This window comes from [Micrococcus luteus] ATCC 49442, from assembly GCF_010367585.1.
Taxonomy (GTDB): domain Bacteria; phylum Actinomycetota; class Actinomycetes; order Actinomycetales; family Micrococcaceae; genus Arthrobacter; species Arthrobacter luteus_A.
The window spans coordinates 1,199,318-1,660,690 of record NZ_JAAAXP010000001.1; the positions used below are offsets into that span (position 1 = coordinate 1,199,318).

Consider the following 461,373-nt stretch of genomic DNA (forward strand, 5'->3'; position numbering starts at 1 on the left):
GTTGGCCTCGATCCAGAAATCCGCAGCAATTTCGCGGGGACTAGCCGCGTTTAGACCCGCTGCATATGAGCGCCTCCTCGCCAGCGTCCTGACCAACCTGGCTAATGCGTTGGGGAACGCAAGGCGAGGGGCCGAAGCCCTGCAGACCCTTGCGGAAGCTGCCGACGTCTACCTGCGATTGGTCAATTGGCCAATCGACGAAGTATCCACCGTCGCCTCGGCGTTAACTCAGATGGCGGATATATCCGCCCAGGGCGGACAACCGGATGTAGCTGTGATCCTCGAAGAAAAGGCTGTCCAGATCTACCAGAAGCTCGCAGCGGACGATCCGGCAAATTACGAACTAAGCTTGGCGGCTGCGCTACATAGTTTGGCCTATTGTCTGGCTCAGACGGAGCAACCCGACAGAGCCGTTGCCCCAGGAGAAGAGGCCGTCCGCTTATTTCGGAAAGCGGCGGCGGCGAACAATCTGAGGTTAGATGTCCTTGCTTTGGCCCTAGGCACATGGACAGATGTACTTGCCCTGACAGGGCAGCCTGACAAAGCTGTGATCCCGGGAGAAGAGGCCGTCCAGATATACCGGAAACTGGCCGCGGCGGACCCCGCTACTCACGAGCCAGTCCTTGCCATGGCCTTGACGGCGCTGGCACTCGTGATTGCCCAAACAGAACAATCGAACAAGGCTGTGATCCCCGGAGAAGAGGCCGTCCAGATATACCGGAAACTGGCCGCGGCGGACCCCGCTACTCACGAGAGAGATCTTGCTTTCGCCTTGGGCGTACTAGCAGGTTTGCCGGGTGCGACTGAAAGCCCTTCTCAATGACCTGCAGATGACCCGGACGAGCTGGTTTACGCTGCTGCGTCAGTGATCCTATTCTTTCCGGAGAGCTGGCCTTTGGCGCCATCAAGATCAATTGGGCACAGCCCAATGCGGCAACGCACCGGCTGATCCGGCTGGTGGCACTGTTCGCAGCCCAGGTTTCGATCGTCCTGGTCAAAGTCCAGGCCCGCGAACGGGGGCCGGATGGCGAGTGAGCAGCTCAAGTCGACGATGACCCAACGCGACACCAGGAGCACAGCCAAGGTCTCCGCCAGATCAGGTGGCGAGGTGCCGCCACCGCCCTTTCGATTCTCTTGCGAGTGCTACTACCCGAGGACATAAATGTGGTTGCATCCGCAAATATTGGGCTCGCCTTTGTTGCTTATCTGGTTGACTGTGACAGGTTCGGATGGCCCCTGTAGGACAGTGAACCGTACCGGGTTTTAGGCCGTCTTCTTGCTGGTGGCCTCGTCGTCTGATGAGGCCTCTATTTGAGCATAGTAGTTCTGCTCGAACTCGTCGGGCGGGATCATGGCCAGGGTGCTGTGCAGCCGCGCTGTGTTGTACCAGTGGACCCAGTTCATGGTCGCCTTCTCCACATCCGCCAATTGCTTGAGCGGGCCTGTCATGAAGGGGCTGCCTTTGCGCACGCATTCGTTCTTGTAGAGACCGATCGTGGATTCCGCGAGGGCGTTGTCGTACGCGTCGCCGACGCTGCCGACGGAAGCCGCCAGGCCTTCGAGCAGCAGTGCCTCTCCGAATCGGATCGAGGTGTATTGGGATCCGGCGTCACTGTGATGGACCATGCCCTCAGGGACCGGCGTTCCGGCCTGGTCCCGGCGCCAGAGGGCCATCTTCAAGGTGGTGAGCACCATGTCCGTGTCTTTGATGCTGGAGGCGTGCCAGCCCACGATCGCGCGGGAGAAGACATCAATGGCGAAGGCCACATACGCGAAGCCTGCCCACGTTCTGACATAGGTGAAGTCGGTGACCCACACGGCGTTCGGCCGGGCCGCGGTGAAGTCCCTGTTCAGCAGATCCGGGGCCCGCTGGGATTCCTGCGCTGGCGCGCCGGCCCTAGGTTTCCGGCCCCGGACGATGCCGTTCATGGCTTCATCCCGCATGAGCCGGTCCACGGTGCATCGGGCGACGTCGTGGCCCTCTCTGCGCAGCCAGGCTGTCATTTTCCGCCGCCCGTACAGGGATTCGGGTTTATCCGTGGTGTCTTTCAGCGCATTGACGATAGCGGCATCCGTGACAGTCCGGACGGCGGGTGCTTTGGATTTCCAGGACCGGTAAGTCCGCGGGGCAACCTGCACGCCCTGCTCACGCAGGACCTTGCAGGCTGACTCGACCCCGTGGCCATCGGCACGCAGTTCGTCGATGAATCCAACTATTTGCGGCGGCGAGGGTCGAGCTCCCTCGCGAAGAAAATCGAGGCTTTCTTCAGGATCTCGTTTGCCTCTCGCAGTTCCCGGTTCTCGCTCTCCAGCTCCCTGATCCGGGTCTGCTCGGCACTAGTGACGCCGGGGCGTTCGTCAGCGTCGATCTGCGCCTGGAGAACCCACCGGCGCAGGGACTCCCTGCCGATATTGAGCTTCGGTCCAATGGCAGAACAGGCGGCAAAACGGAGTCGTACTCACTGAGGTGGTCCAGGACCATCCGCACTGCACGCTCACGCTGATCCTGGGGGTATCGCTTGGGCATAATCGCTATCCTTCACAAAAAAGGAAGCGGCATCAAACCCGGTACGGTTCAGAGTTCAGCGATCTCGGTGGTGGTGTGCACCCCGCCTGGTGGAGGCTAACGAGGTGCGCCTCTTGGGCTTTCGAGAGCTTTGGTTGTTTCCCTCGCAGCCGGCCCTTGGCTTTTGCAACTGCCATTCCTTCCCGCATCCTGGCGCGGATGAGGTCGGCTTCGAACTCGGCAACCATGCCCAGGACGTTGAATAGCAGCTTCCCTACCGGATCGTGAGGGTCGTAGACGCTGCCGCCAAGGTTGAGGGCAACCCCTTTGCGGGTGAGCTCGTCCGCGATGTCCCTGGCGTCGGGCAGCGACCGAGCGAGGCGGTCAAGCTTGGTAACCACAAGGGTGTCTCCCTTGCGGCACGCGGCCAAGGCTTGCCAAGGCCGGGCCGTTCGCCTTGTGTGCCGGTGAATCCGTGATCGACGTAGATAGCGTCGGGATCCACGCCCGGCGGCCGCGAGAGCGTAAGGGGGATTCGGAGTCAACAATCAATTGTCTGTTAGCTTCAAAACCGCTAAGGCCACTTAGAGACGAGACGACCGCTAACTGGCTAACGCTGTGACGATCATAATGATTGATGAGATTGTGGCGATCGCTAGCAAGGCGAGGCCGATCTCCGTCGCCCGGTGTCGACGGTTTGCGGCGAGGAGAAATTGCTCGATGACCTCTTCGAAGTCATCCGGGCTGACCGCCAACCGCTGCCCCCGGACGGCGTACGAGAAGACGAGACTGGAAAACAGATAGACGCCGCATGATGCGGCTAGCCAAACCAGGCGACCGGCGGAGGCTGGCCCCTCCAGCCCTGTCAGCTTGGCCAGGGTCAATACGACACCGACTGCAGTCAGCGCGACCGTGGTCATGAGACGTGCGAATGATACAACGACTTCGTTGGAGCCCTTCATGACCTCCCAGGCGAACGCGATCTTCTCTTTGTCGCCACTGCCCAGCTCAGTTGCTCGGATCATCGTCTCCGTCGTCCTCGTGATGGGTCACGCTATGGACGCTAAACGGCCGTCGCCAGTCAGCCGATGGAGCCTTGAATAGAAAGACCGCCTCATCCCCGCAACTGGCGCAAGTGAAGCGCAAACGAACGCTGGGGGCCGGGCTCTGCCGTTTCGCGCTGCCGGGGACGTCGAACGCTAAGGGCCGGATGAACGATCCCGTGATCACCACGCTGTGCCGCTTGCCGCGCCATTCTACGTCCGTCGAAAATGTCTGCTCTGCAGTCATAGCGTCTTGGTCCTCCGTGCCCGTATAGATCGATCGAATTTCCGAATGTATTCCATATGTATGCCATATGGGTGTTTGGCCAGAATCACCTGGAGCAGCGCTATTGCGCGAAACACCACCGGCACGTGGCCACTCGCCTTCGCCTCATCGCTGAGGCGCAGGTCCGTTCCCTTGGGCAGCCGACCATGCTGTAGTAGGCACTCGTTCCTGTACAGGATGTTGAGTTGCCCGAACAAGGATTGGAGGATCTCGTCAACGTAATCGTCCCCCAGATGCTGCAGGAAAAACGTGTCGGCCTCGTTTTCAAGGGCTGTCGCGATCTCGATGTTGGTCGGGTACGTGTGTCGATGGTGGGCATGGCCAACCTCATGAGCGATTATCCATTCGAGGAGGATGGCCTCGCGAGCACGTATCATATTTGCGAGCTCGTCGGAGACGCCATCGAGGTCTCCCGTATCCCAGTCGTCCTGGAGCCCGCGCTTAATCTGCTCGCGGTGGGCAGACCAGTCGGTCGCTATTGCGCCATAGAGGTTTTCCAGGAACGGCAGTGAGCAGAGTATGAATTCGCCGTCGGGGAAGTACGCGCACGCATCAATGTAATCGACCAAGTGATCTTCTGGGTCGGAGCGGAAGAAAAAGAAGTCCAGAGATTCGGGTGAAAGCGCTGGTGGATTAATTCGCATTGACCAGCCGAATCTCGACTTGCCAACATAGTGATCGAGGATCGGTCCGTAGACCGCCAGATCCGGCATCTCCCAAACCCGGAGGTTGCCATAGTGCATTACGACCTCGTCCCAGGAGCTGCTCGGTTCAAGGGCCGGCAGGCTCGGCGCCGGTGGTTGGGTTGCGCGCACCCTCGCTCGCATAGCAGCCATGGCCTCTGCCTCCAGCTTGCCGAAGACCCGCTTCGCCAGGAGCCTGTCCCACGAGTCCGACGCCTCCGTCACCCCAAGTGTCGCCAGGAGCACGATGCTCAGTTCGGCGGCCGAGCCAGTGCCAACTGTGCGGTGTAACTCGCCTTGGTCTCCGCCGAGTTGGGTTACAGCGTTGGCGACGTCGGCGAGCTTGAGGGGGACCGTGCTGAGCGCCGGCTCGGCGGGATCCATTGGCGCAACGGCGACGCCTGCGGGTCCGATAATGCCTTGAGCCGGACCAGTGAATTCGAACGAGACTCCGGCCCGTGCCAACGCGACGAGCGCTTCGGCCACGACGGACGCGGGATTTTCGCCGGACCGGAGCCAGGCCAACCGACGTCCCTCGGCCTCGTTCAGATGGCCAGCACGGAGCTCGGCAAAAAATGCCAGACGTTGTGCCGACTGCATGAGTGTGTCGTCTTCGACTGGATGGATGGACAGGACCGTCGTAAGCCGCTCCAGTGCCGCGTCGGTCTGGCCCAGACTAATCTGCGCCTTGGCGAGTGTCAGTTGAATCTCGAAGAAGATGGTCGGGCGGTCGCCGAAGATGCATGGCAGTGATGAGGCGCTGCGGGAGTACTGCTCATTCGCCATCGTCGCGTACATAGCTGCCAGATGCGGTCGGTCGAGGTCGGCGTAGATGGTGGCGAGTTCGTTCAGAACATATGCCGACTCCAGCCGCGAGGCATCGGCCCGGAAGTCCTCGACCGACCGCCGGTAATAGGCGATCTGGTCGCTCGACTGTTGTTTGAACTCGCCGAAAAAGTATCCGATCTTAAACCATAGGGCGGCTCGCTTGAACGGTTCGCGGAGCGCTTCGATGGCCGACGTCGCCGCTAGGAATTCCTGCTCCGCCTCGCGAAGGCGGCCGACTCGGGAGTACGCGATGCCTAGGTTCACGCGGTCGTCGGCAGCTCTTTCGGCGCGGGTCGCCGCCGACCGTGTCGCTAGGAGCGTCTTCGCGACTTCGAGTTGATCGTCGTATTGACGGAGTTCTTCGTAGCGGACTAGCAGCAGTTCCAGCGCTCGTTCTCGCGCCAATGTTTTGGTTGACGCTGCTATTTCCTGCAGGCGTTCGGTGGCCCGAATCAGTTCGTTATCCGACGCGTTGACCGCGTGAGCGATCTCGTGCAGTTCGGCCCATAGCTCGTACGCGTCCTTCGTGCCCCGCTCTCGAGCCACGTCGAAGAGGCCGCGAAGTTCGGTGAAACGCGCAGGGTCTTTCAGGGCAAGTGAGTGGGTGGCCAACTCTGCGATCGGTACCTGTAGCAGCTCGGTTTCGAACCGAAAGAGAACCTCGGCCGCCGACGTGAAGTCTTCCGCGCCGAGGTATGCGGCAACCAGCGATTCTCGGAGCGGCGTGCCAAGCTTCTCAGGCGCCGTCACGACAGCGCGCTCGACGGCCACCGCGATGCCGTCCTGCTGTGTGTCTTCGAGGAACTGTCGATGGGCGTGGAGGATGGCGATCTGCTCCTGCGAGTAATTGGGGTCGTCCGCCATCTTTGCTAGCGCTTGGCGGGCCAGCTCGCTCGACAGCTCGTCTGGGTTGACGGCTATGACGTCCGCCGCCGCCTCCCACGTCGGCGCACTCAGGAGAGCCAGTAGCGCTTCGAGCACCATCTTTTCGGATGACGCGAACGCCGTCTCCAGACCGTGATCGCGGGCAGTCTGCAAGAGGTCTCGCAATTGAATGAAACGGTCCGTCGGCACTCCCTGGGCCTTCACGGCCTCCGTCCACTTGTCCAGTGTCTCGAGGCTCGCTGCCGTGGTGAGGAGTGCGAAATACTCACGGATCGTGTCGCGAATGCCGGCCCAGCTCTCCGCGTCGAGCAGAAGCCACTTAAGGATCTCGTCCAATTCCGGTGGAGCGTGTTTGCCCTGACGCTGGCTCGTGCCATCGTCGCGCTGTTGCAGAAATCCTGTGGCATCGAGGTGCCAGAGATTCTCCTCGGCAATCAACGCGTGCTCCCGTAGCATGTGTTCGGCCTCCTGTGCTCCGTTAAATCCGATCCACAAGTGGTACTTAAGCTCGACGGTTTGATCGGGGACGTCCGGCCGGTAGAGGGTGCACTGCTCGTCGAGTTCTTTCGTCATTGGCAGCGCGATGAGGAACACACGGCTGTTGGTCTTACGCAGCTCCCGTTCTATGTCCGAGAGTGTAGCGCCAGCATCGAGAAGATCCGCGAGGAATTGGGCGATAAACATTGCGTTATTGTTTATCGGCTCGTCGATTTTCCTGTGCAGCTCGTAGATACTTGCCGCCAACATTCCGAGAGCCGCCATGTCGCCTCCGTTGTCACTCTCAGTGCTTTTGGGTCTAAAACTACGGTTTTATGTTTGGTTGATATAGGGCGAAAAGTAGGGCTGGCGCCCAGACTTTTAATCGTCGGCTGCAAGCACGACCAAGCCGACGATCAAAACGATAGAGGTAACCTGGATCTGCCTCTGCCCGCAGTTGAAATTAGCTCGTACGTTTGGGTCTTTTCGGGCTTTAACGCCACCTTCCTCAGCCTCCCGGTTCTCGCGCGGATTAAGCCGCGCTCTAGTGGCGTGGTTTTGTTTCTTGAACATAGCTCTGCGGGCGTTACTGGGGTGTTACTGTCCTTGGTGGCCTACCTGAACTGTGGTGGGGAATCTTGGGCTCGGGGTTACGCCGCCGGTATTCAGGTCCACGGTGTTCTTCTCCCATGCGATGGCGAAATCCCTCGGCTGCAACAGTCCGCGGCGGTGGAACGACTCCTGCCCGAGTTGCACAGGCTTAGTGCCCCGGTGCGTTGATTGGGGGTAGCTGGTCGAGGATGGTCCGGGCTTCTGGTCCGATGGCTGGGGCGGCGGTGATGGTCTGGGTTCCGATGCAGACGGTTACGGTGCGCAGCGGTTTGAGTGTCCGCACAAGCTTCTTGATCGTGACGCCGGTAGCATCCTGGAGATGGCGGGCGATGGCCAGCGCTGCGAACACGACGGTGAGGTGGGCCTCGATGGCATCGCGCTGACGGTGGAACACGGGCCGGGCGCGGAGGTCGGATTTGGTCATGCGGAACGAGGCCTCGACCTGCCAGAGGTCGTGGTACGCATTGATCACCGCGGCCCCGGGCATCGTGATCTCGGGGAGGTTAGTGACGTAGCCCTTGAGGCCGCTGAGTTGGCGGGCGCGGTCGATGGTGGCCTGATCCAGGGCCTTCTGGGCGCCGGTGACCTTCAGGAATCTGGCCTTTTCAGCGGAACCTTGCCGTCGGCGATGCGTTCGGCTTTGTCGATCATGAGGTTGATGGTGCGGTTGTCGCGCCTGGCACGCTTGAACGAGTACTGGTAGACGATCCGGCGCTCCCGCGCGGCCTTGCCCGTGCCCATGACGCGCCTGGATTCGAGGATCTGCCCGTTTTCGAAGTAGTCCCCGCGGCGTTCGAAGTGCTCGGCCAGATCGTACGGGGCCTTGGTCAGGCGGGAACCGACAATGAACGAGAACCCGGCATCCTCGAGCGCGTTCAGGTTCCCGGCCGAGAGCATCCCGGCGTCGGCAATGACGACCATGTCTGTGACGCCGTGACGGGTCTGGAAGGCTTCCAGGACGGGGATGAGGGTCGTCGTCTCGGCCTTGTTCCCCTCGAACAAGTGCACCTCCAGAGGAAATCCGCCCGGGTCCACGAGGAGCCCGACCTGAACCTGCGGATCGACGCGGTGTTCCTTGCTCATCCCGACTTTGCGGAGTTCGTCCTCGTCCTCGTTCTCGAAGTGCAGGGTGGTGACGTCATAGAGGACCATCGCCGAGGTCCCGGTGGTGCGGGCCGAGTGGGCCAGGCACGCCTTGGCCAGGGCGCCGCGGTAGTCGCGGGCCTGGCAGCGTTTCAGAGCGGCTCCCAGGGTGTTCCGGTGCGGGGCGGCCACGCCGAGATCCTCGAGGATCCCGACCGTGGCGGCTTTCGAGGCTGGTTCCACGAGCCGGGCGAGTACCATCGCGGCGAATGCCTCGTCCCCGAGGATGTCGAACCCCAGCCGGGAGTAGGCCTCCGCGAGGACTCCCCAGAGGACTTCGCACCGGGATCCGGCGACCACCGCGTTATGGGCCGGAGGCGCGGATTCTGTGCCGGCTGGGGCGAGGTCGAGCTCAACGGCCTGCTGGCCGGCGTTCAGGCGCTCCTGTCCGGCGCGCACCAAGGCTGCCACCCCAGCTTCGTCGTGGGCTGAACCGAGATGCTCAAGGATCCGCCGGACCCCGGAACGCTTCTCCACGATCTGAACCGCGGTCGCGCCCGAGCCGGTTTTCACCTTCCGGATATGCGGAGACACCCCAGCAGGCTACCCGTTAGTGCCCCATTTCCGGATCCGTCGCTTGCCTGAACTGCGCAAACGCTCCAGAACCCCAATCACCTGTGCAACTCGGGAGTCCGCGGCGGTGGAACGACTCCTGGTCCGGCGGCGGAGGTAGCGGTAGACGCGCTCGTGGCAGGCCGCGTGAGCGCCGTAAACCGCTTCTGTTTTTCCAAGGTCCGCGATACCCCAGGAGCGTTCGTAAGCTCATACCCGGTTAATGCCCAGCAGTCCGGCAAGCGTAACCAGACGTCGAAAATTGCTCATCTGTCTTAGAAAACAAAAGCTTTTCAAGACACTGTTATGGAGCTGAGGAGTGGTTAGCGGCCGTGTCGTTTTCAGTACCCGTTTGCACAACTGGCCGCGTGTTTCCGGGGTTGTGCAGCCGAGTATGGATACCGAAGTGTCAGAAGTCGCCTGCCCGAAACCGCATTCCGCTCAATACTCCTCTGCACAATCCGTAATTATTTAACCTGCACGATCTGCGCAGGGCTCTCGCCCCACGGACATGCCGGCGTCGTGTTCCACGACCGGGCGGCAGGTCATGGTTTCGCGAGGTGCCGATAGATCGTGGGCCGGGTGACGCCGAATTCCTGGGCAATGTGTTCCACCGTGTGAGCCCGCTTCCCGTCCGCGCCCTTTTCTTCATACATTTCCCGGGCCAGCTTCACCTGGCGCGGGCCGAGCTTGGGTTTCTGCCCGCCGGTGCGCCCACGAGCCCTCGCCGCGGCCAAACCGTCACGCGTCCGTTCGGACATCAGGGCATGTTCGAACTCGGCAATTGAGCCAAGGATCTGGAAGAACATCCGCCCCATTGCGGTGGACGTATCGATGCTTTGGTCCAGGACCACCAGATCGACCCCGCGCTCTTGGAGAGTCTTGGAGACTTCGATGAGGTCTTCCAACGACCGGCCGAGTCGGTCGAGTTTGGTCACCACGAGTTGGTCCCCTGCCCGGTTGGCCGAGAGTAGAGCCTTGTCCAGTTCAGGCCGGCGGGCAAGCTTTCCCGAAGCCACATCAACGAACACCTGGTCGCAGCCAGCCGCGGCCAGAGCATCATGCTGGGCCTCGGGGTGCTGATCACGGGTAGAGACCCGCCCATAGCCAATGCGCATCACCACAACGTATCACCAACCCGGCAACGCATTACATAGATGCGTACAGGGCATCTATTACCAAATCGCTACCGGAATTTCGGGGTCTGCTGAACATGCGCCGGGATGTCTCACGAACGATCGTTTGCAAGATACGTTCTATTCCCCTCCCTAAGCCCTCGGACACGAATCGGGCCGACTGCGCTACAAATGAATGCATGGAAAATCACAACAGGAACAGGCAGCCCGCGCCACTGACATTCCGCGCGGGAACCGAGGCGGACTTCCCTGGATGCGCAGAACTCTGGATGAACGCCCTTGCCGTTCGTGATGGCACACACAGCGATCAACAAGTAAAGCGCAGAGCAATGGCAAAACTCACCGTCCCGGGAAGTATCCTTACCCTGGCGGAAAGCGGCTCAAGGACTTATGGGTTTGCGCTGGCAATAGATAAGACTCCGCCAGCTGCTGCACGAGCGGCTCACCTCACGCTGCTGGCCGTTGACCCCGCGATTCAGTCCCGCGGACTGGGGCGGGCCTTGCTTGCAAACATCACTCAGTCACTCGTGATGGAGGGATTCGCAAAGGCGACCCTCGGAGTGCTAAAAGAAAACCTTTCCGCCCGCAAGATATATGAAAGTGCGGGTTGGCAGGTTACCGGGCATGGGGTCTTTGAAGATTCCGGACGTCCATGCATCCACTACTCACTAGGCCTGACTGCCGCTGCACCAAGCGCCAACAGCGCCGTGAAAAAGCCGCCATTTATCCCCGAAAGTCACAGAGCGGCCGTCACCTGGATTCTCGATTCAAGCTGTTCTTGAAATCCTTCGTTTCTGAGAATGATTGAGGCTCACGGTGCCTCGACGACGAAGGGTCGGTCTGGCGGACCTCTAGTGTTCCTTCAGCCTGTCGATGTTGGAAATGTCGGGAGGAAGGTCGGACTGACTGCGCCAACGCACCACACTGCGGGTCCCGGCGACCAAGTAAGGAGGACCCGGCCAGGCACGCGACTGTACCGGCGGAGCCGAATGGTGCCGCCTCTGCTCCAAATGCCCCGCCAACCTCGGCATCGAAGGTTCCACTTTCCCTCGATGAGGAAGTCGCGGGCTTCCTCTGCCCTACGGGATGAGCGGGCTTGCACTCCGCACGGCGGAGACGACGTCGAGGATCCCCCGAGCGGTCGTGGCCGCGTCCTCTTGGTCGAAGATCAATGACGTGTGGGTGGCCCCGTCGATGACGCGGCGCAGGCTGTTGGTCGAGAGTGAGGCAAGGGCTTCCTGCGAAGCGGTCCAGCCGGGCTGGTTCCCGCTGCCTGCGGTCAGGACGACCAGCGGCTTATCGCTGAAGTTCTTCAGCTCTGCGGCTTGCTGCGTCGATGAGCCCGCTCGAATGTACTCGGCTATCGTGCTCTGGAGGTGGCCGGGTGTCACGCCGAGCAACCGGCCCAGGCCGAGAAGCCCTGCGATGGAAGCCAGTGCGGAGGCACGGTTCATCGTGTCCTCGGAGTCCGCGCTCGTGCCGTGGCCTGATTCCGGGTCCGCTGCTGGTGCGGTTGAGTCGACCAGGACCAGCCCGGCCACGTCTTGGGGATAGCGGGCGGCGAATGTGAGTGCGTAGAGGCCGCCGAACGAATGTCCCGCCAGCACATATGGTCCCGGCACGTTTCCGCGCTGGAGCAGTGTGTGGAGGTCGGCCGCGATCTGGCCGCCGTCCTGCACATTGTTCGCCGGATCGCTCCACCCGCGGCCTGCCCGGTCGTAGACACACACCCGGGTGTCGCGGGCAACGGCTGGTGCTATCCATCCGAGCTCGGAGGACATCATGCCTGCGCCCGGTTCGAGCACGACGGTGGGGCTGCCTGAGCCGGTGCAGTTCAGGTAGAGGCGGTGTCCGCCGACGTCAATCAACTGACCCTGTGCTGGAGAGCCCGTGTCCGCCGTTGTGCGCACTGTTTCGAAGCCGCCGCCCAATGAAGCCAGCACCAGCATCGCGATCACTGGGTACAGCAGGAAGCGACCGCTCCGGCTACGTAGCTGCCGTCGGGCCTGGACAATCATCCACACCGCTAACACCAACAGGGCGGGGGGCCACACCCAGGCGAGCATTTCCTGGGTTGGGGGGCCGAACACCACCAGCAGGAAACCGCTGATTCCCATGAAGAGCGCTGGAGCCGCTGCCCATTTCTGTGGTTGATCGGTGAACAGGGCCGACAGCACAGCGAGCATGGCCCATCCCACGGCAAGTCCCACCAGGATGCCTCCGGCCACGCCGCTTTCGGTTGCCTGGGTGAACGGGGCGGCGGCCAGCAATAGTGCAGCGAGGGCTCCGGTGACCAAGGAGCCGGCCACCACCCAACCGATGTGTCCTTTCGGGGCAGGATCAGCTCGGGGCGGACGGTCCTGGCCCTTGGATAGGGGGCCCGTGGGAGTGGCAGCGGTCGTTTTCTGCCCTGCCGAAATGATTGTCATGCGCCCATGCTGTCATTGACCGTCAGCCGAAATGCACGGGAAAAATGCCCTGCATGGAAAGGATTCTGCCCCGCCTGGCGCCTTCGTGAGTACAGTGGCCCTATGCACCGAGTCGTCGCACTGGCAGTGCCGGATGTGGTCGCTTTCGACCTTGCCATTCCGGCGCAGGTTTTCGGCCACGAAGATGAGCGGCGACGGTACTCCTTCCGGGTCTGCGCAGCCCAGCCCGGCCTGGTTCCGACGACCTCCGGGTTTTCCATCCAGGCGCTTGATGGCTTGGAGGCCCTCCTGTCGGCGGATACGGTCGTGGTGCCCGGCTACGCACCGCTCAAGGACCCGCCAGCCGAAGTCTGCGAGGCCCTCCGTCAGGCAGCGGCCAGCGGAGCGCGCGTGGTTTCGGTGTGCACAGGGGCCTTCGCTCTCGCTGCTGCAGGTCTCTTGAACGGCAAGCGGGCAACCACCCACTGGAGAAACGCCGAACGCCTGCAAACCCTGTACCCGGGAGTCACTGTCGACGCAGACGTCCTGTACATAGACCAAGGCAGCGTCAGCACCAGCGCCGGGGTCGCGGCAGGCATAGACCTATGTCTGCACCTGGTCCGCAAGGACTATGGAACCGAGGCCGCCAACAGCATTGCCCGGCGAATGGTAGTGGCCCCGCACCGGGAAGGGGGCCAAGTCCAGTTCATGGAACGGGCGGTCGCCGCACCCTTGGCCCTCTTCGCCGACACCTGCGCCTGGGCCAGGCAAAACCTGGCTGAACCGCTCACAGTCGATGAGATGGCTACACATGCCGGCTGGTCCGCCAGGAGCTTCGCCCGGAAATTCACGGCCGAAGCAGGAATGACACCTTTGAGCTGGCTGAATGATCAACGCATAGCCGAAGCATGCAGGCTCCTGGAAACCACCGACCTGACGGTACAGACGGTTGCTTCCAGGACCGGACTGGGAACAACAGCAAATTTCCGGCTCCACTTCACCCGGAAATTCAACACCACACCTTCAAGCTACCGCCGGCTCTACCAAGGCAGGAACCGGCAAGCTGCGCCAGCCTAGACCTTCCCGGCGTGGGTCAACGCGTCAAACGGAATAAACGCACTGGCCCGCCCCCGCCCGCGAAACCGGCATCAGCCGGCTTGCGAATCTGGGATTCTGTTCCACATGCCAGTTTCCATTTTTCTCGTAGAAGAAGTGATGAGTGCTGGGTTTTGAACGGCTGTGACGGCCGCGAGTGCTGCATCGCATACAACCATTCCTCACGGACATCTCAGCAAAGGAGTCTTTATCGCGACAGGAGAACCGACCTGTCAGCCGTTTGGAAACCCCTTGCTTCGCAGCGGTTCCAGAGAACGATGGCGTCTTAACAACGTGTCTCAGTTGGGACTATCTCCACTAAAGGGAAAGTGACCTTTGATGCCCCGGCGCACCCTGATACATCGCCCTGCACGACCCGGTTAGGAACAACGACACGGCCGGCCTGCTCGATGCCGCAGAGGTAGACCCCGTTCGGCCCATCTACGGGATGTTCCAGAACCTTAAAACTGCAACACATCTGGTTTAGCCTGTTCTTCAGTTGTCCACATCAGGTCCTCGAGTATCAGAGCGGTCCAATCGGCGGAACAGCACGGCGAAGTCCCAGGTTAGAGCGCGCTAGAACCGGGAGTAACTGCCCTGTCCAAACACACAAGGTGCCAGTTATCGGGTCGACTCCTGTCCGTCCATCATGGAGCGCTCCTCCCCCCCGCTCTTGAACTCCAGGCGCCGGGCTTCGCAGTTGTCCTTCTGACGGCTGCAAAGCGGCCTGCCTGCGCTGTCAGGACACCAGGCACCGCCAGCAACCCTTATATTCGCTACGTCAGTCTTCCGCCCGGCGATCAAACAAAGCATACGTAAGTGTGGACAGTGTCCACACCCCTTTTGGCAGGACAAGCCGAGCCCATACGGCTCCCGGGGCGTCATATTGGAGCCCTCCAATAACATTCGCACCCGATTTTGCGGCGTCATGTCGTCCCGCTACCCCGGACCATTGTCAATGGCCATTACGTTCTGCCCACGGGCGGTCAGTTGATGTGCCCGCTGGTGGCCAGTAAAACTGCCCGGTGATGGCCAACAGATCTGCCCACTGATTGGTTCGGCGGGGTTGGCCATTCTTGGGTTGGTTAGGTCAGGCGGGTGACTCCTTTTCCGGCGAGGGCTTGGGTGAGGCGGACGGAATCGCCGCTGGTCTGGCAGACGTGGGCGTGGTGCAGGAGCCGGTCAACGGTGGCGGTGGCGAGGGTTTTCGGCATGAGTTCGTCGAAGCCGGCGGGGTGGAGGTTGGAGCTGATCGCGACGGACCGTTTTTCGTAGGCTGCGTCCACGACCCGGTAGAGGCCTTCGGCCGCGTCCGTGGCCACCGGCAACAGGCCGATGTCATCGATCACCACCAGCTCCGCGCGGAGGATCCGGGTGACGGCGCGGGTGACGCTGTCGTCGGTGCGGTGCGCCCGGATCAGGACGCCGAGGTCCTCGAGCCTGAACCAGGCCACGCGCATCCCGGCTTCGACGGCCTGCTGGCCGAGGGCTTCGAGGAAGAAGGTTTTCCCTGTTCCGGAGGGTCCGCAGACCACCAGGTTTTCCCGCCGGTTGATCCATTCCAGGGTCCGGAGGGCCTGTTGGGTCGGGGCGGGGATGGAGGACGCGTCCGGGTCCCAGGCGTCGAAGGTTTTGCCGGTCGGGAAGCCAGCAGCTTTGCGGCGGGAGGCGAGCATGGACCGGGCCCGGCCGGCGGCTTCCTCGGTGAAGAGGGCTTTGATGACCTCGACAGGTTCCCAGCGCTGGGCGCGGGCGGTCGCGATCAGTTCAGGGGCCAGCGCCCGGGCGTGGGGCATTTTCAGGGACCGCATCAGGGCCTCCAGGTCCGCTGGCAGCGGCGGAGCCGCGGTGTTGGTCGTGGTCACGGGACTCATCGGGCCTCCTCCGGCGTGATGTTGGCGGTGGTGTTCAGGGCGGGGTTTCCGATAGCGGCCCACGCGCTGGTTCCCTGGGTCAGGGAGGTCGCTTCGTTGGCGGCGTGCGTGGTGGTGCGGCGGATGTTGGCGTTCAGGATCGAGGCGAGGTCCGGGTGCGCGAACCGGCCGTGCAGGGCGGCATCGCCGAGTGCCCGATCGACGTGGTCAGTGCCGGCGATTTTAGCCAGGGTGACGGCTTCGGCCATTTTCACGTTCATCCGTGCCGTCCCGGCCGCGGCGGCTTCGATCAGCCAGGTCCTGGCGCCCTCGCCGATGGCCAGAAACGCTGCTTCGTCAGCGCTGCGGGCCCTGACCTCATAATCGCCAGGAACCTTTGCCCTGGTTCCGGGGAAGTGTTCATCGTTGATGGCGGGGCTGCCGGGCCGTGCCCGTCCGTGGCGGGCGACTTCGACCGGTCCCCCGGCGCCGTGGTGGACGATGATGACCTGCTCGTCCGGTCCGGTGCCGTGCGTGCGGACGAACACCCGTGCGCCGAGCAGGTGGGCCGGGACCGAGTACTGGGCGTTTTCGAAGGTGACCATCGGGGTGTTCTCCGGAACGCTGCGGGCCAGGCCGAACGCGACCGTGTGGGCGGTGTCCGGGATCCGGTGCAACCTGGGGGCTTCCTCGGCGAGCACCGCCGCGGGTTTACGCCGCGTCACCCGGTGCTCACGGTGATTGACCTCGTCCATGAAGACCTGGCAGGCGGCCTCGAGTTCGGCGAAGGAGCCATACTCGGCCCGGAGGTTGGTGTCCTTCGGCACGAGGTCGGCCTTGGCGAGTTTCACGGACGCTTCAACTCCGCCCTTAGTGGCAGGGTCCGCGGGCTGGCAGCTCAGCACGGTGATCCCGTAGTGCCGGGCGAAGTCCAGGGTCTGTTGGTTCCGGACCGGGACCCCGGCAACATGGGCCGTGGTCACGGTCTTCTCGTTGTCCGTCAGGACATAGGTCGGTGCCCCGCCGAGGATCCGGAAGGACCGGTCCAGGGCCGCGAACACGCTCGGCGCGGTCCGGTCCCGCAGCGGGATCACGATCCGGAAGCGGGAGAACGCCAGCCAGGCCACGAACAGGATGGTTTTCACCCCGCCGATCCGGGGGCCGTCGCCGAAGTCGTACTGCAGCCACATTCCCGGTTCGGTGATCCAGGGCCGGTGAACGCGGGTATGGCCCAGCCGCCACGCGGCTTTAACCTGTGCGATCGCGCGGCGGGTCGAGCGTTCCGAACCCGTGTAGCCCAGGGCGAGGAGCTTTTCGTGGGCCTTATCGGCACGGATCCGGCCCTTGGAGGCTTCGATCCATTCCTCGATCTTGGGCAGGAACCCGTCGGTGACCCGGCCGCGGGCCGCGGGTTCCCCGATCGGCCGGCCCGCGTCGCGGGCCTGGACGTGTTTGGCAACGGTGTGGTGCGAGCAGCCGGTGAGCTCCGCGGTAGCGCGCAACGACCCGGTCAGATCGTAGGCAGCAAGTATTTCCATGATTTCTCCGTCAGACTTCATACAGGGCCTCTTCCTGGTTCGCTTGGTGCGCTTAGACACCGTCATCAAACCCCAGGGAGAGGCCCCCACCGCTTAAGACGCGGTCGGTTCAGTAAGGAAGTGGGCAGATCTCATGGCCACCGGCAGGCAGTTCTACTGGCCGCCAGCGGGCAATTTCGTGGCCGCCTATGGGCAGTTTTTCATGGCCGCTAACAGACCATGAATCGGTGTTGGCCACCCCGACCAACCCGACAAGACCGGAACGAGGAACCGTATAACCCCACCACAGCAGGCGGAAGGCCAACTAGCCAGGACCCTGAACCCGCCACCCCACACACCTGAATAGGCCCCGCGGCAGCCAGGCCACAGCCCGCAAATCTAGCGTCAGAGGGACGCCACCACAAGCTATGTCAACACGTTAAAGCAAAAACCCCTTTGACGAGGGGATATGCTGTGCCCGAGGTGGGACTCGAACTGCATTCCCGCCCTTGCAAACACTGGGAACCCGCGAAAACATGCGGAATCCTGACCAGTCCGAAGGCTTTTTGGCCCAGTACGAGACGACAAGTGTGGACATTGTCCACACCCCCTTTCGGGGGCGCCGAAGGACTACCGGGGCACCAGATGCCTGGAAAGTTGAGCGGCAGAGTCCAGCAAGTTGATAGTGCCCGCGGCGACTCCGACGACGAGGTCGAAGCCTTCATCTGTGGCGAAGCTGTGCCGGTAACCGTTGATCCAGAGCAGCAGCACCATGAGCGTCCACGCGGTCCGTTTGTTTCCATCAATTAGTGGATGGAACCGGGCGACCGACTCCAACCTACCTTCGCGACCGCGGCATCATCGCTGTCATCCCGCAACCAGCCGAACAGATTGGTCACCGCAAACGACGGGGATTAACCGAAGCCAGCTCCAGGACGGATCACTCGTGCTGGTAACCCATGAATTGGACAACACGCCCAAGTAACTGTTCCGCCACGGGGTGCACGACTTGACGTACTTACAGGACGGTTTGAGTGTCCCTACGCGGCTCGCTGGTACTGCTGCCACGCAGTGGCCGCAGTACCAGCGATTGCCTGACGTACGGGGGTAACCGGTCAGTTGTCCGCGGCCCCACGCAGTAGTCGAGCGACCTCGGGGGTCATGGAGTAACGCACACCGTCCCAATCCCAGATGTAGTGCCAGGTTTTGCCCCTGGGGGTGATGTACATAGGAAGGCCCGCGCGGCGCACTGCCTTCCCCACGCCGCCGAGGGTGCCTGCGACGCCGGCCGCGCCTTTCGGGTCCGAGGTAGCCTCTGCGATTTCGCGTGGAAGGAAGTGCATGGTCTGGTCATCGGTCGCCCGGATCATATGAAGGAGGACTTCCTGCCCCCGCAGTGAAATCTTGTCCCAGAGTGTCGCTGCGATAGCGGGGGCTTCGTCGGTTTCAATCCATGCGGGGACGGTCCCGGAGGGCAGCCGGGTGGGCGCGTCCGGGTCTGGGACGTCGGCTAGGAACTCAACAAAGCGGCTCAGAAACTCCTGGTAGCGGTGTTCGGGGACGTGGACAGTGATGGGGATTAGCATGAGAACTCCAAGACAGGTTACAAGAGACGTTGAGGAAATCCAGTCTGTCTCGAACAAGCCCGGGTGTCAAGAGAGGTTGCAACCTCTCTTGTGAGAGGCGCCGTCTTCAGCCAGGTTCGCAACCAGCAGCAAGCGGAACCTGACCCAGAAACGGAGTTCTAATGTCCCTCCCTCCCTTAGAAGAGGGTGTGAGCTGGCCTTCGGTGACATCCCGCCAATGGGCCGGTCGGTCGCGAGCCACCCAAGCGCATTCGATTGAGCAGAACTTTCGGGCCTTCGACCCCTTCTGTCCTGGCAAGGTAAAGGTCTTTGCACAGAGCGGATTCAGGCAGATCTTGTCGACCGTTGAACCGGTGCGGGCTGCATGCGAACATTCACGCGAGCAGTGCTTGCGGTTCCTGGCGTCGCAGGCTCTGATCAGCTCTGTCCGTCGGCACTGCGGGCAAGTCCACTGGACGCGCGGCTGGCGCTCGGTAACCTCGTCACGGGCACTGCCTGCACGGGGTGAGGGGTGTCGGAAGTTGGTATGCAGCGACTCTGAGGGCAACGGCCAAGCACCCCGTTTCGTCGCGTTGCACCTCTTGCAGATGGGCCGAAGGTTGGATAGGCAGTGGGACCCGCCCTTCGAAATCGGCTTGACGTGATCCTCTTCAGTCGCGTCGGCGATCCCGCACATCCAGCAGTGCCCGCCCCAGAGCGCGAACCGCGCCTCTTTCTGGGCCGACGTGAAGTTGACCATGATCCCGCCTGGCGCTGCCTGGTACTGGTAGCGGCGCCGCTGGTAGGCGCCCTTGTTGTCCTCGTAGTAGGCCCGGCTGCAACCCTTGCAGTCATTGGAGAGGCCATTGCGGTTCTTGCGTTCCTTGGTGAATCGGTCCGCGGGAAGGATGTGCTTGCACTTGCGACAGACCGCTAGGAGTTCGCCCGTGTTTCTGGCGAGTTCCTCCAACTTCGTCGTCAGTGCACACCGGTCCGAGCAATGAGTGTCCCCCGCTGCCCTGCGCTCCTCCGGCCGAATCTTTGAGCAGACCGCACAGCCCCACTCTGCGAACATGCACTTGCGGCTGCAGAAGTGACGGTCCGCTGCTTCGCTGGCTTTCATGCTGAAGACAGCGCTGCAGTGTTTGCAGGTGACGTCACGGCGGCCGGAAGCGGACCGGCATGCGATGGAGCAAAACCGGGCCCGCTTCTGCCGTTCGACGGTCTGCAGCCCCTTCATGGTGAACTGCTCGTTGCAGTGCTCACATGCTTTGTAGATGTACTTGTGCGCCATGCGCTACCCACCCCCCTTGGATCAAAGGAAAAGCTACCACCCCAGGATGATGTCGACCAGCTGGGCAGCTTTGTCCTTCTCGAACCCACGGCGCTTCAGCTTGGCGTTCAGCTCCTTGGCGGCCACCTCCCGCACATCATCCGGCAGAGCCCGGCCGCCCACCTTTTCCACCATGCCCTGGAGCCACGTCTGCTTCTCCGCGGGCTCTGCGGCAGCTGCGGGAATGGAGTCATCGGGGCCAACCAGGGATCCGGCAGCACCGACGACAATCCCGGCCAACCGAGTTACAGTGTCCCCCTCGTAGCCACGGGCTTTGAACCGGGACTGGAGCTCACGGGTCATTGCCTCGACCTGGGCGTCCGCCAGAACCTTCCGGCCCATAACGCCGGTGGCGCCCTGGAGCCACGTGTTCATGCGATCCCGCGACGACCCGGCTTTCGGGATGTTGGTGACCGGGCCAAGGAGGCGATCGGCATCAACCTTGGCCTGGGCCCTGATGGCGCGGGCCACCGCCAACTCATCGGTGCGCTCAGCGGCCTGCGCCTTGTACAGCTCTTTGGCCTGGGCTGCAGCCTCGAATGAACCGCTCCCCCGCGCCCACTCATGGAGCCGGTCCATTACATCAGTGGTGTCCCCTATCGAGGACCGGGTCAGGGAGTCCAAACCGGCACGGGTCAAAGCCTTCTTGGACCGGCCCATGGACCGGGTCTGAACCCCCAGCTGGACCGGGTCAAGACCTGCTGAATAAGCCAAGGCCACAAGCCAGTTCCTGAAGAGGCGCCCGGATCGTGCTTGCTACGACCGTCAGGCGAACCTCTTCGGCTGGGTACCATACGCTTGTGGCCATGCACGCTGAATCCCTGCCACAAACTCTCGACGACGCCGTTCACGACAAATACCTCAGTGCCGTAGCCACTCGTCAGTACGATCTCCTTCCAGATATTCTCGTCGAAGGGTCAAGAACTGTTCACCGTCCAGATGACCCTTCCGACAACGGCGACTACAGCGCAGGTCACGCCTTGTGCCTGATGGTGGACACCATACGGGTATTCAACGGGGAACTTGGTACTGTTGGGCGTGGACAGCAGGTCTACCAGAGCGACTCTATGGGCCGGCATGAACAGGCCGTCCTCTGGCTTCCTTGGATCCATGCACTGGAAACCCTGTCCTTGGCTACTGGGGAGTCCTTGGGCGCGTACTCACAGGCCCTGCGCGAGGAGTACGTGAACATCAACGGACCGGGCGTATCGACCACCGAAACGAAGCGAATGCTTCGGTTGTGGAAGGAATCAACCCCTTTCATGCTGAAGTGGCTCCGTTGGTCCCGAACCCACGAGATTCGGGAGGTGTTCCGCGAAGAGGACTTGCACCTAAGAGGACTCAACGACATCATCAGCTACACGGAGAGTCTCTCCAAAAACTGGACTGCGCGCGGCAAAGCCCTTCAAGACGAACTTTCCGACTGGGCAATGGACCAATCGGACTGGGGCCGGCTGATAAAGAGCCAGATGCCATCTATGGACGACGATGACTGACTTCCAACCGATGCCTGGGCGCCCTAAGGCACCGGACATACCTGCCCGGGTGGCCTTGCCTTAGTCGTCCTTGAGGCGCCGGCGGCCGGGAAGGTTCTCGCTCCAAAACGGGTACCTTTCGCCACTGTTGTCTTCAGCTTCGCGCCTGGCTGTCTCGGCCTCAATCGCCTCCCGTGAATACCGAACTACATTCCAGCCTTTGCAAACAGTGGGAACCCGCGGAAACACGCGGAATCCTGACCAGTCCGAAGGCTGTTTGGCCCAGTACGGGACGGAAAGTGTGGACATTGTCCCACACCCCTTCAGGGGGCGCTGGAGCACTACCGGGGCACCAGATGCCTGGAAATCTCGATGGCAGCGTTCGGCAGGTCGATAGTGCCGGCGGCGACGCCGACGACGAGGTCGAAGCCTTCATCCGTGGCGAAGTCATGCCGGTAACCGTTTATCCACAGCAGCAGCACCGTAAGCGTCCACGCCGTTCGTTTGTTGCCATCAATCAGTGGATGGAACCGGGCGACCGACTCCAACAAAGCTGCGGCCTTCACCGCGAGTTCCGGATAGGCTTCCGCGCCCATGACAGTTGTAGCCGGCCTGGCCAATGCAGAGGCCAACAACCCGACATCACGGATATGGAAGCCGTACCCGTCAACTACCTGAAGTGCATCCTCAATGTTCAGGTACGCTGTCACGCGTCTTCAAGGCGCTTCAGCAGATCAGCGTCATGACTCATAACAAAATCAAGACCTGCGCTGATTTCACGCCGGCGCGCGTGGCGCTGCAGAACCAACTCCGCTCCCTGCAACAGAAGCGCGGACTTGGATGTATGTTCCTCGGCAGCCAACTTCTCCAGCCGCCGATCGAGGTCTTCAGGGACACGGAGATTCATAGCCATGCCTTATGGTACCAAACCGGTACCCGCCCTTGACTGATGGACCGGACATGGAAAAACGGGGCTGGGCAAGAAAGCCTGTGCCTCTCGCATGCTCTTCCATCCAGATTCCGGACTAAGCGCACGGAGGGTTAGGGACGATTGCCAATCGAATATCCACCGTCGACTCGAGGGACCACTTTGGCGATGCGCTCCGGGTACTCGGCGCTGAGTCGCTCAAACAGTGGACCACTCTTTGGGTTGAGAGATTCATTTTGCCAGTTGACATCGGGATGAGCTTTGAGGAGAGCCCGTACCATGTCTGATGCCCATCCGCGTCTCCAGCGGCCTGGAACCACCTCAATCTGCTTGAACTTTCCTCGTCGACCGTCGTCGATACGAAAGTGAAGCTGCGTGCTGCAGTCGAAGGGAACTTCCGATCGGAGGAATTCGTCGATGTGACGTTGGCGATGGCGCGGAAGGGGCTTTACATACGCATAGTAGTGAGACAAAGAGGTCTTACGTGGCCGTTGGACTGTGAACAGTCTGGTGCCCACCAAAACGATCGAGTATCGGCTGTGTCGTACTCGGAGGCCGACGTCCCGGACCGATTCAAAGGTACTTGTTGCCCAAGCGCGAACGCTTTCCTGCCATTTGAACATTCACTCAGCCTAGTCGGGCACCCGTTGCCCTTGCTGGTCACGTTTCCTAGTTTTAGCGCGTGCGTATTCGGGCAGTCGAAGTTCCCGCCAAATGTGCGGGCGCGGGGCGTACGTCCGGCCTCGGCGCACGCCCGACGGCAACCCACCGCTGCCTGGAGCAAGGCTACGCCGGTTTGCGAGGTGGCGTTATCCATAGCCTGAGCGTCAAGCAAGAATCATCTGACCCGCAATAGAGTCCCTCCGGGACCTCTCCTGCCGTTCTCAAGAGCCGATCATTGGACCCTATGTCAACTTGTTGCCTGGGGCAATCATTCCGCGGAACGTCGTTTACGTCTTGCTGATGCTAAACCGGAAGGCGTGCATCGCTGTGGACAATGTGATGACGGCAACATTCGCGTCATCATGACGACTTCGCTACGCCAATCGACTTGTGCGCGGTCGGTAACTACGATTCCAAGAGATCAATCGTCATCTAGCTGGATTACATGAGCCCCCGTTGGAAAATCTTCAGCGAACGTCGGCCCTCATAACGCCCGGTAGCGGATGACCAGACCATCGATCACGCCTGTCTGCTCCTAATCCATTTCTTAGCGCGGCCCGTGATTTCAAAGTGTTCCGCTCCTTAGGTGACCGCAGAGGATTTCCGATGCTGCACTTCCAGTGGCCTGCGCTGTGAGTGTCCCCGTCAATTTCATACCTGCTTGCCTGGTATCGTCCCGCCACAAGTGCGGCCTCGACGCCGGACCTCAGCCGCGGATGACCTCGCGCGAGTAGCCGTATTCGTTGAGTCCGCCTGGCGGCTCCCGGACGTTCTCATTGTTAGTGGGTCCGGACCTGTTGGTCCCATTACAGGGCTCCGTGGGCCCAATAATCCAAATTGTACGGCTCCGTGTGAGGGAGCAGAGCCTCTATGATCACGATTCCTGCTGACATTGAAGTCTGCTCCATCATTCCTGAGCAGTCCTAAGTGGGCTACAGAATTTCGCGCCTCCAACACCAGTTCCTGCTGTTGCTGAGTCCATGGAGAGGTCGAAGTTTTGGATTCAATCATCGATCGAGCGCTCGACAGTACATCCGCGCCCATGCGCGTCCTTAGCTTCGGGTGCTGTGGCAAATATTCGACCTCACCTGAGAGAAGAAGCGTGGAGATAGGGTCCGCGGCCACTAGCGCTGGATTGACATGAGCCAGGAAAGCTTTGGTCAGGAGTTCGACAGCCGTGCCACATGACATGGCAGAAACGAGTTTTGCCGCCATAGTTTGTTCCTGGGATCTTTTGATCGCCTCGCCCATCATGTAGCTCGAGGCACGCCACAGGTGCATTGTGAGCTCGGCGAAGTCATAGAGCTCACCGTCGTATTCCCAAGCCAAGGGCCAATCTAGGTAGAGGTGCCGGGGATCGGAGGACAGTCCCCTGTTCTCAGACTCCAGGCTAAAGGAAGAAAAATCGTTCGGATCCACTCGGCTCATCCTACTGGCCCTTGTAGAGAGGGCGATCCGGGCTGTCAGTGACAAAGACTTATTCCTCTCCCTATTCAAGCTGGTCGGTCCGCGCAGCCAAGAAACCCGTTATGAGGTTGTCGTCTTCACTGCGCATCTCATCTTCTCGGCCTGGGATGACGTTCTGCCGGCTGTACAGAAAACGTCGAATACCCCCCCGATCCCCGCGGAGCATGTCAGAGTGATTCCCGCAATGCCGTCTCCTCGGTTACGTTGCTTGAGCTCGATATTTTCGGCGAGGACACCGATGAGGGACAGGTCACGGTCGGCTTCGAAGTGACCATTGACGGACATGATCCCGTTCCCGCGCTCCTGCTGAACATCGGCAAGGTCGAGGCTCTGGGACAACCGCTGCCGCTAGCAGGCATCCTCAAAGGGCCCGGGTTCCGCGAGTCGCCGTTGTCGTGCCAGTAGGCGCCCTGCGGCCTCACAGCGAGGGCATTGCTTCCCAGGGTTGTTGACCCTTTGCCGAGGTGTGCGGCTCCAGCTAGGCCAATTGGAATAGGAATGACCCACGAGTTTTTTGCGCGGGGCAGTCCTACACTTCGAAGCGATCCTCTAAGCCAACGCCATCGCTCGTGCCGTCGACGCGATCCGCGCGACGTCTCGACAACGCGGGACGACGGACCTTAGCGGAGGTCCCCACGGACGCTCACGCCGAGTTTTCAAATGCGCGGATCAACGACCGGGCGAGCATAGACGCGATTTCGCCCGCCCCCCGATCCAGTGCCGCGCGGCTTACTGTTTCATCAGGTTCCAGACGAAGCGGTGAGCTGTTAAGGCGCATGCCAACGCTGTTACGGGGACCGCGTCCTAGTTCCCCGACCGCCACCATCGATGTCGAGGTGATTCCCATGCCAATGGCAAACCTGGCGGCCCCTGTTACGTCGATCCGACCGGATAGGCGCAACGCTGATGCTATGTCCTGAGCTAATTGCCGAGCGTCCAGGATCGACCCCATTGTGTCCCCTGGAAGCCTGAATGTCACAGTAGTCCCCCCGGACTTGCGGACCATCACTGCCGCGAAGGAGCCTTCGTGAGTCTCATGAAAACCGCCCCTGCGTAGAGGCGGCGGAGACTGAACAACGACACCACCTTCGATGTGGTCCAATTCCAATCCCTGAGCAGCAGAGACGAGCCCTGCGTTTCTGACATGCTTCGGCAGGCCCGTCCCTATTTGTTCAAGGAGTCGGGCGGAGACGGGACTTCCGTCGAGCGGAACCACATGAATCTCCAAAGGGGAACGTTCTGAGGAAGAAAACTGGTTCCGAGCAGCTTCTTCTCCTAGCCAGCGAATCGCAACGGATTCGTGCAGCGGTTCGAAATCCATGGATTCCGGTGAGGCTTCGAGTTCGCGAATGGACGCCACCACAGCTTGTTGAAGCTCCGCTATATCTGAGAAGGCCTTATAAAAGCGGCCCGAACCATAATCACCAAGGCTTCTTTCGAACTCCTGCTGCTCTAAGTCGAAGGTGCTACCAGACTTGCGGAATACGAAACGGGGGATGCCCACCCGTTGTGCTGCCACCCACTCATCATGTGTCGCTGATTGCCCGGTCTCCGGAAACACCGTGCCGTAGTGAGGCCCCAGCAACAGCAGGTAGGCATCACTAGATTCCACACCATTTATGCAGGCCTCCCTACTTGGGACCGATTGGGCGGAAAAGTCCTCAAAACGAACTGGCTCGTGCCCAAGTGCCTTGATCAGGCCCGGTAGCGCGTCCCGCTCTAGTTCCAACCCACGCCGAACGCTGCTTATGAAAATCCTCATTGGAACATTGTGCTTCACCCGACACGACTTCTTCTAAGACCTGCGCCCGTATGGTGATTTGAGACAGGGTTAGCAGAATCTGTTTCATGTCGATCGTCGTAAGTTCAGCCCTGAGTTCAAGGCTGAGGCCATTGAGCTGGTGATTTCCTCGGGTCGTCCTTTGATCCAGGTCACGGCCGAAATAGGGGTCAATGAAGGGACCTTGGGGAATTGGGTGCGGGTCTGGAAGGAAGAGCATCCCGACGTCGCCGCCGATGAGCCGGGCCCCGTGGAGGGGGCGAAGTACAAGGCGCTGCAGGCCGAGAACGCGGAGCTGAAACGGGAAATCGAGTTCCTGGGAAAAGTCAGCGCCTTCTTCGCCGCGAAGCAACGATAGACGACTACTACGCGTTCATCTGGCAGGAGAAGGCCGATTACAAGATCGACTGGATGTGCCAGCAGCTGAAGGTCCCCAGGTCCTCGTACTACCGCTGGACGATGCCGAAGGAACCGACCCCGACACAGGTCCGCCACCACAAGCTGACCGTGGAGGTGGAGCGCGTGTTTGGACGCGAGAAAGGCCTGGCCGGCAGGGACCAGATCACCACGATCCTCGGCCATGAGGGCATCCCGGTTGCCCCGGGAACGGTCGGTGCCATCATGAAAAAGCAGGGCCTGCGGGCAGTGCGGATGCGCGCGTGGAAGAAGACCACGGTCGTTGACCCGGCCGCCAGGACCGGGCACATACGCAACCATATGCAGGACGCGGACGGGAACCGCGACTTCAGCGCCACCGTGCCGGGAACAAGGATGGTCGGAGACATCTAATGCCGACGTCGGCATTAGGTGTGGGCCCGCGGGCACTTTCCAATTGAGACCGCTGCCCTGAAATGCCTGTACCTGGTCACCAGGTCTCTTGATCCCACCGGCGGCGGCCGCGCACGTTGGTAAAGAGCTGGAAGCCTGCGCTAAACGCGTTCGCGATTACCTTCGCGGGCCGGTTTGCAAGAACCACTCAATAATGAAAACCGGCCGGCCTCCACACACCGTTTATCGGACAGTCCCTAACCGATAACGCACCAGTAACGGTTGAAGTGATGAAGTCTGCACAAAGTTATTGAAGCTGAGGCAAATCGCACCCGTTAGGAGAACCGGAGGGGTCCAGATGTGGTTAGACGAGCGAGGGCGCCGTGCTGTCACTATTTCTGTGATCAGCTTGGTGGCTGCGGTAGTTTGCTTTGGTCTGCTCGGTGCAACGGGCACGTTCGACAATGGTGCAGTCACGCTGGGAGGTTCTTTCGTTGGCTTTGTAGTTTGCATGTTCGTGTTAAACCGCATATGGCGCACTGGGGGACTTGAAGAACGGGCTAGACGTACGGACTCCCCGATCGTGATACAGGAGGTTCTGAAATTTCTTGACCTGCGGGATTCTCCACCCGATAGACCAGGGGCATTTGGAAAACTTAGTGATTACTACTTCGTCAAGCGGACGACTAACTTTTCACAACTGAGGTTCCACTACGCCTCGACAGGAAACATAGAATTTATTGGGAGTCCAACTCACCCTCAGTCTGCAAAGGCGGCGCGGGTCCAAGTCGCGCACACGGGAGCGAATCAGGAGAATTTTAAAGAGGAGCTTCAACTCGACATCGACCTCTCAAACGTAGCCCAAGGCGAAAGTGTTCCGGTACTCAGCCAGATAACGTATTCAAACGCCTTCACCGGTGCAGACGGGGACTCCTTAGAGACCCACGTGGACTACGTTACTGGTCGGCTTACCATGGTGCTCCTCATGCCTGCCGATGCCTATTGCACATCGGCTATTGGTACGCTTCAAATCGGCCGGGGGGAATTTGCTCCGGTCAACGATGGAAGCCCCGTGATTATGGAGAATGGAGCGGTAATCTACTGGTCTGTGGGAGAGCCAAAGCATGGAGCGCGGTACGCAATACAGTGGAAGTGGAGCCGGCGTACGAGCAGTTCTCCGCTGCACGCATGATATGGGTCCGTGGCGTATAACGTAGGTCTTGGCTCGTCCGGACCGCGGGTCACGAGTCCCGAAACAACTTCCTGCCGTTCGTTCGCGTACAGATGAGCCGGAGCAGTTTCCAGTGAGTGCCTCGACGAAGCTGCTCAGCACGTCCGTCGTGAGCGGGCGCAGGTTCTCCCCCTCGGGAGAGAGCGGCACGGATCCATAGGAATGGATGGAAGGCCCAGGGAACCTGGTACTTCCCGGCCGCCAGCTTTGCCCACGGATATTGTTCTCTCGTTCAGCTTCTGCACCGCGATTCAGCACCTTCCATCTCAGGACGTAGGGGTAGTACAGGAAATCACTACAAACCAGAAACCCTTGTTAGGCATGAGTGGGGTTCCCCCGCAGCATCTCGGCAAAGCGAGGCATGCCGCCATCCGTCCTGAGTGACCACACAGTCGATCGTGACCGAGTGCGTTTTGTCGGCTCTTCGCGGTTCATGGGGAATTGGAATCCCTGATGAGTGTCATGCCGCCGTCCGGGCGGCACTTCTCATGAGAATAACTGATTTGTAATTGCCTGGGTTGCGGTGGCCGCGGGCGGTGCGTTTGATGTGTTTGATGGCGGTGTTGTTGGCCTCGACCTTGCCTGTTGTAGCGCCGGTGATGATGAGGACTTCGATCTCGTTCCACCATCTGCAAACGGTCCGGTAGAGCTTGTTCGTCTCGGGCCGCGCGGCGGCCTGAACAAGGACGTGGAGTTCTTCTTTCGCGACGGCTGCGTCGGCGAGGGAGCTCGTGCGGAGCAGTGCCCGCAGTTGTTCTTTGACCTTCCAGACCGCTTCGAGCTTGCCGGTCGGGTCATCAACGGCGAAGACCTCGGCCAGGCGGTGTGCTGCGCTGTCGCTGAGGGTGTCGCCGGCGCGCAGGAGCAGCATCCGGTGCGCCCAGGCCTTGTCCACGGTGCGGCCGCGTCGGCCCTTGACCTGCTGGGACAGGTTCTGCCTGGCCTCGGTCATGGCCTGGTTGCCCAGGGAGACGAGGTGGAAATGATCGACGGCGACGCCGGTGCGTGGAAGCCACATCCGTAGCGCCTTGCGGAACGCGGCCGAGGGGTCGATAGCCACGACCTGGACGCCCAGCCGCCAGTCCAGGGGACGGGCGAAGAGCCAGTCACTAACACCCTTGTGGTCCCGCCCATCGACCACGCCCAATACCTGCCCGGTGTCCAGGTCCACGATCGTGGTCATCCAGGGCTCTTGTCGGATCCAGGCGCTGGATTCCGGGTCGCGGAAGAATCGGACGGACCGAAACCGGTGTTCATCAATGCCCAGCATCCGCGGACTGAGTTCATCGACATCAGGCAGCGTGAGCAGGCAGGCTTCATTCAGCGCGGCCCGTACCATCCACCACGAGACACCGAACGCCGCAGCGGTCTCGGACACTGCCCGTCCCGAACGGATCACCGCGTCAACGACGTGGTCCCGGAGCCGGCCGGTGGACCGGGCACGGCGCGGGACCTGGGTCGTGGATTCAAAGAACGAGAGCCGTGGGCAGGTCCGTTCCTCGCAGTGCCACCGGTATTTGGACCAGAGAACTTCCACGGCGCCGGCGACCGGGATGTCCCGGATCCGCTGGACATGTCGTTCCTTCCGCCTGGTCGCTACGACACCGCAGGTCGGGCAGCCAGGTGGCTGGTCGGTTTCGATAATGATCCGGCGGCTCCCGTCGTCCAGGACGGTGGCGGAAATGACGCGGTAGTCGGGCAGGTTGAAGATGCTGGTGGCAGCGTCGGAGGCCACCCCGGTAGGCTCAGTCAAGGCTCGTGGTCCTGTTCCTGGTTGAATGCTAGACACACTCATCCCAGCAGGGCCACGGGCCCTTCTGTCATCTACGACACGAGATCAATTCCCCACGAACCACGAAGAGCCGTTTTGTCTGCCTTCGAAGATGAAGTTTTCGTTCTGTGCAAAAGGGGCTTCGACCCGGACGGAGGACGGACAAACCGGGCTAGTGCCTCGCTTCCTTCCCGTCGGACACAGGTTGAGTCGGGCTAGCCGCGAGACATGTCGGGCCCCTGCCAAACAGCTGTGAATGTTTCCGTGCCAAGTGGCTCGTTCATAAGAAGGGACCGAAGTGCCATCCTGGCGTTGCGATCACCCACTCCATGCAGAAGTGAGATGAAGTCAACATCTCGGGCTAGAGGAGGATATTCACTCGGAAGGACGGACTCAAGTGTGGATAGGGCTGCCATTAGCCCCTCGCGCTCCGTTGTCGATCTGGAAGGCGGGGCGATGTCATGTCGCCTAAAGAGCTTACTGTTCGTTGACCACCATCTGTCGTTCGTGGGTGGAGGGTCAGCAGCGCGCCCTTTGACTTCCGCATAATCGAGAAAGTCTCCAATGGGATCGAGACCTGACCTCTCGTCGATAAGCACCTCATAAAATGAAGGATACAAGTGCTGGATGATGACTGCCTTGATCAGCTGAGCATTTCCTACTTCTGGAGACGTCCACGCCGGATTCAGATGGCTTTCGAGAACAAAGCTGTTAATTACTCTCTTTATCCTTCGTGGATTGCGTCCGGTGCGCTTGGAGAGAATTTCCTCAACCGTTGCGTCGATAAGAGCCTCAGTTCCCGAACGATGAGCATAGCCACGAATCAAACTCCTTATCTGCTCTTCTTTTGCCGGTTGAAGTCTGTGAACTACCTGAATAATTTTTTCAAGGTACACGGTAGCTTCGTTTCCACGGTCAGAAGCAGACACACCTCGGCGTAAAACGCTGAGGTCACAACCGATCACAAAGATCAGCCCTGGAGCATCTAGATACAATTTGACTGCCTCGCATATCTGGACTATCACGCGATCGGAGCAGCGGTCTAGATCATCTATGAAAATAATAAGGTGACGTCCGATCGCACCAGTATCTTCTTTCTGCGTCCATTCCGAGAGCATGTCGAAAATTGCAGTACGAAGCTCATTACGTCCCTTCGCGTCTATCTCAAGTTCATTCCAGATTTGATCCACGATCCGGCTGACCCCTGCGAATCGAGCGACGACTCCCAAGAGAATTCGAACAAAGAGCATCATCCGGCCGTGTTTAGCTATACGTCGAAGACCACGTCTGAGAGAACTCGGATCTAGTTTGATGAGAACTGACTTAATAAGCCCCTCCAAGGCGTTCTCGCCCTGCGATGTCCATGCATTGAAGTGCACTATTTCAACACCGGCGACCTGACTAAGATTGGAGGCGATGTGACCTAAGAGCGTACTTTTGCCCATACCCCAACCTCCGTCGACTGCCAAGACGAAAGGGGAAGAAGATCGAGAATGACTGATAATCGACGCTATCGACGCTGCGCTCTTTGCGGTCCCGAGTAGGTCGTAGTTCGTATCCTTGACTGGCTGGTCCCCAAGCAAGGCATACGAGTCCGCCGCCTCTTCTTGAACCTTCGGTTGCTGGTCAATCCTTGGCCTGAGAGTGTCGGCAATCTGGGCGGCATCCACATTAGCGAGAGTGGCCACAACTTCGATGATCATGTCCTCGTCCACCTCATGGATGTCGTCCAGGTCGCCCGACTTCCAGCGGCGTTCTATCTCAGCGCGTTCGGTGTTCATCTGCTGCTCTTGGTCACGGAGGGCAGCGGCACCTTCGAAGTCCTGCGCATCAATCGCGGACTCCTTTTCGATCCTCACTTTGGCGATACGTTCATCTACGGCCCTGAGCTCAGGCGGACGGTTTAGCCGGCGTACTGACACGGCGCCAGCCGCTTCATCAAGCAGTGCAATAGCGCTATCAGGTAAAAACTTGTTTTGTAGGTACCGATGAGCAAGAAGTGCGGCAGCAGCGAGGGCATCACTAGTTATAGTTACGCGGTAGTGGGCCTCGAGCCTGTCCCATACGGTTTTCAGATGCTCAACGGTAGCCGATACCGAAAGCTCGTCGACGTTGATCTGATCGATAAATTGCTGGAGCGGCATATTCGGTTCAATAATGCTTCGGTAGTCGTCTGACGTCGTCGCGCCTATTATTTTTGCATTTCCATTTCGCAACAGCGTAGTTACACGTGACATAACATCGATCACTAGTCCAGGGGCCTTGACGTTTAGCAAAATTTGGATTTCGTCAATGAACAGAATAATGTCATATCTGGTTTCGATTTCCTTGAGAACTGCGCTTAAGTTGTCTTCGAAAGTGGCGCCTGGAGTAGTCAGCGCCGACAGATCCAATGCATACAACTCTCTGTCCTGAATAGATCTGGTTACATCCCCCCGTACTATCGCTTGAGCGAGGCCCTCCGCGACGGCCGTCTTGTTTACTCCGGGCTCCCCGATAAGGATGGGATTATTCTTGGTGCGTCGCGAGAGGACCTGAATTACGCGTCCAATTTCCGTTTCACGCCCTATTGCCGGATATAGTTTGTTGTCCCGGGCAGCTTGAGTGAGGTTGCTGCAAAATCGATCTAGGGTTGCGGAACCGGCGTGGGTACCCTCGAGCATGCCCGGACCAGTGTCTGCCCCAGCGGTCCCGTCACCCTGATAGCCCGACAGGAGTTGGATGACCTGCTGGCGGACCCGGTTCAGGTCGGCGCCGAGCTTGACCAGCACCTGGGCGGCGACCCCCTGGCCCTCACGGATCAGGCCGAGCAGGATGTGCTCGGTGCCGATGTAGTTGTGGCCGAGCTGCAGGGCCTCGCGCAGCGAGAGCTCCAGCACCTTCTTGGCGCGGGGTGTGAAGGGCATGTGGCCCGCCGGCGCATGCTGTCCCTGACTATTGACTTGCTGCGCTTTCTCACCGGAAGTGGCCTGCTGCCCCTGGGCCCAAATCTCCTGCACCTGCTCGCGAACGCCGTCCAGGGAAATGCTCAAGGACTCAAGAGCTTTGGCGGCAACGCCTTCACCCTCATGGATCAGGCCTAAGAGGATGTGTTCGGTACCGATGTAATTGTGGTTCAGCATGCGTGCCTCTTCTTGGGCAAGCACAACTACGCGCCGGGCACGGTCCGTAAATCGTTCAAACATAAAGAGTCTTTCCGGTAGACATATGTGCTACCAGTAATTGAATCGAACATAGCTAAAAATCGTAACCCCTACCTGATGGTGTTAGAGCCCTAGAAGATGCCGGCCATCCCTCACGGTGGACTATGCCTTTTCGTCGCGGTACCAAGAACGGGCCTGTATCTTCGGACCCACTGGGAAGCTCCCGTCGCTTGCAGTCCGTAGCGTTCCTGCTTCCCTTAGTGTGGAATGCCTTCGTTCGTGTCCACGTCGCGTTTCAGGAGCGCACGCTGGACCGCAAGGCCTACCGTCTTGCGCCAATGATGCATTCAATGAATCATTGATTCAGGATTCGAGCACATACTTCGACGGAACTGTGCGGCGAAAATGGCGGTGAGCGGGTCCGGTCGTGTGCTGCAGCTAGGCACTGTCCAGCTGCGGCAATCCCGAGGAACTGACGCATGAGGACATGCTGGCCCGGTCGCGCAACCAGCAGCTTAAGTAAATTGCAGTTCGACACAACCCGGAGCCTGCTAGCTCAGGGGAATCTAGCAAGTCCATTTACTTCTCGATCAGCGCCACCCGGCAATGCGGTCAAGGCCGTCTTGCCTGGTCGTGGCTCCTTGATGAAAAGCACTTTGGCGGGGCCCCCGTCTGCTGCAGCGTAACCCTCGAATGCCGGGAACGAGTCCACTTTGCCACTGAAAACGACAGTAGCGACGGTCCGTTCAGAGTTGATTCGAATGATAAATTCCCCATGCATGTCTACATCGCCTATTAGCCTTGAAGCTCGTACTAAAGGGTTGGACCCTTCGCCGCTATAGGTGAAGCGGTAGACCCGTCCGTCCGCATCATTCTTTTCTAGACGGAGTGGTCCTGGAACGCTTCGACGGCGACCGCTTCGAAGACGCCCGCGACATCTTCGAAGAAGTCACCCTCAGCCAGGACTTCCCCTCCTTCCTGATCCTCCCCGCCTACGCCCGCTACCTCACCGAGGCACGGGAAAAGGCAACCCAGGAGGAGCTCGCCGCAGCGTAGAGACGCACAGATTTCCGTCCGCCGGGCAGGCACGCCCTTCGCAACAGGCACCCCCGAGATCCGGGGCGCCCGCCCGGCGACGGAACACCCACGTACAAGGAACGGACAATTGAAACCTTTGTTTGGCAACAACTATCCCTCCGGGCATAGGGCCACTTTGTAGCTCGACTTGGAATACGACTATGTCGAGCTCTTACGTGCCATGGCTTAGAGCAAGCGCTGCCCCGGTCGTGTCCGATTCGAGTGCAACCCCTGCTCACCGCCCGCCTTTTGATTCCCGTCGGACTCAACTCCACCCCAACCTGAAGTCAGCTGGTCCCCCCAACGACTGTCAGATTAGAGTCGAAATCAGCATTTGAGCACACACCCGTAAGAGGGTCTCTCGTGAACTAGGGCTTCCTGCGGCTTTTGTCTACGAGACGTTGGAACAAGCTGGGGAGGCCCTTCGTGTTCCCGAAATCATTGGCGTTACAGGTATTGGCAGATCAACAGTTCATGAGGCTCTTGAGACTTTGGCGTCCTGGGGTCTGGCAAAGTGGACCGTCAACGGGTGGGTTCTTGGTGCCGCGAGTCTTAAGACATGCGCAGAACTTTTGGGGGTTACCGAAACTGTCATGCAACAGCAGGACCTCTATACCCGGCAGCGGAGGATCTGGCATGCCTGGCTGGAGAACAGACAGTCGCCAGGAAGAATTGTTCTCCCTGGCGAGACCTACCCCTATTGGCTGTTTGAACCGCCCGCAGATACCGGCCCACCGTCCGATCTCGACATTGCATAGGCACGGTCCGCGCTAGATAAGGCGGTAGGTCATGCCATAACTCGTGTGGGAAGTCAGGCCATATGAGAGACGTACCATTTCTCGCAACAGCGGACGCCGGTCAACTGGTTGCAGTGTACGAACCCCAAATTGACTCATAGCTGGCAGAATAGCGAAGTTTTCGGGGTCTCACGGATTGCCGGGGGGAGGTGTGTCCGCGAACAGTGGGCGGTCAGACATCGTCACGCAGGGCCCAGTGACGGTGGCCGAGAAGAAAGGGCCGTAGTCGATGCGAACCTGGTCGACCAGCACGAAGTCCTGGAGGCCGTCGCCGCGCGGATCTGAGACCGAGAGGTCGGGAAACTCTTCGAGCGAGCCGCGCGGGCGCAGTTCAACTCCGATGGCTGCCAGCGGTGACGCGTCCTCGGAGTTGACGAAGTCGGTTCCACTTCAGCGACCGAGGAAGCTCATGGGGAAGTAGCCGTTGCTGTAGGACGAAAGGTCTGCAGGCCGTGCCAGTCATTGTCGGCGGGCTGGGTGCCGGGTTTGCGCAAGCTGTATGGTTGCCGGAGCTCCGGTAAGCGCTGCGGCGCGTCGTAGCGGCTGCTGCCGCGGTCGCGCCGGAAGCGGTGCTCAATCCGGTTGCGCCGGAAGCCTCTGGTCTTGATCTTCTGCCCGTGCGTGGTCAGGGAGTTCCCGTGGGGGCCGCGTCAGGTCATGTTGCTCGGAAGGGATTCCCGGAGGTTGACGAAATCTCGTCCGGTCGGGGTGATGGACGCGAGTTGGCTGAGGTCCGGGCCGGAACGTGGCAATTGCCGAACGCCGCCGGGCACCTCGATGTAGCCGAGATCGCGTAGGTGCTGAAGCTCTCGGTCCAGTCCGTCGTTGGCTTCGAATGGCCCGAAGTGGCCGGACTCCAGCTTTCGGAGGTTCAAATACATCGTGGGTGACATGGTCAAGAGGAACAACTTGCTAACCCTTGAGGATAGATCGTCGATTTGGCCACGGATATCCCGGACTTCCTTCCGGACCTCCCCCAACTCCAGCCAAGCCCCGATTTTGACCGGACCTCCTTGCTCTAACCGGCGGAGCATCTCTTTGCGCAACGCAGTAACTTCGCGTCTGAAAATCACTCCGAGCGCCAGCAAGCCGGCAACCCATAGGCCGGTCTGAAATAAAGGCACCCAAGCATCCAAACGAATCCCCTGATCCATGTGAAAACCTCCGATCTAAACACTTTTAGGACTGTAAGAACAGCGGGCTGGGGAGCCCTGCCCAACCTTGTGCGGACTGCCGATCCCAGCTGCAAGAACCCGCCGAATCCCTATAGTCGCAGGGCATTGCTAACTAGCAACCACTTGGGACACAGCAATCGATAGGGAAACAACTGCACTAACCAACCAGGCGCTCAGCACTAGGGCGTAGACGACGAGCAACCCGAAATCATGCTCGATAGGCCACAGGCTCCTACTTCTGCGCATGTAGGGGCCCCGTTCGACCCCGAACAGCGCTTCGAGGGAGCGGGCTCGGCTGATGAGATCGTCATAGAGTTGGGAGTTGCGCACGTCGTAAATTCGAATGCCGAGAGTGATGCCGAAGCCGAAGACTGAGGCTAGGAAGACGAGGAGGGGGGATGCGTCCCGGACTGGTTGTGTTAGGAGAATGGTGAGAGCCAGACCACTAACTGTGGGGACGAATGTCAGGAGTCTGAAACGGACATCTGTTAGTAGCCGGATTTGGTTGCCGAGCTCGGAATAGACGGCCGCGGGCATGTCTCCAGAGGCCGAACCTAGAGCGTTCGCGGCTTCTGTCGTAAACACATTCTTCCCGCTGGGCTCGGCTAGGCGCTCATCACCGAGCCTGAGACGGAGGATGCTGACCGGCTGGCCCGGCGAATCCGCTGACGGGCTATTTCCTTGTTTTATGAATGGCTCGACCACACGTGAATGACCTTTGGCGAGCAGGAACCATTTGGTGCTGTTAGCAGGAGAACGCCCCGTATCGTCTGAATCTTGGTGAAACTGCTTCCATGAACCATGTGCAGGATTCTGATGTGGCAGGATTTTCACATCGACATGACTTTCAAGCTTCGGGAGGTCAAACGATGTGGGTTGGGTCTTGCCATCGGTGACTATTTGGACACACCACGACTGAAGCAGAGGATGGTCTTCGGCCCCCAATAATGCTATTTCCCCCTTGTCGGGAACGCCGATAATACGTCGCAAATGGTAAGTGAAGGGGAAAATGAGTCGGATCATGCGAAATGAAGCCATGGGATCAGCCTGCTCCTTGCGCGGGAAAAGCAATCTTAGCTTTGCGACTCGAATTATCGTGACCAGTGCCGATCAGCGTGGGTGGCGACACCCTTCTGTCAATGACAGTCGGAAACGGAACCCTTTGCGGGGTCGGAATGTCAACGGCAGAGGTCAGGATCTGCGAGGCATGCTCGTAGCGTGAGGAGACGCCTGGAAGGTTCGCTACGGCCTGTTCCAACGGGGTGCCTCCGATCTCGTCGACGATGAAAAGCTCATAAGGGCGCTGCCGGACCAGTCCCTCCGGCAGCCTCCTTGCTCAGGACTGGAGCGTCTCTAGATTGTGTCGCCCAAAAGGAGAGCCGGGCGCCCCATCCTTTGCGGTCGCGAAACCCGTTGGCACCATTCGGGGCTCCCAGCCCAGGCAGGCTGGATGGCCAAAGCGTCTCATGGATATCTATACTTCGACACTTCGGCTTCAAGCCGCAGGTACCGCTCCTCGAGCTCCTCGCGCTTCGAGTGCCTTGGTTTGCCCACCGGCGCCGCGGTCCGCACGGACTGCCCGACCAGCCGTGTGAATTCGGGTAGGTCGGAAAAGGTGGGAATCTGCTGTTTCTCGCCGAAGATGGCCAGGGCGCGCCTTTCCCAGCCACCGTTCGATGGCGGGAACCGGATGAGGTGGTGCAGCACCTCATCCCATGCCAGCCGGCGTCCCGCGACCCGTGCGCCCGCCTGCTGGAGCATGATCGTGAACACCGATGATGAGGCGACGCTGGCGAGCACCCGCGCGTCATTGAAGAACGGCACGGACGTCAGGGTGTCCTTCGACATCAGCGAGTGGGAACCGACGATTTCGTTGAAGGCGCCGTTGTCGGACTCCTGGCCGTGCACCGAGTCCCTGCGCTTGTTCAGCGCATCAGTCGCTGCGTCGCCCGCATCGAGGAGCTCCTGAAGCTGGACGGCGAATTGAATCAGAAAACCGCCGCACCCGGGTGCGTCCGTCGGGAGTTGTTCGGCCTTGCGGTCGATCTCAAATGCGGCAACCATCGCCTCCTTGCCGTGCGCGTTCAGGTGGCCGCGCGCGACAAGGTACCGGACGAACTCTTCGTAGTTGTTCTCGGTGCGGCCGTCCTTAGTCTTGTGGGGCTCCAGGGCTGCTGCGTGGCGCTTGGTCTGGAGCTCGACCTCCGTCTCCTTCACAGTCCGGGGAGGACGAGGCGTTCCCGGGGTGAGAGGCCAGTTCTCTAGCGCCACATTGGCGGCCAGCCGCTGTCGCTCATTTTCGCTCAGCAGTGTGAGAATCAACGGCACCCACTCCCGGAGTTTGTGCTCGAGTCCGGCCATCACCACCGGCTGGCCCAGCTGGCCGAGCCCTTGGGGAGCCTCAAGCCCGCTCTGCTCGAGCGCGCTCGTCACCCACGTCGGCAGCTCGCCGGGCTCACCGGCGGCCTTGTGCTCTAGGTTCTCCAAAGCGTGCAGCAGGGTATGGGCAGTGTCCTGCGACGACGGAAATGCCGGGTAGGCGTGTCGAAGACTCGGCGTGGACATCCGGGTGCTGCTCAACCGGCCGGCGCTCTGCGTCTTAGTGCCTGAGTCGTACGCAGGAAAGCGGAGCCGACGGTAAAGACGGCGCTTCAGCCTAAGCCGCTCGGTCGCGTCGGCGGCGACAAACTCCGGACGGTGCTTGGCGACACCTGAGACGAAACGCTCCAGGAATACCTCGTCGCTCTCGCCCGCAAACTGTTCCGGCCGGAAGCTGCGCAGCTCGAGCAACTCGACTACATTGGAATGGAAGAACCAGTCCTCGACACCGTGCAGCAGCTTGCCCATCCGCACCAGCAACTGCTGCCGCCCTGCCTGATCGTCACGCTTGAGCGCCTGCCAGTCCTGCTCCACCTTCGCCAGCGCCTCTGCCAAGTAGCCCACGTAGTGCACGTCGACCGCGTTCATTACACCGATATCGCCGTCACGCAGGTTCGCTTGGCGGCGCCCGGGGCCGTACATGTTGGGGTGGGACGGCCTCTTGCTCGCGTCCCAGGTGTACGGCGGCTGGTCGGTGTGCTCGTGGGGATAGTACTGCGTGAAGAACTCCTTGAACACTTCCTCCACCCTCGACTCGGGAATCGGCTTAACCTTTCCCCAGTTACCGTCGGTGCGCTTCGGCACATCCTGGGCGAAGAGAAAGTGGGTGGTGCCTTCGATAAAGAGGCGAAAGAACTCGCCGAGGTAACCGAAGTGCTTCACGTCCCGCAGTGCCCGCGCGCCCGGCGTCTTGTCCAGCTGCGTGCGCTCGATCGGGGTCCCGAGGAGGGTATCGATCCAAGTGTCAGCTCCGGCCAGGTCGGCGTACGTGTCCGAGGGAAGAGCCGCCAGAATCCCGCCCAAGGCGGCCAGCCCGAAAGCGGCTCCCTCGGCGACATCCTCCGCGGTGCCCGACAACAGCTCTTTGGCGACCTGCGAGCCCGCGAGCGCGGCGCCGGCTACGAGCGCCGAGATTCCCCGGAGCAGTTGCGTCTTGTCCCTGGTCGTCGGGATGACGATATCGCGCCAGATCCGTTGCTTGGCAAAGATGTATGTGACTGGGTCGCGGAACTGGGAGACATCAGTGAGGTAGTTGCCCAGCTCGAGGTAGGTCATGTCGCCCGCTGTGAGCCCGGCATCACTGAGCAGTTGTGGCGGGACAACGTCTTGGGTGAACAGGAAGATGTCGCGGTGCCGTGAGATGTCACCCATTGTTGGTCCGTGCCTCGATCCTGGTCCGACTGGTGCCCGTCATGCCTCGCCGGCCTCGACCCATTCGCCGTCGGCGTTCTGTTCCCACCGGGGCAGTGCGTCGTTGGCTCGGAGTTTGACTAGGTTGGTCGGTACGCGCACCGTCCAGGGGTTTCCCTGTGGCACCTCGTCACCCGGTCGGTTGAGGCGCTCGGCGATCTCGTCGGCGATCGGCAGGTAGAGCGGGTTGGAGATGGTGGGCAGCGGACCGCCGTTCCAGATCTCGCCGAATGTGAGGAAGTGGTCGATCGCGCCTTCGAATCCGAGCCGGGCGGGCACTGTCGCTCGACAGAACCCGGCTTGTAGGAAGTCGGTGAACGCGGGGTCGGGGTCGTCGTAGCCGAGCCGTTCGTCCCACTGGTCCTTGCTGCCCCAGAAGTAGGGGTAGGTGACCCAGGACATGTGCTCCCATTCGAAGGCCTGTTCGAAGAAGCGGACGTACGCGCCCTCGGCGGCTGCTTCGGTGACGTTGATCTGCGGCAGTCCGTTGACCGGCGAATTCACCACCGCGTCGAACAGGTCGAAGTGCTGGTCGGTGAGGATGCTGAGGCAGTTCTTCTGAAGCTCGCGGCGGATGATCACCTGGTTCATTGCGGGGTTGCGGCCTCGGATGGCGACGCCGGCCTGCAGCTTGAGCTGGGCGAGTTTCTCCTCGTAGTCCGATACCTGGGCTTTGTGGGCTGTGCGCAGCTTGGCATACGTCTCCAGCCGCCACTTTTCGAGGGCTCGGTCGGTGCGCTGACATTTAACCTCGATAGCGACGGCGACCTGGGAGACGTGGAAGCTGTCGATCGCGAGTGGGATCGAGTCGCGCTCGTCGTCGAGGGGTGTCGTCCAGAGCCACTGGCCGTCACCCATCCGTTGGGCGCGCCGCCCGAGTACGACGTCGACGCTCATGTCGGACTCCCATGTGTTAGAGACTCGGCCGACGCTGCCGAACACCGCGCGGTAGCCGTCGTCGATGGTGATCTGGCCGGAGTGGTTGTAGTTGGTCTTGCTGTCGCCGCCGCCGCCCTTGAAGTCGGCCGACTTTGTGCGGTAGAGCTCCGGCGGCGGGGCGACGTCGGTCGCTCCGCAGACTTTGACCCAGTACAGGTAGTTGCTCTCGGTGATCTGGCTGGGCGTGAGGTTGAAGTCCGGGGGTTTGGTGAGGGTCAGCGCACTGTTGTGGGTCTGGTCGAGCGCGGCGATGAGGAACGCACCGGGTTCCGGAACCATGAAATCGAACATTACCCGCAGGCCATAGTTGAACATCTGGGCCTGATAAACCTTGTTCACCCATTGATAGACGCCGGAGATATGACCGACGCCGTCTGTGTTGTTCAGCTCGTGGACATTTCTTTCGATCGTCTCGGTCAGAGTGCGCACTGTAGTGCGCTGAAGCATCCGCTCGGCAATCTTGCGGGAACTCCGCTCGGTGACGTCCTGCGAGAAGGCGCTGGCGGCCTTCGTCGCTTCCTCCTTGGATCGGGAGAACGACCCCTCCGCGCTCGCCGCGAACTCGACGGTCGGACCGTAGCTGCCCGAGATGCTCAAACCCGCTTTGAGGGCGACGTCCTCCTTGATGGTTTCGTTACTCTCACGGGTCATCTCGAAGCGGTCGGTGGTTTCGAGCTCATGCTCCTCACTCGTGCTGGTTTCGGTTTCCGTCAGCGTGATAGATTCGCTTTCCTCGCGGCGGGTGTGTTCCCGGGACTTGAGTTCGCCTTTCAGCACGTTCTCTATGTGTGCGATGTCGGTTGCCTCGTATCCAGTGAGTTGCTGCTTGACCAAGAGGAGGTCGGCGATGCCGGCCGGCGCGACGACGCCCTTGGTCTGTGGCACACTCCCGGTCATTGGTAGCGGCGGGAAGCCCAGTAGGCCGCCGGTGCCTAACGCGCCCCAACCGGCAGTGATCGGTGTGGAGACCGCGATGAAGGCGTCGCCAAGGCGCATGAATGAGCGTTTCTCGGGATGCCCGGCGACCGCCTCGAGCTCGCCGACTGTGCTCGCCAGGTCGCTCTGGAGGCGGTGGGTGATCTTGTCGAGCGGTGTGGTGGTGAGGTCGATGCCGCGGCTCTTCAGCACGGACTGGGTTGTCCTCGACAGCAGGGTGTCTGCCGTCGGCTTGAGTACGAACCCAATCTCGGAGGGGCTGACCGGCTTAAAGCTTGCCCGCGCGGGCAGGACGACGTCTGGTGCTTGGACGAGGGTCTGTGCCAGCTCGGCGAAGGGCGTGTCGAATCGCAGGAATTCGGCCCCCGCGGCTGTTTCTGGATCGGAGCCTTCCGGCCGAACTCGTTCAGGTCCGGGGTCGATGTTTACGTGTTGCTCGCGGAGTAGCCGGGTGTACGTGGCGGCACTGCTGACTGCGTTCGTCAGCCTCGTCACCTTTGGCGAGGTGGTGGCGTCGCTCGCGACGATCTCGGATGCGCGGAAGTGGGTGGAGTCCAGGGAGGCCAGCTCGCTCACGGCACCACGAAGCGCCTCATGCTCTGTGAGCAGCTCACCGATCCGCTGCTGACGCTCCTTAATAAGCTTCTCGCGCTTCTTCTGCAACTCCTTCTGAGCATCACGAGTGGATAGCCGGGAGTTCAGCTCTAGCTCGACCGGCAGACGGAGAGATCGGCGCCGGCGTTGCTCCGCCGGACCTCTTTTGTGCTCGGTCACCACGTCTGCAATTAGCTCGGCGGTCCGGAGCTGGCGGGCCAATCCCTCGATGGGGCTGTCGTGCAACTGTTGGAGCGCCTTGATTGCGATCAAGCTGTCGCGGAGCTGGCGCACGGTTTCTTGATAGGGAGCGGTGTTCACGACGTCGGCTGGGGGACTATCGAAGATATCCTCGATTACCGTCCCGATCTGTTGCCACGAAAGTATTCCCTCTCCCTCAAGGGCGTCGAGGCGGACTGCTAGCTGGTCGAGCTGGGGGCCGAGTGGGGCTTCGTCTACGTTGTGGACGAAGCCCTCGGAGGCAGCGAACTGGGCCGACGCGGCCTCGATGGCCTGCCTGCCCTCGCCGGACGCGACCGCGGCACGCAGCGCATTCTGGTAGTCGGACTCCTGGTCTAGTGGTATTGATGGCTGCTCCGGATCCTGGCTCACGGCCGGCCGCACGAGCATCAAACGAAACAGGTTCTCCATTTTCATACCTATCTTTGGGCACTTGTCGTGATTGGGTGTAACCGAGTCTCATTTGAGAGGAGGTCGTGAACCTTGAGGGATTGGAAAGGGCTGATTTTAGACACGATGCATCTTGACTAGGGTGGCTTGGCGCACGTTACTGTCGCGTTACTGAAGAGGAGGCTTGATTGCCCCTGCCGCTTGGCTCAACCATTGATAATGGACATTTTGAGAAGCGACAATCTCGGAATCAATCTCTTTAACGGCCTCACCTGCAACTCGTTTTTGGACGATCCGCCGGACCGAAAAATTCGGCGCTATGTGCGTGAGACAGCGGCACGCCTTTGCGACCGTGGACGATGTAACTCGCGCCAAAGCGACTCGTACAGGTGCGAGCGAGGGTACCGTCGCAAAGGTCAATGTGGCTTGGGCTGGTGACGAACGCGTTAGCGGTGTTGACCTTTTACCGTCGGATGAGATCACCGCATCTCATTCCTTAAGGAATGACGCCAAGCCTTCGGCTCCTCCGCTGTATAACGCTGGTGGCGGCGGAACAGTAAGCCGAGGATTCGGCAGTCATACTGCGGCGTCTGGCAGCACACGGTTACCGCAGGATCTTGGTGGGAACAGGCTTGAGTCCGTAGTGGAGGCTGGATTAGGCCCGGCCAGGTTGCCCCCTGGCGGCTTCCGTTGTCTTGGAACTGGAGTTCACATCGACCAACGGCGCTGGTCGGCCAGTCAATATCAGTGGGCGGCTAAACCATGCCGGGGGCGACCTGGACGTTGTCGTAACCGGCGCAAACGGATCCAGGACCACAGCGGGCTGGCCGTGGCCCTCCGACAGCGCACCGCGACAGGTGGAACTCGAACCGGGACAGTCGCTCGTGGGGGGGCGTCGTGCTGCTCAGCGCGGCGGGCGTGGCACCCCTATTCCCGATCGCCGGCCCCTACAGCCTGATCGCCGAGTATTCGCCATCGCACGGCCAGATACTCCGCAGCGCACCCGTAACCGTATTACGCACCGGGCCAGTAGATGAAACGGGCAGAAAGCACCGGCACGTGCTGGAGAACTTTCAGGTCCTGCAAAGCCTGGCATCGACGTCGTGCCCTGGCGACGCGGCGGAAATGCTCGCGGACCTCGAACGGCACGGCACGCCCGTTACCCGCTTGATGGCAGGACTGGCCGTCGGCGATACCGCTGCGATCAGTGAACTGATCGCGGAGGCATCCGCCCAGGCCGGCGCCGCCCAGGCCGGCGCCGCCACGGCCGCGGCCGCCATCGCATCCGTTCTGCCCGTCGCCCTCGCGCCCGGGGATGAAAGGCTCCGGACGGCGGGCCCGGTCTTGGCGGCGGCCGACGACGACGGGCGGTCAGCAGCCATTCTGTGGGCCGAACCTTGGCCCAAGGCCGGACATGAGGGGTGATGCCGACGTAAATTATCTTCTAATGGGCCTAGCAGAATTGGCCCCGTGGCTTCCGCAAATTCGACAACTAAAAACGCAGGGGGCGGCGGCCCATTCGGGATCATCCCAAGCCGTCGATACGACCAATGTCCACTAGGGTCGGTGATTTTAAAAGGTCGCCCGGGGTAACAAAGTTCGCCTCGATCGCTGGCGTCAGCAGGCCTTGGATTGCTCCGAGTGCTGCGGCCACACCCAATGTGGTGCCGATGCCAAACTCTGAGTCATTGGTTAGGGCCGTACTGAATGACACCATCGAGGCTAGTAGCTCTTCGTCGGTGGGATCATCCGACTCTCCGACCTCGAATGACGGGGGCGGTGCTGGGGGCATGTCTTCGGTGACCAGGTTGTGGTCTTCTGCCCACGCGACAATTAGTGGGGCCAGTTCCTCCTCTGCGGCTTCGCCAGCTTCGTCGGGCTGGGCGGCTGTGACGTCAAAGCTTACAGGGATGCGGAAAGCCGCTTCGTAGGTTTCAGCGCTCTGTTGTAAAGCCCACTCTGCGAGGCATGGTTCAACCTCGCCGAAGGCGATGTCACCGGAGTGGATCAGTAACCGGAACCGCTCGGCGGGGTCGGAGGGCGCCTCTGCGAAGGCACGGTATACGAATTCGGAGCAGATCATGCTGCGGGTGCCGTCACGGTCGACGAAGGCATTCAGTGCTGCAGCGGCGTGATCGAGTATGGAACGCACCATCCGTCGTCCGGTCCCTCCGAGCGGGATGGTTCGGGTCGCGGCCAGCAATGCCAGCATGACGATCTGTTGATAGGCATAGGGCGCGCGTCGCTTTACGTGGCTCGCCGCCGTCGCGACCACGGATGCCAGATCGTCTTCCGTGTGGCGCCTGACTCGGACATACCGGCTCCCGGACACTTCAGCCTCAATCGTCGCATGGCGAAGTCCCCGTGCCGCTGCCTCCATTAGAGTTGCTTCATCTAGCGCGATCGCAGCGTGGTTCACGTCTGTTCCGTCGAACGTCCGAATGGCCCAGGAGATAATGTCGGTGCCGTGGAAGAGCAACACGTCGCCGCGACGAATCTCGATCTTATCGTTCATTCGAACGCCCCTCGCTATCTGTTGTCCGGTGCTCAATAATGATTGCATCGTTAGGGACCCGACGTACAGGTAAGGGTCTGTTCGCGTCAGATGGGCAGGGAACAATGATCGTTTCGAACGGCATCGATGCGCACACAGGGAAGCCGTTGATCGAGATCTCCGAAGACGAGTTGGCCGAGCTAATCGTCGATGCCGAAGGACACGGTGGTGGTCTAAGACAGAGGCTCGGAACGAAGCCGAGGAAAGCACTGCCGTGGCAAGTTGTGCCAACCGATGTCAGCCACGCAGGATGGAGCGTCGTCTTTGCGCACGGTGAGTCTGACGAGGTCCGTCAGGCCCTTGAGCCATTGGTCCAGCACCGGCGAGACCAGGTCGAGGAGGATTGCCACCACAGGCATGAGTACTTTCCTGGCGAAGAAATGGTTGACTGGCTCGCCCGACAGGGCGTGAACCCTGGCGCCATTGATCCGAGTAGGGTCGGCTACTACGTCCTGATCGTCGGTTCACCGGCGCGGATACCGTTTGAGTTTCAGTACCTGTTGGACATCGAATATGCCGTGGGACGGGTTGCGTTCGATACTCCGGAGGAGTATCGACAATACGCGAACAGCGTTGTCGACTCCGAGACATCCGCACCAGCCAGAGAGAAAGTTGTGGCTTACTGGGGAACGCTCCACCCTTGGGACCGCGCAACAAAGCTAAGCGCCGATCATTTGCTGGGCCCTCTGGTGCCGGACGGTGCGGGCCAACGTGGTCTAGCCGAACGTCACGGCTTTCGTTCCACTGCTTTGATCGGGGAACAGGCCACCAAAGCAGGTCTGCTGGAACTAATCGCTGGCAACAGCGTCGCCGCCAGACGTCCCAGTCTGCTCGTAACTGCCAGCCACGGCCTGGGCGGTTTGGCAGCGGACGATCCTGAGCAGCGGCGCCGGCATGGTGCACTGGTAACACAGGACTGGAATCGCGGGCCGGTCGGGATCGACGTGACCGTGGCCGGGACGGATATTTCGGGGGCACAGGTCCACGGGATGGTCGCTTTTCTTTTCGCCTGCTACAGTGCCGGGACACCCATGATCGACGACTTCCCCGTGCGAGGACAACCAGCGCGACAAATCGCCGATGAACCATTTGTGGCATACCTTCCTCAGCGGTTGCTGGCACACCCAAACGGGGGTGCTCTAGCGGTCATCGGCCATGTCGAACGGGCTTGGGGCTACTCGATTGTGAGCGCGGGCGGCAGCCAGCAGCGTTTCGAGGACACTTTCGCTCAAATCATGTGCGGTGTACCGGTGGGCCATTCAATGCGGATGTTTAACGATGCTTACGCAGTCTTGTCGGCGAACCTCACGCGGCAGTTGAATCGGGTAGCCCAGGACATGCCTGCCGGCGCTGGTGGTCGGCGCAGGCTGCTTGAGCTGTGGATGGAGTGGACCGACGTGCAGAACTATGTGGTGCTCGGTGACCCCGCGGTGCGGTTGCGCGGCTGAGCCAGCAACCGGAAAAGGTCATCGCCCAGCCGCTGGTCATGCGACTCAAGCTCCTTTGTCCGCACGGCGTGGCCATCGTCGCTGCGTATTCCTGCGTCACGAGTCTTCTTGATCAGGGAAAACACGAAATCGGCTCTCTCTTTTTGGACGAACAGGTCCGGGTCGTAGGCGAATGCCTGCACGCCGGCAGCGATCAGCAGGCGCGGGTCTTTGCTCACCGGCGTCATACCGTGCCATAGTCGCTCGGCTTCAGCGTTGGCCTGCTCCTGCAGGGCAGTGGTGAATGGATTGATTAAGCACAGTTTCTTGTCACCGAGTACCCGGAGGGGCGTCCTGATGACGATCGTTACGATTGCAGGTACATCCAACGTCCGCATCGAATCCTGCCCGTCCACGGGTTCTGGTGCAGGGTGGCCGAGCTGCTGTAGTGTCTCGGCCACGATCTGCAGGCGGAGGGCGGCTGGGGGATATTGTGGGTCAGGGTGCAACCGTGAGGCCTCCACCAGGTCGGTTAGGGCTTGCCCGTAGGCGGGGCCCAGCCAAACTGCTGCGAGCACGTCGGCCAGCACCTCAGGGAACCACGCTGTCCAGTCCGCCAAACCGTCCTTCATGGCTGCCTGCTCGTCGAGTAGAGGAAGGAGGGCGTCAGCCAGGCCGAGGTCGTCGTCGGCGATGTGCGCTGCTTCGTGAGCGATGACCGCGGTTTCAGGCAGGTGGGCCTGCTGATGCCAAGGAATGCCGATCACCGGGACCGGTAGCTGTTTGACCAGTTCGCCGGGTACGTCGCTTAGCCATCTCGCTGGCAGCAGGTTCCGGTAGGCATGGCGCCGTCCCAATGCGAAGGGCGAGCCACTGGCGTCAAAGTAGACCAGCGGTGGTTCGCGGATGGCGTCGGCTTTCAACATGCCCGCGGACACCGCCTTTTCATGCAAGGGGCTGACGCAGGCCCACGCCAATTCGTCTGCCGCAATCAGTGGAGCCTGGAACCGGTCGACTAAACGCAGCGCGAGTTTGGAGCGGAAGAAGTCCCAAACGTGGTGGACGCCGAGCAGCTTTTCGGTCGTTGAAACCCATGTCTCGACGGTGTCGCATTGACCGTTGATCTTAGCGAGCGCCGGCTCCAGCATGTGGGCCAGCCGCAAGAGCTGATTGTGGTGCTTCTCGAGCACACTGCCGTCTGAAGTCAGCTTTTGCCAGAACTCGAGTTCACGGCGGAGCAGTCCGACCTTGGCGCTCAACTCGGCCTGTCTTCTTTCGGCTTGGGTGCTCATAGGAGCCGGACTGCGGCGGGTTCTTCGGCGAACAAGGCGGGAACCGTGCGGTACTCGCGGAGGATCGGGTCCCATTGACTCTGTCGGATTTGTCGGTACAGCTCGCCGATGTCGCCGATCCCGGGTTCGGTACCAAATAATGCTGGCGCGATCAGGTGCGTTGACAAGCCCCCTGCGTTGTAGGGGGTCGGTCCGGTCGCGAGTACCGCGGAGGCATATCCAAGGTCAAACAACTGAGATGCGAACAGATTGCGCAGCAGGACTTGACGCATTATTTCCAGTCGGCTTTCTGTGGCGACGGCTTCGAGCACTACGATCGGTCCGAGTCCGGTGGTGAGCCGCATCAGGATATCGTGTAGAGCCGTGACGGAGAGCACCTCCAGCCCATACTCGCTGGAATTGCGGAGTGTTCGACCGCTGTCGAACGATAGGCAGGCTGAGTCGCCCCGTGACTCCAGGGATGCCTGCACGTGGACGAGTGAGCACGGGTATTTCAGTTGCGAGAGCTCTTGGCTGGTGGGGTCCTGGACGACGACAGTCTCGAACCCGGCCAGCTCGTAGTCGCTAACCGCGTCAGTAGTTCGCGTCATACGCTTCTTGACCTGCACTTTATGGCTTAATTCGAGTACCAAGGCAGTCTGGCGGTCCCGCGTCGCTTCCCAAATGGACGACTCGATGTCGTCTGACGCTTCGTTGCGGTGTGTCTGTTGATAGGCGCGGATCGCCTGCTCGGACTGTGGACCCATAACGCCGTCAGCCAGGACGTGGTATCCGGCGTGGGAAAGCGCGCGCTGGACACGCATCACGCGGCGTACGCCGCCATCAGGTGAAGCGCGAAAAACTATCTTCTCCCGGTTGGGTGGCCACGCTAGCTCCCATGGCAGTTCGGCGAGCTGCGGGGACATGATCCGTAGTCTTATGTCCCCTGGCTCTGCCGCTGCCCGGTCCAATGATCGACGCAGTGCATTAAGCAGGTGCGTGTCATCAGAAAGCAACCAAGAGCTGCCCGCTTGCTTCCGCTCTGTCACTAGCTCGCTGGGTTCCTGCCAGATCACGGTTTCGGTTTCCACCGTCAGCATCCGATCTTCGTCGGAAACCCGGATGTTGACGATCGGCGGCCTCGTCCGCCATGGATTGGCTGGTATCTTAGGGACACTTGGCGCTGGGGCGGAGTGGGGCAAGCGATCTAGGTCAAGCAGTGCGGCACTATCGCCGAGTGTCTGGTAGATCCGGTAGACGAGTTCTTTGAGCTCGTCCTGGTTGCCCGGAATACGGCCAATCTTTGCTGCCTCAACTCGTAGCTTCATGACCTCGGCATTACGCCGGGATGGTCCGCCGGTGCGCTCCAGCATGTTGAACATTTCGTCGATGTGCCGCACCCACGTCATGTCGTGGCTTGCAGTGGCCCAGGCGATCAGCGCGTCAAGTGCCACGGCAGGGTGGCTGCTGTGACGCTGGGCAAAATTGAATGCCAAGGCCTCCATTTCTCCCACAGTCAGGCGGAGCCGAGCCGCCGTTTCTAGGATGCGGAGGATGATCAGCGAGCCGGAGTCAAACTTAGCCGAGGAGGTGACGGCGCTTTTGAGCCAGTGTGCCGCCGTGTCTGCGTGTCCTAGCACCCGGGCCAGCTCGGCAAGCCGGAGAGAACGCAAGGTCTCGTCCTCCGCGGCGTACGGCTGATGTGGCTCGCTCAGCAGTCGCACGAGCGGGCCTGTCACGTGCTGGGGAGTGGCCCGCTGGACCGGCGCGCAACGGTCAATACCGTCGAGGGCAGCGAGGGCAGCGTCCGGCGGGTGGAAGCTTGAGACGGCCTGCGCCAGCAGTCGTAGGTAAGGTTCCCGGTCATCAACATGACTTGCGAGCCCTTCCACAGCGACACGGGCCAACACAGTGGGCCCTCGGGGTTGTCGGTCGAGTTCGACCACGAGCTCGTCTAATATGCTGGTGGCTTCGGGTTGGCGGCCTATGCGGTCCAGCCACCGGGCCTTGACTAGGCGTGTGGTGACCCACAGGTCGTGTTCCTTCGGTACAGATGCCCGGTCTGCCATCTCCAGGTGTCGGCCCGTCTCCAGAACTCGGCCAGCATCGAGCAGGATCCGCGCTGTGGTCGTGCGAGCGTCCGCTTCTCGGAATAAATCACCGGCATCTCGCCAGCGTGAAGCCGCTTCGTCGAGCAACCGGACGGCGGCATCGGTGTCTCCCCATGCCGCTGAAACCCGTCCTTGGAGTTCGGCGACGACTGCGGCTGTGGCCGCTTCACTCTGGACGGTGCTTCCGTATTGCTTGTTGCCGAGGACCGTTAGCCGGCGTGATGCCTCCAGCGCCGACTCCGGCTGTTGGGCCAGCAAAGCGGCCCGGCCTTGCTGGACCACGACACGGATCGATGCTGGCTGCGCCGCAAGCAGCCGACCAGCCTCGGTCGGTGCCCCCCGCGTCAAAGCCAGCCACACCCTGAAGTCAGTCAGCTCGTGTTCCCCGAGGATCGTAGCAGCGTGAGATGCCTGAATTTCGGCAGCTGTGGCGTCGCCTTCTGCGAGAAACAGGCTGGCGAGCAGCATCCGGAGTTGAGCCTCAACGTCTGGAGTCGGGGTCGGGCGGTCAGCGAGTGCGGCCAGACGAGTCGTGCCGATCGAGCCCGCGTACGACAAGACGACACCTTCCAGGGCCTCTAGGACGACCGGGTCTTCGGCCTGTCCCAGGACTACGAGCGCAGAGTCGAGCGCATTCCGGTTCCCGTCTCGGGCTTGTAGCGCTATCTGCACAGCGGCTCGTCGCTGGGGATCGACCAACGAGCGGCTTGCGTGCTGCTCCATCGACTTAACCGTCGAGAGACGGCCTTCGATGAGGCTCCAAGCCAGGTCAGCGAAGTACCCGGGCGCTCTCAGGAGGGCCAGTGCGACCTCCAGATGTGCCTCAGCAAGCGTCTCCGCGGACATTACGCGTTGGCCTTCAAACCATCTGCCTGCCTGCTGGCCGAGGTCCATAGCGAGGCCGGCGTCCGTTGTCCGCGTCGCGGTAAGGTCGGTGTCGGCAGTCAGCGCTGTGGCGAGGTCGCCGCGTGCGGCCGGCCCCGCCACACGCTCGACCTCTGCCAACAGCTCTTGCCAGCCTTGCTCTCCACCCGGCCCTCGGGCTTGGAAGACATGGTAGGCCGCCTCTTCGGCCCATTGCACGAGGCGATGCGGTTGCTCGGACATCAGGGACCGGAAGTACAAGAAGGCGCGTTCATGCAGGCCCCGCAACACTTCCTGACGCTCCAGGACGAGCCTCATCGGTTCCCTGACATTTGGATGGAAGCTTAGAAACTCGCCTACGTCCTGAACAAAGGATACCCAAGACTGGTTGGATGCGTACGATGCCAATCGCAGCCACAGCTCGTTCGAATCGGCAGGGCCAGATGATGCCTCTTCGATTCGGAACCTGGCCCTAAGCCGGTCATGGGGGTCCAGTTCCGGGTTGTCATCGATGTGCTTACCGAGCAGCGCTTGCTCGATGTACGGCATTAGGACCTTCTCAAGGAAACGCTTGTCCAAGCGTCGTGCGACCACGCCGTACCGCAGCGCATAGAGCACAGCCTTGTCGTCGATACGTTCGAGGACACGCTCGATCAGATATTGCTGTTTGGGGTCATCGAATGACTCGACATCGGCCGCAGTCAGCTCAGGCCCCAGACAGGCGAGGTCGCCGTATAGTGCGAGCGTGAACGGCATCAAGTCACGCTTGGCCAGAATGGCGTCGATGATTTCGGGCCGGTCGATGCCGCGTACTTTGGCCAGATACGTCCGAGCCTCGGCTTCAGTGAAAGGCTCAAGTTGCACCGTGTGTAGTGTTCCCGGAGCGGCATGGCCGTCAATTCGCTTACTGATATCGTACCGGCCGGCGAGAAGCAAGCGAGCGTCACCCGGGCCACGATAGATCTCTAAGAGCGTGGTCACCAAAGAGCTAGCGTCCAAGTCTGAGCGCAGCACCGGAACCTCGAGTGTGTCGAACATGAACACCACAGGGGATCCTGCACGCCCGAGCCGTTTCATAGCATCTTCATAACGAGCGGAGACTTCCTGCGCCGGCCCGAGGGTCTCACCCAGCGTGGTCAGCTCGCGGAGAGCAGCCGAGGTCTCCCTTCCGACATCGGTGTATAGCGCAGGGAGCATGCGCCGCCAGTCCGTGAGCATGCTTTCGAAGTATCTGTCCGGTGACTGTTCGTTGAGCTGCTGAGCGAGGGCAATCCTGACTAGCCAAGGGTGCTTCGTTGCGATGACGGGGTTGATTTCGTCGAAGTCGATCCTAGCGACAAAGATCCGGGCAGGGATACACCGCCGGGCGAGGAAAGATCGAATCATCATCGTCTTGCCCATGCCGCCCATCGCGACAAGCTGCAGCGCCCTAAATTTCTTGCCCGCCAGAAGCTCTTCGAGCAAGTTGCGGTACACCGTCCGCTCTAGAAAGCCCGCTGACCGGAAGTAGTCGGTCGACCAAGCAGCCCGGGTATCGATCTGGGCGCGCCATCCCGCGAGCAGGGCGGCCATGCTCTCATCGACGACCTGGCGCCGGTCTGGCCGTTCAAACAGATCAAGTAGGTTCCGGGCTGCAACCAGGTCGAAGTGTGCTTCGGCCGCCTTGAGCAGTTCCTCGAACAAGGCGACCGCCGCGTCCATATCGGCTAACAGAAGGTGGTAGAGCCGCTCGCGTCCGTCGGCAGGGAAGGCCTTCGCCAGCCCAGCACTATAGCTCTGTAGCTCGCCCGGGTCCCATTGCGCGAGATATGTCGCCCGAGTCGCGTCGTCCAGCACGTACCGGCCCGGCTCCCTTGGCAGCTCCTGAACGAGGTCGCGCTCGCGGAGTTCGTCTAAACTCACGGTGGGCGCGTGCCTCCTCACGAACGTCTCCCACAACTCCACGGTCAGCCACCGCAGCGGCGCAGCGTAGTGCAGCGCCGCTCGGATGTTGGCCGGGACAAGAGTCGCGGTCAGTGCGGCGGGATCTTCGCCAGCCTGCAGCCGGGCGATGATCTCATCCGGCGAGTACGCGGCCATCTCAATCGACCTGGCCCACGGCGGCTGTGAACAGAGCCTGCAGCCGGGTGAGCGACCAAGGTTCTTTTGGTTTCACTGCCTCCACGTAAGAGACGTAATCGGCGATCTTATTCTTCTTATACTCGTCGGAAGAAAACGTATTCATGCCGAACCAGATGTCGCCGTAAACGGCTGCTAACCGCAAGTACTCGTTTGCAGTTGGCAGATGGACCGGAACCAGCAGGGCCGGCAGCCCGCGGAGAGGGTCTAGTGCCGCGGCGCCGGCAACCAGGATGACCGAGACGTCAGGGACTTCGCCCTGCGCGATTGGCCTAAGCAGCTGGGGAACAATGAACATGGTCAGCTCGTCAGGGTCGACTTTCTCGAGATGGTCAAGGATTAAGATCAGCGGTTTGGTGCCTGCGGAAGCTGTCAAAGCCTCCAAGAAAACTTGGAACAGGACGCCAACGTGGTCCAGCGTACGCTCGCTGACCGGACCGATGGCACCGAACTCGTCGACGAGGTGGCCCTTCAAATTCTCAGGTGGCGGCTTGCCCGCTGCTACCGCATTGACGCTTGCGTTGAACGTGGCGAACAACTCAGGCGGCAACTGGGCCGTCGGCGTCCCGCCGCTTGCGGGGTCGCGGATAGCCCGCAAAACGTCTAACCAACCGAGGTTGCTTGAGCCCTGCAGGTCGACATAGCGGAGAACGGCTCCCGCTGAACGGAGCAGGTCGCCAGCGCTGCGCGCCACCCACGTCTTTCCGACCCTTGGGTCGCCGTGGATGATGGCCGCCCGGCGCGGCGGGGTCTTGGCGCCAGGATCCAGTGCGAACAGCAACTGCCGGCGCTCGGAAGAGCGGTCGATGGCCCCAACCGGGTCGGGGGAGGTCAGCTGCGGTGGCGCGCTCAGCAGTGGGCCAGGGGCTGCGTGCAACACGAGTTGCGGCAACCATCGGTCGGCACCGCTATGAGTCTCCGCGATGGCCTGCCGTCCGGCTACGCACGCCGTATCGAGCGCGACGCCTGAGACAAGCTTGTCGTAGAAGGCGCGGCTGAAGTCTGCGGCCGCCGCATCGTGGATGGCACCTTGCATGCAGAGGGTGGCCGCCGAGCCGTTGGCCCGGAATGCTTCCCCCAGCCCAATAGTTCCCTCAAAAGCAGCCGACTCGCCTGTGTGGCACGCGTTCAGAATGACGAGCGGAAACTTATAGGCCAACTCGTTTTCGACAGTGTCTGGATCCAGCATGAACGAGTTAGGGGGCTGTCCGATACGCACGCCTGGCGAATGGCCGATCACCATTCCGTGTGCGATGACATGGAGCACATGTGGTTGCAGGGCCTCGCAGGCCGCGCGCAGCTGCGCCTTGTTTGGCGCTTCGAGCACTTCGACATGGAACCGATGAGGTTGTCTGGCTCCGAGCACTTCCAAGGCACGTAGCTCCTCATTCCACCGCAGCCTATTGTCTTCAGTGTGCTCTCTTTCTCCTACCACCGCGAGGACCCGCAGCGGTGGATTGACAAGCGGCACCGGCGCGAGACTCATCGGCGCCCGTACGAACAGCAGGTCCGATGCGGTGAACACGATCTTGCCATTCAGCTGCAGGGCCTCCCAGGGCAGTCGCTGCAGCTCGGACGGACGGATGTCGAGGATGGTCCGCGATGGATGCCGCTCGGCCCAGGCGGTGCCGATGGCTCCATCGAAAGCGAGGGACCATAGGTGCTTTCCGAGCCGTCTTATGATGTCCACGTTTGGGTTCATCCCGCTAAGAGCATTTATCAGCTGTGCGCATAGGTCGGATGCGTCGCTGCCGTCGCCAGGCAGCGGCTGAAGTGGACGGCCGATTACTGCCTGAGATACCTCGGCGAACCCCATGGCGGTCTGTTCGTGCAGCGAAACACGGTAATGCGTTTCGTCATCCACGTCGATCAATATTCCCACCGTCAGCATCTGGACCCCTCGCTACGGCATGCGCACCTAGAGTCCACTTTGACTGAGTCGGAGGAGATGTCAAGAGAAGGGCGCCAAGGCTCAACGCACATTGCCGTTGTCTGTTGGCGGCGCCGATCGAGTAGTCGCCTGTCGGGGCGTCTGCGGCTTCGTTCAGGGGCGGCGTGTCCGTTGTGCTCGATGGCACGGCCTGTGCGTAGGGTGTGGATCTGGGCAGGGCCGAGATACCGTATGCGTGCCCGGGTGGGGATGGCTTTGCCGGTGGCGACGGCGCCCTTGTGGTCGGGGAGCACTACGAGCTCGTGGGGGCGGGGGGTACTGGGTGATCGCGGCGTGGATGGCTTCATCTCTTTTTGCCCCTACTCTGCCCCTGCCAGATCGGTGTTGGTCAGCCAGCCAATAACCGGATCTGTTTTCTTCCCGCTACTGGTTACAAACACGTCGTTGCAGTCGGGTATTGAGCGCATCCTGTTCCGGGCGTCCTCGATGAGGGCGCTGGGGCCGACGAATCCCATGGCCTCTACCAATCGCTTGCGGTCTGGGTCAGCCAATAGGTGGTGCATTTGTTCTGTTAGCGCCGCTGGCTCCTTTGGCGGTGCGATAGATCCAGCGAACGCTACAAGCACGGACTTGTGCACTGTATACAGTACGGCGCCAGCGGCATCAAGAATGGGGATGCGAGCGACGCCTGCTGCCATCATCCTGTTATAGATTTCGACGAGTCCTACGGTTCGTACGTCTGCCCCGGATGCCAAAGTGTGTGTGATCATGCGCGCCTTGGGCACCATTACCGCCGTAACAGGCGTGCTGGACTGAAGTCCGAGAAGCCGTGCAGTGTTTTCCGTTGCCGCGCTCATGTTTTCCCGCGCAAAATAGAACGCCAGGACGGTGCCTACCCAGGTGCCCAGTAGCGGGAGAATCGATGCGAAGACTAGACGCGCCATCTCGGGGCGGTTCTGGGCACTGGCCAACCATAAGGCTGTGGCCGACACCATCGCCATCCCGACCAGGCCTAAGGACACGACAACTATGGCAAGAAGAGCTCTAGTCCTTGCATCATCACTTTCTTTACTGCTCTGCATATCAGCCACCCCCTTCTGAATTTGTCCACGTCCAATGCTCAGGTCATCCGTTTCAAGACCCCGAACAGGGGCGCAAGAATCAGGTGAATTCTAGGTTCAAGCAGTACGCCTTGGAGCGTTACGGGAGCGTTACGGCTTCGCAGTCGGCCCGGGCCTGGTTTTCGCGTCGCTGGGCTGCTGCCCTCGCTTCTGGTTCCTGGAACAAGCAGTGTGCAGTCTGCCGGGTGAGGGGGTTCATGGGGCAGCTATTCGCTCCGCGTCCAGCGAAGTTTCTCGAATGGTCAACACATTTCTTGTCTGCCGTCGGCGGGAGGATCACGCATGTGTCGGTCGCGGAAGTGACCATCGAGCTCGCGGAGGTGACCGAGGAGGGTCTGTCTTGGCGAGGCAAAGGTGGAATCGACGTGCGCGGGCTAGTAGCGGCTCAGGACGTCAACGATTCCTACTTCGATACTCTCCGACAGTCTTTGATGACACCGAGAACTGCCGACTACTTTGTGGTGGATCTCAGAAGTGATGGCCGGAAGGAATGGCTAACATCGCGGCTCTATATCTTCACCTACCTTCTAAGCCGTTTGAAAGACGTACGATCCGTCGTATTCATCGCGGCCCGAGGAGACATAAGGGGTCACTACCTCGGTGTCGCAAGCTGCCAGGAACTCCTGCAAGCGCTGACGGCAGCCCAGCCATGGTTGCGTCTGGCCCGATTCCATGTCGAAAAAGACCTCGTACATCAACTTGCCGAGACCGCCGTGGGCGCGGAGCAGACTTACCCGGATGACCTCTGGGTACCTCCCGATCTCGAGAACCGATGGGAGCAAATGCGAACAAGCCAGTATTATGAGGACTCACTCAGAATTGCCCAGCAGTTCCTGCAACACATCCAGTGGGTTCAACCAGCCGGAACTGCCGACCCGGGACCTACATGGCTGCGTCTTCCCGACAAGCCTGATCAACCACCGACTTGGGAGCATGCGACCTGGATCACGAGCTCCGACCTCACCGACGGGATACTCCGCAACGCCGTTCAAGGAGACAGATCCCTACCCGATGACCGCTCATGGTCGGCCGAAGAAAGAGTGCAAAAGGCCGCCCAAGCGCGAGGTGACTTCCTCGCGCTTCGGGGACCCGACAACCGGTTCGAGCGCCTGATTGATCGGCGAAAGCTCCTTGAGGAACTGGGCGAAGCCACAGTCAAGCCATAACGCCGGCTGACGAGCCGATTCGAGGAGTTCAGAATCGCAGTTGGTGACTGATATGGGCAGGTCTGCGGCGACACCGGTGGCCCGTGAAGTGAGCCCGGGCGAACTGTTGTAGCACCGCGGCTATATCGGTAACGGCACCTGGGGGTAAAATTTCTTGAGCGGCGCGGCAGGGGGCCCTGATGGAAGAGAATGTCGAACAACCAGCCTTCGTTGGGTACTACTCAGGGGCATGGCTCTGGCCCGACGATCAGATCGGGTGGGTAAAGACGGTCCTGCCATTCTTTGACAAGGTGTCCCTAATTCTGCCCGCAGAGCTCCTCCCTCGCGTTCTGGACCAAGATCCAGTCCTGGCCCAGCCACTGTACGAGATGGGCCTGCTTGTCAACCGTGAACCAAAGGACGTTTTGGATGTAGAGGCGAGCCAATCGATCGCCAAGGCGATGCAGGAAGCAGTCTTTCAGGGCCGCACTAACTCTCTTTCGCCTTTTGCTGACACGCTGGTCGGAAGGCGAAGGCGTCGCGGGATCACCTTTGAACATTTGGGTCCGAGTCCCGAAGCGTTGGAGGTTTTGAGCGCGCTTCAGGAGCGCGGCCTGGCAGGAACTGTCGGAGATGACGGCCTCTTCCGTATGGAGGAAGATCTGCAGATGCTTCTCCTGGCCATTTGCGCACAGACGATGTGTTCAGTTGACCGCGCGGGCGGACTCGATGCCGTGCCATTCCGGCCGCACGCCGACAGAGCGGCTAGAAACGATAACCCATGGGACCCTGCGTACGCACTGGCCAATGACGTCGGTGCCGTCGGTGCGGATCTTTCCAAGCTCGCGCTCGACGAGGTACTGGATATACGGAAGACGCATGGCTCTGCCTACCGAGCGTATCTCCGAAATCTGAGAGCCTTCGTTCGTACGCTGCCAGTCGAGGACGCCAATCCACGTGATCTGCATCGAGCTTACGCCGAAAGGCGTGAGGAAATTCTCGACGCAGCGAGCGATCTGCAGCGCGCGACACGCATAAGCGACCTAAAGCAAAATCTAAGCGTTGGGCTCGGATGGGCGGGGGCCATGTGGACAGCTAGCACCGGAAACTACATTGGAGCGGCGCTGGCCGCAGCCGGGGCAGCAGTCGGTCTGGTCCCTAGTCGTCACCCCACGTCTGCTTACAGCTATCTCTTCCGCGTGGCAGACCGCGGGCGCTGATTCCGAACACCTGCAGCAAGCGTTAGGACTTCTCCGGTATGCCTGAGGCCGCCTTCAGGGACATGCACGCCTTCGCCGCAGGACTGTCGTCCCTGCCCGGACCGCAAGGAGCAATCTTCAGTTGGTCCATCAGGTAAACATGGCTTGTCCGGGGGGCTACAAGCAGTACCAGCGGCCTGCCTTTACCGTCTCGGCCAAGGCGTGAATTTTGGTGCTTAGTCATCGCACGGCCCCCAACACGGTTAGCAGGGGCTCGGTGGTCTGCCCCCCAAAGTGCTTAGAACCGAAAGTCGAACTACTCCCGGATATCCGGGAGTAGGGCCCCGTTACATTTATTGGGTCCCCGAGGGTCGGGGATTTGGTCGCTGGGCCCGGTATAACTTTCTCGCCCTGTCATAAATGATCCGGGGGTGTTGTCGCCGAGTTCGGAGGCACGCGTTGACTGCTGATCGGGACACGGCCGGCTCCTTCCGGTGGGGCCAGATCTCTTTGTAACGTGGGTTGAGATATTTTTTCGCGAACTATTCGCACAGCTGAGCCTCAGCAACGAGAAGCGTTTCGACAAGATCGTTGAAGCTCTCGACAACTACAACTCGCTTCTCGTCCCGTTTTCTTGGGTTCCTTTTATCGGGCCAGCCTTCAAACACTGGAAAGAACTGACCGCAGCTACAAAGCAGCTACGAGCGAACCCCAAGGGAAGAGTCCCGCCGACTGGCTTCGTCATCATAATGCCATAAAAGGCCAAGGGATCAGCCGATTGCCTGTTTTCCAGCATGCATGTCTGACCCCGTCGGTCCACTTGCACAATCCCTTCAACTTCTGTCCCACATCGGTGGTGCACTTCAGCCATCTCGACCGGAGTGGGGCGTCGCGGACACCGATATTTTCAGCGAGCGCCCGCGCGTTACAGGCGGCTATCGGACCGCGGCTGGCAGACCAAGGCCTTCGATCGTCGTCAGGGCCGGGGGTTCACCGGACGACGGTCGCGAGCATGCGGGCGCCGGAGAGGACCTCGCCGTTGCTGTCCCGCTGGACCACGTCGAAGGTAAACACCTCGCCGGGCTGGGTCTTGAGGTCAAATCGGCCCATGACCCGCATCGGCATAACGTCGTCCGGGCGCAGCGCGAACTTCACCTCAGGCCCGGAGCCGAAATCGCCGTCTAACCCGAGGTCGAGCATCCGCCTTCGCGTACCGGAGACGATGACCTGCTGATCCGGTGGCAGTTCCGCGTCACCTCCAAGCACCAGGCGGGTGCACTTCGGGTCCTGGTCAGGGTGGGTCCACTCGACGTGGCCGCCCGACAGGAGGTGCTCCCGTTCGGTGCGGCCGAAGCCGCCCCGGCGGATCTGGGTAACTGTGAGGGTGCCCTCGAGGTCGTTCACCGTCGGGTTCCCGACCAGGAAGGGGAACACGAACTCCCCCTCGCCCTGTTCTATGAGCATCGCTGAGGCGAACTTCGCGTTGATGTTCCGCCACCCGTGGTGGGAGTCGCAGCAGATGAAGATGACGTCTTTCGTGAACGGGGGCGTCACCGAGATCTTCAGTCCGTTGTCCGGGGCTTTCCCGTAGGCGTTGGCGATGATGCAGTGGTGCCCGTCGGGGTTACGGATCGCGTCAGCGTGGGTCACCCGCCACACCAGCTTCGCCGACCTGGAGGCCCCGGAGCCGATTTCCCCCAGTAACCGCGGCCCCAGGCCCGCCGGGCCACCGGCCGACGGGACGCCGCCCTTGGGACCGATGCCGACTCCGTAGTCGCACACCCACACCTGGACTTCGACGTCCTCGATGGTCTCCGTGCCCGCGTTCCACACCGTCACTTGGATGTAGTTGTCGATCGTCTGGCCAGCCATGGACGGCGCCTTGGCGGTCCCGGCGTCGATCCCGCCCTGAATCTCGATGTCCGGGCACCTCCAGAAGTCTGTGCACGGCTCGATCGGCCGCTTCTCTTTCTCGCCGTCCTTACGGCGCAGGTAGAGCGGACCGGACTTCACTGTTCCTTCGTTGCAGGTCATTGGTGATTCCCTTCGGTTAGAGCTGATCAGGTCGGCTGGATCAGGGGAGGATGGATCAGGCAGGGATGTAGACGATCTGGAAGCCGGAGAAGAGCGCGGTCTGCTTAACGTCGTTCCGCCAGTTCCACTGCAAGACCAAGTGGTACTTGAACTGCTTGACGTCGACCGTGGCCAGCGCCCCCGGAGCGATATCGTCCCGCTTTGTGAAGGTGCCGCCGGTGCCGTCGACGGTGGCAATGGCCTCGCCATGCGGAGCCCCGACCAGCAGTTGACGCTGCAACTGCGCGACGGCCAAGCTGTCTCCGCTGGCCTCGCCGTAGGCCGTGAAACTCACCAGCCGGGCCCCGTTTGGCAGTGATAGCGGCATGAAACCCTCCGCCCGGTCAGCGTTAGCTGGACTCTGAACCACCCCGCTGCCCTGCGCCCACGGATACGCCGAGAAACTGAACACCACGGGCGTCAGGGTAAGCGTCACCGGCTGCACCGGCGTCTGGATGCTAAGGCGGTCGAGGGTGTCACGGATCTCCTTCACAATCCTGGAGAGGGTCAGGAACTCGGCCGAGATTGCTTGGAAGCGGACGTTGAAACCGTTCTCCCCGCCCGCGCTGACCCGGTCGAGCTGGTCGATCCAGTCCTTGGGCGCGAACTGCGGTGTGTAGTTGAGCGGCATCAGCGATCTCCTTCTTGACGGGTGCGGGCGGGGCCGCGGCGGCGGAAAACTGGGAACGTGTAGCCTGGCAACAGGTCGTCCAGGGTCACGAGTTCGACGACGCGTGCGCGCAGCAGATCGGTGCGCACTTCGACGCCGATTGGGCAGAACCGGGTCAGCGCGTTCATCACGAGGTCGTACTGATCCTTACGCAGCCTTACGTCCGGTCTGGCCTCCAGTGCGGGACTGAGCCGTACCGCGAACTGGTAGGGACGGGCGCCGTCGGCAGGCAGGTACAGTGCCCGGACCAGTATCGTCCCGGGCCGCACCCCACGGACCGAGGAGGAGGGCGCGGCGACCGTCTCCGGCTCTGCCGCGGCCGCCCCGAGCGGCACCACGGACCATGCGGCCTCCTCGCCGTTCCCGCGGCCAAGAGTGGCTACGCCGGCCTGCTCGGGGTCGTGCGGGGGCGTTGCAGCCAACGGCCCGAGGTCTGCTGTCAGCAGTGTACCTGTACCGGGTGAGAGCACGGCCAGCCCCGGTCGGTAGGGCCCGGCTGACGGCGTCGCCGCCAGTCCCCCGGCCGCTCCCCCCGCGCGCAGAGCAGGGTCCAGTAAGGAGGACGCCGCGACGTCCAGCACCCGGACCTCGCCCCGGCCCTCATCCGGGCCCCCCGGGACCCCAGCGGTAGCGGCGAACACCCGTGTGCCGTCATCCGCGGCCGCGAGGCGGTGCGGCGGCATCCCTGGCGCGAATCCGCTCACCACCGCGACCTGTTTATGGTCGCTGACGCGGTGCACCCGGATCGTGCCGGTGGCGGCCGCGGCGTCGTCCGCCTCGCAGGCGATGTAGAGTTTGCCGGCGGTCACGACGGCGTCGACCGCGCCGACGCCGGTTGCCACCGGAGGCCCAGCGAGGGTAAGGGTCGCCGTGTCGACCCGGAGGAACCTGTCATCGGCCAAGACGACGTACACGCCGTTGCCGTCGGGGGTGGCGGCGAGTGCCCTGGGCACGGCGGGCAGAACCAGCGGGCCTGCAACGGGGGCGCCTGTGGTCGCGTCGTAGGCGCGAATCGACGGGGTCCCGCTACCGGCGGAGGCGACGAACACCCTGGTGCCCGCATGTGCAAGTGCCACCGGCTGCGGCGTCGTCCCGGTATCAGCGACTGGGGTGAGGCCATCGGTGGTCAATACCGAGATGCGGTTCAGCAGCGGGTGGAGGGCGAATACGCGGTCGGTGGTGATGACCAGCCCGTCGGGGGCTGGCAGCACTGCGACCGAACGCTCGAAGACCGGCCGCGGCGGGCCTCCGGGGGTCACCGGGGCGAGGGCGTAGACGGCGATCCGGGAGTCCGCGCGATCGGTGACGTAGGCCCGTCGGCCGTCGGGTGAGATACTGACCGCGCGGGCGTCAGCCCGGGGTTCGACCTTTACCGGAGCCGGGTCGCCCGGCGCGCCGAGTTCGCCGGTGACAATCCGTGCGGGGGCCAGAACGGTGAGCGGTTCCCCGTCCCCGGTGGTCACCCGAAGCGGGCCCGAAAGGTCGAGATGAGCGAACCCTGCGGCGAAGGCCCGCGCGGCCAGCGCAGGGCCGTCGAAGGCGGTGTGTGTCAACTCGAGGACGCGTCCCTGCGCTACTAGGGGGTCCGCGCCGGCCACGAAAGCGCGTTTCACTTGGAGCTTCCCGCCGTCGGCGGAGAGGATCTTGAGCAGGCGATCCAGACGCCGCCCAGCTTCGGGGTGCACACGACGGGCGTCGAGGCTGGTGTACCCGACGGCGGCGCCGGTCAGGTCATCTGTCCGGGTCACCAGCGATGTCTCGGGGAGGGCGGTCACCGGCAGCCCCACAATGGACCGTCTGACGCCGCGACGCCCGTCCGCCGCGATCGTCTGCCCCGCGCCGAGGGAGGTGTCGTTCAGCCCGATTCGGATCCGTCGGGCCCCGCGGGCGGTGAGGTGCCGCCGCGCGATCTCGATCTGGACGACGACGTCCCCCGCGGCATCGGCATGCAGCACCGCGTCCGGGGAGAGGCCGGTCACCTCCAACCGCGCCGCCCCGGCCCCCGCCCGGAGCACAGACCAGCGGACCTCTCCTCCGGCGATCGCGGCGGGCGAAGGGTCCACCCGCAGGGCCAGTGTTCCTCCCTCGGCGACCTCCGGGGTGCCAGGCACCACCGGGGCCAACCCGGGCAGCAGGACGCGCAGCACGTTCCCCTGCGGCACGCTTGCGACTACCGTGCCGTCGGGCCGGTGCCACACCCATGCAAACCCGGCCGCGTGCGCCGCGACCGCGAGCTTCCCGGCGTCCATGCCGTCATGTCGCAGGAGCAGTCGCCGCCCGGCCGCAGCTACAGGATCGGCCCCTACCTCCGGACCATCCTCCCGTGAACCAGTACCGGCACCGCTGGCAGCCCCGTGACGTGCCGCCGTGAGGGTCCCCCCGGCACCGGCGAGCTCGGCCCGCAGCGCTTCCAGGCCCTCGCGGGCGGCCCAGTGCATCCACCGGTCCGTCTCCGCGGCGAAGACCAGCCCGGGGGCGTCGGGGCAGCGGGTCAGCCACGCAGGGTCGGAGCCGACGTCGTCCGCGCCCGCGACCTGCACCTCGTCGACTCCACCCTCGCCGGCCGCGGTGATCGAGCGCCCTGGCGGCAGGGGCGGCGGCAGAACGCGGATGCTCGCCGACCCTGCCGGGGTCCACGGCAGGCGCTCTTCGACGACGAACGGCTCCTTCTCCCCCGCCACCGGTCCGACCAGCTCGTTTAGGGCATGGGCGATGCCCTCCGGGGTTGGCAGCCGCCAGCGTTGGAAGACCTCGAGCCTCCGCCGATAGTCCGTGTCGCCCTCGCCCAGGACAGGGGTGAAGTCGGTACGTGCGACAGAGGATAGCCGGACCTCGTCCAACAGCCCGTCGTACGGAAGCGGAGTCGTCACGGCCCCGTCAACGCGACGCCCGTCGCCGAGGACCACCGGTTCGGTGGTCGCAATCGCGCCGAGTTGCGGGACCGGCCTGCGGTCGACCTCGACGCCGTCCAGCAGCAGCCGCAGCATCGGTGGGGTGAGCGATCCGTCGAGCGTCGCGGCCACGTGGTGGAATCTGCCGTCGCGTAGGTCCTTGTCACCGTGCACGGCACCAGTGCGCACGCCGTCCGAGACGGTGAACCGGCAGTTGCCGTCCACGCCTAGGAAACGGCCGATCGCCAACGACCATCCGGCACCAACGTTCACCGCCGTCCCCTTCCCGAGGGCAACGCCACCGGGACCGCCCACCGTCGGGGCGAGCAACGCCTCGGCAGTGAACGACGCCCCGGCAGGGAGGTCGAACGCACTGTGGTGCGCAATGGTGATTTGGCGCCCGCCGGAGAATCCGAAGGCCCCGCCGAACCGCCCTGACCTCCCGGAGGCCGCCATGGGCGGGCCGTTCTGCCCGGGATGGCCCACTGCCGCGTACCCTGCGCTCTCCTCGGCGACAGTCGTCACCTCGGGCTGCCCGGCGGGCGGCTGGTCGTCCAGGTGCCATAACGCGATGGTAACCGGGTCCCAGGAGTGGGGGCGGGGCGGGAACCGGAGCACACCGAGGTCCTGGCCGAGCAGGTCCAGACCGGCGTCCCTGGCGGTCTTGGCGTCGGTCTGCGCGGTGATGTCCAGGGCCTGTGCCCGCAGCTCCTCTCGTTCGGCGGCGACTACCCAGAGCAGCTTGGCCAGGTTCCCCAGAAGGGCGACGAGGGTCCATCCCGCGGCCGCCGTCGGAAGTCTCACCCCGGTCACCCGCAGGGCCGGGGTGATCGCTGCCGCAGCCCCCGGGAGTGGGACAGCCAGGGGCCGGCCGGCCGGCCACCCGGCCGGGACGTCGAGGCTCAGACTCTGTTCCGTTCCCCCCGTTTGGGACACGTACCGGACCTCGATGACGACGCCCCATGCCTGCTGCAGGTGCGGAATCAGCAAGTAGGCCGGGCGGTCCGGGAGTCGGCCGCCGTGCCGCGCGGCATACCCGGCGAAGTCGTAAGACTGCACGTCCGTGACGCCCCCCGCGGTGGTCCCCCACTCCAGCGCCCACCGCTCCATCCCCCGCGCGTACCGCGGGGTCAGGGCGTCATCCATCGTCTTCAACGACGCGACGTCGAAGTTCACTGGCCCACCACCTCGATGTCGTTCAGCGGCGAGTCGTATCCGAACAGCGCGATCTCGTCCGACGCCAGCTCGATATTCTCCCCGCCCGCCAGCTCTGCAGCCTCACCAAAACGGCCGCCACCGAAGTTGATCCCGCCGAGGGCCGCGGGGCCCCGCCGCAGATGCAACCGCTGAACGTCAACTACGCCCCGCACTTCTCGGGCCAGCACCAGCACGTCGGAGAACAGGACGCCGCGGCCCAGCCGCAGGTTCTCGACCCGGCCAGCCAGCAGATCCAGAAAGGCCCCGCGCACGGCGTCCCGGTCATGCCCGGCCTCGGCGACCAGCCGCGCCCGCACCCCAACGTCCACCGAATTGGCGTGCACGAGGTTGGGGAACACCGAGACCGGCCGCTGGTCGCGCACGACCTCCAGCACTGCCTCGCGCACACCGCGAACACCGCTGCCGGGGGCGGCCACCCAGTCGTAGCCTGCGCGGGTCGCGACCACCACGTCGAAGTAGTAGGGCGATCCCGCCTGCCGCTGGCGGGAGAACGCGCGCTGGCCGAAGGCGAAGACGCCGAAGTAACTCTGCGAGACATCGACGCCGCCGAGAGGATCGAAGACGTCAGCGTCGCGTACGCCCTCCACGTCCAGGACGGCGCTGAGCACGGCGTCACGGGTCCAGAGCGTCCGCGGGATGCCGAGCAGCCTGGACCGATAGACGTCGTCCGCTTCGACCAGGTCGCCGCCACTCACCGCGGCCGGGTTTGCGACGGCGAGCGTGGCGCCGTCCAGGCGCAGGTTGGCGGCCAGCCACGCGGGGACGACCCGCAGGGCGCTGTCGACCGGCACCTCGCCAGCGGGCCCGCGGACGACCGCCTCGACGTCCACGTCGGCCGTGACCGACCCTGAGTCGAGAACGGCGTGCCGCACCGTCCGCAGGGCGACCACGGCGGCGTCCAGGTCGATGGGCGTCCCCTCTGGGAGCACGTAACGGCGGCCGGATGCGATCGTGCCGCCGAGCGTCACCGTCACCGCGCCCCGGGCAAACAATTGCCGCCGCTTCAGGCCGAGGTTAGTGCCGAGCAGGTCCAGCGAGGCCCCCTGGGCGGTGGTAACGAAACCGGCGTAGTACTGACTCTCCAGCGCCCGCCAGAGGTCCTGGGCCTCCCACGCGGTTGCGTCCAGCACCTTGCGCAGTGCACTGCCGGAGCTCAGGTCGACGTCGTCGCCGAACATCGTGCGCGCGCGGGCTTGCGCCCCGGCCAGGATCTCGTCGATCCCTTTGATCACGAAGCCGTCCGGCGTCACACCGAACGCGGGCCCCTCAGACACCGGTACCTCCCAGCGGCAGGTCCAGCACGTCGCCCGCAACCGTCTCGAGCACCACGTGGACCATGTGCTCCCGGCTGCGGCGGGCGGCGTCGGCGATCCGCTGCGCGGTCTGCGCGTCCACCCCGGCCAACGCCGCGAAGCGGGCCTCATCCTCGAAGACGACGTCGCGCACGTCCCGCACCCGGCGATCGGCGCTCATCGTGCGCACCAACTGCATCTTCACGTAGACCCGGCGCGAGTCGACACCGTGGGCAAAGGCCCCGATAGCCAGCCGGTCGAATCCGAATCCCACGTTGAGCCGGTCGCTGCCGAGTTGGGTCTCGACGGCACCCTCCAGCGCCTGGGCCAGGGTGTCGGCCCCCCTGACGGTCGCCAGGTCGCGGGCCCCGGCATCCAGCATGAGGTCGCCGACCTCCAGACGGAGGCCGACCCCCAAGCTCGGGCGCTCCGGGTCCTCGGGGATCGGGACGCTCACGACGCCTCCAGCGTGGTCTGCCCGGCGTCCGCGACCTTCCACGTGCCCGACGGGCCTTTGCTCGTCGTCAGGCCGTTGGCCGTGGCCAGCAGCACCGGCCTACCGCCGACAGCGAGCTTCCTGGCCGCCCCGCCCGGCAAAGCTGCGCCGGTGGTGCAGGGCGCCGGGCTGGGCTCGGGGGTCGTGTTCTTGCAGGGGGGTGAGGCGCTCGCGAAGCTCAGCCCCGCTTCCGCCCCCGCCGGCACGGCGCCGTGGCCGTCGACGGTCAGCCGCGCGTCGCCCGCGCTCACAGTAATTCGCCCGCCGTGCGAGCACTCCAGAACCGCGCCCGCGACCACGACCATGCTCATGAGATCGACACCTTCCCGTCGGCGAGGGTGACTGTGACGCCGCCGCCCTTGAGGACCAATTGCTGCGACCCGGCGTCCACGCTGACGGCGCCTTGGTCATCGATCTGCACCTTCGTGCCGCTGCTGTGGGTGATGAGGAAGGTGTCAGACTTCCCCTCCGACGGCCGCTTCCCGACATTCGTGCACGCACTCTTACCAACCGTGACCGAGAGGCCAACGGCCTCGATCACCCGGCGACCGTCGGCGGCGGTGAGGTCGTTGACCCCTTTGCCGCTGGGGAGCGCCGGGTTCCCAGAGATCTCGGTTGGCAGGCACAGCCACCAGTCGCCCGCCTTCGACTCCGGCGGCGTCGCCGCCGGTTCCTGGGACCACAGGAACCCTGTCACGACGCTGTCGTCACGGGAGTCGCGCACCTGGTTAAGCAGCGCGCGCATGCCCTCATAGACCGGCACCGACAGCCCCACGTTGTGCCACGCGAATGGCGATGCCATCGGCTTGTCGGGGAGTTTCGGGCCGTCCTGCGGGATGTCCCGCTGGACGCTCGGGGAGACCACCCGGGTAGCGCGGTCCGGGCGGTAGACGAGCGACGCCGTTCGAGCCGTCGGCGTGGATGCCGTGATCTGTCCGGCCTCGACGGACGGCGTCGCGCTGCCGGCGTCCTTCACGATCCCCTTGATGCGGTCGGCCACCGCCGCGGCTGAGGCCTTGCGACTCTTCTCGCTGCCATCGCGGTTGACGTGGGCCTTCCCGTCGGGGTCGAAGAACGCGGCCCTGCCGGTGCACACGTATCCTTCCTTCGGGGAGAAGGAGTGGGTAAGGTCCAGGATCCGGAAAGCCCGGTCGGGGTCGCTGTAGCCCTCGACCCCGGCGACCACGAGCTGGCCGGCGCGTAGCCGGGGCTCGCCGAGGACGGTGAAGTCGAACGCCCGGACGCTTTCCGTGTCCGGGCGGTCGTCCACGACCCGGCGGCCCTTGCCGCCGAAGCTCATCGGCGTGAACTGCGCCAACCGGGCCGACAGTTTCCCCTCGGCGGTGACCAACGTATCCTCAGTTAGGATGTAGGCGAGTACCCGCGGCAGGGAAGTGAAATTGGGCTTGGGGCTGCCTGCGGGCAGCCGCACCGCGGTGCCGAACTGGACGCCCTCGGGCTGCAGCAGTAACTCGGCGCCGAAGTACTCGGCCATGCCTTGGAGCAGGGCGAAGGCGTGGCCGCCGTCCCGGGCGAAGGCCTTCCGCTTGTCCTCGGCCTCGGGCCCGACTGTGCCGACCACATGCGTCCCGGCGGACCCGGTGACAGCCCTCACCATGTCGGCCAGCGACGTCTCCTCGGCCTCGGCGATCGTCGCCCGCTTCGCGTCCTTCCCGCCTGTGCCGTCGGTCTGTTTCTTCGCGATCAGCAGGCGCGCACTGGTCGTGTCGTGGCCGCTGACTTTCACCCCCACCGGCGCGTAGCCGCGGGCGGCGGTGATTTCGTCCACGTAGCCGTCCAGCAGGAGGCCGCGGTTGCCGGGCTCGTCGAGGTAGCCGAGCGTGATCCGGATCCGGACGCCAAGCCCCTCACCGGCCTTCTGGTGGGCGGCCAGGACCGTGCTCAGCACGTCCGAGGGGAGGTCGGCGAAGGTGACGTCGAAGGTGGTGAGTTTGTCGACGCCCGAGACCACCTTGACTGTGGCGTCGGCGAGCCGCTTGCCGCTGTAGACGTCGCTGGAGAGGGTGACCTGCTGGTCGGGGAACTCGACCTGGTACCAGAGAACTACGCCCATCGCTCGGCCACCCCCAGACGGATCACGCTGCCAAATCGGCCGGCGCCGTTGAGGTTGCCGTGCGCGATCCGCGCCTCGTGGAGGGTCAGTGCGAGCGGGCCGGCCACGTGGACCAGCCCGGGCTCGGGCACCAGCTTGCGCAGCAGGAGGATCCGTGTCCCGGCGCTCACTCGGACCACCAAGTGTCCATGCGGCGTCCCGACTCGCCCGGCGGCTGGTCCGGGCCAGGCCAGGTCGTAGACAGTGTCCAGCGGGTCCTCGGCCGGGACGTCGAGGCTGGCGTAGACAGCGAAGTCGTAGGTTCCGGCGCCGACCGGACAGGAGACCGCCTGGGGTAGGCCATCGTCCGGGGTGAACGGCACCCGAAAGAACTGCATCGCGCTCACATCCGCTCCCCGAGCTGCTTTGCCAGCGGCTGGATGCCGCCGACTGAGGGCAGCGCGGCTGTCGTGACCGCGAGCGCCAAATCCAGTGCCTCCCCGATCAGCGCGACCATGCTGGAACGCGGTACGTGCTCGAGGGTGATGCTCACGTCGACCGCGTCGCGCTTGGCGTTGGACTGCGTGAACTTCAGGCTGGTGATCTGCATCTCCAGCGAGATCGTCATACCCGAGACCACTGGAAGCCCGGTCTTGCTCAGCCCCGGCGCGACCCCCGCCGCCGAAGCCCGCGAGACCAGCGCCATCGACTCCAGTGCTTTCTTCATCAGCAGCCGCGAGGAGCCCAGCAGCACGGCCTCGACCTGGATCGTCCGCTTGGTCGGGCTGACCAGCTGGGCCAGCCGGCTTCCGCTGATCCGGGCCACCTCGTACCCCTCGTTGAGGGTGAGGCTGGTTACCGTGAACAGCGGCACCGCCCCGACCAGCACTGGCACGTTCCGTCCTGCGACCATCCGCGGCCATCCCCTTTACCTCGTGCATCACGGCTTCATCCACCGACTCAGGTCGCCGACCGTCCGGAAGGCCTGCCGGAGGCGCTTAGCGTCGTAGTAAACGACTTTGGGCTTCCATTTTCGGCCGTTGCCTAGCGGCCGCTCGACGTTGAGCCAGTCCGCGTAAAGCTGGGCCTGCCGCTGCCCGGCTTCCCGCCACTCCGGCCGGTCCGGCTTGATCTCGTAGACCCAACCGCCCTCGGGGTCCAGGCGGTCGATTCGGCGGATGCTGCCGTCCTTGAGTCGGATCTCGTACTCCTTGATCAGCCCGCGAGGCAGCTCGGACTCCGGGATCAGCAGTTCGGCGTTGTCGTGCGCGAAGTTGCCGAGCTCGAAGTTCTCGACGGGTTTACCGACGATCCGGTCGCGCGGGCCCAACCCGAGTTCGGTGAGCACCTGCTCATCGGTGCTCACCCCGGTTGCCCGCTGCTGGAAGGCGGCCAGGTCGGCCTCGATCTGGGTGCGTAGGCTGCCGGAGGCTGCCTCCTGGGCGTCGTCGACGACCCGCCAGGCGCCCTCGTCGCCGCGCCGCAGCCGCTGGGCCAGGCGCTCGAAGTCGGCCGAACGGCGTTCGGCGGCGAACCGGGCCTGGAGTCTCCGGAGCGTTTCCAAGGTCCGATCGATCTGTCCCGCCTCTTGGCCGGCGTCGCGGACGACGGCGCGGAACAGGTCGGTGCCGAATTCACCGAGGGCGTTCATACGTGCGGGGCTGGCGGCCACGTACTCCAGCAGCTCGGTCCGGGCCAGCGCGTTGGTGCCGCGCATCGGCGTCCGCTCCAGCATTGCCAGGAAGCGCGCACCTTCGCCCTCCGGCAGGGCCTTGACGATGCGGGCCGCGGCCGGGACCTCGACGCCTTGGCGGCCGACAAGGCTTGCGAACCCGCGGGCGACGTCGTCCCCCAGTCCGCCGGCCTTCCCTGCCAGTTCCTTGAGCACCTCCGCGCGGGCCATGATGTCCTGGACGGCGCCGTGTAGTTCGGTGCTGCGGGCGCCGATTTCGGCGAGGGTTTCCCCTTCGCGGACGTCGACCCGGCCGACCAGCCGGACCAGGTCCTGGACGTCGCCCTTGGGCAGGTGGGCGATGAGCTGGGTGATCTCTTCGGCTGAGCCGAATGCCGCCCGCTCGGCACGCATGATCTGCGCGAGGCGGGTCATCTGCAGGATGGTCCGCTCGGCCGCGGCGCCCTCGGCCGCGCGCCCCAGCAGTCCGAGGATCCGCAGCACCCCGGCCAGCTTCCCGCCGACCGCGCCGGTCCCGACCGCCCCGGCAACCGCTTTGATTTCACCCGCGCCGACGACCATGCTCGCGATCTCGAGCCCGATCCTCCAGCGCAACTGGCGAACCACCTGCTCCCCTGTGCCCAGCCGCTCGGCGCCCCGCGCGCCGTCCAGCACGGAGCTTGCGAAGGCAACGAGGAGATCGCGGATCTGGCGGAGCGCCGGCGGGTACCCGTACTGCGCGAGGGTCACGGTCACCGCGAGCTGGGCCAGACTGGCCAGACCCTTGAGGGTATCGAGCGGTTCGGTGAGGATGGTATCCAGGGTTTCGAGCAGGCCCCGGACGAAGCCCTCGACCGCCTCGACCGCCGCTTCGGCCTCGGCCAGCAGCGCGTCCGGCGTGAACTGCAACTCGCCTGCCGGGCCGATCCGTACCAACGCGGCGAGCGATGGCCGAATCACACCGAGATCCGTGAGCAACACCACCAATTCAGAGAAAGTCAGGCCGCCCAGCCGGTGTCCGAAGCGGCGCCCGACCAAGGTCAGCAGCTCGTACCGGCGGTGCGTTAACTCGCCAAGCATCCGCTCCAGGAAGCCCCCCTCCCGCAGCAGTCCGGCCACGGCGTCCAGCTCCGTGGGGGTCGTCAGCGAGGCAAGAATCTCGACGACGGCGTGCTCTTGGGCGTCCCACGTGGTGGCCCGGAGCAGCACCCGCACGTAGCGGATCTTGGTCTCCCAGTCCACGAGGGCGAATGCCTCCCGCGCCAGCAACGCGAGCAGCACGGCGGCCCGCTCGGCGGCCTCGTCGTTCCCGGTCTCGGCGACCTCCACCAGAGCGTCGATCTCATCGAAGATGGCGACCCGCGCCTCCTCGGGGTCGATGTCGGTGATCCCGCGGTCCGCCTCGGCCGACAGCTGGGAGAACCACAGAGCGGCGATTGCGGCGTTGCGCCAGTGCGGCACACCGTCCTTGGTGACCAGCGCCCGGATCAGGTACTCGCCGCCGCCCTGGCCGGGGAGGGTGCCTAGGATCTGCTCGCCCTTGACCCCTTTGACCTTTCCTTGGAGGTCGGGGTCCAGAGGTTCGGCGGGTTCGGCCGGGTCGCCGAGGTCGGCGTCGGCGACAACGGGCTCCGTTGCGAGGGCCAGGTAACGCTGGTGCTTCGTGCCGACCGGGCCCTGGACCACGCCGAAGGATGCGTCTGGGAACAGGATGTGTCCGAGTACCAGCGCCTCGGTGAGGGTCCCGGCCGAGACATATCGCTGGGCGCGGAGGTTGACGTATCGTGTGGAGTGCCCGGCCTCGAGCAGGGCGATCAGCCCCCCCTCGACCGGGGAGCTCCCGGTATACACTGCGATCCCGCGCGGGGTCGTCGGCACGAGCCGGCGCAGCAGCTCGGCCCCAGTGAGTCGGCCCTCGTCGTCGTAACTGGGCAGCATGTAGACGCCGGCGTCCTCGTCCGCCCGCGCAGGGTCGAACCGCTCGACCGCGGTGGGTCGGGACGCGGACGGCACCTTGGCCGGCCCATCGAGCCGGACGCGCTCCAGCGCCCGGGCCACCCCCAAGGCGATCGCGGTCTGGAGGCGCTCGCGCAGGTCCCCGGGCAGTTCCCCGGTGATCCGCGCAGGTTCTACGTCGTGCACGACCGGGCTCACGGCGTCGCTCCTCTCTGCGGGAGCACTGGACGCAGCAGGTACTCCGGGACGCGCTCGGACACCGCGCCCGCGAACAGCTCGACTGCGGCCCTGTTTGCTGGGACCACCTCGATGCGCCGGTGGTGGCCGCGGCCGCCGGCAAGGGCGCCGCTGCGCTCCCCCGTGGTCAGCACGTAGACCTTGTCGGCCTCGGTGACATCACGTTCGGCGACGGAGGTGATTAGCAGGTCGACCTCGTGCCACGGGCCCACAACCTGGTAGAGCCGCCCGGCGAGTCCGGGTAGCTGCGAGGGCTCGATGTCCAATGCCCGCAACAATGCGGTCGTGGCGCTGCCCTCCACTTTGCCGAGGTACAGGTGCCCCGCGGCCGCCTGCGGCCACCGCCCAGTCGGCACTTGGCGGTACCAGATGTTGAAGCCGAGGTCGAGCAGCACCTGATCGGGCTCGTGCCACGTCGACTCGTCATCCACATCGACGTCGTAGATGACGTCGAACGGGATCGACGGGCCCTCGCCGCCTCCGCTCATCAGCACGTCTTTGACCGACCAGATCAACAGCGCCCGGTTGAGGTCCCGGGCGAGGAAGTTGACCGCACGGTTGGACTTCGCCGCACTCTGGAACCACCGCCCGAACGCGCCCGGCGCCCGGGCCATCAGGGCTTGGGCGGCCGGGTCCCGCGCGTACAGCAACCGGTTGAACAACCACGCCGTGAGCGTGGCCCCGCTCACCTTCGCCGCTGCGACGTCCCACTCGCCGTCCGCGATGTTGTCCTGCGCCCATACAAACCCCAGCACTAGTGCGGAGATTACGCTCGCCGTCCGGAACGTGGCCTTGACCACGTTACGCCGCGCGTAGGTCTCCAGGAACATTGCGCGGATCTGGGGCTCGGAGTACGTGCGGGTGAGGAACGCCGTCAGTTCGGCCTGCGACATCGCCCGCCAGCCCGGACCGATCACCCCTGCGACCTGCTTGATATAGCCGTCCCGGATCAACGCCGTCGAGAGCATCGCGAGTTCGCTGATCCCGGGCACCTCATCATCAGCCACGGACCACGGGGGCACCTCCGGTGCGAGGGCGGGCGGTGTCCCCGATGGGGCCGGTGCGACCGGCGAGACCGGTGCTGACGGGGAAGCGATGACCTGCACCGAGGCGGCCCGAGTTGCTAATTCCGCCTGCGCCTCGCGCAGGCGGATCACAAGCGCATCCTCGACCGCGCGCCCGACGGCTTCCGGGTCGATCGTCGCCGGATCGCCCGAGATCTCGACGGTCACGGGAAACTCGCAGGTCAACTCGGTCACCGGTCAGCCTAGCGCCCGGTAGAGCTGATCCAGCAGGTCCTCCTGGATCTCGGTCCGGACTCGCTCGTCGAGGCCGCCGACCACAACCACATGCACCGGGAAGTGGTAGTGGATGTTTGAACCGGAACCGACGTCGGACGCGGGCGGCGGGCCGAAGCGTGCGCTCGCGCCCTCGGCGGGCACGATATGCTCGCCCTCGTGGACGACCGCGATGCCGCTGCTGATGACGCGCACGCCAGGCCCGTCGCTCACTTCCCACCTCCGGCAGGCGTGGTCAGCACCTCGAGGCAGATGCAGGTGAACGTCGTCGTCGGCACGCCGTCGATCACCACGGTGTTGGCGATCGAGGTGATATAGCAGTCGTTGAAGGCGACCTTGGCGTAGGTCCAGTCGCTACCGCGCTCAGGTGAGAGCGAGAGGGTGAACGCCTCGCTGCGGCGTGCGATGTCGGTCAACTGCGCGACCGCCGGCCCTACCGCTTTCACGGCCATCGTGAAGGTGAAAGTGTGTGGCTGGACGACGTAACCGACGTTGTCCGCCTCCAGCGAGTGAAACGGCTGGGTCGGGGTCGAGAAAGTAGGGTTGAAGGAGTCGACTGGTGAGATCGGCTCGGTCCCGCGCATGATCGTCAGGCGGGTGTCCCATTTCAGAGGATCGGGCATCGGTGCTCCTGGGGGATGAGGGCCGGGTGGCCGAGGTACGGCCGGCCGAAGGACGGCTACGTGAAGACCAAGTCGATGTGGATGCGGTGGATCGCGCCCGCGTAGTCGACGGTCACAGTCATGTCGACGTTGCGGTCGGCCTGGGCGGTCTGGATCTGGGCGAGCTCGGCGGCCGAGAGGGAGGCCGGGTCCTTGTCGAGCAGCACCAGCAGCGGGATGGTGATGCCGTAGTCCTCGATCACTTGCTGGGAGACGAGCGGGGAGAGCACGGACTCGACGATCGTCTCGACGGCGCGCAGACCTGACCGGCTGATTCGCAGGTTGCCGATCGCACGGATCAGCGCCGCCTTGATGCGGAAGTTCGTACTGTCGAGCGTTCGCACAACGTCCACGTACTTTTTGTTCCCCTGAGACGGATTGGCCGTGTACGCCTCGCCGAGGTACGTGCCCCGCCCTGGCAGCAGTACCGGGCTGGTCACCCAGTTGACGAATCCCTGATCGAATGCGTCAATCTCGGTGTCGGTGAAGGCCGTGGTCTGGTTCAGCCGGATCGGCTTGAGCAGCAGCGAGATGTGCGGCTCGTAGCCGGCCACCACACCTGCCAGCGCTGCCGCAGCATCCTCATCGGACTTGTGCGCGATGAGGACCATGCGCTCGTCGCTGAGCGGCCCGGTGTTTAGAGCTGCGGCCGCGTCGGCTGCGAGCTTGGTGTCGAGCATGGCGACGCCGATCCGCTCCTTCCCGTCGCTCCCGGTATTCGAGACTGTGTTCACGTGCGCTGCGAGCTTGCGCAGCGTGGCCGCGTTGGCGGCGTTCAGCGGCGTGTTCGCCAGCAGCACGATCTGCGCGTCCAGCGTGGAGACCGCGGTGAGAGCGACGTCCCACTCCGGGTTGGCGGCGTCAACTTGGACACCCCAGATCGTGGTTGGTGGGGGTGACTGCCGGAACGCGATCGCGATCGCCGCCTCGAGGTCCGAAGGGGGTGTGCGGCCCAAGGTGATGCTCACCCCGGTCGCGGTGGCCGTGGCCGCCTTGCTGAGGACCGCGGTGGTTGCGTTGGTGATGCTCGCGATTGTCGTTGCATCCGCCACTCCCCGGCCGCTGACTGGCCGCCCAACGTCGGCCGCGACGAAGGCGGCGCTGGCGGAGGTGAGCGTAGCGGTGGAGTTCAGCACGCCGTCGTTCACGGCGCGGCCGGGCAGGGAGTAGTAGGTAACGGCCGCCGCTGGGTCGGTGAAAGCGCGCGGCCCGGAAGCCGGGCTGCCGGTGAGGCCCTTCCCGACGATCGCTATCGTCCCGAAGGCCCGCGTCGCGGGGACGAACATGTCGCTGCGCGCGTTGACGTCAATGTACTTGACAGGCACTGTCATCTCCTCCCATGGAACTTCGTGACCAGCCGTGCCCGGAGGCGTTCCAGCTCGGCCAACTCGGCCGACGTGCGGGTTGGTTCCCCGCCCTCTGCCGTCCCGGCCGCGTCGGTCTTCATACTCCGCCGCGTCGTACGGGTGGGCTGCGCTGCGGGTTGGGCCGCTTCGGTCTTCGGACTCCGCCGCGTCGCACGGGGGGATTGCGCTGCGGGTTGGGCCGCTTCGGTCCTGCCGTCTGGCTTATCTGTGTCGGACATGTTGCTCCTTCTGCGATCAGGGACGTCTCAGGTGGTCACGAAGGCAGCCACGATCCCCTCCGTGGCTAGCAGCCGCGTTACGTCATCGTGGGTGGGCGCAGGCGCCGGGCCCGAGAACGCGGCGTCATCGAAGACCGCGATCCAGGCGGCCGCCGAACGAACGGCACCGCCCTCGTAGCTGTCGCGGAAGTTCTGTGCGGCGTCCACCTCCCGGCGGGCGGCGGCCACCCGGCGCAGGGCCGCCAGGAGATCGGAACCGTCGAGGAACAGGGCGCACACCCGTAGCGGGTAGGTGCGCCGTACGGTCGGGTCGGTGGGCACGAAGATCGCGGGCTCGGCGTAGTGCAGGCGGTAGCCGAGGGCGTGATCGGCTCCCGCCAGCGTCGCCACCTCCTCAGATACCACCGATTCCAGCAGCGGCCCGCTGTCACTGACCCGCACCGCGACTCTGACTTCCAGGCTGAGGTCGATCCAGTCGCTGGGCGCGGCGGCGGGTGCGTCGAGGGTGAGCAGCGTGTGTGCGGGCGAGGGCGTAATCCGCTCCCAGGTCCCCCGGCTGGTTCGCCCGGCCGCGATCGGCACCTGGTGGGAGAGACCCTGCACGGTAACCTCGTCGACCGCCTCGAATCTCAGCGACTCCGCCTCGTACACGCTGGTCAGCAGCGCCCGGGCACGCGCTAGGGCCGTGTCCCCCGCCGGCACAAGCAGGTGCTGCACCGCGACGGGGTCGAGGAAGTGCACCATCAGGCGGTCGGCGAGTCCGGACATGGCCCGACCCTAAGCCCAGCCCGTCACCCAATCATCAAAGCTCCGTCACCGACCCGTCAAACGCCTTCCGTCACGCCGCCCGCACGACCTGCCGACGGTTCCGGTGGCCCGAACGAGCGCCTGATCTGCTACCAGTCGGGTCCGAGCGCGCGAACGCTGTGCAGCACGACTTTCAACATTTCTTCGCACAACTTACAAACCAATGAGCGGCTGAAATTTCACACACGGGAGCCGCTAGCACACTGCTCGAAAGCGACCTCGACGCAACCCGCAACCGGGAGACGTGACACTAGACCCATCTAGGCCGGTGTGATCGCGGCCGCCACTCCGATGGTGTTATCGCAGCGGCACCATGGCACGCGCGGCCGAAGCCGCCAGCGCATCCCCGGGCTGAAGGCCGAGATCTGCGGCGAGGAGGGCCCTGCACCGGTCAAACTGACGCAGCGCCGCGAACCGGTTGCCCATACTGACATGGGCATCGATCAGTACGCGGTGGGCCGACTCACGAAGCGGCTCGGCCGCCACAACCGCCAGCGCCGCCTCGATGGCCAGGTGGAACTGGCCATCTTCCAGCAGCGATTGGGCCATATGCTCCATTCCCTCCAAACATAGCTGCCGCAGGTGCTCACGTTGTACCAGAACCCAATCTTCATACCATCCTGGCAGTAGTTCACCTGTGAGCATTTCGGGGTCGACTGGAGGACCGCCTGCGAGTTGGGCGCGGGCGGCAATTGCTGCGTCCCGGGCGTCCACTGAGACATTGCCGTGTAAAGCGATTCGCGAACGGCTGGCATCAATCACTGGCTCGCGTTGGCCTAAGTTGGTCCGCCAGATCGCGGATCGCAGACTACCGGCAGCACGGCCTTCTTCTCGATCACCCCACAGCGAACTTGCGACGTGTGATCGTAAGGCTGGCCGCAGCTGCAGTGCAAGGAACGCAACGAGCCGCTCGGCCGACGGCGGCAGTTCCCGCGTCTGCCCGTCAATGGTCAGCTCGAAACCTTCAAGAAGTTGCAATCGCGTTTCAGAGTACGGCACACCAATAGAGTGCCCGCCTGGCGTTACACCAGCGTTATTGAGGCGTAGCGGCTAGCTCACGCAACCACTCTCCCACCCTCTCTTCGATCTGAGAGAGACCCACGGTGATGACAAGGATGACTGGAGCCGTGCGACCAGTTGCCCATTGTGTATCCATGCCCGCACCAGCATCACCCCCGAACGGTTGCTCTCAGTGCTCACATTCGGACACTAGGGCATCCTCGTCAACACCCGCGTGACGCCTTCGTCACGGCATATTCTGCGAGCCAGACCTCGCGTCTGCTCACCGTTGCTGCTGGTCGGCGCTGACCACTGAGCGGTGGCAGTTGTTTGGCAAGCGACGCCTGCTGTCGGCGCTCCAATCTGTTGCCCACCGCCTAATGCTACGTATCGGGCGAAAAGTTGGCACCCGACCTGCGTCGTAGCGGCTGAGGACCACGGGCAGGCCCGGCTGGACCGCTGCTACGCCCAGCCTGTCGGGGCCGGGCCCACCAGAGCGGTCGGCCTCGGCTTGTTGACTGCGTCTTAGGACGGGTGCACACTCTTGAGTTATCGGTGGAGATTGTTACCCGGATCTGGGTATCTCAAGACCTCTACGGCTTAGCATCCTGGACCGTGAGGGAGCCGGAAGGATTTCACCGACACACGAAAAAGGGGACTTCAGTGACCACTAGGAACCGTTCACCGGCGGATGCAACGGCAAGTGACGAGAAGTTGCTGGCATCGTTGCGGCAATTCATCAGGACGAAGGGCGCCGATTATCTAAATGACCCGAACATTTCCTCCGTCGGTGTCGGCTACAAAATAACCGAAGGCAAAGCGACGAGAGAGATTCCGCTGCAGTTCACCGTTGACGAGAAGGTGGGACTGGAGGATCTGCATTCCGTCGACACGGTGGCGATACCAGAAACGATCGTGGTTGATGGTGTCGCGGTGCCACCGATGTGATCGAACGCAGCTATGAGCCCGCATTCCGCGTCGTGGCCGAAGCCGACCCCCCCCGCAGTCCAAGCTCCGGGTCGACCCGATCGTGCCCGGCGTCAGTGTCGGGCACGTCAGTATCAGCGCCGGCACTATTGGCTGCATCGTGTACGACAAGAACGACGGCACACCGCTGATACTCAGTAACTGGCATGTCCTGCACGGCCCCGCCGGCGTACTCGGCGACGTGGTCGTCCAGCCTGGCCCCCATGACGACAACCGCATCGACGGCAACAGGCTCGGCCAGCTAAAACGCTCTCACCTGGGCGTGGCCGGCGACTGCGCGGTCTCCACAATCGAGGACCGTCGCTTCGAAGCGGAGATCCTTAGCCTTGGTGTCGCGCCCGATCAATTGGGCGAGCCCGAACTCGGCGACAAGGTGGTCAAGAGCGGCCGTACCACGGGCGTGACCCACGGGGTTGTGCGCCGTGTCGACACCATCGCCAAGATCAGATACGGGTCCGCCGGACAGCAGGCCATCGGTTGCTTCGAGATCGGCCCCGACCCGGACAACCTTCCAACGGACGGCGAGATCAGCAAGGGCGGCGATTCGGGTGCGACGTGGATGTTTAAGGCTGCCAACGGCAGACCCGGTACCGTGCTCGCGGGCCTTCACTTCGCCGGCGAAACAGGCAGCAGCACCGACGAGCACGCCCTCGCTTGCCTGCCCCAGTCTGTGTTCGAAAAACTGGAAATCACCCTGCAGCCGCCCGCACCCGGGGAGGCTACCGAGATAGGGACAGGCGGGTACGCGTCCGAGTTCCTCGGCGCCCGGATCGCACCGCCGACGCTCCGCGAGTCCCTGCAGAAGGACGCTGTCAAGGTCGAGGGATCGGAGATCATCCCATACACGCACTTCTCGCTCGCGCTGAGCAAATCGAGGCGGTTCGCCCGGTGGGTCGCCTGGAACATCGACGGCGGCACCCTAAAAAAAATCAACCGGAACGGCATCTCCTTTATCAAGGACCCCCGGATCCCTGCCAAGTTCCAGAGCGGGAACGAACTCTATAGCGGCAACCGAATCGACCGCGGGCACCTCGCGCGCCGGGCCGACCTGCTATGGGGGGCCATGACCGAAGCACAACGCGCCAACAAGGACTCGTTCTTCTACACCAATATCACGCCGCAGATGGACGATTTCAACCAAAGCAGCAAGAACGGGGTGTGGGGACGGATCGAGGACGCGGTGCTCGCCGACGTTGATGTCACCGATCTCAAGGTCAACGTGTTCGGCGGACCGGTCTTCCAGGACGATGACCGCATGTACCGGGGAACACCGCTACCACGCGAGTACTGGAAGATCCTCGCCTTCATCGAACAGCGGCAGCTGAAGAGCCGAGCGTTCCTGCTAACCCAGAATCTGAACCAGCTCGAAGCGCTTGAGCTCGACGAATTCCGAGTGTTCCAGGTATCCGTCGCCGAAATCGAGGAACGCACGCATGTGCGATTCGCCGACGAACTGCGAACCGCAGACACTTTCGCGGCCCCCGAAGCAATCGGAGACCGGCAACCTCTCGACGATCCCTCCGACATCCAATGGTGACCGGCGTCGGGAGCGCGGGCTCCCCTTCATCCGGACGGGAACCATTTCGCCCCAGGCATCCACGCACAATTGAACACGGGACCGCGGCTGGCACTCACCGGCTGCGCGGTCCCAGATCAGGGAGACACCTTGAACAGCCAGGAGCGACCTCGACGGATTGACGCCGTGGAGATCAAGGTCACTGTAATGGCCGATGGGATCCCGCCGGCCGCGAAGGCGTTTGAACTTGATCGAGCCGAAAAGCAGCGCCGGACGATCTACTTCTACGAAGATCTTGCGGGTCCGGACGGACCCGCGGGACTTCCCCTGCTCAATCACGGAATTATTCTCCGGCTGCGCAGGAACAAGGGCCGCCGGGACGATGTTACTGCCAAGCTGCGGCCTTGCAAAGAACCCCAGCTCACACAGCGGTGGATCAATGCCCGCAAGGATGAGGAGTGGAACTTCCGTGTTGAGGGAGACTGGGCCGGTCCCCGCCATGTCGTTGCCGCGTCACTGGAAGCCAAGATTGAGGACGGCGTTTTCGACGCCGTGGTGGCAGAGGGCCACGGGGTCCCTCTGGTGTCGGCCCAGCGCACCTTTCTGGAGGACTGCGCCCGGGTACCTGTAGCTCTGTCCCGGCTGAGCCCCCTCGGCCCCATTGACGGCACGAAATGGGAATTGTCCCGTAACGGACAGAAAATCTTCGCAGAGCAGTGGGTGGTTGGCGATGGGCTGCGTTTCCTTGAGTTATCCACCAGAGTCGAACCGGAGGAAGCCCCTGCGGCCCAGCAGGCCTTCGAAGACCTGTTCCGGGAATACGACATCAATCTCGACCCCCTCCAGGAAACCAAGACACGCATGGTCCTGGAGTACTTTGCAGCAAGGGCTGGGGCACAGAGGAGACTGACCCCAAGGCTCTGGCCAACCGTAGTCCTGATCCGGCATGCGGATGTGACGTCCGGTGCCGGCACCGATCCTCCGCTTAACGCCACCGGCACCGCACGGGCCCAAGAACTCAAGCACGTGCTCGGCCGCTCCGGGATCACAGCGATCTTCGTGACCTCGCTGCAGCGGACACAGGCGACAGCAAAGCCGCTTGCGGAAGGTCTCGGCCTACAACCAACGGTTCTGGACGACCCGGCACATGTCGTCGAAGCGATCCGCACCCTGCCGGGATTCACGACGGTGCTTGTCGTCGGACACAGCAATACCATCCCTGACCTGGTCGTACGGCTCGGCGGCCCAACGATCACGCCTATCGCAGCTAACGAATTCGAGCGGCTCCTTATCGTCACAAACGGCAGACTCTGCAACCTTCGGTACGGACAGGAGGCGCCATGAAAAGCCGGCAGCCGAAAAAGCCTCCCTAGACCAGGGAAGCCGACGCCAGAGAATCACGTCGCAGCCATGCGGCCTAACAATCACCCACATGAGAAGCTGCCTCGGGACTCTCCCAGGATTGCCGACGGGTTTTCATGGGGCCTTCCCGATGTTCGGCTCTTGGCAGTACGCGCTGAGGCACGCCATCTGAAGAGTCCCCTTCGGGCCATGAGGCCGTGGCAGACGTCCAGACCAAGATGGGGTCACCAATTTCTATTCGGTCCCCTTGATGAACTCCCATCATTCCGTTTCTCACACACCTAGGAACGGTACAAATGGTGTTTGTCGCCGTGAGGTTTTCAGTTCCTTAGACACACACTGGACGGACTCAATGGACGAAGGCGACCAGAGTATGGAAAACCAGTTGCTGGTCCGGCACCCCGGCGTCCGGGAACTTGTGTCCCTGTTGCCAGAGTTCATCCGGTGGCGCGGGAGCCTCGCGCATGTTGTCGTGGATGACGAAATGTTCTATGTAGTCGGCGGGGACATGCTGAAGGACGACGATCAGGTGATTGTGGAATGGACGCGGCGTTTTAGGCCAGACCTATTAAGTGATTAGGCAAGCTTCCCGGAAACAAATCCTTGAAATTCCGGGACTCACTATGAAATAAGGAGAAGCACCCATGTCCAAGATCCAGCGTAACGAGCCGGCCACGTCAGGCGGGAAAGGGACCTTTTCAGTCGACGAATCCTTCTCACGGACACGACGCAGTGAAGAGTCGGGGCCGGCACCTGAGGGCCGGCTGCCCAAGGTCGTCATTGATGGCGAGGAGTTTTGGCGTGTGGAGGGCGACTACCTGCTCGATGTCGACCAGCTGTTCATCTACACCCAACAACAAGCGGCCCTCCGCGAAGCAGCCCGGCTAGGGGAAGACGCTGCAGGCACTGCGGAGGTTGCATTATCGGATTCCTTTGTAGGCGTGAGCAGCGAACTGGTGGGGATACTGCAGGATTCCAAAATAGTCCGCTGGTCCCCGGGCACGACCTTGACATACTGCGTTCTCAGAAAGACATTCAATGACCAATCACAGTATGAAGAAATAGCAGCGAACATGCAGGCAGCTACAAGAGCATGGGAAGAAACATGCGGCATTAAATTCGAGTACCGGAGCGACCTGGACGGGACCGATTCGTTGCGGCCGCCGGTGGTGTTCCCCGTTCGCCACATAGATGCCTCTGGAGCATTCATCGCTGCCGCCTTCTCCGAACGACATTGTTAACCGGCGGCGGGTGCTGATCGACCCCTCATACTTCACCACCGGGTTCGATCACGTAGGAGTTCTCCGACACGAGTTGGGGCACACCCTCGGCTTCAGACATGAGCATATTCGTTCGTTGGCCCCGAGGGTTTGTCCGGATGAAGACTCCACGGACACTATCGATCTGAGCGCCTATGATCCGAAGTCGGTTATGCACTACTTCTGCGGCGGTGTAGGGTCCCGCGACCTGGCGATCACGGACGTTGACCGGGCCGGCTCACAGAAAGTCTATGGGCCTCCGTTGACTAGTTTCGAGCTAATCGACGCATAAGCGACTATACAGGCGTCAAGAGCAACCCGGCCGGCCGGGAACATGCCACCCATTTCCCCGTTGGGACCTGATTGACGCCATAGATTGAGCCACTGTACGGCCAACGAAATCGCCAACTCAAACGGCATCGTCGTTGGAACTGCTGTGCGATCCCCAACGGGAATATCACAAATAATGCGGGCCATGCTGAGGTCGTTAGCGTTGCCGCCCCAGCCAAGTCAGACTCCGCCTACCATGAAATGCCGTGGGAACACCCCAAGGAACAAATCGACGCACAGGCTACCGGCTGCCCAATACCATGGCAATCCAGATCATAGCGCACCAGACGCATGGTGGATCACCCAGCCCGGCGGGGACCGAGCGATCCACTAGGCCCAGGAGCTCGTAGACCCTCTGTCCTTCCGGACAATCAGGCGGGGGTGGTGGCCACAAGTGGTACCAGGACCGGCCAGCCAGACTGTATGCGGCTCGCCGCCTCTGGGGTATCCGAACAAGACTCGCGTACATGTCGCCCAACTCTGCGCGCCAGGCCGCACTGTTGAAGGCCTTCTGGTACAGCGCGATGCAGGTGCGCAGATGTGACGCGTAGGCCGTCTGCAGCCGGTTCTCATAGTGGGCGAGCACCGCGGCCTCCGGTGCACCATCTTCGACAGCCGCAGCGCAAGCACAGGCCAGCAGGGCCGCACGAACCGCGTTTCCGGTACCGTCGCCGCACATCGGGTCCACTGCCACGCCCCGGTCGCCGACCCGCAGTCGACCCGGCTCCGCCAAACGTGGTGCGATTTCTGGGGCCTCTGGTTGCTGACACCATTGGCTGGTTCGCTGACCACTACCTGCCAAAGGACGTAGACCGCGCAGCACCGGAGATCAGTCCTTCCCTAGCCCAGCTCCCCGCAGGGCTGCCACCGGCCTACGTGATCACTGTGGACAACGACCCGCTGGTGGACGAGGGGGCAAACTACGCCGCCGCCCTGGCCCGGGCAGGCACGGAGGTCCAGTACCAGCACCTGCCCGGGTACGCCCACGGATTGCTCACCTCCGCGGGACGTATTCCCCGTGGAGAACAAACAGTCGACCAGATCGCTGCCTTTATCAGGGACCGCACGACATGACTGGGATGGAGTACGTCCCGCCACCACAAGACCGAAGTGGCCAGTCGCGCCTCCGGCGCTAGAGCCCATTGAGCTAATCACCCACAGGACGGTGATAGCCCTCCACCCTCGTGGCGCGCTATCACCGCCACCTACCTTTTTTAGGAATCTTCATGACTACTGCCCTCGTTGAACCGGCTGCTGTCTCACGCCAGCGTGAGGCTGACCTCCTTGCCTCTATCCCTACAGGTTTGTTGATCGGGGGGCAGTGGGTGGACGCGTCCGACGGCGGCACGTTCGATGTGCATGATCCCGCCACCGGGGAGGTGCTCGCCACCCTGGCCTCGGCAACCAGCGCGGATGCGGTCGCCGCGCTGGACGCCGCGGACGCGGTCCAGGCGTCCTGGGCGCGGACGGCGCCCAGGGTGCGGGCCGAGATCCTGCGGCGGGCCTTTGACCTGGTCACCGAACGGGCCGAGGACTTCGCGCTGCTGATGACCCTGGAGATGGGCAAACCGCTGGCCGAGGCCCGCGGCGAGGTCACCTATGGGGCGGAGTTCCTGCGCTGGTTCTCCGAGGAAGCCGTCCGGGATTACGGCCGCTACCTCACCACCCCCGAGGGCAAAAACAAGATCCTCGTCCAGCACAAACCCGTGGGCCCCTGCCTGCTGATCACGCCGTGGAACTTCCCGCTGGCCATGGCCACCCGCAAGGTGGCCCCCGCCATCGCCGCCGGCTGCACCATGGTCCTCAAGCCGGCCAAACTCACCCCGCTCACCGCCCAGTACTTCGCGCAGACCATGCTCGATGCCGGCCTCCCGGCGGGGGTGCTGAACGTGGTGGTCTCCGCATCAGCCTCCGGGATTTCCGGCCCGCTGCTGAAGAATTCCCGGCTCCGGAAGGTCTCCTTCACCGGCTCCACTCCGGTGGGCAAACGCCTGATGGCCGACGCCGCCCGGAACGTTCTCCGCACATCCATGGAACTCGGCGGCAACGCCCCCTTCATCGTCTTCGAGGACGCCGACCTGGACGCCGCCGTCGACGGGGCCATGGCCGCGAAGATGCGGAACATGGGCGAGGCCTGCACCGCCGCCAACCGGTTCCTGGTCCAGGAATCCGTGGCCCAGGAATTCACGGCCAAGTTCGCCGCCGCCATGGGCGCCCTGACCACCGGCCGCGGCACCGAGCCGGTAACCCAGGTGGGACCGCTGATCGACTCCGGCGCCCGCGACGACGTGCACGCACTGGTGACTGCCGCCGTCGACGCCGGTGCCACCGCCGTCACCGGCGGCTCACCGGTTGACGGGCCCGGCTACTTCTACCAGCCCACCGTCCTGGCCAACGTGCCCAACGAGGCCGCGATCCTCCGCCAGGAAATCTTCGGACCAGTCGCCCCGATCACCACCTTCGCCACGGAAGCGGACGCTATCCGGCTGGCCAACGCCAGCGAATACGGACTGGCCTCCTACCTCTACAGCCGCGACTTCAACAAGCTCCTCCGCGTGGCCGAACAGATCGAATTCGGTATGGTGGGCTTCAACGCCGGCGTCATCTCCAACGCGGCCGCACCCTTCGGCGGGGTCAAACAGTCCGGCCTCGGCCGCGAAGGCGGCTCCGAAGGCATCGCCGAATACACCACCACCCAATACATCGGCATCGCAGACCCCTACACCGCAGCTAGCTGACAGGGCACCTATGGCCAGGCGGGTCGCAGACTCTGCGGCCGTGCACTACGCGGACCGACACCACGGAACCGCACACCTCATCCATGAGCGATCTCCCTGGTCGTCGAACTCAAAGGACTCTTGATGAAAAGCATTCTTTATCAGCAAGCTCAGGGTAAGGAACGAGAAACAACGACGCGGCCACGGATGGGTACACACTCCCTGGCAGGCGTAACCGGCATTGTCGAGCGTGGAGTTGCCTTCCCGCTCGAGGGCCCGGCAAAACACTATGCCCGGAATTGGTCCGGATCTTCCAGCCTAAGGATCGCTGCAGCCATGTTCACTGCCGTTTGCACGTGCGGCAACATTGCGCTCGGTGCTAACCATGCGTCCCTTCATTCGGTACATACGTCGTTCTCGGCATACTCCAGCCAACCGCGCCCCGAAATAGGACTCCAGGTCCCAAACAGCGTCGACCCGGTGGACGGCTGTGAAGAGGGCTGCCACTACTGCAACGGACCGGAAACGGACTGAAATCTGGGGATTCGCCGGTGCGGGACCAAGCGCGTTGCCACAAGTGGATCCAAAACGCCACACCGGGCAGTTCGGGTGCGCGGACCCTGCCAGCCAGGTAGGGAAGAAGATTGAATCCTCTGTTCTACACGACCGCAACGCCCTAGAAGGAACCTAGAGGCCATGATGCCAGCCGCAAATCAGCACGTGCACCATCACCGCGACTTCCGTGCCGCTACCACAAGCGGTGACCCTGCGCCAATAAGTGGTTGGTGGCGGCCAGCCGACGATCCCATGCCATTTCGTTACCTTGAGCAAGGGGAAACCGTGCCACAACTCGGCGAAACGCAGACCCTCTGGTCCCTTGTGCTTGACTTGGCGCCCTCCGCCAGAACCCCTTTTGTCAAACTGCGGCCCTGATGTGAACAACGCCGGTCTTTACGACCAATTGAAGGGATAGAACCATGCAAACGATCATCGCTGATCTACTAGTCCAGGACCGTGCCGACAAGGAAACCCAGCTCACGCTAGCGCTGGGGACCGCTATTCAGGCGGCAAAGGTCGAAAAAGCCTGTGGTGTGCTCGTTACCCGACATCACTACGCCAGATTTACAGTCGCCCTTTCTACGACGGTGCCGTATGGGCAAACGCATGAACTGGACTTGGTCACCACGCCAGCGGCCTGACCGGCAGCCCAGCGCAGTTGCTTGCCGTCTTCTGTGGTTATGTTGTCAACATGAAGCGCTCCGGCTATTGGCCTCCCCGACCATGACGACGGCGAGGACCACCTCCAGGTCGACGGTTTCGCCGTTGAACCTAAAGCCCGATTGGTACGGTGCCATGCCCCTAGGCGGTCTCCACTACGGGCGCTAATTTCATCCAGTTAAGGCACACCCCAGACGACTCAAGGCCAGGCTGAGCCATGTTTGAGCGTATAGACCCGCTCCGCGAGACGGGTGTACTTTGAGCTGTGGAAGGCTTCAGGCACTCTTCGGACGCCGACCGTGAGTTTTATGAGCTCCGCAGACGGGCATACGGTCCGGATCCAGACATAAGTGTCGACCCTCCGGGCCTAGCGAGGTTGCGCGAACTTGAGGCGGCGGACCGCGCTGACGTCAATTCTCTGCCGGTTGCCCCCGAGAGCGAGAATGCGGCAGATTCGGAGGCCCCCGCGGACGCTGCCTCGATGGAACATCCGGTGCCAAGGTGGAGTCGCTTGTACTGGGCCGGTGCCGCACTGGTCCTCGCGGGAGGGATCGTTACGACGACCCTGCTGTTATCCGCGCCGCGTCCTGATGCCACTCTTCATCCGAGCGGGGCCGCGGTCGATAACCGGCTCCCCGGACTGCTGCTTAGGGGAGCACCCCTGTTGAAGATCGAGGATTCAACCCTCCGCGGATACGGGTCGTATCTCGGTCTCGAGATCTATTCCGGGGTGAACGCGTTCGACTCGCCGTGTCTCGTGGCACTGCACCGGGCGAGCGGTAATCTCTCGGACGTTCGCTGTGCTCCGGCTCCAGCAGATCTCATGATGGACGTCGCCTCATCCCGGGATGGGTTTGAAGGATTCGAAGGACGCGCCGGCGACGGCATCATCCGATTCGTACTTCGTGACGACACGGTGGATGCTTACGTCTACCTCATCCCGGAGGCGGGCTGATGGACCCATCCTCACCCCGGTCCGACGCTCAGCGGGAGCTGGACGAGCTCCGCAGGAGGGCATACGGTCCGCATCCGGATATCCAGTCCGACCCTGCAGCACAGGTAAGACTGGCGGAACTGGAGGCGGCACGCAGCGCGGGTCCCCGCGCCCTCACCGACACCGACGTCAGAACACCCGCTGCAGCCCCGGATTCCGGTTCAGTTGCTCACCCCACCAGGACCAGGTTCATTGACGAAGTGCCGGACCCGGCAGCCAGTATTGCGCCCGTGGCGGAGTCCAGGATTGGATCGATGTGGTCGACTTGGCGTCGTTTCACGGCGACACGAGTACGCCGTTACTCATTTATAGCCGGCGTGCTGGCGGTCTTGCTTGCCGCTGTGTTCACCGTGGCATCGATCCTCAGGCCGCATCCCGATGCCACATTGCATCCGATCGCAGACGAGGCTGACAGCGACGTTCTCACAATGCTGGAATTCCTCTCAACGCTGGAATTCCCTTGGGGGGAAGCTGCCGGCCAATCCAGCTTCCGCGGCTATCAACAGTATCGGGGATTCGAACCCTGGTTCTTCGTGGACGGACGGGGCTACCGGTGCTTCATGCTCATCGATCGTTCCGGTCCTTTTGTAGACGGCGCTAATTGTGTGCCGCCCGGGGTCGATCTTTTTGCAGACGTCGGCGGGCAAACCCATTCGGGTGATGATGCCGTGATGGGCCTCCCGAAGGGGAGCGTCGTCCGGTTCCACTACCGCGGCGACTCCGTAGACGTCTTCCTCTACCCCGCATCGTCGGAGGCAGAATGAGGCCCTGGCCCGGAGAGACGGGCCGCCAGCTCAAATGCCCTGAAGAGAAGAGCGCCCAAAATCTCCGAAGATCAGACCGGTTATCGCACCGTTTCCCGCGACTGGTGTGACCGACCCCTCGGTTCCGAAGGTTCCGGATTCCCAACTAGATCGCCCGAAATATTGCCCGGTGATGGTGCCATATTGTCAGTCAGAAGTCGTCTCGCACGAATGTCAGATGTCGTCTGCACAACCCGTTCCTCGTCCTAAGGGCATCCCCAGCTGACATGATGAGAAGCATGGCTGCTTCCCGTCCCGATCCTCAGGCGCGCCTTGAGGGTACCGTCGTCGTTCTTCGCGAGCTGATCGAGAATGACCTCCCGGCTCTATTCACAGCTATCGGAAGACAACCGGGCAGCAGGCGAGAGCTGGCCTGGCCGCCTCTTTCACGCGAGGAGGGGCATCCGAAGGCGACATATAGGCTGCTGAAGCAAAGCCATTCATCGGAGCAAACAACCCCGAATCGCAGTCACGTTGCGATCCATGAATCACTTTCCAGGCACCATGATCGAAAGTTTTATGGCCCGACCTGACATCGGACTCAAGTCCTCAGGCCGTCCAATAAAGCAGACGTAAGTGTGGACACTGTCCACACCCTATTTGGCAGGACAAACTTCGGCAGGACTCTCGCGGGCAAGCCTAAGACCGCCTTACAGGGGGCGTCCTGTAGCGACATCGCCGAAGTCATGTAGTCCCCGCTCCCCCGGCCCATGAATAGGTGTACGCCACCACCGGCCTACTCAACATAACCGGAACGAGGAACCGCATCACCCCAGCCACAGCAGGCGGAAGGCCCACCAGCCAGGGTCTTGAACCCGCCACCCCACACACCTGAACAGGCCCCGCGAAAGCCAGGCCACAGCCCGCACACCTAGCGTCAGAGGGACGCCACCACAAGCTTTGTACACACGTTAAAGCAAAATCGCCTCTGACGAGGGAAAACACTGTGCCCGAGGTGGGACTCGAACTGCATTCCAGCCCTTGCAAACATTGGGAAGCCGCGGAAACGTGCGGAATCCGGCCTGATCCGACCCATGTACGGCGCAGTCCGAGGCTCAAAGTGTGGACATTGTCCACACGCCAATTCGCCGCTTCAACGGCTTTCAGACCAACGAACGCACCCCGCAACGAAGGGGCGGTCCTTCCTTTCGCTGAAGCAAGCTAAGGCTCCACCCGGGCCTGACCGCGCGGCGGGGGGACACGCCCGCAGGCCGTATCCCCTGCGTACAAACCCGGGTCGGCATCCAATCTCTCCATGGCGACTGGCACCGCCCTCGGCAATCTCATGATCCGCTCGGCCGAGACTCACCTGACGGATAAGAAGCGTCCACTGATGCTGGCATCCCCAACCGAACCAGCTGATCCTCGGACGGCACCATCAAATGCAAATGTCACCATTCGGTGACATAATGGATGGTGGAAGGGACGCCATGTCACTGGAAATCACCATCGAGACCCCAGCAGCAGCCGGCGCGATCATCCGCGCCCGCCGCACAGCCCGCGGGCTGTCCCAGCAAGCCCTTGCCGACATGGCCGGAGTGTCACGGAAGTTCCTCATCGATCTGGAAGCTGGCCACGACCGCGCCGAACTCGGCAAAACCCTGGCCGTCCTAGCCGCCCTCGGCCTAACCTTGGCGGCCACAGATCCTATCCCCCGCGGCAGCGACTACGACGCGGCACGGCGCGACTACGCCGCAACATTTACCCGGCTCATCGCCGAACGGGACTTCGAGTTTGCGATCAAAATGCTCGCCGACTACGCCACCGCATCTCTCGCCGCCGGCACCCCGCTGCTCCAGCGCAGCCCCCGCCTCAAAGACCCGCACTGGACGGCGGCCCTCGCAGGAATCACCAACTACACCGCACACCGCCTCGGCCAGCCCGCGCCACTCTGGACAGGACGGATCAAGCCCCTCGAAGAGGCATGGATGCCAGCCCAGTCGTACCGCACCATCCAAGAACCCATGAAGAAACTCACCATGTCAGAAACACCCAATGAACTCGCCGACTTGAACGTCTTCATCCGCGAACGCAGCCTGGCCACCGCATGACAGGCGGAGAACTCACCGCCACACAAATCCGGGCGCTCCTCCACGAACTCGGCAGGCGCCTACAGGCCGCCGGCGCCCACGGCGACGTCAAACTCGTCGGCGGCGCCGCCCTAATCCTCCAAGGCATCGGCAACCGCCCCACCGCAGATATCGACGCCAGTTACGCCGACCCAACCACTATCCACGCCGTCGTCGCCGACATGGCCGCGGACTACGACCTCGCCCCAGACTGGCTCAACACCAACGCCGCAGCCTTCGTCCCCGAGAACGCCACCTGGATCAACCTTGACCAGCTCGACGGACTCACCATCCAGGCCGCAGACACCGAAACGCTCCTGGCCATGAAAATCGCCGCCGAACGCGACAAAGACACCCTCGACATCGCCCGACTCCTGCGCCGACTCAACATCACCAACGCCGCCGACGCCGTGAACCTCGCCTACGACAAATACGGCGAACACTCCATCCCCCTCGCCGCCGGACGCGACAACTACCTCATCGTCGTCGACGACGCCCTCGACGCAGCCACAACCCTCGAACCCGAATCCGGCGAATAGATCAAACGGACAACGAACCTCCTAGGTGGTCGGCGCAGCTAGGGCTGAATCAGCAGCGGTTGGCGAGCAGGACATGTTAACGGCAGAATACTCAAGCGCATGAGGAAATTTCTTTGTACAGCACCAGGGAATGACGCAACGGGTGCCACCTCCTACGACCGAAACTAGCCTTCCGTCGGGGATGCGACGCCGCAAATCCGTCCCTCTGGAGACGCAAGCCCGACAGGAAGACACCCCACCCGGACGGCGACTTTCATCCGCTTCATGGCTGGCCACGAGGAGTACGCGGACAGCCGATAGAACTGCCCCTCGCCAACATCCAGCCCTGGTCCTCGAACTGGTGCGAGCATCTGATCACCCACGCAGTATACGTTCATCGAAGAGTCAAGCCCCGAGGTAAGGCTTCGTTGGAGTAAACGGGAGTCCGTACACTGAGCATCGGGGCGATCCGTTCAACCTCGCGTCCCGCCGAGATTTCAAGTTGAAGCCGCTCTCATCCACGTTTTTCGATGGTTCCGGTCGGGTAGGCGGCTGCCGCGGTGGCTGCAGTGTGCCGGTGCCTCACCCACGTCGGCCGGATGAGGAAGTTGGACGTGGCGGGGCGTGTTCGTCGGGCGCCGCACTGCGGATATTGTTCAGCTGCGAGAGAGCGACGCGGGCGTGGCGGATGAACCGGACACCCCGCCATGCCCCGTAGAGACCGGCAGCAAAGACGACTAAGCCGATGGCAAGCAGGGCCCATGGTGCGTAGAGGACACTCGTGCCGGCTTGGCTGGTGCCGCGGCCTCAGAGGTCAGTGTTGCCTCGGCGGTGCCTTGCTGGACGATGGGGGCCTGCGCGAGACGGGCGTGCAGGTCAATGCTCGCTCCTGGAAGCAGGCCATCGGGCGCGTGGAATTTCAGGCTAGTCGCCGTTGCAGGCCAGCCGGAGAGATTCATGTCAGCGGACGGATGCAGGATGGTGTTACCCGTGTTCCGCACGGGCAGAACGAAGTCCAGGCCGTCCCCGTTCTGTTTCCAGCTCAGGCTGCCGTGGTCGAGTGATTCAACGGCGGTGCCGGCGACGTGGAGGTAAATGCGCACGCCCTGGCGTTGGATCGTGTCCAGTCGGACGGCGGTACGGCCGTTGACTTCGGTGATCTTGCCCTGGACGGTGGGGCTTTGGATAATAAGCCCGCCTGCATAGTCCCCTGGAGGTGTCCCTTGGGAAACGGTGAAACGGAAGGGGACTTTCACGTCCGTGTTAGCGGGGACGGTGATGCGTTCGGCAGGAAGCTGAACCCACGCGCCGACGCCCTTGTGTGGATCGGATTGTGCGGCCATAGCGAAGGTTCCCTGCACAGTGTTCTCCCCGTCAACGGGGTACGTGAGCAGGGTCACGGGTGAGGAGGTGTGGTTGGAGACGACGGCGACGGCCTCCGTCGCTGCCCCGGGATAGAGGGAAAGGTGGAAGAAGTCCGATTCCGTCTCCGGCCGGATACCAAGGGTCCCATTGTCCACCGCGGATGCGGGATGGGCCGCGACGAAAATTCCTAGGATCAGCATGACAACGGCGAGGACCACTCGCGCGACCCGGCGTGGGTGCTGGTGTGGGGACGGGGTTTTCACTTTTCAGTCCTAAAAGGCATCCGGACGACCGGGGGGATTGTGGTGCTGTGGTGTGGAACTGAACGGCCGGCAAAGCGTCCAGCGGAGGTTGCCTGCTTACCGGCCCGGCCGTCTCCCCTGTCTAAGGGCGACGGGCGGGCCAGTGCCGTTAGCCGATGGTGTAGGTGATGGTGGAGGTGTAGGGGTTCAGGGCACCGCTGGTGCCAACAGCGTAGTTGGAGCGGTAGGCGTTGGCCGGAATGGCGAGGCTGAACGCAGGCGACAGTGTGTACATGCCCATGTTCTCGCCCAAAGTGGAGACCAAACCTTGAGAGGACGTTGATAGGGCCAATGCCGGAGCGGCGATGGTTGCTGCAGCGTCTGATCCGACGCCTGCGGTGATAGCGCCGGGCGTGATCGTCAAGCCGCTGACCGGGAGAGTCCGGGCGTTCAATTCCTCCTTACCGGCGGCGCTGGTCGGCGTGGTTGCGCTGACCGAGAGAGCCCATGCCGCGCCGGTGCCGTGCCCTAAAGGGACAATGGCGAAAAACCGACGGTGCTCTGGTTTGAGCCGCGTTGCCAGGGTGGCCGGATTTTAGAAGTAGACGGTCATTTCTTGGCCAAGGTGAAGGATTTGCGGGCTGTCATTTCAGCGCCCTGGTCCCAGGTCAGCGAGCCGCGCAGGTGGGCTGGCAAAGCGCTCATGATCTCCACGGACTTTGCCGACTGTTTTGGCGATGTGGCCGCCGGGCACGTGGACGAGCATGACACAGGGCATCGATGCCCGCCAGAAGTCCACAGACGCCCAGATCACGGAAAGTCTCGAAGTGGCGTTCCCGCGAGGAAGAGCTTTCCGGTTGAACAGGGGCGGTGTCCGGTCTCTGAACAGTCCCTTACACATGGTCGCGATCGTCAGAATGACCCATGATGGCGAAACCCGCGAGTACGTGGAGAAGCGACGCGCGGACGGCCGCACGTCGTTGCATCAAACGCTACCTGGCCCGCCGCACTACCGCCCGCTCAGCGCGGCGCGGTAGATGCGACGAACGCGGCTTGACAGATACAGAAGAGTCGACCGCTACAACCCAAGGGAGTCTCCGCCGTCATGCGCTGTTGCCTGGCTACTTTGTAAGTGACTCCTCCAACCAGGACCTAAGCACGGGCGCGGGAGCTGCGCCGGCCTGCCTCGCAACGATCTTGCCGTCGACGATAACCATCAACGTTGGCACTGCCTGAATGGCGAATCTGGCCGCGAGCTGCGGCGAGTGGTCCACATCGACCTTCACAAGTTTGATCTGCCCCGCCCGTTCGTGTGCCAACTGGTCCAGCACTGGGCTCACCATCCGGCAGGGTCCGCACCACACCGCCCAAAAGTCCACCAATACCGGAACGCCGGATCGTTCGGCGATCTCGCCGAAGTCGTCATCGCCCGCTTCAACCACCCAGGGAAGCTCCCGGTGGCAACTCCCGCAGCGTGGCCGGCCGTCGGCGACAGCCGGAACGCGGTTGGATTTGCTGCAGTGGGGACACTTGATGATTGCCTTGTTCATGCGGATCCGGCCTCTTCCATTTCCCTAGTGGTGTAATCCACCAAGAGTTCACCGTCGGCTGCTGTCACCGTCACGACTCCCCCCTCGGCGATGCTGCCGCGCAGGAGGGCCCGGCCCACCTCCGTTTCCACTACACGGGAGATAAAGCGGCGCAGCGGTCGGGCGCCGTAGATCGGATCGAAGCCACGTTCGGCAATCAGCAGGCGCGCCTCCTCGGTCAGGTGCAGTTCGACCTGCTGCTCGGCCAGACGCTGCCGCAGCTGTTCGAACTGCAGGTCCACAATGCGTTCGATCTGCGGCAGGCCCAGTGGCGTAAACAGCACGATGTCATCCACACGGTTCAGGAACTCGGGGCGGAAGTGGCCCCTGAGCTCGCCCATCACCAGGCTCCGTGCCTGCTCGGTGATCGTTCCGCCCTCGGTGGAACCCTCAAGGAGATATTGGGAACCGATATTAGAGGTCATGATGATCACGGTATTGCGAAAATCAACGGTGCGGCCCTGGGAGTCCGTAACCCTGCCGTCGTCGAGAACCTGCAATAGGGTGTTGAAGATATCCGGGTGGGCCTTTTCCACCTCATCGAAAAGCACCACCGAGTACGGCTTGCGGCGTACGGCCTCGGTGAGCTGGCCACCCTCGTCGTAGCCGATATAGCCCGGAGGGGCACCCAATAGCCGGCTCACGGTGTGGCGCTCTTGGTACTCGCTCATGTCCAGCCGGATCATCGCGTTTTCACTGTCGAAAAGGGCAGCGGCAAGAGCCTTGGCGAGTTCGGTCTTGCCCACGCCGGTCGGTCCCAGGAAAATGAACGATCCGATGGGCCGACGCGGGTCGCGGATGCCGGACCGGGCGCGGATGATGGCATCCGTGACCGCACTGATTGCTTCTTCCTGGCCGATCACGCGGGCGCGCAGGATCTCGTCCAAATGCAGGACTTTCTCACGTTCGCCCTGCTTCAGCCGTGCCACCGGTATGCCTGTCCAGGCCGCGACGATGTCGGCGATCTCGTCCTCCGTCACCACCTCGCGGAGCAGGCGCTTCTCCCCCTGTTTCGCGGTCAGCCGTTCCTCCTCGGCGGCCAGGCGCCGTTCGAGGTCGGCAAGTCGGCCGTAGCGTAGCTCCGCTGCCCGGTTGAGGTCGTAGTTCCGCTCTGCTTCCTCAGCCTCCTGCCGCACCCGCTCCAGTTCACTGCGGATGTCCTGCAGCTTGTGGATCGCCTGGCGCTCGGCTTCCCATTGGGCCCGCTTCGCGTCGGCCTCGCCGCGTAGGTCCGCCAATTCACGCCTCAGCTCCTCGAGCCGGGTCTTGCTGGCCGGATCGGACTCCTTGGAGAGTGCCGCCTCTTCTATTTCGAGCCGCGTGACCTTCCGGGTGAGCTCATCCAGTTCCGCCGGCATCGAATCAATCTCCGTCCGGAGCCGGGCGCACGCCTCATCCACCAGGTCAATCGCCTTGTCCGGGAGGAACCGGTCAGTGATGTACCGGTGGGATAGGGTGGCCGCAGCCACCAGAGCACTATCCTGGATCCGTACGCCGTGGAAGACCTCAAGCCGCTCCCGGAGCCCGCGAAGAATGGAAATGGCGTCCTCGACGTCGGGTTCCTCAACCAGTACTGGCTGGAAGCGGCGTTCCAGTGCCGCGTCCGATTCAATGTGTTTGCGGTATTCGTCGAGCGTGGTCGCCCCGATCATGTGGAGCTCCCCGCGGGCGAGCATCGGCTTGAGCATGTTCCCGGCGTCCATCGACCCCTCGCTCGCTCCTGCCCCGACGACGGTGTGCAGCTCGTCGACGAAGAGCAGGATCCTTCCCTCCGCCGCCAAGACTTCGGCGAGCACCGCCTTCAGCCGCTCCTCGAACTCGCCGCGGTACTTGGCACCTGCCACGAGGGCGCTCAGGTCCAGCGAGAAGATGGTCTTGTCCTTCAGCCCTTCCGGCACGTCCTGGCGGACGATCCGTTGGGCCAGTCCCTCCACAATGGCGGTCTTGCCGACGCCTGGCTCCCCGATCAGTACCGGGTTGTTCTTGGTCTTGCGGGAAAGGATCTGCACGACCCGCCGGATCTCGGCGTCGCGGCCGATGACCGGATCCAGTTTTCCGGTGCGGGCGTCCGCCACCAGATCTCGGCCATATTTCTCCAGCGCCTCGTACGTCTGTTCCGGCGTCGCAGACGTGACGCGCTGGTTTCCCCTGATCTGTGTCAGGACCGAAAGGAACGCCTCGCGGGTGATGCCGTGCTCGGCCAGCACCCTGCCGGCCGCCGTGGAGCGGCCTTCCTCCGCCAGCGCCACCAGCAGGTGTTCCACCGAGACGTACTCGTCCTTAAGCCGCTTGGCTTCCCGTTCAGCAGCATCGAGGAGTGTGCCCAGCCTGCGGCTTACGTATACCTGGCCCGGGGCTGCCCCCGGTCCCGTGACCTTCGGCTTGCGCCTCAGCTCTGCCTCGACCGCCGTCTTCAGCTCGTTCACGTCAACCTGCATGGCCACGATCAGTCGCGGAACCAGTCCCCCCTCCTGCTCGAGCAGGGCCGCCAGCAAGTGTTCGCCGTCGGTCTCAGTGTGCCCATTGCGTTGTGCTATCCGTTGAGCCTCCGCCAACGCCTCCTGCGATTTTTGCGTCAAACTCTCCATGTTCATCGTGAAGCAGTCCCTTCGACCTGCGTGATTTCAACCAATCGTCGTTCAAGCGCGTCGACCCGAGCCAACAGATCGAGTACCAACGGGATTGCCGCGTAGTTCAGCGACAGCTCCGAATGCAGCCTCATGACGCGCGCTATGAGTTCCGGGGACCGCGGACTGAACCATGGCCCACCAGGCGCATCGCCCAGCGGCCGGATCAGATCCAGATCTACGAACCGCATGACGACGTCGGGGTGAACGCGGGCGCTCCGGGCCACCGCCTCGAGATTCAGGCGCCACGGATAGGCGAGCGGATAGACGTCGCTCATTGCTCCTCCCTCGGATTGAACCTGGCTACCGTGGAGAGCTTCTCGTACAGCTTGCGCTCCTCCTTGCCAAGGCTGCGGGGAATCATGATCTTGATTTCCGCATACAGATTTCCCGGCAGCCCCCTCGGATTGGGCATCCCCTGCCCGCGGAGCCGCAGCCTGCGCCCGCTGGAGGACCCTTCAGGAACGGTGACCGTGACCGGTCCGGCCGGCGCGTTGGTCGTGACCTTGGCCCCGAGTGCGGCCTCCGAGGGCGACACCGGAAGGTCGAAGTAGATGTCCCGGCCTTTGAGCCGGTATCTGGAGTCGGGTTGGATTCGTACGGTCAGGAAGAGGTCGCCGGATGGGCCTCCCTCCCTGCCCGTGCCGCCCTCCCCGGTCAGCCGGATACGCTGCCCGTCCAGCACGCCGGGTGGCACGTCGACGTCGTAGCTCCGAGTCTCGCCGCCGGCCTGGGCCAGCCGGATGCTGCGCTTCCCGCCGGCGAGGGCTTCCTCGAGCGTCAGCCACAACTCGGCCTCTTGGTCGGCCCCCTGGGCCGGGCCTCCCGCCTGTTGCCGGAACCAGCCGCCGAGCAGGTCCTCCCAGTCAACGTCGCCACCCATACCGCCGTCGCCATTTCCGTATGCCCCCCGTCCCGGCCGGGGGCCAGGTCGGGGGCCAGGCCGCGGGCCACCGGAACCCCCTCGCCGTCCTCCGCCCGACGAACCGGCGCCGCTACCGGCGTACTGCCGGTAGTCGGCCCCGAAACGGTCATAGCGCGCCCTGGTCTCGGGATCGGATAAAGTGTCGTAGGCCTCGCCGATTTCTTTGAACTTGTCAGCGGCGTCCGGCTCGCGATTGACGTCCGGATGGAATTTTCGTGCCAGTTTCCGGTACGCGCGCTGGATCTCGTCGGCCTCCGCTGTCCGCGGGACGCCGAGAACCGAATAGTGGTCCTTAGCCACGGTCCGGGGTCACCGCCCGGCTGACCACGACGGCGGCTGGCCGGAGGGTGTTGTCCGGCCCGCCGTAGCCGGGGCGCAGGACGGTCAGCACGGTCCCTGGAGGAACCCCGTCAGATTCCACCACGCTGACAACCTCATGAAGCCGCGGATCGAAGGGGACGTTCTCGGCGTCGATGCGGGGATACCCCAGGCGGGCCAGGGTGTCGATGGCCTGTTTCCGGATGGAGGCTATGCCCTCAACCAGCGGGTCCTCGGCACCCGCCGGCGCGTGCGACAGGGCAAGCTCCAGATTGTCCAGGATGGGCAGCCACGCTAAGGCAACCGCGGCGCGCTCCTGTGCCCTCAGCTGTGCGCCGTCCCGGGCGGCACGCTTTCGCACGTTGTCGGCGTCGGCCAGCGCACGACGCCATTGGTCCTCCATTTTGGCCAGGGCGTCCGCATGCAATGCGGCCTGTGATTCAGTTTCCTTGGTTTCGGTGGCCGCCGCTTGCTCGGTTTCCTCGTGAGCCTGGCCCCCGAGTGCAGTCTCGTCGCTCATCGCTTTCCCTAGCCACGGTCAAATTCTGCGTCGACGATGTCCTCGTCATCGGCATCGCTGGATGCTCGGGCCTCCTGGCCCGCTCCGGCGGTGGCCGCGGAGGCAGCCGCGGCACGAAGCGCCGCCTGCAGTTGCTCAAGTTCCGAAATGAGCTCCCTCGCGGCGGCCACCTCCGCCTGGTTGCTGACCGCGTCGCGTGCCTGGCCAATCAGCAGTTCCGCCCGCGCCTTGTCGTGCGCCGGGACGGCGTCGCCCAGTTCATTCACGGCCCGCTCAACACGGTAAGCCACCGCATCGAGCTCGTTGAGGGTGTCGATCCGCTCCCGGTTCTGCACGTCCTCGTTTCGGTGGGACTCAGCCTCGGCAATCATTCGCTCGACTTCCTTGGCGTCGAGGTTGGAGCCCTCGCTGATAGTGATGCCCTGTTCCTTGCCCGTGTCCTTGTCCTTGGCGGTGACGTTCAGGATGCCGTTGGCGTCGACGTCGAACGTGACCTCGACCTGCGGTTCTCCGCGAGGCGCTGGCCGGATATCGCTCAGCTGGAACCGGCCCAGCACGCGATTGTCCGCCGCCAGTTCCCGCTCCCCCTGCAAGACCACCACGTCAACGGCGGGCTGGTTGTCGTCGGCGGTGGAGAAAACCTCGCTGCGCCTTGCGGGGATCGTCGTGTTGCGCTCGATGATCTTTGTCATCACGCCGCCGCGGGTCTCAACACCCAAGGAAAGCGGCACAACATCCAGGAGCAGGACATCCGAAACCTCTCCCTTGAGCACGCCGGCCTGGATCGCCGCACCGATGGCGACGACTTCGTCTGGATTGACGCTCATGTTGGGATCTTTGCCGCCGGTCAGACGTCGAACGAGGTTCTGTACCGCGGGAATGCGGGTGGAGCCGCCCACCAAGATCACTTCGTCGATGTCATTGGCGGTGACTTTGGCGTCCGTCATCGCCTGCTGCACCGGCCCCATCGTGCGCTCGACGAGGTCATGGGTGAGGTCTTCAAAGACGGACCGCCGGATGGTGCTCGTCAAGTGCTTGGGGCCGGTGGCATCGGCAGTGATAAAGGGAAGGTTGACCTGGGTCTGGGTCACAGAACTCAGCTCGACCTTCGCTTTCTCGGCCGCCTCAAACAACCGTTGCAACGCCTGCGCGTCCGACCGGACATCAATACCCGCCTGCTTCTGGAAGTCGTCGGCCAAGTAATCGACAAGGCGGCGGTCAAAATCGTCCCCGCCCAGGTGTGAGTCGCCCGCCGTCGAGCGGACCTCCACGACCCCGTCGCCGACGTCCAGCAGGCTCACGTCGAAGGTTCCGCCGCCCAGGTCGAACACCAGCACGGTCTCATGCTGACGTTTGTCGATGCCGTAGGCCAAGGCTGCCGCGGTCGGCTCGTTGATGATGCGCAGGACTTCAAGACCGGCAATTTTGCCGGCGTCCTTGGTCGCGGTGCGCTGTGCGTCATTGAAGTAAGCGGGGACCGTGATGACAGCCTCGGTCACCTTTTCGCCCAACTGCTTCGCGGCGTCGTCCACCAGCTTGCGCAGAACGAGCGCACTGACCTCTTCCGGGGCAACCTTCTTGCCGTGGACCTCGAAACGCGCCAGCCCGTTGTCGTCCGGCACGACGTCGAAACTGACGGCCTTGGCCTCATCCGTGATCTCGTCATAGTGTCGGCCGATAAACCGCTTGGCCGACGTGATGGTTCCCTTGGGATTGAGGATCGCCTGCCGTCGGGCCAGTTGCCCCACGAGCCGTTCGCCGGTGTCCGTGTACGCTACAACCGACGGAGTGGTCCGGGCGCCTTCCGCATTGGGTACGACGCGGGCCTCCCCGCCTTCCCATACGGCAATCACTGAGTTGGTTGTTCCGAGATCAATTCCTACTGCCTTGGCCATGACTCACTCCGGTCCTAGAGGGCGCGACCGGTCCTGTGGTGACGTCCGCCCGAGGTTGCACCGCATGACTTACGCCCGGTTCTGCTGGGCCAGCAGGCTCACCGGGCTTTTGTCATGGGTCTTACACGGTCGAGTCTGCCCTTGGATGGGAGAGACGGCATGACCCCCCAGAGTCCAAATATGCTGCAGGGAATGACCTATCAGGGCTAGGGTCCAGACCGAACGGAGCACGCTGCGATGGCGGCTAATGACGGTCCGCCGGAGGTTGATCTGGCGGATTCAAATGCACGCGGTTTTTAGGCGTGCCGGGGCCATGCGAACGCGACGGTGGCGGAGGAGACTCAGCCTGTGACCTGTTTCCATAAGCAGCCAGAGAAAGCAACGGAATCCAATGAGTATGAGCAGAACAGCGGCCGCAGAGGGAACGGCCTCAGTCCCGGCCCCAGGACGCAGCGGGCCTGGACCTGCGCCCTCGGGGCGGGGTTACTCATATTCGGGTCGGCGTGCACAGGGTTGCCTCCGGCTCCGGCTCCGCCATCACAATCCGCCAGTTCCGGGGGTTCGAGTTCCACGGGGGATCTTTCAGCCGTTCCTAGGATCGTAAGAGAAGTCGAGCCCTCTGTGGTGACGATCGAAACACCAGGTGGCGTCGGCAGCGGAGTGGTCTACCGCAGCGACGGCACCATTGTCACGGACGCCCACGTGGTGGAGGACGAACAAAAGAAGCCGTTCGAGAGCGTCCGGATCCGCTTCGCGGACGGATCCCAGGCGTCCGCCGTCGTCGTCGGCGTTGATGACGCAACCGATGTGGCCGTGGTGAAGGCCGACCGGGGCAACCTTCCGGCCGCTAAGTTCTCAACTGCGCTTCCCCAAGTTGGGCAGCTGGCCGTTGTTATTGGCAGTCCGCTCGGGCTGGAGCAAACCGTCACGGCGGGCATTGTTTCCGCACTTCACCGTAATATGCCACCGTCCGAGGGATCGCCCCAGGGCCTTATCGACCTCATCCAGACAGACGCGCCCATCTCCCCGGGCAATTCCGGTGGAGCCGTGGTCAACAGCAGCTCGGAGATCATCGGACTGTCGGAAGCCTACCTGCCACCCAGTTCGGGCGCCGTGTCGATCGGGTTCGTGACGCCCGCGGCCACCGTGACCGACGTAGCGGACCAGATACTCAAGAACGGAGTGGCCGCACACCCGGTCCTTGGAATCATTCCGACCGACATCTCTCCCGAGGTCGCAAACCGCTTTGGCCTCCCCTCCACCTCTGGCGCGCTGGTCATCGAGGTTGCCCAGGGGGGACCGGCAGCCAAAGCGGGACTGCAGCCCGGAGACATCATCACCCAGTTCGACGCGGAGAAGATCGCCAGTGTCACCGATCTCCTTGCCGCTGTCCGCAAAAAAGAACCGGGCCAGCAGTCCGACATCGGGTTCCAGCGCGGACCGGAAACAAAATCAGTGAAAGTCACATTGGGCAGCACCGCAACGGGATAAACCCGTTCGTGTGGTCCGGCCGGCAAGATTACGATCAAACCAATTCCAGAAACAGAGGTGCGGCCATGTCCGACCCAATGGCACAACAATTGCTTAAGGGACCAGGAACTGCGTTGATTATCCGGGGCGCTGCTGCCGTTCTGTTCGGCATTTTGGTTGTCGTCTGGCCCGGCGTTTCCGTATTCCTACTGGTGATCCTCTTCGGAATCTACGCTGTCTTTGACGGCGTCACCAGCATCGTGCAGTACGTCACGCGCAAGCGGCGGCGGTCCGTCTGGCAACTAGTGGGCGGCATCATCTCCGTGCTGGCGGGCCTCGTCGCGTTCGTCTGGCCGGGCATCACCGCCCTTTCGCTGGCGCTCGTCATCGGCCTGTGGGCGGTCATTCTCGGTGTCTCCCAAATGGCGCTGGCCTTTGAAGTCAAAAAGAATGTCGGCTCTTGGTGGCTCTGGCTGATCACAGGCATCATCACCACCCTCTTCGGACTATTCCTGGTCATTCTTCCCGGCCCAGGCATACTTAGTCTCTTGGGGCTGCTTTCGTCCTTCGCAATCCTCCTCGGGATACTCCTGATGGCCTCCGGCGTTGGACTGCGCAGGTTGGGGGAAAGCCCTGGTACAAGGCTCTCGACGAGCTGAAGGGCTGGCTGCGTGGCAAGGCTTCGCTCTTGCGTGAGGCCTTCATCGCCGGCCAGCCGGATCCTGCTGAACCAGCAGACCGCCCGGGGCGGGCCGTCGTCTCGTTTCTGCAGCAGCGCATAGACAGCTATCGCAGCGATGCCGGCTCCATGGCCGGTCTGACATAGGAGCCATCATGATTCTTGGAATTCGTGATCCACATCTTGCGCAGATCCGTCCGGTGCGGATACGCACACCGCAGGGCTGCGAGGAGTGTCTTGCTTTGGGTACCCCGTGGGTTCATTTGCGTTTGTGTCTCTCCTGCGGCCATGTGGGGTGTTGTGATTCTTCGCCCATGCGTCACGCCCGAGCTCATGCCACGGAGTCGCATCCAATCGTTCGTTCCTTGGAGCCCGGCGAGGACTGGCGCTGGTGCTATCCCCATGAAGCATTCGTTTAGGTACCGGCGGGGGCAATCAGCTGATGGAACCTGTCGCAGGCTCGACGATGATCGAGACGCCGGATGTCTCCGGCGCCTATCCACGGCTCAGCAAAGCCCAAATCGAATTGTTGGGCCGCGCCGGGAACAGCCGGGCTACCTCGGCCGGAGAAGTCCTCATCCAGGAGGGCACGGTCGGGGCTGATTTCTTCGTCATACTGCAGGGTAAGGTACTGGTCGTCGAGGGGCTGCACACCGCGGGTGGCAAACGGCCCGCTAAGCTTGGCCCCGGCACGCGTGTTCTTGAAGTTCACGGTCCGGGACGCTTCCTCGGGGAACTGGGCCTGGTCGAGGGGCAACCGGCCTTTGTCAGCGCTGTGTCCGCCGAGGCGGGTGAAGTGCTGCAGATCAGCGGGGACGACCTGCGCCGTGCCGTGCTGACGGACGCCGCGGTGGGCGAGACCATCCTGCGGGCATATCTTCAGCGGCGGATCCTGCTGATCAGCGCGGGCGCGGGCATGCGGATCGTTGGGTCCCGTTTCAGCCGGGACACTCTTCGCCTGCTGGAATTTGCAGCCGCCAACCGCCTGCCTCACCTGCTGGTCGATCTGGAGGATGACGAGCAGGCACAGGGCATCCTGGACCGGGCCGGGATACTCGCGGATGAGCTGCCGGCGGTGGTACTAAGCGACTCGCAGGTCCTCAAGAACCCGTCGAACGCAGATCTGGCACTGGCCATGGGGCTGCGGGCGGTGAAAGAGCATCCGGCTTCGTACGATCTCATGGTGATCGGAGCCGGTCCCGCCGGCCTGGCGGCTGCCGTCTACGCGGCGTCGGACGGGTTGTCCGTCGTCCTTAAGGAAGGCTTCGCGATAGGTGGGCAGGCCGGCACGTCGTCCCGGATCGAGAACGTTCTCGGCTTTCCCGCCGGGATCTCCGGCGGCGAACTCACTGAAAGAGCGATCATTCAGGCCCGTAAGTTCAGCGTTCAGATCAACGTCGCATGCTGGGCACGCACCATCGAATTGAAAGACGGCGAGTTCCGCGCCGAGTTCAAGGAGAGCGGCCCTGCCTCCTCCCGGGCAGCGCTGCTCGCAACCGGGGTTCGTTACCGCCGGCTGTCAGTCCCCGGACTGGAGAAATTCGAGGGGATCAGCGTCTTCTACGCCGCCACTGTCCACGAAGCCAGGCTCTGCGGATTGCAGCCCGTGACCGTCGTCGGCGGTGGAAACTCCGCGGGACAGGCGGCGCTTTTCCTGGCTGGCACGGGAGCACAAGTGCGGCTGGTGGTGCGCGGGGCGGACCTCCGCGCGGACATGTCGAGATACCTCGCGGACCGGATCGAAAGGCAACCGGGCATAGAGGTACTCCTGGGGGCCAACATCGTGGCCGTGGACGGTTCCGGCGCCCTTGAACGGATCGTCGTCGATCTGGGAGCCACTGGCGAACAGCGCATCTTCGATTCCCGGTACCTCTTTATTTTCATCGGGGCCGCGCCGCACACGGAATGGCTGCAGGGCACCGTCGCCCTGGATGACCACGGCTTTATTCTCACCGGGGCTGCCCTTGAGGACCTTCCTCCGGAATTCAGCCATCTGGGCCGCAGCCGGTTGCCCCTGGAAACCAGCGTCCCCGGCATTTTCGCGGCAGGCGATGTTCGGCATGGATCGGTAAAACGCGTAACGGCGGCCGCCGGTGAAGGCTCAACAGCGGTGGCGATGATCCACGAGCACCTGCGCCTCCTCCGGGACGGACCCGCCGGTGCGCGTCAGTGAGCATTCACCAGGGCCGTGCCGGCGACTGAGGAGGTGTTGAGGGTACTGATCGCCATCTGCAGGGATGTGACCAGAGCTTAACAATGGTGGGATACGGGAGTAGTTTTGATTGTAGTGCTGGAAAGCCGATCCTGGCCTGGCCGCATCGGCCACAGCGCGTTCCGGCGGATTACGCCTTTGGGTAGCAGAGTGCGCTGGACTACGGTCTACCCGGGCTGGCGCCCGTGTAAGACTCCCTTGCTGCGGACCGGGATAAGGACCAATATGTTCGACCGAGGGGCGGCAGAGGAGATCCTGAACACGGCCGCACAGGCGGTGTCGGAAATGCCGTTCTGTGCGGTCGAGGACCGTTACCTCGCGGTGAATGGCAAGTTGAACCCGGTCCCCGAACGCACGGCGTTACCTCAGGACCTGGACGTCCTGCGCCTCAGTGGCAGGGACTCCGTTCTCCCGTGCGCGAGGGCGGGCTGGCGATATGCGCTGTTTACCGTTGGCGGCGGCGGCGAGCTGAACGGGTGTCTGGTGTTGTCTGCCGCCGACCCTCCGGATCGCCTGCAACTGATGCAGCTCCGGACAGTTGCGAGGACAACGGGAGCGACTCACGCCAGGGGATTCCCCGGGGAACTACCGAACGACTCAATTGGTCAGCTGCTCCGCCGCGACGACATAAACCAGCGGCTCCTGTCCCTCTCGGCAACGGTACTTGAGCTTGAAGAACACGCCAAGATCAGGGATGCCCTGGATCAGGGCGCGACTCCCGACCTCGGGGACAGCGACTCCAGGGAGGGACTCCTGGCGGAGGTCCTTTCACGGTTGACGGGGAGGCCCATCTGTATTGAGGACGCGTTCGGGCACATCAGCGCGGCGGCTGGGACCGGGTCCAGACGCCCCTACCCCAGGCTTGGCGCGGCGGCCAGGTCGCGCACTGCGCAGCTCTGGCTTGCCTCCCGCTCACCGGTCCGCGAACCCCGAAGGCTCGTTGCCCTTGCCCTGTCACACGGCGAGGTGTTGGGGGCTATTTGCATGCTGGAAACCGACAGGCCGGTCACGGCCGGCGACGTCTTCGCTTTGAAATACGCAGCGCGGCTCTTGGAGGTCGAGTTGTCGCACCGCCGCAGCCTGGCCCGGCTGGAACTGAGACTGGGGCGCGACCTCGTGGACGAACTCGTGTCTGGAATGGATGGCGCGATCGCAGGCGTTCGTACCGAGGCATTGGGATATGACATCAGTGGCACGCAGCACGTCATCGTGGCGGAGTGGCAGCCGCCAAGATCCGACGATACCGTCGTGGTCGCACTGCGCAGGACGCTGCTGGAACTCCGTTCGTCCGCACTCGTTTCACGGCGTGCGGACATGGCTGTTGCCGTCGTTCGTGGAGATCCGTTGGGTGCCGAGGTCTTTTCCGTTGTCGCCCGGACCCTACGAAGTGCCACCGGCGCCGTGGGCATAGGCGGCCCAAGCCTGGATGTCTCCCAGCTTCCGCGCTCCTTCTCGGAAGCCCTGCACGCGCTGCACATTCGGGCCGGTTCAATCGATCGCTACGGTGTGACCCGCTTTGATCAACTGGGGATCTACCGCATCTTGGACACAGCTGGAGGCGAGCCGGACTTGGCGGGCTATATCGACGAGTGGCTCGGCAATCTTCAACGCGCCGACGACAGCCGTGGGTCTGACCTGGTGCAAACCCTGGCCCAGTACCTGGACCACGGCGGCAACTATGACAGCACGGCCGAGAGCCTGACCATCCATCGAAGCACTCTGCGCTACCGCTTGAAGTCCATCCGGCAGATCACCGGCTTCGACCTTGCCGATCCCGAGATCCGACTAAACCTGCACGTCGCCACGCGCGCATGGCGCATTCGTCCGCACGGCGCCCCCTTTCACGTCCCATAGCAGGCATCAAAAGACCGAACGGCCGCGGTGAACGCGGTGCCTGCCGGCTTGACCTGCCGTGGAGTATTGGCAGTTCTGGACAAGTCGCTGGTCATAGACACTGAACCATAGGAGGCCAGGCGTGCCGGAAAGTTCGGGCGACGTGAACCCCACCAGTGCCCGTACACTTGGCGTGCTTGCCGAACCGGAGGTCACCGCCGAGTTCGCCGAGCGCAACGGCCGCGAAGTGGGCGATTTGCTCAATCTTGCCGATGAGCGCCACGAGTGGTCGGTGCTGATTGAGTACCAGGATTTTACGGCCGGCGATGGGTTGGCGCCGATGCTGGGCTCCTTGGCGAAGCACCGGGCCCTCAGGGCATGGGATGTCATGGTGTGCCTCACCGATCTTCCGGTTCGTTTCGAGGGCCGGACCGTGGTCGCGGAAGTTGCGCTTGGAGAGCCGATTTCGCTTGTTTCCTTGCCCGCGCTCGGCGCCGTCAACATCGACCGCCGGGTCCGCACCGCGGTCGCCGATCTTGGCTGGGCGATGCACCGCCACTTCGATCCCGAGGATGACGCCGTGGACTTTGGGCCGCCGTCCCTGCACCAATCCAGGCACATTGAAACCGCCGTTCCTGACGAGGGGCCGATTGGGTTCCGCTATGTTTCGGCAACCCGCCTCGGCCGCGGACGGCTGCTGGCGGGCATGCTGCGGGCGAACCGTCCTTGGCGGTTGGTCTTCGGGCTGAGAAGCGCAATGGCCGCCGCGATCGCCACGGGGGCCTTCGCGCTTGTCACGAACACCATCTGGCAACTCGCAGACCTGCTGGGGGCGCCGAGGCTGACGTTGTTGATGGCCCTTTCCATCGGTTCCATGGTGTTCTGGATTATCACCCAACACGATCTTTGGGAGAGCCCCCGGCGCGACGGTGCCCTCGGACGGTACAAGGCTTCCTTGTACAACGCTTCTACAGTGTGGTCGTTGATGATCGGCGTCGTGATCAGCTACGTCCTGCTGTTCGTGGCCGTTCTGCTGGCCGCGGCGTTCACTATCGACGACGCCCTCTTGGCACAGACCCTGCAACATCCGGTGACTGTTTGGGACTTCATAGAAGTCGCCTGGATGACAACGTCGGCGGCGCTCGTCGGCGGCGCGTTGGGCTCGGGATTCGAATCAAAGGACGACATTCTGCGGGCGGCGTACGGCCAACGCGAACGTCATCGTCGCCAGTCGATGGACACAGTCGAGTAATCGGATAAAAGGTATCGCGCAGCTTCGCTCCCCGGGCCCTGGCTAACGCAGGATCACCGGGCTGGCCTGCCGAGGCAAGATCCGAACTGACCGGCTGTGGCCATCAATTGCTCCACCTGAGCAATATCTGGATCGAGGTCGGCGGAGGGCCAACGCCCAGGTGCTCCTCAGAAAATCCAGGGACGGTCCGGTGACTTCCGGGAGGACCGCTGCCCCGACGAAGACGTGGTCTCCGGTGGTTTCGAGGCACTCCGAGTTCGCACCGGCGTTGACCAGTGCCTGATGGAACCTGCGACTCTGTTCCACGCTGACCTGGTGATCATCAACTCCGTGGCGATAAAAACCGGAGGCCCACCGGCCTTTGCATAAGGCCGTCCCCTGTTTCCATGCCTTGATCCGCGCAGTTGGCGACCGTCCGCCTGTGCCCCGTCCACAATCAAGGCGGGCCGCCATCTCAAGGGCAGCGCCGTTCTTGGCTAGACAGTTGGTGTCGAGGCTGGCAGGAGGACAATCTCCTCTCGGGATGACGCGGTGCGCAACTTATGAGGGGGTCCCAAGGGTCCGTGCGGTCGCTGCCTACTTCGGGATTGTGATCCCCAGCCTGGCCATGCGGCGGTAGATAGTCGCCCTGCTGATGCCCAGTTCTGCTGCCGCCCCGCTTACTGTAACGCCGTGCTTGGAGAGACAGCGGACGATCTCGTCGCGTTCCACCGCCTCGATTCGACTCAGGTGCCGGCTGCTCCCGCCCAGAAGGTAGGCAGGCAGATGGCTGACGTCGATGGTCTCTGTCTGGACAGCGGCGGCGTGGACCACAGTGAAAAGCTCGTCAATGTTGTCAGGCCAGCTATGGGCCATCAGTGCTTTTTCTGCGGCGCCAGTGAAGTTGATTTCCCGCAGGCGAGTTTGGCGGGCGGCGTAGCTGGCCAGGTGCAGGACATCCTCGCCGCGTTCCCGCAGAGCGGGAACAGAAATCACCGTATCGACCATGCCTGCCAGGGGTTGCGGGATGGCGTCGTGCCTCGCAGCTGTGACGGCCCACGCGAGCGTTGGCGCGCGCCCGCTCTGCGAGAGGGGAAGTGACCGAACTGCGCGGTGGGCTTGGGCGTGGAGTTCTTGTGCTGCCCACGCGGGCAGCAGGTCTACATTTTCGACTATGACAGCGGTTGCTGGTTTGGCCAGTTCGGGGGCCCACAAGGACAGCCAGGCGTCAACGTCGCCGGGGGCGGGGACAGCCGCTGAGATGATACGGCTCCCGGGCTGAATTTGCCGCAAGGCCTGTGCCAAAAGAGTTGCGCGCCCCGTACCCTGCTCGCCTACGACGGCAACAACCTGTCCGGCCGCCAGTGCCCGAGTCGCCTGGTCGAGGGCGTTTGTCCAGGCCGACGACATTTTGCGCACTGTTCCGGCTGCCGGCTCAAGTTTGCCTCTCTGGATGCGGAAGACGCCGCCCTTTGGTCCGGGCTTGCCTTTGCGGCCCTGTGACCTTGCGAGCATCAGGGCTGAGGTGTTGCCCGCTGCTGATTCTGCCAACGCCAGGAGCAATTGCGGGGATGAGCGGGACCATGTGGTGATGTTGACGCTCCCTTCCAGCGATCCGCTGACCGGATCGAAGACAGGGACTGCCGCGCAGGTGTAGGTCCGGAGGCTGGCACTGTAGTGTTCTTCAGCGCGGACAAGGGTCGGGATGCGGTCCGCGAGTGCTAGTCCCATGCCGTTGGTCCCGGCCTCCCTTTCGGAGAATGCGAACCCTGGCGCCAGATGGACCTTGTCGAGCGCCCGCAACAGGGAGGTGTCACCGCTGAAGCGGTTGAGGAGCAAGCCGTTGGCATCGGTGAGCATCAGGCTCAAGGGTTCGTTCGCCAGAGTGCTGTAGAGGCCGGTGAGCACTTCCTGACCGCACTGGAAGAACAGGGAGTCAGTCCCTGTGGAGCCAGCCCACATCGGATCTACTACTTCGGCGGAAACGCCGTATTCCTCGCTCCGCTGCCAGGAAGCGAGGAGGCGTTTGGCAGGAGTGGCGAGCTGGCCCGCATAATCGTGCGCCAGGCTGACAATCCCCTCGTCCTTGTTCGGCATCATTGCCACCCTCCTCGTCTCCGTTCTCCAAGGTTACTTTGTCTCGCGATCCCCATCGGAAGAGAACCGTCTCAAAATGAGACACACGCCACATGTTGACAGCGGTTCCACAGCCTAGTCTCGATGATGTCGCGACTACGGCAGTCGCCAGAAGGAGACGGACATGTACAGCAAAGACGGCGAAAACTACTTCATTGTCGACGCCCACGTCGCATTGTGGGACGCCCGCCCGGAGAACCAGCGGAATATCCAGGCTAAGCAGTTCATCGATTGCTTCTACGACTATCACCGCAACCTCGGCCCGGAGGAGGAACACTGGTCCTACGAGGAATTCCTTTACCAGGGCGGCGAACGCCTCATGAAGGATCTGTTCGAGGACGGTTACGTGGACCACGCGATCTTTCAGCCGGCCTATCTGGGCGCGTTCTACAAGAACGGATTCGCGCAGGTGGAGGAGGCGTACAACCTGGCCGCGGCGAATCCGGGCAAGCTCACGTACAACCACTGTTATGACCCCCGCGAGGGTGAGGCAGGCCTCGACCGGCTCCGCGCCGACCACGAGAAGATGCAGTTCAAGGGGGTCAAGCTCTACACCGCTGAATGGCACGGCGAGTCCCGCGGCTTCAAGCTCTCGGACCCCTGGTCCTACCGGTATTTCGAGGAGTGCCGCAAGCTCGGCATCAAGAACATCCACATCCACAAGGGTCCTACTGTCCGCCCGCTGGACCGGGACGCTTTCGACGTCGCCGACGTCGACCACGCCGCCTCCGACTTCACCGACCTGAACTTTGTGGTCGAGCACGTCGGCCTGCCCCGGCTCGAAGACTTTTGCTGGATCGCCACCCAGGAACCCAACGTTCATGGCGGCCTGGCCGTCGCGATGCCCTTCATGCACACCCGGCCGCGGTACTTCGCCCAGATCATGGGAGAGCTCATTTATTGGATCGGGGAGGACCGGATCCAGTTCTCCAGCGACTACGCCATCTGGTCACCCCGCTGGCTGATCGAGCGGTTCGTTGACTTCCAGATCCCGGAGGACATGACCGAATACGCCCCGCTCACCACTGCCCAGAAGAAAAAGATCTTGGGACTGAACGCGGCGAAGATGTACGACATCCCGGTGCCGGCAGAGCTCCAACTCCCCGATGCGGACGAGACGAAGACAGGACCGCGACAGCCCGAACGCGCCGACCTGGCAGGCGTCCGGTGACAGCTCTCTACGCCGGTCCAGCAGCTGAACCCCGCTGGGACGTGACCGAGCAGGACGTCCGCCGTGCCCTGGACTCGGTGTTCGACCCGGAACTAGATGAACCGATCACTGATCTTGGATTCGTTCGTTCCCTTAAGGTCCAGGCCGGTGTCGGCGGTGCACGGGTGGAGGTTCACCTGCGCCTGCCCACCTCATTCTGTTCGCCCAATTTCGCCTACCTGATGGCGTCCGACAGCAAGGACGTGATCTCGGCGCTGCCGACCGTGAGGCAGGTGGTCGTCGAGCTGGACGATCACCACGACTCCGACCTCATCAACGCAGGCCTGGCCGCGGATGCAGGGTACCGCGGCACGTTCCTGCACGAAGCTGAGGACAGTCTGGACGAGCTGCGGTGGACGTTCCGTCGCAAGGCTCACACCGCTGCAATGGAGCGATGCCTCACTGATCTCCTGCGTGCCAACGCAAGCCTCGTGGAAACGGAGATGGGAACCATTCGTCTCTGGGACCTCCCGGCCGGAAGGAACAAGGAAGCGCTGCTGCGCCGACGGGCAGCGCTTGGCTTGCCCGAGGCGGCGGATGCGATTGTCCTGGTTAACCACGAAGGGCACCCTTATCCCCCTGGTGCCGTTCCGATGGCACTGCGCCGGGCCCGCTCGACCCGCATTTCCATTGACGGGAACGCGCATTTTTGCCGGGGTTTACTGCGCACACGCTATGCGGGATCGGGCGCGGACCAGAGCACGCGGCCCGATGGCGCTGAGGCCGCAGACCACCACGAACTACTTCCGCTAATAGTCAAGGAGATTCACCCATGAGCACCATGCGAGCTGTCCAGGTCGTCGGCTACCACCAGGGCCTGAAAATGGCAGAAGTGCCGGTCCCCGAAGTCACCGGCCCCTTTGATGTCGTCGTCAGAATCGGGGGAGCCGGCGTTTGCCGCACGGACCTGCACATTCTCGAGGGCCAGTGGGCGGAAAAATCGCAGGTCCACTTGCCGTACACCATCGGCCACGAGAACGCCGGATGGGTGCACGCAGTCGGTAGCGCCGTTACCAATGTGAAGGAAGGCGACAAAGTCATCCTGCACCCCCTCATCACGTGCGGTTTGTGCCGTGCCTGCCGTTCCGGGGACGACGTGCACTGCGAGCAGAGCAAGTTCCCTGGTATCGATACCAGCGGCGGGTACGCCGAATACCTCCTGACCTCCGCCCGTTCCGTCGTCAAAATCGACGACTCCCTGGAACCCGCCGACGTCGCAGCCCTCGCCGACGCCGGCCTTACCGCCTATCACGCGGCCGCTAAGGCGGCCAAGCGCCTGACCCCAAGGGACACCTGCGTTGTCATCGGCGCCGGAGGGCTCGGCCACATCGGAATCCAAGTCCTCACGGCGCTAACTCCGGCCCGCATCATCGTTGTAGACCGTAACCCTGCCGCTCTGGACCTGGCCAAGCAGATCGGAGCACATGAGGGCGTCCTGGCTGACGGGTCACAGGTCGAGCAGGTCCTCCAGCTCACTGGCGGCAAAGGCGCCGAGGCACTTATCGACTTCGTCGGTGAAGGAGGGGCGACCGCCCAAGGCGTCGCCATGCTGCGCCAGGCAGGGGATTACTACGTGGTGGGCTACGGCGAGAACATCGACGTCCCTACCATCGACATCGTCTCAGCCGAGATCAACATCATCGGCAACCTCGTCGGCTCCTACAACGACCTTCAGGACCTGATGGCCCTGGCGGCACGGGGTGCGGTCACCCTTCATACCCAGAAATACGCCCTCGACGACTTCCAACAGGCGATCAGCGACCTGGACGCGGGCAAAGTGCGCGGCCGGGCCATCCTCGTGCCCTGATCCATACCATCGCGGAGGACAAACCCCAATGGCGGAGCGATCGCCCTTGGCCACCCGTCGGTGCAACGGGGGCGATCGTGAGGCCGCGTATAGCAAAAGATTTGGTCCGCCGCTCTCCTGGCGGCCGGGTGGCTACATTGAGTACTGGTCGCCCTGCTTCAGGACAGCCAGCAGAGACATGCCCAAGCGATGGCTTATTTCATAGGGCTCCATCCGCCGGGCTGTGTGCAGGTCAACGAAGACCCGCTCATCGAAGATCGTCAGCCACAGCAAGGCGGCATAGTCGGTGTCCTGTGCCGGGATTACGCCGCCCGCAATGAGCTGGTCGAGTACCCCCGTCACGAGTCGGTGATACGAGGAGCTCAGGGCGTCGCCGCGCTGGACCCGCTCAAGAATTCCTTCGGCACTGCGGATATACGTCGCTGCCCTGGCCCAGGGCAGCTCCAGTTCCACCCAAATCTGGCACACCCGATGGAAGAGATCCAAACCGGCGTATTGCTCCGTCAGTCTTTCAATCGCGCTGATCACGCGATCGAAAATCCGGTTGTAGAACTCGGTCCGCAGTTCTTCAACATCCTCGAAATGCCGGTAGGCGGTAGCGCTGGAGACCCCGGCTTCCCGTGCTATCTCCGGCAGGGTGACATCTAGCCCCCGATGTTCCAGCAGGCGGCCCAGGGCATCGAGAAGCTTCTGCCTGGTGTTCAGCGAATCGGCTCGGGGGGATCTTGGGGACGTGGACACGCTTCCAAGGTACCCCACGAACTTTATGCAAAGATCTTCTCATTTAGAGTGAAAAGGATTAGTATTTGAGAAGTTCTCCTTACTTATCCCAGAGGGGGAACACCATCCGGGAGTTCCCCACAAGGGGATACTCCCGGATTTTCAAAGCAGAGAACGGCATTCGGCGCCGAACGTTTACTTGTACAGGAGACCATCATGAGGGTGGAAGATTTTCAGACCACAGCCGCGCACCCGAGCACCGCAGGCCCTGAGGATGCAGCGTCCGGGACAGCAGTTCTGGAGAGTATCGCCCAGCGGGTGCGCTGGACCGCCGCCGCAATAGTGGATGCCGCCAACCGCGGACGCCCCAACCCCAGCGGCATCAAGGTCGGCGGACATCAGGCCTCCAGCGCCTCCATGGTGGAAATCATGACCTCCCTCTGGTTCTCCGAGCTGACCGAAGCGGACCGCGTGTCAGTCAAGCCCCACGCCTCCCCCGTCCTGCACGCCATCAATTACCTCCTGGGCGACTTGGACGAAGGCAAACTCAGCACGCTTCGGCAGAAGGGCGGCCTGCAGAGTTACCCCAGCCGGTCAAAGGACCCTGACACGGTGGACTTTTCCACCGGGAGTGTGGGTATCGGGGCCACGGCCACCATCTGGGCGGCCATATCACACCGCTTCGTCAGCGACAGGTACGCTGAATCCCGCAAATCCGGTCGCTTTATCGGACTTCTGGGCGACGCCGAACTGGACGAAGGCGCCATCTGGGAAGCTGTCGCCGATCCCACGGTGGCGCAACTCGGCGAATTGCTCTGGATCGTTGATTTGAACCGGCAGTCATTGGACCGGGTGGTGCCCGACTCGCAGATCCTGCGCCTGCAGGGCATGTTTGAAGCCGCCGGCTGGCAGGTCCTAACCCGGAAGTGGGGAACCCGTGTGCAGGAACTCTTCACCCGTCCCGGCGGTGAGGATCTACGCCACAGGCTGGAGACCATGCCCAACGAGGAATACCAGCGGGTGCTCCGCTCCCCCGACTCGGAGATCTTCGACCGCCTGACCGCCAACAGTTCGACCCCGGCCATGGAAACCCTGCTCAGCTCTCTCACCGCCGCGGAACAGGCTGTGGTGGTTCGTGATCTCGGCGGACACGACATCGGACTGCTGCTCGACACATACAACCAAGTCGACCCCATCCGGCCCACCGTCATCTTTGCCTACACGATCAAGGGCCGCGGCCTTGCCACCGAAGGACACCCCAACAACCACTCAGCGCTCCTGACCAAAGATCAGATGGAAACACTCGCGGAGACCTCCGGAATGGACCTTGATAATCCCTGGCGCAAATTCCAACCGGGCACCGTGGAAGAACGGGCCTGCGCCCGGACATCCCTCCGGCTCAAGCGACGGCAACCCGCACTGGCCTCATCCCTCCAGATCCCGGCTTCCCTGCCCTGGGGCTACGGCGACAGAATTTCCACCCAAGCCGCCTTGGGACGGTTCCTGTCCGACCTGAAACGGGCAGCGCCGGAGGTGGCCCACCGCGTTGTCACGTGCAGTCCCGACGTCGCGTCCTCCACCAACCTCGGCGGCTGGATCAACAAAACCGGAGTGTGGTCCGTCGGTGAACGCCAGGACTGGTTCGCGGACGATCTCGAACGGGTCCTCCGCTGGATTGAAAACTCGGAGGGCCAGCACATCGAACTCGGCATCGCCGAAACCAACCTGGTGGGCCTGGTCTCGGAACTCGGAACAACCTGGAGCCGGTGGGGCCGGCCGCTGATTCCTATCGCCACCATGTACGACCCGTTCGTGGCCCGTGCCCTCGAACCGTGGTCCTTTGGCATGTACGCCGGCGGCCAGTCAATCCTGGTTGGGACACCGTCAGGGGTGACTCTGGCACCGGAGGGCGGCGCGCACCAGTCCATTACCACTCCGTCCATCGGCTTGGAACAGCCCGAGTGCACGGCCTGGGAGCCAGCCTTCGCGCAGGACCTGGAATGGTGCATGCTCGAAGCCATGAGCCGCATAGGGATTCCCGGGGGACGCTCGGCCTACTTCCGGCTCACGACCCGTCCACTGGACCAGGCTCTGGCGGCCATGCCGACGGACGCGGTGCTGCTGGAGCGGCGCCGCAGGCACGCGGTGGCCGGCGGTTACCGCCTGACCGACCACGACCCAGTCGAGGACAGGGTCACTCTGGTCGGTGTGGGCGCAATGATGCCCGAAGTCATAGCGTCCGCCGCCCGGCTGAAGGCACTTGGCATCATGGCCGGCGTCGTCTGCCTCACCAGCCCGGACCTGGTCTTCGAATCCCTCCAGCGGCGCAACTCACTGAACGCCGCCACGGACATCAGCGGGCCCGACATCATCGACGCACTACTTCCACGACACGCCCCCGCGCCCCTCGTCACCGTCCAGGACGGACACCCCCACACCTTGTCCTTCTTGGCCGGTGCCCGAGGCGACCGCACAGTCTCCCTGGGAGTAAAGGACTTCGGCCAGTCCTCTGATCTCCAGGACGCCTACCGGATCCACGGCATCGACGAAGCGTCCATCGTCAACGCGGCGCTGAACCTCGTTCGCTAACATCGACGCCTACCGGTACCGGGGCGGGAGACAGTCGTCTGGCGGGACAGGAAGCGGGGCAACGTCCACGTCGAGTCAGCGGATCGCCGCGAGTTGGCGCCCTTGACTTCTCCGCTGACCGTTGTCAGTCTTTTCGACAACAGGGGGCGTCCGTCCGCTCCCAGCAAGTGGAGGCTACTGATGCACCGTGCCAGGTCGCTGATGCGTTCTGCGACTTCCGGGGACCGTGTAACGCGCCTTGAGCTGTTCTTCGATCTGGTCTTTGTCTTCGCGCTATCTCAGCTGTCCCATCATTTGCTGGAGCACCCTTCGTGGGTGGGCGCCGGTGAGACATTTGTGCTTCTTCTTGCGGTCTATAAGGTGTGGGTGTACACGACCTGGTCGGCGACGTTGCTGGACACTTCGCGGCTTCAGGTGCAGTGGATGCTGCTGATCGTCATGCTTGTCACACTGTTCATGAACGCCTCAATCGGCTCAGCGTTTGGCGCCTTCGGCTGGCTCTTTGCTGCGAGCTATCTCCTGGTTCAGCTTGGCCGCGGTGCGTGGATGCTCACGGTCGGACTTGACCGCACCACCCACAACCATTTCGTGCGCACTCTGATCTGGGGGTGCATGAGCGCGCCTTTTTGGATTGCCGGCGTCTTCTTCGGTCCCGAACGCCGCTTGATGTTCTGGGGTGTCGCTGCCGCGATTGATCTGGCCGGCCACATGCTGGCGCATCGGTTGCCGGGCCGGAAGACCGAAGGAAGCCGTGTCCCGCTCCCGGGGGAGAGGATCTTTGAGCGGTTCGGGTTGTTTTACCTGATCGCCCTCGGCGAGACGATCCTCTCAACCGGCCTGGCGATAGCAGGCAATATGGAGGATCCCTTGATACTTCTAACCGGGACCGTAAGTTTTGTTGGAAGCGTCGCGATCTGGTGGTGCTACTTCCATGGCCTTGAGCAGGAGATTTTGGAAAAGCTTGCTTCTGTTGATGATCGGTTCCGGCCGGGTATATTGGCGGGCAACACGTTGGTGGTGTTACTCGCGGGCCTGATCCTGGTGGCGGTTGGTGATCAACTCGTGATCACCGATCCGGGCGCGCGCCCTGATCTGGCCATCGTTCTGTTTCTTTATGGCGGGCCGGCTCTTTTTCTTGCCGCCCGGGGCTTTTTTGTTCGTCGCGTACTGGGCCACCGCGGACCATCCGATCTCGCCGGCATCGCGGCCCTGGCGGTCCTGGCAACCTTGAGCTTTCGCCTCCCGGCCTTCGCTGCCGCTGTGGGGGCCGTTCTTCCCCTCCTAGGCGTAGCAGTTTTCGACACCGTGAACCGCCGCCGAACGCAACAGGCAGACCACTGACGGCCTATTGGATGCCAGGGAATATATCCTGGGCCGGCTTTGACAGCCTAAGGAATCTTCTGCCAGTCCTCTCCCCCGCTGTCCCGCGGTGCACCGTTACACCTTTCGCAGCCCGTGTCCTGTTGCAGGCTGAGGGATGTTGTCACCGGGACCGATCCGGCGGCAGTTGATCGCTGATACAGGCACGACGACGCGCCGTTCGTAACGTGGATTCCGACACCTGCCGCCCTATGACCCGGCAGCTCGGTGGACTGCGAACATAATGACGAGAACCGGCTCCGGGAAGTCCTTGGGCGGTGCCGACCGAATCGATGGCCCGATCCCCCGGGTCCGTACCCTGCCCACTGCTGCATCCGGGAATAAATCCGTTTTCCCAACGTTGAGTCAAGTACACTCAACTCTTACGGAGGTTTCATGGCTGCATTTCTTGGACCGGCCGAGTCCGGCCACGGCTCGTTCGACGAATTCCTTGCCCGATACCTGCAGGGCCAGCGCGCGGCCGGCCCCGGGCACCCGATGGACATCACCCGGCTGCTGAGCCGGCGCACCCATGACGTGCTCGCACGTGCCGCACAGTTCGCTGCGCAGCACGGTCACATCCATGTCGACGCGCTGCACATCCTGCGTGTCATGGTCGAGCGGGAACCGGCCGCCGACTACATCCGCCACGCAGGCGCGGAACCTGCTGCCGTCGCCACGGCGGCCGAGGAGCGTCTCCCGGAGCAGGCAACCGCCAGGGCGGAAACGACGCCGGCCCTGACGCCGTCGGCCCAGCGAGCCCTACTCGACGCCTATCAGGTTGCCCGGGCATTCGGCTCAACCTACATCGATCCCGAACACGTCTTCTTCGCGCTCGTCGTCAACCAGGAGGCCCCGGCCGGGCAGGTGCTCGCCGCGGCCGGGGTGACGCCGGAGTCCCTGCAGTCCGGTCCGCGCGGGCGGTCCGCTCGGCGTGGGACCACGCCAAGCGGCGCGGAGACCGGACAGTCGCAGGAAGCTGCCGCCGGGTCTGACACCCCGACCCTGGACACCTACGGCAGCGACCTTACGGCACGTGCCCGCGAAGGCGGCCTGGACCCGGTGATCGGCCGGAGCGCCGAGATCGAGCAGACCATCGAGGTCCTGGCCCGGCGCACCAAGAACAACCCTGTCCTGGTCGGGGAAGCCGGCGTGGGCAAGACCGCGATCATCGAAGGGCTGGCCCAGGCGATCATCGCAGGCGCCGTGCCCGAACAGCTCCGCGGTAAGCGCGTCATTGCCCTGGATCTGCCGGCCATGTTGGCCGGAACGCGGTACCGCGGTGACTTCGAGGAGCGCCTGACCAAGGCGATGGACGAGGTCGGTTCGCACGCCGGGGAAATCATCCTGTTCATCGACGAGCTTCACACGGTCGTCGGAGCCGGCGGCGGGGGCGAAGGCGGCATGGACGCAGGAAACATCCTGAAGCCGCGACTGGCCCGTGGTGAACTTCATCTCGTCGGCGCCACCACCCTGAACGAATACCGCAAGGTGGAGAAGGACGCGGCACTGGAACGCCGCTTCCAGCCCGTACAGGTCGGCGAGCCGAGCGTCGAGGACGCCGTACAGATCCTCGACGGCCTGCGCGGACGGTACGAGGAACACCACGGCGTCCGCTACACCCCCGAGGCGATCCGCGCCGCCGTCGAACTCTCCGCACGCTACGTGACGGACCGTTTCCTGCCCGACAAGGCCATCGACCTCATCGACCAGGCAGGTGCGCGGCTGAGCCTCAAGCTCGGCCCGCAGACCGATGCGGCTGTTCTACGCGAGCAGCTCGCAGCCCTGGAAAAGTCCAAGAACGATGCGGCGGCAGCGGAACGCTATGAAGAGGCCTCACGGCTGCGGGATGAGATCGAAGCAGTGAACGGGAGGCTCTCCGCCGCGATTGCCAGTGCATCTAGGGCGTCCCACGGCGCCGAGGCGGTCGTCGGTGAAGCAGAGATCGCCGGGATCATCTCCCGTTCCACCGGCATCCCGGCCAGCCGGCTCACGGAAGACGACCGGGATCGCCTGGCCAGGCTCGAGGAGGAACTGCATCAGCGGATCGTCGGGCAGGACGACGCCGTGACGCTGATCGCGAAAGCGGTCCGCCGCAGCCGCACCGGCATGGGGGACGCGGGCAGGCCTGTTGGCAGCTTCCTGTTCCTCGGCCCGACGGGTGTAGGCAAGACCGAACTCGCCAAGGCGCTGGCCGGATCGTTGTTCGGGGATGAGAATGCAATGGTGCGCTTCGACATGAGCGAGTTCGGCGAACGGCACACCGTAAGCCGGCTGGTCGGGGCCCCTCCGGGCTATGTCGGCTACGGCGAAGCCGGGCAGTTGACCGAACGCGTCCGGCGTAACCCTTACTCCGTGGTGTTGCTCGATGAAGTGGAGAAGGCCCACCCGGATGTGTTCAACCTGCTGCTCCAGGTGCTCGACGACGGGCGGCTGACAGACGGACAGGGCCGCATGGTGGACTTCCGTAACACGGTGATCATCATGACGTCCAACCTCGGCTCGGAGTTCCTGGCCAGCAAGGGCGGCGCGATGGGCTTTGTATCCAAGGCCGACGAGGGCAACGGCTTTGGCTCGGAGAAGGCACTGCGGGACCGGGTGCTGGGCCGGCTGCGGGAGACGATGCGGCCGGAGTTCCTCAACCGCATCGACGAGATCGTCCTGTTCCGCAAGCTTGACCAGGCGCAGCTGCGCAGGATCGTTCGGCTGATGCTGAACCAGACGGAAGCCCGCCTGCTGTCCCAGGGCGTCGCCCTTGAGGTCAGCGAAGCGGCTGTCGACTGGATCGCCGAACGCGGCTACGAGCCCGAATACGGAGCCCGGCCGATGCGCCGCGTGATCCAGCGCGAGCTGGATGACCGGATCGCGGATCTGTTCGTGGCGTCGGACCTCCGGTCCGGCGGTCAGGTGGCCGTCTCGGTCAACGGGCAGTTGCTCGTCGTCGAGGCCCGGCATGAGGCGATGCCGCTGGCGGCGTAAGCAGCCCGCCCGTCCAGCGGGCGGTTCCGGACCGCGGCCGGGTACACAGGGACGGCCCTGCGTACCCGGCCGAAGCTGTCTGCGCCATGGCTTACGTGTTGCGGTGGCTTACATGTTGCGGAGAGCCGGGGAGAATGGAGCTCCTTGATGAGGGCCAAGTGGGTGACGGCCTGCGGGAAGTCGCCGAGGTGACGGCCACTCACCGGATCCAGCTCCTCGGCGTAGAGCCCCAGCGGACTGGCGCGGGACAGCAGGCGTTCGCACAGTGTTTTGACGCGAGCCACTTCTCCGATCTCAACGAGGGCTGAGACGAGCCAAAACGAACACAAGGTGAAGGTCCCCTCAGCGCCGGTGAGTCCGTCGTCAGTCTGCTCGGGGCGGTAGCGCAGTACGAGTCCGTTCCGGGTGAGTACATCGCCGGTGGCCAAGACGGTGGCACGCACGCGGTGATCATTGGCGGGCAGGAATCGAGGTTCGCATTGCCGTAGGACTGGACGAACACTGCGCGATTGTGTCCCGTTTCCGGGCGTAATCGGCTGGCCGTGCAGCCACGCGCCGTAAACGGCCCATAGCGCGAAGGTGGAGTCCCGCACCCAGCTGTACCGGTAGTCCCAGTTACGCTCTCCGCCGGGAGTCTCGGGCAGCGACGTGGTGGGCGCCGCGACCAGGGCTCCGGTCGGCGCGTAGGTGAGGCCCTTCAACGTCAGCGCACTGCGCTGCAGCTCCTCCCGCCACGGGTGGTCCGGGAACTCGCCCGCGGTGATCCATTGCCGCCAGAACTCGGTGGTCTGCCAATGCTTGGCAGTGGCTTCCTCCCACGTCCGCGGCGGGGGCAGCGACCCCCAGGAGAGCGCGATGAAAGCCTGCTCGCCCTCGGTCATCCGACTGCGGATGACCGCGATGGAGTCCTCGATGCCCAGCCGGCGGTCGGTAGTCAGATTTAGCACCGGATCCCCCTCCCCGCCGACGGCCACCGCCTCCCCGTATCCGGGACCGGAGAACTCCCACCGTGCCCGGCGCCGACCGTACCCGAAGACCGGCTCGCACAGCACCGACAGCTTCCGGACGCCGGAATGGAGTTCCGAAGGGGGCCGCCTAGATCACCTCGAGCACGCGTTTGTGGGTGGGCGGCGGATGGGCGGCATCAAGGTCGGCCAGGTCGCGGGGCGTGAGCCGAACGTCGAGTGCTCGGTGGCATTCCTGGACATGGTGCGGGCTTGAGGCTTTTGGAATCGCCAGGACCTGAGGCTGCCTGAGCACCCAGGCGAGGGCGATCTGCGCGGTGCCGGCGCCGTGTTCGGTTGCGATGCGGACCAGCACGGGATCGTCCAGCATTCGCCCCTGCTCCAGCGGCGAGTACGCCATCACCGGGACGCCCCTCCCGACGCAGCGGGGCAATAGATCGAATTCGATACCCCGACGGGTCAGGTTGTACAGCACCTGGTCGGTAGCGACCTTCTCGCCGCCGGGCAGGCGCATAAGTTCTTCCAGGTCCGACACGTCGAGGTTGCTAACGCCCCAGTGCCGGATCTTTCCGGCGCGCTGCAGGAATTCGAAGGCTTCGAGCGTTTCGGCCAACGGGGCAAGGCCCCGCCAATGCAGCAGATAGAGGTCGATGCTGTCCGTTCCCAGGCGACGCAGGCTGCCCTCGCAAGCGGCGACGGTTCCGCGCAGCGTGGCGTGATGCGGCAGGACCTTGGTGACCAGGAAGGCTTCGTCGCGGCGTGCTCCCAGCGCCCTACCGACGAGTTCCTCGGCGGCGCCGTTGCCATACATCTCGGCGGTATCGACCACGGATATCCCCAGGTCCAGTGCCATCTGGATCGCCGCCGTCTCGCGCGCGGCGTTGCCGGGGTGCTCGCCCATTCCCCACGTTCCGATCCCGAGCACCGGGACAGCTTCACCGGACGGAAGAAATATCTCGCGCATCGTGACTCCCGTCAGAAAATGCCGTTCCCGTAGTGGGATACGCACGCTGCCCACCGGTCGACCCTGCCGGATGAACGGGTTGTGCTGCCGGCTACACGGACGCTGAAAGTGTCCGGCAGCAACGTGTTTGTTCAATGTACTCCTCCGGGGCAGGACACGATAGGTGCCCTAAAGTCCGGGACCGGGCCGCCGACGAGGCGACCCGAATGAGCTAGGCCACCGCTGCCAGGGCTGCAGCGATGGGCTCGCTTCCGTCCCGGAACGCGATAGTCCGGCCGATTGAGGCGGGCAGCTCCAGGACGGCCGCAGCGACGAGGGCGACGTTGGCGCGGGCGGTTTCGGCAGCCTGCCAGGGCTCGTTGACGTGGATGTCTATCAGGCCGCTGCCGGGCTTGTCCGTGAGCGCGCCGGGGCCGAGGATGGTCCAGTCCAGGCTGGTGCCGCGCAGGTGGGAATCGGCGGCCGCCTTGGCCTCCGCGTAGTGGAAGAAGGGGTCGTCCCGGGGCAGTCCGTGGTCCGGCCCGGCTCCAAGATAGGACACCATGACATAGCGGCCGACGCCGGACTGCGCAGCGGCGTCCATCGAGCGGATCGCGGCGTCACGGTCCACGGCGTAGGTCCTCGCGGGGTTTCCGCCGCCGGCACCGGCTGACCATACGATGGCGTCGTGACCCGAGCGCGGGGGAACCCCCTAAAACATAAGGAATTCGGCCCAAACCGGACCCATTTCGATCCGATCCAAGGCCCAGGGTGTGAAGGTCCCTTGTGATCCGCGCCGCAGTTGGAATAGTTGCAGCCGCCGTGTAGTTGGAGCGAGTGAAACCTCTATCCCTTGTGAAAGGAACTGCGCATGCTGTTTTCCCCTATGACTCTGGGCGACCTCGAACTGCCCAACCGCCTTGTGATGGCCCCGCTGACCCGAGTACGCTCCGGCAAAGACGGAATCCCGGGCCCGCTGGTCGTCGAGTACTACCGCCAGCGCGCTTCGCTCGGCCTCATCGTCAGTGAGGGGACCTACCCCAGCCACGCCGGCCAGGGCTTCCCGGGCCAGCCGGGCCTCGTGACCGAGGAACAGCTCAAGGGCTGGGCCAAGGTCACCTCCGCCGTCCACGCCGAGGGCGGCCGGATCTTCGCCCAAGTGATGCACGCAGGCCGGGTTACCCACGAGGACACCACCGGCGGTTATGAGGTCGTTGCGCCCAGTGCCATCGCCATCGACGGTGAAACCCGCACCTACGAGGGCAAAAAGCCCCTGCCAGTGCCGCATGCCCTGACCACCGAAGAACTCCCGGGCATCGTCCAGGAGTTCGTCCAAGCATCCCTGAACGCCATCGGTGCAGGGTTCGACGGCGTTGAGGTGCACTCCGCCAATGGCTATCTGCTCCACGAATTCCTATCGCCGGCTTCCAACCAGCGCGACGACATCTATGGCGGCACGCCCGCGAACCGCGCTCGTTTTGTCATCGAGCTTGTCAAAGCCGTAGTGGACGCCGTCGGCGCCGGCCGCGTGGGTATCCGTATCTCCCCGGAGCACAACATCCAAGATGCGCTCGAACTGGACGCGGCCGATGTCAGCGAGACCTACGGCCACCTGATGGACGCCTTGGCCCCGCTGAATCTGGCGTACCTGAGCGTCCTCCACAAGGAGCCCACGAGCGGACTCGTCCAGGACCTGCGCGCCCGATTCGACGGAACCTTCCTGCTGAATACCGGCTTCGGCGTGGTCACGACCCGCGAGGAGGCCGTGGCGATTGTTGCGGACGGCCACGCTAACGCCGTCGTCGTCGGACGCCCGGCGATCGCCAACCCGGACCTGGTCCGCCGCTGGAGCGAAGGGCTGCCGGTCAATGAGCCGGACGCCGCTACCTTCTACAGCGACGGCGCCAAAGGCTACACGGACTACCCGGCCTACCAGAACTAGGGCCAGGCAGCAGCACCCTTACGGCTGCACATGTCCAGCCGCAGCCACGAACAGTGGGCAGAACACCATTCTGCCCACTGTTCGCGTTTAAAAATGAGCATGTGCCGGGCTCGGTTGTTGCAGGCATGGCAATGTCCAGCTTAAGACGCGAGGACTGGGTGATCCGACTGAAAGCGCCCAGGATATGCGCTGCCGTTGACACACCCGGTCCGCCACCCTGCAGAGCAGTTGTCAGGCTGTGCGGAGCTTTCGCAGGTCCTGAGCGCGGCCGCTGTGGACCCCACCGGCCGCCGGCGCGTCCCTTGTCGCAGCGCTGCTCACCTACGCGGTCGGTTTTGTTGTACGCCCGCTCAGCGGAATCATAATTTCGCCGCTGGCCGACCGCTACGGCCGCCGGCTCATCCTGACGCTGTCCATCTCCGGGATGGCGCGCGGCTCTCTGATCATCGGCCTCACCCCTTCATTCGAGACGATCGGCTACGCAGCACCTGTTCTCTTTCTGTTTGCACGCATACTCCAGGGAATCTCGGCCGGCACCGAGCAGCAGAGCGCCATCGCGTTCATGGTCGAACACGCTCCCGCGAACCGGAGGGGCCTGTTCGGCTCGTTCTCCAACATGGCAAGCGGCCTGGCAACCCTCGCAGCGACCGGTTCGGCCGCGATCGTGACATCATCCTTTGCTCCGGCCGAACTCGCAGCCTGGGGTTGGCGTATCCCATTTGTTGTGGGCGGCGTCCTCGGCGTCATCGGTCTCATCCTGCGGGCCCGCTCGGATGAGACCCCTGAGTTTGAGGCAGCTGCCCTCGTCGATCAAAAATCCGCCTGGGCCCGCCTGATGGACCTGCTCCGCGAACACCCGAAGGCCCTGCTCCAGGCAGCGGCACTCTCTGCCCCGGCCGTGGCCTACTACACCTGGGCCACCTTCCTCCCCACCTACGCCAAGCTGACCACGGGCCGGGACCTGTCCTCCACCCTGGCCGGGAGCGTTATCGGCCTGGCCTTGCTCGTGGTCATCGTGCCAGTCTGCGGATACCTTTCCGACCGCCTCGGCCGACGCAAGATCTTCCCCATCATCGGTGCCATCGGCATGATCGTGTTCTTCTACCCCTTGCTTCTGCTGCTGAACCAGCCAGGCTTCTGGGTATACGTTCTGGTGTCGGCATCCGGATGGGTAGTTCTCGGTATCTGGCAGGCCGTTTACCCGACAATTCAGGCAGAGCTCTTTCCGGCCTCAGTCCGGGTAGCAGGCATCGGTTTCGCGCACCAGATCGTCATTGCCGTCTTCGGCGGCACCGCACCACTGATCGCCGCTGCATTCGTCGGCGCCGCACCACTGATCGCCGCTGCATTCGTCGGCGCCGGACAGCCCATGTTCGTCGCGTACTACATGATCGCCATTGTCTCCCTTAGTCTCATCGTCTACTTCACGCTCCCGGAGACTGGCAGCAAGGGCCGGCGTGCCACCGTCGCGCCGGCCGACCCCGAAGTGCTGGAGGGCGAGCGCCTGCTCTTCGAGACTCCACACGGCGGGATCCAGACGAAGGATTCCAAGCAGTAGGCGTCCTTCTCCTGCCCCCGTGACCATCTGACGCCCGAGCACTATGGGGATCGCCCTCGACCGAAACCTGGTCGAGGGCGATCCCCATGCCTGGCCAAGGCCAGCAACGGACTGGTTGACGACAAACACAAGTGACTCACGGACACCTTAAGTTCACGCTTTCCGGGAACAGGCGCAGTCCGGCGGAACCCCATTTCCCGATTGAGCTACACCCAAGCCCTGAGGCCAAACGCCACAGCCGGCCGCTAACCTCGCCCACGCGCACAACAGCGTCTTGAATAGCTGTTGTTTACTAAGACAGCATCTTGCTCCGTAGCTATATGGGGCCATGACCCTGGACCGTCGTTGCAAGGCGGACTGCTGGTTATTGCAGGAGCGGCGGAGCATACTCAAGAGACAGCCGCACGCGCTGCTTCGTCGTCCTCCGGTGCCCTCTCCCGTCAAGGGTTGTTGTCAGGGCCTAATGAGGAATGAGGCCACTCATGGCCCACGAACCACGTCTGCTGTTCCCGGAGCTTCTCGTCGACTACTTCCAGGATCTTGTCCTCAGAACCGAGGGTGTCAAGGAGATGCTGGATGAACTTGCTGAGTTCTCCGCCGTCATCTTGGCCGATCCCGCCTTCGCCTTCTGCAGCACCACGCTGATTCAGCGAAAGAAGCCCGTGACGGTGGCCAGCAGCGAAGAACGCGCCCTCCGGCTGGATGAAACCCAGTACAGTTCTGGCGATGGGCCCTGCCTGTCAGCGATCCGCCAGCAGGTCGTCGTGCATGTACCTGATCTGACTAAAGACCACCGCTGGCCCGCCTACACCGCGGCCGCGCTGGAGGCGGGAGTAGGATCCAGCCTCGCCGTGCCGCTGGTCCTTGAGGGCGAAGCGATAGCGGGCCTTAACCTGCACTCCACCCGGTCCCATGGCTTCAGCGGTGAAGACGTCAGCATGGTCGAAACATATTCGTACCATGCCTGACGTGCTGGGCATCCGTCCGAAGGGCTCGCGCCCGCGGACGGCCAAAAAGCCATCTCATGATCCCTGCCCTTCAGGTCCCCTTTCGCCTCCAGCGCAGATGACACAGGGTGAATCCGGAGTCCCCGTAGAGTTAAGTGCACTATGGATGACCCTCCTTCACATATGCTCAGGCCCTTCCACCTTCTGACCGGTTCGCCGGCCACCGCAGGAGAGGGGCGCCCTAATGAATGAATGGATCATGCTAGGTATCGGCCTTGTCCTCACGGTCGGCACCGGATTCTTTGTTGCCTCCGAGTTCGCGCTGGTCAATCTTGACCGCAACGATCTCGAAGCCCGGCAGGCCCGTGGTGAGAAGCGTCTCACGCCCACCATCAAAGCCCTGAAGATCACCTCGACGCACCTGTCCGGTGCACAGCTGGGCATCACACTGACCACGCTGCTCACCGGTTACACCTTTGAGCCGGCGATCAGCTCCATGCTGAGTGGTCCACTGCAGGCCGCCGGGCTTCCCGAAGCCGTTGTCCCGGGGCTCGGCGCCGTCATTGCCATCTTCATCGCGACAATTTTTTCGATGGTGATCGGTGAGCTGGTGCCCAAGAACTTCGCTTTGGCACTGCCGCTGGCCACAGCCAAAGTGGTGGTCCCGTTCCAGACCGTTTTCACCACGGTGTTCAAACCCGTGATCCTGCTGTTCAACAACATCGCCAACAACATCATCCGCTCCTTCGGGATCGAGCCGAAGGAAGAACTCTCCGGTGCCCGCAGTGCCGAGGAACTCAGCTCCCTTGTGCGCCGATCCGCCCTGGAGGGCGTCCTGGACCTGGATCACGCAAACTTGCTGCACCGGACATTGCGGTTCTCCGATCACTCCGCCGCCGACGTCATGACCCCCCGCGTCCGGATGACCGCCGTCAACACCGGGAACACGGCAGAGGAAATTGTCGCCCTCGCCACCACCACCGGGTACTCCCGGTTTCCCGTCATCGGTCGGGACCGCGACGACGTGCTCGGCGTCCTGCACGTGAAGCAGGCCTTCGCCGTGGCACTAGAGGAACGCGCCAGCGTGACCGCTTCCGAGTTGATGATCGACGCTCTGCAGGTACCTGAGTCCATGGGTGTTGACTCTCTTCTGGTCCTGTTGCGGAAGCAAGGGCTGCAGGTTGCCATCGTCTCCGATGAGCACGGCGGAACCGCCGGGATCGTCACCCTTGAGGATCTGGTCGAAGAAATCGTCGGCGAGCTCGAGGACGAGCATGACCGTGCCCGGACCGGTGTAGTCAGGACCGGACGGTCCATCACCTTTGATGCGTCGCTGCGGCCAGATGAACTGCTGGACCGGACCGGGATCACAGTACCTGACGGTGAGGAGTACGACACCCTGGCTGGTTTCGTCACGGACCAGCTGGACCGCATCCCCGAACTAGGGGACGAGGTTGGTATTGACGGCGGGACGCTCCGCGTCGAGCGCGTCCTGGGCACGCACGTGGAGCGGATCCAGTTCACCCCGGACGCGTCGGAGGACGTACCCAGGAGCCGGCATGACCGAATTATTGATGACCTGACGCAGGAGCTGACCCATGAGTGAATACCTTCCCGGCATTATCTGGCTGGTGGTGCTCCTGGTGGTCAACGCGTTCTTCGTCGGCGCCGAGTTCGCTGTAATCTCGGCTCGCCGTTCCCAGATCGAGCCTAAAGCCGAAGCCGGCAGCAAAGCTGCGACAACAACGCTCTGGGCCATGGAGCACGCGACGCTGATGTTGGCGACCAGCCAGCTGGGCATCACCGTCTGCTCCCTGGTGATCCTGAATGTCTCCGAACCGGCCATCCACCACCTGCTGGAGATCCCGCTCGGCCTGACCTCCCTCTCCGGAGAAGCGATCGGCATCATCGCGTTCGTTGTTGCGTTGCTGCTGGTTACCTTCCTGCACGTGGTCATCGGCGAGATGGTGCCCAAGAACATCTCGTTCTCTGTTCCCACACGCGCGGCGCTCATTCTTGCGCCGCCCCTGGTAGTAGTCGCCCGGATCTTCAAGCCGGTGATCTGGACGCTGAACGGCGTCGCCAACTCGGTCCTGCGCCTGTTCAAGGTGCAACCGAAGGATGAGGCCACCAGTGCCTACACGCTGGACGAGGTGGCGAACATCGTGGAGCAGTCCACGCGGGACGGGATGCTGACGGACACCAGCGGCACCCTCACCGCGGCGTTCGAATTCACCGGCAAGACCGTAGCCGATGTTGAGGTGCCGATCAGTGAAATGGTGCTCCTGCCTGCCACGGCGACGCCCGCGGACATCCAGCGGGCGGTGGCGGAACACGGTTACTCCCGGTACATCCTCACGGATGGGGACGGCGATCCGTCCGGCTACCTCCACCTGAAGGACGTTATGGACCTGACCACGGCCGAGAAGTTCACCCAACCCGTGCCGGCAAAACGAATCCGCCGCCTCGCGTCAGCGTTCAGCGGCAGTGAGCTTGAGGATGCGCTGGCCACGATGCGCCGCGCCGGCGCCCACGTGGCCCGGGTCTTCGACGCCCACGGAAACACCACCGGCGTGCTGTTCCTCGAGGACATCATCGAAGAACTCGTCGGCGAAGTGCAGGACGCCACGAGCACATAGAACGGCCAGCCGGTTTACGCCAGCGAAAAGAATAGACATGGAAGGGCGTCGCTCCCATGAGATGGCGCCCTTCGTGCTGATCGGGGGAATCAGTCCTTCTTGAAAGCGTCTTTGACTTTCTCGCCGGCCTGCTTCAGGTACGATGGCCTGATCGGTTTTGCCCTCAGCCGTCAGGCTCTCATCACCGGTCGCCTTCCCGGCGGCTTCCTTGCCCTTGCCGCCCAGCTTCTCGGCGGCGTTTTCGATCTTGTCATCCAAGCCCATGGTGTTTCTCCCTACGGTCTGTCTGCCGGCAGGTCACGTTTTCATCCTAACCACCAGCCCGGCCCGACTCCCGGACCTTCCGAAAGACAGAGGCACACCGCTAACCGCGGCGGATATGATCGGAGTCACGGCCAGCCCCTTAGAGTCCTGGGCCCGATCCTGGAACTGATGACCTGGGTCGGGTTTGTGCCTGGCGTGCCGCTACTTCTTGTCGGCAAGCTCGCTGCGACCGGCTGCGTCGTGGCCAGACACCGCAGGTGGCCGATCTGCCGGACGTGCCCCGACCCGGGGCGTAGTTGAGGCACCCCCGGTGGGTCCGTTCCGGACCTTCCAGGTCCCAGTCCGGAACATCGCCGCCCTCACCGGGCTGGACCTGGATCAACTCACCGCGGTGGACCGGATGCCGATCACGTCCGAACTGCCGACTGCCCAGGTGACCGCCACCTGGAGGGAGCTTATCTCCCCCGAATGCCTGGACCTGGACTTCGACCTGAACGGTGACTAGCTCGGAATGCGCGCCTAAAGGCGTAGCGATCCCTGAGCCACTCTTGGGGTACAACCATGAGCGAGCACTCTCGTCCACATCGGTTCTTGGGCCAGTCCATTTGCAGCTTGAGGCGCTGGTGGAAGTACTGGCCCCGGTCGCCAGTTACCTCCCCAATAAGGCCATTCTGACTCGAAATGCCCGCAGGGTGCCGCCGGGACATTTTCTGGTGAGACGCGTATCCGAGACGCAGGGCCCCTGCTCTTCCGCCCACCAGGCCGACACCCTTGGACTCTGAAACGCTGTCCTGAAAGCTGTTGTTTTTCAAGATGCGAGGCCGCCGAACTAAGAATTGTGCTTGCTGACGCGCCTCGCCCTAATCGGCTCCGGCCTACGCCCGCTCACCCGTCTCATAACTAAGGATGAGTACTCGATTTTGCCAAGAGGTTATGAGACATAGATACGAGAATCGCCCCGGCCATCGCGTGTCCAAGATTCCGCAGAAAATTTGTGACTGTGCAGGTCAGACAAGTATTCGCTCGTTGCGACGTCTCGTTTGCCAAGGGTTGCGAGACTGCCAAGTAGTTCGACCTTCACGGGGCGAGAAATAGGCGGGTCATACGGGCTTTCCCGACACTAGCCTCCTCACAGGCATAATTCACAGGTTTCGCCCTTCCCACAACCGCCCGGCACCCGTGTGTGAGCGTCTAGACCCGCGCTGCCAGACAGGTGTACTTTTCAGCTGTGGAAGGCTTCACGAACCCTTCGGACTCCGACCGCGAGTTTCAAGAGCTCCGCAGACGGGCATACGGCCCGGATCAAGACATAAGTGTCGACCCTCCGGCCCTAGCGAGATTGCGCGAACTTGAGGCCGCGAACCTCGATGTCAATTCTCTGCCGATTGCCCCGGCGAGCAAGAGTGCGGCAGATTCGGAGGCCCCGCCCTTCGCTGCCTCGATAGAACATCCGGTGCCAAAGTGGCTTCGGCTTGGCCCGGTCGTTGGCGCACTGGTCCTCGCGGGAGGGATCGTTACGACGACCCTGCTGTTATCCGAGCCGCGTCCTGATGCCACTCTTCATCCGAGCGGGGCCGCCGTCGATAACCGTCTCCCCGGACTGCTGCTTAGGGGAGCACCCCTGTTGAAGATCGAGGCTTCAACCCTCCGCGGATACGGGTCGTATCTCGGTCTCGAGATCTATTCCGGGGTAAACGCGTTCGACTCGCCGTGTCTCGTGGCACTGCACCGGGCGAGCGGTAATCTCTCGGACGTTCGCTGTGCTCCGGCTCCAGCAGATCTCATGATGGACGTCGCCTCATCTCGGGATGGGTTTGAAGGATTCGAAGGACGCGCCGGCGACGGCATCATCCGATTCGTACTTCGTGACGACACGGTGGATGCTTACGTCTACCTCATCCCGGAGGCGGGCTGATGGACCCATCCTCACCCCGGTCCGACGCTCAGCGGGAGCTGGACGAGCTCCGCAGGAGGGCATACGGTCCGCATCCGGATATCCAGTCCGACCCTGCAGCACAGGTAAGACTGGCGGAACTGGAGGCGGCACGCAGCGCGGGTCCCCGCGCCCTCACCGACACCGACGTCAGAACACCCGCTGCAGCCCCGGATTCCGGTTCAGTTGCTCCCCCCACCAGGACCAGGTTCATTGACGAAGTGCCGGACCCGGCAACCAGTATTGCGCCCGTGGCGGAGTCCAGGATTGGATCGATGTGGTCGACTTGGCGTCGTTTCACGGCGACACGAGTACGCCGTTACTCATTTATAGCCGGCGTGCTGGCAGTCTTGCTTGCCGCTGTGTTCACCGTGGCATCGATCCTCAGGCCGCATCCCGATGCCACATTGCATCCGATCGCAGACGAGGCTGACAGCGACGTTCTCACAATGCTGGAATTCCTCTCAACGCTGGAATTCCCTTGGGGGGAAGCTGCCGGCCAATCCAGCTTCCGCGGATATCAACAGTATCGGGGATTCGAACCCTGGTTCTTCGTGGACGGAAGGGGCTACCGGTGCTTCATGCTCATCGATCGTTCCGGTCCTTTTGTAGACGGCGCCAATTGTGTGCCGCCCGGGGTCGATCTTTTTGCAGACGTCGGCGGGCAAACCCATTCGGGTGATGATGCCGTGATGGGCCTCCCGAAGGGGAGCGTCGTCCGGTTCCACTACCGCGGCGACTCCGTAGACGTCTTCCTCTACCCCGCATCGTCGGAGGCAGAATGAGGCCCTGGCCCGGAGAGACGGGCCGCCAGCTCAAATGCCCTGAACGGAAGAGCGCCCAAAATCTCCGAAGATCAGACCGGTTATCGCACCGTTTCCCGCGACTGGTGTGACCGACCCCGCGGTTCCGAAGGTTCCGGATTCCCACTAGATCGCCCGAAATATTGCCCGGTGATGGTGCCATAATGTCAGTTTCAGAAGTCGTCTCTCACGAATGTCAGATGTCGTCTGCACAACCCGTTCCTCGTCCTAAGGGCATCCCCAGCTGACATGATGAGAAGCGTGGCTGCTTCCCGTCCCGGTCCTCAGGTGCGCCTTGAGGGTACCGTCGTCGTTCTTCGCGAGCTGATCGAGAATGACCTCCCGGCTCTATTCACAGCTATCGGAAGACAACCGGGCAGCAGGCGAGAGCTGGCCTGGCCGCCTCTTACACGCGAGGAGGGGCATCCGAAGGCGACATATAGGCTGCTGAAGCAAGGCCATTCATCGGAGCAAACAACCCCGAATCGCAGTCACGTTGCTATCCATGAATCACTTTCCAGGCACCATGATCGAAAGTTTTATGGCCCGACCTGACATCGGACTCAAGTCCTCAGGCCGTCCAATAAAGCAGACGTAAGTGTGGACACTGTCCACACCCTATTTGGCAGGACAAACTTCGGCAGGACTCTCGCGGGCAAGCCTAAGACCGCCTTTCAGGGGGCGTCCTGTAGCGACATCGCCGAAGTCATGTAGTCCCCGCTCCCCCGGCCCATGAATAGGTGTACGCCACCACCGGCCTACTCAACATAACCGGAACGAGGAAACGCAAGTATCCACTCACAGCAGGCGGAAGGCCCACCAGCCAGGGTCTTGAACCCGCCACCCCACACACCTGAATAGGCTCCGCGGCGGCCAGGCCACAGCCCGCACACCTAGCGTCAGAGGGACGCCGCCACAAGCTTTGTACACACGTTAAAGCAAAACCGCCTCTGACGAGGGAAAACACTGTGCCCGAGGTGGGACTCGAACTGCATTCCAGCCCGTGCAAACGCTGGGAAGTCCGGAAAACGTACCGAATCCGAGCCAAACCTGCCGATGTATGAAGCAGTCCGAAGCTAAAAGTGTTGACACTGTCAACACTTCCTTTTTGCCCACTTCCTGCCCCATCAAAACGACTGCCGCGGCCTCGATGGAGGCGCCGCAGTTTTGTCATGCTCTCAAAGCACTTACCGGCCCGATGCAGTACGACGCCACGTAGCTCATTCGGCTAGCTCGTAGCCTGCGCGCCGCGCGAGCTCATCAAGGGCAGGATTCGGCTGCCATGGTTCGTCGTTGAACACGAAAATGTTGAAGGTCTCAGTGGAATCCCAAACGCCAATAGCCGCCAGGTAGTCGAGACGTAGGGCGTGTTTCCGCAATCGCAGACGCGAGCTCGCCTCCCGGATGGCATTGTCCCGGGTGACGCCCCGAGCGAAGCTGAGGAACAGTATGCCCCGACGCTTGCCTGGTCCCGCGATGCCGAAGCCGACAAACTTTGTGTGCATCTTTCTGTCCATACGGCTCTCCCGACGCAATGTGAGGAGTAGATCCCCAATTTCTCGCCGGAGTGGTCCGTCGAGGTCGAGAAGGTCAATGCTGGCTGAAAGCCAACCGTAGGGGCGATGTTCGCTGAGCGAGTCAAGGAGGGCCGCCATGCCCGCCGGGATCGGCTGTTGGGGCTTCTCGGCTGCAATTGCCCTATCTCCACGAGAGTACTCGTACCAGGCGTCAAGCCTGTCCGTCTGGCTCGGCAGCATAGTGATCCCGGGCTGTCCAGGTTCGATATAGAGGCCGGTGCTGAGGTACCTCATGAAATAGTCGAGCTCCTCCGAAGCGCGGAATGAGCCGGAAATGTTCATTTCGCGGCGGCGTAGAAGGTAGTGAATGAACTCAGATGGGCGTCCAAGCACCTCTGTGATGATTTCCAGATCATGCTGGTTCACGATCCAGGGCGGGTCATCCTGCCCACTCAACAGTCCGCTCCGGGTTAGTTCCTCGACAACGGTCGAGACTGCGTTTAGGTTGTCGAGCGAGAGGGTGATCGTGAGGACTTCCCTCCCCGGATCGATCGGGATATCGACGTCCTGCACTTGGGAATGCGGCTGCCCTTCAGAGTTCAGGAGCGTGGCCCGCCTAAGACGAAATATCTGCCCGTCGTTTAGGAGTGCGCTCAGTCGCCGTGCCTGCTCGTCCGCGTCCAGGATGATCTTCTTGAGGTCCAGAAACATCCGGCCAGGGTTCCCCCTGAGTGACGCGAGGGAAAGAGGTTTGCTTTTCATCTCAACGATGATTGCGAAGCGATCGATTAACAGCAGTCCATCGCCCTCAAATACCTGTGTTTCATCACGGTCTTGGTAGTAAACCGATTGGTAAGCGATGTCCGGCTTGAGCACTTTGACCAGTTCCGCGAGGCCCTTCGATTCAAGGAGTTCACCGCGATGGTCACTGTACTCAGTTGCTGATCGGCTGCGCTTGAGTGCATTCTCCAGCGCAGGTCGGATCGCATAGAGCAGGGAGGTGGGCTGGATGAGAATCCAGCGCCGTTCGCCGTCTACAATGCGGCTGGCAAAAGGCTTCCTCTTTACGAGGTTGTCACCTGCAAGGTAACCGGACACCAAGTTTTCGAACTGAAGCTCGAGGTCGATAGAGAAATCAGACAGCATCTTCACCAAAAGGGTAGCGTCCATGGTGCTCTCGCCAGCCAACCCGTCAGCTGAGAAAGACCCATAGCCCGCTATCTGCTGGAACACGGCAGCCCGGACGAGGTGGTCGAGAGCTTCGGCATCCCCAAGTCCACTTGCTTCAATGGCTACTCGAACATCCTCGTTTACTGCCAGCTGCTCTTCCAGAAAATTCCTGGCCTCTTCGCCTGAATCGACTAGCTTCCTCTGGAGCCAGCCTGCTGTTGAATCGAAGAGCTCAAGAAGATCCACGACCCCGTAGCCGAGGACTTCGCGGACGGCCAAATCGATTGCAGGCGGCGAGAACAGCTCCAGCAGCAGTGTCCGTTCCTTGTCCATGTACTGCCGGTTGCGTATGTAGAGCTCGGCCGACACGATCGACAGACGCATTCGTGATTCGATACGCGGTGGGACAACATCCGTCGGAGTGTCATGATCATTGCGAGGACCTCATCGGCTTTCTGCAATTCAACATGCAAGCGTATGGCTTCAAGATCCAAAAGGGTCCGTAGCTTTCCATGCAAATCTTCCAGCTCCGGGCCCGCAGTCTGCGTCACATCACCCACAACTCGCGGCTCGCGCTCGGCAAGCAGCAATGCCGCGAGTTCAGTTAGGCTCGGCAACGACTCATGCTGACTTTCAACGTAGGAGTCGATGTCGGGAGGCAGCGACACCAAGTACAGGTTCGCTATGACATCGAACGCATCCAGATGCGCAACTATGCCCCGAAGTTCCGCGGTTGCGCCATCAAGTTGCCGGGTAATGTTCTCAAGTGCTTCCTCCAATGATTCGGACGCTTCATAGAGCCGTACAAGTGCCGTCAACTGTTGTTCGAGAAGACGCATAAACAATGGATCGTCCTCCGAGGAATCTGTCATGGTCCAAGTTTGACTAATTTAGGACCGCGAGAACATCAAGGATCCAGTTTCGGGTGTGACGAAAGCTTCCCGGTGGCTAACGGAAATAACGGGATGAAAGAGCGACACATCCATCGGGGCCATACTCGCAGTTGCGAGTCACCTCGACGCTGGTGTGTGCAGCCGCGCCAACGACAATTTTCAGAGTGGTGACCGCTCGTGATCCTTCATAATCGTGCGAAGCCAGTCATCAAGCGGCTTGACCGCCTGAGGGGCAGTCTTGCGTGTGGCAAGGTGCTCTCTCAGGAGAGCCGACGGCAAGTGAGGCTTAACCTTCCCCGACTTCTTACCCGTGGAGTTCCATCCCTTCGAGCCAAGCCAGGCCGCCAGCTCCTCTTTGCCCGTGACGCCTGATGCGTATCTATCCGACGCCACCTGGTCAACCTCGTTCTCACCCGCCGGTCCAAGCATCTCAGCGAGCTTCTTCTGACCGATCGTGTCGAGCAGCAGGCCTTCAAGATCGGATGCCAGAACGAACGCATCCCACCTTGCAAGGCCGCGATTGAGACGCGCCTGCTGCTCAAGTGCGGCCTTCAAGTTCGATACCGTTTCATCGGCCAAGCCGTGCAAAGCCTGAAGCTCACTCTGGGACGGGGCAGGATCTCTGGCTTTGAGGATCTCCAGCAACACGCGCTTGCCTTGGCCGCCTGGCTTGTGCACGCCGTCTTTGTCAGTGATCACGTAGGCGCGAACGCCGAAGTACTGCGCCAAACCCACGAGGTGCTTGATCGTGTCGATGCCCGACGCTTCGATGACAGCGATACCCATGGCGTAGTGGCCGCCCGCCCCGCCGGTGATGCGAGCGAGGAGATGGTCGATCAGGAGCTTGTCACCATGGCCTTCGACAAGAACAACCGAGTTCGCGAAGACGAGCTCACTATTTGTTGCGTCGCAGTATCTGGTCAGCCGCCCCTCTTCAGCCTCTGTCAGCTCCTGACGACGCGCGGTGTAGTTGGTGCCACCGGAACTGAGTGGAAGCCGTACGATGCGGCGGACCGAGAATGAATCCACCAAGACGGGGCTGTGGGTAGTCACAAGGAGCTGCGCACCAGCTGAGATCTCCCGCAGGATCTTTGCCATCGCCCGCTGCGTCTGCGGATGGAGGAAGGCTTCAGGCTCCTCTATCGCGAACACCACGTTTCCACCCGCCTGCTGGCTCTGAGAGGCCACGTACCGAAGGATCCCGAGCACCATCGCGGACTGGAAGCCGGTACCGCGCTCGGCGATCGAGACCTCAACCTCGTCCCGGCTGGTGATCACAGCTTCCTGGAGCATCCCTCGAAGAGCATGCCTTGAGTCAGGCAAATTAATACCAAGCTCACGCTCCCTAAACGGAAGCTCCGTCGCCACGGCGACGACGGACTCGCTGAGGACCTTGTGCACGAGGTCCTCAACTGGTTTGATCGCGTCCTCGAACTCCTTCTGCAGCTGAGTCTTGCGCGAGCCACCCGATCTCACGAGCACGCCCTCAAGCGTCTCGTACAGCCTGACCAGCGACTGGTCGTTCTCACCCTGCCCGGATTCGCTCACGCGGACGGACGGGATCTTCACGAAGCTGAACGATTGCAGTACCGCTTTATAGAGCTCACTCGCGCGTGCTGACTTGCGACTCGCTTCATACGTGATATTCCCGCCCCGTGAGCATGAGATCTTGATCCAGAAAGTGCCGTTCTTGAGGACCGCGTCGGCGAACAGCTCCGCCTCAGCATCGGCAAGTCCCCCGAAGTGCACCATAACGCTGGACATCATCCTGGGGCCTCCCTGCACGTAGTACTCGTGCAATGGCTTCAACCGCAGAAGATCCGACCCGGTCGGGTTGGCGAAGAAGGTCTCCAGCACACGGAGCAGCGACGACTTCCCGGCATTGTTCGGACCGGCAATCAGCTGGAGCTGCGGATCCAGCTCAATGCTCAGCTTCTCGAACCCAAGCAGCCGCTCTACGTCAACGCGATCTATGTGCACGCGGGTCAGTCTATAGGCGTGGCGGCCCGAGGAACGGGATCGACGTCACCTGCACGGCCGAGACAAGCTCACGCGTCCATTCAGCTGTTGGCCCGCAGCATCGGGGCGGACTCCAATAGACACTCACCGAGCCATCAACGGGCTCTCTCAGGCAGGCAGATTCCACGCCAGCGATGACCTCTCACCACATGCCTAATATGAGCAGAGACCCCGCTGGCACTGAACGTGACCTTCGCTAGCTTCCATTCGAGGTGCAAGGTGGTTCCCTGGCTTTGTTTTCATCGTCGAGAAGTGGAAATTACACCCGCAGTGCAAGCCTGTCGGCTTCCTCCAGTACGCCTGACTTGGCAAACTAGGGCCATGGCGGACGATAAAACCACGCGCAAACAGGCTGCGCCAAATGATGGCGACGAGGTGGCGGTGGTTAGCCCCTACGCCGGTGGTGGTGGGGGCAGCACGCTTGGTCATCGGGTCGCAACCAGCTACCTTGCGGACATGCTACTCGGCGCAGGCCGCCAGGAAACCGATGAGCTGCCGGTCGTTCGGCTTGCCTTCCAGACCAACCCCACGGATCCTGTTGATGATCTGCGGATAGAGGCTGAAAGGGGCGAAGCCCGGGTTGTTGTTCACGTCGCCGCCCGGCGTGCCCCGCAGTTCATCAAGAGCCATAAGAAGACTGCGGAGCTCGTCGGGGCGCTCCTGGATCAGGTCGAAACCTTCAGCGAGGACGAGCGCGCATACGTCGCGGTGGCCGTTGCAGGGATGACACCTGCACAGAAGGAGGTCCAGCTCCTCGCCTCCCTCGCGCGGGACAACGCGACCGAGGCCGAGTTCCACCTTCAAATACACGAGCCGAAGCGTCACGCTGGCCACGCAAACCGATACGACCATCTGACCGGGCTGGTGAAGACGGCTCGCCCGAAGACACCCCAAGACGAACACCGGAGCCTTGTCTGGTCGCTTCTCAGGCGACTCTGGATCCTAAGCTTCCGCGTCGAGTCCGACGACGAATCGGATTGGGTGGGAATAGGCAACCGGCTGAACCCACTCGCGCGGCCAGGAAAAAGTGGTGCTGATGTCCGCAACTATCTCCAGTCGGCCGGGGCCTCGCAGTTCGATCAGAAGGGCTCGGTGGCTGATCTTCCCCTACTTCGACGCAAACTCCACTCCGTACTAGCACCCCATGCCGGAAGATCAAAAGCTGCATGGGCGCAGCTCGATGTCGAACAAAACTCTGCAATGGTTGCCGTCCGCCACGACTTGCCGGATGGGGTTTACCTCCCGCGCACGAAGCTGAGGGAGACTGTACAAGCTGAGCTCGTTCTCGCCGGGACGACCCGTAGGGCAGCCCTGATTACGGGTGAATCAGGAACCGGCAAGAGTGCTCTGACGCTGTCGGCCGCCTCGGCGCTCGCTGCAGCCGACGACGACTTTCAGTTTGTCGTCCTCAACTTGCGGAGGACCCGCGGCAGCGTCGCGGCGTTGTCATCGGACCTCGGTATGCCGCTCGCCGACTTACTCAGCGAGATGTCGGCACCATCGCGCCTCCTCATCGTCGACGCAGCGGACGCAACAATCGAAGGACGTGCTCCGCTCCTGCGAGAACTCGCGGACGCCGCACATGCTGCCGATGTCGGCCTGATCCTGATCGCCGCCGACACCGCCGCTGAGGATGCCGCCGGCACACTAATCGGCATCTACTCGAAGCCTCGGAAGTTCGAGGTCCCCGGGCTCGACGACGCTGAGTTACATGTCGTACGAGAGGAGGTACCGGCAATCGCCGGCGCGCTCCGCAACCTGCCAGCCAAGTCGCTGTATCGGCGGTTGGCGATCGTTGATCTTCTAGCTCGGACCGGCAGCACGGTAACTACGCCCCTGGATAACTGGGGCTGTCTTGAGCTGATTTGGAAGAACCTCATCGGCCGCGCAGCAGGCGGGAGTTCAGCGACAGCGCGTAGCGAAGCCCTGGTGGCTATGAGCGAGGCCGAGCTCGAACTGCCGGAGGCCCAGAGAACCTCCCCTCGCCCTGACCATGCCGCGCTCGACGCTCTGCGGGCCGACCTCTTGGTGGCGCCAGAGAACCTGCGCAAAGCCGAGCCTGAGTTCGCGCACGAAGAAGTCCGTCGCTTCGCGACAGCCGTCCGCTTGGTACGGTCACCATCCATCACAGAAACCTTGAAAACATCCGGACCCATGCGATGGTCGATGTCCGCGGCCAAGCTCGCATGCGAAGGCAAGCTCACCGGTGCGGACGATCCCAATGCTGAGCTTGCGGCACTGATGGCCCAGTTCGACGCCCTCGGTGACGGTTCCACGGCCCGCTGGAAGGACGTACCGCTTGAAGCTGTACTTGAGATGCCGAACGCGTACGACCTTCTCCGGTACATCCTTGACGCAGGTGCCGCCGATTCGGACGACATTCTCGCGACCTTCGTCAGAGTCGTTTCGCTCCATCAGCGGCACGAAAACATGGTCGACGTGCCACGCGGTGAGCCGGTCGTGCGCCTCCTGATCGAGGAGGTCAACGAGCTGTGGCACCAGGACGACGAAGTGTTCCGTTTTGTATGCGAATGGCTCAACTCCGCCATCGTGATCGGGTTGCCCACGTGCAACCCGACCCGGATGGCTCTAAGAGACCTCCTACTTGACCACTGGCGGAACCACCACCCGCCGACCGCTCCCGTAGAAAGCTCCACGGAGTCTAAGGAAGAGGTCGTGTTCAACGTCTTCGTCGGCTACACGAACAAGAGACGACGCCAAAGTACCCTTAACTGGCAGATTACCCAGGAGCGGTACATCCGGTTGGTCGCGCTCCTCGGCCCAGATATCAACGAGGATGTACGCGCCTGTCTGTCCGAGGTGGCTGAACACTCGCCGTCGAGACTCCAACCGGCAGTCGACCTCGACTGGAGCGCATGGAGCCTCGGTTTGTACGACCCCAAGTTCCTCCTCCAGCTCACCGAGGCCTACTACATCGACAACCGGGGCGGTAGCGGCTCGAGACTATGGAACGGCATACGCGACCACCAGACACGCGGCTTCCAAAGTTTGAGCAACCACGGGTATGGGTCGTTCTGGGTTCTGATGCGAATGTGTCAGCACAAAGACTGGGTTCCGGTCGTGAACCGGATACTGAACCATGCAGCAAACATCCGTTGCCTCGCTGAGGACGGCTCAGGAGCTGTCGCTGCCGGCTCGAAGTTCACGCTTGCGATCGACGGCACCGAGCGAGCCTACGTCGGAGACAGCAACGTCTGGGGATGGTACCGAGGCAATACCAATGGACCGTACCCGTGCATGAGCGCACTCCAGGCGGTTGAACGGTGGGTCGACCGCATGGTCGCCGACGGGGCTGCGATTGGAAATGTGGCGACAGTGCTGTTGAACGGATGCGAGAACCTGGCCATGCCTGCACTCATTGTCGGCGCCACCATTCGTCACTTAGCCGACGACCCGAAGGTGCTTGATCGCTACCTTGTCGAGCCGCTCGTCTGGGACTTCGACTCCATCCGAGCTACTCATGAGACCGTTGGATTCATGCGTGCGCCCGATGACGGCATCACAAATCCCGAACGACGTAAGTGGTACCTGCGCGACATCGTAGGGTTCCTTGCGGTAAGCGCCGGCCCAGAGCGCCAACAAGAGCTCAGAGACTTGGGCACTAAGCTAGCCGCTAACGCCGCCCGGTATGACGCTGGCGAGTCCACCGTCCAGCGCTGGGCAGCCGCGCTCGACTCAGGCAACATGACGACCCAGCCCACAGAGGGCGGAGTGCTCATCTCGGTCAAGGAGCCCAGGATCATCGAAGAAGAGCTCGCTCCGCTGCGAGCCGACATGGCCCGCGGCAACCTCCTCATAGGGCTCCAGAACAAGTACTGGATTCCGGCACGACAGCAGAAAGAAGGTTGGACGCCGCCAACTCCGGCTGAGATTGCGGATGACCTAGCACTGGTCAAGGACCTGCACGACAACCCACCTGCATTCGCAGCATCCGACCCGTTCCTCGCACTCGCCTACGTTGCATCAGCCGCAATCCGTAGCGCCGCGGAAGGAAATCCCGAAGCACTCGACCAGAATAGTTCCTTCGCGATCACTTCCATCCTGGGCATCCTCGAAAGGGCTGCGCAGGACGCCGCACGCGACAGCGACGCACTCAGGTTTGAGAACGACATTGGAACGCGAGGAGCCGCCGCCGCAGCAATCCCGCACCTGCTTCTTCCTGAACTTGCCGAACAACTCCAGAAGGCCGGCGCCACCCCGGACGATGTCGCCGCGGCGGCCTCGGCCCTCGGTCCACTCGCAGCAACGGACACCTGCCTGAGGTTCTCCCGCGCGTGTGACACCATCTGGGAGCATCCGTGCTCAGGGGACCCATGTCTGCATCTGACCGCCTACCAGTGGGCGCTCGACCTCGCCCGGCTCTGCGAAATCGGCGAGTTCGATGACGGGCTTCAGCAATTCCCCCAAGTCATGGTAACCGGCGACGTCATGGTTCGAATTCCTGTGATTGCACCGGAGAGGCTCGAGACGTCCCGCCTCAGTGCAACCATCCGCGCGCTCGGGCGCGCCTCCTCGTCCAGCGCCTGCGTCGCCGAGATCGCCTAACAGCACCTGGAAACGCTTCTGAAGGCACAGGCACACGCCATGGTCACCCAGGAGCTTTCCGACGACGGCTACTTTGTTGACGACCGCGGCGCCCAGACCATTTCCGCGGCACGGGCACTGCTGCACATCCAGTCGCGCGCGGACCCAGCCGACGACCTGCTGTCTGAGTACGTCACGGCCCTTGCCCCCGCCAGCCACGTGTTCAGCGCGTTCCTGCGGGACTTGGCCGCGGTCGGAGCAGAGACCCAAGAGCTCGCTGAGGCGGCGAGAGAAGTTTGGCCGACCCTATTCGCACACGTCCTCGACCAGGTGGAAGCGAACAGGGCCATCTACGACCAGGCAGTCGGCTTCAATGACTACGCATTGAGCCACCTTCTTCCGAACCATCCTGGGACTACCCAGTCACTGCATGATGAGCTCGGCCACCACGCCTTCCAGTGGGTGAAACCCGACGATCTCTTGGACTCTATTCCTCGGTGGCTCCCATACGCGGCCGGCAGATCCTCATGCCTGCTCGAGCTCATCCGGTTCCTGCGCCAACTCCCAATCAACGCGCAGTTGAGCAAAGGTCTGAGTTGGCTTGACGCACTGTGCCTTTCGCGGACGGACCGACAGCTCGTCTCCTATGCGCCGATGGACGAGTGGCTGGTGGAGATCAAGCCCGAGGCCGACGCACGAGGAGCTGGAAGCAACTGGCTCAACCTCGTCGACCGTCTGGTGTACGCAGGCAACAGGACCCTCGCAGAATACTCACGCTGAACAGACGAGAAAGTGACAAACGCAGTTCGGGCAAGCCACGCGAGCGATCCGGCGCCACCCGGGTTGCAAAAGCCGTATCCCGCAGCAGATTTGTAGGCTTTACCTCGGCTGGATCCAACTGCTACAAACCGCAAAAGTGAAACCACCAGCGGCCGTGAGATCGTCCAATCACGCCGCGTCTAGAGGTCCCCGATTCGGAAGTGATCCGGAACGATGCCGCCTCCGCGCGGGAGACTGGCCATGGCAGCCTCGTGCCCCACTCGACCGATTGCCAAGTCGACCGCCTGGCACGTGGCAATCAACAGCTCAAGATCACCTCCGCCAAATCCCGCGATCAAGATTGGCGAGGATTGGCCCTCATTTTCCAACTGTCCGAGAATTCTTCCGCCCACGACCGAACGATGGCCCATTCCCCGAGGAGCGTGCTGGACCCGTAGGTAGGGGCGGAATACTGGAATCATGTCAGCGTACTGGCCAAGCGCTCGGTCGGCTGCCTGCGTCGCCGACCGGAGCGCCGACGAAGCCTCGTCGTGTTCATCGGCATCGTTAGAAGCATTTGCCGCGGCCATTCGCTCCTTGGCTGCCGCAAGGGCACCGTTGGACGCTCGGAGCCTGTCCGCGGCCACCTGCGAACCGGCGCGTTGCAGTGTCATTTCTACGATTCTCAGAAAATCAAATGCCTCCCACGAATCGTCGAACTGCTGCTTTCCGGTAGCCAGATGTTCAACGAAAATTGGCTCAATGCGCTGAAACAGCAGCTTGGCTGGCGAGCCTGAACTCGAAACTACGGTTTCGGGTGTCAGCGCGTCTCCAGCCAGCCTGACTCCCTCATACGGGGCCGGGACCGGCATGCAAATCAGTGATCGAGCGAGTTCGTATCGTCCGGAGGCAATTGCGGCCACGCCTGCGGAGTATAGAAACTGGCCTGCGCAAACCATCTGGAGGCGAAGAACATCTGTCAGTCCACTTCCTCTGGCTTGTCCGGCGAATCTGGGAATCTCCGGAATCCACCAGCGGTCCGTGGACACGCTCCCCCAGTAGGCTGCAGTGGCCAGCAAAGCGGTCGGCACGAAGCTTGCCTCCTCCACGCGGGCGACCATCGCGTGGTATCCGCCGTCGGGCGACTCTTCACCCGTATGACTTTGGAGGAGATCGTTCTGATTTCTTAGCCGATCAAGCTCCTGCTTGATGAGATCGTGAAGCCCGATAGCAGTGGCTCTGCCGGAAAGATAGCGTTTGGCAGTGCCTACCGCGGCAGCTACCGCTAAGGGGTGCCGCGCAGCACGCTCCTTCAACGAGTCAACGGCGTCAGCCAAATTCCCAAGGGCGGCGTCCGCCGTCGAGGAAACCTTGACAGCGCCGAGTGCAGATCGTAGGCCCTGAGCCGATTCACTGAGGTCTCTCGGCTCAACCCAATACGGGGTGTAAATGCGACGAGGGCTACGACTCAGGGCACGAACGAGTGCTGGATCGTACGTTGCCGACCAGCCGACCAGCACCAGCCCGTAGTCGAAAGTGATTCGATCCAGAAACTGATCGACGTGCAATTCGTAGCCGGACAGTTCCTGCTGCGTGTTTCGCATCGCGGTCGGATTGAGGTAATCACCATGCAGGTGGACGACGAGAGCGCCGAGGGTGTGGAGCGGCGGCAACCCGTGAATGTCAGAGGGATGGCTAACGACGACAGGTTCGATACCTTCGTCGCGGAGAGCCGCCTCCATCAACCTATCGAAATTAAGGGTCAGGACAATTCGCACCTCCCCGGACCGCACAAGCCTAGCTATCGCACGATGGCCTTGCGTAGGTCGCTTCAGAGCTTGTTCACGCTCTTCCTCGTCCGGCTCGAAGAAACTACGAAGAAGCCTCTGGCGTTCAACTTGCGTAGGCGCCAGCTTCTCCAACAAGGACTCGTAGGACGGTTCAAGACCAAACCGTCGCGAGTACCATTCGAACGGATCCGTCGGCGATTCGTTCTCTACGGCCGCAACCTTTTGGATCAGTTGTTCCTGGACCCCCCACGCAGAGGGAACTCCACTGGGTACTGAAATCCCAGCCCCAAGCACAAATGCGTAGGAACCGGGTGAAGTGTGCAATGAGAAGGCCAGGCTGAGTAGCTGATCGAGCTCTGCCATGTCGGGCGAAGGCATGTAAGTTCTCCTGGGAAGTTGCCGGAACACCCCCACTTTAGCCATTGGCGTCGACAGCGAAACCTAAGCACGGCAGGAAGGCACGGTCAGTCTGCTCCGGCCAACAGGAAGGCATGAGGACCCACCCGAAAAGGAGCTGTCAGGCACAAAAAAGGGAATATCGCAACACCAAGGCCTGCCCTCTGTCAAGCTCTGTCAACACTAAAAAGGGAATAAGCCTTTGACCTGCGGTAACACTGTGCCCGAGGTGGGACTCGAACTGCATTCCCGGCCTTGCAATCATTGGGAACCCGCGGAAACATGCGGAATCCGAAGCAATTCGAAGACAGTAAGACCGGATCCGGTGCCCAGAGTGTGGACAATGTCCACACTCTTTTTTGGACTTCGTGATGTAGCCCTGCCGAGGCTGACGGAATATCCATTCTCGGCTTTTGCAATCGGGTGCGGGGGGAGGCCAAAAAAGAGGTGCACCTAACGCTTTGCGGTGAAGCCAGGGCGCGCACATTCGGCCGTATTGCGTACCGGATGCAATGGGGCCGCCCGCCTTCAGAGCAGATCGAGTTCCTGGGTGAAACCAAACGGGATGTCGGGATGGAGTGCAACGGTATACGTCGTGAAGTCCACCCTGGTGACAAGAAGGCCCGAGCTCGTGGCCTTTTCACGCAGTACTGCACTGGCTTGCTCCAGTTCGCGGCCAACTGAAGCGGCATCCTCGACTCTGACAACGATAAGCGGCGTCTCTGCTGACATGGTGGTTCGTATTCCTTCGATTCTGCGCATGGTTTCTTAGACCTTTGCGGGTTCATCACGGCGCGTAGTGTGCGATCAGATGTGGGCTGCCACGGTAGGAGACACCAGAGGGGTCATAGCACCTGATCCGAGGTGCTTTCCGCATCCTGCCGTTAGAAGCTTTTGTGAATTACTGCTCCGTCACCATGAAAGATCAGGACTCGGCTTTGGCTGTCAATCCAGACCCAGAAGTATGTTGCGTCCTCGCTGACGATGTCCACAGTGCCGTGCTCTGGTTCGAAACCATACCGTTTGACGACAACTCGGTCGCCCGTGTTTAAGTGGATCCAATTGTGATAGTCAAGGGGGCGACGTTTAGTCGCGAGCGTCGCTAAACTTGTTGTTTTAGCGTCCCCGTTCATGTGATTTCTTCCGATGTGGTGCTTTCAGCATTACCTGCGATGGCTTGGGCGGCGTTGGCAGTATTGGGATTTGGAGAGAAAAGCGGGGGTATGCATCACGATGCACACCCCCGCTTTTGTCACCTTGATTCTGCCTTAGACGCGCACTTCTAATGAGGCAGTTCGGCAGGCGGGGCTCGGATCAGCCGAGGTCCGGAATCAGCAGGACTTTGCAGGCGTCCCCGGTGAGCAGTTCTACGGCTTCGTCGATTTGGCTGAGTTTCATGCGGTGCGTGATGAGCCAGTCGAGTTCCAGTTTTCCGGACTCCAGCAGCAGCAGGCTTTGTTCCCAGGTTTCCCAGAGCCGGCGTCCGAAGATGCCGCGCAGGGTGATGCCCTTTTTGTTGATGTATGCCGCGATGTCGACCTCGGCCGGCCGGCCGGGGTGACCAACGGTGATGACGGTGGCTTCGCGTCGGACGGCTTCGAACAGTGTTGTGAGGGTGCCGGGGGCTCCGGAGCATTCGAAGGCGACGTCGAAGCCGCCGCGGCGGCCGGTGAGTTCGCGGCAGCGTTCGATGATGCCGTCGTCGGGGTGGAGTGCGGTTGCGCCGAGTTTTTCGGCTTGGGCGCGGCGGTAGGGGTTGGGGTCGACGGCGATGACGTGGGAGGCGCCCATGAGCAGTGCAAGATTTACGACGACGAGGCCGACGGGTCCTGCTCCGCTGACGAGCACGGCGCGTCCTGCGACGGAGTAGTTGGCGCGTTGGATGGCGTGGACGGCGACGCCGGCCGCTTCGAGCAGGGCACCGGATTCAAGGGACAGTCCGGTGGGGAGTTTGACGCAGATGTCCTGGGGGACGGCTGCGTATTCGGCGAAGACACCGTCGATATGCATGCCGAGGATGCCGGTACGTTCGCAGGTGTGTGCGTCGCCTGTGCGGCAGGGGAAGCATTGTCCGCAGGTCAGGTGGCTTTCAAGGGCCACCTGGTCACCCACGCTGAGCCCGTTAACGCCGGCGCCGATTTCGACGACGGTGCCTGCGCCTTCGTGGCCCAGGATGACGGGGAGGTTGAGGTTGAAGGCCTGCGCGGAGGGGGTCCATTCGTAGAGTTCCCGGTCGGTGCCGCAGAGGGATGCAGCGCCTACCTGGATGACGACTGACCCTTCTGTGGCTTTGGGGTCTCCGGCGTCGGTGACGTACTTAACGCCTCGCTCGGCCGCGTTTTTGACTACTGCCCGCATGGGGGCCGCCTTTCGTTGGTTCTGGTGATGGGTGGAGCAATTGCTTGTGGGTGTTAGTCAGCGGTTTGGCCGGCGAAGCGGCGCAGGATGTTGGTGGGGCCGACCTGGCCGCCCTTGAGGACGAGCCGGCAGCCGGCGACGGCGGAGGCGCCGTCGGTCTGCAGGATCGGCCCTGCGGTGACGAACTGGTCCGAGACGCGCAGTTCGCGCACGCCCATGGCGATGAGTGCGTGGCTGGAGGTGTCTCCCCCGCACACGGCGATGTCCCGGGTGAGGCCGGCGCCGGCCATCCTGGCGGCGATGCCGCCGATCAGTGCGCCGACGTAGCCGGCGTCCAGTGGTGTGCCGGTTCCGTAGCGTGGATCTGCCGCGCCGCGGGTGGTGTGGACGACGACGTTGCGGCCCGACCGTAGCGCAGCGGAGACCTGCTCGTCGAGGGCTGCCACGGCCGCCGGGTCGTGGCGTTGCAGCAGCTCGGCAGGAACGGGCACGTCCTCCCAACCGTGGGTGAGGGCGTCGTTGATCTGCTCTGCTGTGGTGCTGGACGCTGAGGCGCTGATGGCCAGCACGGGTCCCGACGGTCGCTGCGGTCCGGGTGTGCGCGGGGCGTGGTCGGAGACAGACCGGGCCAGTGCTGCCATGATGCCGCCTGATCCTACGACGACGGAGGGCCCGTGGCCGTGCTCTTCCCGCGTGAGTGCTTCGGCGACGGCGTCCATGTGGTGTTCGTCCACGGCATCGACGACGAAGGCCTGGGCGCCGAGGTCCCGCCGCCGGTCGGCCCAGGCGTCCTTGAAGGTGCCGTTGTCATAGGCGGGCAGGTGGATCGCGTCCGGTTCCTGGGCGCTGCCTAGTTGTTCGGCGAGGACCTGGCGCAGGTCGGCTTCGGCCATGGGGGTGGACGGGTGCCGGGACATGACGGGGTGGCGGTCCAACCGGTAAATCTGGCCGGCATGGGTCGCGTAGTGGTTGCTGAAGGCGGTGTAGCGCCCGAACCCTGGCTGGGCCGGGACCACGGGGATTGGGCCGTGGAGGGGGAACTGCTCATGGAGAAGCTGGATGCCGCGGCCGATGCTGCCGACAGTAGTGGAGCTGTCGAAGGTGGAGCAGACCTTGTAGAGGAGCACTTCCAGGTTCAGTGGTGCGATGCCGGCCAGATCCCGGCGTACCAGGTTGTCGAATGCTTCCCCGGCCAGGGACCTGGAGGGTCCGGCGATTCCGACGACGTCAGCATCGGCGGGCAGGGGCGCGTCGCCAATGACGAGCACAGCTTCAAGGCCGTAGCGGTGGGACTGGGCAAGGACGTCGGCGGCTCCGGTGAGGTCGTCTGCGACGAAACCGAAAGCGGGCATGTCAGGCACCTTTTCCGAAGGTTTGGACTGCGTGCAGGAGTGCATTGTCCCCGGTTTGGGACTGCTTTTCCGCTGCCGACTGGAGGGGCACGCCGGCCACGGCCGCTTCCCAGGCTTGGCGCAGGCTTCGCACTCCGGCGCCGGGACCGTCCGGGTGGGCTGCGACGCCGCCGCCGGCGAGCATCATCAGGTCGGTGGAGCCAACGGCTTCGAAGGTGGGTCCGGGGGTGGTGACGTTCTGCCCGGAGGACAGGACGGGCAGCGGGGCGATGGTCTGTCCGAGGGGTTCGAGGAGGCTGCGGATGTTCGCGGCGACTTCTTCGTCGAGTTCGTAGAACTTGCTGCCGAGTCCGCTGGCGTGCAGGTGGTCGGCGCCGGCGAGGCGGGCCATCTGCTGCCAGACCCGGTAGTCCATGCCCAGTGCTTTGGACCGCATGGAGGCGGCGAGGCCTGCACGGTGGCCGTGGATCGGTACCTCGGCGAAGCTGCGCAGCAGGGCCAGGGCGGGCAGGCCCATGACCGGGATGTTCAGCATCACGCAAGTGCCGCCGGCTCCAACGACGAGGTCGTGGCGCTTCTGCAGTCCTGCGAGGTCACCGGTGATGTTGAAGGCATACATGGTGGAATGGCCGGTAACCTGCTCAGCGGCACGGATTTCTTCGGTGGCGACCGCGACCCGGCGCTCCAACGGCAGGTACGCCGGGTCGGTCATCAGTTCATCGTCTTTGATCAGGTCGATGGAGGCCATCGCCAGGTCCCGGACCACGAGCCGGAATTCCTCTTCCGAGAGTCCGACGTTGGGCTTGACGATGGTGCCGACCATGACGCCCTGAACGTCGCTGATGAGTTTGCGCGTCCCCTCGATACCGAATGCCGGGCCGGGGTGGGCTGCGACGAAGTCCTCCGGCAGGGCCATGTCCTGCAGGCGGCAGGCATAAAGGTCGCCCAGTTCGAAGAGGTTGCCGGCGATGGCGGTCTGCAGGGTGGCCAGGTCCGTGCCGACGTTCTCCATGGGGAAATCGACGGTGACAAGGGCGGCCCGGACCTTTTCGGGAGTCGATCGTGAGGGCAGGGAGGGCCGGCAAAAGCCCAGCTCCTGAACGTCCGAGATGCGTGCGGCGTGCCGCTCCCGGATGCGTGCGGACTCGCCGGGTACCGGCAGGAACGTGCCGCTGGACTGCTCGCCCGCCATGATGGCTGCGGCTTTTGCAGGGTCAATCTCGGACTCTAGGTAGTAGGTGCAACGCACCGAGCGCGGGTCGCGCATGGTTTCTCCGTCCATGGAAGGGATGTATAAGGGGTGGCTCAGACTACGGTGGGGACCGGATCGGCCGGCTGAAGGCCTCCGGCCCGCTTCAGTGCCCAGGAGGCGACGATCGGGGCGAGTAGCGCTGTCACGAGGACTGCTGTGGCGGCCTGGGCTGAGGCGGAGGCGACAAAGGGTTCAAACCGCGGGTCGGCGACGGCGACTACCGCGGGGACGGCGACGGCGTTGCCGGCCGTGGTGCCGGCGGCGAACCCGATGCCACTCTTGGAGCCGCGCCTGAGGACGAACCGGTACCCCAGATAGGTCAGGCCTCCGGTGAACACGACGACGATCAGGCCGAGGAAGATCCCGGCGAATCCGCCGGTCAGCACGGTCTTCAGGTTGATGCCGGTGCCAACAGCGAAGGACATGAACGGGATCACGATGTTCGGCACGTGGTCCAGTGCCTTCGTCCACTCCCGGTCCACTGCGCCGATGATCAGGCCGATGATGAACGGAATCAGTGCCGCAGCGAAGGCCAGTACGGGGATGTCGCCCAGCCCGGATGCGCCCAGGAAGATCAGGGCCAGGAACGGCCCGTCATCAAAGGCGCTGGCGACGTAAGCGCCCGTGTCCCGCTCGTCGCCGTACTGGCCGGCGAACGCCAGCCACAGGGCGCCGTTGCTGTTCCCGAAGATGGCCAGCATCGCCAGGATCGATACCCCTGCGATGCCTTCGATGCCGACCACCAGGCCCAGGATCACCGCAATCGTGGCCGGGATCAGGGTCTTGCAGACCAGCACCACGGTGGTGGTGGAGGCGGCAGCCTTGCCGCTGTGGCTGCCGGTGATCTGCGCGCCGGTGGCGAGGATCAGCACCGCGATCAGAGTCAGGGCCCCCTCCTTAAAGAGCGCGGTGGTGAAGCCGCCGATTTTCAAGGCCTCGGGTGCGAAGGTGTTCATCAGCACCCCCAGCATCAGCGGGATCAGCATCATGCCTGCGGGGACCTTTTGGAGGAAGGCAAACATCGGTAGGCGTGAACGCCCGCCCCTCAAGTGCAGCTGCGTCATTTACTCGACCTTTCTACGTCATTGTATGTTCCAGTCGCCGGATCAAGTCCGTACAATTAGTACGTACATTACCTGTGGTTTGGATCACCCGTCAAGCAGGAGACGCCACACCTGCAGGCTAAGATGTGCTCAAGCGGCAAAGGAGTCAGAGTGACTGTGCAACCAGCAGGGGCAGAGCCCCGTGAACGGGCCAACGGCCTGAACCGGGAGGAGGGCCCGCCCCTTCACGCGCAGATCCGGGACATCCTGCACCGGCAGATCCTCGAACGGCCCTTGCTCCCCGGCTCCCCCCTTCCGACCGAAGAGGAACTCCAAAAACAGTTCGGTGTCTCCCGCAGCGTGGTGCGCCAAGCATTGTCCGGACTGTCCGACCTCGGGCTGATCCGCCGCCAGCGCGGCCGCGGCAGCGTCGTGGCCGCCGCCCCGGTCCTCCGCAGGCATATCCAGCGAGCCGGCGGGCTGGACGAACAGGCCGCCGCGCACGGCCAGCGCCTGCGAACCCACGTCATCGCCGTCGAACACGCAGCCCCGCCCGAGCCGGCTATAGAGGCACTCAACACCACCAACACATGGAAGATCGAACGCATCCGCTACCTGGAAGACGTCCCGGTAGCCTTCATGCGCACCTGGGTGCCACGCGACCTCTTCCCGCACTTCACCCAGGAACTGTTGGAAGACGCCTCACTGCTCGGCCTCATGCGGGAGCACGGCTACCATCCGGCAGGCGGACCCAGACAGGTCCAGGCCGTGGCCGCAGATACTGACCTTGCTCACAAACTCCATACCAGTACCCGTGAACCCCTGCTTCTGCTGCAAGGAGTGACCCGTGACGCGCTCGGCCACGGCTTGGAATGGTTCAATGTCTGGCACAGCCCCAACACCGTCTTCGACGTCGACGCACAAGTGACGTCGCAGCCGACGCCTATCTCCCAGGAACACGTCCGGCGGCTCCGGTCACTGGCACAACAAATCGAATCAGAACTGGCAGCCCTGGACCCCAGCACCGGCTGAACTGAATTAATCCCCGCCAGGTAGGGATGCCGCAGCAAGAGGAGTTCCTCCGAGTCTGAAACCGATCCTGCCGGAGCCGAAGATTTCGGTTCTGAGACCGGGAGCCCCGCCCCGTATTCGGATGGCGTCGCGTCCAAGGAGGGGTACACCCCAACCTGACGTCAGGAAGGCCCTTAGGGGTAGTCAGACTGAGGTTCGCTTTACCTGCACCAACGACGACTTCGGACAACCCTAAGACCGAAATCTGACAGTTCTCATACTGCTCATACGGCAGCGCCATTAAAGGTTGGTCGGTGGGGCCATTCGCCGGTACATACCGAGTCAACCAGGTTGCTGGGGTGGCTACTACCGTCGGCCGAAGCATTCAGGGTGTGTCAGAGTCGGGTGGGCTCCGTACGCGTTGAACAACCAGAGCCAGCTTCACTGTTTGCCACACTGAGCTCCGTAGTCGCTGGGCCCGCTCCCCTGCGCAATCAGGGCCGTACGCTTCGTTTGCAGTTCGGAATTTGCTCGGTTCCCCTCCCTTGGCCGGGCACCCTCTATAAAGCAGACATAAGTGTGGACACTGTCCACCACCCCTTTGGCAGGACAAACGGCGCACTGTAGCTCCCGTGCCTTCGGGAGGAAGCATTTCAAAAACGGGTCCGCTCCAAATCAGCGAAGTCATGTCGTACCCGCAGCCCTGAACCATGAATAGGTGTCGGCCACCCCCGGCCCACCCGACAGAACCGGAGCGAGGAACCGCAGAACCCCACCACTGCAGGCGGAAGGCCCACTAGCCAGGGACTTTGACCCCGCCACCCCACACACCTGAATAGGCCCTCGCGGCGGCCAAGCCAAAGCCCGCGCACTTAGCGTCAGAGGGACGCCACCACAAGCTATGTCAACAAGTTAAAGCAAAAACCCCTCTGACGAGGGGATATGCTGTGCCCGAGGTGGGACTCGAACCCACACACCTTTCGATACCGCATTTTGAGTGCGGCGCGTCTGCCAATTCCGCCACTCGGGCGCGGAATACGCGATGCAAACCGGTACGCCCACAGCTGATTGTGAGCAACGCGATCGCTTCACGTACGCGGAATTACTCTACATGCAGATAGGCTAAATTTCAGAATCGCGCCGTTGACGCCGCAATAGACCATGCAGTTCAAAGTACGGCCGCGGGCGCACCTAAAATGGTGATGTTCCCCCGTACCTTTCCAAGGAGATCCCGTGACTGAACAGACGGAGTCAAACCCCACGTCCCAGCCGGCGCGCCGCGTCATTGTGGCCGAGGACGAAACCCTCATCCGCCTCGACATCATCGAGATCCTGCGCGGTGAAGGGTACGACGTTGTCGGCGAAGCAGACAACGGCGAAAAGGCCGTGCAGCTGGCCGAAGAACTCAAGCCCGACCTCGTCCTCATGGACGTCAAGATGCCGGTCATGGACGGCATCACCGCCGCCGAAAAGATCGTCAAGGCCCGGATCGCCCCCGTGGTCCTGCTGACCGCGTTCAGCCAGAAGGAACTCGTGGAGCGCGCCCGCGACGCCGGCGCCATGGCCTACGTGGTCAAGCCCTTCACCCCGGCCGACCTCATCCCGGCCTTGGAGATTGCGCTCTCCCGCCACGAGGAAATCAAGGCCCTCGAAAGCGAAGTGTCGGACCTGCAGGAACAGTTCGCCACCCGCAAGCTCGTGGAACGCGCCAAGAGCCTCCTCACCACCAAGATGGGCCTGACGGAGCCGGAAGCCTTCCGCTGGATCCAGAAGACCTCCATGGACCGCCGCCTCAGCATGCGCGAAGTCGCGGAAACCATCATCAACCAGGTCAACTAAGACCCAGGACAAACGAAAAGGACCCCTGCCAATCGGCAGGGGTCCTTTTCGATTAGGTCCCTAGGACGTCGGCCAGGGGCCGAGCTTCTCGCGGGGAGCACCTTGGCTGCTGTCGCCGAGGCTGCCGGCGTCGGCGAAATCGCCTACCCTGTGAGCCTTCAGGATGTTGGTGGAACCTGCCTTGCCGGGAGGGGAACCGGCGGCAATGACAACGAGGTCGCCGTCGTTCACCAGCTTCATCTCCAGCAGGCTGCGGTCAACCTGTGCGGTCATCTCGTCGGTGTGGCCCACCATCGGAACCAGCACCGGCTGGATACCCCAGGTCAGTGCCAGCTGGTTCCACACGTGCTCCAGCGGAGTGAAGGCGAATACCGGCCGGATGGGGCGAAGGCGCGACAGGCGGCGCGCGGAATCGCCGGACTGGGTGAAGGTACAGATGTACTTTGCGTCCAGCTGGTCAGCGATTTCGACGGCGGCGCGGGTGATGGCACCGCCACGGGTCTTGGGCTTGGTCCCCAGCGGCGGAACGCGCTCCAGGCCGTGCACCTCGGTGGATTCGATGATCCGGGCCATGACCTTGACGGTTTCGATCGGGTACTTGCCCACGCTGGTCTCACCGGACAGCATCACTGCATCCGCACCGTCAAGGACGGCGTTCGCGCAGTCGGAGGCTTCCGCGCGGGTGGGGCGCGGGTTGTCGATCATGGACTCGAGGACCTGCGTGGCCACGATGACCGGCTTGGCCCAGCGGCGTGCCAGTTCAATGGCGCGCTTCTGCACGATCGGCACTTCCTCCAGGGGAAGCTCCACACCGAGGTCGCCACGGGCCACCATGATCGCATCGAAGGCGTCGATGATTTCGTGGAGCTGCTCCACGGCCTGCGGCTTCTCGATCTTGGCGATCACCGGCACGCGGCGGCCTTCTTCATCCATGATCTCGTGCACACGGGAAATGTCCGTGGCGTCGCGGACAAACGACAACGCAACCATGTCCACGCCGCGCCGGATGGCCCAGCGGAGATCGTCCTCGTCCTTCTCGCTCAGCGCCGGAACGTTCACTGCCACACCGGGAAGGTTGATGCCCTTGTTGTTGGACACCATGCCGCCCACAGTCACTTCGGCGACAACCTTGACGGCGTCCACCTCGATGGCGCGCAGGGCCACCTTGCCGTCGTCGATCAGCAGGGCATCGCCCACGTTGACGTCTTCGGTGAGGCTCTTCAGCGTGGTGGAGCAGATCTCCTTGGTGCCCGGCACATCCTCGGTGGTGATGGTGAAGATGTCACCCTCGGCGAGTTCATGCGGGCCGTCCACAAAACGGCCCAGACGGATCTTCGGGCCCTGCAGGTCAGCCATGATGGCCACCGGCTTGCTCAGCTGCCCCGCAGCCTTCCGGACGTTCTCGTACGTGTTGTCGTGCACGGAATAGTCGCCGTGGCTCATGTTCATCCGGGCCACATCCACGCCCGCTTCCAACACCGCCAACGTGTTCTCAAAGCTGGCAATTGCCGGGCCAAAAGTGGCCACAATCTTAGCGCGTCTCATATACCTACCCTAATAGTGTGCTGCATTGGTTAAGTCATTGTGGAAGTGAACCTGAGGCGAACTGACTGCTATGTCAGAGAACCGCGATGGCCCGGTCCGTCGGCGCTACGGGGGCGGGCAGGATGGTGCTGCCCATCAGGAACTTGTCCACCGCGGCAGCGCAGGCACGGCCCTCGGCGATAGCCCACACAATAAGGGACTGCCCGCGCCCTGCGTCGCCGGCCACGAAGATTCCCTCTGTGCTGGTCATGTAGTACCCGTCGCGGGACACGTTGCCGCGGCCGTCGAATTCTGCGCTGACCTGCTCGGTGATCCCGGCAGGCTCGGCCCCGGTGAAACCCAGGGACAGGAAAACCAGGTCCGCCGGGATGATCCGCTCGGTGCCGGCCTTGGGGAGCCGCTTGCCGTCCACGAATTCGGTTTCGGCAACCTTCACGCCGGTGAGCTTGCCGTTCTCCCCCACGAACTCCACGGTAGAGGCGAGGTACGTGCGCTCCCCGCCCTCTTCATGGGCGCTGGCCATCTCGAACAGCGTGGGGAACGTCGGCCAGGGCTGGTGCCCGGCACGCTCAGCCGGCGGCTGCTTGCCGATGGCCAGGGTGGTCACCGAAGCGGCACCATGGCGGTGCGCGGTGCCGAGGCAGTCCGCGCCAGTATCGCCGCCGCCCAGGATCACCACATGCTTGCCCTTGGCGTGGATCTGGTTCTCCACCGTCTCCCCCGCGACAACGCGGTTGGCCGGAACGAGGTAATCCATGGCGTAGTGCACACCGTCAAGGTCGCGGCCCGGGATGGGCAGGTCGCGCGGCACGGTAGCGCCGGTGGCAACCACCACGGCGTCATACCGGCGCCGCAGCTGCTCCCATGTCACGTCTGTACCCACGGCGACGCCGGTCCGGAAGCGGGTGCCTTCGGTCTTCATCTGCTCGATGCGGCGGTCCACCTGCTCCTTCTCCATCTTGAAGTCGGGGATGCCATAGCGGAGGAGCCCGCCGATCTTGTCGTCACGCTCATACACAGCCACCGTGTGGCCCACCCGGGTCAGCTGCTGCGCCACGGCCAGGCCGGCGGGGCCGGAGCCGACGACGGCAACGGTCTTTCCGGTCAGTCGCGTCGGCGGCAGCGGGTTGACCCAGCCGCTGTCCCAGGCTTCGTCGATGATGGAGACTTCAACCTGCTTGATGGTCACCGCAGGCTGGTTGATGCCCAGCACACAGGACGCCTCGCAGGGCGCGGGGCAAAGCCGGCCGGTCCACTCGGGGAAGTTGTTGGTGGCGTGCAGCCGCTCAATCGCTTCCTCGCCCTTGTCCCGCCACGTGAGGTCGTTCCACTCGGGGATCAGGTTGCCCAGCGGGCAGCCCTGGTGGCAGAACGGAACGCCGCAGTCCATGCAGCGGCCCGCCTGGGCCTTCAGGACACCCTTCTCCTGGGCCTCGTAAACTTCCTTCCAGTCCATGATGCGGACCGGAACAGGGCGGCGTGGCTGGGTTTCACGCTGGCGTACTTTAAGAAATCCGCGTGGGTCAGCCACCGGTTACCTCCAGGATTCGAGCCCATACTTCTTCGCCATCGGGGTCCAGGCCCTCTTCGATCGCGTCAAGACGGGTTTGCAGGACTGCCGCGTAATCGCGCGGCAGCACTTTGGTGATGCGGGCACAGGTGTCGTCGAAGTTCTCCAGCAGCCGGGCAGCGTGCAGCGACTCCGTTTCCTCGACGTGCTTCACCAGCAGGCCGTGGACAATGTCCCGGTCCTCGGCGTCGAGTTCCACAAGCTGGAGTTCGCCGGACTGCAGGGCGTCCTTATTGACCCGCGTGGTCCGCAGGTCCAGCACGTAGGCGGTACCGCCGGACATGCCGGCACCGAAGTTGCGGCCCGTCCGGCCAAGGATCAGCGTCTGGCCGCCGGTCATGTACTCGCAGCCATGGTCACCGATGCCTTCAACAACGGCAGTGGCACCCGAGTTCCGAACCAGGAAGCGTTCGCCTACCTGGCCGCGCAGGAACATCTCGCCGCTGGTTGCGCCGTAGCCGATCACGTTGCCGGCAATGACGTTGGTCTCAGCCTTGAACACGTTGGTACGGTCCGGGCGGACAATAATGCGTCCGCCGGAAAGGCCCTTGCCCACGTAGTCGTTCGAATCACCGAACAGCCGCAGCGTGATGCCGGCGGGCAGGAACGCGCCCAGCGACTGTCCCGCGGTGCCGGTCAGGGTGATGTCGATCGTGTCCGGCGCCAGCACGTCCGTGCTGAACGTCTTGGTCACCGTGTGGCCCAGCATGGTGCCCACGGAACGGTCCGTGTTGATGACATCCACGGCAATCTTCACCGGGCTGCGGTCGGTCAGTGCCTCGGTAGCCATGGTGATTAGGCGCTGGTCAAAGTGCTTGTCCAGCTCATGGTTCTGCGAGGTCATGTTGCGCAGCGGAGCGTCGTCGTCGAACTCGAGTCCGTGCAGGATCGGGTCCAGGTCAAGGCCTTCGGCCTTCCAGTGGTTGATCGCCTCGCGGGCATCCAGCACCTCGGCATGGCCGATGGCTTCTTCGATGCTCCGGAAACCCAGTTCCGCGAGGATCTCGCGGACTTCCTCGGCGAGGAATTCGAAGAAGTTGACCACGAATTCGGGCTTGCCGGAGAAGCGTGCCCGCAGTTCGGGGTTCTGGGTGGCAACGCCCACCGGGCAGGTGTCCAGGTGGCAGACGCGCATCATGATGCAGCCTTCCACCACCAGGGGCGCGGTGGCGAAGCCGAACTCCTCACCGCCGAGCAGTGCGGCGATGACAACGTCGCGGCCGGTCTTGAGCTGGCCGTCCACCTGCACCACCACGCGGTCGCGCAGGCCGTTGAGCATCAGCGTCTGCTGGGTCTCCGCGAGCCCCAGCTCCCACGGCACACCCGCATGCTTGAGCGAGTTCAGCGGGGACGCGCCGGTGCCGCCGTCGTGTCCGGAGACAAGTACGACGTCGGCCTTCGCCTTGGTGACACCCGATGCCACAGTGCCGATCCCCACTTCGGAGACGAGCTTGACGTGGACACGGGCCGAGGGATTGGCGCGCTTCGCATCGTAGATGAGCTGCGCGAGGTCCTCGATGGAGTAGATGTCGTGGTGCGGAGGAGGCGAAATGAGTCCGACGCCGGGTGTTGAGTGGCGCGTCCGGGCAACCCAGGGGTAGACCTTCTGCGCCATCAGCTGGCCGCCCTCGCCGGGCTTGGCACCCTGCGCCATCTTGATCTGGATGTCGTCCGCGTTGGTGAGGTAAAGGCTGGTGACACCAAACCGGCCGGAGGCGATCTGCTTGACGGCAGAGCGGCGCTTCGGGTCCAGCAGGCGGTCCACGTCCTCGCCGCCTTCACCGGTGTTGGACTTGCCGCCCAGCTGGTTCATGGCGATCGCGAGGGTCTCGTGGGCTTCCTTCGAGATGGACCCGTAGCTCATGGCACCGGTGGAGAAGCGCTTGACGATGCTGGAGACGGGCTCCACTTCTTCCAGGGGCACGGCAGGGCGTTCGTTCTTGAACTTGAGCAGCCCGCGCAGGGTCATCAGGTTCTCGGACTGGTCATCCACGCCCTTGGTGTAGGACTTGAAGATGTCGTAGCGGCGTTCACGCGTGGCGTGCTGCAGCCGGAAGACAGTCTCCGGGTTGAAGAGGTGCGGTTCGCCGTCGCGGCGCCACTGGTACTCGCCGCCGCCGAGGAGCGGGCGGTGCGGCTGCTCGATGCCGCCTTCCGGGTAGGCCATCTGGTGCCGCGCCGAAACTTCTGCGGCGATGACATCCAGGCCTACGCCGCCCAGCTGGGAGTGCGTGCCGGCGAAGAATTCATCCACCAGCTCCTGGCCGAGGCCAAGCGCTTCGAACGTCTGCGCACCCGTGTAGGAAGCCACCGTGGAGATGCCCATCTTGGACATGATCTTCAGGACGCCCTTGCCGAGGCCCTTGATCAGGTTGTAGACGCCGTCCTGCGGGGTCACGCCAACAACGTCTCCGCTGCTGATGAGCTGCTCCACGGACTCCATGGCGAGGTACGGGTTCACGGCGGATGCGCCGTACCCGATCAGCACGGCCACATGGTGTGTCTCGCGGACGTCGCCGGCCTCAACCACCAAGGCGGTCTTGGTGCGGTTGGCGCTGCGCAGCAGGTGGTGGTGCACGGCGCTGACCAGCAGCAGCGACGGGATCGGTGCCCACTGGGCGTTCGAGTCGCGGTCGGACAGCACCACGTACTGCACGCCGCGGTTGATGGCACCGGAAACCTGCTCGCAGATTTCGGTCAGGCGGGCACGCAGGGCGTTTTCGCCGCCTTCGGGGCGGTACAGGCCCCGGACCTTCATGGCGATCCTGTCGCCGTCGGGCGTTTCAATGTTGGCGATCTTGGCGAGCTGGTCGTTGTTGATCACGGGGAACGGCAGCGAAACCTGCGGCTGCCGGACCTGCTTGGTGTCCAGCAGGTTGCCGTTGGGACCGATGGCACAGGTCAGCGACGTGACCAGCTCTTCACGGATGGCGTCCAGCGGCGGGTTGGTGACCTGGGCGAAGGACTGCACGAAGTAGTCGAACAGCAGGCGCGGACGCTTGGACAGGACCGCTACGGGCGTGTCCGAACCCATGGCTCCCAGCGGCTCGGCACCGGTGCGCGCCATGGGGCCGAGCAGGATCTTCAGCTCTTCGGTGGTGTAGCCGAAGGTCCGCTGGCGGATGTTCACGGAGGCCGCTGTGTGGACCACGTGCTCGCGCTCGGGGAGGTCCTTGAGGTCGATCAGGTTGTCCTTGAGCCACTCGGCCCAGGGGTTCGCCGCGGCCACTTCGGCCTTGACCTCTTCGTCGTCAATGATGCGGCCGGCGTCGGTGTCCACCAGGAACATCTTGCCCGGGGAGACGCGGCCCTTTTTGACCACCTTGGAGGGCTCGACGTCGATTACGCCCACCTCGGAGGCGAAGACGATCAGGCCGTCCTCGGTGATCCAGTAGCGTCCGGGGCGGAGGCCGTTGCGGTCCAGGGTGGCGCCCACCAGGTTCCCGTCGGTGAACGACACGGCGGCCGGTCCGTCCCACGGTTCCATCAGCAGCGAGTGGTACTCGTAGAAGGCACGGCGTGCCGGATCCATGGTGGCGTGGTTTTCCCAGGCCTCGGGGATCATCATCATGATCGAGTGCGTGATCGGCCGGCCGGAGAGCCAGAGCAGCTCGGCTACCTCATCGAAGGACGCCGAGTCGGATGCGCCGGGCGTGCAGATGGGGTACAGCTCTTCGGGGGAATCCCCCAGCAGCGGGTTGGCGAGCTGGGACTGGCGGGCGCGCATCCAGTTCCGGTTGCCCTTGACGGTGTTGATTTCACCGTTGTGGGCGATGGTGCGGAACGGCTGGGCCAGCGGCCAGGAGGGGAACGTGTTGGTGGAGAAGCGCGAGTGGACAATGGCCAGCTTGGTCTTGAAGCGCTTGTCGGAGAGGTCCGGGTAGAACGGCTCCAGCTGGGCGGTGGTGAGCATGCCCTTGTAGACAATGGTGCGCGAGGACAGAGACGGGAAGTAGACACCGAACTTGTTCTGGGCACGCTTACGGATCCGCCATGCCCGCGAGTCGAGCTCGTTGCGGTCCAGCTTCTCGCCGGTGGCTGAGGCGAGGAAGGGCTGGGAGAAGTACGGCATGCAGGCGCGGGCCATGGCGCCCACGAGGTCCGCCACGATGGGCACTTCGCGCCAGCCCAGGACCTTGAGGCCCTCATCGGCAGCCAGGCCTTCGATGCCGGTCTTTGCGGCGTCGGCCTCGCGCTGCTCTGCGGGCAGGAAGGCGGTGCCGGCCACAAACTGGCCGGGCGCGGGAAGCTCGAATTCCGTGACGGCGCGGAAAAATTCATCCGGGATCTGCATGAGGAGGCCGGCACCGTCACCGGTGCCTTCGTCTGCGCCCACGGCACCGCGGTGCTCGAGGTTGCGCAGGGCGGTCAGCGCGGCGTCGACGATGTCGTAGCCGGGCTCACCGCGGAGCGTGGCGATGATCGCAAGGCCACACGCGTCTTTCTCGTTTTCTGGGTTGTATAGACCCCGGGCCTCCGGCAGCGCAGCGAAACGCTTAAACGGAGAGACGGGGCCGTCAGATCCTATTTTTTCGGACCAGCGTGGGCTATGAAGATGGGTCATTGAAGACGTCCTTCCTCGAGATCGTACGTATGGAAGGGACACCGTTGGCCCCACTCTCCGCGCCTGTGTGATGGGCACAACAAAGTGTTTATTTACTGGAAATTGTAGGCCAGACAGGCCTGCTGAACGAAGAGTTACGCAGGCCACTGACCCGGGCTTGACCGGGCAGCAGCTCTCTGCTGTCCGGGCGTGCCCTGTTGCCACGACGCTGTGGTGCGGGCGCTCCGAGAGGTGACTCTGTGCTGCCCATGCCGTGCTGGCGTCCTACTTGCTTGTGCCAGCCTCCGGCGCTGATTCCGTTGCCTTGTGGCGGGAATTTCCGGTCCCCGACGCTTCAGCCGCGGGCTTGTTGCCGCTGCCGGACGCCGGTTCCTCTTCCGTTGGGGTGGAAGGATTTCCGGAACCATTTTGGATAACAGGCAGATTATCACGCGCACCACTATCTGAGACACGGGAATCCGCATCGCGGACAGTCTTGCCCGGCGCTGCCGCGGGACCGTGTCCTTCCAGATATGGCGTGTCCGGTTCCGGCCGTCCCTTCATCCCCAACAGGATGAACACCACCAAGGCAATGACAAACACAAAGATGCTGGTCCAGACGTTAAGCCTGGTGGTGATGCCAAAGAGGCTGATCTGCTCCGCCTCGTCGATTCGCATCGCTTCGATCCAGACCCGGCCCAGCGTGTAATACATCGCATAGAGCCAGAACAGGCGTGCCCGCCGGAAGTTGAACCGCCGGTCCAGGGCCAGCAGGATCAGCACGCCGGCGATGTTCCAGAGCGACTCGTACAGGAAGGTCGGGTGGAAGAGCGTGTCCGCCGGCGTGCCGGCGGGAAAGTTCGGGTTGTCCGCGTCGATCTGCAGGCCCCAGGGCAGCGTAGTGGGACCGCCGAAGAGTTCCTGGTTGAAGTAGTTGCCCCACCGGCCCACGGCCTGGGCCAGCAGGAGGCCGGGCGCCGCGGCGTCCAGAAAGGCTGTGAGCTTGACCCCTGCACGCCGGCAGCCGATCCAGGCGCCCACAACACCCAGGACAACGGCGCCCCAGATCCCCAGGCCGCCGCGCTGGATCTGCGGGATCAGCCAGAGGTCGCCGGTACCGTCGAAGCCGGGCCCGAAATACTGGTCCGGTGACGAGACAACGTGGTACAGCCGGCCGCCGATGATGCCGAACGGGATGGCCCAGATGACGATGTCCCACACGCTGCCTTCGGGTGCGCCGCGCTTGGCCCACCGGACGGACGTAAGCCACAGGCCCACGATGATGCCGGCCAGGATGCACAGGGCATAGGCGTGGATCCGCAGGGTCCCCCACGGCAGCGGGATATCGAAGCCGGACCAGTCCGGGCTGGGGATGCTGGCCGGCACCAGGGCGGCAGCGTGGAGGAGCGTCTGCATCAGGGGTTAGGCCACTTCCCGGGTGAGTCCAGCGCTGAGGTCCCGGGTGAGGTCTGCGACGGCGGGAACACCGCCGTCGCGGATTGCAGCAACCAGTGCCGTTCCCACGATGACGCCGTCGGCGTAGGCCGCGATCTCCCGGACATGCCCGGCGTTGGAAACTCCGAGCCCGACGCAGACGCGCTCGGCACCGGCAGCGTGGGTGTCGGCAACAAGTTGTTCAGCGCTGCTGCTGACATCCTGCCGCGTGCCTGTGACGCCCATGATGGAGACGGCGTACACAAAGCCCCGGCTTGCCTTCACGGTCATGGCCAGGCGCTCGGGGGTGGAGGAAGGTGCCACGAGGAACACCCGGTCCAGGCCGTACTTGTCCGACGCCGCGAACCATTCCGTCGCCTCGTCCGGGATGAGGTCCGGGGTAATGAGCCCTGCTCCCCCGGCCTCGGCCAGCCTGCGGGAAAACTCGTCCACGCCCATGCGCAGTACGGGGTTCCAGTACGTCATGACCAGGACTGCGACGTCTGTGGCGGCGGTGATGCCGGCTACGACGTCGAAGACGCTCTCCACGCGGAACCCGTTGGCGATGGCCTCGGTGGTGGCCGCCTGGATGACCGGACCATCCATGACAGGGTCCGAGTAGGGGATGCCGATTTCGATCAGGTCGGCACCGTTCTTCGCCATGGCAATGCCGGCGTCGATGGTGGCCTGGACGTCGGGGTACCCGGCCGGCAGGTAGCAGACCAGGGCCGAGCGCCCGGCGTCGCGGGCGCGGTCGATGGCGGCGGCGGACTTGCTGGCCGTCTGTTCAGTCATCAGTGGTCCTCAGTGTTTTCTGCGGCAGTCTTCTCTGAAACGGCTTGATCTGCGACGGCGGCGGGGGCACCGGTCGCGGGAACGGCTTCCGTTTCCGCCCGGTCGGCAGGGCCCTTGGGCTTGCGGGTGGAAAGGTTGGTCCCCTTGACCTTGCCCTCCTCGTCGAGCATGTCGAACCATTCCGCGGCAGTCTCCACGTCCTTGTCGCCACGGCCGGAGAGGTTCACGATGATGACCGTATCGGACGGGTTGGCGCTGCCTTCGGTGAGCCGCTTGCCCACCTTGATGGCGCCTGCGAGGGCGTGAGAGGACTCGATGGCGGGGATGATGCCCTCGGTCCGGCACAGGAGCTTGAACGCGTCCATCGCTTCGCTGTCGGTGATGGGCTCGTACGTGACCCGGCCGATATCGGCCAGGTAGGCGTGCTCGGGGCCAACGCCCGGGTAGTCCAGTCCGGCGGAGATCGAGTGGGACTCGATGGTCTGCCCGTCGTTGTCCTGCATGAGGTATGAGCGCGCACCGTGGAGGACGCCGGGCTTGCCGAGCGTGATGGTGGCCGCGTGGCGTCCGGTCTCGACGCCGTCGCCGCCGGCCTCGAAGCCGTAGATCCTGACGCCGGGGTCATCCAGGAACCCGTGGAAGATGCCGATCGCGTTGGAGCCGCCGCCGATGCAGGCGACGACGGCGTCAGGCAGCTTGCCGGTCTGCTCCAGGATCTGGGCACGGGCTTCCTCGCCGATGACCTCGTGGAAGAAACGGACCATGGCCGGGAACGGGTGCGCGCCGGCGGCGGTGCCCAGCAGGTAGTGGGTGGTGTCGACGTTGCTGACCCAGTCCCGGAGGGCGTCGTTGATGGCGTCCTTGAGGGTCTGGGAGCCGTTGGTCACGGGGACCACCGTGGCGCCGAGCAGCTGCATGCGGGCAACATTCAGTGCCTGGCGGCGGCAGTCTTCAGCGCCCATGTAGACAACGCATTCCAGGCCGAGGAGGGCTGCGGCGGTGGCGCTGGCCACGCCGTGCTGCCCCGCGCCGGTCTCAGCGATGACACGGGTTTTACCCATGCGCTTGGCCAGCAAGGCCTGCCCCAGCACGTTGTTGATCTTGTGCGATCCGGTGTGGTTCAGGTCCTCGCGCTTGAGGAAGATCCGTGCGCCGCCCGCGTATTCAGAGAACCGCTTGGCCTCGGTGAGCAGCGAAGGCCGGCCGGAGTAGTTCTTGTTCAGCTCCGCGATCTGGGCCAGGAAGTCAGGATCGGCCTTGGCCTTTTCGAAGGTGTCCTCGAGCTCGTCCAGGGCGGCGATCAGCGACTCGGGCATCCATCGTCCGCCGTAGCCGCCGAAGTAGGGCCCCGGGGCGTGCTTCAGCGAGCCGCCCTGCAGGAATGCCTCCGTGGCGTTGATGTCAGCGTTCTCTGAAGCTTCAGCCATCAGTCCCGTCCTGTTCCAGTTGATCGTTCAGAAGTGTTGTGCCGCCGGCACCGGCGCCGGCGGTTGCCGGGACTAGGCCCGTGCGGAGATTGCGGCTGCGCCGGCGGCGGTGAACTCGGCGATCCGCTCCCGGGGAGTGGAATCGCTCACCAGCGCCTCGCCCACCAGGATGGCGTTCGCGCCGTTCGCGGCGTAGTACCTTACGTCGTCCACGCCGCGCACGCCGGATTCGGCGATGACCAGCGCTTCGGCTGGAATCAGGCCGGCGAGGGACGCGAAAACGGAACGGTCGACGTCGAGCGTTTTGAGGTTGCGGACGTTGACGCCGATGATCCGCGCCTCCGCCGCCACGGCACGTTCGATTTCCTCTTCCGTGTGCGTCTCAACCAGCACATTCATGCCCAGTTCGCGGCTGAGCGCGCTGAAGTCCCGAAGCTCGCTGTCCGAGAGTGACGCCACAATAAGCAGGATCAGGTCCGCACCGTGGGCGCGGGCCTCCCAGATCTGGTATTCGTCGACCGTGAAGTCCTTGCGCAGCAGCGGAGTGTCCACGCGGGCACGGACGGCATCCAGGTCCGCGAGGGACCCATTAAAGCGCCGCTGTTCGGTGAGGACGCTGATGACGGCGGCACCGCCGTCGGCGTACTGCGCCGCGAGCGAAGCCGGGTCCACAATGGTGGCCAGGTCCCCCTTGGAGGGACTGCGCCGCTTGATCTCGGCGATGACCTTCAGCTCATCGCGCGGATCAGCCGGACCGCCGAGGGCCGCCCAGGCATCCCGCGCGGGCGCCGCAGCGGTGGCCAGATCCTTCAGTTCCGCGAGCGAAACGAGGCGCTTCCTGGACTCCATATCCTCCCTGACACCGGCGTTGATGTCATCGAGAACAGTAGCCATCAGTGGCCGGTGCTCTTCAGCTTGCTGCCTTCGACGCCGTAGCCTGCCTTGCGCATGATGTAGCCCAGGATCAGGCCGAGGACCATAACGGCTCCACCGGCGATGAAGATGGGGGTGTTGGCGATGACGAAGGCGATGGAGCAGACCAGGGCACCAACCAGCATCACGATCACACAGGTCCAAGCTGCGGGGCTGTTGCCATGGCCCAGTTCCTGGCTGTGGTCAACACCGTGGTGGACGGCAGCTTCAGTAGCGGACTTGGACGCGGATGCGGGTGCTTTGCTCATGTGAATCTCCTCAGGATCAATACTGCTTACATTCTGCCATTTTTTGGCGGTGACCTGCCCATCGGCGGGCCCGGCGGCGGTTTGAGGGCGTCATCCCGGCCGGCCGCCGGCGGCGCTTAGGTGGGGTCGTCGCCGCGCGAGAGCCTGTCCCAGCTGTCGATCTCGTCCACCGGCCCTGCCGGCGCCATGCTGCTGCCGGCGGACGCGCCGTAGGCGGCCGTGTCATATTTGGTCCGCGACTTCCAGTACCGGCCCGCCGGAACAATCACCAGGGCGCCCAGCGCCAAAAGGACACCGGCGACGACGGCGAGAACCGGGAAGACAGTCGCCTCGGCTCCGGCGCTGCTTCCGGTCACTCCGGTGGCGGCAGCAATGGACCCTTGCGCGGCGGCCAGCGGGTCAGCCAGCACCGTAGCGGCGGCCGCGACGATGCCGGTGGCTGCAAGGACGACGATGACGGTGATGACCCAGCGCGCGACCTTTCCGGCGATGGAGGCGGCCAGCCCCCCGGCCAGTGCCACGAGCGCCAGGGCGGTCACCGCGGTGGCCGCCTTGCTGCCCTGCACCGGCAGGGTGTTCTGGCCCCCCGCTGTCTGGCCAACCTGGTCCGGGTCCAGGGTGATGTTGATCCAGGTCTGGGTGGTGGTGCCAAAGACGGCCAGCGCCAGAACTGCTATCAGCAGCACCAGCGTGGACTTGCGGGCCCATGCCGGAGTCATTCGCGGGCCTCCCTGGGATCAGGCAATGATTCGGCCGTGATGTTGCGCAACGATCCGGCCGTGTGGACTGCCCGGAGCGGAGCGGCTGCCTTGTTCACGGTTTCGAGTGCCTCGGTGGGGTTCACCGAATCCGCCACGATGCCGCCGCCGGCCTGGACGTAGGCGCGTCCTTCACGCAGCAGCGCCGAGCGGATGGCGATGGCCATGTCCATATCGCCGGCGAAGTCCAGGTAGCCCACCACGCCGCCGTAGATTCCGCGCCGGTGCGGTTCAAGCTGGTCCAGCAGGCGGAGGGCTCGGGGCTTCGGGGCGCCGGACAGGGTGCCGGCGGGGAACGTCGCTTTCAGGACGTCATACGCCTTGGCCTGGGGAGACAGCTTCCCCACCACGGTGGAGACAAGGTGCATGATGTGGCTGAAGCGCTCCACCTCCATAAACTGTGTGACGTCCACGGTTCCTGCCACGCACACCTTGGAGAGGTCGTTGCGGGAGAGATCCACCAGCATCAGGTGCTCAGCGCGTTCCTTCTGGTCCGCCAGGAGTTCCTCGGCGAGGGCTTTGTCCCCCTCGACCGTTTTGCCGCGGGGCCGCGAACCGGCAATCGGGTGGGTGATGACCTCTTCGCCGGTCACCGTCACGAGGGCTTCCGGTGAGGAGCCGACGATCGAGTACTCCCGGCCATCGGCGTCTTCGAGGCTGAAGATGTACATGTAGGGGCTGGGGTTGGTGTTGCGCAGGACCCGGTAGACATCCAGCGGGGACGCGCCGCATTCCATCTCGAAGCGGCGGGAAATCACCACCTGGAACACTTCACCGTCCACAATGGCTTCCTTGCCCCGGTCCAGTGCCTCCAGGTAGGCGGGTTCGGCCCACCGCTCCTCCACACTGGAAGCGAAGTCCAGGGCTGCGGGCTCCAGGACCGAGACCGGCTGCGCCACCGGTGTGCTGACCTTGGTGAGCAGGGCCTTGACCCTGGCCACGGCATCATGCCACGCCTCGTCAACGCGCTCAGAGCTGTTGTCGAAGTTGATGGCGTTGGCAATAAGCAGCACGCTGCCGTCGTGATTGTCGTGCACGGCCATGTCCGTGACGAGGTTCAGCGCCAGTTCCGGCAGGTGCAGGTCATCTTCGGGCGGGCTGGTGAGACGTTCCCAGTGACGGACCGTTTCCCAGCCCAGGAAGCCCACCAGGCCGGACGTGAACGGCGGCAGGCCTTCGAACCTGCTGGTCCGCAGCGCTTCGACCGTGTCGCGGATGGCGTCCACGGGGTTGCCGTCCAGAGGCACTCCGGCCGGCGGCTGGCCAAGCCAGTACGCCTGGCCGTCCTTGGTGGTCAGCGTGGCACGGGATTTGGCGCCGATGAACGAGTAGCGCGACCAGGTTCCGCCCACCGCCGCGGACTCCATCAGGAACGTGCCGGGCTGGCCCTGAGCCAGCTTCCGGTACAGGCCGATGGGAGTCTCCGCATCGGCGAGCACCTTCAGCGTAACGGGGATGACCCGGCTGTTGCCGGCCAGTTCGCGGAACTCCTCGAGGCCCGGGCTGATGATTCCAAGGTCCTGCATGGCTATGCTTCGCCGCCTGTTCTTGTGTGCCGCCGCGGTGGAACCGCGTCAGTCTTCTGCTGCCAAAGTATGGAGGCCTGAGGGGGTTCCGCCCCAGGCGGGTGGATCAGAGGGCCGCGCCGGCCCGGACGTCCAGGTCCCTGCCGTCGAAGCAGGTCCTGGTGCCCGTGTGGCACGCGGCGCCGACCTGGTCGACGCGGATCAGGAGGGCATCGCCGTCGCAGTCCATGGCCACGGATTTGACCCACTGGACGTGGCCGGAGGTGTCCCCCTTGCGCCAGTATTCCTGGCGGGAGCGGGAGTAGAACGTCACCCGGCCGCTGGTCATGGTCCGGTGCAGGGCCTCGTCATCCATCCACCCCAGCATCAGCACCTCGTTGGTGTCGAACTGCTGGACCACAGCGGCAACAAGCCCGGCACTGTCCCGCTTGAGTGCGGCGGCCAGATCCGGCGACAGCGGGCTGGCGGCGGGGACCGGGACAGATACGGGGGCGGGGGCGGGCTGCTCAGACATCAGGTCAAGTCTAGTGCCTTATCCGGGGCGGTCGAATATGCACGAACAGGCATGGAACCCAGTGTTACCAACGGCACCCGTGCGGGGGCGGTTCTGCTGCCCAACTTCCCCGCTCTCGTGCTAGTTTCACAAGTGATGCATTACGTTGACCCGTCCCGAGAAGTCCTGGCCGAAACCCTCCTGGCGGCCGGCCCTGACGCCCCCACCCTCTGCCGTGGCTGGCGCACCAGGGACCTTGCTGCGCACCTTTACCTGCGCGAACGCAAAGCTGCCGTGGGCCTGGGCCTGATCATCAAGAGCCTTTCAAAGGCCTCGGACAAGGCCACTGCCAAGCTCGCCGCGAAGCTGAAGACCACGGACGACTACACGGGCCTGGTCAATACGTTCCGCAGCGGGCCGCCGGCCTTGTCGCCCATGAAGATCAAGGCACTGGACGAGAGCTCCAACCTGATCGAATACTTCGTCCACACCGAGGACATCCGCCGGGCCCTTGACCGGTGGGCTCCGCGGCAGCTGGATGAGGCGTACTCGGACGCGTTGTGGGACGAGCTCATCAAACGGGCCGCCATCCTGTACCGCGGCGTCGACCTGGGCATTGTGCTGGTACGCCCGTCCGGGCCCCGGCACGTGGCCAAACGCGCACCCGTGTCGGTGGCCATCGTCGGCGAACCGGGCGAACTGCTGATGCACGCCCACGGCCGGACCCGCCACGCCCTTGTCACCTTCGAAGGCCAGCCCGACGCCGTCGCCCTCCTCCAGTCAGCCGAAGTGGGCCTCTAACAACCCACGCGTGGGGATCAGCGGACTTCGAAGCCTGCTTCGCGGATGGCCTGCTTGACCTGGGACATCATGTTGTCCGGGCCCCAGTGGAAGATCGAGGCGGCCAGGACGGCGTCGGCCCCTGCAGCCACGGCGGGCGGGAAGTGGGCAGGTTCCCCTGCTCCTCCTGAAGCGATGATCGGCACCTTCACGGCAGCCCGCACAAGCCGGATGAGCTCCAAATCGAAGCCGTCCTTGGTGCCGTCGGCGTCGATGGAGTTCAGCAGGATTTCACCGATGCCGCGGTCGGCCGCTTCCTTGGCCCACTCGATGGCGTCGATGCCCGTACCGGTGCGTCCGCCATGGGTGGTTACTTCAAAGCCCGACGGCGTGGGCTCGGATCCCGGCCGGGTGCGGCGGGCGTCGACGGACAGGACAAGCACCTGCGAACCGAAGTGCCTGCTGATTTCGTTGATGACATCGGGACGGGCCACCGCGGCGGTGTTGATGGAGGCCTTGTCGGCGCCGTAGCGCAGGAGCTTGTCCACCTCGGCGACGCCCCGCACTCCCCCGCCAACGGTCAGCGGGATGAAGACTTCCTCGGCGGTCCGGCGGACCACGTCGAAGGTGGTCTCGCGGTTGCCGGAGGACGCGGTGACGTCGAGGAACGTCAGTTCGTCGGCGCCGGCGTTGTCGTACCGGTGGGCGAGTTCCACGGGATCTCCGGCGTCGCGGAGGCCCTCGAAGTTGATGCCCTTCACAACGCGTCCGGCGTCGACGTCGAGGCACGGGATGACTCGTACAGCTACAGCCATGGGTACTCCTGGAATTCTCGGGTGGATTCTGCGGCGCTACGAGGCCAAAGGCTCAGATGCGGCAGGCGTGGATGCTGCTGACCAGGATGGCGCGGGCGCCGAGGTCATACAGCTCGTCCATGATGCGGTTGGTTTCCTTCTTCGGAACCATGGACCGGACGGCCACCCATTCGGAGTCACGCAGCGGGGAGACAGTGGGCGATTCCAGGCCCGGGGTGAGTGCTGCGGCCTGCTCCACGAGTTCCTTGCGGATGTCGTAGTCCATCAGGACGTACTGCCTCGCAACCAGGACACCCTGGAGGCGGCGGATCAGTACTTCAATTTCCTTGGCAGTGCCGTTGGCGGCGCCGCCTTCGCCGGTGCGCCGGATCAGGACGGCCTCGGATTTGAGGATCGGATCGCCGAAGATCTCCATGCCGGCGGCCTTGAGCGTGTTACCCGTTTCGACGACGTCGGCAATGGCGTCCGCCACGCCCAGGCGGACAGATGATTCGACGGCGCCGTCAAGCCGGACCACTGTGGCCTTGACGCCTCGCTCGGCGAGGTAGCCCCGCAGCAGTCCGTCGTAGCTGGTGGCGAGGCGCTTGCCTTCAAGTTCTTCCACCTTGCTGAAGTCCCCGACCGGTCCGGCGAAGCGGAACGTGGAGGCAGCAAAGCCCAGGGGCAGCAGTTCTTCGGCTTCCACCTCGGCGTCCAGCAGCAGGTCACGGCCGGTGATGCCGACGTCGAGCGTTCCCCGGCCGACGTAGACGGCGATGTCGCGCGGGCGGAGGAAGAAGAACTCAATGCCGTTGTCAGGGTCCATCATGACCAGTTCGCGGGTGTCGCGGCGCTGGCGGTAGCCGGCTTCGGACAGCATGGCGGAGGCGGCTTCGGACAGGGAGCCCTTGTTGGGGACGGCTACTCGCAGCATGGGGGTCTTTCTTGTTGGGAGGTCTAGTGATCAGGCAAACGGGCCACACAGGGAACTGGCGGGCAAGGAAGGCCGCACAGTGCGCAGTGGCTACAGATGCTTGTAGACGTCTTCCAGGGTCAGGCCTTTGGCGAGCATCAGAACCTGCAGGTGGTACAGCAGCTGGGAAATTTCCTCGGCCGCGGCTTCATCGGATTCGTACTCAGCGGCCATCCAGACTTCGGCTGCTTCCTCCACGACTTTCTTGCCGATGCCGTGGACTCCGGACTCCAATTCAGCGACGGTGCGGGAGCCTGCCGGGCGGGTGGCTGCCTTCTCACTCAGTTCAGCGAACAGCGTCTCGAAATTCTTCACGCCCTACAGCCTACTTGCTGCGCGCCTCACGGCGCCTGTCGGGCCGCTGCATGACGGGCGCCATGTGAGTGAAGACACACAGCGCCCGCCATTTTGCTAGCGGCTGTACTGCTTGAGGAGGACTGCCGTGGCCAGGGCCGCCGTCACTGCTTCGTGGCCCTTGTCCTCATTGGAGCCGGGCAGCCCGGCCCGGTCCAGGCCCTGCTGCTCCGTATCGCAGGTGAGCACGCCGAAGCCCACCGGCACCCCGGTGTTGACGCTCACGTCGGTCAGTCCCGACGTCGCTGCCTGGCAGACGTACTCAAAGTGCGGCGTGCCGCCGCGGATGACGACGCCGAGAGCAACCACTGCGTCAAAGTGCGGTGCCAGCCGCGCGGCGGCGACCGGAAGCTCGAAGGCTCCCGGAACGCGCAGGACCGTGGGTTCGCTGATGCCTGCGTCCTTGGCGGCGCGCAGTGCACCGTCCAGGAGTCCGTCCATGATCTGGGTGTGCCAGCTGGCAGCCACAATGGCCAGCCGCAGCTGCGACGTTTCCGCCGGGTTGAGGGTGGTGAGGTCGATATCTGGTGCGCCGTGTCCGCTCATGCGTGTATCTGGTCCGTTCAGTCTTGTTCGTGGGAGAAGGTGTCAGCAGCTGCGCCGGGCACTGCCACAACGTGGGTGTCCAGCGTCAGCCGGTGCTCCATGCGGTCCTTTTTGGTCTGCAGGTAGCGGATGTTCTGGTCGCGGGAGGGCACCTCGGTGGGAACCATCTCCACGACCTTCACGCCGGCTTTGGCGAGCCGGTTCTGTTTGTCAGGGTTGTTGCTCAGGAGCCGGACCTCGTGGAGGCCCATCTCTGCGAGGATTTGGGCGGCAGCCTTGTAGCAGCGGGCGTCCACCGGGAGTCCCAGCTGCTCGTTGGCTTCCACGGTGTCAAAGCCGGCTTCCTGGAGTGCGTAGGCCTTGATCTTGTTGGCCAGGCCGATCCCCCGGCCTTCCTGTCCGCGCAGGTACAGCAGGGTGCCGCCGAACTCGTTGATGAGCTCCAGCGCGTACGCCAGCTGTTCGCCGCAGTCGCAGCGGTAGGAACCGAAGACGTCACCGGTCAGGCACTCCGAGTGGAGCCTGACCAAGGGGGCCAATCCATCCTTGGGCGGATTGGGCGAGCTCACGGCCAGGTGTTCGGCGCCCGTGGCAAGGTCGGTCCAGGCCTGCGTAATGAAGTCGCCAAAGGCGGTGGGCAGCTGCACGATAGGACCGGCGCTTACCGGGTGGTGGGCATGGCCGTTGCTGGCTGCCTTGCGGTGGTGGCCGTCCTGGTGGCTGTCGTCCGAAAATCCGGAAACCGTCATCGTTACTCCTCTACTCCGCCCGGGCGTCCGGCCCGGTGTTACTGTCGGCGGGAACCGCGGCCCCTGCTTCAAGGTAAGCCACAAGGTCCTCGATCGAGATCAAGGGGCACCCGTGTTCGGCGGCGAATACCCGCAGCCCGTCGAGCCGCATCATTTCGCCGTCGTCGTACACAACCTCGGCAATGACGCCCACCGGCTCCAGTCCGGCAAGCCGGCAGAGGTCCACGGCCGCTTCGGTGTGGCCGGGGCGTTCACGCACTCCACCGTTAACGGCCCGGAGCGGGAAAATATGCCCCGGCCGGGTCACGTCGGCCGGTCCGGCGCCGGGGTCTGCCAGCACGCGTGCGGTCAGGGCGCGGTCGGTGGCGGAAATGCCGGTGCTGACGCCTACCGCCGCGTCACAGGAAACGGTGTACGCCGTGCCTTTCGAATCCTGGTTGACTGCCACCATGGGAGGCAGTGCCAGGGCATCGGCTCGGTCTCCGGCGAGCGGGACGCAGATGACCCCGGAGCTGTACCGGATGGTCCAGCCCATCAGTGCGGGAGTGGCGTGCTGGGCCGCGAAGATAATGTCACCTTCGTTTTCGCGGTCCTCGTTATCCACCACCAGCACGGGCAGTCCAGCGGCCATGGCGCGGATAGCGTCTTCCACGGTGTCGAGTCCTGTTGTGGCGTCCCGGCGCGTCGTTGCGTCCGAGGCTGGCTCCAGCCGGATCGTGGTGTTCATCGCGTGCCTCCATTTGCTGCGCCGGTGCTGAATGCCAGCAGGCGTTCGGTGTACTTGGCCAGCACGTCCACCTCGAGGTTGACCTTGCTGCCTGTTTGTTTTGCGCCCAGGCCGGTCTCAGCCAGCGTTGTGGGAATCAGGCCCACTTCGAACCACGGCTCGGACTCCGCCGCGGTGCTGACCGCCGTGACGGTGAGGGAGACGCCGTCGATCGCTATGGAACCCTTTTCGGCGATGTAGCGGGCGAGGTTGGCCGGCACACCGAACCGCAGGCGCTCCCAGTTGCCCAGCGCCTCGCGTTCCAGCAACTGGCCAACGCCGTCGACATGGCCCTGGACAACGTGGCCGTCGAGCCGGCCGCCTGCCGGTACACACCGCTCAAGGTTCACCGAATCACCGGCCGCAAGCTCGCCAATGGTGCTTCGGACCAGTGTCTCTCCCATCACGTCAACGCTGAATTCCTTGCCGTCGATCTCTGTGGCAGTCAGGCAGACTCCGTTGACGGCAATGGACCCGCCGAGGGCAAGCCCTTCGGTGGTTCCTGGAGCACTCAGCCGGAGGGTCGCGCTGGCATCGCCGTCACGCTCCACGGACAGGACGTGGCCCTGTTCGGCAATAATTCCGGTAAACATCAGTAGCCTCCCATGGCTGGTTCCGCGGCAGTGCGGGATGGTTGTGGTTCCAAAGCTTCGATTGGTTCTGGCCGGAGGTGCAGCCTAAGGTCGCGTCCCAGCGTCCGCACCGCGCCGCCGTCGGACGTGTCCCATTCCCAGTGCTGTGCCTCTGCGAGGGTGGTGATTCCCAGGCCGTTCAGCGCGGGCGTTCCTGAACCCAACAACGTAGGCGCCAGGTAGACAATGAGTTCATCCACGAGCCCGGCGGCAAGGAATGAGCTGAGGATGCGCGAGCCGCCTTCCACCATGACATGGCGGATTCCTTCCGCGTACAGCAGAGACAATGCCTCATGCGGGTTCCTGGTGGGCAGGTGAAGCACGTGCCCGTCGTCGCCGCGGATGGCTGCGTCCGCCGGGATCTCCCGGCGGCCCATCACGGCACGCAGCGGCTGCTTCCCTGTGGTGGCCCCCGAAGCGTCACGCGCAGTGAGCCGCGGATTGTCCACCAGTACTGTCTGCGTGCCCACCAGGATGGCGTCGATCCGCTGCCGTAGCCCGTGATTGTCCGCCAGGGACTCCGGAGACGAAATCCATTGGCTGGTCCCGTCCTCCGCGGCGATCCGGCTGTCCAGGGTCTGGGCGATGTGCAGCGTGACGAAGGGCCGGCCGGCAGCTACGGCGAGGAACCACTGACGGTTCAGTTCCAGGGCTTCGACGGCGGCGAGGCCGCTGCGGACGCGGACTCCGGCTTTCCGCAGGGTGGCTGCGCCGCCCGCTGCAGGGTCGTGCGGATCGTCGACGGCGTAGACCACATCTGCGATCCCGGCCTCGATGATCGCCTGGGTGCAGGGTCCGGTGCGGCCGAGATGGTCGCAGGGCTCCAAAGTAATCACCATGGTGCAGCCGGTCAGGTCCAGCCCGGCCGCAGCGGCCTCCAAGATCGCGTCGGCTTCGGCATGGGGGGTCCCGGCGCCGCGGTGGTAACCGGTCACAAGGTGCTGCCCGGCGGCGTCAATGACGACGGCGCCGACGAGCGGATTCGCTCCGCGCGGTCCCTTCAGGGCTGCTTCGAGGGCAGCGTTCATTGCGGCCGTTTCGGCGTTGCTGAACGCCGTCACGTTATCGACCGGAGTCACGTTGTCGACGCGGGTCACGTTGTCGACGCGGGTCATGGGGCAGCCACCGGGCGGGTGGCGTCGGCGTCCGGTACGTAGGACAGCCTGGCTTCAAAGAGCCATCGCAAGGGGTTCATGTGTTGTGTCGTTCCTTCCCTCTAGAACCGCGACGGCTCCGGGGGTATACGACAGCAGAAGGCCGCGGCGTCATCAGGACGCCGCAGATACAGCTGTACGTGCTTCTCTCATCCAGACTTTAACTGTCGGTACCGGAATTTCACCGATTCAACCGTCCGCCGGTTCCCTCCCCCGAAGGGGAAAGCGCCGGCTCGCGGGTCGCGGACTATCACCGCCGGTTCGGACTTACACCGACCCCGGAGCACGTATTGTGTGTTGCTATTGTGCCATAACTACAAGGGCGTCCGGACTATTCCCCCGACCCGGTACGTAACGTGGAACGCAACGTCAGGGTGCCGGCTTCACGGAGCCGGGTGATGGCTGCTCCCGGGTCTTCGGCACCATACACGGCCGAGCCAGCGACGAAGACGTTCGCCCCGGCTTCTGCCGCCCGCAGGATCGTCTCCTCGGTGATGCCGCCGTCGACCTGGAGGGCGACCTCAAACCCGGACCCGTCGATGGCGGCCCGCGCGCGGCGGATCTTGGGCAGGGTCAGATCCAGGAATGCCTGGCCGCCGAAGCCCGGCTCCACCGTCATGATCAGGAGCATGTCCAGTTCTTCGAGCATGTCCAGGTACGGTTCCACGGCGGTGGCAGGCCGCAACGCCAGGCCGGCCTTGGACCCCCTGGCCCGCAGTTCCCGGGCCAGCTTTACGGGCGCCACGGAGGCTTCAGCGTGGAAGGTCACCGACGCCAGCCCGGCGTCGGCAAATCCTGGCGCCCAGCGGTCGGCATCAGAAATCATCAGGTGGGCGTCCAGCGGCACGGGGCTGACGGACTGGATCCGCTGGACCACCGGCAGGCCGAGCGTGAGGTTGGGAACAAAGTGGTTGTCCATAACGTCCACATGGACGGCGTCGGCGTTGCTGATCCGCTGCAGTTCGGCTTCGAGGTTGACGAAGTCGGCAGAGAGAATGCTCGGATTAATGCAGCACTGCGGCATGGGTGAACCTTTCACGGGTCAGGCCTTCTTGCGGATGAGGGCCAGGAACATGGCATCGGTGCTGTGGATGTGCGGCCACAGCTGGGCAGTGGAATTGTGGCCGGCCCCCAGGTTTCCGGTGAGGCTCACGCCGTCCAGGACCGCGCCGGCCTCCAGCAGTTCGAGGTCCTCGCGTTTCCGGAGGGCATCGGTGACGACGGCCGTGGTTTCGGCCGGGTGGGGCGAGCAGGTCACGTAGGCCACCACGCCGCCGGGTCGGACTGCATCCAGGGCCGATGTGAGGAGTGCGCGCTGCAGCGGACCAAGATCTGCCAGGTCCTTAGGGGTACGGCGCCAGCGGGACTCCGGCCGCCGGCGGAGTGCGCCCAGGCCGCTGCAGGGGACGTCCACGAGGACGCGGTCGAAGCTCGCAGCCATCTCCGTGCCCACTTCCCGGCCGTCGCCGGTGCGCACCTCCCAGGTCTCGCGCGGAACTGCGGCCAGGGCCTGGCGGACCAGCTTGGCCCGGTGCGGGGCAGGCTCGTTGGCCAGCAGCGTGGCGCCCTGTTGCCGGGCGAGGGCGCCGAGCAACGCGGCCTTTCCGCCGGGTCCGGCACAGAGGTCCAGCCAGCGTTCGCCGGTGCCGTTGCCGGTGCCCAGCTCTACTGCCGCCATGGCCCGCGCCACCAACTGCGAGCCGACGTCCTGCACGCGGGTACTGCCTTCACGGACGGAGGCGAGCCGGCCAAGGTCTCCGCCGCTGGAGAGCGCTGACCCTTCGACGAGTTCACCCGGCGTCGCCCCGTTGTCGAGGGCCTCATCCAGGCTGCCAAGGCCCGGCAAGGCAACAAGGTTGACAACCGGAGCGGCGTTGTCGGCTTCCAGGAGGTCGTTGATCTCCGTGACGGAACGCCCGTGTGCCACCAGCGACTGGCGCATGGCCCGGACGATCCATTCGGGGTGGGCATACCGGATGGAGGCGATTTTGGTTTCATCGCTCTCCCCCGCGACCAGGAGCTCCAGCCACTCCTCCAGGGTGTGTGCCGTGACCTTCCGCAGCACCGCATTGATCAGGGCCGACGGGCCGGCGCCGATGACGGCGCGTGCCAGGCCAACGGTCTGGTCCAGGGCCGCGTGCGCCGGAACGCGCATGGCCAGAAGCTGGTGGGCACCGATGCGCAGGGCATCGAGGATAGCGGGATCGAGCTGGTCCAGCGGCCGGTCCACGCAGCGGGCCAGGACGGCGTCGTAGGTGCCCTGGTTGCGCAGGGCACCGTAGCTCAGTTCGGTAGCGAAGCCGGCGTCGCGCTTGTCCAGGTTGTGGTGGCGGATCCGGGACGGGAGCACCAGGTTCGCATAGGCGTCCTCGGCGGCCACCGCACGAAGCACCTCAAAAGCCACAAGGCGTGCGGGGTCCGCCCGGCGCGTGCGCTGTGCGGGGGCGTTCTCGGTGAAACTCTTCTGCGGACTCCTGTTCCGCTCACGGCCCTGGGCGTTGCGCGTGCTTGTATCGCGCGGGCCACCCTTGCCCCGGCCGCTTCCGCTGCCGCCCCTGCCACGGCCGCCTGCATTACCGCCGGACTCGCTCATTCGAACACCACGCTTTCAAGTGAAGCCATACCGCGGGCCCAATCGGCCGCGGCCATCATTTTTTTGCCCGACGGCTGGATCCTCGTCAGCTCCACGGCGTGGGATCCGGTCCCCACCAGGACGCTTTTCCCTTCGAGGGCAACTGCACCGGGCTCCAGGCCGGAGCTGCCGGGCCGGAGCCGGACCGGTTCCAGTTTCACCCGCTGGCCGTCCAGCGTGGTCCAGGCGCCGGGCTCGGGCGTAACGCCCCGGGCCCGCCTCCCGACGGCAAGCGCAGGCTGCTTCCAGTCAAGCCGGCCGTCGTCGATGGTCAGTTTGGGGGCCAGCGATACGTCGCCGGCCTGCGGCCGGGGCGCCGCTTTCCCGGCTTCCACCGCGGACAGTGTCTGGGAGAGCAGGACGGCGCCGCTGTGGGACAGCCGTTCCAGCAGCGCTCCGGCGGTGTCGTCCGGGCCGACGCCCTCTGTCAGCGTCCCGAAGACGGGGCCGGTATCGAGCCCTTCTTCCAGCAGGAAGGTGACTGCGCCGGTGACGTCATCACCGGCGATGACGGACCGCTGAACCGGGGCCGCTCCGCGCCAGGCTGGAAGGAGGGAGAAATGCAGGTTGATCCAGCCATGCGGCGGAACATCAAGGGCGGCCCGGGGAATCAGTCCCCCGTAGGCCACAATGGCCGCCACGTCCGGCCGGGCAGCGGCGATTTGCGCCGTGACGGCCTCATCCACGCGCGTGGCATGGATGATGTCGATGCCCAGTTCAGCGGCGCGGGCTGCAACGGGCGACGGCGTCAGCACGCGTTTGCGTCCAACCGGCGCGTCCGGGCGGGTCAGGACCGCAACGATGTCAAAGCCGGCATTGACCAGGGCGTCCAGGGACGGGACCGCGACGGCCGGAGTGCCGGCAAAAAGTACCCTCATGCGGTGGGGCCACCGCCGAAACCGGACCCGTCAAAGCTTCTGCCGCCGAAACTGGACCCGACCGTTTTGGCGCGCTTCGTCGTCGTGCGTTCCGTGATGGCCTCGTAGTTCGCATTGCGGATGGCGCGCAGCGCGGTCTTCCGGTCCTCGCCTTCCAGGCGGTCCGTATAAAGGACGCCGTCCAGGTGGTCAGTCTCATGCTGGAAGCAGCGGGCAAGCATGCCCTCGCCTTCGACTGTCACGGGATTCCCGTGCATGTCAACGCCGGTGACCTTTGTGGCGCGGAACCGGCGGACAGGGAAGCCCAGCCCCGGGATGGAGAGACAGCCCTCCACATGGTCGGACTGGTAGTCATCACTGTTTTCCAGGACCGGGTTGATGATGTGGCCGTCAACGCCACCCACACGGTAGGTGAAAACGCGCTTGCTGACGCCGATCTGGGGCGCGGCGAGGCCGGCGCCTTCCACGTCCTCCATGGTTTCTGTCATGTCGGCGACGAGCTTGGCCAGCTCCGGCCCGAATTCCGTCACAGGATCGGCCACTGTGCGGAGCACAGGATCTCCAATGATGCGGATATTCAGAATGGCCATGTGCTGTCTTTCCTCACGGTGGGGGTTGGCGAACCAATCCAGTTTAGGCGCAGGACCATCACTGCAGGGACTGCAGCAGGCTAAAGGGCGGGACGGCTAGGCCGTGCGGACGCGTACTGATGGCGGCGGCGCCACCGGCAGGAGCGCCGAGCCGGCAGCCACCGTGTCTGCAGACAGCTCCCATACGCGCCGCAAGGCGCAGAACTTCCACCAATGGTGCTTAAGGACCTCAGGGTTGGCCCGGACCGGACGGACTTCTGTCTCGCCAATGGCCACGGCAAGGAGCAAGGGGTTCTCCCCGTACTTCCAGGGCTCCCATTCCCCTGCGACGGCGTCCACCAGGCTTTCCTCCGCCTTCATGCCGGCCACGAGCTGCATGACCACCTTGTCATCGAGCGGCTTGACCGTGCCGTCCCGGGTGGTTCCCTTGGTTTTGTAGTCGATCAGGCAGATCCGGCCGTTGATGCGGGCCACCAGGTCCAGCGTCCCGGCGTAGCCCACCGATTTGTTCCAGACAGTGATTTCCGGCGCGATGGGTTCGACGTCGTAGAGTTCCCACCACTCATCGAACCGCAGGGCAAAGGCTTCCTCACCGTTGGCGGCCAGGGCCTCGCGTGTTTCCTTCATGGCGTGCGGCCGGCCCAGGGCACGGAGTGCGACCTGCTCGCAGTAGTTATGGACCCGGTCACCGCGTCTGGCAGCGTCATCCCGGTATGTCTCCGCCGCCTTGGAGGCCCGGTTGACGGCCTGGCGGATTTTCGCCGGACTGCCCAGGCAGTCGGCCAGCAACGGATCCTTGGCCAGGCTGCTGGCACCCATGTAGCCGAACCAGCCGTCCAGCCCGTGCGGCTGCTGGCCTATCACCGTGGTGATGGACGGAACTGAGAACTGTTCGGACGTGGACCGCGCGTACATGCGGCCGTATTCCGTGGCGTGGGCAAGGAGTGGATCAGTCATACAAAGACTCTTTCACAAGGGGCTGACAAAAAGAGGGGCACAAAAAAGGTCCGTTCCCGCTCGGCTTGAGCGGAAACGGACCTGATTCCTCGGTGGGCGATACTGGGTTCGAACCAGTGACCTCTTCGGTGTGAACGAAGCGCGCTACCACTGCGCCAATCGCCCCGATGCCCTTGAATGCTAGCGGACCGGACGGGGTTTATGGAAATCGAGATGGCGTCATCCTCGAATTACATAGGTGTAATTCGCGAAAACCCCTAGATTGCAGGGATCCAGGGCCGTGGCTTTCGCTCCGGGAGGCTCGATTTGGAGAATCCCTGAACCTCCTATAGAGTTCTTACTCGTTGGAACGCGAGGAAATGCCCGAAACGGCACGGAATCAACAGTCAACATGCGGACGTAGCTCAGCTGGTAGAGCACCACCTTGCCAAGGTGGATGTCGCGAGTTCGAATCTCGTCGTCCGCTCGCAGGACACTGTCACGGCAAAGGCTCTTCGGAACCGGCGCTTACACGGTGGGTTGGCCGAGAGGCGAGGCAGCGGCCTGCAAAGCCGTATACACGGGTTCGAATCCCGTACCCACCTCGGTGAAAACCATGGTTTCCGGTTCATCCCGGATGGCAATGGGCGATTGGCGCAGCGGTAGCGCGCTTCCCTGACACGGAAGAGGTCACTGGTTCGATCCCAGTATCGCCCACCAAGCAAGGCAACTTGCTTCATGCAGTACTCAAGGCCAACGGCCTGGATGTGCTTCATACGCGGACGTAGCTCAGCTGGTAGAGCACCACCTTGCCAAGGTGGATGTCGCGAGTTCGAATCTCGTCGTCCGCTCTCTACCCCATTAATAAATCCGAAACAACCGGCTTTCCGGTTCCGGGCGATTGGCGCAGCGGTAGCGCGCTTCCCTGACACGGAAGAGGTCACTGGTTCGATCCCAGTATCGCCCACAGCAGCAGCTCCCCGGAGCTGCTTTTTTATTGCCCTCTTTCCGGCGGCAGCTGCGTGATCCGCTGCCAGCGAACGTCCCGGACCCCCGATTTCCTTGGCACACACATAAGAGAGGTCTAGGATCGATTGCGGAGGAGCGACCTGGCTCCGTGATTGAAGGGAGGTGCTCGTGGGACTGATTGACGATCTTAAGGGCAAGGCTCAGGGTCTCATCCATGGCAACGAGCAGGCCATCAAGGACGGCATCACCAAGGCCGGCGATTTCGTCGACACCAAGACCGGCGGCAAGTACGCGGGTCACGTCGACAAGATCCAGGATGGCGCTTCCAAGCTCATTGACAAAAACGGAACGCCTGGCGCGGCACCTGCCAGCGAGCAGGTACCGCCGGTGAACCCGGTTCCGCCGGTCGACAAGGCTCCGTAACAAGGATTTGGCCAGGGCTTTGCCCTAGCACGTCAAGGGGGTGCGGTTCCCGCCGGGAGGCGGCACCCGCACCTTTGGCGTTTAAGCGGCCATCACGCGCGTTGCGGATTAGTGCTTACGAGGGCTCGTGGTTCTGGCCCTCGCGTGCCAGTGCGGTGAGACGGGACACGGCACGGTAGTACTTCTTGGTGTAGCCGCCGTTCATCATCTCGTCGGTAAAGAGCTTGTCGAAGGGAACACCGCTGGCCAGGATGGGGACATCCTTGTCATAGAGGCGATCGGCCAGCACCACGAAGCGCAGGGCAACGGCCTGCTCCGTGATGGTTTCCACGTTGCGCCACACCACACCGTCGATGCCGTCGATGAGCTGGCGGTAGCGGCTCGGGTGCACTCCGGCGAGGTGTCCGATCAGGGAGCTGAATTCGTCCTGGGCCACCGTCTTGCCGTCGAACTCGGCCTTCATCTGTGCCGAGAGCTGGCTGTTCTTCAGCGGGGCCGGGGCGGCCGGCAGGCCGCGGTGCCGGAAGTCCTCGCCGTCGATCCGGATGACGTCGAACTGGTCCGCGAGGACCTGGATCTCGCGGGCGAAGTCGACGGCGGCAAAGCGGCCGTCGCCCAGCGAGCCCGGCAGGGTGTTGGACGTCGCAGCGAGCTTCACGCCGGCGTCGGCCAGTTCACGCATCAGCCGGGACATCAGCACGGTGTCGCCCGGATCATCGAGTTCGAATTCGTCGATGCACACCAGCTTGTAGTTGCTCAGCGCCTCGACTGTCTTACGGAAGGACAGGGCGCCCACCAGGTTGGTGTATTCCACGAACGTGCCGAAGGCCTTGGGCCCGGGGGCTGCGTGCCACAGGGACGCGAGCAGGTGGGTCTTGCCGACGCCGAAGCCGCCGTCGAGGTAAATTCCGGCCCGGGTTTCGACCTTCTTGGCGAAGAGCTTTTTGAACAGACCTGCGCCGTCACCTGCACCGACACCGCCGGCGAATCCTTCCAGCGCTTTGACGGCTGCCGCCTGGGAAGGCTGGTTCGGGTCAGGCCGGTAGCTGGCGAAGGAGACCTGGCCAAACCTCGGCGAAGGATAAAAGCCCTTCAGGAGCTCATCCACCGACACCGCCGGCGTACGGGCGGCAAGCTGTTCGATCTGTACCAAGGTGGTCCGTTCTGCTGGTGAGTTGTCCCCAGAAAGAATACCGGCAATGGCCCGGCCCTCCCGCGCCATGCCGCCGTCTATGACTTCGGCGTGACAAAGGCCATATGTCCCCCTGTTAACAGCAGGGCGGACATGGCGGCCGGCCATAGCTAGGGTGGAAGCAGGGTTCCACCTCCCGCAACAGCTCCGCCGTATGTCTGAAGTGAAAGGCCATCACCATGTCCTACCCCGTTGAACAGAACGAGAAGTTCGCCGCCTACGCCAGTCCAGAGCGCCTGGTGTCCACTGAATGGCTTGCGACTGCACTGGAGTCAGGCGCGGTTGCCGACGGCAAACTCGTCGTGGTCGAATCCGATGAAGATGTCCTTCTTTACGAGACCGGCCACATCCCCGGAGCCGTCAAGATTGACTGGCACACCGACCTCAACGATGAAGTGACCCGCGACTACGTCGACGGCGAAGCGTTCGCTGCACTGGCTGCTTCGAAGGGCATCTCCCGTGACACCACCGTGGTGATCTATGGGGACAAGTCGAACTGGTGGGCGGCCTACGCCCTCTGGGTCTTCACCCTCTTCGGCCACGAGGACGTCCGGCTGCTCGACGGCGGCCGGGACAAGTGGATCGCTGAAGGCCGTGAACTCACCACGGAGCGCCCCTCCCCCACACCGGGCGAATACCCGGTGGTGGAGCGCAACGACTCCCCCATCCGCGCGTTCAAAGAAGACGTCCTGGCGCACTTTGGCAATCCGCTCATCGACGTCCGCTCCACCGAGGAATACACCGGCCAGCGGACCCACATGCCGGCCTATCCCGAGGAAGGCACGCTCCGCGGCGGCCACATCCCCACGGCGGCATCCATCCCTTGGGCCCGCGCAGCGGCCGCTGACGGAACCTACCGCAGCCGCGACGAATTGGAGGCGCTCTACCTGGGCGAGGCCGGACTGGAAGCGGGCGACAATGTAGTGGCCTACTGCCGCATCGGCGAGCGGTCCAGCCACACCTGGTTCGCGCTCAAGTACCTGCTCGGCTTTGACACCGTCCGCAACTACGACGGCTCCTGGACCGAGTGGGGCAACGCCGTCCGCGCCCCCATTGTCAAGGGCGCAGAACGCGGCACGGTCCCGGCGTAAGCTGGAACAGATGACTACACATGACCTGCCCGCCGCACTGGCGGAAATCGTGGATGACTTCCAGGCCCTGGCGGAACCGGAGCGGCTTCAGTTGCTGCTTGAGTTTTCGCGTGAGCTCCCCGAGTTGCCGGACCGTCTGAAGGACCACCCGGAGCTCCTGGAGCAAGTGGTGGAGTGCCAGTCGCCGCTGTTCCTGACCATCGAAACGGAAAAGAACGACGCCGGCACGGACGCTGCCGTCCGGCTCTACTTCAAAGCGCCGCCCGAAGCCCCCACCACGCGCGGTTTCGCCGGAGTGCTGCATGAGGGGCTCGATGGACTCAGCGCGGCCGAAATCCTGGCTGTTCCGGACGATATGCCCGAACTGCTGGGCCTGACCCGGGCCATCACACCGCTGCGGATGCGGGGCATGACCGCCATGCTGGGCCGCATCAAGCGCAAGGTCGCCGCCACTTCACGGCTTGAGGCCTGAGTGCCTGACCGGAGCTGACCCAATGGGACGCAAAAGCTCGTCACAGGGAACGCCGGCAACAGCAGCATTGGCTGCCGCCGGCGTTCCTTTTGTGCTGCATCCGTACGTCCACGATCCGTCCGCGGCCAGCTACGGCACCGAAGCGGCCGAGGCGTTGGGGATCGCGCCGGAAAGGGTCTTCAAGACCCTAATGGTCGAGGTGGAAGGCCGGCTGGCAGTTGGAGTAGTGCCGGTCAGCGGCAACCTGGACCTCAAGGCCTTCGCCGCCGCCGTCGGGGCCAAGAAGGCTTCCATGGCCGACCCCTCAGCCGCAGAACGCCGGACGGGGTACGTGCTGGGCGGGATCTCGCCGCTGGGCCAGCGGCAGGCGTCGCCCACCGTACTTGACGGCAGCGCCCTCAGCCTCGGGACCATGCTGGTTTCCGGGGGTAAGCGCGGCCTTGACATCGAACTGGCTCCGGCCGACCTCATCCGGCTCACGTCCGCGATCACGGCCAACATCGGCACACGCACGCCATAGTCCTCCCTGGACTAGTCCTCCTTGGACTTAGGCATCCTCCGGACGCCGCTGGCCGGGGTTGGTTCGAGGGGCAAGCCGCGTCCGGAGCCAGGCCGTAATCAGGTTCTCCCAGTGCTCCGGATCAACGTTCCATTCCTTGGTGTGCCTCGCACCGCTGAAAGCTTCGAACGTGACCATATCCGGATTCCGTTCGGCCAGAAGGGCCGAGGGCTCAAACGGAACGTACTCGTCGTCCACGCTGTGGATGATCAGGGTGGGTGTCCGGACCTCGACGGCGCGTGCCACCCAGTCCATGGCCTTGAGGTCCACGGGGGCGGACAGGCCCGTCAGCCTGCGGCCCAGCGGGTGTCCCAGCATCAGCTGCCCGTAGCGGCCCACCAGCGACGGAATCCTGTTCAGCTGCGCATGGTGCGCCAGGACGTTGACCCAGTTGATGACGGGCGCGTCCAAAACCATGGCACGGATCAGCTGGCGGTGACGCGAGAGATCGGCCGTCTGCAGGCAAATGGCACCGCCCATGGACCAGCCAAAAAGCACGATCTCCTCGGCGCCGTTTTCCAGGGCATAGTCGATGGCGGCTTCCACATCATGCCATTCAGTGGATCCCAGGCCGTACCGGCCATCGTCGGCCGACGGGGCCAATCCGTCGTTCCGGTAGGACACCAGCAGGCTGGTCAGCCCCAGTTCCCGGGCCGGCCCAACAGCGCGCAGGGCCTCCTGGCGGGTAGCGCCGCGGCCGTGCACCATGATGGCCCAGGTTTTCGCGGCGCCTTCTGCCGGTACCAGCCATGCCGGAGCCTGGCCGCCGTTCACTGGGATCAGGACGTCCTCTGCGGCGATGCCGGCAGCGTCAGGATCCGGATAGAGCGCGCCGCTCCACCACCCGCGGCGGGCGGTGTCGAAGTCGCCGGCGTAGACGGCCTCCACCTCACGCAGGACTGTGCCGTCAGCGGGCGCGTAGGAAACGATCCGGCCGATCCGCGCGTGCCCTTTGCCGCCGTCGAAAAAGAAGCCATACACACCGTCAACGGTCGTCTCCGGCGTGGCTGCCAGTATGACCTGCATGGCATCGCCATCACGGAGGACGGCCAGCACTTCCTGGTCGGCAACGCGCTGCCGCACCGGCGTGATCACCCGCCGGGCGAAATACAGCGCCAGTGCGGAAGACCCCGTTGCAAGCAGGCCGGCCAGGGCCCCGCCGCCAATGGCGCCCCCCACAGCCCACTTGGCACGCAGCGACATGCGGCCGTCCGCCTGCGGAGGATTCGCCGTCAACGTTGGAGTGCGCGTGGAAGGTGCCATGGAACCATTCTTACCGCCGCGGCCGCATTGGCCCTATTCCACTGCCCGTGGCGGCCCATTCCCGGGCCGGCGGCGGATGAACCCGGGGCAATCGACACTTCACCGGTTGCCCCGCCCAAATGAGTGCGGGGTGCCCATGCGCACGACTAGGCTGATGCCATGAGCGATCCAATCGTCATTCTGACTGAAGAGCCCCTGGGCGCGGATGACCGCGTCAACATTCAACGGCTGGTGGACGGGCAGGACATCCCCCTGGTCCTCCTGGTCCCAGGGAACACCGAGCGGCATCTGCTGGTGGATTTCCTTGAGAACCTGTCCTTGCTGGATGTTGCCAAGGCGTTCCGTGAGCTGACCGCGCATGCCCCGGACCCCAGCGTTGAACGGGCCGAGGCAGCCGAGACGCTCGCCGTCTCGCTGGCAGCCCTTGAAGGCCTGGGCGGTGGAGTCACGGGTGAGATTGTGGAGGGCGGCGCCGTCAATGGGCTGGTGGCGAAGGTCAAGCAGCTGGGGGCTGCCCAGGCCGTTGTGATCACCCGGCCCCATGCGGTGGCGGACACGTTCCACACAGACTGGGCGAACAAAGCCCAGGCCCAGCTGGGCCTCCCAGTGCTGCATCTTTATGCCGGCTCGGGATTTATCGGCGACTCCTGAGCGTTGAGCACACCATGAGCATCTTTGGAAAGAGCGTTTTCGGGAACAAAGCCACCGACTCCATCCCTGCGTCGTCCCTGGACGCGGGCACCGACGTACCGGAACCCGCCGTCCGGAAATCGGATGACGAGTGGCGGCAGGAACTGACGCCGGAGGAGTACCGCGTGCTGCGGCAGGCCGGTACCGAGCGTCCCTTCACCGGGGAGTACGTGGACACCCACACGGAGGGTGTCTACCAGTGCCGCGCCTGCGGGTCTGAACTGTTCAGGAGCAACGAGAAGTTTGACTCCCACTGCGGCTGGCCGTCCTTTTGGGCACCGCTGGCGGACGGGACAGTCCGGTACATCCATGACCGGACGCTCGGCATGGAACGCGTGGAGGTTCGGTGCGCGAACTGCGACTCCCATCTCGGCCACGTGTTCAAGGGTGAGGGCTACGGTACGCCCACTGACCAGCGCTATTGCATCAACTCGGTATCCCTGAAGCTGGTTCCCCGCAGCGTTGACGACGGCGATTCCGCGGTGTCCTGATCCTGCCAGCCGGGTGCCAGGCTATCCCTGGTGCTGCTGACAAGTGCCCCGAGCATGAGAGTTTCTTATGCTCAGGCGGAATTTGAGTTAGGGACTCTGGTTGCTTGCTACGCTCGCCGTAGATGCCCACGCAACGAGAAAGGCACTCGCACATGACCGTCACCATGACCGGCGCCCCCATAACCATCACCGCCGGGCTTCCCGCCTGGCACCGGCTCAAGGCTGCCGCCGAATCGCTGCAGGCACTGCAGAGCCAGGACGGGTCAGTGCCTGACGCGGTCAACCACGCTGCCGCCGCCGTCGAGGTCGCCGCCATCACCGAGGCCATTGCCGAGCTGGCGCCGCTCTTCCCGCACGACGCCGCCTACCTTGACGCCGTCGTCGCCGATTTCGAGGCATGGGAAAACGGCGGCTTCGGCGTGCCGGACTTCCTGGCCTCGCTGCTGGCCTTCCAGCCGCAGCTGCAGCGTCACGACGGGCTGTCACACCTTGTCATTTTCCCGATGTACACCCAGAACGGCAGCAGCAGCAGGCTGGTGGAGGCCGTCCTGGTCGAGGTTATCTGGCCGGAGTTCGTGGCTGAACTGGAGGCCGGGGCCTACTCCAACAAGCTGTTTGTCCCCATCCGGTTCCTGGACTTCACCCGCGGCTACAACACGAACTCGGCCGTGCTTTTCCCGGAAACCGTGGCCGTACGGGAAACGCCATCCTTCACCTGGGGTGCGATTTTCGCAGACCGCGAGGCAGCCCGGTTCCGCCGGGTCCTGAAGGCGGCGGCGGACATCACCTCGCTGGACCTCCCGGCCGGCGCCGCAGAGCTCCTGGCAGACCAGGAACTGGCCGAGGCCACGTTCGTGATGTGGGACCTCATCCATGACCGGACACACATGCGCGGCGACCTGCCGTTCGACCCCTTCATGATCAAACAGCGGATGCCCTACTTCCTGTATTCACTGGAGGAACTTCGCTGCGACCTCACCGCGTTCCGGGAATCGGTCCGGATTGAAAAGGACGACGACGCCCGGCCGGAAGCCCGCAGGCACGCGAAGCTGGTGCAGTACGCCATCATCTACGACCGGATCTTCCGCTTTGCGATCACGGGCAGCCGCGTCCGCAATTACGACGGCCTCGGCGGGCAACTGCTGTTCGCCTGGCTGCACCAGCACCACGTCCTGCACTGGACGGACACCCGCCTCCGCATCGACTGGGACCAGGTGCCGGACGCCGTCATCGCCCTCGGGTCAGCGATTGATGACCTTTACTGGCGCTCAATTGACCGCCCGAAGACCGCCCATTGGCTTGCTGCCTACGAACTGATTTCCAACACCGTCACGCCCAGCCCCGCATCAGTGTGGGCCAAGGGCCCGGACGCGCTCCCCGTATCAGGGCCTCCGCGCGGCCTGACGGACCAGGTTCTGGACGACGAATTCCCGCTGTCCATGTTCTACGAGGCGTTGGAGAAGAAAATGCGCCCGGTCATCGAATCCACGGCGGGCATCACCGGAACCTCCGCCCTGTGAGCCAGGACAGTCCCTTGAACGTGCTGGTCACCGGCGGCAGCGGACCCTCCGGGGTCGCGGTGGCCCGCGCGTTGCAGGAGGCAGGATTCCGGGTGTTCACCGTGGGCTCTAACCAGGCACGGATCGCTGCCGCCGCAGCAAAAGCGGGCGACGGCGTCACTCCCCTCGTGTGCGACCTCGCAGACCTGGCCGATGTCACCGCCCTCCGGGAGGCCCTCGCGGCCGCTGCCGGACGGATGGACGCTGTGATCCACCTCGTGGGTGGCTGGCGCGGCGCGAAGGGCATCACGGACCAAAGCGACGCCGACTGGGAGTTCCTCCATCGCGGCGCCATCACCACGGTGCGGAATGCCTCGCGGGTCTTCTTCGATGATCTGGCAGCCTCCAGCACGGGCCGGTTTGCTATCGTCTCCTCCACCGCAGTCGAGAATCCGACAGCCGCGACAGCCAGTTATGTGGCTGCCAAGGCTGCCGCGGAGGCGTGGACCATGGCGGTGGCGGACGGACTGTCCCGCTCGGCCGCGGGCGAGGGCAGGGAGCTGGGCAGCGCCGCCGTCGTCCTGGTGGTGAAGGCGCTGGTGGACGCAGAACAGCGGCAGGCGCACCCTGAACGCTCCTTCCCGGGTGCCACCGACGTCGAGGAACTGGGGGCCGCCGTCGTCGGACTCTTCCGCAGTCCCGCACCCGAACTGAACGGCCGGCGCCTGCGGCTGGCCACCTGAAGCTGATTCCCGGCCCCGCCGCCGGATCTGACCTCCCTAGACTGAGAACGTGAGCAAAGCAATGACAACCACGGCAGATGCCGCCCCCCGGACCGCACCCGACACCGCCGCCCGGCTGCATGATCCCTCCGTCCGCGGCTTCGCGTCGGACAACTACTCCGGCGTCCACCCCGAAGTGCTGGCTGCCCTCGCGGCCGCCAACGAAGGACACCAGGTGTCCTACGGCGAGGACGACTACACCGCCCGCCTGCAGGAATTAATGGAAGTGCACTTCGGCGCCGGCATTGAATGCTTCCCGGTCTTTAACGGCACAGGCGCCAACGTCCTGTCCCTCCAGTCCCTGCTCCCCCGGTGGGGCGCAGTGGTGTGCGCCTCCACGGCGCACATCAACATGGACGAAAACGGCGCCCCCGAGCGGATCGGCGGGATCAAGCTGCTGCATGTCCCGACTCCCGACGGCAAACTGACCCCGGAGCTGATTGACCGCGAAGCCTGGGGCTTCGGCGACGAGCACCGCGCGCAACCCTTGGCTGTCTCCATCACCCAGACCACCGAGCTGGGTACGTGCTACACCCCGGACGAAGTCCGCGCCATTGCCGAGCACGCCCATTCCAAGGGTATGAAACTGCACATGGACGGGGCGCGGCTGGCCAATGCGGCCGCGCATTTGGGCGTGCCGCTGCGGGCTTTCACGCGCGACGCCGGCGTGGACATCCTTTCCTTCGGCGGCACCAAGAACGGGCTGCTTTACGGCGAAGTGGTGGTGGCCCTGAACCCTGAAGCCGCGCACGGCCTGGTGTTCCTCCGCAAGATGAACATGCAGCTTGCCTCAAAAATGAGGTTCCTCTCCGCCCAGTTCATTGCCCTGCTCGAGGGCGATCTGTGGCTCCGGTCGGCGGCGCACGCCAACGCCATGGCCGCCCGGCTCCGGGCTGCGGTGGAGACGATCGACGGCGTGGAGCCCACGCAGAAGACGGAGTCCAACGGCGTCTTCGCGGTCCTGCCGCCCGGGGTGGCGGACCGGTTGCGGGAGTCCTTCCGCTTTTATGACTGGGACGAGGCCGCCCGCGAGGTCCGCTGGATGTGCTCCTTCGACACGAGCGAAGAGGACATTGACGCCTTTGTGGCCGCCATCCGCCAGGAACTTGCGGCCCACAACGAAGGCAGGGCCGCGAGGTAGCATGACCGGTCGACGGCGAGCCTGCACTGCCTGCCCGCTCCTGGTGCGTAATCTGCGATGGTGAACTCACTCGCCCAGGTTCCCCCGGAATTTCTCCACGCCTTGGGAACCCTCAGGAAGGCCCGCTGCCGCAGTGAACTCCGGCTGGCGGAAATTCCAGCGCCCGCACGGCTGGCGCCGTTCGCCGTGGCACTCGGCGCCGAAGTCATGGCGCCGGGTCCGGGCAGCGGCACCACTCCCGTCCACGGCCCCGCAGCCATGGCGCTGGCCGCGGCGTCAGGCACGGAAGACGACGACGCCACCGAACTGGCCACAGGCCGCTTCATCCTGCTCCACGACCCCGACGGCTCCGCGGTGTGGGACGGCGAGTTCCGCATCGTCACGTACATACGGGCGCAACTCGAGCCCGAGATGGGCAACGACGAGATGCTCGGTACCGTGGCCTGGACCTGGCTGGTTGAAGCCCTCGAAAACCACAAGGCCCCCTACCGGGCAGCCGGCGGGACTGCCACCCGCGTCCTGTCCGAAAGCTTCGGCACGCTCTCCGACCGGCCCGGCTCGATAGACATCGAGCTGCGCGCCTCCTGGACCCCTGCGTCCTCCGACGTCACCGCCCACCTCGAGGCGTGGTCCGACATGGTGTGCACGTTTGCCGGCCTCCCCCCGCTACCAGACGGCGTCTCCGCCCTCCCGCGCCGCCGCCGGAACTAGGACTGGCCCGGTCCCGGACATAGAGTCGGTAAACTAAAGGCATCATGACCCCTCACATTCCGGATAACACCACAGCCGGCGCTCCGGCTGCTGAACCCACTTCCCACATCTCCGTGGAGGGCTTCGACAGCCAGGTCCCCGTTGTCATTGACCTTGATTCACCCCGCGACGGTGTGCCCCTGGTCATCGAAACGCAGGCCGGGCTGGAGCGGTGCGCGGCAGCCATCGCAGCCGGTACCGGGCCTGCAGGGGTTGACGCCGAGCGGGCCTCAGGGTTCCGGTACGGCCAGCGCGCCTTCCTCGTCCAGATCCGCCGCGAAGGCTCCGGCACGTGGCTGATAGATCCTGAACCGTTCGAAAACCTGGCCATCATCAACGATGCGCTCAAGGGTGTGGAATGGATTCTGCATGCAGCCAGCCAGGACCTCCCTTGCCTGCTTGAGCTCGGCATGTGGCCGGACAGACTCTTCGACACCGAGCTGGCTGCGCGCCTTGCCGGCCTGCCGCGCGTCGGGCTGGCCGCCGTCATCGAACAGCTGCTGGGATTCGGCCTCGCCAAGGAACATTCAGCCGCTGACTGGTCCACCCGGCCCCTCCCTGAGCCGTGGCTGCGCTACGCCGCCCTGGACGTGGAAGTGCTCACCGAACTGCGCGAAGAACTTATTGAACTGCTCCAGGCGGACGGCAAACTGGAATACGCCGAACAGGAATTCGCCGCCATCCTGGCGGCAGGAGTCGCTCCGCCCAGGGTTGATCCGTGGCGCAAGACGTCCGGGCTCCACCAGATCCGCGACCGGCGCCAACTGGCGGCAGTCCGCGAAATGTGGCTCGAGCGCGATTCGCTGGCACAGAAGCGCGATGTTGCCCCGGGCCGGCTGATTCCCGATTCCGCCCTGGTCTCCGCCGCCAAGGCCATGCCCACCACCGTGCCGCAGCTCCTGGGCACAAAGGGTTTCCACGGCAGGGCCGCACAGCGCGAGGCGCCCCGCTGGCTTCGCTGCATTGCCGCCGCCAGGGACCTCGAGGAACTTCCGCCCCTGCACCTTCCCACCAACGCCCCTCCCCCGGCGCGGGTATGGGCGGACCGCGATCCCGAGGCCGCCGAGCGCCTGGCCACGGCCAGGCCGCTCCTCCAGGAGAAGGCCGACGAGCTGAACCTGCCCATGGAAAATCTGTTGACTCCGGACTATTTGCGGCGCGTTGCCTGGCGTCCGCCCGCTGTCATTACTGATGAGAATGTTGCCACGGAACTGCGCGCCCTCGGTGCCCGCGAGTGGCAGGTCAGCCTGGCTGCCCCCATCATCACGGAGGCGTTCCTCAATCCACAGCCGTTGCCGCCCAAAGAATCCAAGGCGGCCGCAACCGCCGAATAACACCCCTCATCGGGCCCTTGCACACTATGTTACTGACGAGTAACATAGTGTGCACTGCCGTCCGGACGAGTGCCGCCCCTTTGCCCTCCGGCCGGCGCCAACGTCTCGATGAGGAGTAACCGTGAGCCAAACCCGCCACAGCGGAGAACCCAGCAGCAGATCCCCGCGTGCTGTCCGTGACGTCGTTTTTGTTGACGGCGTCCGCACACCCTTCGGCCGGGCCGGCGAAAAAGGGATCTACGCCGGAACCCGCGCTGATGACCTGATGGTGAAATGCATCCGCGAGCTGCTGCGCCGCAACCCCGCCCTCCCGGCTGCCCGGATCGACGAAGTGGCCGTAGCAGCCACCACCCAGACCGGCGACCAGGGCCTGACCCTTGGCCGCACGGCAGCCCTGCTCGCAGGGCTGCCCCGCACGGTGCCCGGCTTCGCCATCGACCGGATGTGTGCCGGAGCGATGACCGCTGTCACCACGACGGCCAGCGGCATCGGCTTCGGCGCGTACGACGTCGTGATTGCCGGCGGCGTCGAGCACATGGGCAACCACCCGATGGGCTCCGGCGCTGATCCGAACCCGCGCTTTATGTCTGAGCGACTGGTTGACCCGGCCGCGCTGAACATGGGCAACACGGCCGAAAACCTGCATGACCGCTTCCCCGCCATCACCAAGGAACGAACCGACGCCTACGCTGTCGCCTCCCAGGACAAGCTGGCCGCCGCCTACGCCAACGGCCAGATCCAGCCTGACCTTGTGCCCGTGGCCACGCTGAAGCCGGGCGAGGGCTGGACCCTGAACACCGTGGACGAACCGCCCCGGTCGGGCACCACCCTGGCAGACCTCGCCGCACTGCGCACTCCCTTCCGCGCGCACGGCCGGGTCACTGCCGGCAATGCCGCCGGCCTGAATGACGGCGCCACCGCCGCCGTTCTGGCATCCTCCGACGCCGCCGCGGAACTGGGCCTGCCCGTCAGGATGCGCCTGGTCAGCTACGCGTATGCAGGAGTCGAGCCGGAGGTCATGGGCATCGGGCCCGTGCCCGCCACAGAGAAGGCCCTGAAGAATGCCGGACTCACCATCGGGGACATCGGGCTTTTCGAAATCAATGAGGCCTTTGCCGTGCAGGTCCTGAGCTTCCTGGACCACTTTGGAATTTCCGACGACGACCCCCGGGTGAACCGCTACGGCGGCGCCATCGCGGTGGGCCACCCCCTCGCGTCCTCCGGCGTCCGGCTGATGAACCAGCTCGCGCGGCAGTTCGAGGAAGACCCGTCCGTCCGCTACGGCATCACCACCATGTGCATTGGCCTGGGCATGGGTGCCACCGTGATCTGGGAAAACCCGCACCACCGGAACTACGCAACCATCGAAGGAGCAGCCGCATGAGCGCCGCAGACTTTACCAAACTGGCCGAACTCTTTCCCGATGAAACCGTGACGCATTCCTACGTCCAGGACATCGAGCTCCCGGCGGCTCCCGGCCGGCGCAGCCCCGGGGTGTTCGCGCTGATCACCCTGGACAACGGCCTGGACCACTCCAAGCCCACCACACTGGGGCCCAACACCCTGGTTGAGCTGGGCACTGTCCTGGAGGGCCTGAAGGAGCGCGCCGGCCGCGGTGAAATCGTCGGCGTCGGCGTAACCGGCAAGCCCTACTTCCTGGTGGCCGGCGCGGACCTGTCCGCGGTGAAGTCGCTGGAGAACCGCGAACACGGCCTGTGGATGGCGCAGCTGGGCCACGATGTGTACGCCACGCTGGCCAACCTCGGGGTCCCCAGCTTCGCCTTCATCAACGGCGTTGCCCTGGGCGGCGGCCTCGAAATCGCCCTGCAGTCCACCTACCGCACCGTCTCCACGGGAGCCGGTGCACTGGCGCTGCCCGAAGCCCTCCTGGGCCTTGTCCCCGGCTGGGGTGGCGTGTATGTCCTGCCGCGCCTGATCGGCCCTGAGAACGCCGTCAGGGTGATGATCGAGAATCCCCTGAGCAACAACCGGACCCTGACCGGCCCGCAGGCCTTCGAACTGGGCATCGCAGACGCCCTGTTCGAACCGGCCGACTTCCTGGAGCAGTCCCTCCTCTGGGCGGCAAAGGTGATCGCCGGGGAGGTGGTTCCCGGGCGGACCAACGCTGTCGATCCCGCAGACCCCGCCGTCGCGGCCCGTTGGTCAGCGGCCATCAAAGCCGGCCGGGCCTTTGTGGAGGCCAAGACGTCCAACGCTTCCCCCGCGCCGGCCAAAGTCCTGGACATCCTGGCGGCCAACCGCACCATGAACCAGGCTGATTCCGCCGCGCTCGAGTGCGAGACCCTGGCCGGCCTGATGCAGAGTGATGAATTCCGCTCCACTGTCTACGCCTTCCTGGACCTGGTCCAGAAGCGGTCCAAGCGGCCGGCGGGCGCGCCGGATCGGAAGCTCGCCCGTCCGGTCACCAAGGTCGGCGTGGTAGGGGCCGGGCTGATGGCAAGCCAGCTCGCCCTGCTGTTCGCCCGCCAGCTCAAGGTCCCCGTCGTGATGACGGACATCGACCAGGCCCGCGTGGACAAAGGCGTGGGCTACGTCCATGCAGAGGTGGACAAGCTGCTGGGCAAAAAGCGGATCAGCCCGGATGCAGCCAACCGCACCAAAGCCCTGGTCACCGGATCCGTCTCCAAAGAGGCCTTCGCCGACGCCGACTTTGTCATTGAGGCCGTCTTCGAAGAGCTGAACGTCAAGAAGCAGGTCTTCGCCGAGGTGGAAGCCATCGTCACGCCGGACTGCATCCTCGCCACCAACACCTCCTCCCTCTCCGTCACCGCCATGGCCGAGGATCTTCGGCACCCGGAGCGGCTGGTGGGCTTCCACTTCTTCAACCCGGTGGCGGTCATGCCGCTCCTCGAAATCGTGCGCGCACCCAAGACGGACGACGCCGTACTGGCCACCGCCTTTGAGCTGGCCAAGGGGCTGAAAAAGACGGCGGTCCTGGTCAAGGATGCGCCGGCGTTTGTGGTCAACAGGATCCTGCTGCGGCTCATGGGCGAAGTGATTGCGGCATTTGATGAAGGCACTCCGGCGGACATTGCCGATAACGCCCTGCGCCCCATGGGCCTGCCCATGACGCCGTTCACCCTCGGCGCCATGGTGGGCCTGCCGGTGGCCCAGCACGTCCAGGAGTCCCTGCACGCCGCGTTCGGCGACCGCTTCGAGGTGTCCGCCAACCTGCAGAAGCTGATCGACAACGGCGTGAAGTCGCTCTGGGCGCCCGCCGCTGACGGCAGTCAGGAAATCCCCGCGTCCACGCTCGCACTGATGTTTTTCGGCACGTCCCCCTCCACCGGCGACGATGTGCTGCACCGGGTGCAGGATGCCCTGGCCGAGGAGATCGGCCTGATGCTGGACGAGGGCGTTGTGGCAGGCCCCGAGGACATCGACCTGTGCATGATCCTCGGCGCGGGCTGGCCTATGTTCCTGGGTGGCATCACGCCGTACCTGGACCGAGTTGGCGCGTCGGAGCGCGTGAACGGCAAGCGGTTCCATGCACCGGGGGTAGCCTCCGGCGCCGCTGCGGCTTAGGAGCCCGGCGTCCGGGCTTAGGCGCCGATGCGCACGAAGTAGTTGGAGGGGGCCGGTTGGCCGGGCAGGCGGCCCGTCAGCCGGCCCTCAGCTTTCCGCCGGCCAGGACCACCGTACGGTGCGCCAGTGACCGGGCGTACGCCACGTCATGCGTCACGAGGACGACGGCGGTGCCCTCCTGTGCGGCGCCGCGCACCGCGGTGTCCAGCCTCGCCAGGCCGTGGCGGTCGAGGGCTATTGTCGGTTCATCCAGGGCAAGCACGTGAGGCCGCCTGGCCAGGACCGTGGCCAGCGCGAGGAGCCGTTGCCGGGAGGCCGGCAGTTCTGCGGGATGAATGCCACCTGTTTCCGCCAGGCCGACGGCTGCCAAGGCGCGCTGCACCGAGGCTGAGGCTGCCGGGCCCGCCGCGAGCCCAAAACCGACTTCCCGCTCCGCGGTCCGCTCAAACAGCTGGTCCCGGGGGTCCTGGAAGAGCAGGCCGACATCTGCCGCAACCATACCCGGGAGCAGCCCGGCGATATCCTGCCCGTTGATCCGGACACTGCCGGCCACTGGCTGGAGCAGACCGTTAAGGTGCCGCAGCAGGGTGGACTTTCCGGCGCCGTTCGGGCCCGTGACGGCGACGATCTCACCCGGATGGACTGACAGGCTGACGCCGTCCAGGACGGCGGGCTTCACCGTACCTGCAGCAGCGGCCCTACGGAACCGGCTCCGCGCCGGCGGCCTGCCGTAGGCGAAACCGACATCGCGGAGTTCCAGCGCGGGGACTCCCGCCGGCACAAACCCCTTACCGGCCGGACGGGCCGGCACTGACGGGAGCTGCGGTTCGCCGTCCCGGTGGGTTCCGGTCTCAACGACGCCGGCGGCCCTGAGCGCGGGCGAAGTGGCCAGTTGTTGCGGCTCCCCCACGCCGACGGAGGAGCCGTTGTCCAGCACGATCCAGTGGTCCGCGGCGGCGACCAGGGCATCCACCGCCTGGCTCAAAACCACGACGGCGGTGCCACCCGCCATGAGGTCCCGCACCAACACCGCCAGGGCCGCCGCACCTTCGCTATCCAATGAGGCGAAAGGTTCGTCGAGAACCAGCACGGCGGGGCCGGTGATGACGGCACAGCCGATGGCCAGGCGGCGAAGCTCGCCCCCTGAGAGCCTGGCCGGATCACGGTCCAGGAGCTGGTCCAGCCCGGTCAGGGATGCCACCCGGCGGACGGCTGCGTGCATCTCCGGCCGGGCCGTCCCCAGGTTCTCCAGGCCAAACGCCAGCTCTTCGGCCACCGTGGCACGGACGGTGGACAGCGCCGCGCCCGCATCCTGCGGGACAAGTCCCACCTGGCGGCACCAGGCGGAAGGGTCGATCCGGGGGTCTTCCGGTACTCCCTGGAACTCCAGCCGGGTCCCGGCCAGGCCCAGTGATCCCTCGAAAACGCCACTGCTGCCAGGGCGCAGCCAGCCGGCCAGGAGCCGCCCCAGGGTGGTTTTGCCGCTTCCCGAACCGCCCAGGACTGCTGTCAGGGTTCCGGGCGCCAGGGACAGGCCGATCCCGCTCAAGGCCGGGGCCGGATCACCGTGATAGGTGAAATGTCCAATGCGGGCGGACAGGACGGGAGCCGGCGCGCCGGGCATTACCTGGCCCCCGCCGTCGGGAACCACAGCCGGGCGGCAATGGCGGCAACGGCGGCCAGGAGCAGCACTGACCGCAGGACACGCTGCAGGGGCGGATCCGGAACCTCGCGGAAGCTGGTCCGGGGGCCACGGTTGCTGAATCCCCGGGCCTCCAGCGCCTGGGCGCGCGTCCCCGCATCATCCACAAGGGACAGGACCAGCGGGACGGCCTGCAGGCGGAAAGCGAGCACCCGGCTAAACCATCCCCGGCGGATCACCAGGCCACGGGATTCCTGCGCCCGCCTGATCCGCTGCACCCGCGCGCTGATGGCGGGCAACAAGGTGAGGGTTGACGCGAGGACGTAGCCGAACCGCCCCTTGGCTCCCCGCGAGGACAAAGCCGTCACCAGGTCGGGAACGCTGACGCTGAAGGAGAAGAGCAGCAGGGCCAGCACGGCGGCCGAAAGCTGCGCGGCACGTTCGGCGGCGAACCGGAGGCCCTCGGATGTCACCCGTGCCGGCCCCCACGCTGCCAGCACGGTGGTGCCCTCCGGGAAAAACAGGCCGTGCAGCACCAGCAGGGACAGCCCCAGGGGAACCAGGACGGCGGCGGCGGCCGGCAGCAGCCGCCTGGCAGTTCCGGCCACAAACGAGAACCCCACGGCGGCGGCACAGACGGCGACAGACAGCGGCAGGCTGCCGGCCGCCGTCGTGATCACCGCGGTGCTGCCGGCGGCGGCCAGGGACGTCAGGGGGTGGAGGCGCATCAGTGGCGGGTCAGGAGTCCTTGCCGGCCAGCACGCGGTGCCGGCGGACAAACGCGAACTGCAGCCTGGTGCGGCGCGGCAACGCGTACACAAGAAGGGCCACAAGGGTGAAAACAATGGCCTTGTCCATCGGGTCCGAGATCAGGGCCTGCTTGGTGATGGCGGCCAGCAGGGTGTCCCCCATGGAACGGAAGGCGCTCACGATGGCGCCGGTGGCCAGGCCGGAAGTGCCGCCGAAGACGAAGGCTGCCACGGGTGCGGAGACCACGCCGCCGATGATGCCTGTCAGGAAGCCGGCCACGGGAATCAGGTAGAACCGACGGAACAGGCCGTGGCGTGCGGCGAGGCCCGCCAGGAAGCCGATCAGGGCCGCGCCGGCGGCGAAGGGCAGGACGGTGGGATTGAAGAAGGACCAGACGATGCTGCTGAGGGCACCGGTGGCCGCCCCCGCCGCCGGTCCGGCGAGGACCGCGATCAGGACCGTGCCGATGGCGTCGAGGTAGAAGGGCACCAGGGTGCTGCCGACGAACTGGCCCAGGACGATGTTCAGCACCAGGGCAACCGGAATCAGCACCAGCGTGGAGACCGGCAGTGTCGGGAGCACGGCCACAATCAGCAGGACAGCGCCCGCCAGGAACCCGGAGAGGGCGATCAACGCCGCGGCACTGCCCGGCCCGCCGGTGATGTCAGCGGGCTGGTTGAGGACCAGGTAGATATACGTTCCTGCGATGGCCAGGGCTCCAAGGACTTCCAGCAGGCGACGGTTCCGGGCGTTGGCCGGCGTTTGGGGCGGCAGCGTGAGGGAGGGCGATGACATGGCGTTCCTTCTAGGGATGCAGGCTCTGCCGCCCGGAAAGCCCGGGCGGGTGCGGAACACCGCCTATGTCACCTCGGCGGCAGCCGGGGGCGTCTGCGCCGGCCCGGTCCGCGGATCAGTCTACCGGGACGAAGCAGGCCGGAATGAAGAGTAGACTCCCTGACACCCGCCGGCGCACCCTCCCTGACCTTCCGAAAGGCCCACCGATGCCCCATTACGATCTCGCCATCCTCGGTTCAGGATCCGGAAACTCGCTGATCACTCCGTTTTGGGACGGCAAGCGGGTGGCCCTCATCGACGGCGGCGTATTCGGCGGCACCTGCGTGAACGTCGGCTGCATCCCCACAAAAATGTTCGCCTACCCCGCGGGCCTGGCCGCTGTCCCCGCCGAAGCGTCGCGCCTGGGCGTGGAGCTGACCCGGGACACAGTGCGTTGGAATGCAATCCGCGACCGGATCTTCGGCCGTATCGACGCCATCTCCGAGAGCGGCCGGCGCTACCGGGCCGAGGAGCTGGACAACGTGGACCTTTACGAGGAATTCGTCCGCTTCACCGGGCCCCGAACGATGACAACCGAATCCGGAACCGACATCACCGCAGACCAGGTGGTGGTGGCCGCCGGGTCCCGCGCGGTGAAACCTGATGTCCCCGGCATGGATCTCCCCCAGGTCCATACCTCGGACACCGTGATGCGCATCGACGGCCCGCCCAGCCAGGTGGTGGTGGTTGGCGGCGGTTACATCGCCGCGGAATTCGCCGCCATCTTCCACGGCTTCGGCTCCGAAGTGGTCCAGGTCAACCGGTCAGGGCGCCTCCTTCGTGGCAACGACGAGGACATCGCGCGGCACTTCGCCGAGGCAGCCGCCCGCCGCTGGAAGCTTGAGCTTGGTTTTTCCCTGCAGGCCGTGGAGGACACCGGGGACGGCAGGGTCACCGCGGTGTTCGACGACGGCGACGGCAAGCAGCTGTGCCTCGAAACGGACATTGTGCTGCTGGCCACCGGTCGCGTGCCCAACACCGACCGGCTGGGTGCCGACGCCGCAGGGTTCGACCTGGAGGCTGACAAGACGCTCTCAGTCGACGCACGGCTGAGGATTCTATCCAACGGCGAGCCGCTGGAAGGCGTCTACGCACTGGGCGATATTGCCAACCGCTATCAGCTCAAACATGTCGCCAACCGGGAAGCGCGGGTGGTGGCCCACAACCTCGAAAACCCGGACCGGCCGCGGAGCATCGATTACACGGGCGTTCCGTTTGCGGTGTTCAGCAATCCGCAGGTGGCCGCCGTCGGACTGACGGAAGACGAAGCCCGGAAGGATGCCGCGGACGCCACGGACATCGTGGTTGCGGTCCAGGAATACGGGAGCACGGCGTACGGCTGGGCCATGGAGGACTCTGAGGGAATCGTCAAACTGATCGCGGAAAAATCCACAGGCCGGCTGCTGGGGGCCCATATTGTGGGCCACGAGGCGTCCGTCCTCATCCAGCCGCTGGTCCAGGCGATCGCCCTGTCCACCCCTGTGGCCACGCTCGCGCGGGGACCCTACTGGATTCACCCGGCATTGACTGAGGTGGTGGAAAACGCCCTGCTCGCCCTGGACGTGGACGTGCCTGAGAGCGCGCCGCTGTAGGCGCCCCGCCGGGAAGGCGACGGTTCAGCGCAGCCGTGCCGCGAGGCCGCCGACGGACCGGATCAGTTCCTGGAAGGCCTGCTCCGGGTTGTTGTCCGCGACAATCCGCGCGGTGGGCGGGTGCTTCCACAGGTTCCGGTAGTCGGCCACGGTGGTCCCCATCAGCAACGGCGAGTCCACTTCAACGTCCACGGTGGCCAGGCGGGTTGCGTAGTCGAGCGTCCCTGCCGCCACGCCGGCGGCGAAATAGTCGTGGATGTGCGCCAGGTAGCCCTGGCCGTGAAGCCGGTGGAACTCGAAGTAGAAGCGCAGCGCATCCGACAAGTGCCGCACCAGCGGACTGTCCGCGGTGCTCCGCAGCCCTTCAGGCTGTTTTGGCAGGACGAGCTCCCGCTCCGCACAGCCGGCAGCCTCCGCCAGCCGCAGCACGTGCTCGGGCCGCAGCTCGATCCGTTCCGTGGTGTCCAGGGAACACACAATAGGCAGCCGGTCCGCCGGCATGCCCCGGTACGCCGCGTAGACCTCCTTCGCTGCATGCGGATCCACGTGCGTATTCCACTCGGCGGTGGGCGTGGTGTTGCCCTGGTGGTAGAAACTGCCGCCCATGATCACCACCTTGCCCAGCAGTGCGGGCAGCCGCGGTTCCCGGCGGATAGCCAGTGCGAAGTTCGTCAGCGGTGCCGTGATCAGGGCTGTGAGCTCCCCCGGATTGGCCCGCGCCGCCTCCACCCACAGGTCGGCGGCGTGGCGCGCTGACACCGTCCCGGCCGGCGGCGGCAGTTCGGCGTGGCCTATTCCCTGTGGTCCGTGGGTTTCGGGAGTGGTCACCAGCGGGATGGCGAGCGGAGCTTCCGCGCCGACGGCGACCTCCACACCCGTGCGCCCGCACAGCTCCAGGACGGCCAAGGTGTTGCGTGCCACCTGGTGCGCGTCCACGTTCCCGGGCGAGGCCGTGACAGCCACGAACTCCACGTCCGGCAGCGAGGCAAGGTAAGCCAGCGCCACGGCGTCATCGATCCCTGTGTCAACGTCCAGCAGGAGCCTGGTCATGGTCAGTCCCCCTAGAAGAGCGCGACTTTGGGGACCGCCGGGAAGATCCCGTCGAGCTCGTCCAGCTCGGCAGGCGAGGGCACCCAGGCGACGGCCTCTGCGTTCTGGCGGATCTGCCCTGGCTTCGTGGCCCCGGCGATCACGCTGCCCACCGAAGGCTGTGCCGCGAGCCAGGAGAAAGCCACCTGGATTTCGGACAGCTGGCGCTCGGCCGCGAACGCGCTGAACCGCCCCAGCTGGTCCCAGTCGGCGTCGTGCACCATGTGGGTCCGGGTGTGGCTGAGCCGGGAGCCCTCGGGTGCCTTGTCCGGCGAATATTTGCCGGTGAGGAGCCCGTTGGCCAGCGGGAAGTACGGCAGGACGCCCAGGCCGTAGGCTTCCGCCGCCGGGGTGACTTCGAGTTCGGCCCGCCGGTCCAGGAGGTTGTAGTGGTTCTGGGTGGAAATGAAGCGCGTGCCGCCCGCGGCACGGGCTACAAACTCTGCTTCGGCGATCTGCCAGCCGGCGCGGTTTGAGTGCCCGATATAGCGGACTTTGCCGCTGGTGACGAGGTCGTCAAGCGCCGACAGGGTTTCCTCGATGGGCGTCAGCGGGTCCGGTGTATGGAACTGGTACAGGTCGATCCAGTCGGTGCCGAGCCGGCGCAGCGAGGCCTCGGCTGCCCGGACGATGTAGCGGCGGGACCCCCTGGCACCGAAATCGGGCCCGTTGGCGCCGCGCATGTTCATACCGAACTTGGTGGCTACCACCACGTCGTCGCGGCGGCTCCCGAGGGCCTTGCCGAGCATCGTTTCACTGAGGCCTGGTTCCTTGCCGTAGTTGTCGGCAACATCGAACAGCGTCACGCCGGCGTCGAGGGCGGCGTGGACGACGGCGTCTGTCCCCTCCTGCGACTCGGTCACCGTATTGGCGCGGCCCAGGTTGTTGCAGCCAAGGCCCACGACGGAGACGGTCAGCCCGGATTTACCGAGGCGGCGGTATTCAGTCACAGAATCTCCTAGACGCTGAAGCTATTGGCTGGTTTGGCCGAGTGCTTGAGCTTGAAGTTGTCCGGTTCGTTGAACGGCGCGGCGCCGATGCTGAGCTTGGTGAAGTCCAGGTCCTCGCCACGGCTGCAGACCTTGATGGCATTGACAGCCTTGTTCACGTCGGGGCAGAGGCAAAAGATGTTCAGCTTGTAGTCACTGAACTCTGAGCGTTCCACGGTACCCAGCCCGCGCCAGGCAAGGTGGCTGATGATCGCATCCTTCGTTTTTTCCTCAAGGTAGCGGTCCCTCTCGGTTCCTTCCCTGGTTTTGAGGGCGAACTGGGCCACCACCCAGAACTGTTCTTCATCGGGGATTTCGGCGTAGCCGTCCTCGGCGCACTGGACAGCAAAGGCGTCCATGAGGCCCTCAACAGCAGCGGAGTCAGCCACGTCGGTCTCTTCGGTTTTGCTCTGGTGCCCCACCACGCCGTAGTTCATCACGAACTGGCTGTAGTCCTCATCGAACCAGCCCTCGCGGAAGTGCAGCACTCCCTCGTCGTCCCGTTTGTAGACCCTGATAATTCCGCTCATGACCGTCCCTTCGTGAACCATCCGACATCGGTGCCGTCGAACGGTGCCTGCTGTGCCTTGACGGCGTGATAAAGCTCATCCGCGGCTGCCTGGATGTCATCCACCAGCAGGTCCGGGTAATTCATGGCGATCCTGTGTTCCGCGAACTCATCCTGGTCGTCGATGAAAACGTCGCGCCCGGCCATCCGGATCACGTCCAGGTCCATGTCGATCACATGGAACTCGGTGACGGCCGGCCGGATTTCCGTCCACTCGTGGGCGACAGCCAGGTCAACGTAGACCCGCACACCGTTGGGGTGGTCTGAATCGTAGAAGGTGGCAACCCAGTCCCCCGAGCGCGGTACCAGCAGCACGGCGTCGGACCGGGTGTAGAACGCGGCTCCGGGGCGCGAACAGAACTCATTGGTCCCCTGGAAGATCCACCAGCCGTGCCGGTCTTCACCGATATAGCGGCCCGGGACCACCCAGTGGGCCTTGCCGTTCCATTTCCGGTTCCGCGCCACCACCAGCTGTCCCGGCTGCAGGCCGGCGGGAACACGGGTGGTACTGGTGTGCCGTTCCGGGCCGGCCTCCCCGACGGCGCCCGGAAACTTCAGTGCGTCTTCTTCCCTCACAGAATCGGAAGACTGCCGGTGGTGGGGTGTTCCTGGCCGGGCAGGGGACGCGCGAAGGGGACCTTTGTCCCCAAAACCTGGGCGACGACGTCGTGCGTTATCTGCTGTGCAGTCAGCCCCACGCGTTCCATGACCTGGCTGCGGGTACCGTGATCCAGGAACTCGGCCGGCAGCCCCACTTCGTTCAGTGCGGTGTCGACGCCGGCTGCGCGCATCTCCTGCCGGATCCGCGATCCGACGCCGCCGGCCCTCACGCCGTCCTCGATGCAGATAACAAGCCGGTGATGGGAAGCCAGGGCGATGATGGAACGCCGCACAGGCAGGACCCAGCGCGGATCAACCACCGTGGTGCTGATGCCCTGGGCGCCGAGCCGGTTGGAGACGTCCAAAGCGAGTTCCGACATTGCCCCGACGCTGACGATCAGGACATCGTTTTCGGTGGAACCGGCGGGACGGCGCGCCAGGACGTCCACACCGTCGCTGAGCCGTTCGATGGCCTCCACTTCAGCGCCGACGGTGCCCTTGGAGAAGCGCACCACGGTGGGGGCGTCGCTGATGGCCACAGCCTCGCGGAGTTCTTCGCGGAGCCGGGAGGCATCACGCGGAGCAGCGAGGTGCAGCCCGGGGACAATCTGCACCATGGCCATGTCCCACATACCGTGGTGGCTTGCGCCGTCAGGCCCGGTCACGCCGGCGCGGTCCAGGACGATGGTCACGCCGGCCTTGTGCAGGGCCACGTCCATCAGCAACTGGTCAAAGGCACGGTTGAGGAAGGTGGCATAGACGGCCACCACCGGGTGGAGCCCGCCGAAGGCCATGCCCGCAGCCGAGGTCAGGGCGTGCTGCTCGGCAATACCGACGTCGATGACGCGGTCCGGGTGCTTGGCAGCGAACTTGTGCAGGCCCACCGGGATCAGCATGGCACCCGTGATGCCCACAATGTCGGCACGTTCATCGGAGATGGCAGCTATCTCGTCGGCAAAGACGGACGTCCAGGACTGGGCCCCTGACGCTCCGGTGGGTTCACCGGTTTCGGGGTCGATGATCCCTACGGCATGGAACTGGTCGGCCTCATGTGCCCGGGCGGGGGCGTAGCCGTGCCCCTTTTCGGTCATTGCATGGACAATCACAGGCCCGGCGAAGTTACGGGCCGTAGAGAGCGCGTGCTCCATGGCCTGGAGGTTGTGGCCGTCAACGGGGCCGATGTACTTCATGCCGAGGCCCTCGAACATCCCCTGCGGCGCCCACCAGTCCTTGATGCCCTTTTTCATCGCATGCAGGCTCTTGTAGGTGAACTGGCCTACCGGGCCGCCGTTTTGGAGTTTCTTCTTCCACCAGTCCAGGGTGCCCTCGTAAGCCGGGGCGGCACGGAAAGAGTCGATGGTGGGACGAAGGGAAGCCAGGTAGTCCGCGAAACCGCCCACGGTGGGGGCATAGGAACGGCCGTTGTCATTAACGACAATGACCACACGGCGGCGTTTGTCAGCTGCGATGTTGTTGATGGCTTCCCAGGCCATGCCGCCGGTCAGGGCGCCGTCGCCCACAACGGCGACGACATAGCGGTCGCCTTCCCCGGTGAGCTGGCGGGCGCGGGAAATGCCGTCAGCCCAGGACAGTGATGAGGACGCGTGTGAGCTTTCCACGACGTCGTGCTCGGACTCGGCGCGGGACGGGTAACCGGACATCCCGCCCTGCTGGCGCAGCGTGCTGAAATCCTGCCTGCCCGTCAAAAGCTTGTGCACGTAGGACTGGTGGCCCGTGTCGAAGACGATGCTGTCCCGCGGCGAATCGAAGATGCGGTGCACTGCAAGCGTCAGTTCCACAACACCGAGATTGGGGCCAAGGTGCCCACCCGTCTGGGAGACATTCGTGATCAGGAAACTCCTGACCTCATCAGCCAGTTCTTCGAGCTGTCCTTGGGACAGCCCATTCAGGTCCTGCGGATTCCGGATGGTGTCCAAGATTCCCAAATGACCCCTCCTTCGGGTGGTAGACGTGCCTGTTAACTCTAACGCCTTGGGTGAAATGCAAAGCCGAAGCCCCGGCTGGTCGGTGACCGGCCGGGGCTTCGGAAGGGTGCTGCGTAGTTCAGCTCTCCGCTAGTTTGCGGAGATCTGGCGCAGGACGTACTGCAGGATGCCGCCGTTGCGGTAGTAGTCGGCTTCGCCCGGGGTATCGATGCGGAGTACTGCATCGAAGGACTTGGCCGAACCGTCTTCTGCGGTGGCGGTGACCTTGAGGGTCTTGGGCGTGGTGCCTTCGTTCAGGGCGGTGACGCCCTCAACCGCGAAGGTTTCCGTGCCGGTCAGGCCCAGGGTGGCTGCGGACTCGCCAGCCGGGTACTGCAGCGGCAGGACGCCCATGCCGATCAGGTTGGAACGGTGGATGCGCTCGTAGCTTTCAGCAACGACGGCCTTGACGCCCAGAAGCGCCGTGCCCTTCGCAGCCCAGTCACGGGAGGATCCGGACCCGTATTCCTTGCCTGCCAGGACCACCAGCGGAGTGCCGGCTGCCTGGTAGTTCTGCGCGGCGTCGTAGACATAAGCCTGCGGGCCGTCAGCCTGGCTGAAGTCGCGGGTGAAGCCACCTTCGACGCCGTCCAGCAGCTGGTTCTTGATACGGATGTTCGCGAACGTGCCGCGGATCATGACTTCGTGGTTGCCACGGCGTGAGCCGTAGGAGTTGAAGTCCTTGCGCTCCACACCGTTGGCCAGCAGGTACTGGCCGGCAGGGGTGTCCGACTTGAAGGAACCGGCCGGGGAGATGTGGTCCGTGGTGACCGAATCGCCCAGCTTGAGCAGCACGCGTGCGCCGGTGATGTTCCGGACGGGCTCGGGCTGCGCCTTCATGCCCTCGAAGTACGGGGGCTTCCGGACGTAGGTGGAGTTCGGATCCCAGGCGAAGGTGTCACCGGCGGGCGTGTCAAGCGCCTTCCAGCGTGCGTCGCCATCGAAGACACCCTCGTAGCCGCGGGCGAACATGTCCTTGTCGATCGAGGAATCGATGACCTGCTGGACCTCAACCGGGTTGGGCCAGATGTCCTTCAGGAAGACGTCGTTGCCTGCTTCGTCCTTGCCGAGGGAATCGGTGTCGAAGTCGAAGTCCATGGAACCGGCCAGGGCGTAAGCGATGACCAGTGGCGGGGAGGCCAGGTAGTTCATCTTCACGTCCGGGTTGATCCGGCCTTCGAAGTTGCGGTTACCGGAGAGCACTGCGGTGACGGAAAGGTCGTTGGCCTGGATGGCCTCGGAGATTTCAGCGTCCAGCGGGCCGGAGTTGCCGATGCAGGTGGCGCAGCCGTAGCCCACGATGTAGAAGCCGAGCTTCTCCAGGTAGGGGGTCAGGCCGGACTTCTCGTAGTAGTCGGTGACTACCTTGGAACCGGGAGCCACGGAGGTCTTGACCCACGGCTTTGACATGAGGCCCTTGTCCACGGCGTTGCGCGCCAGCAGCGCGGCTGCCAGCATCACAGACGGGTTGGACGTGTTGGTGCAGGACGTGATGGAGGCGATGGACACCGCTCCGTGGTCCAGTTCGAACTCGCGGCCGTCTTCGGTCTTGATGTGCACCGGGCTGCTCGGACGCCCGTTGGCGCCGTTCGCTGCGGACACAACACGGCTGGTCTCGGTGGTGTGCGAGTCCGCGTGCGTGAAGGACGGGGCATCCGAGGCCGGGAACGATTCGTCCAGGGACTCGTCCACGCTGCCGTCTTCGATGGCGACGTAGTTGTGGATGTCCTTGCGGAACTGCTCCTTGGCATCCGTCAGCTCAATGCGGTCCTGCGGACGCTTGGGGCCGGAGATGGACGGAACAACCGTGGAGAGGTCCAGTTCAAGGTACTCGGAGAACTTGATCTCACGCGACGGATCGTGCCAGAGGCCCTGTTCCTTGGCGTAGGACTCCACGAGTGCAACATTTTCGTCCGAGCGGCCGGTGAGGCGCAGGTAATCCAATGTGACGTCGTCGATCGGGAACATTGCGGCCGTGGAACCGAATTCCGGGCTCATGTTGCCGATGGTGGCGCGGTTGGCTAGCGGCACCGCTGCAACACCTTCGCCGTAGAATTCCACGAACTTGCCCACGACACCGTGCTTGCGGAGCTGCTCGGTGATGGTCAGCACAACGTCGGTGGCAGTGGCGCCGGCCGGGATGGACCCGGTCAGCTTGAAGCCGACAACGCGCGGGATGAGCATGGAGACGGGCTGTCCCAGCATGGCCGCTTCGGCTTCGATGCCGCCAACGCCCCAGCCGAGGACACCCAGGCCGTTGACCATGGTGGTGTGCGAGTCGGTGCCAACGCAGGTGTCGGGGTAGGCCCGGACAACGCCGTCAATTTCGCGGGTCATCACCGTGCGCGCCAGGTATTCGATGTTGACCTGGTGCACAATGCCGGTTCCCGGGGGAACCACCTTGAAGTCATCGAATGCCGTCTGGCCCCAGCGCAGGAACTGGTAACGCTCACCGTTCCGCTGGTATTCGATCTCCATGTTGCGCTCCAGTGCGCCGGAGTTACCGAAAGCGTCGATCTGGACGGAGTGGTCGATGACCATTTCCGCAGGAGCCAGCGGGTTGACCCGCTTGGGGTCACCGCCGAGTTCCTTGACCGCTTCACGCATGGTCGCCAGGTCCACCACGCAGGGGACGCCGGTGAAGTCCTGCATGATCACGCGGGCAGGCGTGAACTGGATTTCTGTATCGGGCTGGGCATTGGGATCCCAGCCAGCCAAGGCACGCACGTGATCGGCAGTGATGTTCGCGCCGTCCTCGGTCCTCAACAGGTTTTCAAGCAATACCTTGAGGCTGAACGGAAGGTTTTCTGCACCTTCAACGGAGTTCAACCGGAAAATTTCGTATTCGGTTCCGGCTACATTAAGTTTGCCTTTTGAACCGAAGCTGTCCACTGTGCTCATCGCAGGACTCCTCTCGCAACAGTTTCATCTTTGTCGCGCGGCAGACGGCTTGCTAGTTAGGCAGGCCTAATTAGTGCTGGCCACATATGTTGCAGGAGGTCAGCCATGAATACTCAGCCGTTAATACGGTGCGCGACGTGGGATTACTACCGCCATCCTAGTAGCATCACCGGGCCGGCGTCAGCAGTGCGACAGTCTCCATGTGGTGGGTATGCGGATAGAGGTCAAAGGCGCGCAGGCCCGCCAGCGCCCACCCTGCCTGCTGGAAGTACCCCACATCCCTGGCAAAGGATGCCGGATCACAGGATACGTAAGCAACGGCCCGGGGACCGGCGGCAACCAGCTGGCTGACCACGGCCTTCCCCGCTCCCGCCCGCGGCGGATCCAGGATGAGGGCGTCGAAATTCCGCGGTTTTTGGCGGAGAATGCGCTCAACCCGCCCCTGGACGATCTCCACCTGAGGCGCCTCATGCAGGTTCTTCCGGGCGTCCCGGCTGGTCCCGGGTGCGCCTTCGACGGAAAGAACGGACCCGGTTTCGCCCACCGCGTCAGCCAGCGGTGCCGTGAACAGCCCGGCGCCGGCGTACAGGTCGGCAACCACGGAACCGGCTGCCAGGAATCCGCCCTCGTGAAGGAAGGATGTGACGGCCCCCACAAGTGTCCCGGGCGCGTCGCGGTGGATCTGCCAGAAACCTGCGCCGGTGACCCGGTAGTCATGGCCTGCTGCAGACTCCTGGACCCAGGTCCGGCCACGCAACGGCGCGACGTCCCCGCTGAGGGGATCCAAAGTGGCCACCGAGACGTCGTCCGGGAGCTGCGCCGCGATGGCACTGAGCCGCTTGGGCTTTGTTCCGGGAGCAGGTGCAAGCAGTACCAGGGGGCGGGAACCGTTCGACGGCGCTGCTACCTCAACACGTTCGATGCCCTGCAGGTCGATATCCCAGAGCCGCAACCCATTGATGCGCTCCGTTGCGAGCGGCATTTCCCGGACAGGGATGATCTGGTCCGACCGGTGGGCGTGCATGCCGAGCTTTCCGCCGGGGGTGACCGAGAAACTCGCGCGCGTCCGCCACCCAAGGCCCGTGCCGGCGTCGTACGCCGCATCCGTGCCGGACGCGGGATCCGCGCCCGGAACATGCGCCTCCACTGCCTCCACCAGGTTGAGTGTGTCCCGGCCATCGGGCAGACGGTCGACGCCGGCGAGCCGCTTGAGCTGTTCAGCCAGTACCGCGGACTTAAGTTCGCGCTGGCGGGGCAGGGCGATGTGCCCGAACTCGGCACCACCTACCGGCGGGTGTCCGTGCTGCCAGGAACGGAGGGAGTCGGCCGGGCGCCAGAAGTGTTCCACCCGGTCCGGGGATGCGGCCAGGACCTCCACCACGTCTGCCCGCCAGAATTTCGCTGACTCCCCCGCATCGGTCAGGCGGGCGCGGACTTTTTCGCCGGGAATCCCGTGGCGGACAAAGATCACCCTGCCCTCGTGGCGGGCTACGCAGTGGCCGCCGTGGGCTATGGGTCCGACGTCGAGCACCAGCTCGACGGCGGCTTCCTGTGCGGGGGCTGTACGGGACGTGGACTGGGACTGGGGGTTCATTGAATATCCTGCAGGTTCTTTGCTTCTTCGGATGATTTAAGCTGCCACGGGACACTGGCCACCATCACGCCAGGTTCGAAGTGCAGCCGGGTCTTGATGCGCAGCGCCGTCTGGTTGTGGACCAGTTGTTCCCACCATTTGCCCACTACGTACTCGGGGATGTATACGACGACGAGGTCGCGGGGCGAATCGCGCCGCATGTTTTTGACGTACTCCATGATCGGGGTGATGGTTTCCCGGTATGGGCTGGCAAGAACCGTGAGCGGCACGGGGATGTCGAGCTTGTCCCAGTCGGCAACTGTCTGCGCTGTCTCTTCGGCGTTGATGTCCACCGTAATGGCATCAAGCCGCGACGGCCGTGACGCCCGGGCATACGCCAGGGCACGCAGCACGGGCTTCCGCACGTGGGAAACCAACAGTACCGCGTGGACCCGGGACGGCAGGGCCCGCGGGGAGGAGTCCTCGTCCACGGCCAGTTCCTTGGCCACGTTGTCGTAGTGCGCCCGGATACTCCACATGATCAGGAACAGCACCACCATCGCGAGCAGCGCAAGCCAGGCCCCCTGCGTGAATTTGGTGATCAGGACGATCACCAGCACCAGGGCTGTCATGCCGAAGCCGATGCTGTTGATGGTGCGGGACTTGACCATTCGGCGTCGGACGGTCTTGTCCTTGGCAAGCTTGAGGTGCCTCCCCCAGTGCCTGACCATGCCCAACTGGCTGAGCGTAAACGAGATAAAGACGCCCACGATGTAGAGCTGGATCAGTTTGGTGACATCGGCGTTGAACGAAATGATCAGCACCAGCGCTCCGCCGGCCAGGGCCAGGACGCCGTTGCTGAACGCCAGGCGGTCACCCCTGGTCCGCAGCTGGCGGGGAAGGTAGCCGTCCTGGGCCAGGATGGAACCGAGCACGGGAAAGCCGTTGAACGCGGTGTTCGCTGCGAACACCAGAATCACGCCCGTCGCGGCCACCACAACGTAGAACAGTATGGAGCCGGGTCCGAAGATGGTTTGCGCGATCTGGCTGATCGCCGGGGTCTGGATATATTCTTCGGGCAGCGGCAGCCCGTTCAGGAGGAATTCCGTGGCCGGGTCCAGCACAATATGGACCTTGGTGGCGTTGGCCAGGAACATGATTCCAGCCAGCATGGCGGCGCCGATCGTGCCTAGAAGCAACAGGGTGGTGGCCGCGTTTTTGCTCTTGGGCACCTTGAAGTTGGGCACGCCGTTACTGATGGCTTCAACACCGGTCAGGGCGGCGGCGCCCGAGGAAAAGGCCCGCAGCAGCAGGAAGGCCCCCGCCAGGCCCACCAGCCCTTCGTCGAAGCCGGGCGCCGGAACAATCGTGAAGGCCGCGGACGGCGCCTGGCCCAACTGGCCTGTTACCGCCTGGAAAATGCCCACGGCCGTCATGCCCAGGATGGAGGCCATAAAGATGTAGGTGGGGACCGCGAAAAGGGTCCCGGCTTCCTTGACCCCGCGCAGGTTGACCAAGGCGAGGATGACCACGCCGATGGTGGCGATGAGCGCCTGCTGCCCATGGAGGGAGGGTATGGCCGTGGTGAGGTAAGTGGCCGCCGAAGACATCGAGACCGCCACGGTCAGGACGTAGTCCACCAACAGGGCCGAGGCAACTGTCAGCCCGGAAAACTTGCCGAGGTTTTCGTTGGCGATCTCGTAGTCGCCGCCCCCGGAGGGATACGCGTGCACGTTCTGCCGGTAGGACGCCACCACTGTCAGGAGCACCACCATGACAGCCAGGCCCACCCAGGGCGAGAAGGCTACGGCGCTGATGCCGGCGAGGGCCAGCGTCAGCAGGATTTCATCCGGGGCGTAGGCCACCGATGACAGCGCGTCTGAGGCGAACACCGGAAGTGCTATCCGTTTGGGCAACAGCGTGTGGGCGAGCCTGTCATTCCTGAAGGGCCTGCCCACCAGCACCCGTTTAACGGCATTCAGTATTGTCAGCACTCCACAAAGCTAGTCTGATTCGCGGCCCGTGTCATGACGGCGGCCAGGCGGCTGCGGCAGGCGGCCTGCCGGTAGAGTTCTAGCAGCAGCAACGGGCGACGGAAGGTAAGGAAACACGGTGGCGCATTTCGTGATCATGGGATGTGGCCGGGTGGGGGCAACTCTGGCGCACACGCTGGAGGACGCGGGCCATTCCGTCGCGATCATCGACCAGGACGACCGGGCGTTCCGCCGGCTCCGCCAAGGCTTCACCGGACGCAAAGTCACGGGTGTGGGCTTTGACCGGGACACCCTCCAGCAGGCCGGCGTGGCTGACGCCTACGCCTTCGCGGCCGTGTCCAGCGGAGACAACTCAAACATCCTGGCAACCCGCGTGGCGCGCGAGACGTTCCACGTTCCCCACGTTGTAGCCAGAATCTATGATCCGGGCCGGGCAGAGATCTACCAGCGGCTGGGCATCCCCACGGTGGCCGCCGTGCGTTGGAGCGCCGACCAGGTGCTGCGCCGCATCCTTCCCGAACAGCACCTCGCGGGCGATTTCCGCGAGCCTTCCGGCCGGCTGGTGCTCACCGAGGTGGACCTCGACGCCGGCTGGATCGGCCACAGGGTCAGCGAAATCGAGAAAGTCGCAGCCATCCGGGTCGCCTACCTGACCCGGTTCGGCGAGGGGATGCTCCCCGAGGCCGGCACGTCCTACCAGGACGGCGACACCGTGCACGCCATGGTTCCGGTAGACCGCAGTTCCCAGGTGGCCCAGGTCCTGGCCAAAGCACCCGCCAAGGAGTCGTAGTGAAAGTAGTGATCGTTGGCGCTGGCAGCGTCGGTTCATCCATCGCCAGGGAACTGCTGGCCCACAAACACGACATCCTGCTGATCGACCTCAAGCCTGAAGTCATCGGACGCAGCGGGCTGCGCGGCGCGCACTGGCTGGTGGGCGACGCCTGCGAGCTCAGCACCCTGCAGGGGGCAAAAGTGGAGGAAGCCGACGTCGTGGTTTCAGCCACCGGGGATGACAAGGTGAACCTCGTGGTCTCCCTCCTGGCCAAAACAGAATTCGGCGTGGGCCGCACGGTGGGCCGGGTCAACAACCCCAAGAACGACTGGATGTTCAACGATTCCTGGGGGGTGGACGTGGCGGTGAACACCCCCCAGCTGATGACTGCGCTGGTGGAAGAGGCAGTGGAGATCGGTGACCTGGTCAGGCTCCTGACGCTTCAGACCGGCGTTTCCTCGCTGGTGGAGTTCACGGTCCCGCACGATTCCCATGTCATTGGCCTGACCGTTGGAGATATCCGGTGGCCCGAGGATTCAACGCTGGTGGCGATCCTCCGGGACCATGCCCCGATCACTCCCAGCCGCGACGACGTGATCGACGGCGGCGACGAACTGTTCTTCGTCACCACCATCGCCGCGGAAGATGAGCTGCGGGCGCTACTGTCCGCGGAAACGGCCACGGCTGACGATGCGGCCGGGCCCGAGGGTGTTCAGCCCGCCGAGGTTCAGGCCCCGGAAGACGACGGCTTCGACGGCTGAGCGCCAGGGTCAGCCCCGGCTGGCGCCGGTCGGGTGATCAGCCACGCGACCCAGACGCCCAGGATGTACAGCGGGGCAGCCATGATCAGCCGGGTGGTGGCGAGGGCGGCCAGTCCGTCCTCGCCCATCAGGTAAAGGGGTACCTGGACTACCAGCCGCAGGACCAGGACCGCCACGATGACCCAGGTGCCCAGGCGGTAGGCCTTGAGCCGTGCCGGGTCCTTGCGCCAGTCAAGGCCTTCATTGCGGATGAAGCCGAACAACAGTCCCGCCACCGGCCATTTGATGGCGATGGAGATGACCATCGCCACAATGTAGGCGGCGTTGGTGAAGAAGCCCGGCAGATAGAAATCTTCCGCTTTCCCGGTGGTGTTGGCGAGCCAGGCTGAAATGCCCACGCCCACAACGCCGGCAAGCGCCTGGGTCAGCGGGCGCCGCTGGATGAGCCGGGCCACCGTAAACGCGGCGGCCGATGCCAGCGCTGCGACCAGGGCCAGCGTGAGGTCCCGGGTGATTGTGAAGGCCACCAGGAACAACAGGCCCGGCACGATGCTCTCCGCGATGCCCTGGACCCCGCCGGCGGTCTTGAGGACATCAATCCGGCCGTCGTGCGTGCGGTGCAGACCGGCTTTGGCCGCATAGTCCGCCGCGAGGCCCGCCATCGGAGAGGGTTCCCCGGGGGACGGTTCGGGGCTGGCGGGCTGCGGTCCGGATGGTTCCGGAGAGCGATGGCCCGATCCGGAGTGCGGTTCGGGCAGCTGGGGCGAGGTCATTCGTGCTCCTGGCGGGAAAGTATTTCGTAGCGCGGATTGAACATGGTGGGCAGTCCATGGCTTTGGGTCAGCATGCCGTTGACGCTGACTTCCGTGCCGGCATCGATCCCCGGCACTTTGCGGCGCCCCAGCCACACCACCCGCAGGCGCGCGTTCCTGCCAGGTACCGGTCCGGCGCCGGGGTGCAGGACTTCAGCGTCGGAGAGGATGGCGGTGAACGCCGGATTCTGGTCCGCGGGCACATAGGTTACCGATTCAACGTACCCGTGGCACATCACCCGGCCCCTTTCCGGGAGCTGGCTGACCGGCACCCCATGACCCTGCGGGCCCGGGGGGCGTTGCCCGGAATCAGCCAATCTGGGTGATTTCCGGGCCGCGCTCGGGCCCCTTAAACTCGGGCTCCCTGACCTCAGGTTCCTTGAATTCGGAGGCCCCGGGAGGCGGAGCAGCGCTGGCGTCCTTGGGCAGCCGCAACTGCAGCAGGTCGCGCGGAGGCATGGGGCTGTCGCCGCGGATCACCACGATCCGGCGGAACAAGTCCTCCAGCGGAGCGGCGGCCTCACGCTCCATCGCGGCTTCTCCGCCCAGGACGCCGCGCAGGAACCACCGGGGTCCGTCAACGCCGATGAACCGTGCCACCCGGTAGCCCTGGCTTCCGTCCGGGGCGCCGGCGGGGAGCTTCGCCACGAGTTCGGTTCCGAAGGCACCCTGCACCTCTTCGACCTGGCCGCCCTGGCTTCCCACGGACTGGCCGATCTGCTCGCGGATTTCGTCCCAGAGCCCCTCGGTCTTGGGTGCAGCGAACGCCTGCAGCTGAAGGCTGGAGCCGTTCAGGTCCATGGTCACAGCAACCACCCGCTGCGTGGCTTCCTCCACCTCCAGCCGGAGCTGAAGCCCCTCACTCGGGGCAATGAGCAGCGCTCCGAGGTCCACGTAGCCGTCGCGGCTGGAGACTTCGGAAACATCAAAGGGGCCGTTGGCCCTCCGGCCGGTGTCCTGGGAACCCTTCCCGGCCGTATCCTCTGATTCCGCTGCCGCCGAGGACTCTTCCGGCTCGCCGGCCTGGTCCTTCTTGGATTTCCTGCCGAGCCCAAAAACCATGGGGTTGTCTCCTTAGTTGTGAAAGTGCCCGGCCGGCCGCTGGGTCCCGCCAAAATCTTCGCTGCCGCAGTCAGACAGTCCCGGGCTGCCACCTCGTGGCTAGTGTCAGGCGTTGCCCGGCGTGAAGCCGCCGGTGGAACCGAATCCGCCGGCACCCCGGACCGATTCACTCAAATCGTTGACAGGGATAAACTGCGCGTACTCCACGCGCTGGATCACCATCTGTGCAATTCTATCGCCGCGCCGCAGCTCGATGGCGTCCCGCGAATCAGTATTCAACAGGGTGACGGAAATTTCGCCGCGGTATCCGGCGTCCACCGTCCCCGGGGCGTTGACGATGGTTAATCCGTGTTTTGTGGCCAGCCCTGAACGCGGGTGGATCAGGGCAACAAAGCCGTCCGGGAGGGCGATGGAGACGCCCGTGGGCACCAGCTTCCGCTCCCCCGGCTGCAGCACCACATCCTCCCTTGCACGGAGGTCGGCTCCCGCGTCACCGGGGTGCGCGTAGGACGGCGCCTCGAGTCCGGCGTCGAGCATTTTCAGCTGCACCTGCAGCGTGGGGGCACCGTAGGCCACCGGTACAGCACCGGTGGGCGCAGTGTCAGGAACGGTCTTCAAGGTGGCAAGTTCGTCAGTCACAGTCACTCACTCTAACGCCCCGCCGCAGCTGCGGCCTAGACACCGGAAGTCAGCCGGGCGCGGGCACGGCGGAGAGGGCCCGGGCAGGGGCGCCGGGATGCGAATCCGTTGCCGGGACGGCCAAGATGAATTAGCCGCCCAAAGATGGAAAGCTGATGGCATGCCCGAATCCAGTTCCGCCGCACCTGTCCCCAACACCCCTTCCGCCGGCACCCCGGCAATCTTCCAGGAAAGGCTGTGGCCGAACGTCTGGATGTGGATCATCGCGGCAGGCGTCTCGAGTGCGGGCATCCTTGTCTTCGCGCCCATCACCTGGGCAGCGGGCTATACAGCCGCTGGAGTGCTGTTCGTCATCATCTCCGTCCTGCTGGTGGTGTCCACCCCGAGCATCGTGGTTACCGGGGATACCCTGACCGTGGGCCGGGCCACCATCGAGCGCCGCTTTATCGGCGCTGTGGAAACCTTTCGTGAGAAGGAAGCCACGGCCCAGCGCGGGACCAGGCTCAACGGCCTTGCCTACCTGTGCATCCGGGGCTGGATCGACCCCGTGGTGCGGATCGAGATTACCGACCCGTCCGACCGGACTCCGTACTGGCTGACCTCTACCCGGCGGCCCGAGGAACTTGCTGCCGCCCTGACCGGTAAGTAACTGAACTGAACTGTCTGCACGCAGTATCGTCCGGGACGCAGCGGGGTCAGCTTTCACATTCCCTGCAGTAGAAGTGGCCGTCCTTTTCCCTGGCGATCTGTGAGCGGTGACGGACCAGGAAGCATGACGCGCAGGTGAATTCGTCGGGCTGCGGCGGGATCACCGTGACCAGCAGTTCCTCGCCGGAGAGGTCGGCTCCGGGAAGCTCGTAGCCTGCGGCGAGGTCGGTTTCGTCCTCTTCCACTACTGCCGTCGGTTTGTCTGTCCGCCGGGACTTCAGTTCCTCCAGGGAATCCTCGTTGAGGTCTTCTTCAGATTTGCGTGGCGCATCGTAGTCGGTGGCCATCTCCGCTCAACCCCGTTTCTTTCGCGTCGGCGGGCTTCACCTTCATAACGCAGCGCGGCTCCGGTTTGTGCCCCGGCGCACAAAGTCCCGGAATATCGCGGCGCGCCCTCGCTCCTCACCCAAAACACCGCCCGCGAGTGGCAGAGTTTCGATTGATAGTAATGCCAGGGTGGAGGATTTGTATGCAGGATCTACGGCTTGTAGGCGTGCACGACGACGGAGTGCATCTCCTGTTGAGCGGTGCCGGCGGCGAGATGTTCCAGCTGCCGATCGATGAAGCACTGCGGGCGGCCAGCCGGTCGACGGCGAAAGCCGTAAGCACGGCTGCGCCCATTGCCATGTCCCCGCGGGACATCCAGGCGCGGATCCGCAGCGGTGCCACCGCTGCGGAGGTGGCAGAGCTTTCGGGGCTTCCGCTCGCCAAGGTGGAGAGGTACGAGGGTCCGGTCCAGGCCGAACGGGAGTACGTGGCCCAGCAGGCGCGGAAGGTTGAAGTGGCATCGCCCTCGCCGGGTCATGACACGTACCGCTCCGTCTTTGGTGAGAACCCTGCCACGCTGAATGACATGGTCAACCACCGCCTCGCAGCCCACGGGATTGAACCGTCCACGGTGCAGTGGGACTCGTGGCGGCGGCAGGACGGCAGCTGGACTGTCGCGGCCAGCTTTGAGCCCAAGAAAACGGGCACGGCAGGCATCGGCGAGGAACCCCCGGCACTCTGGACGTTCAGCCCCGCCCGCAGGGCCCTGCAGAACGCCAACCGGTGGGCCCAGCAGCTTAGCGAACTGGAACCGTTGGACGGTCCTGTCCCCGCCCGCAGGCTGACGGCCGTCTCGGACCGGCCTTTTGACTTCGAAACCGATGCCGAAGCGGCGGCCCGCAATGCCACCGGCCCGCAGCCCGTTCTCCAGGCCGCCAAGGAATCCGATGGGCTCCTGGACATGCTGCGCTCCCGCCGTGGCCAGCGCCTGGGTGTGGACGAGGATGCGGACGATGCCTTGGCGCTGCTGCTGACCCATGGTGTCCCCGCCGCGCATCCCCGCCCGTCTGAGGTTGTAGCCGAACGTCCACACACTCCGGTGGAGGACGCTGCACGGGACACCCGGGACCCGGCTGCCGGTGACGGCACCGAATCGGACAACGCGGCCCCGGCTGCCGCCCTGGATCCCCACACACGCAAGCGAGACGGCCGGCCGTCCATGCTGTCCCGCCTGAGCATGATTCCGCCGCACCGCGGACATGATGACGATCACGACAACCTGAAACTGCACGACGGCGTCAGTACCGACACACGGGAAGTCACCATTGTGGCGTCCCCGGCTCGTCCGCTTCCGCCGGGTGCCCCGGCCGAACCGCCCGTGGAATCCGGGCAGGCCGGTCCGAGCGTGGGCCTGGACGAACTGCTGGGCGGCGGAAGCCCCCGCCGGGCAGCCTATGCGGCCGGCCCAGACGAGTCCGGGTCCGGCGACCACTACAGCGCCGATTCGGACCAGCCGGAGAGGCAGCCGGCCAAGCCGAAGCGGTCAACAGTGCCCAGCTGGGATGAGATCGTCTTCGGGACCAAGCGGGAGTAGGGCTTTAGCGTCCCCGGGCCTTGCCTTCGGCGGTGAAGCACAGGAACGGAACTTCGCGTTCGGCTTTGGTCAGCGAGCCGTGCTGGCCCACCACTTCCATGGCCGCAGGCCGGACCCGGCGCGTGTCGTAAAGGGCCAGGGCGTCCCGGGCGGCGATCATCACGTCACCAATCCGGGGGCCGACGGCCGGGCGCAGCGGCCCAAACAGTCCGCCGGCGATGGCTTCATCCCGGGTGAAGGCCCAGATCCTGGCGCCGAAGCGCGCCCGCCAGGCCTGCAGGAGCCGTTCACGGCCCGCAGCATCGGCGGGGTCCTCCAGGTAGAGGTGCACCATCCGCGGTTCCCCAGCGGTATGCCGCACGCCTTCGATGAGTGAGGTGTCAGCCGCGTAGTCGATGCGTTGCTGTTCCGGTACGTCCAGCATGCCGTGGTCCGCGGTGAGCAGGATGGTGGTGCCGGCAGGAAGCGACGTGCTGAGCCGTTTGACCGTGGCGTCGAGCTCTTCGAGCTGGTGTTCCCACTGTTCGGACTGGCAGCCGTGGCGGTGTCCTGCCTTGTCCAGTTCGTTGACGTAGAAGTACATCAGCGCCGGACCGGCCGCAGCCATGGCTTCGGCGGCGGCCGCGGTGCGGGCGTGGGACGTCACGGCGGACACAAATTCCCCGCCCCGGAGGGCCGCCTGGGTCATGGGCGAGTTGCCGAACTGCGGCAGGCTGACGGTGGTCACGCTGACGGTCTCAGCGGCGCGCTCGAACACTGTGGGGAAGGGCTGCCAGGTACCGGGGTCGACTTTGGCGTCCCAGTTGCCCAGCATGTTGACCACTTTGTCCTGGTCCGGGTCCAGGACGTCGTAGCCCACCATGCCGTGCTGGCCGGGCGGGAGCCCGGTGCCGAAACTGGCCAGGGCCGCGGCCGTGGTGGACGGGAACGTGGAGTCCAGCCACACGGGGATTTCACCCTGCCCCGCCTGCATCACGCCGCGCAGGAAGGGTGTGTGGGCGGACTTCTGCTTCAGCAGGTTCCGGCCGAGGCCGTCGGCCAGGACCACGCAGACGCGCGGTGCGGGCGGCAGGCCAAGGGTGTTGGTGAATCCCGGGACGCCGAGGCTTGCCGCGGCGCTGGTCAGGACCTCGGCGACGGAACGTTGCCCGAACGCGGGAGCGGACGGCAGGTTCTGTGGCCGCGTGATTCCTTCGAAGGGGGCTGCGGAAGCGCTTGTTTTTCCTGAAACCGGCATCTCAGCGCTGGTGCCCGCGGCTGAGCCGGTTGCCGAACACGCCTGTGCGCGGGCGGGGCGGGAGTGTCTGGCCGGAGTGCGGGGCCGGGGTTGTGGAGCCGGTGTTCACGGCCCGCAGGGCGCGGGCGAAGAGTTTGGCGTCCTGTACTGCCTGGGGGCCGTCCGCTTCGGCGCTGATGCGCAGGACGATGTCTTCCTGGGCAATGGTGCCGCTGTAGCCGTGGTCGGCCTCGCACTGGGGATCGCCGCAACTCGCGGGTCCCATGTCCAGCCGCTGGCCGCCGGACCAGGCGATGGCGAGTGTAACCTCCCGGACCGGGTCCGAGGGCTTGTAGTCCTGCGGCTGGGAGTACATGTAGCTGAGAACCACGGAGCGGATCTGGGCCACGGGTACGGACTCGGTGGAGATCTGGGCGACGATCTGTTCGCCGGCTTCATCGAGCTGCTGATCGTCCACATGGGTGATGACCAGCATGTCGGACGTGAGGACCAGCACGGTGATGTGGCGGCGGACCTCGGCCCGGTCAAAGTGGGTTTCGAGGTGCACCAGGTGGGCCACGCATTCGCGGCCGTCCAGGGCGTCGTCTACGACGTCGGCCACCAGGCGCGGGTAGAAGCCGGCCTTTTGGAGGGCGCCGTCCAGGGTCTGGGCCTGGGGCGTGTGGCTGTGTGAGCTGTGGGGTCGGGGTGCCTGGTTGTCATTGCCGGGCGTGGATGGCGTCGACTGGGAAGGCTGTGAGCTCATTCCCCCATTTTCACAGATCAGCCGGGGACATGCTAACCGCGGTCAGCCCAGCATGGCGCGGCGGGCGCTGTCCGTGCGGCGGGCAGCGTTGCCGATCCGGATCTCCGCGGCCAGGATGGACAGGCCCCGGGCGCCGCAGAGGACAGGGTTGAATTCGACCAAGGCTACTTCCGGATGGTTGTCCTTCAGCCAGGCCAGCCGGCCGGCCAGATCCTCCAGGGCCTCCATGTCGACGGCCGGCAGGCCCTGGTAGCCCAGGAGCTTGCGGGCGGCCCGCGGTGCACGGACGAAGTCCCTGACATCCGCGGCGGACAGCGGCGGCACGCGGTGCGCCCAGTCGTCCAGCAGGTTGACGGCGTCACCTGCCAGCCCGAAGGAGATCACTGGTCCAAGCAAAGGATCCTCAATGGCACGGAATGTGCAGGCCTGCCCCACCGGGGCCATGGACTGCACCTCCAGGGAGGACGAACCGTAGGGTGCCAGCGCACGCCGCATCTGAGCGATGTTCCGCCGCAGCGAGTCGGCATCCTCTATGTCCAGGCGCACCCCGCCCAGGTCCAGGCGGTGGCGAAGTGAGGGGTCCGTCGTTTTCAGCGCAACCGGCCAGCCCAGCCGCTCCGCGGCCTCAACTGCCTCGTCCGCGGAATCAAACCGTGCGGATGGCAGCACGGGAATTCCATAGTGTGCCAGAAGTGACGCCGTAGACGCCGGGTCCAGGGCTTTCAGCTCAGCGCCGTGGACATCGCGGAGCAGATCGTCCAGGAGGGCGTCCGCGCTTTCCGGATCGCAGCCTGCGGGTTCCACGAAGTGGCCCGGGTCCCGTGCCAGCCATTCGGAATACCGCACCACGGCGGCGAGCGCCGCCACTGCCGCGCCAGGGTTGGAGAAGCACGGGACAGCGCGCCCTTCGGACCCCACCATCCCTTCGACGTAGATGGAGGCGTCCAGGATGCCGGTAAACGCGGCAATCACCGGCTTGCCGGCGGCCGCGGAGCACTCGGCCAGGACCTCGGCAATGTGGTCAACGGTCAGGCCCCGGACGGGCAGCAGCGCGGCCACCACGGCATGCACGGACTCCGAAGCGAGCGTCTCCTGGAGACTGCGGCGAAGGGCCGGCAGGGCGAGGGACATCCCGGCCTCAAGATTCACGTCCGTGACGATGCCGTCCACGGCCAGGCCATGCGCTTCGGCGGCGTCGGCCACCACTTTGCCCAGCGCCTGGGAGTTGCTGAAGATCGTCAGGCGGGGCCCTGCGGGCAGGGGCTGGCCCGCCACGATCTGGGTGACGTCCATCAGCTCTTCGATGGTCTGGACCCTGATGACGCCGGACTGGCGCATCATCGCGTCCAGTGCCCCGGCGGGCGCCTGCGTGGTCCGGACGGCGTGGCCGGGCGGCAGCCGCAGTCCCATGGTTTCGGACTTGGCGACCACCACCGGCTTGGTGCGGGCGAGCCGCCGGGCGATCCGGGAGAATTTGCGGGGGTTTCCGATCGACTCCAGGTACAGGCCCACTGCGGTGGTGTCGGCGTCGTCCTCCCAGAACTGCATCATGTCGTTGCCGGAAACGTCAGCCCTGTTACCGGAGGAGAGGAAGGTGGAGAGTCCCAGCCGCCGCCGGCTTGACGCCGCGTAGAGGGAAACTCCGATAGCGGCCGACTGGCTGAACAGCCCCAGTCCGCCGCGCCGCGGCATGGCGGGCGCCATTGACGCGTTGAGCATCACGGCCGGGTGGGTGTTGACGATTCCCAGCGACGCCGGCCCGATCACGCGCATGCCGTTGGCCCGCGCTTTCCGGACAAGGTCCCGCTGCCGTGCCAGGCCGCGTTCGCCGTCGTCCGCGAAACCGGACGATGCGATCACCAGCCCCTTGACTCCTGCCGCGGCGCAGTCGTCCACCACCCCCGGTACTTCCTCATACGGAACGGCAATGACGGCTAGCTGCACCGGGTCCGGGACCTCGGACAGGCGGCCGTAGGACATCATGCCGGCCAGTTCCAGGGCCTCGGGGTTGATGGCGTAGACCGGCCCGGCAAAGCCGCCCTCGATGACATGTTCGAGCAGCTGGTGCCCCACGGTCCCCCATTTGCGGCTGGCGCCGATGACCGCAACGGACGACGGCGTCAGCAGGTCCCGGACGCTCCTCGCCTCCGCGCGGTGCTCGCGTGACTCCATGACGGCCCGCGATTTTTCGGTGGGGCCGATGTTGAACTCCAGGCTCACCACACCGTCATCGAAATGGCGTTTGACGTCGTAGCCGGCGTCAGCGAAAACCATGAGCATTTTGCGGTTCTCCGGCAACACTTCGGCGGTGAACCGGCGGATGCCGTTTTCGTGCGCGGCCGCGGCGAGGTGCTCCAGGAGGATGGAGCCGAGTCCCCTGCCCTGGTGGGCGTCGGAGATGTTGAAGGCGACCTCGGCCTCAGTGGGGTCATCGAGCCTGTCGTAGCGGCCGATTCCCAGGATTTCGCCGCCGAAGGTGATGACCAGCGCCACCCGGTCCTTGTAGTCCACTTCCGTGAAGCGTTTGAGCTCCTTGCTGGACAGCCGGGCTTTGAAGGTGAAGAACCGCATGTAGATTGAGTTCTGCGACTGTCCGGCGTGGAAGGCCTGGACGGCGTCCGCATCGCTGGGGTGAATGGGCCTCAGGTGCGCGGTGCCGCCGTCACGGAGCACGACATCGGCTTCCCAATGTTCCGGATATTCGCCGTCCCCGGGCTGATCCACCATAGGCTTAGCCTAACCACAAACTGACGGCGCAGGCCCAGCCGTTTAGCCTCGGAGCAGGAAACTGCCAAAAAAACCTGCGCTCATCCAGAGCACCACCAGTTACCCAGAAGGATCCACCAGCCCCATGGCCCGCCGCCAAAGCCCAGCCCCTGCGGGGGAAGCCACCCAGGACTTCGTCGAAAACATCGTGGACATCGATGTCACGTCCGAGATGGAAGGTTCCTTCCTGGAGTACGCCTATTCGGTGATCTACTCCCGGGCCTTGCCGGACGCCAGGGATGGACTCAAGCCGGTGCAGCGCCGGATCCTGTACATGATGAGCGAGATGGGCCTCCGCCCGGACCGCGGCCATGTCAAGAGTGCGCGCGTGGTGGGCGAGGTGATGGGTAAGCTCCACCCCCACGGCGATACCGCCATCTACGACGCCATGGTGCGCATGGCCCAGGATTTCTCGCTGCGGCTGCCGCTCATTGACGGCCACGGCAACTTCGGCTCGCTCGACGACGGGCCGGCGGCTCCCCGGTACACCGAAGCCCGCCTCGCCGCGGCGGCTTTGACGCTGACGGACCACCTCGACGAAGACGTGGTGGATTTTGTCCCCAACTACGACAACCAGCTGACCCAGCCGGACGTGCTGCCGGCAGCGTTTCCCAACCTGCTGGTCAACGGCGCCACGGGCATCGCCGTCGGCATGGCCACCAACATGGCCCCGCACAACCTGGTGGAGGTCATCTCCGCCGCGCGGCATCTGATCGCGCACCCGGACGCCACGCTGGATGACCTCATGCGGTTTGTTCCCGGTCCGGACCTGCCCACGGGCGGCCGCATCGTGGGCCTTGACGGGATCCGTGACGCCTACGCCACGGGCCGGGGTTCCTTCAAGACCCGGGCCAAGGTGGAGGTCGAGCAGCTTTCCGCGCGGCGCACCGGCCTGGTGGTCACGGAACTGCCGTACATGGTGGGCCCGGAGAAGGTGATCGAGAAGATCAAGGATGCGGTCAACAGCAAAAAACTGACCGGCATCAGCGACATTGTTGACCTCACGGACCGCAAGCACGGCCTGCGCCTGGTCATCGAACTGAAGAACGGGTTCAACCCGAACGCCGTTCTCCAGCAGCTGTACCGCTACTCCCCCATGGAAGACTCCTTCGGCATCAATAACGTGACGCTGGTGGACGGCCAGCCGCAGACGCTCGGGCTCGTGGCTCTGCTGTCCGTCTACGTCGGCCACCGCATCGACGTGGTGCGCCGCCGCACGTCCTACCGGCTGGGGAAGAAGAAGGACCGCCTCCATTTGGTCGAGGGCCTCCTCATCGCCATCGTGGACATCGACGAGGTCATCCAGATCATCCGCTCCTCGGATGAGGTCCCGGCAGCACGCGAACGGCTGATGTCCATCTACGACCTCACCGAAATCCAGGCCAACTACATCCTGGAACTGCGGCTCCGCCAGCTGACCAAGTACTCACGGATTGAGCTGGAGAAAGAACAGGACGAGCTGCGCCGCGAGATTGCAGAACTCGAAGCCATCCTCGGCTCGGAGCAGCGGCTGCGCGAACTCGTGTCCGCCGAACTCGGCGACATCGCCGAAAAGTACGGCACACCCCGCCGGACCGTCCTGCTTGAATCGGAGGCCGTCTCCCCGACCGTCGCCGCCCTGGCCGCGGCCCCCGGCCGGAACGGCAAAGCAGCCCCGCTGGCCCTGGAGATCGCGGACGATCCCTGCTGGGCGATCCTGACAGCCTCCGGGCAGATCGCGCGGACCTCCAACCAGGAACCGCTCACTGAAGCGGGTCCCCGTACCCGGCACGACGTCTTCCGCTCGGTGGTCAAGACTTCCGCCCGCGGTGAGATCGCCGCTGTCACTTCGCAGGGGCGGATGCTGCGGCTCCAGGTCATGGACATGCCGGTCCTGCCGCCGATGTCCGGCCTGCCCAACCTTGCCGGCGGTGTCCCGGCGAAGGACTTCATCACCCTGCTCAAAGGTGAAGCGCTGGTGGGGTTCGCGCCGCTGGATGAAGTCCTGGCCATCGGCACCGCCCAGGGTGTGGTCAAACGGGTCCAGCCGGACTACCCCCTGAACCGTGAGGACTGGGAAGTGATTGCGCTCAAGGACAAAGACGTGGTGGTGGGCGTGGCCCCGGCCGGGTCCGAGGACACCGACCTCGTGTTTTTGACGCGGGAAGCGCAGCTGCTCCGGTTCAGCGCCGCCAACGTCCGCCCGCAGGGCAGGACGGCAGGCGGCATGGCCGGCATCAAACTCGGCACGGGAGACCATGTGATCTTCTTCGGTGCCGTGGCGCCCGACGATGACGCCGCCGTCGTGGTCACCATCGCCGGTACCGACGGCGCCCTGCCGGGGACCGCGCCCGGTGCAGCCAAGGTGACGGCCTTCGCCGAATACCCTGCCAAGGGCCGCGCCACAGCCGGTGTCCGCGCCCACAGGTTCCTCAAGGGTGAAGACACGCTGCTGCTCGGCTGGGCGGGGCACGGACCGGCCAAGGCATCTTCACTGGCCGGTGTTGCCAGGTCGCTGCCGCAGGAACACGGCAGGCGTGACGGGTCGGGGATTCCCCTGTCCCAGGCCGTGGACCTGGTGGGCCCTGGCATGGCGCGGACGGATCCGTCCTAGACTGCTGCCATGCCTATCATTCCTGATCAGAAGGACTGGACCTGGGTGCTCTCGCGGCCGTGCCCGGAGTGCTCCTTCGATGCTTCCACGGTCACCCCGTCCACCGTGCCGGGCACCGTGGAAAGCATGCTGCCACGCTGGCGGGCCGTCCTCCGCCGGCCTGAGGTGACAGAACGCCCGGACGAGGACACGTGGTCGGCCCTGGAGTATGCCTGCCATGTCCGCGATGTTTTTGCCCTGTTCGACCAGCGGCTGAACCTGATGCTCGAATCCGAGGACGCGCGGTTCGCGGACTGGGACCAGGACCTCACCGCCGTCGAGCAGGACTACGCCAATGCCGATCCTGCGGTGGTCAGCGCCGAACTGACGGCCGAGGGCGAGCAGATCGCTGCGTCGTTCGCGGGCGTCCGCGAGTCGGAATGGGGCAGGAAGGGCCTGCGCAGCAACGGCTCGGAGTTCACTGTCCTGACGCTGGCACAGTACTTCCTGCACGACGTGGTCCATCACCTCCACGATGTGGACGGCTGAGTCGTGGACGGCTGACTACAGCGCCTTGTCCCAGGCCATGCTTTGGTTGACCGCGCGGTAACCCATCTTGGTGTACAGGGCCAGGGCTCCGGTGGGATTCTCCGAATCGACATCCAGTGATGCAACGTGCATTCCGGCAGCCGTGAAACGGCGCATGGCATCGGCCAGCAGCGCCTGGGCGATGCCGCGTCCCCGGTATTCCCGCCGTACCCCGAGCAGCTCGGTGTAGCCTTCGCGGTATCCGCGCTGGACCGCGATGTCCGGATCGTGGCTTGCGAGCTGGTAAGCGGCCACCTCACCGGTAGCGCTGTCCAGGACGACGGCGCTGAGGTCCGGACGCGCCTGCGGGTTGCTTACGGTGAAGGACCAGGATTCCTCGTCGCGCGGTTCGCTGCCCCAATGGTCGAGGAAGGACGCATTGTGTGCCAGCCGGACCTGTTCGTGCAGCTCCGGCGCCATGGCGGCCAGCTCCAGTCCGCGGTCCAGGACGGCAGCGGGCAGCGGCTGGTCCAGTGGCCTGTGCATTTCATTGAAATACCGGACCACCGTATAGCCGCCTGTTTCCAGCAGCCGGGCCTGGTGACCGTGCTGCTGCTCGGTCCCGATCCTGAGGCGGGGCGGTCCCTGCGCCGGGCTGCCGGCAGCGTCGTCGGCGAACCGCTCCCGGGTCCGTTCCTCCAGCCAGCCAAGCAGTGCCGTTCCCACGCCGCGGCGCTGCCACGCCGGGTCAACGCACCCAAAGCCGTGTGCTTTGTCCCCGCCCGGGTTTTTCGAGATCCTGGCATAAGCGCGGATGACGCCGTCGCCGTCCACGCCGAGGACCGTGTGGCTGGCCACGGGGTTCTTCCGGGAGGCAACGTGCTGCTGCAGGTCCGCTTCCCGCTCGTACCAGACGGGGGTCTCGACGGCGGCGGTCCGGGCGATCAGTGCCGCCCACGCCGGGACGTCGGACGCTGCTGCCGGCCGCCACTGCAGTTGCGGAAAGTCCACCCTTGGCTCCTGGTTCATGGCAACAGGCTATGCCATGAGGCGGTGACATCCGGCGAAGGCATCCAGCGAAGACACCCGGCCATCGAACCGGCCTAGCGGACGCTCTCTTCCGGTTGCAGAAGCCGCGCCTTGCCCGCGGCACCGGTCAGTGACGCTGGGGACAAGTCCAGGAGCGTGTCGGCCGGGTTGATGTCGGCCGGGTTGTGGGTGACCATAACCACCGTCCGGTCCTTGAGGCCGGCGCGCAGGTCAGCCAGCATGTCCCGGCCTGCTTCCGCGTCCAGGTGGGCCGTGGGCTCGTCCAGCAGGATCACCTCGGCGCCTGTCAGGATGGTCCGGGCCACGGCAAGCCGCTGCCGTTCGCCGCCGCTGAGGAATGAGCCGCCCGGACCGATCCGGGTGTCCAGCCCGGCCGGCAGCCGCGACACCAGGGCATCGAGGCCGACGGCGGTCAACGCCGCTGCCAGCTCGGCGTCACCGCTGCCGGGAGTCCCGGAGCCCGGCGTGCCAGGGCCCGCTGTGCCGGAGCCGCCGCCGGCGGTGGCGCCACCGGACGAAGTGTCCTTCCTGCCCGCCGGGAGGCCCAGCAGCAGGTTGCCGCGAAGGGTCGAATCGAACAGGTGTGCCTCCTGCGGGCACCAGGCTGCCGTGCCGGTCACCGCGGCCCGGCCGGTCGAGGCCGGAAGGAAGCCGAGCAATACGGCGAGCAGGGTGGACTTGCCGGAGCCGGACGGGCCGGTGACTGCCAGCCAGCTGCCTGGCCCGGCCGTGGCCGACACACCGGCGAACACCGGCGCACCGCCCGGCCACGCCGCACTGAGCTGTGTCAGCTCCACGCCGGGAACCGCACCCGGGCGGGACGGAACCGCATGGATACCGTCGACTTCCGCGGCGTCCGCTGCGCCGGAGGCAGCTGTCCCCGAATCCGCGGTACCCGAATCCGAAGTTCTGGAATCCGCGGTGCCGGCATCCAGCACGCCGGATTCGGCCACCCTCCGCATGACTGCACGCAGCGCGGGGTACTGGCGGACCGCCGTCGTCATGGCGGCGTAGGGTTCCACCAGGGCCAGCTGCAGGAGCACGATGACCGCAGCCGTGGCGGGCTCCATGGTGCCGGCGATGACCTGGGGCGCGGTCAGCACGGCCGCGGCCAGGGCCGCCGTTCCGCAGGCCGCCACCGTGATGGCCTGGCCAAGGCCTTCGGCCCAGGCAGAGCGCTGCGAGGCTCTGGTGGCCGCACGGTCCTCGGCACGGAGCGCGGCAAGCACTGCCGCGGCGATGCCGTTGGCGTGCAGTTCAGCCCTCGCGTCCAGGGCGGCGGAGGTGCGGCGAAGGACGCCGGCCCGCAGCCGCTGTTCAGCGGTGGCCGAGCGGCGGTCGCCCCACAGCGCCGCCAGGGGCGCCCCTATCAGGCTCAGTCCGGCCGCGATGGCAACGGCAGGCAGTGCGGCCGGGGCCACCAGCGTTGTGGCCAGGAGCGCAGAGCCGCCCACGGCGAGCGCCGTGACGGGCGGCAGCACAACGCGCGGAAGCAGGTCCCGGACGGTATCGACGTCGTCAATCACCGTGCCGAGGACGTTGCCGCCCTGCAGGAGCCGCCGCAGCGACAACGCCTTCCGGCTCAGGGATTCCCACAGCCGGCCCCGGAGCCGGGTGAGGGCCCCAAAGACGGCGTCATGGAGCAGAAGCCGTTCCCAGTAGCGCAGGACGGCCCGGCCGATGCCGAAGAACCGCACGCCGACGATGGCCGTGAGCAGGTACAGGATGGGTGGCTGCTCGCTGGCCCTGATGATCAGCCAGCCGGAGAGCCCGGACAGGGCCATGGCGAAGATGGCGGCAAAGGTCCCGACGACCGCTGCGGCGGTGAACCGGCCCGCGACGGGTGCCAGTAGCCCGGCCAGAAGCCGGTTTGTACGCACAGCCCGTGTACCGGTCACCGGCTGGAGTGCGTGCGGGGCAGCCGCGGGGCTGTGATGGTTCCCGGAGCCATCCTCCGCTGCACTGTCCTGGCCCGGGTGCTGCCCGGCGGGGCCCGGCATTCCGGTGACGCCGGACGGTGCCGTGACGCCGCGGGCAGAGACGGGCACCACATGGTCAGCCAGTTCGCGAGTCTGTTGATCGTGGGCCACCAGGATGACAGTGACCTGTCCCCGGAGCGCACGGATTGAGTCCTGCACCAGCGCCGCCGACGCGCCGTCCAGGTGGGCGGTCGGCTCGTCAAGCAGCAGGACGGTGGCCCCCGCACGCAGCCGCGCCAGCCCACGCGCCAGCGCCACGCGGCGCAGCTCCCCCGGGCTCAGTTCAGCCGGATGGTGGCGGGCCAGGTGGCCCGCAGCAGCCGCGGCCAGGCATTCCCGGGCGGTTTCCTCAACCAGCCGCTCGTCCGCGCCGGCCGCAGCAGCTCCTGCCCGGCGGTTGCCTGTTCCGCCACCCACGTACAGGATGATCTCGTCGAGGACGGATTCCGCGACCATGACCGGGTGCTGCGGAACCCATGCAACGGACTCACGGTCCAGTCCGGCAAGACGCCCGGCCACAGCAGTTCCGTCGCCGTCGCCCATGGTTCCGGCCAACACACCAAGGACAGTGCTCTTGCCCGCACCGCTGGGCCCGTCCAGCGCCGTGATCTGACCCAGCGGGGCGGTAAAGCTCAGGGGCCCGACGGCGGCAGCGGACCGTCCTGCATACGTGACCGTGAGGCCGGTGACCACCACTCCCGGCGGGGCGGGCGCGGTGAGGCGGCCGCCGTCGTCGTGCGCTGCAACGGCAGCCGCGGCATCCGCGGCCGGTTCCACACCATCGGCAGGCAGCGGCTGCGGTTCGGGCGCATCGGTGACCGCCCGCGTGGCGGCCAGTGCCGCCCGGCCGTCATCGCTGGCGTGGTGCGCAGTGCCCAGCTCACGGAGCGGAAGGTAGCAGTCCGGGGCCAGGATGAGGGCCAGCAGGCCTGCTTCGAGGGCCATGTCACCGTGCACCAGGCGGACGCCGATGAAAACGGCCACCACAGCCACCGAGATGGTGGCTATGAGTTCCAGGGCGAGCGCGGACAGGAACGCGGTGCGCAGCGTCCCCATGGTCCGGGAACGGTATTCCTCGGAAATCTCCTCAAGGGCCTTGCGCTGCGATGTGGCACGGCCCAGGCCCACCAGGACGGGCAGTCCCTTGGCCAGCTCCAGCATGTGGGCGGACAGGCGGGTGAGTGTTTCCTGGGCTTCGCGGACGTGGTCCTCGGTGTACCGGCCGATCAGCACCATAAACAGCGGGACGAGCGGAACAGTCAGCACAACCACCACGGCGCTGACCCAGTCAGCGAAGAGGATACGCGCCCCGAGCAGCAGCGGGATCGTGGCACAGTTCACGAGGGCCGGAAGGAACTGCGTGTAATAGCTGTCCAGCGCATCAAGTCCCCTTGTGGCCAGGACCGCCAGGCCGCCGTCGGCAGGACCGGTGCTGCGGGCACCGTTCCGCAGGGCGCGTGCCAGCAGCTCTGACCGGAGTTCCTCCTTGATGCCCAGGGCTGCGCGGCGCGCGGCGATGCCCTGCGCCCACACCGTGGCGGACCTCAGGACAACGCCGGCCAGCCCCCAGGTCAGCTGGTCCTGCCACGAGCCGTTGCCGGTGGCCAGGCCGGCGAGCATCGCAGCCACCGCCTGCCCCATCAGGACCAGGGAGAGGGCCTTCAGTGCTGCGAGCAGGCCGAGCCAGTAGATGGCGGAACGGGTGGCCGGTCCGGCAGGAAAATCCGGGCGCAAACCGGGTCAGCCCTTTGTGGTGAAGGCCCTGACGGCGATGGCCGGCAGGAAACTGTGGGCGGCGGGAATGTGGGCGGCGCTGACACGGCGGCGGAACACCCAGTACGTCCATGCCTGGTAGACGATCACCAGGGGCAGGCCCACGGCGGCCACCACGCTCATCAGTCCGAGCGTGTAGTCGGAGGACGAGGCGTTGGCGATGGTCAGGTCGAACGCCGGGTCAAGCGTCGAGGGCAGCACCACCGGGAACACTGCGCCGAAGATGGATGCGCTGCCCAGGAGGAGGAAGGCCCCCATCGCGATGAATGCCCTGCCTTCAGCTCCGCGGCGTGCCAGGAACCAGGAGGCCACGGCCGCCACGACCGCAACAAGCACCGCCGCCCACGTCCACGGCTTGCCTTCCAGGAACTGGATGGTCAGTGCCCAGGCCGCGATGGGAAGCAACAGGACCGGCAGGAGCCGGACAAACCAGGCGCGGGCACGGTGCCGCACGTCGCCGTCGGTCTTCAGGGCCAGGAATGCCAGGGCATGCAGCAGGGAGAACCCCACCACGGCAAGCCCGCCCAGGACGGCGTATCCGCTGAACCAGGCCATGGCACCGCCTTCACGGTCGCCGTTGGCGTTCAGCGGCAGGCCGGTGGTGGTCAGCGCAAGGGCAGCGCCCACACCGAACGCGGCGAAGAAGGAACCCAGCGCAATGGCCCAGTCCCAGCGGGTGCGCCAGCTGGCGCTGTCCACCTTCCCGCGGTATTCGAAAGCCACCGCACGGAAAATGAGGGCCACCAGCACCACCAGAAGCGGGAGGTAGAGGGCGGAAAACAGCGATGCGTACCAGAGCGGGAATGCCGCGAAAGTGGCGGCCCCGGCCGTGATCAGCCAGACCTCGTTGCCGTCCCAGACCGGACCAACAGTGTTCAGCAGTACCCTGCGCTCGGTATTGTTCCGGGCGAACAGCTTCATCAGCATTCCTACGCCGAGGTCAAAGCCTTCAAGGAAGAGGTAGCCGGTCCAGAGCACCGCGATGACGATGAACCAGATAGTGGGCAGCAGTTCCATCTCGAATATCCTCTGCTCTTCTTAGTAGGCGAATGCCAGGACGTCGTCCGCGGACTTTGTGGTTCCGGTGCCATCGGGTCCCGGCGTGGCGTCTTCGTTTTCGTCCACGGGGGCATGCGCCAGTTCCGGCATGGCGGACACCACGCCGCCGCGGACGTACGTGACGAGGAGTTTGACCTCCACCACCAGCAGAGCGGCATAAACGAGGGTCAGCACGATCAGGGAGGTCAGCAGTTCACCGGCCGAGACTCCGGGCGACACTGCGGCCGCGGTGAACATAAACACCTGGTCAATGCCGTTCAGGTCCGGGTTCGGTGCCACCACGAATGGCTGCCGGCCCATTTCGGTAAAGATCCAGCCCGCGGCGTTGGCGCCGAAGGGGGCCAGGATGCCGAACACTGCCAGGCGCATCAGCCACGGCGATGCGGGGACGGTGCCCTTCCTCGTCAGCCAGAGCGCCACCAGGGCGGCCAGCGCGGCCAGGCCGCCGAAGCCGATCATCATCCGGAAGCCCCAGTACGTAACTTCCATGACCGGGACGTACTCGATTTCCTGGCCGGCCCGCTCGCCGTAGATCGGGCTGTCCGGCAGGTGCGTTCCGTAATCGGCCTTGTACTGGTCCAGGAGACCGTTGACGCCCCTGACCTCGGTGGTGAAGTCGCCGTTGGCGAGGAAGGACAGGATGCCGGGGATCTCGATCACGGCAACGATGTCATCGCAGTTCTTGGACCCCAGGTTTCCGACGCTGAGGACCGAGAAACCGGTGCCGTCATGGCAGGCGCCCTCGGCCGCGGCCATCTTCATGGGCTGCTGCTCGAACATGAGCTTTCCCTGCAGGTCACCCGTGAGGGAGGTTCCGGCGAAGGAGATCATGGCGACGACCGCACCGATCCGCAGTGAGCGGATCCAGACGTTGTAGTCGGTCCGGTCGCGGCCGGGAATGGCCGCTTCCCCGGGAACAACCTTGCCGTCGGGCCCGATGGTGTCGATGCCGTCCTTGCGCCGGCGCCAGAGGTGGTACCAGGCGATGCCCAGGAGGAAGCCGCCGGCTACGGCCAGCGCTCCCATCAGCGTGTGCGGGAAGGCCACCAGTGCGGTGTTGTTGGTGAAGACGGCCCAGGCGTCCGTCATGACGGGCCGCCCGTCGATGATTTCTGCGCCGACGGGGTGCTGCATCCAGCTGTTGGCCACGATGATGAAGTAGGCGGAAAAGACCGAGCCGATGACCGCGATCCACAGGCAGGCGAGGTGGATGGCGGGCTTTAGCTGCTTCCAGCCGAAGATCCACAGTCCCAGGAAGGTGGACTCAACGAAGAACGCCAACAGCGATTCGAGGGCGAGCGGAGCCCCGAAGACATCACCCACGAACCGGCTGTATTCGCTCCAGGCCATGCCGAACTGGAACTCCTGGACGATGCCGGTGGCTACGCCCATGATGAAGTTGATCAGGAACAGCTTGCCCCAGAACTTGGTCATCCTGAGGTATTCGTCCTTGCCGGTGCGATGCCAGATTGTCTGCATCACGGCCACCACCAGGCCAAGCCCGATGGTGAGGGGCACCATCATGAAGTGGTAGACGGTGGTGATGCCGAATTGCCAGCGTGCGATTTCCAGAGCTTCCACAGCAGTCCCTCGGGTTGGCGTTCAACTCTTCTACGGTTTGTAGAACAATAACTTCTACAGAGTGTAGAACACCGCCGGGGGCAGTGTTAAACCAAGAGTTCCAGCTCACAACGGCTTCCACAAGGCGGCGGCGCGCCAGGTGTTCTACCGTACGTAGAAACTCAGCAAAAAAACAGGTAAATTTGGTTATGTATCTGTAGCGATCATGTGCAGGCACCGCGGCGACCAGCCGCCGGATGCGGAAATAAGAAGGATGTAGGCAATGGCAAGTCTTGGGGAACTGGAACGGGCAGTGATGGATCTGCTCTGGGCGGGCCACGAAGCAGCCACCGCAAATACCCTGCGTGACAAACTGGCAACAACCACCGAGGCAAAAGGGGACGCCGCAGGCCATGAAGGCAAGGAACTTGCCGTCACCACGGTGCTCACCGTCCTCTCACGGCTGGAGAAGAAGGGCCTTGTTGAGCGGGAGCGCGGCACCAGGCCGCACCGCTACCAGGCTGTTTCCAGCCGGGAAGAACACACTGCCGAACTGATGCACGAAGTCCTGGGCTCCGCCCCGGACCGTGAGGCGGTCCTGGCACGGTTCATCGGGTCCGTTACGGAAAGTGAAGCCGAAACACTTCGCAAACTGCTCGGCCACGTCTAGCGGGCCATGTTCTGGACCTCATACCTGCTGGCGGTCCTTGCGATAGTCCTGGCGTGGCCAGTGCCTGTCTTTCTTTCCCGCGCCCAGTGGCCTGCCCGGTCGCCGTTTACCGCGATGCTCCTCTGGCAGGCCATTGCCCTCGCCGGCGGGCTGTCCATGATCGGGGCCATGCTGGTTTACGGCCTCGAGCCGGTGGGCGACAACCTCATCGCCGGCCTGCGGGCACTCGCAGGAATGGTGCTCTTTAACGCGCCCACCACGGCCCTTGGTTTCTGGCACCTGTTTGCCCTCTCCGCAGCAGCCCTGCTGACCGCACACCTCGTCTTCACCCTGCTGCTGACGTATTACAAGATCCAGCGGCAGCGGCGGCGGCACCGTGAACTGCTGGCGCTCCTGGCCTCACCTTCCGCGGAAGGGACGGGCACCGTGGTGATCAGCCACGACTCACCGGTGGCCTACTGCCTCCCCGGCGGCGCGCGGTCCGTCACTGTGCTTTCGGACGGCCTGATGGCCGCCCTTGAACCGGCCGAACTGCGGGCCGTGCTCAGCCATGAGAATGCCCACCTCAACCAGCGCCACCACCTCCTGCTGTGGGCCTTCGCAGCCTGGCGTCAGGCACTCCCCTGGCTTCCCACCACCCGGCTGGCCCAGGAATCAGTCAACTCACTGATCGAGATGCTGGCCGACGACGTAGCGCTGAAGACTGAGAGCAAGGCAACGCTCATCAAGGCAATCGCGATTGTGGCCAGCGGTTCAGCCGGCGGAGGTTTTCCGCCCGGCGGCCAGGCCGGCCTTGCACTGGAGGGACTGGAAACGGCGGCCGGTGTCACCGGCTCGGACTCGTTCCGCACCACGGCTTCGCGCGTCAGCCGGCTGCTCTCGCCCCGGCCCCCGCTGTCGGCGGTTGCCCGCGGTGCAGTGCTGGCGTGCTGCGTGCTGCTCCTTGCCGTGCCCACGGCGCTGCTGATCGTGCCCGGCCTGCTGGGCTGACACAGCCGGGCCGTTGGGCGTTTGCGGAGCAGTCGATGGATCAGGCTGACCCTGCCGCCGGTCAGGCGTCGATGCGTTCCCGGTCCAGGCTGGAGGCACCGGCGATGATGAAGTCCTTGCGCGGGGCGACGTCCGAGCCCATCAGCAGGTCAAACGTGTCCTCTGCGTGCTTGGCGTTCTCGATGCCCACCTTGCGCAGGGTCCGGTGGCGCGGATCCATGGTGGTCTCCGCGAGCTGTTCCGCATCCATTTCACCCAGGCCCTTGTACCGCTGGATCGGTTCCTTGTAGCGCTTGCCTTCCTTGGCGAGCCGGGCCAGCAGCACATGAAGTTCGGCCTCGGAGTAGGTGTAGATCATCTCGTTGGCTTTCTGGCCCGCGTTGATCACTTCAACCCGGTGCAGCGGCGGGACGGCGGCGAAAACGCGGCCCTCGTCGATCATCGGCCGCATGTACCGGAAGAACAGGGTCAGCAGCAGCGTCCGGATGTGGGCGCCGTCGACGTCGGCGTCGGTCATCAGAATGACCTTGCCGTACCGTGCGGCGCTGATGTCGAAACTGCGGCCCGAACCAGCACCCACCACCTGGATCAGGGCCGCGCATTCCGCGTTGGAGAGCATGTCCCCCACGGAAGCCTTCTGGACATTCAGGATCTTGCCGCGGATGGGCAGCAAAGCCTGGAAGTCCGAGGACCGGGCCAGCTTGGCCGTACCCAGCGCTGAGTCACCTTCGACGATGAACAGCTCGGAGCGTTCGACGTCGTCCGTCCGGCAGTCAGCGAGCTTGGTGGGCATGGAGGACGTTTCCAGTGCATTCTTGCGCCGTTGGGTCTCCTTGTGGACGCGCGCGGAAATGCGGGACTTCATCTCGCTGACGATCTTTTCGAGCAGCAGCGCCGAGTGGGCCTTGTCGTTGCGGTTGGCGGAATTCAGCTTCGCCGTGATCTCCCGCTCCACCACCTTCGACACGATGGCCCGCACAGCGGAGGTGCCGAGGATTTCCTTGGTTTGACCTTCGAACTGCGGCTCGGCCAGGCGGACGGTCAGGACTGCCGTTAGCCCCGCGAAGATGTCATCCTTCTCGATTTTGTCGTTGCCCGCCTTGAGCTTGCGGGCATTGGCCTCCACCGCTTTACGGAAGGTCTTGACCAGGGCCTGCTCGAAGCCCGACTGGTGGGTTCCGCCCTTGGGGGTGGAAATGATGTTCACAAAGGTGCGGACCGTGCTGTCATAGCCGATGCCCCAGCGCAGGGCCACATCCACTTCGCAGTCGCGCTCCACTTCGGCGAGCTGGCTGTGGCCGCGCTCATCGAGGACCGGGACGGTTTCCTTGAACTTCCCTGAACCGTGGAGCCGCCAGACGTCGGTGACGGCGGGATCGGCGGCGAGGAATTCGACAAATTCGGAGATGCCGCCGTCGTGGTGGAAAACCTCCTCGTGGGGACCCGCTTCGCCGGGGGTGCCGGCGAGCCGGCGCTCATCGCGGACAGTCAGCTTGAGGCCCGGCACCAGGAAGGACGTCTGCCGTGCCCGGGCAGCAAGTTCGTCATACGAGAACTTCGCGTCAGGGGTGAAGATCTGGCGGTCTGCCCAGTAGCGGATCCGCGTTCCGGTCACGCCCCGTTTGGCCTTGCCCACCACGTCGAGCACGGAGCCGTCCACGAACGGGGCAAACACCGCTGCCGGGTCAATCTTGCTGCCCTGGTCCTGGAAGCGTCCGGGTTCACCGCGCCGGAAGGACATCTTGTAGGTCTTGCTGCCGCGGTCCACCTCGACGTCGAGGCGGGCGGACAGCGCGTTAACCACGGAGGCACCTACGCCGTGCAGGCCGCCGGAGGCGGTATAGGAGCCGCCGCCAAACTTGCCGCCGGCGTGCAGCTTCGTGAAGACCACCTCGACGCCGGTAAGGCCCGTCTTGGGTTCCACGTCCACGGGAATGCCACGGCCGTCGTCGTGGATTTCCACCGAGTTGTCCGCGTGCAGGATGATTTTGATGTCGTGACCGAAGCCCGCCAGCGCTTCATCCACAGAGTTGTCGATGATCTCCCACAGGCAGTGCATCAGGCCGCGGGAGTCGGTGGAGCCGATGTACATGCCGGGGCGCTTGCGGACGGCTTCGAGGCCTTCCAGGACAGAAAGGTGCCGGGCGGTGTAATCAGAACTTGGTGCCACGGGTTGTGAACTCCTTCAGTGACGGAACATCTGGCGCTGCGGACGCACGTTCAAGCCTAGTCGGAGCGGCAGCGGGGAGCCTCCTGCCACACCTCACCGAGGCTGTGGGCAGGGCCACTCGTAATGGTTCCGTGACACAAACCTGAGTCTTGAGACGTTCTTGTGGCTACGCGGACAGCGAACTTGACCCGTCCTTGCAATGGGTTTGATACGAATGCTGGTTATATAGACATACAGATCTACTAAGGAGGCCGACATGACTACAGCAGTGGCAGACCGCACACTCAACGCACTGGACCGGTGCGATCGTTGCGGGGCTCAAGCATACGTCCGCGTTGTACTCGAGACCTCCGGCGGTGAGCTGCTCTTCTGCGGCCACCATGCCCGTGCAATCGAGGCGACGCTCAGGCCGTTGAGCTCCGATTGGCACGATGAGACAGGCAGGCTTCACGAGAAGGCTCCCGTAGCCGTCGACTGACCTGACAAGCACAAGAACAGGACCTCCTCCCTTCGGGAGGGGGTCCTGTTCTGCGTTCAGCCCCAAGCCGGGTCAGACCCGGTGGGGGCCCTGACCGTAGTACACAAAAGAAACGCGGAGTCAGTTCCGGCCCGTGCATCCGAAAATGCCGGGCGGGAGCTGACCCCGCGTTGCGTGGCCCTGATCTAGTCCAGGTAGTCCCGGAGCACCTGCGACCGCGAGGGGTGGCGGAGCTTGGACATGGTCTTGGACTCTATCTGGCGGATACGCTCACGCGTGACGCCGTAGACCTTGCCGATTTCGTCTAAAGTCTTCGGCTGGCCGTCAGTCAGGCCGAAGCGCATGGCCACCACACCGGCTTCGCGTTCGGAGAGCGTGTCAAGCACCGAGTGCAGCTGTTCCTGCAGCAGGGTGAAGCTCACGGCGTCGGCGGGAACCACGGCCTCGGAGTCCTCAATGAGGTCACCGAACTCGGAGTCGCCGTCCTCGCCAAGGGGGGTGTGGAGGGAGATCGGCTCGCGGCCGTACTTCTGGACTTCGACGACCTTTTCCGGGGTCATGTCCAGTTCAAGGGCAAGCTCCTCGGGCGTGGGTTCGCGGCCGAGGTCCTGCAGCATCTGGCGCTGGACGCGGGCCAGCTTGTTGATGACTTCCACCATGTGCACCGGGATACGGATGGTGCGCGCCTGGTCGGCCATGGCGCGGGTGATGGCCTGGCGGATCCACCACGTGGCGTACGTGGAGAACTTGAAGCCCTTGGTGTAGTCGAACTTCTCCACTGCACGGATCAGGCCAAGGTTGCCTTCCTGGATCAGGTCAAGGAAGAGCATGCCGCGGCCCGTGTAGCGCTTCGCCAGCGAAACCACGAGGCGGAGGTTGGCTTCGAGCAGGTGGTTCTTGGCACGCTTGCCGTCGTGGATGACAAACTCAAGCTCACGCTTGAACTTGGGGTCCATCGAACCGTCGTCGGCGTTGATCTTCTCTTCGGCAAAAAGGCCGGCCTCGATACGGAGTGCGAGATCGACTTCCTGCTCGGCGTTGAGCAGCGCGACCTTACCAATCTGCTTGAGGTAGTCCTTAACAGGGTCTGCCGTGGCGCCGGCGGACATTACCTGCTGGACAGGGGCATCGTCGTCATCGGCATCCGAGTAGACAAAACCCTTGCCCGTGGCTGCTGAAGCGGCCTTGGCGACGTCGATTTCGCCGTCATCGACGGCGTCGGCGCCTTCGAGGATGATGTCATCGGGATCTTCGATATCATCCTCATCGGAATCCGATGCGCCACGCGCGGCTTTACCGGCAGCTTCGGCAGCAGCTTTGGCGCCGGGCTTGGGCCCGCGCTTCTTGGGCTCAGGCTTGCCGTCCACGGCGCTGTCACCGGTGGCGTCCTTGACGGCTTTGTTGGCTGCCCGCGTTGCTGCTCGCTTAGCGTTCGTTGCAGCCTGCTTCTCCTCAGGGGACAAGTCCTGGGCGGCGGGATCCTTCTTCGCGGAAGACGGGGTCACAGAAAACCTTTCTAGCGGCGGTCTGTGGAATCACCATACGGGCAACACCACTATGACCCTGTCAAGTCCGTGATCAACATCAGGTGCGACCACGGCCGGCAGAGTCTACAAGTAGAACTGCCGGGGCGGCTGTAATGTTCCCGAAAGGGCACTATTACACGCACTTGATACACGGACCCAACCGGGTCTCGGCAACCATTGTCTCACGGTTTTCCCTGACCGGGCTCAAGACGCTGCAGGACCTAGGCCGCGTCAGGTTCGAAGCGCCGCCACGCGGCCTCCTTCCGTGCAGCCCAGCCGCAAAGGGTTCCACGCCGCACCAGTTCCAGCATGAGTTCCGCCAACCGGTAGCCCGGAACGTCCTCGAGCGCCTGCCCGAGATAGGCGGCAGCGTAGGATCCACGGCCCCGGCACCAGGCAATCCAACCCCTTCCGGTCAGCGCAGCAGCACCCGGCAGCCCGCCGTAGGCCGAGAGTTGTGCCATGACGGCATCCAGGGTGTTCAGTCTGTCCCACGCGGGAATATACGGCTCGAGCCCCAGCAGGACCTCGCCATACCCGGGAACGTCCTGCCCGGCAGAGGTCTCTATCCGGGCGGCGTCCCCACTGCCCGGGCAGAGGCCGGCGACGGCAGCTTCTGCTCTGCTGGTGCCGTCGGCTTCACCAGCGGTCCCGTGGCCCGGGCGGACAGGTCCCACCGGCGCCAGGGCACTGCCGGGTTCGAAGATGCCGAAGGCTTCGGCTCCCGCCAAGGCCGCAGGTGTCCCGGCCGCAGCCATGACCAGGACTGCATCGCGCCAGGCCGGCACACTGAGTGAGGCACGGAGGAACGCTACATCGTTTGCCGGCAGCAGGTGCCCGGCATCGTTGGTCAGCACGGACTCCCACAGGTCCAGGAGGATGCCGAACTGTTCACGGCTCCCCCGGCGCCGGTCCAGTTGCGCCGCCCACGCCGCCTCCGACGCCAACACTGCGGCGCGTTCGTCGTCGGACACCGCGGCCACCGGACGGGTTCCGTTCTCCGGCGACGGCCCCACACTGCTGCCGCGGTAGACCATCTCGGCATTCAGCATGCTGTCCCGGATGGCCTGAACGGACTTGCCCCGGGCCGGGCAGCACGACAGGTCAGTGCAGTGGGCATCGCGCCAGTAGGTGTCTCCCACGTACCAGGCGTCCCGTACGGTCATCCCCGAGGCACCGAGGCGGGCTTCCAAGGCGTCAAGCAGCCCCTGGTACGTTCCGGGCTGTTCGGACCAGCCGTCGTTGGTGAAGATGGCCAGCAGTGCGCCGTCGGCATTTATGTCCGCCGCAAGGTAGTCGCGCACAGTCCGGGCGTAGGCGCGCGGGTCAGCAAGGGTTGCCGGGCCGGGGAGGTCAAGCCGGAGCGTGGCCCCCAGCCGTTTACCGTGCATGGTCATAGCCACCAGGCTGTCTGCCGGCCAATAGCCCAGGGAATGTGGAATGAACCCGAGGATGTCTTCAGGGCTCCGGACGGTCAGGTGTTCTGGAGGTTTCATGACTCCAGCCTTCGCGCATCTGCGTCGGGGCTGAAGCGCCAACATCCGCTATGTGAACAACCCGCGCCGGGAAGAGCGGTGTTGAGGAGAAGTGTCAGTCTTTGTCTGCGCGGTCCCGTTGCCGCCGGCGGGCCAGGTTCGCCTTGCGCTGCCGGGCCATGGCCTGGAGCAGCGGCGGAACCACCACACCTTCGGTAGCCATCTGGCGCCGGACTTTGCGCCGGCAGGCCAGCATCATGATGGCCCCGAACCCCAGCAGCAGGAAATGGACGCTCAGGGCAATCCGGAACGGCTCCAGCCCGTAGAGGACCCCTTGGGAATAGCCGCTGGCCAGGAGGAGGTCCAGCACAAGGCCGATCATAAAGATCGCCACCAGGGCAGCAATGAATCCGCCCACATTCACAATCCCCGTGGCGGTGCCGATCCTGTGTGCCGGGTTGAACGTCCGGGCGAAATCGAAGCCGATCATGGACCCCGGTCCGCCAATGGCCAGCACCACCACCAGAATGGCCAGCAGCCACAGCGGGGACCGGCCCGGCATCAGCAGGACTGCGGCCCAGGCCGCAGCCGTAGCGGCGGAGATCAGCAGCACCATGGTGGACCGTCGAAGTGGATGCCGGGCCACAAAGCTGCCGATGAAGGGTCCGGCGGCGAGTCCGGCGGCAACGTAGAGCGTCATGAGTCCGGCCACGGTTCCGGCCTCCAGCCCTTGACCGGAGATGAGGAACGGATAACCCCAGGTCATGGCGAACACCGTCCCGCTGAACTGGATGGTGAAGTGGCTCCACATGCCCAGCCGTGTCCCCGGCTGGCGCCAGGCGCTGGCGAGCGAAACGCCGGTGGCCCGCAGGCCGCGCTGGACATCCGGGGTCTCGGTTCCGGGCGGGTGGTCCTTCAGGAGCACTGCCACCAGGACCACTGCCACCCCGGACATCCCGGCCAGCATCAGGAAACCGGGCGTCCAGCCGAAGGAATGCAGGACGAACGCGAACGGCAGAACACTGAACAGCTGGCCCAACTGGCCGGACATGCCGGTCAGCTGGGTCACCAGGGGGACCCGCCCCGGCGCGAACCACAAGGGGATCAGCCGGATCACGGAAATGAAGGTCATGGCATCGCCGGCGCCCACCAGTACCCGCCCCGCCACGCCCCCGGGGATGCTGTCCGCGAACGCCAGCTGAAGCTGCCCGAGACCCATCAGGATGGCACCGCCGGCGATCATGGCCCGCGAGCCGAAGCGGTCCACCAGGACACCCACCGGAATCTGCAGCCCCGCGTAGACGAGCAGTTGCAGCACAGTGAAAAAGGAGATGGCGGAGGCACTGGCGTTGAACCGTTCGGTCGCTTCAAGCCCCACCACACCGAACGAGGTGCGCTGGGAGACGGCCACCAGATACGCAAAGATACCGATGGTCCAGATCAGCCAGGCTCGAGGGGAAGTCACCCCCTCATTATGCCCGGGCCTCAGCTCTGACCCGGGCACCCGTCTGCCCAACGGACACACAGCCGGGCCCGCCCGGCCCGGCCAGGCCGGCTAAGCGCCGGGGTTCTCGCGGGCCAGGTACGCCTCCACGGCGGCGCCCAGTTCATCCCCGTTCGGAAGTTCGTCATTTTCGTCGGCCAGGAGTGAGCGCCGGACGGTGCCGTCGGCCTTCTCGTCGTACCGTTCCTCCAGCCGGGCTACCACTTGGCGCACGTCATCCGAGGCTTCCACCTGTTCAGCGATCTGGCGGCCCACTTCCCTGCCGGCTTCACGAAGCCTGTCGGTGGGCAGCATGAGGGAGGTAGCCGCGCCCAGGAATTCGAGCCCGGCAACGGCGGCCGTGGGGTACTCCGCTTCGGCAAGGTAATGCGGAACGTGGATCACATAGCCGGCGACGTTGCGCCCGGCGTCCGTCAGCCGCAGTTCCAGGATGTGGCCCACTGCCGCCGGGACATCAACGGTGGGCTTCCACACGGAGATGCCCTCGATGAGTTCAGGCCTGTTGCCGTGGACCGTCACGCCCACCGGCCGCGTGTGCGGCACCGGCATGGGAATCGAGTGGATCCAGGTCACCAGGTTGACGTCAAGCTTTTCCACGATGCCGACGACGGCGCGTGCGAAGCGCTCCCACTGAAGGTCAGGTTCGAAGCCTGCCAGCAGGAGGAAGGGATTCCCGAGCCCGTCCTTCAGCTTGTAGAGGGCCAGCTTGGGCGCCTGGTAGTCCTGGAGGTGATCCTCCACAAACGAGATGTGCGGCCTTCGCGACCGGTAATCGATGAGCTGGTCGGCATCGAAAACTGCCACCGTTTCAGTGTCGAGAGTGTCCAGCAGCTCCGCATTGATCTGCTTCACCACATGGCCGGCATCGGCAAAACCGGTGAACCCCATCACCAGGTTCAGCCCGCGGAGCGCCGGGCTGTGGAACAGCTCGATGTTGCTCGCATAGAGCGCATCGGGGTCCAGCAGTGAGCCGGAAATCCGTTCAAGCACGGCGTCTTCCTTTCGAGAATTTGGATGGATACGTTGTACAACGCTGTTCGGCCGTCCGGCATTCCAGCGGCCGGTGTGGTGCAGGTCTCACGGGATTCCGCTCCCCCGGCCCCCAGCGGCTACGATCGACAAATGGCCTGCCGGACGACCTTCGCCGGTACCCCGGCTACGTCCCGATCGGACGGCCGCCGGATGTGGCCGAGCGCCAGACATCCATTCCTGCGCGAACAGCCTTTCGAGAATTGAGGACTTACCCTGTGGTCAAGAATACTGAAATCAACCTTAGTACCCTCGCCAAGGACCTGAAGAAGGCCGCTGGCGATGCCGTTGTCATCGGTGTGGGCCAGGGACCGGACGGCCCCGTGCTGCTGGAGAACCCGCTGACCGCCAAGTCGGCCGAAGCCCTGGCCGCTTCCCTCAAAGCCCTGGGCGTAACCGGCGCTGCGGACCAGGTGGTCCGGCTTCCGGGGCTGCCCGAAACGGGGGCCGGCGTGCTGGTGCTCGCCGGTGTTGGCAAAATAGCCGCCGGCAAGCCCCTTTCCGAGGAGGCGCTCCGCCGCGCTGCCGGGTCCGCCGTGCGCCAGCTGTCCGGTCTGCCTACCGTGGTGCTGGCATTCCCGACGACGGGACCCGCCGACGTCGCAGCAGTCGCCGAGGGTGCCGCGCTGGGTGCGTACTCGTTCACTGAGCACCGGTCCAGCAGCGACGGACTCAAGGACCCGGTCCGCAATGCCGTTATTTATACGGACGTGGCCGCCACTGACAAGCTCAATGCGGCCCTGAAGCGCGCCGGCCTGCTCGGCCAGGCAGTTAACGCCACCCGGTCGCTGGTCAACCAGCCGCCCAGCCACCTCTTCCCTGAGTCGTTCGCCGAGGCGGCGAAGGAGCTGTCCAAGGGCCTTCCCGTCAAGGTGACGGTCTGGGATGAAAAGCGCCTGGAAAAGGAAGGCTTCGGCGGCATCATGGGCGTGGGCAAGGGCTCCACCCGCCAGCCGCGCCTGGTGAAGGTGGAGTACTCCCCCGCCAAGGCAACGAAGAAGATCGCGCTGGTCGGCAAGGGCATCACCTTCGACACCGGCGGCATTTCGCTTAAGCCGGCCCTCGGCATGGGCGACATGAAAAGCGACATGGCAGGTGCCGCCGTCGTCCTTAACACGGTGCTCGCGATCGCACGGCTTGGTCTGCCTGTGAAAGCCACCGCGTGGCTGTGCATCGCCGAAAACATGCCCGGCGGCGCTGCATCCCGCCCCGCCGACGTCCTCACCATGTTTGGCGGCAAGACTGTTGAGGTGCTGAACACCGACGCCGAGGGCCGCCTGGTCATGGCGGACGGGATCGTCGCCGCAAGCCGCGAGTACCCTGACGCCATCATCGATGTCGCCACGCTCACCGGCGCGCAGCTTATTGCCCTTGGCAACCGGACAGCCGGGGTTATGGGTTCCGACAGCGTCACCGGTCCGCTCAAGGCAGCCGCCGACCGCGCCGGCGAACTGGTGTGGCCCATGCCGCTGCCCGAGGAACTGCGCACCAGCATCGACTCCCAGGTGGCGGACCTTGCGAACCTCGGCGAGCGGCACGGCGGCATGATGACCGCCGCGGTCTTCCTGCGCGAGTTCGTGGGCAAGGGCAAGGACGGCGAGCAGATCCCGTGGGCCCACATTGATATTGCCGGCCCGTCCTTCAACAACGGCAGCCCGTACGGCTACACGCATAAGCAGGCCACAGGCTGCACCGTCCGGACCCTGCTGGCCTACGTGGAAGATGTTGCCGCGGCGGCCTGAGCCATCAATGCATGCTCACGCGGCTTTGTGACACCGGGCTGATCCCTTGGCCACAAAGCCGCGTGACACTCACCACAAGCGCGCCACAAACGCGGCGGCGAGGTGGAGCATGGTTAAGTGGTTCGCTAAGGTGAACCACGGTAGTGACAAATGAAAGCGAACCTGCCTGCTGGCATAATCACGGCAGTACAAGTTCCAAGACCAGATGATGCGCAAAGCTCGCGTCATCGTTCACGCGAGGGAGCGTCTAAGTGGCCGATCAGGCAACTGCGCAAGAATTCGACATCCTGGTACTCGGTGGTGGAAGTGGCGGCTACGCCACCGCCCTCCGTGCCGTTCAGCTTGGCTTCACCGTTGGTCTGGTTGAGAAAGGCAAACTGGGTGGTACCTGCCTGCACAACGGCTGTATCCCCACCAAGGCGCTGCTGCACTCCGCAGAACTGGCCGACCACGCCCGTGACTCCGCAAAGTACGGCGTGAACGTCACCCTGGACAGCATCGACATCACCGCTGTCAACGCTTACAAGGACGGCATCATCGCCGGCAAGTTCAAGGGCCTGCAGGGACTGATCAAGTCCAAGGGCATCACTGTCATCGAAGGCGAAGGCAAGCTGACCGCCCCGGATACCGTCACAGTCAACGGCACGGCCTACAAGGGCAAGAACATCGTGCTCGCCACCGGCTCCTACTCCCGCACACTGCCGGGCCTGGAAATCGGCGGCAAGGTCATCACCTCCGACGAAGCCCTCACCATGGACTACATCCCCAAGAGCGCCATCATCCTCGGCGGCGGCGTGATCGGCGTCGAGTTCGCTTCGGTCTGGAAGTCCTTCGGCGTGGACGTCACCATCGTTGAAGGCCTGCCCTCGCTGGTCCCGAACGAAGACGCGACCATCGTCAAGAACTTCGAACGCGCCTTCAAGAAGCGCGGCATCAAGTTCTCCACCGGAGTCTTCTTCCAGGGTGTGGAACAGAACGACGACGGCGTCAAGGTCACCCTGGTGGACGGCAAGACGTTCGAAGCCGATCTTCTCCTCGTGGCTGTGGGCCGTGGCCCCGTCACCGCCAACCTCGGCTACGAGGAAGCCGGCGTGACCATTGACCGCGGCTTCGTCATCACCAACGAGCGCCTGCACACCGGCGTCGGCAACGTTTACGCCGTGGGCGACATCGTCCCGGGCGTTCAGCTGGCCCACCGCGGCTACCAGCAGGGCATCTTCGTGGCTGAGGAAATCGCCGGCCTGAAGCCCGTCGTTGTGGAGGATGTCAACATCCCCAAGGTCACGTACTCCGAACCGGAAATCGCGACCGTTGGCTACACCGAAAAGGGCGCCAAGGAAAAGTTCGGCGACGACCAGGTGGAAACCCAGGAGTACAACCTGGCCGGAAACGGCAAGAGCTCCATCCTGGGCACCAGCGGCATCGTGAAGCTGGTCCGCCAGAAGGACGGCCCCGTGGTGGGCGTGCACATGATCGGCGCCCGCATGGGCGAGCAGATCGGTGAAGCCCAGCTCATCGTGAATTGGGAAGCCTACCCGGAGGATGTTGCACAGCTCGTGCACGCCCACCCCACCCAGAACGAGTCCCTGGGCGAAGCCCACCTCGCCCTGGCGGGCAAGGCCCTGCACGGCTAACAGCCCCCCGTTTTACCGCAAGACATCAGGGTTTGGTGCACCCGGCACAATCTGCCGGGTGCACTAAGCTCGACAAGGCAGCAATCATCCGCACTAAAGAACAATAAGGAGAACGGGGACGACATGTCTGAATCCGTTAACTTGCCCGCCCTCGGTGAGAGCGTCACCGAAGGAACCGTCACCCGCTGGCTCAAGCAGGTAGGTGACCGGGTAGAGGTGGACGAACCGCTGCTCGAGGTTTCCACCGACAAAGTAGACACCGAAATCCCCTCTCCCGTAGCCGGCATCATCGAGGAAATCCTCGTGGCCGAAGACGAGACCGCCGAAGTCGGCGCTCCCCTGGTCCGCATCGGTGACGGCTCCGGCGGCGGCTCCGCCCCCGAAGCAGCCCCGGCAGCAGAAGCGCCGGCAGCTCCGGCCGAGGAAGCACCCGCAGCCGAAGCCCCCGCCGCGCCGGCTGAAGAAGCACCCGCTGCAGAAGCCCCCGCTGCCCCTGCCGCGTCCGGTGGCGAAAGCCACGATGTCACCCTGCCCGCCCTGGGCGAGAGCGTGACCGAAGGCACCGTAACCCGCTGGCTGAAGGCCGTGGGCGACACCGTTGCCGTGGATGAGCCGCTCCTTGAGGTTTCCACCGACAAGGTTGACACCGAGATTCCCTCCCCCGTTGCCGGCACGCTCCAGGAAATCCGCGTGAACGAAGACGAGACCGCCGAGGTAGGCGCAGTCCTGGCCGTCATCGGCTCCGGCGCGGCCGCCCCCGCAGCTGCTGCTCCCGCCCCGGCGCCTGCCGCTGAGCCTGCTGCGGCTCCCGCACCGGCTGCACCTGCCGCACCCAAGGAAGAGGCAGCTCCGACTGCCGCTCCTGCTGCACCGGCTCCTGCTGCTGCACCCGCCCCTCCTGCTGCTCCGGCGGCAGCACCGGCACCCGCTGCAGAGCCCGCCGCCGGCGGCGAATCCGGCTACGTGACCCCGCTGGTCCGCAAGCTGGCCAACCAGCACGGCGTGGACGTCTCCTCGCTGTCCGGCACCGGGGTCGGTGGCCGCATCCGTAAGCAGGACGTACTCGCGGCGGCAGAGGCCAAGGCCGCTCCCGCGGCAGCGCCGTCAGCTGCAGCTTCTGCCCCGGCAGCGTCCGGCCCGGCTGCTTCCTCGCTGCGCGGCACCACGCAGAAGGCTCCCCGCATCCGCCAGGTCATCGCCCGCCGGATGCGCGAGTCCCTTGAGGTCTCCACCCAGCTCACGCAGGTGCACGAAGTGGACATGACCAAGGTGGCCAAGCTCCGCCTGAAGGCCAAGAATTCGTTCCAGGCCCAGAACGGCGTCAAGCTCACCTTCCTGCCGTTCATCGCCAAGGCCGTTGCCGAGGCCCTCAAGCAGCACCCGAAGCTCAACGCTGCGTACGACGAGGACAAGCAGGAAATCACGTACCACAACGCCGAGCACCTCGCGATTGCCGTTGACACGGACAAGGGCCTGCTGGTTCCCGTCATCAACGATGCGGGCAACCTCAACCTGGCCGGCCTCGCCGGCAAGATCGCCGATGTCGCCGGACGCACCCGCGACGGCAAGATCGGCCCGGACGAGCTGTCCGGCGGTACCTTCAGCATCACCAACATCGGGTCCGTTGGTGCGCTGTTCGACACCCCGATCATCAACCAGCCGCAGGTGGGAATCCTCGGCACCGGCGCAATCGTCAAGCGTGCCGTGGTTGTTGCTGACGAGAACGGTGACGACTCACTCGCCATCCGCTCCATGATGTACCTGTCGCTCACGTACGATCACCGCCTGGTGGACGGCGCGGACGCCGGCCGGTTCCTGCAGACCCTGAAGGCCCGCCTTGAAGAAGGCGCCTTCGAAGCCGACCTGGGACTGTAACCCGCAGGCTTTAGCGAACGACGGCGGGGCAGGCGCCGGTGGGAAACCACCGGCTCCTGCCCCGCTTTGTTGTCCCGTCCGGTTTTCGCGGCACCCGCCTGCGTGGCTTTGCTACATGCCGTAGAAGGGTCTGGCTAGACTGAACCCATGATTATCGTCTACAACATCGTGGTCTTTTTGCACATCGTCGGCGCCGCCATGATCGTGGGCATCTGGATCGGGAACATGAAGCAGCCCACCGTCCACCCGCGGCAGTTTGATGGTGCCATGCTTCAGCTCCTGACGGGCATCGTGCTGATGGGCCTGATCCCGGCGCTGGATATGGACGCGAACTACTTCAAGCTCGGCGTGAAGTTCGCCATCGCCCTGGCTGTCGGCGTGCTCGCCTTCATCGGCCGGCGCAAGTACAAGAACGGTGAGGACATCAGCAAGGGCCTCGCCCACGGCGTTGGCGGACTTGCCCTGGTTAATATCGCCATCGCCACCATCTGGAACTGACTGCCCGCAGCACCACGAACGACGGCGGCGCTCCCCTCATCCGGGAGCGCCGCCGTCGCGCTTTAAGCACCTTCTGCAGTCATAATCCACTGAGAGCGGACACCCGGTGCACGCGTGCACCGGAATCCCTAGGATGGGAACCGGCGGGGCACGGCAATGGCCGCCCCGGTTCGAATCGACTTTGAGGAGTGGACATGGCAGCAACACGCAGCGCGCACACAGTATGGAACGGCGACCTGATGTCAGGATCGGGTCAGACGACCCTGGACAGCTCCGGCTTGGGCACCTTCGACGTCACCTGGAAGGCGCGCACCGAAGCCGCCGAGGGGAAAACCAGCCCGGAAGAGCTCATCGCAGCCGCGCACGCAAGCTGCTTCTCGATGGCTTTCAGCCATGCCCTGGCCCAGGCCGGACACGCCCCGGAGGAAGTCAACACGAAGGCGGACGTCACGTTTGTGCCCGGCACCGGCATCACCGGCAGCCACCTGACCATGTCCGCGAAGATCCCCGGCATCTCCGAAGAGGAGTTCCAGCGGATCGCCGGCGAGGCCAAGACCGGCTGCCCGGTCTCCGGTGCCCTCGCCAGCATCGAGATCACCCTGGACGCTTCCCTGCAGTCCTGATCCGGCAGGCGGTGTAAACCGCCGTTGGTCATGGAAAAGGCCCTGCCCCGCCCGGATGACCGGACGGGGCAGGGCCTTTTCTGTGGGTTCGGAACGCTGGTTAGGCGCCGTTCCGGCGGGCCGGGAGCGGGGCCGGCCGCAGGAGGCGGTAGCCTTCCCGTGCCGGGGGCTTGTCCGTGGGCAGCTCCTGAATCATTTCCTTGAGTGCCCCGATGCCGTATTCGAGCTGCGGATCCGTGCCCGCGGCGTAGGCGTGCGGGGGGAAGGTGACCTCGATATCCGGGTCAACGCCGTAGTTCTCCACGGACCATCCCACGCCGCCGGCAAACCAGTTGGCATACCGGGGCTGCGTCACGCCCGTGCCGTCGGCAAGGGCGAACCTGTTGTCGATGCCCACCACGCCGCCCCAGGTGCGGGTGCCGATCACGGGGCCGATTCCCCGCAGCTTGGACACCTGGGTGATGATGTCGCCGTCGGACCCTGCGAACTCATCGGCGAGGATGATCACCGGGCCGCGCGGGGCGTGGTGCGGGTAGGTCCGGGGGCGTTCGCCGCGCGGCATGCTCCAGCCGGTGACCTTGCGGCCGATCAGCTCGGCAACAAGCTGGGACGTGTGCCCGCCACGGTTCCGGCGGACATCCACGATCAGCCCGTCCAGCGCTGTTTCGGTGTCCAGGTCCCGGTGCAGCTGGGCCCAGCCGTTCGCCATCATGTCCGGAATGTGCAGGTACCCGTAGCGCCCGCCGGAGGCCTCCCGGACGGTCCTGCGGTTTGCCGCGACCCACTCCTGGTAGCGGAGGCGCTCCTCGTCCCTGACGGGGACAACCGCGATGCGCCGCTGTTTGCCTGCCTCGGCTCCGTGTCCTGCCCCGTTCCGGAGGGTCAGCTCCACGGCCCGCCCGGCGGCGCCCACCAGCTGCATGGCCGGCGACACGGAATCGGACAGGGGCACGCCGTCAATGGCCAGGAGCACGTCCCCGGCCATGGCGGCAGCGCCCGGCCGGGTGAGCGGAGAGGTGGCCAACGGATCGGAGGACTCCCCCGCCAGGATGCGGGTGATTTCCCAGCCCTCGGGGGTCAAAGCCAGGTCCGCGCCCAGACGGCCCTGGCCGTTGCTGCCGTTTTCCGTCACCATGGCCGGCTTGACGTACGCATGCGACGTGCCCAGTTCGCCGTGGAGTTCCCAGAGCAGGTCCACCAGGTCGTCATGCGAACCCAGCCTGTCCACCAGCGGGCGGTACCGCTTGTGGACCGACTCCCAGTCCTGGCCGGCCATGTCCTCCGCCCAGAAGAAGTCGCGCTGCAGGCGCCATGCCTCGTCAAAGGCCTGGCCCCAGACGCTGAGCGGGTCCATCATCACGCGGATCCTGCCCAGGTCAACCTTGACCAGCTGGCCTGATTCTTCATCGGCCTTGGCATCCGCAGGAACAACACTGACCTGCTTGTCGCTGATCAGCACCACCTTCTTGCCGTCCCCGGAGAGCCGGTAGCTGTCCAGGGCTTCAACCAGTGTGGCCGGCTTGCGCCGGGCGAGGTCAAACCGGACCAGGCTGGGGCGGGCGTCCTTGTCTTCCTTGCTTGCCTTGCCGTCACCGGTGACGCCCGCGAGGGCCCAGTCCAGCCACAGCAGGGCACCGTCCGTGGCCCTCAGCGCGGTGTAGTTGCCCTGCGGCACCGGGACACCGATGACACGGTGGGCCAGTCCTTCGGAGTCCACCCGGACCGGGGCAACGTCTGCCCCGCCGGTTTCTTCGTCGATGCCTGCGGCGGGCGCCAGGTCCACTGCCGGGCCAAAGGGCGAAGGCGTGGTGGCTGCAAGTGCCACGAGGTACGGCTTGATAGGGCTCGGGAAAGACAGGTCAAACGAGTGGCCGTCATAAACAGGGTCGAAGCTGCGGTTGGACAGGAAGGCCAGGAATTTTCCGTCGGGCGTGAAGCTCGGCGACTGGTCGCAGAAGCGGCCGTCGGTGACCTCCACCGGGCTGCCGCCTGGTTCCGTGACGCTGGCCAGCCGCAGCCGGCTCCTGGAACCGAACGACGTGACCGGCTCAGACCAGGCCAGCCACTGCGAGTCCGGCGACCATGCCAGTTCCTCAATGGTTCCCTCGCCGATGCTGGTGACCAGCGACAGCACGCCCGTTGACGTGTTCGCCACATACACATCGCCGAAGGAGGTTCCCACGGCCAGCCACTTGCCGTCCGGGCTTGCTTCCAGTGCGCTGGCCCGTGTCGGCTTGGGGAAGGCGATGCGGGTGGTTTCAGGTCGCTGTACGTCGGCAGCGGCGGCGCCGGTGGCCTGGCGAACAGCCACCGCACCGGACTCAGCGGCGGCATCGTCTGAGTCCGCGTCGCCGGCCACCGGGACCACGACGTCGGCAGTCGCCACAGCTGCCTTGCCCGCGGCAGGCACCGGCCGGGGCAGTGCCGCCGCCTGGTGGCCGGCCGGAGCCTCGGTCCGGGCCGTACCGGGTGCTGCGTTCGGAGATGCTGTGCCGGCAGGAGCGAGTGCAGCAGTAGTTGCCGGGACGGTAACTTCCGCCGCGATTTCCTTGATGTAGATGGCCTCCACGCCGTCGTGGTCGGCCACATAGGCGAGCCGGCCGCCATCGACCGGCCGGGGCAGCCGTGCCCGGACGCCGGGTGTGGCCTCCACAATGCGGGAGGGGCCGTCCTTGTGCCGGATCCAGTGCACGGTGCCGTGGGCCTCTACGGCACTGGCGGAACCGCCGGCGTCGGGAACGGCCTCGCCCAGATGCCTGGCTGCTTTCAGAAGGGCCGGGCGCCGTGATTGCGAGGCCGAGCCCAGGGTGATGTCCAGCCGCACCGCATCCGACGAGAGATCGTTCAGGACCCAGAGCTCACCCGCGGATTCGAAGATAACCCGCTCGCCGTCGCTGGCGGCGTGCCTGACGTAGAAGTCCTCGTGGTCAGTGTGGCGGCGCAGGTCGCTGCCGCCGGGAAGCACGGAGTAAAGATTTCCGTACCCTTCGTGGTCTGACAGGAACGCGATCCGGCCGCCAACCCATAGGGGATCGGTAAGGTTTCCCTCCAGCTCAGGAACAAGCCGTTCGAACTCGCCGTTTCCGTCGGCATCAATCCAGAGCTTGCCGGCTGTCCCGCCGCGGTACCGCTTCCACCAGGCAGGTTCGCGCGAGAGAACACTGGCCAGGACAACCGGACGCTCGTCGCCGACTTCGGGGCCGAACGCCACTGACTCGACAGGCCCGAACGGGAGTTCCTCAGCCCAGCCGCCGTCAACGGGGACGGTGTAGGCATATGTGTGCCGGCTCTCGGCCTGACGGAAGGCACTGGTCACCACCACGTCGCCGCCGGCGGTGAAGCCCTTGACCCTGGTGCTGCTGTGGCCGAAATAGGTCAGCTGCCGGTAGCCGCCGCCATCCACTTCCGCCGATACGACTTCCGGCGCGGTGCCCTGGATGACAGTCCAGACGAGACGCTTGCCGTCAGGCGTGAAGCGCGGGTTGCGGGCGGGCAGCTGCAGGGAAGAAACACGCCACGCCCGGCCACCGCTGAGGGGCGCAATCCAGACGTCGTCCTCCGCCACAAACGTGACCAGATCGCCGTGGACATGCGGAAATCGGAAGTAGCTCGAAGAAGTCATCGTTCGATCATAGTCAACCTGCGCTGACGTCGACGGGAGGTAGTACGGTTCCGTCAGGGTGTCCGCCGTGGTGAGATGGACCATGCACATCGTCATCTCCGGCGCCTCCGGCCTGATCGGGACCCCGTTGTCAGCTTCGCTGCGGCAGGCCGGCCACGAGGTAGTCACCCTGGTTCGCCGCAAGCCCGCCTCTCCCGCTGAAATACAGTGGGATCCCGAAGCTCACCGCCTCGACCCGGCGGCGCTGGCCGGCGCTGACGCCGTGATCAACCTGTCAGGAGCCGGGATAGGCGACCGTCCCTGGACCAGTTCCCGGATCAGGGAGCTGCTCAGTTCACGGCTCAGGGCAACGGGCACCCTGGTTGAGGCCATGGGTAAGCTCGAAAACCCGCCGCGGACATTCATCAGCCAGTCCGGGGCCGATTTCTACGGCGATTCGGGGTCCGCGCAGCTTCGCGAAGATGCCTCGCCGGGTTCCGGCATCCTCGCCCGGATCTGCGTGGAGTGGGAGGCCGCCGCGCACCAGGCGCCGGCCGGCGTCCGCGTGGTCACCACCCGTTCCGGGATTGTCCTCAGCCGCTCGGGGGGCTCCATGGGGCGGCTGTTGCCGCTGCTTCGGCTCGGCGTAGGCGGCCCCTTGGGCAATGGCAGGCAGTATTGGCCCTGGATTACTTTGCCGGACATCTGCGCCGTCTTTGAGTTCCTGGCACGCTCGGACATTCACGGCCCGGTGAACGTGTGCGCCCCCCAGGAAGCGGACGTGAACTCATTGATCGGAGCGTTGGCCTCGGCGCTGCACCGTCCGGCTTTCTTTCGGGTGCCGGCACCGGCACTCCGGCTGGTCATGGGCAAAATGGCCAACGAACTCCTCCTGTCCGGCAAACGGATGGAGCCGGCAGTGCTGGAAGCCGCCGGATTCCAGTGGCAGCATCCGTCCCTCACCCAAGCTGCGGCGTGGGTGGCCGCCCGCTGAGCGAAGCCCGGGGCCGGACCGTCAGGAGCCTGGCAGAACATCCGTAATCCGCCACTGCCCGTCCAGGAAAACCAGCACGAGCCGAAGGACCTGTTCCGTGCCAGGGGCACCGGCGGCCAGCACCTGGCCCGCACTGTCCTGTTCCACATAGGACGAGGTTGCCGACGTCACGCCGACTACCGCCTGGCTGGCTGAACTTCCCTGCTCGACCTCGATGTTGGAAACCGTGCTGGAGAAACCGGCCAGGAGCCGCCCGGATGCCTGCAGCTCGTCTTTGAGCCGCGCATCGGCGGCAGCCGCCGTGGAGCCCGGCGCGTTAACAAGGTCCAGGAGCTCCAGCCTGCCGGAGCTGAACGCCAGCGACCGCACGGCAGCCAGCGCGCGGACTGCCTCGGCCGGGTCAGTCGAACCGAGCTGCGCCGCGACGGCTGCCGGAATCCCCGTGTCAGCATTGCCGGGTGCCGCCGGCCCGTCAGTGTTCCCGCCCGGACCACTCTGCGTGCTGTCCGCCAGCTCAGTGCCGACTATCTGTGGTCCTGCCCCGGCCGGGCCTTCCAGCGGTCCGCCCGGGCCAAACGCACCGGCCGTCCAGATGGTGCCGGCCGCCACGGCCACAGCGCCTGCCGCCAGCAGAAGCGTCCCGCGCCTTTGCCCTGCCTTCGGCACCACATTGCCCCTGCGATCGGGCCCGGATGGTTCAGCGCCGGGCTTCATGGGGCCCAGGTTCTTCGCCCGCCGCGTTTCACCCGAAACCACTGTGTGCTTCCCCCGTGGCACGGGCTTATCGCTTTCCGGGAACGGCAGCTTCTGGCGCGCCCCGACCAGCCCGGACCAGCGCGACGTCGACAGCCTGCGTCCCCAGGCCCGCAGGCCGCTCCGGACGGCCCCCTCGGGATGTTCCGGGACACGACGCCTGGTCAGAAGCTGCGGGATAACGGTGGCATGGACGGAGGACGCGAGATCTATGGGCAAGGGTGGCGCGCTGCGGTAGATCGCCGTCGCCAGCTCCACGGCACCGGGCCGCAACCGCCGGTCCTCGTTAAGGCCTGCCTCCAGGGCGGCGGCCAGCTCCGGCGGCACATCCGGGAGCAGAAGGGACAGGGGCGGCCGCTCCGCGGTCCGGCGCGGCGGCTCGCCCGTAAGGCAATACCACCCCAGCGCCGCCAGCGAATACACGTCGCGTTCCGGCTGGAGTCCGGCCCGGACGGCGTCCACCGGGGCCGGGTCCATAAAGCCCGCCGTGCCGCAGTCCGGCACCCCCGCGGCGTCGCCTACCATCCTGGCAATGCCGACGTCGGACAGCATCGGTTTGCCGTGCCCGGTAAACAGGACATTTCCCGGCGAGACATCGCCGTGAGTGAAACCCTTGGCGTGCAGGTAGCCCAGTACCTGGGCGATGGGGGTCAGCACCGTCACCGTCTCCCCCACGGGAAGTTTGCGCCGGCCTCCCACAAGCTCTGCAAGCGAGCCGCCGGGCGCATAGTCCAGCAGCAGGCCGATTCCGCCGGCGCCCGTTTCCGCGGTCCCTGCCGGCCCCGGTTTCGGCGTGAACCTGACGGCGTCATGGGCCTTAATAAGATGCTGATGGTCGAGTACGGACAGGATCCGGATTTCCCGGCGGAGGTCCTCTTCTACTGCTGCACCCGCTGGCCAGGGATCGGCGGCCCGCCGGCCGTGTTTGACGCCAAGACATTTCAACGCAAAGTCGCGGCCGGACCTTTCCTCGGTGACCAGCAAAACGGTTGAACTTCCGCCTCGGCCCAGCACCCGTCCCACCATAAAGCCGGGCACGTCCGGAGCAGTGAAATCATCCATGGGTCATGTCTAGCGGATTCCGCGGAAGCCTGCAGAAGTTATCCACAGGGCTGCCCCGTCCAGTGCAGTGGCCGGCGGTGCATGAGAGGTCCGCCACTTATATCGGACCCCTTACAAACCGGGGTCTAAGCTGGATGCCATGACTCTTGAGTTTTCACAGGTGGGTCTCGCCCCGGACTTCGTTGACTACGTCCGCGGCTGGGACCTGCAGCGCGAAATCCACGCCAAAGTCGTCGCGGGCCAAGCGCCCAGCACAGTTCTCGTCCTCGAACATGCCGCTGTGTACACGGCGGGCAAGCTCACAGAAGAGCACGAGCGCCCGTTGGACGGCACCCCCGTGGTGCCTGTGGACCGCGGCGGAAAGCTGACCTGGCACGGCCCCGGCCAGCTGATCGCCTACCCCATCCTCAAACTGAAGAACCGCTCGGGCATCCGCGACTATGTTGAGCGGCTCGAGGACGTCATGATTGCCGTCATGGCGGACTATGCCATTAACGCCGGGCGCATCCAGGGACGCGCCGGAGTGTGGATCCCCGCGGACACCAAGGGTCCGGACCGGAAGATTGCCGCCATCGGCATCCGCGTCCTGGACGGCGTCACCATGCACGGGGTCGCCATCAACTGCAACAATGACCTGGCACCCTATGGCCAGATCATCGCCTGTGGCATCACGGACGCCGGCGTTACCACGATGTCCATCGAAGCCGGCAAAAACATCAACCCGAGCGATATCGCCGAACGGTTTATGGACGAGTTCCGCAAACACGAAGAAGCGCTCGTTTCAAACCCCGAAGGAGCGCTCCTGTGACATTGGCACCAGAAGGCCGGAAGCTGCTGCGCGTTGAGCAGCGTAACTCCGCTGTACCCGTGGAGCGGAAGCCGGAGTGGATCAAGGCCAAGGTCCAGATGGGTCCTGAGTATGTCCAGCTCAAGAACCTGGTCAAAAAGGAAGGCCTGCACACGGTCTGTGAAGAGGCCGGCTGCCCGAACATTTTTGAGTGCTGGGAAGACAAGGAAGCCACGTTCCTGATCGGCGGGTCCGAGTGCACCCGGCGCTGTGATTTCTGCCAGATCGATACCGGCAAGCCCTCCCCGGTGGACATGTTCGAGCCCACGAAGGTGGCCCGGAGTGTCCAGGCCATGCAGCTGCGCTACGCCACCGTGACCGGGGTGGCCCGCGATGACCTCGCCGATGAGGGTGTCTGGCTGTACGCCGAGACGGTGCGGAAGATCCACGAGCTGAACCCGGGCACCGGGGTGGAGCTGCTGATCCCGGACTTCTCCGGCAAGCCCGAGCACATCGCGGCCATCTGCGATTCCAAGCCCGAGGTGTTCGCGCACAACGTCGAGACCGTGCCGCGGATTTTCAAGCGGATCCGGCCCGCGTTCCGGTACGAGCGGTCCCTGGATGTCATCACCCAGGGCCGAGCCCTGGGCATGGTGACCAAGTCCAACCTGATCCTGGGCATGGGCGAGACCCGCGAGGAAATCTCCGAAGCCCTGCGGGATCTGCACGAGGCCGGCTGTGACCTGATCACCATCACCCAGTACCTGCGCCCGTCCGAGCGGCACCTGCCGGTGGACCGCTGGGTCAAGCCCCAGGAGTTCGTGGACCTCCAGGACGAGGCCAACGAGATCGGCTTCCTCGGCGTCATGTCCGGGCCCTTGGTCCGGTCCTCCTACCGTGCCGGCCGGCTCTGGGCCACCGCGATGCGCAAGAAAGGCTGGGAAATCCCCGCCGAACTCGCCCACATCAAGTCCTCCGGCAGCACCCGCCAGGAAGCCAGCTCCCTGCTGGCCGCACGTTCCTGAGCTGCAGCGCGTTGTGCCTGAGGGCCGGCACCGGACAATGTCCGCCGTCCGGCCCTCAGCCATAAATCACGTAGAATTGAGGCACTATGGCGAAATCCCCTGATTCCAGTAACACTACTCCGGCGGCCGACGGCGCCCCGAAGCGTGGCCTCTTCTCGCGCAAGCCAAAGGAAGCAAAGGTCAAAAAGCCAAGCCGGCTCAAGCAGATCGGCGAAGTCTTCAACATGACCCGCCGCCATGACCCCATGGTCCCGTGGCTGATGCTGCTGGTGTTCCTGGGCGTTGTGGCTGTCGGCCTTGTGGTTGGCCTGCTGCTTGAAAACTGGATCACGGGCCTGCTGATCGGTATTCCCCTGGGCCTGCTCGGCGCCACGCTGATCCTGTCCCGGCGGGCCGAACGTGCGGCATTCGCCCAGATCGAAAACCAGCCCGGCGCCTCGGGCGCTGCCCTGGGCACACTCAAGCGCGGCTGGATCACCGAAGACCAGCCTGTCTCGGTCAACCCTCGCACGCAGGATGCCGTCTTCCGCGCCATTGGCCGTCCGGGCGTTGTCCTGGTCAGCGAAGGACCCAGCGCCCGGGTCAAGCCGCTGCTGGACGCCGAGCGCAAACGCCTGGCACGCATCCTCCCGAACGTTACGGTCCACGTGATCGAGAGCGGCCGGGGCGAGGGCCAGGTCCCCATCAGCCAGGTGGCCAAGAAGATGGGCAAGATGAAGAAGGAACTGACCAAACTTGAGGTCAATGCCGTCTCCAAGCGCATCTCGTCGCTGGGTAACCGCCTCCCCATCCCCAAGGGCATAGATCCCTACAAGGCACGTCCCAACCGCGGACGCTAGAACGTGTGAACCGCCCCGGTTCCGGCCCAAGCCGGGCACCGGGGCGGTCTTTTTTGTGGCGCCCCGTAGGCGCCGGAATCATCCTGTGATCGGAGAGACCCATGAGAGTACCGCTGAAATCTGTTGCAATCCGTGCCTTCCGGATCCTGGCGGTCGCCGAGGCGTTCAGCTGGGCAGCCCTGCTGACTGGCATGTACTTCAAATGGATCGCCAAGACCACTGAGCTGGGCGTAGAGATTGCCGGCCCGATACACGGCGCGCTCTTTGTGGGCTACGGCGTGGCTGCCCTCGCCCTGTGGCGGCTTCAGCGCTGGCCGTTCACCGTGGCACTGTTCGCCGGGATCTCCGCTGTCTTCCCCTTCGCGACCATCGCGTTCGAGCGCTGGGCCGGGAAGCGCGGTTACCTCACCGACGACGCACCACGCTCCGCAGAAGTCAAGGAACCAGCCGGGGTCTAGCGGCGGACCAGGACCGTATTCATCGCCTTGTCGTGCAGGCCGCGGTGCTCGGGGTCGAAAATCACTGCCGGGATCACAAGGCACAGGAGCAGGGCCCGGACCACGGCAGCCAGAGGCCCTGCCGGCCCTCCGCCGAGGCGCAATACCTGGATGCCCACGATCCTGTGGCCAATGCTGTAGCCGAGCGTCCCCACGAGCAGAATCTGCTCAGCAGCGAAAACGGCGAGGGTTGCCCAGGCGTCTCCGCCGAACGCGAAATTACTGATCAGTGTGGCGAGGCCCCAGTCCAGCATGATGGCCACAATGCGCCGTCCGGCCCGGGCAATGGAGCCGGAGCCGGATTCCGGCAGCCCAAGGCGCTCCCCCGGGTATTTTGAGATGCCGGAAGTGTCCGGTCCGGTGAGCCAGGAGCCGATGTCGTCACGATTTACCACTGTCCAAGCTTACCGACTTCGCACCGTTCACATCGCGAAAGCCGCTGGACCGTAGAGGGGACACCCTATAGCGTTGCCTGATCAGGGCATTTCTGTAACCTGCCCGAAACAATGTGGACACCGTCGGGAAATGACGTATCCATAAGGTTGGTACCAGTTTCAAGCAATTGCCCAAGCAGGGAAACTGAGTTTCCCTGCCTTTCGGATTGCGCCGGACCAGATGGCTTGCCAGCCGATATTTACATATGCGTTAGGAGCATAGATGTTCAAGAATGCGGACGAAGTCCTCCAGTTCATCAAGGACGAGGATATTAAATTCGTTGATATCCGCTTCACCGACCTCCCCGGGGTCCAGCAGCACTTCAACGTGCCGGCAAAGAGCGTGGATGCAGACTTCTTCGTCAACGGCCAGCTCTTCGACGGTTCCTCAATCCGTGGCTTCCAGGGCATCGCCGAGTCCGACATGCAGCTGATCCCGGATGTGACCACCGCATTTGTGGACACCTTCCGCATGGAAAAGACGCTGGCGCTGAACTTCTCCATCGTGAACCCGCGCACCGGAGACCCCTACCACCGCGACCCCCGCGGCGTGGCTGAGAAGGCCGAAGCCTACCTCGCCTCCACCGGCATCGCCGACACCGCGTTCTTCGCCCCTGAGGCTGAGTTCTTTGTCTTCGACAATGTCCAGTACCAGTCCTCCCCCGAGGGCAGCTTCTACAAGATCGACTCCGAAGAGGCCCACTGGAACTCCGGCCGCGAAGAAGAAGGCGGAAACCTCGGCTACAAGACCCCCGTCAAGGGCGGTTACTTCCCGGTTTCCCCCACCGACAAGCAGGCCGACCTCCGCGACGCCATGTGCATCGCCCTGGACGAGGCCGGCCTTGAGGTCGAGCGCAGCCACCACGAAGTAGGCTCCGCCGGCCAGGCTGAGATCAACTACAAGTTCACCACCCTGACCCACGCCGCCGATGACCTGCAGAAGTTCAAGTACGTCATCAAGAACACGGCCGACGCCTGGGGCAAGTCCGTGACCTTCATGCCGAAGCCGGTCTTCGGTGACAACGGCTCGGGCATGCACTGCCACCAGTCGCTGTGGACCAACGGCGAACCGCTGTTCTACGACGAAAAGGGCTATGCCGGCCTGTCCGACACCGCCCGCTGGTACATCGGCGGCCTGCTGAAGCACGCCGACGCCGTGCTGGCCTTCACCAACCCGACGGTGAACTCGTACCGCCGCCTGGTCAAGGGCTTCGAAGCTCCGGTCAACATGGTGTACTCGCAGGGCAACCGCTCCGCCGGTATCCGTATCCCGATCACGGGCTCCAACCCCAAGGCCAAGCGCATCGAGTTCCGCGCTCCGGACCCCTCCTCCAACCCGTACCTGGCCTTCGCTGCCCAGCTGATGGCCGGCATTGACGGCATCCGCAACCGCATCGAACCGCCGGCCCCCATCGACAAGGACCTCTACGAGCTCCCCGCCGAGGAAGCCAAGGACATCCCCAAGGCTCCGGGAACGCTGGAAGAAGCCCTTGAGGCCCTCCGCGAGGACAACGAGTTCCTGCAGGCCGGTGGCGTGTTCACCCAGGACCTGATCGACACCTGGATCGAGTACAAGTACGAATACGAGATCCGCCCGCTGTCCCTGCGCCCGAACCCGTACGAGTTCGAGCTCTACTACGGCGTCTAGAAAATCGCGGGGCTGAACACGTTCAACCCCACGAAGTCCGCCCGGGCTGCCAGCATCCATGCTGTGGAGCCCGGGCGGACTTTTTTAGTGCGGCGTCCAGGGTTTAAAAGGGCGGGGGCTGGCTCCGACGTGCTGAGACCAAGAGCCAGCCCCCTGACATGTGCTCCCCGAGACGAAGACTTTTCAAGCCTTCCCCCCAACAAGGATTGAAGAACACCGCCATTTCACATGATGGGTCAATGTGGGGCTGGAGGCAATGCCCCGGCCGCCGTGTCTGACGGAATTATCCCGTAAAGCTGCAGAACATGGTGCGCTGCGGGCCCGCGCTTCCGCCGAGGTATTGTCCGTGGTCCAGGAATCCGGCTTTCCGGTAGGCTGCCAGGCCTGCGGGGTTCGCTTCATTGACGGAAAGTACGACGCCGGCCTCAGCGCTTGTGTGCCGCGCGGTCAGTTTCGCGGCGGTTGCCACCGCCGCTGCCGCCGCAAGCGTTCCCAGTCCCTTGCCCTGCCGCCGCCGGTCGATGAGGAACCCACGCAGCAGCCAGGCGGAATGGTCATCCGGCCAGCCGGCCAGGCTGGCCGCCCCTGCCTGCAGCGTCAACACCCCGACGGCTTCCCCTGCCGCTTCGATCACATACGGCCGGCGCGACTCCTCCGCCAGGCCGGACAGGGCCATCCGCAGCGGATCGCCGGCAAATGCGAGCTGCCCGGGTGCCAGCTCCAGGAGGGCGACGGCTCCCAGCTGGATGGCGCACGCATCCGGTTCCAGGTCGTCCAGGGAAATGAGCCAGACGGACTGGATTGCGGCAGTCAGTTGGCTGGTGATTCGGTGCTCCCGGCCGGCGTCTCCCCGGCCGGCGGTCCGGCAGGGTCCATCCACATGACTTCCCACAGGTGACCGTCGGGGTCCTGGAAACTGTGGCTGTACATAAAGCCGTAGTCCTGCACTTCCTGGGACGGCGTGCCGCCGGCCGCGAGGGCTTTCCTGACGGTCTCGTCCACCGCTTCCTTGCTGTCCACGGAATAGGCCATGATGGCCTCGGTGGCGCCGGCGGCATCGGCCACGTCCTTGTGCGTAAAGGTCTTAAAGAAGCCTTCCACAAGCAGCATGACAAACGCGTTGTCGTTGATGATCATGCAGGTGGCGTTTTCATCGGTGTAGTCCGGGTTGAAGGAGAAGCCAAGGGCGGTGAAGAAATCGACCGACCTCTTCAGATCCTTCACGGGCAGGTTCAGGTAGATTTGCGTAGCCATGCGCCCCAAGGTAGCACCGGACCGCCGCGGCTGTCTGCAGACCCGTGGGACGGCAATCAGTGGCCGTAGAACACCCGCTCGAAGACCGCCCGGGCCCTGCGGCTCAGTCGCAGGTAGTCCTCTTCCAGGGTGGCGGCGTGGCCGGGTTCATAACCACACCAGCGGGCCACGGCTTCGAGGTCCCGGCGGGAGGACGGCAGCAGATCCGAAGCCCGGCCGGTCCAAATAACGTTGGCCGAACGGATCCGGCTGGCCAGCCGCCACGCATCCGCCAGGAGCTTCGCGTCAGCCACGGAAAGCAGGCCCAGGGACGCCGCCGCATCCAGGGCCTCCACGGTTGAGGTTGTCCGCAGTTCATGGTGTTTCCCCGCGTGCTGGAGTTGAAGGAGCTGCACCAGCCACTCCACGTCGCTCAGTCCTCCGCGCCCCAGCTTCAGGTGGCGTGCAGGATCCGCCCCGCGTGGCAGCCGCTCGGCTTCCACCCGCGCTTTGACCCTGCGCACTTCCCGGACGTCATGGTCCGAAATACTCTCCGGATACCTGATCGGATCGATGAGGGCGAGGAAGTCATCGGCAAGGGCATCATCGCCGGCCATGGGCCGCGCCCGGAGCAGCGCCTGCGCCTCCCAGACCAGGGACCACCGGCGGTAGTATTCGGCGAAGGAATCGAGGGAACGCACCATGGCGCCGTTCTTTCCCTCCGGGCGGAGGTCAGCGTCCATCTGCAGGACCCGCTCGGCCATGATGGCAGGCTTGAGCGGCTGTGTCAGGAGGCTGGACACTTTGGACACGATCCGGGCGGCCTGCTCCTGCGCCTCTTCCTCGGTATAGCCGGGCAGGGCGCGGTGCACGTACATCACGTCGGCATCCGAACCGTAGCCGATCTCCCGTCCGCCCTGCCGGCCCATGGCAACGATCAGGATGGCAGTCTTGAGCGGTCCCTTCGCGGACACGATGCCCTCGGCCACGCGGAGCGCGCCGAGTACCGCGGCACGGTCCGTGTCAGCCAGGGCGGCGCCCACCTGGTCCTGCTTGAGCAGCCCGGCGGAATCGGCGATGGCGATCCGGAGGATCTCCCTCCGCCGGATCAGCCGGATCAGCCGCATGGCGCTTTCCGGATCGGCATGGCGTGACATTTTGGAGGTGATCTCCTGCCACTGTGCTTCAAAAGCGAGCGGCGCGAGGTCCTTGTCGTTGCCCAGCCAGGCAACCGATTCAGGCGAAACCTCCAACAGGTCCGCAATCAGCCGGGAGTTGGAGAGCACATGGCACAGCCGTTCAGCGGCCGCGGTGGAATCCCGGAGCATGCCCAGGTACCAGTGGGTGGTGCCCAGGGCCTCGCTGACGCGCCGGAAGGCGAGGAGTCCGGCGTCGGGATCAACACCCTCGGCAAGCCAGTCCAGCAGGATGGGCAGCAGCTGGCGCTGCAGGGCCGCGCGCCGGCTCACCCCGGCGGTCAGGGCCTCGATATGCCGCATCGCGCCCTTTGGATCAAGGTAGCCCAATGCGGCGAGCCGGCCCTGGGCAGCTTCCGGTGTCAGCCTGGCGTCCTCGCTGCTGAGTTTCGCCGCGGTGTTCAGGAGGGGCCGGTAGAAGATGCGCTCGTGCAGTTCGCGGACGGAACGTTTGGTCTTTTGCCAGGTCGCCAGCAGCGAGGCAGGCGGCGGCCGGTCATTGGAGAAGGGGCTCAGCACTGCCTTCGCGAGGGCGCGCAGGGCTGCTTCACTGACCGGCATCAGGTGGGTGCGGCGAAGCTGGAACAGCTGGATGCGGTGTTCCAGGAGGCGCAGGTACCGGTAGGCGTGGTCAAAGGCTGCGGCATCGGACCTGCCAATGTAGCCACCCGAGGAAAGTGCTGTGATGGCCGAGGTCGTATCCCTGCACCGGAGTGATTCATCGGACTTCCCGTGGACCAGCTGGAGCAGCTGCACCGTGAACTCCACATCCCGAAGGCCGCCGCGGCCCAGCTTGATCTGGCGCTGTTCCTCCGTTGCGGGGATGTGTTCGGTCACCCGGCGGCGCATCGCCTGGACGGATTCCACAAAGCCCTCACGGCCGGCGGAACTCCAGATCAGCGGCGCTACCGCTTTTTCGTAGCGCTCCCCCAGGTCCTTGTCCCCGGCAATGGTGCGTGCCTTCAGCAGTGCCTGGAATTCCCAGCTCTCTGCCCACCGCGCGTAGTAGCTTTCGTGCGAGGCCAGGGTACGCACCAGCGGGCCCGACTTGCCCTCCGGCCGCAGGTTGGCGTCCACCTCCCAGAGGCCGGGTTCGCGGGCCACCGAGGAAATGGCACGGGAGATGCCGGACGCCAGGGCCGTGCCGATGGTGTTGGCCCGGGCGTCATCGACGTCGCCTGCATCGATCACGTAGATGACGTCGACGTCGGAAATGTAGTTCAGTTCCCGTGCTCCGCATTTGCCCATGCCGATCACGGCCAGGCCAACGGCGGCCACCTCGCCGGCGCTGAACTGCTCAGCAGCTTCTGCCCGGGAAACTGCCAGGGCGGCCTCGACGGCAGCCCCGGCCAGGTCCGCGAGTTCGGCTCCGACGGCGGGCATAAAGTCCAGGGGGTCGGCAGCGCACAGGTCCTTGACGGCAAGGTCCACTACACCCCGCCGGTAGGCGGTGCGCAGGGCCGCATACGCCTCCGTGCCGGAAATCCCCGCGACAGGCCGGGCAGAACGCGGGTCCGCCCGGACGGACGCCAGCAGCGCGGAACGCAGCTGTTCCGGGTCCGCCTGCACCGGTTCAGGGCTGGCGGTAACCTCAAACGCCACAAGGTGTTCCGGATGACGGATGAGGAACTCCCCAAGCGCTTCAGAAGCCCCAAGGACCCGGTAGAGCGGCTCGCTGGTCTCAGGATCAGCCGCCGCCAACTCCCGCAGAGGAGGGTGCTTTTCAATCAGCCGGACCAGGGACTGGAGCGCGGTGTCGGGGTTGGCGGCCATCTGCAGGCCGGCGAAGATCCTGTCCTCGTCCAATCCGTCCAGTTCCGGGGCAGCCAGAAAGCGCTCACCCTTCTCCAGGTCGCTGAAGCCGGCTGAGATCAGGCGGCGGGCCAGGCTCACCGCCACAGCCTAGAGAATGCCGAGGTTGCGCTGCAGTTCGTACGGCGTCACCTGGAGCCGGTAATCCTGCCATTCGGCACGCTTGTTCCGAAGGAAGTGCTCGAAAACCTGCTCACCCAGGATCTGGGGCATCAGTTCCGAGTCTTCCATGGAGCGGATGGCATCGTGGAGGCTGGCGGGCAGGGGGTCGTGGCCCATTGCCCGGCGCTCGGCCGAGCTCAGTGACCAGACGTCGTCCTCGGCTGCCGCCGGAAGGTCATAGCCCTCTTCGATGCCTTTCAGCCCGGCACCCAGCAGGACGGCGTAGGCCAGGTAGGGGTTCGCCGCAGAATCAATGCCGCGGTATTCGATGCGGGCGGACTGGCCCTTACCGGGCTTGTACAGCGGGACCCGGACCAGTGCCGAACGGTTGTTATGGCCCCAGCTGAGGTAGCTGGGCGCTTCGCCGCCGCCCCACAGCCGCTTGTAGGAGTTGACGAACTGGTTGGTGACCGCCGTGAACTCGGGAGCGTGCTTGAGGACGCCGGCGATGAACTGCCGGGCCGTTTTGGAGAGCTGGAACTCGGCGCCGGCCTCATAGAAGGCGTTGGCGTCGCCCTCGAACAGCGAAAAGTGCGTGTGCATGCCGGAGCCGGGGTGGTCCGTGAACGGCTTGGGCATAAAGGTGGCGTACGTGCCCTGCTGGAGTGCCACCTCCTTGATCACGGTGCGGAACGTCATGATGTTGTCCGCCGTCTGCAATGCGTCCGCGTACCGGAGGTCAATTTCATTCTGGCCGGGCCCGGCTTCGTGGTGGCTGAACTCCACGGAGATGCCTACCGATTCCAGCATGGTCACGGCCGTGCGCCGGAAGTCCTGCGCCACGCCGCCGGGAACATGGTCAAAGTAGCCGCCTTCGTCCACGGGGACCGGCGCGCCGTCCGGCCCCGGCTGCTGGGACTTCAGAAGGTAGAACTCGATTTCCGGGTGCGTGTAGCACGTGAATCCCATGTCCGCGGCCTTGGCCAGGTTGCGCTTGAGGACGTTCCGCGGATCCGCAGCCGACGGTTCGCCGTCCGGGGTGAGGATGTCGCAGAACATCCGAGAGGTCTGCTCGGTCTCGCCGCGCCACGGCAGTATCTGGAACGTGGACGGATCCGGTTGGGCCAGCATGTCCGATTCGAACACACGGGCAAGGCCTTCGATGGCCGAACCGTCAAAACCGAGCCCTTCTTCGAAAGCACCCTCAACCTCGGCGGGGGCGAGTGCCACCGACTTGAGTGAACCCACGACGTCGGTGAACCACAGACGTACGAACCGTACGTCGCGCTCCTCGATTGTGCGCAGGACAAACTCTTGCTGGCGGTCCATGAAGGCCTCTTCTCCGGTCTAACGGTGCCCCGGGCCCGCGGAAACGGGGGCCGGCAGCAGTTCACAATCACTTTACTAAGCAATTGCCGCTGATGCGGGAGCCGGCACCGGACGTAACACAGCGTTAACACGCCGGGCCTGCATCGGACCGCCCCTGATATGACACGGATCACCGTCCGCGGGCCAGGCAGCGGTGGCCCGGACTGCCCCGCCCGCATTACGCTCTTGCCATGGCCTCAACCAATAGCTCTGAGTCAGCCGCGTCCGCTGAAGTACCCGCTCCTTACGGCAACGGACCCGCACCTGTGCAGCCGCCGTCGTCGGAAGCGCCGGCAAAGCCCGCGGCGCGGGTGCGCATCCACCACCTGCAGCAGGCCAAAAGGGACGGCACCCGCTTCGCCATGCTGACCGCGTACGAGCAGTACAGTGCGGAGATCTTCGACCAGGCGGGCATCGATGTCCTCCTGGTGGGCGATTCGGCCTCCAACAATGTTTTCGGCAACGAGACCAGCCTTCCCGTCACCGTGGATGAACTCCTCCCGCTGTGCCGCGCTGTGGCGAGGTCTGCCAAGCGCGCCATGGTGGTGGCAGACCTGCCGTTTGGCAGTTATGAAGTCTCACCGCAGCAGGGTGTGGAAACGGGGGTCCGCTTCCTCAAGGAGGGCCTCGCCCACGCCGTCAAGATCGAGGGCGGAAAGTACTACGCGGAAACCGTCCGGGCCATGGTCCAGGCCGGCGTTCCGGTGATCGCGCACATCGGCTTCACGCCGCAGAGTGAACACTCGCTGGGCGGCTACAGGGTTCAGGGCCGCGGCGATGATGCGCAGCGCCTGATCGACGACGCCGTGGCGCTGGCTGATGCGGGTGCGTTCGCCGTCCTGATGGAAATGGTTCCCGCGGACACGGCGGCCGCCGTTGACGCGGCGATCAGCGTGCCGACGGTGGGGATCGGGGCGGGCAATGCCACCACCGGGCAGGTGCTCGTGTGGCAGGACATGGCAGGGCTCCGCGGCGGCCGGATGGCGAAGTTCGTGAAGCAATACGCCGATCTTCGCAGCACCCTCAGCGACGCAGCGAAGGCCTACAACGAGGACGTCCGGTCGGGCCGGTTCCCGGGCCCGGAGCACTCCTTCTAGCGGAGGTGCCGGCCCGCTAGCGGAGATGCCGGCCCGGCCCGCCGCTCCCCAGGCCACGCACCCCGCTCGCCGCTCTCTGGCGCACTGTCTTCGTGGGTCCCGTGTGCCTCCTTGCTGTACCGGTCAGTCCTCTTCGTCCTTGTCCCAGGCCTCGTTGCGGGCCCGGACCTTTTCGAGGGCGTGCTCGGCTTCCTCCCGTGTCTTATATGGCCCGATCAGCTGGGTCCAGTCCGACATGGCGTCTTCCTCGACCTCATGCGTTTTCACGTTGTACCAGAACTCGGTCATCAGCACTCCTTCGATCCGGCGGGCGCGAAGCCCCGGGTGTGACCCGCGTAACGTAGGTGCACGCAGGGGCGCGTTATGCCCTCGCGTTACTTGGCGTTCTGCGGTGCCTTATATGATCAATCTATGCCTTCCCTAGCCTCGACTGCACCCACCGGCACGCTTACCCGGGGAACGGTCAGCCCGCCGCTGCCCGTTCCGGCGTCCATCCCGCGCCCCGAGTATGTGGGCAAGCCCGGGCCGGCCAAGTTCACCGGCTCAGAGGTTAAGTCAGCAGAGACCATCGAGAAGATCCGGATCGCCAGCAGGATCGCCGCGCAGGCCATCGTTGAGGTGGGGAAACACATCAGGCCCGGAGTCACCACGGACCAGCTGGACAAGGTGGGCCATGAGTTCCTGCTGGACCACAAGGCATACCCCTCCACCCTGGGATACCGGGGGTTCCCGAAGTCCCTGTGTTCCTCACTGAATGAAGTCATCTGCCATGGCATCCCGGACAGCACCGTGGTCCAGGACGGAGATATCCTCAACATCGATATCACGGCATTTATCAACGGCGTCCACGGCGACACGAACTACACCTTCCTGGCGGGCGACGTCGACGACGAATCGCGCCTGCTGGTGGAGCGCACCCGGGAGTCCCTGAACCGGGCCATCAAGGCCGTGGCGCCCGGCCGGGAAATCAACGTCATCGGCCGCGCCATCCAGTCCTATGCCAAGCGGTTCGGCTACGGCGTGGTGCGCGACTTTACGGGCCACGGCGTGGGCGAGGCCTTCCATACCGGCCTGATCATCCCGCACTACGATGCCGCCCCTGCCTACAACACAGTGATCGAAGCCGGAATGGTGTTCACCATCGAACCCATGCTGACGCTGGGCACTGTTGAATGGGACATGTGGGAAGACGACTGGACGGTTGTCACCCGCGACCACAAGAGGACCGCGCAGTTTGAACACACGCTGCTGGTCACCGAATCCGGCGCTGAGGTTCTTACGCTCCCCTGAATCACCCGGTCAGCCTCCCGGCCTGCCCGCCTGCCCGCCCTGCCCGCCTGCCACGAACGGAAAATACATTGGCCAAGAAGGACGAGAAGTCGCACAAAAAAGCCCCGCTGATCGGCATCGACATCGGAGGTACCGGAATTAAGGGCGGCATCGTCGACCTGAAGAAGGGCAAGCTGCTGGGTGACCGGTTCCGGGTGCCCACTCCCCAGCCCGCCACCCCCGAGGCCGTGGCCGACGTTGTGGCGCAGGTGGTGGCCGAACTCTCCAGCCGCCCGGAGGCACCGGCCCCGGATTCGCCTGTGGGAGTCACGTTCCCCGGCATCATCCAGCACGGTGTGGTGCATTCTGCAGCCAACGTGGACAAGAGCTGGCTCAACACGGACATCGACGCCCTGCTCACCGCGCGCCTGGGCCGGCCGGTAGAGGTCATCAACGACGCCGACGCCGCCGGCCTGGCGGAAGCGCGCTACGGTGCCGGCGCAGGGATTGACGGGACGGTCCTGGTCATCACCCTGGGAACCGGTATCGGGTCCGCCTTTATCTTCAACGGCAATCTGGTCCCAAACGCTGAACTGGGCCACCTGGAGATCGATGGTTTCGACGCCGAGTCCAAGGCATCCGCCGTTGCCCGCGAGCGGGACGGGCTGAGCTGGGAAGAGTACAGCGTCCTGCTGCAGCGCTATTTCTCCCACGTTGAGTTCCTCTTCTCCCCGGAGCTGTTCATTGTGGGCGGAGGCATCTCCAAGCGCGCGGACGAATACCTGCCCCACATGAAGCTGCGCACCCCCATCGTGCCGGCCGAGTTGAAGAACGAGGCTGGAATCGTGGGCGCCGCCGTCGAAATCGCCGTGAAGCACAAGCTCACCAAGTAGCCGCAACCCGGACGTGAAGCCACTGAACCCCTGCCCGGCATGCCGGGCAGGGGTTCAGTGGCTTACGTGTGCGGCGCCGTTTGTTTGCGGCGGCCACCAGTCGTAACGGAACTTACAGCGGGCTCTTTTCGGAATTCCTGACAGTCTTCGCCGGCGGTCCGGCGGGTTCATCAACGGACTCGTGGCGGAGCAGCGCAATGGCGGTCTCGAAGTCCTCAAGGGAATCGAAAGCCTGGTACACGCTGGCGAAACGCAGATAGGCTACCTGGTCGAGCTTCTGCAGGGGTCCAAGGATGACCAGCCCTACTTCGTGCGCATCGATCTCGGCAGCACCGGAGGCACGGATCTGCTCCTCAACCTCCTGGGCAAGGAGCGCGAGGTCATCCTCGCTGACCGGCCGGCCCTGGCAGGCCTTGCGGACGCCGTTGATGACCTTGCTCCGGCTGAACGGCTCACCCACGCCCGAACGCTTGATCACGGAAAGGCTGGTTGTTTCGACGGTGGTGAACCGGCGGCCGCACTCGGGGCATTGGCGGCGACGGCGGATGGCTGAGCCGTCGTCGGCCATACGGCTGTCCACAACGCGGGAGTCCGGATTGCGGCAGAACGGACAATACATGGTGCCCCTTCCCTCGATCGTCAGCTTCCAGTCTACGGTTGCAGCTCGGCGAACAACAAGCCTGTAACACTACATGTAGTGGTGCAGCCACTATATGTAGTTGTTTTGGTTCCGCTCCCCCGGATCAGGACGTTGCGCTGAAGCGCGCCGTCACAGCTTCGCCGTGGGCAGGGAGGTCCTCCGCAGCGGACAGGCTCACGATGTGGCTGCTGACTTCCTCAAGGGCGGCCCGGCTGTAGTTGACCACCTGGATGGCACGCAGGAACGTGGTGACGTTCAAGCCCGAGGAAAACGCTGCTGTGCCGCTTGTGGGCAATACGTGGTTGGACCCGGCACAGTAGTCCCCGAGGCTGACGGGACTGTAGTCCCCCACGAAAATCGCGCCGGCGTTGCGGATCCTTGCCGCCACCGCTGCCGCGTCCGCTGTCATGATTTCAAGGTGTTCCGCGGCATAGGCATCGCAGGCGGCTATGCCGTGCTCGAGGTCCTCCACCAGCACAACGCCCGACTGGGGGCCGGAGAGGGCCTCACGCACACGGCCGGAGTGCTTGGTGGCGGCAGCCTGGCGGTCCAGTTCGAGACGGACCGCCGCGGCAAGATCCTCGGAATCGGTGATCAGTACCGAGGCAGCGTGGGGATCGTGCTCGGCCTGGCTGATCAGGTCTGCTGCCACCAGGCCGGGCTGGGCGGAGGAATCGGCCAGGATGGCAATCTCTGTGGTTCCGGCCTCGGAGTCGATGCCCACCACCCCCTTGACCAGCCGCTTTGCGGTGGCCACAAAAATATTTCCGGGACCTGTCACCACATCAACGGGATCAAGGGCGGGTCCGGCGTCGGTTGCTTCCACACCGTAGGCGAAGGCAGCGATGGCCTGCGCGCCTCCGATGGCGTACACCTCGCCGATGCCGAGCAGGGCCGCGGCGGCCAGGATGGTGGGGTGCGGGAGCCCGCCGAAGTCCTTCTGCGGCGGCGAGGCGAGGGCGATCGATTCCACTCCGGCGGCCAGCGCGGGGACAACATTCATGATGACCGAGGACGGGTAGACGGCCAGACCCCCCGGAACGTAGAGTCCCACACGCGAAACGGGGACCCAGTTTTGGCTCACCAGCGCACCGTCGCCCAATTCGACGTCGATATTGCGCGGCCGCTGTCCGTCGGCGAACTGCCGGGCGCGCCTGATGGACTCCTCCAGTGCGCGGCGCACGGCCGGATCCAGCTCCGCCAGCGCCTTGGCCAGCGATTCGGCCGGGACCCGGGGATGCACCTGGTCAACTCCATCGAACCGGAGGGCAAGGTCGCTGAGGGCGGCGAAACCCTGCTGGCGGACGGCTGTGATGATGCCGAGTACTTTTTCTTCTGCATCCGCCACCGTGTTCTGCCGGGCGCGGGGCACAGCGGCACGCAAGCCGGCCAGGGTCAGGCCGCGTCCCCGCAAATCGACCGTCCGGAAGCTGACGGTTGCGGACGGCGGGGTGGCTGGAGATTCAGAAGAAATGGTCACCGGACTATTTTACGCGCCGGGCGCGGTGCCTCCGGCGTGGGGTGCCATACCGGCGTCGGGCCCCTTCCTGAGGAGGTTCAGCAGACTCAGCGCAAAGACGGAGGCTGCTGTGGCCGCCGGCCACAGCAACAGCACGGACAGCGAGCGGAGCGAGAACGCCACGCTGGCATTAAAGGCCGTATCCGCCGGGGCACCCCACAGCCGGCCCGCCAGCACACCGGTCTGCCAGGCAACGGCAGCGCCTGCGAGTCCACCGGCCAGGCTGAGCAGGAATGCTGCCTGTGCCGCCCGGCCCCCTTTGTCCGTAAGGAAAACGGCCACCAGGCAGCCGGCGAAAACCAGGAGGCCGCCAAGGGTCAGGTCACGCGGCAGCCACACCACCGGATTGGTCCCGTCGCCGAGGGCAGGGTCGCGGGTGATCAGGTTCAGCCCGCCCGGAGCGAGCAGCCACCATAACAGTCCTACGGGAATTCCACCGGCCGCGGCCGCGGCAAACCACGTCCAAGGCAACCGGGCAACCCGGTGACTGCTGTGTTCTTTCATGCAACAAACCTTAACAAAGGTTGGCTACCCGGGGTCACATGACGTGGATTGTCAGCCGATTCCGCCGTGCCCGCCCGGACCCATACCCTTAAGGGAGAGTCCAATTCAGCATGTTTCCAGGGAGCACCACACGATGTCAGACACCACGCCGTTCGAGGGCACGTTCAAGGAAATGTTCCGGCGCCACGCGGCGGGCGTCGCCATCATCACGGTGAACTACAACGGTGAGCCGTACGGGTTTACCGCCACCTCCGTCGCGTCTTTGTCAGCCCAGCCGCCGCGGTTCACCTTCAATATGGCCCGCAGCTCAAGTTCCTGGCCGGCTGTGGCCAACGCCACCCACCTCGGCGTCCACATGCTGGGCCTGGAAAACCAGGCGCTGGCCGACCGGTTCGCACGGACAAAGGACCGCTTCGGCGGGGACCACTGGGAACTGGGCCCGCACGATGTCCCGGTCCTCAAGGACGTTGCAGGCTGGCTGATCGGCAAGATCCAGATGCGGCTCTCGTTCGAGAACAACGCCGTGGTGGTTGTCGAGGTGGTGGAGGGCGCCGTGGGTGAGGACGGCTCGCCGCTCCTGTACCACTCGGGCAGCTACGGCCAGCCCGTCCCCCTGGACTACGAAATTTAGTAGTCCAGGCAGGTCGGCCCCAGGAGGACCTTCAGGTCTCCAAAAAGTGACGGGCTTGGGTTGACCCTGAGGTGAACGGGCAGGGCCATGACTTCGGTGCGCGTATCCCCTTGCAGGTGCAGCCTGACTTCAGAGTTTCCGCGGTGGTTCCGCAGGACGTCCCCGAGCTCGGTGACCACCGCCTCCGTGGCCTTGTGCGTGGGCATCGAAATCTGCAGGGGTCCGTTTGTCCCCTCGCTGAGGTCCGGAACACTCAGTTCCATGCAGTTCAGCGTCACGGCGCCGTCGTCGCGCCGCTGCAGGCGGCCCTTCACCACCACAATCAGGTCCTCGGCGAGCACCGACGCGATGGGACCGTAGACCTGGCCGAAGAACATCACTTCCATCGAGCCGCCAAGGTCTTCGATTTCGGCGCGGGCATAGGCATTGCCGCTGGCCTTCGCGATCCTGCGGCTGAGCGAGGTGATCATGCCCGCGATGGTGACGATCGCGCCGTCGTGCGGCCCGTCCTCGGCGATGATCGACGTGATGCTTTGGTCCGCGTGCTGGCTCAGGAGCCCTTCGAGGCCCTGGAGGGGGTGGTCCGAGACGTAGAGTCCCAGCATGTCCCGTTCGAAGGACAGCTTGTCCTTTTTCTCCCATTCAGGAAGGTCCGGAATCTCGATGCTGAGGGAGGCTTCGGATTCGGCTTCCTCGAAGCCGGCGAAGAGGTCGAACTGGCCGATCGCCTCATTGCGCTTGAGGGTGATGACAGAGTCGATGGCTTCCTCATGGATCATCGCCAGTGCGCGCCGATGGTGGTTGAGGGAGTCGAAGGCGCCGGCCTTGATCAGGGATTCGATGGTGCGTTTGTTGCACACCACGGCGGGAACCTTAACCAGGTAGTCCTTGAAGGACGTGTAGGCGCCTTCCTTTTCGCGGGCGGCCACCATGGCTTCGACGGCGTTGACGCCCACGTTGCGGATGGCCCCCATGCCGAAGCGGATGTCATTGCCAACAGGGGTGAAGTTCAGGGCCGACTCGTTGACGTCCGGCGGCAGCACGGTGATTCCCATGCGCCGGCATTCATTGAGGTAGATCGCCGATTTATCCTTGTCATCGCCCACGGAGGTCAGGAGGGCTGCCATGTACTCCGGCGCGTAGTGCGCCTTCAGGTAGGCGGTCCAGTACGAAATCACGCCGTAGGCGGCTGAGTGCGCCTTGTTGAAGGCATAGTCGGAGAACGGCAGGAGGATGTCCCACAGCGTTTTGACGGCTTCCATGGAGTAGCCGTTGTCCTGCATTCCCTGGGAGAACCCGGCGAACTGCTTGTCCAGCTCGGATTTCTTCTTTTTGCCCATGGCGCGCCGGAGAATATCGGCCTGGCCGAGGGAGTAGCCGGCCAGTTTCTGCGCCACCGCCATGACCTGTTCCTGATACACGATCAGGCCGTAGGTGCCGCCGAGGATTTCGGCCAGGGGCTCCTTGAGCTCAGGATGGATCGGGATGACTTCCTGGATCCCGTTCTTGCGCAGCGCGTAGTCGGTGTGCGCGTTGGCGCCCATGGGGCCGGGACGGTAGAGCGCCAGGACGGCCGAGATGTCTTCGAAGTTGTCAGGCTTCATCAGCTTCAGCAGCGCGCGCATGGGGCCGCCGTCGAGCTGGAACACGCCTAGCGTGTCGCCCCTGGCCATCAGTTCGTAGGAGGGGACGTCGTCAAGGGCCAGGCTGTCCAGGTCCAGGTCGTGGCCGCGGTTGAGCTTGATGTTCTCCAGGGCGTCGGAAATGATCGTCAGGTTCCGCAGCCCCAGGAAGTCCATCTTGATCAGGCCCAGGCCTTCGCAGGTGGGGTAATCGAACTGGGTGATCACCTGGCCGTCCTGGATGCGCCGCATGATGGGGATGACATCGATGATGGGGTCCGAGGACATGATCACACCGGCGGCGTGAACGCCCCACTGGCGTTTCAGGCCCTCGATGCCGAGGGCAGTCTCAAAGACCTTGGCTGCTTCGGGATCTGTCCCGATCAGCTGGCGGAAGTCGCCGGCCTCGCTGTACCGCTTGGAATCCTTGTTTTGGATGTCGGCCAGCGGAATGTCCTTGGCCATCACGGCCGGAGGCAGGGCTTTGGTCAGCTGCTCCCCCATGCTGAACGGGTAGCCCAGCACGCGGGAAGAGTCCTTGAGGGCCTGCTTGGTCTTGATGGTGCCGTAGGTGACGATCATGGCCACACGCTCGTCACCGTACTTGCGGGTGACGTAGTCGATCACCTCGGACCGGCGGCGATCATCGAAGTCGACGTCGAAGTCGGGCATCGAAACGCGGTCCGGGTTGAGGAAGCGCTCGAAGATCAGGCCGTGATGCAACGGGTCCAGGTCGGTAATGCGCATGGCGTAGGCCACCATGGAGCCGGCACCCGAACCACGGCCGGGTCCAACGCGGATGCCGTTGTTCTTCGCCCAGTTGATGAAGTCAGCCACCACCAGGAAGTACCCGGGGAACCCCATGGAGGTGATGACTTCGAGCTCGTAGTCGGCCTGGGTCCGGACCTTGTCCGGGACGCCTCCCGGGTAGCGGTACTCCAGCCCCGTGGCCACCTCCTTGACCAGCCAGGACGTTTCGTCCTCGCCCGGCGGGCAGGGGAAGCGGGGCATGTAGTTGGCGCCGGTGTTGAATGAGACTTCGCAGCGCTCGGCGATCAGCAGTGTGTTGTCGCAGGCGTCCGGGTGGTCCCGGAACAGCTCGCGCATCTCCTGGGGCGACTTGAGGTAGTAGCCGCTGCCGGAGAAGGCGAAGCGGGATCCGCCGTTGTCGTAAGTGGGCTCCAGCAGGGTGGACCCGGACTGGATGGCGAGCAGGGCCTCGTGGGCCTTGGCATCGTGCTCGTGGGTGTAGTGGAGGTCGTTGGTGGCTACCAGCGGGAGGTTAAGGTCCTTGGCCAGCCGCAGCAGGTCCCCGGTGAACCGGCGTTCGATATCCAGCCCGTGGTCCATGAGTTCGCAGAAATAGTTTTCTGCGCCAAAAATGTCACGGAACTCCGCGGCGGCTTCCACTGCCTCCTTGTACTGGCCGAGGCGCAGGCGGGTCTGCACTTCACCGGACGGGCAGCCTGTGGTGGCGATCAGGCCTTCCGAATACGTGTTGAGGAGCTCACGGTCCAGGCGTGGCCACTTCCCGAACACGGCATCCAGGGAGGCGATGGAGGACGCCCGGAAGAGGTTCCTCATGCCGGCGTTGTTGTAGCTCAGCAGCGTCATGTGGGTGTACGAACCGCCACCGGAGATATCGTCCTTGCGCTGGTGTTCCTCGCCCCAGCGGACACGGCTCTTGTCGGTCCGCGCGGTGCCCGGGGTCACATAGGCTTCGACGCCGATGATCGGTTTGATGCCCTGGTCGGTTGCGCGTTTCCAGAAATCGAAGGCGCCGAACAGGTAGCCGTGGTCAGTGGTGGCGAGGGCCGGCATGCCGAGGCGTTCGGTCTCATCGAAGAGCTCCCCCAGACGGGCGGCGCCGTCCAGCATGGAGTATTCGGTGTGGTTGTGGAGATGGACGAACGAGGCATTGCTGGAAGTCACCGGACCATTCTAAGCGCTGGCTGCGGGCTGCCGGCCCAGCGACGCAGTGACAGTGGACGCAGTGGCCATGCCTTTGTGACCCCTGCCTCAGGGCCACAGGCATGCGGCTAGGCTTCGCCCGACTCCAGGACTTCCAGGGCGAACGCAAGGTCCTGCGGGTACTCGCTGGTGACGGTCACGCGTTCGCCGGTGACAGGGTGGTCAAAGCCGAGCTGGCGTGCATGCAGCCACTGGCGGGTCAGGCCCAGGGTTGCGGCCAGGCGGGGATCAGCCCCGTAGGTCAGGTCGCCGGCGCAGGGGTGGCGCAGGGCGGCAAAGTGCACGCGGATCTGATGCGTGCGGCCTGTCTCGAGGTGCACTTCCACCAGGGTTGCCTTGCCGAAGGCTTCCAGTACTTCGTAGTGCGTAATGGACGGCCGGCCATCCTCGATCACCGCGAAGCGCCAGTCGTGGCCGGGGTGGCGGCCGATCGGCGCGTCGATGGTGCCCTCCAGGGGGTCCGGCAGCCCCTGGACCACCGCGTGGTAGACCTTGTCCACGGTGCGTTCCTTGAAGGCCCGCTTCAGTGCCGTATAGGCGCGCTCGGTCTTGGCCACCACCATCACACCCGACGTCCCGACGTCGAGCCTGTGGACGATGCCCACGCGCTCAGGTGCCCCCGACGTCGAGATGCGGTATCCCGCCCCGGCGAGCCCGCCCACTACCGTGGGTCCCACCCAGCCGGGCGAAGGGTGCGCGGCGACCCCTACGGGCTTGTCCACCACAACAAAGTCGTCGTCGTCGAGCAGGATCTTCAGGCCTTCCACAACTTCCTCCACCACTTCGAGCGGGTCCCGTCGTTCAGGCACCGTCACTTCCAGGACATCACCCGCGGCAAGGCGCGCGGACTTGCCCAGTTTCTTTCCGCGGCTGACCACATTGCCTTCGGCAATGAGGGTCGCCGCCAGGGAACGGGAAATCCCCATCAGCCCGGCGAGCCCGGCGTCGGCCCGTGTTCCGCCGAATTCCTCCGCCACCACCACGCGCTCAGGCATCGTCAGCCTTTTCCTTGGGGGCGGCCACGTGCCGTGTACCGTCCAGCGAGATGCCCCTCAACGTCAGGATACAAATGATGGATACGGCGGAAACCACCGCGGAATCGGCGATGTTGAAGATCGCGAAATTAGGCAGCTGGATGAAGTCCACCACATGGCCCATGCCAAACGAGGGTTCCCGGAAAAGCCGGTCTGTCAGGTTGCCCAGGGCACCACCCAGCAGAAGGCCCAACGCCAGGGCCCACCAGGCCGAGCCCAGCTTGCGCACCTGGAACAGGATGGCGATGGAAACCCCGGCCATGATGATGGAAAACACCCAGGTCACGTTCTCGCCGATGGAGAAGGCCGCGCCGGAATTCCGAATGAAATACCAGTGCAGGAGCGGCGGCAGCACGGCGATGCGCTCCCCCTCCACCATGGTGGACGTCACCCAGACTTTGGTCAGCTGGTCAAAGACGTAAGCGAACACTGCGAAGCCAGCGAAAAGGGACAGGAGAAGCGTCTTCCCTGGGCGGGGCGTAGAGGGAACCGGGTGCGCGGCGTCGGCGGCAAGATCGTCAGTCATGGTGCTTTCATTTGTAAAACCGATGTTAATCACAAAAGCCGGCGGCCGAGGAATCCTCAGCCACCGGCTTTCAGAATACGTGCTTGACGGACTAGTTCGCTTCGACCTCAGGGGCCGCGACCGAACCGCGGGCGTCCAGATCGCGCAGCTGGCCTTCAATGTAGGCCTTCAGGCGTGAACGGTAATCGCGTTCGAAGCCGCGGAGCTGCTCGACCTTGCGCTCCAGGACGGAGCGCTGCTGCTCCAGGGCGCCGAGGATCTTGCGGGACTTCTCCTGGGCATCGTTGACCAGGCTGCTGGCCTCGATCTGGGCCTCAGCGATGATCTTGTCCTTCTGGGACTGACCATCGGCGACGTGGCGGTCGTGCATCTGCTGCGCCATGGCGAGCAGGCCGGCAGCGGACTCGGCGGAGACGCTGCTTCCGGCGGCCGGGGCGGGGGCTGCAGCCGGCACGGCTGCAGCGGCGGCCACAGGCTCGGCTTCCTTCTTCTTGGCAGCCTCGGGTGCCTTCGCCACGACCTCGGCCTTCGCCGGAGCTTCAGCCTTTTCTTCCTTGACGGGCGCGGGGACCTTCTCAACCACAGGGGCAGCAGAAGCGGAGCTGGCCGGCACGGCGGAACCGGACTCGGCAAGCTTCTTGCGGAGTTCGTCGTTCTCCTGGTTCAGGCGCCGAAGTTCCACAACGATTTCGTCCAGGAAGTCGTCAACTTCATCCTGATCGTAGCCTTCGCGGAACTTGGTCGGCTGAAAGCGCTTGTTGACAACGTCTTCTGGCGTCAAAGCCATCTGGTCACCTCATTGGTCTAGTTAGTCAGTAGGCCTTCCGGCCGTCAAAACTACGGTACCTAAAATTTGTCTGGTTCCTCTAATTCAACACTGGGTGTCAAACCGGAGATTTCTTTCGCGTCACATGAGTAAGTTCGTTCCAGGAACTTCGCTCGTGTCCGCTAGGTCTTGTCGAAGATTACGCGAAACCCCTGGTCACGGCCATTGCGATGCTCACCGCGATGAAAAGGACCAGGAAACCGAGGTCCAGGGTCACGCCGCCGAGCCGCAGCGGAGGAATGACCCTGCGGAGCCCCTTGAGCGGCGGATCGGTCATGGAATACACGGTGTGGGCGGCCACGAGGGCAACGCCGCGGGGACGCCACTCCCTGGCGAACATCTGCACCCAGTCGAAGACCAGACGGATGATCAGCGCCACGAAGAACAGCAGGAGGACGATATAGACAAGTCCGAAAACAATTCCCATGACTTAACTCAAATCTCCATGTCCATTCCGGATACCGCAGTGCACTGCCAACGTTTCTTGTCTATTTCAGCACAGATGCCAGGCAGGTGACCTGCCTGGCATCCGCTTTAAGCTTTAAGGCTAACTTTGATTGAAAAAGCTGGCCTGGGTCTCACTGACCTTCTTGTCGTCGCCGATGACCTCAATGTACGAGGGGGAGAGCAGGAAGACCTTGTTCGTGACCCGTTCGATGCTGCCGCGGAGACCGAATACGAGTCCCGCCGAGAAGTCCACGAGGCGCTTAGCGTCCGCTTCGCCCATATCAGTGACGTTCATGATGACGGGAATTCCGTCACGGAAGCTTTCACCGATGAGCTTGGCGTCATTGTAGGACCGCGGGTGGATCGTGGTGATCTGCCGCAGCCCGGAGGTCTCTTCGCGGCTCGAGGCCGCACGCTTGATGGGGGTCACAGGTGCGCGGTATTCCTCTTCAGGGGCGTCCGACGATTCACGGCTGACTTCGCGTACCGGTGCCGGGGCCCGGCGTTCCTCGCGGTCAGCTTCCATGGATTCGTCCTCGTCCTTACGTGTTGTGGTGTGCTCGGACTCGTAGTGTTCATCGCCGTCGGCGAGCCCAAGATAGATCATTGTCTTGCGCAGAGCGCCGGCCATGGTCGACTCCTAATCGTGTCCGTAGGCGGGCCGCCCAATAACTTGACAGCACTGGAATCCCCCGCCACTCACTTCCTATGTGCTCGACGCTACCCCACGGCGGGACGCGATCCGAGAATATCGGAACCGATTCGCAGGTGTGTCGCCCCGAACCGGATTGCCGCTTCGAGGTCCTGGCTCATGCCTGCCGAGATGGCCGTGGCACCCGGGTGCCGGGCCACCAGGGACGCTGAGATGGCAGCAAGTTTTTCGAACGCTGCCTCCGGGCTGCCACCCAACGGCGCCACCGCCATGACGCCGGCGAGTTCCAGTGCTCCGGCCGAGGCCAGCAGGTCGGCCAAATGCGGCACGTCATCCGGCGCGGCACCGCCGCGGTGGGCACCGGCTTCGGCGTCAAGACTGACCTGGATGAAGCACCGCAGGGCTTCCCGGCCGGTTCTGTCCTGTTCCGCCGCCACGGCCCGCTGGAGGCCGTCAACCAGTCCCGGCCTGTCCACGGAATGGAGGGCGTGAGCATATTTCGCAACCGACTTGGCTTTTTTGCTTTGCAGCTGGCCGACGAAATGCCAGTTGAGTCCAAGGTCTGCCAGTTCCGCTGCCTTGGCTGAGGCTTCCTGGTCCCTGTTCTCGCCGACGTCACGCACGCCGAGGGCAGCGAGCCGCGCGATGTCTGCGGCCGGATGGAACTTGGTGACCACAATCAGCGTGGGCGGCCCACCGGCCCGCCCGGCGGCCGCGGCGGCAGCGTCAATGCGCCGCTGAACGGCTGCGAGGCGCTCCGCGAGTTCGGACATCCGATCCGCGGGATCCAACAATCGCTCAGTCATGGGACCACACGAGTCCCGCGAAGCGCCCGGTGGTGCTGGAGCGACGGTACGAATACAGCGAGTCGTTTTCCAGCGTGCACGGACCCCCATACTCGATGACGACGCCGGCCCGCTCCAGCTGGGTACGTGCCCCGGCCGGAAGATCGAGTGCAGGGGTTCCCCACGATGTCGTGGCGGACGTTGACGGAACCTGCCCGGCCACTTGGGCGCGCAGTTCGGCCGGTACCTCATAGCAGCTTCCGCAGATTGAGGGCCCCAGCCAGGCGCGGATGGCCGTGGCGCCTTCCGCCTGCATCCGCCGGACGGCTGCGGGCAGGATGCCGTTGGCGATCCCCGGACGGCCCGCATGCACGGCCGCTAAAACAGGACCGTCAGGGCCCTCCCCCACCAGGACCACCGGGATGCAGTCGGCCACCATAACGGCAAGGGGAAGTCCCCGTGACACCATGGCGTCCGCGGTAGGTGCGGGCGTCCCGGACTCCATCACTTCCACCGCCGTGCCGTGAACCTGCTCCATGAACCGGAGGGATCCGGTTGCAAGGCCCGCAGCGTGCTCCAGCTCCCTCCGGCGCTGGAGCACGTCGCCGGCATTGTCACCGATGTGAAGGGCCAGGTTGCCGGCGCGGGTGTCCGTGAACGCCACACTCACACCGGGTGAGACTTCAGCCCGCCAAAGGAACAAGCCGTGCCCTACTTCAGGAAGTCGGGGACATCCAGATCGTCCGAGCGGTTCCCCGAGAGATCCGGCTCCACCACTGAGGGGAGGTCGACGTCGAAACCTGAGTCGGCCGGGACCGCTGACGGACGCTGCTGGCCCCAGTTGCTCAGTCCGGACGAACCCACGCCGGCGTGGACGGGCTGAGCGTTCAGCTGGTGGCTGCCGCCGCCCGAGGTAGGCGCCTGGGCCGGGGCGGGAGCCGCGGCGGGCCGCTGCGGGGCCACCTGGGGCTGGGACTGGTCCATGGACGGCGAGGTGGCCTTGACATCGTCGAAGCCTGCAGCGATGACAGTGACACGGGCCTCGTCGCCGAGGGCGTCATCGATCACGGCGCCGAAGATGATGTTGGCTTCAGGGTGGGCAACTTCCTGGACCAGGCGGGCGGCTTCGTTGATTTCGAACAGGCCGAGGTCCGATCCGCCCTGAATGGACAGCAGGACACCGTGCGCGCCGTCGATGGAGGCTTCAAGCAGCGGGGAGGCAATGGCCAGTTCGGCCGCCTTCACGGCACGGTCCTCGCCACGGGCGGAGCCGATGCCCATGAGGGCCGAGCCTGCACCCTGCATGACTGACTTGACGTCGGCGAAGTCAAGGTTGATCAGGCCGGGGGTGGTGATGAGGTCTGTGATGCCCTGGACACCGGAGAGCAGGACCTGGTCGGCGGAGCGGAAAGCGTCCAGAACGGAGACGTTGCGGTCGCTGATGGACAGGAGCCTGTCGTTGGGGATCACGATCAGGGTGTCGACTTCGTCGCGCAGCGCATCAATGCCGGCCTCTGCCGAGCCCGCGCGCCGGCGGCCTTCAAAGGTGAACGGCCTGGTGACCACGCCGATGGTCAGCGCCCCAAGGGAACGGGCGATGCGTGCTACAACCGGCGCGCCGCCGGTGCCGGTGCCGCCGCCTTCGCCGGCGGTCACAAAGACCATGTCTGCGCCACGAATGACTTCTTCGATCTCGTCAGCGTGGTCCTCCGCAGCCTGCTTTCCGACCTCAGGATTGGCGCCGGCGCCGAGACCGCGGGTCAGCTCGCGGCCGACATCGAGTTTGACGTCGGCGTCGCTCATCAACAGTGCCTGTGCATCCGTGTTGATAGCGATGAACTCGACACCACGGAGGCCGACCTCGATCATGCGGTTGACTGCGTTCACGCCACCGCCGCCGATGCCGACGACCTTGATGACGGCCAAGTAATTCTGCGGAGCTGCCACGTTACGTGTCCCTTGTTCGTGTCCTATTGCGAAAACTGTGGAGTCGGGCTTGAAGCTTTCAACCCTAACCTTCGAGTTGAAGGTTATAGTTATGTCAAGTAACTCATGTCTGGAACGCTATTTCCTATGGTTCGGACATTCAATAACCGGCGCCGCGTGTCGCGGTAATACGGCAAAGATTGCTACGTCCGGGTAAGCGGCGTTCAACGCGTCACCGGGTGCCGGGGCGCGCTCACATCGTACACGCGAACCGGGTTCTTTGGATCCGCGGGCACCTTGAGCAGGGCCTCAAGCACTTTGGCCTTGAGTTCCTTCTCCCCCGCATTTCCCCAAATGATGGTTTGCCCGTCAACCAGTTTGAGTTCCACGGCGTCCACGGATTGCGCGGACGCGTTCGAAAGCCTGGCGAGCACGTCCGGCGGAAGGGCCCCCAGGACCCCGGCAGTGGCCTGGAAGAGGTCCTTGCCGATGGCACCGGCCCCGCCATCGATGACAGGCAGCGACACGGATGCGGGATCAGTGATGCCGGCAAGCACCACGCCTTCCACATCCACCAACTGGTACTGCTCCTCCTGCTTGACCAAAGCCACCGGAACGCGTTCGTGCACCTCAACGACCAGTTCCGAGGGCGGCCGTGCCTGGGTGGTGACGGACTTGACCTGTACCAGCGGCTCGAGCAGCCGCCCCACCTCGTCCTCGCTGACCTGTGGGAGCGGTCTGCCCTTGAGCGGCTCGAGCGCTGACCGGACCTGCTCCGTGGTGACAAGCCTGGTACCGGTCACTGAGATGGTGCCCACGGCAAGGATGGGAGAAAAGACGGCAGCGGCAAGCAGCGCCGCGACAAACGCGAGGAGCGTGGACAGGACAACGAGGATGCGCCGCTTCCGGCGCTTTCCCGGCGGCTCAGGAAATACCAGCACATTACCGCTGCCAGGCGCCTTGTCCGGGGCCGGAACCGTGTCCGCGGTTTTCCGTTTCTTCCGTCCGTCCCTTGACGGGGTCTCCGGCGTAGATGGCGTCTCAGGGATCGGGGCGCTTTTGGAGGCGGAGATGACGTCAGGTTCCGCCGCTGCCTTCCTGGCCGGCGGCTGGCGTTTCGAAGGGGAAGCGTAGGTGGGGCGGCGTGGACTACCCATCGAGGGCCTGCACAATGTGTGGCCCGAACCCGGTCACGTCCCCGGCGCCGACAGTCAGGATGATATCGCCCGGCCTCGCTGCGGCCACCAGGGCCGCCACGGCGTCGTCCGCGGCCACCAGGCGGCCGCCCGAGGCCAGGTGCTCTGTGATGAGCTGGCTGGTGACACCGGGAATGGGATCCTCGCGGGCAGGGTAAATGTCCAGCACCAGCGCCGTATCGGCCAGGTTTAGGGCGTTCGCGAACTCGCCTGCGAACTCCCTGGTCCGGGAGAACAGGTGCGGCTGGAACAGGACATGCACGCTGTGTCCGGCCGCTACGGACCGCGCCGCCGTCAGGGCTGCCCGGACTTCCGTGGGGTGGTGGGCGTAGTCGTCAAAGACGCGCACGCCACGTGCCTCGCCCTTCAGTTCAAAACGCCGGGACGTTCCTGAGAAATGCCCCAGGGCACGCGCCGCAGTTTCGGCGTCGACCCCAAGTTCCAGGGCAACGGCGACGGCGGCAGCCGCGTTGAGTGCGTTATGGCGCCCCGGGACCTGCAGCGGCAGCGGGAACCGTCCGGCAGTTAAGGAAACCTCCACACGCCCGGGACCGTCGTCGTGCAGGACAAGGTCCGCCCGGTCAGAGGTGCCGTACAGGACCACCCTCGTGTTCCCGCGAGCTCTGGTACGTCCTGCGAGTGCCAGGGCGCCGTCGTCGTCCGCGCAGGCGATCAGGACACCGTCGGCAGGCAGCAGTTCCGTAAAACGGTCAAAGGATTCGTAGACCGCCTCGGCGGTGCCGTAATGGTCCAGGTGGTCCGGTTCAACGTTGGTGACCACGGCGATTCTCGGCCGGTAGTTCAGGAAGGAACCGTCGGATTCATCGGCTTCGGCCACAAAAATGCCGGCGGTGCCGTGCGCCGCGTTAACCCCGAGCGCGGGCACGTTGGCGCCGATGGCGAATGAGGGGTCAAGCCCGGCGCCCTGGAGCAGGACCGTGATCATGGAGGTGGTGGTGGATTTGCCGTGCGTTCCGGCGACGGTCACCACCACGTCATTGCCCATGGTGGCGGCCAGCGCCTCAGAGCGGTGCAGCACAGGCAGGCCTGCCTCCCGTGCCGCCATCAGTTCCGGGTTGTCCGCACGGATCGCCGAGCCTGCGACTACTGATTGGGCATCGCCCAGGTTGGCGGCGTCGTAGCCCACCGCGATCCGGGCCCCGGCGGCGGCCAGCTCCGCCATGACCGGCAAATCCTTGGCGTCGGACCCGCTGACACTGACGCCCCGCGCCACCATGATGCGGGCGACGGCGGACATTCCCACGCCGCCGATGCCGATGAAATGGACGCGGCCCAGGGACTCCTGGCTGCGGATGCTTGCGGGGGTCATGCGGATACCGCTTCCAGGACAAGACCAGCCATGCGCTGATCGGCGTTTCTGATGCCAAGCCGGCGGGAGTTCGCGGCCATGGTTGCCAGCCGGGCGGCATCTGTGGCCAGCGGGATCAGCTCCCGCGTGATCCACTGTGCGGTGAAGTCCTTGTCCGGGACCAGGAGGGCGCCGCCGGCGTTTACGAGCCCCGCCGCGTTGAGCGCCTGCTCGCCGTTGCCGATGGGCAGAGGGACAAACACGGCGGGCACGCCCACGGCCGCCACTTCACAGACAGTTGCCGCGCCGGAGCGGGCCAGGAGGAGGTCGGCTGCGGCGTAGACGTTTTCCATGCCGTCCACGTACTCAACCTGCCGGTACCCCGCCGTGGTGAGCGGGCCGCCGTCGGGCCCCATGACCGTTTTGCCGCGCCCGGTGATGTGCAGCGTCTGGATGCCGGCGGCGCCAAGGTCCTGCGCGGCAGCAGCCACGGCGCGGTTGATGCTCTGGGCGCCGGAAGACCCGCCCGTGACAATCAGCGTGGGCTTGCCGGCATCCAGGCCCAGAGCTTCCCGTGCTGCGGCACGGGCGGAGTCCCTGTCCAGGCTGGAGATTTCGGTCCGCATGGGCATGCCGACATGGCGGGCGTGCCGCAGGCGGGTGGTGTCAAAGGCGGTGGCGACGTGACGGGTCAAAAAGGATCCCACCCGGTTAGCCAGGCCCGGCCGGGTGTTGGCTTCATGGATCACGATGGGAATCCCCCGACGGCGGGCGGCGAGGTACAGCGGGGTGCAGACATAGCCGCCTACGCCAACCAGGACGTCAGCCGACGCGTCGTCCAGGATACGGCCTGACTGCCGCACTGCCCCGGCCAGCCGGGCCGGCAGCTTCAGCAGGTCGAGGGATGGTTTCCGGGGGAAGGGAACCCTGTCGATGGTGGCCAGTTCCACGCCGGCGGCGGGCACCAGCCGGGTTTCCATGCCGGCCGGCGTGCCCACGGCAAGCAGCCGGGACCCGGGGGCTGCGGTCCGGAGGGCAGCCGCGATGGCCAGGAGCGGGCTGATGTGGCCGGCAGTTCCGCCGCCCGCGAGGACAATGGACAGGTTCTGGGAAGTCATAAAGTGCTAGGTACGCTTTCTTGCGGTCTTCGTGCGGCTGGATTTCCCAGCCTTCTTGGCCCCGAACTTCAGCATTCTCTTCGGGCGGATGGCGGGTGCCATCTGTTCGCGGGCGAGAGACAGCACCACTCCCACCGCACAGAGGGACATCAGCAGGGCCGAACCGCCGTAGGAAATGAACGGCAGCGGTACGCCAATGACGGGCATCAGGCCCGTTACTACAGCCATGTTGACCGTGGCCTGCCCCAGCAGCCACACCATGATGGTGCCGGCCAGGACGCGGTGGAACATATCCTCCTGTGCCACCACCACGCGGTAAATGGCGGCGCCCAGGATGGCGAAGAGCACCAGGACGACGACGGTGCCCACCAGGCCGAGTTCCTCGCCGATGATGGCAAAAATGAAGTCGTTGTGGGCTTCCGGAATCCAGCTGTACTTCTGCCGGCTCTGGCCAAGGCCGACGCCGAACCAGCCGCCGGAGGCGAGGCCATAGAGGCCGTTGGTGGCCTGGTAGTTGGCGTCGATGCCATCCGCACAGGACTGGCCGGTCCACCATGACGTAATGCGGCACATGCGGTTTGAACTCGTGATGGCCATAAAGGCCGCCCCTGCCGCGCCCAGCACGGCGGCGAAGCCGAACATGTAGAGCGGCACGCCGGCAAAAAACAGTGCGGCGGCAGTGATCATCATGATGATCATCGCCGTGCCGAGGTCATTGCCCCACAGCACCAGGCCGATCACGGCCCCTGCCAGCGGCACGGCGGGAATAAGCACATGCTGCCAGAGACGGAGCAGCTTCCCCTTCATGGCCATGACCGTGGCCATCCACAGCGCCAGCGCCAGCTTGGAAGCCTCGGACGGCTGGAACGTGATGCCGCCGAGGTCAATCCAGTTCTTGTTGCCGTTGACCTCGTCACCGATCAGCTGCACCAGGACCAGGAGGACAAGGGCCGCGCCGAGCACGGGCCAGGCGAGACGCTTCAGCCAGATGACGTTGATGCGCGAGAGGACGAACATGGTGAAAATGCCGATGCCGGCGAACATGCCCTGTTTGAGGGCGTCACCATAGGGCGACTTGCCGGCGGCGATGGATTCGACGCTGGAGGCTGAGAGGACCATCATGATGCCGATGGCCGTCAGGGCCAGCGTAGAGCCCAGGATGAGGTAGTACGTGGAGCCGTTCCGGGACGTGCCCGTACCTTCGAGGGCGGACCAGAAGGCGCGGTACGAGGCACGGAGCCGCTGGGGCAGCGTTTTGGCTACGGGGTTCCCGGATCCTGCCGTCTTTGTTCCAGCTGACTTCAACGTTGCCGGTCCGGAGCCTGGCGGCGAAGCTGGTTTCCCGGCGCGCGGCTGTGAGGCCGTGGGCCGGGTGGGCGTGCTGACCATTGTTACTCCTCGCCGGTCTGGGCCTGCCCTTCCACCAGCTCGCGGACAGCTTCGATAAAGGCGTTGCCGCGGTGAGCGTAGGAAGAGAACTGATCCATGGAAGCAGCTGCCGGTGCCATCAGGACGGTGTCACCTGATGCGGCCAGCTGCGCCGCTGACGCAACGGCCCTGGACATCACGCCTGTCCCGGAAACCGGAGATTTGGCCGCGATGTCTCCGCCCGTTGCGGCAGTCTGCATATTTTCAGTGTCGCCCGCCGGGGTGGTGATCACGGGGACATCCGGTGCGTGTCGCTGCAGGGCCTCGGCCAGCGGAGCGGTGTCGACGCCGATGAGTACCACGGCCTTCAGCCGGGCAGCCTGGTCCCGGACCAGGTCGTCATAGCTGACGCCTTTGGAGAGTCCCCCGGCGATCCAGATGACGTTCTTGAAGGCGGCCAGTGATGCTGCTGCGGCGTGCGGGTTGGTGGCCTTGGAATCGTTGATCCAGAGAATACCGTTGTGATGGGCGACCGTCTGGATGCGGTGGTTGCCCGGCACGTAGTCCTGGATGCCGCGGCGCACGGCCTGGGCGTCCACACCGTACGCGCGGACCAGGGCAGCCGCTGCGAGGGCGTTGGCAACCATGTGGCGGGGCGCAAACTGCCCCAGGTCCGTCAACGAGGCCAGCTCGGCAGCACTGTCCTTGCGCTGTTCGATGAAGGCACGGTCCACCAGAAGGCCTTCCACCACGCCCAGCATGCTGATGGCCGGGGTGACAGTGGTGAAACCGACGGCCCGGCAGCCCTCCACGACGTCGGCGTCCTCCACCATCCGTTCGGTTTCGATCTGCTCGGCGTTGAAGATGCAGGCCTTTTGGGTCCGCGCGTAGACCTTCGCCTTGTCGGCCAGGTAGGAGTTGTAGGAGCCGTGCCAGTCAACATGGTCCTCGGCGACGTTGAGGCAGACACTGGCGACCGGAGACAACGATTCGGCCCAGTGCAGCTGGAAGCTGGAGAGCTCGACAGCAAAGACGTCGTACTCAACGGGATCGCGGAGGGCGTCAAGGATGGGGGTGCCCACGTTGCCGACGGCAATGGCCTTCAGGCCGGCTGCCTGAAGCATCGACGCTGTCAGGCCCACCGTGGTGGTCTTGCCGTTGGTGCCGGTGATGGTCAGCCAGTCAGCCGTCTTGTGGCCTTCCCGGACGCGCACGCGCCAGGCGAGTTCGACGTCGCCCCACACCGGAATGTGTGCGCGTGCTGCAGCGGCGAGGAGCGCCTGGTCCGGGCGCCAGCCCGGGGAGGTCACGATCACGTCGGGGTAGCTGCCGTCCACTTTGGGGATCCGGCTGACGGCTTCTTCGCCAAGGAGGACGTCCGCGGCGCCGACAATCTTCAGGGTGTCGGCCTGCGCCTTGGCGGTGTCGGTGGTGGCGGCATCCACCACCACCACCCGGGCGCCGAGTTCGATCAGGGTGTCGGCCGCGGCGAAGCCGGACACGCCGATCCCGGTGACCACAACACGCAGGCCGGCCCAGTCGGAGTCCCAGGTAACAAGGTTCTGCAGGCGGGGGGAAACGGTCACAGGAGCACAACCCATTCAGCGTAGAAGACACCGAGGCCAACGGCTACGAAGAGCCCGCCCAGGATCCAGAAGCGGACAACGACTGTGACTTCGGCCCAGCCCTTGAGTTCGAAGTGGTGCTGCAGCGGCGCCATCTTGAAAACGCGTTTGCCGCCGGTGATCTTGAAGTAACCCACCTGGATGATGACAGACAGGGTAATCAGGACAAACAGGCCGCCGATGATGCCCAGGAGGAGTTCGGTGCGGGACAGGATGGCGAAGCCGGCAATGGCGCCGCCGATGGCAAGGGAGCCGGTGTCACCCATAAAGATCTTGGCCGGCGAGGTGTTCCACCAGAGGAAGCCCACCAGTGCCGCGCTCAGGATGGCGGCCAGGAGCGCCAGGTCCAGGGGGTCACGGACGCTGTAACAGCCGCTGCCGGCCTGCCGGGGAGAGCCACAGGCCTGGTTGTTCTGCCAGATTCCCATGAGCGTGTAGGCGCCGAAGACCATTACTGAGGCACCGGCCGCGAGCCCGTCGAGACCGTCCGTCAGGTTCACGCCGTTGGTTGCCGCTGTGACAATCAGGTTGGACCACAGGACAAACAGAATGGCGCCAACTATGGTGCCGCCAAAGGCCAGGTCCAGCCAGGGAATGTCGCGGACCAGGGAGATTTTGGTTGAGGCCGGAGTGAGCCCGTCGGGGTCGGGAAAGTTCAGTGCCAGGACGGCGAAGCCGATGCCGACAGCGGCCTGGAGGATGAGTTTGGCTTTCGCGTCCAGTCCCAGGCTCCGTTGGCGGGAGATCTTGATGAAGTCGTCGAGGAAGCCAACCAGCCCCATGCCGACCATGAGGAAGAGCAGGATCAGGGCCGACGCCGAGGGCCCCGCCGAGGCCGGATTCATCATCCACATGATGAGGTGGGTCAGTCCGTAGCTGAGCAGGACTGCGCCCACCACAACGGTTCCGCCCATGGTGGGGGTGCCGCGTTTGGTGTGGTGCGAGGTGGGTCCGTCGTCGCGGATGAACTGTCCGTAGCTCTTGCGGACGAGCAGGCGGATAAACAGCGGGGTTCCCACCAAGGCGAACAGCAGGGCAAGTCCGGCGCCGATAAGGAGTGCAATCACAGCAGTCCGCTCCTTTCATTGGCAGGTTCCGGGGATTGTGGGGGTAATGCTATCCGATCGCCCAAATGGCGCAGCCCCACGCTGTTGGAGGACTTGAAGAGCACCAGGTCACCGGGTTCAAGCTCCGCGTCGAGGAAGGCGTAGGCATCTTCCAGTGTTTCGGCAAAGACACATTCATCGCCCCAGGAGCCCTCCTGGACGGCAGAAACATACAGGGACCGCGCCTCACGGCCGACAACCACCAGCCGTGAAATGTTCAGGCGCACCACTTGGGTGCCCACCGCAGTGTGTTCCCGGATCGAATCAGGTCCCAGTTCCAGCATGGCGCCCAGGACTGCCCACGTGCGGCGGCCGCGGCCGAGGTCGGCTAGCGTGCGCAGGGCAGCGCGCATGGACTCAGGATTGGCGTTGTAGGCGTCATTGATGACCGTGACGCCGTCGGCGCGTTCCGTGCGTTCCATGCGCCATCGGCTGGCCGCCGACTGGTTGCTGAGGGACTCCGCGATCTCTGCCGCCGGCACGCCGGCCGCGTGCGCGGCCGATGCCGCTGCCAGGAGGTTTACCGTGTGGTGGGCGCCGATGAGCCGGCTGGTGACGTGCAGCCCGGCGTCTGTACCGGGAAGGACGAGATCGAATTCCGGATTGCCGGCAGGATTAGTGTCCGGCTTGTCAGCCCGCACGGCGGCGTCATGGCGGTCTTCGGCTGAGAATCCCAGCACGGCGGCGCGGGTGCGGGCGCGCATGCCGGCAACGCGGTCGTCGTCGAGGTTCAGGATGGCGGTGCCGCCCGGAGCAAGGGCCTCCACAAGCTCGCCCTTGGCCTGGACAATGTTTTCGACGCCGCCGAACTCTCCCGCGTGCGCTGTGCCCACGCCAAGTACAACGCCGACGTCGGGCTGGACCATGTCGGCGAGGTAGCGGATATGCCCGACGCCCGTGGCACCCATTTCGATGACAAGGTACCGGGTCCCGGTGTCGGCCCGGAAGACGGTGAGGGGCACGCCCACCTCGCCGTTGTAGGAACCTTGCGGGGCAACTGTTGTGCCCTGCGTTGTAAGGATCCCCGCGAGGAGGTCCTTGGTGGTGGTCTTTCCGGCCGAACCCGTGATGCCGATGACCGTCAGGGATTCGCCGGCAGCTTCGCGGGCCGCCCGGATCCTGCGGACTGATTCGGCGGCCAGCGCACCCATGGCCAGCACTGCGTCCTCGACCACGACGGCGGGATAGTTGGCACCGTCCGGGCCGGTGACGGGGCGCTCCGCCAGGACAAGGACTGCACCCTGGCGGAAGGCGGCGTCGACAAAGTCGTGGCCGTCCGCCAGCTCGCCCGGTTTCGCAACGTAAAGGGAGCCGGGAGCGGCTTCGCGTGAATCCGTGACCACCGAATCCGGGGTGATCCCCGGATCGGCGTCCAGGCGGCCGTCTGTGATTTCGGCGATTTCCGCCGCAGTAAGTGCAATCATCTCGGTCTAGGACTCTATCCGGTCGTCTTGGAGAACGTTGAATCCCCTGGCTGTCAAGGCGTTCCGGAGTTCCACCCGGTCGTCCAGGGCAAGGTTGACTCCCTTGACCTCCTGCCACACTTCGTGCCCGCGGCCGGCAACCAGGATGGTGTCCTGCGGGCGGGCCAGCTCAGCAGCCCGCTGGATGGCGGCGTCCCTGGGATAAATTTCCTCGATAACGCAGTCAAGCGCGTCCTGTTCCTGCGCGGCCCGGGCGCCCGTCAGCACATCCGCCCGGATGGCTGCCGCGTCCTCATCATGGGGGTCGTCATCGGTGACAATGACAACATCAGCGAGCCGGGCGGCGATTGCTCCCATGGCCGGGCGTTTGCCCTGGTCACGCTGCCCGGTGGCACCGAAAACAACAATCACGCGGGACCCTTCGGCTGGAGACCGGACGGCCTCAATCGCCCGCGCCAGGGCGTCGGTGTTGTGGGCGAAATCGACGACGGCGGCCGGTTCCTCCGCGACGAGCTGCATGCGGCCGGGGACGGCCACCGTAAAGGGGTCATGCTCTGTCAGAGCGGCCTGCACGGCCGCGGCGTCCGCTCCGCCGGCCAGGACCATCACGATGGCCAGCGCCGCGTTGGCCACGTTGAAGGCACCGGGCAGGCCGGTGTGCGCGTGCAGGGCGGCGCCATCGGGCCCGGCCAGGGTGAACTCCGTCCCCAGGCCGCGCGGCGCGGTAGCGGTGACGGTCCAGTCCGCCGCACCTGCTGCCAATGACGTCGCGAGGGTGGTGACCGGTATCCCTGCCGTGGCCGCGAGCCTGCGGCCCCATTCGTCGTCGACCGTTATGGCGGCCGCCCGGGCGCGGCGGGACGTGAACAGGTCTGCCTTGGTGGCGAAGTACTCTTCCATGGTCCCGTGCAGGTCAAGGTGGTCCTGGGTCAGGTTGGTGAACCCGGCGACGTCGAAGACCACGCCGTCAACACGCTGGAAGGAAACTGCGTGGGAGGACACTTCCATGGACGCTGCGTCCAGTCCCCGCCACCGCATAAGCGCGAGCAGGGCGTGGACGTCCGTTGATTCGGGCGTGGTCAGGAGACTGGGGATGGGCTCACCGCCGGCGAGGATTTCGATGGTGCCGATCAGGCCCGTCCGTTGCCCCAGAGCCCGGAGCAGGGAGTTGATGAAGTAGGTGGTGGTGGTCTTGCCGTTCGTCCCTGTCACGCCGAAAAGGCGCGGCGGCTGGCCGGGAGCCGGCTGGCTGCGGTAGATCATGGCGGACAGGGGTCCCACCACGTTGCGTGGCCCGTCCACTACCAGGACGGGGACCGCGGTGTCCGCTGACAGCGCCAGGAGCCGCGCGCCGGCGTCGTCGGTCAGGACAGCAACGGCTCCCCTGTCGACTGCCTGGGCGACGAAGTCAGCGCCATGGCGGGCAGCGCCCGGCAGGGCAACATACAGGTCGCCGCGTTCCACAGTCCGCGAATTCAGCGAAATCCCCGTCACACCGATCTTTGCGGAGCTTCCAGGAACCGGGATGCCAATGGCTTCCCCGATGCTGTCCAGCCGGACCGCGGCGACTGAGGCGGGCCTGAACCCCGATGCGGGAGGCGCCCCCGCCGGCCCGCTATGACTGCCTGGTGCGTTCTGCTCTGACAAAAGGATCTCCGATGGTGCTGGTGGTCGTGCCCGCGCGAAATGTATCCCGGTGCGGGCGGTGAAAATGCTGCTGCCTGGCCTGGTGCTACTTGGCGTACTGCGGCAGCCGGGCCGGTTCGCCCGTGGACGGCTGGACGTTGTAGGTGCGCAGTGCCTGGCTCATGACCGAGCGGAACACAGGCCCCTGGGTGATGCCGTAGATATTGCCCTTGGGACGCTGCAGCACCACCTCAACAATAAACCGGGGATCGTCCATCGGTGCCATTCCCACAATGGAAGCGGTATAGCCGCAGAATCCTGACTTCCCGTCATCACAAGGGGATTCTGAGGTTCCGGTCTTGGCCCCCACACGGTATCCGTCGATCGCCGCGTCCTTGATCTGTCCCTCGGTCACCGCGCTCTCGAGGATGTCCTGGACCTGCTGCGCGGTGTTGTCGGACACTACCTGCCGGGACGGCTGCGGGGCCACCTTCTCTTCGGTCCCGTCCGCCGCGATGTAGGAGTCAATCAGGCGGGGCTGGAGCATCACGCCGTTATTGGCGATCGATTGGAAAGCGCGGACCGTCTGCAGGGTGGACTGGGACACACCCTGGCCGAACAGCACCGTGTACTGCTGGCGGCTGTCCCACTGGTCCGCCGGCGCGAGGATCCCGGAGGCAGTTGCGGGAAGTCCGATGTCCGGTGCCTCGCCGATGCCGAACTTCCGCAGCCAGTCATAGCGCTGCTGCGGAGTCAGCCGGGAGCCCGCAGCCACCGTGCCCGTGTTCATGGACCACCCCAGGATTCCGGCGAGCGTCCGCTCCTCGGTGCCGTGCGTAAAGGCGTCGGTGAAGGTCTGGCCGTCAACGGTGTAGCTGGGTCCCAGGGTGAAAGTATCCAGCGGGCTGGACTTGCCCTCCTCAATGAGTGCCGCGGCCGTCATCATCTTTTGAACGGAGCCAGGTTCGTAGGCAGCGGTCACAGAGCGGACGCCCCTGTCCTTGGCTGCCACCCTGCCGGGATCATTCGGATCCGGGGCATTGGAGTCTGCCATGGCCACGAGGTTCCCGGTTTTGGCGTCCATCACAATGATGACGCCCCATTCGGCGCCCTGGGCGTCGGTGGAACTCTGGATGGCCTGCTGGGCAAAGTACTGGAGGTCGGAGTTCAGCGTGAGCTTGACGTCCTTGCCGTCCTCAGGCGGTGTCAGTTCATCCACACCGACCGGGATTCGTAGGCCGTCTGCGCCAATTTCGAAGAGCCGCCTGCCGTCTTTGCCCCGCAGCAGCCCGTCCTGGGTCTGCTCGATGCCGGCCTGCCCCGTATTGCCGTCCTGCAGGAAGCCGATGATTCCGCCTGCTACTGAACCGTTCGGGTAAACGCGTTTGCTGACGCCCACCGTATCTACGCCGGGGATGCTGAGTTTCGAGACCCTGTCCTCGACGTCCGGCTTCAGGTCCTTCGCAACGATGTAATAGCGCGATTCACCGGTAACAGCTTCGCGGATGGCGTCCTGGCTCATTCCGAGGACCAGGGCCAGTTCTTTGAGGCCCTGCTCCCGGCTGACGTCCACGAGCTTGTCCTTGCCGTCGACTTTGGCCAGCCGCTTGAATGTCCCGGTCTTGGTGTTGACGGTCTGGTCCACCACCACGTTGTACCGGATCACGCTGTTGGCCAGTACGGTGCCGTTGGCGTCCACGATGCTGCCGCGTTCGGCGGGCAGGGTGGTCTCGCGCATTCGGTAGTCGAGGGCAGCCGCAGCCATGCCGCCGACGTCAAGGCCCTGGACCATAAAGAGCTTGCCGCCCACCACCAGGAGCAGCGTCAGCATGATGCCCAGGCCGAGGCGCAGCCGCTTGGTGGCGTTGGGCACGCTGCCGCCTTTTGCCTTGCCGGTCTTCTGCGCCACCGTAACTTCCTTGCTGCTCGCCTTGTTGCCTGGTGTTATGCCTGGCTGGTCGCCTGGCGATGGTGCCTGACCGGCTGCTTTTCAGCGGCTGTCAGTTACTGCCCGGGCACCTTTTGTTCCGGTGCCGGCACAGAGCCGCCGTGGAGTTCGACGGCGGGGACCGGCGGTGCGGGTACTGCGGCTGGTGCTGTCGGCGCGGCAGCCGGTGCAGGCACTGCCGCTGCCGGTTCCTCTGCTGCCGGCTTGCGGTTCACCAGGGGCTCCGACGCCGAGGGCGGCGGGACGACTGTCAGCACGCCGGCTACGGCCGGAGCCGGGATGACGGCGCCGGCTGAGCCGCCCTTGACGGCCGGCGTTGCCTTGCCGGTAACGGTCAGGGTGGAGAGATCGATCTGGCCCTTGACTGTGGACGCCACCATTCCCAGGTCCGCTGCCTTGGCCGCCAGGTTCTGGGGAGCTTCGAAGTTCTGGAGCTGCTGCGTCAGATCCTGGTTCTCCTTGGTCAGCGTGCTCTGCTTACCCCTCAGCTCCACGAGCTGGTACTGGGAGGTTGACACCGAGATGTTGAGGACCAGGACCGCCACCAGCGCGACGGCGAGCAGCGCGAAGCACATCACCACAAAAGGAGCGCGGCGTTTTTTGGGCGCGGAGCGCACCACGGACAGGGGTGTCCGTTCCTTCCGGCCCGGACCGGAAGGGCTGGTCCGGATCGCCGGGGCAGAGCTGCCGGAGAGGACTGGGAAGTTCTTGACGGCGGCGGTGCTCATGCTTCTCTCCTGGCTCTGATGCGTTCCACGGCGCGCAGCCTGGCGGAAGCAGCGCGGGGGTTTTCGGCGATCTCGACGGCGGTGGGAACCTCTGTGCCCTTGGTCAGGGTCTTGAGGGGGGCCTTATGTTCCTCCAGTTCCACGGGGAAACCGAGTGGAGCTGAGGATTTGGAGCCGGCCTGGAATACTGACTTGACGATTTTGTCCTCCAGGGAGTGGTACGACATCACCACAATGCGTCCGCCCAGGGCGAGGGCGTCCACGGCTGCCGGAACGGCCCGTTCCAGCACCTCCAGTTCCTCGTTGACTTCGATCCTCAGGGCCTGGAAAGTCCGCTTCGCGGGGTGCCCGCCGGATTTCGCAGCAGCCGCCGGCACTACCGAGCGGATCTGCTCCACGAGTTCCCCGGTGGTGGTGAAGGGCTTCACGGCCCTTGCTGCGACGATCCTGTTGGCGATCCGGCCGGCGAACTTCTCTTCGCCCCACCTCCGGATGATCCTGACAAGGTCTTCTTCGCTGTAGTTATTGACCACATCGGCCGCGGTCTGCCCGCGGCTCGTGTCCATCCTCATATCCAGCGGTGCATCAAAGGAGTAGGCGAAGCCGCGTTCCCGCTCGTCCAGCTGAAGGGATGAGACACCAAGGTCCATCAGGATGCCGTGGACTTCCCCGACACCCAGGTCCGCCAGGACGTCGGCGATTTCGTCGTAGACGGCGTGTACAAGGTCGGTCCGGTCAGCGAAACGGGCCAGCCGCTCCCCTGCCAGGGCCAGCGCTTCCTCGTCGCGGTCGATGCCGATCAGGTGCAGGTCCGGGAAGCGTTCCAGCATGGCCTCCGAGTGGCCGCCCATGCCGAGCGTCGCGTCAATGGCGATGGGCGTCTCGCCCCGGCTCCGCGCGGCTTCGAAACCGGGGGCCAACAAATTGATGCACCGGTCCTTCAGGACCGGCACATGGCGTTCGGACGTCGGCTTCGGGTGGTCATTCATGCCTTCGTCCTTTCATTCGCCGGGTGTGGGGTGCTTCTTAAGCCAGATCCCCATCCGCGCCTATCATGCTGCCTGCCTGACTCCGGGGAAGTGAGTCAGGTTGGCGGTCCGATGGGCGGCTGGAGATCAGGTTCAAGAAGCGGTGTTCTGCGCCGTTCAGGTGATCACAGAATCCCCGGAATAGCGTCGTCAGTCTCGGAGAAGGCAGTTTCCTTCTCCGCCAGGTACTCGTTCCAGGCTTGGGCATCCCAGATCTCGGCGCGGGTTCCTGCGCCGATGACGGCCAGTTCCCTGCCGAGGCCTGCGTACTCCCGGAGCGCCAACGGAATGGTCACGCGCCCCTGCTTGTCAGGTACCTCGTCCGAGGCTCCAGAGAGAAAGACACGAATGTAGTCACGGGCCTGCTTGGAGGAGATGGGCGCCTCCCGCATTTGCTCGTGAACCTTCGCAAATTCCTGCTCACTGAAGACGTAGATACAACGCTCCTGGCCCCTTGTAAGAACCAGCCCGGCGGCAAGCTCCTCGCGGAACTTTGCGGGGAGGATAATTCGGCCCTTTTCGTCCAAACGTGGCGAGTGTGTGCCCAGAAACACTGGCCCACCGCCCGTCTGCCGTCAGGAACTGCACATCCCCTAATGTTGCAACTACCCTCTTATGTCCTCCACATTACTCCACTTTCCCCCACAGTCAACGCAAAAGCGGCCCACTGCTCCCCCTTTTAGCGATTGGCGCGCCGAATGGCGGGGATCCACGGGGTGGATAAAAGTGGAGGCCGGGTGGGGCGTCCCGGCATCCCGGGGGCGGGAGATCACGACGCCGGTCCCCGCCGCCGTCGCGGGCTCCCCTCCTGCGGCGTCCGGCCGCAGCCCGAATCCCCCGGAGAACTGCCGTTAAATGCAGAAGACCCGCCTCGGCGGGTCTTCTGCGCGGTCCCACTCAGCGGTGGGGAGCCAGACGGGGAGCAAAGTGGAGGGTAAATCGAAGTTGCGGGGACAATACAGGAAAAAACGGCCGACGCTTACCGCGGCGGGCTGTTCAACTCGGCGAACCGTGCAATCAGCGGAGGCACTGCCTCATGATTCGTCGCGGCGACGCTCGTCCCAGCGTTCCTCCAGGCTGGACATAAACGAACTCCGGGGCTTTCCGGACTTGCCTGTACCGGAAGCGGAGCCTGCCTTTGAGCCGGAACCACTGCGCATTGTGGCGAAGTAAACACCGCCGCCCATGACCACGAACCCGAGAACGCCGACGATGATGATCTGGGTGGTGACGCCGACCAGGAGCAACGCGATGCCCGCCAGGGCGCACAGGACACCGATGACCACGTGGCGCGTGGACCACGTACGTCCCGGGTCCGACCCCATGGAATTCGCGAACTTCGGATCGTCCTCGTGCAGCTGCTTCTCCAACTGCTCCAGCAGCTTCTGTTCGTGCTCCGAGAGCGGCATCACGACCTCCTTAAGTAGGCCAACGTCCGGGCTGGTCCCATCCCGTACTCCTGCTCCGATAACGACCGGCGTGCCCGGGAGGTTCCCGCCCCGTCAACTGGCGGAACGCGAACACCGGCACGGGCATGTTTTGGAACGGCAGTAAGTCCAAGAAAGTCCGGCAGTAACTGAAAACTATGTACATATAAGGATAGTTTGTCGGAGGCCGTTCTGAAAGACGGCCAGCCCCCGCCCTAAGCCGCCCATCGTCGACGCGGACCACCTTGTCAATGTCCGTCTCCCGGACCCAGCAGGCTCGCCGGAAGGACCGATTTGTTGCCGAACTTCCGGCTGACCTGATCCAGTACCTGCTCCGCCGCCCGCCAGTTGTCATCCCTGCGGTCAAGGCTCAACTGCAGGGAGGTCTGGGCGGCCTCTTCAAGCTGCTCTGCCCGGATGCCCACCAACCGGACGGTCATGGGCCGCGGACCAACGGAATCCAGGAGCTGAAGTGCCACGGCATGGATCAGCTGGGCACTGTCCACCGGCGTGTGGACGGTACGGCTCCGGGTAATGGTGGAAAAGTCGGAGTAGCGCAGCTTCAGCGCAACGGTGCGCGCCACCATGCCTGAACTGCGCAACCGCCCGGCCGTTCGATGGGACAGCCTCAACAGTTCCCGGCTGATGAGCGACGCGTCACCGGTGTCCGCCGCAAAAGTCTCTTCGGCGCCGATGCTCTTCTCGAGCCGCACCGGAGTGACCGGCCGCGGGTCGATCCCCCACGAAAGCCGGTAGACATGCTCCCCCGTGGCGCCAAGGACCTTTTTCAGCGAGGTCACAGGCGTGGCCGCCACATCAGCCACCGTCCGAATACCCATCCGCGCCAGGACGTCAGCGGTCTTGGCACCGATTCCCCACAATGCACCAACCGGGAGGCTGTGAAGGTAGGGGACCGTCTCGTCGGGACCAATCAGCAAAAGCCCATCCGGCTTACAGCGCGTGGACGCGATCTTTGCAACGAATTTGCTCGCTGCGATGCCCACGGACGCGGTAATGCCCAGCTCAGCAGCAACCCGGCGGCGGATCAGCTCACCGATTTCGCGTGGCGTGCCCAAACGCCGGATCGCGCCGCTGACATCCAGGAAGGCCTCATCGACACTCAGCGGTTCCACGAGTTCGGTGATGGACTCGAAGATTTCCATCAGCTGGGCAGAAACCTCGTAGTACAGCTTGTGGCGGGGTTCGATGATGACGGCTTTGGGGCACATCCTGGCCGCAACCACCATGGGCATGGCGGACTTCACGCCGAAGGCGCGGGCCTCATACGATGCCGAAAGGACCACGGAACGGTCCGCCGGAAACCCGACAATCACAGGCTTTCCGCGAAGCTCAGGGCGGGTGCGAAGCTCCACGGAAACGAAAAAGGCGTCCATATCCACGTGCATAATGCAGTTGCGACGGAGCTCCCGAAGACCCGCTTCGGTGTACTGGTTGTTCCGCTCAAGCCCCACACGGGAAATTCTATCGGTTGGTACTGACTAAACTGGAGGCTGAGTCCGGCATCAACCCCAGGAGGAAAGTCCCTGTGACGGTCACGACAAGTCTTAAGCCAACAGGATTAGCGGCACTCGCCGCCGGCGCAATGCTGGCGCTTGCTGCCTGCAGCCCCGCGGCGCCCGGAGTGACCCCGTCTTCTGTAGGAACCGCATCGCCCACCTCAAGCCCATCCAGCGTCACCGCTTCGCCGAGCCCGACGGCGTCGCCCGGAACATCGGCGACGGTAGGGAAAATTGTTGAAGGTTTTCCGGAAGCCCTGATCCCCGTGATGCCCGGCGCCACTGTAATTTCCAGCAGTTTCGACAAAACCGCTGCGCCCGCCACCGTCGCATTGGTGGCCAGCCTCCCGGCCCCTACGGCCGCCGTCGTGGACTTCTATGCAAAGCACCTCGAGGGACTGGGGTTCAAGGCCGTTCCGGGCGACGCTGTCGGAGCTGTGGCGTCCAAGGACTTCGTCCGGAACGACAACGAGACAGTCAACATCGCGGTGGTCGAAGCGGCCGGAGTTTCCACGTTTACCATCGGCGCCAACGTGGCAGTTGAGTCAGCCAAGTGACGGTTTCGGAGCAGCTGAGGCTTGAACAGACCGCTTTTGTAGCCGCAGTTGCCGGGGAGCTCACAGAGTTCCTCACCACGCGGCAAGCCCTTGTGGCGGCCATTTCCCCCGATGTCGAACCCCTTATGGGTTCCATCTCCAACCTGGTGACCGGCGGCAAAAGGCTCCGGGCCCTGATGTGCTACTGGGGCTGGCGCGGCGCCGGCGGCGACCCCTCGGCGGCGCAGATTGTCACGGCAGGATCGGCCCTGGAGCTGTTCCAGGCCGCAGCCCTGATCCACGACGACATCATCGACCGCTCCGATACCCGGCGGGGCGGGCCAAGCGTCCACCGCCGGTTCAGCCAGCTCCACGACGCCCAGGGCTGGGCCTTGGACAGCGAGCGGTTCGGACACGCGGCGGCCATCCTGACAGGGGACCTTTGCCTGTCCTTCAGCGAAGAGGCGTTCACCGACATCGGCGGGCAGGCGGCAGCCGGCAGCCGGGCGCGGCTGATCTTCAACCTCATGCGCACCGAGGTGATGGCCGGGCAGTACCTGGACATCCTGGAAGAAGTCGCCGGCCCGGTCCGGGACCGTGCCGGAGCAGTGACGCGCGCCCAATCGATTATCAGGTTCAAGTCTGCCAAATATTCCACCGAGCATCCGCTGGCACTTGGCGGCGCACTCGCAGGCGCGTCTGACGAACTCCTCAGAGGCTACTCGGCCTTTGCCTTGCCCCTGGGCGAAGCCTTCCAGCTTCGCGATGACGTCCTGGGTGTGTTCGGCGACCCCGTCACCACAGGCAAACCGGCAGGTGACGATCTCCGCGAAGGCAAGAGGACTGTCCTGATTGCTCTGGCACTGGAACAGTCCTCCCCCGCGGAATCAGCGTTTATTGACGCAAAGCTCGGCAGCCCGGACCTGGGTGACGGGGATGTGGCCGAGATTCGCCGGATCATTGAAGAGTCCGGGGCCCTGCAGGCAACCGAACTGCTGATCGGCGAATTCGGCACGGCCGCCTACGACGCCTTGGAAACGTTGACTCTGGACGAACTGCCCAAAACGGCACTGCGGCGGCTAGCGGAGGCCACCGTCAGCCGCGCCGCCTGATTCCAGCCCCCGGCGGAGCCAGCGTTACCAGGCGAGGGTCTGGGCCCTGCGCCGGATTTCGGTCTTGCGGCCTTCGCGCAGGGCGTCAATCGGCCGGCCACGCAGCGAATCGTCAGCGGTAAACAGCCAGACGATGAGGTCTTCGTCGGAATACCCGGCGTCGGACAGGACAATGATGGTGCCCCTCAGGCTGTCCACAACATGGCCGTCCTGGATAAAGGCGGCAGGAACTGAACGGATCCGCCGCTCGCCGACCCGAAGGGCTACCAGGGAACGTTCGTCAAGAAGGCTGTGCACCTTCGTAATTGAAACGTCCAACAACTGCGCGACATCCGGCAGGGGCAGCCACTCGCCCACAAGGCTTTCTACGTTACTCACGGATCAAGGTTGCCATGGCCGGAGCCATGTAGCCTAGTCCGCTTTTCGCCGGGGCACACCAAAGCAGGCGACACTCCACGAAGTCGCACATCCCGCCGATACAAACTTCTTGTGCTAGGACAAAATTCGTGAGAGATTCACATAGATCACATTTGTAACGTTGATAACTTAAGTCACACTAGTATCAATAGTCACACCTGCACCACTCGTCCCCGGCAGTTATAGAAGAGGATTCCATCCATGACGACGTCCCGCTCGCCTAAGCAGACCCCGCGGCCGAGTCTGCCCATGATTGCTGCCACTACAGCGGCACTTCCTGCGGTTGTCTTGTCGTCCTTGGCTCTAGCCCATCCCGCTGCTGCCGCTCCGGCGCCTGCGCGCCCCCTGCCCGCTACGCTGGCCGCTGCCATGAAGGCCCAGGCTGCCGAAGCCAAAGCCGGCCTGATCCCGGCGGCTTCGGTGTCCACAACGATTCCGGCAGCCTTCCAGCCTGCGCAGCCTTCTGCCCCCGCGGAGTACACCATTGCCCGTGGTGACACCATCAGTGCAATTGCCGGCAGGTTCGGACTCAACACCAACGACGTCCTGAAGCTCAACAATCTCCAGCCGAACACCATCATTTACCCGGGCCAGAAGATCAAGCTGTCCGGTTCAGCCTCACCCGCAGCCCCGGCGCCGGCAGCGCCGGCTGCAGCGCCTGCCCCGCTGGCCGGTTCGGGCGGCAGCTACACCGTGAAGTCCGGCGATACGCTCGGCGCCATCGCCGCGCGGCACAACGTCAGTCTGTCGGATATTTTCAGCTGGAACGGCCTGAACATGCGTTCCGTCATCTACCCGGGCCAGAAGGTCAAGGTGGGCTCCGGCGAGTCAGCCGCCGCGGCACCGCAGCCGGCAGCCGCTCCGGCAGCTCCTGCCCCGGCGCCCGCGGCTCCCTCGCCCGCTCCTGGCGGTTCCTACACGGTCAAGGCCGGGGATACCCTGTCGGCGATCGCTTCCAAGCATGGGGTCAAGCTCTCGGACATCCTGGCGGCCAATCAGCTCAGCATGACCTCTGTCATCTACCCGGGCAACAAGCTCGTCATTCCGGGCGGATCGGTCCAGCCGGCCTCGTCCGCTCCTGCCGCCAGCGTGACACCGCTTGTGCCGAGCTCCTTCCTTGGCTTCACCTACCCCGAAGCCGTGGTCAGCTCCGCCAACCAGAACAAGGCGCTGTTGAACGCCGCCCCGGTGCCGTCCCGCGACCAGATGCGCACCATCGTGGCCGACACGGCCCGCTCCATGGGGGTGGAACCGTCCCTGGCCCTCGCCTTTGCGCACCAGGAATCGGGTTTCAACCAGCGCGCTGTTTCGCCCGCCAACGCCATCGGAACCATGCAGGTCATTCCCACGTCCGGCGAGTGGGCCTCTGACCTCGTGGGGAGGAAGCTGAACCTCCTGGACCCCTATGACAATGCCACTGCCGGCGTTGCCATCATCAAGCGGCTTATTGCCACCAGCAAGGATCTGGACACAGCCATCGCCGGGTACTACCAGGGCCAGTATTCTGTCAGCAAGTACGGCATGTACGACGACACCAAGGTCTACGTGGCCGCCATCAAAGCGCACCGGACGACCTTCGGCGGCTAATGCTGCACGTCCGCAATACCCCGGGACCCTGCTGGCACGGGCACCAAGGATAACGAAAAGGGTCCGGACCGCAGGTCGGTTCGGACCCTTTTCGTTGCGGGATTAGGATCGTAGGGTGCAGGAACACGTGTCTGACCGTCTTGTGGGAACGCTGGTGGATAACCGCTACGCCGTCCGCTCCAAACTCGCGCGCGGAGGCATGTCCACGGTTTACTTGGCCACTGACCTCCGGCTTGAGCGCGATGTCGCCCTCAAGGTCCTCCATCCGAACCTGGCCACGGATGAGACCTTCCTGGACCGGCTCGGGAGGGAAGCGAAAGCCGCCGCGAAACTGTCTCATCCGCATGTGGTGGGCGTGCTAGACCAAGGCAACGACGGCCTCACCGCGTACCTGGTGATGGAGTACATCAAGGGCCACACGCTACGTGACGTCATCAGGTCCAAGGGTGCCCTGCCTCCCCGGCTGGCCCTTGCCCTGATAGATCCCGTGGTGGAGGGACTTGGCGAAGCCCACGCTGCCGGACTGATTCACCGTGATGTCAAACCGGAAAACGTCCTGATCGCCGACGACGGCCGCATCAAGATCGGCGACTTTGGCCTGGCCCGTGCCGTGACAACATCCACGAGCACGGGAACGCTGATCGGCACCATCGGCTATCTCTCCCCCGAACTTGTCCTGGGGAAACCGGCGGACGCCCGAAGCGACATCTACTCGGTGGGCATCATGCTCTACGAGATGCTCACCGGCCGGCAGCCTTACGACGGCGAGGTACCCATCCAGGTCGCCTACAAGCACGTCAACGAAACTGTTGGACCGCCGTCGGCCCTGGTGCCCGGGCTGGCCGCCGAGATGGACGAACTCGTCCAGTGGTGTACCGCCAACGATCCCGAAAACCGCCCCGTGAACGGCCATGCCCTGCTCCAGGAGCTCCGCCACATCCGGACCAACCTCACGAATGCCGAGCTGGACCTCCGTCCCCCGGCCGCCGTCCCTGCCGGGCAACAGAGTCCCACCGAGGTCATTGCACGGACCAGCAATCCAACCGCCGCGCTGTCGTCCCTTCCCCGGCCCCGGGCCCAGCCGCCGCAACCGCCGCGCCAGCCGCACTCCCCCCATGCACCGCATGCCCTGTATCCACCGGATGAGCCCGACCGTTCGTACACACAGCACCTGCCCTACGCAGAGGATGACAGGAACCAGCCCGCCGCGGCCCTCAGCAAACGCGCGCAGCGCAAACAGGACAGGGAAGACGAGAAGGCCCGGTCGAGGGCTGCGGCCACGCCGGTCCGGAGCCTGCGCGAAGGCAACCCCCGGCGCCGGGGAATCCTATGGGCTGTGGTGCTGATCATTATCGCGCTGCTTGCCACGGGGGCCGGCTGGTTCTTCGGCATGGGTCCCGGGGCGTCGGCCACCATTCCGGCGGTCGCCAACAAGTCAGTCGCACAGGCACAGCAGCTCCTCAGCGAGGCGGGCTTCCAGTCACGGACCACCGACGTTTTTGACGACGATATCCCCTCGGGACTGGTGGTGGGCTCCGACCCTGCGGCCGGACAAGAGATCCGGAAGTTCCAGCCCGTGGCGCTGTTTGTTTCCAAAGGGCCACAGCTGTACGAGTTGCCCACGCTGACGGGCGGAACCCTGGAGGAAGCCAAGGTGGCACTCAACCAGGCCGAAATGGCTCTGGGAAACGTCACGGAACAGTTTGATGAAGCCGCGGCCGCCGGCACGGTGCTCGCCCAGGATCCGGCCGCCGGCACGCCGGCACGGCACGGCACCCCGGTCAACCTGACCGTGTCCAAAGGCCCGCAGCCGATTCCGGTGCCCTCTGTTGTGGGACAGGAGGAAGACGCGGCCGTCGCCGCCATCGAAGCTGCGGGACTGACGGCCGACGTCGCACCCGAGGAGGTCTTCGACCGCAAAGTCCCCGAAGGATCGGTTGTCAGCCAGTCCCCGGCGAACGGCACCCTGACCAGGGGCGGCACCGTGACCCTGACCGTCTCGAAGGGCCCCCGAATGGTCGAGGTGCCCAGCTTCATCGGCAAGCAGGCCACAGAAGCCCGCAAGGGCCTGGAAGCCCTGGGCTTCGAGGTACGGGTCAACAACATCCTCGGCGGCTTCTTCGGCACGGTCCGGGACCAGGACCCCGTAGGGGAAGAAGTCCCGGAAGGTTCCGTCATCACCATCACGGTGGTGTAACCGGGTCTCCACGGCCAGCAACTGCCGGAAACACAAAAAGGGTGCCTCCCGAGACTCGAAGTCCGGGAGGCACCCTTTTGACGGTCAGTGCTTGGCCAGTGCTCCGGCCACCAGGAACGCCATCTCAAGGGACTGCATGTGGTTGAGGCGGGGGTCGCAGACAGACTCGTAGCGGTCGAGGAAGGCTTCCTGGTCAACAGGATCGGCGCCGCCCAGGCATTCAGCGACGTCGTCGCCGGTCATCTCCACGTGCAGGCCGCCGGGGACGGTGCCCAGGGCGTGGTGCACTTCGAAGAACCCGCGCACTTCGTCAATGACGTCGTCGAAATTTCGCGTCTTGTAGCCGTTGGGGGACGTGACCGTGTTCCCGTGCATGGGATCCGTGACCCAAAGAACCTGCGCGCCGGAGGCCGTGACCTTTTCGACGACGGCGGGGAGCTTCTCGCGGATGTTTCCCGCACCCATGCGCGTGATGAAGGTCAGGCGGCCCGGTTCGCGTTCCGGGTCCAGTTTGTCGATGAGGCGCAGGGCGTCGTCGCCGGTGGTGGAAGGACCCAGCTTCACGCCGATCGGGTTGCGGACCCGGGACAGGAAATCGATGTGGGCATGGTCGAGTTCGCGGGTGCGCTCACCGATCCATAAGAAGTGCGCGGAGGTGTCGTAGGGGAAGCCGGTGCGGGAATCGATCCGCGTCAGCGCCCGCTCGTAGTCCAGCAGCAGGGCCTCGTGGCTCGCGAAGAACTCCACGCGCTTGAGCGCTTCGAAGTCGGCACCGCAGGATGCCATGAACTTGATGGCGCGGTCGATGTCACGGGCCAGGGACTCGTAACGTGCGTGGGCGGGGTTCTCCGTAAAGCCCTTGTTCCACTGGTGCACGGAGCGCAAATCGGCGAAGCCGCCCTGCGTGAAGGCCCTGATGAGGTTCAACGTTGAGGCTGACGTATGGTACGCCCGGAGCATCCGGGAGGCGTCGTGGCCGCGGGATTCCGGGGTGAATTCGTACCCGTTGACGATGTCGCCGCGGTAAGCCGGAAGAGTGACCCCGTCGCGGGTCTCGTCATTGGAGGAGCGGGGCTTGGCGAACTGCCCGGCCATGCGGCCCATTTTGATGACGGGCATCGCTGCGCCGTAAGTGAGAACCACGGCCATCTGCAGGATGGTCTTGACGCGGGCGCTGATCTTGTCCGCAGTGGCAGCCTCGAAGGTCTCGGCACAGTCACCGCCCTGGAGCAGGAACGCCTTGCCCTGGGCCGCAGCTGCCAGCCGTTCACGCAGGACGTCAACTTCGCCGGCAAAAACCAGCGGCGGGAGCATGGAGAGTTCGCGGACCGAGGCGTCGAAAACGTCCTTGTCCTGCCAGCTCGGCTGCTGGGAGATTGGAAGGTCCCGCCAGTCATCAAGGCCAGGATAATTGGCCGCTCCGCTCTGGGCGGTGCTGGACAGCGAAAAGGCAGGTTTTGCAGATAGCTCAGTCACTATCTAAGACTAATGCGCTCCGGAGGCTTCGGAATACCCGGCCGTCACGCGTCCCGAGAGCGGCGTCACAGTCAGGCCGCGGCCGGGCCCTTGCCGTCAGCGTCGGGGGTCGCAGCCCCCGCCAGCCGGAGCTTGACCACTGCTGCGTACTCATCCACATATTCCTGGCCGGAGAGGCGCATCAGCTCGAACATAATCTCGTCGGTGACCTTGCGCTGCACCTCCCTGTCCCCGGCCTGAGCGGCATACTGGCTGAAGTCCAGCGGAGCACCAAAAATCATGCCGATCCGGCGGATATTCGGCAGGCGTTTGCCGATGGGCTGGACTTTGTCCGTTCCGATCATCGCCACCGGGATCACCGGGACCCCCGCCTGCAGCGCCAGCTTGGCCACGCCCACTTTGCCGCGGTACAGGCGTGCATCCGGGCTGCGCGTCCCCTCCGGGTAGATCCCCAGCAGCCCGCCGCTGGTGAGGACATCCATGCCGGCGTTCAGCGACACCGCCGATGCCGCCCCGCCGGACCTGTCCATCGGCAGCTGGTTGGTGAGCCGAAAGAACATGGCCGTCAGGCGGCCTTTCACACCGGTACCTGTGAAGTACTCGGACTTGGCCAGGAATATAACCGGCCGGGGAACCATCAGCGGCATAAAGATCGAATCGGAGAACGACAGGTGGTTCGAGGCAATGATGGCCGCGCCCTCTGCGGGAATGTTGTCCAGGCCTTTGACCCAGGGGCGGAAAAGCAGCCGCAGCACCGGCCCCAGGAAGATCCTTTTCATGACCCAATAGAACACGTCTCGAACCTCTCCGGAAGCCTGCCGGCCGGCCCTTTGGTGGGCCGGGCCAGCACTTCAATGCAACCCTACTCTAGTGAGATTTGTCCCGAACAGTGACACGATGGTGTCATGACAGAAAGCAGCACTCCGCCCAGGCCTGCCGCTTTCAGCTACCCCGGCCACGGTCCCAATGCCGGCACGGGGATCGCAATCTGCCACGGATTCACCGGAAGTCCGTTGAGTGTCCTGCCCTGGGCTGAAGACCTGGCCGCCCAGGGGTTCGCCGTATCCGTTCCCCTCCTTCCCGGCCACGGCACGGACTGGCGGCAACTGGCACGCTCGAACTGGCGCCAATGGTACGAAACGTTCGAGACGGCGTATCAGGACCTTGACGCCCGCACCGAACGCTGCTTCGTAGCGGGCCTGTCGATGGGCGGAGCCATCGCCCTGCTGACGGCCTCCCGTCATCCTGTGGCAGGCGTCTCGGTTGTGAATCCCGGGCTCAGCTTCTACGACCGCCGGGTGCGCGTCATCGGAGTCCTCAAGTATTTCCAGCGCACCACTGTCCCCATCCAGGAGGAACAGCCGACGGCGGCAGCCACCGAAGACGGTGACTACTCCCGCACGCCGCTGGCGGCAGTCCATGAGCTCAAGAGGCTGTTCGGGGCGGCCGTTCGCGGGCTGCATAGAGTGGACGCGCCGGTGCAGGTCTTCAAATCCCGGGCCGACGCCGTGGTGCCGCCCACCTCACTCTCGACCCTGCAACGCAGGCTCGGTCCCCGGCTGACGGAAGTGGTGGAACTCCGCAACAGCGGCCATGTAGCCACGCTGGACGTTGACGCTCCGAAAATTTTCGCGCGTTCCCGCCAGTTCTTCCTTGACCACTCCGCCCCCATGACAAGCCACGCCGGCAACGCAGACACCTCACACTCCTCGGAGACTCTATGACCAGCCTTCCGGACCACAGCCCGTTCAGCAGCCCGGCCGCCGGCGACGGCGCCCGGATCGGCGTGGTCCTGTCCCACGGGTTCACGGGCAGCCCCCACGGGCTCCGCACCTGGGCCCGGTCGCTGGCCGATGCCGGATTCGCCGTGCGTATGCCGTTGTTACCCGGTCACGGCACCAGCTGGCAGGAGTTGGCCCGGACCCGTTGGACACAGTGGCATGGAGCGCTGGACAACGCTTACCTGGAGCTTGAGAAGGAGTGCGACCACGTGTTCGCCGCGGGGCTGAGCATGGGCGGCGCACTGGCGCTGCGGATCGCCGCAACGAGGCCGGTCAGCGGCGTCATCCTGGTGAACCCCGGGCTGGTGATCGATGATCCGCGCGCGCCGCTGGCCGGAATCCTGAAGCTCGTGCTGAAGAGTACGCCGGCAATTGCCAACGACATCCTGAAACCGGGCGTGGACGAGGGCGCCTATCCCCGGACGCCCGTGGCTGCTGCGCATGAACTGAACAAAATGTTCAAGGACACCATTCGGCTGCTCCCCCGCGTCACGGCACCGGTTCGCGTGTTCCGTTCGACAGTGGACCATGTGATCTCAGACTCCAGCATCGTTGCGCTGCGGCGCGGACTTACCAACGCCCCGCTAACTTTGACGTCCCTCGAGAACAGCTACCACGTGGCAACGCTGGATCACGACGCCGAGGACATCTTCCGGGGGTCCGTGGAATTCATCCGGACGGTCCTGGCGGACACGGCATCGTCCCGCTTCCAGGAGGGTGCGGCCAATGACCAGGCCTGATTCCGGCTCACCGGACCAGAGTGCAAACCAGGATGATGCGATCTGGCTGGACCTCGTTGCCCGGCTGGAAGGGAAGTCCCCCGGGGGCAGCAGCACGGCGGAGGGCGACTCCGTTCCTTCGGATCACGGCGATGCCGATGACGGAAACCCCGCCAAGGAGGGTGCCCGCCCCGATGCAAAGGACCCGACACCGGACCGTCCGGCTGACGTGCCCGGACGGTCCGCGACTTTCCGCGACTTCGATCCCCTGGGCCTGGGCCGGTACCCCCAGGACAGCCAGGCCGCCGGCCCGCGCGACTACGACGTGGAGGACGACGGCGGCGACTTCGTTCCGGACGAACCGCCAAGCCTGGCCGGAACAGAGCCGCTGACCATGCTCGCGTGGCTGGGGGCAGTCGGCGCCCCCGTGGCCCTGCTCCTGTCCGTGATGTTCTGGCGGTCAGCGCCGCTGCTGGCGATATTGGGAATGGTGGCTGCTTTCCTGCTGTCCGTGGTCTACCTGATTATGAAGCTGCCCCAGGAAAAGGATGAGAACGACGACGGTGCCCGCGTCTAGGTGCGGGACCGCACCGCGCTGACGGGCAGCTAGCCCGGGCTTTCCGCGCCGGGCTAGCTCAGCTCTGCATGCGGCTGCTCACACGGGACAGGTCGGCGGCTCCGATGAGCCCGGCGTTGGGTCCCAGCGCCGCCAGTTCAATGCCGGCGGCCGGGCGAAAGCCACGGCCGGTCAGGTTCCGGGCGAAGGCCTTGCGGGCGGGTTCCACCAGCAAATCACCGGCGGAGCAGAGTCCGCCGCCGATCACAAAGAGGCCCGGGTCCAGCGCGGCCGCCAGGTTTGCCAGTCCAAGGCCCAGCCATTCCCCCACTTCGTCGAGGAGTTCGCGGCACGCAGCGTCGCCTGCCAGTGCCAGCTCGGTGACAACCGCCCCGGTGATCCGGTCCGTCCTGCCGCCCACGCTGGCCAGCAGTTCCTGCGCCACCGGGGAATTGGCCGCCGCCAGGATCCTCGCTTCGCGGCCCAGCGCGTTGCCGGAGGCGTACTGCTCCCAGCAGCCGCGGTTGCCGCATTCACACCGGTGTCCGCCCGGCATGATGATCTGGTGGCCGAATTCGCCGGCCACGCCAAACCGGCCCCGCTCCAGCCGGCCGTCCATTACCATCGCACCACCGATGCCGGTGCCGAGGGTGATGCACACCAGCCGGTCCTCACCTTGCCCCGCGCCAAAGCGCCATTCCGCCCAGGCTGCGGCATCGGCGTCGTTCGCCAGGAGGATGGGCCTGCGCAGCAGGCGCTGCAGGTTGGCCCGCAGGGGCTCGTTGCGCCACGCAAGGTGGGGGCTGAAGAGCACCGTTCCGCCGTCCAGGTCCATCCAGCCGGCTGCCCCGATGCCTACGGAGCGGATCCGGTGGCTGGCGCCAAGCTCCTCCACGAGTTCAACGATGACCTGCTCCACGGCCCGAGGGTCGCTGCCGGGGGTGGACCGGCGCGATTCGCTGAGGATCCTGCCGTCGGCATCGACGACCCCGGCGGCCACCTTCGTGCCGCCGATGTCGATCCCGATCGCCAGCCCCTTCCGCCCGAGCCGAAGATGTTCACGGAAACGTTCTCTCCGCCGGGGCTGCGGGCGTGCGGGCCGGGGCCGGCGCCGCCAAGGCGCCGAAGGCGGGGGCGGACCGGCAGGCTCACCGGGGGACGTTGCATACATAGTGCCTCATTCTAGGCGCGCGCCCCGGACGCCACCGGGAGCCTGGCACCGTGCGTCACAGCAGCCCGTTGACTCGCATGTTACTGACCAGTAGGTTTAATGCAGCACGGCCACGTTGCAGGCGTATTAGTCTTTAGGCATACCCTGTGCGGGTCTATGGATATCAAAGGAGCTATAGTGCGCGAATTCAGTGTTCCGCCGCTGGTTGTTGTCCCACCGGAAACCAACATCACCGATCTTGTTCTGCGGCAGGCCGCTAAGCCCAGCAACCCGGCGCTGTTTTCGCGGCTGAATTCCGCCGGCGCCTGGCAGGACATTTCCGCAAAGGACTTCCTGGCCGACGTCTCCGCGCTTGCCAAGGGCCTGATCGCCAGCGGCGTGGGCGCCGGTGACCGCGTGGGCATCATGTCCCGCACACGCTACGAATGGGCTCTCATCGATTTCGCAGTCTGGTTCGCCGGGGCCGTTTCGGTACCCATCTATGAGACTTCATCACCGTCCCAGGTTGCCTGGAACCTCGGCGACTCCGGCGCGGTCGCGGCCTTCGGCGAATCCGCCCACCACGAGGACATCATCAGGCAGGCCGCCACCTCCGAGGGACTCACTGCCCTGCAGCACGTCTGGCAGCTCGAAGGCGCCGGGCTGGACGCGGTGCGCGAAGCCGGGCGGGAGGTCAGCGATGCCGACCTCGAAGCACGGCGGGCATCCGCCGGGCTGAGCGACGTCGCCACCATCATCTACACGTCCGGAACCACCGGCCGGCCCAAGGGCTGCGAGCTGACCCACGGCAACTTCGTAGAGCTGTCGGACAACGCACTGGCAATCCTCGGCGACGTCGTCAATGAGCAGGCCAAAACCATTATGTTCCTGCCGCTCGCCCACGTGTTTGCGCGCTTCATCTCCGTCCTGGCCGTCGCCGCCGGCGCAACCGTGGCGCATACCCCGGACATCAAGAACCTGCTGGCTGACCTGCAGAGCTACCAGCCCACGTTCATCCTCGCCGTGCCCCGCGTGTTCGAGAAGGTCTACAACTCGGCGCTGACCAAGGCGGAGGATGGCGGCAAGGGCGCAATTTTCCACAAGGCGACCGAGACGGCCATCGCGTTCTCCAAGGCACGCCAGGCCGGTCATATCGGCCTGGGCCTGAAACTCAAGCACACCCTGTTCGACAAGCTGGTCTACGGCAAGCTGCGCGCAGCCATGGGAGGAAACGTGGCCCACGCAGTGTCCGGCGGCGGTCCCCTCGGCGAACGGCTCGGCCACTTTTTCCAGGGCATCGGCCTGCAGATCTTGGAGGGCTACGGCCTGACAGAGACCACCGCCCCGATTTCCGTGAACACTCCGGCCCTGATCAAGATCGGCTCGGTGGGCAAACCCCTGCCGGGCAACTCCGTGAAGATCGCCGACGACGGCGAGATCCTCGCCAAGGGTGTCTGCGTCATGCGCGGCTACTACAAGCGCGAAGACCTGATGGCCGACACGTTTGACGATGGCTGGTTCCGCACGGGCGACATCGGAAAACTCGATGACAGCGGCTTCCTGTGGATCACCGGACGCAAGAAGGAAATCATCGTCACCGCCAGCGGCAAGAACGTGGTTCCGGCCCTGCTCGAGGACCAGATCCGTGCCGACGCGCTGGTTTCCCAGGTCCTGGTGGTGGGCGATAACCGGCCGTTCATCGGCGCCCTGGTCACCCTGGACCAGGAGGCACTCCCCGGGTGGCTGCAGCGCCACGGCCTGCCGAACACCACCACGTTGGAGGAGGCGGTGGAGAATCCCGTGGTCAAGGCGGCAGTGCAGGACCTCATCACGCAGGCCAACGCCTCGGTGTCCCAGGCTGAAGCCATCAAGTCCTTCCGTATCGTCGCGTCCGACTTCACCGAAGCCTCAGGCCACCTGACGCCGTCCATGAAGGTAAAGCGCGCCCAGGTGATGAAGGACTTCGAGACAGTCATCGAAGAAATGTACGGCGCTCCGCGCAGCTGACGGAAGACGGACACCAGGCAAAGGAAATGCCCCCCTCCCGGCGGAAGCCGGGAGGGGGGCATTTCCTGTTAAGCCCGGGCTTCTCAGCCCTGGTCCACCACGAGGAGGAGGTCCCCGCCCTGGACCTGCTCCACCGCTGAGATGGCCAGGCGGGAGACCTTCCCTGCCACCGGCGTGGTGATCGATGCTTCCATCTTCATCGCTTCGATGGTGGCCACGGTGTCACCCGCATTGACGGTGTCTCCGGTCTTGACGGTCACGGTGACAGCACCGGCGAACGGGGCAGCAACGTGGCCCGGCTGGGCCGGGTCCGCCTTCTCGGCAGCCTTGACGTTGCTCACCACGGAACGGTCACGGACGACGACGGGCCGGGACTGCCCGTTCAAGGTACACATAACGGTGCGCATGCCCTTTTCGTCCGGCTCCGAGACGGCCTCCAGCGACGCGATTAGCCGGACACCCTTTTCGAGCTGGATCTCGTGCTCGGCGCCACGCTGCAGACCGTAAAGGTAATCACGGGTGTCCAGGACCGAGATGTTGCCGTAGGTTTCCACGCTCTTGAGGTAGTCCTTGGTGGGACCGTCGAAGAGCAGCCGGTTGAGGGTGCCCTGCCGGGTCTTGGAATCGCCCTTGAGCGCGGCGCTGTCCTCGGGGCTGAGTTCAACGTCGCGGACCTTGATGCTGCGGCCCTGGAGTGCCTTGGTGCGGAACGGTTCCGGCCAGCCTCCGGGCGGGTCACCGAGCTCGCCCGACAGGAACCCGATGACGGAGTCGGGGATGTCGTAGTTCTGCGGGTTCTCGTTGAAATCTGCGGGATCGGCGTTCAGGCCCACGAGGTGCAGGGCGAGATCGCCCACCACCTTCGAGGACGGCGTGACCTTGACCAGGCGGCCCAGGATACGGTCCGCCGCGGTGTACATGTCCTCGATGGCTTCGAAGCGCTCCCCCAGCCCCAGCGCCATGGCCTGCTGGCGCAGGTTGGACAGCTGGCCCCCCGGGATCTCGTGCTTGTAGACCCGGCCGGTGGGGCCCGGCAGGCCCGATTCGAACGGCGCATAGACGCGGCGCACGGCCTCCCAGTACGGCTCCAGTGAACTGACCGCGTCCAGGTCCAGGCCGGTGTCGCGCGGGGTGTGGGCCAGGGCCGCCACGAGGGCGGACGCCGAGACCTGGCTTGTGGTGCCGGCCAACGACGCCGATGCGACGTCAACAGCGTCCACACCGACGTCTACTGCCGCCAGCAGGGTGGCCAGCTGGCCGCCTGCGGTGTCATGGGTGTGCAGGTGGACCGGGAGGTCAAAGCGTTCGCGCAACGCGGCAACCAGCTTGGCGGCCGCCGCCGGACGGAGGAGCCCGGCCATGTCCTTGATGGCCAGGATGTGGGCGCCGGCGTCCACGATCCGCTGCGCCAGTTCCAGGTAGTAGTCCAGCGTGTAGAGGTTCTCGTCCGGGTTCAGCATGTCGCCCGTGTAGCAGAGCGCAACTTCCGCCACGGCCGTTCCGGTGGCCCGGACCGCGCGGATGGCAGGAGCCATCTGGTTCACGTCGTTGAGGGCGTCAAAGATGCGGAAGATGTCGATGCCTGTGGCTGCGGCCTCGTTAACAAAGGCCTCAGTGACCTCTTCAGGGTATGGCGTGTAGCCAACCGTATTCCGGCCGCGGAGCAGCATCTGCAGGCACACATTCGGGAGTGCCTTGCGGAGGGCCGCAAGGCGGTCCCACGGGTCTTCGCCAAGGAAGCGCAGGGCCACGTCATATGTGGCGCCGCCCCAGGCTTCGACCGACAGGAGTTCCGGCAGCAGCGCGGTGACTGCAGGGCCGGCTGCCACGAGGTCGCGGGTACGAACGCGGGTGGCCAGGAGCGACTGGTGGGCGTCACGGAAGGTGGTGTCGGTAACGGCCACAGCCGTCTGAGCGCGCAGGGCCTTGGCAAAGCCTTCCGGACCGAGTTCCTGGAGACGCTGGCGGGAGCCGGCCACCGGCGTCCGGTCGGTTACGGCAGGCAGCTTGTCCGCGGGATCCGAGTGCACGGTGAGCTCGCCGTTGGGCTTGTTGACCGTCACTTCGGCCAGCCACGTGAGGAGCTTGGTTCCGCGGTCAGCAGAGACGCGGGCCTTCAGGAGCTGCGGACGCTCATCGATGAAGTTCGTGGCCACATTGCCGGCAATGAAGTCGGCATCGTCCAGCACCGCCTGCAGGAAGGAGATGTTGGTGGATACGCCGCGGATGCGGAATTCCGCGAGGGCACGGCGTGCACGGGCTACAGCGGCGGGGTAGTCGCGGCCACGGCAGCTGAGCTTTACGAGCATGGAGTCGAAGTGCGGGCTGATTTCGGCACCCGAGTACACGGTGCCGCCGTCGAGCCTTACACCGGCGCCGCCGGCGGAACGGTAACCGGTGATCTTCCCGACGTCGGGGCGGAACCCGTTTGCCGGATCCTCGGTGGTGATGCGGCACTGCAGCGCAGCGCCCTTGAGCTGGACCGTCTCCTGGGACAGGCCAAGGTCAGCGAGGGTTTCGCCGGATGCGATCCGCAGCTGCGCCTGCACCAGGTCAACGTCGGTCACTTCTTCAGTGACGGTGTGTTCCACCTGAATGCGGGGGTTCATCTCAATGAAGACATGCTGGCCGGCGCGTTCGCCGACGGTGTCCACGAGGAATTCAACGGTTCCGGCGTTGACGTAGTTCAGGGCCTTGGCGAACTTCACCGCGTCCCGGTAGAGGGCCTGGCGGATTCCTTCGTCCAGGTTGGGCGCCGGGGCGATTTCGATGACTTTCTGGTGGCGGCGCTGGATGGAGCAGTCACGCTCGAACAGGTGCATGACGTTACCTTCGGCGTCCGCCAGGATCTGCACCTCGATGTGGCGCGGGCGAAGGACTGCCTGCTCCAGGAACATGGTGGGATCACCGAAGGCCGCATCGGCCTCGCGCATGGCCGCCTGCAGTGCCTCCGGAAGGGCCTCCCGGGTGTCCACGCGGCGCATGCCGCGTCCGCCGCCGCCGGCGACAGCCTTGGCGAAGATGGGGAAGCCAATCTCGTCCGCCGCCGCGATCAGTTCGTCCAGGTCCTTGGAGGGTTCGCTGGACTTCAGGACGGGGACGCCGGCGTCGCGTGCGGCTTTCAGCGCCGCCACCTTGTTCCCTGCAAGTTCAAGCACCTCAGCCGGCGGGCCCACGAAGGTGATGCCTGCCTCCTGGGCCGCACGGGCCAGGTCCGGGTTTTCGGAGAGGAAGCCGTAGCCGGGGTAGATGGCGTCGGCGCCGGACTCCTTGGCCACACGGACAACCTCGGCTACGTCGAGGTAAGCGCGTACGGGGTGCCCCTCTTCACCAATCAGATACGCCTCATCGGCTTTCTGGCGGTGGATCGAGTTGCGGTCTTCGTTGGGAAACACGGCAACGGTCTTGGCGCCCAGCTCGTAGCCGGCGCGGAAGGCCCTGATCGCGATTTCGCCGCGGTTGGCCACCAGAATCTTGGAAAACATGCTTCTCCTGCATCATCGCGGGTGGATCGATAGGTGGTCACAGTGTCCAAGACCTGTGCACACAATTACAAATTATTGTGTCCACAGTCACAGAAACCTCTGTCATGTCCCGAACGCCCGGACAAAGCCCGGCACGTTTGCAGCCCCGCACGTACCGCCCTGCCATGCCACGTCCCCCATAAAACCGCAATTGCCGGCATCGCCACATATGATGGGTAAGGCGGCAGGATCCGCCCGGCTTCGGCAATGCTGGAGCAAATTTTACCCCCAACACGGCAGCCGGCGTTAGGTTTTGGTCTCACAAGTGCAAGTAGTCAGCATCAGCAGCCTTAAGGGCGGAGTCGGCAAGACGTCCGTCACCACAGGATTGGCGTCTGCGGCGCTTGCCGCCGGCATCCCCACACTGGTGGTGGACCTTGATCCCCATGCAGACGCAACTACCGCCCTTGGCGTGCAGCCCGGGGACCAGCTGGACATCGGCCGGATGCTCAAGAGCCCTCGCCGGGCCAAGCTGGCCGAAAACGTAGCAGGAAGCTCGTGGACTGCGCGGGCGCCCTCGAACGGATCCGGACCGGCCGTCCTGGACGTCGCCGTCGGCTCGGCCTACACCGGCATCTATGACCGCCCTGACCTTGGCCGCCGCGACCTTCGCCGGCTCTCGGCAGTGCTGGCCGGCGCCGGCAGCTACGGGCTTGTGCTCATTGACTGCCCGCCGTCCCTTAACGGCCTGACCCGGATGGCCTGGTCCGCAAGCGACAAAGTGGCGCTGGTGGCGGAACCAGGGCTTTTCTCAGTGGCCGGCACGGAACGGACCATGCGTGCCATCCAGCTCTTCAAGCAGGAATTCGCCCCGAACCTTTCCGCCGCGGGCATCGTGGCCAACCGGGTGCGCACCGGTTCGTCCGAACACACCTACCGGCTCGCTGAGATGGAATCGATGTTTGGCGACCTGCTGCTAAGCCCGCGTATTCCGGAACAGGCAAACTGGCAGCAGATTCAAGGGGCAGCCCACCCGGTGCACCACTGGCCCGGGGAATCAGCCAAATCCTCAGCGGCCCTGTTTGATGCCCTCCTGGTCAATCTTCTCGCGGCCGGCAGTGGATTGCGCAACCGCACGCAGCGCTGATCCTGCCGGGCAAGGAATCCCACCCGGCGCAAAAAGAGGCCGCCCCCGGCTGATCTCATCAGGCGGGGGCGGCCTCTTCTTTGTCTTGAGTCAGTCAGCTGATCTTGCGCGAGGCGCGGCGTTTGCTTAGTTCGTCGTCCGGGAAGGACTGCACGGCGGCGTGTTCGCTTGGCAGGGAAGCCAGGCTTCCCTCGACCTCGCGCCAGACCCGGCCAACGGCGATGCCAAAAACACCCTGTCCGCCTTGGACAAGATCGATGACCTCATCGGCGGACGTGCATTCGTAGACGCTGGCGCCGTCGCTCATCAGCGTGATCTGGGCGAGGTCCTCGACTCCGCGTTCGCGCAGATGTTCCACGGCCGAACGGATCTGCTGCAGGGAGACACCCGTATCCAGTAGCCGTTTGACCACTTTGAGCACGAGGATGTCACGGAAGCCATAGAGCCGCTGGGACCCGGAGCCGGCAGCGCCACGGACGGCAGGTTCTACCAGCCCGGTGCGCGCCCAGTAGTCCAACTGGCGGTACGTGATGCCGGCAGCCTTGCAAGCGGTAGGGCCGCGGTAGCCGGCGTCTTCGTCAAGGACAGGGAGGTCCTCGGTAAACAGGAGACCCTGGGCACCGCTCGCGGGCAGGGCCACACCAGCCGTTGTGGACTGCTTCAACCCGCCTGCTTCGCCTTTGGGACTCACCTGGATCCTCCTGTTCATAAGCTCCCGGGGACCACTGCATCAGCCAGTTCACACATGAAGTCCATGCATGTAATTTCGCGGGGGTCGTACTTTTACAGTGTGACTTGCGCGGCTGCTGTAAGCAATGGGAGCTTGATACCTTCGACGTTAGGCCTGCGGCGCCCTCAGGTCAAAGATCTGGCCTGCTTCAGACAGCCGTGTCGGAACTTTCAGCCTCAACTTTAACCTTAACGTGACCTCAGCCGTCGAAGTCCTCGGGCTCGACGTCATCCAGGAACTCACGGAAACGCCGCAACTCGCGTTCCTCGTCCACTGTGGGACCGGGCTCGGTGTCCTCACCCTCATCATGTTCGGTGATGCGGACTCCGGCTTCGTCCATGACCGAGTCAGCACACCAGATGCGGCACTTTGCCCGCAACGCGATCGCCAGTGCATCTGACGCGCGCGAACTGACAGTTGTGCCGTTCTCGAACTGAAGCTGGCCGTAGAAGATGTTGTCCTCGACCGCCACGATGTTCACACTGACCACCGAGTGGCCCAGCGACTCCACAACGTCCACCAGGAGGTCATGGGTCATGGGGCGCGGTGGCACTACTCCCTGCTGGGCAAGGGCGATGGCACTGGCCTCGGGGGTTCCGATCCAGATGGGCACATGGCGCTCACCGTGGATCTCGCGCAGCAGGACCAGCGGCTGGTTCGACGGCAGTTCGATGCGAACGCCTACGATCTCGACTTCGATCATCAGATGTCCATACGTGAGATCCGGTCCTGCACCAGGGCACGGTGCAGGATCAGACAGAGGTCGCTGATTTCACGGGCTGCTTCGGCAGCCCGTGCCTGGGAAGCGGAATCACGCCGTGAGGCGAGCGGGGCAACCGCCCGCTCCACGAGCCCGAATTCACGTTCCGCGGCAGCCTGGAATGGACGGAGGTGCCGCGGTTCCAGACCGTGGCCCTCCAATTGCACGCACGCCCGGGCAACCTGGAGCGCGTGTTCATCGAATTTCCCGTTGCTGTGGCTGACGAGCCCGAAGCTCAGCAGGGACTGCAGCAGCGGGACACTCGCACCGGACTCAGCGCGGAGTTGTTCCTCGCTGAATTTCCGGCCGCGGTTTTGAAGTTCGGCGGCCAGTTCGTCAGAGACGATCCGGGGCGAAACCACGACGCCGGGCGGCAGGTTTTCCGGCCGCTCTCCCCTGTCGATGGCGTCAAGGTAGTCCTTGATGACCTTCAGGGGAAGGTACTGGTCCCGTTGCAGGGCGAGTACAAAGCGGAGCCGCTCAACATCGCTCTCGGCGTACTGCCGGTAGCCGGCCGGGGTGCGGCGGGGGTTGATCAGGCCCTTTTCCTCGAGGAACCTGATTTTCGACGCACTCATGCCAGGAAAGTCGCCGCTGAGCTGGGCGAGGACTTCCCCGATGTTCAGGACGTGGGGTCCCCGGCGTTCCGGTTGTGCCATTGCCACAGGCAAGTGCCCCGGGATCAGGCGCGGCCTGCTGCGCGTGCAGGGCTCAGGTAGAAGGTGAGGCGGAACTTGCCGATCTGGACTTCGTTCCCGGATTTCAGTTCAACACTGTCCACGCGGTCGTGGTTGACATAGGTTCCGTTGAGGCTGCCGGTGTCCACCACCTCGAAGCTCCGTGCGGTGCGCCGGAATTCGACGTGCCGCCGCGAGACGGTGACGTCATCGAGGAAGATGTCGGCGTCCGGGTGACGGCCCGCGGTGGTGGTGTCCGTGTCCAGCAGGAAGCGCGCACCGGCGTTGGGTCCGCTGTGGGCGACCAGCAGGGCGGAACCGGCAGGCAGCGCCTCCACGGACTGACGTTCTTCGGTGGACAGCCGCGGCGCGATGGTGGGTTCGTCGGTGACGGGGGTCAGGTGAATCGAGGTGGTCTCCGAAGCCCTGGCCGCACCTTTGCCGTAATCGTCTTCGGCATGGTCCTTCTTGTGGCCAACCATGGATTCCTCCTCTTTCGCTGCAGCTCTCACGACTGCATTCAGCATTTACCCTGACGGATGCCCCGCACAGATCCGACCCGGGGTCCCGATCCGGCCATTGACGTGCGAAGACGCCTGCCGGCCGGACCGAATAACCCGTTAGGTTTAGCCTACCTGCTGTTCGTACTCCGATGCACTGAGCAAAGACTCCACGGCGTCGGCTTCGGCGAGTTTGATCTCGATCAGCCAGCCATCGCCGTAGGGGTCCGTGTTGATCAGGGCCGAGTCAGTGTCGAGGGATTCGTTGCGGGCCACCACTTCCCCGCTCACCGGCGCGTAGATGTCACTAACGCTCTTGGTGGATTCAACCTCGCCCACTACTTCGTTGGCAGTAACTCTGCTGCCGGCTTCAGGCATCTGGGCGTAGACAACATCTCCGAGAGCGTCCTGGGCGAAATCAGTAATACCAACGCGGACAACGCCGTCAGCGTTCGGTGCGGTGACCCACTCATGCTCGGCGGTGTAGGACAGGTCTTCGGGAATGTTGCTCATCAGGGGCCTTTCATCGGGTCAATCACCAATGTCAACGGGGCTTGGAAAACAAGCCGCCGCTGAAAGTATAGGCACAAGTCCATAAGCGTTCGAGGATGATTCTGACATGATGGGACGCATGAGTTCACCGGCACAGGGAACATCCGGGAAAAAGGGAAATTGGGCTGCGCGGCTCATTTTTGGCGGCGTTGCCCTCGTATTCCTGATCATTGCCTATTATGCTCTCGCGGCGGTCCTGCCCGTGTGGTGGGCCAACGTCATCCGCGGCCAGGTCCAGGGCAATCTGGGTGCCGGGATCCTGGTGGGGATGTTCTACGGTTTTGTGTTCACCTTTGTACCCCTACTGGTGGCCTGGCAGGCGACACGCAAGCGTGTGGGCTGGCCGTGGAAGGTTGTAATCCTGGTTGTTGCGGTGGCCATTGCGGCGCCGAACCTCCTGACTGCCGGGATTATGTTCGGTAACTCGGAAGCCGCGCACAACGGTCAACGGATTCTTGGCACTGAAGCCACCTGGTTCCCGCTGTGGACACAGATAGCGGCGATTGCCGCCGTCGTAATATTTGTCGTTGGCCTCATCCTCTGGAAGGTCTGGCGGCAGCGGGGCAAGAAGGTCAAGGCACTCACAAAAGCCGACGCCGGGCGCTCCGAGGCCCTGAAGGCAACGGACGGCAACAAGGCGGAACCACCTGCGCCGCCACCCGCTTCCGACAGCGGCCAGGCCGGCAGCCGGGCTGACGGCAGGTAGCGCCATGCCGGAGCTACCTGAGGTTGCAGGCCTGGCCGGGTTCCTGGACGGGCAGCTGCGCGGATCAGTGGTGCAAAAAATTCAAATCGTCTCGTTCGCCGTCCTCAAAACCGCAGACCCTCCTTACACCGCGCTGGAGGGGCGCACCGTGGCGGGCGTCCGGCGGTTCGGGAAGTTCGTCTGCCTTGACACGGACGGCCCGTCCTTTGTCTTCCACCTCGCGCGCGCCGGCTGGGTCCGTTACACCGACTCCCCCGCCGACACGCAGTTGCGGCTGGGCAAGGGCCACATCGCTGCCCGGCTCATATTCGCGGGCCCCGACGGCCGTCACGGCATTGACCTCACGGAGGCCGGGACGAAAAAGAGCCTGGCGGTCTACGTGGTACACGCTCCCCAGGATGTGCCGGGCATCGCCGCACTCGGCCCGGACCCGTTCAGCGAAGAGTTCGACGCCGACACCCTCGCGGGGATCCTCGGCGCCAGCTCCCAGCAGGTGAAGGGCCTTCTGCGCAGCCAGAGCGTGATTGCAGGGATCGGAAACGCCTACAGCGACGAGATTCTGCATGCTGCCCGAATCTCTCCCTTCGCCATCGCCAAGTCGCTGGACCGGGACACCGTCCAGGTCCTGTACAACGCTATCCACGACATTCTGGGAACAGCCCTGGCCGAGGCCGCGGGCAAGCCGCCCAAGGAACTCAAAGACGTCAAGCGCAGCCACATGCGGGTCCATGCCCGGACCGGGGAAACCTGCCCGGTATGTGGGGACACCGTTCGGGAAGTATCGTTCGCGGACTCTGCCCTGCAGTACTGCCCCACCTGCCAGACACACGGGAAGGTCCTGGCAGACCGCAGGACGTCGAAGTTCCTGAAATAGGACGCTTAAACGCCAAAGGGCCGTTTTCCGGTAAATAAACCGGAAAACGGCCCTTCATGGTCGGGCTGACAGGATTTGAACCTGCGACCCCTTGACCCCCAGTCAAGTGCGCTACCAAGCTGCGCTACAGCCCGTTAGCTCTGCCGTTCTCCGCTGCGTTTACTCCCCGATGTTACCCGGGATTTCAACTCAGCAGTCCGGCCGAACCACCTTGAAAAGCTTACACGATCCCGGAGGGTGCAAGTGACACTTTGGCACCTGCACACCTCCGGTGTGTCCTAATTAACGCTTCTTGCCGCGCTTTTCGCGGACGCGCATGTTGACCTCGATGGGCGTGCCTTCGAAACCAAAGGTTTCACGGAGCCTGCGTGTGATGAAGCGGCGGTAGCCCGGGTCCAGGAATCCCGTGGTGAAGAGCACGAACTTCGGCGGCCGGCTGGACGCCTGGGTGCCGAAGAGGATGCGCGGCTGCTTGCCGCCGCGGACCGGGTGCGGGTGCGCCGCAACGAGCTCGCCGAGGAAAGCATTGAGCCTGCCGGTGGCGATGCGCTTGTCCCAGTTCTCCAATGCCAGGTCCAGGGCGGGGACCAGGCGGTCCTTGTGCCAGCCGGTCAGGGCCGAGATGTTGACGCGCGGCGCCCAGGCCACGTGGGCCAGGTCCTGTTCGATCTCCCGCTCCAGGTAGGTGCGGCGTTCGTCGTCGAGCAGGTCCCACTTGTTGAACGCCAGCACCAGCGCCCGGCCGGACTCGATGGCCAGCTGCAGGATGCGGACGTCCTGCTCGCTGAGCACCTCATCCACGGCGAGGAGTACAACGGCGACCTCCGCCTTTTCGAGCGCGGCCTGCGTCCGGAGGGAGGCGTAGTAGTCGGCGCCCTGAGCCATGTGCTGGCGGCGGCGGATGCCTGCCGTGTCCACAAAGCGCCAGGTGCGGCCGCCGAGCTCAATGAACTCATCCACGGGGTCGCGGGTGGTGCCGGCGGTGTTGTCCACCACCACGCGTTCGGAGCCTGCCAGCTTGTTCAGCAGCGATGACTTGCCCACGTTGGGGCGGCCGATCAGGGCAATGCGGCGCGGACCGCCGGAACGTTCCAGGCCCTCGATGGTGGAGAACTCCGGCAGAGTGTCCATAACGTGGTCCAGGAGGTCGGCAACCCCGCGGCCATGGAGGGCGGAGACGGGGTAGGGCTCACCGAAGCCGAGGCCCCACAAGGCAGCGGAGTCCGCTTCCTGGGCGAAGTCATCCACCTTGTTGGCCACCATGATGACCGGCTTCTTGCTCCGGCGGAGCATCTTCATCACGCCCTCGTCCGTTGCGGTGGCACCCACGGCGGAGTCGACAACGAAGAGCACGGCGTCAGCCAGTTCGACGGCCATCTCGGCCTGTTCCGCCACCCGGGCGTGGATGCCGCGGGCATCGTGCTCCCACCCGCCGGTGTCCACCACGGTGAAGTTGCGCCCGTTCCAGTGGGCCGAGTACATCACGCGGTCGCGCGTCACGCCCGGGGTGTCCTCCACCACGGCTTCGCGGCGTCCGAGGATCCGGTTCACGAGCGTGGACTTGCCCACGTTGGGTCGTCCGATGATGGCCAGGACCGGATCGAGCTTAACCGGGCCGTCGAAGTCCTCGTCGTCATAGTGCCCGCTCAGCAGGGCGGCATCGTCCTCATCGAGGTCGTAGTCCGCCAGGCCCGCCCGGAGCGAGGCGGCGCGCAGCTCCGCTTCGTCGTCGTCAATGGCAGCCAGCCGCTCGGCCACCTGGTCCGTGCCGGTGGGCGTGTATTCGTCTTCGCCGGCGCCTGCGGGGCCGGAGGTTTGAGTCGTATCGCTCATTGCACGTTCCTTAAGTGGTCATCTGCCGGCGTCCCGGCTACTGCTGGTTCAAGCGGGGTATCCGCGAGGGGCAAAGGCTGCCCACTGTGTTGAATGGTCTCCTGGACGTGCCCGGCCAGCGCAGCGCGGATTTCCATTCCCGCCCTGTCCATTGAAGCACGGCCTGTTTCGCCGGGGTTGCGGCTTAGTGTCAGTGCGTTGCCGAAGCTGACGTGGAAGCGGCGCCCTGGCCTGGGCACCGAATCAAGGTGTTCATCACCCTTCCGGGTGCCAAGGATAGCGACGGGAACAACCGGCGCACCGGAGTTCAGCGCCAGCCAGGCCACCCCGTTGTTGATGTCCGTCGCCTCGCCGCTCCCCCGCGTACCTTCCGGGAGGATCCCAAGGCAACGGCCGGCGTCGAGCAGTTCCTTGCCCAGCTGCAGTGTTGTCCGGTCTCCGGAACGGTCCACCGGCAGCTGTCCGGATGCCCGGAGGACCTGGCCAAGGAAGCCCTTGAACATCTCCTTTTTGACGAGGATGTGCATGGCCCGCGGCGAGGCACCGAACATCACTGGACCGTCCAGGAAGCTGATGTGGTTGCCCGCAAAAATCACCGGACCGCCGGTGGGGACGTTGTGCTTTCCCGTCACGGACGTCCGGTAGACCAGGTGGTCCAGGATCCAGCCGACAGGCCGGCTCCAGGTCATGGTCAGGCCGGAGGGAAGCCGCTTGCCGTCAGTCACGGTTGAGGACCTTCGTCACGATCACCAGGGCGGCGTCCACTGTTTCGGCGAAATCCAGCTCCGACGAATCCAGGGTTACCACGCCGTCGGCGGCCTGCGTGAAGTTCACCATCGTGGAATCCTTCGCATCCCGCTGGGTGACCTGGGCTGCCAGCTGCTCCGCATTCTGGGTGCCGCCCAGTTGGATGCCGCGGCGGCGAAGCCGCGCTTCCTCGCTGGCGGTCAGCAGCATCCGGACTTCGGCGCCGGGCGCGACGACGGTAGTGATGTCCCGTCCTTCCACCACCATGCGGCGGTGGTGCTTTTCGATAATTGCCCGCTGCCGGCGGATCAGCTCGGTTCGGGCGCCCAAGGTAGTGGCCACCGCACTGACCGCCGAGGAGATGGCAGGTTCGCGGATGGCATCGGTGACGTCGGCCCCGTCCACCCGGACGTACTCCTCCAGCGGAGAGGTGCTTACGTCCAGGACGAGGTCGCGGGCCGCCTGTTCCACGGCAGCTGCGTCGCCAAGGTCGATCCCGCTGGTGACGCAGAACCAGGTCAGGGCCCGGTACATGGCGCCGGTGTCCAGGTAGGCAAGGTGAAGCCTGCGGGCCACTTCCTTGCTGACGCTGGACTTGCCGGAGCCCGAAGGCCCGTCAATGGCTACCACCAGTGGCCGGCCGACGCGAAGGGCGGGCACGGTGTCAAGAAGTTCCTGTGTCATTACTGCAGTACCCGCCATCCGCGGTCGTTGAGTGCTTCGATCAGGTGGTCATGTTTGTTTGGCAGCACGGACAGTTCCACCATGCCCACGTTCTGCCCCGAGGAATGGTCCAGCCTCAGGTCCTCCACGTTCACGCCTATTTCGCCGATCTCGGTGAGGAGCCGCGCAATCTGGCCCGGCCTGTCGTCCACCAGGACCGTCAGCCAGGCGTAGGCCTGCGGCGGCCCGCCGTGCTTGCCCGGGATGCGGGCCTGCCCGGCATTGCCCTCGCTGATCAGCTGGGCCAGGTCCAGGCGCGCTCCCGCTGCAAGCGGGTCCTCCAGGGTGCCGATAAGCCGGTTCAGGTCCTCGCGGACACCGTAAAGGATCTCCACGACCTTCCCCGCGTTGCCGCCCAGGATCTGGACCCACAACGTGGGGTCGCTGGCCGCTATCCGGGTGACATCCCGCAGGCCGTTGCCGGCGAGGGAGAGGGCATGGAGCGGTGTCCCCTGCAGGCGGCTGGCCAGCAGGGATGACATGACCTGGGGCAGGTGCGACACCAGCGCTACGGCGGCATCGTGTTCGTCCGCCGTGAACTCTGAAACCACTGCTCCGAGGTCGGTGGCAAGGGAACGTGCGGTCTGCACGGCGGCCGCGGATGATTCGGGGCTCGGGCATACCACCCATGGCATGGACGTGAAGAGCTCGCCACGGGCCGCAACGGGACCGGACTTTTCACGCCCGGCCATCGGATGGGTGCCCACGTAGCGGGCAATGTCCGCACCGGTGCCCTGCAGTTCCGCCAGGATGGCAGCCTTGACGCTGGCAATGTCCACCACCACCGAATCGGGGTAGTCGGCCAGCACCCGGGCCACAACATTGGCTGTTACATCCGGCGGTGCTGCCACGACCACCAGCTCCGGCACCTCGTCCCCGAGGTGACTGAGGGGTTGGCCCGCACCGATGTCCACGGCCACGGCCTGGTTGGTGGGCGACGGATCAGAGAGGAACACAGGTACGCCACGTCCCCGAAGGCCCAGCCCGATGCTGGTTCCGAGCAGGCCGGTGCCGATCACCACCACGGGCCCGTTCAAGTGCCCACGCCCGTGCGAGCGGAATGCGGACATGCCTCAGAGCCCTACGGATGCCAGCAGGTGGCCGACTTCCTGCTTGCCAAGGTTGCGGATGCTGCCTTGGCGCTGGTCACCCAGGCCGATGGGGCCGACCTTGACGCGCACCAGGCGCAGGACCGGGAAGCCCACGGCGTCGAACAGGCGCCGGACAATGCGGTTCTTGCCGGAGTGCAGGATCACTTCGATCAGCACGTGGCCCGGCGTGGAGTCAACCAGCTTGAAGGAGTCCACGTTGGCGAAGCCGTCCTCGAGCTCCACGCCTTCCTTGAGCTTGGCACCGATTCCCTGGGGGAACGGGCCACGGACCTGGACCAGGTACGTCTTGGGGACCTCGTAGGACGGGTGGGTCAGCCGGTTGGCAAGTTCGCCGTCGTTCGTAAGCAGCAGGAGGCCCTCGGTGGCGACGTCCAGCCGGCCCACATGGAACAGCCGTTCGCCCTGGTGGGTTTTCCGCACGAAGTCGCTGATGCAGGGGCGGCCGTCGGGGTCCTCCATGGTGGACACAACGCCCTTGGGCTTGTTGAAGACCATGTACACGAGGTTTTCGTCCAGCTGGATGCGCAGGCCGTCAACGTGGATGACGGCGGTCTTGGGATCCACCCGGACACCAAGCTCGGTGACTACCTGGCCGTCAACTTCCACCCGGCCTTCCGCGATCATTTCTTCACAGACGCGGCGCGATGCCACCCCGGCCTGCGCCATGACCTTCTGCAGGCGGGTGCCGTCGGCGTCGTGCATTTCAGACTGCGGAACGGGACCGCGGGGTCCGCGCTTGCGGGAAGGCTTGCGCACCGGGCCAAGGTTCTGGCCGAAGCGTTCGCTGCCAAACGCACGGGAGGCTGCTGCCCCCGGCTTGCCGGCGCGTGCCTTGGGCTTGAGAGCCCCGGGAGTGCCCGGCGCTTTTTTGGCGCCCGGCTTGCGGGCACCCGGCTTCCGGGATGAGGGTGCTGCGGCGGGCTTCCAGGCGGAGTCCCCGCGGTCGGCCGGGGCATCGCCCGGATCAACGAAAGCCTCTTCGCGCGGCTTCGGCGCCTTGTAGGGGCGGTCGCCGCCGCCAAAACCTGCGTTGCGCTTGCCGGCGCCGGCGCGGAACCCGCCGCCCGCCGCGCCGGGGCGGCCGCTGCCGCCCTGGGCAGGATTTCGTCCTGCCGCTGCACTGCGGCCCGCGCCGCCTTGCCCTGTGTTGCGTTCTGAACTGTTGCGTCCCGAACTGTTACGTGGTGAACCCTGGCGTCCCGCCTGTGTCATGACCCGTCCTTCGATATGTTGACCGGCACGTTGTCCAAGAACAACCCTAGCCAGCCATGCAGAATTTATCTGCCCTTATGAATACTCTTGTGCGCAGGCGGGAGGTACCGCCTACATTCTGTCGGCGTCGTAGAACTCCGCGATGCCCTCGAGCCCCGGTAGATGGGGTGAGAGCTGAGGCAGCTCCGCCACGGAGCCGATTCCCATCCGTTCCAGGAAATACGATGTAGTCCGGTAGAGGATGGCTCCCGATTCGGGATCGTTTCCCGAATCTTCGATCAGCCCGCGCTGGGTCAATGTCCGTACGACAGAATCGACATTGACTCCTCGAATTGCGGACACCCTGGCCCTGGAGACAGGCTGGCGATACGCGATGACAGCAAGTGTTTCCAGTGCTGCCTGCGTCAGCCTGGCAGTCTGACCCTCCAGCACAAACCGGCCAACAATGTCGGCGAAGTCTGAGCGGGAATAGATCCGCCAGCCACCGGCGATGCTCCGCAATTCAAAACCCCGGGGGCTGGAGCTGAAACCAGCAACGCTGGCATCGTCCATGTCCGGGGCTTTAACAGTATAGCCGCTATACTCCCGCTGCAGTTCCGCAAGCAAATGCTCGACGACGCCGACTGACAGGTTAAGTCCCGCGGCGAGTTCCGTGGCAGTGGCCGGCTGGTCGAGGATCATCAGGACCGCTTCGAGTGCGGCCTTCGCACCCCCGGGGAGCGCGTGGACGTCCGGGGCCTCCTGCGCGGCGTCGTCCGGTCCGCTGGGTTTTGGGGTGGCCGAAAAGTCTTCAGTCACGTTTGCTCCTCATACTCCTCGCTCAGGTTTTCTGTAGACCAGTCCCTTGTGTCCGCAGTCCAGTGCACCGTGAGATCGCCCAGCGGTGACAGCTGGTCAAAGGACACGGCCCGGTCCCGGAACATCTCCAGCAGCGCCAGGAACCTGGCCACCACCACCAGGGTGGAATCGGCGTCGGCGATCAGGGCCCGGAAGGACAGCGGCTTTCCCAGCTGAAGCCGGAGGCCCAGGATTTCGGCCTGCTCCTTGACGCTGACCGCACTGCCATGGAGGTGCGCCAGGCCGACTTCGGTGGGCTTGGGCGTTTTCGGCTGCAGGGCTGATTCTGCCAGCCGTGCGAATTGTTGCGGCGTGTGTTTCCACACCAGTTCCGGAAGCATGGCGGCGAAGTGTTCCTCAAGGGTGACCTCACGGGGAAAGCGCTGCGCCTCCTGCTCCAGGGTGTCGGCCATGAGGGCGGCTACCTGCTTGAACGCCTTGTACTGGAGCAGCCGGGCAAACAGCAGGTCGCGGGCCTCCAACAGGGCGATATCTTCATCGTCCTCCACCTCGCCGGCGGGCAGGAGCCGTGCCGCTTTGAGGTCCAGAAGCGTTGCGGCAATGACCAGGAATTCACTCGCCTCGTCCAGCGCCCATTCCTCGCCGAGCCGCTGCAGCTTCCTGATGTACTTGATGAATTCATCGGTGACCGTTGCGATGGCCACTTCGGTGATATCGAGCTGATGTTTGGCGATGAGGCCCAGCAGGAGGTCGAACGGACCCGTAAAGTTGGCCAGCCGCACCTCAAAGCCGGGCTTGGACTCAGCCACCCCTGGCTAGGGTGCGCCGCCGCGCGAGATCAGTTCCTTGGCCAGGCGGCGGTACGCATCGGCCCCGATGTGGTTGCCGGCATAGCTGGTGATGGGTTCGGCCGCCACGGTGGCATCGGCGAACTTGATGGAACGCTTAATGACCGTCTCGAAGACTTTGTCTCCGAATGCCTCCACCAGGCGGGCGATGACCTCGCGGCTGTGCAGCGTCCGGGCGTCATACATGGTGGCCAGAACACCGTCAACCTGCAGCCGGGGGTTGAGCCTGTCCTGGACTTTGTCGATGGTTTCCACCAGCAGTGCCACCGCGCGGAGGGCAAAAAACTCACAGATCAGCGGAATGATGACGCCATGCGCCGCCGTCAGGGCATTAACAGTCAGCAGGCCGAGCGAGGGCTGGCAGTCGATGAGGACGACGTCGTAATCGTCTTCCACCTTTTTCAGCGCCCTGTCAAGGACCTGTTCACGGGCTACCTCGTTGACCAGCTGCACCTCTGCGGCGGAGAGGTCGATGTTGGCCGGCAGCAGATCGACGTTTTCGACGTTGGTCTGGTGGATGGCGTCACGGATATTCACTTTGCGGTCCATTAGCACGTTGTAGACCGTCAGGTCCAGTTCGTGCGGGTTGATGCCCAGGCCGGCAGACAGCGCGCCCTGGGGGTCGAAGTCAACCAGCAGCACGCGGCGGCCGTATTCAGCGAGGGCCGCCGCAAGGTTGATGGTGGACGTGGTTTTGCCAACGCCACCCTTTTGGTTGACCATCGCGATCACACGCGCGGGACCGTGGGACGACAGCGGTGCAGGTTCCGGAAATTCGCGGTGGGGGCGCCCGGTGGGACCCATCACGGCGTCTTCCAGATCGAGTTCCGTGCCTTCCAGAGTTGCCGAACCCTGTTCGCTGCTCACGTATCTATCCACACTTTCGATGACGGTGATATTTCCTGCCGCTGGTGGTCCAGCGCCGATCCTGCTTTTCACCTAGGCTACAGGCCCCGACACGGTATTCGAGGGAACTTGACATTGTGCAGTTTCTGAGCCTTGACCTTCTACTAGAGGTGGAAGGTTAGGCTGCCGGACGCAGAAACCGCCCGCGCAGCCGGGGCTGTGCGGGCGGTTTCTAGCGTGGTTCGCGCCTTGTGCAGACGCTTCGGGCTGCCGGCTAGGCGTTGGCCAGGGCGGGCTGGGCCGGCTCGGCCTTCGCCGGCTCGCCGTGCCCGGCGATCATGGTCTGCTCGTCGAAGGGAGCGTTGCCGGAGAGGACGTCCTCTACCTGCTTGACGTCAATCTCCTTGACCCAGGTTCCGATCATGATGGTGGCGACGGCGTTGCCGGTGAAGTTGGTCAGGGCACGGGCCTCGGACATAAAGCGGTCGATGCCAACGATCATGCCGACGCCGCCCAGGAGTTCGGGCTTGTGGGCCTGCAGGCCTGCGGCAAGCGTGGCCAGGCCTGCGCCGGTGACGCCGGCAGCACCCTTGGAGGCGATGATCATGAAGACCAGGAGCGACACCTGGGCACCGAGGTCCAGCGGGGTGCCCATGGCGTTGGCGACGAAGAGGGAGGCCATGGTCAGGTAGATGGCAGTGCCGTCCAGGTTGAAGGAGTAGCCGGTGGGGACCGTGACGCCGACAACCGGCTTGGAGACACCCAGGTGCTCCATCTTGGCGATGAGGCGCGGCAGGGCAGCTTCGGAGGAGGACGTGGAGAAGATCAGCAGGTATTCACGGGCAAGGTACTTCATGAGCAGGAAGATGTTGACACCGGACACGATCTTCAGCAGACCGCCCAGGATGATGATGATGAACAGGGCGCAGGTGATGTAGAAGGCCGCCATCAGGGTAAACATGCTGACAATGGCCTGGAAGCCGGTGGCACCGACCACGGCGGCGATTGCACCGAAGGCACCGACGGGAGCGAGCCACATGATCATGATCAGGATGCGGAATACGAGGACCTGGCCGTGGCCGATGGCCTTGAGGATGGGGGCGCCCTGCGGGCCCATCTTCTGGAGCGCGAAGCCGACGAGGATGGCCGCGAACAAAGTGGGCAGCACGGGGATATCGCCCGGGATGATGTTCATGAGGAACTCCACGGTGCTGTCCGTGGCCGCCTTCTTGGTGGGATCGTACGGCGTCAGCTTCAGGCCTTCACCGGGGTGGATCAGGTTGCCGACCACCAGGCCGATGGCGAGCGCGAAAGTGGACATCACCACGAAGTAGCCCAGGGCGAGGCCGCCCACCTTGCCGACGGTGGCTGCCTTGGCGATGGATCCGATGCCCAGGACAATGGTGCAGAAGATGACCGGGGCGATCATCATCTTGATGAGCTTGATGAAGCCGTCGCCGAGCGGCTTGAGGGACTTGCCCACTTCGGGGAACATCAGCCCGATGACGGCGCCGAGAATCACCGCCGCGATGACTGCGATGTAAAGGTAGTGCGACTTGTCGATGCCCTTGCGCCGCTTCTTCACGGTGCCGAGCGACTCTCCTCGTTGAGAAGCCATGGTGTGTCTCCTTATGGATAATCTGGTAGACGCTGCGGCACATTCTCTGGGCTCATCGCGTCGGTCTGGTGTGATATCCATCATTGGGCACACCGTGACGCAGCTCACCGTTGCGGTCATATTGGTCATAGGAGGCATTTATGATCCACCGCTGGAGCATCGCCCGCAGGCTGTTCGTAGCCAACCTGCTGATCGTTGTGGCCTTCGTCGCCATCGTGGGCACCGCGACCTTCGTTGATGCCAGGGACCGCGCCTATGACGAGGCCGGGCTGCGGATGACCGGGGTGGCGGCGGCAGTGGCCGCCAACCCCCTGGTGCTCCAGGCAGCTGACCAAGCGGATCCGTCGGCGGTTTTGCAGCCTTATGCCCTGAAAGTCATGGCGGGGGCCAGGGCGGAATTCCTGACCATCATGGCCCCGGACCGGACACGCTGGACCCATCCGCGCCAGGAGGAAATCGGGCGGCCCTACATCGGGTCCATCGATGCTGCATTGCGCGGGGAAGTGTTCACGGAAGTCACCGCCGGCACCCTGGGGCCGTCCGTGCGCTCGATTGTTCCCGTCCTCGATCCGGCCGGCAACGTCAAGGCGCTGGTGGCCGCCGGCGTGACCGTCCGGACAGTGGACGTTGCGTTTGCCGGCCGGCTTCCCGCGCTGCTGGCCATCGGAGGGGCCCTCCTGGTGGGCGGCTCGCTGGCTTCCTGGCTGTTGGGCAGCTACCTGCGCCGGGTCACCAGGGGGTGGGGACCCGAACAACTGTCCCAGCTCTTTGCCTACTATGAGTCGGTGCTGCACTCGGTCCGGGAGGGCCTCATCCTCATTGACACCAAAGGCCGGGTGGTGATGTACAACGATCAGGCAGCAGACCTGCTGGGCCTCCCCCGGCGCACGTCCGGGGACGATCCGTCCCGGCCGCTGAACCTGGCAGAGCTGCCTTTGACCGAAAGCCTGAAGGAGCTTTTTGAATCCGGGCGCCAGGCCCGTGACGAGATCCATCTGACGGGCCCCCGCATTGTGGTGGTGAACCAAGGTCCGGCCGTTGGCCCGGACTCCCCCGCTGAACGGCGTCCGGAGGTCTACGGCACCGTGGCCACGATCCGCGACCGTACGGAAATCGAGTCACTCGGCAGCGAACTGGAAACCATGAAAACGTTGTCCGATGCGCTGCGGGCGCAGACGCACGAACACGCCAACCGCCTGCACACCATGGTGTCCCTGCTGGAACTTGGCCGGACTGCCGAGGCGTTGGAGTTCGCCACCAGGGACCTCGAACTCAGCCAGCAGCTTACGGACGAGATGGTCAGCTCACTGGACGAACCGGTACTCAGCGCCCTGGTCATGGGCAAAGCGGCGGAAGCCAACGAGCGGGGCGTGAAACTGACGCTGCGGACCCAGGGTGCGGCGTCGGTAGAAGGACTTGCCGTTCAGGACCTTGTCACCATCGTCGGCAACCTGCTGGACAACGCGATCGACGCAGCAGCCGGGGGCGCCGCACCGAAGGAGGTGGAGCTGAGCGTGGAGTCCGACGCAGAAGGCCTGGACATCACCGTCCGGGATTCCGGTTCCGGGGTTGATCCGGCCGCCGTGGACCACATCTTCAAGCACGGCTTCAGCACCAAGAAAGCCGGGCCTTTCGGCCGCGGTGTCGGCCTGGCCCTCGTCAAGCAGGCCGTGCAGCGGCTGGACGGTACGATGGCCATCTCCGGAACGGACGGGGCAATCTTCAGTGTCTTCCTGCCCGCCATGTCCACCGAACATAATCCAAAGGACCAATCCAGTGAGTGATATCCGCGTCCTTGTGGTCGAAGACGAACCGGTGGCCTCGGCCGCCCATGCCGCCTACGTAGGCAGGATGGCGGGCTTCACGCTGGCCGGCACCGCGCCGGACGGCCAGTCCGCGCTCAGGCTCCTGACGGAACTCTCGGCCTCCGGCGAGCCGGTGGAGCTTGTCCTGCTCGACATGAACCTTCCGGACCTGCACGGCCTGGACATTGCCCGGCGGATGCGGTCCGCAGGAATCCTGGCTGACATCATCGCGATCACGGCGGTCCGGGAAGTCGCGATCGTCCGGAGCGCGGGGGCTATCGGGGTGGTCCAGTACCTGATCAAGCCCTTTACCTATGCCACGTTCGCGGACAAGCTCACCAGCTACCGGCTCTTCCGGCAGCAGCTGACGGCGCCGGAGTCCGGGGCGCGGCGGACCGGTGCGTCCCAAAGCGAGGTGGACCAGGCGTTCGCGAGCCTGCGGGCGCCGTCGGAACTGCCCCTGCCGAAAGGCCTGTCCGTCTCCACGCTCGAGTCCGTCAAGGAATACCTGAAACAGCAGTCGGCGCCGGTTTCGGCCACCGAGGTGATGACGGCGCTGGGCATGTCCCGGGTGACTGCCCGCCGCTACCTCGAATACCTGGCCGACGCCGGCACCGTCACGCGCGCCCCGCGTTACGGCACTCCGGGCCGGCCGGAAAACGAATACGGCTGGAACCGGGCCTAAGCGGCGCCATCCGGCCGGAGCACCCCGAGCAACTGCCCAATGACCTCCGGGTCCTCAATCGTGGACGGCACAACGTATTCGTCGCCGTCGGCGATTTGCCGCATGGTCTTGCGCAGGATCTTTCCGGACCTGGTCTTCGGCAGCGCCTGCACCACTGTGGCGTGCTTGAAGTCGGCCACCGGTCCGATGTTCTTCCGGACCAGGGCAACCAGCTCACGGACCAGTTCCGCTTCGTCGCGGTCCGCTCCGGCTTTGAGCACCACGTAGGCGCTGGCGCGCTGCCCCTTCAGGGCGTCGGCCACCCCGATCACCGCGCACTCTGCGACGGCCGGGTGGCTGGCAACCACCTGTTCGATCGCGCCGGTGGACAACCGGTGGCCGGCGACATTGATGATGTCGTCAGTCCGGCCCATGACAAAGACATAGCCGTCGGCGTCCCGGTAGCCGCTGTCGCCCGTGGCGTAGCTGCCTTCGAAGGCCTCGAGGTAGGAGGACACATAGCGGTCATCGTTCTGCCAGAGCGTTGTCAGGGTGCCCGGGGGCAACGGCAGCCCGAGGACAATGTTGCCCTCCTCCCCCGGTTGCACCGGCGCGCCGGAGCCGTCAACGATGGTGAGCGCATAGCCGGGCATGGGGACGGTGGGCGAACCTGGCTTAAAGGGCAGGTCCTCCAGTCCGCGGGGATTGGCACAAATGGCCCACCCGGTCTCGGTCTGCCACCAGTGGTCCACCACGGGGACGTTCAAGACCGCGCCCGCCCAGCGGTACGTTTCGGTGTCGAGCCGTTCACCGGCCGCAAACAGCGTGCGCAGGGTGGAGATGTCATAGCGCGCCAGCTCCGCCGCCTCGGGGTCGGCCCTGCGGATCGCCCGCAGGGCGGTGGGCGCCGTGAACAGCACGTTGACCTTGTGGTCCTGGACAACGCGCCAGAACGCGCCGGCGTCGGGAGTGCCCACCGGTTTGCCCTCATACAGCAGGGTGGTGGCACCGGCCAGCAGCGGGCCGTAAACGATGTAGGAGTGGCCCACCACCCAGCCGACGTCGGACGCTGTCCACATCACTTCGCCGGGCCCGATGTCGTAGATGTTCGCCATGGTCCACGAGAGCGCGACGGCGTGGCCGCCATTGTCCCGCACCACACCCTTCGGGGTACCCGTGGTGCCGGACGTGTAAAGAATGTAGAGCGGATCCGTGGCGGCCACCTCCACGGGCGCCGCCGGAACAGCCCCTTCCATCGTCTGGTCCCAGTCGAGCCACCCCCGGAAGTCCTCCAACGTGGCGGCGAAGCCTTCGCGGTTCTTGACGATGACGGGCAGTTCGCCGACGCCGCTCAGGGTGAGCGCTTCGGCCACGGCAGGCAGGTACTCCACATGCCTCGACGGTTCAATGCCGCCCGAAGCGGTGACAATGACAGAAGGCCCGGCGTCAACGATCCTCGCCGCCAGCTCCTTGGGTGCGAACCCGCCGAACACCACCGAATGGACTGCACCCAACCGCGCCGTAGCAAGCATGGCAATCGCGGCTTCGGGAATCATGGGCATGTAGATGACCACCCGGTCGCCTTTGCCAACACCCTGCGAGCGCAGCACTCCGGCGAACCGGGCCACCAGTCCGGTCAGTTCCGAGTAGGTATAGCTGCGCTTGATCCCCAGCATTGCGGAATCGTAGATGAGCGCGGCCTGGTCTCCGCGGCCGGCTTCGACGTGGCGGTCCAAGGCGTTGTAGGCCGTGTTGAGAGTGGCGCCCGGAAACCAGCGGTACAGCGGGGCTCCGGACTCATCCAGGGCGGCCACGGGCGGTTTGCTCCATGACACTGCCCGTGAGGCTTCCAGCCAGAAATCCTCCCGCTCATCCAAGCTCCGTGCGTACGTTTCCTGATAGCTGCTGCCCATGTTGTGCTCCTGTCCACGCTGACATGCTTGTCCTCCATGCTAGGGGGCGAGTGCACGCCAGACAAGGGTTTTGTATACAAAGAATTGCTTTTTTCGGGTTTTAGAGCCGAATGCTTGGGCCTGGATGCGTTTTGTGTATACACTGGCACCATCCACGCAATGAGGGGAGGAAACCTTGCGAGCCAGCGACAAAGCGTACGCGTCACTTCGCGAAGACATCATAGAATGGCGCCTCGCGCCGGGCACCGTCCTTGCCGAAGTGGAACAGTCCGAACGCCTGGGGGTGTCCCGCACCCCGGTCCGGGAGGCGCTTAGCCGCCTCAGTGCGGAAGGACTCACGACGGCGGCGGGCGGCCGCGGCGTCGTCGTCACCGACATCTCCCTGGACGACATCGACGAGATGTTCGAGCTCCGCGAAACCCTGGAGGGCAAGGCGGCAGCCCTGGCCGCCGAACGCGGCGAGCGCACGGTGTTCGAACGGCTCCATGCCGATCTCCTGCGGGCGCCGGAGCTGATCAGCAAGGATGACCCCGCGCGGCACGAGTACTACGCGCTGGTGGGCCGCCTCGATGAGGCGATCGACGCCGCCATCTCCAACTCCTACCTCGCCCAGGCTATGCGGAGCCTGCGCGTCCATCTGGTCCGCGTCCGCCGCCTCGCTGCAGATGACGCGGCGCGCCTGAACGCAGCCGCGGCCGAACATGCCGCAATTGCCGAGGCCATCGCGGCCGGCAATGCCCGGCTCGCCGAAGCAGCCACCACGCTGCACCTGCACCGCAGTCTTTCCCACGTCAAAGCGACCCACTCACCTACTAAGGAGCACCATGGTTAAGCTCAACCACGTCCGTGTATACAAGAGCGAAGAGAACCTCGCCCGTGAAGACCAGCTGGCCCACAAGATCGCGGAGGTCGCCGCCGACGCCGTCGAGGTGACCCCGGAGGTCACCGAGATGGTGATCAACCGGGTCATCGACAACGCGTCGGTTGCCATCGCTTCCCTGAACCGCGGGCCCATCATCGCCGCCCGTGCCCAGGCCCTGACCCACGCACCCACCACCAACGGCAAGGGCTCCGGCGTCTTCGGCATCACGGACCGGGTCTCCCCCGAGTGGGCAGCCTGGGCCAACGGCGTCGCCGTCCGCGAACTCGACTACCACGACACCTTCCTGGCGGCTGACTACTCGCACCCCGGGGACAACATTCCGCCGATCCTCGCCGTAGCCCAGCACGTTGGAGCCAGCGGCAAGGACCTGATCCGCGGCATCGCCACCGGCTACGAAATCCAGGTCAACCTGGTCAAGGCCATCTGCCTCCACAAGCACAAGATTGACCATGTGGCCCACCTCGGCCCGTCCGCCGCGGCCGGCATCGGCACGCTTCTCGGCCTTGATGTGGAGACCATCTTCCAGTCCGTTGGCCAGGCACTGCACACCACCACCGCCACCCGCCAGTCCCGCAAGGGCGAAATCTCCACCTGGAAGGCCCACGCCCCGGCTTTCGCCGGCAAGATGGCCGTTGAGGCCGTGGACCGCTCCATGCGCGGCCAGACCTCTCCGGTTCCGATCTATGAAGGCGAAGACGGCGTTATTGCCTGGATGCTGGATGGCCCCGACGCCTCGTACGAGGTTCCGTTGCCCGAAGCCGGCGAACCCAAGCGCGCCATCATGGACACGTACACCAAGGAACACTCCGCCGAATACCAGGCCCAGGCCTGGATCGATCTGGCCCGCAAGCTCCACAAGGAACACCCGGAGGCCACCGACCCCGCCAACGTCAAGTCAGTCCTGATCAAGACCAGCCACCACACGCACTACGTGATCGGCTCCGGCGCCAACGATCCGCAGAAGTACAGCCCCACAGCCAGCCGCGAAACGCTGGACCACTCCATCCCGTACATCTTCACCGTCGCCCTGCAGGACGGCAGCTGGCACCACGTTGATTCCTACGCCCCGGAGCGTGCCGGCCGGCCCGACACCGTGGAGCTGTGGCACAAGGTCACCACCGAGGAAGACCCGGAATGGACGCGCCGCTACCACTCACTGGACATCGCCGAGAAGGCCTTCGGCGGTTCGGTTGAGATCACCCTGAACGACGGCACCGTGATCACCGATGAGATTGCCGTAGCCGACGCCCACCCGTTGGGCGCCCGGCCGTTCGCCCGCCAGCAGTACATCAACAAGTTCCGCACGCTGGCGGCCGGCCTTGTGGCCGAGGAGGAAATCGAACGTTTCCTGGCAGCTGCCGAAAGCCTGCCGGACCTGGGTCCGGGCGAGCTGGACCAGCTGAACATCACCGCCGCCCCCGGTGTGATCGACCTCAGCAACGCACCCGCCGGCCTTTTCTAGGCTCTTTCTTTCCAACCTCCGACAGGGAGAACACATGCTGTACTCGAAGAAAACCCCGGAGCAGAAGCGCCTGGCCCTGCGCGGGATGCTCGCCTCCGGCACCATCCAGCAGTTTCCCGGCGCCTTCAGCCCGCTGTCCGCGCGGCTGATTGAGGAAAAGGGCTTTGCCGGCGTGTACATCTCCGGTGCCGTGCTGGCCAACGATCTTGGCCTGCCGGACATCGGGCTGACCACCCTGACTGAGGTTGCCACCCGGGCCGGGCAGATCGCCCGTATGACTGACCTGCCCTGCCTGGTGGACGCGGACACCGGATTCGGCGAGCCCATGAACGTGGCCCGCAGTATCCAGGAGCTTGAGAACGCCGGACTGGCCGGCTGCCACATTGAAGACCAGTTCAACCCCAAGCGCTGCGGCCACCTGGACGGCAAGAACGTGGTGGACCTGGACACCGCCGCCAAGCGCATCCGGGCCGCAGCGGACGCGCGCCGGGATCCGAACTTCCTCATCATGGCCCGGACCGACATCCGGGCCGTGGAGGGCATTGAAGCGGCCCAGGAGCGCGCGCGGGCCCTGGTGGACGCCGGCGCCGACGCCATCTTCCCGGAAGCCATGAAGGACCTGTCCGAGTTCCAGGCCATCCGGGATGCCGTGGACGTGCCGGTCCTGGCCAACATGACGGAGTTCGGCAAGAGCGATCTGTTCACGGTTGACCAGCTGCAGTCCGTGGGCGTCAACATGGTGATCTACCCCGTCACGCTCCTGCGCATTGCCATGGGCGCTGCAGAGCGTACGCTGGAATCGATCAAGGCAACAGGGTCACAGGAAGCACAGGTGGAGAACATGCTCACCCGTGCGCGTCTCTATGACCTCGTGGACTACGAGGCCTACAACCAGTTCGATACCGGCGTTTTCAACTTCCAGATTCCCGGCGTCCGCTAGGACCCGGAACCCCGCAAGAACGAAGGAGTTCAACATGGCTGCTGAAGATATCAAGAAGGGCCTGGCCGGCGTTGTGGTGGACTACACCGCGGTTTCCAAGGTCAACCCCGACACCAACTCGCTGCTCTACCGCGGTTACCCCGTGCAGGAACTTGCCGCCAAGTGCAGCTTCGAAGAAGTTGCCTACCTGCTCTGGAACGGCGAGCTGCCCACCGCGGAAGAGCTGTCCGCATTCTCGGCCCGCGAGCGCGCCGGACGGGGGCTTGATCCCGTGGTGAAGCAGGTCATTGACGCACTCCCCACCACCTCGCACCCGATGGATGTGTGCCGGACGGCGGCGTCCGTCATGGGCGCCCGGCACGAACTGGCCGAGGACTCCTCGCCCGAGGCCAATATGGCCAAGGCCGTGGATCTCTTTGCTGCGATGCCCGCGGTGGTGGCCTACGACCAGCGCCGCCGTCGCGGCCAGGAGCTGGTGGAGCCCCGGGATGAGCTGGGTTACTCGGAGAACTTCCTGTGGATGGCGTTCGGCGAGGATCACGTCCCGGAGGTCGTGGAGGCCTTCAACGTCTCGATGATCCTCTATGCCGAACATTCCTTCAACGCTTCCACGTTCACCGCCCGGGTTGTCACCTCAACCCTGGCTGACCTGCATTCGGCCGTGACGGCAGCTATCGGTGCCCTCAAGGGTCCGCTGCACGGCGGCGCCAACGAGGCCGTCATGCACACTTTCGACGAGATCGGCATCCGGTCCGAAGAGTCCCTGGACCAGGCCGCTGCCCGGGCTAAGGCCTGGATGGAGGATGCCCTGGCGCAGAAGAAAAAGGTCATGGGCTTCGGCCACCGCGTCTACAAGCACGGCGACTCCCGCGTCCCCACCATGAAGGCCGCGCTGGACAAGATGATCGCGCACTACGGCCGTCCGGAACTTCTGGGGCTGTACAACGGCCTTGAGCAGGCCATGGACGAGGCCAAGGCCATCAAGCCGAACCTCGACTACCCGGCCGGCCCCACCTACCACCTGATGGGCTTCGACACCCCCACGTTCACTCCCCTGTTCGTGGCCAGCCGCATCACGGGGTGGACAGCGCACATCATGGAACAAGCGGCGTCGAACTCACTGATCCGGCCGCTGAGCGAATACAACGGCCCGGAAGAACGGCACGTGCCCTAATCCCCACCGGCGTGGGCCCATCCGGCTCCCAAACACTCGACGGCGGGCCGGTCACCTGAAGAAGGTGACCGGCCCGCCGTCGGCGTCTCCGCCTCAGCGCGTGGTGTAGTCCAGCACCTCACGGACGGATTCGTTGTCATCGTTCAGGACCACGGTGAGCCGCAGCACGGACCCCCCTAGCGCCAGCGGCAGCCAATGCGCTGCGTCCTGCCACATCCGCTCCACAGGCAAGGACCCGACGTCGAACCATTCCGGCCGGATCTCCGCGCTTTCAGCCGGCTCACCGTCCCAGCGCTCTGCTACGAACAGGCGGGTAGTCATGTTCCATTCCGGCCGGGCGGGAAAGTCGAACTCCACCACCCCGGCGTCACGGAGGTCTGCTTCGAGGACTACCACACCGGCTTCCTCCTGCACTTCGCGGCAGGCAGCCTGCTGGTCCGTCTCCCCCGGTTCAACGTGGCCGCCGAGTCCCACCACCTTGCCCAGCCCAAAACCGGTCTTCTTCGTTCCCAGCAGGACCTGGGACACGCCGGTGGCCTCCCGGGTGAGGAAGCACAGCGTGACAGCGGTGAATGTCATGCCCTCAACCCTATAGCCGGCGGCATGCCGGCGCGGTTCCCCGGGGATGCTGCGTTCAATGTGCCGAGCCCCAAGAAGGCTGAACCTGGTTGTCAGCCCAGCGCGCGCGGGTGGGCGGCGGCGTAGATTTCCCGGAGGGTGTCCGCCGTGACCAGGGTGTAGACCTGCGTGGTGGTGACGGAGGCATGGCCCAGCAGCTCCTGGACCACGCGGACGTCCGCGCCGCCCTCCAGCAGGTGCGTGGCGAAGGAATGCCGCAAGGTGTGCGGCGATACGTCCTTGGTGATGTTGGCCTTGTCCGCCGCGACTTTCAGGATGGTCCACGCACTTTGGCGGCTGATCCGGCCGCCCCGGGCATTAAGGAACAGGGCCGGTGTGCCCTTGCCCTTGGCAGCCAGCAGCGGGCGGCCCCGGACAAGGTACGCGTCGAGCGCCCGGGCGCCATAGGAGCCGAGCGGTACGAGCCGTTCCTTTGATCCCTTGCCGAACAGCCGGACCACCGCCGGCCCGGCCTCAGCGTCCTGCAGGGAAATGTCGTCCACGTCCAGGCCCACGGCCTCACTGATTCGGGCGCCGGTGGAGTAGAGGAATTCGAGCAGTGCGCGGTCCCGGAGGCCGGTGGCGGTGTCTGTGCCGGCCGCTTCGAGGATGCGCGTGACTTCATCCACGCTGATGGCTTTGGGCAGCCTCTTACCCGGCATGGGCGGGTGGACGTCGCTGGCCGGATCCGTCACCGTCAGTCCTTCCAGGGCCCAGAATTTGTGCAGTCCGCGGACGGCAACCACCGTCCTGGCCGCAGACCTGACGCCCAGCGCCGTGCCGCCGTCGGAACCGTCATTGAGGGCCATCACGAAACCCGTTACATGATGGCGGGTGATCTGGTCCGGGGCGTGGCAGCCCTGGGCCGCCAGGTACCGTGCGTACCGCGTCAGGTCACGGCGATAGGCAGCAAGCGTGTTGGCTGCCAGGCCCCGTTCGACGCCCATGTGCTGAAGATATCCCGTGATGGCGCGGTCGACGGCGGTCTGGGGCTGGACTGCCTTGGCTGCGGCTTCCGGCACTGCGGCTTCCGGCGCTGCAGCTGCCGGGGAGGTGGTTTCCGGCGACGTGGTGGCGGTCATCAACGCTGGCTGGGGTGCGCCGGCCAGGGTGCGTTTGCGGGGCGGAGCCCGGCAAAGCCGTCCGCCCGGGCTGCTGCTGCGGCCAGGATTCCGACGACGGCGGAGGGGTTGTGCAGCCGCCCGCCAAGGACTGCCGCCACGGCTTCGTCCAGGGCGATCCAGTGGAATTCGATCTCCGCTTCCTCATCGGTCCGCTCGTGGCGGTCGTGGTGCGGCACGTCCGTGAGGTCACGGGCCAGGTAGATCCTGATGGCCTCGCTCGATGACCCGGGTGAATTGAAAAAGTCCGCCAGGACGTTCCATTGTGCGGCCGCGAGGTCTGCCTCTTCAGCCAGCTCACGGGCGGCGCCCACCACAAAATCTTCGCCTTCAATGTCCAGGAGGCCTGCCGGGATTTCCCAGAGGTCCATGCCTACCGGATGGCGGTACTGCCGGATGAGGAGTACTTCCCCGGCAGTGTTCATCGGCAGCACCGCGACGGCGCCGGGGTGGTCGATGTAGTCACGGGTCAGTGCTTCGCCGGTCTCACTCAGCTGGAAGCTGTCGCTTACAACGTCCCAGATCCGGCCTTCGTAGACTTTTTCCGTAGACAGAAGACGGCGCGGGCTCGGTGCATCCGAAACCTGCTCTGCAGCTGGGATCGTTTCAGGTGTACCGGGCATCGCGCCGTCCTCTACTTATTCGGTTCTATTTTGCCGCAACCGTGCGTGACGGTTTGGCCTCTGGTGCGCCCTGTGCGTTCTGGTGGTCCAGGGCGGCCTTAATCAGTCCGCTGAAGAGCGGGTGGGGCCTGGTGGGGCGTGAGCTCAGCTCCGGGTGCGCCTGGGTTGCCACGTAGTACGGGTGGACCTCGCGGGGCAGTTCAACATATTCCACGAGCTTGCCGTCCGGTGACGTGCCGGAGAACACCAGGCCCTCGGCGGCGATCTGGTCGCGGTACTTGTTGTTGACCTCGTAGCGGTGGCGGTGGCGTTCGCTGACGGTGGTCTTCCCGTAGGTCTCGGCAATGACGGAGCCTTCGTCCAGCTTGGCCTCGTACAGGCCAAGGCGCATGGTGCCGCCGAGATCGCCCTTGCCTTCCACAATGTCCAGCTGCTCTTCCATCGTGGCGATGACCGGGTACTTTGAGTCAGGCTCGAACTCGCTTGACGATGCGCCTTCCAGGCCCACCACGTTGCGCGCATACTCGATCACCATGCACTGCAGGCCAAGGCACAGGCCCAGGACGGGCAGCCGTGATTCGCGGGCGTATTTCAGTGCGCCCAGCTTGCCTTCGAGGCCGCGGATACCGAAGCCGCCGGGGACGCAGATGGCGTCCACGCCGCCAAGGGATGCCACGGCGCCTTCGTGCGTTTCGCATTCGTCCGACGGGACCCAGCGGATTTTGACCTTCGTGTCGTTCGCGAAACCGCCGGCGCGCAGGGCTTCGGTCACGGACAGGTAGGCGTCCGGGAGGTCGATGTACTTGCCCACCAGGGCAATTTCGACGTGGTGCTTGGGGTTGTGGACTGCTTCGAGCAGCTTGTCCCAGCTGGTCCAGTCCACATCCTTGAACGGCAGGTCCAGTGCGCGGACGATGTAGGAGTCCAGCCCCTGGGTGTGCAGGGTTTTGGGGATGTCGTAGATGCTCGGCGCATCGGGGCAGCCGATGACTGCTTCGATGTCGACGTCGCACATGCGGCCGATCTTGGCGCGCATGGCTTCGGGGACTTCGCGGTCCGAACGGATCACGATTGCTTCCGGCTGGATACCGATGGAGCGCAGGGCCGCCACGGAATGCTGGGTTGGCTTGGTTTTCAGTTCCTGCGACGGTCCGATGTAGGGAACCAGCGAGACGTGGACGAAGAAAACGTTGCCACGGCCAATGTCCTGGCGGACCTGGCGGGCTGACTCGAGGAAAGGCTGGGACTCGATGTCGCCGACGGTGCCGCCGATTTCGGTGATGATGACGTCGGGCGCGTTTTTGCCTTCGGCGGGCAGGCGCATGCGGCGCTTGATTTCATCGGTAATGTGCGGGATCACCTGGACGGTGTCGCCGAGGTATTCGCCGCGACGTTCCTTGGCGATCACGGTCGAGTAAACCTGGCCGGTGGTGACGTTGGCTGAGCCTTCGAGGTTTTCGTCGAGGAAGCGCTCGTAGTGTCCGATGTCCAGGTCCGTCTCGGCGCCGTCGTCTGTGACGAAGACTTCACCGTGCTGGAAGGGGTTCATCGTGCCCGGATCCACATTGAGATAGGGATCGAGCTTCTGCATAGTTACAGACAATCCGCGTGCCCGCAGCAGGTGACCGAGGCTCGAAGCCGTCAGTCCCTTACCGAGCGAGGACGCCACACCACCGGTTACGAAGATGTGTTTGGTCGTCTTGGACGAGCCCGGGAACCGGGAATTTACACGGGAATTTGATCGCTGCACCACGGAATTCGAGCCTATCATCAAATGAGCCTTCCCCGGATCAGGAACTGGTTCCCCAAATGATCCAGTGTGCAGGGCGAGGCGCCCTGCGATCAAGGGCCTGACGTCGCTTAGGCACGCTGTGGCAGCAGTTTCGCGTCGTCAAGCAGCTCCTGGGCGTGGGCCCGGGCCGATTCGGAGTCCTCCTGGCCCGCAAGCATGCGGGCCAGTTCCTTCACCCGCTCGGGACCGTCGAGGAGGCGGACATCACTGGACGTAAACCCGGTGGCGGTGCCGCCGTCGGCTCCCCGCACGGAAGTTTTGGTGACGGTGATGTGCTGGTCCGCAAACGCTGCCACCTGCGGCAGGTGCGTGACCACCAGAACCTGGACGTGGCGGGCGAGCATGGCCAGCCGGCGCCCGATTTCGACGGCGGCACGCCCGCCCACGCCGGCGTCCACTTCGTCGAACACGAACGTAGGCACCGGGTCCACCGCGGCGAGGACCACTTCGATGGCCAACATCACACGCGACAGTTCACCGCCGGAGGCGCCCTTGCCGAGCGGGCGGGCAGGCGCCCCGGAGTGTGGCTGGAGCAGGAAGGAGATCTCGTCCGCGCCGTGCGGCATCAGCTGGCCCGTGTTTTCGAGGTTGATCACAAGGGTGGCGTCAGCCATGGCCAGTGCCTTCAGCTCGGCGCTGACGCGGCTGGAGAGGTCTTTGGCAGCCTTGGCGCGGATTTTGCTGATGGCCGCGGCCTGCTTCTGCAGTTCTGCTTCGGCCTTGGCAACCTCGGCGTCCAGGGCCTCGATCCGGGTGGAGTCGTCCTGGAGTTCATCGAAGCGCACGCGGGCGTTCTCGGTCCAGACCAGGACTTCGTCGATGCTGGGGGCATACTTGCGGACGAGTTTGGCCAGGGACGCGCGCCGGCCCTCGATTTCGGCGAGCCGTTCCGGTCCTTCCGAGTCCAGGCCCGCCTGGTAGCTCGCCAGTTCCGTGGCGATGTCGTTGAGCAGGAAACCCACTTCTGCCAGGCGGGCCGCGGCGGAGCCCAGCTCGGCGTCGTGTTCGGCCACATGTTCGAGGGTGCGTTTCGCGGCGTCCACCAGAGTGGTGGCGTCGCCCTCATCGCCGTAGTCTTCCGCGATGAGGGCCTGGTGCGCGGTGTTCGCTGCGATCCTGAGTTCTTCCACGTTGGCCAGTTTCACGGCTTCCGCTTTGAGAGTTTCGTCCTCCCCCGGCTGCGGATCCACTCCGTCGATTTCCGCCAGCGCAATCTCCAGCGATTCGGCTTCGCGGAGCCTGTCACGGGCGGCGCTGCGGAGGGTTTCCAGCTCTGTCTGGACTGCTTTCCAATGAGTGTGAAGCGTCTGGTAGGTACCCAGCGGTCCGGCCAGGGCGTCGCCGGCAAACTTGTCGAGGGCACCGCGCTGGGCCACCGCCCCCTTCAACCTGATCTGGTCCGACTGGCCGTGGAGCACCACAAGGGTTTCGCCGATCTCGGCCAGGACACCCACGGGGGCTGCCCGGCCCCCAAGGAAGGCACGGCTGCGGCCGTCCGCTCCGAGGCGACGGGCAAGGATGAGTTCCGCGCCGCCGTCGAACTCTTCCACGTCCGCGCCCGCCTCAATGGCCCGGGCTATCGCCGAGTGCCCGGCGTCGAGCTTAAGGACGGCCTCCGCGGTGGCGCTTTTCGCGCCGCTCCGCACGGCGCCGGCGTCGGACCTTGCCCCGAGGAGGAGGCCGACGGCGGTGACCACCATCGTTTTACCTGCACCGGTTTCACCGGTGACGACGCTCAGCCCGGGGCCCAGCGGAAGGGTGGCGTCAGTGATAACGCCCAGATCGCGGATTCTCAGTTCTTCAAGCATGCTTCACTTTGCGGTCGCGGGATCGGTGGTGTCGTCGGGCCGGTCTCCGCAGGGAACCTGAAGCGGCGGCATAGGCCGCAGCGTCCGGACGACCGGAAGGGGCCCGGTGTGGATGGACTCCGATTGTGGCACGGGCCCGCGCCAGCCATGGATGGGGAGCTCGAATTTGCGGACCAGCCGGCCGGAGAATGGCGTCTGATGTGTTCTTGCAAGGCGGACCGGAGTGGCGGACTTTGTCACTTCCACCCGTGCACCGGGCGGCAGGTCCACGGAACGCCGGCCGTCGCACCAGAGTACGCCCTGGGCGCCGTTGCGGGTGAGGACTTCCACGGCCAGCCGTGACGCCGGCGATACCACCAGGGGCTTCGCAAACAACGCGTGGGCGCTGATGGGCACAATCAGCAGGGCTTCGACCTCGGGCCAGACCACCGGTCCGCCAGCCGAGAAGGCATAGGCGGTTGAGCCTGTCGGGGTGGCAAGCACCACGCCGTCGCAGCCGAATGTCGTCAGCGGGCGCTCGTCCACTTCGGTGACCACCTCGAGCATGCGTTCGCGGTTGCCCTTTTCGATCGCGGCTTCATTAAGGGCCCAGGTGTGCCAGATCTTCTGGCCGCGGACCCACACCTGGACATCGATGGTCATGCGCTCTTCCACCGTGTAGGCGCGGCGGGCAATCCACTCCACGGTCTGGGCCAGGTCTGCCCGCTCGCTCTCGGCCAGGAAGCCGACGTGGCCAAGATTGACGCCCAGCAGCGGCACATCGACTTCGCGGACCAGCTCAGCTGCCCGAAGGATGGTGCCGTCACCACCGAGGACCATCACAAGCTCCACGTCAGGCAGCTGCACATGGTCGTGCAGGATCTCCACCGGCTGGTTGAGCTGGCCGAAGAATCTCTCCATGTCCGCCAGCTCGGATTCCTGCATCACCGGGACGATCCCTGCGTCATACAGCTGGGCGCAGGCTTCCCAGGCAGCCTTCAGTGATTCCTCGCGGCCAGTGTGGGCAAGGACAAGTACTCGCCTGCTCATCGAGTTCCGCTTTCTAGTGGTTCGGCCAGATTCTGCCAAGCAAACCGTCCATGGCTGCGTGGCGCTCTTCGATCTTAGGCAGGTCTTGGGACATCCTGCGCTTTATCCACAGGAAGTATTCGACGTTTCCGTCCTGGCCGGGCAGGGGGCTGGCCGCCAGGCCGCATAAGTCCAGTCCGGCGTCGAGCGCTGCGTTGGCCACCTTTTCCACTGCCATCCGGCGTTCGCGCTCAGAAGTCACCACGCCGGTGCGGCCAAGGCGGTCCTTGCCGATTTCGAACTGCGGCTTGACCATAAGCACCAGGTCACCGCCCGGCTGCGTGCACATGGCCAGCGGATGGGCCACCAGGGTCAGCGAGATGAAGGAGAGGTCAGCCACCGTGAGTTCGGCCTGTCCGCCGATATCCTCGGGCGTCATGTAGCGCACGTTGAGTCCCTCATGCACGGCTACGCGGGCGTCTTCCCGGAGCTGCGGCACCAGCTGGCCATGCCCGACGTCGACCGCCACCACGTGTGCCGCACCGCGCCGCAGCAGCACCTCAGTGAAGCCGCCGGTGGAAGCGCCGGCGTCAAGGCATCTTTTTCCTGCCACCATGACGTCAGGAAAGGCGTCAAGCGCGCCGGCCAGTTTGTGGCCTGCCCGGCTGACGTAGCTGTCCTCTTCGGTGTGCTCAACGGCCAGGTCCCTGTCCTCCGGCACCTGCAGTGACGCCTTCGACAGGATCTGCCCGGACGAACTCACCTTTCCCTCAGCGATGAGTGCGGCGGCGTGGGTCCGGGACCTCGCCAGGCCGCGGGCCACGAGGGCTTGGTCCAGACGAGCCATGCTCAGGCCTCTCCTGCCCCGTTGGGGGCGTCTTCATTTAGCGCCTCGAACAGGGCGTCATGGAGTTCACTGTAGACAGCTTCGTGCTCCGCGCCGGGCATGCCGGGCACTCCGCGCAGGGCGGCGACGATGGACGCAATCTCCGGATCGCCGATTTGTTCAGCTCCGGGCTCGGGCCATTCGGGTGTTTGCTGGGCTGGGTGGGCGTTGTGCTCGTGGTTCAGCTCAGTCATTGCACCAGTCTACTGAGTGTGCCATTCGAGTTTCGGCGCCCTTGCTTCGGCAGCGTCCGGCACGGCAGCCCACCAGGCAGCGCAGGCCGCGCGCCAGGCGTTGATGTCATCCTCGCGGCCCTGGACGCTGACTGTCTCCCCGGTGACGTGCGCTGCAGCGTCGCCGCAGCGGTACGTTCCGCCATCGACGCTGATGTCCGGGTACGGGCGGTGCAGGTCACTGAGTACGCTGATGACATAGTCAGGGCGCTCGGCAGTGCGTGCTGCGAGGATGGTGTGCTTGGTGTCGACGCCGGTCAGCACCGCCACGGTGGCAAAGCCGGCGTTGTTGCCGCCGAGGATGTCCGTGTCCAGGCGGTCGCCCACCACCAGGGGACGGTCGGCGGCGAGCCGTTTGGCCGCTGCATGGAAGAGCGGGGCCTCCGGTTTGCCCGCGACAAGCGGCGTCTGACCGGTGGCGGCCGTGACTGCGGCAACGAGGGTGCCATTGCCGGGAGCCATGCCGCGTGCCTGCGGAATGGACATGTCCGTATTCGTGGCTACCCAAAGCGCGCCTGCGGACACCACGAACGCGGCCTCGGCGAGGTCCTTCCACCCGATACCCGGGTTGAACCCCTGGACAACTGCCACCGGCTCCTCGTCCTGGCTGCTGACCGGAGTCAGGCCCGCCAGTTCGATCTCCTGGGCCAGCGCCGGGCTGCCGGTGATCAACACCTTTGCCCCGGGCCGCAGCATGGAGGACAGCAGCTCGGCGGCGGCCTGCGATGAACTGACCACCTGGTCGTCCTCCGCCGGGGCGCCGAGTTCACGGAGGTGCGCGGCGACCTGCGCGGGAGTGCGTGAGGCATTGTTGGTCACATAGCCCAGGCCAATGCCCAGGCCGGCCAGCTGCTGCAGTGACTCGACGGCGCCGGGGATGGCGTGCGGGCCTTCGTACACCACACCATCAAGGTCCGCCAAGAGGGCGTCAAAAAGGGAGATCAGGGAAACGTCAGTCATGGCGGGCTAGCTGTCCTGTCGCTCGGAGTGGCTGTCGTCGTTGTTCCCGCCGTCTGCGGAATCGTCGTGGGCTGAATCGCCGTGGGCTGATGCCAGTTCGTCAGAATCTTCGGCTGATTCAGCGGCAGAGTTCAGCTCGTCCGCTTCGGCGGAGTCCGCGTCAGACTCGGCGTCATCGGACTCGAAGTAATCGGATTCGACGTCGTCGACTGAGGCATCCACGCCGGAGGCCTCAGGTGATTCCGGTGCGGCTTCAGCAGCCGGGGCAGACGTGGCGGTTTCCGGGCCGCCGGCGGCGCGCTGGAGCAAACGCTTGCGCTGCGCTTCCTCGCGGGCTTCCTCTTCTTCGTCCCAGCCGAGGTCCACAATGTCGGGTTCCTCGTCAACTCCGAGGCCCAGCGCGTTCTCAGCCACCACAGCCTGTTTCTGCCACTTTGCCGCTTCCTCTGTGCGGCCTACGGCAGCCAGGGCGACAGCATAGGCGCGGAACAGTCGGGGGCTGTAGGAAAAGGCCCGGTTGATGTCCAGCTGGGCGATCTCAAGCTCGGCTACGGCAGCGTCCAGCTGGCCGAGGTCGGTCCGGGCTCCGGCTGCGACAATGGCGAGCTCGGCCTTGCCCGGCGCGTCGAGGTCATTGGCTTCCTCGGAGCGGACCACATCGAGCGCACGGTCAGGGCGGCCCAGTCCCCGCTCGCAGTCTGCCATGACGGGCAGGTGGACGTTGGAACCGCTGATGCGGCGGTACGTGCGGAACTCCCGCAGTGCTTCGCCGTAGTGTCCTGCTGCATAGGCGGTCAGCCCCACGGCTTCGCGGACGGCAGCGAGCCGTCCACCCCGCCGGCTGGCCGCGAGGGCATGCTGGAACGCGAGTTCGGGCTCTTCATCAATCAGGCGACCGGCCATCACCAGGTGGCGTGCAACCCATTCGGCGCTCTTGGCCTCCAGCGTCTTGATCTGGTGCTGGGTGGCGCGGTCAAGCTCCTTGCCCGTGACATCCTCATCGATCTCCGGGGAACGTTCACGATCGGGACGGTTGGCGCTGCGAAGATCGCGGGCGTTGGGAACACGGGCCGGACGGTCTTCTGCGCGGTCCCTGCCGAACTGGCGGGGGCCTGAATCGCCGCGGTCGAAACTGCGCGGCGCACGGTCCTGGCGGTCGCCGAACGGCTTGCGGTTTTCGCCGCCGGAGAACCCGCGGCGTTCGCCGTCGCCTTCGCGGCGCGGACGGTCACCATAGGGCTTGTTGTCGCGGTCGCCGTAAGGCTTCCGCTCACCACCACCAGTGAAGGGCTTGCGCTCTCCGCCACCGAAGCTGCGGCGTTCGCCGTCGCCTTCGCGGCGCGGACGGTCACCGTACGGCTTGTTGTCGCGGTCGCCGTAAGGCTTACGGTCGCCGCCACCGCTGAAGGGCTTCCGCTCACCGGCACCGAAGCTGCGGCGTTCGCCGTCGCCTTCGCGGCGCGGACGGTCACCATAGGGCTTGTTGTCGCGGTCGCCGTAAGGCTTACGGTCGCCGCCACCGCTGAAGGGCTTCCGCTCACCGGCACCGAAGCTGCGGCGTTCGCCGTCACCTTCGCGGCGTGGACGGTCACCATAGGGCTTGTTGTCACGGTCGCCGTAAGGCTTCCGCTCACCACCACCAGTGAAGGGCTTGCGCTCTCCGCCACCGAAGCTGCGGCGTTCGCCGTCGCCTTCGCGGCGCGGACGGTCACCGTACGGCTTGTTGTCGCGATCGCCATAGGGCTTACGCTCACCAAAGGACTTGCGCTCTCCGCTACCGGACCCAGGGGCACGCTTCGGTGCCTCAGAATTCCGGTCATCGCGGGAGCGGAATCCGCGCGGGTCCCCGCCGGAATTGTTTGTACCGCGGAATGGACCTCGGTCGTTGCCGCCGCGGTTGCCGCCGTTGTGCTCAGCCATGTGGGGATTCCTCCTGTTATGAGCCGACCACTGGCGCAATCGCAGCGGCTCGTTCCGTGTTTCGTTTTCCTACGCAACCCGAAATCAAGCGCTTCGAAGTCCGTACATCTCAGTCAATTCTAAGCGAGACCCAACCAGCGCATGACATGGATCCGTCAGCAGGCGCCCGTCGTGGGAATGTTCACACTATGTGGGACGCTCTCTCACTTGATGTGGGGTTTCGGGGAACGCTCTCGCACCTGCCGGCGGGTTCGGGGCAGCCCTGCTGCCTGGGTGTTCGACGGCGGTCGCGGGCGGGGGTGCAGGGGGTTTGGTGTTTTACAGCGTTAGGTGAGAGAGGGTTCCGGGTTTTACCGCGTTAAGTGAGAGAGGGTTTCGGGATTTCCCGCGTTAAGTGAGAGAGCGTTCAGGGTTTTACCACGTTAAGTGGCCCTTCGCATTTACGCATGGTTGGTTTGTTTGATCCGGTAGTGCCGGTGGCCGCCGGCGGCGAGTAGGCATCTGAGCCGGTAGTTGGTGAAGTTGCGGAAGCCTCGGGCTATTCTGCGGGTGGTTTCGATGACTCCGTTGATTGCTTCGGTAGGCCCGTTGGAGGCGCCGTTCGTTTCGAAGTAGGCCAGGATCGCGGTTTTCCATTGTTTGAGTGTCCGGCCGAGGCGGGCGACTTCCGGGATTGGGCAGGACGGGAAGGACCCAATGACTTCATTCACGAGTTCCCTGCCCCGCTCCGGCCGGGCGTGATAGATGTTGCGGAGCTTCTGGTAGCACTGCCATGCGAGGGTGACTTCGTGGTCGGGGTCTCCGGCATTGAGTTTCGCATCGAGCCGGGCGGACTGCTTGTCGGTCAGATGTTCGGCGCCGATCTGCAGGGTCCGGCGGATACCGTAGAGCGGGTCACCCTTGCGTCCGCGGTGGCCGAGAGTGTTCTGCTGGACCCGGCGGCGGACTTCGTCGACCATGGCCGATCCGAGTTTCACGACGTGGAAGGCGTCCAGGACCGTGATGGCTTCGGGCAGTTCGTCGCGGATCGCGTTGGCGTAGCCGCGGAACGGATCCAGCGCGGCGGTCTTGATCCCGGCGGTGAACCCGGGGCCACGGTCTTTGAGCCAGTCGGCGTAGGCCTTCCCGGACCGGCCTGGAACCAAGTCAAGTAGCCGTGCGTGCACCACGCCGTTCTCGTCGCGGGTGTGGTCCACGATTCCGGTGACCATGCCGGATCCCGGCGGGCCGGTGTGTGACCAGACGTGCTCATCCACCCCGAGCGCGTCAACGCCGGCGAGCCGATCGGAGTTCCTGATGCGGCGGGTGGCTTCTGCTCTGATGGCGTCCCAGACGGTGTGCCAGGAGACCCCGAGCTGGTGGGCCAGGGCCGAGACCGAGGTATCGAACCGCTGCAGCGCGTCGGTCGCCCAGTGGGCGGCTCGGGCGGTGAGTTTCGCCCGCGGCCCGGCCAGCGGGTGTTCTTCACTGAATGTTGTTTTTGGGCAGTCCAGGTCCGGGCAGCGCCAAACACGCTTGGCCCACAGCAGCCGCACCGGCTGGCCGAAACAGGGAATGTCATGGAGCCGGACCTGGCGGCGTCCGTGGCCGACCGCGACGACGCCGCAGTCCGGGCACCCGGCGAGGTCCACACCGGTTTCGACGCCCAGTACGAGGCCAGTCCTGGTTGCCGTGACGGAGCTGACGTGGACGCCCTCGACACCGAGCAGCGCATCCGCGCGCATGCACCAGCGGCCAGCAGAACAAGACATAGAGTTATTCATGTCAGGGTCTCTTTTTGGTTTTGGTTGCTTGGTCGCTACCAATTCAAAGAGGCCCTGACCTCTTTCCTGCCGCACCACGCCGCACCACAGAATACCTACGCGATGGCGCCATCCTCAGACTGCGCATCCATGCTTATCTGCGAAGGCCCCGTTAAGTGAGAGAGCGTTGGTTCGGTGTGGGTTTTGGTGTGGTGGTTAAATGTGGGAGACCCCCCGACACGTGTGTGTTGGGGGGTCTCGACCTAATGGTGTTCCGGCGGTGACCTACTCTCCCACACCCTCCCGGGTGCAGTACCATCGGCGCTGTGGGTCTTAGCTTCCGGGTTCGGAATGGGACCGGGCGTTTCCCCCACGCTATGACCGCCGTAACCCTTGCTCCGCACCCTTCGGGCCTAGGGCCGTTTGGGGTGGGAAATCTGTGGTTACAACATGCTTCCTGCCGGTGATGGCAGGTGTGGTGTTGATTATTGTGTTGTGTTTTTTGTTCCCTGCAACAAATTGGTTTGTTGTTTGGGAACCACATAGTGGACGCAAGCAGTCTTGTTATCTTTGTACTCTCCCCATGGGTGTGAACGTCTTTTGAATCCGTTCACGAGGAGAGTGTGTGGTGTAAGTTATCGGCCTATTAGTACCGGTCAGCTTCACGAGTCGTTAGTCCTCGCTTCCACATCCGGCCTATCAACCCAGTGGTCTGGCTGGGGGCCTCTCACACACAAGGTGTATGGAAATCTCATCTCGAAGCGAGCTTCCCGCTTAGATGCTTTCAGCGGTTATCCCATCCGAACGTAGCTAATCAGCGGTGCACTTGGCAGTACAACTGACACACCAGAGGTTCGTCCGTCCCGGTCCTCTCGTACTAAGGACAGCCCTTCTCAAATTTCCTGCGCGCGCAGCGGATAGGGACCGAACTGTCTCACGACGTTCTAAACCCAGCTCGCGTACCGCTTTAATGGGCGAACAGCCCAACCCTTGGGACCTACTCCAGCCCCAGGATGCGACGAGCCGACATCGAGGTGCCAAACCATGCCGTCGATATGGACTCTTGGGCAAGATCAGCCTGTTATCCCCGAGGTACCTTTTATCCGTTGAGCGACGGCCATTCCACAATGTACCGCCGGATCACTAGTCCCGACTTTCGTCCCTGCTCGAGATGTCTCTCTCACAGTCAAGCTCCCTTGTGCACTTACACTCGACACCTGATTGCCAACCAGGCTGAGGGAACCTTTGGGCGCCTCCGTTACTTTTTAGGAGGCAACCGCCCCAGTTAAACTACCCATCAGGCACTGTCCCTGACCCGGATTACGGGCCGAAGTTAGATGTCCAAAGTGACCAGAGTGGTATTTCAACGATGACTCCACCCGAACTGGCGTCCGGGCTTCAACGTCTCCCACCTATCCTACACAAGCCACTCCGAACACCAATACCAAACTATAGTAAAGGTCTCGGGGTCTTTCCGTCCTGCTGCGCGTAACGAGCATCTTTACTCGTACTGCAATTTCGCCGAGTTTATGGTTGAGACAGCGGGGAAGTCGTTACTCCATTCGTGCAGGTCGGAACTTACCCGACAAGGAATTTCGCTACCTTAGGATGGTTATAGTTACCACCGCCGTTTACTGGGGCTTAAATTCTCAGCTTCGCCCGTAAGGGCTAACCGGTCCTCTTAACCTTCCAGCACCGGGCAGGAGTCAGTCCGTATACATCGTCTTGCGACTTCGCACGGACCTGTGTTTTTAGTAAACAGTCGCTTCCCCCTGGTCTCTGCGGCCCCGATCCCCTCCCACCAGCGTGTGGTGTTCAAGGTTGGGGCCCCCCTTCTCCCGAAGTTACGGGGGCATTTTGCCGAGTTCCTTAACCATAATTCTCTCGATCGCCTTAGTATTCTCTACCTGATCACCTGTGTCGGTTTGGGGTACGGGCGGCTAAAACCTCGCGTCGATGCTTTTCTCGGCAGCATAGGATCACCAAATCCCCCCTCACGGGGGTCCCATCAGATCTCAGGCATCATGAACAGCGGATTTGCCTACCGTTCGCCCTACATCCTTAGACCGGGACAACCATCGCCCGGCTTGGCTACCTTCCTGCGTCACACCTGTTAATACGCTTGCCTCCCAGGATCAGGTCCCGCGCTCCACCAAAACCCTTCCACCACAAGGGCGGTCAGGCAGGCTTCGGGCGGTTAGTATCCCCTGTTCAACATGGACGGTTTTTCGCCGGTACGGGAATATCAACCCGTTGTCCATCGACTACGCCTGTCGGCCTCGCCTTAGGTCCCGACTTACCCAGGGCAGATTAGCTTGACCCTGGAACCCTTGATCATTCGGCGGACGGGTTTCTCACCCGTCTTTCGCTACTCATGCCTGCATTCTCACTCGTGTAGGCTCCACCGCTGGTTTACACCGCGACTTCACTGCCCACACGACGCTCCCCTACCACTCCAAACGCCTGAACCAACCCCACAAGGGAGCGGCTTGGCTAATATTTGAAATCCACAACTTCGGCGGTGTACTTGAGCCCCGCTACATTGTCGGCGCGGAATCACTTGACCAGTGAGCTATTACGCACTCTTTTAAGGATGGCTGCTTCTAAGCCAACCTCCTGGTTGTCTTCGCAACTCCACATCCTTTCCCACTTAGCACACGCTTAGGGGCCTTAGTTGGTGGTCTGGGCTGTTTCCCTCTCGACTATGAAGCTTATCCCCCACAGTCTCACTGCTGCGCTCTCACTTACCGGCATTCGGAGTTTGGCTGACGTCAGTAACCTTGTAGGGCCCATTAGCCATCCAGTAGCTCTACCTCCAGCAAGAAACACGCAACGCTGCACCTAAATGCATTTCGGGGAGAACCAGCTATCACGAAGTTTGATTGGCCTTTCACCCCTACCCACAGCTCATCCCCTCCATTTTCAACTGAAGTGGGTTCGGTCCTCCACGACGTCTTACCGTCGCTTCAACCTGGCCATGGGTAGATCACTTCGCTTCGGGTCTAGATCACGCCACTGCAACGCCCTATTCAGACTCGCTTTCGCTACGGCTTCCCCACACGGGTTAACCTCGCGACGTAACACTAACTCGCAGGCTCATTCTTCAAAAGGCACGCCGTCACCAGAATCAGACTGGCTCCGACGGATTGTAAGCACACGGTTTCAGGTACTGTTTCACTCCCCTCCCGGGGTACTTTTCACCTTTCCCTCACGGTACTGGTCCGCTATCGGTCATTAGGGAGTATTTAGGCTTATCAGGTGGTCCTGACAGATTCGCACGGGATTTCTCGGGCCCCGTGCTACTTGGGATACTCTCCAGGCGGCACAAAACATTTCGGTTACGGGGCTCACACCCTCTCTGGCCGGCCTTTCAAGACCGTTCACCTATGCCTGCACATCACACCCCACTGTCCCGGCAGAGACAGTATGGAAAGTCCCACAACCCCGACCATGCAACGCCCGCCGGCTATCACACATGGAACGGTTTAGCCTGATCCGCGTTCGCTCGCCACTACTAACGGAATCACTATTGTTTTCTCTTCCTGCGGGTACTGAGATGTTTCACTTCCCCGCGTTCCCTCCACGCACCCTATGTGTTCAGATGCGGGTCACCAGGCAGATCGCTCCCCTGGCGGGGTTTCCCCATTCGGACACCCTGGGATCACAGTCCGGTTATCGACTCCCCCAGGCTTATCGCAGATTCCTACGTCCTTCTTCGGCTCCTAATGCCAAGGCATCCACCGTGTGCTCTTAAAAACTTGACCACAAAAGATCAAAAAAACTACTTCACGAGAGAACCATGAAAACCATCACTCCATCCCGAAAGACAGAACAACAGATCCAGGTTCATATTCTTGGAAATTGCTTCTTATAAAAGATGCTCGCGTCCACTATGTAGTTCTCAAACAACAACCCCAAACCACACACCCCACACACACAACATGCGCGATCGGTGCAGCCAGGAAACCAGAAACAAACAAGTACCAGGAACACAACACATCACAACCCGTAAGCCACGACGCATCCCTCCCCGGCCCTGTTGCCTCAGGACCCAACAGTGTGCCAAACACTAAACCACCCGCCCCCACTCCCGCACCGTTCCAGGACAGGAATCCGAAGACACCATCCGTACTAGGCAAGAAGAAGAAACACGCGGCCGCTATTTGTTGATATTCCACCCGTGAGCACCCGCCGCAGAACTTACGTCTGCGCAACGGGCATATACTCCTGACAACCCCGCCACACTCACATAACGTGAGGCACGGTGACTGTAGGTGCTCCTTAGAAAGGAGGTGATCCAGCCGCACCTTCCGGTACGGCTACCTTGTTACGACTTAGTCCCAATCGCCAGTCCCACCTTCGACAGCTCCCTCCCCGTAAGGGGTTAGGCCACCGGCTTCGGGTGTTACCAACTTTCGTGACTTGACGGGCGGTGTGTACAAGGCCCGGGAACGTATTCACCGCAGCGTTGCTGATCTGCGATTACTAGCGACTCCGACTTCATGGGGTCGAGTTGCAGACCCCAATCCGAACTGAGACCGGCTTTTTGGGATTAGCTCCACCTCACAGTATCGCAACCCTTTGTACCGGCCATTGTAGCATGCGTGAAGCCCAAGACATAAGGGGCATGATGATTTGACGTCGTCCCCACCTTCCTCCGAGTTGACCCCGGCAGTCTCCTATGAGTCCCCGCCATAACGCGCTGGCAACATAGAACGAGGGTTGCGCTCGTTGCGGGACTTAACCCAACATCTCACGACACGAGCTGACGACAACCATGCACCACCTGTGAACCGACCGCAAGCGGGGCACCTGTTTCCAGGTATTTCCAGTCCATGTCAAGCCTTGGTAAGGTTCTTCGCGTTGCATCGAATTAATCCGCATGCTCCGCCGCTTGTGCGGGCCCCCGTCAATTCCTTTGAGTTTTAGCCTTGCGGCCGTACTCCCCAGGCGGGGCACTTAATGCGTTAGCTACGGCGCGGAAAACGTGGAATGTCCCCCACACCTAGTGCCCAACGTTTACGGCATGGACTACCAGGGTATCTAATCCTGTTCGCTCCCCATGCTTTCGCTCCTCAGCGTCAGTTAATGCCCAGAGACCTGCCTTCGCCATCGGTGTTCCTCCTGATATCTGCGCATTTCACCGCTACACCAGGAATTCCAGTCTCCCCTACATCACTCTAGTCTGCCCGTACCCACCGCAGATCCGGAGTTGAGCCCCGGACTTTCACGGCAGACGCGACAAACCGCCTACGAGCTCTTTACGCCCAATAATTCCGGATAACGCTTGCGCCCTACGTATTACCGCGGCTGCTGGCACGTAGTTAGCCGGCGCTTCTTCTGCAGGTACCGTCACTTTCGCTTCTTCCCTACTGAAAGAGGTTTACAACCCGAAGGCCGTCATCCCTCACGCGGCGTCGCTGCATCAGGCTTTCGCCCATTGTGCAATATTCCCCACTGCTGCCTCCCGTAGGAGTCTGGGCCGTGTCTCAGTCCCAGTGTGGCCGGTCACCCTCTCAGGCCGGCTACCCGTCGTCGCCTTGGTGAGCCATTACCTCACCAACAAGCTGATAGGCCGCGAGTCCATCCAAAACCACAAAAAGCTTTCCACCCCCCACCATGCGATGAGGAGTCATATCCGGTATTAGACCCAGTTTCCCAGGCTTATCCCAGAGTCAAGGGCAGGTTACTCACGTGTTACTCACCCGTTCGCCACTAATCCCCCCACAAGTGAGGTTCATCGTTCGACTTGCATGTGTTAAGCACGCCGCCAGCGTTCATCCTGAGCCAGGATCAAACTCTCCGTTGAAGTAAAACAAAAACGAACACAACCAACACCCCCGGAAATAACGGAAGACGAAGGCTGCAAAATTTGAAACCAGCTGTAAAAACCAGACCACACCACAGGGGCGGCATGACCCGGCAAATTCAACCAATTCAATACAATAAATTGGTATCAACAAACTTGGCACACTATTGAGTTCTCAAACAACAGACACACCCGGCACCACCACCAGCACTAAACAGCCGTGGATCGCTCCGGAGCAACTTTTCAAACTTACCCGATCCCAGGAAGCTTTGCAAATCAGCGTTTCCGCGATTTCCTGCTCCGACGAACCGGCCCCACCCGTACCTGACACACCAGAAAGTGCGCCATTCTCAGGCTGTTGAAGAAGGGGGCTTGTCGCTATTTTCCCGCATCAGCGGCGGCGACTCAGAAAACAATACACGCCCCCAACCCCCACCGCAAATCCACCACCAACACCACCCCCAAACCCCCAAAAACCCCGCCAACACACCAAACCCGGACCCCAAACCACCCACCTGTTCACTGGATCACACCACCAGGCCTGAAACAGTAATCAACAAGCTCCACGGGCACAGAGGGCGTGCATGGGCACGGACGCAGCTACTCACATTCACCCGCGGACGGGCCTAGCGTCGCCTCTGACCAGGTTGCGGCTCCCGGCATAGCCGATGACGGCCACCGCCAGGACGGCAACAAGGCAGGCCAAGGCCCACCACGCTGTGCCGTATGGGCTCCCCTGCAGTTCGGAAAGGAAGAACTTCGTGAAGCTGTTGAAGGCTGCGTGGAACAGGATCACCACCGGCAAACTTGCCTGCGTACTGTTGTACAGCCATGCGAGCAACACCGCCTGCGCCACAACATAGATCGCGAACGGAACCAAGGGACGCTGGTCCGGGTCCGACACCAGTTCGGGCAGGTGCCATGGCAGCCACACCGATCCCACGATCAAGGCCGCAGCTAACGCGCTCCGACGTCGTTGCAGGCGCGGGAGCAGAAACCCTCGCCATCCGAGCTCTTCGAAGATGCCCACGATGACCATGGTGGCGGCGAGGGACCCGGCGACCTGCAGCACGTCTGACGGCTCCCAGGATGGAACGGACGCCCCTGCGAAAACCGCTACGCCGAAGGCTGCGGCGGGGACGGCCAGCGGCACGCCCAGTGCCACGCCGTACCACACGGGATTGACCCGCCATTTTCCAAGCTGACGCAGAAGGCCGAGCAACCCCGCACGGCCTCCCGCCACCGCAGCAATAAGGACGGCAGCCAGCCCCGGACCAAATGGCACCAGTGGGCTGCTCTCAGGGTTCAGGAGGACCAGCGGCCAGATGCTCCAGGAAATGACGTAGGCGAGCACGAGGTAAAGCACAATGTCATGGCGGGCTACCCACTCCCGCAACTGACCTTTCCGGACCGGCATCGGAACCTCCTCTTCATTGAGTTGGCACTGAGGGTTCTCTAAGTCTGGCGCCCCCCTTTACGGACACCTAGGCAATGCCGCCCCAAGGACAGAAAGGTGGGCACGCGCTGGTCTGCTTTCCGGCAGGCGTTCGACGGCGGTACGGAGGGCGGGTGCCGCCGCCCCGCTCTCAGATATCCGAAGAGGACCAGCGTCCAAGCCCTTCAAATCAAAGCCAAGAGTCCCCGGGCCCGTTCCTGTCCGTGACGCACGGCACCGCCTGTTCGCGTTTAGCCCGCGGTGTCACCCACAATAAGCCCATGACTAAGAGTGATGCCAGGTTGCCGCGCCTTGAGGACGTGGCCGAACTCGCCGGAGTGTCACACCAGACGGTCTCCCGCGTGATCAACAACCATCCCAACGTCAGTAAGGCCACCCGGGAAAAGGTGGAAGCAGCCATCGCCGAACTCGGTTACCGGCGCAACACGGCTGCCCGCAGCCTGGTGACGCGGCATTCACAGACCATCGGCGTGCTGGCCAGCGAACTCTCCCAGTACGGCCCGGCCAACACCCTGCTCGGAGTGGAGCAGGCCGCACGGGATGCCGGCTACTTCGTCAGTATCGCCGCACTCCGATCCGTCAGCCGGGACGCCATCCTGGACGCACTGCGGCACTTCACGGACCAGTCAGTGGACGGCATCGCCGTGCTTGTTCCGCACCCCGGAACCCTGCAAATCCTTGAGGAATTCAATCCCGGTGTACCCGTCGTCGCGGTCGGATCCCTGGGCAACGAGGCCATCAGCGGCGCAATGGTGGACCAAAAACGCGGCGCCGAACTCGCCGTCGCCCATCTTATCGGGCTGGGGCATCGGAGGATCGGCCACGTGGCCGGACCCTCCGGCTGGGTCGACGGCGCCCTGCGCGCCGAGGGCTGGCGCGCAGCCCTTCAAGAAGCCGGCCTCCCCCAGGATCTGCTGCAGGAAGGCGACTGGAGTGCAGGCAGCGGCTATGCCATCGGCCGCCGGCTTGCGGTCCAGCGCACAGCCACAGCCCTCTTTGTTGGCAACGACCAGATGGCGCTGGGTATCCTCCGGGCGTTCAGCGAAGCTGGCGTCCGCGTGCCCGACGACGTCTCCGTGGTGGGGTTCGATGACCAGCCGGAATCCGGGTACTTCACGCCGCCCCTGACCACCGTTCGCCAGGACTTCGAGGAACTCGGCCGGCGGTGCATGGACATCATGCTGAAGGAGATCGAGGCCGGTGCCGCCGTGAGTTCGACAGTGGTCACGCCGCGGCTCGTTCCCCGCGCCAGTACGGGACGGCCCTCCACGGCTTCCTAAGCCGGCCACCACTATCCATGTCCCTGGGCTCTTGACTACAGGTTTGTTAGCGCTCACAATTAGTCAGGACCGCAAAGTGGCGGCAGCAATCTGGAGGAAAGTTTTATGGACGTCACAGTGGACGGCAGCGAGCAATATGTCATCGGCGTGGATTACGGAACGCTGTCAGGCCGGGCCGTGGTGGTCCGCGTCAGGGACGGCAAGGAACTGGGCAGCGGTGTCTTTGACTATCCGCACGCCGTAGTGAGCGGATCGCTGCCGGCGGATGTGGCGGACGTTGCTGCGGGAATGGCCGCCCGGCTTCCCGGCGAGTGGGCACTGCAGGTGCCCAATGACTACCGCGACGTCCTGCGCATGGCAGTCCCCGCCGCAGTCGCAGACGCCGGCATCGACCCGGCCGCCGTCGTCGGCATTGCTACCGACTTCACCGCCTGCACCATGGTGCCGGTTAGGGCGGACGGCACCCCGCTGAACGAGCTGGACGGGTTCGCCAACCGGCCCCACGCATACGTGAAACTCTGGCGCCACCACGCCGCGCAGCCACAGGCGGACCGGATCAACCAGCTTGCCGCCCAACGCCGCGAAGCCTGGCTGCCCCGCTATGGCGGCCTCATCTCCTCCGAATGGGAATTCGCCAAGGGCTTGCAGCTGCTGGAAGAGGACCCGGAAGCCTACGCCGCCATGGACCATTGGGTGGAAGCCGCGGACTGGATCGTCTGGCAGCTCTGCGGGCAGTACGTGCGCAACGCCTGCACCGCCGGCTACAAGGGCATCTACCAGGACGGCCGCTACCCGTCGGAGGACTTCCTGGCCGCACTGAACCCGGGGTTCAAGGACTTCGTCAGCACCAAACTGGAGCACACAATCGGCCGGCTCGGCGACGCCGCCGGCTACCTGACCGCCGAGGCCGCCGCATGGACGGGCCTGCCGGAAGGCATCGCCGTCGCTGTCGGTAACGTGGACGCGCACGTCACCGCTCCGGCTGCCCGTGCAGTGGATCCGGGCCAGCTGGTGGCCATTATGGGCACCTCCACCTGCCACGTTATGAACGGCACCGAACTGCACGAAGTCCCGGGCATGTGCGGTGTGGTGGACGGCGGGATCGTCGACGGGCTCTGGGGCTATGAGGCCGGACAGTCCGGCGTCGGGGACATCTTTGGCTGGTTCACCAAATACGGTGTCCCGCCGGAATACCACCAGGCCGCTGCCGCAATGGGCCTGGGCATCCACGAGTACCTCACCGAACTTGCCGCAACCCAGGCCATCGGCGGGCACGGACTCATCGCCTTGGACTGGCACTCCGGCAACCGCTCGGTGCTGGTGGACCACGAACTCTCCGGCGTGGTGGTAGGCCAGACCCTGGCCACCCGGCCGGAGGACACCTACCGGGCGCTACTGGAAGCCACGGCGTTCGGCACCCGCACAATTGTCGACGCCTTCCGCGATTCCGGTGTTCCCGTGAAGGAATTCATCGTGGCCGGCGGGCTCCTCAAGAACAGGCTGCTGATGCAGATCTACGCCGATGTCACCGGACTGAAACTCTCCACCATCGGGTCTGCGCAGGGCCCGGCCCTCGGCTCCGCCATCCATGCCGCCGTGGCGGCCGGAAAATTCGCCACCATCCGCGAAGCCGCCGCCGCCATGGGCTCCGAACCGGGCGAGGTTTACACCCCCATCCCGGAGAACGTTGCCGCGTACGAGGAACTGTTCCAGGAATACCGGACGCTGCACGATTACTTCGGGCGCGGCGCCAACGACGTGATGCACCGGCTCAAAGCCATCCGGCGCCGGTCCGCGTCAGCAGCCGGCCCTACCGCCACAACACCCGCACCCGCACCCGTTGGAGCCTCCGCATGAGCACCGCGAACATCCTGGAAACCATCGCCCGGATCCGGCAGGAAGTCTGCACCCTGCACGCCGAACTCACCAAATACGAACTTGTGGTGTGGACCGCCGGCAATGTCTCCGCCCGCATTCCCGGCCACGACCTGATGGTCATCAAACCCTCCGGCGTTTCCTACGAAGACCTCACCGCCGGCCAGATGGTGGTCACCGACCTCCATGGGGTGCCCGTGGACGGCGATAAAAATGGCGACTGGGGCAATCCCCCGCTGTCGCCGTCGTCGGACACCGCGGCGCACGCCTACGTCTACCGGAACATGCCCGACGTCGGAGGTGTGGTCCACACCCACTCCACCTACGCCACGGCATGGGCGGCCCGGGGCGAGTCGATCCCCTGCGTGCTGACCATGATGGGCGACGAATTCGGCGGCTCCATCCCGGTGGGCCCGTTCGCGCTCATCGGCGACGATTCAATCGGCCAAGGCATTGTGGAGACGCTGAAAAACTCCAACTCGCCTGCGGTGCTGATGCAGAACCACGGCCCGTTCACCATCGGCAAGGACGCCACATCCGCGGTCAAGGCGGCCGTGATGTGCGAGGAAGTGGCGCGCACCGTCCACATTTCCCGGCAGCTGGGCGAGCCGGTCGCCATCGACGGGGCGAACATCGACTCCCTCTACGCCCGCTACCAAAACGTTTACGGCCAGTAACCCCGCCGTCGGCACACCCGAACCTACTTTTGCAGGAGAACCCACATGAGCACCGCAGCACACACTTCCCTTGACGGCTACGAGGTCTGGTTCCTCACCGGCAGCCAGCACCTCTACGGCGAGGACGTCCTCAAGCAAGTGGCGGCACAGTCCCAGGAGATCGCCAACCAGCTCAACGGTTCCCCGGACGTCCCGGTCAGGATCGTCTGGAAGCCGGTCCTCACCGACTCTGACGCCATCCGCCGCACCGCGCTGGCAGCCAACTCGGACGATTCCGTCATCGGCGTCACCGCCTGGATGCACACCTTCTCCCCCGCCAAGATGTGGATCAACGGGCTGGACGTGCTGCGCAAGCCGCTCCTGCACCTGCACACCCAGGCCAACCGCGACCTGCCCTGGGCAGACATCGACTTTGACTTCATGAACCTCAACCAGGCCGCCCACGGCGACCGCGAGTTCGGCTACATCCAGTCCCGCCTGGGCATCGCCCGCAAGACGGTGGTGGGCCACGTCTCCAACCCGGAGGTGGCCCGCCAGGTGGGCGTCTGGCAGCGCGCCGCCGCCGGCTGGGCCGCCGTCCGCACCCTGAAGCTGACCCGCTTCGGCGACAACATGCGAAACGTCGCAGTCACCGAAGGCGACAAGACCGAAGCCGAGCTCCGCTTCGGCGTGTCCGTCAACACCTGGTCCGTCAACGAGCTCGCGGAGGCTGTGCACGGTGCCGCAGAGGCCGACGTCGACACCCTGGTGGCGGAATACGAGGACCTTTATGACGTGGTTCCGGAACTCCGCGCAGGCGCGGCCCGGCACGACTCCCTCCGCTACGGCGCCCGGATCGAACTGGGCCTGCGCAGCTTCCTGGAATCGAACGGCTCCGCTGCGTTCACCACGTCCTTCGAGGACCTCGGCGCCCTCCGCCAACTCCCCGGCCTGGCCGTGCAGCGGCTGATGGCCGACGGCTACGGCTTCGGTGCCGAGGGCGACTGGAAGACCGCCATCCTGGTCCGCGCCGCCAAGGTCATGGGAGCAGGCCTCCCCGGCGGCGCCTCCCTCATGGAGGACTACACCTACCACCTTGAGCCCGGCTCGGAGAAGATCCTGGGCGCACACATGCTGGAGGTCTGCCCGTCCCTGACGGCCGGCAAGCCGAGCCTGGAAGTCCATCCGCTGGGCATCGGCGGCCGGGAAGACCCCGTCCGCCTGGTGTTCGACGCCGATGCCTCCGCGGGCGTCGTCGTGGCCCTTTCGGACATGCGGGACCGCTTCCGCCTGGTGGCCAACGCTGTGGACGTGGTGCCGCTGGACCAGCCCCTGCCCAACCTTCCCGTGGCCCGCGCCCTGTGGCAGCCGAAGCCGGACTTCGCCACGAGCGCCGCGGCCTGGCTCACCGCCGGAGCTGCGCACCACACCGTGCTCAGCACCGCCGTCGGCATGGACGTCTTCGAGGACTTCGCAGAGATTGCCAGGACCGAGCTGCTGACCATCGACGGGGACACCACCATCCGCCAGTTCAAGAAGGACCTGAACTGGAACGCCGCCTACTACAAGCTCGCTGGCGGGCTGTGAACGAGTACACGCTCAGGTCCGGGCTGTACTCTGCCGTCGTCACGGCACGCGGAGCGGCACTCCGCCAGCTGCGGCACGGGGAAAGGGACCTGATCGTTCCTTTCCCCGAAGGCGGACCCATCCCGGATTACCGCGGCATCATCGCAGCGCCGTGGCCCAACCGCATCGCCGACGGCAAGTACATGTTCGAAGGCGTGGAACACCAGCTGTCCGTGAACGAGACCGAACGCGGTTGCGCCCTCCACGGCACAGTATTTCCCCGGGACTGGGAGGTGGAAGAACAAAACAGCTCGTTTGTGGCCCTCTCCTGCTCCCTGGAACCGGCACCCGGGTATCCGTTCCGGCTCCACCTCTCGGCCAGCTTCCACCTCAAGGAAGACGGCCTGCACACTCGTGTCACCGCGACCAACACCGGAACGGGCACCGCGCCCTACGGCGTCTGCCCCCACCCCTACCTCCTCGCAGGACCAGCCCCTCTGGACGAGTGGACGCTTGAGTTCCCGGCCAGCCACGTCCTGGACGTGACCCCGGACAGACTGCTGCCCGTGGGCCTGCGCACCGTGGACACCCATGCGTTCGACTTCCGCGCAGCGCGCAGGATCGGAACCACGGAAATTGACCACGCCTTCACCGGCATCTCCTTCGACGCCTCGGGGCGTGCCCGGCTCCTTATCCGCGACCCGGGCGGAACAGGCGTTGGCATGTCGTGGGACAAAAGCTGCCCCTGGCTGCAGATCCACACTGCAGACAAGCGCCCGCCGGCAGCCAACCGGCTTGGACTCGCGGTGGAACCGATGACCTGTCCGCCGGATGCCTTCAACAGCGGCCAGGACCTGGTCAGACTCGAAGCGGGCGCCACGCACACAGCGTCGTGGAGCATTTTCGACTCCTGACCGGGCGCACTGTTCTGGTGCGCAGAGTTCACATCGCCGCTCCGGCTTCCTCCACCCGCACCTTCCTGAAGGGGGCCACCATGAGCCACCACACGTCGTCGTTCCCGCTGTCCAGCGTCCGCTTGCTGGACAGCGGGTTCAAGCACGCCCAGGACGTCGGCCTTCGCTACCTCCTCAGCCTCGACACCGACCGGCTCCTCGCGCCGTTCCGCCGGGAAGCGGGACTCCCGACGGCGGCACCCGGCTACGGTGGATGGGAAGCCGACGGCCTGGACGGGCACATCGGCGGCCATTACCTGTCCGCCTGCGCCCAGCTTTGGGCGGCCACCGGACATCCCCGGATCCGGGAAAAACTGGACTACGTGCTCACTGTCCTCGCCGAGTGCCAGGCCGCCGCTGGCGACGGGTACGTGGGCGGAGTCCCGGGCGGCCGCGGGCTCGGCAAGGAACTTGCTGCCGGGAAAGTTGATGCGGACCTGTTCACCCTCAACGGCCGCTGGGTCCCGCTCTACAACCTGCACAAAATCTTCGCCGGCCTGCTCGATGCCCACACCTACGCCGGTTCCACGCACGCGCTCGTTATGCTCACCGCACTGGCCGACTGGTGGCTGAAAATTTCCGCAACCTTGGACGACGAGTCCTTCGAGGACATGCTGCGCACCGAGTTCGGCGGCCTGAACGACACATTTGCCTTCCTGGCGGACATTACCGGCCGGGACGACTACCTCCGCGAAGCCCGCAGGTTCGCCCACCGCGCCGTGCTGGACCCCCTCGCGTCCGGCCGCGACGAGCTGGACGGGCTCCACGCCAACACCCAGATCCCCAAGGTGGTGGGCTACGCCAGGCTCGCAGCGGTCACCGGCGACGCCGACGCTGCCCGGGCGGCTGACTTCTTCTGGGACACAGTGCTGGCGTGCCGCACCGTCTCCATCGGAGGCAACAGCGTCCGCGAACACTTCCACGCCGCAGGTGACTTCGCATCCATGGTCCAGGACGAGCAGGGCCCGGAAACCTGCAACACCTACAACATGCTCAAACTCGCCAAACTCCGCTTCGAACGCACCGGCGACCCTTCTGCCATCGACTTCTACGAGCGCGCCACCTATAACCACATCCTCTCCTCACAGCATCCGGAGAAGGGCGGCTGTGCCTACTTCACACCCATGCGGCCAGCCCACTACCGCGTCTATTCCAAGGCGCAGGAATCCATGTGGTGCTGTGTCGGGTCAGGCCTGGAAAACCATTCCCGCTACGGTGAACTCATCTACAGCCACGGCGCGGACGGCCTCGCGGTGAACCTGTACATACCGTCCGAGTTGGACTGGGCGGACCACGGCGTCCGCATCAGGCTCGACACCGATTTTCCCCGCTCCGACACCGCCACCGTGCACATCACCGCTGATGAGCCCGCCGAGTTCACACTCCGCCTCCGACGCCCGGGCTGGGCAACGCGCATTGAGGCCGACGCCGGCGGGCAACGCCTGGACGCCCTCCCCGGAAACCGGGACCTCGCCATCCACCGGACCTGGACAGGGACCACGAAGGTCTCCATCCGGCTCGGCGCCGAGGTCAGGGCCGAGGCCCTGCCCGACGGCTCACCGTGGGTCTCCTTCACCTACGGACCGGTGGTCCTCGCTGCCCGTCAAGGCGCAAACGGTGTGCCCGGTTTCGAAGCACCGGATGAACGCATGGGCCACGTCGCATCCGGAACTAAAGTTCCCCTCGCCAACACTCCGGTGGTCACGGCACCCAAGCCCGCGGACGCCGTCGGACTCCTTGACCGGAGGACGCTCACCGCCGAGCTGACCGCATGCCTGAACGGCGATCAGGTCAGTGTCCGGCTGGAACCTTTTGCCGGCATCCACGACGAGCGGTACACCGTCTACTGGCCCACGGGACCGTCGGACGGGGAACGCACCGCGGAGCTGGCGAGCCTGGATGCCAGAGCTAGATATGCTGCGGATGTCATCGACTGCGTCACCGCAGGCGAGCAGCAACCGGAAGCCGACCACCATTTTGCCGGCGAATCCACGCGGGCCGGCGGCAGCGGCGGGGTTCACTGGCGCAGTGCCACCGGATGGTTCTCCTACATGCTGGCCGGCACTGGTGACGCACCAGCTGTGCTGCGTGTCCGGTTCCGCGCCGCAGCGAGGCAGGGACGCGGTGAGGAACTGCGCCTGAACGGCGTGCCGTTGGGCGAACCGGAAAACACTTCCCTGGACGGTACTGTGGAGATCCAGGACTTCATGCTTGCAGCCGGGGCTCCGGGAACGTTCACGTTTTCGGTCCATGCCCTGTCCGGCGCAGTCACCGGCGACCTGCTGTCCGTTCAGGTCCTGCGTGGCGATGCAACGTTGTAAAGTAGCTCTTAGCAGGTCGCCCGGCCTGCGAAATTCAGCAGAGGGACGCGGAATGGCAACAACACTTCACGACGTGGCACGCGTGGCGGGTGTGTCCTTCAAAACCGTGTCCAACGTGATCAACAACCATCCGCACGTCCGGGACACAACACGGGCCAAGGTTGAAAAGGCGATTGAGGAGCTCGGCTACCGGCCCAACCTGACCGCCCGCAGCCTGCGCTCCGGGCACACGGGCGCCATCACCCTGGCACTCCCCCAGCTGAGCCTTCCATACTTCGCTGAGCTGGCCGACGCCGTCATCGAAGCCGCCGCGAAACACGGACTCGTTGTGCTGATTGAACAGACCGGGGCGGACCGGAAGCGGGAGCTTGAAGTCATGGCCAGCCCCCGGCTCAAGATGTCCGATGGCCTGATCTTCAGCCCCCTCGCCCTGGGCCAGGAGGACGCGGCCCTGATCAAGGCCGACGTGCCGATCGTCCTGCTCGGCGAGCGCATCTTCGGCAGCTCCTCCGACCATGTCACGATGCAAAACGTCACCGCCGCCCGGGCAGCTACCGAACACCTGCTGGACCTTGGAAGGAAGCGGATCGCCGTGGTGGGCGCCCACGAAGGGGAAGTCATCGGCTCGGCCGGCCTCCGGCTGCGCGGGTACCGGGAAGCACTGGAGAGCCGGGGCATTCCATACGACGACGCCATCGTCGCCTACGTGGTGGACTGGCACCGGTCCAACGGCGCCGCCGCCATGCACGACCTGCTGGACCGCGGAGTGACCTTCGACGCCGTCTTCGGGCTCAACGACACCCTGGCCCAGGGCGCGGTCCGCGTCCTGCAGGAGGCGGGGTTCCGCGTGCCGGACGATGTCGCGGTGATCGGCTTCGATGATCTCGACGAAACCCGCTACACACTGCCCACCCTGAGCACCGTGGATCCCGGGCGCACCGAAATCGCGGAGACCGCCATCCGGATGCTGATGGAACGCATCAAGGACCCGAACGGAACGCCGCCCCGTGAGATCGAGACGGCGTTCCAGGTTGTGGCGCGCGAATCGACGGTGGGTTAGCTACTCCCACTGCGCCACCGGCCAGCCATCCTTCCACCCAAGGTCTGCCAGGCCAAGCCGGAACGCACCGTCCAGTTCCCCGGCGTAGTAGTGGAACGCCATGGTGTTCCCGGACACGGACTGCCCGCCCGGCCCCACACGGCCGCCCTCGGTGCCCAACACGGGCGTGCCGCCGCCGTCGAGCAGTTCCCTGCCCTCCGCGTCAAGGTAGGGCCCAGTGATGCTGTCCGACCTGCCCACGGCAATGTTGTAAGTACTCTCCATGGCCTGGCAGCAGAAGTCCCGGGAGAAGAAGAGGTAGTACTTGCCGTCGCGGGGCAGGATGTAAGGCGCTTCGATGGCGTTCGGCGGGGCATTGCGGTCGGCGATGGTCACGGGATCTTCCATGCCGGCGCGCAATCCGGTGGGCCACTCTAGCTCCACCAGTTGGAGGCCGGTCCAGAAGGAACCAAAAGTGAGCCAAGGCGTCCCGTTTTCGTCCTCCGCGATACCCGGGTCGATGGCGTTGAACCGCTCCCCCTTGGACGAAATCACCTGCCCGCGGTCCACCCACTCGTAGGCGGGATCGGCCGGGTCCAGCGTGGAGTTGGTGGCCAGCGCGATCACGGACAGGTTCTTGCCGAAGGTTGAGGCGGAGTAGTACAGGTACCAGGTGCCATCGTATTCATAGAGCTCCGGCGCCCACAGGTTGTCCACGCCCGGCACCGCCGCGTCCAGCCAGGCCGGCTTTTCCTGCCAGACTTCCCCGGCGTACTCCCAGTCCACGCCGTCATCGGAGCGCCGGACCTGGATGTTGCCGTCCGCCACCTGCCCGTTGCCCGTGGAATAGATGAACCAGGGCCCGCCGCGCTCCCCTTTGACCAGCGCGGGATCGTGTGTGAAGAAGTCCCCCGTTAGTCCGGCAGGTTTTTCCTCCGGCGTTGCACCGGGAGCGTCAGCGCAGCCGGCCAGGACAAGGACAACAACGGCGGCAAGCACCGCTGCCAGCCGCCGCGGGGAACATATATCCCTGCGGCGGCCCGCAGCGGAGCTTTTCGGCCAAAAGCGCATCTCAGCCAAGCGCGACGGCGGACCAAGACACCGGGGGCAGCGTCACCGTGAGCGTGCCCTCGTCGAGGACGGCGCCGTCGAGCTGCTTCAGGCCCACCCGGTCCTGGTCCTGAAGGGTGTTCTTGGCGTATACGTCCGCATCGTGCAGGGTCACGGCTTCAGTGATGGACGTGGCTTTGAGGTCCGAGACGTTGATGGTCACGTCAATGGCCTCGGTCTGGCTGCGGTTCACGAGGAACAGGGCGGACTCGCCGGTGGCGGCGTCCGCTGTTGCTACAGCATCCACCAGCGGCGCTTCGCCGTACACCGCCGTCGTATAGGTCCCTGCCTCGATGCGCGGGCGCAGCACCTCGCCCTTTGCAAGGCGTGAGGTGACAGAGAAGGGGAAGAACGTGGTCTGGCGCCAGGTGTCGCCGCCCGGTTCGGTCATGATGGGGGCGATGACGTTGACCAGCTGGGCGAGGGAGGCTGCGGCGACACGGTCATGGTTCTTCAGGAGGGTGATCAGCAGGTTGCCGAACACCACCGCATCGGCGACGGAGTAGGTGTCCTCCAACTGGCGCGGGGCGTGGGTCCATTCCTCGTTGACCTCATCAGAGGCCTGGTGCTCGTCCAGGTACCAGATGTTCCATTCGTCGAAGGAGAGCTGGATTGTCTTTTTGCTCTTCAGCTTGTGCTTGACGTGATCGGCGGTGGCCACCACCGTTTCAATGAAGTACTGCATGTCCAGCGAGGACGCGAGGTAGGAACCGAGGTCGCCGTTGCGTTCCTGATAGTAGGCGTGGCAGGAGATGTAGTCCACATAGTCGTAGCTCTGCTCCAGGACCACGCGCTCCCACTCGCCGAACGTGGGCATGGAGGACCCGGACGAACCGCACACCACCAGTTCCAGGTCCTTGTCCGCCGTTTTCATGGCCGAGGCGGTGCGGGCCGCAATCTTGCCGTAGTCCTCCGCGGACATGTGGCCGATCTGCCACGGGCCGTCCATCTCATTGCCCAGGCACCACATGCGGATGTTGTACGGGTCCTTGGCGCCGTTGGCGATCCGCTGCTCGCTGAGTGCGGTGCCGGAGGGGTGGTTGGCGTATTCGAGCAGGTCGAGGGCCGCTTCGATGCCGCGGGTGCCCAGGTTGACCGCCATCATCAGCTCGGAGCCGGTGAGCTTGCACCACCGCGCGAATTCCTCCAGGCCCACCTGGTTGGATTCGAGCGAGTGCCAGGCGAGGTCGCGGCGGACGGGACGCTGCTCGCGCGGTCCCACGCCGTCTTCCCAGCGGTAGCCGGAGACGAAGTTGCCCCCGGGGTAGCGGATGGTGCTGGAGCCGAGCTCCTTGACGAGTTCGATGACGTCCAGCCGGAAGCCGTCCTCGTTGGCGGTGGGGTGGCCCGGTTCGTAGATGCCGTCGTAGACACAGCGGCCCAGGTGTTCCACGAAGGAGCCGAAGATGCGGCGGCTGACCGGGGCAACAACGGCGGAGCGGTCGATGGTAATGACGGCGGGTGCCACAACAGCCAAATCGGTCTGTTCAGCAGCAGCGGAGGTGATGGTCACGGTTCTTTCCTGTTCTTTATAACGTTGTAAGTTGGTCGGTTGGAGATTGGGTCAGAAAAATAGGGGCTTCTTAGGCGGCGGCCGGCTCGGTGTGCCGTGCAGCCTCTGGTGGTGTTGGCGCGGCGGCGCCACCTGCCTGCGATGCTTCGAGGCCAGCCAGCCGGCGGTCCACCACCCAACCGGACAGCAGCAGCGGCAGAGACGCGCCCACCAGCGGCACCAGGACCGGCATGGCGGCAAAAATGACGACGGCGGCAACCAGGGTGGCCAGCACGGACAGGCCCATCAGGGGTGACACAAGGGGCAGGGCAAACGCTGTTCTCCACACGCTGTTGACGGAGTCGCGGTAGCGGCTGCACAGGGAAACGGCAACCGCGGCCGCGGCCAGGGTTCCGAGGCCGGCAACCGCCGCCAGCACCAGCAGCACGGCGGGGACCGGTGAGGACAGATCTGCCCCCGATGGAACCAGCACGGTCAGGACGTTCAGGAGAAGCACGACGGCGGCCAGCCAGAAAATGCCGCCCACCCGGTTTGTGTGCCGGAACTGCGCGCGGTAACCCCTGATGAAGTCCCGGACCACGTGGTCGCCGGCGCTGTTTTCACCGGCACTGTTATCACCGGCACCGCCAAGCCGCAGGCGCGCCAGGATGGTGGTGGCTGCTACTGCAGCCGGGAACAGGCCAAACAGCACCAGTCCGGCCAGGGTGCCGGCCACAAACAACACGTTGACCAGCACCAGCCGGGAGGCGAAACCAAGCCATTGCATCACACGCCCTGCCCAGCCCGGCGGATCGTCGTTCACAGGATCCCTCCCTTCGTTCCGCTCCAGGCCACCCCGTGCTGGTCGATTCCACTGAACGACAAGGCAGGGCGGCTGCGGACCCAGTCCCACGAACCAAAGACGACGGCGTCCAGCTCAACGGCTTCTCCAGCCGCCCCGTCCTGCGGGCCGGCGAAGCGCAACCGGGCATGCACCGGCGTCCCGTCGGACATCAAGGGAACCTCGGCCGCGAGCTCTGCTGCCGTGGCCGGGACGAGTGCCGTGGACTCCGGATCGAACCGCAGCACCTGCCATGTTCCGGACACGGGCTCCGGCGACGGCAACGCCTCGGACTCCCGGCCGGCAAACGGCTGCGGCGAGACCACGGGCCAGCCGGCGGCGGTGAAAAACAGGCGCCGGAGCTGCACCTCATGCTCGGTGGGATCGGTGGCGAACCGGACGTGGTGGACCATGAAGTGTTCGGCTTTTCCGTCCGGCCCGTCCTGCGTGAGGACCGAGTTGTGACCCGGCGCAAGCCAGCCGGTGCCGCCGTCGAACTGGTAGCTGCCCAGCACCTTGATGCCTACCGACGCAGGCGTTGCGTCCAGATCCGTCATCGCCAGCCCGCGGAAGTCCCGGTACGGGCCGGTGATTTCGTCCGCCACGGCCACCCGCACGTTGTACGTGCTGAAAAGCGAATCGTAGGAGGCGAAGAGGACGTACCGTCCGTCCTCGGGCCGGCGGAGGATAAACGCACCCTCCACCGCGCCTTCCACGGACTTCGGCCGGCGTGCGATGACTGCCCCGAGGTCCCCCTCCACCAGCGGCAGCCCGGACATCCGGTCCAGCGGCAGGATGTAAATGCCCGAGAAGAACGACCCGTACGTCAGCCAGGGCGCGCCGTCCGCGTCAAACGTCACGGCTGCATCGATGGCGTTCTGGGAATGTTGCCCCGACCGGGTGGCCACCACGAGGCCGCGGTCGTGCCACGGTCCCGCCGGTGACGGTGCCACCGCAAGCCCGATGGCCGACGTGTTGGAGCCGAAGGTGGAGGCGGAGTAGTACATGTGCCAGTCCCCGGACTCCCGGCGCACCACTTCCGGCGCCCACAGTCCCTTCGCTCCCGACCAATCAGCTGCCGGTCCCGGGACGCCGTCCAATGCCGTTCCGGCATAGGTCCACTCGACCAGGTCCTTGGACATGCGGATGTGCACCCCCGCCGGAATGATGTCCGAGTTGGCGACAGAGTCGGTGGAAAACATGTAGTACGTACCGTCATCGTCGCGGACCACGGTGGGGTCATGGGCGTGCCTGGCACCCCAGGTGGACGGGTCTGTGCCGGGATCAGCGCTGGTGATGTCTGCGGTTGTCATGTTTAGCCCTTGGACCCGGAGAGGGCGATGGATTCGATGATCTGGCGCTGGAAGACGATGAAGACGATCAGCACGGGAAGCAGCGCGACGAACGAGGCAGCCATGATCAGCGGGTAGTCGGTCTGGATGGCGTACTGGGCGTTGAAGTTTGCGATGACCAGCTGCAGTGTCTGGGTGCCGGGAGAGTTCAGGTAGATGATGGGGGCCAGGTAGTCGTTCCACACCGCCATGAACCAGAGGATGAACTGGGCCGCGAGTGCCGGCCGGATGGCGGGCATGATCAGGGTCCAGAAGATCTGCAGGTAGGATGCACCGTCGATCCTGGCAGCTTCCACGATGGAGTCCGGGACGCTGTTCAGGAACTGGCGCAGGAAGAAGATCATGATGATGTTGCCGAAGAGTCCCGGCACGATCAGCGGCAGGAGGGTGTCCACCCAGCCGATGCTGGCGAAGATGGTGAACTGCGGAATCATCAGCGTGGGGAACGGGATCATCAGGCCTGACAACAGCCCCAGGAACAGGACGTTCTTGAACGGCATCCGCATCTTGGCGAAGGCAAAGGCTGCCAGCGCCGAGGTGAGCGAGCCGATGATCGTCACCGAACAGGCCACGATCAGGCTGTTCTGGATGCCTGTCATCAGCGGTCCGGCGGTCCAGATCCGGGCGTAGTTTTCCCAGACGAACGGGTCCGGAATCCACTGCGGGGGCAGTTCGAACACGCCGTCCTTGGTCTTCAGGGACGTGGAGAAGGTCCAGGCCAGCGGGGCAATCATGATGACGGCGCCCACCGACAGGATGAGGGTGGTAATGATGTTGCCCAGCTTCAATGACGACTTTGCCGAGCGCTGGCCGTCCCTGCCCGGACCGCCCGTCCGGCCCCGTCCGCCAGTGGCGGGGATTGCTTCGGTGGGTTCCAATGGAGGGGTGGTGATGACGTTCTGTGCGGACATGGCTGCCTGCCTCAATCGATCGAAAACTGGTTGCGGCGGTTGAGCCGGAACTGGATGAAGGTAATGATGAACACCAGCAGTCCCAGGACCACGGACATTGCGGAGGCGTAGCCCATCTGGAGGTTGTCGAACGCTTTTTGCCAGATGTACCAGACGATGGACGCCGACTCGAACTCCGGGCCGCCTGTGGGGGTCATGATGTTGATCTCCACGAAGATCTGCGAACCGCCGATGATGCTGGTGACGATGAGGAAGAACGTCACCGGACGGACCATCGGGATGGTGATGTGGCGGAACTGCTGCCACGCCGTGGCCCCGTCCAGGGCGGCCGCCTCGTACAGGTACCGCGGCACGGACTGCAGCGCGGCCAGGTACAGCAGCATGGAATACCCGAGGCCTTTCCAGACGGCCATAATGATCAGTGCCGGTTTCACGGTGGCCGTGTCCTGCAGCCAGTTGGGGCCGTCAATGCCGATCAGGCCCAGGCCCTGGTTGATCAGGCCAAAATCGCCGTTGAACGCCCACTGCCACAGGATGGCGACGGCGGCGATGGAAGAGATCACGGGAAGGTAGTAGACGGTGCGGAAGAATGTGGTGCCGCGCATCTTGCGGTTCATCGCCAGCGCCAGAGCGAGCGAGATGACCAGGCCGACGGGGATGCCGATCATCATGAACAGTGTGTTCCACAGCGACTTCAGGAAGTAGCGGTCGCCGAACATCCTGGTGTAGTTGTCCAGGCCTTTGAATACCGGCGCGGAGATGCCGTTCCAGTTGGTGAAGGACGCATAGACGGAAAACAGCAGGGGGAAAAGCGTGAAGAGGAGGAACCCGATCACCGGTATGGCAACAAAGAGCAGCGCGGCCTGGTGTTCCTTCCGGTGAAGCCGCGAGCGTCGCGGGCGCGTGATGGTTGTCATCGCTGGATCCTCTTTGATTCGTGATGGTGGTGCCGGAAACGGCACAGGGAAAGACGGGGTGGATGAAGTGCCGCGGCCGTACTCCGGCACAGCCGCGGCACCTGGCCTGTTGGGCTAGTTGCCGGCCTGCTGGTTGGCGGCGTCCAGGAATTCCTGCATCCTGGGCTGTGCTTCCTTCAGGTAGTCCGCGGCGGTCTGCTTGCCGTCCAGCACGGGCTGGATATTGGTGAACAGTTCGTCGTACCACTCGGCGTTGAAGGTGTTGCCGCCGGGGAGGGCGCGGCCGTAGTCCTTGACGATCTCCAGGAACTCGGCCTTGTTGGCCGGTTTGGTGGTGGTGTCAGCGGCCCAGGTCTCCGCCATGTCCTTCAGGTTGGGAATTTGGATCCCGGCGTCAACCAGGCTCTGCTGGGCTTCCTTGTTGGCGGTCAGGAATTCGACGAGTTTGACGGCGTCCTCCGGGTGTTTGGTGTTTTCGGAGACGGCGATGCCGAGCGTGCCGATCCAGCTTGCGCTCGTACCGGATTCGCCCGCCGGGTAGGGGATCACATCCCAGTCGAAGCCCAGCTTCTGGTAGGTGGACAGGTCCCAGGGGGCGATGGGGAAGAAGCCGATCTCGCCCTTCATCCAGCGCTGGTAAGTGTCGAGGGTCTGGGCTTCGGCCACGGAGGGCGTCACACCGTGGACGTTCTGCAGGTCGGCGAACCACTGGAGGGATTCGGCGAACTCCGGGGTGTCCACGGTGACCTTGGTGCGGTCCTCGTTGAGCCAGTCAGCGCCGTTGGACCAAACGAACGGCTGCAGGTTCCACTGGACGTTAAGGCCGGTGCCCCACTGGTCCAGCGTGCCGTCACCGTTGGTGTCGGCTGTGAGCTTCTTGGCTGCAGCAACAAATTCGTCGAAGGTGTAGGGCTTGTCCTTGTCCGGCAGTGGGATTCCTGCCTTTTCCAGCATGGTCTTGTTGTAGCCGAAAGAGAACGGTCCCACGTCCTTGGGCAGGGCGTAGATGGAACCTTCGCCCACGCGCTTTCCGTCGAAGCGGTAGCTGTCCACACCGTATTCCCAGATGTTGTCCAGGTCGATCGTTTCGGAGCCCTCCACGTATTCGGTGATGTCCTTGACGATGCCGTTCTGCACATAGGCCTGGACGTCGCCGGGGCCGATGTAGAACACGTCCGGAACCTGCTTGCCGGCAATGGCGGCCTTCAGCTTGGTGGCGTACTGGTCGGCGGTGGTGACGATGATGTCCACGTCCACGCCGTTTTCTGCTTCAAACTGCTCCACGGCTTTTTCGTAGGCCTTCTTCTCGTCCTCACCGCCGCGGAACATAAAGGTCAGCTTCTTTTCGCCGGTGTCCCCACCGGTGGGGGCGGAACATCCGCCAAGCATGAGGCCGGCGGCGGTAAAGAGCGCCAGGGTAGCGGCCATGGGACGTGACTTCATCATCACGCAGTCCTTCCGGGTTGGGTTGAGGGTCAAGTTTATTGGCAGGTGCAGGGTTCGCCTCGCCGTCCGCTGTTGCGGACCCGCATTCGTGGCGGTTCGTTTGCAACGTTGTAAGAAACTTTCACACAACTGGACGGATGCCGTCAAGGGTCGAGGCCGATTTGTTTTCGACCTCCGCCCACTCCCTTGACCGCCGCGGCCACCCGTGCCATATTTTTCCTTACAACGTTGCAAACACGCTTGGCTGTTTGTGCGTCCTGCTAACTCCCCAGCCCTCCCCAAACCCTTCTGAAAGGACCCCGTGATAACGAAGTCACGTTCTTTTGCTGTGCTCGCATCAGGTCTGATGGCGATCACCGGCCTCACCCTGTCAGCTCTTGCGCTGCCTCCGGCCGCGGCTTCAGCTCCGGTCCAGGCAGCGACGGAGGGCACCGCTGCAACGGCTTTTAATGCCCCGGCCGTCCGGAGGACGCTGCCCGCGGACCTTCCAGGCGGCAAATCTGTTGTGGGTGATACCTCTCCCATTCACGATCCCGCCCTGATCATCGCCGACGACGGCACTTGGTACGTGTACTCCACCGGCCTCGTGAACCGGGAAAACGGCGGCACCATCCAGGTGTGGTCATCGCATGATGAAGGAACCACATGGGAGTACACGGGCACCGTCTGGGAGGAAATCCCCGCTTGGATCGATGAGCATTTCTCCGACGGCGAACTCCCCGGGAATCTCTGGGCGCCGGAAATCACCGAACATGACGGAACCTACTATCTGTATTACTCGGCGTCGCGCTTTGGCGGCAGCAACTCTTTGACAGCACTGGCCACCAACACCACCCTGGATCCCACCGATCCGGAATATGAGTGGGTGGATCAAGGCTTGGTGGTGTCCTCGCCGGCCACGGGCCTGGATCCCAATAACCCGGGCAAAACGTTCAACGCGATCGACGCCGGAATCATCGAGGATGCCGACGGCACTCCCTACATGGCGATCGGATCGTTCTGGTACGGGATCTTCCTGGTCCCCATCGAATGGCCTACCGGGAAACCCGTGGCCGACTGGCAGTCCCAAACAGTGAATATTGCAGACCGGTTTATGGCCGGCAACCCCATCGAGGCCCCGTACATCACCGAACACGACGGCTACTACTACCTGTTTGTCTCGTTCGACTCCTGCTGCCGCGGCGGTGACTCCACCTACAAGGTGGCGGTGGGACGTTCCGCCTCGGTGAAGGGCCCGTACCTGGACAAGGACGGCCGGGACATGTTCGGCGGCGGCGGGTCGGTGGTCCTCGATTCGCACGGCGCGATCACCGGACCCGGCGGCCAGTCCGTCTTTGGCGATTACCTGGCGTTCCACTACTACGACGCTTCCAATGAGGAGATTCCCTACTTCCCCACGCTTGGCCTGCAGAGGATCAACTGGGTGGACGGCTGGCCGGCCTTTGACCAGACGGTGGAACTGCCCGCGGTGCAGAAGCAGCCCAAGGCCACGGCCGTGAAGGCAGGCAGGAAAGCTACCTTCAGTGCCACCGCCACGGGAACGCCCGGACCGGTTGCAGTTTGGGAAACATCGTCCGACGGCGGCACCATCTGGCAACCCGCCGGCACCCAGTCTGACACCCGGCGGACGGACGAGGGCACCTACCGCTCCACGCTGGAGTTCACGGCCGATCCCGAACAGGACGGAGTGCAGGTCCGCGCAGTATTCAGGAACGCGCACGGCAAGGTGACCACTGCCGCCGTCGGACTATCCGTCAAGTGACTGTTGCCCCTGAAGGCCGGCGTCGGCGCCGTCCTCCAGGGGCAACCACTACAGCGGCGGCACGGCCGGCCGCCCAACGCCAGCGCCCTCAGCCCAGGCTTGGCTGAACCTGTAGAGCTGCGCGCCGTGGCCGGAAAGCTTGATGTCCAAAGCAGGTGTGCCGTGCTGCAGGACCAGCACGGCACACTCACCACTCCAGGCCTCCCGCACCACCCACGGGGTGTCCCCGCCGATGTGACCTTGAGAGGGTTCGGACGGCAGGGCGAGGTCCCCCGCCGGAAGTATCCGGACCAAGTCGGCCATCCCGGTGTTGAACACCGCCACGTAACGGTCAGCCGACGTCGTGCTTTCCGCCGCCCACACCACCAGGTCCCCGTCGCGCAGGAGTTCACGGTTGTTGCGGCTCGCATTGAGGACGTCAAGGAGGTCGCGGTTGGTCAGGAGTTGAAGTGTTTCCGGCGGCGAGGACGGAAGGTCGCAGCCCAGCATGAGCGGCGACCGGGCAATGCACCAAAGCGTCATCATGGTCTGCTGTTCGTCCAGGGTCAGCCTGCTCAGCCGTTCAGCGCCGCGTTCGGCGCGCAGGGCGATTCGGCCCACGGGGAGCATGTCGGCGTCGGCCCAGGAACCCCCTTGCTGATGGGGCGCCCAGCGGGCCATCCGGGCGAACTGCGCCTCCACGTCTTCCCAGACATCCCACAGGTCATCTGAAACGCGCCACATGTGCGCATTGCCGCGGAGATGCTCAAGGTTCGCCAGCGATAGTGCGCGGCCCGGCGAGAGGCTCAGGACCATCTCCCGCCCGGAACGCTGAATTGCCCGCTGATATGCGGCAATTTCAGCAGCGTAGTAGGGTCCCAGCATGTCGTCGGCCTTGACGAAATCCACGCCCCATTCGGCGAAGAGACGCAGTTGTGAATCGTAATAGGACTGGGCGCCGGGATGCTGGTGGTTCAGGCCGTAGTTGTCAGTGTTCCAGTCACAGGCGGACGATTCGTCGGCAATCTGATCGGCGGTAAAACCTGTGCCCTCCACCGGTAGCCTGTTCCGGACGGCCTGCCGTGGAATTCCGCGCATGACATGCAGGCCGAACTTCAGCCCCATGCCATGAATCCTGTCTGCCAGCGGCCTGAATCCCATGCCGTCCCGAGCGGACGGGAACCGGTTGACGGCGGGCAGTTGCCGCCCGAACGCGTCCAGTTGCAATGCCGCGCCGTCGTTGTAGCCGCCCGCCCGCGCAGCGGGTTCGTACCACTGGATGTCCACCACCACCGTGTCCCAGCCATAAGGGAGCAGGTGCTCGGCCATAAACGCAGCATTGGCAAGCACCTCCCCCTCGGTGACCGTAGTCCCATAGCAGTCCCAGCTGTTCCAGCCCATTGGTGGTGTCGGTGCGAGTGTCATTGCGTAAATTTACAACGATAAAAATCCTGACGGCAACCTCGGCTTTGGCCGCGGGCAGCACCCCGCAACCCGGGTCGGATGCGCCTTGACACTGCGAGTGTTAGCGCTCACAGTAGAGGAAGCAAAAGGCGCCATGGAAAGCAGAACCGATGAAGAACTGGGCAGGAAACCTCGAATACTCGGCCACCGACGTCCGCCATCCAACCTCAGTGGCCGGGCTTGCCGAACTGGTGGTCGGCTCGGGCCGCGTGAAGGCCCTCGGCTCCCGGCACTCGTTCAACCGTGTAGGCGACACGGACGGCATGCACATACTTATGGACTCCCTGCCCCAGGAGATCGAGCTCGATTCAGACCGGCGGATCGTCCGGGTCAGCGGAGGCGTCAGCTACGGGGCACTGTGCCGCACGCTGGACAAGGACGGCTTCGCGATCCATAACCTCGCTTCGCTTCCGCACATCTCGGTGGCTGGCGCCGTTCAGACCGGAACGCACGGCTCGGGCGTGGATAACCCCTCCCTGGCCGGCGCCGTCGAACGCATTGAGTTGGTCCGGCCCTCGGGCGAGCAGGTGTCCCTCTCCCGAGGAGACGGGGATGAGTTCCTGGGCAGCGTGGTGGGCCTCGGCGCCCTTGGCATTGTCACAGGCCTTGAACTCGCTGTCCGGCCAAGCTTCACGATGCGGCAGCGGGTCCTGGAAAACGTGCCGTGGGAGCTGGCTCTGGCCGACTTCCCGGCCCTGGTATCAAGCGCGTACAGCGTCAGCCTCTTCACTGATTACGCGGGAGACGCCATCAGCCAGGTCTGGCTCAAGGCCCTCGACTCCCAACCAGTCCAGACCGAGCTGTTCGGCGCAACGCCGGCCACGCAGCCAAGGCATCCCCTGCCCGGCATGTCCGGGGAGAACTGCACGGCGCAATTGGACGAACCCGGTCCGTGGCTGGACCGGCTGCCTCATTTCCGCCACGAATTCACTCCCAGCAACGGCGAGGAACTACAGAGCGAGTACATCCTGCCCCTGGAGCACGGACCCGCAGCCATCCAGGCCGTCCGCAGCATCGCGGACACGCTGGCCCCGCTGCTGTTCGTCGCCGAAATCCGCACCGGGGCAGCCGACGAGTTCTGGCTCAGCCCCTTCTACCGGCAGCAAAGCGTGGCACTGCACTTCACCTGGAAGCCGCTTCAGGCCGACGTCGAAGCTGTCCTCCCGGAACTGGAGGAGCTGCTGCGGCCCTTCGGGGCAAGGCCGCACTGGGGAAAACTGTTCACGCCGTCCACTCACGACTGGGAGGCTCTGTACCCGAGGTTCGCCGATTTCCGGGCTCTGGCAGACATGCACGATCCGGATGGTAAGTTCCGGAACGCACTGCTTAACAACATCCTCGGCGTGCGCGCGGCCAGCCTGCGTTAGCCGGCCCGGCGCTCCCGCTTAGTGGGACGCTCTCTCACTTAATGTGGGTTTTCGGCGGACGCTCTCTCACTTGATGTGGGGTTTGGGCAGACGCTCTCTCAAGGTTCGTCATGAAGGACGCGGTGTCGCCGTGATATCACCGGGTTTGTGGCGCTTCTGGAATGCGTCGTGCTCGCGGGTGACCGCATCGTCGAGATCGCTCCTGGAGACGGCGGTGGCCAGGAGCTTGCCGCGGGTCTGGCCGACGAGGTGCGCATGGACGCCGCACCTGTCGTGTTCGGATCCGGTAAGCGCTACTTCGGGTCGGTTCACGCGCAGCCACTGTTGGAGGACCCCTGACATGGTGCTTCAGTGGAAACGGGCGATCAACCTGCGCTAACAGGTCCGCCGCAAACTGATCTGCGCGGGTACGCCAGGATTCCACGCGTGTTCGACGTGTTTTCCCGCGTTAAGTGAGAGAGCGTTCCGGGTTTTACAGCGTTAAGTGAGAGAGGGTTTGCGGGTGGGCTTGGTTTAGCCGGTTTTTGGTGGGGTGGTTGAAGCGGGAGAGCCTCCAGGGTGTGTCTGGAGGCTCTGGACCGTTAAATGTGGGAGACCCCCCGACACGTGTGTGTTGGGGGGTCTCGACCTAATGGTGTTCCGGCGGTGACCTACTCTCCCACACCCTCCCGGGTGCAGTACCATCGGCGCTGTGGGTCTTAGCTTCCGGGTTCGGAATGGGACCGGGCGTTTCCCCCACGCTATGACCGCCGTAACCCTTGCTCCGCACCCTTCGGGCCTAGGGCCGTGTGGGGTGGGAAATCTGTGGTTACAACATGCTTCCTGCCGGTGATGGCAGGTGTGGTGTTGATTATTGTGTTGTGTTTTTTGTTCCCTGCAACAAATTGGTTTGTTGTTTGGGAACCACATAGTGGACGCAAGCAGTCTTGTTATCTTTGTACTCTCCCCATGGGTGTGAACGTCTTTTGAATCCGTTCACGAGGAGAGTGTGTGGTGTAAGTTATCGGCCTATTAGTACCGGTCAGCTTCACGAGTCGTTAGTCCTCGCTTCCACATCCGGCCTATCAACCCAGTGGTCTGGCTGGGGGCCTCTCACACACAAGGTGTATGGAAATCTCATCTCGAAGCGAGCTTCCCGCTTAGATGCTTTCAGCGGTTATCCCATCCGAACGTAGCTAATCAGCGGTGCACTTGGCAGTACAACTGACACACCAGAGGTTCGTCCGTCCCGGTCCTCTCGTACTAAGGACAGCCCTTCTCAAATTTCCTGCGCGCGCAGCGGATAGGGACCGAACTGTCTCACGACGTTCTAAACCCAGCTCGCGTACCGCTTTAATGGGCGAACAGCCCAACCCTTGGGACCTACTCCAGCCCCAGGATGCGACGAGCCGACATCGAGGTGCCAAACCATGCCGTCGATATGGACTCTTGGGCAAGATCAGCCTGTTATCCCCGAGGTACCTTTTATCCGTTGAGCGACGGCCATTCCACAATGTACCGCCGGATCACTAGTCCCGACTTTCGTCCCTGCTCGAGATGTCTCTCTCACAGTCAAGCTCCCTTGTGCACTTACACTCGACACCTGATTGCCAACCAGGCTGAGGGAACCTTTGGGCGCCTCCGTTACTTTTTAGGAGGCAACCGCCCCAGTTAAACTACCCATCAGGCACTGTCCCTGACCCGGATTACGGGCCGAAGTTAGATGTCCAAAGTGACCAGAGTGGTATTTCAACGATGACTCCACCCGAACTGGCGTCCGGGCTTCAACGTCTCCCACCTATCCTACACAAGCCACTCCGAACACCAATACCAAACTATAGTAAAGGTCTCGGGGTCTTTCCGTCCTGCTGCGCGTAACGAGCATCTTTACTCGTACTGCAATTTCGCCGAGTTTATGGTTGAGACAGCGGGGAAGTCGTTACTCCATTCGTGCAGGTCGGAACTTACCCGACAAGGAATTTCGCTACCTTAGGATGGTTATAGTTACCACCGCCGTTTACTGGGGCTTAAATTCTCAGCTTCGCCCGTAAGGGCTAACCGGTCCTCTTAACCTTCCAGCACCGGGCAGGAGTCAGTCCGTATACATCGTCTTGCGACTTCGCACGGACCTGTGTTTTTAGTAAACAGTCGCTTCCCCCTGGTCTCTGCGGCCCCGATCCCCTCCCACCAGCGTGTGGTGTTCAAGGTTGGGGCCCCCCTTCTCCCGAAGTTACGGGGGCATTTTGCCGAGTTCCTTAACCATAATTCTCTCGATCGCCTTAGTATTCTCTACCTGATCACCTGTGTCGGTTTGGGGTACGGGCGGCTAAAACCTCGCGTCGATGCTTTTCTCGGCAGCATAGGATCACCAAATCCCCCCTCACGGGGGTCCCATCAGATCTCAGGCATCATGAACAGCGGATTTGCCTACCGTTCGCCCTACATCCTTAGACCGGGACAACCATCGCCCGGCTTGGCTACCTTCCTGCGTCACACCTGTTAATACGCTTGCCTCCCAGGATCAGGTCCCGCGCTCCACCAAAACCCTTCCACCACAAGGGCGGTCAGGCAGGCTTCGGGCGGTTAGTATCCCCTGTTCAACATGGACGGTTTTTCGCCGGTACGGGAATATCAACCCGTTGTCCATCGACTACGCCTGTCGGCCTCGCCTTAGGTCCCGACTTACCCAGGGCAGATTAGCTTGACCCTGGAACCCTTGATCATTCGGCGGACGGGTTTCTCACCCGTCTTTCGCTACTCATGCCTGCATTCTCACTCGTGTAGGCTCCACCGCTGGTTTACACCGCGACTTCACTGCCCACACGACGCTCCCCTACCACTCCAAACGCCTGAACCAACCCCACAAGGGAGCGGCTTGGCTATTATTTGAAATCCACAACTTCGGCGGTGTACTTGAGCCCCGCTACATTGTCGGCGCGGAATCACTTGACCAGTGAGCTATTACGCACTCTTTTAAGGATGGCTGCTTCTAAGCCAACCTCCTGGTTGTCTTCGCAACTCCACATCCTTTCCCACTTAGCACACGCTTAGGGGCCTTAGTTGGTGGTCTGGGCTGTTTCCCTCTCGACTATGAAGCTTATCCCCCACAGTCTCACTGCTGCGCTCTCACTTACCGGCATTCGGAGTTTGGCTGACGTCAGTAACCTTGTAGGGCCCATTAGCCATCCAGTAGCTCTACCTCCAGCAAGAAACACGCAACGCTGCACCTAAATGCATTTCGGGGAGAACCAGCTATCACGAAGTTTGATTGGCCTTTCACCCCTACCCACAGCTCATCCCCTCCATTTTCAACTGAAGTGGGTTCGGTCCTCCACGACGTCTTACCGTCGCTTCAACCTGGCCATGGGTAGATCACTTCGCTTCGGGTCTAGATCACGCCACTGCAACGCCCTATTCAGACTCGCTTTCGCTACGGCTTCCCCACACGGGTTAACCTCGCGACGTAACACTAACTCGCAGGCTCATTCTTCAAAAGGCACGCCGTCACCAGAATCAGACTGGCTCCGACGGATTGTAAGCACACGGTTTCAGGTACTGTTTCACTCCCCTCCCGGGGTACTTTTCACCTTTCCCTCACGGTACTGGTCCGCTATCGGTCATTAGGGAGTATTTAGGCTTATCAGGTGGTCCTGACAGATTCGCACGGGATTTCTCGGGCCCCGTGCTACTTGGGATACTCTCCAGGCGGCACAAAACATTTCGGTTACGGGGCTCACACCCTCTCTGGCCGGCCTTTCAAGACCGTTCACCTATGCCTGCACATCACCCCCCACTGTCCCGGCAGAGACAGTATGGAAAGTCCCACAACCCCGACCATGCAACGCCCGCCGGCTATCACACATGGAACGGTTTAGCCTGATCCGCGTTCGCTCGCCACTACTAACGGAATCACTATTGTTTTCTCTTCCTGCGGGTACTGAGATGTTTCACTTCCCCGCGTTCCCTCCACGCACCCTATGTGTTCAGATGCGGGTCACCAGGCAGATCGCTCCCCTGGCGGGGTTTCCCCATTCGGACACCCTGGGATCACAGTCCGGTTATCGACTCCCCCAGGCTTATCGCAGATTCCTACGTCCTTCTTCGGCTCCTAATGCCAAGGCATCCACCGTGTGCTCTTAAAAACTTGACCACAAAAGATCAAAAAAACTACTTCACGAGAGAACCATGAAAACCATCACTCCATCCCGAAAGACAGAACAACAGATCCAGGTTCATATTCTTGGAAATTGCTTCTTATAAAAGATGCTCGCGTCCACTATGTAGTTCTCAAACAACAACCCCAAACCACACACCCCACACACACAACATGCGCGATCGGTGCAGCCAGGAAACCAGAAACAAACAAGTACCAGGAACACAACACATCACAACCCGTAAGCCACGACGCATCCCTCCCCGGCCCTGTTGCCTCAGGACCCAACAGTGTGCCAAACACTAAACCACCCGCCCCCACTCCCGCACCGTTCCAGGACAGGAATCCGAAGACACCATCCGTACTAGGCAAGAAGAAGAAACACGCGGCCGCTATTTGTTGATATTCCACCCGTGAGCACCCGCCGCAGAACTTACGTCTGCGCAACGGGCATATACTCCTGACAACCCCGCCACACTCACATAACGTGAGGCACGGTGACTGTAGGTGCTCCTTAGAAAGGAGGTGATCCAGCCGCACCTTCCGGTACGGCTACCTTGTTACGACTTAGTCCCAATCGCCAGTCCCACCTTCGACAGCTCCCTCCCCGTAAGGGGTTAGGCCACCGGCTTCGGGTGTTACCAACTTTCGTGACTTGACGGGCGGTGTGTACAAGGCCCGGGAACGTATTCACCGCAGCGTTGCTGATCTGCGATTACTAGCGACTCCGACTTCATGGGGTCGAGTTGCAGACCCCAATCCGAACTGAGACCGGCTTTTTGGGATTAGCTCCACCTCACAGTATCGCAACCCTTTGTACCGGCCATTGTAGCATGCGTGAAGCCCAAGACATAAGGGGCATGATGATTTGACGTCGTCCCCACCTTCCTCCGAGTTGACCCCGGCAGTCTCCTATGAGTCCCCGCCATAACGCGCTGGCAACATAGAACGAGGGTTGCGCTCGTTGCGGGACTTAACCCAACATCTCACGACACGAGCTGACGACAACCATGCACCACCTGTGAACCGACCGCAAGCGGGGCACCTGTTTCCAGGTATTTCCAGTCCATGTCAAGCCTTGGTAAGGTTCTTCGCGTTGCATCGAATTAATCCGCATGCTCCGCCGCTTGTGCGGGCCCCCGTCAATTCCTTTGAGTTTTAGCCTTGCGGCCGTACTCCCCAGGCGGGGCACTTAATGCGTTAGCTACGGCGCGGAAAACGTGGAATGTCCCCCACACCTAGTGCCCAACGTTTACGGCATGGACTACCAGGGTATCTAATCCTGTTCGCTCCCCATGCTTTCGCTCCTCAGCGTCAGTTAATGCCCAGAGACCTGCCTTCGCCATCGGTGTTCCTCCTGATATCTGCGCATTTCACCGCTACACCAGGAATTCCAGTCTCCCCTACATCACTCTAGTCTGCCCGTACCCACCGCAGATCCGGAGTTGAGCCCCGGACTTTCACGGCAGACGCGACAAACCGCCTACGAGCTCTTTACGCCCAATAATTCCGGATAACGCTTGCGCCCTACGTATTACCGCGGCTGCTGGCACGTAGTTAGCCGGCGCTTCTTCTGCAGGTACCGTCACTTTCGCTTCTTCCCTACTGAAAGAGGTTTACAACCCGAAGGCCGTCATCCCTCACGCGGCGTCGCTGCATCAGGCTTTCGCCCATTGTGCAATATTCCCCACTGCTGCCTCCCGTAGGAGTCTGGGCCGTGTCTCAGTCCCAGTGTGGCCGGTCACCCTCTCAGGCCGGCTACCCGTCGTCGCCTTGGTGAGCCATTACCTCACCAACAAGCTGATAGGCCGCGAGTCCATCCAAAACCACAAAAAGCTTTCCACCCCCCACCATGCGATGAGGAGTCATATCCGGTATTAGACCCAGTTTCCCAGGCTTATCCCAGAGTCAAGGGCAGGTTACTCACGTGTTACTCACCCGTTCGCCACTAATCCCCCCACAAGTGAGGTTCATCGTTCGACTTGCATGTGTTAAGCACGCCGCCAGCGTTCATCCTGAGCCAGGATCAAACTCTCCGTTGAAGTAAAACAAAAACGAACACAACACAGAAACCACGGAAATAACGCGGCAACCGCACTGCAAAATTTGAAACCAGCTGTAAAAACCAGACCACACCACAGGGGCGGCATGACCCGGCAAATTCAACCAATTCAATACAATAAATTGGTATCAACAAACTTGGCACACTATTGAGTTCTCAAACAACAGACACATTTCGAATACTTCCCGAAACAATTCAGTAAAATGAATTCTTTTGTTTCGTTTTTCTTCGCTGCGATGTTTATACTTTAGTTCATTCAAGTTTACTTTGCAAATCCCGGTTATTTTCCGGATATTCACTCAATAAGCTGAATCCGCCCAGCAGAATAAGAAGCTTTCCATCATCTTTGTGCCTTGCACATGATGAATCGCTTCTTTTTGAAGGGGGTTTGTCGCCACTCAGCGGCGGCGACTCAGAAAACAATACACGCTCCCCCGCGGCCGTGCAAATCAGCTGCGGCGGAGCGTGCTTTTGACGTGGAAACGGTCTACGGGACCAGGACCTCCACCGTCGCAAGGTTCTTTTTGCCCCGGCGCAACAGCAGGTACTGCCCGTGCAGCAGTTCATCTTCGGAGATGACAGCTTCCGGATCGGACACCTTCTCGTTGTTCACATAGGCACCGCCTTCGCTGACGGTTCGCCGGGCGGCAGACTTACTGTCTGACAGGCCCGAAGCCACCAGCAAATCAACAATGCCGAGCCCGTCCACCTGGATCCGGGCGGACGGCAGCTCTGACGTTGCGGCTTCGAGAGTCGGCCTGTCGAGGGCAGACAGGTCACCGTTGCCGAAGAGGGCAGCCGAGGCGGCGATGACCTTCTCCGTTGCTTCAACCCCATGCACCAGCGAGGTGACCTCGAACGCGAGCTTCCGCTGGCCTTCACGCGCGAACGGACGCTCAGCCACGGACGCGGCAAGCGCTTCGATCGCGGCGCGGTTCAGGAATGTAAAGACCTTCAGCCTGTCCACCACGTCTGCGTCGGCGGTGTTGAGCCAGAACTGGTAGAAGGCGTAGGGGCTGCACATACCGGCGTCCAGCCAGATCGCGTTGCCTTCACTCTTGCCGAACTTGGTTCCGTCGGAGTTGGTGATCAGCGGTGTGCCCAGGGCGTGGACAGTCTTGCCCTCCACCTTACGGATCAATTCGGTGCCGCTGGTGAGGTTGCCCCACTGGTCGGAACCACCGGTCTGCAGCATGCAGCCGTAATCGCGGAAGAGCTGCAGGTAATCCATGCCCTGCAGGATCTGGTAACTGAACTCCGTGTAGCTGATGCCCTCGTCGGAGCTCAGGCGGGACGCCACGGCATCCTTGCGGAGCATCGTGCCCACCCGGTAGTGCTTGCCGATCTCGCGCAGGAAATCAATGGCGCTCAGGGGCGCGGTCCAGTCCAGGTTGTTCACCATGCGTGCCGCGTTGGCGCCGTCGAAACTCAGGAAGCGGCAGACCTGGGCCTGAAGGTAGCCCACCCACTCGTTGACGGTGTCTTTGGTGTTCAGTGTGCGCTCGGCAGTAGGCCGCGGGTCACCGATCAGCCCGGTGGACCCACCAACGAGCCCCAACGGCTTGTGGCCGGCCAACTGCAGGCGGCGCATCACCAGGAGTTGTACCAGGTTGCCCAGGTGCAGGCTCGGTGCCGTGGGATCGAACCCGCAGTAATAGGTGACCGGCTCACCGGCGAGGAGCTTTTCCAGCTCCGCTTCATCGGTGGAGACGTGGACCAGGCCGCGCCACTTCAGCTCCTGCCAAATATTGGCGAAGGTGGGGTCGTTCTGCTGGGATTCAAGATCGTTGAGTTCTGACACGACTTCTAAGTTAGCAGGATCGACGACGCCCGGCGCCGTCATGGACGGCACCGGGCGTTAGAAGGGCAAAAGCGGGTGGGCTCAGCGTTCTATTCCTGCGGGAATACCTTTTGCGGCGATCAGCCGCAGACGCTGGGTAGGCCGGGTCATGGCCACGTACAGGTCACCCACCCGGCCGTGCTTGTGGTTGAGCATCTCGGACGGTTCCAGCACCACAACACCGTCGAACTCGAGACCCTTGGCCTCACGCGGACTGATGACCACGATGTCCTGTTCGTAACTGCCCGCGCCGTTGCCGATGCGCCGGCCGTAAACGGCGCGGAGGGCTGAGGTTGCCGCCGGGAGAAGGTCCCCGTCGGCGATAACGGCGAGCAGACCGCCGTCGAGCGCGTCCAGTTCATTGGGGAGCACCTCCACGAGGCGGTTTACCACCTGTCCGGAATCGACCTTGTCAATAATCGGCGACCAGCGCCCCTCTCTGACGGCCTTCGGCGCAGACACAACAAGCCCGGCGGCGTTGGCCATGCGGGCGGCTGCCTCGGCAATCTGGGACGGCGTCCGGTAGTTGACCGTCAGCTCCTCCAACTGCCAGCGGTCACCGAACATGGGCGCCAAAGCACCGTGCCAGGAGTTGGCTCCAGCGACGGAACTCGTCTGGGCAATGTCCCCCACGATCGTGAAGGACTTCAGCGGGCAACGCCGGACCAGGAGGCGCCACTGCATCGGCGAGAGTTCCTGAGCCTCATCCACCACGATGTGCCCGAAAGCCCATGTGCGGTCGGTTGTGGCACGCTCGGCGGCGGTCTGCCGGTTTTCGCGCTCCTGGTTCTGGTCGGCCAGTTCCTCCGCAGTCATCATGACGTCCACGCCCATGTGTTCCATGTTCACCAGCGTCTGCTTGGCATTGGCGAGGTCACGGGCACGGTCATGCTCCTGCTGGGCCAGGCCGCGGTTCGCCGCAGGATCGAGTTCGCCCAGAAGCTCGGCTGCCTCGTCCAACAGCGGTACATCCGCCTCCGTCCACGGAGCATCAGCCGGGCGCAGAAGCAGCTTCTGCTCGTCCAGGCTCAGGTGCGGTGTGCAGGCTGCCAGCACCGCGGGCTTGCTCAGGAGTTCGGTGATCAGCTTCTCCGGTGTCATGGGCATCCAGCAAAGGTTCAGCGCGATCCGTACGTCGCGGGCTGTCCGGACGTCCTCCGCAAGGTAGGAACGGTCGGCATTGTTGCCGATGCTCCCGGCCTCCACCAGTTCCGTCATCTGTTCCGTCAGCTCGCGGAGCAGGATCTTGACGAACGTCAGGCGTGCCTCGTTGTGGGGCTTGCCGGTGGACCGGGCCCGTTCGCGGGCGCGGCTTACCTGCCGGGGTGTCAAGACCAGCTTGCGGCCGTCCACCTCCAGAATGCGGTCCTCGGCCGGGATGCGCTGCCGGTTCGCCACGGCGTTGGCCACAACCTTCGCCATGTCCAGCCGTCCTTTGATGGCGGCGACGTCCGCTTCCGGCTCCGGGACGGCGTGGATGCCCGGCATGAGCCGGCCGACGCTGGCCATGACCACGCCGGTCTCACCGAGGGACGGAAGGACACGTTCGATGTACTTCATAAACGACGACGACGGCCCCACCAGCAGCACGCCTGCAGTCTTCAGCCGTTCCCGGTGCGTGTAAAGCAGGTAGGCGGCACGGTGCAGTGCGACGGCGGTTTTGCCGGTGCCGGGACCGCCCTGCACCACCAGGGCGCCGGAGATGGAGGACCTGATGATGCGGTCCTGCTCAGACTGGATGGTTCCGACAATGTCCGACATCCGGCCGGTGCGCTTGGAGTCCAGGGCGGCGAGCAACGCTCCTTCGCCCTGGAGCGACGCGTCGTCCGCCAGCATGTCCGCGTCAAGGACGTCGTCCTCAATGGCCTTGACTTCGCGGCCCTGGAGGATGAGATGGCGGCGGCGCCGGACGCCCTGCCGGTCAAATGCCGTTGCCTGATAGAAGTGGCCGGCTTCGGGCGCGCGCCAGTCCACCATGAGTCGCTGCAGGTCATCGGTGGTCAGGCCGATGCGTCCGATGTACTGGGCCTCGCCGGAATCCAGGTCCAGGCGGCCGAAAACCAGCCGGTCATCCACAGCATCCAGTTGGGCCAGGCGGTCCTCATAGAGCGCGGCGAAGGCGTCACGCTCGGAAACATTCTGCATGGTGCCCACGGCACCGGCCCGGCGGACCTGCGCCAGCTGCTTGCGCTTTTCATCACGAAGCTCTTCCAGCCGTGCATACAAGCCGGCAACATAATCGCGTTCGTGGGCCAAATCGGCGTCGAGCATTAAACGTTCCCCTATCGCAAAAGACAGACCTACCATTCTACAACCATTTCGGTTAACGTGCCCGCCAGTCCCGCTACCTCCGATGTCATTCAATGTTCATATTTGCGCCGGTCTTCGCCTGCCGGACCTTCGCGGCCTTATAGCGCGACACGGTGGGATCCCCCGGCAGCCAGAAACGCCACGGATAATCGGTGGAACCGCCGTCGCCGGCCACGCCCACCCTGGGTCCGGAACTGTAGACGGGCGCCGGAACCGCCGGGAGCTGCAGTTCGAAGGGCTCCGCCAGTGCGTCGCGTCCGCTGTCCGCAGTCGTGAGGGCCAGGGCTGTGGCGAGACGCGCGGGACCGCTCGCAAGGTCGACTGGTGATTTCGACGTCGGCCGCCGAACAAGTGCGAGGTGCTGCCCCTCTACCACCTCGCCGGCCCGCAGCAGGACGGCGGATGCCGCGCCCGCCGGGCCGCAGACAAGGTTGGCGCAGTAGTGCATCCCGTACGTGAAGTAGACATAGAGGTGCCCTGCGGGCCCGAACATGGGGGCGTTGCGTGGCGTGGGGCCGCGGAACGTGTGGGACCCGGGATCCGGGTGCAGCGAGTCGCCGGGGCCCATATAGGCCTCCAGCTCGGTGATCCGGATGGCCACCGTCCCCTCGTGGCTGCTGTGGCGGAGAACGGACCCCAGCAGCAGCGGAGCTATCCTCCGCGCATCACCGGACAGGAACTCGCGGAGCTGTTCCGGCGCCTGCTCCGGCCCGGTGGGACTGCTGCTGACGGTCATGCACCGACTCTACCGAACGCGCACGGCGATGTCCGTTTTCCGCTAGCAGGCCTGGCCTGCGGCTGGCAGGATAGGGGGATGGACTTCTGGCAGCGCTACCGTGCGATCGACGCGCGGGACACCCGTTTCGACGGGCAGTTCTACACCGCTGTCCGCACCACCGGCATCTACTGCCGTCCGTCCTGCCCGGCCCGGACCCCCAAAGCAGCCAACGTCACGTTCTACGAAACCTCCGCCGCAGCGCACGACGCCGGCTACCGGGCCTGCAAGCGCTGCCTCCCCGATGCGGTCCCCGGAACACCGGCCTGGAACGTCAGGCAGGACATCGCGGGCCGGGCCATGCGCCTGATCAACGACGGCGTGATCAACCGGGACGGGGTGGAGGGTCTGGCCGCACGGCTGGGCTATTCAGCGCGCCAGCTGAACCGGATCCTCAGCCACGAACTGGGCGCGGGCCCGCTGTCCCTGGCCCGGGCCAGCCGCGCCCAGACCGCCCGCACGTTGCTGGTGTCCACGGCCATGAAGCTGGCAGACATCGCCTTCGCGTCCGGCTTCAGCAGCGTCCGGCAGTTCAACGACACCATGGTGGAGGTCTTCGCCATGACACCGACCGCGCTGCGGGCAACCGCCCGGCACCACCGTCCCGGAACGGCGCCCGTCGCCGCGACGTCTCTGACGCTAAGCCTGCCGTACCGCGAACCGTTCGATCCCGGCATATTTTCCTTCCTCGCAGTCCGCGCCATCCCCGGGATCGAGGCGGGGACACCGGCGTCGTACGCCCGTACACTGCGGCTCCCGCACGGCGATGCCCGCTTCAGCGTGAATTACGACGGCGGCGCGCCGGGACGGCCGCTGACCCTCACCATCGGCGCGGTGGACCTGCGCGACCTGCCCGCCCTGCTGAGCAGGGTGCGGCGGCTTTTCGACCTCGACGCCGATCCCGTCGCGATTGACAACGCCCTGGCTGCCGACCCCCGGCTGGCCGCCGCCGTGGCACGCGTTCCGGGGATGAGGATGCCCGGGGCCGTGGATCCGCAGGAGCTCCTCATCAGGGCCATGATCGGGCAGCAAATCACGGTGGCCGCGGCCCGGACGGCGCTGACGCAGCTGACCGCTGCCGGCAGCCCCAGCCTGGTGCCCGGCGACGGGCTCGACCGGCTGTTTCCGACTGCAGCCGAGATCGCGGACTCAGGGTACTCGCTGTTGCGCGGTCCGCAACGGCGGATTGACTCCATTCGTTCCGCCGCGTCGGCCCTTGCCGGTGGCCAGCTGGACTTCGGCTACGGCGACGACCTGCCCGGGCTCGAGGCCAAACTTCTTCCGCTGCCCGGTGTTGGTCCCTGGACGGTGGGGTACGTTGCCATGCGTGTGCTCGGCGCCCCGGACGTCTTTTTGGCCAACGACGCCGCGGTCCGGAACGGTATCCGTGCCCTTGCCTTGGACGCCGCCGGGCCCGGAGACGGCATGCCGGGGCCCGGCAGCCCTGCTCCGGATTTCCGGGAAGTCAGCCCGTGGCGGTCCTATGCCACCATGCACCTGTGGCGCGCCGCGGCGCCGTCGAAAACCCTTGTTCGTGAACCCAACGTTGTTCGTGAACACAACGTTCCAGAGAAAGCGATCCCATGAAAGCCCAGCTGTTGACGATGTCCACTCCGGACGGTCCCTTCACCATCCTCGCCCGGGACGGCGTCGTCCTGGCTTCCGGCTGGACCGCCGAGCTGGGCGAACTGACCGGGCAGATCCATCCGGATCTTCGCCCGGCCGAGGTAGAGGCCGTGACCGATTTGGGCACGATCTCACAAGCCGTGGAGGCTTTCTACGCCGGAGACCCGGCGCCCGCCATGGCGGTCCCCGTGCTGCAGAAGTCGGGGCCGTTCAGGTCCCATGCCTGGGATGTGCTGAGGACGGTGCGTCCCGGGGCGCCGGTGACGTACACCGAGTACGCTGACCTGTCCGGCAATCCCAAGGCGGTCAGGGCAGCGGCCAGCGCCTGCGCCTTCAATGCCGCGGCGTTGTTTGTGCCGTGCCACCGCGTGATCCGCACCGACGGCTCTTTGGGCGGTTTCCGGTGGGGGATGGCAGTGAAGGAGAGCCTGCTGGCGCGGGAGGCCAAAGAAGGCCTGCTGGCCCGCGAAGCGGTGTGACCCTACTTCGCTTCGGGCGTCCCGGCAGGCCAAGGCAACAGTTCCGGCAGGTCCACGCCATCCGCAGCGGCCGATGCCCGGAGGCTGCCGAGTGACGGTTCGCGGCCGGCCAGCCACGCCGCGATGTCAGTGATCATGCCGCTGATGACGGTGGAGCGGCCGCCGTTGCCGAGGGTTACGGGCGGAAGTGCGAGGGGCTGCACCACCAGTTTGTCGCCCGGCGCTATCCGGGCCGCCAGGAAGTCGAAGAGGTGCTCGCAGAATTGCCGGCTCCAGGTCTCCGGACCGTATCCGGCATCCAAGTCGGCAGTATGGATGACGAGTTCACGCCACAGCGCGAGCCCGCCGTCGAGCACCACTCCCCCGCGATAGGCGATGCGCGCCTGCCAGCGGGTTGTGTCTCCCGCCAGCGAATCAAAAGCCCCCAGGGCGCGGTCCAAGCCCGCCGCCAGATCGTCGCGGTGGGCGTCTGCACTGTGGCCTGCGGCCATCCCGATCGCCTTATTCCGTCCGTCCTGGCCGCCGTCGTACAGTTCAACGGTTTCACCGCGGGCCGCATATTCCAGTTGCCGTGCCATGGCATTGGATATGCCTTCGAGATGCGCCAGGACGTGCCCCCTGGTCCAGCCCGGAAGCGCTGATGGCGCCTTGATGTCCTCATCGGTGAATTTCGCGGCGGTGGCGGCCACGACGTGGGCGGCTTTGTGCAGTTCGGCGAGCAGGGCATCCGGTGCAGGAGCGGTCATGGCGCCCATCCTAACCGTCAAACTCTCAGCCCAGCGGGATGCCGTCCGGGCCGAAGCGGTGCCGGATGTGCCGCCGGTCGTGGCGTGCCTGCCAGAACTCAAGTTCCGTTGGCCGGACCGCGTAGAGCTGCCAGTCCGGATTGTGGCTGCCGTCCGCTGCGGGCCGGGCATCCCAGTCTGCCGCCGACGCCTCGTCCGAGAGCTCAACCACCGGGCCGGCAACCCGGACCTGGCGGCCCTGCCCGGGCCAGTAAAAGTTGAGGGCCGCGCTCGGGTTGACCGTGAGTTCCCGGCCCTTCCGTGAGGTGCGGGACGTGGCGAAGTGCCAGCCGTCGTCGTCGATGTCCTTCAGGATCAGCATCCTGGCGGACGGCTGTCCGTTTCCGTCGGCCGTGGCCAGGCTGCAGGCGTGCGGTTGCAGCACGCCTGCAGCCAGCGCTTCCTGCAGCCACAGTTTGAACAGCGCCACCGGATCGGCAGGGGCCTTGGCGGGGTCGAAGTCAGGGAGGTTTTCAGGGAAGTCCGGGAGGGCACGCAGGTGGCTGCGGAAGGCGTCACTCATGCCGCAATGGTAGCGGGGGCAGGCGGCGGCTTAACGCACAACGCTCTCTCACTTAACGCAGGAAATTCGGCAACGCTCTCTCACTTCCTTGAAGAAAGTGAGAGAGCGTTGGCCAAAAACCCACATTAAGTCCCCACCGGCACCCTAGCCTCGCAAGCTCGGCCAGGGAACCCTGCCGGTGTGGGCCCCTTCGCGTGAGGGTTAGTGCGCGTACTCCCGGACGCCGGCGAGTTCGGCTTCCAGCGCAAGCAGCTGGCGTTCGACGGCGGCGGGTGCTGTTCCGCCCTGGGAGTTGCGGCTGTTGAGCGACCCCTCCGTGGACAGGACCGTGCGGACCTCGGGTGTGAGGTGCTCCGAGATAGCAGCGAATTCCTCGTCCGTAAGGTCCCACAGCTCCACGTCCCGGCTTTCGGCCTGCTTGACGGCGGCGCCGGAGAGTTCGTGGGCCTCGCGGAACGGAACGCCCTGCCGGACCAGCCATTCGGCAATGTCCGTAGCCAGCGCGAAGCCCTGGGGTGCCAGGGACTCCATCCGTTCCGTGTTGAACTTCAGCGTCGCGATCATGCCCGAAACGGCCGGGAGCAGCAGTTCCAGGGTGTCGGCGGCGTCGAAGACCGGCTCTTTGTCCTCCTGCAGGTCGCGGTTGTACGCGAGCGGCAGGCCCTTGAGCGTCGCCAGCAGCCCGGTCAGGTTGCCGATCAGGCGCCCCGCCTTGCCGCGGGCCAGCTCAGCCACGTCAGGGTTCTTCTTCTGCGGCATGATCGATGAACCGGTGGAGTAGGAATCGTGCAGGGTCACAAAGGAGAACTCCTTCGTGGCCCACAGGATGACTTCCTCCGAGACGCGGGACAGGTCCACCCCGATCATCGAACAAACCCAGGCGAACTCGGCGAAGACATCGCGGGAGGCGGTGCCGTCGATCGAGTTGTGGGTTGCGGAGAAGAAGCCCAGGTCAGCTGCAACCGCTTCCGGGTCCAGCCCCAGGGAGGAACCCGCGAGGGCACCCGAACCGTAGGGCGAAACGCCGGCGCGCTTGTCCCAGTCCTGGAGCCGCTGCACATCGCGCAGCAGCGCCCAGGCATGGGCGAGCAGGTGGTGGCTGAGCAGGACCGGCTGGGCGTGCTGCAGGTGGGTGCGGCCGGGCATGGCCACGCCCCGGTGCGCCTTGGCCTGGTCCACCAACGCCTCAATGGTGGCGAGGACACCACGTGCGATGATCCGGGCGTGGTCGCGCAGGAACATGCGGCCCAGCGTGGCCACCTGGTCGTTGCGGGACCGTCCTGCGCGGAGCTTGCCGCCCAGCTGGGTACCGGCGCGCTCGATCAGTCCGCGTTCCAGTGACCCGTGCACGTCCTCATCGGACTCTGCCGGCAGGTAGGCACCGGAAGCAACGTCGTCGTCCAGCCGGCCCAGGGCGTCAAGCATGCCCTCGAGCTCGGCGTCGTCCAGCAGCCCGGCCTTGTGCAGCACGCGGGCGTGTGCCTTGGATCCGGCGATGTCGTAGCGGGCCAGCCGCCAGTCGAAGTGCGTGGACTTGCTCAGCGCCGCGAGGGCGTCGGCGGGGCCGCCGGCAAAGCGGCCGCCCCACAGTGCACCTTCGTTTGTAGCGGAAGCCACTTACTGACCTGCGACGCGGATATCGCGGCCGGAGGCAACCTTGGCGGACATGCCCCACAGCTCGATGAAGCCGCGTGCCATCGACTGGTCGAACGTGTCACCGGTGTCGTAGGTGGCGAGGTCGAAGTCGTACAGCGAGGTGTCGGAGCGGCGTCCGTTGACCACTGCCTGGCCGCCGTGAAGGGTCATGCGGATGTCACCGGAGACGTACTTCTGGGTGTCCTCGATGAAGGCGTCCAGGGAGCGCTTGAGCGGCGAGAACCACTGGCCGTCGTAGACCAGCTCGGCCCAGCGCTGGCCAACAGTGGCCTTGAAGCGGGCCTGCTCGCGCTCGACGGTGATGTCCTCGAGGTGCTTGTGCGCGGTGATCAGCGCCATGGCGCCGGGGGCTTCGTAGATTTCGCGGGACTTGATGCCCACGAGGCGGTCCTCGACGACGTCGATGCGGCCCACGCCCTGGGCGCCGGCGCGGCGGTTCAGTTCCTTGATGGCCTGCAGCGGGGGGACCCGGACGCCGTCGATCGCTACCGGGATGCCGGCTTCGAAGGAGATGGTGACTTCATCCGGGGCCGGCGGGAATTCCGGGGTGGCGGTGTAGTCATAGATGTCCTTGGTGGGGGCGTTCCAGATGTCTTCGAGGTAGCCGGTTTCGACGGCGCGTCCCCAGACGTTCTGGTCGATGGAGTACGGGTTCTTCTTGGTGGTCTCGATTGGCAGTCCTTTTTCCTCGGCGAAGGCGATGGCCTTGTCGCGGGTCAGGGCGAGGTCGCGGACCGGGGCGATGCACTTCAGGTCCGGGCCGAGGGTCTGGATGCCCACTTCGAAGCGGACCTGGTCGTTGCCCTTGCCGGTGCAGCCGTGGGCAACAGTGGTGGCGCCGAATTCGCGGGCGGCCTTGACCAGGTGCTTGACGATGACCGGGCGGGAGATGGCGGAGACCAGCGGGTAGTGGCCCTGGTAGAGGGCGTTCGCCTTCAGCGTCGGCATGCAGTACTCGTCGGCGAACTCGTCGGACGCGTCGGCCACGTAGGCTTCGACGGCGCCGCAGCCCAGGGCGCGCTGGCGGATGGTCTCCAGCGACTCGCCGCCCTGTCCGACGTCGACCGCTACGGCGATGACCTCGGCGCCGGTGGCTTCACCGATCCAGCCGATGGCTACGGAAGTATCAAGGCCACCGGAGTAGGCCAGAACAATACGCTCAGTCACGAAAATGCTCCTCTTATTGGGGGTTGGGATTTCTGTTCGGGAAATTCTTCTAGGGAAAGCCTGTCACAACGCAGGCAGGTCTTAAGCAGCAGGCTATTGCTGGCTGCCGCCTGCTTCTTCGGCCAGCTGCAGGAACCGGGCGGCGAGGTCCTGCCCGCCCTGCGGATCCCGGGAGACCAGCAGCACGGTGTCGTCACCGGCGATGGTCCCCAGGATGGACGGCATCACCGAGTGGTCGATGGCCAGGGCCAGGAAGTTCGCGGCGCCGGGCGGCGTCCGGAGAACCGCGATGTTGGCCGAGGCTTCCGCCGTGACCAGCAGTTCGCTGCAGAGCCGCGCCAGCCTGGCATCCAGGATTTCCTGGCTGACACCACTTTTGGCCGCACGCTCGCCGCCTTCACCGGGGACGGCATAGACCAGGACGCCTTCCTTGCCGCGCACCCGGACAGCGCCGAGCTCCACGAGGTCCCGCGAAAGCGTGGCCTGGGTGACCTGGACGCCGTCGTCCGCCAGCAACGCGGCCAGCTCCGCCTGGGAGCGCACCGATTCACCCGTGAGGATGGCGGTGATGCGCGCCTGGCGGGCGGTTTTGGTGGCCGGGCTGGAGCCCGGCGCAGCGGACGGAACGGACACTAGCTGCCGGCCTCCGGCGCGAGCCCGTCAACCGGCGCGAGCCCGTCAACCGGTGACAGGCCCTCCACAACGGCCAGCCCGGACCGGTGCATGAGCCATGCCATCAGCGCTTTTTGGGCGTGCAGCCGGTTCTCGGCCTCGTCCCAGACGATCGACTGCGGGCCGTCGATGACGCCTGCTGAAATCTCGTAGCCGCGGTATGCGGGCAAGCAGTGAAGCACGACGGCGTCATCCGCCGCGTGTGCCATCGCTGCCTCATCGACCGCGTACTCCTTGAAGAGCTGCATCCGTTCTGCCTTTTGGGCTTCCTGGCCCATGGAGACCCACGTGTCGGTTGCCACGACGTCGGCACCATTAAGGGCAGCTGCGGCATCAGTGGTGACCAGGACGGACCCGCCGGTCTGGGCGGCGCGTTCCTCGGCGGCAGCGACGATTTCGTCCGCCGGGAGGTAGCTTTCAGGGCCTGCGATGCGGACGTGCATGCCGGCCGTGACTCCAGCCAGAAGGTAGGAGTTGGCCATGTTGTTCGCGGCATCGCCGAGGTAGGCCATGGTCAGGCCCGCCAGCTCGCCCTTGTGTTCCTTGACGGCGAGCAGGTCTGCGAGGAGCTGGCAGGGGTGGTAGTCATCGCACAGGGCATTGATGACCGGCACCTTGGAGTTTTCCGCCATGGCCACCAGCCCCGAGTGGGCACCGGTGCGCCACACGATGGTGGAGACCATGCGCTCCAGGACCTTCGCGGTGTCTTCCACCGATTCCTTGTGGCCGATCTGCGCCTCGCCGGGGTTGATGATCAGCGCGTTGCCGCCCATGTCGGCGATGCCGGTGGCGAAGGACACCCGGGTGCGGGTGGAGGTTTTGTCGAAGATGACAGCCACGGTCTTGCGGCCGTTCCCCTCCGCGGCGAAAGGCTGCACGCTGTACGGCGCCGCCTTCATCCGGACGGCAAGGTCCAGGACCTCAGCCTGCTCGGCCGGGCTGAGGTCGGTGTCCTTCAGGAAGTGGCGGGTGGTGCCGGCAGTGCCGGTGGAAGAGACTACAGGGGTCACTGCGCGTCCTTAGCTGTCTGGAGGAGGGCCGGCAGGGCGGCAAGGAACGTGCCGGCCTGTTCCGTGGTGAGGACCAGCGGCGGGGCAAGCCGGACGGTGCGCGGTCCCGGGCTGTTGACGATGAACCCGGCATCCAGCCCGGCGGTCACAACAGCCTGAGCCACCTCGGCATCGAGGTCGAAGCCGATTAGCAGGCCTTCGCCGCGGACTTCCGTGACGCCGTCGACGTCGGCCAGCCCGGCGCGGAGGTACTCCCCCACCTTTGCGACGTTCTCCAGCACCCGATGGCTTTCGATCGCGTGCAGCGTGGCCAGCGCGGCCGCCGTCGCCACCGGGTTGCCGCCGAAGGTACTGCCGTGCTGGCCTGCGGACAGGAGCGAGGACGTCTCCCCGCCGAAGGTGAGCAGCGCACCGATGGGGAACCCGCCGCCCAGGCCCTTGGCCAGGGTGATGGCGTCCGGAACGATTCCGGCGTCCTCGCTGGCGAACCATTTGCCGGTGCGGCCGATGCCGGTCTGGACCTCGTCCAGGATCAGCAGGGCGCCCGCCTTGGTGGTCCCCTCGCGGGCTGCCTTCAGGTAACCGGCCGGCAGGGGCCGGACGCCGGCTTCGCCCTGGATGGGTTCCAGGAAGACGGCGGCCACCGTCTCGTCGATGGCGGCTTCCAGCGCTGCGGCATCGCCGAACGGGATGTGGACCACGCCGCCGGGCAGGGGCTCGAACGGCGCCCGGTAGGCTTCCTTGGCTGTCAGGGCCAGGGCTCCCATGGTGCGCCCGTGGAAGGCTCCCTCGAGGGCGATGATTTTGGTCCGGGGCGCAGCGTCCGTACCCGCGTTCCGGCGTGCCAGTTTGAAGGCCGCCTCGACAGCCTCGGTGCCGGAGTTGGCGAAGAACACTTTGGAGCCGGCCGGGGCGTGCGCCAGGGCCAGCAGTTTCTCGGCCAGCGCGATCTGGGTGGGGCTGGTGAAGAAGTTGGAGACGTGCCCCAGGGTGGCGAGCTGGCTGGAAATCACGGACGTGACAAACGGGTTGGCGTGGCCCAGGGCGTTGACGGCGATTCCGCCCAGGAGGTCCAGGTATTCCTTCCCGTCGGCATCCCACACGAGGCAGCCGGCACCCCGGACCAGCACACGCTGGGGCGTCCCGAAAACACCCATCAGCGACGTCGAGTAGCGGGCCAGCCACTCGGCGCCACTGGTGTGTCCCGAGGTTTCGACCAGCTCGGTGACCGGGGTGTCGGCTAGTTCAGCCACGGGGGTTTGCTGGATTTCGTTCATGCGTTCACTTCCTCGTCGGGGACGACCTGCGTGCCAATGCCTGCGGTCGTGAAAGTTTCCAGGAGCATGGAGTGCGGCAGCCTGCCGTCCACGATGTGCGCGCGTTCCACTCCGCCGTCGATGGCTTTGAGGCACGCTTCCATCTTCGGGATCATTCCTGATTCGAGGGACGGCAGCAGCTCGCGCAATTCCGTAGCCGTCAGGGAGGAGATGAGTGAGGACCTGTCCGGCCAGTTGGCGTAGAGGCCTTCGACGTCGGTGAGGATCACCAGTTTGGATGCTCCGAGGGCTTCGGCGACGGCAGCCGCTGCCGTATCGGCGTTGACGTTGAGGACCTGACCGGTGGTCTGGACCTCGCCGGCCGCTGTCTCGCCGTCGGACTCGATTTCCGGTGCCACGGTGGAGATGACCGGGATGCGGCCCGCGGCCAGGATGTCCAGGATGCCCTCCGGGTTCACGCCCACCACTTCGCCCACCAGGCCCAGGTCCACTTCCTCGCCGTCGATGACGGTTCCGGTGCGGACGGCCTGGAGCAGGCCGCCGTCTTCGCCGGACATACCCACTGCGTAGGGCCCGTGGGAGTTGATCAGGCCAACCAGTTCGCGGCCCACCTGGCCGGTGAGGACCATCCGGACGACGTCCATGGCTTCGGGAGTGGTGACACGGAGTCCGCCCTTGAATTCTGACTCGATGCCCAGGCGCGCCAGCATGGAGTTGATCTGGGGTCCGCCGCCGTGGACCACCACGGGGTGGATGCCTACGTGGTGGAGGAAAACCACGTCTTCGGCGAACGCACGCCGCAGCTCGTCGTTGACCATGGCGTTGCCGCCGTACTTGATCACCATGGTGGTGCCGGCAAAACGCTGGATCCAGGGCAGCGCCTCGATCAGCGTGCCGGCCTTGCTTTGGGCATCACTCATGGACGTGGTCTCGCGGGTCTGGGTGTTCATGCTGCAGGTATCTCCAGGGTTGCCGGCGGATCTAGCTTGAGTAGGCGCTGTTCTCGTGGACGTAATCATGTGTGAGGTCGTTGGTCCAGATGGTTGCCTCAGCTTTACCGGACTGCAGGTCGATCTCTACCAGGACTTCGCGGGGTTCCAGGTTCACCAGGTTGCGGTCGTCACCAATGCTGCCGTTGCGGCAGATCTGGATGCCGTTCATGGCCACGTTCAGCTGGTCGGGTTCGAACACGGCGTCCGTTGTGCCCACGGCCGACAGCACGCGGCCCCAGTTGGGATCCTTGCCGAAGATTGCGGCCTTGAACAGGTTGGACCGGGCCACGGAGCGGCTGACGGTTTCAGCGTCGCGCTCTGTTGCTGCGTTGAATGTGCGGATGGCGATGTCGTGGCTGGCACCCTCGGCGTCCCCGATGAGCTTGCGTGCCAGTTCCGCGCAGACCTTGGTCAGCCCTTCACCAAACGCTTCGGCGGACGGAACTGCCCCGGACGCGCCCGAAGCCATCAGCACCACGGTGTCATTCGTGGACATGCAGCCGTCCGAATCAGCCCGGTCAAAGGTGACGCGCGTGGCGTCGCGGAGGACGACGTCGAGCAGTTCGGGTTCCACCACGGCATCAGTGGTGAGGACCACCAGCATGGTGGCCAGCCCGGGCGCCAGCATGCCGGCTCCCTTGGCGATCCCGCCGATGGTGAATTCCTGGCCGTCTGCATCAGACCCGATGAACAGCGCGGACTTCGGCACGGAGTCCGTGGTCATGATCGCGGTGGCTGCCTCCGGGCCGCCGTCGGTGCTCAGGGCCGCGGATGCAGCCTCAATGCCCGGCAGGATCTTGTCCATGGGCAGCTGCTCGCCGATCAGGCCGGTGGAGCAGACAAAAACGTCCGTTGCCGAAATGCCGAGGACCTTTGCCACCTTCTCGGCGGTGCTGTGGGTGTTCTGGAATCCCTGGGGACCGGTGCAGGCGTTGGCACCCCCGGAGTTGAGCACCACGGCGTCCACCCGGCCGTCCGAAACTACCTGACGGGACCAGTGGACGGGGGCAGCCGCCACCCGGTTGCTGGTGAAGACGGCGGCTGCTGCCTTGGAGGGGCCATCGTTGACTACCAGGGCAAGGTCCGGATTGCCGGATGTCTTGAGTCCGGCGGTGACGCCGGCGGCCCGGAATCCCAGGGGGGCGGTAACGGTCACGGGGCAACTCCCTGCAGGTTGAGGCCGGCCATTTCAGGCAGGCCAAGAGCAATATTCATGGACTGCACAGCGCCGCCGGCAGTCCCCTTGGTGAGGTTATCAATGACACACGTGACGATCACGCGGCCGGTGTGTTCATCCAGCGCCACCTGCATGGCTGCATGGTTGGACCCAACAACGGACTTGGTGGCGGGCCACTGCCCTTCCGGAAGCAGATGGACAAACGGTTCGTCGTCGTAGGCGTCCATCCATGCCTGGCGGAGCTCCGCGGCTGTAGTGCCCGGCTTGACCTTGGCGGTGGCGGTGGTGAGGATGCCCCGGCTCATCGGTGCCAGCGTGGGGGTGAAGGAGACAGTGACGCGTTCGCCGGCGGCATTGGAGAGTCCCTGTTCCATCTCCGGCGTATGTCGGTGGCCGCCGCCCACTCCGTAGGGACTCATGGAACCCATGACCTCAGAGCCGATCAGGTTCACCTTCGCAGCCTTGCCCGCACCCGAGGTGCCGGAGGCGGAAACTATCACAACGTCGTCGGGCTGCAGCAGGTTGGCGGCAAACCCGGGCGTCAGCGCCAGCAGGGCCGACGTCGGGTAGCAGCCGGGAACGGCGATCCGGGTGGCACCCTTGAGTGCGTCACGCTGACCCGGCAGTTCCGGCAGGCCATAAGGCCACGCTCCGGCGTGCGCGGAGCCGTAGAACTTTTCCCACGCGGCCGCATCCTCGAGCCGGTGGTCTGCGCCGGCGTCGATGACTATGGTGCCTTCGGGGAGTTGCGCCGCGATCTCGGCGGACGCACCGTGCGGCAGCGCCAGGAAGACGACGTCGTGGCCCGCAAGGTTTTCCACCGTGGTGTCTTCGAGGATGCGGCTGGCGAGCCCGAGCAGGTGCGGCTGCAGCTCGCCCAGGCGGGAACCCGCATTGCTGTGCGCGGTGATGGCACCAATGGTCACATCCGGGTGGCCCGCAAGCAGGCGCAGGACTTCTCCCCCGGCGTAACCGCTGGCCCCGGAGACGGCAACAGAAATAGTCATGCACTGAATCTTACAGCAAAACTATTCATTATGCCCGATATTTATGCATCAATGCCCTCGTGCTTCGAGGAGCCTGCTGGACACCCGGGCGTATGCTTGATGAGGGTGATCCTGACCGTGCAGACCGAATGTCGGCTGCAGCGTTGCCCGTAACAGTTACGAGGCCCCGCTTCATGTCCACCACTTTCCCCGCAGCTGAGCGCCCTCAATCGCGTGTCCGGAAGCCCAACGCCGTTGTCCTGAGCTACTCGGAGCTGCTGAAGACCGTCAAGGCTGAAGGCCTGCTGGAACGCCGCGTCGGCTTCTACATCACCCTGTTCTCCAGCCTCGTCCTGCTGATGACGGCGGCCTGGTTCGGGTTCGCCCTGATCGGTGACAGCTGGTTCCAGCTCCTCATTGCCGCAGCAGTGGGTGTCCTCTGCACCCAGCTGAGCTTTCTGGCCCACGAGGCAGGGCACCGCCAGATCTTCGCCTCCCGCCGCGCCAATGACTGGACCGCCCGCATCCTGGCCACTTCGGTTGCCGGCATGAGCTACTCCTGGTGGGAGCAGAAGCACGGCGCCCACCACAACCACCCCAACGTCATCTCCAAGGATCCGGACATTGCCCCCGGCCCCATCGCATTCCACACCGAAGCCGTTGCCGACCGGCAGGGCCGGTTCTCGTTCCTGACGCGCAAGCAGGGCTGGTTCTTCTTCCCGCTCCTGTTCCTGGTTGGCCTGGGACTCCAGATTGACTCGGTCAAGTTTGTCTTCCGCCGCGCCAAGGTGACCCACCGCTGGGTGGAACTGCCCATCCTGCTGGTCCGCCTCAGCGCCCTGCCCGTCCTGGCTTTCACCTTCCTGCCGCTGGGAATGGCGTTCGCGTTCATCGGTGTGCAACTGGCCGTCTTCGGCTTCTATATGGGCGCTTCCTTTGCACCGAACCACAAGGGCATGCCCGTCCTGCCGGCAGACAGCCGGGTGGACTTCTTCAGCCGGCAGGTCCTGACCTCACGGAACATCGCCGGCGGCCGCTTTATGGACATCCTGCTCGGCGGCCTGAACCGCCAGGCCGAGCACCACCTGTTCCCTGACATGGCGCGGCCCCAGCTGGATAAGGCTGCCAGGATCGTCCGCGAGTACTGCACCAAGCACCAGGTTCCCTACACGGAAACCACGCTCCTCCAGTCCTACGGCATCATCGTCCGCTACCTCAACAACGTAGGCCTCTCCGCCGGACGCCACTTCGAGTGCCCCATGGCCACGGTGACCCGGCGCTACTAGCGCCGACTGAACACTTCGCGACACGCCGCATGACCTGAAGCGACGGCCGGCTACCGGCCGTCGCTTCGTCGTCGGTTGCGGTGTCCCTAGGATGGTCAGAGAAACCGGCCCGGGAAATCCCCGCCCCGGAGAGGAGACCCTTTATGCATGCCATCCTTGCCCGCCAGTCCGGCGGTCCGGAAGTCCTCGAGTTCGCAGAGGTTGAGCGTCCGGCGCCCGGACCGGGCCAGCTGCTGGTCAAAGTGGCGGCCACAGGCGTCAACTTCATCGAGACCTATCAGCGCGGCGGCATGTACAAAGTTGCCTACCCTTTCACGCCCGGCTCGGAAGCAGCAGGAACTGTTGAGGAAGTGGGCGAGGGCGTCGACGGGTTTACTGTTGGCAGCCGCGTGGCCACCGCCGAGGGCCAGAAGTGCTATGCGGAATACACCGTCCTGGACGCGGACAAAGCGCTGCCTGTCCCCGACGGCGTTGACCTGCACACCGCCGCGGCACTGCCCCTGCAGGGCATGACCGCCCACTACCTCATCAACTCCTCCTTCAGGGTGGAGCCCGGGCATACCGTCCTGGTCCACGCCGGCGCCGGCGGCGTGGGGCTGCTTATCACCCAGCTCCTGAAGACCCGGGGTGCCCGCGTCATCACCACCGTCTCGACTGACGAAAAGGAGGACCTGTCGCGGGCCGCCGGCGCGGACGAGGTGCTCCGCTACGAAGGTTTCGCGGACGCGGTGCGGAAACTCACCAACGGTGTGGGCGTGGATGTGGTGTACGACGGCGTGGGGAAGGAGACGTTCGACAGCTCGCTGGCCAGCCTGCGCACCCGGGGCTTCCTCGTCCTGTTCGGCGCGGCCTCCGGCGCGGTGCCACCGGTGGATCCGCAGCGGCTCAACGCCGGCGGATCACTTTCCCTGACGCGGCCCAAGCTGGCCGATTTCCTCGGCAATCCGCAGGAACGGGTGTGGCGTTCCAGCGAGATTTTCGGCGCCGTGGCGGACGGCAGCCTGGACGTCCGGATCGGTGGAACCTATCCCCTGGCCGAAGCCCGGCGCGCGCATGAAGACCTCGAAGGCAGGCGAACCACAGGCAAGGTGCTGCTGGTTCCCTGACATCCGCGCGGGTCAAGGTGAACGGAATGTGAACCTTCAACAAATCGGGGACACCTTCCGTTCACCTTGACCGGGAACAATCTGACGGTGAGTGAGCACTTGTCGAACGTCGTAGCATCCCTGCCGGCAGAGTTGTACCGCCCCCAGCTGGCCGGCCTGCGCCTGGCACCGCCCGAGCGGACCCTGATGGCCATCCTGGAAGACTCGGCCGCCCGTTTTCCTGAGGCGTCCGCGCTCGACGACGGCCGGCGGTCCCTGAGCTACGCAGACCTGATGGCCGCCATCCGGGCCAAGGGGCGTGAGCTGCAGGCGGCAGGACTCGGGGCCGGCGACAGGATCGGCGTGCGTATCCCCTCCGGGACGAACGAGCTCTACATCGCGATCCTGGCCATCCTCCACATCGGCGCCGCCTACGTGCCGGTCGACGCCGACGACCCCGAGGAGCGTGCCCGGCTGGTCTTCGGTGAGGCCCGTGTTGCAGCAGTTCTGACCGGCGGGGACGCCGTCACGTTTGCCGAGCCCAAGGACGCAACAGACCCCGCCACCGCCCGGGGCACAGCAGCGCCGCGCCGTTCCGCCGGGCCGGACGATGACGCGTGGATCATCTTCACCTCCGGATCCACCGGCACTCCCAAGGGTGTCGCGGTCCAGCACCGTTCCGCCGCTGCCTTCGTCGACGCCGAGGCCAGGATCTTCCTCCAGGAGGAACCACTCGGCCCGCAGGACAGGGTACTGGCAGGACTCTCCGTTGCCTTTGACGCCTCCTGCGAAGAGATGTGGCTGGCCTGGCGCCATGGCTCCTGCCTGGTGCCCGCCCCGCGTGCGCTGGTCAGGACAGGCACGGACCTCGGTCCCTGGCTCATTAACCACGGCATCACGGCTGTGTCCACAGTCCCCACCCTTGCCGCCCTGTGGCCGGCCGAATCCCTGGAGAATGTCCGGCTGCTGATCTTTGGCGGCGAGGCCTGCCCGCCTGAACTCGCGGAGCGCCTTGCCGTCCCCGGCCGCGAAGTCTGGAACACCTACGGCCCCACCGAGGCCACGGTGGTGGCCTGCGCCGCTCCCCTGGGCGGCCCTGGTCCCGTTCGCATCGGCCTGCCGCTGGACGGCTGGGACCTGGCCGTGGTGGACAGGGACGGCCTGCCCGTCGGTGAAGGCGAAATCGGTGAGCTGATCATCGGCGGCGTCGGACTGGCCCGCTACCTGGACCCGGCAAAGGACCGGGAGAAGTACGCGCCGATGCCCACCTTCGGCTGGGCGCGCGCCTACCGTTCCGGCGACCTTGTCCGTTACGAAGCCGAAGGCCTGATCTTTATGGGCCGCGCCGATGAACAGGTCAAGCTCGGCGGACGCCGGATCGAACTGGGTGAAATTGACGCTGCCCTCCAGGCCCTCCCCCATGTCGCCGGAGCTGCCGCGGCCGTCAAGACCACCGCGGCCGGCAACCAGATCCTGGTGGGCTACCTGGCCGCCGCCGACCCGGACCTGGACCTGGTGGCCGCCCGCGAACACCTGGCGGCAAGCCTGCCGGCCCCGCTCATCCCGTTGCTGACTGTGGTGGAATCGCTGCCCACCAAGACCAGCGGCAAGGTGGACCGCCACTCGCTGCCCTGGCCGCTGACCGGGTCCGGTGCAGCAGATGCGGACGCCGCACCGCTGAACCTCCCCGAGGACGCCGCCTGGGTTGCCGGGCAGTGGGCCGCCGTCTTGGGCAGCCCGGTCACCAGCCTCGACGCCGACTTCTTCGCGTACGGCGGCGGTTCCCTGTCGGCCGCCCAGCTGGTTTCGGCCCTCAGGGTGCGCTATCCCACCATCACGGTGGCGGACATTTATGCAACGCCCCGAATCGGTGCGCTGATTGATACGGCCCGCCAATCCCTTCCGGAAGGGATGGCCGCCGGGCCGGTGCCGGATAGGACGGTCCGCCCCACCGCGTTCAAGTCGCAGGTCTTCCAGACGCTGATGGGCATTCCGCTGCACATCCTCGTGGGGATGCGCTGGTTGACCTATCTCATGGCCGCCAATAACCTGCTGTCCGCTTTCGCGGGCTTCAGCGCTGCCCCCACTCTGTCCTGGTGGTGGGTGGCCGCGTCCTGGCTGGTGTTCGTTTCTCCTGCCGGCCGCATGCTGATCTCCATCGCTGCCGCCCGGATCCTGCTCCGCAAGGTGGTGCCGGGCACGTACCCGCGCTCCGGACGCGTACACCTGCGCCTGTGGCTGGCGGAACAGATCCAGGACCTGGCCGGCGCCATCAGCCTGGCCAGCGCACCGTGGGTGCCGTACTACGCCCGGGCCTTGGGTGCCACGATCGGCAACAACGTCCAGCTGCACTCGCTCCCGCCTGTCACCGGACTGCTTTCCCTCGGCAGCGGCTCCAACGTGGAGCCTGAGGTGGATCTTTCCGGCTGGTGGATTGACGGTGACGTTGTCCACATCGGTGCCGTGCGCATCGGCGCAGGTGCCAGTGTCGGGGCGCGCAGCACGCTGATGCCCGGCGCCTCGATCGGCGCCGGAGCCCAGGTGGAGCCGGGCTCGGCCGTGCTTGGCAAAGTCAAGGCCGGGCACCACGTGGCCGGCTCGCCGGCCGTCCGCCGCGGCAAGGCCAAACACACGGTGCCGGACATGCCCGCTGAACACCGGCTGATTGGCAGGCTCTGGTTCACCGGATTCGCCCTCGCCTCGGCCACCCTCGCACTCATCCCATATATCTCGGCCGCGGCCGCTGCCGCGGGGGTTTTCACCTTCATCCGGGGAAGCGACTCGCTGTCCGCGGCGGTCCCCCAGCTCCTGCTTGCCCTCGCGCCGGCGGCCCTGGTCTGGTTCGTGGTCAACCTGCTGCTCGTCTTGGCCACCACGCGGCTGCTTGGCATTGGCCTTAAGGAGGGCTACTACCGCGTCCGCAGCCGGATCGGCTGGCAGGTCTGGGCCACCGAACGGGTCCTGGACCTGGCCCGTGACCTGCTCTTCCCTGTCTACGCCAGCCTCTTCACCCCGGTCTGGCTCCGCCTGCTCGGGGCGAAGATCGGCAAAAACGTCGAAGCCTCCACCGTCCTGCTCATCCCCAAGATGACCACCGTGGGCGAGGGTGCCTTCCTCGCGGATGACACCATGGTGGCGTCCTACGAGCTCGACGGCGGGTGGCTGCGGATTGCGCCGGCAAAAATCGGCAAACGCTCTTTCCTGGGCAACTCCGGCATGACAGCGGCCGGCCGGAACGTCCCCAAGAATTCACTCGTCGCCGTCCTGTCCGCCACGCCGGCCAAGGCCAAGTCCGGAACATCCTGGCTGGGCAGCCCGCCCGTGCGGCTCCGCCGCACGGCGATCGCCTCGGACGACACCCGCACGTACGAGCCCCCGCTGCGGCTCAAGTTCGCCCGCTGCCTCTGGGAACTGGGCCGGTTCGTCCCGGTGGTGACCACGGTGGCCATCGCCGCCGGTGTGATCCTCGCCTTCGACTGGTTGGCGGCCACGTACAACTACGGGATTGCCGCCGCGGTGGGCGGAGTGGTCATGCTGGTGGCCGGAGCGGTGGCAGCGGGCAGCGCCGTCGTCGCAAAATGGATCCTCGTGGGCCGGATCCGTGAAGGCGAGCACCCCCTTTGGAGTTCCTTTATCTGGCGCAACGAGGTGGTGGACACGTTTATTGAAATGGTCAGCGCCCCATGGTTCGCCCGGGCGGCAACGGGCACACCCGCACTGGTCTGGTGGCTCCGGTCGCTCGGTGCGAAAATCGGCCGCGGCACCTGGTGCGAAAGCTATTGGCTCCCGGAAGCGGATCTGGTCACCCTGGGACGGAATTCCACCGTCAACCGCGGCTGTGTGGTCCAAACGCACCTCTTCCACGACAGGGTCATGAGCCTGGACACTGTTACCCTCGAAGACGGAGCAACCATGGGGCCCCACGGCGTGATCCTTCCCCAGGCAAGCATCGGACGTGGCGGAACGGTAGGACCCGCGTCGCTGGTGATGCGGGGCGAATCGGTTCCCGCCTCGACCTACTGGATGGGCAACCCGGTAAGCCCCTGGAGCGGCCCCGCAGTGCCGGCGCCGAAACCAAGGTAGCCCCGCAGCACCAGTTGTCACTGCCGCCTCTGTTGATCGGAAATACTGTCTTATGAGTTCCCCCGCACCGAGCCCAACGGCCGCCAGTACCGGCCCGTCACGCACCTCGGAGCAAGGCGCTGCGGCGCCCGATCCCTATATGCCCGGCCATGGCACCAACGCCTACCGTGTGACCCGTTACGAACTGGACCTGGACTACAAGCTCAGCAGTAACCGCCTCAGCGGGCGCGCAGTCCTGCACGCTGTCACCCAGTACGCGACGGCGGCCCTGGTGCTGGACCTGACCGGGCTGCGGGCCACCAAGATCCAACTCAGCGGGCGCAAGGTGCGCAAGTACAGCCAGCGTGCGGAGCAACTGGTCATTGTTCCCGACGCCGCCCTGCCCGCGGGCGAGGCCTTCACCCTAGACATCCGGTACGAGGGCAACCCTGTCCCCCGTCGCGGCTTCTGGGGCGAGGTGGGCTGGGAGGAACTGACCGACGGCGTCCTCGTGGCTGGCCAGCCTAACGGCGCAGCCTCCTGGTTCCCCTGCAACGACCATCCGGGAGACAAAGCCAGCTACCGCATCGGCGTGACCACCGATGCCGGCTACCGGGCCGTGTGCAACGGGGAGCTGGTTTCCCACAGCACCAGGGCCAGCCGCGAAACCTGGGTCTATGAGCAGCCGGAGCCCATGGCAACCTACCTGGCCACCGTTCAGATCGGCCGCTACGAGCTCCTCAGCCTGGCTCCGGCCCACGCTGCAGGGCAGGTCCCGCAGTTTGCGGCCGTCCCTGCGCTCCTGGCCGAAACGGCCCGTGAAGGCCTGGCCCGGCAGCCGGAGATGATGCGTACGTTCGCCAGCTGCTTCGGGCCCTACCCCTTCCCCGACTACACCGTGGTGGTGACGGAGGACGAGCTGGAGATCCCGCTTGAAGCACAGACGCTGTCCATTCTGGGCCGGAACCACCTGACGCAGGAGTGGGAGTCGCAGCGGCTTATCGCCCACGAGCTCGCCCACCAGTGGTTCGGCAACTCCCTCACGGCCGCTTCGTGGGCGGACATCTGGCTCCACGAGGGGTTCGCCTGCTACGCGGAGTGGATCTGGTCCGAGGAGGCCGGCGTTATGACCGTGGCTGACCGGGCTGCCGCGGCCTGGCGGAAGCTCGCCGCCGGCAGCCAGGATATCGTTGTGGGCGACCCCGGTCCGGAGCTGATGTTTGATGACCGCGTGTACAAACGCGGGGCCCTGGCCCTGCACGCCCTGCGGGTCAAGTGCGGCGACCTCGCATTCTTCGCGCTGCTGCACGACTGGACCAGCACCCACCGGCATGGGTCGGTGTCCACCGCCGCCTTTATCCTGGCCGCTGACCGAACCACGGGGCTGGACTCCGAGGCACTGCTGCATCCCTGGCTCCACGAGACGGCGCTACCGCCGCTGCCTGTGCGCTAGCGGGGCCGTGCTGCGTTAGTTCCGGGCGCTGATACCCGGCAGGTGAAAGCACGACGGCGGCACGGAAGTTCCGCGGCAGGCCCGCCTCGCCTGCCGCCAGGTCACGGATTTCCGGGCGGCGAAGAACGTCCAGGGTGTCCGGTGCGGTGGTCAGGCCGGTTCCGGTCATCTTGAGCCAGGCTTCCTTGCGCGCCCACAGTCGCGCCCGTTCCTGGACCAAGGCCTGCCCGGACAGTCCGGCGAGGGCTGCACGTTCTGCCTCGGTCAGGGCTACAGCATCGAACCCGTCAAAATCCAGGCGGGCCGGATCCTCCAGGTCCACGCCGATAGTTAGGCCTTCAGGCGGTTCCACCACGGCTGCGAGCAGGATCCAGCCGGAACTCCGGGCCAGGCTCAAGGCCAGCGGAACCGGTTTCCCGCGCAAAGCGTACCCGGGCCGGCCATGGGATAACCCGGGACCGGTACCGCACCGGGGACAGCTGAAGTGTGTGGCGAGCTCCGACGCCGGGACACCCAGCAGGTCTGCGGCGAAGCTTCGCAGCGCCAGCCGGCCGGCCACGAAAGTAGCCCGGGGACCAAGTGCCAGGGCGGCAGCCCGCTCCAGCTCGGTGGGCCCCAGCAGCTCCACTTCCTGCCCTCCCGGATGACCGGGAGGGCAGGAACGCAGGACCGGACGCAGTGCCGCCGGCCCCGCCACGGAGATCAGCGGCCTAGCGCTGGACGGCGCCGAAGCGCTCGGCAGCCAGTGCCACGGCGCCCTCACGGGCAGCCGACGCCTCGTCGGCCGTCAGCGTGCGGTCCGTCGCACGGAACCGCAGGCCGAAGGCCAGCGACTTCTTGCCTTCCTCAATGCCCTTGCCGGCGTAGACGTCGAACAGCGCAACATCCTCCAGCAGCTCGCCGGCGCCCTCACGGAGCGCCTCGAGGACCTGATCCGCCGGAATGTCCTGCGGCACAACCAGGGCAACGTCCTGGGTGGCGACGGGGAACGTGGAGATGTGGCGGGCCACAATGACGTCCGCGGCAGCCTCGAACAGCGCATCGGCGTTGAACTCCACCGCCACCGAGCGGGCCGGCATATCGTGCGCGGCCAGGAGCTTCGGGTGCAGCTCACCGGCGTAGCCCACCACCTCGCCGGTCCGCAGCGAGAGCTGGGCGGCACGGCCGGGGTGGAACGCCTGGTGCGCACCCTGGCTGACTACTACCTCCACGCCCAGGACATCCCCGGCGAGCCGGGCAATGTCCAGCGCATCGGACCAGTCCCACAGGCGCGGCGTATGGCCGGCGGCAGCGGGAGAATCGTGGCCCGTGAGGACAGCGGCGACGTACAGCGGCTGGTCCGGGACGCCGTCGTACAGTGCATCCAGTACCTCGTCGGCAGGCTTGACGCCCAGCGGCGGGATGGACGGCGTTCCCACAGTGCCGTCCGGCAGGAAGACAAGGCCGGACTCGAAGAGCGCCAGGTCACGGAAGCCGCGGGAGTGGTTCCGCTTGGCCACCTCGATGAGCCCGGGAAGGATGGAGGTCCGCAGGTAGCCGTGTTCCTCGCTGATCGGGTTGGCCAGCTTGACCGCGCTCCGGGCCGTGCCCTGCTCCGCGACGCCGAACGTGTCATTGGCCGCTTTGGAGACGAACGGGTAGGCCAGGACTTCGGTCAGCCCGGCGTCAGCCAGCGCCTGGATGAGCCGGCGGCGCTGCTGCTGCACGCGCGTCAGGCCACGTCCCGGAGGGGCCACGGGGAGGGTCGCGGGGATGTTGTCGTAACCCACCAGCCGCGCGATTTCCTCGGAGAGGTCCTCTTTGGTTTCCAGGTCGCTGCGCCAGCTTGGGGCGGTGACGGTCCAGCCGCCGTCGGCCTTGTCCACCACGGCACCGAGGTCCACCAGCGAGGTGACGATCTGGTCCTCGGTGAAGTCGATGCCGATCCGCTGGGCGGCGAAGGCCGCAGGCAACGTGATGGTCACGGCGTCAGGCGCGGTCCCGACGTCGGTCCCCGCCTGGTCAGCGAGGCCGCCGGCGAGCTCCACCAGGAGGTCAACCACGCGCTGGGCGGCGATGTCGGCCACGTGCCAGTCCACGCCGCGCTCGAAGCGCTTGGACGCCTCGGACGGCAGCTTGTGGCGGCGGCGGGAACGGCCGATGGACACCTCGTCGAAGTGGGCCGCCTCCACCAGGACGGCCGACGTCGAACCGCTCACCTCGGTTGCCGCGCCGCCCATGACACCTGCGATGCCGATCGCGCCGGAGCCGTCGGTGATGAGCAGGTCCTCGACGTCGAGCGTGCGTTCCTTGCCATCCAGAGTGGTGATCTTCTCCCCTGCGACGGCTCGGCGCACCACGATGTCACCGGACAGTTTGTCCTGGTCATAGCAGTGCGTGGGCTGGCCGAGCTCCAGCATGACGTAGTTGGAGATGTCCACCGGCAGCGAGATCGAGCGGATGCCGGCCAGCCTCAGCCGCGAAGTCATCCACGGCGGGGTGGGCCGGGTGGCATCCACGCCGCGGACCGTGCGGGCCACGAAACGGTCGCAGCCCGGCTTGCCGTAGATGGGTGCGTCGTCGTTGAGCTTAACGCCGTAGCCGCCGGAGAGCTCCGCCGGGGCCTGCACCCTGGCGGCAGGATCGGTGAAGACGGTTCCCGTGGCATGGGCATACTCGCGGGCCACACCACGGATGGAGAAGGCGTAGCCGCGGTCCGGCGTCACGTTGATCTCGGCTGCCTCGTCGTACAGGCCCAGCAGGTCCATGGCGTCAGTGCCGATTTCCGGGTCCAGCCCGATCCGGGACAGCACCAGGATGCCGTCGTGGTCCTCGCCGATGCCCAGTTCACGGACGGAGGCGATCATGCCGGCGGACAGGTGGCCGTAGGTCTTCCGCGCGGAGATGCGGAAGTCGCCGGGCAGGACGGCGCCGGGCAGGGTGACAACTACTTTGTCGCCCTCCACGAAGTTGTGGGCGCCGCAGATGATGCCCTGAACGCCGGAGGGGTCGATGCCGTCGCCGGTCAGGGTCTGCGCCTGGCCTTCGGGGACAACCCGGACCTGGCACCAGTTGATGGTTTTGCCGTTGGTCTGGGGTTCCTTGACGATGCTCAGGACCTGGCCCACCACGACGGGGCCCTGCAGGGTGTCCGTGGGGCGGTGGACGTCCTCTTCTTCAAAACCGACCTTGACCAGTTCGGCCATCACGTCTTCGGCCGTTGCTCCGGCCGGTACTGCTGCGAATTCACGCAGCCAGGAAAGTGGGATACGCACTGTTAGATCTCCATCCCGAAGTGCTCGCTGAAACGTACGTCGCCTTCGATCATGTCTCGCATGTCGCCTACCTCGTTGCGGAACATGAGGGTGCGTTCAATGCCCATGCCAAAAGCGAAACCTGAATAGATGTCCGGATCGATGCCCGCGGCGCGGAGCACGTTGGGGTTGACCATGCCGCAGCCGCCCCATTCAATCCAGCGCGGACCGCCCTTGGCGCCCGGGTGCCAGATGTCCAGCTCGGCGGACGGCTCGGTGAACGGGAAGTAGTTGGGGCGCAGGCGGATCTGGGCTTCGTCGCCGAACATCTGCCGGGCGAAGTGCTCCAGCGTGCCGCGGAGGTCCGCCATGCTCAGGTGCTTGTCGATGGCCAGGCCCTCGAACTGGTGGAACACCGGGGTGTGGGTGGCGTCCAGCTCATCGGTACGGAACACCTTCCCGGGGCACAGCACATAGATGGGCACGTCGCGTTCCAGCATGGAGCGGACCTGCACCGGGGAGGTGTGGGTACGCAACAGCAGGTGGGCCTCGGGCGGCTCCACGAAGAACGTGTCCTGCATTTCGCGGGCCGGGTGGTCCGGCTTGAAGTTCAGTGCATCGAAGTTGAACCACTCGGATTCCACCTCGGGGCCTTCGGCAATTTCCCAGCCCATGCCCACAAAGATGTCCGCCACACGGTCCTGCAGCGTGGAGAGCGGGTGGCGTGCGCCCGCACGACGACGGCGGGGCGCCGCTGTAACGTCAACGGTCTCTTCCAGCAGGATCCGGGCGTCGTTTTCGGCTTCCAGCTCGGCTGTCCGGTCCGCGAGCGCCTTGTTGACCTTGCCGCGGGACGAGCCCATAAGTTTGCCGGCTACGGCTTTTTGCTCCTTGGCAAGTTTGCCGATTTCGCGGTTGGCGAGGCTGAGCGGTGACTTCTCACCGGTGTGCGCCAGTCTCACCGCCTTGAGTTCGTCAAGGGAGCCCGCGCCGGCAATGGCGGCGATGGCCTGGTCTACAGCGGCAGTGATGGCGGCTTCATCCGTGGGATTCGGGATGGCGGCGCCCGGCAAAGTTTCAGTCATCTACTGTTCTTAGCTACGAGTCGGGGCTGATGAATTTCCTCAAAAGACCAGGGCAGACCTGCGCGGTTTCCCGGCGGCTCATCCGTCACTGGCAGGTCATTCCGCGCATCCACAACGAACGCACTCGATGACCAGGTCAGGGCCACTGGGAATTACCGGTTGGAAAATACCGACTGGAGAAATACCGGCGGCCACTATCCTCCAGTCTAATTGAACGCTCCGGCTACCATGGCCTCATGGCAGAACGGCGGCACCCGGGAGGATCACGGCCCTTTTCCTCCGTGCACGTATCGGCGGGACAACGGTTGCGGCAGTTCGCGAACGCCGCTAACGGCAGCACGTTGCTCGGCCTCGCGGTGGCCCGCGCTGCGCGCACTGCTGTCAGCAAGGGGCCACGCGGGCTGATCATCGCTTCCGGCTATGCGTGGCGCGTCCCCTTCGCCGGCGCCTTCGTCCTGGGGAACGTGGTCATCTGCCGGCTGCCGGCTGAACAGCTTCTGGCCAACCCGGCTCTCCTGGGGCACGAGGAAAAGCACTGTACCCAATATGCCTGGTGCCTGGGCGCGCCCTTCCTTCCGCTGTACTTCCTGGCCGCTGGCTGGTCACAGCTCAGGACAGGCAACCCGGCGTCGGCAAACTTCTTTGAACGGCGCGCCGGCCTGGCCGCCGGCGGTTACGTTGACATCAGGACACCAAGGCCGGCTCCCCGCGGACCCGGCGGAATCGAGGTCTGATTATGGCAGGCGAATCCAGCACGAGGACCGTCACCGTGACAGGTACGGGAACGGCGGAAGCGCCGCCGGACCTGCTCACCCTCTCTGTGGGCGTCGAATGCCGCCGGGCGGGCGTGGGTGCCGCCTACGCTGATGCGGGAACAGCGTCCGTTGCCGTATCCGGTGCGCTCCGCCAGTACGGCGTGGCTGACGCGGACATCCGGACTTCCGGGCTGAACGTCCGCCCGGAGCTCGTCTGGCGCGACGGCGAGGGCCAGCATGTGGCGGGTTATGTGGCGTCCAGCATGCTCACCGTGCGCGTCCGGCAGATGGCCGCTGCGTCCGCCGTCATCGCGGCCGTGGTTGAGGCGGGCGGCGACGACGTCCGGCTGAACGGCCTTGAGCTCGGCTTCGCGGATGAATCGGCCGTGCTGGCCCGGGCCCGGGCCGCTGCGTGGCAAGACGCCGCAGCCGCCGCCGAACAGTACGCCGCCCTCGCATCAGCCACGCTCGGCGCGGTGGTGTCCGTTGCCGAGCGCCCCCTCGCATCAGGACCCGTTCCCGTGGCGAGGCTCGAGCGGGCCGTGGCAGCCGACGCCATCAACGTGGAGACTGGGCACGCGAGCCTCGGCGCGAGCGTCACCGTGGTCTGGGAACTGCAGGCCTGATCCGGCGCGTGGACTCAGCCAAACCGCGCCACACCACGGCGCGGGCCCTTGACTTAAGTTCGAACATATCTTCGAATAGAGTGCATGAGATGGGATGCACAAGCACTGATGCAGCGGCCTGCCAGCGACGGCGGAAAGGTCGCGTCACCCGCGTTGCTGCCCCTCGCCGGGCTGGTCCGCTCGGTCACCACCCCCGAATTCGCCGGCATCACCTTCCATGAGGTCACCGCCAAATCGGTGCTCAACAAGGTGGTTGCCGGTTCCCGCATGCCGTTTGAATGGACCGTGAACCCCTACCGTGGCTGCAGTCACGCCTGCGTCTACTGTTTTGCCCGCAAGAGCCACACGTACCTGGACTTTGACGCCGGACTCGATTTCGACAGCCAGGTGGTTGTGAAGGTCAACGCCGCCGAGGTGCTCCGAAAGGAGCTTGCCAAACCGTCGTGGGGCCGCCATCAGGTGGCGCTGGGCACCAACACAGATCCGTACCAGCGGGCCGAGGGCCGATATCAGCTCATGCCCGGAATCATTACAGCGCTGGCGGACTCCGGAACTCCGCTGTCCATCCTCACCAAGGGAACCCTGCTGGCACGGGACATCCCGCTGCTCAAATCTGCGGCCACTCAGGTCCCGGTGGGCGTAGGCATCTCCATCGCCATGACGGACGAGGCACTCTCCGAGGCAGTTGAACCCGGCACGCCGGGGCCCCGGGCACGGTTGAAGCTGGTTTCCCGCCTCCGCGACGCCGGGCTCCCCTGCGGCGTGATGGCCATGCCCATCCTGCCCTGGCTTTCCGACAGCGACGACGCGCTCGATGCCCTCTTCGGCTCGCTGGCCGCAGCCGGCGCCACCGGAGTAACCGCAGGCGCCCTGTATCTGAAGCCGGGCACCCGGGAATGGTTCATGCAGTGGATCGCCAGGAACCACCCTGAGCTCACGGGCCGCTACCGTGGCCTGTACGGGACCGGATCGTATGCCTCCAAGGAATACCGCAGCTGGCTCGCGGCGAAGGTTCGCTTCTTCAAGCAGCGGCACGGCTTCACAAGCGGCCACGGCTTCAGCCACCGCGATCTTGAGGACGATCCCCGCACAGAAGAAGCACAGTATCCCGAGGGCATCCTCCCCGTCTCCGGTACAGGAGGCCGGGACATACGGCAGGGCACCGTGGCGCCGCCGGGCCAGCCAACCCTGTTCTGACCCCTGTTTCGGAGGCCTTAGGGCTTCAGGGCCTGTGCCGCGTTGCCTGTACTCACTTGTGAGCTGAGGGAGTGCAGGAGGGCCTGCACTATGGGGAAGTCAGCAGGAATCCAAGGGAGGTCCAGCACACCCTGGTGGTCCGCCAGATCCACCCAGCGCAGTTCATCGTGGTCCTCAAGAGGGTGAGGCTCCCCCTCGGTGACTTCAGCCAGCCAGACCCGCATGGTGGCCCGTTCGTTCAGCCGCCACCCTGCCGGCTCCGCCGCCTCCAACTCCCGCCCCAGCCGGGCTGTCACGCCGAGTTCTTCCTTGAGCTCACGGTGCAGCGCCGCCTCGCACTCTTCGCCCGCATCCACTTTTCCGCCGGGAAATTCCCAGAGGCCGGCAAACTGCTCGGGAGCCGTACGCCGCGCCACCAGCATGCGGGCCGGGTGCACCAGCGAGTCCAGTATTGCTGCGCCTACTACCTGTATCTGTTCACTCACCGCCCCAGTCTATGAGGTAGGCCCGACCCCCGGAGAGCATTGGGCACCGGGCAGGCACACAGCATCCTGCTGCGTCGGCTCCTGGATAGGGGACAATGGACGGCAGGCCTTCGCGCCGGCCGGACAGGAATACCTGCACTCGTTTCGGGGTTCCGTACAGTGGCCGGCAGCCCGCCCCCGGCACCAACCCAGCATCCCCCCGTGAAAAGCAGGCACATGAGCAGCATCGTCCAGACCCCCACCGCGCCTTCAGTCAAGGCGCCGAATATCGGTGCGGCCATTTTCGCTCTGGCAATGGGCGGCGTGGGTATCGGCGTCACGGAATTCACCATGATGGGCCTGCTCAAAGAAGTGGAGCAGGGCCTCAACATCAGCACCCCGGAGGCCGGGCACCTCATCTCCGCCTATGCCCTCGGTGTGGTGGTGGGGGCACCGTTGCTCGCCGCAGTAGGAGCCAAGCTGCCACGCAAGCACCTCGCGCTCGGCCTCATGCTGTTCTTCACCCTGGCAAACCTGGTGTCCTACATCGCTCCCGATTACGGCACCATGCTGGTGTCCCGGTTCGCCGCCGGCCTGCCGCACGGCGCGTTCTTTGGCGTCGCCGCCGTCATTGCCGCTTCCCTGGTTCCGCCCAGCCGGCGCGGCTGGGCCATCTCGATGGTCATGGCCGGCTTGTCGGTTTCCAACGTGATTGGCGTGCCTGCCGCCACCTGGGTGGGCCAGACATTCGGCTGGCGGCTCCTCTTTGTCCTCGTAGGAGCCATCGGCGTGCTCACCCTGGTCCTGCTCTGGAAATTCGTCCCGTACCAGGCACCCCATCCGGACGCGAGCATCCGCCGCGAACTCGGTGCCCTCAAGCGACTCCAGGTCTGGCTCGCGATCCTCATTGGCATCGTTGGCTTTGGCGGCTTCTTCGCCACCTACACCTACATCGCCCACACCATGACGTTGGTGGCCGGCATTCCCGCATCACTGCTGCCCATCGTGGTGGCCCTGTACGGTCTGGGCATGGTCGCCGGAACCATGGTGGGCGGCAGGCTTGCTGACAAATCCGTGATGGGGACCCTCTACTGGGTCCTGCCCGGCATCGCAGTCGCCCTGGTGGTTTACGCCGTGGCAGTGCACTGGCCGTGGTCGGCATTCGTGATGGTCTTTGTGGTGGGAGCATCCGGCTCGTTGCTTATCCCTGCCCTCCAGACCCGCCTCCTGGACGCCTCGCCGGATGCCCCTTCCCTGGCTTCCTCCCTTAACCATGCGGCACTCAATGTTGCCAACGCTTTGGGCGCGTTCCTGGGCGGCGTGGTGATCGCCTGGGGGTGGGGCTTCGTGGCGCCCGCACTTGTGGGGGCTGTCCTGGCTGTCCTGGGGCTTGCGGTGGCAATTGTCAGCGGCCTGCTGGAACGCAAAAAACCATTGGCCGCCTGATCCGAGTCACCCGGACCTGCCCGCCACGGCCTGTTCTCCTTCACAAAGCCACAAACCCCGCAGGCGCAAACCGCGGCCCTGCACGGGTTGAGCCCGAAAATCCGGTCCCTTTTTGCCTCGCAACACGCCCCGTAAACAGGCACTAAGCCTGCTGACAAGGGGGCGCCCTTATGTTAGCTTGAACACTAATCGGGACAATTAAATCCCGACGAATATGAAGGAGGAGACATGGGTTTTCTTGCTTGGATTATTCTCGGCCTCATAGTGGGGGCCATCGTTAAAGCCGTGATGCCCGGCAAGGTCGGCGGCGGCTGGGTAACGAGCCTCGTGCTGGGCGTAGTCGGCGCGATTGTAGGCGGTTGGATTGGCAGCCTCCTGTTCGGCAAGGGCGACCTTGCTTTCTTTGATCTGGGTACCTGGATCCTCGCCATCGTAGGCGGCCTGGTAGTTGCCGGCGTCTACGGCGCCATCACCGGACGCCGCGGATCCACCCGCGCACCCTGATTGCCTCTCATCTCTGATTCATACAGCAAGGGCCCCGGAACAACCGGGGCCCTGTCTTTTTAAGTTGTGGCGGGCCTTACCCGGACTGGGTCTTACCGGCACGGCCCTGCCCGGACAACGCACCGGACTCGTGCTGCGACCGGGCACTGGCGTAGAGGCACACCGTTGCCGCCGTGCCGAGGTTGAGGCTTTCCGCGGCCCCATAGACCGGCACAGCCACCCGATGGTCGGCCAGGCCGAGTTCGGCCTCGGAGAGCCCCTGGGCTTCGTTGCCGAAGAGCCACGCGGTTGGCGCCTCCAATGCAAAAACCGATTCCACCCCGGGGGCCGCAATACGGCGGGCGGCGTTTTGGTCCTGGAGCGTGTCCAGGTTGACGTCCCCGTTGCCGTCGGCGGCCAGGATCCCGATCCCGCGCGCCCGGCAGGCGGCCGCCACGGCCTCGATATCCGCGCCCAGGACAACGGGCAGATGGAACAGGGAGCCGGCCGTGGAACGGACCGCCTTCGGATTGTAGATATCAACGCTGGATGAGGTCAGGATAACGGCGTCCGCGCCGGCCGCGTCGGCGGCCCGGAGCACGGTGCCGGCGTTGCCGGGATCCCTGACCTGGCACAGCACGGCAAGAAGCCGCGGGCCGGCGTCGAGGACCTGCTCAAGGCTCACGTCCAGGAAACCGCAGACAGCCAGAATGCCCTGCGGGGTAACGGTGTCCGCCATCGCAGCAAGGACTTCATCGGTGGTGAGGTAGGCGTCAATGCCTTCGGCGAGGGCCTCCAGGTCCGGGTGCCGGTCGAGGCAGGCCTCGCTCGCGTAGACCTCGTAAACGACGCCCGGCTCCCCCGCCGCGATCCTCTTCCGGTGCAGCGTCAGGGCCTCACGGACAGCCTGTGGACCTTCCGCCAGGAACTCGCTGCGCTTTAAACGGGCCGGGCGCCCGGCAAGTTGCGCCACCTTCCTCACCCGATCAGCTCGGGGGTTGGACAGTGGAATATCTTGCGGGCGCCCGGTTTCGTTCATATAAGAACCTTAGTGGCTTCAGCCACCAGTTCTTGAACTGCCTTCAGATGCTACTTGGCAGCCGGAGCCGACGTGTCAGCAGGCAGGGAGTCCTTGGCGATCTTTACCAGTGCGGCGAAAGCGTTGGCGTCGGAGACGGCCAGCTCGGCCAGCATACGGCGGTCAACCTCGACCTCAGCGGCCTTCAGGCCCTGGATCAGGCGGTTGTAGGTGAGGCCGTTGGCGCGGGATGCAGCGTTGATGCGCTGGATCCACAGGCGGCGGAAGTCACCCTTCTTCTTCTTGCGGTCGCCGTAGCTGTACACAAACGAGTGCAGCAGCTGCTCTTTGGCCTTGCGGTACAGGCGTGAACGCTGTCCACGGTAGCCCTTTGCGCGTTCAAGGATAACCCGGCGCTTCTTGTGGGCGTTGACCGCCCTCTTCACACGTGCCACGTGCGTACTCCTTCGAAAATCTGATCCCAAGCATCTACTGCCGGAACAACCGGCTGGCCTGAGAAGCCTTTTTGGTAGTTGACTGCTGCCAGGTGGCATCAGTCAGAGAACTTGGAACTTAGATGCCGAGCATCTTCCGGATGACCTTTGCGTCACCCTTGAAGACAATCTTGTCGCCGGCGAGACGACGAGTCAGCCTGGAGGACTTGTGCTCCAGGTAGTGGCGGCGGTTGGCCTGCTGGCGGCGCAGCTTGCCGCTGCCGGTCAGCTTGAAGCGCTTCTTAGCACCACTGTGGGTCTTCATCTTCGGCATGGGAACCGATCTCCTTACGTGTCCACAGACATTGTCTGCAGTTCTTTCGAGCAGCCACCCCTGCAGGCGGCGTGCTGGTTGCGTACTGCGGAAGGAAACCTTCCGCAGCTTTGAACTAGGTAGTCTTCTTACCGGCCGGCTTCGGGGCTGCCTTGGGGGCAGGCCTTGCAGCAGGCTTCGGAGCCGCAGGCCGGGCTACCGGCTTAGGCATCGGTACCGGCGGCCTCGGAGCTGCCGGCGCTGCCGGAGCGGCTGCTTCAGCGGGCTTGGCTGCCTCGGCGGGCTTGGCTTCGGGAGCCTTGGCCGGAGCCGGGGCTGCCTTGGGGGCTTCCCGCTTGGGAGCAGCGGCCTTCGGGGCGGCCTGCTTCGGCGCCTCCTGTGCTGCTGCTTCCTTCGCCGGAGCCTCCTTGACGGGAGCTTCCTTCGCCGGGGCTTCAGCGGCAGGAGCTGCAACGGGTGCCTCAGCCGCGGCCGGAGCTGTCGTTTCAGGAGCCTCCGCCTCAGTGGCTTCAGTTTCCGGAGCAGCCGTTTCGGGCTCCGTGGTGATGGCGAACCCTTCCGGAAGAAGATCAGCCAACGACTGGGTCAGCGGCGCCTGGTCGTCACCGATGACATCGATCCGGCCAGAAGCCTTGGCTTCGTTCTGAGCCTTGGCCTCTGCACGCTGCGATGCGCGGCGTGCCTCAGCCTTGGCTTCAGCCTTGTTCTTCAGCGGCCCGACCACCATCACCATGTTGCGGCCGTCAATACGGGGACTGGACTCAACAACGCCCACTTCGGCGACGTCGTCGGCGAAGCGCTGGAGCAGGCGGATGCCCATCTCCGGGCGCTGCTGCTCGCGGCCACGGAACTGAATCATGGCCTTGACCTTGTCACCGGCGCCGAGGAAGCGCAGGGCGTGTCCGCGCTTGGTCTCGTAGTCGTGGGTATCGATCTTCAGGCGGAAGCGGATTTCTTTCAGAACCGTGTTGGTCTGGTTCTTCCGGGCCTCACGTGCCTTGACTGCGGCCTCGTACTTGTACTTGCCGAAGTCCATCAGCTTGCACACCGGAGGCTTGGCCTGAGGTGCTACTTCAACGAGATCAAGATCGGATTCAGCAGCCAAACGCAGGGCATCCTCAATACGGACGACTCCTACCTGTTCACCTGCAGGGCCGACCAGCCGCACCTCGGGGACGCGGATACGCTCATTGATTCTTGGCTCGCTAATGTTAAAGCTCCTGTGATTGAAATGATATTCCACCGGCAAATAGAGAAGGCCCCCAATTGCCGGAGCAATCGAAGGCCTCGATGGTCGGATAACACTGGCCTCGACAAGAGGCGGTGCGCAGTGAATCCGGCTTACGCCGTGATGCACTGTCCGACCGGTACCCGGCAACCTTGCTTCCCTGGAAAAGCTTCCGGTGGGAAAACGGCTGACGCGGGTGGGAGAGAACTCCGCTTGCAAACTGCATGTCATTCTACAGAAAAAATCCCTCACAACGCAGCGTGGCGCAGGCGGGACCTCTACAGAGCAAAATAACGACATTCAGTCGGTCTGTGACAAGCTTACCAGTATGAGTACCCCAGACAGCAATTCACACGTTTTCGAGGCCGCCCCTGCCGAGGCTGACGTGAGCCAGCAAATCCGCGATATCTCCGAGGTTCCGGCCATCGAGGTCATCACCACCGCCGCCGTTCACCTGATGAGCGCCGCAGCAGTGAAGCTTGGCCTCGCCGCCGAGGACAACGCGGAAGAATTGAAGGACCTGGACGAAGCCCGCAAGCTCATCACCGCCCTCGCCGGCCTGGTGACGGCTGCTGCCCCCGAAATCGGCTCCCAGCACGCCGGACCGTTGCGTGACGGCCTGCGGTCACTGCAGCTGGCTTTCCGCGAAGAGTCGGTCATTCCGGACGCCCCGGGCAAGGGCCCCGGCGAAAAGTACACGGGCGCGGTCAACTGATCCGCACGGCAACTGCATAAATCAATCACGACGACGGCGGGCGGACCACAAAGGTCCGCCCGCCGTCGTCGTTAGTTAGGCAGTTGCGCGCACCCTCCGTGATGATCGATTGCTCCGTAAGTGCCGTTTAGAGGGTTCTAAACGGCACTTACGGAGCAATCGACGGGGAAGAAGCAGCTTAGACGGCCACCCGACGGCGCCGCACGGCCTTGAGCAGCAGTCCTACCAGGCAGAGCACCACGCCGGCCGCGCCCACCGCCACAAATCCGCCGGACGGCCCTGTCCCGTCAATGAAGACGCCCGCAAGGGGCGCCCCGAGCGCTACGCCAGCGGTCAGCGCGGAACCGTACCAGCCCATGGCCTCCCCGCGGCGCTCCTCAGCCACGAGGTCAGCCACTTTTTCGGAGGCCGATGACAGCACCGGTGCGCATAAGAGGCCCGGCAGAATCGATACGAACGCGAGCGTCCAGGTATCGTGCGCGAAGCCCATCGGGATGGTCAGGGCAGCCATGCCCAGCAGCAGCAGAATGGGCGACACCGGCCGGTGCATGGCACCGTACACAAGTCCGCCGATCACCGACGCGGCGCACCAGAAGAGGAACACGATGCCGATTTCGCCTTGATGCCCGCCGGTCTCCAGTGCGGCAACAATGCCAACGTCGGTGCCGCTGAGGACCATGCCGGTTCCGGCCGCCACTGCGAAGACCGCCGCCACCGTGGCCGTAAACCACGCAAAGTTGTGGGCCACCCTGCCCCGCAGGCCCGCCCGGCCGCCGCCGGCCCGGCCGCCGCCGGCCCGGCCGCCGCCGGCTCGGGCGGCACCGGCGGGCACAAGGTCTGCCGCTGCTTCCTGGAGGTGGGCCGGAGCCGCGGAAACAACTGCCACTTCGGCCGCGTGGCGCTCGTCCGCCTCACCTTCCCCGGTTTGGGCTGCGCTGCGGGTGGGCGGGTTGAACCAGATGAGGAACAGCCCCGCCAGGGACGTGGAGACGCCCACGACGGTCAGCCCCAGGACGGTGAAACCGCTGGTGGCCACGACGGCTCCGGCTGCGGGCCCGATCATGAACACCATCTCGGTGGCGATGGAGTCCAGAGCAAAGGCGGTCCGCCGCTGGTCGCCGTCTGCGAGGACACCGAGGGACTGGCGGATCACGCTGAAGATGGGGAGAGTAAGCAGGCCGCCGACGAACACCAGCGGCAGGAGCCATTCGTAGCTGACATGCGGTACGACGGACCAGATCACCGCTTCGGATACCACGGACGGAATGAGCGCCCTGCGCAGGCCAACGGTATCAACCCGCCTCCCGCGCCACGGTGCTCCAACCGCGATGCCGACGGTCATCACCGCAGCGGCCGCACCTGCGGCGGCATAGCCCTTGTCGAGGGTGAGGACGATGTGCAGGGTCAGGAGAACCCCCGCGGCGGAGTGCGGTATGCGGGCCACCATGCCCACGAACAGGAGCCGCCTGATGGGCTGGACGGCGAGCAGCTCCCGGTAAAGGGCGAAATTCACGGAAAAATCCTTTGGGTCTGCTGCGGGCAGCCCGAGGGGTCCTCCCCGCTGACCGTCAGCTACTGAACTGCGCGCCGCAACTTGATTTCGATCGAGTCGACACGCTCTCCAAACAATACATTCCGTGACCAGGCAGACTGCAGCCCGGACACCAGTTCCTGCACCGCTGCTGCATCGAGGCCGTCCTCGAGGTAGAGCACCACCTGCAGTTCCGGTCCTGCGCCACCGCCGGAGAGCACGACTCCCCCGCGGGTGACGGCCGCCACTCCGGCGCCGGGGCGGAGTTCGATGTTCCGGACGGCTGGGAATCCGGCCGCTGCTGCGGCCATTTCTGCCGCCAGCGCGGAGTCGGTGTACGAAGGAACCCAGTCCTGCTGCTGCGCCAGCGCCCAGACGGCCGGCCGCCGGACTACCAGGGTGACGTCCGAGCCGGGATCGAGGACCAGCAGCTCGGCTCCCTCGGCGACCGCTGAGAGGGCGGCCCGGGCGGCGTACACGGCAACGGGGCGGGCTTCGGGATGCCAGGCAGCCAGTTGATCCGCCGAGGAGAAGGCGGGCATGGCCGTCCGGCCGTCCGCTGCCTTCAACGTGACCAGGGCCATGTCTGCCTGTTTGTCCGCCGCCAGGCCGTCCACACCCTCCGCCTCCGCGCCGAGCCGGGCGATGATGGGGATAAAGACCCGGGCGGTCGCGAGGGACGCCACGACGGCCGCTTCGTCGCCGCTGCCGTCAACCAACGCCCCGACAGCGGCGAGGTAGCCGGAATCGGCCGAGCCGTCGTCGTCCTCGAAGTTGTGGATTTTGCCGTCGTCCCCGGCCAGGCTACGGCCCTCCCAGGGCTGCCCGGCCGAATCGGCCGGGCCGCCTGCGCCGGCTAGGGCGGCAGCGATGTGTCCGGGGAGGTGGCGCGTGACCGGCGTCCCGCCGGTTGCGTCCGCGCTGTGCGTGCTGTCCACCGGGCCGGCTAGCGGCGTCCGGCGACGTCGAGGGCTTCAGGCAGCGTGAAGGCACCGGCGTACAGCGCCTTGCCCACAATCGCGCCTTCAACGCCCAGCGGCACCAGCGACCGGAGGACTTTCAGGTCGTCGAGGCTGGAGATACCACCTGAGGCGACCACCGGCTTGCCGGTCTTCTCCACCATCTGACGCAGCAGTTCCACGTTGGGGCCCTGCAGGGTGCCGTCCTTCGTGACGTCGGTGACAACGTACCGGGAGCACCCGGCCTCTTCCAGCCGGCCCAGGACCTCCCAGAGGTCCCCGCCTTCCTTGGTCCAGCCCCGGCCGGCCAGGGTGGTTCCCCGGACATCAAGCCCGACGGCGATCTTGTCGCCAAAGCGGTCGATGGCCTTGCGGGTCCAGTCGGGGTTTTCCAGGGCTGCGGTGCCCAGGTTGACGCGGGCCACGCCGAGGTCGAGTGCCGCCTCTAGTGACTCATCGTCCCGGAGCCCGCCGGAGAGCTCCACCTTGATGTCCAGCCGGCCGACGACTTCGCGGAGCAGTTCGGCGTTGGAACCGCGGCCAAAGGCTGCATCAAGGTCAACCAGGTGCACCCATTCGGCGCCCTGCTGCTGCCAGTTGAGGGCGGCTTCCAACGGCGTGCCGTAGCTTGTCTCGCTGCCGGCCTCCCCTTGGACCAGCCGGACGGCCTGGCCGTTGACGACATCGACGGCGGGCAGCAGTTCAAGTACCGGCAAATCGGTTGCGGAGGTCATCTCAAATCCTGTTCGGTGGTGTTGTGCCGGGGAGGCTGGGGGTGTGTGGGCTAGTTCCCGGGGAGGGTCAGCAGGTAAGCGGCGATCAGCGACATCAGCGCCAGGACACAGAAACTGATTTGGGTCCACAGTGGTTTCTGCTGCTGCCTGAAGGCCCAGGCACCGCCCACCAGGAGCCCGGCCAGGCCCATCAGGACGATGGACCACATCTAGGCAGTACCAGCGGGGGCCGGTTTGCGAAGACCGTCCACCCAGTTTCGCAGCAGCCGGGCACCGGCGTCACCGGATTTCTCCGGGTGGAACTGCGTGGCGCAGAGCGGACCGTTCTCCACCGCGGCGATAAAGGGGGCACCATGTTCAGACCAGGTCACCAGCGGCGCGGTCATCCTGGGCTGGATCACGTCGAAATTCCAGTCCTGGACGCCGTAGGAGTGGACGAAGTAGAAACGCTCGTCCTCGACGCCGGCGAACAGCTTCGAGCCTTCCGGAACCTGCACCGTATTCCAGCCCATGTGCGGGACCACCTCGGCAGGAAGGAGCTCCACCTTGCCGGGCCACTCGCCCATGCCTTCGGCTTCCGTTCCGTGCTCGACGCCGGCCTCGAACATCACCTGCAGGCCCACGCAGATGGCCAGGACGGGCCGGCCGCCGGCCACGCGCCTGCCGATCAGCCGGATTCCGTCCACAGCCTTGAGCTCGCGCATCACCGTTTCAAAAGCACCGACACCGGGCACCACGAGGCCGTCAGCGTTGAGCACGTCCTCGGCTTTGGAGCTGAGGAGGACCTCGGCTCCGGCCCGTTCGAGGGCCCGCACGGCCGAGCGGACATTGCCTGACCCGTAATCGAGGACGGTCACTGTGGGTTTGCCTTCGGGCGAGACGGGCTTCTTGCCGGTAGCCGGATCGATCACGGCACCGTCCCGGAGGATCTGGCCGGTCACAGGGCACCCTTGGTGGAGGGGATTCCCTCCACGCGGGGGTCGGGTTCGACGGCGGCGCGCAGGGCGCGGGCGAAGGCCTTGAACTGGGCCTCGACGATGTGGTGGGGGTCCCGGCCCGCGATGACGTTCATGTGCAGGCAGATGCCGGCGTGCAGGGTGATGGCCTCGAAGACGTGCCGGGTCAGAGATCCCGTGAAGTGGCCGCCGATCAGGTGGTACTCCTGGCCGGCGGGCTCGCCGCCGTGCACCAGGTAGGGGCGCCCCGAGACGTCCACAACAGCGTGGGCGAGTGCTTCGTCGAGGGGGACGGTGGCCTCGCCGAACCTGCGGATGCCGGCCTTGTTGCCCAGCGCCGTGCGCAGGACTTCACCGAGGGTGATGGCGACGTCCTCCACCGTGTGGTGGACGTCGATGTGGATGTCACCGGTAGCCTTGACCGTCATGTCAATGAGCGAGTGCTTGCACAGCGCCGTGAGCATGTGGTCGTAGAACGGGACGGAGGTGTCGATGTCCGAGACGCCCGTGCCGTCGAGGTTGATCTCCACGAGCACTGACGATTCACTGGTGGCCCGCTCCATGCGGGCAGTCCGGGACTGGGCAGTGTTCGATCCGGTGAAACTCATGGTCATATGTCCTTTAAGCGCAGGAGTGGTGGGGCGCGCGGGGCGCCGGTACTTCAAGTTTAGGCTGGGAGCTTGGCCTGGCGGGCCAGGATGCCCTCCAGGGAGGTCAGGAACGCTGTGGTCTCCGTCTCAGTTCCCGCCGTGACGCGCAGGTGCCCGGGGATCCCGACGTCCCGGATCAGCACCCCGGCGTCAAGCAACTGCTGCCACACCTCGTGCGGGTTATCGAGCCCTCCGAAGAAGACATAGTTGGAGTCGGAAGCCGCGGGCTTGAGGCCCATGCGGGTCAGCTCCGTGACGATGCGGTCCCGCTGTTCCTTGATGTCGCGGACGTCTGCCATCAGGGCAGTCCGGTGCTGAAGTGCGGCGAGGGCCGTCGCTTGCGTGATGGCGGAGAGGTGGTACGGCAGCCGGACCAGGCGGAGGGCGTCCGTGACCTCGGGCGCGGCTGCCATGTAGCCAAGGCGCGCACCGGCGAGGGCGAAGGCCTTGCTCATGGTGCGGGAAACAATCAGTCGTTCCCGGCCGGGGAGCAGGGTCAGGGCGCTGGGCGTGCCGTCGTGGGCAAACTCGTGGTAGGCCTCGTCGACGATGACGATGGTTTGGCTGGCTTCGCCGGCAGCGTAAACCGCTTCCACAACGTCCAGGCCGAGGCCGGTGCCCGTGGGGTTGTTGGGCGAACACAGGAAAACGATGTTGGGCTGGAGTTCCTTGACCTGCAAAGCCGCCGATTCGGCACTGAGCCCGTAACCCTCGGCCCGCTGCCCCACGATGTACTCAGTGTCGGTGCCGCTGGCCAGCAGCGGGTACATGGAATACGTGGGCGGGAAACCCAGGGCCTTGCGGCCGGGACCGCCAAATGCCTGCAGGATCTGCTGGAGTACCTCGTTTGATCCGTTCGCTGCCCAGATGTTGGTGGCGTCGAGCCCGTGGCCAAGGTATTCGGCCAGCGCTTCCCGGAGATCGGTGAACTCACGGTCCGGGTAGCGGTTGAGACCTGCCGCCGCTTCCGCGACGGCCGCGCTGATGGCAGCCTGCACATCCGCCGGGACGCCGTGGGTATTCTCATTGACGTTCAGCAGGATGGGGACATCCAGCTGCGGAGCACCGTACGGGGTCAGCCCGCGGAGGTTGGTCCGGAGGGGAAGTCGGTTCAGGCGCTCTAGCTGGTCATTCACCTGAACAGTTTAGTTCCGAACGGGACGCCCGGAAAATGTGACGGCATCCGCTGGCCGCGGCAGGGACCTCCGGCAGACCTTCTGAGGTGCTGCGCCTACTGAGTGGGGACGAAGAGCTGCTGGCCCGGCACCACGCCGCCGGCAGTGAGGTTGTTCAGCTGCACGATGTCCGCGATGACGTCGCGCGGATCCCGCTCGGGTGCAGCAGCGCCCGCGATGGCCCACAGCGACTGCCCTGCCTGGACTGTCACCGTCACCGTAGGGGTGACGGAGAGGCCGGCGGCGGAATCGGCCGCCTTCGCCGGAGAGGTGAGGAACCCGGCCAGCGAGAGCAGGAGCGCAGCAAGAACCACCAGCGGGATGCCAATGAGCACGATGCGGCCACGGCGGGTGAGCCGGAGAGGCGGCAGGGATTCTTTCCGCTGCACGGACGTAGCGGATGTCAGGGACGGACCGTTCCGGCGCGCGCTCCGGGCGTTCGGTGCCACGGGGTCGGGCGCCTGCGCCGACTCGAGCCGCGAGGTGAGGTGCTGGACTGAAACGAACTGCGGACGGGTGTCCTGCGAAGCAGATATAGCTGACATGAGATGAGCCCTCCTGGACCATACTGTGCTGCCCGGTGCGCCCTGTACGTTGCTGCCTGTTCCGGCCTTGGCCGGCTAAGGACTCGGATATTCGAATCCGAAAGCAACGAATAGAACACATGTTCGAACTTTGCTTCTCCATTTTTAGCACTTATGAACGAATATTGTCGAGACTCGCTAGAACAAATGTTTGAAAAAGCAATGTGGCTGGCCTACGTTTGGATCAAAGAACAACCACTTCTGTAGTTGATCAGCAGGGTCTGACAATCAATCAGCCCGGGCGTTCGAAGGCACCAGCGGCCAGGGCGGAACCGGGGAACCGAAAGGCATTGGCGAACATGGCAGCACCAGCCGCGGAGGGCAAGGCGACGCCGCAGGGCCGCCCGTCCCAAAGGACCCCCAAGGGGCTCACCGCCCGCCAGAAGAAGATCCTGGAGACCATCCAGCGCTCAGTCAATGACAACGGCTATCCACCGTCCATGCGGGAAATTGGCGACACCGTGGGGCTGGCAAGCCTTTCCAGCGTCACGCACCAGCTTTCCCAGCTCGAAAAGTTGGGCTACCTCCGCCGGGACCCTAAGCGGCCGCGCGCCATGGAAGTCCTCATGCCCCTGACACTTGACGGCGGCTCGGCCAAAACCGGCGGCTCAGCCAAGCCGGCAGTACTGCACGGCATCGGTGGAACGGTCACAGACCTCCCCACCGCCATGGACACCGCCATGGTGCCGCTGGTGGGCCGGATCGCGGCCGGCGGACCGATCCTCGCCGATCAGGTGGTTGAAGACGTTATGCCACTCCCCCGCCAGCTCGTCGGGCAGGGCGAGCTGTTTATGCTCCGTGTTGCCGGCGACTCCATGGTGGATGCTGCCATCTGCGACGGCGACTGGGTTGTGGTGCGCCGGCAGGCAGACGCCGCCAATGGGGACATCGTTGCAGCCCTGCTGGATGACGAAGCCACCGTGAAGACGTTCCGGCAGCGGGATGGCCACACGTGGCTGCTGCCGCAGAACACCCGGTACGAGCCGATCCTGGGTGACCATGCCACCATCATGGGCAAGGTCGTGTCGGTCCTCCGGTCGTTGTAGAACCCGGCCGCAGGGGTTTGCGGCAGGGCCCGGGCGATGTCGTCCCGGGCCCTGACACAACGGGGTCAGGCGCCCTTCCCGGCCAGCCTTTCGAGTGCCGCAAACGCTGTCTTGCGGTCAGTCGTCGGCCAGAACGGCGGCAACGCTGCGCGGAGGAAGCCGGCGTAGCGCTCCGTGGCCAGCCGTGAATCGAGGACAGCCACCACTCCTCTGTCTCCCGTCGAGCGGATCAGCCGCCCTGCACCCTGGGCCAGGCGGATGGCCGCGTGCGTGGCGGACACGGCCATAAAGCCGTTTCCACCGGCCTGGGCAACGGCGCGGGAGCGGGCAGTCATCAGCGGATCATCCGGCCGCGGGAACGGAATGCGGTCGATCACCACCAGCCGGCAGGACCCGCCGGGAACATCGACCCCCTGCCACAGGGACATAGTGCCGAACAGGCAGGTGTCCGGCTCGTCAGCGAACTGCTTGACGAGGGCGGTCATGGTGGAGTCGCCCTGGCAGAGGATGCTGAGCCCCAGCCGTGGCCGCATCGCCTCGGCAGCTTCTTCGGCAGCACGGCGTGAGGAAAAGAGACACAGCGCACCGCCCCCGGACGCCCGGATCAGCGACTCCAGTTCATCCAGGGATTCGGGTGATACGCCCCGCCCTGGCTTGGGCAGATGCCCGGCCACGTACAGGATTCCCTGCTTCGGATAGTCGAATGGCGAGCCGACGTCGATACCGGTCCAGCTCGGCGCCCCCTCCCCTACCAGCCCAAGGCCGCCGGCAGCAGGTTCGAACGCCGAGCCGATGGCCAGGGTTGCCGAGGTCAGCACCACGGTGTGGCCGGCGAAGAGCCCTTCACGCAATTTGCCGGCGACGCTGAGCGGCGCGATGTTGATCAACGCCGGAGCTGTCTCATCAGGCTGCGAATAGCCCTGCTGCGGGTCGAAGGAACTGGCGCGGGAAAACCACACGACTTCGCGGTTCTCGCGGGCCACGATGAGCCGTTCACACAGTTCCAGGATCAGCATCAGCCGCGAGCGGGCGAGCTGCCGCCCGCCGTCGGCCGTTTGGCTGCCGTCACCCTTGGAGTCTGACAGGGCAGCCCTGCAGGCTTCCCGCAGCTGGTCCACGCAGTCGAGCTGTTCGTCATTGAGCCCGTTGGGCAGCAGCCCGTTCGGGACTCCTGCCAGTGCGAGTTCGAGGTTGGCGGCGGCTGAATTGAGGGCGTCAACGGTAATGGCGGTGTGTTTCCTCGCCCCGGATGCCGCGGCGTGGATCATCGCGACGGAGAGCTGGCCGGAAACGGCACCGGTGACCCGGTCCTGGAGTTCGTGGGCCTCATCCACCACCACAACGTCGTATTCGGGCAGAACGGCCAGGCCTTCGAACGCGCTGACAGCCAGCATGGCGTGATTGGTGACCACAACGTCGGCCTCGGCCGCGTCATGGCGTGCCAGTTCACTGAAGCATTCGGCGGCCATGGGGCACTTCTGCGCGCCGAGGCATTCCATCGAGGTGACGGAAACCTGCCGCCAGGCGCGGTCCGTGACACCGGGAAGGAGTTCGTCGCGGTCCCCCGTAGCCGTTTTTTCCGCCCACTCGCGCAGGCGCACTACTTCCTTCCCCAGTTGCGACGACGGCCCTCCCATGGCAGCGGCGAAGTGCGGAACGCTGGTGTCCTCGCCCAGAGAGAACAGCTGGCCCTCCGCGGGCTCTTCTGACGGGAACCCGCCTTCGAGCTTGTGCCGGCACACGTAGTTGGAACGGCCCTTGACCAGGGCCACCTTGACGGGGCGGTCCAGGGCAGGAGTGATGGTCTTCAGCAGCCGGGGAAGGTCCCGGCCCACAATCTGGGTCTGAAGAGCAAGCGTTGCCGTGGAAACAAGCGTTGGCTTATCGCTCACCAGCGAGTGGGCAATCAGCGGAATGAGGTACGCAAGGGACTTGCCCGTGCCGGTACCGGCCTGGACAAGAAGGTGGTCCCCGGTTTCGATGGCTTTTGTTACTTGCCGGGCCATCTCATGCTGGCCGGCGCGGCTTTGGCCGCCCATCCCCTCGACGGCCCGGTCGAGCAATTCGATGACGAACTGCTCGCCGGCCGCCTCGGAGATCTCCCCTGCCACCAAATCAGTCATTACTGACGAAGGATTCCAGTTCAGCCGCGAGGCCCTCCCGGACCATCACCACCGCCCGGGTACCGTCCTCGCCATGATCCAGGCTGATGATCTCGGCGTCGGTCTCATGCAGTTTGCTGATGAGGTCGCCACGGTCGTAGGGGATGAGAAGCTCCAGTTTGACGCCGGGCCGCGGAATCCCGTCGCTGATGGCCTTGAGCAGCTCGGCGATCCCCTGGCCGGTCCGGGCCGATACCACCACGTGGCGTGGCTCGCGCTGCTTGAGGCGCTCCACCACAAACGGATCTGCGGCGTCAGCCTTGTTGAGCACGATGATCTCGGGGACTTTGCGGGCGTCCACCTCGCTGAAGACCTTGCGGACAGCGGCGATCTGGCCCTCGGGGTCCGGGTGGGAGGCGTCCACCACGTGGAGGATCAGGTCAGCGTCCGCCACCTCCTCCAGGGTTGAACGGAAAGCTTCCACCAGCTGGGTGGGCAGCGACCGCACGAAACCCACGGTATCGGCCAGCGTGTAGCCGAGGCCGTCTGAGGTCTCGGCCTTGCGCACGGTGGGATCCAGGGTGGCGAAGAGCGCGTTCTCCACCAGCACACCGGCGTCGGTGAGCCTGTTCAGCAGGGAGGACTTACCGGCGTTGGTGTATCCGGCGATCGCCACCGAGGGCACTGAATTACGACGGCGGTTGGCCCGTTTCGTTTCCCGTGCCGGCTTCATCGCGGCGATCTCCCGCCGGAGCTTGGCCATGCGGGTGCGGATCCGGCGGCGGTCCAGTTCGATCTTCGTCTCACCGGGCCCGCGCGAACCCATGCCTGCACCGGCACCACCCACTTGGCCACCGGCCTGGCGGGACATCGACTCACCCCAGCCACGCAGGCGTGGCAGGAGGTATTCGAGCTGTGCCAGTTCCACCTGGGCCTTGCCCTCGCGGCTCTTGGCGTGCTGGGCAAAGATGTCAAGGATCAGGGCCGTCCGGTCGATAACCTTGACCTTGACGATGTCCTCGAGTGCACGGCGCTGGGACGGTGCCAGTTCGGCATCAACCACTACGGTGTCCGCGCCCGTGGCCATCACAATTTCCTTGAGTTCGAGGGCCTTTCCGGAGCCCAGGAACGTGCCGGGGTCAGGTTTGGCACGGCGCTGGACCATGCCGTCGAGGACCTCCGAACCAGCAGTCTCGGCGAGGGCGGCAAGTTCGCGCAGGGAGTTTTCGGCGTCTGCCAGTGTGCCTTCGGACCACAGCCCGGCGAGGACAACGCGTTCGAGCCGCAACTGACGGTATTCGACTTCGGTGACGTCTTCGAGTTCCGTGGACAGGCCGGCCACGCGGCGCAGCGCCCGGCGTTCCTCCAGGTCCTGCTGGTCGCCGTCGTAGCTTGTGTGTTCATCGTCCTGGCCGGAAATGGCCTGGGCCCTGCCAAACACGGCCCGGTCGCCGTCTGCGGCGGTGACGTTCCTGGCCGGGACGTCTTTGGCGAGAATCCGGTCGATGACAGCCTGGATTTCCTCGGGACTCATGTCCTGGGCTGCTGGATCGGAACCGGTGTTGGGCTGACTGGTCATGTTCTCCTTTGAAGATTCGGCATTTTCAGAATAGTGCGGATTGGCGGTGGGTGGTGAAGTATTCGCGCTGGGCTGACGGCTTGCGGTCATCCTGGCCTCCTGGTCTGTCCTTCGCGCCGGCCAAAGCGTGGCGCACCGGGTGGGTGGCATCGCGGCTGGACGGGGCGGCGTGCTCCGGATCACTGGATGCGTGAAGTCGGGGGTGGCGCAGGCAGTCTCGGGCAGGGACCGGCACGGGGCTGATCACTCGAGTCTGGCCCTGCGGCAGGATGGGCCCCGGGGGCCTCTCCTGTGGCGCACATGCGGAAGGCTGGAGCCTGCATCGCTGTGGGGCACGGTTTCGGGACGGGCGGCTTGTAAAAGCGGGCCCGCGCCGGCTACTCGAAGATCAAGAACATGGGTTCCAGATTAGCAGAACCGCGGGGTGCCGCTTTCCAGCGCCGGTGCAGCCCGTTTCGCTTTGTCCGCGGCAGCCAACTAATCTGGCCAGTTATGGAGTCCGCACACTATTTCAGCGCATCACCGGCCGGGCCTTTCACCCGCAAGTCCCTCACGGTGGAACTGGCCGGCGAGACCCGTACCCTGCAGACCTCCGCGGGGATCTTCAGCCCCGACGGCATTGACAAGGGAACAGCGGTCCTGCTGGCGGAAGTCCCCGCTCCTTCGCCCTCCGGGAACCTTCTGGACATCGGCTGCGGGTGGGGGCCCATCGCACTGACCCTCGCCCTGCGTGCACCCAAGGCAAGGGTCTACGCCGTGGATGTCAACGAACGCTGCATCACGCTGACCAACGAGAACGCGGCATTGCTTGGCCTGGGGAATGTGGTGGCCAGCACTCCCGACGCGGTTGATCCTGACCTGCGGTTCGACACCATCTGGTCCAACCCACCCATCCGGATCGGCAAGGACGAACTGCACAGCCTGCTGATGCTCTGGCTCCCCCGCCTGGCGCCGGGCGGTTCAGCCTGGCTGGTGGTGCAGAAGAACCTCGGCTCCGACTCGCTTCAGCGCTGGCTGGCGGCCGAACTCGATGACTCGTTCACTGTCACCCGTGAGAGCACCGCCAAGTCCTTCCGGATCCTGCGGGTCAGGAAAGCGTCCCGCTAGCCACGATCACCGCGGGGCCACTGAGCTCAACATGTTCGTGGCCGGCCGCACCGGCAAAAAATTTGACCCCGACGACGCCACCCGGCACGTTCACAAGCCAGGAGTCGGGCGCTTCGGCACCTGCCCAATGGCGGATGGCCACCGCGGCGGCACAGGCGCCGGTTCCGCACGACTGGGTCTCGCCCACACCGCGCTCATGGACCCGCATGGTGACGGTGCCTACGCCGTTGTGGACCAGCGGTTCGGAGGGCACCACGAATTCGACATTGGTGCCGTTGGCGGGCACCGGGTCCACCTTGGGTGCCGTGAAGAGTCTGGTGGATTCCAGTTCCGACAGTTCCGCCAGGGCAACCACTGTGTGGGGGTTGCCCATGCTCACAGACAAGGCCGGGCGCGGAACTTCGAGGCCGTCCGCGGTCACGAGCGAATCCATGGCTTTGGCAGATGCTTCCCCTGGGAAAATGAACTCCCACGGCCCCATGTCCACGGCGTAGTTCTCGCCGGTCCGGACCACGGTCTTGACCCCGCCACGCGTTCCGATGGTGAGCGATCCGCCGTCGGGCAGGTCCACCAGGCCCTCGGCGCGCAGGAAGTGCACAAAAACGCGGACGCCGTTGCCGCACATTTCCGAGAGCGACCCGTCGCCGTTGCGGTAATCCATGAACCATTCAGCCTCGGGGCTGGTGCCCAGGAGTTCGCGGCCTTCAGAAAGGTAGCGGGACGGCACGGCCCTGATGAGGCCGTCCCCGCCGATGCCGCGGTGCCGGTCGCACAGCGCCGCGACCTGCGCAGCGTCGATGGTGTGGACGCCGTCCGGATCAGCGATCAGCACAAAGTCGTTGCCCGTCCCGTGCCCCTTGGAGAAGCGGAGTCCGCCCAGTGTGCGGAAGGCGGGCTCAGCGGTTTCTGCGGGGGTTGTGTCCATGTTCTTAGATTACCGGCCGGGCAATAAACCGCTAAACGGCCGACGGCGGCAAACGGCGGGGCGGCCGCGCCTGCCTGCTGTGGGTGGCCGGGACCTCAGCCGGCCAGTGCCGCGGCCCGGGCAACAAGGTCCGGGGCCTGCCAGTCGAGCCAGCTGATGCGCGGGTCCGCCCGGAACCAGGTGAGCTGACGCCGGGCGAACTGCCGGGTGGCCACAATGGTGTCTTCGGCCGCCTCAGCGACCGTTGAGGCGCCGTCGAGCACTTTCAGGAACTGGGCGTAGCCCAGGGCACGTGACGCGGTCTTCCCCTGCCGCAATCCTGCGGCGTCAAGCCGGCGCGCTTCCTCAAGCAGGCCGTGGTCCACCATCCTGTGGACCCGCAGGGCCAGCCGCTCACGCAGCACGTCGCGGTCCACGGCCAGCCCGATCTGCACGGCCGGCCGGAAGTACTCCCGCCGGGGCATAAAGGAACTGAATGCCCTGCCGGTGAGCTGGTGCACTTCGAGGGCCCTGATGATCCGCCGGGCATCGTTGACGCGTCCGGCGGACACCGGGTCCACTTCCCGGAGCCTTGCCAGAAGGGCCTCCTGGCCGATTGCCTCAAGCTCGGCCTCCAGTTCCCGCCGGAGGTCCGGGTCGGTGCCCGGGAATTCCAGCACGTCGAGGGCCGCCCGCACGTAGAGTCCCGAGCCGCCGGCCAGAATGGCGCGTTTGCCCCGGGCATGGATGCCGCTGATGATCTCCCTGGCCTGCTGCTGGAAGTCGGACACGCTGGCTTCCTGCGTGACGTCCATGGTGTCGAGCAGGTGGTGCGGTATGCCCCGGCGCTCAGGCAGGGTGATTTTGGCGGTGCCGATGTCCATGCCCCGGTAGAACTGCATGGCATCGGCATTGATCACCTCGCCGTCCAGCGCCAAGGCAAGGCTGACCGCCAGATCCGACTTACCTGAGCCGGTAGGTCCGACTACTGCGATGACCGGAGGCCGGGCCACCGGTCAGCGGCTCCGGACGGGCAGCGTTGGCATGCCCAGCGACACTCCGGTCCGGCCGGCACCGGCGCCAGCGGCGCCGGGCACGGGCGCGCCGCAGGAATCGGCCTGGGACCTGTCCCAGGCATCCCCGGCCCGGGAGCGGCGCAGGCTGTAGTCCTGGGGGGACGGGTCTGCAACGAGGTGGAAGGCAGCGGCCTCTGTGACGGTCACGGTGACGAGGTCGCCGGGCCGCGGCGTCTCGGCACCGGCCGGAACGGAGAAGTGCACCAGGCGCTGGTCCTGGGACCGGCCGGACAGCCGGTGGGTCTCCTCCGACTTCCGCCCGGAATGAGCGGTCACCATAACCTCCACGCGCCGGCCGAGCTGCTTGGCGTTCTCTTCAGCGGCAATCCTGTCCTGCAGGGCGGTCAGGCGCTCGAAACGTTCCTGGACCACGGCCTTGGGCAACTGGTCCGGCAGGTCGGCCGCTGGGGTGCCGGGACGCTTGGAGTACTGGAAAGTGAAGGCTGTGGCGAAACGGGATTTTTCCACCACATCCAGGGTTGCCTGGAAGTCCTCTTCGGTTTCGCCCGGGAAGCCGACGATGATGTCGGTGGAGATGGCGGCGTGCGGGATTTTGTCCCGGACCTTGTCCAGGATACCCAGGAACTTGGTGGACCGGTAGGAGCGCTTCATGTCCTTGAGGACCTTGTCGGACCCCGACTGCAACGGCATGTGAAGCTGCGGCATCACATTGGGGGTTTCGGCCATCGCGTCAATGACGTCGTCGGTGAATGCAGCCGGGTGCGGGCTGGTGAATCGAACCCTCTCGAGGCCTGCAATCCCGCCGCACGCGCGCAGAAGCTTCGAAAACGCCTGCCGGTCACCGAATTCAACCCCGTAGGAGTTGACGTTCTGGCCGAGGAGCGTGACTTCAATGGCACCGTCATCCACGAGGGCCTGGATTTCGGCCAGGATGTCGCCAGGCCGGCGGTCCTTCTCCTTGCCGCGGAGGGCCGGGACAATGCAGAACGTGCAGGTGTTGTTGCAGCCCACCGAGATGGACACCCAGCCCGAGTAGACCGAATCGCGCTTGGTGGGAAGCGTGGACGGGAAGACGTCGAGCGATTCGAGGATTTCCAGCTGGGCTTCGTTGTTGTGCCGGGCCCGGTCCAGCAGTGCCGGGAGTGCCCCCACGTTGTGGGTGCCGAACACGGCGTCCACCCAGGGGGCTTTCTTGAGGATGGTCTCGCGGTCTTTCTGGGCCAGGCAGCCGCCCACGGCGATCTGCATCCCCGGATTGGCTGCTTTCACGGGCGCCAGCATTCCGAGGTTGCCGTAGAGCTTGTTGTCCGCGTTTTCACGGACCGCGCAGGTGTTGAACACCACTACGTCAGCCTGCTCGCCGTCCGCCGGCACATAGCCTGCGTCCTCGAGCATGCCCGCCATCCGCTCCGAATCATGGACATTCATTTGGCAGCCGAAAGTGCGCACCTGGTAGGTACGGGGCTGCGGTGTGCCAGTGGCTTCGGAAGGGACGGTACCGGATGCGGGGGAAGGAATGGTCAAACTCACCTGTTAAGGGTACCGGCTCGGCGGACACGCCGCCCCGGCCGCCCTAGAGATACGGCTGGTCGTCGTCGGGGCCGGCCCCGCCATGCCCCAGCCGGGCGGCAAGGACCTCGCCCACCACCCGGAAGGCCTGGGCAGGCTGGTAGCCCTTCCGGGCAAGCATTGAGGCCAGGCGCCGGGTGGTCTTATCCCGTTCTGCCCGGTCCGAGAGGTCGGTGCCCGGCCGCAGCTTCCGTTCCACAAGAAGACGGGCGGCTGCCTCTTCGTCGGCATCTGAGAGCTGCTCCAATGCCGCAGCTGCTGTGTCCGCATCGATGCCTTTGTCCGACAACTCCCGGCGCAATGCCCCCTTCGCGAGCTTCCGCGACTGAGACCGGCTGCGCACCCACATATCGGCGAAATCGGCGTCGTCTATCAGGCGGACCTCCTGGAACCGGTCCAGGACGGCCTCAGCCACATCCTCCGGGATGTTCCGCTCCGCAAGCTTGCGGGCAAGCTGCAGCCGGCTTTTCGCCGAACCGGTCAGCTGCCGCAACACAATCGCGCGGGCAACAGAGGCCGGGTCCGGCTCTGCGTCCTCCTCGATGGACGACTCCGGATCCGGGCCGTCCGGGTCAAACCCATGAATCTGCTGTGCCTTCAAATGCATCTCCTTAGAAGCCATCCCGCTTCGAAGACGTCACTTCTAGAAACCGTCAACGGCCTTCAGCTTGGGCGAATCCTTGGACTCGTCTGCCACGGGCTTGACGCCCACACCCAGCTTCTCCTTGATCAGGCGCTCCAGTTCAGCGGCAAGCTCGGGATTGTCCCGCAGGAATCGGCGGGAGTTTTCCATGCCCTGGCCCAGCTGGTCACCGTCGTACGTGAACCATGAACCGGACTTCTTGATAATGCCGTGCTCAACACCCATATCGATGATGCCGCCCTCGCGGGAGATGCCCTGGCCGTAGATGATGTCGAACTCGGCGATCTTGAAGGGCGGGGCCATCTTGTTCTTGACGATTTTGGCCTTGGTGCGGTTGCCGACGGAATCGGCACCTTCCTTGAGCGTCTGGATGCGGCGGACGTCGATGCGGATGGAGGCGTAGAACTTCAGCGCCTTACCACCGGTGGTGGTCTCCGGGGAGCCGAAGAACACGCCGATCTTTTCACGGAGCTGGTTGATGAAGATGGCAGTGGTCTTGGTCTGGCTCAGGCGGCCGGTGATCTTACGCAGCGCCTGGCTCATGAGGCGGGCCTGCAGGCCGACGTGGCTGTCGCCCATGTCGCCTTCAATTTCCGCACGGGGCACCAGGGCGGCAACGGAGTCAATGACGATGACGTCCAGGGAACCGGAGCCAATCAGCATGTCCATGATTTCCAGGGCCTGCTCACCGGTATCCGGCTGGGAGACGAGGAGGGCGTCCGTGTCCACGCCCAGCTTTGCGGCGTATTCCGGGTCCAGGGCGTGCTCGGCGTCGATGAACGCGGCAATGCCGCCCTGGCGCTGGGCGTTGGCGACCGCGTGCAGGGCCACGGTGGTTTTACCGGAGGATTCAGGGCCGTAGATCTCTACGACGCGGCCGCGCGGCAGGCCGCCAATTCCCAAGGCCACGTCCAAGGCGATGGAGCCGGTGGGGATGACCTCGATGGGGGCACGGACTTCGTCCCCCAGCCGCATAACGGATCCTTTGCCGAACTGCTTGTCAATCTGGGCCAGCGCTGCTTCCAGCGCTTTTGCACGATCCGGGGCTGCCGCCATGGTTCACACCTCTAATGCTTTCTCGCTTTGGAGTGGCCACAGGGGCCTTTATTGGTCATCTCTGACGCTAATGGCACCCACCGACATTCAGGCCGGGCGACATCGCGTATGTGGATAACGCACTACAAAAAGCATAGCTTTACCCGAACAGATATTCGAACAGATCCGGCGGCGTGTCAGGCGGGGCGCGGTGTGGCGCGTCGAACTTCTTAGTCGCGGGGTTTGATGTCACGGCCCAGGCGACGCTCGGGCGGAACGTCCTGGACCTCGCACATGGCGAGCCAGACATCACGCGGGCTTACGCCCGAACTGAGTGCCTGGTCGGCTGTGCGTCCGCCTACTCCCGCCAAAACAAGGGTGCTGCTCAGGACCCGGGAGTAGCCTGCCCCGAATTCGTCGTCCATAAGCCGCCAATAGTCACTGATCCGCACCAATAGAGTCTCTCATGGTCCCCGACCCTAGAATTGTTGCCATGAGCAACCCTGCCGATGGCCTTCCTGTGCCGGGCCCCGGCCCGGCCAACGTTGACGAAGCGCTGAATACCGTGGAACAGCAGATCAGCCTCTTTTGGCGTCGTGCCCGTTCGGTCTCCTACCAGCTCTCCCGCCAGGTCCATCCTGACCTGGAACCGGCGGCCTACGGCCTGCTGTCGGTGATCCGGCGCGACGGTCCCATCCGTTTGACTGACCTCGCCCTGAACATCGGCGTGGGAAAGCCCTCGGTCAGCCGGCAGGTGGCCTTCCTGGAAAGCATTGGGCTGGTCTTTAAGGAAGCTGACCCACTGGACGGTCGGGCGCAGTCGATCCGCCTCACAGACAAGGGTGAAGAGAAGATGCACCAGGTCCAGGATGCGCGGCGGCAGGATTTCCGGGAGCGTCTCGGGGAATGGCCGGTGGAGGAATTGCGGACACTCGCCGAATACATGGCCAAGCTCAACGCCATATTTGACCTCGACGTCCCGGCCAAGGACACGCCGGCCCGGGGCAACAGCAACCCGCAGAGCACATAACGAAGCCTCCGGCTGATGCCGGAGGCTTCGTTATGTGCGTTGGTGCAGGGCTGCTGCGGGGCGTTTAGCGTGCGCCGGAGAGGAAGCCCGTGGTGAGTTCGGTGGTCAGTTCAGCGTTCAGGTCGCGGTCAAGATCGCGGCCATAGCGCTGCGAGAATTCCTGGGGAACAGTGTCTGGAACAGCTACGCCCTCGGCGACAGCTACGCGGTCGCTGACTTCACGGAGCATGCTGGACAGCGGCACGTCCAAGGCGGAGCAGATAGAGGACAAAAGCTCTGACGAAGCTTCCTTCTGGCCCCGCTCCACTTCACTGAGGTATCCCAGGGATACACGGGCACTGTGGGACACTTCGCGGAGCGTGCGCCCCTGGCGCTGGCGGACATCGCGCAGGACATCACCGATTTCGTGACGAAGTACAACCATTTTGCGCTCCCTCTGTTCGCTCTTAGCCTGATCGGCGAGGCCCACATCCTTCCAGCGGACAACGCCGTTTACGGATACGGGCTGCTTTACCATCTGTATGCCTTGCTCCTTCATAATTCCGGTCCGCCGAAGGGAACCGTAGTTGTTTATTCATCCTAGGCGCCCCGGCTCTGCCAAAGCGACACAATGTAATAACTAATAGGTTCAGGAATTTGTTCCCGGCAACTTTACGCCCGGTAGCTTCAGGAAGATAGGGCCTGGGGAGACAGGACGTCAAGCAGTCTTTCCAGCGCAGCCCCGCAGGCCTGTCCGCGGATGTCTGCGCGGTTGCCGCTGAAGGAGTATTGGAAGGCGGATGCGCCGTCAGCCGAGGCGACGCCGACGAACACTGTGCCCACCGCTTTGCCGTCGTGTTCCTCCGGACCGGCCACGCCGGTGGTGGCAATCCCGATATCGGCGCCCAAGGCGGACCGGACCCCCGCCGCCATGCCGGCTGCCACGTCGCCATCCACCGACCCGACGCCGGCAAGCAGGTCAGCGGAAACCCCAAGAACGTCAGTCTTAACTGAGTTCTGGTAGGCCACCACCCCGCCCTGTAACATACCCGAGGCCCCTGGAGTGTCCGCCAGGACGGCTGTGACCATCCCGGCCGTGAGTGACTCGGCGGCAGCGACGGTCCGGCCCGCGTCCAGGGCCTTACGGACTGCCTGTTCGGCCAGATGGTGGAGATTCGTCACGTTAGCTCCTCATTGCCGGGCGTACTTTTTCGGGACTGTTTGCCCTGGGCCCGGAGCCGCAGGGCTTCAACCACGTATTCGACGCCGGTCCATACGGTAATGAGCACAGCCACCATCATGACGGCGAATGCCACCCAGACCAGCCACGGTGCCAGAGCGCCCAGGGGAAGCAGATAGAGGAAGATTGCGGCCGTCTGCACCACAGTCTTGAGTTTGCCGCCACGCGAGGCCGGGATGACACCGTAGCGGATGACGACGAAGCGCAGTGCCGTGATGCCCCACTCCCGGACGAGGATCACGATGGTGACCCACCAGGGCAGCTCCCCGAGTACAGAGAGCATTACCAGCGCCGAGCCGATCAGGAGCTTGTCGGCGATGGGATCGGCGATTTTGCCGAAGTTGGTGATGAGCCCCCGGCTCCTGGCGATGTCGCCGTCGAGCTTGTCTGTGTAGATGGCGATGGCGAACGCCGCCACGGCTGCCCAGCGCCACAGCCCTGACTCGCTGCGCAGCCCGGGGGCATCGGCGAGGAGGAACCAGACGAAGAACGGCACCAGCGCGATGCGCAGCATGGTCAGGATGTTGGGAAGATTCCAGATCCCGGGGCTGCTTGAGCCGGCTGCAGTTGCTTCAGTGCTAGTCACCCTTCTAGGCTACCGTCCGGTGAGTGACCAGGCGTCCTCGGATCCGTCTTCATCGTCGCCGCCTGAGTTGTCTGCGCCGTCGAAGTACTCGACGTTCTGGCTGCGCTGGTCCAGGTCCGCCTGCACGAGGTCCTCCGCGTAGCCGCCCTGGGCGATGTTGGCGTTGGCGTTGTCGCTGAGCGCTGCGGTCTGGGAATCCGCAACAGCCGGCGCGTCCTGGCCCTTCATGGCCGCCAGCACAGCAGCCAGGTCGTCAGGTTTCACCAGGACGTCGCGTGCCTTGGATCCCTCCGAGGGGCCCACCACTCCCCTGGATTCCAGGAGGTCCATCAGCCGGCCGGCTTTGGCGAAGCCGACGCGGAGTTTGCGCTGGAGCATCGACGTCGAACCGAACTGCGTGGTGACCACCAGTTCGGTGGCCTGTAGCAGCACCTCGAGATCGTCTCCGATGTCGTCGTCGATCTGCTTCTTCTGCGCCTCGGGGGCGACGTCGTCGCGGTAGACAGCCTTCAGCTGGCCCTTGACGTGTTCCACCACTTTATGGATTTCCGACTCGGTGACCCACGCACCCTGGACGCGCATGGCCTTGGACGCACCCATCGGCAGGAAGAGGGCATCGCCCTGGCCGATCAACTTCTCGGCGCCTGGCTGGTCCAGGACCACGCGGGAGTCGGTTACGGAGGAGGTGGCGAAGGCCATGCGGGACGGCACGTTGGCCTTGATCAGGCCCGTGACCACGTCTACGGAGGGCCGCTGGGTGGCCAGGACGAGGTGGATGCCGGCTGCACGCGCCAGCTGGGTGATGCGGACAATGGAATCCTCGACGTCGCGGGGGGCCACCATCATCAGGTCGGCGAGCTCGTCAACGATCACCAGCAGGTAGGGGTAGGGCCGGACGACGCGCTTGGATCCTTCGGGCGGGATGACCTTGCCGGCCCGGACGGCCTTGTTGAAGTCGTCAATGTGTTTAAACCCGTAGTTCGCGAGGTCGTCGTAGCGGGCGTCCATTTCCCGGACCACCCACTGCAGGGCTTCGGCGGCCTTCTTCGGGTTGGTGATGATGGGTGTGATCAGGTGCGGGACACCCTCATAGGCGGTCAGTTCCACGCGTTTGGGGTCCACCATGACCATGCGGACCTCATCGGGGGTGGCCCGCATCAGGATGGAGGTGATCATGGAGTTCACAAAGGAGGATTTACCGGCACCGGTGGCACCGGCGACGAGCAGGTGGGGCATCTTGGCGAGGTTCGCCACCACGTAGCCGCCTTCGACGTCCTTGCCGACACCCATCACCATCGGATGCTCGGTCCTCCGCGCATTTTGGCTGCGGAGGACGTCGCCGAGGGAGACCGTTTCACGGTCTGTGTTGGGGATTTCGATGCCGATAGCGGATTTACCCGGAATCGGGCTGAGGATACGCACGTCGCTGGAAGCCACCGCGTAGGAAATATTCTTGGACAGGGCAGTGACCCGCTCCACTTTGGTCCCCGATGCCAGTTCGATCTCGTAGCGCGTGACGGTGGGTCCACGGCTGAAGCCGGTGACCGTGGCGTCCACATTGAACTGCTGGAGGGTGTCGGTGAGGGCGGCGACGACGGCGTCGTTGGCTTCGGTGCGTTCCTTGGGGATGGAACCGGGGGTCAGAACGTCCGACGACGGCAGCGTGTAGGTGACGTCACCCGCCAGGGAGAGCTGTTCGGTCCGCTGCGGAATGGGAGTGGGCAGCGGCACCGGAGTGACCGGCTTGGCCGGAACCTGCGGAACCGCAGCAGGATTGAGCGAGCCGGCGGCCACCATGCCGGGCGTGACCAGGGGGATGGCCTCGGTGGCGTTATCCGCGGGGCTGTGTCCGGCACTGCCAAGGCCTTGGGCGGCCTTGATCTTTTCGACGGCGATCTCCGCCTGCGTGGGCCGGCGCACGCCGGGGGCAGGGCGGGGGCCGCGGGCAGGCTTGGCATCCGACATGTCGTCGTCGTCATCGATCACAGCGTGCTCGAAGGCTTCGTCGCCGACGTAACCTTCCAGGCCGGCGTCGGATTCTTCGTCCTTGCCGAAGAAGCGCCGCTTCTTTTTCTTCGGCGCGGCCGCTGGGCGCGTTTCCTCAAGGTAGCTGCGGTCGTGGCTGTCGCCGGCCTCGCGGGGTTCCTGCAGGTCTACGCCCATCAGGTGTTCGTAGGCTGCGTGCAGCCGGCGCGGGATGGCCCCGAAGGGGGTGGCTGTGATGATCAGGAGTGAGATGAAGGCCAGCAGGCCATACAGCACAACCGGCACCACCGGGTGGATGGCGGCAAGCGGCGTGGCTGCGAGGAAGCCGAGCATGCCGCCGGCCTGGCGGAGGCCGTCGAAACCTTCCGCGACGGTGGGTTGGCCGCCCAGGACGTGGGCCAGGCCGCAGCCGGCGAACGTCATGATGAGGAAGCCGATCCCCACCCTGTTGTTTCCCCGGCCGTCGTCGGGCCGCCGGAACAACCGGAAAGCGCAGACAAAAAGCATCAGCGGCAACAGCAGCGACACCCAGCCGAAGGTCCCGTTGACCACGCTGTAGACAGCGTCCGGGAACCATCCCGTGAGACCCCACCAGGCGAAGGTGGCGATAAAAACACCGAGCGCGAGGTTGAACAGGGCCGCGCCGTCGCGGCGTTCTTCCGCCGGCAGGTCACTGACGTCGGAGCCGATCCGGCGGACTCCCCCGCCCACCAGGTGGCCAACTGCAAGCCACGCGCCGCCCACCACACGCAGCAGCCAGGGCTGGTGCTGTTCGACGGCGGGAAGCTGGCGGGTGCGCGCGCTGCCGCTGGAAGATCCTGCCCGTCCGCCGCTGCGGGTGGTGCCCGCACCGCGGCCTGCGGCGCTTCCCGTTTTGGCGGTGCTGGTGCCTCGGGAGCTGCCTTTGGGCGCGGGGGTAGTGCGAGTGGCCATACGTGCCACGCTACCGGAACCATGGCGGTTTTCCGCGGATTTCCGGCCGTTCCGGGGCGTTTATCTGCCCGCCTGCACGCAGTTTCCGCAGACGCCCGGAGACACGGAAAGGCCCGGTTCCGCTAAGAAACCGGGCCTTTCAGATTCTTGAGGTCCTAAGGGGTTACGCCTCGAGGACCACGGGGATGATCATGGGCTTGCGACGCAGCTTGCGGTTCACCCAGGTGCCCACCACACGCCGCACGACCTGCTGGAGCTGGTGTGTGGTGTGGTCTGAGCGGTTGAGGACGGCTTCTTCGAGGGCAGCGTTGATCTTCGGGATGATTTCGTCGAAGACCGCATCATCCTCTGCCACACCGCGGGCGTGGATTTCCGGTCCGGAGACCACCTTGCCGGTGGTGCGGTTAATGACGGTGATGATGGAGATGAAGCCTTCATCACCGAGCGTCTGGCGGTCTTTCAGGTCTGCTTCCGTGACTTCGCCGACGCTGGAGCCATCAACGTAGACAAAGCCCACTTCAACCTGGCCCACCACGTCAGCGCGGTGGTCCCTCAGGTCAATGACGGTGCCGTTGTCGGCGAGGATAACGCTGGCCGTCGGAACGCCGGATTCAATGGCAATCTTGCCGTTGGCGATCAGGTGCCGGGTCTCGCCGTGCACCGGCATGGCGTTGAGCGGTTCAAGGATGTTGTAGCAGTACAGCAGTTCACCGGCGGCCGCATGGCCCGAGACGTGGACCTTTGCGTTGCCCTTGTGGATGACGTCGGCGCCGAGTTTGAGCAGGCCGTTGATGATGCGGAACACTGCGTTTTCGTTGCCCGGGATCAGGCTGGAGGCCAGGATGACGGTGTCACCGTCGCCCACCACCACACGGTGGTCGCCGTTGGCCATGCGGGACAGGGCTGCCATCGGCTCGCCCTGGGATCCGGTGGACATCAGGACTACGCGGTTGTCCGGCAGGTTGTCGATGTTCTTGATGTCCACCAGGAGACCCTCGGGAACATCGAGGTAGCCGAGCTTCGCGGCGATGGCCATGTTGCGGACCATGGACCGGCCGACGAATGCGACCTTGCGGTTGTGCTTTGCCGCGGCGTCCAGCACCTGCTGGACGCGGTGGACATGCGAGGAGAAGGACGCCACGATGATGCGTTTGGTGGCCTGGCCGAAGAGCCGTTCCAGCGTGGGGCCGATTTCCTTCTCGGCTGTGGTGAAGCCAGGGACGTCAGCGTTGGTGGAGTCGGACATAAAGAGGTCGACGCCCTCTTCGCCCAGCTTGGCGAAGTGGCGGAGGTCGGTGATCCGGCCGTCCAGCGGCAACTGGTCCATCTTGAAATCGCCTGTGTGCAGGACGGTGCCGCCCGCGGTGCGGATAAACACTGCCAGGGCATCGGGAATGGAGTGGTTGACCGCGACGAACTCGCATTCGAACGGGCCGAACTTTTCAACCTGGCCTTCTTCGACCGTCAGGGTGTACGGACGGATCCGGTGTTCCTGCAGCTTGGCCTCAATCAGGGCCAGTGTCAGCTGCGAGCCCACCAGGGGGATGTCCGCGCGGAGCCGCAGGAGGTAAGGAACAGCACCGATGTGGTCCTCGTGGCCGTGGGTAAGGACAACGGCCACGATGTCGTCCATCCGGTCCTCGATGTACGAGAAATCGGGCAGGATCAGGTCAACGCCGGGCTGGGTTTCCTCAGGGAAGAGGACGCCGCAGTCGACGATGAGCAGCTTGCCTTCGATTTCGAAGACAGCCATGTTGCGGCCGATCTCCCCCAGGCCGCCCAACGGAACGATCCGAAGGGTGCCTTGCGGCAGGCGTGGAGGCGTGACAAGGCCAGGAAGGGCGGTTTGGGTCATAGTGCACTACTTTCCAGGCGGAAGGGTGCCGGTCTTAGCCCTCAGGAAAAGACCAGCCCCGCTTCCGCCAAATCCTCGCGGATGGTTTCGATCTCGGCTTCGTCCGGCTCCACGAGGGGCAAACGGACAATCGAGTTGGGCAGGACTCCCTGCCATTTAAGAATTTGTTTGGCCGCAACGGCTCCCTGGACGCGGGTCATCGTTGCCCGCACCACGGGCAGCAGCTCGAAGTTGATCTTACGGGCAGTTCCGAGGTCGTTCGCGTTGATGGCGTCGATCATTTCCCGGAAGCGGCGGGTGGCAATGTGCGTTGTCACGCCCACCAGGCCGACGGCGCCCAACGACATCCAGGGCAGGGTCAGGCCGTCGTCGCCGGAGTAGAAGTGCAGGTCAGTCTCGGCCATCACGCGGCTGGCCGCCATGAAGTCAGCTTTGGCGTCCTTGACCGCAACGATGTTCGGGTGCTGGGCCAGGCGGATCATGGTCTCGGGCTCGATCGCGATGGAGGAGCGGCCCGGGATGTCATAAAGCATCACTGGAACGTCTGTTGCGGACGCGACGGTTTCGAAGTGTGCACGGAGGCCGGCCTGGCTGGGCTTGTTGTAGTACGGCGTGACGAGCAGCAGGCCGTCGACGCCGAGCGCAGCCGCCTGCTGGGACAGGCGCACCGAGTGTGCGGTGTCATTGGTTCCGGTGCCGGCGATGATGGCAGCGCGGTCCCCCACGGCCTCCTTGACGGCGCGGAACATGCCAAGGTTTTCCTCGTCGGAGAGGGTGGACGTCTCACCGGTGGTGCCGGTGACTACCAGGCCGTCGCAGCCATCGTCCACAAGCTTGGTGGCGAGTTCGGCCGCCTGCCGGTAATCCACGGCACCGTCCTTGGTGAAGGGCGTGACCATGGCGGTCAGGAGCGTACCAAGGGCAGGAATGGTGGCGGATTTGTGAGGCATGGAAAAAACGTTACCCTGTCCGCTGCCGGTTAGGACAATGCCGGAGGGGTGATAAGCGTCAAAGAGGCTCCCCCGGAGTCACAGGATCAGCGAAATTTCCGGATGGCGCTCCGCAGCAAAACTGCGGTGACCACCTCCGTGCCGGTGCCGGCCGCGCTTTTCATCGGGAGTCCGTCCGGCCCCCAGAAGCCACTGAGTCCGCAGGACTGTCCCTGTGGAGTAGCTCCGCCGAGATTTGCAAGGAGGCCGAACACCCGGTTGTCCATGGCCCGGGCACCAAGGTGCAGGGCAAGCCGGTGTTCCTCCGCCTGCGTGTAGAGCGCGGAGACGGCATAGACATCGGCCCCGGCGAGCGCCGCCTCTGTGGAGTGGGCGGGGACAGACGCATCGGCGCACATGGCCAGCGCGACCCGCCAGCCATCCACTTCGAGGAGCAAGGCACGCTCACCGGCGGCGAACAGGCTCTCCTCCGGTCCGTGAAGATGGGTCTTGAAACCAAAATCAGTGGTGCCGTCCGGGTGGACGGCGAGGCCCGCCAGCCGCGGCGTGCCGTCAGCCTCGCGGTAAGCAGCCCCTGCCACGGCGGTGATCCCGGTCCGCCGGCAGATCTCATGGAGGTCGTCCAGCCGCGGGTCATCGGGCCGAAGCCACGCGTCATCGTCAGCCAGCAGCGGCAGGTTGTAACCGGTCAGCGACAACTCCGGGAAGACCACCAGCCGGGCGCCGTGCGATTCAGCGTCCTCAATCAGCCGCACATGTTCATCGACATTTGGCATGATCCCGCCATCCAGGGCCGTGTACTGGATGGCGGACACCGTCAGGGCTTCGGTCACCCTTTCATCCTAGGGACCACGCTGCAGCCGCGCACCATGCAGGTTCGCGTTCTGCGTCCCGCCCGGCTGGCAGTACCTCCCCACCGCAGCCTCCCTCAGTTCCTCGGCCCACGCCGCCAACCGCTGGGCAGCACGGACGTAGTGGAACAGCTCAATGGGCGTGAGAGCCTCAAGGTCCGTTTCGGCCAGCCGGCGTGCCAGTTCCGCTCCGGCGGGCTGCGCGGTCAGGGTGATGCCTTCGTCCTGCCACTGGACATCTTCGGCGGGCCGTCCTGTAACCAACTGGCGGAAGAGGAAGTCAACCACTCCGGGACTCATGGCCTTCATAAGTCCTGCCGGCTGCCCGGCGCCGTCCGGCGCGGGCCGCTCCGAGGCTCCTGCGGCTGGAAGTTCCGGAAACTGGTGCGGCTGGAATGGGGTCTGCATGGGTTCATACTATTCGAACATATATTCGAATACAAGGGGTCCATGCCGCAGCCGGCGCCGTCAAGGCCTTCACTGTCAGCCTGACTGGGGGCGCGGCAGGTTCGTGTGAGAACATCGCCTCATGACGTCCCGAGCCACAGCCAGACCCTCCCGGGCGCCCCGACCCTCCACCGCAACAGACCGTCTCCGCGGCATTGACGCGGCCAGGGGGCTCGCGCTCCTCGGCATGATGGCGACGCACCTCCTGCCCACGTTCGAGGCCACTGCCGATCTCACTCCCACGTGGATCGGCCTGACCTTCTCCGGCCGGGCAGCAGCCCTCTTCGCCGTGTTGGCCGGTGTGGGACTGGCGCTCTCCACCGGCAAGCAGGTGCCGTTGGAAGGGACTGCGCTGAGCGCTGCCCGCCGTGGCATCGCCCTGCGCGCGCTCGTGATCGCTGCCGTCGGACTTTCACTGGGCGGACTGGAAGTGAACCTCGCGATCATCCTGGTCCACTACGCCCTGCTGTTTCTGTGCGTCCTGCCGTTCCTGGGCCTCAGGATCAAAGCGCTCTGTGCGTGGGCAGCAGGCTGGATCGTCCTTTCACCGGTGCTCGCCTACTTGCTCCGTCCCTGGCTCATGGCCTCGGAGCCGCCGCTC

At 64.5% G+C, this 461,373-nt stretch carries 365 protein-coding genes, 8 tRNA genes, 6 rRNA genes, 11 pseudogenes, 1 riboswitch and 1 other annotated feature (2 of these 392 only partly in view); of the genes and pseudogenes, 141 read left to right on the top strand and 249 right to left on the bottom strand.

Annotation, left to right across the window (positions count from 1 at the left end; translation table 11 throughout):
- Positions 1-823 carry the 3' portion of a tetratricopeptide repeat protein gene (locus GUV69_RS05550; protein WP_164200463.1) on the top strand. Its footprint begins 2,234 nt before the window's first position, so the window shows 823 of its 3,057 coding nt (coding positions 2,235-3,057); its start codon lies off the left edge, out of view; the stop codon is at positions 821-823.
- Positions 824-1,263: 440 nt separating this feature from the next.
- Here GUV69_RS05550 and GUV69_RS05555 read toward each other — a convergent pair.
- The 6 genes and pseudogenes from GUV69_RS05555 to GUV69_RS05580 form a co-directional block, all read right to left on the bottom strand.
- A pseudogene (locus tag GUV69_RS05555) lies at positions 1,264-2,527 on the bottom strand (IS3 family transposase).
- Positions 2,125-2,259 (bottom strand) — a sequence feature (AL1L pseudoknot). Its footprint overlaps the pseudogene before it by 135 nt.
- 48 nt (positions 2,528-2,575) lie before the next feature.
- Positions 2,576-3,041: pseudogene (locus GUV69_RS05560) on the bottom strand (recombinase family protein).
- 67 nt (positions 3,042-3,108) lie between these two features.
- Positions 3,109-3,531: a hypothetical protein gene (locus GUV69_RS05565; RefSeq protein ID WP_164200465.1), complete on the bottom strand. Its 423-nt coding sequence runs from the start codon at positions 3,529-3,531 to the stop codon at positions 3,109-3,111.
- A gap of 261 nt (positions 3,532-3,792) precedes the next feature.
- On the bottom strand, positions 3,793-6,993 hold the full coding sequence (locus GUV69_RS05570; RefSeq protein ID WP_164200467.1) for a tetratricopeptide repeat protein: 3,201 nt from the start codon (positions 6,991-6,993) through the stop codon (positions 3,793-3,795).
- A gap of 475 nt (positions 6,994-7,468) precedes the next feature.
- Positions 7,469-8,997 (bottom strand): annotated as a pseudogene (locus GUV69_RS05575) (IS1634 family transposase).
- 563 nt (positions 8,998-9,560) lie between these two features.
- Positions 9,561-10,133: a recombinase family protein gene (locus GUV69_RS05580; RefSeq protein WP_164200469.1), complete on the bottom strand. Its 573-nt coding sequence runs from the start codon at positions 10,131-10,133 to the stop codon at positions 9,561-9,563.
- A 197-nt stretch (positions 10,134-10,330) separates the two neighbouring features.
- Here GUV69_RS05580 and GUV69_RS05585 point away from each other — a divergent pair, with 197 nt between their 5' ends.
- Positions 10,331-10,933, top strand: a complete 603-nt coding sequence (locus tag GUV69_RS05585) for a GNAT family N-acetyltransferase (RefSeq protein WP_164200471.1) — start codon at positions 10,331-10,333, stop codon at positions 10,931-10,933.
- Positions 10,934-11,230: 297 nt separating this feature from the next.
- On the opposite strand, the gene GUV69_RS05590 is transcribed toward GUV69_RS05585, so the two are convergent.
- On the bottom strand, positions 11,231-12,580 hold the full coding sequence (locus GUV69_RS05590; RefSeq protein ID WP_164200473.1) for an alpha/beta fold hydrolase: 1,350 nt from the start codon (positions 12,578-12,580) through the stop codon (positions 11,231-11,233).
- Positions 12,581-12,682: 102 nt separating this feature from the next.
- Here GUV69_RS05590 and GUV69_RS05595 point away from each other — a divergent pair, with 102 nt between their 5' ends.
- Positions 12,683-13,636: a GlxA family transcriptional regulator gene (locus GUV69_RS05595; RefSeq protein WP_164200475.1), complete on the top strand. Its 954-nt coding sequence runs from the start codon at positions 12,683-12,685 to the stop codon at positions 13,634-13,636.
- Between the two features lie 1,103 nt (positions 13,637-14,739).
- Here GUV69_RS05595 and istB read toward each other — a convergent pair.
- The 6 genes from istB to GUV69_RS05625 form a co-directional block, all read right to left on the bottom strand.
- On the bottom strand, positions 14,740-15,528 hold the full coding sequence (gene istB / locus GUV69_RS05600) for an IS21-like element helper ATPase IstB (protein WP_164198841.1): 789 nt from the start codon (positions 15,526-15,528) through the stop codon (positions 14,740-14,742).
- Positions 15,525-17,066, bottom strand: coding sequence for an IS21 family transposase (gene istA, locus GUV69_RS05605; protein WP_164200342.1), 1,542 nt, complete (start codon positions 17,064-17,066; stop codon positions 15,525-15,527). The genes istB and istA overlap by 4 nt, the downstream gene beginning before the upstream one ends.
- 588 nt (positions 17,067-17,654) lie before the next feature.
- The gene (locus GUV69_RS05610) at positions 17,655-17,861 is read right to left on the bottom strand and encodes a type II toxin-antitoxin system death-on-curing family toxin (RefSeq protein WP_164200477.1); all 207 of its coding nucleotides are present in this window, start codon (positions 17,859-17,861) and stop codon (positions 17,655-17,657) included.
- 278 nt (positions 17,862-18,139) lie between these two features.
- The gene (locus tag GUV69_RS05615) at positions 18,140-18,610 is read right to left on the bottom strand and encodes a hypothetical protein (RefSeq protein WP_164200479.1); all 471 of its coding nucleotides are present in this window, start codon (positions 18,608-18,610) and stop codon (positions 18,140-18,142) included.
- Positions 18,611-18,716: 106 nt separating this feature from the next.
- Positions 18,717-19,883: an HNH endonuclease gene (locus GUV69_RS23600; protein WP_164200481.1), complete on the bottom strand. Its 1,167-nt coding sequence runs from the start codon at positions 19,881-19,883 to the stop codon at positions 18,717-18,719.
- 33 nt (positions 19,884-19,916) lie between these two features.
- Positions 19,917-20,636 (bottom strand): hypothetical protein, encoded by a 720-nt coding sequence (locus GUV69_RS05625; protein ID WP_164200483.1) that lies wholly within the window; start codon positions 20,634-20,636, stop codon positions 19,917-19,919.
- 92 nt (positions 20,637-20,728) lie between these two features.
- On the opposite strand from GUV69_RS05625, the gene GUV69_RS05630 reads away from it, so the two are divergent.
- A complete protein-coding gene (locus GUV69_RS05630) occupies positions 20,729-21,418 on the top strand; it encodes a hypothetical protein (protein WP_208786592.1) in 690 nt (229 codons plus the stop codon).
- 320 nt (positions 21,419-21,738) lie between these two features.
- Here the strand turns inward: GUV69_RS05630 and GUV69_RS05635 are convergent, their stop codons facing one another.
- Both GUV69_RS05635 and GUV69_RS05640 read right to left on the bottom strand, forming a co-directional pair.
- Entirely contained in the window at positions 21,739-22,107 is a 369-nt protein-coding gene (locus GUV69_RS05635) for a type II toxin-antitoxin system death-on-curing family toxin (RefSeq protein WP_164200487.1), read from the bottom strand.
- A complete protein-coding gene (locus tag GUV69_RS05640) occupies positions 22,104-22,304 on the bottom strand; it encodes a ribbon-helix-helix protein, CopG family (RefSeq protein ID WP_104999716.1) in 201 nt (66 codons plus the stop codon). Before GUV69_RS05640 ends, GUV69_RS05635 begins: the two co-directional genes overlap by 4 nt.
- A gap of 2,355 nt (positions 22,305-24,659) precedes the next feature.
- Between GUV69_RS05640 and GUV69_RS05645 the strand changes: the two genes are divergently transcribed.
- On the top strand, positions 24,660-24,860 hold the full coding sequence (locus GUV69_RS05645; protein ID WP_164200490.1) for a hypothetical protein: 201 nt from the start codon (positions 24,660-24,662) through the stop codon (positions 24,858-24,860).
- Between the two features lie 238 nt (positions 24,861-25,098).
- On the opposite strand, the gene GUV69_RS05650 is transcribed toward GUV69_RS05645, so the two are convergent.
- Positions 25,099-26,235: a DUF4062 domain-containing protein gene (locus GUV69_RS05650; RefSeq protein ID WP_164200492.1), complete on the bottom strand. Its 1,137-nt coding sequence runs from the start codon at positions 26,233-26,235 to the stop codon at positions 25,099-25,101.
- Positions 26,236-26,296: 61 nt separating this feature from the next.
- On the opposite strand from GUV69_RS05650, the gene GUV69_RS05655 reads away from it, so the two are divergent.
- The 4 genes and pseudogenes from GUV69_RS05655 (at position 26,297) to GUV69_RS05670 (ending at position 28,195) form a co-directional block, all read left to right on the top strand.
- Positions 26,297-26,593: a transposase gene (locus GUV69_RS05655; protein ID WP_164206250.1), complete on the top strand. Its 297-nt coding sequence runs from the start codon at positions 26,297-26,299 to the stop codon at positions 26,591-26,593.
- 53 nt (positions 26,594-26,646) lie between these two features.
- On the top strand, positions 26,647-27,024 hold the full coding sequence (locus tag GUV69_RS05660) for an IS3 family transposase (RefSeq protein ID WP_164200494.1): 378 nt from the start codon (positions 26,647-26,649) through the stop codon (positions 27,022-27,024).
- A gap of 18 nt (positions 27,025-27,042) precedes the next feature.
- Positions 27,043-27,218, top strand: a pseudogene (locus tag GUV69_RS05665) (IS256 family transposase); the annotation flags it as partial.
- 185 nt (positions 27,219-27,403) lie between these two features.
- Positions 27,404-28,195, top strand: a complete 792-nt coding sequence (locus GUV69_RS05670) for a hypothetical protein (RefSeq protein ID WP_164200497.1) — start codon at positions 27,404-27,406, stop codon at positions 28,193-28,195.
- Between the two features lie 499 nt (positions 28,196-28,694).
- On the opposite strand, the gene GUV69_RS05675 is transcribed toward GUV69_RS05670, so the two are convergent.
- From GUV69_RS05675 to GUV69_RS23610, 3 genes and pseudogenes are all read right to left on the bottom strand, one after another.
- On the bottom strand, positions 28,695-29,987 hold the full coding sequence (locus GUV69_RS05675) for an ISL3 family transposase (protein ID WP_164200499.1): 1,293 nt from the start codon (positions 29,985-29,987) through the stop codon (positions 28,695-28,697).
- A 233-nt stretch (positions 29,988-30,220) separates the two neighbouring features.
- Complete coding sequence (locus GUV69_RS23605; protein WP_431197123.1) at positions 30,221-31,708, bottom strand: KAP family P-loop NTPase fold protein; 1,488 nt, start codon at positions 31,706-31,708, stop codon at positions 30,221-30,223.
- Between the two features lie 6 nt (positions 31,709-31,714).
- Positions 31,715-33,190 (bottom strand): annotated as a pseudogene (locus tag GUV69_RS23610) (Clp protease N-terminal domain-containing protein); the annotation flags it as partial.
- Positions 33,191-34,042: 852 nt separating this feature from the next.
- On the opposite strand from GUV69_RS23610, the pseudogene GUV69_RS05685 reads away from it, so the two are divergent.
- Positions 34,043-34,204: pseudogene (locus tag GUV69_RS05685) on the top strand (malate synthase A); the annotation flags it as partial.
- A gap of 422 nt (positions 34,205-34,626) precedes the next feature.
- Positions 34,627-34,983: a helix-turn-helix domain-containing protein gene (locus GUV69_RS23615; RefSeq protein WP_164200503.1), complete on the top strand. Its 357-nt coding sequence runs from the start codon at positions 34,627-34,629 to the stop codon at positions 34,981-34,983.
- A gap of 689 nt (positions 34,984-35,672) precedes the next feature.
- On the opposite strand, the gene GUV69_RS05695 is transcribed toward GUV69_RS23615, so the two are convergent.
- The 4 genes from GUV69_RS05695 to GUV69_RS05710 form a co-directional block, all read right to left on the bottom strand.
- Positions 35,673-36,176, bottom strand: coding sequence for a hypothetical protein (locus GUV69_RS05695; RefSeq protein WP_164200505.1), 504 nt, complete (start codon positions 36,174-36,176; stop codon positions 35,673-35,675).
- Positions 36,177-36,305: 129 nt separating this feature from the next.
- Positions 36,306-37,235: a hypothetical protein gene (locus GUV69_RS05700; protein WP_164200507.1), complete on the bottom strand. Its 930-nt coding sequence runs from the start codon at positions 37,233-37,235 to the stop codon at positions 36,306-36,308.
- A gap of 426 nt (positions 37,236-37,661) precedes the next feature.
- Entirely contained in the window at positions 37,662-39,947 is a 2,286-nt protein-coding gene (locus GUV69_RS05705; protein WP_164200509.1) for a hypothetical protein, read from the bottom strand.
- A 39-nt stretch (positions 39,948-39,986) separates the two neighbouring features.
- Entirely contained in the window at positions 39,987-43,106 is a 3,120-nt protein-coding gene (locus tag GUV69_RS05710) for a hypothetical protein (RefSeq protein WP_164200511.1), read from the bottom strand.
- Between the two features lie 1,038 nt (positions 43,107-44,144).
- Between GUV69_RS05710 and GUV69_RS05715 the strand changes: the two genes are divergently transcribed.
- The gene (locus GUV69_RS05715; RefSeq protein WP_208786593.1) at positions 44,145-44,510 is read left to right on the top strand and encodes a hypothetical protein; all 366 of its coding nucleotides are present in this window, start codon (positions 44,145-44,147) and stop codon (positions 44,508-44,510) included.
- Between the two features lie 100 nt (positions 44,511-44,610).
- On the opposite strand, the gene GUV69_RS05720 is transcribed toward GUV69_RS05715, so the two are convergent.
- A complete protein-coding gene (locus GUV69_RS05720; RefSeq protein ID WP_164200515.1) occupies positions 44,611-45,600 on the bottom strand; it encodes a C40 family peptidase in 990 nt (329 codons plus the stop codon).
- 104 nt (positions 45,601-45,704) lie between these two features.
- Between GUV69_RS05720 and GUV69_RS05725 the strand changes: the two genes are divergently transcribed.
- Entirely contained in the window at positions 45,705-47,087 is a 1,383-nt protein-coding gene (locus GUV69_RS05725) for a C25 family cysteine peptidase (protein ID WP_164200517.1), read from the top strand.
- On the opposite strand, the gene GUV69_RS05730 is transcribed toward GUV69_RS05725, so the two are convergent.
- The 4 genes from GUV69_RS05730 to GUV69_RS05745 form a co-directional block, all read right to left on the bottom strand.
- A complete protein-coding gene (locus GUV69_RS05730; protein WP_164200519.1) occupies positions 47,045-48,358 on the bottom strand; it encodes a hypothetical protein in 1,314 nt (437 codons plus the stop codon). The two genes, GUV69_RS05725 and GUV69_RS05730, sit on opposite strands and share 43 nt — an antisense overlap.
- A complete protein-coding gene (locus GUV69_RS05735) occupies positions 48,355-53,391 on the bottom strand; it encodes a peptidoglycan-binding domain-containing protein (RefSeq protein ID WP_164200522.1) in 5,037 nt (1,678 codons plus the stop codon). Before GUV69_RS05735 ends, GUV69_RS05730 begins: the two co-directional genes overlap by 4 nt.
- Before the next feature lies 1 nt (position 53,392).
- The gene (locus GUV69_RS05740; RefSeq protein ID WP_164200524.1) at positions 53,393-55,321 is read right to left on the bottom strand and encodes a CHAT domain-containing protein; all 1,929 of its coding nucleotides are present in this window, start codon (positions 55,319-55,321) and stop codon (positions 53,393-53,395) included.
- A 359-nt stretch (positions 55,322-55,680) separates the two neighbouring features.
- Positions 55,681-56,412 carry a hypothetical protein gene (locus GUV69_RS05745; RefSeq protein WP_164200526.1) on the bottom strand — a complete coding sequence of 244 codons (732 nt, stop codon included), beginning with the start codon at positions 56,410-56,412 and terminating at the stop codon, positions 55,681-55,683.
- A 227-nt stretch (positions 56,413-56,639) separates the two neighbouring features.
- Between GUV69_RS05745 and GUV69_RS05750 the strand changes: the two genes are divergently transcribed.
- Both GUV69_RS05750 and GUV69_RS05755 read left to right on the top strand, forming a co-directional pair.
- On the top strand, positions 56,640-57,608 hold the full coding sequence (locus GUV69_RS05750; protein ID WP_164200528.1) for a hypothetical protein: 969 nt from the start codon (positions 56,640-56,642) through the stop codon (positions 57,606-57,608).
- Positions 57,609-57,787: 179 nt separating this feature from the next.
- Entirely contained in the window at positions 57,788-58,807 is a 1,020-nt protein-coding gene (locus tag GUV69_RS05755) for a hypothetical protein (RefSeq protein ID WP_164200530.1), read from the top strand.
- 969 nt (positions 58,808-59,776) lie between these two features.
- Here GUV69_RS05755 and GUV69_RS05760 read toward each other — a convergent pair.
- From GUV69_RS05760 to GUV69_RS05835, 16 genes are all read right to left on the bottom strand, one after another.
- Positions 59,777-60,820: a hypothetical protein gene (locus GUV69_RS05760; protein WP_164200532.1), complete on the bottom strand. Its 1,044-nt coding sequence runs from the start codon at positions 60,818-60,820 to the stop codon at positions 59,777-59,779.
- Between the two features lie 55 nt (positions 60,821-60,875).
- On the bottom strand, positions 60,876-61,490 hold the full coding sequence (locus GUV69_RS05765) for a hypothetical protein (protein WP_164200534.1): 615 nt from the start codon (positions 61,488-61,490) through the stop codon (positions 60,876-60,878).
- A complete protein-coding gene (locus GUV69_RS05770) occupies positions 61,490-65,596 on the bottom strand; it encodes a LamG-like jellyroll fold domain-containing protein (protein ID WP_164200536.1) in 4,107 nt (1,368 codons plus the stop codon). The genes GUV69_RS05765 and GUV69_RS05770 overlap by 1 nt, the downstream gene beginning before the upstream one ends.
- On the bottom strand, positions 65,593-66,912 hold the full coding sequence (locus GUV69_RS05775) for a baseplate J/gp47 family protein (protein ID WP_164200538.1): 1,320 nt from the start codon (positions 66,910-66,912) through the stop codon (positions 65,593-65,595). The genes GUV69_RS05770 and GUV69_RS05775 overlap by 4 nt, the downstream gene beginning before the upstream one ends.
- A complete protein-coding gene (locus tag GUV69_RS05780; protein ID WP_164200539.1) occupies positions 66,905-67,387 on the bottom strand; it encodes a hypothetical protein in 483 nt (160 codons plus the stop codon). The genes GUV69_RS05775 and GUV69_RS05780 overlap by 8 nt, the downstream gene beginning before the upstream one ends.
- Entirely contained in the window at positions 67,384-67,737 is a 354-nt protein-coding gene (locus tag GUV69_RS05785) for a hypothetical protein (protein ID WP_164200542.1), read from the bottom strand. Before GUV69_RS05785 ends, GUV69_RS05780 begins: the two co-directional genes overlap by 4 nt.
- A complete protein-coding gene (locus GUV69_RS05790) occupies positions 67,734-69,500 on the bottom strand; it encodes a hypothetical protein (protein WP_164200544.1) in 1,767 nt (588 codons plus the stop codon). The genes GUV69_RS05785 and GUV69_RS05790 overlap by 4 nt, the downstream gene beginning before the upstream one ends.
- Positions 69,491-69,886 carry a hypothetical protein gene (locus tag GUV69_RS05795; protein ID WP_164200546.1) on the bottom strand — a complete coding sequence of 132 codons (396 nt, stop codon included), beginning with the start codon at positions 69,884-69,886 and terminating at the stop codon, positions 69,491-69,493. Before GUV69_RS05795 ends, GUV69_RS05790 begins: the two co-directional genes overlap by 10 nt.
- Positions 69,883-70,374, bottom strand: coding sequence for a hypothetical protein (locus tag GUV69_RS05800; protein ID WP_208786594.1), 492 nt, complete (start codon positions 70,372-70,374; stop codon positions 69,883-69,885). The genes GUV69_RS05795 and GUV69_RS05800 overlap by 4 nt, the downstream gene beginning before the upstream one ends.
- Before the next feature lie 45 nt (positions 70,375-70,419).
- Positions 70,420-73,305, bottom strand: a complete 2,886-nt coding sequence (locus GUV69_RS05805; protein ID WP_164200550.1) for a hypothetical protein — start codon at positions 73,303-73,305, stop codon at positions 70,420-70,422.
- Positions 73,302-74,603, bottom strand: a complete 1,302-nt coding sequence (locus tag GUV69_RS05810) for a hypothetical protein (RefSeq protein ID WP_164200552.1) — start codon at positions 74,601-74,603, stop codon at positions 73,302-73,304. Before GUV69_RS05810 ends, GUV69_RS05805 begins: the two co-directional genes overlap by 4 nt.
- Positions 74,604-74,606: 3 nt before the next feature.
- Positions 74,607-74,855: a hypothetical protein gene (locus GUV69_RS05815; RefSeq protein WP_164200553.1), complete on the bottom strand. Its 249-nt coding sequence runs from the start codon at positions 74,853-74,855 to the stop codon at positions 74,607-74,609.
- Positions 74,852-75,265, bottom strand: coding sequence for a hypothetical protein (locus GUV69_RS05820; protein WP_164200555.1), 414 nt, complete (start codon positions 75,263-75,265; stop codon positions 74,852-74,854). The genes GUV69_RS05815 and GUV69_RS05820 overlap by 4 nt, the downstream gene beginning before the upstream one ends.
- 56 nt (positions 75,266-75,321) lie before the next feature.
- Positions 75,322-76,629 (bottom strand): hypothetical protein, encoded by a 1,308-nt coding sequence (locus tag GUV69_RS05825; protein WP_208786595.1) that lies wholly within the window; start codon positions 76,627-76,629, stop codon positions 75,322-75,324.
- 287 nt (positions 76,630-76,916) lie between these two features.
- Positions 76,917-77,657, bottom strand: a complete 741-nt coding sequence (locus GUV69_RS05830) for a hypothetical protein (protein ID WP_164200557.1) — start codon at positions 77,655-77,657, stop codon at positions 76,917-76,919.
- A gap of 336 nt (positions 77,658-77,993) precedes the next feature.
- Positions 77,994-78,695 (bottom strand): AfsR/SARP family transcriptional regulator, encoded by a 702-nt coding sequence (locus tag GUV69_RS05835; protein WP_208786596.1) that lies wholly within the window; start codon positions 78,693-78,695, stop codon positions 77,994-77,996.
- A gap of 663 nt (positions 78,696-79,358) precedes the next feature.
- Between GUV69_RS05835 and GUV69_RS22960 the strand changes: the two genes are divergently transcribed.
- The 13 genes from GUV69_RS22960 (at position 79,359) to GUV69_RS22970 (ending at position 92,489) form a co-directional block, all read left to right on the top strand.
- Positions 79,359-79,643: a hypothetical protein gene (locus tag GUV69_RS22960; protein ID WP_208786597.1), complete on the top strand. Its 285-nt coding sequence runs from the start codon at positions 79,359-79,361 to the stop codon at positions 79,641-79,643.
- Positions 79,644-79,725: 82 nt separating this feature from the next.
- Entirely contained in the window at positions 79,726-81,219 is a 1,494-nt protein-coding gene (locus tag GUV69_RS22965) for a DNA/RNA non-specific endonuclease (protein ID WP_244292633.1), read from the top strand.
- Positions 81,220-81,384: 165 nt separating this feature from the next.
- A complete protein-coding gene (locus tag GUV69_RS05845; RefSeq protein WP_164200559.1) occupies positions 81,385-82,542 on the top strand; it encodes a SixA phosphatase family protein in 1,158 nt (385 codons plus the stop codon).
- A gap of 391 nt (positions 82,543-82,933) precedes the next feature.
- Positions 82,934-83,140 carry a hypothetical protein gene (locus GUV69_RS05850; protein ID WP_164200561.1) on the top strand — a complete coding sequence of 69 codons (207 nt, stop codon included), beginning with the start codon at positions 82,934-82,936 and terminating at the stop codon, positions 83,138-83,140.
- Positions 83,141-83,204: 64 nt separating this feature from the next.
- The gene (locus tag GUV69_RS05855; protein WP_164200562.1) at positions 83,205-83,801 is read left to right on the top strand and encodes a hypothetical protein; all 597 of its coding nucleotides are present in this window, start codon (positions 83,205-83,207) and stop codon (positions 83,799-83,801) included.
- Positions 83,752-84,111, top strand: coding sequence for a M12 family metallopeptidase (locus tag GUV69_RS23620; RefSeq protein WP_431197101.1), 360 nt, complete (start codon positions 83,752-83,754; stop codon positions 84,109-84,111). Before GUV69_RS05855 ends, GUV69_RS23620 begins: the two co-directional genes overlap by 50 nt.
- Positions 84,112-84,884: 773 nt before the next feature.
- Positions 84,885-85,223, top strand: coding sequence for an alpha/beta hydrolase fold domain-containing protein (locus GUV69_RS05865; RefSeq protein WP_244292634.1), 339 nt, complete (start codon positions 84,885-84,887; stop codon positions 85,221-85,223).
- A gap of 152 nt (positions 85,224-85,375) precedes the next feature.
- Entirely contained in the window at positions 85,376-86,887 is a 1,512-nt protein-coding gene (locus tag GUV69_RS05870; protein ID WP_164200566.1) for an NAD-dependent succinate-semialdehyde dehydrogenase, read from the top strand.
- 956 nt (positions 86,888-87,843) lie between these two features.
- Positions 87,844-88,065 carry a hypothetical protein gene (locus GUV69_RS05875; RefSeq protein WP_164200568.1) on the top strand — a complete coding sequence of 74 codons (222 nt, stop codon included), beginning with the start codon at positions 87,844-87,846 and terminating at the stop codon, positions 88,063-88,065.
- Between the two features lie 284 nt (positions 88,066-88,349).
- On the top strand, positions 88,350-89,039 hold the full coding sequence (locus GUV69_RS05880) for a hypothetical protein (RefSeq protein ID WP_164200570.1): 690 nt from the start codon (positions 88,350-88,352) through the stop codon (positions 89,037-89,039).
- Positions 89,039-89,842 (top strand): hypothetical protein, encoded by an 804-nt coding sequence (locus GUV69_RS05885; protein ID WP_164200572.1) that lies wholly within the window; start codon positions 89,039-89,041, stop codon positions 89,840-89,842. Before GUV69_RS05880 ends, GUV69_RS05885 begins: the two co-directional genes overlap by 1 nt.
- Positions 89,843-91,311: 1,469 nt before the next feature.
- On the top strand, positions 91,312-91,932 hold the full coding sequence (locus GUV69_RS05890) for a helix-turn-helix domain-containing protein (RefSeq protein ID WP_208786598.1): 621 nt from the start codon (positions 91,312-91,314) through the stop codon (positions 91,930-91,932).
- Positions 91,929-92,489 (top strand): DUF6036 family nucleotidyltransferase, encoded by a 561-nt coding sequence (locus tag GUV69_RS22970; protein ID WP_208786599.1) that lies wholly within the window; start codon positions 91,929-91,931, stop codon positions 92,487-92,489. The genes GUV69_RS05890 and GUV69_RS22970 overlap by 4 nt, the downstream gene beginning before the upstream one ends.
- 716 nt (positions 92,490-93,205) lie before the next feature.
- Here GUV69_RS22970 and GUV69_RS05900 read toward each other — a convergent pair.
- The 3 genes and pseudogenes from GUV69_RS05900 to GUV69_RS23165 all read right to left on the bottom strand — a co-directional run.
- Positions 93,206-94,096 (bottom strand): DUF916 domain-containing protein, encoded by an 891-nt coding sequence (locus tag GUV69_RS05900; RefSeq protein ID WP_244292635.1) that lies wholly within the window; start codon positions 94,094-94,096, stop codon positions 93,206-93,208.
- Positions 94,097-94,244: 148 nt separating this feature from the next.
- Entirely contained in the window at positions 94,245-94,529 is a 285-nt protein-coding gene (locus tag GUV69_RS05905; protein WP_244292636.1) for a hypothetical protein, read from the bottom strand.
- A gap of 95 nt (positions 94,530-94,624) precedes the next feature.
- Positions 94,625-94,844, bottom strand: a pseudogene (locus GUV69_RS23165) (IS30 family transposase); the annotation flags it as partial.
- 85 nt (positions 94,845-94,929) lie between these two features.
- Between GUV69_RS23165 and GUV69_RS05910 the strand changes: the two are divergent.
- Positions 94,930-95,083 (top strand): annotated as a pseudogene (locus GUV69_RS05910) (IS110 family transposase); the annotation flags it as partial.
- Between the two features lie 113 nt (positions 95,084-95,196).
- Here the strand turns inward: GUV69_RS05910 and trxA are convergent.
- The 6 genes from trxA to dnaK are packed head-to-tail and all read right to left on the bottom strand — an operon-like array spanning position 95,197 to position 101,949.
- Positions 95,197-95,625, bottom strand: a complete 429-nt coding sequence (gene trxA / locus GUV69_RS05915) for a thioredoxin (RefSeq protein WP_164200576.1) — start codon at positions 95,623-95,625, stop codon at positions 95,197-95,199.
- Entirely contained in the window at positions 95,622-98,258 is a 2,637-nt protein-coding gene (clpB, locus tag GUV69_RS05920) for an ATP-dependent chaperone ClpB (protein ID WP_164200578.1), read from the bottom strand. The genes trxA and clpB overlap by 4 nt, the downstream gene beginning before the upstream one ends.
- Entirely contained in the window at positions 98,255-98,569 is a 315-nt protein-coding gene (locus GUV69_RS05925) for a chaperone modulator CbpM (RefSeq protein WP_164200580.1), read from the bottom strand. Before GUV69_RS05925 ends, clpB begins: the two co-directional genes overlap by 4 nt.
- A complete protein-coding gene (locus GUV69_RS05930) occupies positions 98,566-99,516 on the bottom strand; it encodes a DnaJ C-terminal domain-containing protein (RefSeq protein ID WP_164200582.1) in 951 nt (316 codons plus the stop codon). The genes GUV69_RS05925 and GUV69_RS05930 overlap by 4 nt, the downstream gene beginning before the upstream one ends.
- Positions 99,509-100,054, bottom strand: a complete 546-nt coding sequence (locus tag GUV69_RS05935; protein ID WP_164200585.1) for a nucleotide exchange factor GrpE — start codon at positions 100,052-100,054, stop codon at positions 99,509-99,511. The genes GUV69_RS05930 and GUV69_RS05935 overlap by 8 nt, the downstream gene beginning before the upstream one ends.
- Positions 100,055-100,062: 8 nt before the next feature.
- The gene (gene dnaK, locus GUV69_RS05940; protein ID WP_164200587.1) at positions 100,063-101,949 is read right to left on the bottom strand and encodes a molecular chaperone DnaK; all 1,887 of its coding nucleotides are present in this window, start codon (positions 101,947-101,949) and stop codon (positions 100,063-100,065) included.
- A 624-nt stretch (positions 101,950-102,573) separates the two neighbouring features.
- Here dnaK and GUV69_RS05945 point away from each other — a divergent pair.
- From GUV69_RS05945 to GUV69_RS05970, 6 genes are all read left to right on the top strand, one after another.
- A complete protein-coding gene (locus GUV69_RS05945; RefSeq protein WP_244292637.1) occupies positions 102,574-103,440 on the top strand; it encodes a S1C family serine protease in 867 nt (288 codons plus the stop codon).
- 65 nt (positions 103,441-103,505) lie between these two features.
- A complete protein-coding gene (locus tag GUV69_RS05950) occupies positions 103,506-104,078 on the top strand; it encodes an HdeD family acid-resistance protein (RefSeq protein WP_164200591.1) in 573 nt (190 codons plus the stop codon).
- Between the two features lie 175 nt (positions 104,079-104,253).
- Entirely contained in the window at positions 104,254-104,517 is a 264-nt protein-coding gene (locus GUV69_RS05955; protein WP_208786600.1) for a UBP-type zinc finger domain-containing protein, read from the top strand.
- 23 nt (positions 104,518-104,540) lie between these two features.
- Positions 104,541-106,271 carry an FAD-dependent oxidoreductase gene (locus GUV69_RS05960; RefSeq protein WP_164200593.1) on the top strand — a complete coding sequence of 577 codons (1,731 nt, stop codon included), beginning with the start codon at positions 104,541-104,543 and terminating at the stop codon, positions 106,269-106,271.
- A 264-nt stretch (positions 106,272-106,535) separates the two neighbouring features.
- A complete protein-coding gene (locus GUV69_RS05965) occupies positions 106,536-108,164 on the top strand; it encodes a PucR family transcriptional regulator (protein WP_164200595.1) in 1,629 nt (542 codons plus the stop codon).
- A 121-nt stretch (positions 108,165-108,285) separates the two neighbouring features.
- Entirely contained in the window at positions 108,286-109,395 is a 1,110-nt protein-coding gene (locus GUV69_RS05970) for a hypothetical protein (RefSeq protein WP_164200597.1), read from the top strand.
- Between the two features lie 576 nt (positions 109,396-109,971).
- On the opposite strand, the gene GUV69_RS05975 is transcribed toward GUV69_RS05970, so the two are convergent.
- Complete coding sequence (locus GUV69_RS05975) at positions 109,972-111,474, bottom strand: AAA-type ATPase lid domain-containing protein (RefSeq protein ID WP_164200599.1); 1,503 nt, start codon at positions 111,472-111,474, stop codon at positions 109,972-109,974.
- 160 nt (positions 111,475-111,634) lie between these two features.
- Between GUV69_RS05975 and GUV69_RS05980 the strand changes: the two genes are divergently transcribed.
- From GUV69_RS05980 to GUV69_RS05990, 3 genes are read left to right on the top strand one after another with little or no spacing between them, the layout of a single operon-like run.
- Complete coding sequence (locus tag GUV69_RS05980) at positions 111,635-112,681, top strand: amidohydrolase family protein (protein WP_164200602.1); 1,047 nt, start codon at positions 111,635-111,637, stop codon at positions 112,679-112,681.
- The gene (locus GUV69_RS05985) at positions 112,678-113,496 is read left to right on the top strand and encodes an iron-sulfur cluster assembly protein (protein ID WP_208786601.1); all 819 of its coding nucleotides are present in this window, start codon (positions 112,678-112,680) and stop codon (positions 113,494-113,496) included. The genes GUV69_RS05980 and GUV69_RS05985 overlap by 4 nt, the downstream gene beginning before the upstream one ends.
- Entirely contained in the window at positions 113,493-114,527 is a 1,035-nt protein-coding gene (locus tag GUV69_RS05990; protein ID WP_208786602.1) for an NAD(P)-dependent alcohol dehydrogenase, read from the top strand. Before GUV69_RS05985 ends, GUV69_RS05990 begins: the two co-directional genes overlap by 4 nt.
- A 132-nt stretch (positions 114,528-114,659) precedes the next feature.
- Here the strand turns inward: GUV69_RS05990 and GUV69_RS06000 are convergent, their stop codons facing one another.
- On the bottom strand, positions 114,660-115,268 hold the full coding sequence (locus GUV69_RS06000) for a TetR/AcrR family transcriptional regulator (protein WP_164200604.1): 609 nt from the start codon (positions 115,266-115,268) through the stop codon (positions 114,660-114,662).
- A gap of 195 nt (positions 115,269-115,463) precedes the next feature.
- On the opposite strand from GUV69_RS06000, the gene GUV69_RS06005 reads away from it, so the two are divergent.
- The 3 genes from GUV69_RS06005 to GUV69_RS06015 all read left to right on the top strand — a co-directional run bounded on the left by GUV69_RS06005 (position 115,464) and on the right by GUV69_RS06015 (position 122,174).
- Positions 115,464-117,836 (top strand): transketolase-like TK C-terminal-containing protein, encoded by a 2,373-nt coding sequence (locus tag GUV69_RS06005; protein WP_164200606.1) that lies wholly within the window; start codon positions 115,464-115,466, stop codon positions 117,834-117,836.
- A gap of 201 nt (positions 117,837-118,037) precedes the next feature.
- On the top strand, positions 118,038-119,177 hold the full coding sequence (locus GUV69_RS06010) for a low temperature requirement protein A (RefSeq protein ID WP_244292638.1): 1,140 nt from the start codon (positions 118,038-118,040) through the stop codon (positions 119,175-119,177).
- Between the two features lie 414 nt (positions 119,178-119,591).
- Positions 119,592-122,174, top strand: coding sequence for an ATP-dependent Clp protease ATP-binding subunit (locus GUV69_RS06015; RefSeq protein WP_164200611.1), 2,583 nt, complete (start codon positions 119,592-119,594; stop codon positions 122,172-122,174).
- Here the strand turns inward: GUV69_RS06015 and GUV69_RS06020 are convergent.
- The 3 genes and pseudogenes from GUV69_RS06020 to GUV69_RS06030 form a co-directional block, all read right to left on the bottom strand.
- Positions 122,099-123,121 (bottom strand): glycoside hydrolase family 15 protein, encoded by a 1,023-nt coding sequence (locus GUV69_RS06020; protein ID WP_244292639.1) that lies wholly within the window; start codon positions 123,119-123,121, stop codon positions 122,099-122,101. The two genes, GUV69_RS06015 and GUV69_RS06020, sit on opposite strands and share 76 nt — an antisense overlap.
- 148 nt (positions 123,122-123,269) lie before the next feature.
- Positions 123,270-124,103, bottom strand: coding sequence for an aldo/keto reductase (locus tag GUV69_RS06025; protein ID WP_164200613.1), 834 nt, complete (start codon positions 124,101-124,103; stop codon positions 123,270-123,272).
- A 211-nt stretch (positions 124,104-124,314) separates the two neighbouring features.
- A pseudogene (locus GUV69_RS06030) lies at positions 124,315-124,776 on the bottom strand (NAD(P)H-binding protein); the annotation flags it as partial.
- A gap of 177 nt (positions 124,777-124,953) precedes the next feature.
- On the opposite strand from GUV69_RS06030, the gene GUV69_RS06035 reads away from it, so the two are divergent.
- From GUV69_RS06035 to GUV69_RS06055, 5 genes are all read left to right on the top strand, one after another.
- A complete protein-coding gene (locus GUV69_RS06035) occupies positions 124,954-126,024 on the top strand; it encodes an alkene reductase (RefSeq protein ID WP_164200615.1) in 1,071 nt (356 codons plus the stop codon).
- Between the two features lie 313 nt (positions 126,025-126,337).
- Positions 126,338-127,582: an MFS transporter gene (locus GUV69_RS06040; protein ID WP_348272264.1), complete on the top strand. Its 1,245-nt coding sequence runs from the start codon at positions 126,338-126,340 to the stop codon at positions 127,580-127,582.
- A 482-nt stretch (positions 127,583-128,064) separates the two neighbouring features.
- On the top strand, positions 128,065-128,550 hold the full coding sequence (locus tag GUV69_RS06045) for a GAF domain-containing protein (protein ID WP_164200617.1): 486 nt from the start codon (positions 128,065-128,067) through the stop codon (positions 128,548-128,550).
- Between the two features lie 223 nt (positions 128,551-128,773).
- Entirely contained in the window at positions 128,774-130,135 is a 1,362-nt protein-coding gene (locus GUV69_RS06050; RefSeq protein WP_164200619.1) for a hemolysin family protein, read from the top strand.
- Entirely contained in the window at positions 130,128-131,168 is a 1,041-nt protein-coding gene (locus GUV69_RS06055; RefSeq protein WP_164200621.1) for a hemolysin family protein, read from the top strand. Before GUV69_RS06050 ends, GUV69_RS06055 begins: the two co-directional genes overlap by 8 nt.
- Positions 131,169-131,257: 89 nt before the next feature.
- Here GUV69_RS06055 and GUV69_RS06060 read toward each other — a convergent pair.
- Positions 131,258-131,432: pseudogene (locus GUV69_RS06060) on the bottom strand (CsbD family protein).
- Between the two features lie 310 nt (positions 131,433-131,742).
- Between GUV69_RS06060 and GUV69_RS22975 the strand changes: the two are divergent.
- The 3 genes from GUV69_RS22975 (at position 131,743) to GUV69_RS06075 (ending at position 134,150) form a co-directional block, all read left to right on the top strand.
- The gene (locus GUV69_RS22975) at positions 131,743-131,937 is read left to right on the top strand and encodes a hypothetical protein (RefSeq protein ID WP_208786603.1); all 195 of its coding nucleotides are present in this window, start codon (positions 131,743-131,745) and stop codon (positions 131,935-131,937) included.
- Positions 131,938-132,660: 723 nt separating this feature from the next.
- Complete coding sequence (locus GUV69_RS06070) at positions 132,661-133,347, top strand: hypothetical protein (RefSeq protein WP_164198700.1); 687 nt, start codon at positions 132,661-132,663, stop codon at positions 133,345-133,347.
- Positions 133,347-134,150, top strand: coding sequence for a hypothetical protein (locus tag GUV69_RS06075; RefSeq protein WP_164200623.1), 804 nt, complete (start codon positions 133,347-133,349; stop codon positions 134,148-134,150). The genes GUV69_RS06070 and GUV69_RS06075 overlap by 1 nt, the downstream gene beginning before the upstream one ends.
- Before the next feature lie 1,238 nt (positions 134,151-135,388).
- Here the strand turns inward: GUV69_RS06075 and GUV69_RS06080 are convergent.
- Positions 135,389-137,239: a hypothetical protein gene (locus GUV69_RS06080; protein WP_164200625.1), complete on the bottom strand. Its 1,851-nt coding sequence runs from the start codon at positions 137,237-137,239 to the stop codon at positions 135,389-135,391.
- Positions 137,240-137,907: 668 nt separating this feature from the next.
- A complete protein-coding gene (locus GUV69_RS06085) occupies positions 137,908-139,728 on the bottom strand; it encodes an ATP-dependent nuclease (protein ID WP_164200627.1) in 1,821 nt (606 codons plus the stop codon).
- Between the two features lie 360 nt (positions 139,729-140,088).
- On the opposite strand from GUV69_RS06085, the gene GUV69_RS06090 reads away from it, so the two are divergent.
- On the top strand, positions 140,089-144,333 hold the full coding sequence (locus GUV69_RS06090; protein ID WP_164200629.1) for a hypothetical protein: 4,245 nt from the start codon (positions 140,089-140,091) through the stop codon (positions 144,331-144,333).
- A gap of 39 nt (positions 144,334-144,372) precedes the next feature.
- Complete coding sequence (locus tag GUV69_RS06095; protein WP_164200631.1) at positions 144,373-145,092, top strand: hypothetical protein; 720 nt, start codon at positions 144,373-144,375, stop codon at positions 145,090-145,092.
- A gap of 179 nt (positions 145,093-145,271) precedes the next feature.
- Here the strand turns inward: GUV69_RS06095 and GUV69_RS06100 are convergent, their stop codons facing one another.
- From GUV69_RS06100 to GUV69_RS06125, 6 genes are all read right to left on the bottom strand, one after another.
- Positions 145,272-147,239, bottom strand: coding sequence for an SIR2 family protein (locus GUV69_RS06100; RefSeq protein WP_164200633.1), 1,968 nt, complete (start codon positions 147,237-147,239; stop codon positions 145,272-145,274).
- A gap of 546 nt (positions 147,240-147,785) precedes the next feature.
- Positions 147,786-147,989 carry a hypothetical protein gene (locus tag GUV69_RS06105; protein WP_164200635.1) on the bottom strand — a complete coding sequence of 68 codons (204 nt, stop codon included), beginning with the start codon at positions 147,987-147,989 and terminating at the stop codon, positions 147,786-147,788.
- A gap of 582 nt (positions 147,990-148,571) precedes the next feature.
- Positions 148,572-149,615, bottom strand: a complete 1,044-nt coding sequence (locus GUV69_RS06110) for a zinc-dependent alcohol dehydrogenase (protein ID WP_164200637.1) — start codon at positions 149,613-149,615, stop codon at positions 148,572-148,574.
- Positions 149,616-149,668: 53 nt separating this feature from the next.
- Positions 149,669-150,967: a four-carbon acid sugar kinase family protein gene (locus tag GUV69_RS06115; protein WP_164200638.1), complete on the bottom strand. Its 1,299-nt coding sequence runs from the start codon at positions 150,965-150,967 to the stop codon at positions 149,669-149,671.
- Position 150,968: 1 nt separating this feature from the next.
- A complete protein-coding gene (locus tag GUV69_RS06120; RefSeq protein ID WP_164206269.1) occupies positions 150,969-152,234 on the bottom strand; it encodes a RuBisCO large subunit C-terminal-like domain-containing protein in 1,266 nt (421 codons plus the stop codon).
- A gap of 38 nt (positions 152,235-152,272) precedes the next feature.
- Entirely contained in the window at positions 152,273-153,283 is a 1,011-nt protein-coding gene (locus tag GUV69_RS06125) for a 2-keto-3-deoxygluconate permease (RefSeq protein WP_164200640.1), read from the bottom strand.
- A 150-nt stretch (positions 153,284-153,433) separates the two neighbouring features.
- On the opposite strand from GUV69_RS06125, the gene GUV69_RS06130 reads away from it, so the two are divergent.
- On the top strand, positions 153,434-154,294 hold the full coding sequence (locus tag GUV69_RS06130; RefSeq protein ID WP_244292641.1) for a GntR family transcriptional regulator: 861 nt from the start codon (positions 153,434-153,436) through the stop codon (positions 154,292-154,294).
- A 927-nt stretch (positions 154,295-155,221) separates the two neighbouring features.
- Here the strand turns inward: GUV69_RS06130 and GUV69_RS06135 are convergent.
- A tRNA-Leu gene (locus tag GUV69_RS06135) sits at positions 155,222-155,303 on the bottom strand.
- A 203-nt stretch (positions 155,304-155,506) separates the two neighbouring features.
- Here GUV69_RS06135 and GUV69_RS06140 point away from each other — a divergent pair.
- On the top strand, positions 155,507-156,112 hold the full coding sequence (locus tag GUV69_RS06140) for an ANTAR domain-containing response regulator (protein WP_164200642.1): 606 nt from the start codon (positions 155,507-155,509) through the stop codon (positions 156,110-156,112).
- A gap of 60 nt (positions 156,113-156,172) precedes the next feature.
- Here the strand turns inward: GUV69_RS06140 and pyk are convergent, their stop codons facing one another.
- From pyk to hisI, 11 genes are all read right to left on the bottom strand, one after another.
- Positions 156,173-157,657, bottom strand: a complete 1,485-nt coding sequence (gene pyk / locus GUV69_RS06145; protein WP_164200644.1) for a pyruvate kinase — start codon at positions 157,655-157,657, stop codon at positions 156,173-156,175.
- A gap of 73 nt (positions 157,658-157,730) precedes the next feature.
- Entirely contained in the window at positions 157,731-159,188 is a 1,458-nt protein-coding gene (locus GUV69_RS06150) for a glutamate synthase subunit beta (protein ID WP_164200646.1), read from the bottom strand.
- On the bottom strand, positions 159,181-163,791 hold the full coding sequence (gene gltB / locus GUV69_RS06155; protein ID WP_164200648.1) for a glutamate synthase large subunit: 4,611 nt from the start codon (positions 163,789-163,791) through the stop codon (positions 159,181-159,183). The genes GUV69_RS06150 and gltB overlap by 8 nt, the downstream gene beginning before the upstream one ends.
- A 264-nt stretch (positions 163,792-164,055) precedes the next feature.
- Positions 164,056-165,186: a prolipoprotein diacylglyceryl transferase gene (gene lgt / locus GUV69_RS06160; protein WP_164200650.1), complete on the bottom strand. Its 1,131-nt coding sequence runs from the start codon at positions 165,184-165,186 to the stop codon at positions 164,056-164,058.
- 6 nt (positions 165,187-165,192) lie between these two features.
- Positions 165,193-165,999 (bottom strand): tryptophan synthase subunit alpha, encoded by an 807-nt coding sequence (gene trpA / locus GUV69_RS06165; protein WP_164200652.1) that lies wholly within the window; start codon positions 165,997-165,999, stop codon positions 165,193-165,195.
- Entirely contained in the window at positions 165,999-167,426 is a 1,428-nt protein-coding gene (trpB, locus tag GUV69_RS06170) for a tryptophan synthase subunit beta (RefSeq protein ID WP_164200654.1), read from the bottom strand. The genes trpA and trpB overlap by 1 nt, the downstream gene beginning before the upstream one ends.
- Before the next feature lie 72 nt (positions 167,427-167,498).
- Positions 167,499-168,320, bottom strand: coding sequence for an indole-3-glycerol phosphate synthase TrpC (gene trpC / locus GUV69_RS06175; protein WP_164200656.1), 822 nt, complete (start codon positions 168,318-168,320; stop codon positions 167,499-167,501).
- Positions 168,320-168,607: an HGxxPAAW family protein gene (locus tag GUV69_RS06180; RefSeq protein ID WP_164200658.1), complete on the bottom strand. Its 288-nt coding sequence runs from the start codon at positions 168,605-168,607 to the stop codon at positions 168,320-168,322. The genes trpC and GUV69_RS06180 overlap by 1 nt, the downstream gene beginning before the upstream one ends.
- Positions 168,608-168,723: 116 nt before the next feature.
- The gene (locus tag GUV69_RS06185) at positions 168,724-169,326 is read right to left on the bottom strand and encodes a Trp biosynthesis-associated membrane protein (RefSeq protein WP_164200660.1); all 603 of its coding nucleotides are present in this window, start codon (positions 169,324-169,326) and stop codon (positions 168,724-168,726) included.
- Positions 169,323-170,891 (bottom strand): anthranilate synthase component I, encoded by a 1,569-nt coding sequence (locus tag GUV69_RS06190; protein ID WP_164200662.1) that lies wholly within the window; start codon positions 170,889-170,891, stop codon positions 169,323-169,325. The genes GUV69_RS06185 and GUV69_RS06190 overlap by 4 nt, the downstream gene beginning before the upstream one ends.
- A gap of 106 nt (positions 170,892-170,997) precedes the next feature.
- A complete protein-coding gene (hisI, locus tag GUV69_RS06195; protein ID WP_164200663.1) occupies positions 170,998-171,405 on the bottom strand; it encodes a phosphoribosyl-AMP cyclohydrolase in 408 nt (135 codons plus the stop codon).
- Between the two features lie 135 nt (positions 171,406-171,540).
- Here hisI and GUV69_RS06200 point away from each other — a divergent pair, with 135 nt between their 5' ends.
- On the top strand, positions 171,541-172,185 hold the full coding sequence (locus GUV69_RS06200) for a TIGR03085 family metal-binding protein (RefSeq protein WP_164206273.1): 645 nt from the start codon (positions 171,541-171,543) through the stop codon (positions 172,183-172,185).
- Between the two features lie 17 nt (positions 172,186-172,202).
- On the opposite strand, the gene hisF is transcribed toward GUV69_RS06200, so the two are convergent.
- The 14 genes from hisF to GUV69_RS06270 all read right to left on the bottom strand — a co-directional run bounded on the left by hisF (position 172,203) and on the right by GUV69_RS06270 (position 183,354).
- The gene (gene hisF / locus GUV69_RS06205) at positions 172,203-172,979 is read right to left on the bottom strand and encodes an imidazole glycerol phosphate synthase subunit HisF (RefSeq protein ID WP_164200665.1); all 777 of its coding nucleotides are present in this window, start codon (positions 172,977-172,979) and stop codon (positions 172,203-172,205) included.
- A 52-nt stretch (positions 172,980-173,031) separates the two neighbouring features.
- Positions 173,032-173,892: an ATP phosphoribosyltransferase gene (gene hisG, locus GUV69_RS06210; RefSeq protein WP_164200667.1), complete on the bottom strand. Its 861-nt coding sequence runs from the start codon at positions 173,890-173,892 to the stop codon at positions 173,032-173,034.
- Between the two features lie 90 nt (positions 173,893-173,982).
- Positions 173,983-174,246: a phosphoribosyl-ATP diphosphatase gene (locus GUV69_RS06215; RefSeq protein ID WP_028270786.1), complete on the bottom strand. Its 264-nt coding sequence runs from the start codon at positions 174,244-174,246 to the stop codon at positions 173,983-173,985.
- A 96-nt stretch (positions 174,247-174,342) separates the two neighbouring features.
- A complete protein-coding gene (gene ribH / locus GUV69_RS06220) occupies positions 174,343-174,831 on the bottom strand; it encodes a 6,7-dimethyl-8-ribityllumazine synthase (RefSeq protein ID WP_164200669.1) in 489 nt (162 codons plus the stop codon).
- Between the two features lie 17 nt (positions 174,832-174,848).
- A complete protein-coding gene (gene ribA, locus GUV69_RS06225) occupies positions 174,849-175,580 on the bottom strand; it encodes a GTP cyclohydrolase II (protein ID WP_164200671.1) in 732 nt (243 codons plus the stop codon).
- 10 nt (positions 175,581-175,590) lie between these two features.
- Complete coding sequence (ribB, locus tag GUV69_RS06230) at positions 175,591-176,307, bottom strand: 3,4-dihydroxy-2-butanone-4-phosphate synthase (RefSeq protein ID WP_164200673.1); 717 nt, start codon at positions 176,305-176,307, stop codon at positions 175,591-175,593.
- Complete coding sequence (locus GUV69_RS06235; protein ID WP_164200675.1) at positions 176,304-176,939, bottom strand: riboflavin synthase; 636 nt, start codon at positions 176,937-176,939, stop codon at positions 176,304-176,306. Before GUV69_RS06235 ends, ribB begins: the two co-directional genes overlap by 4 nt.
- On the bottom strand, positions 176,939-178,093 hold the full coding sequence (gene ribD, locus GUV69_RS06240) for a bifunctional diaminohydroxyphosphoribosylaminopyrimidine deaminase/5-amino-6-(5-phosphoribosylamino)uracil reductase RibD (RefSeq protein ID WP_208786604.1): 1,155 nt from the start codon (positions 178,091-178,093) through the stop codon (positions 176,939-176,941). The genes GUV69_RS06235 and ribD overlap by 1 nt, the downstream gene beginning before the upstream one ends.
- Before the next feature lie 175 nt (positions 178,094-178,268).
- A riboswitch (FMN riboswitch) is annotated at positions 178,269-178,423 on the bottom strand.
- Positions 178,424-178,463: 40 nt separating this feature from the next.
- Positions 178,464-179,156 carry a ribulose-phosphate 3-epimerase gene (gene rpe, locus GUV69_RS06245; protein ID WP_164206278.1) on the bottom strand — a complete coding sequence of 231 codons (693 nt, stop codon included), beginning with the start codon at positions 179,154-179,156 and terminating at the stop codon, positions 178,464-178,466.
- 18 nt (positions 179,157-179,174) lie between these two features.
- The gene (locus tag GUV69_RS06250; protein WP_164200677.1) at positions 179,175-180,725 is read right to left on the bottom strand and encodes an RsmB/NOP family class I SAM-dependent RNA methyltransferase; all 1,551 of its coding nucleotides are present in this window, start codon (positions 180,723-180,725) and stop codon (positions 179,175-179,177) included.
- Positions 180,722-181,642 carry a methionyl-tRNA formyltransferase gene (gene fmt, locus GUV69_RS06255; protein WP_164200679.1) on the bottom strand — a complete coding sequence of 307 codons (921 nt, stop codon included), beginning with the start codon at positions 181,640-181,642 and terminating at the stop codon, positions 180,722-180,724. The genes GUV69_RS06250 and fmt overlap by 4 nt, the downstream gene beginning before the upstream one ends.
- Complete coding sequence (def, locus tag GUV69_RS06260) at positions 181,639-182,232, bottom strand: peptide deformylase (protein ID WP_164200681.1); 594 nt, start codon at positions 182,230-182,232, stop codon at positions 181,639-181,641. The genes fmt and def overlap by 4 nt, the downstream gene beginning before the upstream one ends.
- Positions 182,233-182,328: 96 nt before the next feature.
- Positions 182,329-183,189 carry a cytochrome gene (locus GUV69_RS06265; RefSeq protein WP_164200683.1) on the bottom strand — a complete coding sequence of 287 codons (861 nt, stop codon included), beginning with the start codon at positions 183,187-183,189 and terminating at the stop codon, positions 182,329-182,331.
- Between the two features lie 93 nt (positions 183,190-183,282).
- A tRNA-Val gene (locus GUV69_RS06270) sits at positions 183,283-183,354 on the bottom strand.
- Between the two features lie 228 nt (positions 183,355-183,582).
- Here GUV69_RS06270 and GUV69_RS06275 point away from each other — a divergent pair.
- The 6 genes from GUV69_RS06275 (at position 183,583) to GUV69_RS06300 (ending at position 184,560) form a co-directional block, all read left to right on the top strand.
- Positions 183,583-183,655 (top strand) — tRNA-Gly (locus GUV69_RS06275).
- Between the two features lie 47 nt (positions 183,656-183,702).
- Positions 183,703-183,773, top strand: a tRNA-Cys gene (locus GUV69_RS06280).
- A gap of 40 nt (positions 183,774-183,813) precedes the next feature.
- Positions 183,814-183,888: transfer RNA gene (locus tag GUV69_RS06285), tRNA-Val, on the top strand.
- Positions 183,889-183,946: 58 nt separating this feature from the next.
- A tRNA-Gly gene (locus GUV69_RS06290) sits at positions 183,947-184,019 on the top strand.
- A 44-nt stretch (positions 184,020-184,063) separates the two neighbouring features.
- Positions 184,064-184,135, top strand: a tRNA-Val gene (locus tag GUV69_RS06295).
- A gap of 170 nt (positions 184,136-184,305) precedes the next feature.
- Entirely contained in the window at positions 184,306-184,560 is a 255-nt protein-coding gene (locus GUV69_RS06300; RefSeq protein ID WP_164200685.1) for an antitoxin, read from the top strand.
- A gap of 115 nt (positions 184,561-184,675) precedes the next feature.
- Here GUV69_RS06300 and zapE read toward each other — a convergent pair whose 3' ends face one another.
- Positions 184,676-185,713 (bottom strand): cell division protein ZapE, encoded by a 1,038-nt coding sequence (zapE, locus tag GUV69_RS06305; protein ID WP_164200687.1) that lies wholly within the window; start codon positions 185,711-185,713, stop codon positions 184,676-184,678.
- A 218-nt stretch (positions 185,714-185,931) separates the two neighbouring features.
- Between zapE and GUV69_RS06310 the strand changes: the two genes are divergently transcribed.
- Genes GUV69_RS06310 through ybaK form a run of 3 tightly spaced genes read left to right on the top strand, consistent with a single transcriptional unit; the run spans position 185,932 to position 187,835 of the window.
- Positions 185,932-186,843, top strand: a complete 912-nt coding sequence (locus GUV69_RS06310) for a sulfurtransferase (RefSeq protein ID WP_164200689.1) — start codon at positions 185,932-185,934, stop codon at positions 186,841-186,843.
- Between the two features lie 10 nt (positions 186,844-186,853).
- The gene (locus tag GUV69_RS06315; protein WP_164200691.1) at positions 186,854-187,315 is read left to right on the top strand and encodes a SufE family protein; all 462 of its coding nucleotides are present in this window, start codon (positions 186,854-186,856) and stop codon (positions 187,313-187,315) included.
- A gap of 22 nt (positions 187,316-187,337) precedes the next feature.
- Entirely contained in the window at positions 187,338-187,835 is a 498-nt protein-coding gene (gene ybaK / locus GUV69_RS06320; RefSeq protein WP_164200693.1) for a Cys-tRNA(Pro) deacylase, read from the top strand.
- A gap of 27 nt (positions 187,836-187,862) precedes the next feature.
- Here the strand turns inward: ybaK and GUV69_RS06325 are convergent, their stop codons facing one another.
- Complete coding sequence (locus GUV69_RS06325) at positions 187,863-189,137, bottom strand: alpha/beta hydrolase family protein (RefSeq protein WP_167525081.1); 1,275 nt, start codon at positions 189,135-189,137, stop codon at positions 187,863-187,865.
- A 159-nt stretch (positions 189,138-189,296) separates the two neighbouring features.
- Here GUV69_RS06325 and GUV69_RS06330 point away from each other — a divergent pair, with 159 nt between their 5' ends.
- The 9 genes from GUV69_RS06330 to GUV69_RS06370 all read left to right on the top strand — a co-directional run bounded on the left by GUV69_RS06330 (position 189,297) and on the right by GUV69_RS06370 (position 199,370).
- Positions 189,297-189,788 (top strand): hypothetical protein, encoded by a 492-nt coding sequence (locus GUV69_RS06330; RefSeq protein WP_164200695.1) that lies wholly within the window; start codon positions 189,297-189,299, stop codon positions 189,786-189,788.
- A 14-nt stretch (positions 189,789-189,802) separates the two neighbouring features.
- Positions 189,803-190,318: a peptide-methionine (R)-S-oxide reductase MsrB gene (gene msrB, locus GUV69_RS06335; protein ID WP_164200697.1), complete on the top strand. Its 516-nt coding sequence runs from the start codon at positions 189,803-189,805 to the stop codon at positions 190,316-190,318.
- Between the two features lie 152 nt (positions 190,319-190,470).
- On the top strand, positions 190,471-191,838 hold the full coding sequence (locus tag GUV69_RS06340; protein WP_164200699.1) for a DUF6421 family protein: 1,368 nt from the start codon (positions 190,471-190,473) through the stop codon (positions 191,836-191,838).
- Positions 191,835-192,560, top strand: coding sequence for an SDR family NAD(P)-dependent oxidoreductase (locus GUV69_RS06345; protein ID WP_164200701.1), 726 nt, complete (start codon positions 191,835-191,837; stop codon positions 192,558-192,560). The genes GUV69_RS06340 and GUV69_RS06345 overlap by 4 nt, the downstream gene beginning before the upstream one ends.
- Before the next feature lie 61 nt (positions 192,561-192,621).
- Entirely contained in the window at positions 192,622-193,740 is a 1,119-nt protein-coding gene (locus tag GUV69_RS06350; protein WP_164206281.1) for a threonine aldolase family protein, read from the top strand.
- A gap of 57 nt (positions 193,741-193,797) precedes the next feature.
- The gene (locus tag GUV69_RS06355; protein ID WP_164200703.1) at positions 193,798-194,451 is read left to right on the top strand and encodes a DUF3000 domain-containing protein; all 654 of its coding nucleotides are present in this window, start codon (positions 193,798-193,800) and stop codon (positions 194,449-194,451) included.
- 44 nt (positions 194,452-194,495) lie between these two features.
- Positions 194,496-195,824 (top strand): HRDC domain-containing protein, encoded by a 1,329-nt coding sequence (locus tag GUV69_RS06360; RefSeq protein ID WP_164200705.1) that lies wholly within the window; start codon positions 194,496-194,498, stop codon positions 195,822-195,824.
- Positions 195,825-195,945: 121 nt separating this feature from the next.
- Positions 195,946-197,208, top strand: coding sequence for a thiolase family protein (locus GUV69_RS06365; RefSeq protein WP_164200707.1), 1,263 nt, complete (start codon positions 195,946-195,948; stop codon positions 197,206-197,208).
- Positions 197,205-199,370, top strand: coding sequence for a 3-hydroxyacyl-CoA dehydrogenase NAD-binding domain-containing protein (locus GUV69_RS06370; RefSeq protein WP_164200709.1), 2,166 nt, complete (start codon positions 197,205-197,207; stop codon positions 199,368-199,370). Before GUV69_RS06365 ends, GUV69_RS06370 begins: the two co-directional genes overlap by 4 nt.
- Before the next feature lie 76 nt (positions 199,371-199,446).
- On the opposite strand, the gene GUV69_RS06375 is transcribed toward GUV69_RS06370, so the two are convergent.
- Genes GUV69_RS06375 through GUV69_RS06385 form a run of 3 tightly spaced genes read right to left on the bottom strand, consistent with a single transcriptional unit; the run spans position 199,447 to position 202,557 of the window.
- The gene (locus GUV69_RS06375) at positions 199,447-200,994 is read right to left on the bottom strand and encodes an ABC transporter ATP-binding protein (RefSeq protein ID WP_164200711.1); all 1,548 of its coding nucleotides are present in this window, start codon (positions 200,992-200,994) and stop codon (positions 199,447-199,449) included.
- Entirely contained in the window at positions 200,994-201,740 is a 747-nt protein-coding gene (locus GUV69_RS06380) for an energy-coupling factor transporter transmembrane component T (RefSeq protein ID WP_164200713.1), read from the bottom strand. Before GUV69_RS06380 ends, GUV69_RS06375 begins: the two co-directional genes overlap by 1 nt.
- A 10-nt stretch (positions 201,741-201,750) precedes the next feature.
- Positions 201,751-202,557 (bottom strand): ECF transporter S component, encoded by an 807-nt coding sequence (locus GUV69_RS06385; RefSeq protein WP_164200715.1) that lies wholly within the window; start codon positions 202,555-202,557, stop codon positions 201,751-201,753.
- Between GUV69_RS06385 and GUV69_RS22980 the strand changes: the two genes are divergently transcribed.
- Together GUV69_RS22980 and GUV69_RS06390 are read left to right on the top strand one after the other, a co-directional pair.
- Entirely contained in the window at positions 202,556-202,711 is a 156-nt protein-coding gene (locus GUV69_RS22980; RefSeq protein WP_208786605.1) for a hypothetical protein, read from the top strand. The genes GUV69_RS06385 and GUV69_RS22980 overlap by 2 nt on opposite strands.
- Before the next feature lie 52 nt (positions 202,712-202,763).
- Positions 202,764-204,188 (top strand): mycothione reductase, encoded by a 1,425-nt coding sequence (locus tag GUV69_RS06390; protein ID WP_164200717.1) that lies wholly within the window; start codon positions 202,764-202,766, stop codon positions 204,186-204,188.
- A gap of 24 nt (positions 204,189-204,212) precedes the next feature.
- Here GUV69_RS06390 and GUV69_RS06395 read toward each other — a convergent pair whose 3' ends face one another.
- The 8 genes from GUV69_RS06395 to GUV69_RS06430 form a co-directional block, all read right to left on the bottom strand.
- The gene (locus GUV69_RS06395; protein WP_164200719.1) at positions 204,213-205,238 is read right to left on the bottom strand and encodes a nucleoside hydrolase; all 1,026 of its coding nucleotides are present in this window, start codon (positions 205,236-205,238) and stop codon (positions 204,213-204,215) included.
- Between the two features lie 11 nt (positions 205,239-205,249).
- Entirely contained in the window at positions 205,250-206,227 is a 978-nt protein-coding gene (locus GUV69_RS06400) for an aldo/keto reductase (protein ID WP_164200721.1), read from the bottom strand.
- Between the two features lie 8 nt (positions 206,228-206,235).
- Entirely contained in the window at positions 206,236-206,796 is a 561-nt protein-coding gene (locus GUV69_RS06405) for a hypothetical protein (protein WP_164200723.1), read from the bottom strand.
- The gene (locus tag GUV69_RS06410) at positions 206,793-207,410 is read right to left on the bottom strand and encodes a DUF402 domain-containing protein (protein WP_164200725.1); all 618 of its coding nucleotides are present in this window, start codon (positions 207,408-207,410) and stop codon (positions 206,793-206,795) included. The genes GUV69_RS06405 and GUV69_RS06410 overlap by 4 nt, the downstream gene beginning before the upstream one ends.
- Positions 207,407-209,380, bottom strand: coding sequence for a 1-deoxy-D-xylulose-5-phosphate synthase (gene dxs / locus GUV69_RS06415; protein ID WP_164200727.1), 1,974 nt, complete (start codon positions 209,378-209,380; stop codon positions 207,407-207,409). Before dxs ends, GUV69_RS06410 begins: the two co-directional genes overlap by 4 nt.
- A gap of 129 nt (positions 209,381-209,509) precedes the next feature.
- Positions 209,510-212,320, bottom strand: coding sequence for an aconitate hydratase AcnA (gene acnA / locus GUV69_RS06420; RefSeq protein ID WP_164200729.1), 2,811 nt, complete (start codon positions 212,318-212,320; stop codon positions 209,510-209,512).
- Positions 212,321-212,486: 166 nt separating this feature from the next.
- Positions 212,487-213,914, bottom strand: a complete 1,428-nt coding sequence (locus GUV69_RS06425) for a class I SAM-dependent RNA methyltransferase (protein ID WP_164200731.1) — start codon at positions 213,912-213,914, stop codon at positions 212,487-212,489.
- Positions 213,911-215,887 (bottom strand): APC family permease, encoded by a 1,977-nt coding sequence (locus tag GUV69_RS06430; RefSeq protein ID WP_164200733.1) that lies wholly within the window; start codon positions 215,885-215,887, stop codon positions 213,911-213,913. Before GUV69_RS06430 ends, GUV69_RS06425 begins: the two co-directional genes overlap by 4 nt.
- A gap of 118 nt (positions 215,888-216,005) precedes the next feature.
- Here GUV69_RS06430 and GUV69_RS06435 point away from each other — a divergent pair, with 118 nt between their 5' ends.
- Positions 216,006-216,677 carry a potassium channel family protein gene (locus GUV69_RS06435; protein ID WP_164200735.1) on the top strand — a complete coding sequence of 224 codons (672 nt, stop codon included), beginning with the start codon at positions 216,006-216,008 and terminating at the stop codon, positions 216,675-216,677.
- Positions 216,677-217,420 carry a potassium channel family protein gene (locus GUV69_RS06440; RefSeq protein WP_164200737.1) on the top strand — a complete coding sequence of 248 codons (744 nt, stop codon included), beginning with the start codon at positions 216,677-216,679 and terminating at the stop codon, positions 217,418-217,420. Before GUV69_RS06435 ends, GUV69_RS06440 begins: the two co-directional genes overlap by 1 nt.
- Here GUV69_RS06440 and GUV69_RS06445 read toward each other — a convergent pair.
- From GUV69_RS06445 to dut, 4 genes are all read right to left on the bottom strand, one after another.
- The gene (locus GUV69_RS06445) at positions 217,387-218,193 is read right to left on the bottom strand and encodes a DUF3159 domain-containing protein (protein ID WP_164200739.1); all 807 of its coding nucleotides are present in this window, start codon (positions 218,191-218,193) and stop codon (positions 217,387-217,389) included. The genes GUV69_RS06440 and GUV69_RS06445 overlap by 34 nt on opposite strands.
- Complete coding sequence (locus GUV69_RS06450; protein ID WP_431197102.1) at positions 218,190-218,504, bottom strand: hypothetical protein; 315 nt, start codon at positions 218,502-218,504, stop codon at positions 218,190-218,192. Before GUV69_RS06450 ends, GUV69_RS06445 begins: the two co-directional genes overlap by 4 nt.
- A gap of 37 nt (positions 218,505-218,541) precedes the next feature.
- On the bottom strand, positions 218,542-219,294 hold the full coding sequence (locus tag GUV69_RS06455) for a DUF3710 domain-containing protein (RefSeq protein WP_164200743.1): 753 nt from the start codon (positions 219,292-219,294) through the stop codon (positions 218,542-218,544).
- A gap of 105 nt (positions 219,295-219,399) precedes the next feature.
- Positions 219,400-219,933 (bottom strand): dUTP diphosphatase, encoded by a 534-nt coding sequence (gene dut / locus GUV69_RS06460; RefSeq protein WP_164200745.1) that lies wholly within the window; start codon positions 219,931-219,933, stop codon positions 219,400-219,402.
- Between the two features lie 160 nt (positions 219,934-220,093).
- Between dut and GUV69_RS06465 the strand changes: the two genes are divergently transcribed.
- Positions 220,094-220,582, top strand: coding sequence for a DUF3093 domain-containing protein (locus tag GUV69_RS06465; RefSeq protein WP_164200747.1), 489 nt, complete (start codon positions 220,094-220,096; stop codon positions 220,580-220,582).
- 46 nt (positions 220,583-220,628) lie between these two features.
- On the opposite strand, the gene GUV69_RS06470 is transcribed toward GUV69_RS06465, so the two are convergent.
- Positions 220,629-220,928, bottom strand: a complete 300-nt coding sequence (locus GUV69_RS06470) for a DUF4193 domain-containing protein (RefSeq protein ID WP_164200749.1) — start codon at positions 220,926-220,928, stop codon at positions 220,629-220,631.
- A gap of 182 nt (positions 220,929-221,110) precedes the next feature.
- On the opposite strand from GUV69_RS06470, the gene sepH reads away from it, so the two are divergent.
- A complete protein-coding gene (sepH, locus tag GUV69_RS06475; protein ID WP_164200751.1) occupies positions 221,111-222,502 on the top strand; it encodes a septation protein SepH in 1,392 nt (463 codons plus the stop codon).
- Positions 222,503-222,506: 4 nt separating this feature from the next.
- Here the strand turns inward: sepH and GUV69_RS06480 are convergent, their stop codons facing one another.
- The 3 genes from GUV69_RS06480 to GUV69_RS06490 are packed head-to-tail and all read right to left on the bottom strand — an operon-like array spanning position 222,507 to position 227,211.
- A complete protein-coding gene (locus GUV69_RS06480) occupies positions 222,507-223,739 on the bottom strand; it encodes an alkaline phosphatase family protein (RefSeq protein WP_164200753.1) in 1,233 nt (410 codons plus the stop codon).
- Position 223,740: 1 nt separating this feature from the next.
- A complete protein-coding gene (locus GUV69_RS06485; RefSeq protein ID WP_164200755.1) occupies positions 223,741-224,484 on the bottom strand; it encodes a DUF5998 family protein in 744 nt (247 codons plus the stop codon).
- 42 nt (positions 224,485-224,526) lie between these two features.
- Positions 224,527-227,211: a bifunctional acetate--CoA ligase family protein/GNAT family N-acetyltransferase gene (locus GUV69_RS06490; protein WP_164200757.1), complete on the bottom strand. Its 2,685-nt coding sequence runs from the start codon at positions 227,209-227,211 to the stop codon at positions 224,527-224,529.
- Between the two features lie 124 nt (positions 227,212-227,335).
- On the opposite strand from GUV69_RS06490, the gene GUV69_RS06495 reads away from it, so the two are divergent.
- Together GUV69_RS06495 and GUV69_RS06500 are read left to right on the top strand one after the other, a co-directional pair.
- On the top strand, positions 227,336-229,843 hold the full coding sequence (locus GUV69_RS06495) for a DNA gyrase/topoisomerase IV subunit A (RefSeq protein ID WP_164200759.1): 2,508 nt from the start codon (positions 227,336-227,338) through the stop codon (positions 229,841-229,843).
- Positions 229,844-229,852: 9 nt separating this feature from the next.
- Positions 229,853-230,371 (top strand): DinB family protein, encoded by a 519-nt coding sequence (locus tag GUV69_RS06500; protein WP_164200761.1) that lies wholly within the window; start codon positions 229,853-229,855, stop codon positions 230,369-230,371.
- Positions 230,372-230,386: 15 nt separating this feature from the next.
- Here the strand turns inward: GUV69_RS06500 and GUV69_RS06505 are convergent, their stop codons facing one another.
- The 4 genes from GUV69_RS06505 to GUV69_RS06520 all read right to left on the bottom strand — a co-directional run bounded on the left by GUV69_RS06505 (position 230,387) and on the right by GUV69_RS06520 (position 237,792).
- Entirely contained in the window at positions 230,387-231,379 is a 993-nt protein-coding gene (locus GUV69_RS06505) for a GNAT family N-acetyltransferase (RefSeq protein WP_164200763.1), read from the bottom strand.
- Between the two features lie 74 nt (positions 231,380-231,453).
- Positions 231,454-235,113 carry a thiol reductant ABC exporter subunit CydD gene (gene cydD / locus GUV69_RS06510; protein ID WP_164200765.1) on the bottom strand — a complete coding sequence of 1,220 codons (3,660 nt, stop codon included), beginning with the start codon at positions 235,111-235,113 and terminating at the stop codon, positions 231,454-231,456.
- A gap of 6 nt (positions 235,114-235,119) precedes the next feature.
- The gene (gene cydB / locus GUV69_RS06515; protein ID WP_164200767.1) at positions 235,120-236,169 is read right to left on the bottom strand and encodes a cytochrome d ubiquinol oxidase subunit II; all 1,050 of its coding nucleotides are present in this window, start codon (positions 236,167-236,169) and stop codon (positions 235,120-235,122) included.
- A gap of 21 nt (positions 236,170-236,190) precedes the next feature.
- Complete coding sequence (locus GUV69_RS06520) at positions 236,191-237,792, bottom strand: cytochrome ubiquinol oxidase subunit I (protein ID WP_164200769.1); 1,602 nt, start codon at positions 237,790-237,792, stop codon at positions 236,191-236,193.
- 262 nt (positions 237,793-238,054) lie between these two features.
- Here GUV69_RS06520 and GUV69_RS06525 point away from each other — a divergent pair, with 262 nt between their 5' ends.
- A complete protein-coding gene (locus GUV69_RS06525) occupies positions 238,055-238,441 on the top strand; it encodes a BlaI/MecI/CopY family transcriptional regulator (RefSeq protein ID WP_164200771.1) in 387 nt (128 codons plus the stop codon).
- A gap of 6 nt (positions 238,442-238,447) precedes the next feature.
- The gene (locus GUV69_RS06530; protein WP_164200773.1) at positions 238,448-239,431 is read left to right on the top strand and encodes a M56 family metallopeptidase; all 984 of its coding nucleotides are present in this window, start codon (positions 238,448-238,450) and stop codon (positions 239,429-239,431) included.
- Positions 239,432-239,492: 61 nt separating this feature from the next.
- Here the strand turns inward: GUV69_RS06530 and GUV69_RS06535 are convergent, their stop codons facing one another.
- Positions 239,493-241,601, bottom strand: a complete 2,109-nt coding sequence (locus tag GUV69_RS06535) for a DNA gyrase/topoisomerase IV subunit B (protein ID WP_164200775.1) — start codon at positions 241,599-241,601, stop codon at positions 239,493-239,495.
- A 256-nt stretch (positions 241,602-241,857) separates the two neighbouring features.
- On the opposite strand from GUV69_RS06535, the gene GUV69_RS06540 reads away from it, so the two are divergent.
- A complete protein-coding gene (locus GUV69_RS06540) occupies positions 241,858-242,079 on the top strand; it encodes a DUF7455 domain-containing protein (protein ID WP_164200777.1) in 222 nt (73 codons plus the stop codon).
- Positions 242,080-242,264: 185 nt separating this feature from the next.
- Here GUV69_RS06540 and GUV69_RS06545 read toward each other — a convergent pair whose 3' ends face one another.
- From GUV69_RS06545 to GUV69_RS06560, 4 genes are all read right to left on the bottom strand, one after another.
- Positions 242,265-243,584 (bottom strand): RNA polymerase sigma factor, encoded by a 1,320-nt coding sequence (locus GUV69_RS06545; RefSeq protein WP_164200778.1) that lies wholly within the window; start codon positions 243,582-243,584, stop codon positions 242,265-242,267.
- Positions 243,585-243,826: 242 nt separating this feature from the next.
- Entirely contained in the window at positions 243,827-245,101 is a 1,275-nt protein-coding gene (locus GUV69_RS06550; RefSeq protein WP_164200780.1) for a DUF4192 domain-containing protein, read from the bottom strand.
- Positions 245,102-245,195: 94 nt separating this feature from the next.
- Positions 245,196-246,545 carry an MFS transporter gene (locus GUV69_RS06555; RefSeq protein ID WP_164200782.1) on the bottom strand — a complete coding sequence of 450 codons (1,350 nt, stop codon included), beginning with the start codon at positions 246,543-246,545 and terminating at the stop codon, positions 245,196-245,198.
- Between the two features lie 90 nt (positions 246,546-246,635).
- On the bottom strand, positions 246,636-247,574 hold the full coding sequence (locus tag GUV69_RS06560; protein ID WP_164200784.1) for a proteasome assembly chaperone family protein: 939 nt from the start codon (positions 247,572-247,574) through the stop codon (positions 246,636-246,638).
- A 257-nt stretch (positions 247,575-247,831) separates the two neighbouring features.
- Between GUV69_RS06560 and GUV69_RS06565 the strand changes: the two genes are divergently transcribed.
- The 5 genes from GUV69_RS06565 to GUV69_RS06585 all read left to right on the top strand — a co-directional run bounded on the left by GUV69_RS06565 (position 247,832) and on the right by GUV69_RS06585 (position 253,985).
- A complete protein-coding gene (locus tag GUV69_RS06565; RefSeq protein ID WP_164200786.1) occupies positions 247,832-249,355 on the top strand; it encodes a leucyl aminopeptidase in 1,524 nt (507 codons plus the stop codon).
- Positions 249,356-249,606: 251 nt separating this feature from the next.
- The gene (gene lpdA / locus GUV69_RS06570) at positions 249,607-250,989 is read left to right on the top strand and encodes a dihydrolipoyl dehydrogenase (RefSeq protein WP_164200788.1); all 1,383 of its coding nucleotides are present in this window, start codon (positions 249,607-249,609) and stop codon (positions 250,987-250,989) included.
- Between the two features lie 123 nt (positions 250,990-251,112).
- Positions 251,113-252,864, top strand: a complete 1,752-nt coding sequence (gene sucB, locus GUV69_RS06575) for a 2-oxoglutarate dehydrogenase, E2 component, dihydrolipoamide succinyltransferase (protein WP_164200790.1) — start codon at positions 251,113-251,115, stop codon at positions 252,862-252,864.
- Between the two features lie 147 nt (positions 252,865-253,011).
- The gene (locus GUV69_RS06580; RefSeq protein WP_164200792.1) at positions 253,012-253,362 is read left to right on the top strand and encodes a hypothetical protein; all 351 of its coding nucleotides are present in this window, start codon (positions 253,012-253,014) and stop codon (positions 253,360-253,362) included.
- Between the two features lie 194 nt (positions 253,363-253,556).
- Positions 253,557-253,985, top strand: coding sequence for an OsmC family protein (locus GUV69_RS06585; RefSeq protein WP_164200794.1), 429 nt, complete (start codon positions 253,557-253,559; stop codon positions 253,983-253,985).
- A gap of 100 nt (positions 253,986-254,085) precedes the next feature.
- Here the strand turns inward: GUV69_RS06585 and GUV69_RS06590 are convergent, their stop codons facing one another.
- The gene (locus tag GUV69_RS06590; protein ID WP_164200797.1) at positions 254,086-257,607 is read right to left on the bottom strand and encodes a S41 family peptidase; all 3,522 of its coding nucleotides are present in this window, start codon (positions 257,605-257,607) and stop codon (positions 254,086-254,088) included.
- 82 nt (positions 257,608-257,689) lie between these two features.
- Between GUV69_RS06590 and GUV69_RS06595 the strand changes: the two genes are divergently transcribed.
- A complete protein-coding gene (locus GUV69_RS06595) occupies positions 257,690-258,580 on the top strand; it encodes a TIGR01777 family oxidoreductase (protein ID WP_164206283.1) in 891 nt (296 codons plus the stop codon).
- A gap of 21 nt (positions 258,581-258,601) precedes the next feature.
- Here GUV69_RS06595 and GUV69_RS06600 read toward each other — a convergent pair whose 3' ends face one another.
- Complete coding sequence (locus GUV69_RS06600) at positions 258,602-260,395, bottom strand: serine/threonine-protein kinase (protein ID WP_164200799.1); 1,794 nt, start codon at positions 260,393-260,395, stop codon at positions 258,602-258,604.
- A gap of 139 nt (positions 260,396-260,534) precedes the next feature.
- Here GUV69_RS06600 and lipB point away from each other — a divergent pair, with 139 nt between their 5' ends.
- From lipB to GUV69_RS06620, 4 genes are all read left to right on the top strand, one after another.
- Entirely contained in the window at positions 260,535-261,203 is a 669-nt protein-coding gene (gene lipB / locus GUV69_RS06605) for a lipoyl(octanoyl) transferase LipB (RefSeq protein WP_164200801.1), read from the top strand.
- Positions 261,200-262,207 (top strand): lipoyl synthase, encoded by a 1,008-nt coding sequence (lipA, locus tag GUV69_RS06610; protein ID WP_164200803.1) that lies wholly within the window; start codon positions 261,200-261,202, stop codon positions 262,205-262,207. The genes lipB and lipA overlap by 4 nt, the downstream gene beginning before the upstream one ends.
- A gap of 86 nt (positions 262,208-262,293) precedes the next feature.
- Positions 262,294-263,046 carry a DUF4191 domain-containing protein gene (locus GUV69_RS06615; protein WP_164200805.1) on the top strand — a complete coding sequence of 251 codons (753 nt, stop codon included), beginning with the start codon at positions 262,294-262,296 and terminating at the stop codon, positions 263,044-263,046.
- Between the two features lie 101 nt (positions 263,047-263,147).
- Complete coding sequence (locus GUV69_RS06620; RefSeq protein ID WP_164200807.1) at positions 263,148-263,504, top strand: DUF3817 domain-containing protein; 357 nt, start codon at positions 263,148-263,150, stop codon at positions 263,502-263,504.
- Here GUV69_RS06620 and GUV69_RS06625 read toward each other — a convergent pair.
- Entirely contained in the window at positions 263,501-263,938 is a 438-nt protein-coding gene (locus GUV69_RS06625) for an RDD family protein (protein ID WP_164200809.1), read from the bottom strand. The genes GUV69_RS06620 and GUV69_RS06625 overlap by 4 nt on opposite strands.
- A gap of 262 nt (positions 263,939-264,200) precedes the next feature.
- Between GUV69_RS06625 and glnA (GUV69_RS06630) the strand changes: the two genes are divergently transcribed.
- Positions 264,201-265,625 carry a type I glutamate--ammonia ligase gene (glnA, locus tag GUV69_RS06630; RefSeq protein ID WP_164200811.1) on the top strand — a complete coding sequence of 475 codons (1,425 nt, stop codon included), beginning with the start codon at positions 264,201-264,203 and terminating at the stop codon, positions 265,623-265,625.
- Positions 265,626-265,908: 283 nt separating this feature from the next.
- On the opposite strand, the gene GUV69_RS06635 is transcribed toward glnA (GUV69_RS06630), so the two are convergent.
- From GUV69_RS06635 to glnA (GUV69_RS06650), 4 genes are read right to left on the bottom strand one after another with little or no spacing between them, the layout of a single operon-like run.
- On the bottom strand, positions 265,909-266,439 hold the full coding sequence (locus tag GUV69_RS06635; RefSeq protein WP_208786700.1) for a GNAT family N-acetyltransferase: 531 nt from the start codon (positions 266,437-266,439) through the stop codon (positions 265,909-265,911).
- Positions 266,436-266,879 carry a VOC family protein gene (locus GUV69_RS06640; protein WP_164200812.1) on the bottom strand — a complete coding sequence of 148 codons (444 nt, stop codon included), beginning with the start codon at positions 266,877-266,879 and terminating at the stop codon, positions 266,436-266,438. Before GUV69_RS06640 ends, GUV69_RS06635 begins: the two co-directional genes overlap by 4 nt.
- 56 nt (positions 266,880-266,935) lie before the next feature.
- Positions 266,936-269,947 (bottom strand): bifunctional [glutamine synthetase] adenylyltransferase/[glutamine synthetase]-adenylyl-L-tyrosine phosphorylase, encoded by a 3,012-nt coding sequence (locus GUV69_RS06645; protein WP_164200815.1) that lies wholly within the window; start codon positions 269,945-269,947, stop codon positions 266,936-266,938.
- Positions 269,948-269,956: 9 nt separating this feature from the next.
- Positions 269,957-271,297, bottom strand: a complete 1,341-nt coding sequence (glnA, locus tag GUV69_RS06650) for a type I glutamate--ammonia ligase (RefSeq protein ID WP_164200817.1) — start codon at positions 271,295-271,297, stop codon at positions 269,957-269,959.
- Between the two features lie 230 nt (positions 271,298-271,527).
- Between glnA (GUV69_RS06650) and panB the strand changes: the two genes are divergently transcribed.
- Positions 271,528-272,433 (top strand): 3-methyl-2-oxobutanoate hydroxymethyltransferase, encoded by a 906-nt coding sequence (panB, locus tag GUV69_RS06655; RefSeq protein ID WP_164200819.1) that lies wholly within the window; start codon positions 271,528-271,530, stop codon positions 272,431-272,433.
- 123 nt (positions 272,434-272,556) lie between these two features.
- Here panB and GUV69_RS06660 read toward each other — a convergent pair whose 3' ends face one another.
- Positions 272,557-272,721 (bottom strand): SPOR domain-containing protein, encoded by a 165-nt coding sequence (locus tag GUV69_RS06660; RefSeq protein WP_164200821.1) that lies wholly within the window; start codon positions 272,719-272,721, stop codon positions 272,557-272,559.
- Between the two features lie 123 nt (positions 272,722-272,844).
- Here GUV69_RS06660 and map point away from each other — a divergent pair, with 123 nt between their 5' ends.
- Both map and ppgK read left to right on the top strand, forming a co-directional pair.
- On the top strand, positions 272,845-273,723 hold the full coding sequence (gene map, locus GUV69_RS06665; RefSeq protein ID WP_164200823.1) for a type I methionyl aminopeptidase: 879 nt from the start codon (positions 272,845-272,847) through the stop codon (positions 273,721-273,723).
- A gap of 68 nt (positions 273,724-273,791) precedes the next feature.
- Positions 273,792-274,595 (top strand): polyphosphate--glucose phosphotransferase, encoded by an 804-nt coding sequence (ppgK, locus tag GUV69_RS06670; protein WP_164200825.1) that lies wholly within the window; start codon positions 273,792-273,794, stop codon positions 274,593-274,595.
- 112 nt (positions 274,596-274,707) lie between these two features.
- Here the strand turns inward: ppgK and nrdR are convergent, their stop codons facing one another.
- The 3 genes from nrdR to GUV69_RS06685 form a co-directional block, all read right to left on the bottom strand.
- On the bottom strand, positions 274,708-275,214 hold the full coding sequence (gene nrdR, locus GUV69_RS06675) for a transcriptional regulator NrdR (RefSeq protein ID WP_164200828.1): 507 nt from the start codon (positions 275,212-275,214) through the stop codon (positions 274,708-274,710).
- Between the two features lie 124 nt (positions 275,215-275,338).
- Positions 275,339-276,715 carry a histidinol dehydrogenase gene (gene hisD / locus GUV69_RS06680; protein ID WP_164200830.1) on the bottom strand — a complete coding sequence of 459 codons (1,377 nt, stop codon included), beginning with the start codon at positions 276,713-276,715 and terminating at the stop codon, positions 275,339-275,341.
- Positions 276,716-276,724: 9 nt separating this feature from the next.
- The gene (locus tag GUV69_RS06685) at positions 276,725-277,258 is read right to left on the bottom strand and encodes a hypothetical protein (RefSeq protein ID WP_164200832.1); all 534 of its coding nucleotides are present in this window, start codon (positions 277,256-277,258) and stop codon (positions 276,725-276,727) included.
- 133 nt (positions 277,259-277,391) lie between these two features.
- Between GUV69_RS06685 and GUV69_RS06690 the strand changes: the two genes are divergently transcribed.
- A complete protein-coding gene (locus GUV69_RS06690; protein WP_164200834.1) occupies positions 277,392-277,889 on the top strand; it encodes a flavin reductase family protein in 498 nt (165 codons plus the stop codon).
- Here GUV69_RS06690 and dnaE read toward each other — a convergent pair.
- The 23 genes from dnaE to dinB form a co-directional block, all read right to left on the bottom strand.
- Positions 277,886-281,443, bottom strand: coding sequence for a DNA polymerase III subunit alpha (gene dnaE / locus GUV69_RS06695; protein WP_164200836.1), 3,558 nt, complete (start codon positions 281,441-281,443; stop codon positions 277,886-277,888). The genes GUV69_RS06690 and dnaE overlap by 4 nt on opposite strands.
- Before the next feature lie 107 nt (positions 281,444-281,550).
- Entirely contained in the window at positions 281,551-282,477 is a 927-nt protein-coding gene (locus tag GUV69_RS06700) for an RluA family pseudouridine synthase (protein WP_164200838.1), read from the bottom strand.
- Entirely contained in the window at positions 282,470-283,042 is a 573-nt protein-coding gene (gene lspA / locus GUV69_RS06705) for a signal peptidase II (RefSeq protein WP_164200840.1), read from the bottom strand. Before lspA ends, GUV69_RS06700 begins: the two co-directional genes overlap by 8 nt.
- A gap of 91 nt (positions 283,043-283,133) precedes the next feature.
- On the bottom strand, positions 283,134-283,829 hold the full coding sequence (locus GUV69_RS06710) for a DivIVA domain-containing protein (RefSeq protein WP_164200842.1): 696 nt from the start codon (positions 283,827-283,829) through the stop codon (positions 283,134-283,136).
- Between the two features lie 178 nt (positions 283,830-284,007).
- Positions 284,008-284,295 (bottom strand): YggT family protein, encoded by a 288-nt coding sequence (locus GUV69_RS06715; protein WP_164200844.1) that lies wholly within the window; start codon positions 284,293-284,295, stop codon positions 284,008-284,010.
- Positions 284,296-284,415: 120 nt separating this feature from the next.
- On the bottom strand, positions 284,416-284,946 hold the full coding sequence (locus tag GUV69_RS06720; protein WP_164200846.1) for a cell division protein SepF: 531 nt from the start codon (positions 284,944-284,946) through the stop codon (positions 284,416-284,418).
- Between the two features lie 89 nt (positions 284,947-285,035).
- Positions 285,036-285,773, bottom strand: a complete 738-nt coding sequence (locus GUV69_RS06725) for a YggS family pyridoxal phosphate-dependent enzyme (protein WP_164200848.1) — start codon at positions 285,771-285,773, stop codon at positions 285,036-285,038.
- Positions 285,766-286,455 carry a purine nucleoside phosphorylase YfiH/LACC1 family protein gene (locus tag GUV69_RS06730; RefSeq protein WP_164200850.1) on the bottom strand — a complete coding sequence of 230 codons (690 nt, stop codon included), beginning with the start codon at positions 286,453-286,455 and terminating at the stop codon, positions 285,766-285,768. The genes GUV69_RS06725 and GUV69_RS06730 overlap by 8 nt, the downstream gene beginning before the upstream one ends.
- A gap of 8 nt (positions 286,456-286,463) precedes the next feature.
- The gene (gene ftsZ / locus GUV69_RS06735; RefSeq protein WP_164200852.1) at positions 286,464-287,699 is read right to left on the bottom strand and encodes a cell division protein FtsZ; all 1,236 of its coding nucleotides are present in this window, start codon (positions 287,697-287,699) and stop codon (positions 286,464-286,466) included.
- Between the two features lie 203 nt (positions 287,700-287,902).
- Positions 287,903-288,835 carry a cell division protein FtsQ/DivIB gene (locus GUV69_RS06740; RefSeq protein ID WP_164200854.1) on the bottom strand — a complete coding sequence of 311 codons (933 nt, stop codon included), beginning with the start codon at positions 288,833-288,835 and terminating at the stop codon, positions 287,903-287,905.
- A complete protein-coding gene (gene murC / locus GUV69_RS06745; RefSeq protein ID WP_164200856.1) occupies positions 288,828-290,204 on the bottom strand; it encodes a UDP-N-acetylmuramate--L-alanine ligase in 1,377 nt (458 codons plus the stop codon). The genes GUV69_RS06740 and murC overlap by 8 nt, the downstream gene beginning before the upstream one ends.
- On the bottom strand, positions 290,201-291,301 hold the full coding sequence (gene murG, locus GUV69_RS06750) for an undecaprenyldiphospho-muramoylpentapeptide beta-N-acetylglucosaminyltransferase (RefSeq protein ID WP_164200858.1): 1,101 nt from the start codon (positions 291,299-291,301) through the stop codon (positions 290,201-290,203). Before murG ends, murC begins: the two co-directional genes overlap by 4 nt.
- Positions 291,302-291,307: 6 nt before the next feature.
- The gene (gene ftsW, locus GUV69_RS06755) at positions 291,308-292,690 is read right to left on the bottom strand and encodes a putative lipid II flippase FtsW (protein WP_164200861.1); all 1,383 of its coding nucleotides are present in this window, start codon (positions 292,688-292,690) and stop codon (positions 291,308-291,310) included.
- A 2-nt stretch (positions 292,691-292,692) separates the two neighbouring features.
- Positions 292,693-294,270, bottom strand: coding sequence for a UDP-N-acetylmuramoyl-L-alanine--D-glutamate ligase (murD, locus tag GUV69_RS06760; protein WP_208786606.1), 1,578 nt, complete (start codon positions 294,268-294,270; stop codon positions 292,693-292,695).
- The gene (gene mraY / locus GUV69_RS06765; protein WP_164200865.1) at positions 294,252-295,361 is read right to left on the bottom strand and encodes a phospho-N-acetylmuramoyl-pentapeptide-transferase; all 1,110 of its coding nucleotides are present in this window, start codon (positions 295,359-295,361) and stop codon (positions 294,252-294,254) included. The genes murD and mraY overlap by 19 nt, the downstream gene beginning before the upstream one ends.
- Entirely contained in the window at positions 295,358-296,824 is a 1,467-nt protein-coding gene (locus GUV69_RS06770; protein WP_164200867.1) for a UDP-N-acetylmuramoyl-tripeptide--D-alanyl-D-alanine ligase, read from the bottom strand. Before GUV69_RS06770 ends, mraY begins: the two co-directional genes overlap by 4 nt.
- A gap of 6 nt (positions 296,825-296,830) precedes the next feature.
- Positions 296,831-298,471 (bottom strand): UDP-N-acetylmuramoyl-L-alanyl-D-glutamate--2,6-diaminopimelate ligase, encoded by a 1,641-nt coding sequence (locus GUV69_RS06775; RefSeq protein ID WP_164200868.1) that lies wholly within the window; start codon positions 298,469-298,471, stop codon positions 296,831-296,833.
- An 85-nt stretch (positions 298,472-298,556) separates the two neighbouring features.
- Positions 298,557-300,359, bottom strand: coding sequence for a peptidoglycan D,D-transpeptidase FtsI family protein (locus GUV69_RS06780; RefSeq protein WP_191081429.1), 1,803 nt, complete (start codon positions 300,357-300,359; stop codon positions 298,557-298,559).
- 95 nt (positions 300,360-300,454) lie between these two features.
- Complete coding sequence (ftsL, locus tag GUV69_RS06785) at positions 300,455-301,126, bottom strand: cell division protein FtsL (RefSeq protein WP_164200870.1); 672 nt, start codon at positions 301,124-301,126, stop codon at positions 300,455-300,457.
- Positions 301,123-302,115, bottom strand: coding sequence for a 16S rRNA (cytosine(1402)-N(4))-methyltransferase RsmH (gene rsmH / locus GUV69_RS06790; protein WP_164200872.1), 993 nt, complete (start codon positions 302,113-302,115; stop codon positions 301,123-301,125). Before rsmH ends, ftsL begins: the two co-directional genes overlap by 4 nt.
- Before the next feature lie 164 nt (positions 302,116-302,279).
- Positions 302,280-302,708, bottom strand: a complete 429-nt coding sequence (mraZ, locus tag GUV69_RS06795) for a division/cell wall cluster transcriptional repressor MraZ (protein WP_164200874.1) — start codon at positions 302,706-302,708, stop codon at positions 302,280-302,282.
- Between the two features lie 480 nt (positions 302,709-303,188).
- Entirely contained in the window at positions 303,189-303,563 is a 375-nt protein-coding gene (locus tag GUV69_RS06800) for an SCO2097 family morphological protein (protein WP_164200876.1), read from the bottom strand.
- 266 nt (positions 303,564-303,829) lie between these two features.
- On the bottom strand, positions 303,830-304,987 hold the full coding sequence (dinB, locus tag GUV69_RS06805) for a DNA polymerase IV (RefSeq protein ID WP_164206289.1): 1,158 nt from the start codon (positions 304,985-304,987) through the stop codon (positions 303,830-303,832).
- A gap of 140 nt (positions 304,988-305,127) precedes the next feature.
- Between dinB and GUV69_RS06810 the strand changes: the two genes are divergently transcribed.
- Together GUV69_RS06810 and GUV69_RS06815 are read left to right on the top strand one after the other, a co-directional pair.
- A complete protein-coding gene (locus GUV69_RS06810) occupies positions 305,128-305,655 on the top strand; it encodes a hypothetical protein (RefSeq protein ID WP_191081427.1) in 528 nt (175 codons plus the stop codon).
- Complete coding sequence (locus tag GUV69_RS06815) at positions 305,652-306,746, top strand: polyprenyl synthetase family protein (RefSeq protein WP_164200878.1); 1,095 nt, start codon at positions 305,652-305,654, stop codon at positions 306,744-306,746. Before GUV69_RS06810 ends, GUV69_RS06815 begins: the two co-directional genes overlap by 4 nt.
- A 24-nt stretch (positions 306,747-306,770) precedes the next feature.
- Here GUV69_RS06815 and GUV69_RS06820 read toward each other — a convergent pair whose 3' ends face one another.
- Positions 306,771-307,124 carry an Rv2175c family DNA-binding protein gene (locus GUV69_RS06820; RefSeq protein ID WP_164200880.1) on the bottom strand — a complete coding sequence of 118 codons (354 nt, stop codon included), beginning with the start codon at positions 307,122-307,124 and terminating at the stop codon, positions 306,771-306,773.
- 240 nt (positions 307,125-307,364) lie between these two features.
- Between GUV69_RS06820 and GUV69_RS06825 the strand changes: the two genes are divergently transcribed.
- Both GUV69_RS06825 and pknB read left to right on the top strand, forming a co-directional pair.
- Positions 307,365-308,750 carry a lytic transglycosylase domain-containing protein gene (locus GUV69_RS06825; protein WP_164200882.1) on the top strand — a complete coding sequence of 462 codons (1,386 nt, stop codon included), beginning with the start codon at positions 307,365-307,367 and terminating at the stop codon, positions 308,748-308,750.
- Between the two features lie 115 nt (positions 308,751-308,865).
- Positions 308,866-310,947 carry a Stk1 family PASTA domain-containing Ser/Thr kinase gene (gene pknB / locus GUV69_RS06830; protein ID WP_164200885.1) on the top strand — a complete coding sequence of 694 codons (2,082 nt, stop codon included), beginning with the start codon at positions 308,866-308,868 and terminating at the stop codon, positions 310,945-310,947.
- Between the two features lie 84 nt (positions 310,948-311,031).
- On the opposite strand, the gene GUV69_RS06835 is transcribed toward pknB, so the two are convergent.
- Both GUV69_RS06835 and GUV69_RS06840 read right to left on the bottom strand, forming a co-directional pair.
- The gene (locus GUV69_RS06835) at positions 311,032-312,423 is read right to left on the bottom strand and encodes a class II 3-deoxy-7-phosphoheptulonate synthase (protein WP_191081423.1); all 1,392 of its coding nucleotides are present in this window, start codon (positions 312,421-312,423) and stop codon (positions 311,032-311,034) included.
- A 71-nt stretch (positions 312,424-312,494) separates the two neighbouring features.
- Complete coding sequence (locus GUV69_RS06840) at positions 312,495-313,217, bottom strand: lysophospholipid acyltransferase family protein (RefSeq protein WP_164200887.1); 723 nt, start codon at positions 313,215-313,217, stop codon at positions 312,495-312,497.
- A gap of 111 nt (positions 313,218-313,328) precedes the next feature.
- Here GUV69_RS06840 and GUV69_RS06845 point away from each other — a divergent pair, with 111 nt between their 5' ends.
- Genes GUV69_RS06845 through GUV69_RS06855 form a run of 3 tightly spaced genes read left to right on the top strand, consistent with a single transcriptional unit; the run spans position 313,329 to position 315,500 of the window.
- On the top strand, positions 313,329-314,147 hold the full coding sequence (locus tag GUV69_RS06845; protein WP_164200889.1) for an alpha/beta hydrolase: 819 nt from the start codon (positions 313,329-313,331) through the stop codon (positions 314,145-314,147).
- Positions 314,144-314,944 (top strand): alpha/beta hydrolase, encoded by an 801-nt coding sequence (locus GUV69_RS06850; protein WP_164200891.1) that lies wholly within the window; start codon positions 314,144-314,146, stop codon positions 314,942-314,944. Before GUV69_RS06845 ends, GUV69_RS06850 begins: the two co-directional genes overlap by 4 nt.
- Entirely contained in the window at positions 314,931-315,500 is a 570-nt protein-coding gene (locus tag GUV69_RS06855; protein ID WP_164200892.1) for a hypothetical protein, read from the top strand. Before GUV69_RS06850 ends, GUV69_RS06855 begins: the two co-directional genes overlap by 14 nt.
- Positions 315,501-315,558: 58 nt before the next feature.
- Here GUV69_RS06855 and GUV69_RS06860 read toward each other — a convergent pair whose 3' ends face one another.
- A complete protein-coding gene (locus GUV69_RS06860; protein ID WP_164200894.1) occupies positions 315,559-316,650 on the bottom strand; it encodes an ROK family glucokinase in 1,092 nt (363 codons plus the stop codon).
- A gap of 177 nt (positions 316,651-316,827) precedes the next feature.
- Here GUV69_RS06860 and GUV69_RS06865 point away from each other — a divergent pair, with 177 nt between their 5' ends.
- Positions 316,828-318,636 (top strand): AMP-dependent synthetase/ligase, encoded by a 1,809-nt coding sequence (locus GUV69_RS06865; protein WP_164200896.1) that lies wholly within the window; start codon positions 316,828-316,830, stop codon positions 318,634-318,636.
- A gap of 83 nt (positions 318,637-318,719) precedes the next feature.
- On the opposite strand, the gene GUV69_RS06870 is transcribed toward GUV69_RS06865, so the two are convergent.
- Positions 318,720-322,121 (bottom strand): pyruvate carboxylase, encoded by a 3,402-nt coding sequence (locus GUV69_RS06870; RefSeq protein ID WP_164200898.1) that lies wholly within the window; start codon positions 322,119-322,121, stop codon positions 318,720-318,722.
- Positions 322,122-322,425: 304 nt separating this feature from the next.
- Between GUV69_RS06870 and GUV69_RS06875 the strand changes: the two genes are divergently transcribed.
- Entirely contained in the window at positions 322,426-323,247 is an 822-nt protein-coding gene (locus tag GUV69_RS06875; protein ID WP_164200900.1) for a ParA family protein, read from the top strand.
- Between the two features lie 94 nt (positions 323,248-323,341).
- Here GUV69_RS06875 and GUV69_RS06880 read toward each other — a convergent pair whose 3' ends face one another.
- The 5 genes from GUV69_RS06880 to gcvH form a co-directional block, all read right to left on the bottom strand.
- On the bottom strand, positions 323,342-323,938 hold the full coding sequence (locus tag GUV69_RS06880; protein WP_164200902.1) for a MerR family transcriptional regulator: 597 nt from the start codon (positions 323,936-323,938) through the stop codon (positions 323,342-323,344).
- Between the two features lie 238 nt (positions 323,939-324,176).
- The gene (locus GUV69_RS06885; RefSeq protein WP_066285823.1) at positions 324,177-324,680 is read right to left on the bottom strand and encodes a bifunctional nuclease family protein; all 504 of its coding nucleotides are present in this window, start codon (positions 324,678-324,680) and stop codon (positions 324,177-324,179) included.
- Positions 324,680-325,396, bottom strand: a complete 717-nt coding sequence (gene ftsR / locus GUV69_RS06890; RefSeq protein WP_164200904.1) for a transcriptional regulator FtsR — start codon at positions 325,394-325,396, stop codon at positions 324,680-324,682. The genes GUV69_RS06885 and ftsR overlap by 1 nt, the downstream gene beginning before the upstream one ends.
- Before the next feature lie 23 nt (positions 325,397-325,419).
- Complete coding sequence (locus GUV69_RS06895; protein ID WP_164200906.1) at positions 325,420-325,896, bottom strand: FHA domain-containing protein; 477 nt, start codon at positions 325,894-325,896, stop codon at positions 325,420-325,422.
- A gap of 144 nt (positions 325,897-326,040) precedes the next feature.
- Positions 326,041-326,427, bottom strand: coding sequence for a glycine cleavage system protein GcvH (gene gcvH, locus GUV69_RS06900; RefSeq protein WP_164200908.1), 387 nt, complete (start codon positions 326,425-326,427; stop codon positions 326,041-326,043).
- 118 nt (positions 326,428-326,545) lie between these two features.
- Between gcvH and GUV69_RS06905 the strand changes: the two genes are divergently transcribed.
- Positions 326,546-327,172: a hypothetical protein gene (locus GUV69_RS06905; protein ID WP_191081416.1), complete on the top strand. Its 627-nt coding sequence runs from the start codon at positions 326,546-326,548 to the stop codon at positions 327,170-327,172.
- A 4-nt stretch (positions 327,173-327,176) separates the two neighbouring features.
- Positions 327,177-328,046: an Fpg/Nei family DNA glycosylase gene (locus tag GUV69_RS06910; RefSeq protein ID WP_164200910.1), complete on the top strand. Its 870-nt coding sequence runs from the start codon at positions 327,177-327,179 to the stop codon at positions 328,044-328,046.
- Between the two features lie 57 nt (positions 328,047-328,103).
- Here GUV69_RS06910 and GUV69_RS06915 read toward each other — a convergent pair.
- The 10 genes from GUV69_RS06915 to GUV69_RS06960 form a co-directional block, all read right to left on the bottom strand.
- A tRNA-Pro gene (locus GUV69_RS06915) sits at positions 328,104-328,180 on the bottom strand.
- Positions 328,181-328,328: 148 nt separating this feature from the next.
- On the bottom strand, positions 328,329-329,879 hold the full coding sequence (gene der / locus GUV69_RS06920; protein WP_164200912.1) for a ribosome biogenesis GTPase Der: 1,551 nt from the start codon (positions 329,877-329,879) through the stop codon (positions 328,329-328,331).
- On the bottom strand, positions 329,876-330,568 hold the full coding sequence (locus GUV69_RS06925; protein WP_164206295.1) for a lysophospholipid acyltransferase family protein: 693 nt from the start codon (positions 330,566-330,568) through the stop codon (positions 329,876-329,878). The genes der and GUV69_RS06925 overlap by 4 nt, the downstream gene beginning before the upstream one ends.
- Positions 330,569-330,596: 28 nt before the next feature.
- Positions 330,597-331,310 carry a (d)CMP kinase gene (gene cmk, locus GUV69_RS06930; RefSeq protein ID WP_164200915.1) on the bottom strand — a complete coding sequence of 238 codons (714 nt, stop codon included), beginning with the start codon at positions 331,308-331,310 and terminating at the stop codon, positions 330,597-330,599.
- The gene (locus GUV69_RS06935) at positions 331,310-332,419 is read right to left on the bottom strand and encodes a prephenate dehydrogenase (protein ID WP_164200917.1); all 1,110 of its coding nucleotides are present in this window, start codon (positions 332,417-332,419) and stop codon (positions 331,310-331,312) included. The genes cmk and GUV69_RS06935 overlap by 1 nt, the downstream gene beginning before the upstream one ends.
- A gap of 3 nt (positions 332,420-332,422) precedes the next feature.
- A complete protein-coding gene (locus tag GUV69_RS06940; protein ID WP_164200919.1) occupies positions 332,423-333,673 on the bottom strand; it encodes a pseudouridine synthase in 1,251 nt (416 codons plus the stop codon).
- Positions 333,674-333,784: 111 nt separating this feature from the next.
- Positions 333,785-334,471 carry an SMC-Scp complex subunit ScpB gene (gene scpB / locus GUV69_RS06945; protein WP_164200920.1) on the bottom strand — a complete coding sequence of 229 codons (687 nt, stop codon included), beginning with the start codon at positions 334,469-334,471 and terminating at the stop codon, positions 333,785-333,787.
- Positions 334,468-335,280, bottom strand: a complete 813-nt coding sequence (locus tag GUV69_RS06950; protein WP_164200922.1) for a segregation and condensation protein A — start codon at positions 335,278-335,280, stop codon at positions 334,468-334,470. Before GUV69_RS06950 ends, scpB begins: the two co-directional genes overlap by 4 nt.
- Positions 335,281-335,286: 6 nt before the next feature.
- Positions 335,287-336,186: a ParA family protein gene (locus tag GUV69_RS06955; RefSeq protein WP_164200924.1), complete on the bottom strand. Its 900-nt coding sequence runs from the start codon at positions 336,184-336,186 to the stop codon at positions 335,287-335,289.
- 253 nt (positions 336,187-336,439) lie between these two features.
- Positions 336,440-337,783 carry a cation:dicarboxylate symporter family transporter gene (locus GUV69_RS06960; protein ID WP_164200926.1) on the bottom strand — a complete coding sequence of 448 codons (1,344 nt, stop codon included), beginning with the start codon at positions 337,781-337,783 and terminating at the stop codon, positions 336,440-336,442.
- A gap of 140 nt (positions 337,784-337,923) precedes the next feature.
- On the opposite strand from GUV69_RS06960, the gene GUV69_RS06965 reads away from it, so the two are divergent.
- Positions 337,924-339,567, top strand: a complete 1,644-nt coding sequence (locus tag GUV69_RS06965) for a sensor histidine kinase (RefSeq protein WP_164200928.1) — start codon at positions 337,924-337,926, stop codon at positions 339,565-339,567.
- Complete coding sequence (locus GUV69_RS06970; protein WP_164200930.1) at positions 339,560-340,273, top strand: response regulator; 714 nt, start codon at positions 339,560-339,562, stop codon at positions 340,271-340,273. Before GUV69_RS06965 ends, GUV69_RS06970 begins: the two co-directional genes overlap by 8 nt.
- On the opposite strand, the gene GUV69_RS06975 is transcribed toward GUV69_RS06970, so the two are convergent.
- Entirely contained in the window at positions 340,270-342,165 is a 1,896-nt protein-coding gene (locus GUV69_RS06975) for a propionyl-CoA synthetase (protein WP_164200932.1), read from the bottom strand. The two genes, GUV69_RS06970 and GUV69_RS06975, sit on opposite strands and share 4 nt — an antisense overlap.
- A 175-nt stretch (positions 342,166-342,340) precedes the next feature.
- Here GUV69_RS06975 and GUV69_RS06980 point away from each other — a divergent pair, with 175 nt between their 5' ends.
- From GUV69_RS06980 to GUV69_RS06995, 4 genes are read left to right on the top strand one after another with little or no spacing between them, the layout of a single operon-like run.
- On the top strand, positions 342,341-342,997 hold the full coding sequence (locus GUV69_RS06980; protein ID WP_164200935.1) for a GntR family transcriptional regulator: 657 nt from the start codon (positions 342,341-342,343) through the stop codon (positions 342,995-342,997).
- Entirely contained in the window at positions 342,990-344,510 is a 1,521-nt protein-coding gene (locus GUV69_RS06985) for an MmgE/PrpD family protein (protein WP_164200937.1), read from the top strand. The genes GUV69_RS06980 and GUV69_RS06985 overlap by 8 nt, the downstream gene beginning before the upstream one ends.
- 34 nt (positions 344,511-344,544) lie before the next feature.
- A complete protein-coding gene (gene prpB / locus GUV69_RS06990; RefSeq protein ID WP_164200938.1) occupies positions 344,545-345,450 on the top strand; it encodes a methylisocitrate lyase in 906 nt (301 codons plus the stop codon).
- 34 nt (positions 345,451-345,484) lie between these two features.
- Complete coding sequence (locus GUV69_RS06995) at positions 345,485-346,624, top strand: bifunctional 2-methylcitrate synthase/citrate synthase (protein ID WP_164200940.1); 1,140 nt, start codon at positions 345,485-345,487, stop codon at positions 346,622-346,624.
- Between the two features lie 93 nt (positions 346,625-346,717).
- On the opposite strand, the gene GUV69_RS07000 is transcribed toward GUV69_RS06995, so the two are convergent.
- The 15 genes from GUV69_RS07000 to GUV69_RS07070 all read right to left on the bottom strand — a co-directional run bounded on the left by GUV69_RS07000 (position 346,718) and on the right by GUV69_RS07070 (position 366,561).
- Positions 346,718-347,203, bottom strand: coding sequence for an 8-oxo-dGTP diphosphatase (locus tag GUV69_RS07000; RefSeq protein WP_164200942.1), 486 nt, complete (start codon positions 347,201-347,203; stop codon positions 346,718-346,720).
- A gap of 92 nt (positions 347,204-347,295) precedes the next feature.
- On the bottom strand, positions 347,296-348,324 hold the full coding sequence (xerD, locus tag GUV69_RS07005) for a site-specific tyrosine recombinase XerD (RefSeq protein ID WP_167525082.1): 1,029 nt from the start codon (positions 348,322-348,324) through the stop codon (positions 347,296-347,298).
- Complete coding sequence (locus tag GUV69_RS07010) at positions 348,324-348,986, bottom strand: NUDIX domain-containing protein (RefSeq protein WP_164200944.1); 663 nt, start codon at positions 348,984-348,986, stop codon at positions 348,324-348,326. Before GUV69_RS07010 ends, xerD begins: the two co-directional genes overlap by 1 nt.
- A gap of 25 nt (positions 348,987-349,011) precedes the next feature.
- Positions 349,012-350,757, bottom strand: coding sequence for a CTP synthase (pyrG, locus tag GUV69_RS07015; RefSeq protein ID WP_164200946.1), 1,746 nt, complete (start codon positions 350,755-350,757; stop codon positions 349,012-349,014).
- Between the two features lie 89 nt (positions 350,758-350,846).
- Positions 350,847-352,586 (bottom strand): DNA repair protein RecN, encoded by a 1,740-nt coding sequence (recN, locus tag GUV69_RS07020; protein ID WP_164200948.1) that lies wholly within the window; start codon positions 352,584-352,586, stop codon positions 350,847-350,849.
- A 3-nt stretch (positions 352,587-352,589) separates the two neighbouring features.
- The gene (locus GUV69_RS07025) at positions 352,590-353,615 is read right to left on the bottom strand and encodes an NAD kinase (protein ID WP_164200950.1); all 1,026 of its coding nucleotides are present in this window, start codon (positions 353,613-353,615) and stop codon (positions 352,590-352,592) included.
- 13 nt (positions 353,616-353,628) lie between these two features.
- Complete coding sequence (locus tag GUV69_RS07030; RefSeq protein WP_164200952.1) at positions 353,629-354,441, bottom strand: TlyA family RNA methyltransferase; 813 nt, start codon at positions 354,439-354,441, stop codon at positions 353,629-353,631.
- A 2-nt stretch (positions 354,442-354,443) separates the two neighbouring features.
- Positions 354,444-354,674 (bottom strand): hypothetical protein, encoded by a 231-nt coding sequence (locus tag GUV69_RS07035; protein WP_164200954.1) that lies wholly within the window; start codon positions 354,672-354,674, stop codon positions 354,444-354,446.
- A 9-nt stretch (positions 354,675-354,683) separates the two neighbouring features.
- Positions 354,684-355,673 (bottom strand): HAD-IIA family hydrolase, encoded by a 990-nt coding sequence (locus GUV69_RS07040; RefSeq protein WP_164200956.1) that lies wholly within the window; start codon positions 355,671-355,673, stop codon positions 354,684-354,686.
- 6 nt (positions 355,674-355,679) lie between these two features.
- The gene (locus tag GUV69_RS07045; protein WP_164200958.1) at positions 355,680-357,593 is read right to left on the bottom strand and encodes a hypothetical protein; all 1,914 of its coding nucleotides are present in this window, start codon (positions 357,591-357,593) and stop codon (positions 355,680-355,682) included.
- A 440-nt stretch (positions 357,594-358,033) separates the two neighbouring features.
- Positions 358,034-359,356 carry an ISL3 family transposase gene (locus GUV69_RS07050; protein WP_164200960.1) on the bottom strand — a complete coding sequence of 441 codons (1,323 nt, stop codon included), beginning with the start codon at positions 359,354-359,356 and terminating at the stop codon, positions 358,034-358,036.
- A gap of 251 nt (positions 359,357-359,607) precedes the next feature.
- Positions 359,608-359,724: ribosomal RNA gene (gene rrf / locus GUV69_RS07055) — 5S ribosomal RNA — on the bottom strand.
- Positions 359,725-359,960: 236 nt separating this feature from the next.
- A 23S ribosomal RNA gene (locus GUV69_RS07060) occupies positions 359,961-363,099 on the bottom strand.
- A gap of 521 nt (positions 363,100-363,620) precedes the next feature.
- Positions 363,621-365,144: ribosomal RNA gene (locus GUV69_RS07065) — 16S ribosomal RNA — on the bottom strand.
- The 16S, 23S and 5S rRNA genes sit together here, the layout of an rRNA operon.
- A 610-nt stretch (positions 365,145-365,754) precedes the next feature.
- The gene (locus GUV69_RS07070; protein ID WP_164200962.1) at positions 365,755-366,561 is read right to left on the bottom strand and encodes a CPBP family intramembrane glutamic endopeptidase; all 807 of its coding nucleotides are present in this window, start codon (positions 366,559-366,561) and stop codon (positions 365,755-365,757) included.
- 299 nt (positions 366,562-366,860) lie between these two features.
- Between GUV69_RS07070 and GUV69_RS07075 the strand changes: the two genes are divergently transcribed.
- The 7 genes from GUV69_RS07075 to GUV69_RS07105 all read left to right on the top strand — a co-directional run bounded on the left by GUV69_RS07075 (position 366,861) and on the right by GUV69_RS07105 (position 376,311).
- Entirely contained in the window at positions 366,861-367,880 is a 1,020-nt protein-coding gene (locus GUV69_RS07075) for a LacI family DNA-binding transcriptional regulator (RefSeq protein WP_164200964.1), read from the top strand.
- Positions 367,881-367,985: 105 nt separating this feature from the next.
- Positions 367,986-369,737 carry a ribulokinase gene (gene araB, locus GUV69_RS07080; RefSeq protein ID WP_164200966.1) on the top strand — a complete coding sequence of 584 codons (1,752 nt, stop codon included), beginning with the start codon at positions 367,986-367,988 and terminating at the stop codon, positions 369,735-369,737.
- Positions 369,734-370,432, top strand: coding sequence for an L-ribulose-5-phosphate 4-epimerase (locus GUV69_RS07085; protein WP_164200968.1), 699 nt, complete (start codon positions 369,734-369,736; stop codon positions 370,430-370,432). Before araB ends, GUV69_RS07085 begins: the two co-directional genes overlap by 4 nt.
- A gap of 45 nt (positions 370,433-370,477) precedes the next feature.
- A complete protein-coding gene (araA, locus tag GUV69_RS07090; RefSeq protein ID WP_164200970.1) occupies positions 370,478-371,998 on the top strand; it encodes an L-arabinose isomerase in 1,521 nt (506 codons plus the stop codon).
- A complete protein-coding gene (locus GUV69_RS07095; protein WP_164200972.1) occupies positions 371,995-372,891 on the top strand; it encodes an aldose 1-epimerase family protein in 897 nt (298 codons plus the stop codon). The genes araA and GUV69_RS07095 overlap by 4 nt, the downstream gene beginning before the upstream one ends.
- A 17-nt stretch (positions 372,892-372,908) precedes the next feature.
- Positions 372,909-375,251 (top strand): beta-L-arabinofuranosidase domain-containing protein, encoded by a 2,343-nt coding sequence (locus tag GUV69_RS07100; protein ID WP_164200974.1) that lies wholly within the window; start codon positions 372,909-372,911, stop codon positions 375,249-375,251.
- Positions 375,252-375,303: 52 nt separating this feature from the next.
- Positions 375,304-376,311 (top strand): LacI family DNA-binding transcriptional regulator, encoded by a 1,008-nt coding sequence (locus GUV69_RS07105; protein WP_164200976.1) that lies wholly within the window; start codon positions 375,304-375,306, stop codon positions 376,309-376,311.
- On the opposite strand, the gene GUV69_RS07110 is transcribed toward GUV69_RS07105, so the two are convergent.
- From GUV69_RS07110 to GUV69_RS07140, 7 genes are all read right to left on the bottom strand, one after another.
- The gene (locus tag GUV69_RS07110) at positions 376,312-377,361 is read right to left on the bottom strand and encodes an arabinan endo-1,5-alpha-L-arabinosidase (protein ID WP_244292643.1); all 1,050 of its coding nucleotides are present in this window, start codon (positions 377,359-377,361) and stop codon (positions 376,312-376,314) included.
- Position 377,362: 1 nt separating this feature from the next.
- On the bottom strand, positions 377,363-378,913 hold the full coding sequence (gene arfA / locus GUV69_RS07115) for an arabinosylfuranosidase ArfA (protein WP_370590729.1): 1,551 nt from the start codon (positions 378,911-378,913) through the stop codon (positions 377,363-377,365).
- Between the two features lie 70 nt (positions 378,914-378,983).
- Entirely contained in the window at positions 378,984-379,715 is a 732-nt protein-coding gene (locus tag GUV69_RS07120; protein WP_164200980.1) for a YesL family protein, read from the bottom strand.
- Complete coding sequence (locus GUV69_RS07125) at positions 379,712-381,046, bottom strand: arabinan endo-1,5-alpha-L-arabinosidase (RefSeq protein ID WP_244292644.1); 1,335 nt, start codon at positions 381,044-381,046, stop codon at positions 379,712-379,714. Before GUV69_RS07125 ends, GUV69_RS07120 begins: the two co-directional genes overlap by 4 nt.
- 2 nt (positions 381,047-381,048) lie before the next feature.
- Positions 381,049-381,996 carry a carbohydrate ABC transporter permease gene (locus GUV69_RS07130; RefSeq protein WP_164200983.1) on the bottom strand — a complete coding sequence of 316 codons (948 nt, stop codon included), beginning with the start codon at positions 381,994-381,996 and terminating at the stop codon, positions 381,049-381,051.
- An 11-nt stretch (positions 381,997-382,007) separates the two neighbouring features.
- Positions 382,008-382,913, bottom strand: a complete 906-nt coding sequence (locus GUV69_RS07135) for a carbohydrate ABC transporter permease (protein ID WP_164200985.1) — start codon at positions 382,911-382,913, stop codon at positions 382,008-382,010.
- A gap of 114 nt (positions 382,914-383,027) precedes the next feature.
- Positions 383,028-384,359: an ABC transporter substrate-binding protein gene (locus GUV69_RS07140; RefSeq protein WP_164200987.1), complete on the bottom strand. Its 1,332-nt coding sequence runs from the start codon at positions 384,357-384,359 to the stop codon at positions 383,028-383,030.
- A 346-nt stretch (positions 384,360-384,705) separates the two neighbouring features.
- Here GUV69_RS07140 and GUV69_RS07145 point away from each other — a divergent pair, with 346 nt between their 5' ends.
- A complete protein-coding gene (locus GUV69_RS07145) occupies positions 384,706-386,121 on the top strand; it encodes a glycoside hydrolase family 43 protein (RefSeq protein WP_164200989.1) in 1,416 nt (471 codons plus the stop codon).
- Positions 386,122-386,169: 48 nt separating this feature from the next.
- On the opposite strand, the gene GUV69_RS07150 is transcribed toward GUV69_RS07145, so the two are convergent.
- Positions 386,170-387,525, bottom strand: a complete 1,356-nt coding sequence (locus tag GUV69_RS07150) for a glycoside hydrolase family 27 protein (RefSeq protein WP_164200991.1) — start codon at positions 387,523-387,525, stop codon at positions 386,170-386,172.
- A gap of 149 nt (positions 387,526-387,674) precedes the next feature.
- Between GUV69_RS07150 and GUV69_RS07155 the strand changes: the two genes are divergently transcribed.
- Together GUV69_RS07155 and GUV69_RS23515 are read left to right on the top strand one after the other, a co-directional pair.
- Entirely contained in the window at positions 387,675-388,931 is a 1,257-nt protein-coding gene (locus tag GUV69_RS07155; protein WP_164200993.1) for a D-arabinono-1,4-lactone oxidase, read from the top strand.
- Positions 388,932-389,081: 150 nt separating this feature from the next.
- Positions 389,082-389,310, top strand: a pseudogene (locus tag GUV69_RS23515) (dihydrofolate reductase); the annotation flags it as partial.
- A gap of 258 nt (positions 389,311-389,568) precedes the next feature.
- Here GUV69_RS23515 and rrf (GUV69_RS07165) read toward each other — a convergent pair.
- From rrf (GUV69_RS07165) to GUV69_RS07190, 6 genes are all read right to left on the bottom strand, one after another.
- Positions 389,569-389,685: ribosomal RNA gene (gene rrf, locus GUV69_RS07165) — 5S ribosomal RNA — on the bottom strand.
- A gap of 236 nt (positions 389,686-389,921) precedes the next feature.
- Positions 389,922-393,060, bottom strand: a 23S ribosomal RNA gene (locus GUV69_RS07170).
- Between the two features lie 521 nt (positions 393,061-393,581).
- Positions 393,582-395,105: ribosomal RNA gene (locus tag GUV69_RS07175) — 16S ribosomal RNA — on the bottom strand.
- Positions 395,106-395,612: 507 nt separating this feature from the next.
- Positions 395,613-396,926 carry a tyrosine--tRNA ligase gene (gene tyrS / locus GUV69_RS07180; protein ID WP_164200995.1) on the bottom strand — a complete coding sequence of 438 codons (1,314 nt, stop codon included), beginning with the start codon at positions 396,924-396,926 and terminating at the stop codon, positions 395,613-395,615.
- Between the two features lie 81 nt (positions 396,927-397,007).
- Complete coding sequence (locus GUV69_RS07185) at positions 397,008-399,236, bottom strand: HelD family protein (protein ID WP_164200997.1); 2,229 nt, start codon at positions 399,234-399,236, stop codon at positions 397,008-397,010.
- Positions 399,237-399,321: 85 nt separating this feature from the next.
- Entirely contained in the window at positions 399,322-400,011 is a 690-nt protein-coding gene (locus GUV69_RS07190; protein ID WP_164200999.1) for a DNA-3-methyladenine glycosylase, read from the bottom strand.
- Between the two features lie 78 nt (positions 400,012-400,089).
- On the opposite strand from GUV69_RS07190, the gene GUV69_RS07195 reads away from it, so the two are divergent.
- Together GUV69_RS07195 and GUV69_RS07200 are read left to right on the top strand one after the other, a co-directional pair.
- Positions 400,090-401,637: a DNA-3-methyladenine glycosylase 2 family protein gene (locus GUV69_RS07195; RefSeq protein WP_164201001.1), complete on the top strand. Its 1,548-nt coding sequence runs from the start codon at positions 400,090-400,092 to the stop codon at positions 401,635-401,637.
- Positions 401,634-402,155, top strand: coding sequence for a methylated-DNA--[protein]-cysteine S-methyltransferase (locus GUV69_RS07200; RefSeq protein ID WP_164201003.1), 522 nt, complete (start codon positions 401,634-401,636; stop codon positions 402,153-402,155). Before GUV69_RS07195 ends, GUV69_RS07200 begins: the two co-directional genes overlap by 4 nt.
- A gap of 2 nt (positions 402,156-402,157) precedes the next feature.
- On the opposite strand, the gene GUV69_RS07205 is transcribed toward GUV69_RS07200, so the two are convergent.
- From GUV69_RS07205 to argC, 10 genes are all read right to left on the bottom strand, one after another.
- Entirely contained in the window at positions 402,158-402,901 is a 744-nt protein-coding gene (locus GUV69_RS07205) for a maleylpyruvate isomerase family mycothiol-dependent enzyme (RefSeq protein ID WP_164201005.1), read from the bottom strand.
- Positions 402,902-402,926: 25 nt separating this feature from the next.
- Positions 402,927-403,463 carry a pyridoxine/pyridoxamine 5'-phosphate oxidase gene (locus GUV69_RS07210; protein ID WP_164201008.1) on the bottom strand — a complete coding sequence of 179 codons (537 nt, stop codon included), beginning with the start codon at positions 403,461-403,463 and terminating at the stop codon, positions 402,927-402,929.
- 201 nt (positions 403,464-403,664) lie between these two features.
- Entirely contained in the window at positions 403,665-405,080 is a 1,416-nt protein-coding gene (gene argH, locus GUV69_RS07215; RefSeq protein ID WP_164201009.1) for an argininosuccinate lyase, read from the bottom strand.
- The gene (locus GUV69_RS07220) at positions 405,081-406,286 is read right to left on the bottom strand and encodes an argininosuccinate synthase (protein WP_164201012.1); all 1,206 of its coding nucleotides are present in this window, start codon (positions 406,284-406,286) and stop codon (positions 405,081-405,083) included.
- 93 nt (positions 406,287-406,379) lie between these two features.
- Positions 406,380-406,919 (bottom strand): arginine repressor, encoded by a 540-nt coding sequence (locus GUV69_RS07225; RefSeq protein WP_164201015.1) that lies wholly within the window; start codon positions 406,917-406,919, stop codon positions 406,380-406,382.
- Complete coding sequence (gene argF, locus GUV69_RS07230) at positions 406,919-407,968, bottom strand: ornithine carbamoyltransferase (RefSeq protein ID WP_164201017.1); 1,050 nt, start codon at positions 407,966-407,968, stop codon at positions 406,919-406,921. The genes GUV69_RS07225 and argF overlap by 1 nt, the downstream gene beginning before the upstream one ends.
- Positions 407,965-409,245: an acetylornithine transaminase gene (locus GUV69_RS07235; RefSeq protein WP_164201019.1), complete on the bottom strand. Its 1,281-nt coding sequence runs from the start codon at positions 409,243-409,245 to the stop codon at positions 407,965-407,967. The genes argF and GUV69_RS07235 overlap by 4 nt, the downstream gene beginning before the upstream one ends.
- Positions 409,242-410,195, bottom strand: coding sequence for an acetylglutamate kinase (gene argB, locus GUV69_RS07240; RefSeq protein WP_164201021.1), 954 nt, complete (start codon positions 410,193-410,195; stop codon positions 409,242-409,244). The genes GUV69_RS07235 and argB overlap by 4 nt, the downstream gene beginning before the upstream one ends.
- Positions 410,196-410,226: 31 nt before the next feature.
- Positions 410,227-411,393, bottom strand: a complete 1,167-nt coding sequence (gene argJ, locus GUV69_RS07245; protein WP_164201023.1) for a bifunctional glutamate N-acetyltransferase/amino-acid acetyltransferase ArgJ — start codon at positions 411,391-411,393, stop codon at positions 410,227-410,229.
- On the bottom strand, positions 411,390-412,421 hold the full coding sequence (gene argC / locus GUV69_RS07250; protein ID WP_164201025.1) for an N-acetyl-gamma-glutamyl-phosphate reductase: 1,032 nt from the start codon (positions 412,419-412,421) through the stop codon (positions 411,390-411,392). The genes argJ and argC overlap by 4 nt, the downstream gene beginning before the upstream one ends.
- Before the next feature lie 173 nt (positions 412,422-412,594).
- Between argC and GUV69_RS07255 the strand changes: the two genes are divergently transcribed.
- The 4 genes from GUV69_RS07255 to GUV69_RS07270 all read left to right on the top strand — a co-directional run bounded on the left by GUV69_RS07255 (position 412,595) and on the right by GUV69_RS07270 (position 420,286).
- Positions 412,595-413,686: a fatty acid desaturase family protein gene (locus tag GUV69_RS07255; protein ID WP_164201027.1), complete on the top strand. Its 1,092-nt coding sequence runs from the start codon at positions 412,595-412,597 to the stop codon at positions 413,684-413,686.
- 143 nt (positions 413,687-413,829) lie between these two features.
- Complete coding sequence (locus GUV69_RS07260) at positions 413,830-414,792, top strand: quinone oxidoreductase family protein (protein ID WP_164201029.1); 963 nt, start codon at positions 413,830-413,832, stop codon at positions 414,790-414,792.
- 186 nt (positions 414,793-414,978) lie between these two features.
- The gene (locus GUV69_RS07265) at positions 414,979-418,854 is read left to right on the top strand and encodes a Pls/PosA family non-ribosomal peptide synthetase (RefSeq protein WP_164206303.1); all 3,876 of its coding nucleotides are present in this window, start codon (positions 414,979-414,981) and stop codon (positions 418,852-418,854) included.
- A 52-nt stretch (positions 418,855-418,906) separates the two neighbouring features.
- Positions 418,907-420,286 carry a M1 family metallopeptidase gene (locus tag GUV69_RS07270; protein WP_164201031.1) on the top strand — a complete coding sequence of 460 codons (1,380 nt, stop codon included), beginning with the start codon at positions 418,907-418,909 and terminating at the stop codon, positions 420,284-420,286.
- On the opposite strand, the gene GUV69_RS07275 is transcribed toward GUV69_RS07270, so the two are convergent.
- The 3 genes from GUV69_RS07275 to pheS all read right to left on the bottom strand — a co-directional run bounded on the left by GUV69_RS07275 (position 420,189) and on the right by pheS (position 424,604).
- A complete protein-coding gene (locus GUV69_RS07275) occupies positions 420,189-420,914 on the bottom strand; it encodes a 4'-phosphopantetheinyl transferase family protein (RefSeq protein ID WP_244292645.1) in 726 nt (241 codons plus the stop codon). The two genes, GUV69_RS07270 and GUV69_RS07275, sit on opposite strands and share 98 nt — an antisense overlap.
- Positions 420,915-420,996: 82 nt before the next feature.
- On the bottom strand, positions 420,997-423,540 hold the full coding sequence (gene pheT / locus GUV69_RS07280; RefSeq protein ID WP_164201033.1) for a phenylalanine--tRNA ligase subunit beta: 2,544 nt from the start codon (positions 423,538-423,540) through the stop codon (positions 420,997-420,999).
- A 2-nt stretch (positions 423,541-423,542) separates the two neighbouring features.
- Positions 423,543-424,604: a phenylalanine--tRNA ligase subunit alpha gene (pheS, locus tag GUV69_RS07285; RefSeq protein WP_164201035.1), complete on the bottom strand. Its 1,062-nt coding sequence runs from the start codon at positions 424,602-424,604 to the stop codon at positions 423,543-423,545.
- A gap of 236 nt (positions 424,605-424,840) precedes the next feature.
- Between pheS and GUV69_RS07290 the strand changes: the two genes are divergently transcribed.
- The 3 genes from GUV69_RS07290 (at position 424,841) to GUV69_RS07300 (ending at position 427,182) form a co-directional block, all read left to right on the top strand.
- A complete protein-coding gene (locus tag GUV69_RS07290; RefSeq protein WP_164201037.1) occupies positions 424,841-425,338 on the top strand; it encodes a hypothetical protein in 498 nt (165 codons plus the stop codon).
- A gap of 2 nt (positions 425,339-425,340) precedes the next feature.
- Positions 425,341-425,985, top strand: coding sequence for an SIMPL domain-containing protein (locus GUV69_RS07295; RefSeq protein WP_164201039.1), 645 nt, complete (start codon positions 425,341-425,343; stop codon positions 425,983-425,985).
- An 84-nt stretch (positions 425,986-426,069) separates the two neighbouring features.
- Positions 426,070-427,182 carry an Rv2578c family radical SAM protein gene (locus tag GUV69_RS07300; protein ID WP_164201041.1) on the top strand — a complete coding sequence of 371 codons (1,113 nt, stop codon included), beginning with the start codon at positions 426,070-426,072 and terminating at the stop codon, positions 427,180-427,182.
- 17 nt (positions 427,183-427,199) lie between these two features.
- Here GUV69_RS07300 and GUV69_RS07305 read toward each other — a convergent pair whose 3' ends face one another.
- Complete coding sequence (locus GUV69_RS07305) at positions 427,200-427,667, bottom strand: (deoxy)nucleoside triphosphate pyrophosphohydrolase (RefSeq protein WP_164201043.1); 468 nt, start codon at positions 427,665-427,667, stop codon at positions 427,200-427,202.
- 216 nt (positions 427,668-427,883) lie between these two features.
- Here GUV69_RS07305 and GUV69_RS07310 point away from each other — a divergent pair, with 216 nt between their 5' ends.
- Both GUV69_RS07310 and GUV69_RS07315 read left to right on the top strand, forming a co-directional pair.
- The gene (locus tag GUV69_RS07310) at positions 427,884-429,092 is read left to right on the top strand and encodes an MFS transporter (RefSeq protein ID WP_164201045.1); all 1,209 of its coding nucleotides are present in this window, start codon (positions 427,884-427,886) and stop codon (positions 429,090-429,092) included.
- 228 nt (positions 429,093-429,320) lie between these two features.
- On the top strand, positions 429,321-429,596 hold the full coding sequence (locus GUV69_RS07315; RefSeq protein WP_164201047.1) for a GlsB/YeaQ/YmgE family stress response membrane protein: 276 nt from the start codon (positions 429,321-429,323) through the stop codon (positions 429,594-429,596).
- 76 nt (positions 429,597-429,672) lie between these two features.
- Here the strand turns inward: GUV69_RS07315 and GUV69_RS07320 are convergent, their stop codons facing one another.
- From GUV69_RS07320 to infC, 4 genes are all read right to left on the bottom strand, one after another.
- Positions 429,673-430,614 (bottom strand): TrmH family RNA methyltransferase, encoded by a 942-nt coding sequence (locus GUV69_RS07320; protein WP_164201049.1) that lies wholly within the window; start codon positions 430,612-430,614, stop codon positions 429,673-429,675.
- Between the two features lie 50 nt (positions 430,615-430,664).
- Positions 430,665-431,048, bottom strand: coding sequence for a 50S ribosomal protein L20 (gene rplT, locus GUV69_RS07325; protein ID WP_164201051.1), 384 nt, complete (start codon positions 431,046-431,048; stop codon positions 430,665-430,667).
- A 118-nt stretch (positions 431,049-431,166) separates the two neighbouring features.
- The gene (gene rpmI / locus GUV69_RS07330) at positions 431,167-431,361 is read right to left on the bottom strand and encodes a 50S ribosomal protein L35 (RefSeq protein WP_009358635.1); all 195 of its coding nucleotides are present in this window, start codon (positions 431,359-431,361) and stop codon (positions 431,167-431,169) included.
- Between the two features lie 115 nt (positions 431,362-431,476).
- A complete protein-coding gene (gene infC, locus GUV69_RS07335; protein ID WP_244292646.1) occupies positions 431,477-432,604 on the bottom strand; it encodes a translation initiation factor IF-3 in 1,128 nt (375 codons plus the stop codon).
- Positions 432,605-432,917: 313 nt separating this feature from the next.
- Here infC and GUV69_RS07340 point away from each other — a divergent pair, with 313 nt between their 5' ends.
- Complete coding sequence (locus tag GUV69_RS07340) at positions 432,918-433,304, top strand: DUF1844 domain-containing protein (protein WP_164201053.1); 387 nt, start codon at positions 432,918-432,920, stop codon at positions 433,302-433,304.
- 178 nt (positions 433,305-433,482) lie between these two features.
- Here the strand turns inward: GUV69_RS07340 and GUV69_RS07345 are convergent, their stop codons facing one another.
- The 8 genes from GUV69_RS07345 to GUV69_RS07375 all read right to left on the bottom strand — a co-directional run bounded on the left by GUV69_RS07345 (position 433,483) and on the right by GUV69_RS07375 (position 439,716).
- Entirely contained in the window at positions 433,483-434,817 is a 1,335-nt protein-coding gene (locus tag GUV69_RS07345) for an MFS transporter (RefSeq protein WP_164201055.1), read from the bottom strand.
- 59 nt (positions 434,818-434,876) lie between these two features.
- Positions 434,877-435,773, bottom strand: coding sequence for an SseB family protein (locus tag GUV69_RS07350; RefSeq protein WP_164201057.1), 897 nt, complete (start codon positions 435,771-435,773; stop codon positions 434,877-434,879).
- 8 nt (positions 435,774-435,781) lie between these two features.
- The gene (gene priA, locus GUV69_RS07355; protein ID WP_164201059.1) at positions 435,782-436,528 is read right to left on the bottom strand and encodes a bifunctional 1-(5-phosphoribosyl)-5-((5-phosphoribosylamino)methylideneamino)imidazole-4-carboxamide isomerase/phosphoribosylanthranilate isomerase PriA; all 747 of its coding nucleotides are present in this window, start codon (positions 436,526-436,528) and stop codon (positions 435,782-435,784) included.
- Between the two features lie 50 nt (positions 436,529-436,578).
- Positions 436,579-436,737 carry a hypothetical protein gene (locus tag GUV69_RS22840; protein WP_167525083.1) on the bottom strand — a complete coding sequence of 53 codons (159 nt, stop codon included), beginning with the start codon at positions 436,735-436,737 and terminating at the stop codon, positions 436,579-436,581.
- Positions 436,738-437,469, bottom strand: coding sequence for an imidazole glycerol phosphate synthase subunit HisH (gene hisH / locus GUV69_RS07360; RefSeq protein WP_164201061.1), 732 nt, complete (start codon positions 437,467-437,469; stop codon positions 436,738-436,740). It abuts the gene before it with no gap.
- Complete coding sequence (gene hisB, locus GUV69_RS07365; RefSeq protein ID WP_164201063.1) at positions 437,466-438,092, bottom strand: imidazoleglycerol-phosphate dehydratase HisB; 627 nt, start codon at positions 438,090-438,092, stop codon at positions 437,466-437,468. The genes hisH and hisB overlap by 4 nt, the downstream gene beginning before the upstream one ends.
- Before the next feature lie 59 nt (positions 438,093-438,151).
- The gene (locus tag GUV69_RS07370) at positions 438,152-439,270 is read right to left on the bottom strand and encodes a histidinol-phosphate transaminase (RefSeq protein ID WP_164201065.1); all 1,119 of its coding nucleotides are present in this window, start codon (positions 439,268-439,270) and stop codon (positions 438,152-438,154) included.
- 95 nt (positions 439,271-439,365) lie between these two features.
- Entirely contained in the window at positions 439,366-439,716 is a 351-nt protein-coding gene (locus GUV69_RS07375; RefSeq protein WP_164206309.1) for a LysM peptidoglycan-binding domain-containing protein, read from the bottom strand.
- A gap of 476 nt (positions 439,717-440,192) precedes the next feature.
- Here GUV69_RS07375 and lexA point away from each other — a divergent pair, with 476 nt between their 5' ends.
- Positions 440,193-440,939, top strand: coding sequence for a transcriptional repressor LexA (gene lexA, locus GUV69_RS07380; protein WP_164201067.1), 747 nt, complete (start codon positions 440,193-440,195; stop codon positions 440,937-440,939).
- Positions 440,940-441,004: 65 nt separating this feature from the next.
- On the opposite strand, the gene GUV69_RS07385 is transcribed toward lexA, so the two are convergent.
- Together GUV69_RS07385 and hflX are read right to left on the bottom strand one after the other, a co-directional pair.
- Positions 441,005-443,062, bottom strand: coding sequence for an ATP-dependent DNA helicase (locus GUV69_RS07385; protein WP_164201068.1), 2,058 nt, complete (start codon positions 443,060-443,062; stop codon positions 441,005-441,007).
- Positions 443,055-444,620, bottom strand: coding sequence for a GTPase HflX (hflX, locus tag GUV69_RS07390; protein WP_164201070.1), 1,566 nt, complete (start codon positions 444,618-444,620; stop codon positions 443,055-443,057). The genes GUV69_RS07385 and hflX overlap by 8 nt, the downstream gene beginning before the upstream one ends.
- Positions 444,621-445,112: 492 nt before the next feature.
- On the opposite strand from hflX, the gene GUV69_RS07395 reads away from it, so the two are divergent.
- The gene (locus GUV69_RS07395; RefSeq protein WP_164201073.1) at positions 445,113-445,727 is read left to right on the top strand and encodes a class I SAM-dependent methyltransferase; all 615 of its coding nucleotides are present in this window, start codon (positions 445,113-445,115) and stop codon (positions 445,725-445,727) included.
- On the opposite strand, the gene dapF is transcribed toward GUV69_RS07395, so the two are convergent.
- The 6 genes from dapF to GUV69_RS07425 form a co-directional block, all read right to left on the bottom strand.
- The gene (gene dapF, locus GUV69_RS07400; RefSeq protein WP_164201075.1) at positions 445,708-446,652 is read right to left on the bottom strand and encodes a diaminopimelate epimerase; all 945 of its coding nucleotides are present in this window, start codon (positions 446,650-446,652) and stop codon (positions 445,708-445,710) included. The genes GUV69_RS07395 and dapF overlap by 20 nt on opposite strands.
- Positions 446,653-446,747: 95 nt before the next feature.
- Positions 446,748-447,644, bottom strand: a complete 897-nt coding sequence (gene miaA / locus GUV69_RS07405; RefSeq protein WP_164201077.1) for a tRNA (adenosine(37)-N6)-dimethylallyltransferase MiaA — start codon at positions 447,642-447,644, stop codon at positions 446,748-446,750.
- A 3-nt stretch (positions 447,645-447,647) separates the two neighbouring features.
- Positions 447,648-449,198 (bottom strand): tRNA (N6-isopentenyl adenosine(37)-C2)-methylthiotransferase MiaB, encoded by a 1,551-nt coding sequence (gene miaB, locus GUV69_RS07410; RefSeq protein ID WP_164201079.1) that lies wholly within the window; start codon positions 449,196-449,198, stop codon positions 447,648-447,650.
- A 43-nt stretch (positions 449,199-449,241) separates the two neighbouring features.
- A complete protein-coding gene (locus GUV69_RS07415; RefSeq protein WP_244292844.1) occupies positions 449,242-449,781 on the bottom strand; it encodes a regulatory protein RecX in 540 nt (179 codons plus the stop codon).
- A 99-nt stretch (positions 449,782-449,880) separates the two neighbouring features.
- Positions 449,881-450,936, bottom strand: a complete 1,056-nt coding sequence (gene recA, locus GUV69_RS07420) for a recombinase RecA (RefSeq protein WP_164201083.1) — start codon at positions 450,934-450,936, stop codon at positions 449,881-449,883.
- A 209-nt stretch (positions 450,937-451,145) separates the two neighbouring features.
- Positions 451,146-451,367 (bottom strand): DUF3046 domain-containing protein, encoded by a 222-nt coding sequence (locus GUV69_RS07425; protein ID WP_164201085.1) that lies wholly within the window; start codon positions 451,365-451,367, stop codon positions 451,146-451,148.
- A gap of 41 nt (positions 451,368-451,408) precedes the next feature.
- Between GUV69_RS07425 and GUV69_RS07430 the strand changes: the two genes are divergently transcribed.
- Positions 451,409-451,945 carry a MarR family winged helix-turn-helix transcriptional regulator gene (locus GUV69_RS07430; protein ID WP_244292647.1) on the top strand — a complete coding sequence of 179 codons (537 nt, stop codon included), beginning with the start codon at positions 451,409-451,411 and terminating at the stop codon, positions 451,943-451,945.
- A gap of 64 nt (positions 451,946-452,009) precedes the next feature.
- On the opposite strand, the gene GUV69_RS07435 is transcribed toward GUV69_RS07430, so the two are convergent.
- The 8 genes from GUV69_RS07435 to GUV69_RS07470 all read right to left on the bottom strand — a co-directional run bounded on the left by GUV69_RS07435 (position 452,010) and on the right by GUV69_RS07470 (position 460,733).
- Positions 452,010-452,462: a helix-turn-helix domain-containing protein gene (locus GUV69_RS07435; RefSeq protein ID WP_164201089.1), complete on the bottom strand. Its 453-nt coding sequence runs from the start codon at positions 452,460-452,462 to the stop codon at positions 452,010-452,012.
- A gap of 149 nt (positions 452,463-452,611) precedes the next feature.
- Positions 452,612-453,106, bottom strand: a complete 495-nt coding sequence (locus GUV69_RS07440) for a CinA family protein (RefSeq protein ID WP_164201091.1) — start codon at positions 453,104-453,106, stop codon at positions 452,612-452,614.
- Positions 453,103-453,750, bottom strand: a complete 648-nt coding sequence (pgsA, locus tag GUV69_RS07445) for a CDP-diacylglycerol--glycerol-3-phosphate 3-phosphatidyltransferase (protein WP_164201093.1) — start codon at positions 453,748-453,750, stop codon at positions 453,103-453,105. The genes GUV69_RS07440 and pgsA overlap by 4 nt, the downstream gene beginning before the upstream one ends.
- A 9-nt stretch (positions 453,751-453,759) precedes the next feature.
- A complete protein-coding gene (locus tag GUV69_RS07450; protein WP_164201096.1) occupies positions 453,760-456,669 on the bottom strand; it encodes an FtsK/SpoIIIE family DNA translocase in 2,910 nt (969 codons plus the stop codon).
- A 163-nt stretch (positions 456,670-456,832) separates the two neighbouring features.
- The gene (locus GUV69_RS07455) at positions 456,833-458,524 is read right to left on the bottom strand and encodes a ribonuclease J (protein WP_164201098.1); all 1,692 of its coding nucleotides are present in this window, start codon (positions 458,522-458,524) and stop codon (positions 456,833-456,835) included.
- A 41-nt stretch (positions 458,525-458,565) separates the two neighbouring features.
- Positions 458,566-459,474 carry a 4-hydroxy-tetrahydrodipicolinate synthase gene (gene dapA, locus GUV69_RS07460; protein WP_164201100.1) on the bottom strand — a complete coding sequence of 303 codons (909 nt, stop codon included), beginning with the start codon at positions 459,472-459,474 and terminating at the stop codon, positions 458,566-458,568.
- An 86-nt stretch (positions 459,475-459,560) separates the two neighbouring features.
- Positions 459,561-460,307: a carbon-nitrogen hydrolase family protein gene (locus GUV69_RS07465; protein ID WP_164201102.1), complete on the bottom strand. Its 747-nt coding sequence runs from the start codon at positions 460,305-460,307 to the stop codon at positions 459,561-459,563.
- A gap of 9 nt (positions 460,308-460,316) precedes the next feature.
- Positions 460,317-460,733: a hypothetical protein gene (locus GUV69_RS07470; protein ID WP_244292648.1), complete on the bottom strand. Its 417-nt coding sequence runs from the start codon at positions 460,731-460,733 to the stop codon at positions 460,317-460,319.
- 121 nt (positions 460,734-460,854) lie between these two features.
- Between GUV69_RS07470 and GUV69_RS07475 the strand changes: the two genes are divergently transcribed.
- A protein-coding gene (locus GUV69_RS07475; RefSeq protein ID WP_164201104.1) for a heparan-alpha-glucosaminide N-acetyltransferase domain-containing protein crosses the window boundary here: on the top strand, positions 460,855-461,373 show its beginning. Its footprint extends 717 nt past the window's final position; 519 of the gene's 1,236 nt are visible here — the first part of the coding sequence; the start codon lies at positions 460,855-460,857; its stop codon lies beyond the right edge, outside the window.

What these genes read in the sequence shown, in the direction of transcription:
- GUV69_RS07435 (WP_164201089.1), bottom strand. Translation starts at nt 452,462, where the DNA reads ATGGTAAAGCAGCCCGTATCCGTAAACGGCGTTGTCCGCTGGAAGGAT.
- GUV69_RS06120 (WP_164206269.1), bottom strand. Translation starts at nt 152,234, where the DNA reads ATGCGCGACCCGCGCTCGGTGCGTTGCACCTACTACCTAGAGTCCGAG.
- lipB (WP_164200801.1), top strand. Translation starts at nt 260,535, where the DNA reads ATGACTCTTGAGTTTTCACAGGTGGGTCTCGCCCCGGACTTCGTTGAC.
- GUV69_RS07155 (WP_164200993.1), top strand. Translation starts at nt 387,675, where the DNA reads ATGAAGAACTGGGCAGGAAACCTCGAATACTCGGCCACCGACGTCCGC.
- GUV69_RS23620 (WP_431197101.1), top strand. Translation starts at nt 83,752, where the DNA reads ATGCCTCTGGAGCATTCATCGCTGCCGCCTTCTCCGAACGACATTGTT.
- GUV69_RS06355 (WP_164200703.1), top strand. Translation starts at nt 193,798, where the DNA reads ATGGTGAACTCACTCGCCCAGGTTCCCCCGGAATTTCTCCACGCCTTG.
- GUV69_RS05740 (WP_164200524.1), bottom strand. Translation starts at nt 55,321, where the DNA reads ATGCTGACGGTGGGAATATTGATCGACGTGGATGACGAAACGCATTAC.
- GUV69_RS06595 (WP_164206283.1), top strand. Translation starts at nt 257,690, where the DNA reads ATGCACATCGTCATCTCCGGCGCCTCCGGCCTGATCGGGACCCCGTTG.
- GUV69_RS06015 (WP_164200611.1), top strand. Translation starts at nt 119,592, where the DNA reads ATGGCTGCATTTCTTGGACCGGCCGAGTCCGGCCACGGCTCGTTCGAC.
- GUV69_RS07450 (WP_164201096.1), bottom strand. Translation starts at nt 456,669, where the DNA reads ATGGCCACTCGCACTACCCCCGCGCCCAAAGGCAGCTCCCGAGGCACC.
- cmk (WP_164200915.1), bottom strand. Translation starts at nt 331,310, where the DNA reads ATGACACAGGAACTTCTTGACACCGTGCCCGCCCTTCGCGTCGGCCGG.
- GUV69_RS06965 (WP_164200928.1), top strand. Translation starts at nt 337,924, where the DNA reads ATGATCCACCGCTGGAGCATCGCCCGCAGGCTGTTCGTAGCCAACCTG.
- GUV69_RS06585 (WP_164200794.1), top strand. Translation starts at nt 253,557, where the DNA reads ATGGCAGCAACACGCAGCGCGCACACAGTATGGAACGGCGACCTGATG.
- GUV69_RS07255 (WP_164201027.1), top strand. Translation starts at nt 412,595, where the DNA reads ATGTCCACCACTTTCCCCGCAGCTGAGCGCCCTCAATCGCGTGTCCGG.
- GUV69_RS07340 (WP_164201053.1), top strand. Translation starts at nt 432,918, where the DNA reads ATGAGTACCCCAGACAGCAATTCACACGTTTTCGAGGCCGCCCCTGCC.
- GUV69_RS06340 (WP_164200699.1), top strand. Translation starts at nt 190,471, where the DNA reads ATGACCGTCACCATGACCGGCGCCCCCATAACCATCACCGCCGGGCTT.
- clpB (WP_164200578.1), bottom strand. Translation starts at nt 98,258, where the DNA reads ATGAACATGGAGAGTTTGACGCAAAAATCGCAGGAGGCGTTGGCGGAG.
- GUV69_RS06505 (WP_164200763.1), bottom strand. Translation starts at nt 231,379, where the DNA reads ATGAACCAGGAGCCAAGGGTGGACTTTCCGCAACTGCAGTGGCGGCCG.
- GUV69_RS06985 (WP_164200937.1), top strand. Translation starts at nt 342,990, where the DNA reads ATGGTTAAGCTCAACCACGTCCGTGTATACAAGAGCGAAGAGAACCTC.
- GUV69_RS06725 (WP_164200848.1), bottom strand. Translation starts at nt 285,773, where the DNA reads ATGACTGAGCGATTGTTGGATCCCGCGGATCGGATGTCCGAACTCGCG.
- GUV69_RS06315 (WP_164200691.1), top strand. Translation starts at nt 186,854, where the DNA reads ATGACTACACATGACCTGCCCGCCGCACTGGCGGAAATCGTGGATGAC.
- GUV69_RS06180 (WP_164200658.1), bottom strand. Translation starts at nt 168,607, where the DNA reads ATGAGCAAAGCACCCGCATCCGCGTCCAAGTCCGCTACTGAAGCTGCC.
- GUV69_RS06935 (WP_164200917.1), bottom strand. Translation starts at nt 332,419, where the DNA reads ATGTCCGCATTCCGCTCGCACGGGCGTGGGCACTTGAACGGGCCCGTG.
- GUV69_RS07200 (WP_164201003.1), top strand. Translation starts at nt 401,634, where the DNA reads ATGAAAGCCCAGCTGTTGACGATGTCCACTCCGGACGGTCCCTTCACC.
- GUV69_RS06105 (WP_164200635.1), bottom strand. Translation starts at nt 147,989, where the DNA reads ATGTCAGCAGAGACGCCGCTTATCGTTGTCAGAGTCGAGGATGCCGCT.
- GUV69_RS06045 (WP_164200617.1), top strand. Translation starts at nt 128,065, where the DNA reads ATGGCCCACGAACCACGTCTGCTGTTCCCGGAGCTTCTCGTCGACTAC.
- GUV69_RS05885 (WP_164200572.1), top strand. Translation starts at nt 89,039, where the DNA reads ATGGACCCATCCTCACCCCGGTCCGACGCTCAGCGGGAGCTGGACGAG.
- GUV69_RS05565 (WP_164200465.1), bottom strand. Translation starts at nt 3,531, where the DNA reads ATGATCCGAGCAACTGAGCTGGGCAGTGGCGACAAAGAGAAGATCGCG.
- GUV69_RS07265 (WP_164206303.1), top strand. Translation starts at nt 414,979, where the DNA reads ATGGCCATCCTGGAAGACTCGGCCGCCCGTTTTCCTGAGGCGTCCGCG.
- ribH (WP_164200669.1), bottom strand. Translation starts at nt 174,831, where the DNA reads ATGAGCGGACACGGCGCACCAGATATCGACCTCACCACCCTCAACCCG.
- xerD (WP_167525082.1), bottom strand. Translation starts at nt 348,324, where the DNA reads ATGACCGCCACCACGTCGCCGGAAACCACCTCCCCGGCAGCTGCAGCG.
- ybaK (WP_164200693.1), top strand. Translation starts at nt 187,338, where the DNA reads ATGGGACGCAAAAGCTCGTCACAGGGAACGCCGGCAACAGCAGCATTG.
- GUV69_RS06470 (WP_164200749.1), bottom strand. Translation starts at nt 220,928, where the DNA reads ATGGCCACCGACTACGATGCGCCACGCAAATCTGAAGAAGACCTCAAC.
- GUV69_RS07010 (WP_164200944.1), bottom strand. Translation starts at nt 348,986, where the DNA reads ATGCCCGGTACACCTGAAACGATCCCAGCTGCAGAGCAGGTTTCGGAT.
- GUV69_RS05975 (WP_164200599.1), bottom strand. Translation starts at nt 111,474, where the DNA reads ATGATGCCGAACAAGGACGAGGGGATTGTCAGCCTGGCGCACGATTAT.
- GUV69_RS22840 (WP_167525083.1), bottom strand. Translation starts at nt 436,737, where the DNA reads ATGTGGTCCATCGTCCTGATGGGCCTGGCCGGGCTCCTGGTGGGCGGT.
- GUV69_RS06615 (WP_164200805.1), top strand. Translation starts at nt 262,294, where the DNA reads ATGGCGAAATCCCCTGATTCCAGTAACACTACTCCGGCGGCCGACGGC.
- GUV69_RS06200 (WP_164206273.1), top strand. Translation starts at nt 171,541, where the DNA reads ATGCATTACGTTGACCCGTCCCGAGAAGTCCTGGCCGAAACCCTCCTG.
- sucB (WP_164200790.1), top strand. Translation starts at nt 251,113, where the DNA reads ATGTCTGAATCCGTTAACTTGCCCGCCCTCGGTGAGAGCGTCACCGAA.
- GUV69_RS06265 (WP_164200683.1), bottom strand. Translation starts at nt 183,189, where the DNA reads ATGACTGATCCACTCCTTGCCCACGCCACGGAATACGGCCGCATGTAC.
- GUV69_RS05870 (WP_164200566.1), top strand. Translation starts at nt 85,376, where the DNA reads ATGACTACTGCCCTCGTTGAACCGGCTGCTGTCTCACGCCAGCGTGAG.
- gltB (WP_164200648.1), bottom strand. Translation starts at nt 163,791, where the DNA reads ATGACCCATCTTCATAGCCCACGCTGGTCCGAAAAAATAGGATCTGAC.
- recN (WP_164200948.1), bottom strand. Translation starts at nt 352,586, where the DNA reads ATGCTTGAAGAACTGAGAATCCGCGATCTGGGCGTTATCACTGACGCC.
- GUV69_RS05980 (WP_164200602.1), top strand. Translation starts at nt 111,635, where the DNA reads ATGTACAGCAAAGACGGCGAAAACTACTTCATTGTCGACGCCCACGTC.
- hisI (WP_164200663.1), bottom strand. Translation starts at nt 171,405, where the DNA reads ATGTCTGAGCAGCCCGCCCCCGCCCCCGTATCTGTCCCGGTCCCCGCC.
- GUV69_RS07000 (WP_164200942.1), bottom strand. Translation starts at nt 347,203, where the DNA reads ATGACATTCACCGCTGTCACGCTGTGCTTCCTCACCCGGGAGGCCACC.
- dinB (WP_164206289.1), bottom strand. Translation starts at nt 304,987, where the DNA reads ATGCACGTGGATATGGACGCCTTTTTCGTTTCCGTGGAGCTTCGCACC.
- GUV69_RS22980 (WP_208786605.1), top strand. Translation starts at nt 202,556, where the DNA reads ATGGCGTTCCTTCTAGGGATGCAGGCTCTGCCGCCCGGAAAGCCCGGG.
- GUV69_RS06640 (WP_164200812.1), bottom strand. Translation starts at nt 266,879, where the DNA reads ATGGCTACGCAAATCTACCTGAACCTGCCCGTGAAGGATCTGAAGAGG.
- GUV69_RS07315 (WP_164201047.1), top strand. Translation starts at nt 429,321, where the DNA reads ATGGGTTTTCTTGCTTGGATTATTCTCGGCCTCATAGTGGGGGCCATC.
- GUV69_RS06095 (WP_164200631.1), top strand. Translation starts at nt 144,373, where the DNA reads ATGGTCACCCAGGAGCTTTCCGACGACGGCTACTTTGTTGACGACCGC.
- GUV69_RS06445 (WP_164200739.1), bottom strand. Translation starts at nt 218,193, where the DNA reads ATGACCTCGCCCCAGCTGCCCGAACCGCACTCCGGATCGGGCCATCGC.
- GUV69_RS07140 (WP_164200987.1), bottom strand. Translation starts at nt 384,359, where the DNA reads ATGATGAAGTCACGTCCCATGGCCGCTACCCTGGCGCTCTTTACCGCC.
- GUV69_RS07210 (WP_164201008.1), bottom strand. Translation starts at nt 403,463, where the DNA reads ATGAGTGACGCCTTCCGCAGCCACCTGCGTGCCCTCCCGGACTTCCCT.
- GUV69_RS05990 (WP_208786602.1), top strand. Translation starts at nt 113,493, where the DNA reads ATGAGCACCATGCGAGCTGTCCAGGTCGTCGGCTACCACCAGGGCCTG.
- araA (WP_164200970.1), top strand. Translation starts at nt 370,478, where the DNA reads ATGAGCACCGCAGCACACACTTCCCTTGACGGCTACGAGGTCTGGTTC.
- dapF (WP_164201075.1), bottom strand. Translation starts at nt 446,652, where the DNA reads ATGGACACAACCCCCGCAGAAACCGCTGAGCCCGCCTTCCGCACACTG.
- trpA (WP_164200652.1), bottom strand. Translation starts at nt 165,999, where the DNA reads ATGACTGAACAGACGGCCAGCAAGTCCGCCGCCGCCATCGACCGCGCC.
- GUV69_RS05705 (WP_164200509.1), bottom strand. Translation starts at nt 39,947, where the DNA reads ATGGGTGACATCTCACGGCACCGCGACATCTTCCTGTTCACCCAAGAC.
- GUV69_RS06530 (WP_164200773.1), top strand. Translation starts at nt 238,448, where the DNA reads ATGTTCTGGACCTCATACCTGCTGGCGGTCCTTGCGATAGTCCTGGCG.
- GUV69_RS23600 (WP_164200481.1), bottom strand. Translation starts at nt 19,883, where the DNA reads ATGGCGCACAAGTACATCTACAAAGCATGTGAGCACTGCAACGAGCAG.
- rsmH (WP_164200872.1), bottom strand. Translation starts at nt 302,115, where the DNA reads ATGAATGACCACCCGAAGCCGACGTCCGAACGCCATGTGCCGGTCCTG.
- GUV69_RS05850 (WP_164200561.1), top strand. Translation starts at nt 82,934, where the DNA reads ATGGAAAACCAGTTGCTGGTCCGGCACCCCGGCGTCCGGGAACTTGTG.
- GUV69_RS07310 (WP_164201045.1), top strand. Translation starts at nt 427,884, where the DNA reads ATGAGCAGCATCGTCCAGACCCCCACCGCGCCTTCAGTCAAGGCGCCG.
- ribA (WP_164200671.1), bottom strand. Translation starts at nt 175,580, where the DNA reads ATGACGGTTTCCGGATTTTCGGACGACAGCCACCAGGACGGCCACCAC.
- GUV69_RS07300 (WP_164201041.1), top strand. Translation starts at nt 426,070, where the DNA reads ATGAGATGGGATGCACAAGCACTGATGCAGCGGCCTGCCAGCGACGGC.
- GUV69_RS05720 (WP_164200515.1), bottom strand. Translation starts at nt 45,600, where the DNA reads ATGAACGATAAGATCGAGATTCGTCGCGGCGACGTGTTGCTCTTCCAC.
- rpmI (WP_009358635.1), bottom strand. Translation starts at nt 431,361, where the DNA reads ATGCCGAAGATGAAGACCCACAGTGGTGCTAAGAAGCGCTTCAAGCTG.
- GUV69_RS05695 (WP_164200505.1), bottom strand. Translation starts at nt 36,176, where the DNA reads ATGGATCAGGGGATTCGTTTGGATGCTTGGGTGCCTTTATTTCAGACC.
- GUV69_RS05950 (WP_164200591.1), top strand. Translation starts at nt 103,506, where the DNA reads ATGTCCGACCCAATGGCACAACAATTGCTTAAGGGACCAGGAACTGCG.
- lgt (WP_164200650.1), bottom strand. Translation starts at nt 165,186, where the DNA reads ATGCAGACGCTCCTCCACGCTGCCGCCCTGGTGCCGGCCAGCATCCCC.
- GUV69_RS06480 (WP_164200753.1), bottom strand. Translation starts at nt 223,739, where the DNA reads ATGCCGGTTTCAGGAAAAACAAGCGCTTCCGCAGCCCCCTTCGAAGGA.
- GUV69_RS05630 (WP_208786592.1), top strand. Translation starts at nt 20,729, where the DNA reads ATGCACGCTGAATCCCTGCCACAAACTCTCGACGACGCCGTTCACGAC.
- GUV69_RS06250 (WP_164200677.1), bottom strand. Translation starts at nt 180,725, where the DNA reads ATGAGCGAGTCCGGCGGTAATGCAGGCGGCCGTGGCAGGGGCGGCAGC.
- trpB (WP_164200654.1), bottom strand. Translation starts at nt 167,426, where the DNA reads ATGGCTGAAGCTTCAGAGAACGCTGACATCAACGCCACGGAGGCATTC.
- der (WP_164200912.1), bottom strand. Translation starts at nt 329,879, where the DNA reads ATGAGCGATACGACTCAAACCTCCGGCCCCGCAGGCGCCGGCGAAGAC.
- GUV69_RS06500 (WP_164200761.1), top strand. Translation starts at nt 229,853, where the DNA reads ATGCCTATCATTCCTGATCAGAAGGACTGGACCTGGGTGCTCTCGCGG.
- recA (WP_164201083.1), bottom strand. Translation starts at nt 450,936, where the DNA reads ATGGCGGCAGCCCCGGATCGTGCAAAAGCGCTGGAAGCAGCGCTGGCC.
- acnA (WP_164200729.1), bottom strand. Translation starts at nt 212,320, where the DNA reads ATGAGCACAGTGGACAGCTTCGGTTCAAAAGGCAAACTTAATGTAGCC.
- GUV69_RS05660 (WP_164200494.1), top strand. Translation starts at nt 26,647, where the DNA reads ATGTGCCAGCAGCTGAAGGTCCCCAGGTCCTCGTACTACCGCTGGACG.
- GUV69_RS06485 (WP_164200755.1), bottom strand. Translation starts at nt 224,484, where the DNA reads ATGAGCTCACAGCCTTCCCAGTCGACGCCATCCACGCCCGGCAATGAC.
- cydB (WP_164200767.1), bottom strand. Translation starts at nt 236,169, where the DNA reads ATGGAACTGCTGCCCACTATCTGGTTCATCGTCATCGCGGTGCTCTGG.
- GUV69_RS06995 (WP_164200940.1), top strand. Translation starts at nt 345,485, where the DNA reads ATGGCTGCTGAAGATATCAAGAAGGGCCTGGCCGGCGTTGTGGTGGAC.
- trxA (WP_164200576.1), bottom strand. Translation starts at nt 95,625, where the DNA reads ATGAACAAGGCAATCATCAAGTGTCCCCACTGCAGCAAATCCAACCGC.
- GUV69_RS06390 (WP_164200717.1), top strand. Translation starts at nt 202,764, where the DNA reads ATGCCCCATTACGATCTCGCCATCCTCGGTTCAGGATCCGGAAACTCG.
- GUV69_RS07125 (WP_244292644.1), bottom strand. Translation starts at nt 381,046, where the DNA reads ATGACAACCGCAGACATCACCAGCGCTGATCCCGGCACAGACCCGTCC.
- GUV69_RS06090 (WP_164200629.1), top strand. Translation starts at nt 140,089, where the DNA reads ATGGCGGACGATAAAACCACGCGCAAACAGGCTGCGCCAAATGATGGC.
- GUV69_RS05590 (WP_164200473.1), bottom strand. Translation starts at nt 12,580, where the DNA reads ATGACAATCATTTCGGCAGGGCAGAAAACGACCGCTGCCACTCCCACG.
- GUV69_RS06385 (WP_164200715.1), bottom strand. Translation starts at nt 202,557, where the DNA reads ATGTCATCGCCCTCCCTCACGCTGCCGCCCCAAACGCCGGCCAACGCC.
- GUV69_RS05570 (WP_164200467.1), bottom strand. Translation starts at nt 6,993, where the DNA reads ATGGCGGCTCTCGGAATGTTGGCGGCAAGTATCTACGAGCTGCACAGG.
- GUV69_RS07070 (WP_164200962.1), bottom strand. Translation starts at nt 366,561, where the DNA reads ATGCCGGTCCGGAAAGGTCAGTTGCGGGAGTGGGTAGCCCGCCATGAC.
- panB (WP_164200819.1), top strand. Translation starts at nt 271,528, where the DNA reads ATGGCCTCAACCAATAGCTCTGAGTCAGCCGCGTCCGCTGAAGTACCC.
- GUV69_RS06850 (WP_164200891.1), top strand. Translation starts at nt 314,144, where the DNA reads ATGACCAGCCTTCCGGACCACAGCCCGTTCAGCAGCCCGGCCGCCGGC.
- GUV69_RS07040 (WP_164200956.1), bottom strand. Translation starts at nt 355,673, where the DNA reads ATGACTGACGTTTCCCTGATCTCCCTTTTTGACGCCCTCTTGGCGGAC.
- GUV69_RS05935 (WP_164200585.1), bottom strand. Translation starts at nt 100,054, where the DNA reads ATGAGCGACGAGACTGCACTCGGGGGCCAGGCTCACGAGGAAACCGAG.
- GUV69_RS06940 (WP_164200919.1), bottom strand. Translation starts at nt 333,673, where the DNA reads ATGACACAGGCGGGACGCCAGGGTTCACCACGTAACAGTTCGGGACGC.
- GUV69_RS05965 (WP_164200595.1), top strand. Translation starts at nt 106,536, where the DNA reads ATGTTCGACCGAGGGGCGGCAGAGGAGATCCTGAACACGGCCGCACAG.
- GUV69_RS05750 (WP_164200528.1), top strand. Translation starts at nt 56,640, where the DNA reads ATGGGGCAGCTATTCGCTCCGCGTCCAGCGAAGTTTCTCGAATGGTCA.
- GUV69_RS05580 (WP_164200469.1), bottom strand. Translation starts at nt 10,133, where the DNA reads ATGCGCATTGGCTATGGGCGGGTCTCTACCCGTGATCAGCACCCCGAG.
- GUV69_RS06845 (WP_164200889.1), top strand. Translation starts at nt 313,329, where the DNA reads ATGACAGAAAGCAGCACTCCGCCCAGGCCTGCCGCTTTCAGCTACCCC.
- GUV69_RS06925 (WP_164206295.1), bottom strand. Translation starts at nt 330,568, where the DNA reads ATGACCTGGAGCCGGCCTGTCGGCTGGATCCTGGACCACCTGGTCTAC.
- GUV69_RS06360 (WP_164200705.1), top strand. Translation starts at nt 194,496, where the DNA reads ATGACCCCTCACATTCCGGATAACACCACAGCCGGCGCTCCGGCTGCT.
- GUV69_RS06035 (WP_164200615.1), top strand. Translation starts at nt 124,954, where the DNA reads ATGCTGTTTTCCCCTATGACTCTGGGCGACCTCGAACTGCCCAACCGC.
- GUV69_RS05755 (WP_164200530.1), top strand. Translation starts at nt 57,788, where the DNA reads ATGGAAGAGAATGTCGAACAACCAGCCTTCGTTGGGTACTACTCAGGG.
- pyrG (WP_164200946.1), bottom strand. Translation starts at nt 350,757, where the DNA reads ATGATAGGCTCGAATTCCGTGGTGCAGCGATCAAATTCCCGTGTAAAT.
- GUV69_RS07025 (WP_164200950.1), bottom strand. Translation starts at nt 353,615, where the DNA reads ATGAGCAGGCGAGTACTTGTCCTTGCCCACACTGGCCGCGAGGAATCA.
- GUV69_RS06960 (WP_164200926.1), bottom strand. Translation starts at nt 337,783, where the DNA reads ATGGCTTCTCAACGAGGAGAGTCGCTCGGCACCGTGAAGAAGCGGCGC.
- GUV69_RS06455 (WP_164200743.1), bottom strand. Translation starts at nt 219,294, where the DNA reads ATGGTTTTTGGGCTCGGCAGGAAATCCAAGAAGGACCAGGCCGGCGAG.
- istB (WP_164198841.1), bottom strand. Translation starts at nt 15,528, where the DNA reads ATGAGTCCCGTGACCACGACCAACACCGCGGCTCCGCCGCTGCCAGCG.
- GUV69_RS05735 (WP_164200522.1), bottom strand. Translation starts at nt 53,391, where the DNA reads ATGGCCGCGTACTCGCCGGATGAGATCATCGCCCGGCTGCAGGCTGGC.
- GUV69_RS06620 (WP_164200807.1), top strand. Translation starts at nt 263,148, where the DNA reads ATGAGAGTACCGCTGAAATCTGTTGCAATCCGTGCCTTCCGGATCCTG.
- GUV69_RS05820 (WP_164200555.1), bottom strand. Translation starts at nt 75,265, where the DNA reads ATGCCCGATCCTCTGAAATGGGACACCCGCCTGACGATCATGCGCGGG.
- GUV69_RS05700 (WP_164200507.1), bottom strand. Translation starts at nt 37,235, where the DNA reads ATGGCTTCATTTCGCATGATCCGACTCATTTTCCCCTTCACTTACCAT.
- GUV69_RS07145 (WP_164200989.1), top strand. Translation starts at nt 384,706, where the DNA reads ATGGCGATCACCGGCCTCACCCTGTCAGCTCTTGCGCTGCCTCCGGCC.
- GUV69_RS07185 (WP_164200997.1), bottom strand. Translation starts at nt 399,236, where the DNA reads ATGCTCGACGCCGATTTGGCCCACGAACGCGATTATGTTGCCGGCTTG.
- hflX (WP_164201070.1), bottom strand. Translation starts at nt 444,620, where the DNA reads ATGACCAGTCAGCCCAACACCGGTTCCGATCCAGCAGCCCAGGACATG.
- GUV69_RS06375 (WP_164200711.1), bottom strand. Translation starts at nt 200,994, where the DNA reads ATGCCCGGCGCGCCGGCTCCCGTCCTGTCCGCCCGCATTGGACATTTC.
- GUV69_RS06050 (WP_164200619.1), top strand. Translation starts at nt 128,774, where the DNA reads ATGAATGAATGGATCATGCTAGGTATCGGCCTTGTCCTCACGGTCGGC.
- GUV69_RS06490 (WP_164200757.1), bottom strand. Translation starts at nt 227,211, where the DNA reads ATGGTGGATCAGCCCGGGGACGGCGAATATCCGGAACATTGGGAAGCC.
- GUV69_RS06370 (WP_164200709.1), top strand. Translation starts at nt 197,205, where the DNA reads ATGAGCGCCGCAGACTTTACCAAACTGGCCGAACTCTTTCCCGATGAA.
- GUV69_RS06395 (WP_164200719.1), bottom strand. Translation starts at nt 205,238, where the DNA reads ATGACCAGGCTCCTGCTGGACGTTGACACAGGGATCGATGACGCCGTG.
- GUV69_RS06700 (WP_164200838.1), bottom strand. Translation starts at nt 282,477, where the DNA reads ATGCCTGAGCGCGTGGTGGTGGCGGAGGAATTCGGCGGAACACGGGCC.
- GUV69_RS06770 (WP_164200867.1), bottom strand. Translation starts at nt 296,824, where the DNA reads ATGATTGCACTTACTGCGGCGGAAATCGCCGAAATCACAGACGGCCGC.
- GUV69_RS07320 (WP_164201049.1), bottom strand. Translation starts at nt 430,614, where the DNA reads ATGAACGAAACCGGGCGCCCGCAAGATATTCCACTGTCCAACCCCCGA.
- GUV69_RS06005 (WP_164200606.1), top strand. Translation starts at nt 115,464, where the DNA reads ATGAGGGTGGAAGATTTTCAGACCACAGCCGCGCACCCGAGCACCGCA.
- gcvH (WP_164200908.1), bottom strand. Translation starts at nt 326,427, where the DNA reads ATGAGCAACATTCCCGAAGACCTGTCCTACACCGCCGAGCATGAGTGG.
- GUV69_RS05960 (WP_164200593.1), top strand. Translation starts at nt 104,541, where the DNA reads ATGGAACCTGTCGCAGGCTCGACGATGATCGAGACGCCGGATGTCTCC.
- ribD (WP_208786604.1), bottom strand. Translation starts at nt 178,093, where the DNA reads ATGACCCGCGTCGACAACGTGACCCGCGTCGACAACGTGACTCCGGTC.
- GUV69_RS06720 (WP_164200846.1), bottom strand. Translation starts at nt 284,946, where the DNA reads ATGGCCGGCGCTCTGCGCAAGACAATGATCTATCTTGGGCTCGCCGAC.
- GUV69_RS06715 (WP_164200844.1), bottom strand. Translation starts at nt 284,295, where the DNA reads ATGGGAATTGTTTTCGGACTTGTCTATATCGTCCTCCTGCTGTTCTTC.
- GUV69_RS05585 (WP_164200471.1), top strand. Translation starts at nt 10,331, where the DNA reads ATGGAAAATCACAACAGGAACAGGCAGCCCGCGCCACTGACATTCCGC.
- GUV69_RS07235 (WP_164201019.1), bottom strand. Translation starts at nt 409,245, where the DNA reads ATGAACGAAATCCAGCAAACCCCCGTGGCTGAACTAGCCGACACCCCG.
- GUV69_RS06425 (WP_164200731.1), bottom strand. Translation starts at nt 213,914, where the DNA reads ATGAACCCCCAGTCCCAGTCCACGTCCCGTACAGCCCCCGCACAGGAA.
- ftsR (WP_164200904.1), bottom strand. Translation starts at nt 325,396, where the DNA reads ATGGCACAACCGGAACGCCGGGGACCCCACGTCCTGAACATCGGGGAA.
- istA (WP_164200342.1), bottom strand. Translation starts at nt 17,066, where the DNA reads ATGAAGTCTGACGGAGAAATCATGGAAATACTTGCTGCCTACGATCTG.
- GUV69_RS07045 (WP_164200958.1), bottom strand. Translation starts at nt 357,593, where the DNA reads ATGGCTGAGCACAACGGCGGCAACCGCGGCGGCAACGACCGAGGTCCA.
- GUV69_RS06600 (WP_164200799.1), bottom strand. Translation starts at nt 260,395, where the DNA reads ATGGATGATTTCACTGCTCCGGACGTGCCCGGCTTTATGGTGGGACGG.
- lexA (WP_164201067.1), top strand. Translation starts at nt 440,193, where the DNA reads ATGGCAGCACCAGCCGCGGAGGGCAAGGCGACGCCGCAGGGCCGCCCG.
- GUV69_RS07295 (WP_164201039.1), top strand. Translation starts at nt 425,341, where the DNA reads ATGGCAGGCGAATCCAGCACGAGGACCGTCACCGTGACAGGTACGGGA.
- GUV69_RS05875 (WP_164200568.1), top strand. Translation starts at nt 87,844, where the DNA reads ATGCAAACGATCATCGCTGATCTACTAGTCCAGGACCGTGCCGACAAG.
- GUV69_RS05925 (WP_164200580.1), bottom strand. Translation starts at nt 98,569, where the DNA reads ATGAGCGACGTCTATCCGCTCGCCTATCCGTGGCGCCTGAATCTCGAG.
- GUV69_RS07270 (WP_164201031.1), top strand. Translation starts at nt 418,907, where the DNA reads ATGAGTTCCCCCGCACCGAGCCCAACGGCCGCCAGTACCGGCCCGTCA.
- GUV69_RS06685 (WP_164200832.1), bottom strand. Translation starts at nt 277,258, where the DNA reads ATGAAAGAACACAGCAGTCACCGGGTTGCCCGGTTGCCTTGGACGTGG.
- GUV69_RS06100 (WP_164200633.1), bottom strand. Translation starts at nt 147,239, where the DNA reads ATGCCTTCGCCCGACATGGCAGAGCTCGATCAGCTACTCAGCCTGGCC.
- GUV69_RS06660 (WP_164200821.1), bottom strand. Translation starts at nt 272,721, where the DNA reads ATGACCGAGTTCTGGTACAACGTGAAAACGCATGAGGTCGAGGAAGAC.
- priA (WP_164201059.1), bottom strand. Translation starts at nt 436,528, where the DNA reads ATGACCTCCGCAACCGATTTGCCGGTACTTGAACTGCTGCCCGCCGTC.
- GUV69_RS07030 (WP_164200952.1), bottom strand. Translation starts at nt 354,441, where the DNA reads ATGGCTCGTCTGGACCAAGCCCTCGTGGCCCGCGGCCTGGCGAGGTCC.
- GUV69_RS07130 (WP_164200983.1), bottom strand. Translation starts at nt 381,996, where the DNA reads ATGTCCGCACAGAACGTCATCACCACCCCTCCATTGGAACCCACCGAA.
- GUV69_RS06825 (WP_164200882.1), top strand. Translation starts at nt 307,365, where the DNA reads ATGACGACGTCCCGCTCGCCTAAGCAGACCCCGCGGCCGAGTCTGCCC.
- GUV69_RS05730 (WP_164200519.1), bottom strand. Translation starts at nt 48,358, where the DNA reads ATGAGCACCCAAGCCGAAAGAAGACAGGCCGAGTTGAGCGCCAAGGTC.
- ftsW (WP_164200861.1), bottom strand. Translation starts at nt 292,690, where the DNA reads ATGGTCAGCACGCCCACCCGGCCCACGGCCTCACAGCCGCGCGCCGGG.
- GUV69_RS07105 (WP_164200976.1), top strand. Translation starts at nt 375,304, where the DNA reads ATGGCAACAACACTTCACGACGTGGCACGCGTGGCGGGTGTGTCCTTC.
- GUV69_RS05725 (WP_164200517.1), top strand. Translation starts at nt 45,705, where the DNA reads ATGATCGTTTCGAACGGCATCGATGCGCACACAGGGAAGCCGTTGATC.
- GUV69_RS06740 (WP_164200854.1), bottom strand. Translation starts at nt 288,835, where the DNA reads ATGGGTAGTCCACGCCGCCCCACCTACGCTTCCCCTTCGAAACGCCAG.
- GUV69_RS06895 (WP_164200906.1), bottom strand. Translation starts at nt 325,896, where the DNA reads ATGGTTGGCCACAAGAAGGACCATGCCGAAGACGATTACGGCAAAGGT.
- GUV69_RS06075 (WP_164200623.1), top strand. Translation starts at nt 133,347, where the DNA reads ATGGACCCATCCTCACCCCGGTCCGACGCTCAGCGGGAGCTGGACGAG.
- GUV69_RS07110 (WP_244292643.1), bottom strand. Translation starts at nt 377,361, where the DNA reads ATGCGCTTTTGGCCGAAAAGCTCCGCTGCGGGCCGCCGCAGGGATATA.
- GUV69_RS07430 (WP_244292647.1), top strand. Translation starts at nt 451,409, where the DNA reads ATGAGCAACCCTGCCGATGGCCTTCCTGTGCCGGGCCCCGGCCCGGCC.
- GUV69_RS06010 (WP_244292638.1), top strand. Translation starts at nt 118,038, where the DNA reads ATGCGTTCTGCGACTTCCGGGGACCGTGTAACGCGCCTTGAGCTGTTC.
- GUV69_RS07470 (WP_244292648.1), bottom strand. Translation starts at nt 460,733, where the DNA reads ATGCAGACCCCATTCCAGCCGCACCAGTTTCCGGAACTTCCAGCCGCA.
- GUV69_RS07035 (WP_164200954.1), bottom strand. Translation starts at nt 354,674, where the DNA reads ATGACTGAGCTGAACCACGAGCACAACGCCCACCCAGCCCAGCAAACA.
- prpB (WP_164200938.1), top strand. Translation starts at nt 344,545, where the DNA reads ATGCTGTACTCGAAGAAAACCCCGGAGCAGAAGCGCCTGGCCCTGCGC.
- dapA (WP_164201100.1), bottom strand. Translation starts at nt 459,474, where the DNA reads ATGCCTCACAAATCCGCCACCATTCCTGCCCTTGGTACGCTCCTGACC.
- murC (WP_164200856.1), bottom strand. Translation starts at nt 290,204, where the DNA reads ATGACCCCCGCAAGCATCCGCAGCCAGGAGTCCCTGGGCCGCGTCCAT.
- GUV69_RS06080 (WP_164200625.1), bottom strand. Translation starts at nt 137,239, where the DNA reads ATGCGTCTGTCGATCGTGTCGGCCGAGCTCTACATACGCAACCGGCAG.
- hisF (WP_164200665.1), bottom strand. Translation starts at nt 172,979, where the DNA reads ATGGCTGTAGCTGTACGAGTCATCCCGTGCCTCGACGTCGACGCCGGA.
- argC (WP_164201025.1), bottom strand. Translation starts at nt 412,421, where the DNA reads ATGACTATTTCTGTTGCCGTCTCCGGGGCCAGCGGTTACGCCGGGGGA.
- GUV69_RS05955 (WP_208786600.1), top strand. Translation starts at nt 104,254, where the DNA reads ATGATTCTTGGAATTCGTGATCCACATCTTGCGCAGATCCGTCCGGTG.
- murG (WP_164200858.1), bottom strand. Translation starts at nt 291,301, where the DNA reads ATGACTTCCCAGAACCTGTCCATTGTCCTCGCGGGCGGCGGAACTGCC.
- GUV69_RS06025 (WP_164200613.1), bottom strand. Translation starts at nt 124,103, where the DNA reads ATGCGCGAGATATTTCTTCCGTCCGGTGAAGCTGTCCCGGTGCTCGGG.
- GUV69_RS07085 (WP_164200968.1), top strand. Translation starts at nt 369,734, where the DNA reads ATGAGCACCGCGAACATCCTGGAAACCATCGCCCGGATCCGGCAGGAA.
- argB (WP_164201021.1), bottom strand. Translation starts at nt 410,195, where the DNA reads ATGAACACCCAGACCCGCGAGACCACGTCCATGAGTGATGCCCAAAGC.
- msrB (WP_164200697.1), top strand. Translation starts at nt 189,803, where the DNA reads ATGAGCATCTTTGGAAAGAGCGTTTTCGGGAACAAAGCCACCGACTCC.
- GUV69_RS05785 (WP_164200542.1), bottom strand. Translation starts at nt 67,737, where the DNA reads ATGAGCATGGTCGTGGTCGCGGGCGCGGTTCTGGAGTGCTCGCACGGC.
- GUV69_RS07290 (WP_164201037.1), top strand. Translation starts at nt 424,841, where the DNA reads ATGGCAGAACGGCGGCACCCGGGAGGATCACGGCCCTTTTCCTCCGTG.
- GUV69_RS06380 (WP_164200713.1), bottom strand. Translation starts at nt 201,740, where the DNA reads ATGCGCCTCCACCCCCTGACGTCCCTGGCCGCCGCCGGCAGCACCGCG.
- GUV69_RS23605 (WP_431197123.1), bottom strand. Translation starts at nt 31,708, where the DNA reads ATGATCATCGAAGTTGTGGCCACTCTCGCTAATGTGGATGCCGCCCAG.
- GUV69_RS07195 (WP_164201001.1), top strand. Translation starts at nt 400,090, where the DNA reads ATGGACTTCTGGCAGCGCTACCGTGCGATCGACGCGCGGGACACCCGT.
- glnA (WP_164200817.1), bottom strand. Translation starts at nt 271,297, where the DNA reads ATGGACCGCCAGCAAGAGTTTGTCCTGCGCACAATCGAGGAGCGCGAC.
- GUV69_RS06885 (WP_066285823.1), bottom strand. Translation starts at nt 324,680, where the DNA reads ATGATCGAAGTCGAGATCGTAGGCGTTCGCATCGAACTGCCGTCGAAC.
- GUV69_RS06330 (WP_164200695.1), top strand. Translation starts at nt 189,297, where the DNA reads ATGAGCGATCCAATCGTCATTCTGACTGAAGAGCCCCTGGGCGCGGAT.
- glnA (WP_164200811.1), top strand. Translation starts at nt 264,201, where the DNA reads ATGTTCAAGAATGCGGACGAAGTCCTCCAGTTCATCAAGGACGAGGAT.
- GUV69_RS07135 (WP_164200985.1), bottom strand. Translation starts at nt 382,913, where the DNA reads ATGACAACCATCACGCGCCCGCGACGCTCGCGGCTTCACCGGAAGGAA.
- GUV69_RS05615 (WP_164200479.1), bottom strand. Translation starts at nt 18,610, where the DNA reads ATGCTAATCCCCATCACTGTCCACGTCCCCGAACACCGCTACCAGGAG.
- GUV69_RS05890 (WP_208786598.1), top strand. Translation starts at nt 91,312, where the DNA reads ATGTCACTGGAAATCACCATCGAGACCCCAGCAGCAGCCGGCGCGATC.
- GUV69_RS07050 (WP_164200960.1), bottom strand. Translation starts at nt 359,356, where the DNA reads ATGAATAACTCTATGTCTTGTTCTGCTGGCCGCTGGTGCATGCGCGCG.
- GUV69_RS07260 (WP_164201029.1), top strand. Translation starts at nt 413,830, where the DNA reads ATGCATGCCATCCTTGCCCGCCAGTCCGGCGGTCCGGAAGTCCTCGAG.
- map (WP_164200823.1), top strand. Translation starts at nt 272,845, where the DNA reads ATGCCTTCCCTAGCCTCGACTGCACCCACCGGCACGCTTACCCGGGGA.
- pyk (WP_164200644.1), bottom strand. Translation starts at nt 157,657, where the DNA reads ATGAGACGCGCTAAGATTGTGGCCACTTTTGGCCCGGCAATTGCCAGC.
- hisG (WP_164200667.1), bottom strand. Translation starts at nt 173,892, where the DNA reads ATGCTGCGAGTAGCCGTCCCCAACAAGGGCTCCCTGTCCGAAGCCGCC.
- fmt (WP_164200679.1), bottom strand. Translation starts at nt 181,642, where the DNA reads ATGAGGGTACTTTTTGCCGGCACTCCGGCCGTCGCGGTCCCGTCCCTG.
- GUV69_RS07395 (WP_164201073.1), top strand. Translation starts at nt 445,113, where the DNA reads ATGGAGTCCGCACACTATTTCAGCGCATCACCGGCCGGGCCTTTCACC.
- GUV69_RS06310 (WP_164200689.1), top strand. Translation starts at nt 185,932, where the DNA reads ATGTCCTACCCCGTTGAACAGAACGAGAAGTTCGCCGCCTACGCCAGT.
- GUV69_RS06125 (WP_164200640.1), bottom strand. Translation starts at nt 153,283, where the DNA reads ATGACGCAGCTGCACTTGAGGGGCGGGCGTTCACGCCTACCGATGTTT.
- GUV69_RS06710 (WP_164200842.1), bottom strand. Translation starts at nt 283,829, where the DNA reads ATGGCTTTGACGCCAGAAGACGTTGTCAACAAGCGCTTTCAGCCGACC.
- araB (WP_164200966.1), top strand. Translation starts at nt 367,986, where the DNA reads ATGGACGTCACAGTGGACGGCAGCGAGCAATATGTCATCGGCGTGGAT.
- GUV69_RS06870 (WP_164200898.1), bottom strand. Translation starts at nt 322,121, where the DNA reads ATGTTTTCCAAGATTCTGGTGGCCAACCGCGGCGAAATCGCGATCAGG.
- GUV69_RS06235 (WP_164200675.1), bottom strand. Translation starts at nt 176,939, where the DNA reads ATGTTTACCGGAATTATTGCCGAACAGGGCCACGTCCTGTCCGTGGAG.
- GUV69_RS06800 (WP_164200876.1), bottom strand. Translation starts at nt 303,563, where the DNA reads ATGCCGCTCTCGGAGCACGAACAGAAGCTGCTGGAGCAGTTGGAGAAG.
- GUV69_RS22970 (WP_208786599.1), top strand. Translation starts at nt 91,929, where the DNA reads ATGACAGGCGGAGAACTCACCGCCACACAAATCCGGGCGCTCCTCCAC.
- murD (WP_208786606.1), bottom strand. Translation starts at nt 294,270, where the DNA reads ATGGGTTGTGCTCCTGTGACCGTTTCCCCCCGCCTGCAGAACCTTGTT.
- GUV69_RS06855 (WP_164200892.1), top strand. Translation starts at nt 314,931, where the DNA reads ATGACCAGGCCTGATTCCGGCTCACCGGACCAGAGTGCAAACCAGGAT.
- GUV69_RS06325 (WP_167525081.1), bottom strand. Translation starts at nt 189,137, where the DNA reads ATGGCACCTTCCACGCGCACTCCAACGTTGACGGCGAATCCTCCGCAG.
- ribB (WP_164200673.1), bottom strand. Translation starts at nt 176,307, where the DNA reads ATGAACACCACGATCCGGCTGGAGCCAGCCTCGGACGCAACGACGCGC.
- GUV69_RS07150 (WP_164200991.1), bottom strand. Translation starts at nt 387,525, where the DNA reads ATGACACTCGCACCGACACCACCAATGGGCTGGAACAGCTGGGACTGC.
- GUV69_RS06540 (WP_164200777.1), top strand. Translation starts at nt 241,858, where the DNA reads ATGACTACAGCAGTGGCAGACCGCACACTCAACGCACTGGACCGGTGC.
- GUV69_RS07190 (WP_164200999.1), bottom strand. Translation starts at nt 400,011, where the DNA reads ATGACCGTCAGCAGCAGTCCCACCGGGCCGGAGCAGGCGCCGGAACAG.
- GUV69_RS06550 (WP_164200780.1), bottom strand. Translation starts at nt 245,101, where the DNA reads ATGAAACCTCCAGAACACCTGACCGTCCGGAGCCCTGAAGACATCCTC.
- GUV69_RS06975 (WP_164200932.1), bottom strand. Translation starts at nt 342,165, where the DNA reads ATGGGCAGCAGCTATCAGGAAACGTACGCACGGAGCTTGGATGAGCGG.
- rpe (WP_164206278.1), bottom strand. Translation starts at nt 179,156, where the DNA reads ATGCCGCAGTGCTGCATTAATCCGAGCATTCTCTCTGCCGACTTCGTC.
- GUV69_RS06860 (WP_164200894.1), bottom strand. Translation starts at nt 316,650, where the DNA reads ATGTATGCAACGTCCCCCGGTGAGCCTGCCGGTCCGCCCCCGCCTTCG.
- ftsL (WP_164200870.1), bottom strand. Translation starts at nt 301,126, where the DNA reads ATGAGCACCGCCGCCGTCAAGAACTTCCCAGTCCTCTCCGGCAGCTCT.
- GUV69_RS05790 (WP_164200544.1), bottom strand. Translation starts at nt 69,500, where the DNA reads ATGGGCGTAGTTCTCTGGTACCAGGTCGAGTTCCCCGACCAGCAGGTC.
- GUV69_RS05830 (WP_164200557.1), bottom strand. Translation starts at nt 77,657, where the DNA reads ATGTCCGGACTCGCCGACCGCCTGATGGTGCACTTCCTCGACCCCGTC.
- GUV69_RS06185 (WP_164200660.1), bottom strand. Translation starts at nt 169,326, where the DNA reads ATGACTCCGGCATGGGCCCGCAAGTCCACGCTGGTGCTGCTGATAGCA.
- dnaK (WP_164200587.1), bottom strand. Translation starts at nt 101,949, where the DNA reads ATGGCCAAGGCAGTAGGAATTGATCTCGGAACAACCAACTCAGTGATT.
- GUV69_RS06350 (WP_164206281.1), top strand. Translation starts at nt 192,622, where the DNA reads ATGACAACCACGGCAGATGCCGCCCCCCGGACCGCACCCGACACCGCC.
- GUV69_RS05710 (WP_164200511.1), bottom strand. Translation starts at nt 43,106, where the DNA reads ATGGAGAACCTGTTTCGTTTGATGCTCGTGCGGCCGGCCGTGAGCCAG.
- GUV69_RS06405 (WP_164200723.1), bottom strand. Translation starts at nt 206,796, where the DNA reads ATGAGCGGAATTATCAGGGTCTACAAACGGGACGACGAGGGAGTGCTG.
- GUV69_RS06495 (WP_164200759.1), top strand. Translation starts at nt 227,336, where the DNA reads ATGGCCCGCCGCCAAAGCCCAGCCCCTGCGGGGGAAGCCACCCAGGAC.
- trpC (WP_164200656.1), bottom strand. Translation starts at nt 168,320, where the DNA reads ATGGCTACTGTTCTCGATGACATCAACGCCGGTGTCAGGGAGGATATG.
- GUV69_RS06590 (WP_164200797.1), bottom strand. Translation starts at nt 257,607, where the DNA reads ATGACTTCTTCGAGCTACTTCCGATTTCCGCATGTCCACGGCGATCTG.
- GUV69_RS06110 (WP_164200637.1), bottom strand. Translation starts at nt 149,615, where the DNA reads ATGCGGGCAGTAGTCAAAAACGCGGCCGAGCGAGGCGTTAAGTACGTC.
- GUV69_RS06115 (WP_164200638.1), bottom strand. Translation starts at nt 150,967, where the DNA reads ATGCCCGCTTTCGGTTTCGTCGCAGACGACCTCACCGGAGCCGCCGAC.
- GUV69_RS05855 (WP_164200562.1), top strand. Translation starts at nt 83,205, where the DNA reads ATGTCCAAGATCCAGCGTAACGAGCCGGCCACGTCAGGCGGGAAAGGG.
- GUV69_RS05595 (WP_164200475.1), top strand. Translation starts at nt 12,683, where the DNA reads ATGCACCGAGTCGTCGCACTGGCAGTGCCGGATGTGGTCGCTTTCGAC.
- GUV69_RS06525 (WP_164200771.1), top strand. Translation starts at nt 238,055, where the DNA reads ATGGCAAGTCTTGGGGAACTGGAACGGGCAGTGATGGATCTGCTCTGG.
- lspA (WP_164200840.1), bottom strand. Translation starts at nt 283,042, where the DNA reads ATGACTGACGATCTTGCCGCCGACGCCGCGCACCCGGTTCCCTCTACG.
- def (WP_164200681.1), bottom strand. Translation starts at nt 182,232, where the DNA reads ATGGCCATTCTGAATATCCGCATCATTGGAGATCCTGTGCTCCGCACA.
- GUV69_RS06465 (WP_164200747.1), top strand. Translation starts at nt 220,094, where the DNA reads ATGCCCGAATCCAGTTCCGCCGCACCTGTCCCCAACACCCCTTCCGCC.
- GUV69_RS06905 (WP_191081416.1), top strand. Translation starts at nt 326,546, where the DNA reads ATGAGTTCACCGGCACAGGGAACATCCGGGAAAAAGGGAAATTGGGCT.
- GUV69_RS07075 (WP_164200964.1), top strand. Translation starts at nt 366,861, where the DNA reads ATGACTAAGAGTGATGCCAGGTTGCCGCGCCTTGAGGACGTGGCCGAA.
- GUV69_RS06055 (WP_164200621.1), top strand. Translation starts at nt 130,128, where the DNA reads ATGAGTGAATACCTTCCCGGCATTATCTGGCTGGTGGTGCTCCTGGTG.
- GUV69_RS05765 (WP_164200534.1), bottom strand. Translation starts at nt 61,490, where the DNA reads ATGCCGCTCAACTACACACCGCAGTTCGCGCCCAAGGACTGGATCGAC.
- GUV69_RS07205 (WP_164201005.1), bottom strand. Translation starts at nt 402,901, where the DNA reads ATGACCGCTCCTGCACCGGATGCCCTGCTCGCCGAACTGCACAAAGCC.
- sepH (WP_164200751.1), top strand. Translation starts at nt 221,111, where the DNA reads ATGCAGGATCTACGGCTTGTAGGCGTGCACGACGACGGAGTGCATCTC.
- GUV69_RS05760 (WP_164200532.1), bottom strand. Translation starts at nt 60,820, where the DNA reads ATGACCTGCAACGAAGGAACAGTGAAGTCCGGTCCGCTCTACCTGCGC.
- GUV69_RS06690 (WP_164200834.1), top strand. Translation starts at nt 277,392, where the DNA reads ATGTCAGACACCACGCCGTTCGAGGGCACGTTCAAGGAAATGTTCCGG.
- GUV69_RS07385 (WP_164201068.1), bottom strand. Translation starts at nt 443,062, where the DNA reads ATGACTGATTTGGTGGCAGGGGAGATCTCCGAGGCGGCCGGCGAGCAG.
- pheS (WP_164201035.1), bottom strand. Translation starts at nt 424,604, where the DNA reads ATGACTGAAACTTTGCCGGGCGCCGCCATCCCGAATCCCACGGATGAA.
- nrdR (WP_164200828.1), bottom strand. Translation starts at nt 275,214, where the DNA reads ATGTATTGTCCGTTCTGCCGCAATCCGGACTCCCGCGTTGTGGACAGC.
- GUV69_RS06910 (WP_164200910.1), top strand. Translation starts at nt 327,177, where the DNA reads ATGCCGGAGCTACCTGAGGTTGCAGGCCTGGCCGGGTTCCTGGACGGG.
- GUV69_RS05640 (WP_104999716.1), bottom strand. Translation starts at nt 22,304, where the DNA reads ATGAATCTCCGTGTCCCTGAAGACCTCGATCGGCGGCTGGAGAAGTTG.
- GUV69_RS06190 (WP_164200662.1), bottom strand. Translation starts at nt 170,891, where the DNA reads ATGCAGGACCTTGGAATCATCAGCCCGGGCCTCGAGGAGTTCCGCGAA.
- GUV69_RS07455 (WP_164201098.1), bottom strand. Translation starts at nt 458,524, where the DNA reads ATGACCCAAACCGCCCTTCCTGGCCTTGTCACGCCTCCACGCCTGCCG.
- hisB (WP_164201063.1), bottom strand. Translation starts at nt 438,092, where the DNA reads ATGAGTTTCACCGGATCGAACACTGCCCAGTCCCGGACTGCCCGCATG.
- GUV69_RS06580 (WP_164200792.1), top strand. Translation starts at nt 253,012, where the DNA reads ATGATTATCGTCTACAACATCGTGGTCTTTTTGCACATCGTCGGCGCC.